This is a genomic window from Endozoicomonas sp. ALB091, from assembly GCF_049310265.1.
In the GTDB taxonomy this organism is placed as follows: Bacteria; Pseudomonadota; Gammaproteobacteria; order Pseudomonadales; family Endozoicomonadaceae; genus Endozoicomonas.
On the sequence record NZ_JBLYNQ010000008.1, the window covers coordinates 57672 to 519044 of the forward strand.

The 461373-nt window shown below is 49.8% G+C and carries 301 protein-coding genes and 4 pseudogenes (2 of these 305 running past the window's edge); 162 read left to right on the forward strand and 143 right to left on the reverse strand.

Annotation, left to right across the window (positions count from 1 at the left end):
- The 8 genes from ACO6UX_RS17120 to ACO6UX_RS17155 all read left to right on the forward strand — a co-directional run.
- Positions 1–1202: the 3' end of an RAP domain-containing protein gene (locus tag ACO6UX_RS17120; RefSeq protein ID WP_422449601.1), read on the forward strand. 1654 nt of this gene lie to the left of the window's left edge; the window shows 1202 of its 2856 coding nt (coding positions 1655–2856); the start codon falls outside the window, past its left edge; it ends in the stop codon at positions 1200–1202.
- A gap of 53 nt (positions 1203–1255) precedes the next feature.
- Positions 1256–4873, forward strand: coding sequence for a DUF1601 domain-containing protein (locus ACO6UX_RS17125; protein ID WP_422449602.1), 3618 nt, complete (start codon positions 1256–1258; stop codon positions 4871–4873).
- A 53-nt stretch (positions 4874–4926) separates the two neighbouring features.
- Positions 4927–8088, forward strand: a complete 3162-nt coding sequence (locus ACO6UX_RS17130; protein ID WP_422449603.1) for a DUF1601 domain-containing protein — start codon at positions 4927–4929, stop codon at positions 8086–8088.
- A 264-nt stretch (positions 8089–8352) separates the two neighbouring features.
- Positions 8353–11358, forward strand: a complete 3006-nt coding sequence (locus ACO6UX_RS17135; protein WP_422449604.1) for a DUF1601 domain-containing protein — start codon at positions 8353–8355, stop codon at positions 11356–11358.
- A gap of 60 nt (positions 11359–11418) precedes the next feature.
- Positions 11419–14430, forward strand: a complete 3012-nt coding sequence (locus ACO6UX_RS17140; protein ID WP_422449605.1) for a DUF1601 domain-containing protein — start codon at positions 11419–11421, stop codon at positions 14428–14430.
- A gap of 54 nt (positions 14431–14484) precedes the next feature.
- The gene (locus ACO6UX_RS17145) at positions 14485–17496 is read left to right on the forward strand and encodes a DUF1601 domain-containing protein (RefSeq protein ID WP_422449606.1); all 3012 of its coding nucleotides are present in this window, start codon (positions 14485–14487) and stop codon (positions 17494–17496) included.
- 53 nt (positions 17497–17549) lie between these two features.
- Positions 17550–20735, forward strand: a complete 3186-nt coding sequence (locus ACO6UX_RS17150) for an RAP domain-containing protein (RefSeq protein ID WP_422449607.1) — start codon at positions 17550–17552, stop codon at positions 20733–20735.
- A 53-nt stretch (positions 20736–20788) separates the two neighbouring features.
- Positions 20789–23005, forward strand: a complete 2217-nt coding sequence (locus tag ACO6UX_RS17155; protein ID WP_422449608.1) for a DUF1601 domain-containing protein — start codon at positions 20789–20791, stop codon at positions 23003–23005.
- A gap of 252 nt (positions 23006–23257) precedes the next feature.
- Here ACO6UX_RS17155 and ACO6UX_RS17160 read toward each other — a convergent pair whose 3' ends face one another.
- The gene (locus tag ACO6UX_RS17160) at positions 23258–29677 is read right to left on the reverse strand and encodes an AAA family ATPase (protein WP_422449609.1); all 6420 of its coding nucleotides are present in this window, start codon (positions 29675–29677) and stop codon (positions 23258–23260) included.
- 692 nt (positions 29678–30369) lie between these two features.
- Positions 30370–36696, reverse strand: coding sequence for an AAA family ATPase (locus tag ACO6UX_RS17165; RefSeq protein WP_422449610.1), 6327 nt, complete (start codon positions 36694–36696; stop codon positions 30370–30372).
- A 326-nt stretch (positions 36697–37022) separates the two neighbouring features.
- Between ACO6UX_RS17165 and ACO6UX_RS17170 the strand changes: the two genes are divergently transcribed.
- Complete coding sequence (locus ACO6UX_RS17170; RefSeq protein WP_422449611.1) at positions 37023–37211, forward strand: hypothetical protein; 189 nt, start codon at positions 37023–37025, stop codon at positions 37209–37211.
- Positions 37212–37219: 8 nt separating this feature from the next.
- Here ACO6UX_RS17170 and ACO6UX_RS17175 read toward each other — a convergent pair whose 3' ends face one another.
- The 12 genes from ACO6UX_RS17175 to uxaC form a co-directional block, all read right to left on the reverse strand.
- Positions 37220–43531: an AAA family ATPase gene (locus ACO6UX_RS17175; RefSeq protein ID WP_422449612.1), complete on the reverse strand. Its 6312-nt coding sequence runs from the start codon at positions 43529–43531 to the stop codon at positions 37220–37222.
- 364 nt (positions 43532–43895) lie between these two features.
- A complete protein-coding gene (locus ACO6UX_RS17180) occupies positions 43896–50480 on the reverse strand; it encodes an AAA family ATPase (protein ID WP_422449613.1) in 6585 nt (2194 codons plus the stop codon).
- A 208-nt stretch (positions 50481–50688) separates the two neighbouring features.
- The gene (locus ACO6UX_RS17185) at positions 50689–51450 is read right to left on the reverse strand and encodes an ABC transporter ATP-binding protein (RefSeq protein ID WP_422450534.1); all 762 of its coding nucleotides are present in this window, start codon (positions 51448–51450) and stop codon (positions 50689–50691) included.
- On the reverse strand, positions 51348–52649 hold the full coding sequence (locus tag ACO6UX_RS17190) for an oligopeptide/dipeptide ABC transporter ATP-binding protein (protein WP_422450535.1): 1302 nt from the start codon (positions 52647–52649) through the stop codon (positions 51348–51350). The genes ACO6UX_RS17185 and ACO6UX_RS17190 overlap by 103 nt, the downstream gene beginning before the upstream one ends.
- Positions 52650–53071: 422 nt before the next feature.
- On the reverse strand, positions 53072–53860 hold the full coding sequence (locus ACO6UX_RS17195; RefSeq protein ID WP_422449614.1) for an ABC transporter substrate-binding protein: 789 nt from the start codon (positions 53858–53860) through the stop codon (positions 53072–53074).
- Positions 53861–53893: 33 nt separating this feature from the next.
- Positions 53894–54229: an ABC transporter substrate-binding protein gene (locus tag ACO6UX_RS17200; protein ID WP_422449615.1), complete on the reverse strand. Its 336-nt coding sequence runs from the start codon at positions 54227–54229 to the stop codon at positions 53894–53896.
- A 469-nt stretch (positions 54230–54698) separates the two neighbouring features.
- Positions 54699–55469, reverse strand: coding sequence for a GntR family transcriptional regulator (locus tag ACO6UX_RS17205; protein WP_422449616.1), 771 nt, complete (start codon positions 55467–55469; stop codon positions 54699–54701).
- 74 nt (positions 55470–55543) lie between these two features.
- Entirely contained in the window at positions 55544–56176 is a 633-nt protein-coding gene (locus ACO6UX_RS17210) for a bifunctional 4-hydroxy-2-oxoglutarate aldolase/2-dehydro-3-deoxy-phosphogluconate aldolase (RefSeq protein ID WP_422449617.1), read from the reverse strand.
- Positions 56170–57129: a sugar kinase gene (locus tag ACO6UX_RS17215; protein ID WP_422449618.1), complete on the reverse strand. Its 960-nt coding sequence runs from the start codon at positions 57127–57129 to the stop codon at positions 56170–56172. Before ACO6UX_RS17215 ends, ACO6UX_RS17210 begins: the two co-directional genes overlap by 7 nt.
- Positions 57129–58325, reverse strand: a complete 1197-nt coding sequence (gene uxuA / locus ACO6UX_RS17220) for a mannonate dehydratase (protein WP_422449619.1) — start codon at positions 58323–58325, stop codon at positions 57129–57131. The genes ACO6UX_RS17215 and uxuA overlap by 1 nt, the downstream gene beginning before the upstream one ends.
- Positions 58326–58368: 43 nt before the next feature.
- Positions 58369–59847, reverse strand: a complete 1479-nt coding sequence (locus tag ACO6UX_RS17225) for a mannitol dehydrogenase family protein (protein ID WP_422449620.1) — start codon at positions 59845–59847, stop codon at positions 58369–58371.
- A 10-nt stretch (positions 59848–59857) separates the two neighbouring features.
- A complete protein-coding gene (gene uxaC / locus ACO6UX_RS17230; RefSeq protein WP_422449621.1) occupies positions 59858–61291 on the reverse strand; it encodes a glucuronate isomerase in 1434 nt (477 codons plus the stop codon).
- Positions 61292–61709: 418 nt separating this feature from the next.
- On the opposite strand from uxaC, the gene uidA reads away from it, so the two are divergent.
- Positions 61710–63539 (forward strand): beta-glucuronidase, encoded by a 1830-nt coding sequence (gene uidA, locus ACO6UX_RS17235; protein WP_422449622.1) that lies wholly within the window; start codon positions 61710–61712, stop codon positions 63537–63539.
- 694 nt (positions 63540–64233) lie between these two features.
- Positions 64234–66045 carry a hypothetical protein gene (locus ACO6UX_RS17240; protein WP_422449623.1) on the forward strand — a complete coding sequence of 604 codons (1812 nt, stop codon included), beginning with the start codon at positions 64234–64236 and terminating at the stop codon, positions 66043–66045.
- On the opposite strand, the gene ACO6UX_RS17245 is transcribed toward ACO6UX_RS17240, so the two are convergent.
- From ACO6UX_RS17245 to ACO6UX_RS17255, 3 genes are all read right to left on the reverse strand, one after another.
- Positions 66027–66440, reverse strand: coding sequence for a hypothetical protein (locus tag ACO6UX_RS17245; RefSeq protein ID WP_422449624.1), 414 nt, complete (start codon positions 66438–66440; stop codon positions 66027–66029). The genes ACO6UX_RS17240 and ACO6UX_RS17245 overlap by 19 nt on opposite strands.
- A 21-nt stretch (positions 66441–66461) precedes the next feature.
- Positions 66462–66923 carry a hypothetical protein gene (locus ACO6UX_RS17250; protein ID WP_422449625.1) on the reverse strand — a complete coding sequence of 154 codons (462 nt, stop codon included), beginning with the start codon at positions 66921–66923 and terminating at the stop codon, positions 66462–66464.
- 261 nt (positions 66924–67184) lie between these two features.
- The gene (locus ACO6UX_RS17255; RefSeq protein WP_422449626.1) at positions 67185–67610 is read right to left on the reverse strand and encodes an FMN-binding negative transcriptional regulator; all 426 of its coding nucleotides are present in this window, start codon (positions 67608–67610) and stop codon (positions 67185–67187) included.
- Positions 67611–67716: 106 nt separating this feature from the next.
- Here ACO6UX_RS17255 and ACO6UX_RS17260 point away from each other — a divergent pair, with 106 nt between their 5' ends.
- On the forward strand, positions 67717–68151 hold the full coding sequence (locus tag ACO6UX_RS17260) for an acyl-CoA thioesterase (protein WP_422449627.1): 435 nt from the start codon (positions 67717–67719) through the stop codon (positions 68149–68151).
- A gap of 144 nt (positions 68152–68295) precedes the next feature.
- Positions 68296–69489: an NADH:flavin oxidoreductase/NADH oxidase family protein gene (locus tag ACO6UX_RS17265; RefSeq protein ID WP_422449628.1), complete on the forward strand. Its 1194-nt coding sequence runs from the start codon at positions 68296–68298 to the stop codon at positions 69487–69489.
- A 114-nt stretch (positions 69490–69603) separates the two neighbouring features.
- Here the strand turns inward: ACO6UX_RS17265 and ACO6UX_RS17270 are convergent, their stop codons facing one another.
- The 4 genes from ACO6UX_RS17270 to ACO6UX_RS17285 all read right to left on the reverse strand — a co-directional run bounded on the left by ACO6UX_RS17270 (position 69604) and on the right by ACO6UX_RS17285 (position 76233).
- Positions 69604–70536: a LysR family transcriptional regulator gene (locus ACO6UX_RS17270; RefSeq protein WP_422449629.1), complete on the reverse strand. Its 933-nt coding sequence runs from the start codon at positions 70534–70536 to the stop codon at positions 69604–69606.
- A gap of 246 nt (positions 70537–70782) precedes the next feature.
- Positions 70783–72342 carry a GMC oxidoreductase gene (locus tag ACO6UX_RS17275; protein WP_422449630.1) on the reverse strand — a complete coding sequence of 520 codons (1560 nt, stop codon included), beginning with the start codon at positions 72340–72342 and terminating at the stop codon, positions 70783–70785.
- 24 nt (positions 72343–72366) lie between these two features.
- Positions 72367–73824 carry a coniferyl aldehyde dehydrogenase gene (locus ACO6UX_RS17280; protein WP_422449631.1) on the reverse strand — a complete coding sequence of 486 codons (1458 nt, stop codon included), beginning with the start codon at positions 73822–73824 and terminating at the stop codon, positions 72367–72369.
- Positions 73825–74295: 471 nt separating this feature from the next.
- On the reverse strand, positions 74296–76233 hold the full coding sequence (locus tag ACO6UX_RS17285) for an acyl-CoA synthetase (protein WP_422449632.1): 1938 nt from the start codon (positions 76231–76233) through the stop codon (positions 74296–74298).
- Positions 76234–76696: 463 nt separating this feature from the next.
- Here ACO6UX_RS17285 and ACO6UX_RS17290 point away from each other — a divergent pair, with 463 nt between their 5' ends.
- Entirely contained in the window at positions 76697–78418 is a 1722-nt protein-coding gene (locus tag ACO6UX_RS17290) for an NEL-type E3 ubiquitin ligase domain-containing protein (RefSeq protein WP_422449633.1), read from the forward strand.
- A 61-nt stretch (positions 78419–78479) separates the two neighbouring features.
- On the opposite strand, the pseudogene ACO6UX_RS17295 reads toward ACO6UX_RS17290, so the two are convergent.
- Positions 78480–78905 (reverse strand): annotated as a pseudogene (locus ACO6UX_RS17295) (carbamate kinase); the annotation flags it as partial.
- A 132-nt stretch (positions 78906–79037) separates the two neighbouring features.
- Positions 79038–80084 carry a putrescine carbamoyltransferase gene (ptcA, locus tag ACO6UX_RS17300; protein WP_422449634.1) on the reverse strand — a complete coding sequence of 349 codons (1047 nt, stop codon included), beginning with the start codon at positions 80082–80084 and terminating at the stop codon, positions 79038–79040.
- A gap of 301 nt (positions 80085–80385) precedes the next feature.
- Between ptcA and ACO6UX_RS17305 the strand changes: the two genes are divergently transcribed.
- The 4 genes from ACO6UX_RS17305 (at position 80386) to ACO6UX_RS17320 (ending at position 83132) form a co-directional block, all read left to right on the forward strand.
- Entirely contained in the window at positions 80386–80607 is a 222-nt protein-coding gene (locus ACO6UX_RS17305) for a hypothetical protein (RefSeq protein WP_422449635.1), read from the forward strand.
- Positions 80608–80789: 182 nt separating this feature from the next.
- The gene (locus ACO6UX_RS17310) at positions 80790–81704 is read left to right on the forward strand and encodes an APC family permease (protein ID WP_422449636.1); all 915 of its coding nucleotides are present in this window, start codon (positions 80790–80792) and stop codon (positions 81702–81704) included.
- 58 nt (positions 81705–81762) lie between these two features.
- Positions 81763–82854 (forward strand): agmatine deiminase, encoded by a 1092-nt coding sequence (gene aguA / locus ACO6UX_RS17315; RefSeq protein ID WP_422449637.1) that lies wholly within the window; start codon positions 81763–81765, stop codon positions 82852–82854.
- Between the two features lie 83 nt (positions 82855–82937).
- Complete coding sequence (locus ACO6UX_RS17320; RefSeq protein WP_422449638.1) at positions 82938–83132, forward strand: hypothetical protein; 195 nt, start codon at positions 82938–82940, stop codon at positions 83130–83132.
- A gap of 325 nt (positions 83133–83457) precedes the next feature.
- On the opposite strand, the gene ACO6UX_RS17325 is transcribed toward ACO6UX_RS17320, so the two are convergent.
- Positions 83458–84873 (reverse strand): hypothetical protein, encoded by a 1416-nt coding sequence (locus ACO6UX_RS17325; RefSeq protein WP_422449639.1) that lies wholly within the window; start codon positions 84871–84873, stop codon positions 83458–83460.
- A 324-nt stretch (positions 84874–85197) separates the two neighbouring features.
- Entirely contained in the window at positions 85198–86634 is a 1437-nt protein-coding gene (locus ACO6UX_RS17330) for a hypothetical protein (RefSeq protein WP_422449640.1), read from the reverse strand.
- Positions 86635–86812: 178 nt separating this feature from the next.
- Between ACO6UX_RS17330 and ACO6UX_RS17335 the strand changes: the two genes are divergently transcribed.
- Positions 86813–87517, forward strand: coding sequence for a TetR/AcrR family transcriptional regulator (locus ACO6UX_RS17335; RefSeq protein WP_422449641.1), 705 nt, complete (start codon positions 86813–86815; stop codon positions 87515–87517).
- A 254-nt stretch (positions 87518–87771) separates the two neighbouring features.
- Here ACO6UX_RS17335 and ACO6UX_RS17340 read toward each other — a convergent pair whose 3' ends face one another.
- From ACO6UX_RS17340 to glpA, 4 genes are read right to left on the reverse strand one after another with little or no spacing between them, the layout of a single operon-like run.
- Positions 87772–88179 carry a DeoR family transcriptional regulator gene (locus tag ACO6UX_RS17340; RefSeq protein WP_422449642.1) on the reverse strand — a complete coding sequence of 136 codons (408 nt, stop codon included), beginning with the start codon at positions 88177–88179 and terminating at the stop codon, positions 87772–87774.
- A gap of 13 nt (positions 88180–88192) precedes the next feature.
- A complete protein-coding gene (gene glpC, locus ACO6UX_RS17345; protein ID WP_422449643.1) occupies positions 88193–89389 on the reverse strand; it encodes an anaerobic glycerol-3-phosphate dehydrogenase subunit GlpC in 1197 nt (398 codons plus the stop codon).
- The gene (glpB, locus tag ACO6UX_RS17350; RefSeq protein ID WP_422449644.1) at positions 89383–90693 is read right to left on the reverse strand and encodes a glycerol-3-phosphate dehydrogenase subunit GlpB; all 1311 of its coding nucleotides are present in this window, start codon (positions 90691–90693) and stop codon (positions 89383–89385) included. The genes glpC and glpB overlap by 7 nt, the downstream gene beginning before the upstream one ends.
- Complete coding sequence (gene glpA / locus ACO6UX_RS17355) at positions 90690–92387, reverse strand: anaerobic glycerol-3-phosphate dehydrogenase subunit A (RefSeq protein ID WP_422449645.1); 1698 nt, start codon at positions 92385–92387, stop codon at positions 90690–90692. Before glpA ends, glpB begins: the two co-directional genes overlap by 4 nt.
- A 576-nt stretch (positions 92388–92963) precedes the next feature.
- Here glpA and ACO6UX_RS17360 point away from each other — a divergent pair.
- The 4 genes from ACO6UX_RS17360 (at position 92964) to pntB (ending at position 99223) form a co-directional block, all read left to right on the forward strand.
- The gene (locus ACO6UX_RS17360; RefSeq protein WP_422449646.1) at positions 92964–93782 is read left to right on the forward strand and encodes an MIP/aquaporin family protein; all 819 of its coding nucleotides are present in this window, start codon (positions 92964–92966) and stop codon (positions 93780–93782) included.
- Between the two features lie 85 nt (positions 93783–93867).
- A complete protein-coding gene (gene glpK, locus ACO6UX_RS17365; protein ID WP_422449647.1) occupies positions 93868–95376 on the forward strand; it encodes a glycerol kinase GlpK in 1509 nt (502 codons plus the stop codon).
- Positions 95377–96274: 898 nt separating this feature from the next.
- The gene (locus tag ACO6UX_RS17370) at positions 96275–97807 is read left to right on the forward strand and encodes a Re/Si-specific NAD(P)(+) transhydrogenase subunit alpha (RefSeq protein WP_422449648.1); all 1533 of its coding nucleotides are present in this window, start codon (positions 96275–96277) and stop codon (positions 97805–97807) included.
- Positions 97808–97822: 15 nt separating this feature from the next.
- The gene (pntB, locus tag ACO6UX_RS17375) at positions 97823–99223 is read left to right on the forward strand and encodes a Re/Si-specific NAD(P)(+) transhydrogenase subunit beta (RefSeq protein WP_422449649.1); all 1401 of its coding nucleotides are present in this window, start codon (positions 97823–97825) and stop codon (positions 99221–99223) included.
- A 98-nt stretch (positions 99224–99321) separates the two neighbouring features.
- Here the strand turns inward: pntB and ACO6UX_RS17380 are convergent, their stop codons facing one another.
- The 4 genes from ACO6UX_RS17380 to ACO6UX_RS17395 all read right to left on the reverse strand — a co-directional run bounded on the left by ACO6UX_RS17380 (position 99322) and on the right by ACO6UX_RS17395 (position 101066).
- The gene (locus tag ACO6UX_RS17380) at positions 99322–99705 is read right to left on the reverse strand and encodes a hypothetical protein (RefSeq protein ID WP_422449650.1); all 384 of its coding nucleotides are present in this window, start codon (positions 99703–99705) and stop codon (positions 99322–99324) included.
- Between the two features lie 98 nt (positions 99706–99803).
- On the reverse strand, positions 99804–100085 hold the full coding sequence (locus ACO6UX_RS17385) for a hypothetical protein (RefSeq protein WP_422449651.1): 282 nt from the start codon (positions 100083–100085) through the stop codon (positions 99804–99806).
- A gap of 261 nt (positions 100086–100346) precedes the next feature.
- On the reverse strand, positions 100347–100541 hold the full coding sequence (locus ACO6UX_RS17390; RefSeq protein WP_422449652.1) for a hypothetical protein: 195 nt from the start codon (positions 100539–100541) through the stop codon (positions 100347–100349).
- Between the two features lie 141 nt (positions 100542–100682).
- Positions 100683–101066, reverse strand: coding sequence for a hypothetical protein (locus ACO6UX_RS17395; RefSeq protein ID WP_422449653.1), 384 nt, complete (start codon positions 101064–101066; stop codon positions 100683–100685).
- 328 nt (positions 101067–101394) lie between these two features.
- On the opposite strand from ACO6UX_RS17395, the gene ACO6UX_RS17400 reads away from it, so the two are divergent.
- A complete protein-coding gene (locus ACO6UX_RS17400; protein WP_422449654.1) occupies positions 101395–103110 on the forward strand; it encodes a hypothetical protein in 1716 nt (571 codons plus the stop codon).
- Between the two features lie 186 nt (positions 103111–103296).
- Here ACO6UX_RS17400 and ACO6UX_RS17405 read toward each other — a convergent pair whose 3' ends face one another.
- The gene (locus ACO6UX_RS17405; RefSeq protein ID WP_422449655.1) at positions 103297–104733 is read right to left on the reverse strand and encodes a hypothetical protein; all 1437 of its coding nucleotides are present in this window, start codon (positions 104731–104733) and stop codon (positions 103297–103299) included.
- A gap of 317 nt (positions 104734–105050) precedes the next feature.
- Here ACO6UX_RS17405 and ACO6UX_RS17410 point away from each other — a divergent pair, with 317 nt between their 5' ends.
- Positions 105051–106055 (forward strand): hypothetical protein, encoded by a 1005-nt coding sequence (locus ACO6UX_RS17410; protein WP_422449656.1) that lies wholly within the window; start codon positions 105051–105053, stop codon positions 106053–106055.
- 132 nt (positions 106056–106187) lie between these two features.
- On the opposite strand, the gene nfo is transcribed toward ACO6UX_RS17410, so the two are convergent.
- The 4 genes from nfo to ACO6UX_RS17430 form a co-directional block, all read right to left on the reverse strand.
- Positions 106188–107039 (reverse strand): deoxyribonuclease IV, encoded by an 852-nt coding sequence (gene nfo / locus ACO6UX_RS17415; protein WP_422449657.1) that lies wholly within the window; start codon positions 107037–107039, stop codon positions 106188–106190.
- Positions 107040–107196: 157 nt separating this feature from the next.
- A complete protein-coding gene (locus ACO6UX_RS17420; protein WP_422449658.1) occupies positions 107197–108153 on the reverse strand; it encodes an alpha/beta hydrolase in 957 nt (318 codons plus the stop codon).
- On the reverse strand, positions 108153–108779 hold the full coding sequence (locus tag ACO6UX_RS17425) for a transcription termination/antitermination NusG family protein (protein ID WP_422449659.1): 627 nt from the start codon (positions 108777–108779) through the stop codon (positions 108153–108155). The genes ACO6UX_RS17420 and ACO6UX_RS17425 overlap by 1 nt, the downstream gene beginning before the upstream one ends.
- Positions 108780–109228: 449 nt before the next feature.
- Complete coding sequence (locus ACO6UX_RS17430) at positions 109229–110395, reverse strand: phosphoglycerate kinase (RefSeq protein WP_422449660.1); 1167 nt, start codon at positions 110393–110395, stop codon at positions 109229–109231.
- A gap of 729 nt (positions 110396–111124) precedes the next feature.
- Here ACO6UX_RS17430 and ACO6UX_RS17435 point away from each other — a divergent pair.
- On the forward strand, positions 111125–112003 hold the full coding sequence (locus ACO6UX_RS17435) for a hypothetical protein (protein ID WP_422449661.1): 879 nt from the start codon (positions 111125–111127) through the stop codon (positions 112001–112003).
- A gap of 251 nt (positions 112004–112254) precedes the next feature.
- Here the strand turns inward: ACO6UX_RS17435 and ACO6UX_RS17440 are convergent, their stop codons facing one another.
- Positions 112255–113289 carry a type I glyceraldehyde-3-phosphate dehydrogenase gene (locus tag ACO6UX_RS17440; RefSeq protein ID WP_422449662.1) on the reverse strand — a complete coding sequence of 345 codons (1035 nt, stop codon included), beginning with the start codon at positions 113287–113289 and terminating at the stop codon, positions 112255–112257.
- Positions 113290–113473: 184 nt separating this feature from the next.
- Here ACO6UX_RS17440 and ACO6UX_RS17445 point away from each other — a divergent pair, with 184 nt between their 5' ends.
- From ACO6UX_RS17445 to ACO6UX_RS17460, 4 genes are all read left to right on the forward strand, one after another.
- Entirely contained in the window at positions 113474–114547 is a 1074-nt protein-coding gene (locus ACO6UX_RS17445; protein WP_422449663.1) for a hypothetical protein, read from the forward strand.
- A 221-nt stretch (positions 114548–114768) separates the two neighbouring features.
- Positions 114769–115884: a hypothetical protein gene (locus tag ACO6UX_RS17450; RefSeq protein WP_422449664.1), complete on the forward strand. Its 1116-nt coding sequence runs from the start codon at positions 114769–114771 to the stop codon at positions 115882–115884.
- Between the two features lie 223 nt (positions 115885–116107).
- Positions 116108–117175 (forward strand): hypothetical protein, encoded by a 1068-nt coding sequence (locus ACO6UX_RS17455; protein WP_422449665.1) that lies wholly within the window; start codon positions 116108–116110, stop codon positions 117173–117175.
- 172 nt (positions 117176–117347) lie between these two features.
- Positions 117348–118364: a hypothetical protein gene (locus ACO6UX_RS17460; protein WP_422449666.1), complete on the forward strand. Its 1017-nt coding sequence runs from the start codon at positions 117348–117350 to the stop codon at positions 118362–118364.
- Positions 118365–118432: 68 nt separating this feature from the next.
- Here the strand turns inward: ACO6UX_RS17460 and ACO6UX_RS17465 are convergent, their stop codons facing one another.
- From ACO6UX_RS17465 to tkt, 5 genes are all read right to left on the reverse strand, one after another.
- The gene (locus tag ACO6UX_RS17465) at positions 118433–119671 is read right to left on the reverse strand and encodes a Bcr/CflA family multidrug efflux MFS transporter (RefSeq protein WP_422449667.1); all 1239 of its coding nucleotides are present in this window, start codon (positions 119669–119671) and stop codon (positions 118433–118435) included.
- 294 nt (positions 119672–119965) lie between these two features.
- A complete protein-coding gene (locus ACO6UX_RS17470) occupies positions 119966–120931 on the reverse strand; it encodes an adenosylmethionine decarboxylase (RefSeq protein WP_422450536.1) in 966 nt (321 codons plus the stop codon).
- Complete coding sequence (speA, locus tag ACO6UX_RS17475) at positions 120931–122949, reverse strand: biosynthetic arginine decarboxylase (protein ID WP_422449668.1); 2019 nt, start codon at positions 122947–122949, stop codon at positions 120931–120933. The genes ACO6UX_RS17470 and speA overlap by 1 nt, the downstream gene beginning before the upstream one ends.
- A 36-nt stretch (positions 122950–122985) precedes the next feature.
- Positions 122986–123861, reverse strand: a complete 876-nt coding sequence (gene speE / locus ACO6UX_RS17480; protein ID WP_422449669.1) for a polyamine aminopropyltransferase — start codon at positions 123859–123861, stop codon at positions 122986–122988.
- Between the two features lie 345 nt (positions 123862–124206).
- Positions 124207–126204: a transketolase gene (gene tkt, locus ACO6UX_RS17485; RefSeq protein WP_422449670.1), complete on the reverse strand. Its 1998-nt coding sequence runs from the start codon at positions 126202–126204 to the stop codon at positions 124207–124209.
- Positions 126205–126461: 257 nt separating this feature from the next.
- On the opposite strand from tkt, the gene ACO6UX_RS17490 reads away from it, so the two are divergent.
- A complete protein-coding gene (locus ACO6UX_RS17490) occupies positions 126462–126890 on the forward strand; it encodes a hypothetical protein (RefSeq protein WP_422449671.1) in 429 nt (142 codons plus the stop codon).
- Positions 126891–126929: 39 nt separating this feature from the next.
- Here the strand turns inward: ACO6UX_RS17490 and ACO6UX_RS17495 are convergent, their stop codons facing one another.
- Complete coding sequence (locus ACO6UX_RS17495; protein ID WP_422449672.1) at positions 126930–128324, reverse strand: Npt1/Npt2 family nucleotide transporter; 1395 nt, start codon at positions 128322–128324, stop codon at positions 126930–126932.
- A 285-nt stretch (positions 128325–128609) separates the two neighbouring features.
- Between ACO6UX_RS17495 and ACO6UX_RS17500 the strand changes: the two genes are divergently transcribed.
- The 8 genes from ACO6UX_RS17500 (at position 128610) to ACO6UX_RS17535 (ending at position 140489) form a co-directional block, all read left to right on the forward strand.
- Complete coding sequence (locus tag ACO6UX_RS17500; protein ID WP_422449673.1) at positions 128610–129572, forward strand: ArsR/SmtB family transcription factor; 963 nt, start codon at positions 128610–128612, stop codon at positions 129570–129572.
- 101 nt (positions 129573–129673) lie between these two features.
- A complete protein-coding gene (metK, locus tag ACO6UX_RS17505) occupies positions 129674–130837 on the forward strand; it encodes a methionine adenosyltransferase (protein WP_422449674.1) in 1164 nt (387 codons plus the stop codon).
- Between the two features lie 192 nt (positions 130838–131029).
- Positions 131030–132445 carry an adenosylhomocysteinase gene (gene ahcY / locus ACO6UX_RS17510; RefSeq protein WP_422449675.1) on the forward strand — a complete coding sequence of 472 codons (1416 nt, stop codon included), beginning with the start codon at positions 131030–131032 and terminating at the stop codon, positions 132443–132445.
- 284 nt (positions 132446–132729) lie between these two features.
- Complete coding sequence (gene metF, locus ACO6UX_RS17515; RefSeq protein WP_422449676.1) at positions 132730–133590, forward strand: methylenetetrahydrofolate reductase [NAD(P)H]; 861 nt, start codon at positions 132730–132732, stop codon at positions 133588–133590.
- Between the two features lie 90 nt (positions 133591–133680).
- On the forward strand, positions 133681–134406 hold the full coding sequence (locus ACO6UX_RS17520) for a 16S rRNA (uracil(1498)-N(3))-methyltransferase (RefSeq protein ID WP_422449677.1): 726 nt from the start codon (positions 133681–133683) through the stop codon (positions 134404–134406).
- Positions 134407–134869: 463 nt separating this feature from the next.
- Complete coding sequence (locus ACO6UX_RS17525; protein ID WP_422449678.1) at positions 134870–137884, forward strand: flavocytochrome c; 3015 nt, start codon at positions 134870–134872, stop codon at positions 137882–137884.
- A 71-nt stretch (positions 137885–137955) separates the two neighbouring features.
- Entirely contained in the window at positions 137956–138915 is a 960-nt protein-coding gene (locus ACO6UX_RS17530; protein WP_422449679.1) for an FAD:protein FMN transferase, read from the forward strand.
- Between the two features lie 275 nt (positions 138916–139190).
- Positions 139191–140489: a hypothetical protein gene (locus tag ACO6UX_RS17535; RefSeq protein ID WP_422449680.1), complete on the forward strand. Its 1299-nt coding sequence runs from the start codon at positions 139191–139193 to the stop codon at positions 140487–140489.
- A gap of 127 nt (positions 140490–140616) precedes the next feature.
- Here the strand turns inward: ACO6UX_RS17535 and ACO6UX_RS17540 are convergent, their stop codons facing one another.
- The 6 genes from ACO6UX_RS17540 to pilG form a co-directional block, all read right to left on the reverse strand.
- A complete protein-coding gene (locus ACO6UX_RS17540) occupies positions 140617–141084 on the reverse strand; it encodes a chemotaxis protein CheW (RefSeq protein ID WP_422449681.1) in 468 nt (155 codons plus the stop codon).
- Between the two features lie 67 nt (positions 141085–141151).
- A complete protein-coding gene (locus ACO6UX_RS17545) occupies positions 141152–147511 on the reverse strand; it encodes an Hpt domain-containing protein (protein ID WP_422449682.1) in 6360 nt (2119 codons plus the stop codon).
- Positions 147512–147640: 129 nt separating this feature from the next.
- Entirely contained in the window at positions 147641–149617 is a 1977-nt protein-coding gene (locus ACO6UX_RS17550; RefSeq protein WP_422450537.1) for a methyl-accepting chemotaxis protein, read from the reverse strand.
- 133 nt (positions 149618–149750) lie between these two features.
- Entirely contained in the window at positions 149751–150308 is a 558-nt protein-coding gene (locus tag ACO6UX_RS17555; protein WP_422449683.1) for a chemotaxis protein CheW, read from the reverse strand.
- Positions 150309–150406: 98 nt separating this feature from the next.
- Positions 150407–150781 carry a twitching motility response regulator PilH gene (pilH, locus tag ACO6UX_RS17560; RefSeq protein ID WP_101745267.1) on the reverse strand — a complete coding sequence of 125 codons (375 nt, stop codon included), beginning with the start codon at positions 150779–150781 and terminating at the stop codon, positions 150407–150409.
- Positions 150782–150909: 128 nt separating this feature from the next.
- The gene (gene pilG, locus ACO6UX_RS17565; RefSeq protein ID WP_101745268.1) at positions 150910–151308 is read right to left on the reverse strand and encodes a twitching motility response regulator PilG; all 399 of its coding nucleotides are present in this window, start codon (positions 151306–151308) and stop codon (positions 150910–150912) included.
- A 260-nt stretch (positions 151309–151568) separates the two neighbouring features.
- On the opposite strand from pilG, the gene ACO6UX_RS17570 reads away from it, so the two are divergent.
- The 3 genes from ACO6UX_RS17570 to pckA all read left to right on the forward strand — a co-directional run bounded on the left by ACO6UX_RS17570 (position 151569) and on the right by pckA (position 156087).
- Positions 151569–152879, forward strand: a complete 1311-nt coding sequence (locus ACO6UX_RS17570; RefSeq protein WP_422449684.1) for a TolC family outer membrane protein — start codon at positions 151569–151571, stop codon at positions 152877–152879.
- Positions 152880–153275: 396 nt separating this feature from the next.
- Positions 153276–154145 (forward strand): Hsp33 family molecular chaperone HslO, encoded by an 870-nt coding sequence (hslO, locus tag ACO6UX_RS17575; protein ID WP_422449685.1) that lies wholly within the window; start codon positions 153276–153278, stop codon positions 154143–154145.
- 328 nt (positions 154146–154473) lie between these two features.
- A complete protein-coding gene (pckA, locus tag ACO6UX_RS17580; protein ID WP_422449686.1) occupies positions 154474–156087 on the forward strand; it encodes a phosphoenolpyruvate carboxykinase (ATP) in 1614 nt (537 codons plus the stop codon).
- A gap of 239 nt (positions 156088–156326) precedes the next feature.
- On the opposite strand, the gene ACO6UX_RS17585 is transcribed toward pckA, so the two are convergent.
- Positions 156327–158306, reverse strand: a complete 1980-nt coding sequence (locus ACO6UX_RS17585) for a hypothetical protein (RefSeq protein WP_422449687.1) — start codon at positions 158304–158306, stop codon at positions 156327–156329.
- A gap of 361 nt (positions 158307–158667) precedes the next feature.
- Between ACO6UX_RS17585 and ACO6UX_RS17590 the strand changes: the two genes are divergently transcribed.
- The 3 genes from ACO6UX_RS17590 to rsd all read left to right on the forward strand — a co-directional run bounded on the left by ACO6UX_RS17590 (position 158668) and on the right by rsd (position 163958).
- A complete protein-coding gene (locus ACO6UX_RS17590) occupies positions 158668–161010 on the forward strand; it encodes a Tex family protein (RefSeq protein ID WP_422449688.1) in 2343 nt (780 codons plus the stop codon).
- A 438-nt stretch (positions 161011–161448) separates the two neighbouring features.
- Positions 161449–163026 carry a glutamate--cysteine ligase gene (gene gshA, locus ACO6UX_RS17595; RefSeq protein WP_422449689.1) on the forward strand — a complete coding sequence of 526 codons (1578 nt, stop codon included), beginning with the start codon at positions 161449–161451 and terminating at the stop codon, positions 163024–163026.
- Positions 163027–163487: 461 nt separating this feature from the next.
- A complete protein-coding gene (gene rsd, locus ACO6UX_RS17600) occupies positions 163488–163958 on the forward strand; it encodes a sigma D regulator (protein WP_101745275.1) in 471 nt (156 codons plus the stop codon).
- Positions 163959–164022: 64 nt separating this feature from the next.
- Here the strand turns inward: rsd and ACO6UX_RS17605 are convergent, their stop codons facing one another.
- Positions 164023–164706, reverse strand: a complete 684-nt coding sequence (locus ACO6UX_RS17605; protein ID WP_422449690.1) for an FKBP-type peptidyl-prolyl cis-trans isomerase — start codon at positions 164704–164706, stop codon at positions 164023–164025.
- 372 nt (positions 164707–165078) lie between these two features.
- On the opposite strand from ACO6UX_RS17605, the gene ACO6UX_RS17610 reads away from it, so the two are divergent.
- From ACO6UX_RS17610 to ACO6UX_RS17625, 4 genes and pseudogenes are all read left to right on the forward strand, one after another.
- Entirely contained in the window at positions 165079–165663 is a 585-nt protein-coding gene (locus ACO6UX_RS17610) for a hypothetical protein (RefSeq protein ID WP_422449691.1), read from the forward strand.
- A 383-nt stretch (positions 165664–166046) separates the two neighbouring features.
- Positions 166047–166238 (forward strand): annotated as a pseudogene (locus tag ACO6UX_RS17615) (RING finger domain-containing protein); the annotation flags it as partial.
- 27 nt (positions 166239–166265) lie between these two features.
- Entirely contained in the window at positions 166266–166958 is a 693-nt protein-coding gene (locus ACO6UX_RS17620) for a hypothetical protein (protein WP_422450568.1), read from the forward strand.
- 241 nt (positions 166959–167199) lie between these two features.
- Entirely contained in the window at positions 167200–169128 is a 1929-nt protein-coding gene (locus ACO6UX_RS17625) for an ATP-binding cassette domain-containing protein (protein WP_422449692.1), read from the forward strand.
- A gap of 31 nt (positions 169129–169159) precedes the next feature.
- Here ACO6UX_RS17625 and ACO6UX_RS17630 read toward each other — a convergent pair whose 3' ends face one another.
- Positions 169160–169393, reverse strand: coding sequence for a cell division protein ZapB (locus ACO6UX_RS17630; protein ID WP_101745279.1), 234 nt, complete (start codon positions 169391–169393; stop codon positions 169160–169162).
- Between the two features lie 333 nt (positions 169394–169726).
- Here ACO6UX_RS17630 and ACO6UX_RS17635 point away from each other — a divergent pair, with 333 nt between their 5' ends.
- The 6 genes from ACO6UX_RS17635 to hemW all read left to right on the forward strand — a co-directional run bounded on the left by ACO6UX_RS17635 (position 169727) and on the right by hemW (position 174466).
- Positions 169727–169951 (forward strand): hypothetical protein, encoded by a 225-nt coding sequence (locus ACO6UX_RS17635; protein WP_101745280.1) that lies wholly within the window; start codon positions 169727–169729, stop codon positions 169949–169951.
- 211 nt (positions 169952–170162) lie between these two features.
- Positions 170163–171308 carry a homoserine O-succinyltransferase MetX gene (gene metX / locus ACO6UX_RS17640; RefSeq protein WP_422449693.1) on the forward strand — a complete coding sequence of 382 codons (1146 nt, stop codon included), beginning with the start codon at positions 170163–170165 and terminating at the stop codon, positions 171306–171308.
- A complete protein-coding gene (metW, locus tag ACO6UX_RS17645; RefSeq protein ID WP_422449694.1) occupies positions 171305–171907 on the forward strand; it encodes a methionine biosynthesis protein MetW in 603 nt (200 codons plus the stop codon). Before metX ends, metW begins: the two co-directional genes overlap by 4 nt.
- 199 nt (positions 171908–172106) lie before the next feature.
- On the forward strand, positions 172107–172589 hold the full coding sequence (locus ACO6UX_RS17650; RefSeq protein ID WP_422449695.1) for a DUF4426 domain-containing protein: 483 nt from the start codon (positions 172107–172109) through the stop codon (positions 172587–172589).
- A gap of 79 nt (positions 172590–172668) precedes the next feature.
- Positions 172669–173292 (forward strand): RdgB/HAM1 family non-canonical purine NTP pyrophosphatase, encoded by a 624-nt coding sequence (gene rdgB, locus ACO6UX_RS17655; RefSeq protein WP_422449696.1) that lies wholly within the window; start codon positions 172669–172671, stop codon positions 173290–173292.
- Between the two features lie 22 nt (positions 173293–173314).
- Positions 173315–174466: a radical SAM family heme chaperone HemW gene (gene hemW / locus ACO6UX_RS17660; RefSeq protein WP_422449697.1), complete on the forward strand. Its 1152-nt coding sequence runs from the start codon at positions 173315–173317 to the stop codon at positions 174464–174466.
- A gap of 19 nt (positions 174467–174485) precedes the next feature.
- Here hemW and ACO6UX_RS17665 read toward each other — a convergent pair whose 3' ends face one another.
- The 6 genes from ACO6UX_RS17665 to ACO6UX_RS17690 all read right to left on the reverse strand — a co-directional run bounded on the left by ACO6UX_RS17665 (position 174486) and on the right by ACO6UX_RS17690 (position 180692).
- On the reverse strand, positions 174486–175109 hold the full coding sequence (locus ACO6UX_RS17665; protein ID WP_422449698.1) for a hypothetical protein: 624 nt from the start codon (positions 175107–175109) through the stop codon (positions 174486–174488).
- A gap of 995 nt (positions 175110–176104) precedes the next feature.
- Positions 176105–176836, reverse strand: coding sequence for a tRNA (guanosine(46)-N7)-methyltransferase TrmB (trmB, locus tag ACO6UX_RS17670; RefSeq protein WP_422449699.1), 732 nt, complete (start codon positions 176834–176836; stop codon positions 176105–176107).
- A gap of 91 nt (positions 176837–176927) precedes the next feature.
- Positions 176928–177305, reverse strand: a complete 378-nt coding sequence (locus ACO6UX_RS17675; RefSeq protein WP_422449700.1) for a DUF423 domain-containing protein — start codon at positions 177303–177305, stop codon at positions 176928–176930.
- Positions 177302–178540, reverse strand: coding sequence for a heme biosynthesis HemY N-terminal domain-containing protein (locus ACO6UX_RS17680; protein ID WP_422449701.1), 1239 nt, complete (start codon positions 178538–178540; stop codon positions 177302–177304). The genes ACO6UX_RS17675 and ACO6UX_RS17680 overlap by 4 nt, the downstream gene beginning before the upstream one ends.
- Positions 178537–179847 carry a uroporphyrinogen-III C-methyltransferase gene (locus tag ACO6UX_RS17685; protein WP_422449702.1) on the reverse strand — a complete coding sequence of 437 codons (1311 nt, stop codon included), beginning with the start codon at positions 179845–179847 and terminating at the stop codon, positions 178537–178539. Before ACO6UX_RS17685 ends, ACO6UX_RS17680 begins: the two co-directional genes overlap by 4 nt.
- An 89-nt stretch (positions 179848–179936) precedes the next feature.
- Positions 179937–180692 carry a uroporphyrinogen-III synthase gene (locus tag ACO6UX_RS17690; protein ID WP_422449703.1) on the reverse strand — a complete coding sequence of 252 codons (756 nt, stop codon included), beginning with the start codon at positions 180690–180692 and terminating at the stop codon, positions 179937–179939.
- Between the two features lie 89 nt (positions 180693–180781).
- Here ACO6UX_RS17690 and ACO6UX_RS17695 point away from each other — a divergent pair, with 89 nt between their 5' ends.
- Both ACO6UX_RS17695 and ACO6UX_RS17700 read left to right on the forward strand, forming a co-directional pair.
- Complete coding sequence (locus ACO6UX_RS17695) at positions 180782–183004, forward strand: hypothetical protein (RefSeq protein WP_422449704.1); 2223 nt, start codon at positions 180782–180784, stop codon at positions 183002–183004.
- 14 nt (positions 183005–183018) lie between these two features.
- Positions 183019–183153: a hypothetical protein gene (locus ACO6UX_RS17700; protein WP_422449705.1), complete on the forward strand. Its 135-nt coding sequence runs from the start codon at positions 183019–183021 to the stop codon at positions 183151–183153.
- A 61-nt stretch (positions 183154–183214) separates the two neighbouring features.
- Here the strand turns inward: ACO6UX_RS17700 and hemC are convergent, their stop codons facing one another.
- The 3 genes from hemC to ACO6UX_RS17715 all read right to left on the reverse strand — a co-directional run bounded on the left by hemC (position 183215) and on the right by ACO6UX_RS17715 (position 186489).
- Positions 183215–184147 carry a hydroxymethylbilane synthase gene (gene hemC / locus ACO6UX_RS17705; RefSeq protein ID WP_422449706.1) on the reverse strand — a complete coding sequence of 311 codons (933 nt, stop codon included), beginning with the start codon at positions 184145–184147 and terminating at the stop codon, positions 183215–183217.
- A 484-nt stretch (positions 184148–184631) separates the two neighbouring features.
- The gene (locus ACO6UX_RS17710) at positions 184632–185369 is read right to left on the reverse strand and encodes a LytR/AlgR family response regulator transcription factor (protein WP_422449707.1); all 738 of its coding nucleotides are present in this window, start codon (positions 185367–185369) and stop codon (positions 184632–184634) included.
- Between the two features lie 43 nt (positions 185370–185412).
- Complete coding sequence (locus ACO6UX_RS17715; protein WP_422449708.1) at positions 185413–186489, reverse strand: sensor histidine kinase; 1077 nt, start codon at positions 186487–186489, stop codon at positions 185413–185415.
- Positions 186490–186906: 417 nt separating this feature from the next.
- On the opposite strand from ACO6UX_RS17715, the gene argH reads away from it, so the two are divergent.
- The 3 genes from argH (at position 186907) to ACO6UX_RS17730 (ending at position 191296) form a co-directional block, all read left to right on the forward strand.
- Positions 186907–188328 (forward strand): argininosuccinate lyase, encoded by a 1422-nt coding sequence (gene argH, locus ACO6UX_RS17720; RefSeq protein WP_422449709.1) that lies wholly within the window; start codon positions 186907–186909, stop codon positions 188326–188328.
- 89 nt (positions 188329–188417) lie between these two features.
- Positions 188418–190049 (forward strand): acyl-CoA ligase (AMP-forming), exosortase A system-associated, encoded by a 1632-nt coding sequence (locus ACO6UX_RS17725; protein ID WP_422449710.1) that lies wholly within the window; start codon positions 188418–188420, stop codon positions 190047–190049.
- A complete protein-coding gene (locus tag ACO6UX_RS17730) occupies positions 190046–191296 on the forward strand; it encodes a pyridoxal-dependent decarboxylase, exosortase A system-associated (protein WP_422449711.1) in 1251 nt (416 codons plus the stop codon). Before ACO6UX_RS17725 ends, ACO6UX_RS17730 begins: the two co-directional genes overlap by 4 nt.
- 40 nt (positions 191297–191336) lie before the next feature.
- Here the strand turns inward: ACO6UX_RS17730 and ACO6UX_RS17735 are convergent, their stop codons facing one another.
- From ACO6UX_RS17735 to waaF (ACO6UX_RS17745), 3 genes are all read right to left on the reverse strand, one after another.
- Positions 191337–191585 (reverse strand): acyl carrier protein, encoded by a 249-nt coding sequence (locus ACO6UX_RS17735; protein ID WP_101745297.1) that lies wholly within the window; start codon positions 191583–191585, stop codon positions 191337–191339.
- Positions 191586–191692: 107 nt separating this feature from the next.
- Positions 191693–192703, reverse strand: a complete 1011-nt coding sequence (gene waaC / locus ACO6UX_RS17740; RefSeq protein WP_422449712.1) for a lipopolysaccharide heptosyltransferase I — start codon at positions 192701–192703, stop codon at positions 191693–191695.
- Positions 192700–193785, reverse strand: coding sequence for a lipopolysaccharide heptosyltransferase II (gene waaF, locus ACO6UX_RS17745; RefSeq protein ID WP_422449713.1), 1086 nt, complete (start codon positions 193783–193785; stop codon positions 192700–192702). The genes waaC and waaF (ACO6UX_RS17745) overlap by 4 nt, the downstream gene beginning before the upstream one ends.
- A gap of 310 nt (positions 193786–194095) precedes the next feature.
- On the opposite strand from waaF (ACO6UX_RS17745), the gene ACO6UX_RS17750 reads away from it, so the two are divergent.
- The 5 genes from ACO6UX_RS17750 to ACO6UX_RS17770 all read left to right on the forward strand — a co-directional run bounded on the left by ACO6UX_RS17750 (position 194096) and on the right by ACO6UX_RS17770 (position 198603).
- Positions 194096–194311 (forward strand): hypothetical protein, encoded by a 216-nt coding sequence (locus ACO6UX_RS17750; RefSeq protein WP_422449714.1) that lies wholly within the window; start codon positions 194096–194098, stop codon positions 194309–194311.
- 95 nt (positions 194312–194406) lie between these two features.
- On the forward strand, positions 194407–195597 hold the full coding sequence (locus ACO6UX_RS17755) for a hypothetical protein (RefSeq protein WP_422449715.1): 1191 nt from the start codon (positions 194407–194409) through the stop codon (positions 195595–195597).
- 467 nt (positions 195598–196064) lie between these two features.
- On the forward strand, positions 196065–196637 hold the full coding sequence (locus ACO6UX_RS17760; RefSeq protein WP_422449716.1) for a hypothetical protein: 573 nt from the start codon (positions 196065–196067) through the stop codon (positions 196635–196637).
- Positions 196638–196733: 96 nt separating this feature from the next.
- Positions 196734–197651 (forward strand): hypothetical protein, encoded by a 918-nt coding sequence (locus ACO6UX_RS17765; protein WP_422449717.1) that lies wholly within the window; start codon positions 196734–196736, stop codon positions 197649–197651.
- A 769-nt stretch (positions 197652–198420) separates the two neighbouring features.
- On the forward strand, positions 198421–198603 hold the full coding sequence (locus ACO6UX_RS17770) for a hypothetical protein (protein ID WP_422449718.1): 183 nt from the start codon (positions 198421–198423) through the stop codon (positions 198601–198603).
- A 54-nt stretch (positions 198604–198657) separates the two neighbouring features.
- On the opposite strand, the gene waaF (ACO6UX_RS17775) is transcribed toward ACO6UX_RS17770, so the two are convergent.
- From waaF (ACO6UX_RS17775) to ACO6UX_RS17790, 4 genes are all read right to left on the reverse strand, one after another.
- Positions 198658–199518 carry a lipopolysaccharide heptosyltransferase II gene (gene waaF / locus ACO6UX_RS17775; RefSeq protein WP_422450538.1) on the reverse strand — a complete coding sequence of 287 codons (861 nt, stop codon included), beginning with the start codon at positions 199516–199518 and terminating at the stop codon, positions 198658–198660.
- The gene (waaF, locus tag ACO6UX_RS17780; protein ID WP_422449719.1) at positions 199451–199936 is read right to left on the reverse strand and encodes a lipopolysaccharide heptosyltransferase II; all 486 of its coding nucleotides are present in this window, start codon (positions 199934–199936) and stop codon (positions 199451–199453) included. Before waaF (ACO6UX_RS17780) ends, waaF (ACO6UX_RS17775) begins: the two co-directional genes overlap by 68 nt.
- A gap of 498 nt (positions 199937–200434) precedes the next feature.
- Entirely contained in the window at positions 200435–200788 is a 354-nt protein-coding gene (locus ACO6UX_RS17785; RefSeq protein WP_422449720.1) for a type II toxin-antitoxin system RelE/ParE family toxin, read from the reverse strand.
- Complete coding sequence (locus ACO6UX_RS17790) at positions 200767–200982, reverse strand: hypothetical protein (protein WP_422449721.1); 216 nt, start codon at positions 200980–200982, stop codon at positions 200767–200769. Before ACO6UX_RS17790 ends, ACO6UX_RS17785 begins: the two co-directional genes overlap by 22 nt.
- Before the next feature lie 203 nt (positions 200983–201185).
- On the opposite strand from ACO6UX_RS17790, the gene ACO6UX_RS17795 reads away from it, so the two are divergent.
- On the forward strand, positions 201186–201455 hold the full coding sequence (locus ACO6UX_RS17795; protein ID WP_422449722.1) for a hypothetical protein: 270 nt from the start codon (positions 201186–201188) through the stop codon (positions 201453–201455).
- A gap of 447 nt (positions 201456–201902) precedes the next feature.
- On the opposite strand, the gene ACO6UX_RS17800 is transcribed toward ACO6UX_RS17795, so the two are convergent.
- Positions 201903–204611: an RAP domain-containing protein gene (locus ACO6UX_RS17800; RefSeq protein ID WP_422449723.1), complete on the reverse strand. Its 2709-nt coding sequence runs from the start codon at positions 204609–204611 to the stop codon at positions 201903–201905.
- Between the two features lie 133 nt (positions 204612–204744).
- Here ACO6UX_RS17800 and ACO6UX_RS17805 point away from each other — a divergent pair, with 133 nt between their 5' ends.
- Both ACO6UX_RS17805 and ACO6UX_RS17810 read left to right on the forward strand, forming a co-directional pair.
- Positions 204745–205767 (forward strand): hypothetical protein, encoded by a 1023-nt coding sequence (locus tag ACO6UX_RS17805; RefSeq protein ID WP_422449724.1) that lies wholly within the window; start codon positions 204745–204747, stop codon positions 205765–205767.
- Positions 205725–206207 (forward strand): hypothetical protein, encoded by a 483-nt coding sequence (locus ACO6UX_RS17810; RefSeq protein WP_422449725.1) that lies wholly within the window; start codon positions 205725–205727, stop codon positions 206205–206207. Before ACO6UX_RS17805 ends, ACO6UX_RS17810 begins: the two co-directional genes overlap by 43 nt.
- A gap of 240 nt (positions 206208–206447) precedes the next feature.
- On the opposite strand, the gene ACO6UX_RS17815 is transcribed toward ACO6UX_RS17810, so the two are convergent.
- Positions 206448–206579, reverse strand: coding sequence for a hypothetical protein (locus ACO6UX_RS17815; RefSeq protein ID WP_422449726.1), 132 nt, complete (start codon positions 206577–206579; stop codon positions 206448–206450).
- Between the two features lie 113 nt (positions 206580–206692).
- Between ACO6UX_RS17815 and ACO6UX_RS17820 the strand changes: the two genes are divergently transcribed.
- The 3 genes from ACO6UX_RS17820 to ACO6UX_RS17830 all read left to right on the forward strand — a co-directional run bounded on the left by ACO6UX_RS17820 (position 206693) and on the right by ACO6UX_RS17830 (position 213198).
- On the forward strand, positions 206693–207853 hold the full coding sequence (locus ACO6UX_RS17820) for a hypothetical protein (protein WP_422449727.1): 1161 nt from the start codon (positions 206693–206695) through the stop codon (positions 207851–207853).
- Entirely contained in the window at positions 207850–209670 is a 1821-nt protein-coding gene (locus ACO6UX_RS17825; protein ID WP_422449728.1) for a hypothetical protein, read from the forward strand. The genes ACO6UX_RS17820 and ACO6UX_RS17825 overlap by 4 nt, the downstream gene beginning before the upstream one ends.
- 486 nt (positions 209671–210156) lie before the next feature.
- The gene (locus tag ACO6UX_RS17830) at positions 210157–213198 is read left to right on the forward strand and encodes a hypothetical protein (protein ID WP_422449729.1); all 3042 of its coding nucleotides are present in this window, start codon (positions 210157–210159) and stop codon (positions 213196–213198) included.
- A 241-nt stretch (positions 213199–213439) separates the two neighbouring features.
- On the opposite strand, the gene ACO6UX_RS17835 is transcribed toward ACO6UX_RS17830, so the two are convergent.
- The gene (locus ACO6UX_RS17835; RefSeq protein ID WP_422449730.1) at positions 213440–214894 is read right to left on the reverse strand and encodes an aminoacyl-histidine dipeptidase; all 1455 of its coding nucleotides are present in this window, start codon (positions 214892–214894) and stop codon (positions 213440–213442) included.
- A 239-nt stretch (positions 214895–215133) separates the two neighbouring features.
- Between ACO6UX_RS17835 and ACO6UX_RS17840 the strand changes: the two genes are divergently transcribed.
- The 3 genes from ACO6UX_RS17840 to ACO6UX_RS17850 all read left to right on the forward strand — a co-directional run bounded on the left by ACO6UX_RS17840 (position 215134) and on the right by ACO6UX_RS17850 (position 218653).
- Entirely contained in the window at positions 215134–216525 is a 1392-nt protein-coding gene (locus ACO6UX_RS17840) for a hypothetical protein (RefSeq protein ID WP_422449731.1), read from the forward strand.
- Positions 216526–216625: 100 nt separating this feature from the next.
- A complete protein-coding gene (locus ACO6UX_RS17845) occupies positions 216626–217030 on the forward strand; it encodes a NirD/YgiW/YdeI family stress tolerance protein (RefSeq protein WP_422449732.1) in 405 nt (134 codons plus the stop codon).
- Positions 217031–217135: 105 nt separating this feature from the next.
- Positions 217136–218653 carry a hypothetical protein gene (locus ACO6UX_RS17850; RefSeq protein ID WP_422449733.1) on the forward strand — a complete coding sequence of 506 codons (1518 nt, stop codon included), beginning with the start codon at positions 217136–217138 and terminating at the stop codon, positions 218651–218653.
- Between the two features lie 208 nt (positions 218654–218861).
- On the opposite strand, the gene ACO6UX_RS17855 is transcribed toward ACO6UX_RS17850, so the two are convergent.
- Positions 218862–219791, reverse strand: coding sequence for a branched-chain amino acid transaminase (locus ACO6UX_RS17855; protein WP_422449734.1), 930 nt, complete (start codon positions 219789–219791; stop codon positions 218862–218864).
- Positions 219792–220145: 354 nt separating this feature from the next.
- Here ACO6UX_RS17855 and ACO6UX_RS17860 point away from each other — a divergent pair, with 354 nt between their 5' ends.
- A complete protein-coding gene (locus tag ACO6UX_RS17860; RefSeq protein ID WP_422449735.1) occupies positions 220146–221423 on the forward strand; it encodes a hypothetical protein in 1278 nt (425 codons plus the stop codon).
- A gap of 153 nt (positions 221424–221576) precedes the next feature.
- Here the strand turns inward: ACO6UX_RS17860 and glnE are convergent, their stop codons facing one another.
- Together glnE and ACO6UX_RS17870 are read right to left on the reverse strand one after the other, a co-directional pair.
- Entirely contained in the window at positions 221577–224462 is a 2886-nt protein-coding gene (gene glnE, locus ACO6UX_RS17865) for a bifunctional [glutamate--ammonia ligase]-adenylyl-L-tyrosine phosphorylase/[glutamate--ammonia-ligase] adenylyltransferase (protein WP_422449736.1), read from the reverse strand.
- 185 nt (positions 224463–224647) lie between these two features.
- Positions 224648–226300 carry a hypothetical protein gene (locus ACO6UX_RS17870; protein WP_422449737.1) on the reverse strand — a complete coding sequence of 551 codons (1653 nt, stop codon included), beginning with the start codon at positions 226298–226300 and terminating at the stop codon, positions 224648–224650.
- A gap of 134 nt (positions 226301–226434) precedes the next feature.
- Between ACO6UX_RS17870 and ACO6UX_RS17875 the strand changes: the two genes are divergently transcribed.
- The 3 genes from ACO6UX_RS17875 to aceF all read left to right on the forward strand — a co-directional run bounded on the left by ACO6UX_RS17875 (position 226435) and on the right by aceF (position 232368).
- Positions 226435–227301, forward strand: coding sequence for a lysophospholipid acyltransferase family protein (locus ACO6UX_RS17875; protein WP_422449738.1), 867 nt, complete (start codon positions 226435–226437; stop codon positions 227299–227301).
- A 431-nt stretch (positions 227302–227732) separates the two neighbouring features.
- Entirely contained in the window at positions 227733–230390 is a 2658-nt protein-coding gene (aceE, locus tag ACO6UX_RS17880; protein WP_422449739.1) for a pyruvate dehydrogenase (acetyl-transferring), homodimeric type, read from the forward strand.
- Between the two features lie 28 nt (positions 230391–230418).
- Positions 230419–232368 (forward strand): dihydrolipoyllysine-residue acetyltransferase, encoded by a 1950-nt coding sequence (gene aceF, locus ACO6UX_RS17885; protein ID WP_422449740.1) that lies wholly within the window; start codon positions 230419–230421, stop codon positions 232366–232368.
- 66 nt (positions 232369–232434) lie between these two features.
- Here the strand turns inward: aceF and ACO6UX_RS17890 are convergent, their stop codons facing one another.
- Positions 232435–234561, reverse strand: coding sequence for a serpin family protein (locus tag ACO6UX_RS17890; protein WP_422449741.1), 2127 nt, complete (start codon positions 234559–234561; stop codon positions 232435–232437).
- A 113-nt stretch (positions 234562–234674) separates the two neighbouring features.
- Here ACO6UX_RS17890 and ACO6UX_RS17895 point away from each other — a divergent pair, with 113 nt between their 5' ends.
- On the forward strand, positions 234675–234926 hold the full coding sequence (locus ACO6UX_RS17895; protein ID WP_422449742.1) for a hypothetical protein: 252 nt from the start codon (positions 234675–234677) through the stop codon (positions 234924–234926).
- Positions 234927–234950: 24 nt separating this feature from the next.
- Here ACO6UX_RS17895 and ACO6UX_RS17900 read toward each other — a convergent pair whose 3' ends face one another.
- The 5 genes from ACO6UX_RS17900 to ACO6UX_RS17920 form a co-directional block, all read right to left on the reverse strand.
- On the reverse strand, positions 234951–236450 hold the full coding sequence (locus ACO6UX_RS17900; RefSeq protein ID WP_422449743.1) for a serpin family protein: 1500 nt from the start codon (positions 236448–236450) through the stop codon (positions 234951–234953).
- A gap of 170 nt (positions 236451–236620) precedes the next feature.
- Entirely contained in the window at positions 236621–239095 is a 2475-nt protein-coding gene (locus tag ACO6UX_RS17905) for a hypothetical protein (protein WP_422449744.1), read from the reverse strand.
- A gap of 135 nt (positions 239096–239230) precedes the next feature.
- Complete coding sequence (locus ACO6UX_RS17910; RefSeq protein ID WP_422449745.1) at positions 239231–239785, reverse strand: YggT family protein; 555 nt, start codon at positions 239783–239785, stop codon at positions 239231–239233.
- An 81-nt stretch (positions 239786–239866) separates the two neighbouring features.
- Positions 239867–240688 (reverse strand): pyrroline-5-carboxylate reductase, encoded by an 822-nt coding sequence (proC, locus tag ACO6UX_RS17915; protein ID WP_422449746.1) that lies wholly within the window; start codon positions 240686–240688, stop codon positions 239867–239869.
- Positions 240685–241419 (reverse strand): YggS family pyridoxal phosphate-dependent enzyme, encoded by a 735-nt coding sequence (locus ACO6UX_RS17920; RefSeq protein ID WP_422450539.1) that lies wholly within the window; start codon positions 241417–241419, stop codon positions 240685–240687. Before ACO6UX_RS17920 ends, proC begins: the two co-directional genes overlap by 4 nt.
- Before the next feature lie 101 nt (positions 241420–241520).
- On the opposite strand from ACO6UX_RS17920, the gene ACO6UX_RS17925 reads away from it, so the two are divergent.
- Positions 241521–242555 (forward strand): type IV pilus twitching motility protein PilT, encoded by a 1035-nt coding sequence (locus ACO6UX_RS17925; protein ID WP_209200609.1) that lies wholly within the window; start codon positions 241521–241523, stop codon positions 242553–242555.
- Positions 242556–242785: 230 nt separating this feature from the next.
- Entirely contained in the window at positions 242786–243910 is a 1125-nt protein-coding gene (locus ACO6UX_RS17930) for a PilT/PilU family type 4a pilus ATPase (RefSeq protein WP_422449747.1), read from the forward strand.
- Positions 243911–244131: 221 nt separating this feature from the next.
- Here the strand turns inward: ACO6UX_RS17930 and ptsP (ACO6UX_RS17935) are convergent, their stop codons facing one another.
- From ptsP (ACO6UX_RS17935) to ACO6UX_RS17945, 3 genes are all read right to left on the reverse strand, one after another.
- The gene (gene ptsP, locus ACO6UX_RS17935) at positions 244132–246408 is read right to left on the reverse strand and encodes a phosphoenolpyruvate--protein phosphotransferase (RefSeq protein WP_422449748.1); all 2277 of its coding nucleotides are present in this window, start codon (positions 246406–246408) and stop codon (positions 244132–244134) included.
- A 348-nt stretch (positions 246409–246756) separates the two neighbouring features.
- Positions 246757–247248, reverse strand: coding sequence for an RNA pyrophosphohydrolase (gene rppH / locus ACO6UX_RS17940; protein WP_101744739.1), 492 nt, complete (start codon positions 247246–247248; stop codon positions 246757–246759).
- 290 nt (positions 247249–247538) lie between these two features.
- Complete coding sequence (locus ACO6UX_RS17945; protein ID WP_422449749.1) at positions 247539–249461, reverse strand: hypothetical protein; 1923 nt, start codon at positions 249459–249461, stop codon at positions 247539–247541.
- A 151-nt stretch (positions 249462–249612) separates the two neighbouring features.
- On the opposite strand from ACO6UX_RS17945, the gene ACO6UX_RS17950 reads away from it, so the two are divergent.
- Entirely contained in the window at positions 249613–250269 is a 657-nt protein-coding gene (locus ACO6UX_RS17950) for an HAD family hydrolase (RefSeq protein WP_209200614.1), read from the forward strand.
- A 17-nt stretch (positions 250270–250286) separates the two neighbouring features.
- On the opposite strand, the gene ACO6UX_RS17955 is transcribed toward ACO6UX_RS17950, so the two are convergent.
- The gene (locus ACO6UX_RS17955; RefSeq protein ID WP_422449750.1) at positions 250287–251480 is read right to left on the reverse strand and encodes a class I SAM-dependent rRNA methyltransferase; all 1194 of its coding nucleotides are present in this window, start codon (positions 251478–251480) and stop codon (positions 250287–250289) included.
- Positions 251449–251667 (reverse strand): hypothetical protein, encoded by a 219-nt coding sequence (locus tag ACO6UX_RS17960; RefSeq protein WP_422449751.1) that lies wholly within the window; start codon positions 251665–251667, stop codon positions 251449–251451. Before ACO6UX_RS17960 ends, ACO6UX_RS17955 begins: the two co-directional genes overlap by 32 nt.
- A gap of 147 nt (positions 251668–251814) precedes the next feature.
- On the opposite strand from ACO6UX_RS17960, the gene ACO6UX_RS17965 reads away from it, so the two are divergent.
- The 3 genes from ACO6UX_RS17965 to ACO6UX_RS17975 all read left to right on the forward strand — a co-directional run bounded on the left by ACO6UX_RS17965 (position 251815) and on the right by ACO6UX_RS17975 (position 253554).
- Positions 251815–252240: a BLUF domain-containing protein gene (locus ACO6UX_RS17965; RefSeq protein ID WP_422449752.1), complete on the forward strand. Its 426-nt coding sequence runs from the start codon at positions 251815–251817 to the stop codon at positions 252238–252240.
- Positions 252241–252359: 119 nt separating this feature from the next.
- Positions 252360–252719 carry a hypothetical protein gene (locus ACO6UX_RS17970; protein ID WP_422449753.1) on the forward strand — a complete coding sequence of 120 codons (360 nt, stop codon included), beginning with the start codon at positions 252360–252362 and terminating at the stop codon, positions 252717–252719.
- A gap of 40 nt (positions 252720–252759) precedes the next feature.
- The gene (locus ACO6UX_RS17975) at positions 252760–253554 is read left to right on the forward strand and encodes a phytanoyl-CoA dioxygenase family protein (protein ID WP_422449754.1); all 795 of its coding nucleotides are present in this window, start codon (positions 252760–252762) and stop codon (positions 253552–253554) included.
- 128 nt (positions 253555–253682) lie between these two features.
- On the opposite strand, the gene ACO6UX_RS17980 is transcribed toward ACO6UX_RS17975, so the two are convergent.
- Positions 253683–254348 (reverse strand): N-acetylmuramoyl-L-alanine amidase, encoded by a 666-nt coding sequence (locus ACO6UX_RS17980; protein ID WP_422449755.1) that lies wholly within the window; start codon positions 254346–254348, stop codon positions 253683–253685.
- A 104-nt stretch (positions 254349–254452) separates the two neighbouring features.
- Here ACO6UX_RS17980 and ACO6UX_RS17985 point away from each other — a divergent pair, with 104 nt between their 5' ends.
- Positions 254453–254854 carry a phnA protein gene (locus tag ACO6UX_RS17985; protein ID WP_422449756.1) on the forward strand — a complete coding sequence of 134 codons (402 nt, stop codon included), beginning with the start codon at positions 254453–254455 and terminating at the stop codon, positions 254852–254854.
- Positions 254855–254899: 45 nt separating this feature from the next.
- Here ACO6UX_RS17985 and ACO6UX_RS17990 read toward each other — a convergent pair whose 3' ends face one another.
- Positions 254900–258796 carry a hypothetical protein gene (locus tag ACO6UX_RS17990; RefSeq protein ID WP_422449757.1) on the reverse strand — a complete coding sequence of 1299 codons (3897 nt, stop codon included), beginning with the start codon at positions 258794–258796 and terminating at the stop codon, positions 254900–254902.
- 493 nt (positions 258797–259289) lie between these two features.
- Here ACO6UX_RS17990 and fliO point away from each other — a divergent pair, with 493 nt between their 5' ends.
- A complete protein-coding gene (gene fliO / locus ACO6UX_RS17995) occupies positions 259290–259694 on the forward strand; it encodes a flagellar biosynthetic protein FliO (RefSeq protein ID WP_422449758.1) in 405 nt (134 codons plus the stop codon).
- 472 nt (positions 259695–260166) lie between these two features.
- Here the strand turns inward: fliO and ACO6UX_RS18000 are convergent, their stop codons facing one another.
- The 3 genes from ACO6UX_RS18000 to ACO6UX_RS18010 form a co-directional block, all read right to left on the reverse strand.
- Entirely contained in the window at positions 260167–260610 is a 444-nt protein-coding gene (locus tag ACO6UX_RS18000) for a hypothetical protein (protein WP_422449759.1), read from the reverse strand.
- Positions 260611–260781: 171 nt separating this feature from the next.
- Positions 260782–263328 (reverse strand): ABC transporter permease, encoded by a 2547-nt coding sequence (locus tag ACO6UX_RS18005; RefSeq protein WP_422449760.1) that lies wholly within the window; start codon positions 263326–263328, stop codon positions 260782–260784.
- Positions 263325–264077: an ABC transporter ATP-binding protein gene (locus ACO6UX_RS18010; protein WP_422449761.1), complete on the reverse strand. Its 753-nt coding sequence runs from the start codon at positions 264075–264077 to the stop codon at positions 263325–263327. The genes ACO6UX_RS18005 and ACO6UX_RS18010 overlap by 4 nt, the downstream gene beginning before the upstream one ends.
- Here ACO6UX_RS18010 and ACO6UX_RS18015 point away from each other — a divergent pair.
- Positions 264076–264741: an arylesterase gene (locus ACO6UX_RS18015; protein WP_422449762.1), complete on the forward strand. Its 666-nt coding sequence runs from the start codon at positions 264076–264078 to the stop codon at positions 264739–264741. The two genes, ACO6UX_RS18010 and ACO6UX_RS18015, sit on opposite strands and share 2 nt — an antisense overlap.
- A gap of 13 nt (positions 264742–264754) precedes the next feature.
- On the opposite strand, the gene ACO6UX_RS18020 is transcribed toward ACO6UX_RS18015, so the two are convergent.
- A complete protein-coding gene (locus ACO6UX_RS18020) occupies positions 264755–265831 on the reverse strand; it encodes a patatin-like phospholipase family protein (RefSeq protein ID WP_422449763.1) in 1077 nt (358 codons plus the stop codon).
- Positions 265832–265863: 32 nt separating this feature from the next.
- Complete coding sequence (gene puuE, locus ACO6UX_RS18025; RefSeq protein ID WP_422449764.1) at positions 265864–266796, reverse strand: allantoinase PuuE; 933 nt, start codon at positions 266794–266796, stop codon at positions 265864–265866.
- A 107-nt stretch (positions 266797–266903) separates the two neighbouring features.
- Between puuE and alc the strand changes: the two genes are divergently transcribed.
- The 6 genes from alc to ACO6UX_RS18055 all read left to right on the forward strand — a co-directional run bounded on the left by alc (position 266904) and on the right by ACO6UX_RS18055 (position 272067).
- Positions 266904–268037, forward strand: a complete 1134-nt coding sequence (gene alc / locus ACO6UX_RS18030; protein ID WP_422449765.1) for an allantoicase — start codon at positions 266904–266906, stop codon at positions 268035–268037.
- The gene (gene uraD / locus ACO6UX_RS18035) at positions 268034–268552 is read left to right on the forward strand and encodes a 2-oxo-4-hydroxy-4-carboxy-5-ureidoimidazoline decarboxylase (protein WP_422449766.1); all 519 of its coding nucleotides are present in this window, start codon (positions 268034–268036) and stop codon (positions 268550–268552) included. Before alc ends, uraD begins: the two co-directional genes overlap by 4 nt.
- Entirely contained in the window at positions 268549–268887 is a 339-nt protein-coding gene (gene uraH, locus ACO6UX_RS18040; protein WP_422449767.1) for a hydroxyisourate hydrolase, read from the forward strand. The genes uraD and uraH overlap by 4 nt, the downstream gene beginning before the upstream one ends.
- Positions 268888–268934: 47 nt before the next feature.
- Entirely contained in the window at positions 268935–269450 is a 516-nt protein-coding gene (locus ACO6UX_RS18045; RefSeq protein ID WP_422449768.1) for an ureidoglycolate lyase, read from the forward strand.
- Entirely contained in the window at positions 269450–270763 is a 1314-nt protein-coding gene (guaD, locus tag ACO6UX_RS18050) for a guanine deaminase (protein ID WP_422450540.1), read from the forward strand. Before ACO6UX_RS18045 ends, guaD begins: the two co-directional genes overlap by 1 nt.
- Before the next feature lie 80 nt (positions 270764–270843).
- Positions 270844–272067 carry a urate hydroxylase PuuD gene (locus ACO6UX_RS18055; RefSeq protein WP_422449769.1) on the forward strand — a complete coding sequence of 408 codons (1224 nt, stop codon included), beginning with the start codon at positions 270844–270846 and terminating at the stop codon, positions 272065–272067.
- 20 nt (positions 272068–272087) lie between these two features.
- On the opposite strand, the gene orn is transcribed toward ACO6UX_RS18055, so the two are convergent.
- Positions 272088–272633 (reverse strand): oligoribonuclease, encoded by a 546-nt coding sequence (orn, locus tag ACO6UX_RS18060; protein WP_422449770.1) that lies wholly within the window; start codon positions 272631–272633, stop codon positions 272088–272090.
- Positions 272634–272893: 260 nt separating this feature from the next.
- Between orn and rsgA the strand changes: the two genes are divergently transcribed.
- Complete coding sequence (gene rsgA / locus ACO6UX_RS18065; protein WP_422449771.1) at positions 272894–273931, forward strand: small ribosomal subunit biogenesis GTPase RsgA; 1038 nt, start codon at positions 272894–272896, stop codon at positions 273929–273931.
- 216 nt (positions 273932–274147) lie between these two features.
- On the opposite strand, the gene ACO6UX_RS18070 is transcribed toward rsgA, so the two are convergent.
- Both ACO6UX_RS18070 and ACO6UX_RS18075 read right to left on the reverse strand, forming a co-directional pair.
- Entirely contained in the window at positions 274148–275155 is a 1008-nt protein-coding gene (locus tag ACO6UX_RS18070) for a hypothetical protein (protein WP_422449772.1), read from the reverse strand.
- An 80-nt stretch (positions 275156–275235) separates the two neighbouring features.
- Complete coding sequence (locus tag ACO6UX_RS18075) at positions 275236–276285, reverse strand: hypothetical protein (protein ID WP_422449773.1); 1050 nt, start codon at positions 276283–276285, stop codon at positions 275236–275238.
- A gap of 366 nt (positions 276286–276651) precedes the next feature.
- Here ACO6UX_RS18075 and tnpA point away from each other — a divergent pair, with 366 nt between their 5' ends.
- Together tnpA and ACO6UX_RS18085 are read left to right on the forward strand one after the other, a co-directional pair.
- Positions 276652–276978, forward strand: a complete 327-nt coding sequence (gene tnpA, locus ACO6UX_RS18080) for an IS66 family insertion sequence element accessory protein TnpA (protein ID WP_422449774.1) — start codon at positions 276652–276654, stop codon at positions 276976–276978.
- A gap of 52 nt (positions 276979–277030) precedes the next feature.
- The gene (locus ACO6UX_RS18085) at positions 277031–281371 is read left to right on the forward strand and encodes a hypothetical protein (RefSeq protein WP_422449775.1); all 4341 of its coding nucleotides are present in this window, start codon (positions 277031–277033) and stop codon (positions 281369–281371) included.
- Between the two features lie 527 nt (positions 281372–281898).
- Here the strand turns inward: ACO6UX_RS18085 and ACO6UX_RS18090 are convergent.
- On the reverse strand, positions 281899–283254 hold the full coding sequence (locus ACO6UX_RS18090; RefSeq protein WP_422444684.1) for a transposase: 1356 nt from the start codon (positions 283252–283254) through the stop codon (positions 281899–281901).
- Between the two features lie 364 nt (positions 283255–283618).
- On the opposite strand from ACO6UX_RS18090, the gene ACO6UX_RS18095 reads away from it, so the two are divergent.
- Together ACO6UX_RS18095 and ACO6UX_RS18100 are read left to right on the forward strand one after the other, a co-directional pair.
- A complete protein-coding gene (locus ACO6UX_RS18095; RefSeq protein ID WP_422449776.1) occupies positions 283619–283831 on the forward strand; it encodes a TauD/TfdA family dioxygenase in 213 nt (70 codons plus the stop codon).
- Between the two features lie 43 nt (positions 283832–283874).
- Positions 283875–284573, forward strand: a complete 699-nt coding sequence (locus ACO6UX_RS18100; RefSeq protein ID WP_422449777.1) for a hypothetical protein — start codon at positions 283875–283877, stop codon at positions 284571–284573.
- Between the two features lie 106 nt (positions 284574–284679).
- On the opposite strand, the gene ACO6UX_RS18105 is transcribed toward ACO6UX_RS18100, so the two are convergent.
- Entirely contained in the window at positions 284680–284841 is a 162-nt protein-coding gene (locus ACO6UX_RS18105) for a hypothetical protein (protein ID WP_422449778.1), read from the reverse strand.
- A 626-nt stretch (positions 284842–285467) separates the two neighbouring features.
- On the opposite strand from ACO6UX_RS18105, the gene ACO6UX_RS18110 reads away from it, so the two are divergent.
- Positions 285468–285917: a hypothetical protein gene (locus ACO6UX_RS18110; RefSeq protein WP_422449779.1), complete on the forward strand. Its 450-nt coding sequence runs from the start codon at positions 285468–285470 to the stop codon at positions 285915–285917.
- Between the two features lie 81 nt (positions 285918–285998).
- On the opposite strand, the gene ACO6UX_RS18115 is transcribed toward ACO6UX_RS18110, so the two are convergent.
- The 6 genes from ACO6UX_RS18115 to ACO6UX_RS18140 form a co-directional block, all read right to left on the reverse strand.
- On the reverse strand, positions 285999–287414 hold the full coding sequence (locus ACO6UX_RS18115; RefSeq protein WP_422449780.1) for an ankyrin repeat domain-containing protein: 1416 nt from the start codon (positions 287412–287414) through the stop codon (positions 285999–286001).
- 104 nt (positions 287415–287518) lie between these two features.
- Positions 287519–290938 carry a hypothetical protein gene (locus ACO6UX_RS18120; protein WP_422449781.1) on the reverse strand — a complete coding sequence of 1140 codons (3420 nt, stop codon included), beginning with the start codon at positions 290936–290938 and terminating at the stop codon, positions 287519–287521.
- A gap of 180 nt (positions 290939–291118) precedes the next feature.
- Positions 291119–294538 (reverse strand): hypothetical protein, encoded by a 3420-nt coding sequence (locus ACO6UX_RS18125; RefSeq protein WP_422449782.1) that lies wholly within the window; start codon positions 294536–294538, stop codon positions 291119–291121.
- An 883-nt stretch (positions 294539–295421) separates the two neighbouring features.
- A complete protein-coding gene (locus tag ACO6UX_RS18130; RefSeq protein ID WP_422449783.1) occupies positions 295422–296180 on the reverse strand; it encodes a hypothetical protein in 759 nt (252 codons plus the stop codon).
- A 57-nt stretch (positions 296181–296237) separates the two neighbouring features.
- Entirely contained in the window at positions 296238–297194 is a 957-nt protein-coding gene (locus ACO6UX_RS18135) for an IS1595 family transposase (RefSeq protein ID WP_422445623.1), read from the reverse strand.
- Between the two features lie 223 nt (positions 297195–297417).
- Positions 297418–302454, reverse strand: a complete 5037-nt coding sequence (locus ACO6UX_RS18140) for a pentapeptide repeat-containing protein (RefSeq protein ID WP_422449784.1) — start codon at positions 302452–302454, stop codon at positions 297418–297420.
- A 448-nt stretch (positions 302455–302902) separates the two neighbouring features.
- On the opposite strand from ACO6UX_RS18140, the gene ACO6UX_RS18145 reads away from it, so the two are divergent.
- Positions 302903–304099 (forward strand): ADP-ribosylglycohydrolase family protein, encoded by a 1197-nt coding sequence (locus ACO6UX_RS18145; protein WP_422449785.1) that lies wholly within the window; start codon positions 302903–302905, stop codon positions 304097–304099.
- Positions 304100–304121: 22 nt separating this feature from the next.
- Here ACO6UX_RS18145 and ACO6UX_RS18150 read toward each other — a convergent pair whose 3' ends face one another.
- The 3 genes from ACO6UX_RS18150 to ACO6UX_RS18160 form a co-directional block, all read right to left on the reverse strand.
- Positions 304122–304487, reverse strand: a complete 366-nt coding sequence (locus ACO6UX_RS18150; RefSeq protein WP_422449786.1) for a hypothetical protein — start codon at positions 304485–304487, stop codon at positions 304122–304124.
- 67 nt (positions 304488–304554) lie between these two features.
- Complete coding sequence (locus tag ACO6UX_RS18155) at positions 304555–305511, reverse strand: IS1595 family transposase (RefSeq protein WP_422445623.1); 957 nt, start codon at positions 305509–305511, stop codon at positions 304555–304557.
- Positions 305512–305554: 43 nt separating this feature from the next.
- On the reverse strand, positions 305555–305923 hold the full coding sequence (locus tag ACO6UX_RS18160) for a hypothetical protein (RefSeq protein WP_422449787.1): 369 nt from the start codon (positions 305921–305923) through the stop codon (positions 305555–305557).
- 584 nt (positions 305924–306507) lie between these two features.
- Here ACO6UX_RS18160 and ACO6UX_RS18165 point away from each other — a divergent pair.
- The 3 genes from ACO6UX_RS18165 to asd all read left to right on the forward strand — a co-directional run bounded on the left by ACO6UX_RS18165 (position 306508) and on the right by asd (position 310181).
- Positions 306508–308136, forward strand: coding sequence for a hypothetical protein (locus ACO6UX_RS18165; RefSeq protein ID WP_422449788.1), 1629 nt, complete (start codon positions 306508–306510; stop codon positions 308134–308136).
- 143 nt (positions 308137–308279) lie between these two features.
- Positions 308280–309113: a sulfurtransferase gene (locus ACO6UX_RS18170; protein WP_422449789.1), complete on the forward strand. Its 834-nt coding sequence runs from the start codon at positions 308280–308282 to the stop codon at positions 309111–309113.
- Positions 309114–309311: 198 nt separating this feature from the next.
- On the forward strand, positions 309312–310181 hold the full coding sequence (asd, locus tag ACO6UX_RS18175) for an archaetidylserine decarboxylase (protein WP_422449790.1): 870 nt from the start codon (positions 309312–309314) through the stop codon (positions 310179–310181).
- On the opposite strand, the gene ACO6UX_RS18180 is transcribed toward asd, so the two are convergent.
- On the reverse strand, positions 310174–311310 hold the full coding sequence (locus ACO6UX_RS18180; RefSeq protein WP_422449791.1) for a hypothetical protein: 1137 nt from the start codon (positions 311308–311310) through the stop codon (positions 310174–310176). The genes asd and ACO6UX_RS18180 overlap by 8 nt on opposite strands.
- Before the next feature lie 251 nt (positions 311311–311561).
- On the opposite strand from ACO6UX_RS18180, the gene ACO6UX_RS18185 reads away from it, so the two are divergent.
- Together ACO6UX_RS18185 and ACO6UX_RS18190 are read left to right on the forward strand one after the other, a co-directional pair.
- On the forward strand, positions 311562–311741 hold the full coding sequence (locus ACO6UX_RS18185; RefSeq protein ID WP_422449792.1) for a hypothetical protein: 180 nt from the start codon (positions 311562–311564) through the stop codon (positions 311739–311741).
- Positions 311742–311822: 81 nt separating this feature from the next.
- Entirely contained in the window at positions 311823–312362 is a 540-nt protein-coding gene (locus tag ACO6UX_RS18190) for a phosphatidylserine decarboxylase (RefSeq protein WP_422449793.1), read from the forward strand.
- Here the strand turns inward: ACO6UX_RS18190 and ACO6UX_RS18195 are convergent.
- Positions 312355–313494, reverse strand: a complete 1140-nt coding sequence (locus tag ACO6UX_RS18195) for a hypothetical protein (protein WP_422449794.1) — start codon at positions 313492–313494, stop codon at positions 312355–312357. The two genes, ACO6UX_RS18190 and ACO6UX_RS18195, sit on opposite strands and share 8 nt — an antisense overlap.
- 422 nt (positions 313495–313916) lie before the next feature.
- Here ACO6UX_RS18195 and ACO6UX_RS18200 point away from each other — a divergent pair, with 422 nt between their 5' ends.
- Positions 313917–317270 (forward strand): hypothetical protein, encoded by a 3354-nt coding sequence (locus ACO6UX_RS18200; protein ID WP_422449795.1) that lies wholly within the window; start codon positions 313917–313919, stop codon positions 317268–317270.
- Between the two features lie 112 nt (positions 317271–317382).
- Here ACO6UX_RS18200 and traF read toward each other — a convergent pair whose 3' ends face one another.
- On the reverse strand, positions 317383–318543 hold the full coding sequence (gene traF, locus ACO6UX_RS18205) for a conjugal transfer protein TraF (protein ID WP_422449796.1): 1161 nt from the start codon (positions 318541–318543) through the stop codon (positions 317383–317385).
- A gap of 537 nt (positions 318544–319080) precedes the next feature.
- On the opposite strand from traF, the gene gshB reads away from it, so the two are divergent.
- The 4 genes from gshB to ruvX all read left to right on the forward strand — a co-directional run bounded on the left by gshB (position 319081) and on the right by ruvX (position 322176).
- Positions 319081–320013, forward strand: a complete 933-nt coding sequence (gshB, locus tag ACO6UX_RS18210) for a glutathione synthase (protein WP_422450541.1) — start codon at positions 319081–319083, stop codon at positions 320011–320013.
- Positions 320014–320173: 160 nt separating this feature from the next.
- Entirely contained in the window at positions 320174–321064 is an 891-nt protein-coding gene (locus ACO6UX_RS18215) for an energy transducer TonB (RefSeq protein WP_422449797.1), read from the forward strand.
- A 71-nt stretch (positions 321065–321135) separates the two neighbouring features.
- Complete coding sequence (locus ACO6UX_RS18220; protein WP_422449798.1) at positions 321136–321708, forward strand: YqgE/AlgH family protein; 573 nt, start codon at positions 321136–321138, stop codon at positions 321706–321708.
- 18 nt (positions 321709–321726) lie between these two features.
- Entirely contained in the window at positions 321727–322176 is a 450-nt protein-coding gene (gene ruvX, locus ACO6UX_RS18225; RefSeq protein WP_422449799.1) for a Holliday junction resolvase RuvX, read from the forward strand.
- Positions 322177–322416: 240 nt separating this feature from the next.
- Here ruvX and ACO6UX_RS18230 read toward each other — a convergent pair whose 3' ends face one another.
- Both ACO6UX_RS18230 and ACO6UX_RS18235 read right to left on the reverse strand, forming a co-directional pair.
- A complete protein-coding gene (locus tag ACO6UX_RS18230) occupies positions 322417–322842 on the reverse strand; it encodes a hypothetical protein (protein WP_422449800.1) in 426 nt (141 codons plus the stop codon).
- A gap of 41 nt (positions 322843–322883) precedes the next feature.
- Complete coding sequence (locus ACO6UX_RS18235; protein ID WP_422449801.1) at positions 322884–323669, reverse strand: NRDE family protein; 786 nt, start codon at positions 323667–323669, stop codon at positions 322884–322886.
- 83 nt (positions 323670–323752) lie between these two features.
- Here ACO6UX_RS18235 and ACO6UX_RS18240 point away from each other — a divergent pair, with 83 nt between their 5' ends.
- Positions 323753–324601, forward strand: a complete 849-nt coding sequence (locus tag ACO6UX_RS18240) for a carbon-nitrogen hydrolase family protein (RefSeq protein WP_422449802.1) — start codon at positions 323753–323755, stop codon at positions 324599–324601.
- A 253-nt stretch (positions 324602–324854) separates the two neighbouring features.
- Here the strand turns inward: ACO6UX_RS18240 and ACO6UX_RS18245 are convergent, their stop codons facing one another.
- The 3 genes from ACO6UX_RS18245 to hemB form a co-directional block, all read right to left on the reverse strand.
- On the reverse strand, positions 324855–325499 hold the full coding sequence (locus ACO6UX_RS18245) for a hypothetical protein (protein WP_422449803.1): 645 nt from the start codon (positions 325497–325499) through the stop codon (positions 324855–324857).
- Between the two features lie 455 nt (positions 325500–325954).
- Positions 325955–328144, reverse strand: a complete 2190-nt coding sequence (gene ppk1 / locus ACO6UX_RS18250; RefSeq protein ID WP_422449804.1) for a polyphosphate kinase 1 — start codon at positions 328142–328144, stop codon at positions 325955–325957.
- A gap of 222 nt (positions 328145–328366) precedes the next feature.
- Complete coding sequence (gene hemB / locus ACO6UX_RS18255; protein ID WP_422449805.1) at positions 328367–329374, reverse strand: porphobilinogen synthase; 1008 nt, start codon at positions 329372–329374, stop codon at positions 328367–328369.
- Between the two features lie 332 nt (positions 329375–329706).
- Between hemB and ACO6UX_RS18260 the strand changes: the two genes are divergently transcribed.
- Positions 329707–331845: an FAD-dependent oxidoreductase gene (locus tag ACO6UX_RS18260; RefSeq protein ID WP_422449806.1), complete on the forward strand. Its 2139-nt coding sequence runs from the start codon at positions 329707–329709 to the stop codon at positions 331843–331845.
- A 38-nt stretch (positions 331846–331883) separates the two neighbouring features.
- Positions 331884–332612, forward strand: coding sequence for a hypothetical protein (locus tag ACO6UX_RS18265; protein ID WP_422449807.1), 729 nt, complete (start codon positions 331884–331886; stop codon positions 332610–332612).
- Here ACO6UX_RS18265 and ACO6UX_RS18270 read toward each other — a convergent pair.
- Positions 332607–333095, reverse strand: a complete 489-nt coding sequence (locus ACO6UX_RS18270) for a hypothetical protein (protein WP_422449808.1) — start codon at positions 333093–333095, stop codon at positions 332607–332609. The two genes, ACO6UX_RS18265 and ACO6UX_RS18270, sit on opposite strands and share 6 nt — an antisense overlap.
- 175 nt (positions 333096–333270) lie before the next feature.
- A complete protein-coding gene (locus ACO6UX_RS18275) occupies positions 333271–334524 on the reverse strand; it encodes a sterol desaturase family protein (RefSeq protein WP_422449809.1) in 1254 nt (417 codons plus the stop codon).
- A gap of 249 nt (positions 334525–334773) precedes the next feature.
- Here ACO6UX_RS18275 and ACO6UX_RS18280 point away from each other — a divergent pair, with 249 nt between their 5' ends.
- Complete coding sequence (locus ACO6UX_RS18280; RefSeq protein WP_422449810.1) at positions 334774–335205, forward strand: hypothetical protein; 432 nt, start codon at positions 334774–334776, stop codon at positions 335203–335205.
- A 101-nt stretch (positions 335206–335306) separates the two neighbouring features.
- Here ACO6UX_RS18280 and ACO6UX_RS18285 read toward each other — a convergent pair whose 3' ends face one another.
- From ACO6UX_RS18285 to nagB, 5 genes are all read right to left on the reverse strand, one after another.
- Positions 335307–337460, reverse strand: coding sequence for an ankyrin repeat domain-containing protein (locus ACO6UX_RS18285; protein ID WP_422449811.1), 2154 nt, complete (start codon positions 337458–337460; stop codon positions 335307–335309).
- Positions 337461–337577: 117 nt separating this feature from the next.
- The gene (locus ACO6UX_RS18290) at positions 337578–337745 is read right to left on the reverse strand and encodes a hypothetical protein (RefSeq protein ID WP_422449812.1); all 168 of its coding nucleotides are present in this window, start codon (positions 337743–337745) and stop codon (positions 337578–337580) included.
- 274 nt (positions 337746–338019) lie between these two features.
- Complete coding sequence (locus ACO6UX_RS18295; RefSeq protein ID WP_422449813.1) at positions 338020–339237, reverse strand: ROK family protein; 1218 nt, start codon at positions 339235–339237, stop codon at positions 338020–338022.
- Positions 339234–340424 carry an N-acetylglucosamine-6-phosphate deacetylase gene (gene nagA / locus ACO6UX_RS18300; RefSeq protein ID WP_422449814.1) on the reverse strand — a complete coding sequence of 397 codons (1191 nt, stop codon included), beginning with the start codon at positions 340422–340424 and terminating at the stop codon, positions 339234–339236. Before nagA ends, ACO6UX_RS18295 begins: the two co-directional genes overlap by 4 nt.
- 1 nt (position 340425) lies before the next feature.
- Entirely contained in the window at positions 340426–341226 is an 801-nt protein-coding gene (nagB, locus tag ACO6UX_RS18305) for a glucosamine-6-phosphate deaminase (protein WP_422449815.1), read from the reverse strand.
- 237 nt (positions 341227–341463) lie between these two features.
- Between nagB and ACO6UX_RS18310 the strand changes: the two genes are divergently transcribed.
- The 7 genes from ACO6UX_RS18310 (at position 341464) to ACO6UX_RS18340 (ending at position 350353) form a co-directional block, all read left to right on the forward strand.
- On the forward strand, positions 341464–341913 hold the full coding sequence (locus ACO6UX_RS18310) for a glucose PTS transporter subunit EIIB (RefSeq protein ID WP_422449816.1): 450 nt from the start codon (positions 341464–341466) through the stop codon (positions 341911–341913).
- Positions 341910–344474 (forward strand): phosphoenolpyruvate--protein phosphotransferase, encoded by a 2565-nt coding sequence (gene ptsP, locus ACO6UX_RS18315; protein ID WP_422449817.1) that lies wholly within the window; start codon positions 341910–341912, stop codon positions 344472–344474. Before ACO6UX_RS18310 ends, ptsP (ACO6UX_RS18315) begins: the two co-directional genes overlap by 4 nt.
- 230 nt (positions 344475–344704) lie before the next feature.
- Complete coding sequence (locus ACO6UX_RS18320) at positions 344705–347197, forward strand: DMSO/selenate family reductase complex A subunit (RefSeq protein WP_422449818.1); 2493 nt, start codon at positions 344705–344707, stop codon at positions 347195–347197.
- A 21-nt stretch (positions 347198–347218) separates the two neighbouring features.
- Positions 347219–347854 carry a DMSO/selenate family reductase complex B subunit gene (locus ACO6UX_RS18325; RefSeq protein WP_422449819.1) on the forward strand — a complete coding sequence of 212 codons (636 nt, stop codon included), beginning with the start codon at positions 347219–347221 and terminating at the stop codon, positions 347852–347854.
- 2 nt (positions 347855–347856) lie between these two features.
- Entirely contained in the window at positions 347857–348705 is an 849-nt protein-coding gene (locus ACO6UX_RS18330; RefSeq protein ID WP_422449820.1) for a dimethyl sulfoxide reductase anchor subunit family protein, read from the forward strand.
- A 472-nt stretch (positions 348706–349177) separates the two neighbouring features.
- Positions 349178–349498, forward strand: a complete 321-nt coding sequence (locus ACO6UX_RS18335) for a hypothetical protein (RefSeq protein ID WP_422449821.1) — start codon at positions 349178–349180, stop codon at positions 349496–349498.
- Between the two features lie 468 nt (positions 349499–349966).
- A complete protein-coding gene (locus ACO6UX_RS18340; protein WP_422449822.1) occupies positions 349967–350353 on the forward strand; it encodes a hypothetical protein in 387 nt (128 codons plus the stop codon).
- A gap of 307 nt (positions 350354–350660) precedes the next feature.
- On the opposite strand, the gene ACO6UX_RS18345 is transcribed toward ACO6UX_RS18340, so the two are convergent.
- The 6 genes and pseudogenes from ACO6UX_RS18345 to ACO6UX_RS18370 all read right to left on the reverse strand — a co-directional run bounded on the left by ACO6UX_RS18345 (position 350661) and on the right by ACO6UX_RS18370 (position 353128).
- Positions 350661–350885: a PcfJ domain-containing protein gene (locus ACO6UX_RS18345; protein ID WP_422450542.1), complete on the reverse strand. Its 225-nt coding sequence runs from the start codon at positions 350883–350885 to the stop codon at positions 350661–350663.
- A 99-nt stretch (positions 350886–350984) separates the two neighbouring features.
- Positions 350985–351380, reverse strand: coding sequence for a 5-methylcytosine restriction system specificity protein McrC (locus tag ACO6UX_RS18350; protein WP_422449823.1), 396 nt, complete (start codon positions 351378–351380; stop codon positions 350985–350987).
- Positions 351381–351512: 132 nt separating this feature from the next.
- Positions 351513–351992, reverse strand: coding sequence for a hypothetical protein (locus ACO6UX_RS18355; protein ID WP_422449824.1), 480 nt, complete (start codon positions 351990–351992; stop codon positions 351513–351515).
- Positions 351993–352025: 33 nt separating this feature from the next.
- Positions 352026–352220: pseudogene (locus ACO6UX_RS18360) on the reverse strand (hypothetical protein); the annotation flags it as partial.
- Positions 352221–352367: 147 nt separating this feature from the next.
- Positions 352368–352772 carry a hypothetical protein gene (locus ACO6UX_RS18365; protein ID WP_422449825.1) on the reverse strand — a complete coding sequence of 135 codons (405 nt, stop codon included), beginning with the start codon at positions 352770–352772 and terminating at the stop codon, positions 352368–352370.
- Positions 352773–352777: 5 nt separating this feature from the next.
- Positions 352778–353128, reverse strand: a complete 351-nt coding sequence (locus ACO6UX_RS18370) for a hypothetical protein (RefSeq protein ID WP_422449826.1) — start codon at positions 353126–353128, stop codon at positions 352778–352780.
- 1660 nt (positions 353129–354788) lie between these two features.
- On the opposite strand from ACO6UX_RS18370, the gene ACO6UX_RS18375 reads away from it, so the two are divergent.
- From ACO6UX_RS18375 to ACO6UX_RS18385, 3 genes are all read left to right on the forward strand, one after another.
- Positions 354789–355637: a reverse transcriptase domain-containing protein gene (locus ACO6UX_RS18375; RefSeq protein ID WP_422449827.1), complete on the forward strand. Its 849-nt coding sequence runs from the start codon at positions 354789–354791 to the stop codon at positions 355635–355637.
- A complete protein-coding gene (locus ACO6UX_RS18380) occupies positions 355618–356070 on the forward strand; it encodes a group II intron reverse transcriptase/maturase (protein ID WP_422449828.1) in 453 nt (150 codons plus the stop codon). Before ACO6UX_RS18375 ends, ACO6UX_RS18380 begins: the two co-directional genes overlap by 20 nt.
- 172 nt (positions 356071–356242) lie before the next feature.
- Entirely contained in the window at positions 356243–356476 is a 234-nt protein-coding gene (locus ACO6UX_RS18385) for an HNH endonuclease (RefSeq protein ID WP_422450543.1), read from the forward strand.
- A gap of 275 nt (positions 356477–356751) precedes the next feature.
- Here ACO6UX_RS18385 and ACO6UX_RS18390 read toward each other — a convergent pair whose 3' ends face one another.
- On the reverse strand, positions 356752–357180 hold the full coding sequence (locus ACO6UX_RS18390) for an HNH endonuclease family protein (RefSeq protein WP_422449829.1): 429 nt from the start codon (positions 357178–357180) through the stop codon (positions 356752–356754).
- A gap of 704 nt (positions 357181–357884) precedes the next feature.
- Here ACO6UX_RS18390 and ACO6UX_RS18395 point away from each other — a divergent pair.
- Positions 357885–359489 (forward strand): glycosyltransferase, encoded by a 1605-nt coding sequence (locus ACO6UX_RS18395; protein ID WP_422449830.1) that lies wholly within the window; start codon positions 357885–357887, stop codon positions 359487–359489.
- A 141-nt stretch (positions 359490–359630) separates the two neighbouring features.
- Here the strand turns inward: ACO6UX_RS18395 and ACO6UX_RS18400 are convergent, their stop codons facing one another.
- Positions 359631–362909, reverse strand: a complete 3279-nt coding sequence (locus ACO6UX_RS18400) for a hypothetical protein (protein WP_422449831.1) — start codon at positions 362907–362909, stop codon at positions 359631–359633.
- Between the two features lie 449 nt (positions 362910–363358).
- Here ACO6UX_RS18400 and ACO6UX_RS18405 point away from each other — a divergent pair, with 449 nt between their 5' ends.
- The 3 genes from ACO6UX_RS18405 to ACO6UX_RS18415 are packed head-to-tail and all read left to right on the forward strand — an operon-like array spanning position 363359 to position 367275.
- The gene (locus ACO6UX_RS18405) at positions 363359–365788 is read left to right on the forward strand and encodes a DMSO/selenate family reductase complex A subunit (protein WP_422449832.1); all 2430 of its coding nucleotides are present in this window, start codon (positions 363359–363361) and stop codon (positions 365786–365788) included.
- Between the two features lie 21 nt (positions 365789–365809).
- Complete coding sequence (locus ACO6UX_RS18410) at positions 365810–366430, forward strand: DMSO/selenate family reductase complex B subunit (RefSeq protein ID WP_422449833.1); 621 nt, start codon at positions 365810–365812, stop codon at positions 366428–366430.
- 2 nt (positions 366431–366432) lie between these two features.
- Positions 366433–367275: a dimethyl sulfoxide reductase anchor subunit family protein gene (locus tag ACO6UX_RS18415; RefSeq protein ID WP_422449834.1), complete on the forward strand. Its 843-nt coding sequence runs from the start codon at positions 366433–366435 to the stop codon at positions 367273–367275.
- Between the two features lie 119 nt (positions 367276–367394).
- Here the strand turns inward: ACO6UX_RS18415 and ACO6UX_RS18420 are convergent, their stop codons facing one another.
- From ACO6UX_RS18420 to ACO6UX_RS18435, 4 genes are all read right to left on the reverse strand, one after another.
- On the reverse strand, positions 367395–370406 hold the full coding sequence (locus tag ACO6UX_RS18420; RefSeq protein ID WP_422449835.1) for a pilus assembly protein: 3012 nt from the start codon (positions 370404–370406) through the stop codon (positions 367395–367397).
- 364 nt (positions 370407–370770) lie between these two features.
- Complete coding sequence (locus ACO6UX_RS18425; RefSeq protein WP_422449836.1) at positions 370771–371181, reverse strand: hypothetical protein; 411 nt, start codon at positions 371179–371181, stop codon at positions 370771–370773.
- Between the two features lie 67 nt (positions 371182–371248).
- Positions 371249–371371 (reverse strand): hypothetical protein, encoded by a 123-nt coding sequence (locus ACO6UX_RS18430; protein WP_422449837.1) that lies wholly within the window; start codon positions 371369–371371, stop codon positions 371249–371251.
- A gap of 64 nt (positions 371372–371435) precedes the next feature.
- Positions 371436–372959, reverse strand: a complete 1524-nt coding sequence (locus ACO6UX_RS18435; RefSeq protein WP_422449838.1) for a hypothetical protein — start codon at positions 372957–372959, stop codon at positions 371436–371438.
- A 494-nt stretch (positions 372960–373453) separates the two neighbouring features.
- Here ACO6UX_RS18435 and ACO6UX_RS18440 point away from each other — a divergent pair, with 494 nt between their 5' ends.
- Complete coding sequence (locus tag ACO6UX_RS18440; RefSeq protein ID WP_422449839.1) at positions 373454–377380, forward strand: ankyrin repeat domain-containing protein; 3927 nt, start codon at positions 373454–373456, stop codon at positions 377378–377380.
- A gap of 81 nt (positions 377381–377461) precedes the next feature.
- Here the strand turns inward: ACO6UX_RS18440 and ACO6UX_RS18445 are convergent, their stop codons facing one another.
- Positions 377462–377746: a hypothetical protein gene (locus ACO6UX_RS18445; RefSeq protein WP_422449840.1), complete on the reverse strand. Its 285-nt coding sequence runs from the start codon at positions 377744–377746 to the stop codon at positions 377462–377464.
- A 180-nt stretch (positions 377747–377926) separates the two neighbouring features.
- On the opposite strand from ACO6UX_RS18445, the gene ACO6UX_RS18450 reads away from it, so the two are divergent.
- Positions 377927–378208: a hypothetical protein gene (locus ACO6UX_RS18450; protein WP_422449841.1), complete on the forward strand. Its 282-nt coding sequence runs from the start codon at positions 377927–377929 to the stop codon at positions 378206–378208.
- 86 nt (positions 378209–378294) lie between these two features.
- Here ACO6UX_RS18450 and ACO6UX_RS18455 read toward each other — a convergent pair whose 3' ends face one another.
- A complete protein-coding gene (locus ACO6UX_RS18455; protein WP_422449842.1) occupies positions 378295–380151 on the reverse strand; it encodes a hypothetical protein in 1857 nt (618 codons plus the stop codon).
- A gap of 569 nt (positions 380152–380720) precedes the next feature.
- On the opposite strand from ACO6UX_RS18455, the gene ACO6UX_RS18460 reads away from it, so the two are divergent.
- Complete coding sequence (locus tag ACO6UX_RS18460) at positions 380721–382043, forward strand: TatD family hydrolase (protein WP_422449843.1); 1323 nt, start codon at positions 380721–380723, stop codon at positions 382041–382043.
- 241 nt (positions 382044–382284) lie between these two features.
- On the forward strand, positions 382285–382845 hold the full coding sequence (gene napF / locus ACO6UX_RS18465) for a ferredoxin-type protein NapF (protein ID WP_422449844.1): 561 nt from the start codon (positions 382285–382287) through the stop codon (positions 382843–382845).
- A gap of 142 nt (positions 382846–382987) precedes the next feature.
- Here napF and mutL read toward each other — a convergent pair whose 3' ends face one another.
- Positions 382988–384952 carry a DNA mismatch repair endonuclease MutL gene (mutL, locus tag ACO6UX_RS18470; protein WP_422449845.1) on the reverse strand — a complete coding sequence of 655 codons (1965 nt, stop codon included), beginning with the start codon at positions 384950–384952 and terminating at the stop codon, positions 382988–382990.
- A gap of 527 nt (positions 384953–385479) precedes the next feature.
- Here mutL and ACO6UX_RS18475 point away from each other — a divergent pair.
- The 14 genes and pseudogenes from ACO6UX_RS18475 to ACO6UX_RS18540 all read left to right on the forward strand — a co-directional run bounded on the left by ACO6UX_RS18475 (position 385480) and on the right by ACO6UX_RS18540 (position 436366).
- Positions 385480–386460 carry a transposase gene (locus ACO6UX_RS18475; RefSeq protein ID WP_422449846.1) on the forward strand — a complete coding sequence of 327 codons (981 nt, stop codon included), beginning with the start codon at positions 385480–385482 and terminating at the stop codon, positions 386458–386460.
- A 1182-nt stretch (positions 386461–387642) separates the two neighbouring features.
- Positions 387643–388749, forward strand: coding sequence for an ankyrin repeat domain-containing protein (locus ACO6UX_RS18480; RefSeq protein WP_422449847.1), 1107 nt, complete (start codon positions 387643–387645; stop codon positions 388747–388749).
- 113 nt (positions 388750–388862) lie between these two features.
- Positions 388863–393509, forward strand: coding sequence for a DUF4116 domain-containing protein (locus ACO6UX_RS18485; protein ID WP_422449848.1), 4647 nt, complete (start codon positions 388863–388865; stop codon positions 393507–393509).
- A 218-nt stretch (positions 393510–393727) separates the two neighbouring features.
- Positions 393728–395782, forward strand: coding sequence for an ankyrin repeat domain-containing protein (locus ACO6UX_RS18490; RefSeq protein WP_422449849.1), 2055 nt, complete (start codon positions 393728–393730; stop codon positions 395780–395782).
- Positions 395783–395903: 121 nt separating this feature from the next.
- A complete protein-coding gene (locus tag ACO6UX_RS18495) occupies positions 395904–400517 on the forward strand; it encodes a DUF4116 domain-containing protein (RefSeq protein ID WP_422449850.1) in 4614 nt (1537 codons plus the stop codon).
- Positions 400518–400881: 364 nt separating this feature from the next.
- Positions 400882–400983 (forward strand): annotated as a pseudogene (locus ACO6UX_RS18500) (hypothetical protein); the annotation flags it as partial.
- A 227-nt stretch (positions 400984–401210) separates the two neighbouring features.
- Entirely contained in the window at positions 401211–405818 is a 4608-nt protein-coding gene (locus ACO6UX_RS18505; protein WP_422449851.1) for a DUF4116 domain-containing protein, read from the forward strand.
- An 825-nt stretch (positions 405819–406643) separates the two neighbouring features.
- Complete coding sequence (locus ACO6UX_RS18510) at positions 406644–406898, forward strand: hypothetical protein (protein WP_422449852.1); 255 nt, start codon at positions 406644–406646, stop codon at positions 406896–406898.
- A gap of 31 nt (positions 406899–406929) precedes the next feature.
- Positions 406930–408096, forward strand: a complete 1167-nt coding sequence (locus ACO6UX_RS18515; protein WP_422449853.1) for a hypothetical protein — start codon at positions 406930–406932, stop codon at positions 408094–408096.
- A gap of 88 nt (positions 408097–408184) precedes the next feature.
- Positions 408185–414502, forward strand: coding sequence for a transglutaminase domain-containing protein (locus tag ACO6UX_RS18520; RefSeq protein ID WP_422449854.1), 6318 nt, complete (start codon positions 408185–408187; stop codon positions 414500–414502).
- 230 nt (positions 414503–414732) lie between these two features.
- Positions 414733–421020, forward strand: a complete 6288-nt coding sequence (locus ACO6UX_RS18525; protein ID WP_422449855.1) for a transglutaminase domain-containing protein — start codon at positions 414733–414735, stop codon at positions 421018–421020.
- Between the two features lie 90 nt (positions 421021–421110).
- Complete coding sequence (locus ACO6UX_RS18530) at positions 421111–427560, forward strand: AAA family ATPase (protein WP_422449856.1); 6450 nt, start codon at positions 421111–421113, stop codon at positions 427558–427560.
- A 611-nt stretch (positions 427561–428171) separates the two neighbouring features.
- Entirely contained in the window at positions 428172–434306 is a 6135-nt protein-coding gene (locus ACO6UX_RS18535) for an AAA family ATPase (RefSeq protein ID WP_422449857.1), read from the forward strand.
- Positions 434307–434404: 98 nt separating this feature from the next.
- Positions 434405–436366, forward strand: a complete 1962-nt coding sequence (locus tag ACO6UX_RS18540; RefSeq protein ID WP_422449858.1) for a WD40 repeat domain-containing protein — start codon at positions 434405–434407, stop codon at positions 436364–436366.
- 308 nt (positions 436367–436674) lie between these two features.
- Here the strand turns inward: ACO6UX_RS18540 and ACO6UX_RS18545 are convergent, their stop codons facing one another.
- From ACO6UX_RS18545 to ACO6UX_RS18555, 3 genes are read right to left on the reverse strand one after another with little or no spacing between them, the layout of a single operon-like run.
- The gene (locus ACO6UX_RS18545) at positions 436675–438144 is read right to left on the reverse strand and encodes an N-acetylmuramoyl-L-alanine amidase (RefSeq protein ID WP_422449859.1); all 1470 of its coding nucleotides are present in this window, start codon (positions 438142–438144) and stop codon (positions 436675–436677) included.
- A complete protein-coding gene (tsaE, locus tag ACO6UX_RS18550) occupies positions 438141–438638 on the reverse strand; it encodes a tRNA (adenosine(37)-N6)-threonylcarbamoyltransferase complex ATPase subunit type 1 TsaE (RefSeq protein ID WP_422449860.1) in 498 nt (165 codons plus the stop codon). The genes ACO6UX_RS18545 and tsaE overlap by 4 nt, the downstream gene beginning before the upstream one ends.
- 32 nt (positions 438639–438670) lie before the next feature.
- A complete protein-coding gene (locus ACO6UX_RS18555; protein ID WP_422449861.1) occupies positions 438671–440215 on the reverse strand; it encodes an NAD(P)H-hydrate dehydratase in 1545 nt (514 codons plus the stop codon).
- A gap of 153 nt (positions 440216–440368) precedes the next feature.
- On the opposite strand from ACO6UX_RS18555, the gene queG reads away from it, so the two are divergent.
- A complete protein-coding gene (gene queG / locus ACO6UX_RS18560) occupies positions 440369–441466 on the forward strand; it encodes a tRNA epoxyqueuosine(34) reductase QueG (protein ID WP_422449862.1) in 1098 nt (365 codons plus the stop codon).
- Positions 441467–441807: 341 nt separating this feature from the next.
- A complete protein-coding gene (locus tag ACO6UX_RS18565) occupies positions 441808–442563 on the forward strand; it encodes a hypothetical protein (protein ID WP_422449863.1) in 756 nt (251 codons plus the stop codon).
- A 105-nt stretch (positions 442564–442668) separates the two neighbouring features.
- Here the strand turns inward: ACO6UX_RS18565 and ACO6UX_RS18570 are convergent, their stop codons facing one another.
- Positions 442669–443277 carry a trimeric intracellular cation channel family protein gene (locus tag ACO6UX_RS18570; protein WP_422449864.1) on the reverse strand — a complete coding sequence of 203 codons (609 nt, stop codon included), beginning with the start codon at positions 443275–443277 and terminating at the stop codon, positions 442669–442671.
- A 334-nt stretch (positions 443278–443611) separates the two neighbouring features.
- On the opposite strand from ACO6UX_RS18570, the gene ACO6UX_RS18575 reads away from it, so the two are divergent.
- The 5 genes from ACO6UX_RS18575 to ACO6UX_RS18595 all read left to right on the forward strand — a co-directional run bounded on the left by ACO6UX_RS18575 (position 443612) and on the right by ACO6UX_RS18595 (position 449170).
- Entirely contained in the window at positions 443612–444964 is a 1353-nt protein-coding gene (locus ACO6UX_RS18575) for an NAD(P)-dependent oxidoreductase (RefSeq protein ID WP_422449865.1), read from the forward strand.
- The gene (gene preA, locus ACO6UX_RS18580; RefSeq protein WP_422449866.1) at positions 444964–446259 is read left to right on the forward strand and encodes an NAD-dependent dihydropyrimidine dehydrogenase subunit PreA; all 1296 of its coding nucleotides are present in this window, start codon (positions 444964–444966) and stop codon (positions 446257–446259) included. Before ACO6UX_RS18575 ends, preA begins: the two co-directional genes overlap by 1 nt.
- 22 nt (positions 446260–446281) lie before the next feature.
- Positions 446282–447460 (forward strand): ankyrin repeat domain-containing protein, encoded by a 1179-nt coding sequence (locus ACO6UX_RS18585; RefSeq protein ID WP_422449867.1) that lies wholly within the window; start codon positions 446282–446284, stop codon positions 447458–447460.
- A 255-nt stretch (positions 447461–447715) separates the two neighbouring features.
- Complete coding sequence (locus ACO6UX_RS18590; RefSeq protein ID WP_422449868.1) at positions 447716–447937, forward strand: hypothetical protein; 222 nt, start codon at positions 447716–447718, stop codon at positions 447935–447937.
- A gap of 27 nt (positions 447938–447964) precedes the next feature.
- Positions 447965–449170: an ankyrin repeat domain-containing protein gene (locus ACO6UX_RS18595; protein WP_422449869.1), complete on the forward strand. Its 1206-nt coding sequence runs from the start codon at positions 447965–447967 to the stop codon at positions 449168–449170.
- Positions 449171–449365: 195 nt separating this feature from the next.
- Here the strand turns inward: ACO6UX_RS18595 and sfsA are convergent, their stop codons facing one another.
- Positions 449366–450091 (reverse strand): DNA/RNA nuclease SfsA, encoded by a 726-nt coding sequence (gene sfsA, locus ACO6UX_RS18600; protein WP_422449870.1) that lies wholly within the window; start codon positions 450089–450091, stop codon positions 449366–449368.
- Positions 450092–450548: 457 nt separating this feature from the next.
- Between sfsA and dksA the strand changes: the two genes are divergently transcribed.
- The 8 genes from dksA to ACO6UX_RS18640 all read left to right on the forward strand — a co-directional run.
- Positions 450549–450992, forward strand: a complete 444-nt coding sequence (gene dksA / locus ACO6UX_RS18605) for an RNA polymerase-binding protein DksA (protein ID WP_422449871.1) — start codon at positions 450549–450551, stop codon at positions 450990–450992.
- A 275-nt stretch (positions 450993–451267) separates the two neighbouring features.
- Entirely contained in the window at positions 451268–452173 is a 906-nt protein-coding gene (gene gluQRS, locus ACO6UX_RS18610) for a tRNA glutamyl-Q(34) synthetase GluQRS (RefSeq protein WP_422449872.1), read from the forward strand.
- A gap of 207 nt (positions 452174–452380) precedes the next feature.
- Positions 452381–453136, forward strand: a complete 756-nt coding sequence (locus ACO6UX_RS18615) for a hypothetical protein (RefSeq protein ID WP_422449873.1) — start codon at positions 452381–452383, stop codon at positions 453134–453136.
- A 101-nt stretch (positions 453137–453237) separates the two neighbouring features.
- Positions 453238–453885, forward strand: coding sequence for an alpha-ketoglutarate-dependent dioxygenase AlkB family protein (locus tag ACO6UX_RS18620; protein WP_422449874.1), 648 nt, complete (start codon positions 453238–453240; stop codon positions 453883–453885).
- 175 nt (positions 453886–454060) lie between these two features.
- Positions 454061–456889, forward strand: coding sequence for a hypothetical protein (locus ACO6UX_RS18625; RefSeq protein ID WP_422449875.1), 2829 nt, complete (start codon positions 454061–454063; stop codon positions 456887–456889).
- A gap of 323 nt (positions 456890–457212) precedes the next feature.
- A complete protein-coding gene (locus ACO6UX_RS18630; protein WP_163370786.1) occupies positions 457213–457389 on the forward strand; it encodes a hypothetical protein in 177 nt (58 codons plus the stop codon).
- On the forward strand, positions 457379–460474 hold the full coding sequence (locus tag ACO6UX_RS18635) for an ATP-binding protein (protein ID WP_422449876.1): 3096 nt from the start codon (positions 457379–457381) through the stop codon (positions 460472–460474). Before ACO6UX_RS18630 ends, ACO6UX_RS18635 begins: the two co-directional genes overlap by 11 nt.
- Positions 460471–461373: the 5' portion of a sigma-54-dependent transcriptional regulator gene (locus ACO6UX_RS18640; RefSeq protein ID WP_422449877.1), read on the forward strand. The gene runs 471 nt beyond the window's last position; 903 of the gene's 1374 nt are visible here — the first part of the coding sequence; its start codon is at positions 460471–460473; its stop codon lies beyond the right edge, outside the window. Before ACO6UX_RS18635 ends, ACO6UX_RS18640 begins: the two co-directional genes overlap by 4 nt.

The following is a 461373-nucleotide window of genomic DNA, read 5'->3' on the forward strand; positions in this document are numbered from 1 at the left end:
AATCAAAAGAAGAGAAAGACCACTTGAAGCCACAGGCAGTCACCATCCTGCTGTGGGCCGTGGCAAAACTGGTGGAGAACGGGCTGGAGCTGGAGAAGACAGCGAAGCTCAAAGAGGCCCTGGCCGCGCTGTTGTGCCATGTGAAAGCCAAAGCCGAATCAAAAGAAGAGAAAGACCACTTTATTCCTCAGCATATCGCCAACCTGCTGTGGGCCTTGGCAAAACTGGTGGAGAACGGGCTGGAGCTGGAGAAGACAGCGAAGTTCAAAGAGGCTGTGGTCGCGCTGTTGCCCCATGTGCAAACCAAAGCCACATCAAAAGAAGAGAAAGACCAATTCAAGCCACAGGAAGTCGCCAACATGATATGGGCCGTGGCAAAACTGGGGGAGGCTATTGAGCTGAATGTGGTTAAATCAACGTTAGCTTCCCTTCTCGGCAAAATCAGCGAAAACACTCCGCTCTCTCATCAAGGTAGATGGATGTCTCTGTGGGGAGTCATGGCATTCTGTGCCAGATTTTATCTGACCTACGGTAAAAATAATAAAAACTCGCTTGAAAAGCATATAGGTGAACTATTTTCTTGCCCGGGAAAAACACCCACTGGCAATACCGAGGATCCATCCATTATTGCCATGGTCACAAGTTGGCTGGGGATAGCGTGTCCGGTGGTTCCCCATTACCGAACAAACACTTCACAATTACAATTCACTTTTCACGATCAACTCCGATCAAGCCTTCCGTCTTTGAAGATTGAAGAAGAAAAGAGTCTGAACTCATTACCTCCGGTTGACCTGCTACTGCCAGATTACAACATGGTGATCGACGTTCAGGGACCCTCCCATTACGTGGGTGGTGATTTCAAAACCAGGAATGGTTCGACTTTGTTGAAAATCGCTCTGCTGAAAAAATTAGGATTCGAAGTCATTGAAATCCCGGTGTATAAGCTTCATAACCAGGATTCAATGAAAATAGTTATTGATCAAATAAAGACAAAGTTAGCCATCCTGTCAGAGGCCCATGGTCCTGTGTCACCTGACAGCAGCGAGTGGGATGCAGGTGAGGCATACTTTACTGCCGATGAAGGATGGCAATTGTCAGATGACTGTTATTTTACCGCTGAAGAATATTTAGAAGAGCAAACAAAGAAACCAAAAAAGAGAAAAAGGAAGAGAAAAAAGCCAGTAAAAACTACTGCCTGTTGATGCCGTGGAGTAGTCTACATTTTATATTTCCCATGAATTAATGAAATATAATTATGGACAGAGGCAGTGCTGGTATAAGTTGGAAATGTACAACATCAGGTAATGATTATAATCAACCGGATGATCATGCAGGTGCTTCAGGAAGTGTACGATACCGGTATGGCACAGTGAGGCGGACGAATACTCCACTTCCCTATATCCCGGAGCGTCATGAATTTTATCCTGCTTCTGACGCCTGTTCTGCTCACCATCCACCAGGACATTCAATAAAACCTGTTCAGGATTTTAATGATCTCATCACACAAGCAAAAATGGATGACCTGGTGAGGATATCTACTCATTATGGTGATCGCTATGATGGGAAAAAACACAGTCAATTTGCCTGTTCAATCAAACAATTCACATCAAGGTCAAAAAGACCATTAAATCGTGGTGAACAATGCCAACTGATACCATTGTTGCACGCTTTTAAAGCGACACCCGGATGGCTCTGGCGAAGCCTGATGACAACAGTTCATTCATTTACGTCAGCGGGTGTCTTTACCCCTCATAAATACATGAATGAGAGAAGTAAGGAGGCTCAGGCAGCGTTATTGTCAACGTTACTTGATGCAGTAATAGTTAAGTGCAAGCAAAAACCTGAAGCCAGGGATATTGATGCCCAAGGTACCGCCAACCTGCTGTGGGCCCTGGCAAAAATAGTTGGTAACGGGCTGGAGCTGGAGAAAACACCGAAGATCAAAGAGGCCGTGGCCGCGCTGTTGCCCCTGGTGAAAATCAAAGCCGACTCAAAAGAGGGAAAATATCACTTTATTCCTCAGCATATCGCCAACCAGTTGTGGGCAGTGGCAAAATTGGTAGATAACGGGCTGGAGCTGGAGAAGACACCGAAGCTCAAAGAAGTTGTGGCCGCGCTGTTGCTCCATGTGAAAACGAAAGCCGAATCAAAAGAAGAGAAAGACCACTTCAAGCCACAGGAAGTCGCCAACTTGCTGTGGGCTCTGGCGAAACTGGTCGAAAACGGGTTGGATCTGGAGAAGACAGCGCAGCTAAAAGAGGCCGTAGCCGCGCTGTTGCACCATGTGAAAAGCAAAGCTGAATCAAAAGAAGAGAAAGACCACTTCAATCCACAGGCAGTCGCCAACCTGCTTTGGGCCGTGGCGAAACTGTTGGACAATGGTCTGAAGAAGACACCGACGTTCAGAGAGGCCGTGGCCGCGCTGCTGGCCAATGTGAAAACCAAAGCCGAATCAAAAGAAGAGAAAGACCACTTTATTCCTCAGCATATCACCAACCTGCTGTGGGCCGTGGCAAGATTAGTGGACAACGGGCTGGGGCTGGAGAAGACACCCAAGCTCAAAGAGGTCGTGGCCGCGCTGTTACCCCATGTGAAAACCAAAGCCGAAGCAAAAGAAGAGAAAGACCACTTTATTCCTCAGCATATCGCCAACCTGCTGTGGGCGGTGGCGAAATTGGTAGACAACGGGCTGGAGAAGACAGCGCAGCTAAAAGAGGCACTGGCCGTGCTGTTACCGCATGTGAAAACCAAAGCCGAATCAAAAGCAGAGAAAGACCACTTTATTCCTCAGCATATCACCAACCTGCTGTGGGCGGTGGCGAAATTGGTAGACAACGGGCTGGAGCTGGAGAAGACAGCGCAGCTAAAAGAGGCCGTGGCCGCGCTGCTACCCCATGTGAAAACCAAAGCCGAATCAAAAGCAGAGAAAGACCACTTTATTCCTCAGCATATCGCTAACCTGCTATGGGCCCTGGCAAAACTGGTGGACAACGGGCTGGAGATGACAGCGCAGCTAAAAGAGGCCGTGGCCGCGCTGCTACCCCATGTGAAAACCAAAGCCGAATCAAAAGAAGAGCAAGACCACTTCAAGCCACAGGCAGTCGCCAGCCTGCTGTGGGCCGTGGCAAAACTGGTTGACAACGGGCTGGAGCTGGAGAAGACAGCGAAGCTCAAAGAGGCCCTGGCCGCGCTGTTGTGCCATGTGAAAGCCAAAGCCGAATCAAAAGAAGAGAAAGACCACTTTATTCCTAAACATATCGCTAACCTGCTGTGGGCCGTGGCAAAACTGGTGGACAACGGGCTGGAGAAGACAGCGAAGTTGAAAGAGGCCCTGGCCGCGCTGTTGCACCATGTGAAAGCCAACGCCGAATCAAAAGAAGAGATAGACCACTTTAACACTCAATCTACCGCCAACCTGCTGTGGGCCGTGGCAAAACTGGTGGACAACGGGCTGGAGAAGACAGCGCAGCTCAAAGAGGTTGTGGCCGTGCTGTTGCCCCATGTGAAAGTCAAAGCCGAATCAACAGCAGAGAAAGACCACTTTATTCCTCAGCATATCGCTAACCTGCTGTGGGCCCTGGCAAAACTGGTGGACAACGGACTGGAACTGGAGAAGACACCCAGGCTTAAAGAGGCCGTGGTCTGGTTGTTGCCCTATGTGAAAACCTACGCCGAATCAAAAGAAGAGAAAGACCGCTTCAGCACACAAGAGACCGTCAAAGTGCTGTGGGCCGTGGCGAAACTGGTAGACAACGGACTGGAGCTGGAGAAGACACCAAAGCTGAAAGAGGCCGTGGTTGCGCTGTTGCCCCATGTGACAACCAAAGCCAAATCATTAGAAGAGACAGACCCCTTTACTCCTCAGCATATCGCCAACCTCCTGTGGACCCTGGCGAAACTGGTGGAGAACAGGTGGAAGCTGGAGAAGACATCGAAGTTCAAAGAGGCTGTGGTCGCGCTGTTGCCCCATGTGCAAACCAAAGCCACATCAAAAGAAGAGAAAGACCAATTCAAGCCACAGGAAGTCGCCAACATGATATGGGCCGTGGCAAAACTGGGTGAGGCTATTGAGCTGAACGTGGTTAACACAACGTTTGCTTCCCTTCTCGGCAAAATCAGCGAAAACACCCCGCTCTCTCATCAAGGTAGACGGATGTCTCTGTGGGGAGTCATGGCATTCTGTGCCAGATTTTATCTGACCTACGGTAAAAATAATAAAAACTCGCTTGAAAAGCATATAGGTGAACTATTTTCTTGCCCGGGAAATACACCCTCAGGCAATACCGAGGATCAATCCATTATTGCCATGGTCACAAGTTGGCTGGGGATAGCGTGTCCGGTGGTTCCCCATTACCGAACAATCACTTCACAATCACAATCCACTTTTCGCAATCAACTCCGATCAAGCCTTCCGTCTTTGAAGATTGAAGAAGAAAAGAGTCTGAACTCATTACCTCCGGTTGACCTGCTACTGCCAGATTACAACATGGTGATCGACGTTCAGGGGCCCTCCCATTACGTGGGTGGTGATTTCAAAACCAAGAATGGTTCGACTTTGTTGAAAATCGCTCTGCTGAAAAAATTAGGATTTGAGGTCATTGAAATCCCGGTGAACAAGCTTGGGAACCAGGGTTCAATGAAAAGAGTTATTGAGCAAATAAAGATAAAGTTAGCCGACCCGCCGCAGGCTTATGACTCTGTGTTACATAACAGCGGCGAGGGGTCAGCAGATGAGGCATACGTTACTGCCGATGAAGGAGGGCAATTTTCAGATAGCTGTTATTTTACCGCTGTAGAATATTTAGAAGAGCAAACAGATAAACCAAAAAAGAGAAAAAGGAAGAGAAAAAAGCCAGTAAAAACTACTGCCTGATGATGCCGTAGAGTAGTCTACTTTTTATATTTCCCATGAATTAATGAAATATAATGATGGACAGAGGCGGTGCTGGTATCAGTTGGCAATGCGCAACATCAGGTAATGATTATAATCAACCGGATGATCGTACCGATTGTTCAAAGGGGGGGCGATACCGGCATGGCACAGTCAGACAGGTGAATACGTCACTTCCCTATACCCAGAAGCATAATGAATTTTATCCTGCTTCTGACGCCTGTTCTGCTAACCATCCAAGAAGACACTCATTAAAACCTGTTGATGATTTTAAGGCTCTTATCACACATGAAAAAGTGGATTGCCTGTTGAGGTTATCTACCCATTACGGTGATCGCTATGATGGTAAGAAACACAGTCAATTTGCCATTTCAATCAAACAATACACTGCAGCGTCAAAACGACCTTTGCATCACAGTGAACAACGTCAACTGATGCCATTGTTGTACGATTTTAAAGTGACAACCGGGTGGACCTGGCGAAGCCTGACGACAACGTTTCATTCATTTACTTCAGCGGGTGTTTTTACCTCTCATAAATACATGGAAGAGTGGGTTAAGGAAACTCAAGCGGCTTTACTGTCGACTTTACTTGATCAAGTACTACTCAAGTGCAACCAAAAACCTGAAGCCAGGTATCTTGATGTTCAAGGTATCAATAACCTGCTGTGGTCTGTAGCGAAACTGGTGGGCAACGGCCTGGCGCTGGAGAAAGCACCGAAGCTCAAAGAGGTTGTGGTTGCACTGTTGATCCATGTTAAAGCCAAAGCCAAAGCACCAGAAGAGAGAGAACACTTTATTCCTCAGCATATCGCCAACCTGCTGTGGTCTGTGGCGAAACTGGTGGACAACGGGCTGGAGCTGGACAAGACACTGGTGCTCAGAGAGGGGGTGGCCGCGCTGTTGCCCCATGTGATAGCCAAAGCTGGATCAGAGAAATACCACTTTATTCCTCAGCAGATTGCCAACCTGCTATGGGCCGTGACGAAATTGGTGGACAAGGGGTTGGAGAAAACACCAACGCTCAAAGGGGCCGTGGCCGCGCTGTTGCCTCATGTGAAAACCAAAGCCGAATCAAAGGAAGAGAAAGACCACTTTAACACTCAAGGTGTCGCCAACCTGCTGTGGGCCTTCGCGAAACTGGTGGACAATGGACTGGAGCTGGAGAAGATACCGAAACTCAAAGAGGCTGTGGCTGCGCTGTTGCCTCATGTAAAAACCAAAGCCGAATCAAAAGCAGAGAAAGGCCACTTTAACAATCAAGGTATCGCCAACCTGCTATGGGCCTTCGCGAAACTGGTGGACTACGGGCTGGAGCTGAAGAAGATGCCGACGCTCAAAGTGGCCGTGGCGGCGCTGTTGCCCCTGATGAAAACCAAAATCGAATCAACAGAAGAGAAAGACCAATTCAAGCTGCAGGAAGTCGCCTCTCTACAATGGGCTTTGGCGAAACTGGTGGACAATGGGCTGGAGCTGGAGAGGACACCGAAGCTCAAAGAGACTGTGGACGCAGTGTTGATTCATGTTGAAGCCAAATCAAAAGAAGAGAAGAACCACTTCAATCCTCAGCAAATTTCCAACCTTATATGGGCGGCGGCGAAATTGGTAGACAACGGGCTGGAGCTGGAGAAAACACCGAAACTCAAAGAGGTCGTGGCTGTGCTGTTGCCCCTGATGAAAACCAAAGCTGAATCAAAAGAAGAGAAAGACCACCTTATTCCTCAGCATGTCACCAACCAGCTGTGGGCCCTGGCGAAACTGGTAGACAACGGGCTGAAGCTAAAGAAGACTCCGCAGCTCAACGAGGCTGTGGCCGCGCTGTTGCCCCATGTGAAAACCAAAGCTGAAGCAAAAGAAGAGAAAGACCGCTTCAGGCCACAGGGAGTCGCCAATCTGCTGTGGTCCATGGCGAAACTGGTAGACAACGGACTGGAACCGGAGAAGACACCCAGGCTTAAAGAGGCCGTGACCTGGTTGTTGCCCTATGTGAAAACCTACGCCGAATCAAAAGAAGAGAAAGACCGCTTCAGCGCAAAAGATACCGCCAACTCGCTGTGGGCCATGGCGAAACTGGTAGACAACGGACTGGTGCCGGAGAAGACACCGAAGCTGAAAGAGGCCGTGGTTGCGCTGTTGCCCCAGGTGACCAGCAAAGCCGAATCATTAGACGAGACCGACCACTTTTCTCATCAGCATATTGCCAACCTGCTGTGGGCCCTGGCGAAACTGGTGGAGAACGGGTTGAAGCTGGTGAAGACATCGGAACTCAAAGAGTCCGTAGTCGCGCTGTTGTCCCTGATGCAAACCAAAGCCGAATCAAAAGAAGAGAATGAGCGCTTCAAGCCACAGGAAGTCGCCAGCATGATGTGGTCCGTGGCAAAACTGGGTGAGGTGATTGAGCTGAAGGTGGTTGAATCAACGTTCGATTTTCTTGTCGGCAAAAACAGCGAAAACCTCCAGCTCCCTCAGCAAAGTAGATGGATGTCTCTGTGGGGAGTCATGGCATTCTGTGCCAGATGTTATCTTAACTACGGTAAAAATAATAAAAACTCACTTGAAAAGCATGTAGGTGAACTATTTTCCCGCCTGGGAAATACCTCCTCAGGCAGTATCGAGGATCAATCCATTATTGCCATGGCCGCAAGCTGGCTTGGAAGAGCGTGTCCGGTCACCCCCCAATACCCGACAATTATTTCACAATCTCAATCCACCTTCCTCGATCAACTCAAATCAAGCCTTCCGTCGTTGAAGATTGAAGAAGAAAAGAGTCTGAACTCATTACCTCCGGTTGACCTGCTACTGCCAGATTACAACATGGTTATCGACATTCAGGGACCTTCTCATTACGTGAGTGGTGATTTCAAAACCAGAAATGGTTCGACTTTGTTGAAAATCGCCTTGCTGCAAAAATCAGGATTTGAGGTCCTTGAAATTCCGGTGAACAAGCTTTGGAAACAGGATTCAATGAAACGAGTTATTGAGCAAATAAAGATAAAGTTAGCAGTCCCGCCACAGGCTCATGGCGTGTTCCATACCAGTGGTGAGGCGGCGGCAGATGAGGCATACGTTACTGCTGATGAAGGAGAGCCATTTTCCGATGACGGTTATGTTACCGCCGAAGAATATTTGGAAGAGCCAATAAATAAACCCAAAAAGAGAAAAAGGAAGAGAAAAAAACCAGTAAAAACTACGGCCTGATGAGGCTCTGGGAGGCTGTCCGAGAATAGACTGCCCTACGCGGCAACTGCTCCTGCGTTGCCCTAGCTCCTGCATCCATGCAGTCGTGCGGCGACAGCAAATTGGTCTAAAAATCCGCTTTTGTTCGGCAAATAGCCCCGCTATTCACCTCACAAAACCAAATTTTTATCCTCAATTTTCTCCCGTCCTCGCGACGGGCGCTATTCTCGGAAAGCCTCCTGGAGTAGTCTACTTTTTATATTTCCCATGAATTAATGAAATATAATGATGGACAGAGGCGGTGCTGGTATCAGTTGGCAATGCGCAACATCAGGTAATGATTATAAACAACCGGATGATCGTACCGATTCTTCAAAGAGTGGGCGATACTGGCATGGCTCAGTCAGACAGGTGAATGCGCCACTCGCCTGTATCCAGAAGCGTAATGAGTATCGTGCTTCTGACGGCTTTTCTGCTAACCATGCAAAAAAACACTCAATAAAACCTGTTCATGATTTTAATGCTCTCATCACACAAGAAAGAATGGATTACCTGCTGAGCATATCTGCGCGTTATAGCGATCGCTATGATGGTAAAAAACACAGTCAATTTGCCACCTTAATCAAACAATACACTTCAGCATCAAGACGACCTTTGCATCATAGTGAACAACGCCAACTGATACCATTTTTGCACAATTTTAAAGCTACCTCCGGGTGGACCTGGCGAAGTCTGGCGACAACGCTTCATTCATTTACTTCAGCGGGTGTTTTTACCCCTCATAAGTACATGAGTGAGGGAAGTAAGGAAACTCAGGAAGCTTTATTGTCAACTTTACTTGATGCAGTAATACGTAAGTGCAACCAAAAACCTGAAACCAGGGATATTGATGCACAAGGTGCCGCCAACCTGCTGTGGGCCCTGGCGAAACTGGTGAACAACGGGCTGGAGCTGGAGAAGACACCGAAGCTCAAAGAGACCGTGGCCGCGCTATTGCCCTTGGTGAAGACCAAAGCCGAATCAAAAGAAGAGAAAGACGATTTTATCCCTCAGCATATCTCCAACCTGCTGTGGGCCGTGGCGAAATTAGTAGACAACGGGCTGGAGCTGAAGAAGACACCAAAACTCAAAGAGGTCGTGGCCGCGCTGTTGCCCCTGGTGAAAACCAAAGCCAAATCAAAAGAAGAGAAAGACCATTTTATCCCTCAGCATATCTCCAACCTGCTGTGGGCCGTGGCAAAATTGGTGGACAACGGGCTGGAGAAGACACCAACGCTCAAAGGAACGGTAGCCACGCTGCTGCCCCTGATGAAAGCCAACACCGAATCAAAAAAAGAGAAAGACCACTTCAACACTCAAGCTACCGCCAACCTGCTGTGGACTCTGGCGAAACTGGTAGACAACGGGCTGGAGAAGGCAGCGCAGTTCCAAGAGGCTGTGGCCGCGCTGCTGCCCCACGTGACAACCAAAGCCGAATCAAAAGAAGAGAAAGACCACTTCAACACACAGGAGGTTGCCAGCCTGCTGTGGGCCTTGGCGAAACTGTTGGACAACGGGCTGGAACCTGAGAAAACACAGAAGCTCAAAGAAGCCGTCGTCGCGCTGCTGTCCCGGGTGAAAGCCAAAGCCGAATCACAAGAAGAGAAAGACCACTTTAATCCTCAGGATATCACCAACCTGCTGTGGGCTGTGGCGAAACTGGTGGACAATGGACTGGAGCTGGAGAAAACACCGAAGCTCAAACAGGTCGTAGCCGCGCTGTTGCCCCATGTGACAACCAAAGCCGAATCAAAAGAACAGAAAGACCGCTTTATTCCTCTGCATATCGCCAACCTGCTGTGGGCCATGGCAAAACTGGTGGACAATGGTCTGGAGCTGAAGAAGATACCGAAGCTAAAAGAGGCCGTGGCCACGCTGTTGCCCCAGGTAAAAACCAAAGCCGAATCAAAGGCAGAGAAAGACCACTTTAATGCACAGCATATCGCCAACCTGCTGTGGGCTTTGGCGAAACTGGTGGACAATGGACTGGAGCTGGAGATAACACCGAAGCTCAAACAGGTCGTAGCCGCGTTGTTGCCCCATGTGACAAGCAAAGCCGAATCAAAAGAACAGAAAGACCGCTTTATTCCTCAGCATATTGCCAACCTGCTGTGGGCCTTGGCAAAACTGGTGGACAACGGACTGGAGCTGGAGAAGACAGCGAAGCTCAAAGAGGCCCTGGCTACGCTGTTGTACCATGTGAAAACCAAAGCCGAATCGAAAGAAGAGAGAGACCGCTTCAAGCCACAGGGAGTGGCCAACCTGTTGTGGGCCTTGGCGAAACTGGTGGACAACGGGCTGGAGCTCGAGAAGACAGCGAAGCTTAAAGAGACCCTGGCCGCGCTGTTGTACCATGTAAAAACCACAGCCGAATCAAAAGAAGAGAGAGACCACTTCAATACTCAAGGTACCGTCAACCTGCTGTGGGCCATGGCAAAACTGGGTGAGGCCATTGAGCTGAACCTGGTTAAATCTATGTTCGGTTCTCTTGCCGACAGAATCAGTGAAACCCCTCAGCTTTCTCTGCAAAATACTTGGATGTCTCTCTGGGGAGTCATGGTATTCTGTGCCAGGTTATATCTGTACTTCGGTAGAGATAATAAAAACCCGCTTGAAAAGCACATAGGTGAACTATTTTCTCGCCTGGGAAATACATCCCCGAAGAATATAGAGGCTCAAACCGTCATTGCCATGGCCGCCAGTTGGCTTGGGCGACCGTGTCCGGTGGTCCCCTATTACCAGACAATTATTTCACAATCTCAATCTACCTTCTGCGAGCAACTCCGATTGAGCCTTCCGTCTTTGAAGATTGAAGAAGAAAAGAGTCTGAACTCACTACCTCCGGTTGACCTGCAACTGCCAGATTACAATACGGTGATCGACGTTCAGGGACCTTCTCATTACGTTAGTGGTGATTTCAAAATCAGGAATGGTTCGACTTTATTGAAAGTCGCTCTGCTGAAAAAATTAGGATTTGAGGTCATTGAAATCCCGGTGAACAAGCTTGGGAACCAGGATTCAATGAAAATAGTTATTGAGCAAATAAAGGAAAAGTTAGCCGCTCTCCCTGAAGCTCATGGCTCTGTGTCACTTAGCAGCGGTGAGTGGGCGGCAGACGAGGCATATTTTACTGCTGATGAGGGAGGGCAATTTTCGGATGACTGTTATTTTACCGCTGAAGAATATTTAGAAGAGCAAATAAATAAACCAAAAAAGAGAAAAAGGAAGAGAAAAAAAGCCAGTAAAAACTAATGCCTGATGAGGCCGTAGAGTAGTCTACTTTTTATATTTCCCATGAATTAATGAAATATAATGATGGACAAAGGCGGTGCTGGTATCAGTTGGCAAGGCACAACATCAGGTAATGATTATAAACAACCGGATGATCGTACCGATTTTTCAACGGCTGGGCGATATTGCCATGGCACAGTCAGACAGGTGAATGCGCCACTCCCCTATATCCAGAAGTGTCATGAATTTTATCGTGCTTCTGACGCCTGCTCTGCTAACCATCCAACAAGACATTCAGTAAAACCTGTCCATTATTTTAATACTCTCATCACACAAGAAAGAATGGATTACCTGGTGAGCATATCTGCTCGTTTCGGTGATCGCTATGATGGGAAAAAACACAGTCAATTTGCCACTTTAATCAAACAATACACTTTAGCGTCAAGACGACCTTTGCATCATAGTGAACAACGCCAACTGATACCATTGTTGCACAATTTTAAAGCAACCGCCGGGTGGACCTGGCGGAGCCTGACGACAACGCTTCATTCATTTACGTCAGCGGGTGTTTTTACCCCTGACAAATACATGAATAAGGGAAGTAAGGAAACTCAGGCAGATTTACTGTCAACTTTACTTGATGCAGTAATACTTAAGTCCGACCAAAAACCTGAAACCGGGGATATTGATGCACAAGGTAGCGCCAACCTGCTGTGGGCCATGGCGAAACTGGTGAATGAGCTGGAGCTGGAAAAGACACCCAGACTCAAAGAGGCTGTGGCCGCGCTGTTGCCCAAGGTGAAAACCAAAGCCGAGTCAAAAGAGGAGAAAGACCACTTTATCCCTCAGCACATCTCCAACCTGCTGTGGGCCGTGGCGAAATTGGTAGACAACGGGCTGGAGAAAACACCAAAGCTCAAAGGTGCTGTAGCCGCGCTTTTGCCCCACGTGACAACCAAAGCCGAATCAAAAGAAGAGAAAGACCACTTCAAGCTACAGGAAGTCGTCAACCTGCTGTGGGCCATGGCAAAACTGGTGGACAACGGGCTGGCGCTGGAGAATGCAGCGAAGCTCAAAGAGGCCGTGGCCACGCTGTTGCCCCAGGTAAAAACCAAAGCCGAATCAAAGGCAGAGAAAGACCACTTTAATGCACAGCATATCGCCAACCTGTTGTGGGCCGTGGCGAAATGGGTGGACAACGGGCTGGAGTTGAAGACACCGAAGCTCAAAGAGGCCTTGGTTGCTCTGCTGCCCCGGGTGAGAACCAAAGCCGAATCAACAGAAGAGAAAGACCACTTCAAGCCACAGGAACTCACCAACCTGCTGTGGGCCCTGGCGAAACTGGTGGACAATGGGCTGAAGCTGAAGAAGCTACCGAAGCTCAAAGAGATTATGGCCGCGCTGTTTTCCCAGGTAAAAAACCAGGCCGAATCAAAAGAAGAGAAAGACCGCTTCAAGCCACAGCACCTCGCCAACTTGCTGTGGGCCGTGGCGAAACTGGTGGACAACGGGCTGGAACTGGAGAAGACACCGAAGCTCAAAGAGGCCTTGGCCGCGCTGCTGCCCCGGGTGAAAACCAAAGCTGAATCAACAGAAGAGAAAGACCACTTTATTCCTCAGCATATCGCCAATCTGCTGTGGGCCGTGGCGAAACTGGTGGGCAATGGGCTGGAGAAGACAGCGAAGCTCGACGAGGTTGTGACCACGCTGTTGCCCCATGTGAAAACCAAAGCCGAATTAACAGAAGAAAAAGACCACTTCAAGTCACAGGAAGTCACCAACCTGCTGTGGGCCCTGGCGAAACTGGTAGACAACAGACTGGATCTGGGGAAGACACCGGAGCTCAAAGAGTCCGTGGTCGCGCTGTTGCCCCATGTGAAAACCAAAGCCGAATCAACAGCAGAGAAAGATCACTTGAAGCCACAGGAAGTCACCAACCTGCTGTGGGCCTTGGCGAAACTGGTGGACAATGGGCTGGAGCTGGAGACGACAGCAACGCTCAAAGAGGTCGTGGCCGCACTGCTGCTCGATGTGAAAACCAAAGCCGAGTCAAAAGAAGAGAAAGACCACTTTATTCCACAGCATATCGCCAACCTGCTGTGGGCCGTGGTGACACTGTTGGAAAACGGGTTGGAGCTGAAGAAGACACCGAAGCTCAAAGAAGTTTTGGCCGCGCTGTTGCACCATGTGCAAGCCAAAGCCGAATCAAAAGAAATGAAAAACCACTTCAAGCCACAGGAGGTCACCACACTGGTGTGGTCAGTGGCAAAACTGGGTGAGGCCATTGAGCTGAACCTGGTTAAATCTATGTTCGATTCTCTTGTCGACAGCATCAGTGAAAACCCTCAGCTCTCTCAGCAAGATATATCAATGGCTCTATGGGGAGTCATGGTATTCAGTGCCAGGTATTATCTGTACTTCGGTGACGATAATAAAAACGCCCTTGAAAAGCACATAGATGAACTGTTCTCTCGCCTGGAAAGTCCATCCCCGTGCAATACAGAGTTTCCATTCATCACGGCCATGGCTGCAAGTTGGCTTGGGAGGGCGTGTCCAGTGGGCCCCCATTACCGGACAATCATTTCCCAATCTCAATCCATCTTACGCGATAAGCTCCAGTCAAGCCTTCCGTCTTTGAATATTAAAGAAGAGCAGAGTCTGAACTCATTACCTCCGGTTGACCTGCAACTGCCAGATTACAATACGGTGATCGACGTTCAGGGACCTTGTCATTACGTGAGTGGTGATTTCAAAACCAGGAATGGTTCGACTTTATTGAAAGTCGCTCTGCTGAAAAGATTAGGATTTGAGGTTATTGAAATACCGGTGGACAAGCTTTGGAAGCAGGATTCAATGACAAGAGTTATTGAGCAAATAAAGACAAAGTTAGCCGTCTCGCCAGAGGCCCATGGTCCTGTGACCCCTGACAGCAGCGACTGGGCGGTAGATGAGGCCTATTTTACTGCTGATGAAGGGGGGCAATTTTCTGATGACTGTTATTTTACCGCTGAAGAATATTTAGAAGAGCAAATAAATAAACCCAAAAAGAGAAAAAGGAAGAGAAAAAAGCCAGTAAAAACTGCTGCCCGATGATGACGTAGAGTAGTCTACATTTTATATTTTCAATGAATTAATGAAATTATAATTATGGACAAAAGCGGTGCTGGTATAAGTTGGACATGCACAACATCAGGCAATAATGATTATAATCAACCAGATGATCATACCGGTGCTTCAGGGAGTGGGCGATACAGGTATGGCACAGTGAGGTGGACGAATACTCCACTTCCCTATATTCCGGATCGTCATGAATTTTATCCTGCCTCTGACGCCTGCTCTGCTAACCATTCACCAAGACATTCAATAAAACCTGTTCAGGATTTTAATGCTCTTATCACACAAGAAAGAATGGATGACCTGGTGAGCATATCTGCTCGTTTTGGTGATCGCTATAATGGGAAAAAACACAGTCAATTTGCCTGTTCAATCAAACAATACACATCAAGGTCAAAAAGACCATTAAATCACAGTGAACAATGCCAACTGATACCATTGTTGCATGCTTTTAAAGCGACACGCGGATGGCCTTGGCGAAGCCTGACGACAACGGTTCATTCATTTACATCAGCGGGTGTTTTTACCCCACATAAGTACATGAATGAGAGAAGCAAGGAGGCTCAGGCAGCTTTTTTGTCAACGTTACTTGATGCAGTAATACTTAAGTGCAACCAAAAACCTGACGCCATGGGTATTGATACCCAAGGTACCGCCAATCTGCTGTGGGCCCTGGCAAAAATGGTGGGCAACGGGCTTGAGCTGGAGACGACACCAAAGCTCAAAGAAGCCGTCGCCACGCTGTTGCCCCTTGTAAAAACCAAAGCCGAATCAAAAGAAGAGAAAGACCATTTTATCCCTCAGCATATCTCCAACCTGCTGTGGGCAGTGGCGAAATTAGTAGACAACGGGCTGGAGCTGGAGAAAACGCCGAAGCTCAAAGAGGCCGTAGCTGCGCTGCTGCCCCATGTGAAAACCAAAGCCGAATCACAAGAAGGGAAAGATCACTTCAACACTCAAGGTACTGCCAACCTGCTGTGGGCCATGGCAAAAATGGTGGACAATGGGCTGGAGAAAACACCGAAGCTCAACGAGGCGATAGCCGCGCTGTTGCCCCATGTAAAAACCAAAGCCGAATCAAAAGAAGAGAAAGACCGCTTCAAGCCACAGGAAGTCGCCAACCTGGTGTGGGCCGTGGCGAAACTGGTGGATAACGGGCTGGAGCTGGAGAAGACCGCGATCCTCAAAGAGGCCGTGGCCGTGCTTTTGTACCATGTGAAAACCCAAGCCGAATCAAAAGAAGAGAAAGACCATTTTATCCCTCAGTATATCTCCAACCTGCTGTGGGCAGTGGCGAAATTGGTAGACAACGGGCTGGAGCTGGAGAAAACACCGAAGCTCAAAGAGGCCGTAGCTGCGCTGCTGCCACATGTGAAAACCAAAGCCGAATCAAAAGAAGGGAAAGATCACTTCAACACTCAAGGTACTGCCAACCTGCTGTGGGCCCTGGCAAAAATGGTGGACAATGGGCTGCAGCTGAAGAAGATACCGAAGCTCAAAGAGGTCATGGCCGCGCTGTTTCCCCAGGTCAAAAACCAAGCCGAATCAAAAGAAGAGAAAGACCACTTCAAGCCACAGCACCTCGCCAACTTGCTGTGGGCCGTGGCGAAACTGGTGGACAACGGGCTGGAGAAGACAGCGAAGCTCAACGAGGCTGTAACCGCGCTGTTGCCCCATGTGAAAACCAAAGCCGAATTAACAGAAGAAAAAGACCACTTCAAGCCACAGGAAGTCACCAACCTGCTGTGGGCCCTGGCGAAACTGGTAGACAATGGGCTGGAGCTGGAGAAGACACCGAAGCTCAAAGAGTCCGTGGCTGCGCTGTTGCCCCAGGTGAAAACCAAAGCCGAATCAACAGCAGAGAAAGACCACTTGAAGCCACAGGAAGTCGCCAACCTGCTGTGGGCCTTGGCGAAACTGGTGGACAATGGGTTGGAGAAGACAGCAACGCTCAAAGAGGCCTTGGCCGTGCTGCTGCTCGATGTGAAAACCAAAGCCGAGTCAAAAGAAGAGAAAGACCACTTTATTTCACAGCATATCGCCAACCTGCTGTGGACCGTGGTGACACTGTTGGAAAACGGGTTGGAGCTGGAGAAGACACCGAAGCTCAAAGAAGTCTTGGCCGTGCTGTTGCAACATGTGCAAGCCAAAGCCGAATCAAAAGAAATGAAAAACCACTTCAAGCCACAGGAGGTCACCACACTGGTGTGGTCCGTGGCAAAACTGGGTGAGGCCATTGAGCTGAACCTGGTTAAATCTATGTTCGATTCTCTTGTCGACAGAATCAGTGAAAACCCTCAGCTCTCTCAGCAAGATATATCAATGGCTCTCTGGGGAGTCATGGTATTTAGTGCCAGGTATTATCTGTACTTCGGTGACGATAATAAAAACGCCCTTGAAAAGCACATAGATGAACTGTTCTCTCGCCTGGAAAGTCCATCCCCGTGCAATTCAGAGTTTCCATTCATCACTGCCATGGCTGCAAGTTGGCTTGGGAGGGCGTGTCCAGTGGGTCCACATTACCGGACAATCATTTCCCAATCTCAATCCATCTTACGCGATCAGCTCCAGTCAAGCTTTCCGTCTTTGAAGATTAAAGAAGAACAGAGTCTGAACTCATTGCCTCCGGTCGACCTGCTACTGCCAGATTACAACACGGTTATCGACGTTCAGGGACCTTCTCATTACGTGAGTGGTGATTTCAAAACCAGAAATGGTTCGACTTTATTGAAAGTCGCTCTGCTGAAAAGATTAGGATTTGAGGTTATTGAAATACCGGTGGACAAGCTTTGGAAGCAGGATTCAATGACAAGAGTTATTGAGCAAATAAAGACAAAGTTAGCCGTCTCGCCAGAGGCCCATGGTCCTGTGTCACCTGACAGCAGCGAGTGGGCGGCAGATGAGGCATATTTTACTGCTGATGAAGGAGGGCAATTTTCGGATGACTGTTATTTTACCGCTGAAGAATATTTAGAAGAGCAAATAAATAAACCAAAAAAGAGAAAAAGGAAGAGAAAAAAAGCCAGTAAAACTAATGCCTGTTGATGCCGTAGAGTAGTCTACATTTTATGTTTCCCATGAATTAATGAAATATAATTATGGACAGAGGTGGTGCTGGTATAAGTTGGGCATGCACAACATCAGGTAATGATTACAATCAATCGGATGATCATACCGGTGCTTCAGGGAGTGGGCGATACAGGTATGGCACAGTGAGGCGGATGAATACTCCACTCCCCTATATCCCGGCGCGTCATGAATTTTATCGTGCTTCTGACGCCTGCTCTGCTAACCATCCACCAAGACATTCAATAAAACCGGTTCAGGATTTTAATGCTCTCATCACACAAGAAAGAATGGATGAACTGATGAGGATATCTACTCATTATGGTGATCGCTATAATGGGAAAAAACACAGTCAATTTGCCACTTTAATTAAACAATACACATTAGCGTCACAACGATCTTTAAATCACAGTGAACAACGTCAACTGATACCATTGTTACACAATTTTAAAGCGACACCCCTGTGGGGCTGGCGAAGCCTGACGACAACGTTTCATTCATTTACTTCGGCGGGTGTTTTTACCCCTCATACATACATGGATGCGTGTGTTAAGGAAACTCAAGCTGTTCTACTGTCAAATTTGCTTGATCTGGTAATACTTAAGTGCAACCAAAAACCTGAAACCAGGGATATTGATGCGCAAGGTACCGCCAACCTGCTGTGGGCCTTGGCGAAACTGGTGGGCAACGGGCTGGAGTTGGAAAAGACACCCAGGATCAAAGAGGCTGTTGCTGCGCTGTTGCCCCGGGTGAAAACCAAAGCCGAATCAAAAGAAGAAAAAGACCACTTTATTCCTCAGCATATCTCCAACCTGCTGTGGGCGTTGGCGAAATTGGTAGACAACGGGCTGGAGCTGGAGAAAACACCGAAGCTCAAAGAGGCCTTAGCTGCGCTGCTGCCCCATGTGAAAACCAAAGCCGAATCAAAAGCAGAGAAAGACCACTTCAACATTCAAGCTACCACCAACCTGCTGTGGACTCTGGCGAAACTGGTGGACAACGGGCTGGAGCTGGAGAAGACAGCGCAGCTCAAAGAGGCCGTGGCCGCGCTGTTACGCCATGTGAAAACCAAAGCCGAATCAAAAGAAGAGAAAGACCACTTCGACACTCAAGCGACCGCCAACCTTCTTTGGGCCATGGCGAAACTGTTGGACAATGGGCTGGAGTTGGAGAAGGCTCCGAAGCTCAAAGAGGCGGTAGCCGCGCTGTTACCCGATGTGAAAACCAAAGCCGAATCAAAAGAAGAGAAAGACCACTTTATTCCTCAGCATATCGCCAACCTGCTGTGGGCCTTCGCGAAACTGGTGGACAACGGACTGAAGCTGGAGAAGACAGCGAAGCTCAAAGAGGCCGTCGCCGCACTGTTGCCCCATGTGAAAACCAGAGCCGAATCAAAAGAAGCGAAAGACCACTTTATTCCTCAACATATCGCCAATCTGCTGTGGGCCTTGGCGAAACTGGTCGAAAACGGGCTGGAGATTGAGAAAACACCGCAGCTCAAAGTTGCCGTTGCTGCGCTGTTGCCCCGGGTGAAAACCAAAGCCGAATCAAAAGAAGAGAGAGACCACTTCAATCCACAGGAAGTCGCCAACCTGATGTGGGCCGTGGCGAAACTGGTGGACAACAGGCTGGATCTGGGGAAGACACCGAAGCTCAAAGAGACCGTAGCCGCACTTTTGTCCTATGTAAAAACCAGAGCCGAATCAAAACAACAGAAAGTGCACTTTATTCCTCAACATATAACCAGCCTGCTGTGGGCCGTGGCGAAACTGGTGGACAATGGGCTGGAGATGACAGCGAAGCTCAAAGAAGTTGTGGCCGCGCTGTTGCCACATGTAAAAACCAAAGCCGAATCAAAAGAAGAGAAAGACCACTTCAACACTCAAGGTATCACTAACCTGCTGTGGGCTGTGGCGAAACTGGTGGACAATGGGCTGGCGTTAGAGAAGGCACCAAAGCTAACCGAGGCGGTAGCCGCGCTGTTACCCCATGTGAAAACCAAAGCCGAATCAAAAGAAGAGAAAGACCACTTTATTCCTCAGCATATCGCCAATCTGCTGTGGGCCTTGGCAAAACTGGTGGACAACGGGCTGGAGCTGGAGCTGGAGAAGACAGCGATCCTCACAGAGGCCCTGGCCGCGCTTTTGTACCATGTGAAAACCAAAGCCAAATCAAAAGAAGAGAAAGACCACTTTATTCCTCAGCATATCGCCAACCTGTTGTGGGCCGTGGCAAAACTGGTGGACAATGGGCTGGAGCTGGAGACGACAGCGATCCTCAAAGAGACCCTGGCCGCGCTTTTGTACCATGTGAAAACCAAAGCCAAATCAAAAGAAGAGAAAGACCACTTTATTCCTCAGCATATCGCCAACCTGTTGTGGGCCGTGGCAAAACTGGGTGAGGCTATTGAGCTGAACCTGGTTAAATCTACGTTCGATTCTCTTGTCGAAAGAATCAGTGAAAACCCCCAGTTCCCTCAACAAGGTATATTGATGTCTCTCTGGGGAGTAATGGTATTTTGTGCCAGGTTTTATCTTTGTAATGGCACCAATAATAAAAGCTCGCTTGAAAAGCACATAGGTGCACTATTTTCTCGCCTGGAAAATACATTCCCAATAGATACAGAGTATGAATCCATCATTGCCATGGCCGCAAGCTGGCTTGGAAGAGCGTGTCTGGTCGTCCCCCATTACCCGACAGTTATTTCACAATCTCAATCCACCTTCCGCGATCAACTGCAATCCAGCCTTCCGTCTTTGAAGATTGAAGAAGAAAAGAGTCTGAACTCATTACCTCCGATTGACCTGCTACTGCCAGATTACAACATGGTCATCGACGTTCAGGGACCTTCTCATTACGTGAATGGTGATTTCAAAACCAGGAATGGCTCGACTTTGCTTAAAATCGTCCTGCTGCAAAAATTAGGATTTGAGGTCATTGAAATCCCGGTGAACAAGCTTTGGAAACAGGATTCAATGACAAGAGTTATTGAGCAAATTAAGACAAAGTTAGCCGTCTCGCCAGAGGCCCATGGTCCTGTGTCACCTGACAGCAGCAGGGAGTGGGCGGCAGGTGAGGAATATTTTACTGCTGATGAAGGAGGGCAATTTTCGGATGACTGTTATTTTACCGCTGAAGAATATTTAGAAGAGCAAATAAATAAACCAAAAAAGAGAAAAAGAAAGAGAAAAAAAGCCAGTAAAACTAATGCCTGTTGATGCCGTAGAGTAGTCTACATTTTATGTTTCCCATGAATTAATGAAATATAATTATGGAAAAAGGTGGTGCTGGTATAAGTTGGGCATGCACAACATCAGGTAATGATTACAATCAATCGGATGATCATACCGGTGCTTCAGGGAGTGGGCGATACAGGTATGGCACAGTGAGGCGGATGAATACTCCACTCCCCTATATCCCGGAGCGTCATGCATTTTATCGTGCTTCTGACGCCTCCTCTGCTAACCATCCACCAAGACATTCAATAAAACCGGTTCAGGATTTTAATGCTCTTATCACACAAGCAAAAATGGATGACCTGATGAGGATATCTACTCATTATGGTGATCGCTATAAAGGAAAAAAACACAGTCATTTTGCCTGTTCAATCAAACAATACACATCAAGGTCAAAACGACCATTAAATCACAGTGAACAACGCCAACTGATACCCTTGTTGCACGCTTTTAAAGCGACATCCGGGTGGACCTGGAGAAGCCTGACGACGACGCTTCATGCATTTACATCAGCGGGTGTTTTTACCCCACATAAGTACATGAATGAGAGAAGCAAGGAGGCTCAGACAGCTTTTTTGTCAACGTTACTTGATGCAGTAATTCTTAAGTGCAACCAAGAACCTGACGCCCTGGGTATTGATACCCGGGGTACTGCCAATCTGCTGTGGGCCCTGGCAAAAATGGTGGGCAACGGGCTTGAGCTGGAGACGACACCGAAGCTCAAAGAAGCTGTCGTCGCGCTGTTGCCCCTTGTGAAAACCAAAGCCGAATCAACAGAAGACAAAGACCACTTTAAACCCCAGGAAGTCGCCAACCTGCAATGGGCCCTGGCGAAACTGGTGGACAACGGGCTGGCGCTGGAGAAGACAGCGAAGCTCAAAGAGGCCGTCGCTGCACTGTTGCCCCATGTGAAAACCAGAAAATCAAAAGGCTACTTCAAGCCACAGGAAGTGGCCAACCTGCTGTGGGCCCTGGCGAAACTGGTGGACAACGGGCTGGCACAGACGACACCAAACCTCAAAGAGGCCATGGCCGCGCTGTTGCCCCTGATGAAAACCAAAGCCGAATCAAAAGAAGAGAAAGAGCACTTTAATCCTCAGCATATTGCCAACCTGGTGTGGGCCGTGGCGAAACTGGTGGACAACGGGCTGGAACTGGAGAAGGTGGCAAAGTTCAAAGAGGCTGTGGGCGCGCTGTTGCCCCTGATGCAAACCAAAGCCAAATCAAAAGAAAAGAAAGACCAATTCAAGCCACAGGAAGTCGCCAACATAATGTGGGCCTTGGCAAAACTGGGGGACAACGGGCTAGAGAAGACAGCGAAGCTCAAAGAAATCATGACCGTGCTTTTGTACAATGTAAAAAACAAAGTCGAATCAACAGAAGAAAAAGACCACTTCAAGCCACAGGAAGTCACCAACCTGCTGTGGGTCTTGGCAAAACTGGGTGAGGCTATTGAGCTGAACCTGGTTAAATCTACGTTCGATTCTCTTGTCGAAAGAGTCAGTGAAAGCTCTCAGTTCTATCACCAGGGTGTATTGATGTCTCTCTGGGGAGTCATGGTATTTTGTGCCAGGTTTTATCTTTGTAATTACACCAATAATAAAAGCTTGCTTGAAAAGCACATAGGTGAACTATTTTCTCGCCTGGAAAATACCTTGCAAATAGATACAGAGGATGAATCCATCATTGCCATGGCAGCAAGCTGGCTTGGAAGAGCGTGTCCGGTCGTCCCCCATTACCCGACGATTACTTCACAATCTCAATCCAGCTTGCGCGATCAACTGCAATCCAGCCTTCCGTCTTTGAAGATTGAAGAAGAAAAGAGTTTGAACTCATTACCTCCGGTTGACCTGCTACTGCCAGATTACAACCTGGTGATCGACGTTCAGGGACCTTCTCATTACGTGTGTGGTGATTTCAAAACCAGGAATGGTTCGACTTTATTGAAAGTCGCCCTGCTGAAAAAATTAGGATTTGAGGTCATTGAAATACCGGTGAACAAGCTTAATAACCAGGATTCAATGAAAAGAGTTATTGAGCATATAAAGATAAAGTTAGCCGTCTCGCCAGAGGTCCATGCTCTTGTGTTACATAGCAGTGGTGAGGAGGCAGCAGATGAGGCATATTTTACTGCCGATGAAGAATGGCAGTTTTCGGATGACTGTTATTTTACCGCTGAAGAATATTTAGAAGAGCAAACAGAGAAACCAAAAAAGAGAAAAAGGAAGAGAAAAAAAGCCAGTAAAAACTAATGCCTGTTGATGCCGTAGAGTAGTCTACGTTTTATATTTTCCATGAATTAATGAAATATAATTATGGACATTGGTTGCCAAAATATTTAATGTCCTCCAAAATGTTTGGAGAGTTAAAAAAGAAGTGACAATTTAAAAAATAAATGACAAATTCTCCAAAATCCTACTACATTGCATGGTTAAGCGAGGCTTGAGTATTCTGGTACTCGCTTACAACTTTTTGCACTTCCTCAGTATAAGGTATCTATTTTCCTAGTCTGCGATCAAAACAAGAAACTCGTCTAAAAGAGCAAGCAAATCATTCTTTTGAAGAACGACAGCGGAAGGTTGGTTAAAATAGCCTTTTATACTTTCCGGGGGTAATTTTAATTGGGAGATGTGATCAAATTCCCACTTGATGACTTTATAGTTAAAATCCTGGAAAGGCTGCACTGTCTTAGAATAACTATCATAAAGGCAAGTCAACCAAATGGGAGAAGTGGCATCATCCATGTGGTGAACTGCCAGCCAATAAAAGAATGTTTTTTTTATCATCGAGAGTAAATCTAAACTCTTTTCACTCTCATGTAATTCTCTAATTTCTGACCTTATTCCGGATTTTATTCTTCCAGAAATCTTGTCGGTTACTTCTTGTTCTGGCAAAGAAGTACAATCGAAGATAATGGGTTTGTAGATTGTAGATTTTGATATATTCAGGAAAGCAGCCTCTCCGGACACAAGCTTTTCAGGGACGATAATGTAATTGCCGACAGGCTGGTGGTGGAGTTGTTGATGGATGCGATGCTGCGAAAGTCGCTCCAAAAGTGAGCGGCTCATAGTCATCGTTTTGACAAGTTTTATGCACCGCTGTGAAAATCGTTTACCACGATCTGTTACCGGATCAAGCTTGTCAATTTTTATGGATCTTAGAGAATAAGACATAAGCATTCGTTTTACCCGGCCTTTTAACTGACAGGAATCACAGAACCCGGAGAATGTCTGTAAGATGGCCAATAATACATATTTCAGAAATTCAGGCACTGAGCGGTAAAGATCACATAGCCAGTTTAAATAGTGCACATCAGGCTTTTGTGCATGTATCAGGGAGCATAATATCTTCAGATGCGAATTAAGGAAAGAATCTTTCACACTGCAATTGACCATATTATCCGCCATATGCTTATCCACTATATGCCAAGCGCTTTCTTCTATGATACTTTTCCAATCTTTTATGTTTTCACCAAACCGGTAAAACATTTGTGGTGATAATAGTATCTCCCAATAATCCGGAAATGTGCTGGTTTTTACCGGTCCTCTGTTGAATGCAGAATAGAAATCTTTAAATCTGTGCATAAACTCAGTCGAAGCTGATCTGTTTGTATTTGACTGTAAGTCATTTTTAATAATTTCAAGACAATAGTTAATCTTACTACCCAAAGAAAATCCCGGTGACTCAAGAATTTGGTCGGAATAGGCATCCCGCCTTTTAGCGGTTAGCTTCAGCTTGGAATTGTCTGGACGATGATAATCCCCCCAGTCGGGTTCTGTGATATCTGCAGTGGCCTGTCCGCCACCACCAAGTTGGTATTGTCGCCAGGTGTGGCCGCCATCGGGGCTGATCTCAACAAAACGGTGCGAAGCATTCGCTACTTGCCGCGCAGGAATACCCCAATAGTGGCAGAGCACCTGGAAAATCGTCGCCTTGTGTCGGCAAACCCCCTGTTTCTCCCTGAGCATATTCAGCAACAGCTGTTCATCTTGCCCGGTCACATTTTTGCTATCGGAAAATGTATCCAGCCAACCCATCAACGCCCTGAGTCGTTGCGGGATATCCGGGATCCCATGGATGTTACGCAGCTCTGCATAGGCTTCGCAGGTGTTCGTTTTGGGGTAAAAAATCTGCACTTCCAACAGATCTGCAAGCCGTTGACTGCACAATCCCTCTGGTAATGTCAGCCACTCGCCCGGTCTTAGCAGGGTAAAATAGGCTTGCTCGGGGGCAATGATAAAGTCCACCGTAACCGGTGATGCTGAGGCTGCCTTACTTTTGATTAACAGTTGCCCTGTCAGCTCGCTTCGGGCCAGCTCAATGGGGGTGTCCGGGGTGCAGCGCAGTGCCCGGAGCTGGTCTTTGGGCGTCATGGCAGGCAGGGGCTGCCACTGGTTATTCAGGATCAGCACAAACTTGCCGGGCAGTTCATCTGCTCCAAGGTTGGTCCGCCAGACGTTATCATCAGGCCATCCTGGCAACGATGTTAGCGTGCCATTTGTCCAGTCGATGGGGTAGTTGCGCAACCGGCCGTCTTCATCCAGACGGGTCTCCCGAAAAAAGAGACGATATTGGCGGGCATCGTAAGGGTTTTTGGGGAAGTACCTGGTGACCTTGTAGTGGGGGGGCACCAAAATATCGCCAAATTTACAAGGATAAGCCGAATGACCCGTTTGTTGCGGGTTTACCGTTGACCCGCTATTGCCGCTGATCTCCATATCTTGCTGCATGGCTTGTGCAATCGTCATGACGTCCTGATCTGTTGCCTCCGGTGTCACCGTGATTACCCGGTCACCACAACGGAGTTCAGGCCCGAATGTTACCGTGATGGGCGTCAACAGTCCGGGCATGCTATTGGCTATGGTCTCAAGGTCCCGGCGCCGTTGTTCTTCCTGCTGGATTCGTTCCAGGCGTGCGGTATCCTCCTTCAGCGGAGGCAGCGTTGTCTGCAAGGCACGAAAGGGCAGTGACAGGTGTTTTCGCAAGGCCTGATGCCAATGTTCAGGCCGCTGACTGGCCAGCTGCCGGGCGCTGCTGAACAGGTCGTTCAGTGCCAGTTGCACCGGGCGGTTCTGCTGATGCAGTGCTGTGGCCAGTTGGTGGAAGTGACCCGCCAGCCACTTGGGCAACCCATCAGGTATCTTGGGCAAACCCTGCACCAGCCCTTCCAGTTCTTCCGGGGTAAGGGCAGCCAGCCTGACCTGGGTGCAGCGGCTCGTCAGGGCCTTGCTCAGCGCTTCCCGTCCGGCAAAATAGCCGGGATTGATGGTGGCAAACAGGCGAAATCCCCGTGCTGCATGGCCGGTCAACACATTATTCAGCAACCCTTCTACATAGTGGCTGGGAATCAGGTTAAGCTCACTGATGGCGATCAGTTGCCCCCGGCTCATCGCTTGCTTGACGCTTTCTGCCAAAGAGGTCCACTGGTTCGGGTTGGCATTGATATGGACAAATGGGCGTACTGGCTGTTGTTTCCTCTCTTGCTGTTGTTGCCAGAGCCGGATGGTTCTGTTTAGCACAAAATCCTTGCCCCAGCCCGCCGGCCCTTCCACCAGCATGGCGGTGCGTCCCGAGTCATCCTTGTCCAGACTTTGCCAGTAGTGGTAGACCAGCTGCCGGACAGGCTCCGCAGAGAAGTCACCATCGGGGTTGGCGGCCTGCAGTCGTTGGATAAAATCAGTAAAGCTCGCGTCAACCCCCGCCAAAAGGGACGGATCTTCCTTGAACTGGCCCTGGTACCAGACGTTGAGGGTTCTCAGCCGTTGCTGGTATTCCGTGGTTACAGCACCGGCCAGACTGTCCATAAATGCCCGCCTGATCAGGGCGTTGACTTGCGCTGGCGTGTCGTCCCCGGTAGCGGAACAGTGACGGAGAATCTGGCGAACGGTGGCCAGCACATCGGTGATATCTCTGGGTGTGGTCTGGTCCTGCAGCTCCCGGAACTGGTTGTACAGGGTTAATAGCCGGTCACGGGCCTGTTGTTTCAGGTGATCAGGCCAGGCCTGCGGTAGATTGGGCAGAATGATGGCGTTGGCCAGCACGGTGTCCGGCAAGGGGTTATAAAAGAAGGTGGGAATCCGTGATTTCAGCGTGTTATCCAGGTGCCGTCCCGAATAATGATCCGGATTACCGGTGAGAATAATCCGGTGCCGGTTGTTCAGTTCGTACTCCCGGCCCTGATAATGGAGCACCGGCGGCTGCCGGGTTAAACCGGCCAGGGGGGCAAGCAGACCCTCTGGCACCAGGTTGGCTTCATCGAGCACCAGCAGGGGCGGATCTTTCGATAATGCCCACTGCAGCAGTGGCCCTTCACAAAATTCGGTGCCATGGTCCTCCGCCCCATTGCCCACTGAATAACTCACCAGCTGCGGTCCACCAAACAGGGCTTCTGAGGTGTGGTTGGGCCCAAGCTGAAGCACCTGACAGTCTGGATAACCAGCCCTGGCCGCAATGGCTCTGGCCATAAAGGTCTTGCCGGCTCCGGCCTCACCCTGCAGGAACACCACGGGATGCTCCCGGACCCTCTGGGCCAAATGCTCCAGACGCCGCTCCTGCCGGGACCAGTGATGGCGCTGTCGGGCAAGAAGGGCATCGGGCAGATCCTGACACGGCCCGGGTAACTGATCATCAACAAAGGCAGTGGCCAGTAACTCCCGAATCTGTTGTGATTTCTGTTGATCGGTCTGATTTAGAATGGCGGCAATCTGGCTCTCCAGCGTCCCGGCCGTTTGGCTGATGATGGTGCCCTGCCTGAGTGATGCCCGGTGAGCAATCAGGGTATCTTTTAAGGTTGAGCGCAGGTTCCCGTCAAACCAGCGTTTTTGCCGGACCAGCCGAAGATCAACACCCAATCGCTGTGCCAGGGGCCGCTGCTGTGCCCGGGGGGCGGCGGCGACAATATAGGTGGCCAGCTGGTTCACTGCGTCGTGAGATACAGGATACGGGTCTTGGCTGCCTTGGTGTACCGTGGCCGGGCAGTGCCGGGCCAGCGCCCAGAAATCAGCCTTGATGTCCCTCAGTTCCGGGGCCGGGTGGTGGGCCAGCCATTGCTCCAGGGCGGATCGGTCGGCCCGGTTGTCGGCGGGTTGATCCGGATAATAACCGGCAATTTTCGCCTTGATGAAACTGTAAATCTCCGGATCGCCGCGATACGCCTTGGCCAACAGCACATGCAAGGCTCGGCGTTGATGGCAGGGCAGCAGCCCTGGGCTACCGTCCAGCAGGCGTTCTGCCTCGGCCTGTTGCTCAAACCGATACTGAAAATCGTCCCCGGTCCAGGGCGGCTTGTCCGGATAGTGCCTTTGACAGGATTGGGGCAGAGACATCAGCAGGGAGTAGACCGGGTTTTCCGGTGCGGGTGGTTGGCTGTCGGAACGGTTGAGCAGGGCGTTGATCAATGCTGAGCCGGTGGTTTGCTGCCCCGGGGGAGGCGTGAAGGTGACCTGTGCCTTTGGCAGATCCATCTTATGCCCATGAATAAACAGGTAAGGGGCGGGCAATAACAGGGTTTCCAGGTTGGCAGCCAATTCCGGGTTGCGCTCCAGACCATAAAGGGTCGTTGGCGTCCCATTGACCAGGGCATCCAGCAGTCGACTGTTGGTCAGGGAAAAAGTGAAACGGCTCTGGCTGGTGAGGTTGACCTGTTGCAGGGATTCCAGGGTATCCCCGGGGTTGATCTGATAGGTAAAAGTGGCGCAGTGTGGGTTGCAGGCTCCCGTGGTTGGACAGTCACCAGCCCTTGCTGGGAGCAACAAATCGGTTGGCAAATTGGCAAACAACTGTGGTCTTTTACTCTCCGGTAATTCCTCCAGTCGGCACAATAACCATAACCACTGTTTGTCATCCAGCTCGCCAGTAAGCACCAGTTGCCTGCAACCTTGCAGCAGATTAGCGAGCATATCCGTTTGCACAACGGCAGTGCCCTCTACCATCACATGGCCTTTGAGACGCTCGATTGAGCTGCCGTTAATCACCACAAACGGGCTCTGGGAACAAAAAACGGTGCTGTCGCTGATCGACTGATCTTTCCGGGCTTTGAGTTCGGTGGCACAGACATGGGCTACGGACAGGGATATCCGCTCAGGCAGCCGTACCCATTGTTTGTTGGCGGTGAATCCGCCAACCCGTATGGCCGTTGCCAGGGCTGCCTGGAAGCCAGTGTCTTCCCAGGGTGCATTGTTAAGCACAAGGTGGGTATTCTCTTTCAGGTTGGCCAAAGCCCCTTCAGAAAAAACCAGGCGACCCCGATCATTGAGGGTGATACCACCAAACAGTTGATGGTACCAGTTGTCGGTGGTGGCAAAGTTGATGGTGACGCGGAGGGCATTGGCCGGTATATCTTCCGTGGTTTTTTGTGCCAGCAAGGTTTCATCGGTCACCGAATCAGCAATATAGCAGTCGGCTTCTGGTACGGCCTTTTCCGGCATTTGTCCTAATCTGCGCCAGAGGTCGGGGTTGGCGGGCTTACTTCCGTCCAGCATCCCGTGGTTGACCAGAAATACCCGCCGGATTTGGTCGCCCAGTGGTTTATCGTTACACTTGGGGCACACCTGAAGGAGGTCATTAAAGCTGGCAATATCACCGGGTGTCATGGCGGTCAGGTCAAACACCAGGGTCATCGGCTCATCCGTAAACAGTCGGCCTTCCGCTTTTTTTAATTGGCCGCCCTCTAGCCAGGTTTGTTGCATCAGGCCCTGTTTTTCCAGATCATCCAGCGCGCGAATGCAATAGGTTGCAGGCTGTTCATGGCGTAATTGATCAATAATTCGCTGTTGGGTTAACGGAGTATTGGCAAAATAGAACTCACCGGTGCTCAGGCTCTGATGGGCCGCTTCCTGATCCGTTGAGCGGGCGGTGGAGTGATCGCTTTGAAAGTGAGAGGTAACTTGACAGGCAGCGGCAGGCCTTTGTCCTAAATCAGGCATTGGGACTTTTTGAGGTTCAATTAATCTTGATCGCTTTGCTGAAGATTGCTGAAGCTTTGCCTGTCCATCGGAAAAATCCGATATTTTCCTTATGTTTCCCACCTGGTGTGGTAAAGAGTGGGTTACTGTTTGACTTGGCAAGGAGTGATAATTGATAACTTCATTTATTGTTTTGTCCATTTGATCATCCATGCCTGATTTATGAATGCCGGTGTCAGGAAATTTTGGACAAAAAAATAATAAGAAGGTTCCTGCTACGGAAACCCCATTTTGCAGCGGCGGTGGACGCCAGGGCTAAATGGACAATTCATGATGAGTGGATGCTCAACCGAAAGGAAAACCAGTTCAACTGGCTGGCCGGTATGCTGATGGCATTACTACAAACGAAATCATAAGTAGCCAGAAAATATAATTTCATTTGGTTAGGAATAGTCCTTGAATAATTTACACATTTCGGAGCCTCCGAACTCCGTTCGTCCTGAGCCTGTCGAAGGGCGTTAACTCCGAGGCATGATAGATTGTGCCAGGCACCCTTCGACTCCGCTCAGGATGCACGGAGAGTGAGTTCTAAATGTCGGAATTATTTAAGGACAATTACTTGGCTACTCAGGCTCTATTTGGCTTTTGGATTGCTCTACTATGAACACTGTCTATAGCTCACGAAACATTGGTCTGGAATCCTGAAAGAGCCACTACCTATTTTCGATCTGTGCAAGAAACTCATCTAAAAGAACAAGCAAATCATCCGCCTGAAGAACGACAGCGGAAGGCCGGTTAAAATACTCTTTTAAACGTTTTGGAGGTAATTTTAATTCGGTCATGGGGGCATCTTGCTGATTAGCAGCTGTAAGCAACGGCTCATAGCCAGGCCGCTTTGCCTCAGAATAGATATTATATTGTTGAGTCACCCAAATTGGAGGAGTGGTATCATTCCTGTGATGCGCTGCCAGCCAAATAAAGAATATTTTTCTTATTGCTCCGTTGGTAACACTAACCTTTTCACTTTCACATATTTCGCTAATTACTGGCTTTAAGCCGGATTTTATTTTTTCAGCAATCTTATCGTTCATCGCATTTTTGGACAAAGAAGTACAGTCGAAAATAATAGGTTTGTAGCTTGTAGATTTTGATACGTTCAGGAAAGCCGCCTCGCCGGAAATCAGTTTTTCAGGGATGATAATGCTATTGCCCACAGGCTGGTGGTGGAGTTGTTGATGGATGCAAGGCTGGGATAGTCGCCCCAAAAGGGAGTGGCTCAAGGTCATCGTTTTGAAAAGGTTTATGCAGTACTGTGAAAATCGTGGATTTTCGTATTCAAGAAGGCTATCCGTTCTGGGTCCTGGAGAATAAGACTCAAGCATTCCTTTTACCCGGCTTTTTAACTGACAGGAATCACAGGACCCACAGAGCGTCTGTAGGATGGTCAATAATTCATATTTCAGAAATTGAGGCACCGAGCGGTAAAGGTCACATAGCCAGTTCAAATAGTGCACATCAGGCTCTTGTGCATGTATCAGTCGAAATAATGGTTTCAGTTTATTTTTGATAGTTGTTCTTAAATGGTTTCTGACTGCTGAAAAATTCCAGGCACTTTTCTCTATGATACATTCCCAGTCTTGTATTTTGTCACCAAACAGGCAAAACATTTGTGGCGATAATAGCACCCCCCAATCCTTCGGCAAAACTCTGGAGTATTCAGGTCCTCTGTTGAATGCAGCATAGTTATCTTTAAGTTGGTGCATAATATCAGTCAGCACTGATCTTTTATTGCACGACAGTAATAAATCTTCAAGACGTTCAAGAGACTTCTCAATTTTGTGCCGTAACACAGAGCCTCTTTCCGTTGAATTGATAAATCGGTTGGAAAAGGCATACCCTCTTGTAGCGGGTGGCTTCAGGTCAGAACCACCTGGTTGACCATACTCCCCCCAGTCGGGTTCTGTGATATCTGCTGTAACCCGTCCGCCACCACCGAGTTGGTATTGTCGCCAGGTTTGGCCGCCATCGGGGCTGATCTCAACAAAACGGTGCGAAACATTCACTACTTGCCGGGCAGGAATTCCCCAATAGTGACAGAGCATTTGGAAGATCGCCGCCTTGTGTCGGCAAACCCCTTGTTTCTCCCTGAGCATATTCAGCAACAGCTGGTCATCTTGTCCGGTCACATTTTTGCTGTCGGAAAATGTATCCAGCCAATCCATCAACGCCCTGAGTCGTTGCGGGATATCCAGGGCCCCATTGATATCACGCAGCTCTTCATAGGCTTTGCAGCTGTTCGTTTCGGAGTAAAAAATCTTTTCTTCCAGGACTTCTACAAGCCGTTGACTGCACAATCCCTCTTGTAATGTCAGAGACTCGCCCGGTCTCAGTGGGGTAAAATAGGTTCGCCCGGGGGCAATGATAAAGTCCACCGTTACAGGTGATACTGAGGATGCCTTACTTTTGATTAACAGTTGCCCTGTTAGCTCGCTTCGGGCCAGCTCGATGGGGGTGTCCGGGGTGCAGCGCAGTGCCCGGAGCTGGTCCGAGGGCGTCAGGGCAGGCAAGGGCTGCCACTGGTTATTCAGGGTTAACGCAATGTTGCCGGGCAGTTCATCGGTGCCAAGGTCGGTCCGCCAGACGGTATCATCAGGCCATCCTGGCACAGGGGTTATCGTGCCATTTGTCCAGTCGATGGGGTAGTCGCGCAACCGGCCGTCTTCATCCAGAAGGGTCTCCACAAAGGAGAGACGATATTGGCGGGCATCGTAAGGGGTTTCGGGGAAGTACCTGGTGATCTTGAAGTGCTGGGGAGCCACAATATCGTCAAATGTGGAGGGGTAAGCCGAATGACCGGTTTTTTTCGGCTTTACCGTTGACCTGCTCTTGCGGTTGATCGCCGGGCCTTGTTGCATGGCCTGCACAATCGTCATGATGTCTTGATCTGTTGTCTCCGGTGTCACCGTGATTTCACGGTCACGACAACGGAGTGCAGACCCGAGCTGTACCGTGATGGGCGTCAACAGTCCGGGCATGCTATTGGCGAGGGTCTCAAGGGCCCGGCGCCGTTCTTCTTGCTTGATTCGTGCCAGGCTTGCGGTATCTTCCTGCAGCGGGGGCAGCGGTGTCTTTAAAGCGCGAAAGGGCAGTGACAGGTGTTGTCGCAAGGCCTGATTCCAATGTTCAGGCCGCTGACTGGCCAGCTGCCGGGCGCTGCTGAACAGGTCGTCCAGTGGCAGTTGCACCGGGCGGTTCTGCTGATGCAGTGCTGTGGCCAGTTGGTGGAAGTGATCCGCCAGCCATTGGGGCAACCCGTCAGGTATCTCGGGCAATCCCTGCACCAGCCTTGCCAGGTCTTCCGTGTCAAGGGCTGCCAGCCTGATTTGGGTGCAGCGGCTGGTCAGGGCCAGGCTCAGCGCTTCCCGTCCGACGAAATAGCCGGGATTGATGGTGGCAAACAGGCGAAATCCCGGCGCTGCATGGCCAGTCAACACATTATTCAGCAACCCTTCTACGTAGTGGCTGGGAATCAGGTTAAGCTCACTGATGGCAATCAGTTGCCCCCGGCTCATGGCCTGTTTGACGCTCTTTGCCAAGGTGGTCCACTGGTTCGGGTTGGCATTGATATGAACAAACGGGCGATTCATCCCTTGCTGTTGTTGCCAGAGCCGGATGGTTCTGTCCAGCACAAAGTCCTTGCCCCAGCCTGCCGGGCCTTCCACCAGAATGGCGGTGCGCCCCGAGTCATCCTTGTCCAGACTTTGCCAGTAGCGGTAAGCCAGTTGCTGGACAGGCTTTGGCGAGAAGTCACCATCGGAGTTGGTGGCCTGCAGTTCCTGCAGGAAAACAGCAAAGCTCTGGTCGACCCCTGCTATCAAGGACGGATCTTCCGGGTACTGGCCCTGGTACCAGTGGTTGAGGGTGTCCAGCCGCTGCTGGCAGTCATGGGTGACGGCACCGGCCAGACTGTCCATAAATGCCCGCCGGACCAGGGCGTTGACTTGCCCAGGCGTGCTCACGGTAGCGGCACAGTGACGGAGAATCTGGCGAACGGTGGCCAGCACATCGATGATATCTCTGGGTGTAGTCTGCTCCAGCAGCGCCCGGAACTGGTTGTACAGGGTTAATAGCCGGTCACGGGCCTGGTGTTTCAGGTGCTCAGGCCAGGCCTGTGGCAGGTTGGGCAGAATGATGGCGTTGGCCAGCACAGTGTCCGGCAAGGGGTTATAAAAGAAGGTGGGAATCCGTGATTTCAGCGTGTTATCCAGGTGCCGTCCCGAATAATGATCCGGATTACCGGTGAGAATAATCCGGTGCCGGTCGTTCAGTTCGTACTCCCGGCCCTGATAATGGAGCACCGGCGGCTGCCGGGTTAAACCGGCCAGAGGGGCAAGCAGACCCTCTGGCACCAGGTTGGCTTCATCGAGCACCAGCAGGGGCGGATCTTTCGATAATGCCCATTGCAGCAGTGGCCCTTCGCGAAATTCGGTGCGGTGATCCTCCGCCCCATTGCCCATTGAATAACTGACCAGCTGCGGTCCGCCAAACAGGGCTTCCTGGGTGTCGTTGGGTCCAAGTTGAAGCACCTGACAGTCTGGATAACCAGCCCTGGCCGCAATGGCCCTGGCCATAAAGGTCTTGCCGGCTCCGGCCTCGCCCTGCAGGAACACCACGGGATGCTCCCGGACCCTCTGGGCCAAATGCTCCAGACGCCGCTCCTGCCGGAACCGGTCAGAGCGCTGCCGGGCAAGGAGGGTGTCGGGCAGATCCTGACACGGCCCGGGTAACTGATCATCAACAAAGGCCGTGGCCAGTATCTCCCGGATCTGTCGTGATTTCTGTTGATCGGTCTGATTCACAATGGCGATAATCTGGCTCTCCAGCATCCCGACCGTTTGGCTGATGATGGTGTCTTGCCTGAGTAATGACCGTTGGGCGATCAGAGTATCTTTTAAGGTTGAGCGCAGGTGCCCGTCAAACAAGCATTTTTTCCGGGCCAGCCGAAGATCGACCGCCAATCGTTGCGCCATGGGCCGCTGCCGTGCGGGGGCAGCAGCGGCGACCACATAAGTGGCCAGCTCTTTCACCGAGTTGTTATCTATGTCATCCGGTTCTTTGCTGTCCTGGTGAACCGTGGCCGGACAGTGCCGGGCCAGCGTCCAGAAACAAGCCTCAATGTCCCTAAGCTCGGGGGCCGGGTGTCGGGCCAGCCATTGCTCCAGGGCGGATCGGTCGGCACGGTTGTCAGTGGGCTGATCCGGATAATAACCGGCAATTTTCGCCTTGATGAAACTGTAAATCTCCGGATCGCCACGATAAGCCTTGGCCAACAGCACATGCAAGGCTCGGCGTTGATGGCAGGGCAGAAGCCCGGGGCTACCGTCCAGCAGGCGTTCTGCCTCGGCCTGTTGGTCAAACCGATACTGAAAATCCTCCCCGGTCCAGGGCGGTCTGTCCGGGTAGAGCCTTTGACAGGATCGGGGCAGTGACATCAGCAGGGAGTAGATCGGGTTTTCCGGTGCGGGTTGTTGGCTGTCGGAAACGTTGAGCAGGGCGTTGATCAATGTTGAGCCGGTGGTTTGCTGCCCCGGGGGAGGCATGAAGGTAACCCGTGCCTTTGGCAGTTCCATCTTGTGCCCATGAATAAACAGGTAAGGGGCGGGTAATAACAGGGTTTCCAGGTTGGCAGCCAATTCCGGGTTGCGCTCCAGACCATAAAGGGTCGTTGCTGTTCCATTGACCAGGGCATCCAGCAGCCGACTGTTGGTCAGTGAAAAAGTGAAACGGCTCTGGCTGGTGAGGTTGACCTGTTGCAGGGATTCCAGGGTATCCCCGGGGTTGATCTGATAAGTGAAAGTGGCGCAGTGTGGGTTGCAGGCTCCCGTGGTTGGACAGTCGCCAGCCCTTGCAGGGAGCAACAAATCGGTTGGCAAATTGGTAAACAACTGTGGTTTTTTACTCGCCGGTAATTCCTCCAGTCGGCACAATAACCATAACCACTGTTTGTCATCCAGCTCGCCAGTAAGCACCAGTTGCCTGCAACCTTGCAGCAGATTAGCGAGCATATCCGTTTGCACAACGGCAGTGCCCTCTACCATCACATGGCCTTTGAGACGCTCGATTGAGCTGCCGTTTATCACCACAAACGGGCTTTGGGGGCAAAAAACGGTGCTGTCGCTGATCGTCTGATCTTTCCGGGCGTTGAGTTCGGTGGCACCGACATGGGCTACGGACAGGGATATCTGCTCAGGCAGCCGGACCCATTGCTTGTTGGCGGTAAATCCGCCAACACGTATGGCCGTTGCCAGGGCTGCCTGGAAGCCAGTGTCTTCCCAGGGTGCATTGTTAAGCACAAGGTGGGTATTCTCTTTCAGGTTGGCCAAAGCCCCTTCAGAAAAAACCAGCCGACCCCGATCATTGAGGGTGATACCACCAAAGAGTTGATGGTACCAGTTGTCGGTGGTGGCAAAGTTGATGTTGACGCGGAGGGCATTGGCCGGGATGTCTTCCGTGTTTTTTTGGGCCAGCAAGGTTTCATCGGTCACCGAATCAGCAATATGGCAGTCGGCTTCTGATACGGCCTTTTCCGGCATTTGCCCCAATCTGCGCCAGAGGTCGGGGTTGGCGGGCTTACTTCCGTCCAGCATCCCGTGGTTGACCAGAAATACCCGTCGGATGTGGTCGCCCAGTGGTTTATCGTTACACTTGGGTCCCACCTGAAGAAGGTCATTAAAGCTGGCGATATCACCGGGTGTCATGGAGGTCAGGTCAAACACCAGGGTCATCGGCTCATCCGTAAACAGTCGGCCTTCTGCTTTTTGTAATTGGCCGCCCTCTAGCCAGGTTTGTTGCATCAGGCCCTGTTTTTCCAGATCAGCCAGCGCGCGAATGCAATACGTTGCAGGCTGTTCATGGCGTAATTGATCAATAATTCGCTGTTGGGTTAACGGAGTATTGGCAAAATAGAACTCACCGGTGCTCAGGCTCTGATGGACCGCTTCCTGATCCGTTGAGCGGGCGGTGGAGTGATCGCTTTGCAAGTGAGAGGTAACTTGACAGGCGACTGTTGTCCTTTGTCCTAAATCAGGCGTTGGGACTTCTTGAGGTTCTATTAATCTTGATCGCTTTGCTGAAGATTGCTGAAGCTTTGTCTGTCCATCGGAAAAATCCGATATTTTCCTTATGTCTCCCTCCTGGTGTGGTAAAGAGTGGGTTACTGTTTGATTTGGCAAGGAGTGATAATTGATAACTTCATTTGTTATTTTGTCCATTTGATCATCCATGCCTGATTTATGAATGCCGGTGTCAGGAAATTTAAGACAACAAAATAATAAGAACGTTCCTGCCACGGAAACCTCATTTTGCTGTGGCGGTGGCCGCCAGGGCTAAATGGACAATTCATGATGAGTGGATGCTCAACCGAAAGGAAAACCAGTTCAACTGGCTGGCCGGTATGCTGATGGCATTACTACCAAATGAAATCATAAGTAGCCAGAAATATGTGATTCCATATGGCCAGCTATTTAGCCCACGAAGCATTGGTCTGGAATTCTGAAAGAGCCACTACCTGTTTTCGATCTGTGCAAGAAACTCATCTAAAAGAATCAGCAAATCATCCTCCTGAAGAACGACAGCGGAAGGCCGGTTAAAATGGTCTTTTAAACGTTTTGGCGGTAATTTTAATTGGGTCATGGGGTCAACTTGCTGATCGGCATGCGTAAGCAGCGTAGTAAAGAAAGGCTGCACTGTCTCGGAATACTCCTCATAATAATGAGTTATCCAAGTGAGAGGAGTAGTATCATTCATGTGATGCGCTGCCAGCCAGTTAAAGAATATTTTTCTTATTGATTCGCTGAACGGCAAATGGTTTACACTATCATGTATGTCACTGATTACTGTCTTTAATCCAGATTTTATTTTTTCTTCAATCTTTTCATCCACCGCTTTTTCAGACAAAGAAGTACAGTCAAAAATAATGGGTTTGTAGCTTGTAGATTTTGATACGTTCAGGAAAGCTGCCTCACCGGCCATAAGCTTTTCAGGGATGATAATGCTATTGCCCACAGGTTGGTGGTGGAATTGTTGATGGATGCGAGGCTGGGATAGTCGCTCCAAAAGGGAGCGGCTCATGGTCATCGTTTTGATCAGGTTTATGCAGTGCTGTGAAAATTCTGGTTCTACGCTTTTAATTTCAACAAGGTTAACTGGTTTGGGACTTAGAGAATAAGACTCAAGCATTGATTTTACCCGGTCTTTCAACTGACAGGAATCACAGGCCCCGGAGAACCTCTGTAAGATGGCCAATAATATATATTTCAGAAATTGAGGTGCTGAGCAGTAAAGATCACATAGCCAGTTCAAATAATTAGCATCGGGCTTTTTTGCCTGTATCAGCTGAGATAGTATCTTTGTATACGAATCATCGAAATGACTTATTGCCTGGCTATGGCACTCACCATCAAACCAGGCGCTTTTTTCTATGAAACGTTCCCAGAATTCTATGTCTTTACCAACAGTCAGGTAAAATATTTGTGGCGATAACGCTATCCCCCAATGTTCCAGCACATAGTTGATAGCAATGTCGGAGGGGTTTCTGATTAAGGTAGAGTAGAGATCGTTATGCATAGACTCAGTCAAAGCTGATCGGTTTTTGTTTATCTCTAATTGTTGTGCAATAAAGTAATCGACACCTAAAGCTAAGAAGTTTTCCCGTGAATCGATTAATTGGTCGGAACAGGCATACTCCTCGGGTGACTTCAGCTTAGTGCACTCTGGTTGACGATAATCCCCCCAGTCGTATTCTGTGATATCTGCTGTGGACCGTCCGCCACCCCCGAGTTGGTATTGTCGCCAGGTGCGGCCGCCATCGGGGCTGATTTCAACAAAACGGTGCGAAGCATTCTCTACTTGCCGGGCAGGAATCCCCCAATAGTGGCAGAGCACCTGGAAGATCGTCGCCTTGTGTCGGCAAACTCCTTGTTTCTCCCTGAGCATATTCAGCAACAGCTGTTCATCTTGTCCGGTCACATTTTTGCTGTCGGAAAATGTAGCCAGCCAATCCATCAACGCCATCAGCCGTTGCGGAACATTAATGATCTCATCGATGCCACGCAGCTGTTCATAGGCTTTGCAGCTGTTTGTTTCGGAGCAAAAAATCTGCTTTGCCAGCAGATCTGCAAGCCGTTGACTGCACAATCCCTCTTGTAATGTCAGACACTCGCCCGGTTTCAGCGGGGTAAAATAGGTTTGCCCGGGGGCAATGATAAAGTCCACCGTTACCGGTGATGGTGCGGATGCCTTACTTTTGATTAACAATTGCCCTGTCAGCTCGCTTCGGGCCAGCTCAATGGGGGTGTCCGGGGTGCCGCGCAGTGCCCTGAGCTGGTCCGAGGGCGTCAGGGCAGGCAAGGGCTGCCATTGATTATTCAGGGTCAGCGCAATATTGCCGGGCAGTTCATCGGCGCCAAGGTCGGTCCGCCAGACGATATCATCAGGCCATCCTGGCACAGGGGTTATCGTGCCATTTGTCCAGTCGATGGGGTAGTCGCGCAACTGGCCGTCTTCATCCAGATGGGTCTGGACAAAAAAGAGACGATATTGGCGGGCATCGTAAGGAGTTTCAGGGAAGTATCTGGTGATCCTGAAGTGGCGGGGAGCCACAATATCGCCAAATGCGGAGGGGGAAGCCGAATGACTGTTTCTTTTCGGATTTACCGTTGACCCGCTCTTGTGGCGGGTCTCCAGGCCTTGTTGCATGGCCTGCACAATCGTGATGACGTCCTGATCTGTTGCCATCGGTGTCACGGTGATTACCCGGTCACGACAACGGGGTACAGGCCCGAACTGTACCATGATGGGCGTCAACAGACCGGGTATGCTATTGGCGCTGGCCTCAAGGTCCTGGCGTCGTTGTTCTTCCTGCTTGATTCGTGCCAGGCGAGCGGTATCTTCCTGTAGCGGGGGCAGCAGTTTCTTTAAAGCGCGAAAGGGCAGTGACAGGTGTTGTCGCAAGGCCTGATCCCACTGTTCAGGGCGCTGACTGGCCAGCTGCCGGGCGCTGCGAAACAGGTCGTCCAGTGCCAGTTGCACCGGGCTGTTCTGCTGATTCAGCGCTGTGGCCAGTTGGTGGAAGTGATCCGCCAGCCATTGGGGCAACTCTTCGGGTATCTTGGGCAATCTCTGCACCAGCCTTGCCAGGTCTTCCGGGTCAAGGGCTGCCAGCCTGATTTGGGTGCAGCGGCTGGTCAGGGCCAGGCTCAGCGCTTCCCGTCCGACGAAATAGCCGGGATTGATGGTGGCAAACAGGCGGAATCCCGGCGCTGCATGGCCGGTCAACACATGATTCAGCAACCCTTCTACGTAGTGACCGGGAATCAGGTTAAGCTCACTGACAGCGATCAGTTGCCCCTGGCTCATGGCCTGTGTAATGCGCTCGGTCATCGTGGTCCACTGGTTCGGGTTGGTATTGATATGGACAAACGGGCGATTCATCCCTTGCTGTTGTTGCCAGAGCCGGATGGTTCTGTCCAGCACAAAGTCCTTGCCCCAGCCTGCCGGGCCTTCCACCAGAATGGCGGTGCGCCCCGAGTCATCCTTGTCCAGACTTTGCCAGTAGCGGTAAGCCAGTTGCTGGACAGGCTTTGGCGAGAAGTCACCATCGGAGTTGGTGGCCTGCAGTTCCTGCAGGAAAACAGCAAAGCTCTGGTCGACCCCTGCTATCAAGGACGGATCTTCCGGGTACTGGCCCTGGTACCAGTGGTTGAGGGTGTCCAGCCGCTGCTGGCAGTCATGGGTGACGGCACCGGCCAGACTGTCCATAAATGCCCGCCGGACCAGGGCGTTGACTTGCCCAGGCGTGCTCACGGTAGCGGCACAGTGACGGAGAATCTGGCGAACGGTGGCCAGCACATCGATGATATCTCTGGGTGTAGTCTGCTCCAGCAGCGCCCGGAACTGGTTGTACAGGGTTAATAGCCGGTCACGGGCCTGGTGTTTCAGGTGCTCAGGCCAGGCCTGTGGCAGGTTGGGCAGAATGATGGCGTTGGCCAGCACAGTGTCCGGCAGGGGTTTGTAGAAGAAGGTGGGAATCCGTGATTTTAATGTATTATCCAGATGCCGCCCTGAATAATGGTCCGGATTGCCGGTGAGAATAATCCGGTGCTGTTGCTGTTCAGGCAGTCTGTACTCCCGGCCCTGATAATGGAGCACCTGCGGCTGCCGGGTTAAACCGGCCAGAGGGGCAAGCAGACCCTCTGGTGCCAGATTGGCTTCGTCGAGCACCAGCAGGGGCGGATCTTTCGACAATGCCCATCGCAGCAGTGGCCCTTCGCGAAATTCGGTGCGGTAATCCTCCGCCCCATTGCCCATTGCATAACTCACCAGCTGCGGTCCGCCAAACAGGGCTTCCCGGGTGTCGTTGGGCCCAAGCTGAAGCACCTGACAGTCTGGATAACCAGCCCTGGCCGCAATGGCCCTGGCCATAAAGGTCTTGCCGGCTCCGGCCTCGCCCTGCAGGAACACCACGGGATGCTCCCGGACCCTCTGGGCCAAATGCTCCAGACGCCGCTCCTGCCGGAACCGGTCAGAGCGCTGCCGGGCAAGGAGGGTGTCGGGCAGATCCTGACACGGCCCGGGTAACTGATCATCAACAAAGGCCGTGGCCAGTATCTCCCGGATCTGTCGTGATTTCTGTTGATCGGTCTGATTCACAATGGCGATAATCTGGCTCTCCAGCATCCCGACCGTTTGGCTGATGATGGTGTCTTGCCTGAGTAATGACCGTTGGGCGATCAGAGTATCTTTTAAGGTTGAGCGCAGGTGCCCGTCAAACAAGCATTTTTTCCGGGCCAGCCGAAGATCGACCGCCAATCGTTGCGCCATGGGCCGCTGCCGTGCGGGGGCAGCAGCGGCGACCACATAAGTGGCCAGCTCTTTCACCGAGTTGTTATCTATGTCATCCGGTTCTTTGCTGTCCTGGTGAACCGTGGCCGGACAGTGCCGGGCCAGCGTCCAGAAACAAGCCTCAATGTCCCTAAGCTCGGGGGCCGGGTGTCGGGCCAGCCATTGCTCCAGGGCGGATCGGTCGGCACGGTTGTCAGTGGGCTGATCCGGATAATAACCGGCAATTTTCGCCTTGATGAAACTGTAAATCTCCGGATCGCCACGATAAGCCTTGGCCAACAGCACATGCAAGGCTCGGCGTTGATGGCAGGGCAGAAGCCCGGGGCTACCGTCCAGCAGGCGTTCTGCCTCGGCCTGTTGGTCAAACCGATACTGAAAATCCTCCCCGGTCCAGGGCGGTCTGTCCGGGTAGAGCCTTTGACAGGATCGGGGCAGTGACATCAGCAGGGAGTAGATCGGGTTTTCCGGTGCGGGTTGTTGGCTGTCGGAAACGTTGAGCAGGGCGTTGATCAATGTTGAGCCGGTGGTTTGCTGCCCCGGGGGAGGCATGAAGGTAACCCGTGCCTTTGGCAGTTCCATCTTGTGCCCATGAATAAACAGGTAAGGGGCGGGTAATAACAGGGTTTCCAGGTTGGCAGCCAATTCCGGGTTGCGCTCCAGACCATAAAGGGTCATTGGCGTTCCATTGACCAGGTCATCCAACAATCGAGTGTTGGTCAGGGAAAAGGTGAAACGATTCTGGCTGGTGAGGTTAATCGGTTGCAGGGATTCCAGGGTATCCCCGGGGTTGATCTCATAGGTGGCAGTGGCGGCTTCCGAGCTTGGCCGGTGGTCAGCACTTGCCGCAAGCAACTGGTCGGTTGGCAAATTGGTAAACAACCATGGCCTTTTACTCTCCGGCAACTGCTCCAGTCGGCACAGTAACCATAACCACTGTTTGTCATCCAGCTCGCCAGTAAGTACCAGCTGTCTGCAACCTTGCAACAGGTTGGCAAAGATATCCGTTTGCACAACGACAGTACCCTCTATCATCACATGGCCCTTGAGATGCTCGATTGAGCTGCCGTTAATCACCACAAATGGGTTTTGGGGTTGGAATAATGTGCTGTCGCTGATCGTCTGCTCTTTACAGGCGCTGAGTTGGCTGGCACAGACACGGGCTACGGACAGGGATATCTGCTCAGGCAGCTGGACCCATTGCTTGTTGGCGGTAAATCCGCCAACCCGTATGGCCGTTGCCAGGGCTGCTTGGAAGCCAGTGTCGTCCCAGGGTGCGTTGTTAAACACCAGGTGGGTATTCTCTTTCAGGTTGGCCAGGGCGCCTTCAGCAAAAACCAGCCGACCCCGATCATTGAGAGTAATGCCACCAAACAGTTGATGGTACCAGTTGTCGGTGGTGGCAAAGTCGAGGGTGGTGCGGGGAGCATTGGCCGGGATATCTTCCGTGGTTTTTTGGGCCAGCAAGGTTTCATCGGTCACCGGATCGGCAATATTGCAGTCGGCTTCTGATACGGCCTTTTCCGGCATTTGCCTCAATCTGCGCCAGAGGTCGGGGTTGGCGGGCTTACTTCCGTCCAGCATCCCGTGGTTGACCAGAAATACCCGCCGGATGTGGTCGCCCAGTGGTTTATCGTTACACTTGGGGCCCACCTGAAGAAGGTCATTAAAGCTGGCGATATCACCGGGTGTCATGGAGGTCAGGTCAAACACCAGGGTCATCGGCTCATCCGTAAACAGTCGGCCTTCTGCTTTTTGTAATTGGCCGCCCTCTAGCCAGGTTTGTTGCATCAGGCCCTGTTTTTCCAGATCAGCCAGCGCGCGAATGCAATACGTTGCAGGCTGTTCATGGCGTAATTGATCAATAATTCGCTGTTGGGTTAACGGAGTATTGGCAAAATAGAACTCACCGGTGCTCAGGCTCTGATGGGCCGCTTCCTGATCCGTTGAGCGGGCGGTGGGGTGATCGCTTTGCAAGTGAGAGGTAACTTGACAGGCGACTGTTGTCCTTTGTCCTAAATCAGGCGTTGGGACTTCTTGAGGTTCTATCAATCTTGATCGCTTTGATGAAGATTGCTGAAGATTTGTCTGTCCATCGGAAAAATCCGATATTTTCCTTATGTTTCCCACCTGATGTGGTGAGGAGTAGTTTACTGTTTGACTTGGCAAGGAGTGATAATTGATAACTTCATTTTTTGTTTTGTCCATTTGATCATCCATGCCTGATTTATGAATGCCGGTGTCATGAGATTAAGGACAACAAAATAATAAGAACGTTCCTTCCACTGCAAACGCATGAACATGTTGAGCGGTTTGCTAATGTTTCCTTCTCCCTGTTTTCCTAATCTGCAATCAATGCAAGAAACTCATCTAAAAGGACCAGCAAATCATCCGTTTGAAGAACGACAGCGGAAGGTTGGTTAAAACAGTATTTTATACGTTCCGGGGGTAATTTTAATCGGGCCATGGGCTCAACTTTGCAGTCATCAAGCGTAAGGCAATTATCAATGTAAGGCTGCACTGTCCTAGAATAGTTATCATAATAGCAAGTCAGCCAAACGGGAGAAGTGGTATCATTCATGTGATGTGCTGCCAGCCAATAAAAGAATATTTTTTTTATTAACCCGCTTAACTCTACATGCTTTTCACTCATGGATATTTCGATAATTCCTGACCTTACTCCGGATTTTATTGATCCAGCAATCTTGTCGTCTATCTCCTGGTCTGGTAAGGAAGTACAATCGAAGATAATGGGTTTGTAGCTTGTAGATTTTGATACGTTCAGGAAAGCAGCCTCTCCGGACATAAGCTTTTCAGGGATGATAATGCTATTGCCCACAGGCTGGTGGTGGAGTTGTTGATGGATGCGAGGCTGTGATAGTCGCTCCAAAAGTGAGTGGCTCATGGTCATCGTTTTGATAAAGTTTTTGCAGAGCTTTGATAATCGTACCTGGTAAATTTTTTGTTCCTCAGCATCAATGTCAATTTTCTCGGGTCTTAGAGGATAAGACATAAGCATTAATTTTACCTGGTCTTTTAACTGACAGGAGTCACAGGACTCAGAGAACGTCTGTAAGATGGCCAATAATACATATTTCAGAAATTCAGGCACTGATCGGTAAAGATCACATAGCCAGTTCAAATAGTGTACATCAGGCTGTTGTGCATCTATCAGGCGATATAATATCTTTATATCCACAGTCATGAAACAATGTATCGCATTGCTTTTGCCCCTATTATCCACCATAAGCCAAGCGCTTTTTTCTATGATACTTTTCCATTTATTTATGTTTTTACCAAACCGGTAAAACATTTGTGGCGATAATAGTACCCCCCAATTTTTCTGCAAATCTTTGTTAAGGCTGGGGTCTAAAGGTTCTCTGTGGAATACAGAGTAGATATCTTCAAGTGTGTGCATAACCTCAGTCACAGCTGATTCGTTTTTGTTTAACAGTAATTGGTTTGCAAGACAATCAAGATTCTTATCAATTAAATCATAGAGGTTTCGCGATGAATCGATAAATTGGTCGGAATAGGCATACTCCTCGGGTGGCTTCAGCGCAGATTGGCCTGGTTGATGATAATCCCCCCAGTCGGGTTCTGTGATACCTTCAATGGCCTGTCCGCCACCACCGAGTTGGTATTGTCGCCAGGTGCGGCCGCCATCGGGGCTGATTTCGACAAAACTGTGCCCGACATTCCTTACTTGCCGGGCAGGAATACCCCAATAGTGGCAGAGCACCTGGAAGATCATCGCCTTTTGTCGGCAAACCCCCTGTTTCTCCCTGAGCATATTCAGCAACAGCTGTTCATCTTGCCCGGTCACATTTTTGCTATCGGAAAATGTATCCAGCCAACCCATCAACGCCCTGAGTCGTTGCGGGATATCCGGGATCCCATCGATGTCATGCAGCTCTGCATAGGCTTCGCAGGTGTTGGTTTCGGAGTAAAAAATATTCTCTGCCAGGAGGCCTGCAAGCCGTTGACTGCACAATCCCTCTTGTAATGTCAGCGGTTCGCCTGGTCTCAGTTGGGTAAAATAGGTTTGCCCGGGGGCAATGATAAAGTCCAACGTTACCGGTGACACTGAGGATGCCTTACTTTTGATTAACAGTTGCCCTGTCAGCTCGCTTCGGGCCAGCTCAATGGGTATTTTCGGGGTACAGCGCAGTGCCCGGAGCTGCTCTTTGGGTGTCAGGGCAGGCAGGGGCTGCCACTGGTTATTCAGGATCAGCGTAAACTTGCCGGGCAGTTCATCTGCGCCAAGGTCGGTTCGCCAGGCGGTATCATCAGGCCATCCTGCCACCGATGTTAACGTGCCATCTGTCCAGTCGATGGGGTAGTTGCGCAACCGGCCGTCTTCATCCAGACGGGTCTCCAGAAAAGAGAGACGATATTGGTCCTCATTGTAAGGATATTGCGGGTAGTACCTGATGATCTTGTGGTGGGTGTAAGCCACAATATCGCCAAATGTGGCAGAGTAAGCCAAATGCCGGTTTTTTTGCTTTACCGTTGAGCCGCTGGTGCGGCTGATCTCCCTGTCTTGCTGCATGGCTTGCATAACTGTCATGACGTCCTGATCTGTTGCCTCCGGTGTCACCGTGATTACCCGGTCACCACAACGGAGTTCAGGCCCGAATGTTACCGTGATGGGCGTCAACAGTCCGGGCATGCTATTGGCTATGGCCTCAAGGTCCCGGCGCCGTTGTTCTTCCTGCTGGATTCGTTCCAGGCGTGCGGTATCCTCCTTCAGCGGAGGCAGCGGTGTCTGCAAGGCACGAAAGGGCAGTGACAAGTGTTTTCGCAAGGCCTGATGCCAATGTTCAGGCCGCTGACTGGCCAGCTGCCGGGCGCTGCTGAACAGGTCGTCCAGTGCCAGTTGCACCGGGCGGTTCTGCTGATGCAGTGCTGTGGCCAGTTGGTGGAAGTGACCCGCCAGCCATTTGGGCAACCCGTCAGGTATCTTGGGCAAACCCCGCACCAGCCCTTCCAGTTCTTCCGGGGTAAGGGCAGCCAGCCTGACCTGGGTGCAGCGGCTCGTCAGGGCCTTGCTCAGCGCTTCCCGTCCGGCAAAATAGCCGGGATTGATGGTGGCAAACAGGCGAAATCCCCGTGCTGCATGGCCGGTCAACACATGATTCAGCAACCCTTCTACATAGTGGCTGGGAATCAGGTTAAGCTCACTGATGGCGATCAGTTGCCCCCGGCTCATCGCCTGCTTGACGCTTTCTGCCAAAGAGGTCCACTGGTTCGGGTTGGCATTGATATGGACAAACGGGCGTACTGTCCGTTGTTTCCTCTCCTGCTGTTGTTGCCAGAGCCGGATGGTTCTGTTCAGCACAAAATCCTTGCCCCAGCCCGCCGGCCCTTCCACCAGCATGGCGGTGCGTCCCGAGTCATCCTTGTCCAGACTTTGCCAGTAGTGATAGACCAGCTGCCGGACAGGCTCCGCAGAGAAGTCTCCATCGGTGTTGGCGGCCTGCAGTCGTTGGATAAAATCAGTAAAGCTCGCGTCAACCCCCGCCAAAAGGGACGGGTCTTCCTTGAACTGGCCCCGGTACCAGGCGTTGAGGGTGTTCAGCCGTTGCTGGTATTCCGTGGTTACAGCACCGGCCAGACTGTCCATAAATGCCCGCCTGATCAGGGCGTTGACTTGCGCTGGCGTGTCGTCGCCGGTCGCGGAACAGTGACGGAGAATCTGGCGAACGGTGGCCAGCACATCGGTGATATCTCTGGGTGTAGTCTGGCCCTGCAGCGCCCGGAACTGGTTGTACAGGGTTAATAGCCGGTCACGGGCCTGGTGTTTCAGGTGCTCAGGCCAGGCCTGTGGCAGGTTGGGCAGAATGATGGCGTTGGCCAGCACGGTGTCCGGCAAGGGGTTATAAAAGAAGGTGGGAATCCGTGATTTCAGCGTGTTATCAAGGTGCCGTCCCGAATAATGATCCGGATTACCGGTGAGAATAATCCGGTGCCGGTTGTTCAGTTCGTACTCCCGGCCCTGATAATGGAGCACCGGTGGCTGCCGGGTTAAACCGACCAGGGGGGCAAGCAGACCCTCTGGCACCAGGTTGGCTTCATCGAGCACCAGCAGGGGCGGATCTTTCGATAATACCCACTGCAGCAGTGGCCCTTCACAAAATTCGGTGCCATGGTCCTCCGCCCCATTGCCCACTGAATAACTCACCAGCTGCGGTCCACCAAACAGGGCTTCTGAGGTGTGGTTGGGCCCAAGCTGAAGCACCTGACAGTCTGGATAACCAGCCCTGGCCGCAATGGCTCTGGCCATAAAGGTCTTGCCGGCTCCGGCCTCACCCTGCAGGAACACCACGGGATGCTTCCGGACCCTCCTGGCCAAATGCACCAGACGCCGCTCCTGCCGGGACCAGTGATGGCGCTGTCGGGCAAGAAGGGCATCGGGCAGATCCTGACACGGCCCGGGTAACTGATCATCAATAAAGTGGGTGGCCAGTAACTCCCGGATCTGTTGTGATTTCTGTTGATCGGTCTGATTCAGAATGGCGGCAATCTGGCTCTCCAGCGTCCCGGTTGTTTGGCTGATGATGGTGTCTTGCCTGAGTGATGCCCGGTGAGCGATCAGGGTATCTTTTAAGGTTGAGCGCAGGTTTCCATCAAAAAAGCGTTTTTGCCGGGCCAGCCGAAGATCAACACCCAATCGCTGTGCCAGGGGCCGCTGCTGTGCCCGGGGGGCGGCGGCGACCATATAGATGGCCAGCTGCTTCACTGCGTCGTGAGATACAGGATACGGGTCTTGGCTGCCTTGGTGTACCGTGGCCGGGCAGTGCCGGGCCAGCGCCCAGAAATCAGCCTTGATGTCCCTCAGCTCCGGGGTTGGGTGTCGGGCCAGCCATTGCTCCAGGGCGGATCGGTCGGCACGGTTGTCGGTAGGCTGATCCGGATAATAACCGGCAATTTTCGCCTTGATGAAACTGTAAATCTTCGGAGCGCCACGATACGCTTTGGCCAGCAGCACATGCAAGGCTCGGCGTTGATGGCAGGGCAGCAGCCCGGGGCTACCGTCCAGCAGGCGTTCTGCCTCGGTCTGTTGCTCAAACCGATACTGAAAATCCTCCCCGGTCCAGGGCGGCCTGTCCGGATAGCGCTTTTTATAGGATTGGGGCAGAGACATCAGCAGTGAGTAGACCAGGTTTTCCGGTGCGGGTGGTGGGCTGTCGGAAACGTTGAGCAGGGCGTTGATCAATGCTGAGCCGGTGGTTTGCTGCCCCGGGGGAGGCATGAAGGTGACCTGTGCCTTTGGTAGATCCATCTTATGCCCATGAATAAACAGGTAAGGGTCGGGCAGTAACAGGGTTTCCAGGTTGGCAGCCAATTCCGGGTTGCGCTCCAGACCATAAAGGGTCGTTGGCGTCCCATTGACCAGGGCATCCAGCAGTCGACTGTTGCTCAGGGAAAAAGTGAAACGGCTCTGGCTGGTGAGGTTGACCTGTTGCAGGGATTCCAGGGTATCCCCGGGGTTGATCTGATAGGTAAAAGTGGCGCAGTGTGGGTTGCAGGCTCCCGTGGTTGGACAGTCACCAGCCCTTGCTGGGAGCAACAAATCGGTTGGCAAATTGGCAAACAACTGTGGTCTTTTACTCTCCGGTAATTCCTCCAGTCGGCACAATAACCATAACCACTGTTTGTCATCCAGCTCGCCAGTAAGCACCAGTTGCCTGCAACCTTGCAGCAGATTAGCGAGCATATCCGTTTGCACAACGGCAGTGCCCTCTACCATCACATGGCCTTTGAGACGCTCGATTGAGCTGCCGTTAATCACCACAAACGGGCTCTGGGAACAAAAAACGGTGCTGTCGCTGATCGTCTGGTCTTTCCGGGCATTGAGTTCGGTGGCACAGACATGGGCTACGGACAGGGATATCTGTTCAGGCAGTCGGACCCATTGCTTGTTGGCGGTGAATCCGCCAACCCGTATGGCCGTTGCCAGGGCTGCCTGGAAGCCAGTGTCTTCCCAGGGTGCGTTGTTAAACACCAGATGGGTATTCTCTTTCAGGTTAGCCAGGGCGCCATCAGAAAAAAACAGCTGCCCCCGGTCATTGAGGGTGATACCACCGAACAGTCGGCGGTACCAGTGGTCGGTGGTGGCAAAGTTGATGGTGATGCGGGGAGCACTGGCCGGGATATCTTCCGTGGTTTTTTGGGCCAACAAGGTTTCATCGGTCACCGAATCAGCAATATAGCAGTCGGCTTCTGGTACGGCCTTTTCCGGCATTTGCCCCAATCTGCGCCAGAGGTCGGGGTTGGCCGGTTTACTTCCGTCCAGCATCCCGTGGTTGACCAGAAATACCCGCCGGATGTGGTCACCCAGTGGTTTATCGTTACACTTGGGTCCCACCTGAAGAAGGTCATTAAAGCTGGCGATATCACCGGGTGTCATGGCGGTCAGATCAAACACCAGGGTCATCGACTCATCCGTAAACAGTCGGCCTTCCGCTTTTTTTAATTGGCCGCCCTCTAGCCAGGTTTGTTGCATCAGGCCCTGTTTTTCCAGATCATCCAGCGCGCGAATGCAATAGGTTGCAGGCTGTTCATGGCGTAATTGATCAATAATTCGCTGTTGGGTTAACGGAGTATTGGCAAAAAAGAACTCGCCGGTGCTCAGGCTCTGATGGACCGCTTCCTGATTCGTTGAGCGGGCGGTGGATTGATTACTTTGAAAGTGAGAGGTAACTTGACAGGCGGCTGTCGTCCTTTGTCCTAAGTCAGGCGTTGGGACTTTTTGGGGTTCTATTAATCTTGATCGCTGTGCTGAAGGCTGCTCAGGCGCTGCCACGTCATCGGGAAAGACTGATGTTTTCCTTTTGTCTCCCGCCCGATGTAATAAAGAATGGGTTATGGTTTGATCTGGAAAGGAGTGGTAGTTGATAGTTTCATTGGTTGTTTTGTCCATTTGATCATCCATGCCTGATTTATGAATGCCGGTGTCAGGAAATTATGGACAACAAAATAATAAGAACGTTCCTTCCGGGTTGAAGTTATCCGGAATCTTTTTGGCACTTTAATGCAGTCTGCTCAGGGCCTGTTGACGTTTCGTTGTGTGCTGAGCTTGCAACGAAACGTCAACAGGCCCTGGTTTCACCTCATAAATTTCAAGAGGGTCACCCTTTCCCGACTATGGCACAGGCAACAAAGTGCCCATCATTGATCTCGTTAAGGTGAATCTCTCTGGAGGTGCACTCGGGTGCTGCATACTTGCAACGGGGCGCAAAGCGACAGCCAGGTGCCGGGTTGATGGGTGAGGTAATTTCGCCCTGCAACACTTCCCGTTCCATCTTATGGTCCAGATGAATCGAAGGAATAGCCGATAACAAGGCCCTGGTATAAGGGTGAGTCGGGTTGCTGAACAAATCCCTGGCCGGTGCTTTCTCAATCAGCTGCCCAAGGTACATAACCGCGATTTCATCGGAGAAATGCTTAACCACCGATAAATCGTGAGTAATGAAGATATAAGTGAGTCCAAGCTGCTCCTGCAGATCCTGCATCAGGTTCAGAATCTGCGCCTGAATGGATACATCCAGCGCCGATACCGGCTCATCACAGATAATGAACTTTGGTTTCAGCGCCAGCGCACGGGCTATACCAATACGCTGCCGTCTACCACCGTCCAGCTCATGGGGATAAGTGTTGACCAGTCGAGGGCTAAGGCCAACCAGCTCCATTAATTCAGCGACACGTTCAGTCAGCTCCTGCTTATTCTTCACTTTGTTGTGAATCAGCAGCGGTTCACCAATGATCTCACTGGCGGTCATCCGGGGGTTCAAAGAGGCAAAAGGATCCTGGAAGATAATCTGCATATCTTCACGCAGTCGTCGCATCTGATCTTTGTTGAAGTGGCGAATATTCTGCCCTTCAAACAGGATGTCGCCATCGGTGGCTTCCAGCAACCGCAGGATAACCCGGCCGGTGGGTCCGTTGGGTCCGGCATCATGCCTTTAATGGGGTTCAGTCGTCCAACCGAGTGATCGAGATCGGGAATCGAACCAAGCAGCCCCCTGGTGTAAGGGTGTTTGGTATTTTCATAGACATCGCGAATATCACCGCTCTCCACCACTTCACCGGCGTACATAATCGCCACTTTATCGCACACCTGGGCAACAACCCCCAGGTCGTGGGTGATCAGAATCATCGCAGTGTTGTAACGGCTTTTCAGATCTTTCATCAGATCCAGTACCTGGGCCTGAATGGTGACATCCAGCGCTGTGGTCGGCTCATCTGCGATTAGCAGATCCGGGTTACAGGCAAGAGCAATGGCGATCACTACCCGTTGTTTCATACCGCCGGAAAACTGGTGCAGAAAGTCCCCCGCCCGGGCCGCCGGAATGCCCACCATCTCCAGCATTTCGCCAGCTTTCTGGCAAGACGCTTTTTTGCTGACGCCTTCGTGGATAAGGATCACTTCGGCAATCTGCTCCCCGACTGTCATCACCGGGATCAGGGCATTTTTCAGGGCATGGCGGTTAATCACCACATTCTCAGCCACACCTTTGGCGCGGGCGGTACGGATATAATCCTGACGGATGACTTCCAGCATGGAAGAACGGGTCATCCGGGTAATAATGGCGGCAGAACCTGTGCCCAGAGTGATCGCGGGCACGATCAGCGAACTCCAGCTGGAATAGCCACCGGAGGGCACCCAGCCGAGGTTGACGGAGAACAGCAGAATCATCATCAAACCCAGCCAGAAGTTGGGCATGGAGACACCCAGCAGGGCGAAAAACATCGAACCACTGTCAATCATTGAATACTGTCGTGTAGCAGAGATGATCCCGATGGGGATACCAATAATCACTGCAATCACTACACCCAGCGCTGCAAGAATCAGCGTATTAGGGAATCGGGAAAAAATTTCATCAAATACATCTCGGTCACTGGTGTAGGACTGGCCCAGGTCACCCGTCGCCGCATTCCCCACAAAGCGGGCATAACGCAGCAAAAACGGATCATTTAGCTCCATTTCTTCACGCAATTCGGCCAACGCTTCAGGCGGTGCATTTTTCCCGAGAATCAATTGTGCCGGATCGCCGGGGGCTAATAACAGTGTCGAGTAATCTATGATTATCTTGGTTAATCTGCTTTTTTATTGCCTTATTCAACGGTTGCTACTACCTAGTTTCTGCCACTGACGAAAACCAAGTTTGTGGCAAATTGGTTACAAAAAGACTAGGCGTCCCCGTCGGGACACGTTACAGCCCGACGTTAATCCCTACAGAAGAGCTGCGTAAGACTTACTCCGGTAAGTGGTGGCGTTGACGATGTAGATAAACCCAGATAATCCTGATTATCGTAGGTTTTTAGTAACGGTGAAGGACATGATGGCAAATACCAGCAGGGAAACACCCAGCAACACGGGTATCAGCAGCAATAGCCTTTTGAGTATAAATCGATGCATGGTTCACCTGATAAGCGGCTGAGCCCATCGGTAAAGAGCGTTGATGGCCAGAAAGTCACGCTGCACAGAGCAGCGTGATGGTCAGATTCAAATTAGCCCTGGAAGCGGACACCTCTGATTTTGTGGTGGCCCGCAGGTGCCATGCTGAAGCTAGGCACATTCTTCTGGATACCAATGTTCTGGTACTGATCATAGATGGAGAATGTTGGCACTTCGTTTTGCAGAATTACCTGAATCTTGCCGTACAGCTCTTTTCGTTCACCAGCGTCAGTGGAAGTACGGGCCTGATTCAGCAGCTGGTCCACCTCTGCATTGCTGTAGAACAAACGGTTACCGGCACCGCCGTGGGTAGCGGAGTTGAACTGTGCATAGAGGCCATAGTCAGCATCGCCGGTCACAGTTACCCAGCCCATAATGAACATATCGTGGTCACAACGGGAGGTATCGTCCAGGAATGCGCCCCACTCAACCACTTCGATGGACATATCAATACCGATCTGACGCAGCTGAGCCTGCAGAACCTGGGCGATCTGGACACGGGTAGGATTGTCGTTGATCCAGATAGAGGTTTTGAAACCGTCGGCATAACCCGCTTCTGTCAGAAGCTCACGGGCTTTATCGAAGTTCTGCTGGTATCTTTCGATATTCGGGTTGAATCCAAATACCTTGGGACCAATCGGTGAGCTTGACGGGGAACCGGCACCCATCAGTACCGCTTCGACAATGTCACCCGGTGCTTTAACGGCTTTCTCATTCAGAATGGACGCAGCAGTGTGTGTGAGATGATAAAGCAGAGGACCAAAAGGCTCTTTGGTGATGACGTTCACCGTGTAGTCATCAACCACTTCTACCGTGCTGATGGAGTTGACGATATGGGCCACCGTTGGCGAAGCGATCGTGGCTTCCAGTGTGAATTAAACGTCAGATGCCTTCAGTTCCTCACCATTATGGAATTTAACAACCTTTTTCAGCGTAAACTGAGTGGTTTTGTCATCCAGACTTTTCCAGGATTCAGCCAGACCGGGCACGATATTCATGTCCTTGTCTGTCTCAACCAGCTGGCTGTATATCTGAACCGCCACCCGGGAAGAAGGCTGGTCATTGGTGGCATGGGGGTCAAGGGTCTTGGCATCCGCACCCTGGCCAACCACCAGAGTGTCTTTCATCTTGACCGCTTCTTCTGCTCCCCCGCAGGCGGAAAGGACAACTGCCATGCCGACGGCTATGTCAGCCTTTACTGCTTTTATCATCACTAAGCCCATCAATATTTCTAATTTATGATATGGAACTGCGAACTATATAAGCCTGGTGCATGTCTATACGTCAGTCGTCGTGTCACCGGGATTCTGGGCTTTATCAGTAGCCCTTCAATAATTGCCGATATACTTACACGACTGCTTATAAAGAAAATTCAAGAAAAAATACCGCCCGGCGAGTAGAAAATAAGATTTTTTTCTTAATATTGATTTAAATCAGATGTTTATTTTGATCAAGGCTTTCTTTCGGTAGTCGTTTGCTAAGGAATTGTTCCGAAATAATTTCGATATTTTGAACTCGATCTCCGTTCATCCTGAGTGCTGAGCTTGTCAAAGTATCGAAGGGTGATTGGCACAATACATGATGTCGGAGTTCACGCCCTTCGATACTTCGACAAGCTCAGCACTCAGGACGAACGTAGTTTTGAAGCTCAGAGATGTGCAAATTATTCCGGGGCAATTCCTAAGAAATCACGGACGGACTGTAGTCAAACAAAAAGCGGTCAAAAGAGTCTTCAGTATTGTCAGAAACCCGCAGGAGTGTGGTTTTTACATTCTCAAGATGTTGCCACATGGCATCCCGTGCTGCTTCCGATTTGCGCTGGGATAAAGCCTCAATAATCCTTTCATGGTCGCCCACCCACTCTTCAAGATAGTCTACCTTATCAATCCATTCATGGAGACGTTTCCACATGGCGCTGTTTTTGCGGATGTCCCACAGTTGCTGGGTTAAGGCAACCAGCACACTGTTCTGGGTGGCTTCCGACACGGCAATATGAAACAGCTCGTCACCCTTGCCACTGTTAATGCCCTGGCGAATTTCCTTTTTCTCCAGTTCGAGAGCCGCTTTCATGTTTTGCAGGTTGGACTTATTCAGCTGGGTTGCCGCAAATGCAGCCACATGGCTTTCGATCAGTTGCCTGGCCTGCAGTAACTCAAATGGGCCAACGTCATTGGCACTGACGAGATCGTGCTCATCGGATGCGGTGGCAGGCTGGTTACGTTCACTGGCGATAACATGAATGCCTGAGCCTTTACGCACTTCAATCAGGCCTTCCAGTTCGAGCATAATCAGCGCTTCACGTACAATAGTGCGGCTGACATTGAGCATGGTTGCAATATCCCGTTCAGCCGGCAGGCGACTGCCTACAGCGTAGACACCATCAATAATCTGCTGGCGGATATCACGTCCAATTTTCTGATATAGCCGCTTGGGTTCTGACAGGACAAGCATTGGGTTTTGTGCCACTTTTTGAGTCTGTTGGTTTATTTTATACCGCAATACCCGAGAAGTATTGCGGCAGGGAATCAGCGTGCCAACTGTTGAGCTAACTGTTTAGCTAAAAATGTTATTTCGCTCCAGTTGCCACTTTCAACCACCGATTCAGGTACCAGCCAGGAACCACCTACGCACAGAACATTATCCAGTGCCAGATAATCCTGGTAGTTTTCCGGATTAATGCCCCCGGTAGGACAAAAAGTCACCTGAGGAAACGGGCCAGCCAGAGATTTTAACATAGATTGCCCGCCTGCGACTTCTGCCGGGAACAACTTCAATACATCAAACCCATAATCAAGGGCCTGCATAACCTCTGACGGAGAAGATACACCCGGCAATAACAGGATGTTTTGCTCTCGGGACGCCTTAAGAAGCGCAGGGGTCGCACCCGGAGAAATAACAAAATCGGCACCGGCCTGATGAACCGCCAGTAATTGTTCCGGGTTCACCACCGTACCGGCACCCACCAGACAGTCAGGCATCTCCTGTTTAATCTGTTGAATCGCTGCAACGGCACAGTCGCTGCGCAGTGTCACCTCAAATACCGAAATACCGCCATCGTACATGGCCCTGGCCATGGGCAGGGCCTGGTCAATGGTATCAATCACCATCACGGGCATGACGGGAAAAGCACGGTTTAAAACATCACGGGCGGTTAACATGGCTGTGTTTGTTCCAATAATCGGGAGGTAGCAGATTTGGGGATGATAGCGCCTTTGTACTGTATGACACTTGCCGCCAGACGGTGGGCAAAAGCGGCGGCGGTTTCCGGTGCATCGCCTGACATTCTGCGGGCAAGATAACCACCATTGAAGGAGTCACCGGCAGACGTTGTATCTACGATCTGACGGACAACTGTGGCAGGTACAAAAGACAATGCCTGGTTAACCATGATGCTGCAGCCATCACCACCCTGTTTAATCACCACTTCCGGAATAGCAGACAGTCGATTCATGGTGTCGGTAATAGACTGATCACCAAACAGTGCCTGCTCGTCATCAAAGGTGACCAGCGCGATATCGGTTAACGCAAGAAACTCGCTGGTCACTGACTGAGCCTGCTCCCTGGACGACCAGAGACGTGGCCGATAGTTGCTGTCGAAAGCGACCTTTGCGCCTCGCTCTCTGGCTCTGGTCAGGGTTTTTTTCAGCAGTTCCCGGCTGCCTTCATCCAAAATAGCCAGACTGATACCCGACAGGTAGTAGAGGTCGAATGATTCCGCCAGTTCAGAACGCTGGGCCGGTGTAAGACCATGGCTGAATAAAGCCCTGGCAGCAGAATCAGTTCTCCAGTAACTGAAACTGCGCTCTCCATAGGCGTCCAGTTCAATGGCGTACAGGCCCGGTACTTTTTCGGGTAGCCGTGAAATCCATTGGCAATTGATATTCTCACTCTGGAACAAATCAATCATGCAATCACTGAAGCTATCTTTGCCAATGGCGGTGATATAGCTGGTATCAATCGCGTGTGCTGCGGTTCGGGCTATATAGATAGCGGTATTGAGCGTGTCACCGGCAAAGGCCTGTTTGAACAGGCCATTCTCTGCGGGTGACAGCTCCACCATGCACTCACCAATACAGGCGACACGAACAGTATGGGCTGTCTGACTGGTCATTAGAGGCTCCGTTCAATGCCCATCATCAGGCCACGAAGTTCGGCAAGGCCACGCATACGGCCAATGCAGGAGTAGCCCGGGTTGGTTTCCTTGTTAAGGTCGTCCAGCATCTGATGACCATGGTCAGGACGCATGGGGATCATACAATCTACCCGACCTTCAGCCTTACGACGACGCTGCTCCATAACCAGTGCGCGAGTCACGTCGTACAGGTTGGCCATGCCTTCCAGATGGTTGGCTTCATAGAAACTGCCATCGTCTTCCCGCTCCACACTGCGCAGGTGGACAAAGTGAATACGGCTGCCGAGACGCTCAACCATACTCGGCAGATCATTGTCTTCCCGTGGGCTGAGTGAGCCGGTGCAGAAAGTAATGCCGTTATATATGCTATCTACCGCCTGGGTAATACGAATATAGTCGTCTTCAGTGCTGGCAATGCGTGGCAGACCCAGGATCGCCCAGGGTGGATCATCCGGGTGAATGCACAGACGTACGCCAGCTTCTTCCGCTGCAGGTACGATTTCACGCAGGAAAGCAAACAGGTGCTGGCGCAGGCCTTCGGCATCAATGTGCGCGTAGCTGTCCAGCGCCTGCTGGAACTGCTCCAGGGTGTAACCTTCTTCTGCACCGGGCAAACCGGCAATCAGGTTTTTGGTCAGGCGCTCGATATCTGCTTCGGTCATGGTCGCAAAGCGTTCTTTTGCCCTGGCCTGCTCTTCTTCGCTGTAATCCACTTCCGCCCCCGGGCGCTTCAGAACATACAGTTCAAACGCCGCGAACTCGTAGCGGTCAAAGCGAAGCGCACGACTTCCGTCTCTTACTTCATAAGCAAGGTCGGTACGGGTCCAATCCAGCACTGGCATAAAGTTGTAGCACACCACATCGATGCCACAGGCACCCAGATTGCGAATGGTCGTGGCGTAGTTTTTCAGATGACGTTCGAAGTCACCGGTCCGTTTTTTGATGTCTTCGGAGACCGGCACACTCTCAACCACCGACCAGCGCAATCCGGTAGAGTGGCCTTTTTCCTCATCCCACTCAATTTCCCGCTTGCGCTTTTCAATTTCCTCAACACTCCATACTTCACCGTTTGCAATGTGATGCAGTGCCGACACAATACCGGTGGCTCCGGTCTGCATAATGTCACGAATGGTGATCGGGTCTTTAGGGCCGTACCAGCGCCATGTCTGTTCCATGATGTTATCCTCTCCCGGGCAGAAGCCGTTTATAGATCATTGGTTAAAGGGTTTGTGCCAGCAGTGCCATTGCCTGTTTGGCACCGTGCTCGCGGATTGAGTGGTAGGCTTTAGTCACTTCCGAAACGAATCGTTCATTCTTCGCCAGGGCCGGATCAAACACTGCATCCAGCACCAGGAATGCCTTTACCTGCTGTTCAGGATGTTCCTGATGCTGGCTTGCCGTGGCCTTTAACTGCTCTGCCATTGGGTCACGCACATCGATGTCATGGCCCTGCTCATCGGTTCCCGATACGTAGTGCATCCAGCCGGCAATGCCCAGTGCGATGGCGGCAAATGCCTTATCTTCCGCCAGCAGGGTTCTGGCCGAATTCAGCCAGCGCTGAGGCACTTTCTGGGAACCGTCCATGGCAATTTGCCATGTCTGGTGTTTCAGGCCCGGGTTGGTAAAGCGCTCAATCAGCTTTTCTGCGTAGCTGGCAAAGTCGGTAGGCTCGGGCATCTCCAGCGTGGCGGCCGCTTCATTATTCATGTAGTGACGGGTCACTGTGACAAACTGCGGATCCTGCATACAAACGTCGATGGTTTTGTAACCGGCCAGGAAACCCAGATAAGCCAGAATGGAGTGGCTGCCATTGAGCATGCGCAGCTTCATCTCTTCATAAGGCTGCACATCGGCGACAAACATGGCACCGTCTACGTTGTCCCAGGGTGGACGCCCCATGGTGAAATGGTCTTCAATCACCCACTGGCGATAGGCTTCGGTAACAATGGCTCCTTTGTCGTCAGTGCCCAGATAAGCCTGAACATCGGCAAAGCTCGCTTCTGTCATCGCCGGCACGATACGATCGACCATGGTGCATGGGAACGCCACCTCTGCACGAATCCACCCTGCCAGCTCCTTGTCCATGGCTTCTGCCATCTGGATCACCGCTGCCCGGGCACGTTTACCATTGTCTGGCACGTTGTCACAGCTCAGAACGGTAAAGGGCGCAATGCCTTTTGCACGACGTTGATCCAGTGCCGTAACGATCAGGCCAAGGGCTGATTTCGGATTTTGCGGGTTGGCCAGATCGTGGGCAATCAGGGCGTTATCCAGCATCAGTTTGCCGGTTGCGGGGTTCAGACAATAACCTTTTTCGGTAATGGTCAGAGAGACAATACGGGTAGTTTCAGCACCCATAATGTCCAGCAGAGGACGTCGATCGTCTTCTACAGCAAGGGATTGCCGGATAGCCGTTGCCAGCTTCACCGTACGGGAACCGTCCGGATTCATTTCCGTGACGGTGTAAGCGTTGTCCTGACTTTGCAGGTCCGCGACCAGCTCCTGACCACCAAAAATATTGGCGGCACAAATGCCCCAGTGAAACTCGCCGGTGGCAGCAATCGCTTCATGGGTATAAAGCGCCTGATGAGCACGATGAAACGCACCGAGGCCAATATGCACAATACCGGCGCTCAGCTCCGAGGTGTCGTAGCTGTTGGCTGCAATTTTGTCGCTGCTGTATTGCTTATTAATCATCTCCATCCCCTCACAATCGGTAGGCTTTCCGGGCCAGTCCACTGGTTAACTCGTGAGCCAGTTCCAGTGCTTCTTCTTCGGTAATGCGATGCTCACATACCAGTGATGCCAGGAAGTTACAGTCCACCCGACGGGCAACATCATGACGGGCAGGGATACTCAGGAATGCACGGGTATCGTCGTTGAAACCCACGGTGTTATAGAAACCGGCGGTTTCTGTCACCATGCGACGGTAGCGCATCATGCCTTCCGGACTGTCGTGGAACCACCAGGCAGGACCCAGCTTCAGAGCCGGATAGTGACCTGCCAGTGGTGCCAGCTCGCGAGCGTAAACATCTTCGTCCAGAGTAAACAGGATAATGGTCAGGTTCGGATCATTGCCCACTTCATTCAACAGCGGGCGCAGGTTGTTAACAAACTCTGCTTTCAGGGGAATATCCGCCCCTTTATCCGCACCAAAACGTGCCAGCAGGCTTTGGTTGTGATTGCGGTAAACACCGCAGTGAATCTGCATCACCAGGCCGTCTTCCTGTGACATGCGGGCCATTTCAACCAGCATATGGCCACAGAACTGCTGCGCTTCTTCCGCTGAAATCTCTCCGGCCAGTGCTTTCGTCAGAAGTAACTGACAAGTGTCTTTTGATAGAACCGTGGTGTAAGGCGTTGGATAGCTGTGGTCAGTGGCGGTAGCACCCGTGCTTTGGAAAAACGCCCGACGTTTGCGTAATGCCGTCAGATAGTCAGACCACTGATGGACATCTTCACCGGTCTGCTCTGCCAGCAATGCCATATGGGCGGAGAAATCAGGATGATAGGGATCCGTTACCGAGTCTGGGCGGAAGGTCGTGATCACACGTCCCTGCCAGTCACTGGCATTGATTTTCAGATGGCTTTGCAGCGTATCAACAGCGGTTTCCGTGGTCGCCAGCACGTCAATATTGAAGCGCTCATAAAGGCTGCGAGGCAGAAATGCTTCGGTCTTCAGCTGAGCGTCAATATGATCGTAAATCTCTTGTGCTGTTTTGCTGTTTAATGGCTGATCAACACCAAGCACTTCGGTCATGGCGTGGTCCATCCACATACGGGTTGGGGTGCCACGGAAGAGAAAGTAGTTGTCGGCAAAAATCTGCCACGCTTTGCGAGGGTCCTGCTCAACCTTTATGGATGAGTCTTGACTCTTGATACCAATGCTTTCCAGGGAAATACCCTGACTATGTAACATCCGAAACGCATAATGATCCGGCTGAAGCAACAGTGCAGCAGGGTTGCCGAACGGCTGATTGTCTGCAAACCAGGCCGGATCGGTATGACCATGGGGGCTAATAATGGGCAAGTGTCTTATTTCCTGATACAGGGCACGTGCAACACTGCGGGTGTTGTTATCTGGGGAAAAAAGACGATCCGGATGAGGCCGATAGGATTGGTTGGACGTTTTGTTAAACATTGTATTACCGGCTTGCCTTCAGGTTGCTAATGTAATTCCAGGACTTTTATATCAGACTTGATCAAATTGGATCAACCAATTTTGCGGTAAACCGGAAAGGATTTGACCTGAGGCATGTTTGCTGATTAATGCCAAAAAAACAGAGTGCGTTGGGGTAAAGTTTTGATAATTATGGCGTGGGTATTGACCGTTTTTACCGTTCTACTCTAGCATAACAGGCAATTGGACTTACAAGAATAAGAAAATGACTCAGCATATTCCAAGAAATAGGTTCGGTATTAATTTTTGGTTTGACATATTGGTCTAAAACTCTTCACAAAAAGAACTGCTATTTACGACTCTCCTACTCTCAGGCTGATCAGAGCCCGGAGTATCAAAGGTTTTAACCAATGTTACTGGCTGTTAAATGGAGCATAAAATGACTGCTTTTTTATACCCACACGAAACCAGAACCCGTCGCATCATCGACATCAGCGGCATTTGGAAATTCCGCGCCGACACGAAAACGGAAGGTCGCACCAATGGCTGGAAAGATGGCCTGACTGATACCACGTTGATGGCCGTTCCATCCAGCTACAATGACATCACTACCGACAAGGCACTGCGTGATCACTGTGGTGATGTTTGGTACGAAACTGAGTTTTACATTGCCGAAGAATGGCAGGATCGTGATGTATTCGTCCGCTTTGGCAGTGCTACCCACCGTGCCATTGTTTATGTGAATGGTGTGGAAGTCGCGAGCCACGATGGCGGCTATATGCCTTTCGCCGGTCAACTGAACGACGTTGTTCGTTTTGGTGAAAAGAACAAAATGGTGGTCGTGGTCAATAATGAACTGAGCTATGCCACCATTCCTGCTGGCAGGGTTGCTACCCATATGGACGGTACCAAAGAGGTCAAGCCGTTCTTTGACTTCTTTAACTATGCCGGTATTCACCGTGCCGTTAAGCTGATGGCGCTGCCCAGGAATCGTGTTGAAGATATCACGGTCACCACTGACTTCGACCAGAGCCTGGGTAAAGTGGATTACCAGGTCAGCGCGATGGGCAGCGGCGACGTTTCGGTCGAACTTCTGGACGAGGACGGCAAGGTTGTTGCCAATGGTGAAGGCGCTGAGGGCTCACTGGAGATCGACAACGTTAAACTGTGGCAGCCGGGTAATGCCTACCTGTATACGCTGCAAGTCAGCATTAACGACAACGGCCAATTGGTTGACCAGTATCCACAGACCGTCGGTGTGCGTACTGTTAAAGTTCAGGGTACTCAGTTCCTGATCAATAACGAGCCCTTCTATTTCAAAGGCTTTGGTAAGCACGAAGATTCCGATATCCGTGGCCGTGGTTACGATGCTGCGCTGAACCTGCGTGATATGGAACTACTTGACTGGATCGGTGCCAACTCCATCCGCACCTCTCACTATCCGTACTCTGAAGAGTTTATGCAGCTGGCTGAGCGCAAAGGTCTGGTGGTCATCAATGAGACGGCTGCGGTTGGCCAGTTTGATGCCTTGATGAACTTTGTGTCTGCCGGTGCCGGTGGTGCTTCCCAGTCCAGGTTCTTTGACCGCCCAATAGTACAAAAAGAAGGCATGGTTGCCCATAAAGAAGCCATCCGTGAACTGTTCCAGCGTGATAAAAACTATGCGTGCGTGGTCATGTGGGCCCTGTCTAACGAGCCGGATACCTCCCAGGAAGCCTCTGAGCCTTACTTTAAAGAGATTTTTGAATATTCTCGTGAGCTTGACCCTCAGAACCGTCCGCTGACCCTGGTTAACTTTATGATGGCACCATACGGTATATGTCGTGCAAGCAAGTTTGCCGATGTGATCTGTCTGAACCGTTATTACGGCTGGTACATGATGAACGGCCTGGAGCAGCGCAATGCCGCCAAGGTGTTTAGTCAGGAGCTGTCAGGCTGGGCCAATGAAGGCAAGCCAATCGTCATCACCGAGTACGGCGCGGACACTGTCGCCGGCATCCACAAACTGCCCAGTGTGCAATTCTCTGAAGAGTACCAGTGTGAGTACCTGGATCAGCAGCATGAAGCCTTTGACGGATGTTCTGCAGTGGTTGGTGAGCAGATGTGGAACTTCGCGGACTTCCAGACCTGGGAAGGTTTCCTCCGGGTTGATGGTAATAAGAAGGGGGCATTTACCCGTACCCGTCAACCCAAGATGTCGGCCCATCACCTGAAACGTCGCTGGGATACAATCAGTGACTTTGGCTACAAAGAATCAATGGATAAGTAATGCCATAAAATTACCGACATTTTTATTCAAAGGGCTCGTTACAACGATCCCGGGGTTGTCGAAACAACCGTAAAAATGGTCTAGGAGGCTGACCGAGAATAGCGCCCGTAGCGAGGATTGCAGAAAATTGAGGATAAAAAGTCGGAAATTTTTAGTGAATAGTGGTTCTATTTGCTAAAAATTTCCGACTTTTTAGACCAATTTGCTGCCACCGCAGTAGGGCAGTCTATTCTCGGTCAGCCTCCTAGTTATAAGGTCGGTTCGTATGCACTTATTGGGTATAAGAACCGACTCCCCACCGTCATCCCCTGTTAAACTCTCATAATTCCGTTAAGAAACCGGTTCTTCCACATCCTAAAGGTCCTTCCCATGCAGACTATTTTCGCTCAGCCTCCGGGGGGCTGCCAGGTATTAGCGCATTTATAGTACTCCGGCAGCAATTCCCCGGGGACTGATCACTTTTCACATTTTTCTCACTGGAAGTTTATTGGTGCATTAGACCTTTTTTGGCTTTTCTGCAGTAACAATGAACGTCTTGTTAATTTTATTGTCTTAAAACCGTGAACATAGATTTCCAGGTTAATTATTTTTAATGCCGCCACCGGTCTCGTTTCGGCTGATTGCATCAGATGTTGAAAATTCGATGTCAGAGGCTTTGCCAATAAATTTTAAAAACTATTATTTATGAGAGTGGATGATGATTGTTTCAAAGGAAAATCAGATAATTACCCAACCTGATAACTCCGACATTGGCACTCAAGGTCTTCAACCAACAGCGCATTCAGTCGGTATTTGTTCTAAATCTACTTTTGACGGAAAGTCTGTCTCTCCTGCCAGCGCTAATCCCTTGGCACCGGCGCTGGCACCGCCTGTTACCGATGTCGCCATATCGGCAAGGAATGTAACGCTTGATTCTGAATGTACGCCTATGGCAGAGACACACCTAGATGATCCGGTGTCCTGGTCACAATTACTGCCGCAAATTAATGAGGAGCTAACACCTGATAAGCAGCTCCTGTTTGCCATTTATCTGGGGTTACCCACAAAGGATATCGAAGAAAAAATCAAGGAGCGTGAACGTCAAGGGCTGAAAAAGGAAAAATTTGATTATCTATCCTGGTATTCCCGGCAACAGGAGGGCAGGTTAATTCTGGAAAAAATGACGATCACCCATGAAACACTGCTGACGATGCTGGCGGGTATTTCCAGGCTCGACCTGGCTGAACTGCACTGCGAAAAGTTCGGTATTGCCCTTGATCTGTATCAGTTCTTTCATGAAAATTCTGCTATTGCAAAGGATCAGAATGGGAGGCTTACAGAATGGCCGTACAGCGTGCAGGCTCCAGATACTGATGCGGCCCTGAATCATGAACTGGACTTTTTCAAGTTGTGCCAGATCTTCCGTAAAGATCCCTATCTTTACTATGTTCCAACCGCAGTCCTGGCGTTTGCAGCTGGATACCCGGAGTTAATGGTGTCGCAGGGTTTACAACAAGAATCCGTACACTCACTGGGCTTCTCAACCAACCTTCTGTTCAAGAAAATTCTGGATATTAAAGGGGGGAGTATCAGTACCAGAGAGCTGGTAAAAATAATCACCGTTCCTGAACTTCTGGCCATAAGTTCCGCGCATCGCTTGATTCAATCCCTGCAAGGGCATTCTGAGCCTCATGGTACCAGCAATAAACGCGAATGGGACTTCCGGATAGCTCGTCTGGGCTATGATCTTGCAACCATAGGAATAGATGCTGAATCCTTCAGCCAGGCTCTTGATTTACCAGTGCACATAAACCAGAAAATTCTCAGTAGAGTTGGTAAACACGAGCCCTGTTATAGCAATATTTCACGATTACTCCGTGAAGCAGAACATTGCCTGCCAAAACTCACAGCAGGGCACATTGCCTATGCTTCGATGGTCGCTGCGAAATCCTGTGGTCTTGATAAGGAATTATCGGATCTTTTCATAAAAAACAGTAAGCTTTATTCTGAGTTTCATCATTTAAAGGACATACAGCCGCCAGCAGTCAAATCACTCTGTTGGCAGGAGGATGGCATCTCCACAGAGATGGCCGGTTCAGAACCGCTGACTATGGATTTTTTGAGATGTTTGCCATTAAGCCATAACTGGCATGCGATTGGCATAGCCATGGGATTATCACCAGAAGAGCTGGATGTTATTGGCAGCAAGACTTCTCGAAACGGTACCGTATCAGTAGAAAGTCTCAGAGTGGCAGCTTGTGAGTTGTCCAGAATACTGGTTCAACCCGAGAAGGGCCTGGAAACAGGGCATCTCTATCAGGTTCTGCAATATTTGGATGATCAAGCTGCACTGGCTTACTTTCCTGAGCATCTGTCAGTCTATGCTGACAGCCCATTACCTGAGCCTATCGCTCAATCCCTTGAAAATGGCGCATTAATAACCCGTGTTTTTCGGACTTTTGATCCAGAGGTGCTATCTCGCTATCTGAAATCATTCAAGAGCTATGATCAAATGAACGCTTTCTGATTATGTTCAGTCCCGTGCCCGTTTTGCAGCCACTCACACAAGTGCTCTTCCCCGGGTTCGGGTAAGATCTCTCCACCTTCCATGATCCATTGGGCAGGCATTTCAAACATGTCTGTTTCCAGCTCTTTGTCTGTGAGTATCATCAATTGGCAGATGCGTCTGGACATTTCCTTTTGTAATGTTTCTCGCATCTCAGCGGTTCGACCTTTTCGTATACCACCATAAACATGCATGGCAACGCCGTCGTTTAACGTGGCATTTTCCCAAAACATCACGTTTACAAATGTTTCCGGAGCACCTGTGAGGCCGCAATGAACATTCATGATCAAGTTAGCTAATTCAACACGCCTAGAGTTCGGTAAGCTTTTTGGTGTGGTAACAGTGTACAGTGGCATAGCGCTATCCTTGATTTATTTTTATAACGTAACACTGGTGTTGTAATAGCCTTTCTTAAAACGCCCCATCATAAAGCGCATCAGCATTTTCAACATGGTCGATTTACGTTTGGACGGTTTGAATCGATTGACCAAACCCCGCTGAAACTTTTCCGATTCGGTAAAATCACTGGATGCCAAAATAATCTGATCCTGTGTGCAACCGGTAATCTCCTGCCATTTAGCACACACTTCCGACATAAAAGGGTGCCGCCTGGACGCTGGCAGGCCATCTTGCACGGGCAGTTGTACACTGGATGCGGAAGACAACTTGCCAGCCAGATAGGCCTGACCATAGGGCAAGGTTAACCACATAAACACCAGTTTATAGTCAGGACCAAAGTGCTTTTGGTATATATCTTTTATGGAGGATTCCAGTTGCTTGATTTTGCTATACCCAAGAGAGCCCTCCTGGATAGTACACATCACGCGGATGGACTTCATATCTTCACCTTTCGTGCTTTTCTTATGAAACCATCTTAGAAAGTAAATACTTTGATAGACAGTGAATTGTTTTTTGCCCCCCTGAGAATCTGGTGCATAGGAAATGATTGTTGGGATGGGGCAAGGAGTTTGTCATCCTGCAACGAAAATGTAAAATGTAGTAATCACTCATGGCTGAAATGATCTGGTCCATTGGTATTTTATCGAGCATTGCCAAGCTAAGCAGACGGCACGCTTGGTGCCATCTGCTTGACTGACTCGTTAGCTACATGTTGACCGTTGCATTTGCCTGGCCACAGAAATGTCTGAACTATTCTTTGAACTTGCCAAGCCATTTACTACACCTGAATAATCTGATGCTGTTTTGTTTTGACTCAACTTGAAGTTGCCGACTATATCATCAATAACGAATTCCAAGCCTACAACAGCATTTACCAGTTTCTTAGTGAACTCTGCTGGTGCATCTGAAACTGACCAGGGAAGGTTTTGGTTTAGTTCATGAAAGTCAGAAATCTTGTTGAGAAGTTGCAAAATCCAGTTGCTTTCATGCTTGAAAAATACTCGTCCTCTAACGTGGACGACAGAATAATTCCACGTTGGAACGGCTTTACCTGTTTCTTTTTTCGATGGATAAAGATTCGGGCTGATATATGCCTTTTTTTTGGAACACAGACAAAATAAGTTCACTATCCGGAATCCAGATCATTAGGTATATTTCAGAGCCATTACAATAGGCCAAATTACTCTAAATTATTCAGCCTGTTGGGGCAAATCCATCCAGAGAGTCCGTCCCATGCAACGAACGTTATTCAATCACTTCTATCAAGATACCGTCCGCTGGGGAGATTGTGATCCGCTGGGGCACTTGAATAATGCCGCTTATATGCGACTCATTGAATCCGCACGCCTGGACTACTTTTTTAACATACTGAAGCTTGAAATGAAGCCTGATTCGGAGCAGGGATGGGTGATGAGAGGATTAAACTGCGAATTTAACAAGCAGCTCCACTACCCCACACAACTGGAAACAGGTACACGATTCAGTAAAGTCGGAAACAGTAGCGCTATTCTTGAGGCTGCTATTTATCGAAAGGGTGAAGAACAACCGGTCTTTACCGCGAGTGTACCGAGTATCTGGTGCAACTATAAAAAAGGCATATCCGTCAGAATACCCGACACCATCAGAAAAGCCATAAAGGATTACGAAATCGACGTCGAAGGTCTTTAATCAAGCCCATCAATACTCGCTGTTTTTAATTGTTTATCCAATGCCTTTTATTTGGTACACAGGCAAAATAAGTTCATTACCGCAGGATGAAGCCTTACGAAATAATAAGCAGGATAATTAATCCATGAGGTCAGAAGAACGTATATGACAACCACATCGCCTTTATCAGAAGAACTTAAGTTACGTTCTGGTTCAGTACTCAAAAACCGTATTTGCAAATCAGCCATGAATGAAGCCATCGCCACAGGAAAAGGCGGTGTTGTCAGACAATTTGAAGTGTTATACAGAACCTGGGCAGAAGGTGGCTCCGGACTGCTGATCACCGGTAATATAATGGTTGATAAACGCCATGCCAATGAACCGCTGGCCGTGGCTGTTGAAAACTATGATGATTTTCAACTGTTGGAATTATGGGTTGCAGGCGCTAAATCCAAAGGTGGTCAAATTTGGGCTCAGCTCAACCATCCGGGCAAGCAATCGCCTAAATTTCTCAATGACCAACCCCTGGCACCCTCTGCCATTCCTTTAGCGAGCGATATGTTTATCCCACCTCGGGAACTTACCGAGAGTGAGATTAACGACATTATTCGTCGATTCACTACGACAGCTTTAATCTTAAAAGAAGCAGGGTTTGATGGTGTTCAACTTCATGGTGCCCACGGTTATCTGATCAGCCAATTCCTGTCACCAAACCATAATAAGCGTAATGATCAATGGGGCGGTTCCCTTGAAAATCGCATGAGATTTGTCAAAGAAATTTACGCATCCATCCGGGAGAACGTAGGTGAGGGCTTTGGTATCGGCATTAAATTAAACTCTTCAGACTTCCAGAAAGGCGGTTTTACTCAGGAAGAGTCCATCGAGGTATGTCAGCATCTGGATAAAATGGGCATCGACCTGATTGAGGTTTCTGGTGGCAGCTGGGAAAATCCGGTCAACCGGCGGGGGGAGCAAAAAGAAAGTACAAAGAAGCGTGAGGCGTATTTTCTGGAATTTTCTGAACAGCTTAAGAAAAATGTATCGGCACCCATTATGGTCACCGGCGGATTCAGAAGTCAGCAAGCGATGGAAGAGGCGATTAATTCCGGCTCAGTGGATGTTGTTGGTCTGGCGCGACCCTTTGTCGTTGATCCCAATCTGGCCAACCATCTACTGACTGGCACGAATTACCGCTCCAGTGTAGAACCCATTTCCACCGGTATTAAAAAGATCGATGATATGGCTATCATGGAAATCAGCTGGTACACCGATCAAATTCGCCGGATGAGTGAAGGTTTGCCCCCTAAGACCAGGGTTCGTGGTGCGTTTTCAGCGTTTAAAGTGCTGTACAACTTTTAGAAACGGGGCCAACAGGTAAAGCGTGTTCGAGCATAGTCGGCGACTGTCTTTAGCCTGTTACTCAAGTCGGGAAGCCCTCTTTAATCATATCCACGGGGCTTCTCTTTTTGCTGATTACTGCGCCTCCATATACTGGGCAAACAGATCCACGATCTCTTTTACAATAGGCATTAATAAGGTTTCCGGTTTTACCAGGCATTGACTCTGCCAATAGATGTCATAGGGAAATTCCAGTTTCACCAGCTCTCCGGATTTAAATTCATTCAGGAATAAAGACTCTGGTCCGGCCGTCACATAATCGGAATTCATGACAATGTATTTTGCCATGGTGTAACTTTCGCAAATGATGTCCGGCTCTAATTCGGCATTTTCCAGATACACCATAACCTGTCCGCCCAGGCTGGCGGGTATGTTAGGCGTAATGATTTTGTAGTTCGATATTTCCTGTAAATCTTCGACCTGCCTGCCAACTGCGTCATGACCTTGTCGCACGGCTACCACCAGTTTTTCTGAGGTTTTCAGCGGGGCGACAATATCATCCGGAACATCAGAATCAACAAAGGGGCCAACCGCCAGATCAATCTTGCTTTTTTTCAGCTGATCCAGCAGTGCATCAGCCGACATCGTGACGACAGAAATTTTAAACTGATAATCTCTCTCAGCAAAATCAAGCAATACTTTGGCTAACAGCTGCTGTTCGATAATGGGGCCAACCCCCACTCTTACCGTACCGCCCACCATATCCGACATAAGCTCCAGCTGACGTTCAATCACTTGCAACTGAGCTCTGAGACCATTGCCTTCTTTAATCAGGAATTTGGCGGCCTCTGTGGGTACCATACCCACGCTATCCCGATTAAACAGTTCGACACCAACTTTCTTTTCAAGGCGGCTGATTTTTTTGCTCAGGGTCGGCTGTGAAACACTTAATATCTCGGCGGCTTTGTTGATACTGCCTACTTCAGTAACCACTTTGATCATGTGAATATCAGATATGTCGATCACGTCATTAGCGCCCTGAGCATGAGTATTGCTGGTTTCAGGCATATTATATGTGTTCCTGTGAAATATACAGTGGTCAGTTGTTTAACCCGGATATTTCATCACTGAACTTTTATCAACAGCTGATGTCCAACTGTTCAGAAAATGTGTTTACGAGTATAACTGTGCCAGTCTTGATGCAGAGGAGCGGCAAGTGGCATAGGGCCGCTTGCCAACCTTGATAGTCAATATATATTCCATAACGAATACACATTAAGTACTCTTATGGGGAATATGATTTCATTTGGTTAACTACTTAATGCTTAGTGACGGATTCACCCCCGGGTTGGCAGAAATGGCAGAACCATCACAGACATACATATTCTCGTAGCCGAAGACCTGGCCTTTATTATTGATAACGCCGGTATACCGATTCTCGCCCATCACACAGCCCCCGAGAATATGTGCCGTGGTTGGTGTTCCTAACAGCGCTTCCGGTGATGAAGATGAGGCTTTGCCTTCTGTAATTTTTTCTACCTTGCTGGTGAGAGCCTGGGACTCTTCGATGGTACAAGAGGGTGCTGCCCCTATTCCTGTGGTACTGCTGATGATGCCGCCGGTTCCCCGTTGAAAGGATAACGTGCTATTCAACTGTTGCATAAACAGCAAATAGATGGTCTTTTTTCCCCAATCAGGAGTCAGCAGTACTCGCAGGTTTTTGATGGGCTCAACGGCCATGGTTTTTGCCAGTGAAAAGCATCTGTTCAGGAAATTCTTGCCCGTTACTCTTGGAACATTCAGCAGCTTCATAAAGCCAGCTCGCCTGTTTTGACTGATGGGCTCCAAATGGCTGTTGTCATCCGTATGCAGGATAGAACCAATGGTGACACCCCGGGCGAAATCGACGTCTTTTTTAAACGAAGTCACCGCCGTAACGGTCTCATTGTTGGTGCGAATATGGTCACCCAACACCTCGGATAAATTGGTCAGGGACTTTTTATGCTTAAGATTCAGTAACAGCTTAACCGTGCCCAGCACGCCACCGGAGAAAACCACACCATTGGCCGTGACACGTTGCTTTTTTCTGCTGGATAACATGCGTGAAGATGTAAAGGTAATCTCGTAGCCTGACTTGCCATTGGTTTTATTCAAAGGGCGTACGTCCACTACTTCCTGTTCGGAGATGATATCCGCCCCTGATTTTTGCGCCAGGTACAAATAGTTTTTATCTAATGTGTTTTTGGCATTGTGTCTGCAACCGGTCATGCAGGATGCGCACTCAATACAGGGCTTGCGATCAGGCCCTTCACCGTCGAAGTAAGGGTCTGGAACAAAGTCACTTTTATCCTGCCGGTCTGAAAAAAAGACACCGACCCTGGCATTGTGGAAATCTTTCTCTTTACCAATATCTTTGGCAAGATCCTGAATGACCTGATCAGCGTCGGTCAGATTGGGATTGGGAGCGGCCCCAAGCATACGCAGGGCTTCATCGTAATGGGGTTTAAGTACCTGTTGCCAGTCTTCTAACTTCGCCCAGGTGCCAGTGCTAAAGAATTTATCCTTTGGGGTAGGAAGCGTAGCACCATAAACTAATGAACCGCCGCCTACACCAACACCAGAATACACCGTCACATGCTTGAGAATGGTTAACTTCATGATGCCACGGAAGCCAATGGTAGGAACCCAAAGCCATTTGGTAAGATTCCAGGAACCTTTCGCGTAGTCATGGTCCTTAAACCATTTTCCTTTTTCTATAACCAGGACCTTGTAGCCCTTTTGACTAAGGCGTAAGGCACTGACCGAACCGCCAAAGCCGCTACCAACAATGACGTAGTCATAGTGCATGTCGTTTATTGTTATTGTCGACATCATATTTCTCAATTTTTTAATGATTGATTATCGCTTTAACACCTTAAACTTAAACCAGAGTGATTTGACCAGCATGTTGTACATGGCGTTGTTCCAGGGTGGAGCCACCATTTTGGTCACATTAATCCGGCCTTTGCGCACAATGGTTTTCGCTTTACTGAAGTTCAGGAAGCCCTCTTTACCGTGGTAATGGCCCATGCCGGAGGGGCCGATCCCACCGAATGGTGCATCGTCTACCGCCACATGGCTCAGAGTATCATTGACGCATACACCGCCAGAATGGGTTTGACTTAATATGGTTTCGGCACGCTTTTTATCGTAATCGAAATAGTAGAGTGCAAGCGGCCGATCACGATCATGAACATACTTAAGCGCTTCTTCAATTCGGTGATAAGTTTTCACCGGAATCAGCGGACCAAAAATCTCTTCCTGTTCAATAAGCATGGTGTCGTTGGTATTCAGCACCAGGGTCATAGGCATTTTACGAGTGCCTTCGAAACTTTCATTGGCAGGGTTGATTTCAACAATGGTCGCGCCTTTTTCTTTCGCATCGTCCAGATAGCTCTTTAGCCGGATCAGCTGACGATCGTTGATAATGGCCGTGTAGTCTTTGTTATCACGCAGGGTCGGGTAGGCCTGGCTCATGGATTTGATAAAGGCATTGACGAAAGCATCCAGTTTGTTTTCCGGGCAGAAGATATAGTCCGGGGACACGCAAATCTGCCCAGCATTCATACCTTTACCAAAGGCTAATCGATCAGCAGCCTCTTCTATAGGGAATGACTCATGAATAATGGCCGGTGACTTGCCCCCCAGTTCCAGGGTCACCGGTGTCAAGTGTTCCGAGGCGGCTTTCATAACGATCTTGCCCACGGATGTAGCACCGGTAAATACCAGATGGTCAAAGGGTAATTTAGTGAACTCCGTGCTTACATCCAGTTCACCGGTGACTACAGTGACATCGTCTTCTGAGAAATAGCGGCCAATCAACGTCTGCACTAAATCCGCTGTTCCGGGTGCAAATTCCGACATTTTGATCATGGCCCGGTTACCTGCCGCCAATGCCGATACCAAGGGCGATAAACCTAAAAACACCGGGAAATTCCAGGGTACAACAATGCCTATAACCCCCATAGGCTGATACATCACATGAACGCTGGCAGGTGCCAGATTAAGAGGTGTTTTTCGACGCTCGGTTTTCATCCATTTTTTGATGCGGGATTTGCTGTACTCAATGGCATCCAGCAATGGAAATATTTCTGTCAGTATGGTTTCGGACTCTGCACGATTGCTAAAGTCCTCGTTAATGGCTGCCACGATTTCATCGGTATGGTTAATAATTAATGTTTTTAACGCATTTAACTTTTCTATTCGCGTCCTGGCACTGGGCATGGGCTGGTTTAAAAAGGCAGCCTTTTGCCGGGTTAACAAATGACTCAAGTGCTGATATTCATGAATTTGCCCGGGGATTTGCATAGAACTCATAGTCGCTACCTGCCATTTTGTTATCGAACCAGTCGAAAACCAGGGTATTTTTTTATGGCTTCAAGCATATAAAAATCCACAGTTAACGGATAATTAATACTTTAAGTAGGGGTTGCTAACAAAAGGCATAGCATGAAGAAGAGACTTTCTTTTGTGTTCTTTGTGCCTTTGTTGGTCAAACACAGAACAGTAACCACCTGAATAGATGGCTGGTACATGGTTGCATGTGTAATTGATGGCTTCCTTCTATCAATGCCTCCCAAGCTCCGTTCGTCCTGAGCGCCCTTCGGCTCGGCTCAGGATGCACGGACGAAGGGCGTAAACACCGTACCCTGAATAAAGACTGTGGCAATACCCTTCGGCTCAGCTTCAGGGTGAACGGAGACTGTACACATCAAACTCATTGAAATGGACGGAGATTGTACACATCAAACTCATTGAAATGGTGTGCAAGAGTCTAATGCAACACCATTACGAAAGGGCAGACTTAAACGTATAGACACCCAGTGTCTTTTCGAACTCTGCCCTGGACGTTGCATCACATTCCCCAAGATTCACATTGGCCAGGATGCCATATTTAGGGTCTTGTTTGACATCCACTGTGACAGGCACGGTTGGTAGCTCTTTCATGGCCAGGGCAATGACGCATTTTTCAATTTCCTGCATTTCAAGTTTAGGCTTAAATACCTTGCCAATGGCAGTTAGCGGCAGCTCTTTGACCCTGTGAACGGCCTTTGGAATAGCGGCTTTTTCCTGGATTTCTCTATTGGCAAAGTCTAATAGCTCTTTATCTGAAACCTGACTGTTATCTGCGATTTGCACATAGCAAACCGGTACTTCACCCGCATGGGCATCTGGTCGACCAACAGCTGCTGCCAGAGTGACGTCGGGGTGCTTGCACATGGTTTCTTCAATCAGTTTTGGTTCAATATTATGGCCACCCCGAACAATCAGCTCTTTTTTACGACCGGTCAGCCAGAAGTAACCGTCGGAATCCTGTCGTGCCAGGTCACCGGAATTGAGCCATGTGTCACCATTGTCGTCAGTGACCCACAGGCCCTCATTCTGATGTTCCAATTGATAACCTAACGATAAATTAGGCCCTCTCATGATCAGTGCACCAATTTCATCGGTATCGCAAATACGTACTACTTTATTGTCTTTTAACTCAGCACAAACCATTTGTTGATAGGGGATGCGTATACCAATAGAGCCGATCTTTTTCTTGCCGTGCAATAAATTCAAACTGGATGCGCATGTGGCCTCTGTTAATCCATAGCCTTCCAGAATTTCAACGCCGGTAGCCTCCTGAAATGAACGGGCCACTTCTACGGGTAATGGTGCAGCGCCACAGATGGCTGCGTCTAATGACGATAAGTCTTTACCCTTCGTTGGGTAGTTCATCAGGGTCGAGTATACCGTGGGCACACCACTGAATGCCGATACTTTAAAGTGCGCAATGATATCCCAGAAATTCGGAAAAACATCTTCGCCACGGTAGCCCTGTGGCGTGCAGATAACGATAGATGCCCCGATCATCAGCGGCACCAGTCCGGTGACCAGGGCACCGTTGACATGGAACAGGGGCAAGCCCCCCAGTATGGATTTATCCGATGTCAGAGTGCTCTGACTCATCATTTGCAATGAGCGGGCATTAAACAGTTCATTAGCGTGTGTGCGACGTGCAATTTTTGGCAAACCGGTTGTTCCGCCGGTACAAAACAGGGATGAAATGGTGTCTTTGGTGAACTGTCGATCAAACATTAAGTGATCGGCATTTTGTTTTTTGATGCTTTGCGTAAAGTTGTAATAGGTTTTACCGGCAGGCATGGTAATGGATTTACGCATCCTTCTCTGAATCATTCTGGCGATCGGCCCCGTCAATCCCTGTACATAGTGTGCGATATCTACACCGATCACATGTTCGACACTGGTCAACTGCGGAATAATGGGTTCCAGCTTGGGCCATAAATCAATGTTTTTCATTGGATTCATGGTAACTACAGCTTTCGTATTGACAGAATTGATCAGATCTTTAATTTGTTCTGATTCTAATAATGGGTTGATGGCCAATACCTGACAGCAAGCCTCACCACCCCAGATGATGTAATGGGTTTCCGGCAGATTGGGCATGATAAATGCCACAACATCATCCGGGCCCAGGCCAATGGAATGGAAAAAGTTGGCGGTCTGATTGATATGAGCAATCAATGATCCATAGGTGATGGTATGGGCTGAAGCGTATTCACTGCCCTTTAAAAAAAAGGATAAGGCGGTTTTGCCGGGGCGCAAATGGGCGCTGGTCATAATAGCTTCGTAAGTGCTTTCAAACTGACTCAGGCTTTCATAGGGAAAATCTTTTTCCAGCTGCTCTAAATCTTGTAACGATGTTATTTTTATTGGTTCCATTATCTACCGCCTCAGATTGTCACTGCGATTTTTACTGCATAGTGCTGATTTGCGCTAGGAGGCTGACCGAGAATAGCGCCCGTAGCGAGGATGGCAGAAAATTGAGGATAAAAAGTCGGACATTTTTAGTGAATAGTGGTTCTATTTGCTAAAAATTTCCGACTTTTTAGACCAATTTGCTGCCACCGCAGTAGGGCAGTCTATTCTCGGTCAGCCTCCTAGAGAAATATGCTAATGGAATGGGCGGGTTAGCTTAAATGAAAAGGTTTGGGTGCCATTGGCAAGAAATCGAATAGGTGCCTGCTATTGTTTTTTATGGATTTCTTGTATCTCCCGGTGATCAGCAATGCCCGATGAATCCTGGATCCCAACTACCGCATAGCATACAGAGGAGGCAATAAAAACTCACCCGCACAATTTATCGACTATGATTGATTTTTAATAAATCATCGTCGTCGGATCAATGATGTATACAAATGCAGCCGCCTCAGGTGCTACTCCTGCAGCAGCCACATCATCACATGTTGATCATGGCAATGCAGAGAGTCAACGCTACATCCCGCAGTGTGGAATAGCTTCTTACTTTTCAGAAACTGCATCATTGGAAGAGCGTGTTGCCATTGAGGTAATAACGGTTACCCCAACTGAATTGAGGCTGCTGATTCAACAACAGAATTTTTCTAATGGTGTTCAATACCGGCTCGAGGGTGACTTTAGCCTTGACTTTTGCCCGGCGGCCCTGCCCAGGCACCTCACTGTGACGGGCGACTTAAACCTTTCATTATGTGAAGGTCTGAGGGCTCTGTCCGGAAATCTCACCGTGGATGGGAGTCTTATTCTTAACGGTCTCATCGAGCTGGAGACCCTGCCCGAGAAACTCTCCGTTGGGCGCGACCTTTCTCTTTTCCGTTGTGAGGCGCTGTTGGAGCTGTCAGAGCACCTCTACGTGGGGAGAAACCTTTATCTCAACGGTTGCCGTGGCCTGAGGAGGCTACCCGATGACCTCCACGTGGGGGAAAACATTAATCTTGCGTATTGTGAAGGCCTGAGGCGACTGCCCGAGCAGAAACTCAACGTGGGGGGGCAAATTATACTTAACCGTTGCACCAGCCTGTCAGCCCTGCCTAACTACATTACCGCGATGGGACGAACTTCATCGGGTATGATCCGTCTTGTCCTAATGGAGAATACCGGGTTGTCAGATGAGATCATTGACCGCCTGCGCAGAGCGCGCCACGAAGGTATGCATTTTTCTATTTCCAGAAGGGCAAGGCAGCCTGAGCAGAAGTTTTCAAGTATGGAACAAGGCCTGGCTTTTTGGGGAGAGTTGTCTGCAACCGATGCTGCAACACCGGAGCTTGTCCTCAGACCTGCCCAGACTGATCACTTTATTGAATTTCTGCAGCGACTGACAGCCACCGCAGATTACCAGAACATGGCTACTCGTCCTGTTCTGGCCCAACGGGTGATGGCGGTCATGTCATTACTGGCTGGTAATGAGCGGGTTCGGGATGACGCCCTGTATCGTATTGCAGATGCGGCCACTTCCTGTGATGACCGGGTAATCCTGGCCCTGGATGACCTGGAAACATTGCAGTTACGGACTTCTGCGGAAACCCTGGCGGTTGAAAAGCATGACCCCACTGAATTGAAGGCGTTGGCTCGGCAAATGATGATTCTGGATAAGGTCAAGGCAATCGCCAGATCACATATGCAAACACAAACCTGGGTGGATGAGATTGAGGTTGAGCTGGCGTTCCGGATTGAGTTAGGCAAGTTCTTCAAGATTCCCGGATCAACTCAAAATATGCTATTCCGTGATTGTGCTTGTGTTAACGATGAGGACATTGCAAAAGCTCGCGCCAACATTGAAGAAACCTGTACGGACGCAGCGCTTGAGGCCTTTCTCGCCCAATGGGAACCCTGGCAGAAATTTCAGCGCCCGCTGGCAGTGCCGCCCTTTGATCAACTGAATCCAAGATATGTAGACAGTATTGATGACTGCTCTTTATTTGGTGGAAAAACCGATAAAATGGTTGGGCTGGGTAATGCCCATGTTGATTACGACAGCCTTGTCAGGAGTTATCTGATCAATGGTGAGAACCCGTTCAACCGAACCCCTCTGGACTGGTCGGAAATTGAAAGGCTCGAGGAAGTTCCCACCCCTGCAAAAAATGAAGACTGAACAGACTTAAACGTATAACTGTCCAGTACCTTTTCGAATTGAGTTTTGGGGCTTTGTGCAGTTAACGGTGAATACGGGTGCCTGTCGTCCGGTTCATCACATCCAGTGCATGGTATAAATCACCGATATTACCAACACCTCCGGTCTTCTCGGCAAAGGCACAGCAGGCATCCACTTTCGGTCCCATGGATCCGGCAGCGAAGGCATAGCCTCTCATTTCGGCGACAGTAACATCAGTCAATGGTCGTTCACTTGGCTTGCCCCAGTCGACACACACATGAGCGCCGTCGGTCAGAATAAGTAGCTCGGCAGCCCCGATTTCCTGAGCCAGCATGGGCGCTGTGGCATCCTTGTCGATAACGGCCTCAAAACCTTCAATGTCCGGGCCATTTTTTACCACTGGGGCACCACCGCCGCCACCACAGATAACAATATGGTTGCGATCCAGAAGGCACTTGATGGCATCCGTTTCCATGACTTTGACCGGAGCCGGTGAAGGAACGACACGACGCCAGTAAGCACCATCAGAATAGGCTTATCCATAAAAGCCCTCGTTATGATTTATTGAGGTTGAATGAGAAAAAATGGCAGCCCGGAGCCGGGCCACCAAAACGGTTGATTAGAATCGGCTGAGGAAGGTTTCGATACGATCCTGATGGAAAGCCAGTGTTTCTTCAGTTGGCACTTCAATATGCTTATGAGTCAGGTAAACCAGCAGGGCCATTTGAGCGGTCAGGCGGTTTTCCGCTTCGTCAAAGATCACGGAACGTGGTCCATCCATGACTTCCCTGGTGCACTCGCGCTGGTCATTGGCAGGCAGGCAGTGCATGAACATGGCATTTTCACCGGCCTTGGCCATCATCTCTTCAGTCACTACATAGTTGGGAATGAAGGTAGCCAGACGCTCTTCTTTTTCAGCTTCCTGGCCGAACCAGTAGAAGCTGTCAGCAACAATAATGTCACAGTCTTCTACTTCGTTGGTGTCGTCCGTCACGGTGAGGCGACCACCGTAGATTTCGCAGTTTTCTTTGGCGATATCCTGCCACAGCTGAGGAGCCTGATACTTTTCAGGGCCAATGTGTTTGAAGTGCATGCCAAATTTGGTGCAGCAGAACATCAGGTCGGAGCAGACGTTAGTGGCATCACCAACGAAGGCAACGGTCAGGTCGTCCATTTTCTTGCCTTCAGGCAGGTGTTCCATCATGGTGAACAGGTCGGCCATCATCTGGGTTGGGTGCAGCCAGTCACAGAGACCATTGATAACCGGAACAGTGGCGTGTTCAGCCAGGCCGGCAACCGTTTTATGGTCATCCACGCGGGCCAGGATGACGTCACACATCCGGGAAAGTACACGACCAGTGTCTGCCAGACTTTCTTTCGCTCCCAGGTGGATATCTTTTGGTGACAGGAACAATCCATGTCCACCAAGGATGGTGGCCGCAGTTTCAAAGGAAACACGGGTACGGGTGGATGGCTGCTCAAAAATCATGGCAACCGACTTGCCTTTGAACAATTGCGGCACTGCATTGGCCTTACGGGCTTCTTTAAGCAGGCTCATCAATTCCAGAATGCCTTCCAGATCTTTACGGGTGTAATCCTGAGTTTTCAGGAAGTGCTTCAGTTCTGGCTTGTGCAGGTTGGTAGCGCTTGAAGATGGCAGTTTCATGTTAATACTCCTGGTCTTTATGCAATGCACGCCCTGTTTACCCAGAGCAGTGCATCCGTCTTTTCCTGGAACTGATGGTGTCTCCATCAGCAGGTCTTGGAAACTGAAGCTTAGGAGCACTATTGTCGTCTGTGCTCTCGTCGTTGAGCACACTATAAAATCCCGATATTTATCATGTTTATAAAGCTGAAAATAAATCGATGTTTGACTGATCCCGCATTCAGAAAGCTGGCTGATCCCGGTAACTGACTGCCGGATTGAATAATAAGCGGCCAACAGCTGCCATAGAGGGGAAACAATAATGTCCAATGAAGCAACGGGGAAAATGGGGCTGCCCAGCCTGACCCTGTTCAGTGTCTGTGCTGTACTGGTGGTTGACGGGCTGACGGCCAGTGCGTCAATCGGTCCATCATCGATCGTCTGGTGGCAAATCCTTATCTGTATTGGCCTGACCTGGCTGACTATCTGGATCTGTAATATCTCTGTGGATGCCGGTGTCTGGGTAACCAACCTAGGAGGCTGACCGAGAATAGACTGCCCTACTGCGGTGGCAGCAAATTGGTCTAAAAAGTCGGAAATTTTTAGCAAATAGAACCAATATTCACTAAAAATTTCCGACTTTTTATCCTCAATTTTCTGCCATCCTCGCTACGGGCGCTATTCTCGGTCAGCCTCCTAGGGGCACTGTTCAAGGTTACTGTTATTGTGGTTCTGGGTGTCGGCGGCTTCTGGTATGCCAGCCAGAACGGCGTTGCCAATGAATTTACCCTGAGCACAATGATGCCCTCTTTTGATTCAGGCCTTGGTTTCCTGCCGGTCATTATCTTTAATCTGATGGGCTTTGAGCTGATTGCCTGCATGGGCTCGGAAATCAAAAACCCACGCCGGGATATTCCCAAATCCATTCTGATTTCCGCCGCCATTGTCACCGGACTTTATGTCTTCGGAACCCTTGGCATTTTGCTGGCATTACCAGTAGAAGAGATTGGTCTGGTTGCCGGTATTGTCTCCACTTTGAGAACGCTGTTTGGTGACGGTGCTTTTGGCCAGTTCATGGTATACGGTATTGGTTCTCTGGCGCTGCTGACGTTCATTGCCAATATGACCACCTGGACGATGGGTGCCAGCCGTGCCGCCATGGAAGCTGCGCAGGCGGGTGAACTGCCGGAATTTGTCGCTAAAGAGCATCCGGTGCACAAAACCCCGGTGGGTGCGAACATGATTACCGGCATGGTATCTACCGTGGTTATCCTGCTCTATGGCCTGACTTCCGGTGAAAGTGACGAGCTGTTCTGGTCAATCTTTGCCTTCTCGTCCTGCATCTTCCTGCTGCCTTATCTGTTTATGTTCCCGGCGTTCTTCAAACTGCGTGTCAGCGACCCTGACAGAGAACGCCCTTACAAGGTGCCCGGAAGCATAGCCGTTCAGGCCGTACTCAGCACCATCTGCTTCCTGTTTATTGTTCAGGCCGTTGTTCTCTTTGTCTTCCCGGACATCGGCAATGGCAATGTTGACTGGAATTACTCACTGCCTGTCGCCCTGGGTATCGCCATCACGATTGGTATTGGTGAATGGATACTGGCCACAGCAGCCAAACGCATGCAAGTGGCCACCGCCTGAGCAATCCAATGTTTAATGACCCAATTGTTGTAACAATAAAGCCGTAAGGAAAAGACAAATGAGCAAGTCCCGGGAAAGTACTCCAAAACACGATGGTTTTCGCATGCCTGGTGAGCACGAGCCCCATGCAGAAATGTGGATGGCATGGCCAGAGCGGACAGATAACTGGCGTTACGGTGGTAAGCCAGCACAGCAGGTGTTCGCCAATGTTGCCAAAGCCATTGCCGAAGTGACACCTGTGACCATGGCAGTGTCTGCCGCACAGTACGACAACGCTCGTAGAATGCTGCCAGAGCATATTCGTGTGGTGGAAATGGCCACCAACGATTCATGGATGCGTGATATTGGCCCAAGTTATGTGGTGAATGATCAAGGTGAACGTCGTGGGGTGGACTGGGAATTCAACGCCTGGGGTGGCCTGGTTGACGGGCTGTATTTCCCATGGGATCGGGATGACCAGGTGGCCCGGAAAATCTGTGAGATCAACCGTGATGACCATTACCGTGCACCATTAATTCTTGAAGGTGGTTCCATTCATGTCGATGGTGAAGGCACCCTGTTTACCACCGAAGAGTGTCTGCTCCATGAAAGCCGTAATCCTAATCTGAGCAAGGCTGAGATTGAAGGGATTCTTGGTGACTACCTGAACATCGAGAAAGTGATCTGGATTCCACGGGGTCTATATAACGACGAAACCAACGGACATGTGGATAACCTGATTCATGTGGTGCGTCCGAGTGAAGTGATTCTTTCCTGGTGCAGCGATGAGAACGATCCCCAGTATGAGATCTCTCAGGAAGCCTTCCGGGTACTGTCCGAAGCAACAGACGCCCGTGGTCGTCAGCTGAAGATTCATAAGATGCATATCCCCGGCCCACTCTACATTCAGGAAGATGAGGCGGGTGGTATTGATATCTGTGAAGGCATGGAGCGCAGCGCCGGTGAGCGTCTGGCCGGTTCCTACGCTAACTTCCTGATTACCAATAGGCGGATCATTCTGCCACTGCTGGATCCTGCATACGACGAAGAGGCAAAAGCATTACTGGAAGATATCTATCCCGGCTATGAAGTGGTGGGTGTCGATGCCAGAGAGATACTGCTTGGCGGCGGTAACATTCACTGTATTACCCAGCAGGTGCCTGCGGTGTAAGCCAGTTATCGGGCCAGACGGATCTGGCCCACTGTGTTCAATAAAAAAATGATTCAATAAAAACATAACCAGCATGGTGATCCATGAATATTCACCGACGCCTGACTCGCAAAGATATTACCCTGTTCACTCTCAGTGCCGTTCTGACGATTGACGGTCTGGCAGCAGCAGCGTCGATCGGGGTTCAATCCCTGACCTGGTGGTTGATTGCCTTCCTCTTTTTTATTTTCCCTATGATCTGTTGCACACCTCATCTACAATACTCGGCCTTTTGCTAGTGATAGGCGTCGGTGAATGGATGCGCAGTAAACGTCAGATAAGTGAGGAGAAGTTAAGTGGATGTCTTGCCAGTTGAGAAGGTGGCCAGTGATAAGGCTGGCACACCAAAGGGCAGGCGCTTGCAGGCCAGAAGCCTGGAGCGACGCCGGAAAATACTGAGTGTTGCCCGGGATATGATTACCACAGCAAGCCGACAAAGTGTACGCCATGTCTCACCAGGAATTTGGCAATATCACCCCGGCAATGGCCATGGAAGGCTGGAGAGCTGCACGGGCATCTTGCTTTGTATTTACCGGAAAAGCTTCAGCAAAAACTTCACGGGTATTAGCGCTTTTCTGATCCACCCTGTGATGCTTTACCACGGAAAAAATCAGCGAGCACCTCTCGTGTTTCCACCAAGGGAGATGTATTCCTCAAATCCGCTGCAATGATGGGTGACAGCAGCTGCCCGGTATCTTTATCGAAGTAATCTCCTCTTTCGATATCCATCGATAAACGAGGTTTGTTGCTGACATGTTGACTCTTATGCTCATCGATATACTGCACAATATCTCTCAGAAAGTGCAGGGTCATGACGGTGCGCGGAATCAACGCTGACTCTGCCCAGTGACTGAATTTCAGTTGCGAATCGGTATCCGCCCCCCACTGGTCAAAGCGGTTCATCAGTTGGCTTTCCTCACTTGAAAAACCATGGCTGAGTAACTGACGGAAAATAACTTGATAGTTTTTCTGCCATTTCCGGGGATGCGTTGCCAGCTCAAACGCTATAACTGACAGATCATCATAGTTCAGTGAATGAATGTTCCTTAGCCGGTCGTCCAGGGATTCCCAGTAGGGATCCAGGCGATACGCGAAGAGGCTGTGTTGCCGCCTGGCAAACGACACCATCAAGTGACTGACCCTGTCCATGATTCCGGTATTACCAGTCGGTAATGCGTCAAGCCATATATCCCTGGCCAGACGGAAGAAGACCGGATAATCCAGATATACGCCTGGCTTGAGTAGCAGAAAATCGGGAGGCGGATTTTTGATCAGGTTCTGAATCTCCCGGGGAAACTCACCGAAATAGTGTTGAAATTCCTCTTGAGAAAGATCCTCACAGTCCTTTGGATCAAAATGTTCAAAAATACTGGGAAAATCAGGGTGAATGCGCGGGTGGGCACGGGGGTAATCAGAACGATATAAACGACAGACATCAGTAGCAGACTTGAAGTCACACAAGAACTGTCTGGAATACATGCCAACCGTCAAAACCGGCCAGCCATAGCGGACATAGGCAGCCGACTCCTTCAGGGACTCTGGCCACTGGCTGACAATCCGGGACACTGCTTGCAGGTCTGGCCAGACCGAGTAGAGATGCAGGTTTATTTCACTTTTCACACATTCATGTATTGACTGGGCGAGCGTCACGACTTCTCTGGCTATGGAGGCTTTCGCCTTGAAGCTGGGAGTGTCGGAGATCACCTTGAGAATATGGTCCTTCAGATGTGTGATTGCCCGTTCATGCAGCCCCTTTTCTGCGTCTGAAATATCCCGTTCTGTGTCTGAAATATCCAGCTCGGAAAACTCCCGCATCTGCAGGTCCTCGGGCTCCGGTAAGTCAATAGCTGTGCTTCTGGAATCAAAGGTTGCCGATGGCAGGCAGGAAGCCTCCTGATCTGCCGAAAGCAGTACAGGATCGAGCGCACCTCCGACAACAGGGTAAGAGTCGGATGGTAGTGATGAGAAAGGATTAGCCATGAAAACTCCTGATAAGCGTAAAAACAACAGTTGCCTACTTGATCAAATGAATAATGGGCTTTTGGACTCATTCCCATTGCTCCCCGAAGGAATGCATACATGAATCATGTATAACTCTTGTTAAACTCTCATGAATCCTAGTACATGGTTTCAATGAGTTTGACGGGTTGTCGTGCCTCCGCACTCCGTTCGTCCTGAGCTTGTCGAAGGACCCATAGGGCCTAAAGGCGGAAACTCCGGACTCTGATAGATCGTGCCTAGCACCCTTCGACTCCGCTCAGGGTGAACGGAGATCGTACACGTCAAACTCATTGAAACCATGTACTAGGAGGCTTTGCCTCTGAAAAAATCAGTGAGCACCCCCCGTGTTTCCTCCAGAGGAAATGAATTACTCAGATCCGTTGCAGTGATGGGCGACAACAGCTGCCCGGTACCTTTTTCGAAGTATTCTCCGTACTCGATACTCTGCGAAGAAAAAGCCATGCCTCGTAAACACCTGGCCTTGTGCTCATCAATATATTGAGCAATATCTTTCAGAAAGTGCAGGGTCCTGGCGGTATCCGGAATCAACTCTGACTCTGCCCAACGACTGACTTTCAGTTGCGAAACGGGATCTGCTCCCCAATCGTCAAAGTGATTCATCAGCCTGCTTTCCTGACTTGAAAAAACATGGCTGAGCAACTGCCGGAAAATGTGTTTATAGTTTTCCTGCCATTTCCTGGGATGCGTCACCAGATGAAATGCCAGGGCTGACAAATCTTCATAGTTCAGCGAGTGAGCATACATTAATCGGACATCCAGTGAGTCACGGTAGCGCTCCAGGTAAAGATCAGATGAGCTGTGTAGCCAATAGGTAGACGACACCATCAAATGACTGACCCTGTCCATGGTTCCGGTATTACCAGAAGATAATGCGTCAAGCCAGATATCACTGACCAGGCGGAAGAAGACCGAAAAATTCAGATACATGCCTCTCTTGATTGACTTGGCATCGGCAGGATAGTTTTTAACCAGGTCCTGGATTTGCCGGGAATACTCGCCGTAGAGCTTTTGAAGTTTCTCTTGGGAATATTTCTCAATATCTTTTAGATCGGCAACTTCAATACGAAAAGGAATATCATCGCGAATGCGCCAGGTAACACCCGGGCAACAATCTCCATACGAGAAAGCGACATTGCTGTCAGCAGAATTGAAGTTACACAACAACTCTCTGGTATTCACGCCAACCGTCAAAACCGGCCAGTAATAGCGGATATAGGTTGCCGACTCCTGCAGGGACTCTGGCCACTGGCTGACTAATTCGGCCACTGTTTGTTTGTCTGGCCACGCCGATGAGTAATGCTTGTGAATTTCGCTCACCACACCTTTATGTATTGACTTGGCGAACTCCATGACCTCTCTGGCCATAGAGACTTTAGCCTTGATGCCGGGAGTGTCGGTGATCGCCTGAGTAACGGGAGCAAATGTGGTGGTGATATCCACACGTTTGTCGGCAAGCACCTTAAGAATCTGATCCATCCGCGGTGTAATTGCCCGGTCATGCAGCTCTTTTTCTGCGCCTGAAATATCCCGCTCAGAATACCCCAGTATCTGCAGTTGATAGCGCTCAGACAAGGCAATAGCGGTACTCCGGGAATCGAAGGTTGACGCTGTAGCCGGCGGAGGGCAGGAGGCACCCTGATCTGCCGAAAGCAGTGTTTCGGGAGAGCTGCCGACAACAGGGGGCGGGGCGGGTGGTAGTGATGGAAAGGGATTAGCCATGAAAACTCCTGATTAAAGGTGAACACCCCAGTTGTTAGCATGATTAAAAAGAGACGGGCTTTTGACAGACGGGTCAGAAGTAAGTTCCCAAATTCAAGAGATGCATATTCTTGCGACTTTGGTGCAAGAGGATGACAATACTTCGATACCAGACTCCCCTCCTCATGCATGAACTCCTATGACAGACGTCGTAAGCAAACAGCGCAAAGTATCCCGCAAGACTCAGGCCAGAAGTCTTGAGCGGAGAAGTACCATTCTCATGGTTGCCCGGGAACTGTTGGAAGAGAACGCCATTAATGAACTTTCACTGTACCAGGTAGCGGAAAAAGCCGGGATGCCTCCATCTTCTGTCTATCACTTTTTCCCCAAGGTAGACGCAATACTGGAAGCATTACTGGAAGACATTTTTACCGATTTTGAAGCGATTCTGGATCAGCCCCTTGATGAGAGTGCAATTCATCACTGGACAGATATCATGCGACAACTCCAGGTCAGGTATGTGAGCTACTACCGACAGCACAAATACGTTCGGGACCTGATTCTTGGGCAGTACACGCCCGGCTCCCTGCTGCATGCTGACTACCAGCATGACGATGTGCTGGGTTGTCGAATCCGGAAATGTCACGAAGCACATTACCAGCTGCCACCCCTGCCAGCCGGGTTCAATATTTTTGCCATTGCGCTGCAAATAGCGGACAAGGTTTATTCAATATCCCATCAGGAACATGGCAATATTACGGATGTTATGGCCCGTGAGGGGGGCAATGCTGCGCTGGCTTATTTGGGGGAGTATATCCCAAGGCAACTTATACCAATTCCGCCTTCTAAATATGAGATCGAGCAAGTCATTTTGGACAGCTGGGCAAGGCGGAATGACGAGTAATAGCAGGGCTATTGCGAGGAATTCCAACGAAGATCCAGCTGTTCAAAATGGCTGCGCAGTTCATATTTAGAAGGTGGAATTGGTATTATTAACCCGGTTATTTCATAAACGTGCTCCCGATCTCGCTTGTCCTTTGCCGCTCTAAGGGAGTTTTGCTCAGTCGACCGTACTCCCCGGTACGGCGCTCCTTCACAAAATCCCTTAGAGCAACAAAGTCCTTCGCGATATTCGGGGCAGTTTATGAAATATCCGGGTTAACAGACAACCACCGTTGTCTGTCCAGGCTTGAGCTGCTCCATCAGGGGGATCGGAGGTTGTGCGTCAGTGAATAGTGTATCAATGTCGGCAATATGGCCCAGCCGGATCATGGCAATTCGATCTTTTTCCGCGCTCAGGTGATGTTTCCGTTCACCGTACCGGGTGTTTTCAATACTGCTGTTGGGCAGACCGGCCCCGCCATGATGGCGGGAAATTTTGCCTTGATGGTCAAGCTCATTAAGATCCCGGCGAATGGTCTGGGGCGTTACGTTAAAATGTTGCACCAGAGCTTCAGTGGTCACAAAGCCTTCCTGCCTGAGCAGGGTGATGATCATTTCATGGCGTCGGCTCTGTGGGATCTGTTGCTGTTTATGCACAAGCTTTGTCGTTTTGTGAACATCCATAAGTATTGAATTCTCAGGCTAATGACTGTGCCATGAGGGTCAACGGGTGCATCACTTTATGAGCGGTGTTCATTTCTATCTGCATCTTGCAGGACTCGCAGTCGGTGACCACATAATCTACATTAAGCGCTTCGATCTGATCAAAGACACCCTGACCAATGTTCTGAGAGGTTTGATAGTTCTCTTTTTTAAAACCGTAGGTACCCGACATTCCGCAGCACTTCTGGTCCAGCATTATCACCTCCAGCCCGGGAATACTGTTTAACAATTCCATGGTGTGAATCACGCCACCCTGTTTGATCAGGTGGCAGGGGCTGTGATAGCCAACCCTCAGGTTAACAGGCTTCATGTCCGGCTTATTGCCTTTGGCAAACTCCCTGGTAATAAAAGCGGCGGCAAACAGAATACGCTGTCTGATGGCGTGGTTATCCACATGAAGCACTTCCGGGTATTCGTCCCGAAGTGTCATGGCACAGCTGGGCTCTGTTGCCAGTACACATTCACTGTCCGCTAATGAGTCGGCAAACTGCCCCATGTTCAGTTTGGCATTTTTGCGGGCCTTATCGAAGAAGCCATTGGCTATCAGCGGGACACCACAGCACTTTTCTTTATTTAACAGCGTGACACCAATATTCATGGCATTCAGTACCGCTACCAGGTGTTTGCCCACGGTTGGGTCATTGTAGTTAGTGAAACAACCGTGGAAGAAACTGACTTGACGATCGAAGCGGGTCTGTTGTGCTTTCTGCTGCTTAAACCAGCGACGGAACGTTTGATGGGTGTATTTTGGCAATGTCTGTCGTTGATCAATTCCCAGCACTTTATCCAGCAGTTTTTTAACGGGTTTCAGCTGAGTGGCGATATTGACGACAGGAGCCGTGGAGGCAGAAAGTGACCCCATCAAGTCGGTATGGCTGAGAATAAATTCCCGGGGGCCTTTTTTGAAACCACCGTGTCGGGCTTTTGCCAGTTGAATAACTGTTCCCACCTGTACACCCGACGGACAGACAACTTCACAACGTTTGCAGTTGGTGCAGTGTTTCAAGGCTTCATCGTACAGTGCCGGGTTTTTGATGCGTAAACGTTCCCCGTCGGGGCCGGCCTGTTTGGGGCCCGGGTAGTCCGGGTTTACTTCAGCGACCGGGCAGCGGGTTGTGCAGACGGTGCATTTAATGCAGCTGTCAAAGCTGGTATCAATGGTGTTCAGCATGTTTCTTCCGCCTGAGGTATCGTGGCAATAATCCTGTTGGCAGCAAACCAGCCGGTACTGATGGCTACCCCACCCGAACTGGCTTCCTGGACCGGATTGAAACCATTGAGCACCGCACCTGCGCAGTAAAGATTATGGATTTTCTGACCGTTTCGGTACGGGTTTAACTGTTCACTGGTGTGAATACCGAAATGGCTGAAATTATGCGGCTTTCCATCCATAAAACGATGATCTGACCACTGAACTCTACTGTCCGGGGCATCAACATCAAGGCCAAAAACCGGCTCGGACAGATGATAGCGGTCACTGGCCAGCCCCTGGCTGAAAAAGCTGCCGGTTGCCAGAATAAAGTGGCTGGCGGATATGGGCATATCGGGGTTCAGTCTGGTCTTTACCGAGCACAGCCGGTTTTCTGCAAAGCAACCACAAAGCACCTGGTCACCTTCCAGGAACATACCGCCCAACTGCCGGAATCGCTGCTTCAGGGCAGAGGCCATGCGCATTCCGGGGAGTGATGGCGGCAAGGTCGCGACTTCACAAATACGCAGGCCGGTCAGTGTTTCAAGTTGACGGATCAGGTCATTACCACCTTCTACAGCGAGGACGGAGGGTATAACCACCAGATCAGCATTACCGGCTGCCTTCTGTAAAGCAGACGACAATATGTTTATACCATTAGGCTGGCTGAACAGATCACGCTTAAGGGTTCGGGCTAACTCCAGCGAGCGCAGCTCATAGGCATTTCTGGTATTAATGTTCAGGGTTGCCGTTTTGATATCCGCCAGTATGAACTCTGCCTCAGAGAATCCGGGATGTTGCTTCATACCTGCGGCCATCAGTGCCGACTGAAAGTCACGAAAGCCGGCAATATTGATGATGGCAACACGACGTATGCCTTCTGCAGGAGCCAGCAACGGCAGGCTGCCAGCACCTTCCTGGCTTAACCAGGCTGGGCGAATAGCTCCCAGTGCTGTCAGACGACCATGATTCTGCTGGCCAGAATTGCTCAATTGGATGCCAGCTGCTGCCATTTGCTCGGTAAAAAATGTCAATCCCTGCTGTAAAAATGCTGCTCCCACTTTCTGGTAGGGATGGATGGAAGGCAGTTGACGGATGGCTGCAAATGGATATTCCACGAAAGAATTATCTTGTTCAATTCCGAACACATCGATGGCACCGGAAGCAAAGGCCAGGGCACTCTCTCCAGCACTGACCACAACGGTTTTCAAGCCCGCTTCTGCGCAGCGGATTGCGCCGGTTAAACCCGCAAGGCCTCCGCCAATCACAATAACGTCGTAGTTCATGGGGCTACCTCTTCCTTTGACTCTTCCCTGGAGAGCACAGCAGCTTCGCCAGGATTGACACTGTGGGAATTTACCGGTGCCGCGTCATTAGGTTCCAGCTGGCTGTAGCCCAGAAGGTTGTTGTACAGCCAGTAGCTCAAATCGGCTTCGTGCATCGCATCACCCCACAGCACCGGCCTGACGCCCTTCCAGCGTTCCTGCATAAACTCACCCACGCTGCTCAGCGCTTGTTCACCGTTATCGTCGTGGGTTATTTCGCTGACAATACCGGCCGCTCGACAGGCACACATTTTTCCCTGGCAAGGCCCCATGCCAATGCGGGTCCGACGACGAAGATCAACCAGATCTCTGGCATTAAGGTTATGGACGGCGTATTCGATTTCACCGCGAGTGACCATTTCGCACTCACAGATAACCGCATTCTGCTTTTTGTCGTTGGCAAGGAACTTTGCCGCTCTTTCTCCATGGCGGTACTTTGCTGAGCCTGATACCGGGATAGAAACCTGGGGAGCGTAAATATCGCTGTGTTTGCCATTAGCTCCGGGCAGTGGTCGTATAGCCGTGACACAGGGTTTGCTGTTGCCCAGGTTTTTTGCCACCGCATCCGTGGCCATTTCCGCCATCAGCCGGTAGGTCATCAGCTTTCCGCCGGTAATGGTAATAAGACCCGGCAAGGCATCGGTTTCACCGTGGTCAAGCAAGACAATCCCCCGGCTGATATTTCGACCCGATGGGTCATCTCCCAGAGAGACCAGCGGGCGAACACCGCAATAGGCACGAAGTACACGGGTCCTGGCCATGATCGGACAGAGTTTCTCACCCTCAGCTAACAGAACGTCAACCTCATCGGGGTTGACCCGGATATTCTCGATGTCACTGTATGGGATTTTCTCCGAGGTGGTACCAATAAGCGAGATGGTGTCCCCGGGAACCAGAATGTCGGCATCGGAGGGTTTGCGGCAGCGGTTGATCACCATACCATTAATGCGGTAATCAACAATCAATAACGAGCCTTTGGCCGGGAACATATGAATGGCAAGGTCTGCGTATTCAATAATCTGCTGCCCCCAGATACCGGCAGCATTCACCACCTGCTGAGCATGGATATCCACTTTTTCACCGGTTTTCAGACTGATGCAGTGTACCCCCCGTACCCGGCCATTGTTGATGATCAGGCCAACGACTTTGGTATAGCTCATAAGGCGACCGCCGTATTCTTCTGCATCAAGGATGTTGGCCGCAGTTAAACGAAAAGGGTCAACGGTACCGTCTGGAACACGGACTGCACCCAGCAGTTTGGGATTCACATTTGGCTCAATGCGCAGAGCATCTGCAGGTGTTAATGCCTCGGCCTGTATACCCGCAGATGTACAGGCGGTAATGAATGTTTCCTGAAAGGAGAGTTCGTCCTCAGGCAGGGTGATGAACAGCCCACCGGTCTCTTCAATACAGTGGCTGGCCACTTTCCTCAGAATCTGGTTTTCACGGATGCATTCAATGGCAGAGTGAGGATCGGTCACTGCGTAGCGGGCACCGGAATGGAGCAGACCGTGGTTACGCCCGGTAGTACCGTTGGCGATATCATCCTTTTCCACCAGGATGGCACGCATTCCCCGTTGAGCACAGTCGCGAAGAACGCCCGCTCCGGTGGCACCCCCACCGATGATGACAACGTCGGTCTCTATCTGCCTCATTGAATTTGCTCTTGGATGTTCGTTTATGTTCGCAATGAGCACTATAAATAAACGGCTCTATTCAGAAAATGACACAAATCAACAGAAAGGCACGAGTTGTCATCCGGTCATAAAAAAATCGCTGCCCGAAAAAGACAGGCCGCTTGTGCTTTTGCGGGAAGCGGGTAGCGGCCTTAACTAGTACATCATTTCAATGAGTTTGATGTGTACAATCTCCGCTCAGGACGAACGGAGCTTGGGAGTCATTGATAGAAGGAACCCATCAATTACATTGAAACCATGTACTAGGTCAGATGCGGAACTTATTGCGGAATAATTTCTTAGTGGTTAATTGAAGCTCATGATGCACATGTTAAGAATTGTGTTCTGTTAGTTGTTTTTGTGAGTATTTCCCGAAGCTGGCTGTCTTTTTTGGCAATTGCTTGATTCATATCAATCTTAAGGGTTGATAATGTTTGTTTTTATTTGCAATATTTTGTCGACAAGAGGGCATTTGTTGAGTTCTTTATTTTTAATAAACGACTATGCCTTAATTAATAAATATTAATCTGCGTAAAGCAGGTGGAAGTAGCCATTATGAGAAAATCATTGCTTGGGGAATGTCTTGCCGAGTTTATAGGCACAGGTCTTCTTATTTTCTTTGGTGTGGGTTGTGTCGCGGCGCTCGTTCTGGCTGGTGTTGATTTTGGTCAGTGGGAAGTGTCCATCGTCTGGGGGCTTGGTGTTGCCATTGCCATCTATGTTACCGGCGGCATTTCCGGTGCTCACCTGAATCCGGCAGTCACGCTTGCATTAACTGTTTTTAAAGGCTTCGACAAACACAAGGTCGTGCCCTTTATTGTTGCCCAGGTGTTGGGTGCTTTCTGTTCTGCGGCCCTGGTTTACTTCCTGTACAGTGGCTTATTCGCTGATTATGAGTTGACCCATCATATTGTTCGTGGCTCTGAGGAGAGTCTGGCCACAGCGGGTATTTTCTCGACATATGCCAACCCGGCACTGACTAACCTGCAGGCCTTCGCTGTCGAGTTTGTCATCACCGCTGTGCTCATGGGCGGAATTCTGGCTATCGGTGATGAAAATAATGGTGTTTCCAACGGTGCGCTTTCTGCCCTTCTCATCGGTATTCTTATTGCTGTTATCGGTGCCTCTTTCGGCCCTCTGACCGGTTTTGCCATGAACCCGGCACGGGATTTTGGCCCGAAACTCTTTGCCTTTTTTGCAGGCTGGGGCGAAGTGGCGCTGACGGGTGCACGAGCCAACCCCTATTTCTGGGTACCGATTGTTGCGCCTGTCTGTGGTGCCATGACCGGTGCGTGGCTTTACATCAATGTGCTGGGTAAGCAGGTGGAGCCTGTTGACTGCGCAACACCTGATTGTGAAATCAAAACCGTCTGATTGTTTATTAGCCGCTTTTTGTGAATTTTGTGAGTTTTGTGAGAAGGCAGGGCCCCCTGCCAATTAAGGAATCAAGGACAAAAGAATGACCACTGAAAAGAAATACATTGTTTCTCTTGACCAGGGTACAACCAGTTCACGGGCCATTATTTTTAACCATGATGGTGAAATCGTAGGGACTTCTCAGCGAGAGTTTACCCAGCACTATCCCCAACCCGGCTGGGTTGAGCACAACCCGATGGAGATCTGGGCGACCCAGAGTTCGGTTCTGACCGAGGTGCTGGCAAAAACCAATATTCGCCCGGATGAGGTGGCTGCACTTGGTATCACCAATCAGCGTGAAACCACTGTTGTCTGGGATAAAACTACCGGTCAGCCGGTCTATAACGCCATTGTATGGCAATGCCGTCGTACAACGGAGATCTGCGAACAATTAAAAAAAGCCGGTCTGGAAAGTCATATCCGTGAAACCACCGGTCTGGTTCTGGACGCCTATTTCTCTGGCACAAAAATCAAGTGGATTCTTGATAACGTCGAAGGTGCCCGTGAAAGTGCCGAGAAAGGTGACCTGTTGTTCGGTACCGTGGATACCTGGCTGACCTGGAAGCTCACCAATGGCCGCGCCCATGTGACGGATGTAACCAACGCTTCACGGACCATGCTGTTTGATATCAACCGTCTGGAGTGGGATGACACCATTTTGCAGACGCTGGATATTCCGCGCAGCATGCTGCCTGAAGTGAAGTCCAGCTCGGAAGTGTATGGCAAGACCAACATCGGTGGTGAAGGCGGCACCCGGATTCCGGTGGCTGGTATGGCAGGTGATCAGCAGGCTGCCCTGTTTGGTCAGATGTGCCATGAGAAAGGCATGGCCAAGAACACCTATGGTACAGGCTGCTTCCTGTTGATGAATACCGGTGAGGCTCCAGTGAAGTCTGAAAATGGTCTTTTAACGACCATTGCCTTTGGTATTGATGGCAAGGTGCATTATGCCCTGGAAGGCTCTGTCTTTATGGGTGGGGCTTCTGTTCAGTGGCTTCGTGATGAGCTTGGCCTGGTTCGTGATGCGGCAGATACCGAATATTTTGCCGGCAAAGTAAAAGACACCAATGGTGTATATGTCGTACCGGGCTTTGTTGGCCTGGGAGCGCCCTACTGGGATCCTTATGCCCGTGGTGCCATTTTCGGTCTGACCCGTGGTGCCAACCGTAACCATATTGTGCGTGCCACGCTGGAAGCCATTGCTTACCAGTCCCGTGATCTGATTGAAGCGATGCAGCAGGATGCCGGTATCGAAATGAAACAGCTGCGTGTGGATGGTGGTGCTGTTGCCAATAACTTTCTGATGCAGTTCCAGTCAGATATTTTGAATAAAGAAGTGGTTCGTCCAACGGTGACGGAGTCAACAGCAGCGGGTTCTGCTTATCTGGCAGGTCTTGCCGTTGGTTTCTGGAAGAGCATTGATGAGCTTAAGGGCAAGGTAGGCGTTGATCGTGTTTATACTCCGGTGATGGATGATGAGCAGCGCACAGAGTTGTACAAAGGCTGGAAGAAAGCCGTAGAACGCAGCCTGAAATGGGAAGACCAGGAATAAACGGAAGTGTTCACGGGCTCAGGGTGCATTTGCTACCCTGAGCACTGCTTTGGCTAATGTGTGGAGTCTGTGCTCGATATATACAACTGTAGCCTTATAAATCAAACCTTGTTTCGCAGCATTCCTGCCCTTTTGGGAAGATTCTTTCCGTCCTCCATAACCACAGTTAACTTTTCATCACTCAACACTGACCGATAGTGCCTGTGCAAGATTGCCTGTGGATTATCAAAGTTGGCCAAAGTTTTCGGCATACAGGTAAATAGGTAATCCCACTAACAAGTGTTGTTAATTACCACTTTGTCAAAAAATCACTTACTATGTGTGCCCTGATTTATAAGAAGGGCTTCTGAGACAGGCTGCCTGCACGGGGTTTCCATCTTATGAAACAGTTCAATATGCCTGAATTTTTGGTGTGAGAATGATGTCGTTTGTTGTCGGTTCCTGTGATCTTGTCAATGTACAAATCAGGTAAGAACGTTGGTCGTTTTCACAGTAAAAGTTCCAGCATTGTTGATTGGGGTAAGCACTCTGAACTGGCTCCTTGTATCCGGTTCAGGAGCGCTAGTGCAGCTGAGCGTTGCTACCCATACCGTTCGTACTGAGCTTGTCGAAGTACGGTGGCACCATCCTTCGACAAGCTCAGGATGAACGGGGTGTAAGGGTATTAACGCTTTTCTGCACTAGGAGCTGTCGGACTTAAGCGTCCGTAGCGAGGATTGCGAGAAATTGAGGATAAAAATTTCTGCTTCTGAGGAGAATAGCGGGGCTATTTGACGAAGAAGCAGGAATTTTTAGACCAATTTATCGCAACCGCAGTAGGACAGTCTTAAGTCCGACAGGCTCCTGGGTGCTGATGCACTGAATGAAAAGTCTATTAATTTAGCTTCCGGTGACCGTTATGCGCATAGGGATCCCTGGAGAGGTCCAGGAAAACGAGAATCGTGTTGCTGCAACGCCCGAGACAGTGGGCAAGTTGCAGAAGCTCGGTTTTGACGTCGTCATTGAACGAGGTGCAGGGGTAAAAGCGAGCTTTGGGGATGAAGCATTTACTCAGGCTGGTGCCCGGGTCGTTGATCGTGATGAAGTCTGGAATTCAGACATTATTCTCAAGGTGAACGCGCCCATTGATGATGAAATTGCACTGCTAAAAGATGGTGCTACCCTGGCCAGCTTCATCTGGCCAGCCCAGAATGAAGCACTGATGAATAAGCTTAGCCAGCGTAATGTGAACATTCTGGCAATGGACAGCGTACCGCGCCTGTCTCGCTCACAGTCCCTGGATGCCCTGAGTTCAATGGCCAATATTGGTGGCTATCGTGCGGTGGTTGAGGCATCCCACGAGTTTGGCCGCTTCTTTAATGGCCAGATCACGGCGGCTGGTAAAATTCCGCCAGCCAAGGTGCTGGTCATTGGTGCCGGTGTTGCTGGCCTGGCTGCCCTGGGTGCAGCGGGCAGTATGGGTGCCATTGTGCGTGCCTTCGATACCCGGCCTGAAGTCAAAGAGCAGGTTGAGAGTATGGGGGCGGAGTTCCTCGAGCTTGACTATGAAGAAGAACAGGACTCTTCCGATGGTTATGCGAAAGAGATGAGCCAGGCGTTTATTGATGCTGAGATGGCGCTCTTTATGGAGCAGGCCAGAGACGTTGATATCATCATCACCACGGCGCTTATTCCCGGTAAACCGGCACCAAAGCTGATCACCGAAGAAATGGTCAAGGCCATGAAGCCCGGCAGTGTTATTGTCGATCTGGCTGCTCAGACCGGTGGTAACTGTGCATGTACCGTCAAGGACCAGATCACTGTCGCCCATGGCGTAAAAGTGATCGGTTATACCGATCTGCCAAGCCGTCTGCCTACCCAGTCATCGCAACTATACGGCACTAACCTGGTGAATCTGCTGAAGCTGCTCTGTCCAAACAAGGATGGGCAGATTGATATCAACTTTGATGATGAAGTGATCCGTGGCCTGACCGTGATCCGTGACGGCAGCATCACCTGGCCACCACCCCCGGTGAAAGTCAGTGCAGCCCCGGCTGCCGGGCCGGAACCGGTGGTGGCTAAAGAGCCCGAGCAGGAAGCAAAGGCCAGGCCCTGGCTGAAGCCGGTACTGATGGCTGTCGGTGCTGTCCTCTTTGGTTGTGTGGCTAACTCTGCCCCCGGCAGTTTCCTGGAACATTTCACCGTTTTTGTCCTCGCTTCCATCGTCGGCTATTACGTTATCTGGAATGTGACGTCTGCGCTGCATACGCCATTGATGAGTGTTACCAACGCTATCAGCGGCATTGTGGTGGTTGGCGGTCTGGTCCAGATGGGCAGTGACAACAATATCGTACTTGCCCTGTCGGGTATTGCCATCACGGTCGCTGTCATCAATATTGTTGGTGGATTCGCTGTTACCCAGCGGATGCTCAAGATGTTCCGTCTGGATTAACAGGAGTCGCTCGCAATGTCTGAAGGATTACTGGTAGCGGCTTATCTGGTCGCTGCATTAATGTTTGTTATGAGTCTTGCCGGGCTTAGCCGACAGGATACGGCAAAAAACGGCAATATCTACGGCATCACCGGGATGGTGGTGGCCGTTCTGGCCACCCTGGCACATGCCCATATTGCCGGTATTACTCTGGTAACGCTCTGCATGATAGTGGGTGCGGGTGTTGGTCTTTATCTGGCGATTAAAGTCCAGATGACGGAAATGCCACAGCTGGTGGCCATTCTGAACGGCTTTGGTGGTCTGGCCGCCGTACTGATTGGTTTTGCCAGTGCGCTGGAAGCCAATGACTCACTGGCTGGTCAGTTGAAAGACCTGGTCATGTCCGCTGAGCAGTTGATTCACAGCTCGGAAATCTTTATCGGGATTATTATTGGTGCGGTGACGTTCAGTGGCTCGGTGGTGGCGGCGTTGAAGCTTCATGGCAAGATTTCCAGCCGTCCGGTATCACTGCCCGGTAAGCACTGGACCAACCTGGCTATCCTTGGCCTGGCAGTGTTGATGGGTGTTGTCTATGTACAGCAGCACAGTATTCTGGCCCTGGTGCTGGTCACTCTGCTGGCCTTTGCCTTTGGTATCACCCTGGTGCTGGGTATTGGCGGTGCCGATATGCCGGTGGTGGTCTCCATGCTGAACGCTTACTCAGGTCTGGCGGCGGCCATGACTGGCTTTATGCTGGGCAACAACCTGCTGATCATTACCGGTGCCATGGTGGGTTCTTCCGGTGCCATCCTCTCTTACCTGATGTGCGCAGCCATGAATCGGTCGTTTATTTCGGTGATTCTGGGTGGCTTTGGCACCGCAGAGGGGACGATCGTCGAAGGTGGTGATCAGGGTGACTATACCGAAGTCAGCGCAGAAGACGTTGCGGAACAGCTGAAGAACTCCGCCAGTGTTATTATCACGCCTGGCTATGGTATGGCGGTTGCCCAGGCTCAGCACCCGGTTCGTGACCTGGTCAAGAAGCTGCGGGACCGTGGGATCAAAGTTCGTTTCGGTATCCACCCGGTGGCCGGTCGTCTGCCGGGCCATATGAATGTACTGCTGGCTGAGGCAAAGGTGCCTTATGACATCGTGGAAGAGATGGATGAAATCAACGATGACTTTGCCGATACCGATACGGTTCTGGTGATCGGTGCCAACGACACGGTGAACCCGGCGGCGGCTGAAGATCCCAACAGCCCTATTGCCGGCATGCCGGTATTGCGGGTCTGGGAAGCCGGAGAAGTGATCGTCTTCAAACGCTCGATGGCGACCGGCTATGCGGGTGTCCAGAACCCACTGTTCTTCCGTGACAACAGCCGTATGCTGTTTGGTGATGCCACCGACAGCGTTGAGCAGATTCTCAAACAGTTTTGATATTCCCTTCTTTCCGGCTGGCAGCAAGCGCTGTCAGCCAGGAACGCTCAGTAATCCCGGTACTATTAAAAATAAAAAACAATCATTCTTATTTGCATCTACATTTGTATTCCGAATCCTGTAACCTCGGAAACTTTGAAATGCACTCTGTACTTACTTCCTGCGTAACCATGACACCACCGTCTGATTCGGCTGCCACTGATAGTGGCCATATCCCGGAGGGTTCGTGGTGGTCGGGTATCTGGAATGTCAGTAAGACAGTGGCTAAATCCTTTCATCCGGACTTTGACCCCGGGCAACGCAGTGATCAGTCGGGTGGCCCATGGATACAGCTGGAAATTCAACCTAAAGAGCTGGCCCTGCGTCTGGCCCAGAAAGCCATACCCGCCGATAGCTACTTCAATACCATTAACCAGGTGGCTATGGCCTGTCTGGCGCTGGCCAGCCTGCCGGGTTGTGGGGGCCAGACGTCGCAAGACCACAATCCGGGAACCAGTAAAGAACCGCCTGGCACTGCTACATCAACCTCACCATCGACCAATACTGCAATGCCATCGTCATCGTCATCGGCGTCAAGTTCTCAGCCGACCAGCCCAATGACTTTTTCGCCGTCTTCGACAGTTTCACAATCATCCAGTCCTGCAACGTCAACGCTATCAAGCTCAGAGCTGGAAAGTGGCGGCACTTCATCATCGGCTTCGGCAATGTCAGAATCGATCAGTCTGACGTCATCACCCATGCTGTCAAATGCACAGTCTTCGTCACCGACTTCGACAATTTCAAAATCGAGCAGAATGCCTTCGCCGAGTCGGTCAAGCCCACAGTCTGCCAGTTCACTGGCTTCGACAACGATGCTAACCACTGAAAGTCCTGATGTTTCCACCACAGCTTACAGAGGCCAGGCTACAACTGAACTTTTATCTTCACCTCTGGATAGACCGGTCAACAGCACGGCAACCCCGACTGCCACAAGCAGCCCTGATTCCCCGAGCTACCCATTGAGTACAAAAACATCGTTCCCGGTGAGTCCGTCAAGTTCACAGTTGAAAAGTAGAAAAACTACGTCGTCTATAATCGATTCAGAATTGACCCACTCTGCAACGCCAGCACTATCAAGTTCACATCAGGAAAGTGTCGGCATTTCATCGTCGGCTTCGGCAATGTCAGAATCGATCAGTCTGACGTCATCATCCATGCCATCAAGTGCACAGTCTTCGTCACCGACTTCGACAATTTCAAAATCGAGCAGAATGCCTTCGCCGAGTCGGTCAAGCCCACAGTCTGCCAGTTCACTGGCTTCGACAACGATGCTAACCACTGAAAGTCCTGATGTTTCCACCACTGCTTACAGAGGCCAGGCTACAACTGAACTTTTATCTTCACCTCTATCTTCATCTCTGGATAGACCGGCCAACAGCACGGCAACCCCGACTGCCACAAGCAGCCCCGATTCCCCGAGCTACCCATTGAGTACAAAAACATCGTTCCCGGTGAGACCGTCAAGTTCACATTTGGAAAGTACACTCACTTCGTCGTCTTCGATCAATTCAGATTTGACCCACCCTGCAATGTCAACACCAGCACTATCAAGCTCAGAGCTGGAAAGTGTTGTCACTTCATCGTCGGCTTCGACAATTTCAGAATTGGCCAGTTCTGCAACGCTAACTCGAGTGCTATCAAGCTCACGGCAGGAAAGTGTCGGCACTTCGTCTTTGTCTCCGACAATTACGGAATTGACCAGTTCTCCTGCTTTATCGCCAACGCTAACATCTTCAGAATCGTCGAGTTCAGCTGTTTCGCCTTCGACTTTCCCAACATCACAACCGACCAGTTCGGCAACCACCCCGCCGGGGTGCAGGGGCGAGCCGATTCCTGTTCGGAGCAGTGCTGACCTGGCCAGAATCAGGATAGGGAATGAGCAAGGCTATCTACCCAATTGTACCTATATACAGGAGGCTCATTTTGATGCTGGCAACCACTCAGCCATCCCGTACTTCACTGGTGAATACAACGGTAACGGTAAGAGAATTAGCAACCTGGATAGCTGCCTCTTCTCGACGTTGGGGCAGGGGGGGATAGTTCGTAACCTGGTGGTCGAAAAAGCCGATATACGTATCACTAGCTTTGGTTCTAAGGGCCTTGTCACCTGTAAAGCCGACAAAGGCGCACTGTTGAAAAACAACACCGTGGAACATTCTATTATCACTGTGGTGCATGACGGCAGCAATGCTTTGAGGCTGGGAATGCTGGCGGGTGAGACCGTCGGCGCAAAACTGGAGGGTAACCAGGTCAGGCACTCGAAGATGATCGCAGATGTTCGATACGATACAAACAAAAATTACAAATTTAAACAACCGGCATTTGCAGCAATATTGACCGGAGTAGCCAGTGGGGATGCCTCCCTTGACAGCAACTCGATTGACTATTGCCGGATCACAGCAGAACCTTCAGACAAAACTCCTCAGAAGTTACACATTGGCTGGATGGCTGCGAAAATGGAAGGAGTCACTGTTAGCAACTCAAGACTCACCAATAACTGGCTGGTAGGCAAAACGCTTGAGGTTGTTGCAGGTGGTGTTGCAGCTGATGCGAAAGACACAACTATAGAGGATACCCTTGCCATCAATAACAACCTGCTTGTGCAGAGACCTGGGACAATAGATCCAATGATTGCGGTAGTTGTTGCCAACGCAGATAAATGCACTATTAGCAATACCACTGCTATCAACAACATATTGAAATCCGAAGGGGCTCGTGGGGGTTTCTTTCGCCCAGTATCCGATACGGGCATTGTAACAGTACACTGTGATGGAAGCACAATCGAAAATACTTTGGCCAAAGGTGGTCAATTGTCCGCCGAGGGGCGGGTAGCTGTTGCCGCTACCTTCGCTAGTAATGATTGTGTGATCCGTAACACCACTGCCAGGCAGGTCAACATTTCCTCCAGGTATTCAACCCATACTAGAGGTGCTGTGGCAATTGCTGCGGCTGAATCTAAGTTTGAAGGGGAGAACATAGAGATTAGCCAGACAACCGCTATCGATTGTAAGATATTCGCTGAAGGAAGAGGTCTCTATGCTATAAAGGGCTATGCTGCAGTGGGAGTTGGCTATCTACACAGGGCTAATGTAAAAATCACCGATACCACTGCCTGCAACAGTGAGATCAAGGGCAATTACGCAGGCATAGCCGCTGGCGACACTGCTTATCCATTTACTCGCACCTATGCCTGTAACACCAAACTGACCAGGACTGGTGGTAGGCGTAGCAGGATGGAAATTCCTGTTTGTAATAAGGCAAAATGCTCGACGGTAAGCAGTGATGCTCCAACCACACGACTCACCACAACCACCACTACAGCCGCCAGCGTTCCAACAACAGTTGACGAATTATCTTCATCCACACGTCTCGCCACAACTACTACAGTCGGCAGCGCTCAAACAACAGATGACGTATTATCTTCACCTCTGGAAACACATGGCAACAGCACTGTAACCCTGGCTACCACAGACAGCCCCGATTACCGGAACTACTCACCGAGCGCAAAAACATCGTTATCGACGAGCCTGTCAAGTTCACCGGATTCTTTATCGGTTAACACAATCGATAACGGCAATACTTCATCGCTCCTTAACACCGACGAAGTGGATGCAGGCATTCCGTTACCTGCCCTGGCCGGAGGGGTAGTAGCGGGCATTCTCACCGGTGGCGTTGTGCTGTATACCAGCTACGAGTGGTACCAGGGCTATAAGGGAGGGTTAAGGGGCAAAGAGTTAGTCCTGCGGCCCATTACCCGGATCAAAGATGCGATTTTCTGCCATGCACCCGCTATGGGGTACAAACGGGATAGCATGGAACTGGTTTCTTTGCGGTCGATTGATGTCTGACAGTGAATCCAGAACCGGCAGCCCGCCATCAAACGTCAGATTAATGAGGATAAACATTGAAAGCATACACGCATCCCGTCTGGTCCGAGCATAGCGCCCGTCCGGGCGACCCCATGGTGAGGGTGGTGAAAATCAAGAATAACCATTCCGTTTTGTGAGGTGAGTCTATTCTCGGACTGCCTCCGATTATCCAACGGTTAACATTGCAGTGGGATGATGCCGTTGAATTTCCCATTCGGGTAATGTCTTTCTCCAATCCTTAAGTTTCAACGGATCCCAGACATTGATTTTCCAGTACACTTTATTACTTATCCATAAACAGAGTTTCATAACGTTGATCATGAAGTTTTTGAGTTTGGCTTTAAAGCCTTCCCAGCGAGCACGACGGCTGGCGTATTGCTCATAGGCTTCGCCTGTTTTGGCTAAATCTGCCCTGCTTGCCGATGCCAGCTTTCTGCCAAGTTTGGCACCTACCACCAGAAAGTTATTCAACGAGCGGTAATAGGGAAGTGATGTGGCGGCATCTCCGGCGATGCAGATAAGCTTGCCGGATGGCGTGACATGGTGAACTTTTCGGGCATGAAAAATAGACAGGGTATGGGGCGTCAATTCTTCAGTGTCAGCAATGAGGGTTTCCTGGCAGTATTGCTGCTTTATCGCCTGCCAGTTTTTTATTTTTTCTTTCAGGCTATCCCTTACTTTACTGTCGGAGAGCTTTGCGGCATGGCCAAGGTTGTAGCCAGACAGACTCTCGAACTCTGCTTTCGAAATAAAAAAGTCGATGGTGACCTCATTGGTCTGTTCATTGAGTGGGCGAATTCTCTCTTCGACCGGTGATAACATCAGTTTGAAGGTTGCATAAACATAGCGGGAAAGATTGAGCCAGCCACTGGCCAGCTTTTTCGTTGGGCCCTTGACCTGGTATTTTACCCTGACTCGATATTGCAGGTCTTTTTTTGAGGTAAACTCACTGTCTTCATCGGTTGATGACAGTTCGGAGAAGGCAATATCTTCTCCCTGGTAGCCGGGGTTATCTGCCATTTTCAGTAACGCTTTTCTACTTTTTGAATGTGCGCCATCGGCACAGACAAGGGCATCAAACAGGGCTTCTCCTGATGTAAACGTTACTTTACCATCGCCAATGGCAACCACTTCATAATCACTGCCAGCGTGCAGGGTGATGCCCATTCGTTGGGCAATTAACTTCAGATCGGTTTCAAGCTCTTTACAACTGATATGACCATGCTGCCTGCGGATTTTATCTCTAAGCTGCGCCATTCCCTGTGTTAACACCGGATGGTCATAACTCTTCAGTGATCTGAAGCAGTGATCATCAATGTGAACTGTGTGATTTCGAGCGTATTCTGCTCTCTTTTCAAACATTTCTATATCCGTATCAGGCTGCCCTGCCTTCAATTGCAATGCATTGTAAAGGGCAATAGGGCCCATTCCCACGTAGGCTACTTTGAGGGCTCGATGATTCAGAGGCTGGCCTGTCTTTGGCATTTGTTCAGTGGAATTTTTCCTGTCGTTCGCCAACCCCTGTGACACCGCTATTTCAGGTGCTGGTAAAAATAAACCCGGATAGCGCTCATCCACGCCTGGTATTGCTTCCCTGATCATGACTTCTCAGCTCCTTCTGTGAAATAACTATTTGATAAAACTGAATTATCTGTTTTGGATTATGCAGTACGATGGTTCATAAAATCGAACTGTTAAAAGTTGGACACTTTTTTTAGAAAAACGTTCGTTTTAATTTTTGATTATGTTGTGAACAATCGATTCCAGGTGCTGGCGGGGAGAAAGTAAATATATGGAACTTTTTTTGATGAATTCTATCTATTGGTTTTTTACTGCCAGGTACACATCCAGAGTACCAATAATCTGCAACCCGGATTGCAGACTATATTCATGAATTAAAACATGAGGATAGTAACGAGATGAACTTATCGACAGTGCAGGGGGGTGCTTTTCCCCACACAGATGGTTCAAACCATCCAGACGAGGGCAGACCGAGCACCCGGCATGGGGCAAGAAACATCCATCAAATACCAGCGGCTGATGTAAGTGCTCAGATGCCTGGAGATAATCCAGAAGGTGCCGTGGGCAGGGAAACCGCATCAACACCAGTTGGTCGCTGTTTACTACCTTCAGGAGTACAACTGTTGGATCGAATTCGGGAGCAGATCCGTGATGAATTAAAGGACAGCAAAAAATGCACGGTGTATTGTACCCAGAGTGTGTATTCTGAAGACGCAAAAGCACGTTTCACCAGACAGGTCAGAGACAAGCTGTACCAGGAAGGGCTTGCTGATGAGGCAGCCAATGCGATCCAACGGACTATCAGGGCAAATGAAACGCCAGCTCTGGATTCATCAGATGATTACTTCTTCTTTGTGGAAAGTATTAAGATAAACGACTTTCTTGATAAATACTTTTCCGATTATGAGAGCTTATACGGTATATTTGAGGTTTCCAGACAGTATGAAGATATAAACTCCACCCATCATGATTACTGGGGAGAAGATTTCCTGGAAGAAGATTTCTGGGAAGAAGAATATTGCATTACTTTCCGTGTGCCAGAACCATTAGTCGACACCAGGTACTTTTATATAATTCCAAGAGTTGAAAATTATTGCCCCGTCGCAATGGTCGACAGGGAAAAGTATGTAGCCAATAGCATGGCGAAGTATTTCGGCGATACCCTGAATGTTTTTTGGGAAACGTTAAATGATCAGGGCAGTGACGACCGACAAAAGTTGGACAACTTGAAAGCTCTGCTCAGTCCCGCCAACTCTGTAGATGGAGTCTCCGGGCAGCCAGACGACAGCTTGCCACCAGGAGAAGAAGTGGGTTTGACTGCTGGGGAGTTCCTGACACGTATCCGTTTAAGAACGGGGAATGCGGATTGCAATGAACAGATGGAAATGCATGCAGAATACTAGTGCAGAAAAGTGTTAATACCCGTACACCCTGAGGCCTGTCGAAGGACCCATAGGGCCTAAAGGCGGAAACTCAGGACTCTAGGAGGCTGACAAAATTCACCTCCCGCCCGGCCCGGCGGGAGTATCCTTCGGTTACGGATAGGCTCCGGACATCATTTTCAGTGACTCTATCTCGTCCGCCCAGAGGGTTTCATCAATGGTTTCCAGAACCATGGGAATGCCGTCAAACCGGCTGTCAGCCATGATATAGCGGAACACCTCCCAGCCAATCTCGCCCTGACCAAGGCTGTGATGCCGGTCTTTTCGTGAGCCCAGTGCACCTTTGGAGTCATTCAGGTGCATGCCTTTCAGGTACTGAAAACCAATGACCTGCTCGAACTCGGCAAACGTTTTCTGGCAGGCGTCCTGTGTGCGAAGGTCGTAACCGGCAGCAAAAGTGTGGCAGGTATCCAGACAGACACCAACACGGCTTTTGTCGTCCACCTGATCAATGATTTCGGCGATTTCGGCAAATTGCCACCCCAGGTTGCTGCCCTGGCCTGCGGTATTTTCGATCACCGCAATCACGCCCTGAGTTTGCTCAAGGGCTATATTGATGGATTGGGCAATTTTACCCAGGCAGTCCGATACCCCGATTTTTCTCAGGTGACTGCCCGGGTGAAAGTTCAGTCGGTCAAGACCGAGCTGCATACACCGTTCCATCTCATCAATAAATGCCGCCCGGGACTTTTCCAGGGCTTCCTGCTCCGGATGACCCAGGTTGATCAGATAACTGTCGTGGGGAAGAATTTGTTGCGGTGTGAAATGATATTGCTCACAACGCTCTCTGAATAACTCGATGCTCTTCATTGACAGTGGTTTGGCCTTCCACTGTCTTTGATTTTTGGTGAACAGGGCAAAGGCGGTTGCGCCTAATTCATGAGCATTCACCGGGGCATTTTCGACACCACCGGCCGCACTGACGTGTGCTCCTATGTATTTCATTGATTGGGACTTCCTGTGGAGTTTATGGGATAAGTGCAACGGTAGGCACCATCTATAATGTGCTTGCTACAAGGTGCTTGTAATCGGGATTTTTATCCTCAATTTTATGCCATTCCTGCGTCGGGGTCGCCTACTGGAAAGAGTTGTCTGGAGGGGGCTATTCCCGGTCAGCCTGCCGGGCATCCATCTCTTTTGATAACCATTGCATATATTGAGCCCGAGTTTCTGTCAGCTCATTCGGCAGGTGATGCCGGGCACCTTCCAGCCAGAGGACTTTGGGCGAGCGATATAGTTGCCCTAAAGCCTGAATGTTATAGGGGCCGTCCACTGTGGTGTCATCCGTGCCCTGAAGGATCAGCGGGCTTAACGGGATTTGCTCTTTGGATGACTCTATTGTTCGAATCCAGCGGTCTAAAGCAGAGACCCATTGTGTGGGTAACACGGTTGGTGCCAGTGGATCATTGTGCGCTCTGTTCAGGAAGTCTTCATCCCGACAGTTATCTTTGAATTGTCTGGGAATCTGGCGAATAAAAGGCCGGACCAGATAGAGCTGTAGTCGGCTGAGTTTCCATAACCAGGGCCGAACCAGTGGAGCAGACAGGATAACCTGATCAAAAGGCATCGGCGTGCCTTGCCTGGTATGGTGATGCAAAAGCTCGGTAATAATGGCACCCCCTGTACTCTGACCGTAGGCAAGCCATGGCCCGGGCAGCATTGACGTGCAGTACTGCATAACATCTGCCAGCACCAGGCGATAGTGTGCAAAGTCTTCAATGGTCGCTGGCTGGCCACTGGAAAGCCCGTGACCGGGAAGATCGTAGGCCAGAACGTTAAAGCCTTCTTCAATAAAGAAGCGGATAATATGCTCAAACAAGCCGACATGGTCATAGTAGCCATGGAGCAGAAATACCGAGCCTTTGGCTTCAGGTCGGGTATATAAGTGGCAGGCAATGCGGTATTCAGTGCTGTTTATATACCCCAGGCAATGCTGGACATCAGGGAGGCGCTTTTCCAGGTCAATGCGGTAATACTCAAAGTATGCCTGCTCGTGAGGATACGGAGTCAGGCCGTACGAGAGCGGGCGCATATCAGAGATAAGCTTAAGTTTGTCCATTAACTTTCTACAGGTACTTTCTGGAGGTCCTTTAAGGGAACTTCTATCTCTTTTCTGGCAACAATCTTTTCTTCAATGCCTTCGTCAGTTCGCTGACTTTCAATGAACTGGATAAGAATAATACCACGGTCGATCTTAACACCTTTGACAAACGTACTTTCAAGATGTTGGAAAAGAGGGTTGTTATACAGTACCGACTCACCTTCTTTGAAGCTGACGGAGTCTGGCTTTTCATCCGGAATGCGGCCATTGTATTTCCAGACAAATGCCTCAATCTGGTCGATCAGCTGCTCACCATCAGGTATCGGCCTGGGTAGTAGCTTGCCCATATCCTTTTCAGGAAGTCGCCCTTCGTTATATAGCTTTTGACTGATCTTATTAAACCGGACAACCTGGGCGATGCCCCGGGTTGAACGGATTTTGTGAAAAGAGGGAAGGGCGTCCTTGTCTAAGCGGATGAACAGATAGCCCGGAAACAGGGGAACGCGAGTGCTTTTTTCCTGAATGAGAGGACAATAGGCCTCAAAGCCCTGGTGCTCAAGGTTATCCCGGGCACGAACCTCTTCCCGGTTTTTGGCTTTCAGCAGATACCATCCCTGTTGCAAAGCCGCTTGTTCAGATGACATAACAAATCCTTTTGACGACGTTTACTGAAAATAACCAACGGTCAGGTAGAGTGCCATGAAGTGGTTCCCTGCAATGTGTGAACTTCATCATCAGACATTCAGCCAATTTGGCAAGTTGCCGGGCTGTCGTACAGTTAACATTGCCCTTATTTATTGAGGGCAGCACACGACAGTAGAAGTCAGTGTATGTGCTGAATACAAGAACTATGCCAGTAAAAAGCACATTAACGCAGGCCAGCAGTTGGTTTCTGCATTCAATAGAATCAGCTGATCTAAAGGTGTTCGACGAGAGCATTCTACAGGACTCAGTCACTCAGACAATACTCAATCAGCAGCAGAGTCCTTTATGGAAAGACTATTTTTTCAGGGAAGCAAGTAAACAAGGGGGGGAAAGGAAGGAAAAATACCGGAAGAACATAAATTGTCTTCCGGCTCTTTTGATCGACCGATCAGCACTTGGCTGCTGCTTCGAGCATGGCTACTGCAGGCAGAACCTTGCCTTCGACAAATTCAAGGAAGGCACCGCCACCGGTGGAAATGTACGACACTTTATCTTTAATGCCGTACTTGTCGATAGCGGCCAGGGTATCGCCACCGCCAGCGATGGAGAATGCATCTGAGTTGGCAATGGCCATGGACAGTGAACGGGTACCCTCACCGAACTGGTCAAACTCGAAAACTCCCACCGGACCATTCCACAGGATGGTTTTTGCTGCCGTGAGAACGTCGGCAAACAGCTTCTGGGTTTCCGGGCCAACGTCAAAGATCATATCGTCATCTTCAACCTCATCCACCGACTTGATGATGGCGGTCTCGTTCTCATCGAATTTCTTACCGCAAACCACATCCACTGGCATCGGGATATCACACTTTTCCATCAGGGCTTTGGCCTGAGGGATCAGGTCTGCTTCGTAGAGGGACTTGCCCACATTTTTGCCAGCAGCTGCCAGGAAGGTGTTGGCGATACCGCCACCGACGATCAGCTGGTCACAAACGCCGGACAGCGACTCAAGCACGGTCAGCTTGGTAGAAACCTTGGAACCACCAACGATCGCCGTCATCGGACGCTCTGGTTTATCCATAGCCTTGCCCAGAGCCTCCAGCTCGGCCGCCAGCAGTGGACCGGCACAGGCAACAGCGGCAAACTTGCCAACACCATGGGTGGAAGCCTGGGCGCGGTGTGCAGTGCCGAAAGCATCCATCACATAAATATCGCACAGGGCGGCCATTTTGCGGGACAGGGCTTCGTCGTCTTTCTTTTCGCCGACGTTGAAACGGCAGTTTTCCAGAATAACCAGCTCTCCGGCTGCCACGTCAAAACCAAAGTCAACCCAGTCTTTGACCAGGCGAACTTCCTTACCCAGCAGGTTGCCAATGTAGTCTGCTACTGGCTTCAGGGAGAACTGCTCTTCATACTCACCTTCAGTCGGGCGACCCAGGTGAGAGGTCACCATGACGTGAGCACCGGCTGCCAGAGCCTGCTCGATGGTTGGCAGAGACGCCAGAATACGGGCGTCACTGGTGACCTTGCCGTCTTTTACCGGAACATTGAGGTCTTCACGGATCAGCACGCGTTTGCCTGCCAGATCCAGGTCGGTCATTGTTAAAACGTTCATTGGGAGCCCTCTTGATATTCACTGATGGCTGAGTTTCTCAGAGGTAAGCATTGTTTAAGTAGCTGGCCATATTTCATATGGTTAGCTACTTATTAATACCTGCCTGGAAGAAATTGCCTGGGGAATAGCGAAAAAACGTCGGGGACAATAGCACATAAATGACACTTCAGGTATGCATTGATACGCTCTTATGACCTGAATCAAACGGTGATCCAAGAGTTTCCAAAGGGTCACAAAATTTATCGTGGATGTTGTTTGAAAACGTTAATGGTGCGGGGATAGCTGGTGACAACTTATGGCGTTTCAGGATCTCAGACTTTACAGGATACCAACACTCAGCTTCCACCAAAGTAAAAGGCAGGTATCGGCGATAAGTAGTTAACCAAATGAAATCATATATTTCTGACTAAGTTGTCAGTCACTCTGCGGCGTTGCAACTCCGGTCACATAGCTACGGCTATGCTCCCTACGTTGCGCCTTGCATAGCAACTGCCCACTTAGCCAGAAATATACGATTCCATTTGGCCAACTACTTAAAGCAAATTTCTGCGGGATTACCCGGTGATCTGATGTGAGTACGGCAATTATCTCGGGTTTCATCATTGGGGATGGTTGAAATTACCAGTTTATTCACTTTTTGTTGAACTTTTTGTGCTTTGGGAACTCTAATGCTGCTGTGTTTGACTCAGTCTATTAATAACAACTTATCAGACCAAGGGAGTGATAACGATGTTACGTGCTGACTTTTCTTCCCCCTCAACGACGTCAGCTTTTACAGCCGCCTCTGGAAATTCTGATGGATTTTCTGATGAAAAAAAACATACACAGGCCACAAACATAAAATTTGGCGATAGATTCAGAACCATTTGCCCTGTGTTTTCTAAACCTCTTTTAGATCAGGTCAATTTGGAAATAAATAATGATGATAGATATTTCTGTTCGGAGCTTGTCAATAATTTTCTGGACGGTCATCGTGGAGTAAGATATATAAATTCAAGCAATATATTTGAAAGTCTGGATTTTACTATTAATTCTGAAAATCCTTTATTCACCGCCCGTTTATGCTTTGAAATGCCAATTCAGTTTGATGAAAATAGTCATTTGATGAACAAGGAGGTATTTCAGGCCAGCTTGACTACTTCATCGGTTGCAATCCGGGCTCTATGCTCAGAAGCATTGGATAAAATGGCCGATGAATTTCAGTGGCGGGATCGTTCGGTAAACGTTGTGGGTATTTACCTCATTCGTTACCCGTTAATTCCCTCAAGGGGGATAAAAGGTATGCACTGGCATAAAGATCCCGGCAAAAAAAGTATGGTCGTTCAATTGAATGACAATACCAACGCAACCAAAACGGGTGTGAAGTATTCAGGAGGCGGGCTTAATATTGGCAAAAAGTCACCTGGTTCAAAAGTAACATTCCCTGTTAAAGGCACTGTAGAGAATTATCCTTATGGCCCTAATGACGAAGAAATCGGGAATGCCGGGTATATGTTTTCCAATGATCAAGGTGATCTGATTCACCAGCCTGAGGATATCGTATACCATAGCGAAAATAGTGACGATCTGGCAGAAAAACGCATCATAGTGGTATTAGTTGACGATTAAGGAATTCGAAAAGAGCCAAAAGTACGTTATTCAGGGACAATTCCTAGGAGCCTGTCGGACTTAAGCGTCCGTCTAGGCGACCCCGTAGCGAGGATTGCGAGAAATTGAGGATAAAAATTTCTGCTTCTGAGGAGAATAGCGGGGCTATTTGACGAAGAAGCAGGAATTTTTAGACCAATTTATCGCAACCGCACGACTGCATGGATGCAGGAGTTAGAGCAACGCAGGAGCAGTTGCCGCGTAGGACAGTCTTAAGTCCGACAGGCTCCTAGCCAGTAACCCGCAACATCCAGCATCCGATTGGCAAAGCCCCATTCATTGTCAAACCAGCATAGTAGCCTGACCAGACGATTGGCAGAAACCTGGGTTTGTGTACCATCAACGATGCAAGAGCGGGCATCATGGTTAAAATCCACTGAGGCGTGGGGCTCGTTGGTCATACCCAGTATCCCTTCAAGACGACCAGAGGTGGCCTGTTCCAGAATATGATTGATTTCTGCTGCTGAGGTGTTTCTGCTGACCTGAACTGTCAGGTCAATACAGGAAACATTAATGGTGGGAACCCGCACGGCACTGGCTGTAAATCGCCCCCTGAGTTCAGGCAGCAAACGGTTAATGCCTTTGGCAAGGCCTGTATCAACCGGGATGATGGAGTGCAGGGCGCTGCGGGTCAGACGCAGGTCGTTTTGATGATAGGCATCAATAACCGGTTGATCATTCATGGCGGAATGGATGGTGGTCATGGAGCCATAGTCAATCCCGAGGGCGTCGTTTAACGTTTTGAGCACAGGCACAATGCAGTTAGTGGTACAGGATGCACTGGAAACAATACAGTGCCTGGCGTTTAACTGCTGTTCATTGATACCGTAAACGATGGTTGCATCCACGTCCGGTTTTGCTGGCTGGGAAAAGAGCAGACGGGAAGCTCCCCGTTCAATATGAAGATTTGCGGTAGCCCGATCATTAAACGAGCCTGAGCATTCCAGTAGCAGGTCGATGTTCAGGTCTTGCCAGTTGATTTCCTGTGGATCTGGCTGGTTAAACACCCGAATGCGGTCATCGCCGATCAACAGGTGGCTATCGTCTGCCAACACCCGGCCCGGAAAACGGCCATGGGTTGTATCATAGCGGGTCAGGTAGGTCAGCGTGTCAATATTGGCCAGCTCATTGATGGCGACCACTTCCATACCATGCACAGGATGATCACGAAAGCCATTTTCATAGAGTGCACGCAGCACGCACTGGCCGATTCGCCCATACCCGTTAATGGCCACCCTGTATGTCATCGTTTGTTTGTTTCCAGCGGTTGTTAGCGCTGGGCATTGTACCGGAAAATATCAGGAATGTGACCAGTCTCTGAGCGCCTGCCCCAAGTTTCAGCAAACAATTATTCTTTTTTTTATAAATGAAACTTTTAAACATTCACTCAATCTAAGGGGGCATTATTAATAGAATTAAGGAATATATCTTATGATCTCCGGTAACCCAATACCGGCTCAAAATGGCTTGGGCACTGCTCAAGATGATCCGGCATCTACTGGTTCTGGCAGCTGGCTGGGGCGCGCTATTAACGTACTTAAAGCGGTGACCTGTTTTGTCTCGGGAGTAGCTGCTGTGGTTGCCCTGTCCACTGGCTTCTATATTGCGGCTGCGGTATGCGGGGCGATTTTCGCGGTGTCCGGATTATCCCTGCTGTTTGGCAATAGTCATAATAACATGGAACCATCAGGGGAAAGCCTACAGTCGCTGTCAGATGATCCTGATGATACAGGCGCAGTCGAACTGTGTAGCACTGATCAGTCAGAACCGGTCAGTCAGGTGGTCACCCGCAAGACCCATACTCCGTCCGATTATACGACAAGCACTGTTTACAGGGGCGCGTCGACACCGGTGAAGACAATGAGTCCGCCGACGGTTAATGTCAGTACCAGTAATGGCAGGGGCCTCCTGCCCAAGGCTGAACTGCTGAGGTGTCACAGTACACTGGACGATGGGATCAGAAATGTCCATGTGGCTCTTGATGCCATGAGGCTGTATAGCTTATCAGCCGACAGCCCGTCACTTTACAGGAAGCACATAGGTACTCTTAGAAGCAGTGAACCATTTGATGAAAATTTATTTTTGCTTATGGCAAAACGTTTAAAGGCGGATAAATCGGTTATTGATGGTCACCAGCAACTGGATAAGGCGGTCAAGATTGATTTGCTGGAGAAACTGGTTGAACAGCAGAAGGATGTGCCCAAAGTGCAGCTGGGGCATGTTAAAACCCAAATGGTCAATCTGGAAAACCTTAAAGAAGACCTGCAACGCCACTCCCCGTTACTCAACATTAGTTCAATACCTGATCCGGTACCAGAAAGTAACGTGTCACATATGAAGCGTCATGTGGATGCCCTGGATTCAGTGTTGGCCAACATTAGAAAGCGCTCGCTTGCTGACCTTATCGACGCTGATGACTCATTGCATGAACGGTTGTCAGAAGCGGATGCAGCGATTAAAAAATGTCGAAATATTTTAAATGGGACTGATCGTAAATATTATTGAAGCGGGCCATTTCAGGAACCCTGAAATAGCCTGTTTGAACAAAAATCACGGCTGCCATGGGGAAGGGTGTGCCATACCGAAAAATATCACATGTGGTCAATCCCCTGGTATTCCTCCAACCGGGGCTTGTTGCAGTAATATTTATTTTTTTCATAAATGAAACTTTTTAACAGGTGCGCACTCTAAAAAGGGAATTCTAAGACAATAAAGGAATATACTTTATGATCTCTGGAGCCCCGATAACCCCCCAAAATAGCTTGGGAGCTGCTCAAAATGATCCGGCATCTACTGGTTCTGGCAGCTGGCTTGGTCGCACTATTAAGGTTCTTAAAGGGGTGACTTGTTTTGTCTCGGGAGTTGCCGCTGTGGCTGCCCTGGCTACTGGTTTTTATGTTGTGGCTGCGGTATGCGGGGCGATTTTCGCTGTATCCGGGTTATCCCTGCTGTTTGGCAAAAGTCATAATGATGTGGAACCATCAGGGGCAAGCCCACAGTCACCGTCAGATGATCCTGATGATTCAGGCGCGGTCGAACTGTGTAGCACTGATCAGTCAGAACCGGTCAGTCAGGTTGAACTGTGTAGCACTGACCAGTCAGAACCGGTCAGTCAGGTGGCCACCCACAAGACGCATACTCCTGCCGATCCTTTGACAAACCCGGTTTACGGGGGCTCGTCGGCACCGTTGCAGCCAGTGAATCCGCCGACGGTTAATGTCAGCACCAATAATGGCATGGGCCTGCTGTCCACAACTGAACTGTTAAGGTGTGGCAGTGAGCTGAACGATGTGATCAGAAATGTCCGATTTGTTCTTGAGGCCATGAGGATGAATAGCTTGACAGGGCTCAGTGGTTCTGATTACAGGCAACGAATAGGTGATCTCAGGGCCAGTGAACCATTTGATGAAAATTTATTTCTGCTTCTGGCAAAAAATTTAAAAGTAGAGAAATCGGTTATTGATAGTCACCAGCAAACGGATAAGGCTGTCAAGATTGAGTTGCTGGAGAAACTGGTTGAACAGCAGGAGGAAGGATTACAAGCGCAGTTGCAGCATGCTAACACTCACATGGTCAATCTGGAAAACCTTGAAAAAGACCTGAAACGCTATTCCCTGGTACGCAGGATTATTTCCATACCCGATCCGGTCCCAGAAAATGAAGTGGCACAAATGAATTGTCACTTGGATGCTCTGGATACACTGTTGGCCGAAATTAGAAAGTGCTCGCCGCCTGGTTGCTTTATCGACTCCGATGGTTTTTTGCAGAGACGGTTGTCAGAAGCGGATGCAGTGATTAAGAAATGTCGAAATATTTTAAACGGGACTGATCGTAAATATTAATGAAGTGGGCTATTTCTGGGATCCTGAAATAGCCTGTTTGAACAAAAATCACGGCTTTCATGGGGAAGGCCGTTCTATACCGAAAAATACACCAATGTGGTTAATCCCTTGGTATTCCTCCAATCGGGGCTGTTCAGGTAAACAATTATTTTTTTCATAAATGAAACTTTTTAACAGCTGCACACTCTAATAAGGAAATTCTAATGCAATAAAGGAATATTTTATGATCTCTGGAAACCCTGCAACCCCGCCAAATAGCTTGGGAGCTGCTCAAAATGATCCGGCATCTCCTGATTCTGGCTCTTGGAAGGGGCGAGCGATCAAGGTACTTAAGGCAGTGGGTCTTTTTGTCTCGGGGGTAGTCGCTTTGCCTGTCGTGATTCTGGCTACAGGCGTTTATCTTGTGGCAACGTTATTGGGGGCAGTTTTCGTTGTGCCAGCAATACCCTCGCTGTTTGATAATATTATTCAAGCTGAGGATGCTTCAGAGTCCGATTCACAATCACCGACAGATGATGGTGATAAAGAAGAAGTTCTCGGCTATATTGGTACTTGCCCGATAACACGTAACTCTACTTACGAAAGTGTCTCTGGTCATTTCAGAGAGGAGATGTTTTACCGGAACCCTTCGGATCCGGTTAATACAACGAGGTCAGAGAGGGGCAATGAAATCCCCGGTAATCGCTATAAACCGGGTTTAGCTGACCTGGAGATGTGTAAGATTAAATTGCGCCTCGGGCAAGCAGAAGTTAATACAGTTCTTAATCACATATTTCTCCATTGCTTAAAAGACTGTCGCGATCTGACTCATCCCAGGGAACAATTGGATATTCTAAAAGTTAAAGAACCATTTGATGACAAGCTCTTTCTGGAATTGGCACAAATTTTACGCGTAGAGCAATCGATTATTAATGGTCACCAGCGTATTGATAAATCTGAAAAGATTGCGTTGTTAGAAAGGGCGTATAAACAGCTGGCGGAAGTGCCTGAGTTGCAACGGAATAGTATTTGTAAACTAAAGGAGGATTTCGAGAACATTAATCAGAACCTGCATGCCTTTGTTCTACCAGACAGTTTAATTAGCGAATCTGATGCGGTTTCAGATATTGATATAGCAACAATGAAGGAGCATGTGGATGCTTTTGATGCGCTATTATCCCGCATTGACAAAAGTGCCATTGCTGAACTGATCCGGGCTGATGAAAAACTGAAACGCAGGATGTCAAAAGCAGCTGAAGCTGTCCAGAAATGTAGAAATATTCTTCACAAACCACACCGTAAATGGTCGTGAGTGGTCTATTTCAGTATCCCTGAACCAGAGAAAGTTCAGGGACCAATTCTCGGACAGCCTCCCAGGCATTCCTCCAGCCGGGGCTTGTTCCAGCAGCAATTATTTTTTTTCATAAATAAAACTTTTTAACAGCTGCACACTCTAATTAGGGCATTCTAAAGGAATATAATTTATGATCTCTGAAGCCCCGATGCCCCCCCCAAATAGCTTGGGATCTGCTCAAGATGATCCGGCATCTACTGGTTCTGGCCGCTGGCTTGGTCGCGCTATTAAAGCACTTAAAGCAGTGACCTGTTTTGTCTCGGGAGTAGCCGCTGTGGCTGCCCTGTCCACTGGCTTCTATGTTCTGGCTGCGGTATGTGGCGCGATTTTCGCGGTGTCCGGATTATCCCTGCTGTTTGGCAATAGTCACCATAACGTGGATCCATCAGGGGCAAGCCTGCAGTCATTGTCAGATGATCCTGATGATACAGGCGCAGTCGAACTGTGTAGCACAGATCAGTCAGAACCGCTCAGTCAGTTGGCCACCCACAAGACCCATACTCCTGCCAATTATACGACAAGCTCGGTTTACAGGGGCGCGCCGACACCGGTTAGACCGGGTTTAGCTGATCTGGAGACGTGTAAGCTCGAATTGTGCCGCGGGCAAGGAAAAGTTGGTATTGTTCTTAATCACCTATTTATCCATTGCTTAACAAACGCTCCCGACCTGTTTAATCCCAGGAAACAATTGGATATTCTAAAAACTAAAGAACCATTTGATGACAAGCTCTTTCTGGAATTGGCACAACTTTTACGCGTAGACCAATCGATTATTAATGGTCACCAGCGTATTGATAAATCTGAAAAGATTGCGTTGTTAGAAAGGGAGTATCAACAGCTGAAGGATGTGACTAAGGTGCAACAGGATCACACTCTTAAACTAATGGCGGATCTCGATAACATTAAACATAACCTGAAATCCTTTGTTCTACCAGACAGGTCAATTCGCGTACCAGATCCGGTTTCAGATATTGAGAGAGCAATAATGAAGGAGCATCTGGATGCTTTTGATTCGCTGTTATCCCGCATTGACAAAAGTGCCATTGCTGGACTGATCCGGGCGGATGAAAAACTGCAACGCAAGATGTCAAAAGCAGCTAAAGCTGTTCAGAAATGTAGAAATATTTTTGCACAAACCACACCGTAAATGTGAGTGAGTGGGCTATTTCAGCGTCCCTGAACCAGATAAAGTTCAGGGACAATTTTCGGACAGCCTTAACCTACCGTTACAGGCGCTTCTATTTCTCCTTCTTTCTTTACCAACGACAGTGAAGCGATAGAGAGTATTCCGCAACCAGCCATCACCGCTGCCATGGGAATGGCTGTTCCATCATGCAGGTAACCAACCAAAGCAGAGGCAATCCCCCCCATGGTAAAACGCAGTGCGCCTGCCAGGGCATTTGCTGTTCCTGCCGATTTGGGGAAGTGGGCCAGGGCCAGGGCGTTGGAGTTAGGACCCGTCAAGCCAATACAGGCGATATAGCAGGCAATCGGGATCATCAGTCCGGGCAGGCTGCCAAAGCCGGTAACCGTGTTTAGCAGGAGCAAAAGTGCAGAGACCGCTGCGATCAGGCTGCCTGAGCGCAGAATCGTAAACAGTTTGAACTGCTCAACCAGGCGGATATTCACCATATTGGTGATCCCCATGGCCAGGATGTTAATGGCAAAGAACAGCCCATACTGTTCAGCGGGGATGCCAAACAGCTCAATGTAGACGAAGGGAGAGCCGGAAATAAACGCAAACATGCCACCAAAGAAAAAAGCATGGCAGAGAATACAGCCAATGGCTTCCCGGTTTTTCAGGATGTTGGCGTAGTTCAGTGCCAGTTGTACTGGCGACACCATAAGCCGGTCTTCAGCTGGCAATGTCTCCTTAACCCGGAAAAAGGCCAGAATTAATGACAGGCAGGCGGTTATCGCCAGAAAGATAAACAGGCTCTGCCAGCCAAAGAACTTGAGAATCTGCCCGCCCAACAGTGGCGCAGCCAAGGGTGCCACGGTCATGACCATGAGAATGGAGGACAGTGCTTTGGCTACCTGTTCCCTGGGGAACAGATCCCGGATCATGGCCGGAATCGTCACCATAATGGCCGCTCCGGCCATCGCCTGCAGTACCCGGACAATAATCAGCTGGGTGGCGCTGGTACACAGGGCGGCCAGAATATTGGTCAGGATATAGAAGATGATGCCCGGGAACATGACCGTTCTCCGGCCGAACCGGTCCGATAACGGGCCACACACCAGCTGGCTTATGGCAAAGCCAATGGTATAGGCACTCAGCGTGTACTGTATCCGGCTTAATGGCTCCCCCATGCTCTTTGCGATGGTGGGCATGGCGGGCAGGTAGAGGTCAATGGCCAACGGCCCAAGTGCTGTTAGCGCCCCCAGGGTCAGAATCAGGAACAAGCGCTCGCCCCGGTTCTCTGTTGTTACCAGATGAGTTGACGTTGTCATTTTTCAGGCTCATATTTTCGGGCAGCCGGGAGTTTGGGTTTCAAGAGGTTTTTGTCCCGAAATGGCGGTGGCTGCATTTATATAAAAATTGTCTGACTTAACAGCCGAACCGCTGTAGCACTTTGAGAAATGCACGACACTGGTTTATTGTTTATGAGGGAACGTCTTGTCCGCTAAAGCAATGGTTGGTAACGGACAGGTAACGGCATCAATTTATAGTTTATACGGCTATAAATAATTCTTTCATAAAAGCATTAAGCGATAAATAGAAAAGTACACTTGTATAAATAGTACTTACCATGCATTTACTGCCGGTCGCTTCTCTGGTGATAATTTTTCTGCCGCCACGTTCCTGTGATTCGGGTGCTGGAAGTGATTGAAGCTCATGCGATAGCCGCAGCTTAATTGGATTTCACCGGTTGCAAGACATTGGTATGGCGTATTTTCCGCCAGTAACTCTTCTGGTCGCCGGGCATTAAAACCGATCAGATCCCAGCAGCCAGGGTTCAGCTGTTTCAGCAGTATGGTGACAATCGGTGAGTTGGCCAGATCAAGGTTGGTGGCAAAACTGACGTATGAGCTGTTTTTATGCGGTGTGATATGGATGGTGGCATAGCGGTTACCCCGAATCGCATTCAGGGAGTAACCACAGGGGGTAAACAGCCAGTCGCTCAGGGCAAAGTCCGGAAACAGCCTGTTCAGTTTAAGCAAACGACGGATGTCTTTAATCGTCTGGTGCTCACAGCGCAGGCTGTCAGCATTCTCCCCCCGGATATGGTACATCAGCAGTTCGCTGGTGGTGTCATCAAGCGCTGGTCCATAGGGCTTGTCCAGATGGAATACAAAGCTATGATGGCCATCCGGATAGCCCAGACGAAAGGCACAGCCGGGCACACGCTGGCTCAGTCGGTCAACGTCGTCCATAAAGGAAGTCTTCTGAAGATGGGGCTGGTACTCATTTTTGCGCTGGAATCGGGCGCAGCGGATATGCTCCAGAGGCGTCTGTTCAAAGAAGTAGAGGGCTGCATCCACCAGGGTAGTGGTGCCACAGGTAAGCATCAGAAACCGGTCATGCCAGACGAACAGGCTGGATTCCGATAATAGATAAGCGTCACAGTGTTCGTTGCTGAGAATGGTCAGGATGTCGGCCCGGGCTCTGGCCACCATCTGTGCCCAGAAGCTTCTGCCCAGGGTCCTCAGGGAAATCCATTCCGGGCTGGTGACGATCTCTATTTTCTTTTCCGAGCCTTCAAAAAACATCACGGCAGGCTCCCTCCGATAAACTCCAGGTAGGTGTAGCCCCGGAGCCCTGATTCCAGTTCCGCCAGTATGGCCCGCTGTTGTCCTGGTGGCAGGTTTTCCCTGACCAGCTGCCGGTAGGTGCGAAGAAAGCTTTCCGGCTGCAGGTTGACATAACGCATCACCTTTTCCACGGTATCGCCCGCCTGGTAACCGGTGACTTCCACTTCTCCCTGCCCATTGATGTGGACCGAGGCCACATCGGTATCCCCGAACAGGTTATGCATATTCCCCAGAATTTCCTGGTAGGCACCCACCATGAAAATACCGATCAGGAACGGGTCTGCCGGTTGCCATTGAGGCACTGGCAGGGTGGTTTCTATGCCCTGGCCGTCTACGTACTGATTAATGACGCCGTCGGAGTCACAGGTGATATCCAGCATTACTGCCCGGCGGCTTGGCGGGCGATCCAGACCGGACAGGGGCATGACCGGAAAGATCTGATCAATACCCCAGGCATCGGGCAGGGATTGAAACAGGGAGAAGTTCACATAGAACTTGTCTGCCAGTTTGTCACTGAGTTCATCAATCAGCGGGCGATGGGCCCGGATGTGGGGGGAGAGCCGGGCTTTCAGTTCATGGCAGAGTCGCAGGCTGGTGTTTTCTGCCCAGGCCCGGTGCTCAAGCCCCAACAGTCCCATGGCAAACTGGGTGTGGACTTCTGCCAGGTCAGCCTGGCTGTTGTGATAAATCTCGGTCAGGGTGCGTTCACCCCGGCTATGACTCAGGTCTTGCCAGGAACTCCACATATTATGCAGCAGAAGGGGGGCATCCGCGCTGGGTGGTGTCAGTACTTCCGGTTCATAGCTTTCCACCCCCAGTATATCGGTGATCAGCACCGCGTGGTGTGCCACCAGGTGTCGGCCCGACTCGGAAATAATACCCGGAACCGGCAGGTCGTACTGCTGGCAGATATCGCCCAGGGTGAAGACGATATTGTTGGCGTACTCCTGCAGGCTGTAGTTCATGGAGCAGGAACTCTGACTGCGAGAACCTTCGTAATCCACCGCCAGGCCGCCGCCCACATCAACAAACCGGATCGGCAAGCCCATACGGTGCAACTGGGCATAAAGGCGGCCACATTCACTGACACCCTTGCGCACATCCTGGATATTGGCGATCTGGGAACCCAGGTGGAAGTGCAGGAGCTGCAAAGACTCCTGTTGCCGGGCCTGCTTTAACCGTTCCACCGCAAGGAGTACCTGGCTGGCGCAAAGACCGAACTTGGATTTTTCCCCACCACTGGCCTGCCACTTGCCTTTGCCCTGAAAAGCCAGACGTACCCGAAGGCCCAGACGGGGCTGAACACCCAGGCTGGCCGCTTCACTGAGCACCATGTCCAGTTCGGTGAGCTTTTCCAGAACAATAAAAACCTGATGACCCAGCTTTTCCCCGATCAGGGCCAGGCGAATATACTCCCGGTCTTTGTAGCCGTTACAGATAATCACTGAGCTGGCCCGTTTGGCCAGGGCCAGAACCGCCAGCAGTTCCGGTTTGCTACCCGATTCCAGGCCCAGCTGTGGCTGTTTGCCGGAGGACTGACTGTTCAAAATATCTTCCACCACCGTCCGCTGCTGGTTGACCTTGACCGGGTAAACGGCCAGGTATCGATGGTTGTAACCGTAATCACGGATGGCCCGGTTAAAGGCGTGGCACAGATTATCCAGACGCTGATGGATAATCTGCGGAAAACGCACCAGCACCGGCAGGGATACGCCCTGACGGTTCAGCTGACTGGCAATGGTACTCAGTTCAACCGGTGGCGTGCCCTTGATATTGACCGTGACATGACCCTGATCGTTCAAATCAAAATGATTCTGGCTCCAGAAACGGATGTTATAGGTGGAGCGTGCCTGATCAAGGTTCCACCCGTCGCGATCCTTAGTGCCAGAATATTGCGGATCTCTGGCGGTTAACGCTTCAGTCCCATCGCTGCTCCCGGCTGGTGTTGTGTTCGTTAACTCTGTTTTTTTCGCCATTACCTGCCTTAACCCCCGGGAGGCTGCCTTACTGCTTTACGCCATTGCTTCTGAAATAGCTGTTTCAATGTAACGGGGCAGGGCGAAAGCTGCCTGATGGACCGATGGAGTATAGTAGCGCGTGGTAATACCGCTGAGGGCAAACCTTGCTTCGAGTTCGACCAGGGGGATATGGCGGGCTTTAAGGTCATCGGTGCCCCAGGCAAAGGTCATGATGCCACAGGCGTAGGTGGGAACGGCGGCGCTGTAAAAATGCAGGTCCGATACATAGCTGGCCAGGCGATGGGCGGTGGTTGTTACCTCATTCAACTGCATAAACGGTACCCCGTTTTGGGCAACGAAAATGCCTTTATCAGTCAGCAGTCGTTTGCATCCCCGGTAAAATTCAGAGGAGAACAAGACTTCCCCCGGACCGATAGGGTCGGTGCAGTCAGAGATAATAACATCGAAGCTATGGTCGGCGATCCCGTGGTTGTTGACGAACCGGACGCCATCCTCAATCACCAGGTTAACTCTCGGGTCATCATAGGCCCCGGCACAATGGTTCGGCAGCCACTGGCGGCAGAGATCGACCACAGCCCGGTCAATTTCCACCATGGTGACCTGTTCAATGGATTGATGCCGGAGTACTTCCCTGAGCATACCGCCATCGCCACCGCCAATAATCAGTACGCGCTTTACCTTGCCATGGGCCAGGATGGGCACATGGGTCAGCATTTCATGGTAGATAAACTCGTCTTTTTCGGTGGTTTGAATCACGCCGTCCAGGGCCATGATGCGGCCAAAGAACCGGTTCTCAAAGATGATCAGATGCTGGTGTTCGGTGTGATCTTCAAACAGCAGCCGGTCAATCGAAAAATTCTGTCCATAGCCTGAATACAGTGTTTCCTGATAGGTATCTTCGCAGTGCATTGTTGCCAATCCTGTCGATAAATAAAAAGAACCGCAAATACTCGTTGTATGCCGATGAATCTGTTGAATATTGGACCAATAGCCAAATGATTGGCAGCGGGCCTGATGGGGAAACGGTTGTTCACGGGTATGAACTTTGGTTATTCCCTGTTGCCGCAAGGCCCACCCAGGGGAAATAAGACGACATTGTCAGATTGAAATGTTTTATTTTAAAAAAGCTGAATTAAACCTGCATGGATATCGGATGCCAAGTTGGGAAAGTGAGGAAAAAACGGCCAACAGTGTAGATGGTCGTTTTCAACGATGAGAGGACAGCCATCCCTTTACCGGGATGGCTGAATGGATTTACCCGAGCAGTTCTTCGGCGATTGCCACGATATTGTCAACAGTAAAGCCAAAGTATGGGAACAGGTCTTCTGCCGGAGCGGACTCACCGTAGGTGGTCATGCCAATAATGCGCCCATCCAGGCCAACGTACTTGTACCAGAAGTCAGCAGCAGCGGCTTCAATCGCAATACGGGCAGGCACTTCCAGGGGCAGAACGGACTGTTTGTACTCAGCATCCTGGGCATCAAACACATCCGTGGATGGCATGGAGACCACACGTACTTTATGTCCCTGGGCAGAGAGAGCCGCCTCGGCGTTCATAGCCAGTTCTACTTCTGAGCCGGTAGCTATCAGAATCAGCTCAGGCGTACCTTCACACTCTTTCAGGATGTAACCACCCCGTTCAACCCGGGCAATCTGTTCATCGGTTCTGGCCATGCATGGCAGGCCCTGGCGGGAGAAGATCAGGGCACTGGGGCCATCAACACGTTCGATGGCATGTTTCCAGGCGACGGCAGATTCTACCGTGTCACATGGACGCCATGCATTCATGTTCGGTGTCATGCGCAGGCTGGCGATTTGCTCGATAGGCTGGTGGGTTGGACCATCTTCACCCAGGCCGATGGAGTCGTGGGTGTAGACCAGGATTGAGCGCTGTTTCATCAGCGCGGCCATACGGACGGCGTTGCAGGCGTATTCCATAAAGACCAGGAAGGTTGCGCCGTAAGGAATGAAACCACCGTGCAGGGCAATACCGCTCATCATGGCGGTCATGCCGAATTCACGGACGCCGTAAAACAGGTAGTTGCCATCAGCATCGTCACGCTTGATGCCTTTGGAGCCGCTCCACAGGGTCAGGTTGGAGCCCGCCAGGTCTGCCGAACCACCAAGCAGTTCCGGGAGGATCGGACCGTAAGCGTTCAGGGTGTTCTGGGAGGCCTTACGGCTGGCGATCTTTTCACCTTCCTGTTGGCAGGACTTGATATAAGCCGATGCCTTTTCGGCAAAGTCAGCGGGCAGATCACCTTTCTGGCGACGGGTAAATTCTGCCGCAAGCTCCGGGTATTCGGCCTGATAGGCTGCGAACTTTTCATTCCAGGCGGTTTCTTTGGCGGCACCGGCTGCTGTGGCATTCCACTGGTTGTAGATGTCAGCAGGCACTTCAAACGGTGCATGCTGCCAGCCGAGACGCTCGCGGGTCAGCTTGATTTCATCATCGCCTAACGGCGCGCCGTGGCACTCCTCTTTACCGGCTTTGTTGGGTGAACCAAAGCCGATAATGGTTTTACAGCAGATCAGCGTGGGTTTGTCCTGTTCGGCGCGGGCGGCTTCAATGGCGGCTTTGATCGCTTCAGGGTCGTGACCGTCAACCGCCGGAATGACATGCCAGTTGTAAGCTTCAAAGCGCTTGACGGTGTCGTCGGTGAACCAGCCTTCCACTTCACCATCAATGGAGATGCCGTTGTCATCGTAAAATGCCACCAGTTTGCCCAGGCCCAGGGTGCCCGCCAGGGAGCAAACTTCATGGGAGATACCCTCCATCATGCAGCCATCACCCATAAAGACGTAGGTATGGTGGTCAACAATATCGTGCCCAGGCTTGTTGAACTGAGCGGCCAGTGCCTTCTCGGCGGCGGCCATACCAACGGCATTGGCGATGCCCTGGCCCAGGGGACCGGTGGTGGTTTCAATGCCCGGTGCATAACCATACTCGGGATGGCCTGCCGTTTTGGAGTGCAGCTGACGGAAGTTTTTCAGGTCATCAGTGCCCAGATCGTACCCGGTCAGGTGCAGCAGGGAATAGATCAGCATGGAACCATGGCCATTGGACAACACAAAACGGTCACGATCCACCCACTCTGGATTGGCGGGGTTGTGATTCAGATAGTCGCGCCACAGCACTTCAGCAATATCAGCCATCCCCATGGGGGCACCGGGATGACCGGATTTGGCTTTTTGTACGGCGTCCATGCTGAGGGCGCGAATGGCATTGGCAAGCTCACGACGTGAGGACATGGGAATCTTTGCTCCTGGGAATCCAGTCTGGTTAAATTCGCGCGCTAGTTTAGCGAAACCGGCAGCATTCTTCATCCATATTGGTTTACTGACTAGATGCAGAGAAATAATCTGCTATTACTGTCTGTGAGATTGAAAACAACAGGTGAGATGGAAAACAAGGCAGGCCTATTAATGAAGTGATTGAAACGTTGAACTATCATCGGTGCGTGGTGTCACATATGTACGTGTTTTGTACGTTGAATTCCGGAGGCTTTATGAGCCCCTTAACTGGTACCCAACCGCTCCCCAGGGATAGTTTTACCACGCCAGAATCAAAGAAGGAGAAGGCTGTCGATAAGAGAGCCATGTCGATAGAGTCAAAGCAATCCTTGCCACAGAGTAACCAGAGAGGGCTGTCAGATTACAATATCAAGGTTGACGGTAAAAGAAATGCCATAACTGTCGGTGCAGAAGGAAAAATGCACGACGAATACTGTGCAAAATGCCGGATGGCCGCTGACCAGCAGAATAACTCCAATACCTGTGTCAGTAAAAAGGAAGTGATGCATGACTACCGCCAGGATGGCATCTGGTCCTGGGGTCTGAATGGCGTGAACATTGCAGGTTATCCTCAGTGTCCTGTGCCTGGTTGTGCAGGCCATATTCCGGAAGGCGCAATGCTGATCGGTAAGCACTGGAGATAAAGACAGGCTTCATAATCCGGGCATCAGTTGGTCAGCCTCCTAGAGTTCCGTTCGCTCATGGTAATGTCTGCCCAAATGCTTGATGGCGATCAGCCACAGGGCAATGGCCAGTATAAAAGCCCCTGCCAGCCAGGACATGGCAAGGCTGAGGGAGCCAAAAAGGGTAATTAAAATCTGTTGAAAAAAAGAGCTGCCTGACTTGCCAACCCGAGTCACCACTAACTCAATAGCTGCTTTTCCCTTGTACTTTCGCTCAGCATCAAGAGGTACGAAAGTGATCTCTTTGGTGGCATCAAACAGCGTATATTTTGCCGACTTGCCAAGGGCATGGCAGTACATGCCGATCTGCAAGCCGATCATGGTCAGATCCATATAACAAATACCGAAAAAGCTGACCTGTGATTTCTGAAACATGGCCAGGAGAAAAAAAGGCAGGGCCGTGGCTGTCAGAATAATGGGGGTTGCGAAAGCCGCTGCCCACCAGCTGATCTTCAGCAGGGTTGGCGTTAGCAGACCACAGATAAGACTGCCTATGCCGCTGATCATGGCCACCTTGCCCATAAACATCGAGTAGTCTGCCTCGCAGGGGTACAGCTGCACCAGCTGGCTTTTCCAGGCCAGCTCAACCATGTTAATGGCGATGCAATAAGCCAGCATAACCAGCGCAATGCTGGCCAGGTACGGGCAGCGCAACAGGTATCGTGCGCTGGCCAGCAACGGCAGGTTGGTTGGGGTGTGTGTCTTCCCGCTGGCGCTACCTGTGAGTTTGTTCGAAGTTAAGCGGTAGCAGTATTCATTGAGCAGCAGAATCAACAGCCCGAAAAGCACGAACAGAAGTGATAAGATCTCCAGGCTCTCCTGCCAGCCTGAATCCGGGGCCATAACTCCCCTGGAAACGCAGTAGTAAAGCATAGGGCCGGAAATAATGGATGCGCTGCTGCCGATCATGGTGATCAGGGGATATTGCCGGGTGGCACTCTGGGCATTGTGGAAATCATTGACGGCTGTCCAGAAGAGGGTGCAGATCACCGCCGATCCCCAGAGTTCCGCCACGGCAAAGAACAGCGTCAGGGGCCAGTAATAGACCATGCCGACAATAAATTGCAGGTTTTCATGGATGAGTGGGGACAGCAGGGCAAGCGCTGCGGTGGGGGCGAAAGACTCCAGGTTTGGATGGATCACCATGGAAAACAACGGCATCCAGATCAGAAAAGGGATTAATGCAACGGCAAACAGGGTACGTTTACTGAGCCGGTTAGCCAGAAAGCTGTAGGTGATTAAAAAAATAAAAGCGACAGGCATGACAACGATCAACTTGATGAAGGGAATGGCTTCCGCACCAAGCCGGGTTATGAGCAATGACTCTTTCAGGTTCCAGAGTATGTCAAAGTTGAAGGTGCAACAGGACAGCATGGCAATTTGCAGATAAAGCATCGAATTGGAATTACCAGCAACGTTTCTGGATGAATTTTTAGTCATATACCGCGTGTTTCCTACCTCCCGTTATTGCTTCCAGATACTGATGCTCAGCAGGCTGTTGTCATTCAGGCACAGAAAGTGCTGGATAAATATAGTGCAGAGATTGGATTTCTTGTGTCTATTGATTGTATATAAAAATATTTTGATATAGATTTTGGCTCTTGCTAAACTTCCCCCTTCGAATATCCCGGTAAATGAGTCAATGATTTACTGTGCTTAAGTGATTGGAAAGGATGACGTGTGTTGACGGATGCTTTTGAGCAGCTGGCCACGGTGAGCAAAGCCAGTGGCGATGTTCTGAGATTACAGATTCTGAGGGTCTTGAGCACAGAGTCTCTCGGTGTGCTGGAGCTGAGCGGTGTGTTTGCCATGCGTCAGCCAGCCATGAGCCATCATTTGAAGGTTTTGTCTCAGGCCGGGTTAGTCTCAACCCGCAAAGAAGGCAACACGGTTTTCTACCGTCGGGCACTGCCCACATCGGCAGGTCATCTTGAAGGGGTTGTCCGCTCATTGTTTCAGGCGGTGGATGGTATACCGCTACCTCAAGATCTTGCCGAACAGCTTCAGGCCATTCGCCTGCAGCGGGCGGAACTGTCCCAGGCATTTTTTGCCCGCAATAGCGAAGAATTCCGTCAGCACCAGGAGTTGATTGCCGAGCACCAGCTCTATGCTGAAACGGTGGCAGACCTTATTGAGACTACCGACTTTCCTGAACAGAGCCTGGCCCTGGAGCTTGGTCCCGGTGAGGGAAACTTTCTGCCAATACTCGCCTCTGTGTTCAAGCTGGTTTACGCACTGGATAACTCGGAAAAAATGCTGAGTTACTCCCGGGCGCTGGCCAAACAGCAAGGCATTGGCAATGTCACTTTTGTTCATGGCGAGATCCAGTCGCTGAGCAACATGACCAGCGCCTTTGACTGTATCGTCATCAATATGGTGCTGCATCATGTTCCCAGTCCGGCGGACATCTTTAACTGGTCTTCCCGGCTATTGAAGCCTGGTGGGAGCCTGTTTATCAGTGAACTCAGCCATCATGACCAGGACTGGGTTCGGGAGTCCTGTGGTGATCTGTGGCTTGGTTTCAGTGCCAGTGAGTTGGCTCAATGGGCGGATAAAGCGGGATTAATCAGCGGTGAATCCCAGTATCTGGGGTTACGCAATGGTTTTCAGATCCAGGTCCGACGTTTCTTCCTTGCCGGATAAACGATGACCTGGTTAACGCCTCAATTGAACGTATTTTATGAGCAGATGGTTTCATGAAATCAAAGAGGCGCACTCAATTTTTTCAAGAGGGTAAAACGGCTATGTCTGAGTATTCGCTATTCACATCGGAGTCGGTATCTGAAGGGCATCCAGACAAAATTGCTGACCAGATTTCTGATGCTATTCTGGACGCCATCATCAAGGATGACCCGGAAGCACGGGTTGCGGTAGAAACCATGGTGAAAACCGGCATGGTGATTGTTGCCGGTGAAGTACGCACCACCACCTATGTTGATATTGAAGAGCTGGTTCGTAATGTCGTCACCAGCATTGGTTATAACCATGGAGACCTGGGCTTCGATGGTGAGTGCGTTGCGGTTCTGAATGCCATTGGCAAGCAGTCTCCGGACATCGCCGTTGGTGTTGATGAAACCGACGAACACGAACAGGGCGCTGGTGATCAGGGCCTGATGTTTGGATATGCTACCAATGAAACACCGGTGCTGATGCCTGCCCCTGTTTACTATGCCCATGAGCTGGTTAAGCGCCAGGCGCAGTTGCGCAAGAATGGTGTGTTACCCTGGTTGCGTCCTGACGCCAAGAGTCAGGTAACCATGCGTTACGACCAGAATGGTAAGGTGCAGAGTGTCGATGCTGTGGTGCTTTCTACCCAGCACTCTCCGGATGTCTCTCTGGATGAAATTCGTCGTGAAGTGCTGGAGCAGATTATCAAGCCTGTATTCCCGGAAGGCTGGCTCCATGAAGACACCAAATACCACATTAACCCGACGGGTATATTTGTGATTGGCGGGCCTGTTGGTGACTGCGGTCTGACCGGACGCAAGATTATTGTTGATACCTACGGAGGCATGGCCCGTCATGGTGGTGGTGCCTTCTCCGGTAAGGACCCATCCAAGGTTGATCGTTCTGCCGCCTACGCCGGTCGTTATGTCGCCAAGAACATTGTTGCCGCCGGTTTGGCGGATCGTTGTGAGATTCAGGTGTCCTACGCCATTGGTGTTTCTGAGCCTACCTCGATTTCTATTAACACGTTTGGCACCGGTAAAGTGTCCGATGAGCGTATCGTTGCACTGATCCGTGAGTATTTTGATCTGCGTGCCGGTGGACTGGTGAAGATGCTGGATCTCAAGCGTCCAATCTATCAGTCCACGGCAGCCTATGGCCACTTTGGCCGGGAAGAGGCCGAGTTCACCTGGGAGCGCACCGATAAAGCGGAACAGCTTCGCAAGGCTGCAGGCCTTTAATTTTTCCTTCTTCAGGCAGCCGGTTGGCTGCCTTTTTTACCTGCTTTTCTCAATACTCTTTCCTTTCCTCTGTATTGTTCTACCTTGCCAATAAAGCAAATGCAGCATCTATATCAAAGTTTGTTGATATAGGTTGTTGCCGCTGCTAGACTGCAAAATAATTCGGATAATACGCAGAACAGGATACGTTTTATGAGTGCTAACCCTGAGTTAACTGCTGATTTGCACAGCGCCACCAAGGGCCCGGACTACCGGGTGGCTGATATTTCCCTGGCGGACTGGGGAAGGCGCGAGATTCAGATTGCCGAAGGTGAAATGCCGGCACTGATGGCGATCAGAGCCAAATACCGTGATTCTCAGCCGCTGAAAGGCGCAAAGATCATGGGCTGCATTCACATGACCATCCAGACTGCGGTACTGATTGAAACGCTGGTAGCACTTGGTGCTGAGGTACGCTGGTCTTCCTGTAATATCTTTTCTACCCAGGATCACGCCGCCGCCGCCATTGCCGCAGCTGGCATACCGGTATTTGCCTGGAAGGGTGAGACCGAAGAAGAATTCTGGTGGTGCATCGAGCAGACGGTCCTCGATGGTGCCGGTAAGCCCTGGCAAGCCAACATGGTGCTGGACGACGGCGGTGACCTGACACTGCTGTTACACGACAAGTACCCTGCACTGCTGGACAACATTCACGGCATTTCTGAAGAGACCACCACCGGGGTTCACCGCCTGCTGGAGATGCTGGAAAAAGGTACCCTGAAAGTACCGGCAATCAATGTTAATGATGCGGTCACCAAAAGTAAGAACGACAACAAGTATGGCTGTCGCCACTCTTTGAATGATGCCATCAAGCGGGCCACCGACCATCTGCTGGCGGGCAAGAAAGCGCTGGTCATTGGTTACGGTGATGTGGGCAAAGGTTCCGCCGCTTCGTTGCGTCAGGAAGGGATGATTGTCAAGGTAACGGAAGTGGATCCGATCTGTGCCATGCAAGCCTGTATGGATGGCTTTGAAGTGGTTTCACCCTATATTGATGGTGTTAACGATGGCACCGACGCTTCTATCAACCGGGAGCTGCTGACCACCACTGACCTGCTGGTGACCACCACGGGTAACGTTCATGTCTGTGACCGGCACATGCTGAAAGCCCTGAAAAATGGCTGTGTGGTTTGCAATATTGGCCATTTTGATACCGAAATAGACACGCAGTTCATGCGGGATAACTGGACCTGGGAAGAGGTCAAGCCGCAGGTTCACAAGATCGTCCGGGATGACTCTTGCAATGATCACCTGATTCTGCTGTCCGAAGGGCGACTGGTAAACCTGGGCAATGCTACCGGACACCCGTCGCGTATCATGGACGGCTCCTTTGCCAATCAGGTTCTGGCCCAGATTCATCTTTATGAAGCAGGGTTTGCTGATCTGCCAGCCGATCAAAAATCAGACAAGCTGGCGGTGACCGTACTGCCCAAGAAACTGGATGAAGAAGTCGCTGCCTACATGGTGGAAGGCTTTGGTGGTGTGATTACCCGGCTGACTCAAGGCCAGGCTGACTACATCAATGTACCTGTTGATGGCCCCTTCAAGAGCGACGATTACAAGTACTAGGAGGCTGACCGAGAATAGCGCCCGTCTAGGCGACCCCGTAGCGAGGATGACAGAAAATTGAGGATAAAAATTCGGTTTTGTGAGGTGAATAGCGGGGCTATTTGCCGAACAAAAGCGAATTTTTAGACCAATTTGCTGCCACCGCACGACTGCATGGACGCAGGAGCTAGAGCAACGCAGGAGCAGTTGCCGCGTAGGGCAGTCTATTCTCGGACAGCCTCCTGGATGTCTTTTTCGCTGGCTGATGTCTCTTCACCAGCCAGCGACCTCTGCTGGTGACTACCATGGTAAATACAATAACCAATAATACTCCTGTCAGCTTTGAGTTCTTTCCCACTAAAACAGAAGAGGGTGCCCGGAAACTTGAGCAGAATGCCCTCAGCCTGGCCAGATACCAACCGGAATTTTTCTCGGTGACCTACGGTGCTGGTGGCTCAACACGGGACAGAACCCTTGAAACTGTGCTGTCAACTCAGAACCAGACCCGAATAGCAACCGCTCCTCACCTTTCCTGCGTTGGTGACTCCCGGGAGCAGATCAAAGAGTTGCTGAACTTTTACCGTGACCAGGGCGTAGAGCGTATTGTTGCCCTGAGAGGCGATCTGCCTTCAGGCATGGGACGAGACAGTGGCGAACTGCGCTACGCCAATGAGCTGGTGGAGTTTATTCGTACTGAAACCGGGGATCACTTTCATATCGAGGTTGCCGCTTATCCGGAAGTTCATCCGCAGGCACCCAATATGGAAAAGGATCTGGCAAACTTCAAGCGTAAGGTGGATGCCGGCGCGGATTCGGCGATTACCCAATATTTCTTTAATGCAGACAGTTATTTCTATTTCCTGGAGCGTACGCACTCACTGGGCATTGATCTCCCGGTGATTCCCGGAATCATGCCGATCACCAACTATAGCCGCCTGGCTCGCTTTTCCGATGCCTGTGGTGCCGAGATTCCACGATGGATTCGTAAGCAACTGGAAACCTATGGCGATGATATCAGCAGTATTAAACAGTTTGGTGAAGAGGTGGTAACCCGGCTCTGTGAGAGGTTACTGCAAGGTGGTGCTCCGGGTTTGCACTTTTATACCCTTAATCAGGCGGTTCCCTGCCAGGGTATCTGCGATAACCTGGGCATTTTGGCTGATTGATGGCATGAGTTATGAGTTGTGAGGGAATTGTGAATGGTATTATTATTCCTGTTCCTCCGTAACTCATAACTCTCAACCCAGTGCCCCTCCATGAGAAACCCGCGTATTTATTCAGCGCAGCCGCTTCAGGCTGACAGCTCCATCGAACTTTTTGAAAATGCCGCCAATCATGTTGGCCGTGTTTTGCGCATGAGACCCGCAGAGCCCCTGGTGCTGTTTAATGGTCAAGGGGGAGCCTGGCAGGGAACCGTAGAGAGCGTTAGTAAAAAGTCGGTTACCGTTTATCTTGAGTCGTTTATCGAGGGTGATGCCCAGTCCCCCCTGACTATCGAGCTGGGTCAGACACTCAGCCGAGGTGAGCGTATGGATTATGCCATTCAGAAGGCAACGGAGGCGGGTGTTACCGCCATTACCCCATTATGGAGTGAGCGTTGTGAGGTGAAGCTGAATGCAGAACGTTTGGATAAACGGGTCAAACACTGGCAACAGGTGGCTATCAGTGCCTGTGAACAGTGTGGCCGTAACATCGTACCGACCATACATACGCCCGTTAAGCTGGAAGACTGGCTCACCACCCGGGCGACTGAATTGAACTTTGTGCTGCATCATCGAACCAGAGAGAAACTCAGTGGTTTTGCCCGGCCGGAATCGGTATCTCTGTTGATTGGCCCTGAGGGTGGATTAACCGCTCAGGAAATTGAGTTGGCTGAGGGCCACCGCTTTAACCCGCTGGCCTTAGGCCCCCGTGTGCTGAGAACGGAAACTGCACCGGTAGTGGCGATTTCGCTGATGCAGTACCTCTGGGGAGACTACTGAATGTTTGTCGCCCGGTGCTGCCATAACGGTTATTCTGTGATTCTTCACACTATTGGTCGGTGTCCGGGCCGTTTTCAGGATCAGAATAGAAGGGTTGACGCAACTAACCCACTTCTCTCTGCTACTGACTTTCTTATTACCGAAAAAGATCAGTGCCCACCTTATCAGAAACCTCCAGCTATCCCCTGTTTGGTCCTGTTTCAGCAGCTGTCTTCGGCATCGCCTAAATTAGTGCCCCAAAACCATTTTTATAGCAAAACTTCATGCAACTCGATGGGATATATGGGTGTTTATCACTATACATGCAAAGTTGATGGTGTGAAAAAATGCCGATGATTTTTCGCTGGGCTTAATATTGAGCCCTTGTCTTGATACTGGTCTTAACAAAAGTATTTATTCCATAAACAGTCAGCCCAGTGAGCAAACGTTTGTAAGGTCATTGGGTTGAAATAAGGAAGTCTTGATGGCTCATTTGATCGACGAAGTTCTGTTTCAATCAGGTAACAAGTTCAAGAATCGTATCGTGATGGCTCCGATGACGATTCAATCCGCCTTTTTTGATGGCGGCGTCACCCAGCAGATGATTACCTATTACGCCGCTCGCTCTGGCGATGCGGGTGCTGTAATTGTCGAAAGTGCTTTTGTGGAAAATTACGGCAGAGCTTTCCCCGGCGCACTGGGTATCGATACTGACGGCAAAATTGCTGGTCTGAAGCAACTGGCGGATGCCATCAAGGCCAGAGGCTCAAAAGCTATTCTGCAAATCTACCACGCCGGTCGTATGGCAACGCCTGAGTTTAATGGTGGCCATAAACCGATCTCGGCCAGCCCTGTCGCTGCGCTGCGTGATAATGCGGAAACCCCGCTGGAGATGACCGAAGAGCAAATCGAAGAGATGATCGAGTTGTTCGGCAATGCCGTGAACCGTGCCATTATCGCCGGTTTTGATGGTGTTGAAATCCACGGTGCCAACACTTACCTGATCCAGCAGTTTTTCTCGCCACACTCCAACCGCAGAAATGACCGGTGGGGTGGCGATATTGAAAAGCGCACCACATTCCCGCTGGCTGTTCTGGCCAAAACCAAGCAGGTGGCACAGTCTCATAACAAGGCTGATTTCATTGTCGGTTATCGCTTCTCACCTGAAGAGATCGAAGAGCCGGGTATCCGCTTTGAAGATACCATGTTCCTGTTGGATAAACTGGCGACAGAAGGCCTGGACTATTTCCACTTCTCTATGGGCAGCTGGGCACGTAACTCCATCGTAAACCCGGAAGACAAAGAGCCACTGATCAACAAGTATCGTCAGCTGCAGTCTGAGGCGGTGGCCAGCGTACCGGTGATCGGTGTGGGTGGTATTGCCCAGACTGCCGATGCACAAAAAGCACTGGCCCAGGGTTATGATATGGTGGCCGTGGGCAAGGGCTACCTGGTTGAACCTACCTGGGCAACCAAGGCTCTGAACAATGAGACCTGCGCCGAGTTCGCCGATATCGCTCAGCAGGAAGCCCTGCTGATCCCGACGCCGCTGTGGGACATCATGGATTACATGATTGTCGACAGTGCGGCAGAAGCGGAAAAACATCAGCGCATCAAAGAGCTGCAAGGTATTGAGATCCGTTTCCAGCCAGGAACTTATACCGCTTATGGCCGTGGCCACAATGGTGACCTGCCGGTGACGGTAACCTTCTCTGAAGATGAGATTCTTGAGATTGTGGTGGACTCTTCCAGAGAGTCAGACGGTATCGCCAACCCGGCCTTTGAGCGTATTCCACAGCAGATCGTTGATGAGCAGACGCTCAATATTGACGTGATCTCCGGCGCAACCGTCAGTAGTCAGGCGGTAATCGACGGTGTTTCCAATGCGGTTGATCTGGCCGGTGGTCACTCCGAGGCTCTGCGTGTGAAAGCGCGTAAGGCAGTTGAGTGGATCGCGCAAACCATCGAAGAGAGCGCCGATGTGGTGGTGATCGGTGGTGGCGGTGCCGGTTTGAGTGCGGCACTGACAGCCCTGGACAAAGGCAAGTCAGTTATCCTGCTGGAGAAGTTCCCGGCCATCGGTGGTAACACGGTTCGTACCGGCGGTTGGGTTAACGCTGCTGAGCCCGCGTGGCAGGTTGATTTCGCGGCACTGGCGGGTGAAAAAGAGACCCTGATGGCCCTGGCTGAGACTCCAGAGTCTGAGTTCGTCGGCGAATATCTGGACGATTTCCGTACCCTGAAGTCACAGTTGGATGATTACTTCAACCAGCACGACCATGGCAACAAATACCTGTTCGACTCGGTTGAACTGCACCGCATCCAGACCTACCTGGGCGGTAAGCGTACCGACCTGAATGGCGAAACCATCTATGGTCAATACGATCTGGTCAAGCAGCTGACTTCCCGCTCCATGGAGTCCATTGACTGGCTGAGCGAGAAAGGCATCGAGTTTGAGCGTGGCCTGGTGGATATCGCTGTTGGTGCCCTGTGGCGTCGTGCCCACAAGCCAAAGCGTCCAAAAGGTGTTGAGTTTGTTGATAAGCTGCAAAAGCGCATTCTGGAACAGAATGGTCGCATCATCACCGATACCCGGGCTACTGACCTGATCGTTGAAGATGGCAAGGTTGTGGGTGTCAAGGCGATCCAGGCCAACGGTAATGATCTGATTGTAAAAGCGAGCCACGGTTTGGTCATGACTTCTGGCGGCTTTGGTGCCAATACCCAGATGATCAAGAAGTACAACACCTATTGGAAAAATATTGCTGACGATATCAAAACCACCAACTCCCCTGCGCTGGTGGGTGATGGTATCGAAATGGGTGAAAAAGTCGGTGCCGAGCTGGTGGGAATGGGCTTTGCCCAGCTGATGCCAATCGGTGATCCGAAGTCCGGTGCTCTGCTGACTGGCCTGATTGTACCACCGGAGAACTTTGTCTTCGTTAACCAGAAGGGCAAGCGTTTTGTTGATGAGTGCGGTACCCGTGACAAGTTGGCCGACTCTTTCTTCGACAACGGTGGTACTGTTTACATGATTGCCGATGCCGAGATTCGCAAAACAGCGGCCAACACCTCCGATGAAACCATCGCCCGTGAAATCAGCGAAGGCATCATCCTGGAAGCGGATACGCTGGAAGAACTGGCCGACAAGATTGGTGTGCCACAGGCGGAATTTGTGCAAACCATCAAGCAGTACAACACATGTGTTGAGCAGGGCCACGATCCTGAATTCAACAAGAGTGCGTTCGGCTTGAAGGTGGAGCACGGACCGTTCTACGCCACACCACGTCAGCCTTCTATTCACCACACCATGGGTGGCTTGAAGATCGATACCAGCACACGAGTGATTGGTAAGGATGGTAACGTTATTCCTGGCCTGTACGCAGCGGGTGAAGTCACTGGCGGTATCCATGCCGGTAACCGTCTGGGTGGTAACGCCCTGATCGATATCTTCACGTTTGGCCGTATTGCTGGTGAAAGTGCGGCGGACCTTGTTTAAGGTGTAGCGGCGACAACCAAAAGCCTGCCCTGCCAAGTGGCGGGGCGGGCTTTTTAGCAGCGAACTATTTCATGCAAAAGTACCAGACCAGATTCCAGATGATGGGAACATTGATTGATCTGGTCGTTTATCATCAAAATGGTGAGCAGCTGCTCAAAGCGGCCTATCACCAACTTTCCCAATACGCCCAGCGGTTCACGGTCAATCAGCCTGCTGTCAATCAACCAGATAGTGAGCTGATGGCGATCAACCAAAATGCGGGTATCGCACCCATCGCGGTTGAGTCTGATCTTTTTCACCTGATCAACGTCGCCAAGGCGGTAAGTAAGGACAGGCACAATCCCTTCAATATTGCTATTGGCCCTCTGGTCAAGCTCTGGCGCATCGGCTTTCGGGATGCCAGACTGCCCTCAGCGGCGGAGATATCGGCACGGTTGGCGTTGGTTGATCCCGATAACATTGTCCTGAACGAGCAGGAGAGAACGGTATTTTTGCGTCAACCCGGTATGGAGATCGACCTGGGGGCCATCGCGAAAGGCTATTTTGCCGATCAGGTCAAACAAGCGCTGGTCAACGCCGGTGTTGACCATGGCTTTATCAGTCTTGGGGGCAATGTGGTCACCATCGGTCACTCCCCCACCAATGCCAACCGGGCCTGGAATGTGGGTATTCAAAACCCTCTGGCAGAGCGGGGTGCCATTATTCGTGCGCTGCCACTGAACGATGCTTCCATGGTCACCTCTGGCATCAACGAACGCTATTTTGATGTCAATGGTCAGCGTTACCACCATCTGCTGGATGCACAAACCGGTATGCCCATTGCCACGGATATTGCCAGTCTGACCATTATTTCCAAACACTCCGTTGATGGTGAAATCTGGAGTACTGCCGGCTTTTTATCCTCGGCGGATGATGCGTTGCACTATTTATGTCAACAGGCATTTATCGAAGCCGTTGTTGTGGCAAAGGATGGCACCGTTAAGATGACCGATGGACTGGTTGACCATGGTCGTTATATTGCTTTGCGGTGAATAGACCATCTACCAGCCAGTCCTGCTCCAGTTCATGTCTGCGGTATGAGAAGCACTGGCTGCGGGAATCCCGCCAGCAACCATGACGGTTTAAACACACGTTGCCGAAAAAGTATCCGATTTAAAACAGAAGGAATATTAACTGTTGAATTAAAAACCACCTGAAAATTTTTGGGATTATTGAATCGTTTGCGAAGAATAAATATTGCACTATGATAATTTATTCATGCACAGGATTGCCTGAATCGCCATAACCAGTTAGAGAAATAATTTGTATGTTTGCAGTTAATAATGACAATAATCCCAGTGCAGGTATTAATTATAATCCTGAAAGCCCACGTCCGGATGATACATCTGCCAGTCATGTTTTCCAGGGTTTGTATGAAGTAACGCAAATCCAAACCGACAAAATTACCAGAGCTTTTGTTAATCAAACTGAATTATTCAAACCTCAGCTGGGTGAACCGGGTTTTCCCCGGTTGGACCAGAAAAATGTCAGCAGATTAATTACCAATAAAGTGGCAATTGTGCCTGAAGGTACTGCACCTCAGATCGGGATAGCCGAAGTGAGTCCTTCAGCTAATGGTAGTAATACTGCGGTAAATGGCCCGTTTGCAAATGCAGTGGCATTAACCAATCAGTCAGTTGGCAAGAATCAGTCTTTGCCCGTGCTCAACAATAGTGATTGTGAGGCTTCTTCCCGTCTGTTTGATGCTTTCCAGGCTGGCAATGCTCAACTTGTCATCCAGTATTGTCAGCAAATACTGGGCAGCCCCCGCGATGAGTGGGTAAAGCAAACACTGCTGGAAGCCAAAAACCCTGCTGGTATTCCCGGTCTCTACATAGCGCTCAAAAAAGGTCATACCGACTGCATCAGTGCCTTTCTCGATCAGGTACAATGCAGTAACCTGAACGTTGAAATGAAGCAGAAACTGTTGGCACCCCAAGCCCTTTTAAACAACACGCCAGGTCTTCTTCTGGCTATGAGAAATGGCCAAGCTGACCTTGCCCGCACCTATTGCGAATGGATACTATCAACAAATAACTCTGATTGCTGGAAAGAAGAACAGCTAATGGCTATTGATTTATCTCCTATTGAAGGGTTAGACGGGCCAGATTATCGAGCGCCCGCTTTGCACGAAGCCATGGAAAAAAACCACAGTGAGTGTGTTAAGGTTTTTTGTAAATTAGTTTTAGCCAGTAATCTCAGCGTTCATATCAAAGAGAATCTGATAACAGCTAATCAAGTTGAATGGCCATTGAGGCCGGGTCTCTACAGTGCTTTTCTTAAAGGCAAAGCTCACAGTACGGAAGCTTTTTGCCAACAGGTTCTGGAAGCAAAACTTAACGTTAGCGTGAAGCACAGGTTGTTGGCACCAAAATGGTATGGTGCAACAATCAAGCAGGAAGCCAATTTGGGATCTGAATTATTTCAGATATACAAAACCACTATAAAAGATAGCAATTTGAATTTTATAGCAAAAACATCACTAACATCTGGTGTTTTAAATCGGTTAAAAAGAACTTTTGATCCTGTCCGCCTTTATCTCAACGTTCGTGATGCAGTTCGGTAGATAAGTTACAGGACCGGGGAACTGATTATTAAACGAATGGCCTTACTATCAAATTGCGAACAGTTTTCGTCACCAAATTGTGGATAAGTAACTGGCAAATAGGTAATGGTTTGGCTTTTTCGTTTCATTAACAACCTCCACCAGCTAAATCGCTGGAGGATGTCAATTTCTGTTCCACAAGAGAAAGATCCGGAATTGAAGCAGGAACGTCTCTCATAATAATCCGATATTTCTCCATGGGGCCTTTTTCCTCGGCTGAATTCCGTACTTCTTCCCGTACCAGTGTTAATGGCTGTGGAATCCCCTGCACCACCATGGCATAGAATGGCAGGCTATCGTTTTTGCTGGTGCGATGCATAATGGCAATACGATTGGTGGCAGAGAACTCGGCAAATCGTCCCTGGTTCAGTCTTTCAAAGGAAACCACCGGGATCTTTGTGCCCCGCCAGTCAAGATCACCCAGCAGCCATTCGGTTTCCGGGTAATTGGCTTCCGGCCGACTGTAGTCCTGAATACCGGCGATGCATACTGAAGGTATCAGCAGGGGGCGCTGCTGCATGGGGATCAGCACGGACGAAATGGGCTTGTGGGACATGGTTTCCTCTTCTTTCTGCTACTGTGCGGTTGTTGTGAAGGGCAGGGCTTCCCGGGAAGCCCTGTTATCACGCTGTCTCAACTTCAATCAGTTTTTCAATCGCTTCGAGTAATGGCCCTTCCTGGAAAGGCTTGCCTATGTACTCATTGACACCCAGGCTTAAGGCCCGGTGGCGATGTTTCTCACCGGTTCTGGAGGTGATCATGATAATCGGCAGGTCCTGAAGCCCAGGGTCATTCCTGACCGCGCTGGCCACCTCAAAACCATCCATACGGGGCATTTCGATATCCAGCAGCATAATGTCTGGCTTCTGCTCGGCGAGACGGGTCATGGCTTCCACACCATCCCGTGCCGAGATCACCTCGTATCCCTGACGGGTTAGCAGACGACTGGTGACTTTTCTTACGGTCACCGAGTCATCCACCACCAGCACTTTGATCGCCTGATCACTGCTGTCCGGTTCATGCCTTTCCACGGCATCAGGTTTGGCTTCCTGAATGACCAGCTGATGTTTGCGGTAGAGTGCCGCCGGATCAAGGATGACCACAACCCGACCATCACCAAGAATGGTTGCACCATTTACCCCGGCAAGACCGGAGAACTGAATGCCCAGACTCTTGGTAATGATTTCCCGGCTACCCACGATAGCATCAACCTGAACCGCTATATTCTCACTGCCTCTTTGCACCATGACTACCGGACACTGGCCGTCACTTATTTTGGGGCTGCCAGTACCGAGAAGAGCGCCCATGTAGATCAGCTGGTGCTCGGTACCATTGCCATAGATGAGTGGCGCTCTGTTTTGGTAGCAATCGGCCAGCATGTTTGCTGACACCATGGAGATACCATCAATGGCATGCATCGGCAGTGCGTACAGGCAGCTGCCTACTTCCACCATCAACGCCCGGTTAATGGACAGGGTAAATGGCAATCTGAGAGAGAATTGTGTGCCGAGCCCGGCCTCAGACTTAACCTGTATACTGCCGCCCATTTGGCGAACCGAGTTATTCACAACATCCATCCCGACACCGCGGCCAGAAAGGTGGGTCACCTCGCTTGCGGTACTGAATCCGGACTTCATGATCAGTTCGATGGCTTCCTGATCCGTTACCGGTTCGTCAGGACTGATCAGTTGCTGTTCAATCGCTTTGGCTTTTACGGCTTCAATATCGATGCCACGACCATCGTCGGACAACTCAACCACCACGTCGGCACCATCGCGTCGGATCGATAAGGCAATCTGGCCCACTTCAGGTTTGCCTGAATTCTGTCTTTCTGCCGATGAATCTTCGATGCCGTGACCAATGGCATTTCGGAGCATGTGACCCAGCGGAGCAAGCATGCGCTCAAGCATGGTTCGGTCCATCTCACCTTCAGCATTACTGACCACAAGCTCGACGGGCTTGTTCAGGTCATCAGACACCTGACGGACAATCTTGCGCAGCCTGGGAACCAGTCGGCTGAACGATACCATCCGGGCTGTCATCAGCTGCTCCTGGAGCTCAATCTGGGTTCTGGACTGTTGCTGGAGCAGCGTTTCTGTATCCCGGGATTTTTCCTGCAGGGCCTCCCGCAGATCCATAAGGTCAGAGGCGGACTCCACCAGTGAGTGAGAGAGCTGTGACAGTTCTGAGTACTGGTCCATTTCCAGTGGATCAAAATCAGGGTTATCACCAAGATCGCCCTGGTGCCGGGAGATGATCTGGCTCTGCGTTTCGATATCGAGTCGCCGCAACTGTTCCCGAACCCGCAGAATGGTTCGATTCATCTCTTCCAGGGTTCTGGAGGCATCTGTCGTCTGCTGCTCAATGCGGGAGCGGCTGATGCTGGTTTCCCCGGCAAGATTGATCAGGGTTTCCAGAAGTTCCGGGGGAATGCGGACCATTTCACTGAGTGATGACTGAAGCGTTGTCTCTGACCCATCGGCAGTGGTCTGGGGCACTACCCGGATGGTAGAAACGGGTTCCGGTACCTGACCGGGCATCGGCTTCGGTAGTTCAGGTGCTGGCAGTTCTGACAGGTTATTGACCCATGTATCTTCATCAAAGGTCCCGGCGAGAGGTTTGGCTGGCGCAGCCTGCCCCAGGTAGTCAGGAAGAGTGTCAGGCTCTTCAGCGGTTGAGTGGCTGGTGTTCAGTCTATGCTGCCATTGCCTGAGCTCTTCCAGCATGCGCTGTACGTCAGGGGATGGCTGCCCGTTGCCAGGGTTTTTCAGTGTTGTCTCTATGGTGTCGTGAGTTTTCTGAATCAGCGCCAGAGGGGCGATTTCAGGCTCACAGCTGCCATTGGCAATGGATTCATAGATATCTTCCAGCCCATGGCTCAGTTCTCCAAGCTCATGAAGTTCTGCCATCATTGCTCCCCCTTTCAGGGTGTGCAGGCATCGTTGAAGCTCATGAACCGGTTGTAAATCGCTGGTATTGCCCAGCCATGTTTCCAGAGACTGGGCTGAGTCTTCGAGCAGCTCATAAGCCTCCTCGATAAACAGCTTATGCAACTCCGGCTCGGGCTCTGACCCATTGCTGTACGGAGCAAAAGAGGTGCCTTCTGCCGTGACTGAAGCACTCCAGGACGGCTGGGCTATCGGTTTGAAACGATTATCTTCAGTGAACGATAAGTCGATGTCTTCTGCTGCCTCTGTCTCGGCATCAAAATCAAGCAGGGCATCAAAGTCATGATCCTCGTGGTCTTCTTCGAACGTCAGGTCTGGGTCTGCCTGACTTAATGCCTGCTCAAACAGCAAAGACTCCAGTGCTTCACGCAGAGCGCTGAAAATTGCGTGTGGGGATTCCGGCGTTTGCTGTGAAGCCACCTGGTTCATCATTTCAACCAGGGCTTCGAAGCCGTCTGTAAATGGCGGCAGTAACTGTTGGGGAAGGCGGGTCTCATGGGTCTCCAGATAAGTGCAGACATCATGTAACACATCACAGAGCTCTGTGATAGCCGACAAATCTGCTTCATTGGCATTCTCAGCAAGCACTTTCAGTTCAAACTTGAACCGGTCAAGCTCCTCGTGGGGCGTGCCGTTAACCCATGATTTCAGATGGCTGCTGGCATCCAGTAACAGGTCAAGGTCGCTGGCCAGGAAAAGTGCTGCCTGTTGGCCTGTTGGCTGCTTTACTGGTGCAGGCACCGGGGCAGACTCATCATGCAAGCTGTTGCTGAGTAGTTGGTTATGAAGCGCACCAAGCCAGTTAAGAAAGCTATCAACTTTTAGTTCCAGAGGGTGGGAGTTGGTTTGCAATTGTCGCAGTGCATCCTCAATCAGGTCTACCCCTTGTTCAAGCATGCTGATGACTTGGCTATCAGCAGGCACCAGGTGTGCCCGGAATTCCTTGATGGTCTTTTCAATAGCGGCAACCAGCTCGGCAAGGGGGGTAATCTCTGCCATAAAGGCACTGCCTTTCAGGGTGTGCAGTGCCCGCTGGACAGAATCTGTAATCTGGATATCGCCACCCATTTGATAGCTACTGGCGATGAACTCTTTGACGACACTGAGATGGCTTCTGGCTTCTGTATCAAAAATGGCCAGTAACTGTTGGTCATACCCGCTATCCAGCTCAACGGTTTGCTCTTCAATTGCAACGTTACTGATTGCCTCAGTTTTCGGAGGCTCTGTCAGTTCATTATCCAGCTCATCAACGTCGCTATGCAGGGCTTCTTCGGCATTGTCCTCGATAATGTTGCCAAACATCATGGCCGGTTCTTGCTGCTCAGGCTCTACCAGCTCCTCACTATCAACGACAAAGTGGTTTCCTTTCCCCAGGGCATCTGCTTTTTCCATGCACAGCAGAACTTCCGGTGTTAGCTGTTGACTGTCCCTGGCAAAATCATTCACCAGTTCAGGCAGCATAGCGATGACTTCATGGAGTAACTCAGCTATTGGCTCAGACGCTTTAATCGTGCCTTTGACCACGTTGTTCAGCATGTTTTCCAATGACCATGCCAGCTCACCGATAACGTCAGCACCGATCATGCGGCCGCTGCCCTTTAATGTATGAAAGGCTCTTCTGATCTCATTGGTGGTGGCTGCATCATGGATATTACTGCGCCATTGTGGCAATAGCGCTTTGAGCTGTTGCTGAACTTCTGTCGCTTCTTCGACGAAAACTTCATGGAGGTCGTCGTCATCATCTTCATCCATTGACAGGCTGAAGGTGTCTTCTTTAGAGAGCGTGTCTTCTTTAGAGAGAGTGTCCTTTGGGGAAGAGTGGTGTGACGGTGTCAGATCCCCGGTGATGTCATCGCTGCCCGGGGTGTTATATGTGGTTAAGGTACTATCTGGTGAAGAGGTCAAAACCTCAGAAAGTGAGAACGTTTCTTCAGAAGAGCCGCTTTCCAGGTCCGACAGATTTTCTTCATTCGCCGAAAAATCAATCGTCTGTGCCAGCTCATCACTCACTGTTAGCGGGCTTTCAATAGACGCCGCTGCCGGAATCAGGTTCTCCCTGTGGACTATATTGATCGAGTTGGAGTCGGTCGTGTCCTGTTTCCCGGTAACTGCCTGGGAGGGGCTCAGACTGTCGGTTGAGAACTCTATGGTTGGGCCGTAGTCTGCTTCTTTTTCACTGGCAGCAACCGCTCCGGTAGCTGACGGCAGAGGCTTTTCATAGTGAAACTCAATAACGTCATTGTCAGCCGCTTGTTCCTCCTGGGCCGCTCTCTCTTCATCGGAAAGCAGGTGGGCAGCGAACGGGTTAGCTTTGGCTTCAGGTTTCGGGGTGGATGAAATGGCTGGCACCGCAGGTTCTGCTTTTGTGACGGTAACGAATGACTCAAGCCGATCAATACTTTTCCGGGTAATATCCAGCGTTTTTTCGACGTAGGCAGAAGCCCCACCACTCAACTGTTCCAGATAGTATTCAATGCTGGACAAACTATCGGCCATTGCATCCAGCTCATCGAGGCCGGGCTTGAGGTTTTTGTCCAGCCATTGCTGTTGAATATGCCTTGAACAGCGACTGATTAACTCAGCAACACGGTCCAGAGGAATCATGGCAAGACTGCCCTGGATGCTTTTCATCAGGGGTAATAACTTGACCAGGAACTCCGGATTATAATCACTGCCCAGATAGCCCTCCACAGCGCCTTTGGCCTCTTTCAGGTTGTTCCGGGCTTCATAAATTACTTTCTGGTGAATATCGTTTATCTGTGCTGATACAGAACTCTGGCCGGTTACCGATCGGTTGAGGCCCATGAACTGGTTCAGTCCGGACTCCACTTCAAGCAACCGGGCCGCCGTATTGATCAGGGTGTCGTTCACTTTTTCGGGTGAGTGGTCACCAGTAAGAATCATCTGCAGATGTTGATGCTCTCTGTGCATGATTTTCTGCAACGATTCGAGGCCAAGCATGCCTAATGTGTCAGAGATTTGCTGGCAGGTGGCCAGTTGATCCCGAAGCCTGGATTGATTGTCCCCGGGGTTCAGCAGGTAGAGATCCAGAGCGTCTTTGATATGAGTGAGCTCTTCCTTGATGGCTTTCACCACCGATGTTGCTGCATCAATGTTGAGCAGCCTGGCATCCTGCGGCTCTGCCTCCAGGGCCTGGTCCAGAGAGTATCGTCGCTTCAGAGAGAGGATAAGCGCATGATCACTGTTTGCTTTGGCGATCCGATAAAGAATCCCTCTCAGTATCTCTTCCGAGGGCGGGGTGTTCAGGCGTTTGGCTTCCTCACTGGCCAGACACTTGAACTGATTGTCCATTTCACGAAGGATTCTTATGGCGTGACTGTCTATGGCAATAGAGCCTTCCTTGAGGCCCTCGGAGAATGCGGTGCAGGCATCCCATAGCGGGGATATTGGCGAGTCCCAGCAAAGGTTTTGCAGCTTGGCAAATATTTTACTGATGACCGTCAGTTGCTGGTCCCGCTGGCTGTCCCTGAGAATGCCGGCAAGACACAGCTGATATTTCTGCCGTATTTTCCGTACCAGAACGGCAAAGCCGCTGGCCTGCAGCTTGTTCAGCTGTGCTTCCGGGATTGGTGCAATGGTGTGAACGATGGCCGGGGCAAAAAAATCAATATCAGACAGCGCCCGCTGCCCGCGTAATTGGCGCATTTCATTGAGCAGGTGCTTCAGCAGGCTGGGGGTATCCCTGCCAGATCTGGAGGTATGGACAAGATAGCCTGGCAGCTGAAGCATGGCCTGAATCAGTACCACCAGCCGTTGCTGACTGTTATTCGCCGGAGTCTCATTCAGGCTATCTAATAACAGCAGAATTTCCCGGGTCAGTAACCGGGCTCCCTTCTGTTTCAATATCTTCAGCGTGCTGTGAATTTGCTGGATTTTGGTACGACAATTCTCCAGAAACACAGCCTCATCTGTGGAATCAGCATACTGTTCAAGGTCCTGACGGGCTTCAGTGAGGGTGCCTTCAATCTCTCCGATAACCCAGTCCAGACCTATGTATTCACGCTGTTCGACCATGCCTGGCTCCCGTTTCCAGCTACCATTCCCGCTGTCGTATGCGCTCTTTTTAACGCTCTGTTTAACAAGAGCGCCCGAGCGGCGGGCATTATGCTTGTTGTCATACTCTCGTCTCTTGCAGAGTCAGTGTCAGGACTCTGAGGTTTCAGGCAGTTTGAAACCCGTAACCGACTGACGCATCTCCATGGCCATACCGGCCAGATCACCGATGGATTGAGCGGTTGCCTTGGTACCTGAGGAGGTTTGAATCGAAATATCCCGGATGGCCACCATGCGGCTGGAGATCTGTGAGGCTGACTGTGCCTGGACTTTTGCGGTTTCAGAAATGTTCCGAATCAGGCCTGACAGGCTGTTGGACACCTGCTCGATCTCTTCCAGTGCCACACCGGCATCCTGCGCCAGACGGGCACCGTGTACCACTTCAGAGGTGGTCTGTTCCATGGAAATGACCGCTTCGTTGGTGTCAGTCTGGATGGTTGATACCAGCGCTTCGACCTGTTTGGTGGCTGCCGATACCCGTTCTGCCAGACGTTGCACCTCGTCGGCAACCACGGCAAAGCCCCGGCCGGCTTCGCCGGCCATGGACGCCTGGATAGCGGCGTTCAGGGACAGAATGTTGGTCTGGTCGGCGATCTCGTTGATCAGTGAGATAATGTCACCGATTTCCTGAGAGGACTCACCCAGTCGTTTAATACGCTTGGAGGTATCCTGAATCTGTTCACGGATAGTGGTCATGCCATCGATGGTATTTCGTACCACCAACCCACCGTTAGCCGCGATCTGTACCGAGCGCTCGGCCACATCTGCGGAGTCGGAGGCTCCGCTGGAGACTTTATCAATGGACTCGGCCATCTGGTTCACGGACTGGGTTGTAGCGCCGATTTCCTGGGCCTGGTGGTCGGAAGCTTCGGCCAGCAGTCGGGCGGTTGCCTGTGTTTCCTGGGCGGCTGCGTCAACCTTGACGGCCGTCTGGTTGATGGTGTTAACCAGGGCGCGCAGTTGTTCAATGGAGAAGTTAATGGAGTCGGCAATGGCACCGGTAAAGTCTTCGGTAACACTGGCTTTAACCGTCAAGTCACCGTCTGCCAGATCCGCCATTTCATCCAGAAGTCGCAGAATGGCCTGCTGGTTAGCAGCGTTCTGGGCTCTGGTCGCCTCGCTCTGGGTTTTGGTTTCTTCCAGACGACGGCGGGTATCCATAATGATGGACATGGCGGTGAGCAGGATAAACAGCAGGGAAAGGCCTCCGGAAGCCATGATGGCCAGCTCCAGTGCCTTCTGTTCAATAGTGGACGTGGACAGGGTATCTGCCAGCACCGATGTTTGCTGCAGCAGTTGTTGTGAATCGGTGAAGATAGTGTCGGAGGCGGCGCGTACCTGGAACAGCTCAGGAGAGGTTTCCAGAATCTCATCAACACTGCCATCGACGAATTCAAACAGGTCAGAGATCTCCATAAGACGGTCAACGGCCTCATCATCGGTCACCTGACTGATGCGCATGGCAAGGTTACCTTCCAGCATACCCTGCAGTACCCGACCGAAGAGCTTGGCATCACGGCCAAAGCTGTCAGCCGCCATGATGGAGTCTTCGCCACCTTCCAGAACCTTGGCAACACTCCGGATAATACGCTCTGCCAGCCAGGGCTGGCGCTGAGCCATGGCAATCTGGTCAGAGGGCGCATTATTATCCAGAAGGATTTCTACCACCTCGTCGTATTCAATTTGCAGTTGGGGAATGGTTTCACTCAGTGTGGTAGCAACTTCATGCAGAGACAGTACGGTGTCTTGTGCCGCAAGAATACTGTCGGCTTCTACCTTCATTTCAGACCATGAAGAATCCAGGGCTTCAATTTGCTGGGCAGTAGCACTGCTGGATGTGTCAATAAAGGGAATAACAGAAAGGCTGGCACGGTTCAGCTCATCAATATATTGGCCAAACATCGCTGTTGCTTCTTTCAGCAGCGGAAAGGCTTCTTCTTTACCGGAGGCCGCTTCTGAGGCGTTTTTGGCAATCTGCTGGGAAAGGACCCGAAGCTCACTGGCATTGGTTTCATGGGTGTGCAGCAGCTGGGACTGCTGGTCATTATAGATAAATGCACCTGTCATTACTGACAGGGACAGCACCAGCATGGTGATCGAAGCGATCGTGGCTCTGTTAGCCTTGCTTCCCTGTCCCGTATTCGCTTGATTGCCTTTCATGGTTTATTCCCCGATTTCTGACGTGAAATCAAAATCCTGTTTATTCGCTGGCGGCTTTTAGAAAACGCTCGTTGGTAACGAGTCCCTCAACACTGAATACGACATAGCGTTGATCTTTGACATAGGAGCCCTGGGTAAATGGATGAATATTTTCCGGAATGGATGCCGGTATCTCATCTGCGTGGCTGCCGACGGTAAACTGCTGCATACCTTTTACTTCATCAACGATAAGGCCAACGGAAATGTCTTTCTTCTCGATAACAAGTATCCGGTTGTTGTGATTGGGTTGACTGGAAACATAACTGGCCTGGTTACTTTTCAGAAAGTCGCCCAGGCTGACGACGGGTATCAGACGTCCCCGGACATTCGCTAATCCCCTGACCCATCGTTGCACACCGGGCAATGGCGTTGTCTGGGGAACGGGAAGAATCTCAGATATTGAACCAACCTGAACCATATAATGCTGGCCGTCCAGCACAAAGCTGACACCCTTCCAGTAGCTCAGATCAGTTTGCTCTATCGGGATTTGAGCACTGTACAGGGAAGCACTTTGCTCAAGTGTCTCCAGATAGTCGAACGGATGACTGGAGTTGCTCATAGTACTCCTTTCCTTCATTGTTCCCTTGACAATTGACCGTGACGAATGCGGGATAGCCCTCGTGTCCGAAAGGGTTTTTCGGAGTAGCCGGGCCTGATTCAGGCCGCAGCATCACTCAGGACTTCGTTCAGCGTTTCCAGAAGCAGGGTTTCCTTAATGGGCTTGGTCAGATAGTTTCTGGCTCCCTGTCGCATGCCCCAGACGCGATCCGTTTCCTGATCTTTGGTGGTGACAATAATGACCGGAATGTGTCCAGTGCTACCATCTTTAGAGAGTTGTCGGGTGGCTTGAAAGCCGTTCAGGCCCGGCATGACGATATCCATTAATACCGCATCAGGCTGCTCTGCCCGGCAGAGGGCGACACCATCGGCACCGTTGTCAGCCGTCATTACGGTATGACCATGTTTCTCGAGCATTGCGCTCAGCTGGTACAGTTCGGTTGGTGAGTCGTCAACAATTAATACCTTAGCCATAAATCCCCCGGGTGTTTTGGCCTGAATAAGGGCCGCACCAAACTTGGTTACTTGCTTTTATTTATTTTCTGAACCCTTCCGGGTCTCATTGACAGAGACGTCGTCAGGGGTTTCCCATTCACGTACGTTTAAACGGCCAGAGCATAGTCAGGGCAGTGTTCCCGAATCGTTGTGAACAGTTCATCACGGCTGAATGGCTTGGTCAGGTAGTAATCTGAACCGGCAATTCGTCCTCTGGCACGGTCGAAGAGACCGTCCTTACTGGAGAGCATGATGACGGGAATCTGTTTAAATGCGTTGTTATTTTTAATCAGCGCACAGGTTTGATAGCCGTCCAGACGAGGCATCATGATATCGACAAAGATGATGTCCGGTTCGGACTCGGCGATTTTTGCCAAGGCGTCAAAGCCATCGGTGGCGGTAACCACCTGGCAACCCGCCTTGGTCAGAAGTGTTTCAGCTGTACGACGAATCGTCTTGCTGTCATCGATGATCATGACCTTGAGGTCTGTTCCGCTACCTTGCATGTTTTACCCCTGGCAATCCGCAGAAGAAGCGACAATGGTTCGCTGCCATTCTTTTCTTGTTGGTCCGTTCCCAATGGCTTAATTCTGTTTTAACCGGATATCTGGACCGTTTAATATCCTTTTTTATCATAAGTTGGTCATTGCTGACCAGAAACGTAATGGTTACAAGTCACGATTTTTCCAACCAACTGTAAAGTCCCGACGGTTCATGGCGATGTATCTAGATAATAAATCTCCGTGCGAAAGAGACAGGGACCTCCATGAACCGTTTTCAATTTCTGCTGATCAGCGTGTTTTCTGGCCTGCTTGGATGGAATGCTGACGTCTCAGCTGAATCTCTGGAAGAAGCTCTGGGCCAGGCTCTGCGTTCACACCCTCAGGCAAAAGTCGCTCTTAGCCGCCTGAAGGCTGAGAGAAAAAATATCGATGCAGTCGCTGCCGATTTCTGGCCAACGATTGATCTTGCGGCCGGTATCGGCAGACAGCAAAAGGATACCAGTCCAGATACCGATGGGGACAAGCTCACCCGCAAGGAAGCTTCATTTTCTCTGAAACAGAACCTCTTTGCCGGTTTTAATACCTGGTACAACGTGAAGGGTGCCCGTAAAGGTGCTGAGGCGGAGCACTGGCGACTCTACTCTACACTGGAAGATCTGGCCCTGCAGGTTATCAATGTCTATCTCAAAGTGCTTGAGCGTCGTGACTTGGTGGAACTGGCAGAAGAAAACCTGGACATTCATCACGAAATTTTTGATCAGATTGAGCGTCGTGCCCGTCAGGGGGTGGCCCGAAGCTCTGATTTGATTCAGGTAGAGGGGCGGCGGGCAAGAGCAAATGCCAATCTCATCAGTGCCAGAAATAATCTGATGGATGCTGAAAGTGAGTACCGTGCCCTGGTCGGGCACAGTCCCGGTGATTTGGAGTTTCCCGGCTTTGCACATCTTGATTTGCCAGAAGATTTGCAAAATGCCATTAAAAACAGCAGGCAGGATCACCCCAATGTCAAAGCTGCTGAAATGGATGTTGAATCATCGGAACACGCATACTCTTCCCGTAAAAGCAGTTATCTGCCATCACTGGATGCTGAGTTAGACCAAAGCTGGAGGCGCAATGCCGATGGCCAGCTGGGTGATTATGGTGATACGGTTGCCATGGTGCGGCTTCGTTACAACTTATTCCGGGGCGGCGCTGATCAGGCTCGCTTGCTGGAAAGCGCCCATCAGGCAGAAGAGCGACGCTCCGAGAAAGCCAGGGTCATGAGAAATGTCGAAGAAACAATGCGTATCAGCTGGGCGGCTCTGCAGTTTATTGGCGCACAACGTGAGTATTTATTGCTTCATGAAGATGCCAGCCGGGATACGGTTGCGGCATACCGGGAGCAATTTAATATTGGTAAGCGGACACTGCTGGACTTGCTGGACAGCGAAAATGAATTATTTCAGTCCAGCAACAGTTTAACGTCTGCCATCTATCAGGAAACCTATGCCCGTTATCGTGTTCTGGCGGCGGTGGGCAGGCTACTGGAAAATGTGGAATTTTCTATCCCGAAAAGCTGGCATCTGGATGGTTAGAAAACGTCGTATTTTCTAATCGGTCAGCCTTCTACAGGAGGATTATTGCGAGTGTCGACACCTATGGCGTTTGGGCTGGATCAGCTGCCCATGCTTCCGCTGTGGTGTGAAATGGGGTGATGTAGACACTGTTTTATGAACACCTGACCTTTATGATATGTCCTTTCCCCGGTCAATCTGACACCCTTCGATTATACCCAAACAACGATTTAGAAAGAGAAGCTATAAACAGGGCGAAGTGTTTTTGTCTGAATCGTAATATAATACGCCGCTTCCAATTTTATGTGTTTTAGTAAATCAGTGGCTTGCCTGTGCTTGGTCGGTAGTTAAGTAGTTGGTTAACATCTTATTATGCTGTCGTCAGTTTTCTGATAAGCCCGAAACGGAATGTTGCCCATGAGCAGAACTGATAATGCAGTACAACGCTTTATCTTTGAAAATACCGATATTCGCGGTGAAATTGTTTCCCTTAACCACAGTTATGTTGATGCCCTGGCTGCCCATAATTATCCCGAGGTGGTCAGACGCCTGCTGGGGGAGTTGGTGGCCTCTGCCCTTCTGTTGAGTACAACACTGAAATTTGAGGGGCTGCTTACCCTTCAGGCCAGAGGTGACGGGCCATTGACTTTGCTTATGGTGGAATGTACCGACCAGCGGTCGTTCAGAGCGGTTGCACAATTCAAGGATGATCTTTCTGAGGGAACGCTTCAGGAGCTTCTGGGCAAGGCAAGCCTGTTGATTACCGTGGACCCGGTCAAAGGTAAGCGTTACCAGGGCATTGTTCCCCTGGAAAAGGAAACGCTGTCAGCCAGTCTTGAAGACTATTTTACGCAATCTGTGCAGTTGCAGACTCGCCTGTGGCTGGCCTGTGATGGCCAAACCTGTGGCGGTTTTCTGTTGCAGGCTCTGCCCGCCAGTGTTGAGCTTTCCGAGGACATTCGCGCTGAATCCTGGCAGCGCATGACGGCTCTTGCTGAAACCACTCAAGATGCTGAGCTGCTGGAGCTGGATCATGAAACACTGCTGGTCAGACTGTTTCATGAAGAAACTGTCCGTATTTTTGACAAGGAGCCTGTTCGTTTCGTCTGCACCTGTTCTCAGGAAAGAAGTGCAAAAATCATCAGCACTCTGGATCGCAAAGAAATTGAGTCAATTATTGAAGAAGAAGGTCAGGTGGCGATGGACTGCCAGTTCTGCAATCACCAATATGTCTTTGGTAAAGATGACATCGATTCAATCTTTAACGAAAAACCACAACTTCACTGAAGTTTTCTGATTCCTCTCCTTCCGATCCGGTCAGGAATTCCATTGAATTTCTGGCCAGTCAGAGTAAAAGGCGACAGTATTCGTCTGTATTTTCTTCCAGTGACTGATGATAAATTTGACTCGGGGCAATACTTTTAAGCCGACAAAGGTTTAACGTTTTTACCAGACTCAATTAACCAAGAGGCGTGATGAGGGGGTCTATAACCTGTAATTCCAGAGTTATATTTCAATAATAGATCCAATACCCTATCATAGCACGTCACAAAAATTACCATAATCTAACAACACAAAACGTTAAGTTGAGCGTATTGCCTTAGGAGAACTTTGCATGGCCCATGTAAACGTAAAGGAAGCTCTGGCTGCTGTCGGAATCAAGGATGTCATTGATGTGGTTTATAACCCTTCTTATGAAACGCTGTTTGAGGAAGAGACCCGTCCGGAGCTGGAAGGTTATGAACAAGGGGTAGTTACTGAAATGGGGGCAGTGTCGGTGGATACCGGTATCTTCACTGGCCGTTCTCCGAAGGACAAATACATCGTCAAAGACGATACAACCCGGGATACCATCTGGTGGTCAGACCAGGGTAAAAATGATAACAAGGCAATTACTGAAGAAGTCTGGGCAGATCTTAAATCACTGGTAACCAATCAACTGTCCGGCAAGCGTCTGTTCATTATTGACGGTTTTTGTGGCGCTAATCCTGAAACACGCCTGAGTGTGCGTTTTGTGACCGAAGTGGCATGGCAGGCTCACTTCGTCAAGAACATGTTTATCCGGCCCGGCGAAGATGAGCTGCAGGGCTTTAAACCGGACTTTATTGTCATGAACGGTGCCAAATGCACCAACCCGAAATGGCAGGAGCACGGTCTCAACTCGGAAAACTTTGTGGCATTCAATCTCACGGAGCGGATCCAGGTGATTGGTGGTACCTGGTATGGCGGTGAAATGAAGAAAGGGATGTTCTCCATTATGAACTACCTTCTGCCGCTCAGAGGCATAGCGTCCATGCACTGTTCTGCCAATGTGGGTGAGCAGGGTGATACTGCCATTTTCTTTGGCCTGTCCGGAACGGGGAAAACCACACTCTCTGCCGATCCCAAGCGTGCCTTGATCGGTGATGATGAACATGGCTGGGATGATGATGGCGTGTTCAACTTTGAAGGCGGCTGTTATGCCAAGACCATTAACCTGAGAGAAGAAAATGAGCCTGAGATTTTCCACGCCATTCGTCGTGACGCGTTGCTGGAAAACGTAAGCGTTGATGCCCAGGGTAACATTGACTTTGATGATGGCTCAAAAACCGAAAATACCCGGGTTTCCTATCCGCTGTATCATATCGATAACATTGTTAAGCCGGTTTCCAAGGCTGGTCACGCCAAAAAAGTGATCTTCCTGACTGCCGATGCTTTTGGTGTTTTACCGCCGGTCGCCCGTCTGACCCCTGAGCAGACCAAGTACCACTTCCTCTCCGGTTTTACCGCGAAACTGGCGGGCACTGAGCGTGGTATCACGGAGCCAACACCGACGTTCTCTTCTTGCTTCGGTGCTGCCTTCTTGTCACTGCACCCAACCAGGTATGCTGAAGAGCTGGTTAAGAAGATGGAAGCCCATGGCGCTAACGCTTATCTGGTAAATACGGGATGGAATGGTACCGGCAAACGCATCTCCATCAAGGCAACCCGGGCGATCATTGACGCCATTCTGGATGGCTCTATCGATAAGGCCGAAACCAAAACGCTGCCTTTCTTCGGATTGCATGTACCGCAAAGTGTTGCTGGCGTTGATGGCAGTATTCTGAACCCTCAGGATACCTATGAGGACCCGGCAGAATGGGAGCGTAAGGCACACGACCTGGCGGATCGATTTATCACCAACTTTGTTAAGTTTACCGATAACGAAGAAGGTAAGGCGCTGGTAGCTGCCGGTCCATCACTGGGCTGATAGGTATACAGTTCCGTGGGAAGGACGGGGCAATAATCTCCCCGTCCTGGGTGATAAGTAGTTAACCAAATGAAATCATATATTTCTGACTAAGTTGTCAGTCACTCTGCGGCGTTGCAACTCCGGTCACATAGCTACGGCTATGCTCCCTACGTTGCGCCTTGCATAGCAACTGCCCACTTAGCCAGAAATATACGATTCCATTTGGCCAACTACTTATACTCCCTCGTCGGGGCTGTTTAAGATTGTCTCTCTCTGGCAGGAATTTTCCAGAGCAGCGCAGTAGATCCTTTCGGTATGAGGCACGTTAGATCATTGGCGCAGTGAATTATTAAATAATCACCATCGGGGCTAAATTTGGCCCCTCTAACGCGATGATCCAAGATTATCAGTTCTTCATCTATCCATTCACCATCATCACCCTTGCACCAGAGTTGCACAAAACCCGGCTTGTGATGATCCTGCTGAATGTCTTTGCTGCCATAGGTCAGAAAGCGGTTATCTGTCCCATTAAATTCGGCACCTCTGAGGCCATAGCCATCAGGGATGGTCACAGCATGTTTGATCCACTTGCCATCGTCATTGCGCCAAAGGATGTAGGATTCAGAGTCTGTGGTAAAGTGAAGGGCACAGGCCATACGCCCTGAGGGTGAAAACCGGCTGTCATCGACTCTGCCTTCAAGTTGAACCACCAGCTGTTCCTGCCATTGGCCCTGGCTGTCGAGGCTCTGGATTTTCACCGTGTTATCATTAAGGCTGCTGGTCAGTACACTGTCCTCCTGATGGTTGAAGGCAGCGTTGTCGATGGCTCCCTGATGACGTATCCATGCCTTGTTAATCAGGTTGCCTTCCCCGTCATCACCCCAAATGCAAACGTCACTGGTTTGCTTGCCGTAGCTCAGGAGAAAATTCTCGAAGGGGCTGAAGATGGCTGTGTCACTGCCGATGTGCCTGAAGCACTGACCTTTATCCAAAGTGTCATCATTACGGTTGCAGTTACAGAGTATAAAAGCACCACGATTGAGATAGGCCAGTAATTTACATCCGGAGGGGCTGAAGTCGACATAATTGCAACCCGGAATCGTTTTTTTATCTACCCAGTCACCGTTATTGTCATAACCGGAGATTATAACGTTTTTGGCTGTGTCTCTGGTCAGTGCATGCTGCTCATCACTGCTCAGGAGGGCAGCTTTGAGTTCCACGTGGCTATGCATGACCGTTTTCACCTTAAGACAGTTGTTCTCATCGTTAAAGCCCCAGATGGTCGCTGATCTGTTGTTATTGAGGGTCAGTAAATAATTGTTCGTGGTCTTGAAGGGCGGTTTCTTAAGCTCAGTTTGCATGGCGCAAATGATCTCTAATGGCTGGCGTTGTCGGGTCCACCGGCCGTTACTGTCCAGACGCAGTACGTTGATTTTGAGATTCCTTGGGTCGAAGGTCACAATTTTATCATGCAACGGGCTGAAACTTGCAGTCACTGGCGGATGGTTTTTTTCAAGTGGGTTGTGTGCAAGTGCCGCCACCTCCTCCCAACAGCCATCATTATTCAGCTTACTCACTTTGACATCGCCATCGTCACAGAGGCTCAGAAGCGTATCTTCTGACGGGTTTAGCTGACCAAAAATCTTTTGGGAACCCTCGATCTTCCCGTTCTTCGACCAGTTGCCATCCGGATCTTGTCGCCAGGTTCTCAGACTGAAATCTCTTAAGCTGTCGCAACCAGTGATTAACAGATTCTTACCCGTTGGGCTGATACTGACCTCCTGAATATAACAACCAAAGCTGGCCTTCAGTTTGAATTCAAGACGATTTGTCCGGCATTGAAAAATGTCACTCTTCCGGGGGGTAACAGAGCCAGGCTCAATACGACTATCGCCCGGTATCATCCCGGTATGGGGCTGTTCATGGGGTTGCGATGCATCGGCCACACTGGCGTCTGGTGAAACATAACTGGTGGAAAAATTCAGCCTGACAATGTTCGGTTTACGATCACCAATATCTGTATCTGTGATGGCCACCCATCCGGGTGGTAAATCCAGTTTCAACCGTTTGAGCGATTGAGTCTGTTTGGGGACTTCTGAAATACTTTTGTTAAATTTAGCCACTAACCTGGATACTGGCTCCAGACCGTTAATTAATGCCTGTTGGTCTTTTGCCAAATTCCTTGTGGTGGCGTTACCAAGCGAACCGCTGAAGTGACTCTGTGCTGATGGTTCCATAATAACTCCGGTATATTGCCGCAAAGTGAATTTACAGGACCATTGATCAGTAGCATCCAATGGATATTTGACTCGTCATGCTGTTGCCTGTCTGAGTCATCAGTATCTGAGCTGTAGATCAGTAAACAGGGAAAAAGTTCCTGCCTTAGGCATTTTCCGGTACTCTGAAGGTTTGTTTGCATACAAATGGTTCAGTTTCGTTATAATTCCGGGTTTTCTCTGGTCATTAGCGTGTCTTTATGGCTTGAATTTTTCAGGTAAGGATAGACATTGATAACCGGCTGGATACAGAAATGGTGCTGTTTCTGAGCATTTTCTGGAAACTGTCCTATTGTTTTGATTCCCATGATGAGTGTGTTTTATGCAGAGTATCTCCCAGCGTATAGCTGAAGAGTTGGGTGCCAGACCTGAACAGGTCACCAGTGCTGTACAGCTGCTTGATGATGGCTCTACGGTGCCTTTCATTGCCCGTTATCGAAAAGAGGTCACCGGAGGTCTGGACGATACTCAGCTGAGAACGCTGGAAGAACGTCTTCGTTATCTGCGAGAGCTGGAAGAGCGCCGTGAAGCCATTCTCAAGAGCATTACCGAACAGGACAAGCTGACGCCTGAACTGGAAAAAGATATCCGCTCCGCAGAGACCAAAACCCGCCTGGAAGACCTTTATCTTCCCTACAAGCCCAAACGCCGTACCAAGGCTCAGATTGCCCGTGAGGCGGGTCTGGAGCCTCTGGCCGATCTGCTGTTCGATACCCCGGAAAAAGCGCCTGAGGTGGAAGCAGCGGCTTTTGTTGACGCAGATAAGGGCGTAGAGGATATCAAGGCAGCTCTGGAAGGTGCCCGCTATATCCTGATGGAACGTTTCAGCGAGGATGCCGAACTGCTGGGTCAGCTGCGTGAGCTGCTCTGGGATGAAGGCATCCTGAGCAGTCGTGGCGTTGAGGGTAAAGAAGAGGAAGGTGCCAAGTTCCGGGATTACTTTGAACACGATGAGCCACTGAAAACTGCTCCTTCCCATCGGGCGCTGGCCATTTTCCGTGGACGAAATGAAGGGGTATTGCAGGCTAACATCCGCCTCGCCAATGAGCCGGAAGACCGTCGTGAAACCCATCCCTGTGAAAAGCTGGTGGCTGATTTCTGGAAGGTTGAGCATAAAGGCCGGGCGGCAGATGACTGGTTGAAGGATGTGGTGCGCTGGACCTGGCGGGTCAAGCTGCTGTCTCAGTTGGAAACCGAGTTAATGACTCGCATCCGCGAAAATTCTGAAGATGAAGCCATCAAGGTGTTTGCCAAGAACCTGAAAGACTTGCTGCTGGCGGCACCTGCTGGCCTCAGGCCAACCCTGGGTCTGGATCCGGGCTTGAGAACCGGTGTGAAGGTTGCCGTGGTGGATGGTACGGGTAAATTGGTCGAGCATACGACTATTTACCCCCATGCTCCCCAGAAGAAATGGAAGGAGGCCCTTGGCACTCTGGCCACCCTCTGTCTGACCCATCAGGTTGAGTTGGTCAGTATCGGTAATGGCACGGCATCCCGTGAAACGGACCGTCTGGCTGCTGAACTGATGCGCAGCTATCCAAAACTGGGCTTGACCAAAATTGTGGTCAGCGAAGCCGGTGCATCCGTGTACTCTGCATCTGAACTGGCTGCCCGTGAATTCCCGGACCTGGATGTTTCTATCCGTGGTGCCGTATCCATCGCCCGTCGTTTACAGGACCCTCTGGCCGAACTGGTTAAGATTGAGCCGAAATCCATCGGGGTGGGCCAGTACCAGCATGATGTCAGCCAGATCAATCTGTCCCGCTCTCTGGAAGCGGTAGTTGAGGACTGTGTAAACGCGGTAGGTGTTGATCTTAATACCGCTTCCAGCGCCCTGCTGGCACGCGTATCGGGCCTTAACCGAACTCTGGCCGACAACATCGTTGCCTATCGCAATGAAAATGGTACCTTCAGAAGTCGTAAGGACCTGCAGAAAGTGGCCCGGTTTGGTGCTAAAACCTTCGAGCAGGCCGCAGGCTTCCTGAGAGTAATGAATGGTGATAACCCTCTGGACAGTTCTGCCGTGCACCCTGAGGCGTATCCAGTGGTAGAGAAGATTGCCAACCAGTCAAGCCGGGATGTGCGAGCCCTGATCGGGGACTCGGCTTTCTTAAAGGGCCTGAATGCGGCGGACTTTACCGACGAAACCTTTGGTCTGCCCACCGTTACTGACATCATCAGTGAGCTGGATAAGCCTGGTCGTGACCCGCGTCCGGATTTCAAAGCCGCCGAATTCAAGGATGGCATTGAAGATATCCGCGATCTGAAGCTGAATATGGAACTGGAAGGCGTGGTCACCAACGTCACAAACTTTGGTGCGTTTGTGGATGTTGGCGTCCATCAGGATGGTCTGGTGCATATCTCCGCGTTGTCTGAAAACTTCGTTAAAGATCCCCGTGAAGTGGTAAAAGCTGGCGATATCGTTAAGGTCAAAGTCATGGAAGTGGACGTTGCACGTAAGCGTATCGGACTTTCCATGCGGATGTCGGATAAGGCCGAAGAGCGTGCTGAAGCTCGCCAGCAACCACGGCAAGCCAGAACCGAAAAGCCAGCAGCTCGCAGCAAGCCACAGAAAGCCGGTCAGTCCGGAAATCGTGGTAAAAAGCAGGATTCAGGTGGTACTTTTGCCGACTTGTTTGCCAATGCGAAACAACTTCGCAAGTAAACAAACTCAGAGAAAAAGCCGGTTTTGACAGTGTCTGCAAAGACACTGTTAACGGCGATGTTTACCTGCCAACGAAAGAGCCAGACAAGCCTTTGTCTGGCTTTTTTTAGGGGATTTAGACAATTCAGGCTGGTATTATATGGACGACAGGACGAGGCTGTCGCACAGGCTCCCGGGCCAAAACGTAATATGCCAGGAATGATTACCCTTCGCAGTTTCGGAAAATGCCGTTGATCTGTCTTTTGCGACAACCTCAGGCGGTGGTCAGCTGCTAAGCTGATTGCTATTTTATCAGGCTCATTCAGGTTGTCTTGCCCGGTTTGAAGCTGAGTACTTATGAGAGTTCGTTCATGGTGTCGTGGTCGCGGGTATCCGTGTTGCCAATTAGAATCATCTCTCTGAACGAATGTTATAGATAATTATTATTGGATCTGTACCTTGGCTACTGAGTATCAGGATCGTCTGGAGCTTTTCCAGTCCAGTGCTAACCATTCAGTTCTTCATGGCATCTGCCATGGTATTGAGCGTGAAAGTCTCAGGGTTACCTCAGATGCCCGTCTTTCCCGGAAAAATCATCCTGAGAAACTGGGGCGTGCATTAACCCACCCTTATATCACCACTGACTATTCTGAAGCATTGCTTGAATTCATAACACCGGTGCACAGCCGCATCAGCGATACGCTCTCCTTTCTGGAGCAGCTGCACCAGTATACCTGCCAGAATATGGCAACAGAGTTCCTCTGGGCCGGCAGTATGCCGCCGCTGCTGGAAGGGGATGACAGTATTCCTATCGCGCAGTATGGGAGTTCCAATATCGGGGTAATGAAAAGTGTTTATCGTGAAGGGCTCTGGCATCGCTATGGCAAGCCAATGCAAACCATTGCCGGTATTCACTATAACTTCTCTATGCCAGAGGAGTTCTGGGCCCTGTTACAGCAGTCCTCCGGACAAGAGGAGATTAGCGCTCAGGACTTCAGGTCAGCGGGTTATTTTTCCCTGATCCGGAATTTTCTGCGTTACTCGTGGCTGCTCATGTACCTGTTTGGGGCCTCTCCGGCCGTTAGCCGAAGTTTTTTTGCCGATGGCGGGGTTCAGTCAGGCCTTCAGGTGCTGGATAAAGACTCGCTTTTTCTTCCTTATGCGACGTCGTTACGTATGAGCGATATGGGGTACAGCAATCACGCCCAGTCTTCCCTGAATATTTGTTACAACACACTGGAAGAGTACGTGGACAGTCTTTCCAGCGCCATTCGTACACCATACCCTCCCTATGAAGCCATTGGTCTGAAACAAGACGGCAAATACCTGCAACTGAATACCAACCTGTTGCAGATAGAGAATGAATATTACAGCACCATTCGCCCAAAGCGGATTGCCCGTTCCGGTGAAAAACCAGTGACTGCCCTGCGCAACGAAGGCGTTGAATATGTTGAGGTACGTTGCCTTGATATCAACCCCTTTGAACCAATGGGACTGAGTGAGCAGGATGCCCATTTTCTGGATGTTTTCCTGGTCTACTGTTCGTTGCAGAACAGCAATCCTATTCATGCCGATGAGTGTGATGAGGTCAGCAATAATTTCAAAACAGCGGTTACAGAAGGCCGCCGCCCGGGTGTCGAGTTAAGACAGCAAGGGCAGCCTGTCCTGCTCCAGAGCTGGGGGCTACAGCTGCTGGATGACATGTCTCCCATTGCTGAAATTCTTGACCAGGCAAACGAATCATCAACGTTTGTTGAGAGCCTGTGTGCGCAAAGAGAAAAGCTGAAAGATGCCGCTTTAACCCCTTCTGCGCAGGTGCTTAATACCCTTGAAACCGGAGATTCCGGTTATCTTGAGTTGATGATGTCTTTATCGGAAAAGCACTCCAAACGCTTCTCTGAGCACGATCTGAGCGATGAACGAATAGCCTACTTTGAACAGCTTGCCCAGCGCTCTGTTGCTGATCAGCTGGCAACAGAAAACAATGATAGCCGTGACTTTGATACGTTCCTGCAGGAATATAAGGCAGCAGAATAGTTCCTGAACCATTGCCTTTAGTCAGTCGCCGGTGGAAAGGACTCTCTGGCGAATGTCTGAGATTAGAGCGTGGCAGTGAGGGTGGCAGAAATTAATAGACAGTACCCGGCTCCATCTTTAAATCAGACTTTGGAAAGTTGCTTTTATCTGGATGAAATCAGGATACTGCCAGCAGTATCTGAACTAGTATCAGAATCTGGAAATTAAAATAATTTTTTTTAATTAAATGGTTTTTTTTTAGTTGAAAAAGTTGTTGGACTACCATGAAAACTCCCTGAAACCATTGGATTCATAACGTTCCTGCAAAACTTGCAATTTAAATTGTGTTGTGTTTTGAAAAATAAACGCTTGCCGCAAAAAATTCACTGTCATAATCTAGCATCTGAGCTGCCTGACAAAGGCGCTTACGAGGTCCCCATTCACGCAGAAGAGATCTAATTGTTAAAGAGGAACTGTCTATCATGCTGGAGGGTTGCCAAACGGCTAAAGAACGTTGGGGAGGTGTATCAGAAATTATTGATCGCTGGCTCAACGAGCGTCAGGAGCTGATCGTCCTTTACTGCTCCATCAATGGAATGGATCAATTTGATGATGACAAGCGTCCGGTAGTCAGTAAATTAAAGGAACTGTGCCAGATTCTGGTGGATTATGCGTCAGCTGGTCACTTTGAGGTTTACGAGCAGTTGATTCAGGAAGCCCGGGAATTTAATGATGGGGGCGTTGAACTGGCTCATACGGTGCTGCCAAAGCTTGAAGAGAATACCTCAAGATGTCTGAAATTTAATGACAGTTGTGAATCAATCAGCTCTCTGCAAAAACTCCAGGGCGCTGTATCGGAATTAGGTGAAACGCTGGCAGAACGTTTCAGTCTTGAAGATAAAATGATAGAAACTCTGCATGAATCCCACCGGGAAAGGCTCACGGGATCATGATGTTCAGATCAGATGAGGACAAACTGTATTCAGACCATACAGTCGCTTTGTCCTCATTTCATTTTTAACTGCTTTTGTTCACATCCCTGAGTTCTACCTTGAAAATAATTGCCTCATTAGGTCCGATGATTCCGGGAATACCGCTGGAGCCGTAGGCCAGAGTCGAGGGAATAAAAAGCTCCCAGGTAGAACCTTCAGGCATTTTCTGTATTCCTTCTGTCCAGCCCGCGATAACCCGGTTTAACTGGAAAGTGGCGGGTTGGTTTCGAGTGTATGAGCTTTCGAAAAGGGTTCCGTCTATCCGGCGGCCTTCATAGTGAACGGTTACATGATCAGTAAGGGATGGCTTGATGCCAGTACCTTTTGTCAGTACCCGGTACTGCAAACCGCTTTCCAGCACAACAATGCCTGGTTTTTTGCTGTTTTCTGTCATAAAAAGCTGGCTTTTTTCCAGGCTCTCATGCGCTGCTGCCTGGTACTGAACCTGTTCGAGGTTTTTCTTTTGCACCTGCGCTAAATCTATAAAGTAGGTGACTTCATCCTGTGACAGCTGTAAAACCTGGTTGCCAAGATTATCCTCTACCCCCTGGATAACGGCGTTAACATTGATCCCATCAAATTGTTTCAGTTGCTCTGCCATGGACACTCCGAGGCTATAGCTTAATTTGTCATTGTCTGTTTCCAGAGCGGCAAATGAACACAGTGAGTAAGTGAACAGGGTAACGCTGGCAAGCGCTTTGAAGATCATATTTACACTCTTTCTGATAAATTTGTATCCTGCGTTTTGGCACAGTCTTTTCAGTACAGGTAACTCTGAGCCCTATCATTTAGTAAATTTGTTTTTTTGGCAACCCCGGACGAGGGTTGTGTAATGAAAAAGTGCCTTATTTAAAGTGTTTTTCGAGATAATGAATATGAAAAATACACGTCCTCTTCTATCTATCTGTTTTAGGAAAATGGAATTTAATTAGAAAAAAAACAGAGAGAAAGCTAAAAAAAAATTTGCAGATGACGAATAAGCACTCTATGTTGGAATTAAAACTGGATATAAATTATTCAGTTTTTATTACGATGTACTAACTACTAGTAGATTGGTTAAATTAAAACGAGGGACGACCCAATGCCTGCAACAAGGAAGACTGCAGCTAAAAAAAGCACTGTCAGGAAGGCTGCTGCTAAAAAAGCTCCTGCTAAAAAAACCACTGCCAGCAAGACCGTTAAAAAGGTCGACATGGTGAAAAAGTGGGAAAAAGAAATCGACGCACTGAAGAAAAAGCTGGAAAAAGCCAAAGAAGCCTTGAAAAAGGCCAAGGCCAGTGCCAAGAAAGCTACTGCTAAAAAAAGCACTGCTAAAAAAGCCACTGCCAAGAAAAAGGTAGCGGTAAAGAAGAAAACTACTGAGAAGAACGCCACCGTCAAAAAGGCGGCAGCCAAGAAAAAGACAGTAACCAAGAAAAAAGTGGCTGTTAAGAAGAAACCAGCGGCCAAGAAGAAAGTAGTAGCAAAGAAGAAACCTGCCACTAAAAAGAAAGTAGCTGCCAAGAAAAAGCCAGCAGCCAAAAAGGCAGTTGTGGCTAAGAAGAAGCCTGTAGCTAAAAAGAAAGTGGCCGCTAAGAAAAAGCCAGCAGCCAAAAAAGTAGCTGCCAAGCGGAAGGCTCCAGCCAGAAAAGCAGCTGCAAAAAAGTCCCCTGCTAAAAAGAAGTAACATAGTTGGTAACTCGAAGCTCTAAAGGGGGAATTCTATTCCCCCTTATTATTTTTGTATCTTCACTCTTTTCTCCTCTCTAGATATTCGATTCCTCTGAGTTACCTGTCCGCATTGAAAGACAGTTGTCACTTAATCTTCGCAAACCCGATACCTCAGTGAAAGCAGTTACCAGGAACCAACCCAAAAACTGTGGCTGGGACATGACTCATGATGAAAGTACCTGGGCTGATAGGTTTTGGATCTTTGCCCTGATTTGAAATGAGTCTGATCGATAGCTATTACGGTAATAGCATTCATACACGCTATTTCCTTGAAATAAGTATCGGGAACTAAAATCTGCAAATACAGTCTGAACAGAATAAAACAAAAGGGTATTTAACATGATTGATGGAATCAACCCTTTCACGATCCAGACAAGCAGCCCGGAAGCAGAAAAATGTTCTGTCTGCCTGATGGCCTTCGGCAGAGATGTGGCTACTCTCGTCACTGGCGTGTGTAAACACACCTTTCACACTGATTGCCTTAAAAATTCTCTCATTGCACAAAAACAATTCGCAAATAGGACTACCTGTCCACTTTGCAGAACGGATTTATCGAGTTTGGCAAAAGCATTAGTCAATTCAGCTACCACGGGCCAAGGGGAGCATGGGCAGGGCAGGCCTGACTCAGTGCCCCAGCGGGATATCAACCAGAATGCTCTTGTTTATGTAGATCGCATAAGGGAGCAACAAAGGGAACGCGCAAGGGCGCGCTACCAAAATGACCCTGCTTATGCACAGTACCAGAGGAGGCGACAAAGTACATACCAGGCGGCGCGTAGCCAAATTGATCCTGTTTACGCCGAGCGTGAAAGGGCACGCAAAAGGGAGCTGCAAAGGGCACGTTATCGGAATGATCCCGCTTACGCAGAGCGCGAAAGGGAACGTAAAAGGGAGTATAGGCAGCGCCAAAGGGAGCGTTACCAGAATGAGCCTGCTTACGCAGAGCGCCAAAGGGAACGTGAAAGGGAGTATAGGCAGCGCCTAAGGGAGCGTCACCAGAATGACCCTGCTTATGTCGAGCACCAAAGGCAACGCCAAAGGGAACGTGAAAGGGAGTATAGGCAGCGCCAAAGGGAGCGCCAACAGAATGACCCTGCTTATGCCGAGCACCAAAGGCAACGCCGGAGGGAAAGTAATAGGGCTCGCAGGGAGAGAAACCAGAGAGTCAATCAATTGCAATCGGTTGCAACGGTAAACTCTGTAGCAACAAGGGTGCTGGGCACGAATCAAACGAACGAAAGCACTAATTAATCCTTTCCTACCGGTCATCGACTCTTGGGAGTTACTATAGATAAATTGAACAAGGTGTTTAAGATTTGGCTTTTTGTTCAAAGAATTTTTTGCCTTCTCTGAGCTGGCGGTTTATACCGTCACCCAGTCTTTGCTGCTTCGATGATACCCTCTTGCAGGTAGCAGTATGTTTTTTCCGGCGTCACGATAGGCCTCTCCTTTATTATTAGCCTGATCGGTCGTCCACAATTAGACCATGTCAATGATCACATTGAATTCCATCAGCCTTTTAAGGTCTGGCAAGCTCCTTCTGGAGAATGCATCAACAATTATCCATTCCGGTCAGCACGTTGGCCTTGTGGGTGCTAATGGGTGTGGCAAATCAAGCCTGCTTGCGTTGCTTACCGGAGATTTGCAACCTGATAAAGGTGAACTCGCGTTTGATAAGGGGCGTGGACTGGCGCATATGGCTCAGGAAATTGATGTCCTGGACCGAAATGCCGTGGATTATGTATTGGATGGTGATATTGAGCTGCGCCGGATAGAGCAGGCGATTACTGAGGCAGAAGCGGCAGGAAAGCACGAAAAACTGGCCGATCTCCATGAGCAACTGCTGAGTGCCGATGGTTACACAGCCCGTTCCCGGGCAGAACAGTTGCTGCATGGATTGGGCTTTAATCACCAGGTACTGAACAAAAATGTCCGCGACTTTTCCGGTGGATGGCGGATGCGCCTGAATCTGGCCAAGACCTTGATGTGCCCGTCAGACATTATGTTACTGGATGAACCCACCAACCATTTGGATCTTGATGCCATTGTCTGGCTGGAAAACTTTCTCAAGCGATACCCGGGAACGTTGCTGGTTATTTCCCATGACCGGGATTTTCTCGATGCCATTACGGATCACACACTCCATATAGAACATCAGACACTGTTCCAGTACCGTGGCAACTATTCAGCTTTTGAGCACCTGCGCGCACAGCGACTGCAACAGCAGCAGGCTGCCTTTGAGAAGCAGCAGAAACTGCGGGCTCATATGGAAAAATTTGTTGAACGTTTCAGGGCCAAGGCGACCAAAGCCAAGCAGGCTCAAAGTCGCCTGAAGGCGCTGGCAAGGCTGGAAGATATTTCAGCGGCCCATGTGGATTCACCGTTCTCTTTTGCCTTTCCGGAAGCCGATAAGATGTCTGCACCGTTACTGGTACTGGATACGGCTGAGCTCGGTTATGGTGATAAGCCGTTATTAAAACTCAGCATCAATATTCAACCTGGCAGCCGTATCGGGCTCCTTGGTGCGAATGGCGCTGGTAAGTCAACCCTGATCAGAACACTTGCCGGGGAATTGCCACTGATTTCGGGCAAGGTCCATCTGGGAGAACACTTAAGCATTGGCTACTTCGCCCAGCACCAGCTGGAGAGTCTGGATTTCAATGCCAGCCCTCTGCTTCATCTGCAAAGGCTTTCGCCGGAGGCCAAAGAGCAGACGTTGAGAAACTTTCTTGGCGGGTTTGGTTTTCATGGTGATAAGGCCCTGGAGTCGATTCAGGGGTTTTCCGGTGGTGAGAAAGCGAGACTGGCTCTGGCGATCATTGGCTGGCAGAAGCCAAACCTGTTGCTGCTTGATGAGCCAACCAACCATCTTGATCTTGATATGCGTCTGGCCCTGACCATGGCCTTACAGTCATTTGAGGGGGCGGTGATTCTGGTTTCCCATGACCGAAACCTGATTCGCAGCACCACCGACGAGCTTTATCTGGTTCATGATGGCCGGATGGAAGAGTATTCAGGTGATCTGGATGACTACAGCCAATGGCTGGATCATCTTCGCTCTAAGGAACGTAATGAATCCCGAAGCGCCAGAAACGAAGAGAATGGCGGGGAACTGGTTGGCTCTTCACAACAGAACGCACAACAGAAGAAAGACATACGACGCCAGGAGGCTGAAAGGCGAAAAGCACTAAGGCCGTTGAAGCAAAAAGCGGAGCAACTGGAAAGTCAGCTGGAAGACCTGCAATCGTCCCTTGAACAGGTTGAAGAACGGCTCTCTGACCCTTTGATATACGAAGAAACCGCCAAAGAAAAATTGAAAGAGCTGCTAACCCGGCAAACAGCACTTAAACAGCAAGCCCTGGAAATAGAAGAGGCATGGATGGAAGCCCTGGAGGCCATCGAAAACGCCGAAACCAACTAATAAAATTGTGGGGCATGAATGCCCCATAATTTTATGCGACAGCTTCCTGCTCGCTGGCTTCTTCCTCTGTTACGATATCCAGCTTACCCAAAAGAGCACTCACACGGTCACCCCATGCGCTGAGTTCCTGCTTAAGCTGGATATTTTCTTCTTCAAGGCGGGTATTAGCAGACCTGAGGTCTTCTACTTCCATTCTTGACAGTTCCAGTTTGTCAATCAGGTTCTGGAGTCTTGATTCAAGCTGGCCTAGGGATTCAATAGACATAACGACATTTGCACCGAGAGGTCTGTGAAAAGTATTTAATAGTTTGCACTATTGCGGAAAGTTACGATAGCACGTTTTTATCGGTTTTGATCACGGTTTTGATCACAAGAGTTTACCGCTATTAAGAATACTTCAGTAAAGCCTGACTATACTAGGTTTAATTCAAGATAATCGTTGAATTTACCGGTAGTTGAATTTATCGGTATCAGTGCCATGCATTTTAAAGCAGAGCAATCTGTTGCCTTGTGGGCCCATTCCGAATGAAGTTTCATTGCAGGATAGTCCTTCATAGGAAGACAAGTACCCAGAAGCCTGTCGCTTCGGGAGTTCCAAATGAGCAAGACTTCTCAGCCCTGTGCCAGAATTATTTCAGCCTTGAATGTTGAAGATGAGGCGATTCGGGCCTTCTATATTTCCCTGATCAACAACCAAAGTGTTGATGAATACATTAATGAACGACACCTGCACTTTTGCTCAAGACAGGTTGAAGGTTACTTTTTGAGCCATGTCCTGGCGTTGACCGAACTGGCTTTGGAGTTGCCTGTCGTCAGGACCTGATGGCCCACCGCCAGGCGCTGGTCAGACATCAATCCCGGATAAGCTGACAAAAAAAAATGAAGACGATAAACTGCCTGCAATTTCTGCTGCTCTCGTCGTGTGAGAGCGCTCTTTAATGAATAATAAGCCTGAAGCGCCATAGTGAACCACCATAAGTAAAGTTAAGCGGATTGGGAATTTGCTATGGCCAGGAAAGGGATACAGGAAGTTTATGCCTGAATTGATTCCTGCCGATTCGGTTGGTCTCGTAGCGCCCATTGCGATACCGTTTGATCAGCCCCTGTCGTTGAACTGTGGCGAACAGCTGGACAAGTTTCAGCTGATGGTCGAAACCTATGGTGAGCTGAATCAGTCCCGCTCCAATGGGGTACTGATCTGCCATGCCCTCAGTGGTCACCATCATGCGGCAGGCTATCACAGCATGGCAGATCGCAAGCCCGGTTGGTGGGATAACTTTATTGGCCCGGGAAAACCAATCGATACCCGCCGGTTCTTTGTTGTCGCCCTCAATAATCTGGGGGGATGCCATGGCAGTACGGGGCCGACCAGCATCAATCCCGAAACCGGCAAACCTTATGGGCCAGACTTTCCGGTGGTCACTGTCGCAGACTGGGTTAACAGCCAGGTCATGCTGGCTGACCATCTGGGTATTTCCCAATGGGCAGCAGTGATCGGTGGGAGCCTGGGCGGGATGCAGGCACTGCAATGGAGCATTGCCTATCCCGAAAGACTTCGCCATGCCGTTATCATTGCTTCTGCGGCCAGGCTGTCGGCCCAGAATATTGCCTTTAATGAAGTGGCCCGGCAGGCCATCATGTCCGATGATCAGTTTGCCGGTGGTCGTTACCTGGAAGCGAACAACATTCCCCGCAAGGGATTGGGGCTTGCCCGCATGGTGGGGCATATCACTTATCTGTCTGATGATGCCATGGGGGCCAAGTTTGGTCGTGAGCTGAAAAATGACGGCTTCAGTTACGATTACAATGTTGAGTTCCAAATAGAAAGTTATCTTCGTTACCAGGGGGAGAGTTTTTCCGGCAGCTTTGATGCCAACACCTATCTGTTAATGACCCGGGCACTGGATTACTTTGATCCGGCCAGCGAGTTTGACAACAGCCTGCCAGATGCCCTCAGCAGGGCGACCGCCCGATTTTTTCTTGCTTCGTTCTCAACCGACTGGCGTTTCTCCCCCGAGCGTTCAAGAGAGATGGTCGATGCACTGATGAAAGTGGATAAGGATGTGACGTATCTTGAAGTGGATGCTCCCCAGGGGCACGATGCTTTTCTGATGGATATTCCCCGCTACGTGCGAGGTTTGTCGGCCTATTTGCATCGGGTAGCGGAGGAGTGCTTATGAGCCGGGGGGATTTTGAGATTATCAGGAACTGGGTTGCCCCGGGCAGCCGGATTCTCGACCTGGCCTGTGGTGATGGACAGCTGTTGCACGAGCTTCAACGAGAGAAGCAGGTCAGTGGCTATGGTCTGGAAATTAATGCCCAGGATATTGAAGCCTGCATTGAGCGGGGGGTAAACGTTATTGAACAGAACCTGGATCGCGGGCTGGGCAACTTCAGGGATGGTAGCTTCGATACCGTGATTATGACCCAGGCACTTCAGGTGATGCACTTCCCACACCTGGTGCTGGAGGAGATGCTCAGGGTTGGACGGGAATGCATTGTCACTTTTCCTAACTTCGGCCACTGGCGCTGCCGCCTCTATCTTGCCGCCTATGGTCGCATGCCGGTCTCGAAGTTTATGCCTTATACCTGGTATGACACCCCCAATATTCACTTTTGTACCTTCAGGGACTTTGAAGCGCTGTGCCGGGAGAAAAATTACCGGGTGTTGAACCGAATGGTGGTGGATCAATCGTATAAAAGCGGCCTTGCGGGGCGTGTCTGGCCAAACCTGATGGGTGAAGTGGCCATTTATCACTTGGGAACGATCCTGAAATAGTTTCACATTTTTACAGACGCTCCCCGCTGCCCGCCTCCCGCTACCCGAAAAGCCGAAATTGCTTGTGCTTTTGCGGGCAGTGGGTGGCGGGAAGCGGGCAGCGACCCTCTCCAGGACTGTGTAAAATGATGAAGTTATTCTGGAACAAATCAAAAAACCGGAGAATTGCATAATGGCGATGCTGCGCAGTATTACGTCAATGACTCAGCGTTGGATGGCATGTCTGGCCCTGCTGGTGTTGGGCGTTGTCGGGATGGTTAATCCGGTGACGGCTGACAGCCAGATTCCGGAAGCCCGGGTGATGAGTCAGGAACCCATTGAAATGGGCAACTACCGGATCTATTTCAGTGCCTTCAACAGTACATTTGTGCCGCCTGGTATTGCCGAGCAATATAGTCTCCGTCGAGGAAGCCGGTACGGTATTGTCAACATTGCCATTCGTGATGTTTCATCCGATGAACTGGGTACCGCAGTCACCGGCAGGGTCAGTGGCCACACCATGAACCTGCTGACTCAGAAAAGCAGCCTGAAGTTTTCTGAGGTCAAAGAAGGCAGTGCGATTTACTATCTGGCCGATTTTAAGTTTTCAGATGAAGAGCTGCTAAAATTTGCCATAGATGTTAAGCCTCAGGGCAGCTCGCGAAGCGAGACACTTCGCTTTGAACAGATTTTTTACCATTAAAATGTCGCCTGTTAGTTCTGTTTGTGTTGCAGGTCAGACATTTTAATCAGGGGTCAAGTGCAAAATTGTGGGAAACAGTATGAATGAGGGGATTCGCAAGGTGGTGCTTGCCAGTGGTAATCAGGGCAAGCTGGCGGAGTTTCAAAAGATGTTCGAGCCCCTGGGGATTCTGATGCAGCCCCAGAGTGAGTTTGGTATCGGTTCAACCTGGCCGGAAGCGGAAGAGACGGGCCTGACCTTTATTGAAAATGCCATTATCAAGGCCCGCTATGCTGCCGGAATATCAGGCCTTCCGGTTATTGCCGATGATTCGGGCCTTGAGGTTGATTACCTCAATGGCGAGCCGGGCATCTACTCTGCCCGTTATGCAGGACCCGACGCTTCCGCTGCTGATAATAACCAGAAGCTGTTGCATCGATTACAGGGGGTTAAGTCGGCCGAGCGAACCGCACGATTTCACTGTGTGCTGGTTTACCTGCGTCATGAACATGACCCCACCCCGGTTATTGCCCATGGCCAGTGGGAGGGGTATATCATTGAAGAAGCCCTGGGAGAACACGGGTTTGGCTATGACCCCCTGTTTCTGGTGCCCGCAGAACACTGTACGGCGGCGGAACTGCCTTCAGAGTTAAAGAATCAACTGAGCCACCGGGCCCAGGCATTGCAGCAGTTGGTTGCCCGCCTCAAGGAGAGAAAACACTGAAGCCTGCTTCAGTGCTGTTAACATGCTTAAGCTTCCTCCCCTTAGTCTTTATATTCATGTGCCATGGTGCGTGAAAAAGTGTCCTTATTGTGATTTCAACTCGCACAGGATCACCGGCGATATTCCTGAAGATGCCTACATCAAAGCGTTGCTGCATGATATCGACAACGAATTGGACAGCGTCCAGGGACGCCCGATCCATTCCATTTTTATTGGCGGTGGCACTCCCAGTCTGCTGACGGCAAACGCTTATCAGCAGCTGTTTAACGGCCTTCAGGCGCGGGTAAGGTTCTCGGATGATATTGAGATCACCATGGAAGCTAACCCCGGTACCTATGAGCACGATCGCTTTCAGGCGTATCTGGAGGCGGGTGTGAACCGGCTCTCACTAGGTGTACAAAGCTTTCAGGATGAGAAGCTGGCCGCCCTCGGGCGTATTCATTGTGCCGATGAAGCGCGACAGGCCATTGCCGCAATCACCAGCCATGGCTTCAGCAATATCAATATCGATCTGATGCATGGTTTACCGGGGCAATCTCCGGAGGATGCGCTTTACGATCTGAAGCAGGCCATTGACCTTAAGCCAGCGCATATCTCCTGGTATCAGCTGACCATTGAGCCCAATACGGTTTTCTACACCAAAACACCGGCATTGCCGCCGGATGATACGCTCTGGGATATTCAGGAAGCCGGGCAGGCCCTGTTGGCATCAGCGGGGTTTCAACAGTATGAGATTTCTGCCTACAGTCAGCCCGGGCGTCACTCAAAACATAACCTGAACTACTGGCAGTTTGGTGACTATATCGGTATCGGTGCTGGTGCCCATGGAAAGTTAACCCATGCATCTACCGGGCTGATTTACCGTAACTGGAAAACCCGCATGCCGGCAGATTACCTGGCAGCCGACAGCTATATTTCCCATGCCTTTGAGGCAGGGCGACGCGAGTTGGAAGCCGATGAGCTGCCCATCGAATTTATGATGAATGTACTGCGACTGCATGAAGGCGTTGATGCACAGCTTTATGGTGAGCGAACGGGACAGACATTAAGCGGTATCCACCAGCAACTGAAACTTGCCCGGCAAAAAGCGTTGCTGGAATCTTTAGAGTCGAGGCTCAAGCCTACTCCTGCCGGTCGGCTTTTTCTGAATGATTTGCTGGAATTGTTTGCGTGAGTGATTCGCTGGGGCGTGGTCAGGTATTGCCGGTTCTGTTGGGCTCGTCTGCTGGAGACATGGAGATATTTATTGCTAAGGTGACAAGCCTTCCGCGATCCGATTTTATCTCTTTTGTTGCCTCTATAAACTTATGAACACACTTTTGTACATCATCTCTGAAGTTACCAATATCCGCAGGGGGCAGGCTGCCAATATTTTTTGTTTGGTATTGAGAGGCCAACATATTCAGGCTGCCTTGACTGCTATTAAAGGCCATAGCAGCGTTCCATGTTGATGTTGCTCTCCAGGAGAGTTGTTTGTACACATCCAGTAAAGCCTTTCGAAGAGATTGAAGACTTTTGCCCACGTTGATTGTCGCGCACTTAATATGCTCCTCCACTACTAATTCTATGGTTGGTGCAATATTTTCAGGTGTGTGCAGCACCTTACAGGTTGATTGAATAGTTATTCCCGGAGTGTTCGGGCAGTTCTCAGGGAGTTGCCTTTCACAACTGAGCACAGGAGGTTGAGTCAACGTCGTAGCAGAGGATCTCTGCCAAAAAGGCTCGAGATTTTTTTTAAATGGCTGGTCAATGCCTACCACAAATTCTTTATTGGCAGCTCCTTCTTTTACCTTAAATTCAGCTTTTCTCTGGCACATCCGTTGTCCCATCTCCTGCAACTGATTCTCAAAACCACCGGGCTCCGAAGGCCTGGGTCGGGTTGGTAGCTCGCAGCAGCTTATCCTTGCTTTTTGGGAAATGGTTCTGGTGGAGTTTGTTTGGCCTGATGCGCCCAATAACGTACGGTTACTGGTATTGGATTCTGTTCTGCCTGATAAGGAATGACTGTCCCGTCGTGAGTTTACCGATGGTTGTCGGGGCTTATAACCGGAATGTGCAGAGATTGAAACTGACAGGGGGGTAAATAGATTTTTTACTGTGGTTACAGACGTTGCCTTGCTGCCATTATTCAAAAGATTTGGCCGACTCCGTGCCGGTTGCGATGATGGTCTGGCCGATTGTTGATCATACTTTGCCTTGCCATGGCTTTTAAAATGGCCGGAGTGAGCCGTGGTTTTTTTCGTCGTTATACTATGTGCCGTTAACTCTCTCGGGTTTTTCGTCACGGACTCGTGGTGCCGGGGAGCTGTTGGTAGTTGTTTATCTGCCTGAACCTCACTGCGTTTTGGCGGTTGATTTGGACGTCGCTGCCCTGGCATTTCCGTGGCAGAAAAATTCTGGATGGGTTGAAAAGGGTTTGGACGAAGCGGATCTGCCATTTTATACACCCATTAAGTGAATTTAATGGGTATATAGATGTTTATTCTATAAGATAGTTTTAGATCGAGTAGCACCTTATCCTCAACCTGAAATTGAGAACCGCTATAATTTGTCCGCAGGGTTATATATTGCCATCGACGTTTACCTGTTAACGTTACAGGGCAGTCTATTCTCGGTCAGGCTCCTAGGAGGCTGTCCGAGAATAGCGCCCGTAGCGAGGATGGCAGAAAATTGAGGATAAAAAGTCGGAAATTTTTAGTGAATAGTGGTTCTATTTGCTAAAAATTTCCGACTTTTTAGACCAATTTGCTGCCACCGCAGTAGGGCAGTCTATTCTCGGACAGCCTCCTAGGGGCAGGTTCCACAAGGCCATCTACCGGATGCGCTTGAACAGCAGGTCCCAAACCCCGTGCCCTAATCGATGACCACGCTTTTCAAACTTGGTGAGCGGACGAAAATCCGGTCTTGGCGAATAACCGTTTTCTGCGGCCATGTTCTCGAAGCCTTCTGCTGAGTTCATCACTTCCAGCATCTGTTCGGCATAATTTTCCCAGTCAGTGGCCAGGTGAATAATGCCACCGATGTCCAGCTTGGGACGAATAGACTCAATAAAAGCCGGTTGAATCAGGCGGCGTTTGTGGTGGCGTTTCTTGTGCCATGGGTCCGGGAAGTAAATCTGTACCCGTGACAGGCTACCATCGGGTACGCACTGCTTCAGCACTTCAACTGCATCGTCGCAATAGGTTCTCAGGTTGTGGATGCCTGCCAGACGGGCTTCATTAAGCAGGCTGCCGACACCCGGGCGGTGTACTTCAATACCAATAAACTGCTTATCGCTCTCCTGTGTCGCCATGGTGACCAGGGAATGTCCCATGCCATAGCCAATTTCCAGAACCCGGGGTGCTGCATCCGTAAAGGCATTCAGGAAACCCTCTGTGCCTTGCACCAGAGTCAGTCCCCAGTCCTGCCAGCACTCATCCCAGCCCCTTTGCTGGCCCGTGGTCATGCGGCCAGCGCGGAGCACAAAACTCTTGATTTGACGTTTGTGGAGCGTTTCCTGTTGTGGCTCATCAGCCTCATCGGCCGGTTTTACAGTATCGTTCATGGAGATCTGAGTTGGTAGAAAATGATCGGCGTAAGATACTGCTCGGGGCGTAAAATGCAAATTTTAGAGGCTGTCTATTCTCAGCAGCCTCTTAGATGCGGGAATAATCTCTGGCGGCAAAAAAGGCCAGTATCAACCAGCCAATGATGAATGAAACACCTCCAAGCGGTGTAATCATCCCCAGCCAGCGGATGCCGCTCAAACTCAAGAGATAGAGGCTCCCTGAAAACAGCACAATGCCCACAGCAAAGAGGCCAGCGCTCCACTTCAGCTTTGTTGAGTCCGGGTAATTTGTTCCCAGCAAGGCCACAAACACCAGTGCCAGGCTATGGTAGAACTGATAGTCTGCGGCGGTCTGAAAAGTGTCCATTGCCCGCTCAGAGAGAACGCCCTCCAGCGCATGAGCGCCAAAGGCGCTCAGTGCCACGGCAGTCATACCGCTGATGGCACCAACCAACAGGGCATTCATGACTTGTGCATCCCCGGCAGATGGGTTGCACTGTCCGCCGCTAACAACAGGCCTTCCTGGAAATAGTGTGAGCTGGTTTCAAACTCATCAAGGTGTGCCAGCAGATGACCCAGTTCGTTATACACATCAACACTTTTCCGGAGCCTGAGGCTGGCTTCAAGATACTCCCGGGCTTTACCCCAGAGTTCATTGCGCAGTGCCAGGCGACCAAGCGCCAGTAACAGTTCGGGGTCATTGGTCCGCTGGTTGAGCAGCGATTCTGCAAACAGCAGTTGCTTTTTCAGGTCTTTGCCCGGCGTTTTGCCATAAAGGCGGATCAATGGCTCGCTGTAGCAGTGATGAAGATTTTCCCGCAGCAGCAGTTCGGTTTTTTCCCCAGCACCCAGTCGAACCAGACAGTCACAGTAGCGATAGAGGATGGCCGGATCCTTCCTCTGACTGTGGCTCAGGCCGGACCAGATATCATCCGCCGGTTTGGTTTTCTCTTCGCTGGAGACGCGGTTTCGGCCGTAGTTATAAGCCTGTTCGAACAGCGCTTTGAATGCCTGTTGTTCCAGCTGGTGATATTCGTCGTCCTTAATCACTTTTTGCTTGCGCAGCCTGGGCAGCAGTTTTTCCAGTGATTGCCAGTCATTCAGGCGGATATAGACCTGCTTGAGCATTTTCAGAATGTAGCCATGACGTGGATACTTCTTGTGCAGATGGGTCAATGTGGCCAGCGCCTGTTCCAGGTGGTTACTGGCCAGTTGCAGTTGTGCCTGGGTGATACCAATCGCCATTTCTGCACCCGGTGCCTTGCTGTCCGCCTGTCTTAGCCAGTTGGCGCTGGCTTCATGATTTCCTGCTTCATGGGCCGCCCTGGCGGCGGCCAGATAGTTGATTAACGGTGATTCACTGTTTTTCGCCGCCTGCCCAAGGAGCCGCTCCGCCTTTCGCCAGTGCCCTTTGGTAAACTCAGCCAGACCCCGATCAAACAGTTTTCTGGCCCTGGCTTTGCGGGCACCCGTTGACAGTGGGTAGATAACACTGAATGTGCCCAGCAGTAACCGACCCATAATCACCGCCAGCCAGACCAGGCCAAGGGAAATGACAACCAGCAGCAGCAAACCCCAGAGACTGCTTTCAAAGGTCATCTCATCGTAAGCAATCAGCACATAACCATGGTCGTTGACCATGATATTGGCCAGTAAGAAACAGGCAGAAACAATGGTCAGGAACAGTGCAAACCCTTTCATGAAAGTTGCACTCCCTGTTCATCAGGCTGATCCGGCTCTATCAATGGCGGACTGCTTTTCCCTTCATCGCCATCGGGTGATGCTGGTGTTGTCTGGTTTTCTTCCGGCTCGATGGTTGAATCATCGTCTGCAGGTGTGAGAGTTGAGCTGGACTGGTGCTCTTTCAGTGCCTCCAGAGAACGATGAATAGTGGGCATATCGGGGGTAATGGAGAGTCCTTCCAGTTCAGTAAGCTCTTTAGCCAGCTGATTGCTGACATCACCACCGAGCATAAAATAGCGACTCAGCCAGTCGCTGGTTTGTTTGAGACTGTTTTGATAAATCGTCTGTTGTCCGGTAATCAGCGCGAGTTTACTCTGTTCGATCAACATCAGCATCTTCTGACGGATTAACTGCTCCTGTTCCGGTGTCAGCAATACTTCAATGGGTTGCTCTCGCTGGGTATTAATACGGAACAGTCTGGTGAAACGGTGCCAGGTGTCCAGCACTATGGCCTTGATGGTTTCCTGCCAGGTTCTGTCCGCTGGTGGGTTAGTTTCATCAGTGACCATTGATCCGGGGTCCGGGGCACTGGCCACATCGGCAATATGGCCATCATCCAGGATCACAAGACCGGGGATCAAATCTGCAATGGCTTGCAGTCGCAGCCAGATACCTTCCTGATCCAGCAGGGTGGTCGCTTTCAGAACCGCTATATCTTCTGCCAGGGCCTCTCTGACCGGAAAGAGAGTGTAGTCATCCAGTTGCCCCAGTATCTGCCCGGCACTGGCCATCAGTTCAAGGGCCCCGGTAACATCATTGACCGTCAGCAGTCGCTGATTGGCGAGGCGCAGCAGGTATTCGACTTCGGCAATACGCCATTGGTTGCGTGTGGAACCTTCAAGTTCCCGGACTTTGCTGGACAGGGTATCAACCCGGGATAAAAGTCTGTCTTCCCGCTGTTGCAGGGCTTGCAACTGTTCTTCGTGTCTTTCTATATCGGTGGCGGTGTTTTGTGCCACCGTAGTCAGCCTGGCCTGTTGTCGTGCAATCTGTGTCTGCAGATGATCCATGCCATCAAGCAGAACCGGCTGGTTCTGTTCCAGTGGCATGGCCCGCCAGCCGATGTAGCCACTGAGGCCAAGGGCGCAGGCGGACAATAACAGGGCAAAGCCTGCCAGACCTTTACCTGAACCTTTGCTTTGGTGTTTTTTGGCGGCTTGCTGTTCTGAATGGGACTCTTTCGCTGAATAGATGTCGGTTTTCTGCTGAACATCTTCAGGGGTATTGTCTGGTAAACGGTCTGTGTTCTGGTCTGTATCGCTCACGCTTGGGCCTTCCGATTGTTCGAGAGGATAGTCTCCCTTGTTTTTCTATCTCTTGCCCGGGCACTTCTTTCAAGGTTCCCGCTCATTTTTCACAAGAGGCAGATTTGGGCCAATGCTTGCAACATCATCTCGTTGCTGGCGCCACCAGTATTGGTTACCTGTTGAAAACCCAGGCTATGGGCCTCCCTGGCAACCCGTTCACTGGGAACAAGCAGCCGGTAGTCAGCTCGATAGGGCATGGGTAAATAGTACCCAAGGTTTGTCAGGGTTTCGCCACTACCGCAGAGAATGACATTGATTGAATGGCTTTCCAACTTTTTTACCACTGCATTGCGTTCATAGGTGGGGCAGGAACGCTGGTAAACGTCCAGTGTGTGGACCGTGGCACCGGCATTAGTGAGCTGCTCTTTCAGCATCTCCCGTCCCCCCACGCCCTTGATAATCAGGACCTTCTTATTCTGAACATGGTTAAATGTATCCAGGGTAAGAAGGGCCTCACTGTCTACGCCGGTGTCTGAATAGTCAGCCCTGATCGCAAACTGCTCAAGTTCAGCTGCTGTGCTGCTGCCAATGGCAAACCACTGGCAGTGAATTGGTAGCTGTGGCCAGTACCGTTCGATCAGCTCTACGCCCAGGCGGGCGGCCGGACGACTGGTGACAATAATATGGTCAAACTGGTCGAGCATCAGCAGGCAGTCTGTCATTGCCTGTGTTTCTGCCAGCGCATCAATAGCAAGCATGGGTACGGGCCAGGCCTGGCCACCAGTTTTCTTGATGGCATCTGCCAAAGCCTGTGCCTGAGGCTCAGGGCGGGTTACCAATGCGCGAATATGAGACAGTTTCATTATGCAGTTGAACTAATTCTTTATCCAATAAGTCAGAGTTGGTGCTACTCAGACGTCAAGTGCAATCAACCAGACAGAGAATATTATTCATGGAAACAAATGTACAAGTAACGAATGCAAACACTCGAGTCGAATCGAATTTTACACCAACATCCATCACTGAAATAGTTTTATTAAACGGGCATAGGCTGAGTCACACGGATACAGTTAAAAGTCGAATGTCTGATAATTGTCCAATCTGTCAAGAAGCACTATTCTCGGAAGAAAAAGGCATTATAGAAAGACCTTGCCATCATTTTGAACACCAGGAATGTATTATCAGGAAAATGACCGCCGACAATCAAGCTACCGCTATAACAATATGTGCTACCTGCAGAAGTGAAAAGCCGCACGATAAAGAAAATATCTTTTATAACAGCGGTACTGAATGGTTGAAGAAAGCTGAGCAAAAATGCGAGAGAAAAGATTGCTTGTATGTCCAAAAAGGAAATGACAAAGCAGTGGTGCCTGAGTGTCCATATCCATATTCAATGTTTCCGGACCATGGAAGTGCGAATGGCTTCCTTCATCAATACGGCAAATTAGTAGACGAACTTATTGTAACGCAACTGGGCTACTCCGGTATTAAAGCCTCTGGATTACGTGTGGAAAATATAACTGAGGAACAAAAGAATGAAATGGAAAGAAAGTATGGCAAAGAAAATGATTTGAAGAACCTGGTTGATCAATTTGATGAAAACCACTGGAGAGCAGAAGAGAGTATAATCACCCTGGAACGAACATTTAATCAGGGTTTTGAGCATACCATTGACAATACAAAGTCTGTCAGACGTAAAATAAACTCAGAAAATATGACGGATGAAAGTGAAAATACTATTAGAGATAGAATCCAGGACGCCAAACAAGCCTTATCAAATACGGCGGTCAGTAAATCTCTTATTGATTTGCGTGCTGCGCTTGAGAATGACAGAGAGCAGTCCGGGGGGTGGGGGGTACCTGAAATCACATCAATGATTTCACTGTCAAAGCCAAATCCTCATGAGCTGATTCCCGGTTTGGCAGAGTCAACGGATATGGATTTCTCCCTGGTCAGAAACTTTTTTATAGATGGGGTGAATCATCCATTCGAAGTTCGATTGGATTCACAGATCCTGAATGAATCCAAATCAGTGAATGAGGCTGTTTCAAATGTTATTAACTGTGTTCGGTGTGAGCTTGTGATGAGTAAACTCATGAAGAACTATCCGGCCTATTTTGATGATAAAACCAAAGTGTATTTAAAAACACCATTTGATTACTGGGGTGATAAAATTGAGATTGTTTGCAGATATAGTAAAGAACAGGCTTATGCCATCAAGTTGAGTGAAGTATTTGATTTTGAAAAAAAGGTATTTAACTTCACAGTATTTCTGGATGCCGTGGATAAATTCAGGAGTTATGGTATTAATCGCCATGATCTCAGAAATGGTCCAAAGCTTCCGGCAAGCCACAGGCCAATGGGTCGGTTCGGTATGGAACGTTCAAACCGTCAGAGTGGACTGTTTGGTCGCGATTCTGGAGGTTTGGCATCTGAAAGCCCGTCAGTATCCAGGAGCTTCTTTGATGCACCCAGTGGGTTTGGGAATTTTGGATCTGCGGCACAACAATCAGTACCCCCGTCAAGACCAATGGGCTTATTTGGTACATTCGGTGGGTTGACGTTTGGTCCATCCGGCGGGTCGAAAAAGGTTGGGTTTGGATCAGAGCCCTCGTCAGGATCCACGAGCTTGTTTGGTCCACCCGGCGGGTCGAAAAAGGTTGGGTTTGGATCAGAGCCCTCGTCAGGATCCACGAGCTTGTTTGTTCCACTCGGCGGGTCGAAAAATGTTGGGTTTGGATCAGAGCCCTCGTCAGGATCCACGAGCTTGTTTGGTCCACCCGGCGGGTCAAAAAATGTTGGGTTTGGATCAGAGCCCTCGTCAGGATCCACGAGCTTGTTTGGTCCACCCGGCGGGTCGAAAAATGTTGGGTTTGGATCAGTGCCCTCGTCAGGATCCACGAGGTTGTTTGGTACACCCGGTGGGTCGAAAAATGTTGGATCTGCGGCACAACAATCAGAGCCCCCGTCAGGATTCACGGGCTTGTTTGGTGCCCCCGGTAGGTCAGAAAATGTTGGATCTGCGTCAAATCAGTGCCCCCGTCAGGATCCACGGGCTTATTTGGTACACTCGGCAGGTCGGAAAATGTTGGATCTGCGGCACAACAATCAGTGCCCCCGTCAGGATCCACGGGCTTATTTGGTGCACTCAGTGGGGGGGGGAATTTTGGATTGATGGAGGCACCACAAGTGCCATCCAGTAACGGATTTGTACAAATACCCGTTGGTGGTGAGCCCGGATTTACTAGCTCGGATCCCACAACAGCATTGACATTTCTTTCTTCTCAGGAAGAAGAGTTTATTGATTTTAACGATATTCTTTAGGTTTTAATCAAGAGCAGTTTACACCACACCAGATCAACACCAACGCCGTCGGAAGGCGGCTTTACCTGCCCTCCGCAGAGCTCAATCCAGCAAGGATTTTATCCGCCCCCTGTTTCAGCAGTGATTCAGCCACCTGAATACCGGCAGATTCATACTCTTCAGCGGTACAGATCACTTCACTGCGATAAATGGTCTGGCCATCAGGGCTGCCGACCAGGCCTCTGAGAAATAGCCGGTCTCCGTCCAGCTCTGCAAATCCGCCAATCGGGACCTGACAACCACCATTCAGTCGTCTGTTCATGGCCCGTTCAGCACCCACCCGGATGGCCGTGTGTTCGTCGTGCAAAGGGGCAATCAGTTGTCTGGTTTGCTCGTCATCCTGGCGTAACTCAATACCGACGGCACCCTGTCCGGCCGCGGGCAGGCTCACAGTGGTATCCAGGTAACTGCGAATGCGGTCAGCCATCGCCAGTCGAATCAATCCTGCGGCTGCCAGAATGATAGCGTCATATTGGCCGTCATCCAGTTTGGCCAGACGGGTATTCACATTACCCCGCAGAAACTGAATGGTCAGATCAGGACGGGCAGCCAGTATCTGGCACTGCCGGCGCAGGCTTGATGTGCCAACAACGGCACCCGGTGGGAGTGCATCCAGAGAAGCATAGTGATTGGAGACAAAGGCATCCCGTGGGTCTTCCCGCGGGCAGATAACCCCAAGGCCAAGCCCTTCGGGAAACTCCATGGGGACATCCTTCATGGAATGCACCGCAATATCGGCGCGACCTTCCAACAGCGCATTTTCCAGCTCTTTGACAAACAGTCCCTTGCCACCAATTTTCGCCAGTGGCGCGTCCAGAATGCGATCGCCCTGGCTGGTCATTTTGACCAGTTCGACCCGGATATCCGGGTGATGGTGTTCCAGCTGCTGTTTGACATATTCCGCCTGCCACAGGGCAAGGGCGCTTTTACGGGTGGCGATACGAACGGTTTTCACAGGATTGATGGCTTCTATTGTTCAAATTAAGGAACAGTCCCTACATTAACTTCCCGGTTTAGAGCGTGATCTCCGTTCATCCTGAGCGGAGTCGAAGGGTGACAGGCACAATGCGTGAGCACGGAGCCCACGCCCTTCGACAGGCTCAGGACGAACGAAGTTTAGAGCCTAAGCAATAAGGAGGTTATGTAAGGACTGGGAGGCTGTCCGAGAATAGCGCCCGTAGCGAGGATGGCAGAAAATTGAGGATAAAAATTTCGTTTTGTGAGGTGAATAGCGGGGCTATTTGCCGAACAAAACGGAATTTTTAGACCAATTTGCTGCCACCGCAGTAGGGCAGACTATTCTCGGACAGCCTCCTAGTACCAGCTATAGACAAACACACTGCTGGCAAAACATTTGTGAGGGATAATACGACAGACCGGCTTTAAGAGACAGAGGCAGGCTCTGTTGGCCAAGCAGAGCCCGGAAGGGAAGTCAGACGTTACAGGGATTGCATGATCTTTTTGATCAACGGCACATGACGTCGGCTGATGGACAGTGGCTGTGGCACTGCCCTGAGATGGATAAAACAGTGCCCCTTATCATCCCGGGACAGACTTTCAATGGCATCACGGCGCACCAGCGCATTTCGGTGAATTCTGACAAAGTGCTGGCTGTGGTCTTCTTCCAGGGTTTTGAGCGAATCATCAATCAGCACTTCACCCTGGCGATGATGGACCGTCACATATTTATTATCCGCCATAAAGTAGAGCACATCATTCAGGGGAACCAACTCGATACCGCGCAGGGTTTTGGCGGCAATATGGCCCTGCTCCTGATGCTCTGGCAGATGGTCGTTCAGCCAGGCCAGTTGCAGACGATTCACTTTGCTGGCACGTTGTAATGCCTGATTCAAATGGTCCTGACGAATCGGTTTCAGCAGGTAACCCACGGCCTGGGCATCAAACGCTTCCAGGGCATGATTGTCATAGGCGGTGCAGAAAACCACGGCCGGTGGCTTGTCCATGGCGCTGATATACCTGGCAGCCTCCAGCCCGCCCATTACGGGCATACGAATGTCCATCAACACGATATCGGGGTGGTACTGGCTGCACAGATCGATGGCATCCCGTCCATTGCTGGCCTCATGTTCAAGCACCATAAAGTTATCAATCCGGCCAATCAGGTGTCTCAGCCGTTCCCGGGCCAGTGGCTCATCATCAACAATCAGGACATTCATTGTTCAGTGATCGGTTCCCGTCAGTAATTTATCAATGTTCTTATCAAATTTGTAAATCAACAGCGTTGTCCCATTGGCAGGGATAGTGCACCTGCGCCGTGTACCATTTGACACCGGAATGCTCCCGGATATCCGTGGTCAGGCTGGCTTTGCTGCCATAGAGCATCGCCAGGCGGGAACGGATATTGTTCAAGGCAATCTGATTGCCCTTGGAAATGGTCTCAGTATATGGCATCGGATTTTCTACAGAAATCTGAACCATTTGCTGATCAATGTTGATGCTGATGGTAATGCAGCCACCGGCCTCCAGTGGCTGAATGCCATGGTAAACGGCGTTCTCCACCAAAGGCTGCAAAGTAAAGGGAGGAATAGACAGCCTGTGCGGAAGTTCACCAACCAGCCACTTGACCTCAAGGCGCTCACCCAGCCTTTGCTGCTCGATTCTCAGGTAACTTTCGCTGATCTGTATCTCTTTCTGGATGGGGACGACCGCACTCTTATTTTGACCGGGATTTTGCAGGCTGGCCCTGAACAGGTCTGACAGGTCTTCCACCGCCTGCTCTGCTTTTTCAGGGTTGACCTGAATCAGGCTGGCAATAATGTTCATGGAGTTAAACAGGAAATGCGGGCGCATCGTCGCCTGCAATGAGTCGAGGCGGGCATTGTGGATAACCTGCTGCTGCAAACTGACTTCATACTGAATGTAAAAATAGCGCAGCAGCATGGCCGAGATAATCAGTGCCGCCAGCAGATTGCGGTTGACCTGTTGCCAGTCCGGTGCAAAGTGAACTGGCGACAGTAAGGCCTGAGAGAGCAACGTAAGCAGCAGCGTAATGATCTGTACGCCCAACAGAGAAATCATGACCGACTGCCAGGTGAGAAGCCCCTTCAGGAAAGGCCTGGCCAGATAGAGAAAGGCGCTGCTGGAGAGCACAATCCACTGAACAAACAGTGACAGCATGGCCAGTCGTGTCCAGCTGAAGTCGACCTCGCCAGGCAGGGCAAGCACCTGAACCAGGACAAACAACTCAGAAATCAGCACCAGCATCAACACCGACTGACCTGACCCAAGATCGGGGAGAAAAAAGTCATCTTTGTTGTGCCGGGGCTGGATCATCATGGGGCGGCTCTTGTTCTTAATGCTAAGTAGTTGGCCAAATGGAATCGTATATTTCTGGCTAAGTGGGCAGTCACTATGCAAGGCACAACGAAGGGAGCATAGCCTTAGCTATGTGACCGGAGTTGTAACGCCGCAGAGTGGCTGTCCACTTAGTCAGAAAATACGATTTCATTTGGTTAACTACTTATTTGAGAACCCGTTTTTATCAGGGGCTGTTTATCTCAGGCGGCCTCTCAGGAAAGAGGCAGTGCATTATTGTTATCGGAAGTCTGTCTATTCTCTTGCCCGGAAGGAGGTGGGCGATGCAATCAAGCCATGACACCGATATAATGCCTCCGCTCACAACGCGCCAATGCCGGAGCGGTATTGATTGTACGTTCGTCTTTAAAAAATGAGAACCGGGTGGGGAAGAGATTAATGTCGGCAAGCCATTCAGCAGATCAGGGTGAAAAACGCAGTAACCACAGCTCTAATCAACAATGGGGTGGGCGTTTCAGCGAAGGCGTCGATGCCTTTGTTGCCCGTTTTACCGCTTCTATTGATTTTGACCGACGCCTCTATCGCCACGATATTCAGGGGTCAATGGCCCATGCCCGGATGCTGCACCGGGCGGGTATTCTGAGCGAAGATGAACTCAATGCCATTATCTCTGGCCTTGAAGGTATTCTTGAGGATATTGAGCAGGACCGTATTGACTGGTCTATTGAGCTTGAAGACATCCACATGAATATCGAGGCTCGCCTGACGGATCGCATTGGCGCTGCCGGCAAAAAACTGCACACCGGGCGCTCCAGAAATGACCAGGTCGCTACCGACATTCGTTTATGGCTGCGTGATGAGATTGACGCCATATCAGCAGAACTCAAGCGCCTGCAGCACGGCCTGTTGGTGGTTGCCGAGCGTGAAGCCGACACCATCATGCCAGGATTCACCCATCTGCAAACAGCACAGCCTGTGACCTTTGGTCATCACCTTATGGCCTGGTATGAGATGCTGGTGCGTGACGATGAGCGCCTGCAGGACTGCCGCAAGCGTGTTAATATCAGCCCCCTGGGCGCTGCTGCACTGGCAGGCACCACCTACCCTGTTGATCGGGAATATACGGCTTCTGCCCTTGGTTTTGATCGCCCTTCCCGCAACTCTCTGGACTCCGTCAGTGACCGGGACTTTGCCATTGAGTTCTGTGCCGCCGGGGCCCTGATCATGACGCATTTGTCACGCATGTCTGAAGAGCTGGTGCTGTGGACTTCAGCGCAGTTTAACTTTATTGACCTGCCAGATCGCTTCTGCACCGGCTCTTCCATTATGCCGCAGAAGAAAAACCCCGATGTGCCGGAACTGGTCAGAGGCAAAACCGGCCGGGTCAATGGCCATCTGGTGTCATTGCTGACCTTGATGAAATCCCAACCGCTGGCTTACAACAAAGACAATCAGGAAGATAAGGAACCACTGTTTGATACGGTGGATACCCTCAGGGATTGTCTGCGGGCATTTGCTGATATGGTGCCGCATCTTCAGGCCCACAAAGAGAACATGCTGGAAGCCGCTCGCCGGGGTTTCAGTACTGCTACCGATCTGGCGGATTACCTGGTGCGCCGTGGCATGCCCTTCAGGAATGCCCATGAAGTGGTGGGTAAGGCCGTGGCCTTTGGTATTCAGGAAGGCCGGGACCTGTCTGAGATGACGCTGGCGGAGCTTCAGGTTTTCTCCGATACGATCGGGCAGGATGTATTTGATGTCCTGACGCTGGAAGGCTCGGTAAGCGCCCGTAATCATCTCGGTGGTACAGCGCCGGAGCAGGTCCGGCAGGCTGTGCTGAATGCCCGTAAAACACTTTAAAGTGTGGCGGTGGCCTTCTATTCCCATGACAACCCATGGGAATAGATCAACCGCCATGGTTGATATACTTTTGAGCCGTTGTTAAACCCATGAGCTTGTTGTTACACCAGATTGTTCTGCGCCAGGCAGAACGTTCGCCTTCCTCGAAAGCCCTGGGCTGCAAAGACCAGTGGTTTGATTACCAGACCGTTTCCCGACAGATTCGTTCGGTGGCCGCCGGGTTGCAAAAGCTGGGTCTGATGCAACATGAACGGGTGGCAATCTACCTGCCTAAAACGCCGGAAGCGGTCTTCAGCTACTTTGGTGCAACGGCCGCCGGTGGCGTTATGGTGCCCGTCAATCCGGTGCTGAAAGCGCCCCAGGTCTTTCATATTCTCAAAGACTGCAATGTTCGTGTGCTGATGACTAACAAAGCCCGCTATCAGCAGCTGGAAGCTGAAATTCACCAGTGCCATGATCTTATGCAAGTGATTCTGGTTGATGGTGACCTTGCTGATGAGGACCCGGTCAATAATCCCTTGTCTGATAGCGCTTTCGTTCATCGACAATCCGCCAACCCAATGAACTGGGCAAATTTCCTCAAGCCCTGTGCCTGGTGGGAACCAGTGTCGTCCATTGATGCGGATATGGCGGCAATTCTTTATACCTCCGGCAGCACAGGAAAGCCCAAAGGCGTTGTGCTGTCACACCGTAATATGGTCACGGGGGCCAGCAGTGTTGCCCAGTATCTGGGCAATACACCGGAAGATCGCCTGCTCTGTGTTTTGCCCTTCAGTTTTGATTACGGCTTCAGCCAGCTGACAACGGCATTTCTGGTGGGTGCCAGCTGTTATCTACTGGAATACCTTCTCCCCGGGGATGTCATTAAAACGGTGGAGAAACAGCAGATCACCGGGCTTGGCCTGGTTCCGCCACTCTGGGTTCAGATAGCCGATCTGCCCTGGCCACAAGGGGCTGGTGACAGTCTGCGCTACTTTACCAATACCGGTGGTGCCATGCCGACGGCCACCCTGGCTGTACTGCGACAGCGTTTTCGCTATGCCAAACCTTACTTGATGTATGGTTTGACCGAGGCATTTCGCTCCTGCTTTCTTCCTCCCGAACAGATTGATTTACGACCCGGGTCTATGGGTAAAGCCATTCCCAATGCGGATGTGATGGTGATCAATGAGCTGGGTGAGATCTGTGGACCCCATGAACCCGGCGAGCTGGTGCACCGTGGTGCCCTGGTCAGCATGGGATACTGGAATGATCCGGAGCGAACCGCTGAACGCTTCCGGCCTGCACCCTGTGCCATACCGGGAATTCCGGGCAAAGAGCTGGCCGTCTGGTCCGGTGATATTGTTCGTAAAGACGACAATGGATATATTTATTTTGTCGGTCGTCGCGACGATATGATCAAAACCTCCGGTTATCGGGTCAGCCCAACGGAAGTGGAAGAGGTGGTTTATTCATCCGGGCTGGTGGCAGAAGTGGCGGCTATTGGTGTCCCGCACTTCCGTTTGGGGCAGGCCATCGTTCTGGTCGTAGTGAGCAGCAGTGAAATCGATGAACCCTCATTGATCCGCCACTGCCAGCAATGTCTGCCCGCTTATATGGTCCCCATCCGTGTTATCCAGCAAACGACACTTGCCAGAAATCCCAATGGTAAAATTGATCGCAAGCCATTACTGGAAGCCTACCGGAGGCTGTTTCAGGACGAGGAGGCACCTGTTTCGTGAATGATCTTGGGCAAGAGAAAATGACTAAAGGACATCACCGGCTGGCCAGTCTTCAGTCCAGGGATAACCAATTACTGATTGCCGGGTATACCGCTGCTGATCTGGTGACGATTGCCGGCTCTTCACCCTGCTACATCTACGACCGGCAGGCCCTGACCCAGAGAGTCGCCCAGTTTCGTCAGCAGATGCCCGCAGAGCTGAAGCTTCACTACGCCATAAAAGCCAACCCGATGCCCGCCGTCGTGGGCCATATGGCACAGTGTGTGGATGGGCTGGATGTTGCTTCCCACCGGGAAATGCTGGTTGCCCTGGGGACCGGTATGGCGGCGGCCAATATCAGTTTTGCCGGGCCGGCCAAGGGAGAACATGAACTGAGAGCTGCCGTTGCGGCGGGTATTACCATCAATATCGAGTCCCCCCTGGAGTTGCAACGGCTGTACCTCTGTCACCAGCAGCTGGGTATTCGCCCCCGTATCGCATTTCGGGTGAATCCGGACTTTGAGTTAAAGACCTCCGGCATGAAAATGGCCGGCGGCCCCAAACAGTTTGGTATAGATGCTGAACAAATGCCGTCTATTCTGGCGGGGCTTGATTTGGATAAACTGGACTTTCAGGGTTTCCATATTTTTTCTGGCTCACAGAATCTCAAGGCAGAGTCTCTGATTGAGTGCCATCAGCAAACCTTTGAGCTGGCCGCCAGGCTGGCCGACCTGGTTCGAGCCCCGGTCAGGCATATTAATATCGGTGGCGGCCTGGGCATTCCTTACTTCCCCGGAGAACAGACGCTGGCAATGGAAGGTATTGCCGAAAACCTGCAGTACCTTCTGGATCATCGTCCGGATTCGCTCAAGTCATCAGAGGTGGTGATGGAGCTTGGGCGCTGGCTGGTGGGGGAGGCGGGGTATTATATTTGTCAGGTGACGGATAAAAAAGAATCCCGTGGACAGGCCTTCCTGATGACCAATGGCGGGCTGCACCATCACCTGTCCAACTCAGGCAACTTTGGCCAGGTCATCCGAAAAAATTACCCGGTAGTTCTGGCCCATTGCCTTGACAGTGGCGAACAGGAAGTGGTCGAGATTGTCGGACCGCTCTGTACGCCTCTGGATGTTGTCGGGGCAAAACTGGCATTGCCAAAAGCGGAGGTGGGAGACTATATCGTGGTTCTGCAGTCTGGCGCTTATGGCGCAACCGCCAGCCCTCAGAAGTTTCTCGGGCATCCCGAAGTGGTGGAGTTGTTATTGTGAGAAGAGCCAGGCCGGAATTAATCTGGCCTGGAAATAACCATCAGGCAATTGCCCCAACTGCATCCACATAGGAAAGAACAGAGCCAACGGTTTCGAACAGTTCGGCGTCCAGATCATCGTCGTTGACGGCAATGCCAAAGGTTTCTTCCATTGCCGTAATCAACCCAACCACGGCCATGGAGTCGAACTCCGGAAGGGCTCCCAGCAGTTCAGTCTGTTCATTGAACTCACTGGTATCCAGCTTGAGAAGATCTGCCAAAATGGCGTTCATTTGTTCCAGCTTGGTCATTTATCATCCCGAGGGGTAAAAATCGGCCACTTTAGGCATTTTCCGTCTATGGCGCAACTGTGGTCGTCAGCATGGAATAAACGGAAACTTCTATGTTGTGATAAGGATTAACGTTCGATCTGTGACTCAAGAGCCCGCCAGACCACATCCGGTGTCATCGGTGCAAAAATTCCGGGATTGGTGGCAGGAAACTCGCCGGTTGGACAGTGTTCAAGGGTCAGGTGCTTCTGTCCCGTGCCATAAGCACCGACTTTTACCGGGCTGGTGGGTCCATAGAGCGAGACCGCCGGTGTTTCCAGTGCTGCTGTTAAATGTCCCAGGCCGGTATCAACGGCAACGGCTGCCCGGGCTTCACAAATCACGCCAGCAACGTCAGCCAGTGACAGCTTCGGCAGCACGGTGGCCTGGCTGCTGGCATTGGCAATGCGCTCTGCCCTGGCCTTTTCATGGTCATTACCCCAGGGCAATACGACCTGAAGACCGGCCTGATTCACTTTCTGCGCCAACTCACACCAGTAGTTTTCAGGCCAGTGTTTGGTCGGCCAGGTGGTTCCGTGAACAAACACCACATAAGGCTTGTCCTTAATCAGCCCTTTGGGGAATTTGTCTTTATTCAGCAGAAACTGACCCGGTGTTTTCGGTAATACATAGGCCAGCGATTTGGCAAAGAGCTGGCGAACACGCTCAACGGCATGCTGTTCCAATGGGACCGCTTGAGGGAACTGGTAAAAACGGCTGGCAATCGGCTCACGGGCAGACTGTTTATCCAGCCCAAAGCGAGGACCTTTGGCTTTTCTGGCAATGAAAGCGCTTTTTAACAGCCCCTGGGCGTCAATCACGGCATCGTAGTTACTGGCACCCAGGGCTTTTTTGAACTGCTGCCACTCCCCGGATTTCCAGGTTTGCAGCAACGACTTGCGCCAGCGGCGCACAGCGACAGGAATCACCCGGTCAACCGCGGGATGCCAGGCTGGAATCTCGGCAAAACTCTCTTCCACCACCCAGTCAAAACGAAGACCGGGTATGGCTGATACGGCATCGGTCAGTGCCGGAAGGGTGTGGATGATATCCCCCATAGAGGAAGTTTTTACCACCAGAACATGCCTTGGTTGAGTCAACGGGCGTTACCTCCTTCTTCGACCAGCGTTATTTCAGGATGCTTTTCATGGTGACCGTCCTGGTCGGTCGTCAGATGAGCGATGGCAGCCAGAACCCTGTCTGGAGACAGCTGTTTCATGCAGTTCAAATGCCCGAGCGGGCACTCCCTTTTGAAACAGGGGCTGCAATCCAGCTTCATAGACAGTGTTTCACTGTTTTTGTTCATGGGCGGCGTATGATCGGGCGAAGTTGACCCGTAAACCGCCACCAGGGGGCGATTCAGGGCTGCCGCTATATGCATCAGGCCAGAGTCATTACTGACCACAGCGCTGGCAAAGGAGAGCAGGTCGATGGCATCCGCCAGCGATGTTTCACCGGCCATGTTATGGCAGTGCTGCTGCAATGCATCAGGCAGGCCGTTCTTTATTTCAGCGGTGACCGCTTTATCTTTGGCTGAGCCAAACAGCCAAACCTGCCATCCCTGTTCAGCAAGGGAGCGTGCCACTTCGGCGTAGTAACCGGTTGGCCACTGCTTGGAGGGGCCAAACTCAGCACCCGGGCACAGTGCCAGAATGGGCCTGTCGGTGTGCAGGTGGTAGCGGCCAGGGACTTTGCTGGCGGTATTACTGTCTACCTGAAGTGCAGGAATCGGCAGAGGCTCCGGTAGTGAAGCACCCTCCGGATAGGCCAGGGCGACAAACCGTTCCACCATCAGTGGGTACTGACTTTTATCCAGCCTGCGAATGTCGTTCAGTAGCCCGTAGCGCATTTCACCGCGCCAGCCAATACGGTGCCTGATGTTGGCCCAGAGGGGCACCAGTGCTGATTTGAACGAGTTGGGTAAGGCGATGGCATGTGTGTAGCCTTCCGCCCTCAGGCTTTTGCCCAGCTGGTAGCGGGCTTTAAGCCCCAGTTTGCCATGACCCAGGGGCATATCAATCCCCCTGCGAACTTCAGGCATACGCTCAATGATCGGCAGGCTCCAGGCGGGAGCGAGTACATCGATGATGGCATCAGGGTGTTGTTGTTTCAGGGCAATGAACAGCGTTTGTGCCATTACCATGTCCCCTACCCATGAGGGACCGACGATCAGATATTTCATCCCGTCTGGAATTCCTTATAGTGAATGGGAGGGAATTATAAGCGCTGTTTGCGCAGGTAAAAAGTGACCGGTTAATGAGCAAGACTCTCCGGGGCTGGAGAACCTGGATGGGCTGAACTGGTCAACAGGTTGAAAGGGGTGTCTGAACCAATGGCACTGACTTAAGCGTGAAAGCCTTGCCATACGTAGGCTTTAAGGCACCTTCTCAGGGTAGACATTAACACCTACTCCCTGCTTGGGTAAGTTAAAGACTGCACCACAAATGCCCATGGCGCGTGAAAATGTTTTGCGCCACCCTCAGGGATGAAAAATGGTTAAGCAAAATATTTTTCACGGCAAAGCGGTTAATGAAACCACATGCGTTGAGTTTATACCTTCGAGTGCTTGCTCCTGTTTCCATGGGCAGGTGTTTTCTGACTTCGTTGCCTGCTCGCTGGAATGGACTCCAGTTTATAAGTATACGCCACCTGATCATACGACGACGGTAGTTCAGATCGATGCCCTGGCAACCGATTGCAATCCTTAAGCCGGTATGTGCCTGACCTGCGTTGGTAATAGCGGTAAATGCACGCCCCCCCAAAACATGCCAGCACCAGGCCGGCTCCCGCGGCGATACCGATTATGGCACCAGCACTCAGGGAAGATGCCAGCGGTGCCACCGTGGCGGTCGACAGCGCTATTGCAGTGGTCATTGGCGCAGAAGCAGGCGCTCTGGAAGAGGTCATGGTGGTTCCTGGTATTGTTGTGGGCACGGTTTTCCAGAACGGTGACGTGGCAACGGTTGGCTGTGCCATCGTAGATGGTTCCACAGCCGGAACGTCCAAGGTTATGCTGGTACTTCCTGATACCCTGATCACGGTTGTCGTGACCGGTGTCGACTTGACGGTTGACGGTGTTATCGCTGGGGACAATGTCGCAGAAGAAGTCGGTTTTGGAACAAGTATGGGGGTTGATGCCCTGGCTCCGGTTTCACTGTCTGCTGCTGGCGTGGAGGGCAATGGTACCACTGGCGGAGTCAATGGTTCAGAAGCAGGCGCTCTGGAAGAGGTCATGGTGTTTCCTGGTATTGTTGTGGGCACGGTTTTCCAGAACGGTGGTGAGGTAACGGTTGGCTGTGTCATCGTAGGTGGTTCAGAAGTCGGATCGGCCAAGGTTGCGTTACTTCCTGGTACACTGCTCACGGTATCCTCGACCAGTGTCGACTTGACGGTTGACGGTGTTATCGCTGAGGAAAATGTCGCAGAAGAAGTCAGGTCGGTATCATTTATCTCGGTAGACAGTGCCATTGTTGTGGGCGAAGCCGGTTTTGAAACAAGTATGGTGGTTGATGCCCCGGTTTCGGTTTCACTGCCTGTTGTTGGCGTGGCGGTCGATGGTACCACTGGCCTGATCAATGGTGCAGAAGCAGACGCTCTGGAAGAGGACATGGTTCCTGGTATTGTGGGCACGGTTTCCTTGACCGATGTCGACTTGACGGTTGACGGTGTTATCGCTGAGGAAAATGTCGCAGAAGAAGTCAGGTCGGTATCATTTATCTCGGTAGACAGTGCCATTGTTGTGGGCGAAGCCGGTTTTGAAACAAGTATGGTGGTTGATGCCCCGGTTTCGGTTTCCCTGTCTGTTGCTGGCGTGGCGGCCGGTGGTGCCACTGTCGTGGTCAATGCTTCAGGACAAGGCAGGTCGGGAAAGAGTATGTCGGATTCCATGGGCGGGGTTTCGACGGAGAATAAATCACTGCTTAAATTGCTCGACATGCCTAACTGGTCAAGATACTTTTGGTTGGGTTCGCAATCCGGGAGCAAGAGCGAATGAGCGACAGGTTTACACACATTATCCAGCAGCGAACAGAAACCAGGACTGTTATATGGAACATTGTTAAGATAGGTATTACAAACCAGGGTACTATTATTTTTGATACGCTTAATTGCCTCTGAAACTTTGCCGTCGATCCTGGAATCAAACGCCTTGGTCTCGATAACGGTACTGTTAATATTATCAGGAATCTCCCCGACCCCAATACCAGCAATTGCATCTGTAGCGTTCACACTACTTTTCACTGCCAGGGTGTTGGCAACGGTTGCATCATTAACGTATCCTGTGCCGATAGCTGCATTGGCCAGTTGACCGGAAGTTTTGACCTTGCAATTCACCGCAGTGCTGCCGTTAACGATGCTATTATAAGCAGCTCCGGCTCCGATGCCCGCATCTGCCCAATGCCCTTCGGTTATGATTGTGCAGTCCAACGCTGTGGTGAGTGAAACGAAGCTGTCACTATAAATATGTCCCGCTCCAATACCGGCTTGGCCAAACTCATTTTTGGTAGTGACGTTGCAGTGCACTGCCGTCGTGCTAGTAACTTTTCCTCCTTTATCGACTTTACCCGCGCCAATACCGGCAAAGGCATTTTTCTTCGATGTTTTGACGTGACAATTCTCTGCCACAGTATTAGTAACAGTACCCTTCTTCTCAACCTGCCCACCCCCGATACCCGCGCTGGCATCGGTACCGTTTGCTGTAACATTGCAGTTCACTGCTGTGGTGCCAGTCACGGTGCCACCTCTAAACCATCCCCCGCCGATGCCGGCAAAACTATTATCTCCAGATGTTGTCACTATGCTGTCCATTGCCGTGGTGTCAGTAACATCGGACTCAATAGAATTTCCCCCGCCGATACCCGCATAGCCATGATTACCAGAAGTTACCACCGTGCAGTTCTGTGCCCTGGTGTTGGTAACTTTTCCACCGAAAATGCTTCCCGCTCCAACAGCGGCATTTGCATTATCGCTCATTGTTTCAACGCGACAGTGAACCGCTCTCGTGTCGGCAACATTTCCTCCTTCAACAACGCCTGAGCCAATAGCGGCGCTCCCACCCGATGTTGCACTATTCGAGGTTTTGACTGTGGAGTCCAGTGCCTTGGTGTTGGTAACGATTCCTCTGGTCAAAACATGTCCCACTCCAATAGCGGCATTTGCCTTATGACCGGATGTTTCAACTGTACAGTTCTTTGCCATAGTATTTTTAACAGTATTCTTAAACACACCGATGCCTGCGTACCCACTCCCGATGCCTGCGCTGGCCTCGCTGCCGGTCGTTACCACCGTGCAGTTCTCGGCCCTGGTGTTGTCAATGTTACCTCCGGTCAAAACATGTCCCACTCCAATAGCGGCATAAGACTTTTTGCCTCCGGTTTCAACGTGGCAGTCAACCGCTATCGTGTTAGCAACCGTGCCAGCCTCAACGTACCCTGCCCCGATACCCGCGCTTCCAGAATCAGAATCTTTGTCGGTCGTGATGTTACAGTCCACGGCCGTCGTGTTAGCAACGGTTCCGCCTTCTTGGACCTTTCCTGCAATAACCCCCCCATAGGCTCCATTACCCGAAGTACTTACATGAGCATTTTCAACCCGGATATTACTGATCATGGCATTACCAGAAATTTCACAGGCCACCACTGCGGCCGGGCCTGTGGACGTTATATTGGCATTAGTAAAGCGCAGGCTATCGACACTGCCTCCACCGGCCAGTTTTTTTATCAGGCAATGTCTGAGATTACCGATGGTACGATTTTCGCCATGGAAGATGCCGGTAAACGGATGGCTATCATTACCGATGGATTGCAATTGGCTACCATCAATACACGGAACAGTTTGCCGGTAAGTGCAATTGCGTGGAAAGCTCTCGTTACGGCCAATCATGCCCAGGATTTCGGCATCCGCCACCTCAATCGGCTCGCTGCCACAGGTGGCCGATGCTGCCAGGCCGAAAGCAGCAAGACCGGACAGCGCCCCCAGCACCGCCGCCGCATTGGGCAGATGACAAGACCCGGGCGCTGTGCTTGTCGGTTTACGATGCTGCTGCGATGAGTTCTGTTGTGTGTCTTTTATTTTATCGTTGTCGTTTTCCTGGGTTCCGTCCCGCGTTAAAAACGGTAACACCCCAGACTTCCTGGATACATCCAAACTGCCCCATCGTCCCTGTGGCTCTGTAGATGGTATTGTTGCAAGTCGGGAATCGCTGACAGTGCCGCTTCTGGGCACGGTCGGTGGCTGTATCAACATTACTACCTCATCAATACTTCGAAAGCTTTTACTCAAAAATATCCTGTGTCGTGTAAATCAGCGAATAAGAGATAAACACCAATATTTATTTGCTGATTCAAATTTTTGGGAAACAACATAGCTCAGAATGCTAAAGACGTTATGCCTATTTTGAAAAAGTCACAGAAAATACGACGTTGGTCACGCCCTGATGTTCAGGATTTTCAGAGCCAGAAAATCCTCAGGATAAGTTCAAAGACCCGGCGGAGTGCCACTACCGCCCGGTGAGAATTTCAAGCAAGTGAAGTACAGTAACTGGTTTTCCCCTCGTTCCCACGGTCCCCCATGGGAATGCATACCGGGCCTCTTGTGGGTCTCCATTAAACACTCATGATTCCGGACATAAACAGAATGTTTTATATCTGGCAGGCTCCGGTATGCATTCCCGACCCATAGGGCCTGCATGGGAACGAGGGGGGTGGCTGTGTGGGTATTAGCGCTTTTTTGTACCGGGTCTCACACGAACTCCGCAGGCGGGGGGCCGCCCTACGGAGCGCTCTGCACCTGCGCGGCCCGACACGTTTGGTAAGTGACCATGAAAATCGACATCACTTCCTTTACCGGCGAGGTTCTCAGGCTGGATAGCCATCTTCTGGATGATACTCAGTCAGAAGCAGCGGTTGATTGTCGTTTAACTAATGGCAGCCTTCACGCCTCCCAGCAATCTGCAAGGGATGGTGGTGCTGCCCGGCGGCGGAGCGGTGGGCTTCTCCGGTAAGGAGCTGATGTTCAATGACCCCTATCATTTATATGCATGGCCAGCAGGTTTGAGTTAGAAGGTACCGATACAGTCACTGCCGTGATTTTGGCCAGCGCCATGGCTGAGCTTTGAAGGGAGCCAGTCCTCCTGCATGATCTGGTCAAAGGTCCATGGACAATTCTCCGGGAAATCTTCTTTTGACATGTCGGTGTCGATGATTGCTGCTCGAAGGGCAGATTCAAAGATGCCTTCCCAGTCACTTATAATTTTTGCCTCCAGGCTTGGGTATTTCTCCATCAGGTCTTTGGTTTGTTTTCGGTGTGCCCGGATGCTGTTTTCCCAGCTATGGCCATATTCCCGTTTTTGGGGCTGGTACTGCCATTTGAACAGGTGCATCAGTAATTCTGCCAGGTGGCTGTCCAGCTTTCGATCCAGCTTCATAGACAGTGTTTCACTGTTTTTGTTCATTGGCGGCGTATGATCGGTCGACGTTGACCCGTAAACCGCCACCAGGGGCCGATTCAGGGCCGCCGCTATATGCATCAGGCCAGAGTCATTACTGACCACAGCGCTGGCAAAGGAGAGCAGGTCGATGGCATCCGCCAGCGATGTTTCACCGGCCATGTTATGGCAGTGCTGCTGCAATGCATCAGGCAGGCAGCTTTTTATTTCAGCGGTGACCGCTTGATCTTTGGCTGAGCCAAACAGCCAAACCTGCCATCCCTGTTCAGCAAGGGAGCGTGCCACTTCGGCGTAGTAACCGGTTGGCCACTGCTTGGAGGGGCCAAACTCAGCACCCGGGCACAGTGCCAGAATGGGCCTGTCGGTGTGCAGGTGGTAGCGGCCAGGGACTTTGCTGGCGGTATTACTGTTTACCTGAAGCGCAGGAATCGGCAGGAGCTCCGGTAGTGAAGCACCCTCCGGATAGGCCAGGGCGACAAACCGTTAACCGTTCCACCATCAGTGGGTACTGACTTTTATCCAGCCTGCGAATGTCGTTCAATAGCCCGTAGCGCATTTCGCCGCGCCAGCCAATACGGTGCCTGATGTTGGCCCAGAGAGGCACCAGTGCTGATTTGAACGAGTTGGGTAAGGCGATGGCGTGTGTGTAGCCTTCCGCCCTCAGGATTTTGCCCAGCTGGTAGCGGGCTTTAAGTCCCAGTTTGCCATGACCCAGGGGCATATCAATACCCCTGCGAACTTCAGGCATGCGCTCAATGATCGGCAGGCTCCAGGCGGGAGCGAGTACATCGATGATGGCATCAGGGTGTTGTTGTTTCAGGGCAATGAACAGCGTTTGTGCCATTACCATGTCCCCTACCCATGAGGGACCGACGATCAGATATTTCATCCCGTCTGGAATTCCTTACAGTGAATGGGAGGGAATTATAAGCGCTGTTTACGCAGGTAAAAAGTGACCGGTTAATGAGTAAGACCCTCCGGGGGCGGAGAGCCTGGATGGGCTGAACTGGTCAACAGCTTGAAAGGGGAGGGCTGTACAGCTGTTGCAGCCAGACGATGAGAGCAAGAAACCACGCCTTACTGAAAGTACTTGTGCAGAGCATCGTCAGTGAAGTCAGTTTTTGGCATTAAGAAAAAAACATAACCCGGGAACTTTTACATCACTGGATGGATCAATGATGCCAAGTGTTTTTTTGTACACATTTCCAATGTACTTTTATGCAACATCATCGAGGCCTGTTTATGATTCAGCAACCTATTCAGCAGTCCATTCAGCAACCAATTTGAAGCCGTTTTGGGAGCGGGGCGGACCATTCCATTAGGTCTTCTATTATGCATAACCAACGTCGTTGGTTGTAGAATTATAAAAAAGTACGAAACCATATAGCTATTTTTTTAAATAGCGATCAATAATGTTTTGAACCTTTTCTATCTTAATGTCAGCCTGGTCAGACTTACTGTAAATGGTGACCAGGATGGTTTTCGCTTTCGTTTTCAAGTAATAAATTACTCGGTAACCACCGCTTTTACCACGACTGGCATCACGGTTTCTGATCCTGGCTTTGTATAAAACTGCTCCCGAAACCTGTAGCCTATCCCCCGGGGTTTTCCCCGCCGTAAGTCCAGTCAACAGGGGTTTCAGGTCTTCACGCAAGCTGTGATATTTTTTTAACAGCTTGCCCAGTGACCGTTTGAATTCGGGCGTATAATAGAGCTTTATCAATGATCCAGCCCTTTCCATAAGTCATCCAGTGGCTGGTAATCACCGCTGGAAACCTCTTTCCACCCCTGTTCAAATGAGCCTTCTGCACTCCCTAAGGCAACACTTTTGCGGAAGCTGTAGACAATGGTCAGCAGGGCAGGAAGGTGTTCGCTTGGTATTTTTTCGATTTCCTGCTTCAGCATATCCTGCATTTTCGTCTCAGTATCTTTCATGTGCTGCTGCCTCGGGGCTATCTATGGTGTTTTAATTATTGCTGGCTGATAGCCTTTGGACAAGCCTGGAGGCTCAGGGTCAGGTTTTTCATCGTGCGAATTATCCCTCTGACTCTAATTATCATCTTCGTTGCCAAAATGCAGACCCACGAGTGTTAATAGCCAATTGCTCTATCAGAACTGAATTTCAGGATTAGGTACCCTTGTGGCAGCGGGTGGATTGGGGATTGTCGGCTATTCAAGCTATCAGTGGATTACCGGTTACCGGCAAGGGGGTGCGTGGCCAGGCGCTGGCGATTAAACCACTGACTCGTGGTAAAGAACTGGCAAGCGCTGCGGTCAACTCGGTATCACAGGGTATTCAGGAAGCCAGGGAACGAGTGAACAGGCAGAGAGTTCCTACACAGAAACCAGACCATGAAATGAGCCAGATACTGACTGAAAGAGTAACTGAGCTGCACAAACGTTTGTAACTTATGTATTCAGACAGTCCCCTGTATTGGAGCATTTAAAAAAGGCGACCGTCACTGAACAGTCGCCTTTTCATAGCACCAGAATGTCAGAACGATCAGGTTGCTGCTGATGCTTCCTGTTTTCCCTCTACAGAGTTCGAAGCATAAGGGGGATGCCACAGGGATCGGTGATATCGCCGCTATTAAGTAGTTAACCAAATGAAATCAAATATTTATTAGTCGAAGCAGGGGAAATTCAACATTGTCAGACGAACCAGCAAAGAGCGAATGCGAGCGACATTGAGCAAGATCAAAGACTATCTCAACACTGTGTTGCCTAAAGTAAAAGTTCTTCGTCCATGGCCGGAGCAACGGTTTGACGTTAAATACTCGAGGTAGGAGCTGTATGCGCTTCCTTTGGTTTTGTGTGTGCCGAAGCCCTGAAACTTTCTCCGATCATTATCCCAATTATGAGTTTTTACTGGCTTCTTTTCTCTTCCTTTTTCTCTTTTTTGGTTTATCTGTTTGCTCTTCTACATGTTCTTCGGCGGTAAAGTAACAGTCATCTGAGAATTGCCCTCCTTCATCGGCAGTAACGTATGCCTCATCTGCTGACACCTCGCCGCTGTTAAGTGACACAGAGCCATGGGCCTCTGGCGGGACGGCTAACCTTGTCCTTATTTGATCAATCACTATTTTCATTGAATTGTGGTTAGCAAGCTTGTTCACCGGGATTTCAATGACCTCAAATCCTAATTTTTGCAGCAGGGCGATTTTCAGTAAAGTCGAACCATTCCTGGTTTTGAAATCACCATCCACGTAATGAGAAGGTCCCTGAACGTCGATAACCATGCTGTAATCTGGCAGAAGCAGGTCAACCGGAGGTAATGAGTTCAGACTTTTTTCTTCTTCAATCTTCAAAGACGGAAGGCTTGATTGGAGTTGATTGTGGAAGGTGGATTGAGGTTGAGAAATGGTTGTCCGGTAATGGGGGGTAACCGGACACGATCTCCCAAGCCAATTTGCGGCCATGGCAATGACGGTTCGACCCTCTGTATTGCCCGGGGATGTAATTTCCAGGCGAGAAAATAGTTCACCTATGTGCTTTTCAAGCGGGTTTTTATCATTGCTACCTGAGTCCAGATAAAATCTGGCACAGAATACCATGACTCCCCAGAGAGATATCGATATCTCTTGCTCAGAGAGTTGAGGGTTTTCAATGATTCTGTCCACAAGAGAATCGAACGTAGATTGAACCAGGTTCAGCTCAATGGCCTCACCCAGTTTCGCCACGGCCCACAGCAGGTTGGCGATATGCTGAGGAAAAAAGAGGTCTTTCTCTTCTTTTGATTCGGCTTTGGCTGTCACATGGTACAACAGCGCGGCCAGGGCTTCTTTGAGCTTCGCTGTCTTCTCCAGCTCCAGCCCGTTGTCCACCAGTGTCACCACGGCCCACAGCAGGTTGACGGTAGCTTGAGTGTTGAAGTGCTCTTTCTCTTCTTTTGATCCGGCTTTGGTTTTCACAAGGGGCAACAGCGCGGCCACGGCCTCTTTGAGCTTCGGTGTTTTATCCAGCGCCAGCCCGTTGTCCACCAGTTTCGCCACCGCCCACAGCAGGTTGGCGATATGCTGAGGAATCAAGTGGTCATTCTCTTTTTTTGATTCGGCTTTGGTTTTCACATGGGGCAACAGCGCAGCCACGGCGTCTTTGAGCTTCGGTGTCTTCTCCAGAGCCAGCCCATTGTCCACCAGTTTCGCCACCGCCCACAGTAGGTTGGCGATATGCTGAGAAATAAAGTGGTCTTTCTCTTCTTTTGACTCGGCTTTGGTTTTCACATGGTACAACAGCACGGCCACGGCCTCTTTGAGCTTCGGTGTCTTCTCCAGCGCCAGCCCGTTGTCCACCAGTGTCGCCAAGGCCCACAGCAGGTTGGCAGTACCTTGAGTGTTGAAGTGGTCTTGCTCTTCTTTTGATTTGGCTTTGGTTGTTACATGGCACAACAACGCGGCCACGGCCGCTTTGAGCTTCGGTGTCTTCTCCAGCGCCAGCCCGTTGTCCACCAGTTTCGCCACGGCCCACAGCAGGTTAGCGGTACCTTGAGTGTTGAAGTGGTCATTCTCTTTTTTTGATTCGGCTTTGGTTTTCACATGGGGCAACAGCGCAGCCACGGCCTCTTTGAGCTTCGGTGTCTTCTCCAGCGCCAGCCCGTTGTCCACCAGTTTCGCCACAGCCCACAGCAGGTTGGCGATATGCTGAGGATTAAAGTGGTCCTTCTCTTCTTTTGATTCGGCTTTGGTTTTTACATGGCGCAAAAGTGCGGCCACGGCCTCTATAAGCTTCGGTGTCTTCTCCAGCTCCAGCCCGTTGTCCACCAGTTTCGTCACGGCCCACAGCAGGTTGGCGACTTCCTGTGGCTTGAAATGGTCTTTTTCTTCTTTTGATTCGGCTTTGGTTTTTACATGGGGCAACAGCGCGGCCACGGCCGCTTTTAGCCTCGGTGTCTTCTCCAGCGCCAGCCCGTTGTCCACCAGTTTCGCTACGGCCCACAGCAGGTTGGCGATACCTTGTGCATCAATATCCCTGGCTTCAGGTTTTTGATTGCACTTAAGTATTATTGGATCAAGTAAAGTTGACAGTAAAGCAGCTTGAGTTTTCTTAACCCACTCATCTGTGTATTTATAAGGGGTAAAAACACCCGCTGAAGTAAATGAATGAAGCGTTGTCGTCAGGCTTTGCCAAGCCCACCCGGGTGTCGCTTTAAAATCATGCAACAATCGTATCAGTTGACATTGTTCACTATGATGTAAAGGGCGTTTTGACGCTGATGTGTATTGTTTAATTGAACTGGCAAATTGACCATGTTTTTTACCATCATACCGATCACCATAACGAGCAGATATCCTTACCAGCCAATCCATTTTTTTTTGTGTGATAAGAGCATTAAAATCATAAACAGGTTTTACTGAATGTTTTGGTGAATAGTGAGCAGAACATGCGTCAGAAGTATGATAAAATTCATTACGCATTGGGATAGAGGGGAGTGGAGTATTTGCCTGCCTGACTGTGCCATGCCTGTATCGCCCACTTCTTGCAGTATCGGCATGATTATCCGGTTGCTTATAATTATTACCTGATGTCGTGTATTTCCAACTTATACCAACAGTGTCTCTATCCATAATTATATTTCATTAATTCATAAAAAATATAAAAAGTAGACTACTGTACTGTTTATAGTTCATCTTGCTGAAATGTCTATAAACTCTGGTTTGATTGGCGCTTAGTGTGCCGAGATAAATCGGCAAGATGTTTATGATTCAGCAACCTATTCAGCAGTCCATTCAGCAACCAATTTATGACAGCGCTTCCCAATGTTCAGGGAATGGCGTCGAACATTCCTGGCTCGGCCATGGCGTTGCTGTTGCTAAAGCATTTGCGAAATCATTGATTCCGATGGAAGATCCTCACTTCAGTATTAATCCCGATAAAGCACTGGAAGGTATTGGGCGACTGGCCACGGCAACTATCGTGCCGTTGAGTCCCATCCTTTTCATAGCGAAAGATATTGCTGATGCGTGGTTCGGCAGCTGTTTGCCCGGGCCTGATGCCAAACCGGAATTACCACAGACATCAAAAGCAACCGGGGAAGAGGCTCAGGAAAAAGAACCCGGCTCGAAAGACGTACCCCTTCAACAGCCATCCACGGCCCGCTATCAAGGGAGTCAGGGATCCAGAGGACTGCTTGCACTTGGTACGCTGGCCAGCTCCTTTCACTATGCCAATTCGGATGCCAATGCCGATTGTCCACAACCCATAAAGATGCCCATAAAGATTAATGATACGAAAACCCTGGACAAGATTGGTCGAGATCCCTGCTATCCACTGGACGGCACATACCAACAGACGGCGGATATTGTTGCCTCTCAAGACTATCAATCCATTGGCAATGATACCGATCCATTCACCGGGCAGTACGATGGGCAGTGCCGTACCATCAGCGACCTGCCTGACTGTTTTGTTGACACTCTGAATGGCAACATCAGTGACCTTCGCTTGACTGGTGCCAATATAATAAATTCCACAAAGGTGACTGGGTTAGCAGCCTGTGTTGTTGATATTAATGGCACCGTCATGGGTGTCCGGGCCAAAAATGCTCTTATTTCCACTTTGGGTGACAACGTTTACGTCGGCATTGGGGGAGGGGAGGTTAGAGGAACGGTTGCCAACATCACGGCGGTGGACAGCACGGTGGAAACCTCGGGTGAACGTGGATACGCCGGCATCGGGGGGGGATGGTTCACGATGGAGGAGTGGTTGCCAACACCACGGCGGTGAATAGCTATATCATCATGAAAAAGGATTTAGGACCTGAATCCAATGAGCAGCTTCTTTGCCAAAAAGCTGACCCACGTGTGTTAACAGACAATTGCGCTTCGGGAACTGAATTTCCGGATGCGTTGGATTTTTCTTACGGTGATGTTTGCCCGGTAAATGCCGCCACAGTGTCAACAGATGCTACAGCATCAACAGCCGCTACAGCGCTCATTACCACAGGTACACTTGTGGCAGCGGGCGGATTGGGGATTGTCGGCTATTCAACCTATCAATGGATTACCGGTTACCGGCACGGGTTGCGTGGTAAGGAGCTGGCGAAGAAACCCCTGACTCGTGGTAAAGAACTGGCTAGCGCTGCGGTCAACTCGGTATCACATGGTTGTCAGGGAATCAGAGAACGAATGAACAGGCAGAGAGTTCCTGCACTCAGCAGCGTATGAAATGAACCAGGTACTGACTGACAGAGTAACTGAGCTGGACAAACGTTGGTAACCTATTTATTCAAACAGTCCCCTGTATTGGAGCATTTAAAAAAGGCGACCGTCACTGAACAGTCGTCTTTTTATAGCACCAGAATGTCAGAACGATCAGGTTGCTGCTGATTCTTCCTGTTTTCCCTCTACAGAGTTCATCAATCTGTTCCGCTTAGGCGCTGTCACAAACATAGGGCAACCATCGCATTACGCTTCCGGAACCGCTTTCAGGGTAGCCACCAGCAGATCCCAGAACCTGGCAACGCTCTGGATATGGACTTTCTCATCCGGAGAGTGCGGGAAGCGGATGGTTAGGCCACGTGAAGTCAGTTTTTGCATTAAGAAAAAAACATAACCCGGGAACTTTTCCATCACTGGATGGATCAATGATGCCAAGTATTTTTTGTACATATTTCCAATGTACTTTTATGCAACATCATCGAGGCCTGTTTATGATTCAGCAACCTATTCAGCAGTCCATTCAGCAACCAATTTATGACAGCGCTTCCCAACGTTCCGGGAATGGCGTCGAACATTCCTGGCTCGGCCATGGCATTGCTGTTGCTAAAGCATTTGTGAAATCATTGATTCCGATGGAAGATCCTCACTTCAGTATTAATCCCGATAAAGCACTGGAAGGTATTGGGCGACTGGCCACGGCAACTATCGTGCCGTTGAGTCCCATCCTTTTCATAGCGAAAGATATTGCCGATGCCTGGTTCGGTAGCTGTGTGCCCGGTCCGGATGTCAAACCGGAATTACCACAGACATCAAAAGCAACCGGGGAAGAGGCTCAGGAAAAAGAACCCGGCTCGAAAGACGTACCCCTTCAACAGCCATCCACGGCCCGCTATCAAGGGAGTCAGGGATCCAGAGGACTGCTTGCACTTGGCACACTGGCCAGCTCTTTTCAGTATGCCAATTCGAATGCCAGTGCCAATGGTTCAATACCCATAAAGATTTATGATGCAAAAACCCTGGGCATGATTGGCCGAAATGATAGCTATCCACTGAACGGTGCATACCAACAGACGGCGGATATTGTTGTCACTCAAGACTATCAATCCATTGGCAGTGATACCGATCCATTCACCGGGCAGTACGATGGGCAGTGCCGTACTATCAGCGACCTGCCTGACTGTCTTGTTGACACTCTGAAAGGCAGCATCAGTGACCTTCACTTGACTGGTGCCAATATAATAAATTCCACAAAGGTGACTGGGTTAGCAGCCTGTGTTGTTGAAATTAATGGCACAGTCGGTGGTGTCCGGGCCAAAAATGCTCGTATTTCCACCTGGGGTGACAAAGCTTACGCGGGCATTGGGGGAGGGGAGATTAAAGGAACGGTTGCCAACATCACGGCGGTGGACAGCACGGTCGAAACCTCGGGTGAACGTGCATACGCCGGCATCGGGGGGGGGCTGGTTCACGATGGAGGAATGGTTGCCAACACCACGGCGGTGGACAGCAGGGTAGAAACCTCGGGTGAACGTGCATACGTCGGCATCGGAGGGGGGTGGGTTTCCGGAATGGTTGCCAACACCACTGCGGTGAACAGCACGGTCAAAACCAACAAGGGTGAACGTGCATACGCCGGCATCGGGGGGGGGTGATTGTCAAAGGAACGGTTGCCAACACCACGGCGGTGAACAGCACGGTCGAAACCTCGGGTAAAGATGCACACGCCGGCGTCGGGGGGGGGATGATTTTCAAAGGAAAGGTTGCCAACACCACGGCGGTGAACGGTACGGTCGAAACCTCGGGTAATTATGCATACGCCTGCATCGGGGGGGGGGTTGTTAAAAACGGAACGGTTGCCTGCACCACGGCGGTGAACAGCAAGGTCAAAACCTCGGGTGTAGGTGCATACGCCTGCATCGGGGGAGGGCAGGTTACCTATGGAGGATCGGTTGCCAACACCACGGCGGTGAACAGCACGGTCGAAACCTTGGGTGAAGGTGCATTCGCAAGCATCGGGGGAGGGGCGGTTTTCGATCAAGGAACGGTTGCCTGCACCACGGCGGTGGACAGCACGGTCGAAACCTCGGGTAAAAATGCACACGTCGGCATTGGGGTAGGGCAGGTTACCGATGGAGGAAAGGTTGCCAACACCACGGCGGTGAACAGCAGGGCCGAAACCTCGGGTGAACGTGCATGCGCAGGCATCGGGGGGGGAGCGGTTTACGATCAAGGAACGGTTGCCTGCACCACGACGGTGGACAGCACGGTCGAAACCTCGGGTAAATATGCACACGCAGGCATTGGGGTAGGGCAGGTTACCAATGGAGCAACGGTCGCCAACACCACGGCGGTGAACAGCAGGGCCGAAACCTCGGGTGAACGTGCATGCGCAGGTATCGGGGGAGGGGCGGTTTACGATCAAGGAACGGTTGCCTGCACCACGGCGGTGGACAGCACGATCGAAACCTCGGGTAAATATGCACACGCAGGCATTGGGGTAGGGCAGGTTACCAATGGAGCAACGGTCGCCAACACCACGGTGGTGAACAGCACGGTCGAAACCTCGGGTGAAGTTGCATGCGCCGGCATCGGGGTGGGCCTGGTTCACAATGGAGGAAAGGTTGGCAACACCACGGCGGTGGGCAGCAAGGTCGAAACCTCGGGTAAATATGCATACGCCGGCATCGGGGGAGGGCTGGTTTCCAATGGAGGAACGGTTGCCAACACCACGGCGGTGAACAGCACGGTCGAAACCTCGGGTAAATATGCATACGCCGGCATCGAAGGAGGGGAGGTTCGTGATGGAGGAAAGGTTACCAACACCACGGCGGTGAATAGCTATGTCATCATGAAAAAGAATTTTGGACCTGAATCCAATGAGCAGCTTCTTTGCCAAAAAGCTGACCCACGCGTGTTAACAGCCAATTGCGCTTTTGGACAGGAATCCAATGAGCAGCTTCTTTGCCAAAAAGCTGACCCTCGTGTGTTAACAGCCAATTGCGCTTCGGGAACTGAATTTCTGGATGCGTTGGATTTTTCGTACGGTGATGTTTGCCCGGTAAATGCCGCTACAGTGTCAACAACCGCTTCGGCGTCAACTGCCGCGACAGAGTCAACCGCGGCGGCGTCAGCAGCCGCCATAGTGTCAACAGACGCTAGAGTATCAACAGCCGCTACAGCATCAACAGCCGCTACAGCATCAACAGCCGCTACAGCATCAACAGCCGTTACAGCGCTCATTACCACAGGTACACTTGTGGCAGCGGGCGGATTGGCGATTGTCGGCTATTCAACCTATCAATGGATTAACGGTTACCGGCACGGGTTGCGTGGTAAGGAGCTGGCGAAGAAACCCCTGACTCGTGGTAAAGAACTGGCTAGCGCTGCGGTCAACTCGGTATCACATGGTTGTCAGGGAATCAGAGAACGAATGAACAGGCAGAGAGTTCCTGCACTCAGCAGCGTATGAAATGAACCAGGTACTGACTGACAGAGTAACTGAGCTGGACAAACGTTGGTAACCTATTTATTCAAACAGTCCCCTGTATTGGAGCATTTAAAAAAGGCGACCGTCACTGAACAGTCGTCTTTTTATAGTACCAGAATGTCAGAACGATCAGGTTGCTGCTGATTCTTCCTGTTTTCCCTCTACAGAGTTCATCAATCTGTTCCGCTTAGGCGCTGTCACAAACATAGGGCAACCATCGCATTACGCTTCCGGAACCGCTTTCAGGGTAGCCACCAGCAGATCCCAGAACCTGGCAACGCTCTGGATATGGACTTTCTCATCCGTAGAGTGCGGGAAGCGGATGGTTAGGCCACGTGAAGTCAGTTTTTTGTATTAAGAAAAAAACATAACCCGGGAACTTTTACATCACTGGATGGATCAATGATGCCAAGTATTTTTTGTACATATTTCCAATGTACTTTTATGCAACATCATCGAGGCTTGTTTATGATTCAACAACCCATTCAGCAACCCATTCAGCAACCAATTTATGACAGCGCTTCCCAATGTTCAGGGAATGGCGTCGAACATTCCTGGCTCGGCCATGGTGTTGCTGTTGCTAAAGCATTTGTGAAATCATTGATTCCGATGGAAGATCCTCGCTTCAGTATTAATCCCGATAAAGCACTGGAAGGTATTGGGCGACTGGCCACGGCAACTATCGTGCCGTTGAGTCCCATGCTTTTCATAGCGAAAGATATTGCCGATGCCTGGTTCGGTAGCTGTGTGCCCGGTCCGGATGTCAAACCGGAATTACCACAGACATCAAAAGCAACCGGGGAAGAGGCTCAGGAAAAAGAACCCGGCCTGCAAGACGTACCCCTTCAACAGCCATCTGCAGCCCGCTATCAAGGGAGTCAGGGAACCAGAGGACTGCTGGCACTTGGCACGCTGGCCAGCTTTTTTCAGTATGCCAATTCGAATGACAGTGCCGATTGTCCACAACCCATAAAGATGCCCATAAAGATTAATGATACGAAAACCCTGGACAAGATTGGTCGAGATCCCTGCTATCCAATGAACGGTATATACCAACAGACGGCGGATATTGTTGTCACTCAAGACTTTCAATCCATTGGCAATGATACCGATCCATTCACCGGGCAGTACGATGGGCAGTGCCGTACCATCAGCGACCTGCCGGACTGTTTTGTTGCCACTCTGAAAGGCCGCATCAGTGACCTTCACTTGACTGGTGCCAATATAATAAATTCCACAAAGGTGACTGGGTTAGCAGCCTGTGTTGTTGAAATTAATGGCACAGTCAGTGGTGTCCGGGCCAAAAATGCTCATGTTTCCACCTTGGGTGACAAAGCTTACGCCGGCATTGGGGGAGGGGAGGTTAAAGGAACGGTTGCCAACATCACGGCGGTGGACAGCGCGGTGGAAACCTCGGGTGAACGTGGATACGCCGGCATCGGGGGGGGGATAGTTCACGATGGAGGAATGGTTGCCAACACCACGGCGGTGGACAGCACGGTCAAAACCAACAAGGGTCAATCTGCACACGCCGGCATTGGAGTGGGGGTGGTTGCCCCTGGAGCAACGGTTGCCAACACCACGGCGGTGAAAAGCACGGTCGAAACCTTGGGTCTTTATGCACGCGCCGGCATCGGGGGGGGGGTGATTGATGGAAATGTTGCCAACACCAGGGCGGTGAACAGCACGGTCAAAACCTCGGGTACTTATGCGCACGCCGGCATTGGAGGGGGGTGGGTTGACACTGTAGGAACGGTTGCCAACACCAGGGCGGTGAACAGCACGGTCAAAACCTCGGGTACTGATGCATACGCCGGCATCGGGGGAGGGCAGGTTTCCGGAAATGCAACGGTGGTTGCCAACACCACGGCAGTGGACAACAGCACGGTCGAAACCTCGGGTAAATCAGCATCCGCCGGCATCGGGGTGGGGGCGGTTTTCGATCAAGGAAAGGTTGCCAACACCACGGCGGTGAACAGCACGGTCGAAACCTCGAGTACTGATGCAAACGCCGGCATCGGGGTGGGGGCGGTTTACGATCAAGGAAAGGTTGCCAACACCACGGCGGTGAACAGCATGGTCAAAACCTCGCGTGAAAAAGCATGCGCCGGCATCGGGGGAGGGCAGGTTTCCGGAACTGCAACGGTTGCCAACACCACGGCAGTGGACAGCACGGTCGAAACCTCGGGTGAAAATGCATACGCCGGCATCGGGGGAGGGTGGGTTTACAAAAATGCAAAGGTTGCCAACATCAGGGCGGTGAACAGCACCGTCAAAACCTTGGGTAAACGTGGATTCGCCGGCATCGGGGGGGGGACGATTGATGGAAAGGTTGCCGACACCAGGGCGGTGAACAGCACGGTCAAAACCTCGGGTGAACGTGGATACGCCGGCATTGGAGTGGGGTGGGTTGACCAAGAAGGAACGGTTGCCAACACCAAGGCGGTGAACAGCACGGTCGAAACCTCGGGTAAATCAGCATTAGCCGGCATCGGGGGGGGGATGGTTTCCAGAAATGCAAAGGTTGTCAACACCACGGCGGTGAACAGCACGGTCAAAACCTCGCGTGAAAAAGCATACGCCGGCATCGGGGGAGGGCAGGTTTCCGGAACTGCAACGGTTGCCAACACCACGGCAGTGGACAGCACGGTCGAAACCTCGGGTGAAAATGCATACGCCGGCATCGGGGCGGGGGCGGTTTACGATCAAGGAACGGTTGCCTGCACCACGGCGGTGGACAGCACGGTCAAAACCTCGGGTAATTCTGCATACGCCGGCATCGGGGTAGGGCAGGTTGCCCATAACGCAACGGTTGCCAACACCACGGCAGTGAACAGCACGGTCGAAACCTCGGGTGAAGGTGCATACGCCGACATCGGGGCAGGGAAGTTTGCCAATAACGAAAAGGTTTCCAACACCATGGCGGTGAATAGCTATGTCATCATGAAAAAGGATTTTGGACCTGAATCCAATGAGCAGCTTCTTTGCCAAAAAGCTGACCCACGTGTTTTAACAGCCAATTGCGCTTTGGGACCTGAATCCAATGAGCAGCTTCTTTGCCAAAAAGCTGACCCACGCGTGTTAACAGCCAATTGCGCTTCGGGAACTGAATTTCCGGATGCGTTGGATTTTTCGTACGGTGATGTTTGCCCGGTAAATGCCGCTAGAGTGTCAACAACCGCTTCGGCGTCGACGGCCACTACAGAGTCAACAGCGGCGGCGTTAGCAGCCGCCACAGTGTCAGCAGACGCTACAGCATCAACAGCCGCTACGGCGATCATTACCACAGGTACCCTTGTGGCAGCGGGCGGATTGGGGATTGTCGGCTATTCAACCTATCTATGGATTACCGGTTACCGGCACGGGTTGCGTGGTAAGGAGCTGGCGAAGAAACCCCTGACTCGTGGTAAAGAACTGGCTAGCGCTGCGGTCAACTCGGTATCACATTGTTGTCAGGGAATCAGAGAACGAATGAACAGGCAGAGAGTTCCTGCACTCAGCAGCGTATGATAATGAACCAGGTACTGACTGACAGAGTAACTGAGCTGGACAAACGTTGGTAACCTATTTATTCAAACAGTCCCCTGTATTGGAGCATTTAAAAAAGGCGACCGTCACTGAACAGTCGTCTTTTTATAGTACCAGAATGTCAGAACGATCAGGTTGCTGCTGATTCTTCCTGTTTTCCCTCTACAGAGTTCATCAATCTGTTCCGCTTAGGCGCTGTCACAAACATAGGGCAACCATCGCATTACGCTTCCGGAACCGCTTTCAGGGTAGCCACCAGCAGATCCCAGAACCTGGCAACGCTATTGATATTTACTTTCTCATCCGGAGAGTGCGGGAAGCGGATGGTTGGGCCAAAGGAGATCATATCCCACTCTGGGTACTTGCTGCCCAGCAGGCCACATTCCAGACCGGCATGAACCACTTGTACGCCAGGCTCCTGACCATAAAGCTCCGCATAAACCTGTTTCATAATAGCCAGAATCTGAGAGTCAGCATCTGGTTTCCAACCCGGGTAGCTGTCGGAGAAGATGACTTCGGCATCCAGCATTCGGAACAGACCAGCGACAGCATCACTCAGGGCATCATTACAGCTGCCCACCAGACTTCTTGGCAGGATATGGGCTTTGATCTTACCTTCATTGATGGTCAGAACACCCAGGTTTAAAGAGGTTTCTACCACGCCTGCAATGGAGTCACTCATTCTCTGGGCTCCATTTGGACAGGCATTCACCGCAGCTACCCACTGGTTCTGATCCTGCAGAGACATCAGTTCGGCAGCGGGCGCAGCCTCACTCAGAGTCAGTGTCAGGTTGGGCTCCACCACCGCCAATTCGGCAGTCAGCTCATTGCTGCACTGGTCAATAATTTGCTCACAAGCCTCCAGTGATGACTCAGGAACGGCAATGACCGCAGACGCTTCACGGGGAATGGCATTGGCCAGGGAACCACCGGTCAGGCTGGCAATACGCACACCTTCTGCCTCCAGGCGGTGCAGGACACGGACCAGCAATTTGATGGCATTGCCCCTGCCCAGATGAATATCACACCCGGAATGGCCACCTTTGAGTCCGGCAATGGACAGGGTTTTGCAGGTCAATCCATCCTGAGCGGCTTCAGTCGTGTAATCCCCATTGATCTCGATACGGGTACCACCGGCGCAGCCAATGTAGAGTTCTCCCTCATCTTCAGTATCCAGGTTGAGCAGGATCTTGCCTGTCAGAACACCCTGCTGCAGCCCCTGAGCGCCGATCATTCCGGTCTCTTCAGTAGCGGTGAACAGCGCTTCAACAGGACCATGCTGCAGGTCTTTGGCAGCTAATACGGCCAGTGTTGCCGCCATACCGATGCCGTTATCGGCACCGAGGGTGGTGCCTTCGGCAGTCACCCAGTCACCATCGATATAGGCTTTAATCGGGTCAGTGGGGAAGTCATGAACGGTATCGTTATTTTTCTGAGGCACCATATCCATATGACCCTGAAGAATAACACCGGCACGGTTTTCCATACCGGGTGTCGCCTTTTTGCGAATAATGACATTGCCTGCCGCATCGGACTGCCACTCAAGATTGTGCTCTTTGGCAAAGCCAATCAAATGCTCACGAATCTGTTCTTCATGGAACGAAGGGTGAGGTATGTCACATATGGCGGAAAAGTGTTGCCATAGCGCGTTGGGCTGCAGTTCGTGGATAGCGCTCATTTAAGACTCCAGGGCTAATAATATTGACTGCTGTGTCGGAATATATATTTGCAGTAGCCGTATAGTGAGGGTGCCGGGGATAAACATCAATGAGGGTTTTCTACCTTTATATCGTGCAAAACAGTCGTCAATGGTGGCAACAGGCAAGCCTGCGGATGAGTCCGCCATTTTTCAGGGAACGATGCTGGAATATAGCTGTCTGAAAAGTGCAACAAACGTTATTGACTGGATGTATTATTTTGGACGCAATCTCCAGGCCCCAATCGGGTGCTCAATTTGACAGCAACATGAGTGTTGATGATGTAACAGAGCTTCTGGGGGAGGTTTCATTCAATCATCGTGAAACCAGGGTTACGACTGGATTAGTACCTGAGACAACGTCACAAACGGATGTTGCCATGGTTTTGGACTCCTCCCCCCGTGATGTTCCGGTAGTTGACCGATCAGTCTCTATGCCGTCTGATGGTGGTTTTGCTTATTCACCGGCCGATACGGGCTTGCGGTTGGAGTATTTGCGCAAACATCCTATTGCAGAAGGGTTAAATAGTGATCCTGACTATTCAGCCCTCATTAAGCAGCTGTGCGATGCCACATCAGATCATGAAAAATTATCTTTATTTGAAAAGTTACAAGAAAAGGTTGAATGTAAACATGGTTCAAATAGATTGATTGCAATTTCTCTTCTTCGGCATTTATCAAAGTACACTAACCTGGCAGAGGAAGCATTTCGTCTGATCAATAATTGTGATCAGTTTTCAAGCATTAACGGTAATATTGATGAGCGTAGCTTGCTATTTAATGTTGGTGTTCTGGACGCTCTCTATAGCCAGTTGACGGACTTGTCAAAGCTATTAAAGGGAGAACTGTGTACGGAATCGCTTTCATTAATTCGTTATACCAATATGATTTTTCCTGAGCCCATTTTTGTTCTTGATGTCATGAACCCTCGTCAACTCTCCGGTTATGGGGAAGAGCTGTCTCAGCACAAGGAGCAAATAGTTCTAAGGTGTAAATGGGGTCCTGCTGATACTCGTTTAATCGAATTGATAACGATGATTTCTCGTTACCGTGAAACTGAACTACGTATTTATACCAGCATTTCTCAAGCCTCAGCAAACTACCTTAACGATTATCTAAGAGCGAATAATATTGACCGATTGTTTCTTCCTATGGCAGGATCCGGTTATTTTTCTAAAAGTATGATGGAAGCAGGCATGCCCTCAACCTGCTTTGATATCAATCCACCGGAAAGAACCTATACCAGGGTAAATAAAGCGGATGTGTTTGTCAGCGTCGACAAGTTTGCCAAAATACTTGCTTCGACTGGTGGTAACATGGACTCATCAGCAGTGGTACTTGATGCGCCGCAGCCCGTTTTCATGGATAACGGGCGCTGGGTGGACGCTGATGAATTTCTTCCCAGGGTCATTAAGTCCTGGTTTGATCGGGGAGGTAAGAATTTGCTGGTCATTTCTGAGGCCAGTGATCAGGAATTGCTTTTTTCTTCCAAAGCATTAACAAAAATGGGAATAGCCATGATACCGGTGATACCGGGCTTTCCTCCTGAGATATTTCAAAGCCTGGGGGAGCATATCGGTGTCTGTGGTCTTTATCGGATTGATAAAAAATAAGTGGTTGATTGCCTGCTGGAGACAGCAAAACTCTGGCGAGACTGCCTTTTTCTCCTATTATTCCAGTTGAAATATAAGTCACTGTCAGGGTGTCTCGATAATGAAACTCTACGAGGTTTATGTGCAGAAGTTAGTCAGATGGTCTACCGTTGTCTTGCTGGCATTCACGGTGTTTGTGGCTGAAGGTGCTTATATCGGCCCCGGATCAGGGGTGAGTTCCGTACCTGACTCCGGTGATGGTATGACAACCGTCGCCGCTATCCTGAAGAATCCTCAGGACGACAGGCGGGTCGTCCTCAGGGGTAATCTGGTCCGAAAAGTTAAACATGAGACTTACCTGTTTAACGATGGTACCGGTGAAATCATCGCGGATATTGATGATAACGACTTTCCACCGCAACCGGTAACAGCCAATACCAAAGTAGAGATTATTGGTGAGGTGGATGTTGATCGGGTATCCGCCGTTGAAGTAGACGTAAAGTCTCTGCGAATTATCAGCAAGTAGGGTACAGAAAGCATACAAAAGTCAGGCTAACAGACAGCTAACCATCATCTCTTAAATTAGCCCCTCGTCTTCTACTTTTATAAGGTGCAAAACAGTCGTCTATCGTTGAAACATACAGACGAATCAGCAATTTTTCAGGGAACAATGCTGGAATATAGCTGTCTGAAAAGTGAAACAAATGCTATTTGTTGGAAGCTTATTGTGGACGCAACAGACAAGCCCCAATATGATGGTGCTCAATTTGATGCTTATTCTGGTGCTCATTCTAATAGCAGTCAGGCTGTTGATGATTTAACCGGGCTTTTCGGGGAGGTTTTATTCAATCATCGTGAAACCAGGGTTACCACAGATGAATTAATACCTGAGACGACTCCACAAACTGACCTTGCCACGCTTTCGGACTCATCTCCCCGTGATGTTTCGGTAGTCGCCAGATCAGTCTCCATGCCGTCCGGTAGTCGTTTTGCTTTTTCACCGGCAGATACGGGCTTGCGGTTAGATTATTTACTCAAACATCATGTTGCTGAAGGGTTAAATAATGATCCGGACTATTCAGGCACCATCGCGCAGCTATCCCGTGCGACATCAGACTATGAAAAATTTGCTTTATTCGAGAAGTTACTGGACGCGGTTGATAGTAAACATAAATCAAATTTTGAAAAGGCACTGCCTCTTCTTCAGGGTTTTCCAAAGAAAACTTCCTGTTTAGAGGAAGCATTTAGACTGATCAATAAAAGTGGCCAGTTTTTGTGCAATGACGGTGATGTTGATAAGCGTAGGTTAATATTGAATATTGGTATTCTGGACTCTCTCTATAGTCAGTTGACGGACATGTCAAAGCTTTTAAATGGAGAGCTGTGCACGGAATCGCTGTCAATAATGCGTTATATCAATATGATCTCTTCTGACCCTGTGTGTGTTTTTGACGTCCTTCAACTTGATCAACGCCTTGCCAGTGAAAGCATGCCATTGCAATATCACAGGGAAAGGGTAGCTATGAAGCTCAATCACTCCCATTATGATCAAGCTATCAATGTGATAGCGATGATTGCTGGTTATCGTGAAATTGAGCTCTGTATTTATTCCAGTATTTCCAAAGCCTCGGCAAAGTATCTTAACGATTATCTAAGAGCGAATAATATTGACCGATTGTTTTTCCCTATGGCGGGATCCGGTTATTTTTCTAAAAGTATGATTGATGCAGGCATGCCCTCAACCTGCTTTGATATCAATCCACCGGAAAAAACCTTTACCAGGGTGAATAAAGCGGATGTTTTTGTCAGCGTTGACAAGTTTGCCAAAATACTTGCTTTGACTGGTGGAAACATCGATTCATCAGCATTGGTACTCGATGCCCCGCAGCCCATTTTCATGGATAATGGGCGTTTGATGGGCTCTGATGAATTCCTACCCAAGGTCATTAAGTCCTGGTTTGATCGGGGAGGTAAGAGTTTCATGGTCATTTCTGAGGCCAGTGATCAAGAGTCGCTTTTCTCTTCCAAAGCATTAACAGGAATGGGAATAGTCATGAAACCTGTGATACCGGGTTTTCCGCCTGAGATATTTAAAGGTTTGGGGGAATATATTGGTATCTGCGGTCTTTATCGGATTGATAAAAGATAAGCTGTTGATTACCCGGGAGGCTGACCGAAAATAGCGCCCGTCCTCGCTACGGGCGCTATTCTCAGACAGCCTCTTAGAGCAACGCAGGAGCAGTTGCCGCGCAGAGCAGTCTACCCTCGGACAGCCTCCCGGATCAGGCAAGCCGTGAAAAAATTTTGTGTCTTTGTATCTTTGTGGTTCCCTTCTTTTAAGGCCTTTCGCAACACCCTCATAGCTTACAGTGGTTTAACCACTCTGGATTTTCCTGTCGCTTGCCACGAACCTGATCAAAATACATGGACTGAAGCTTTTCAGTAACGGGGCCACGCTTGCCGCAGCCGATCTTGCGCCCATCGTGTTCACAAATAGGCATTACCTCTGCTGCCGTGCCGGTAAAGAATGCTTCACGGGCAATATATACTTCATCACGGGTAATGCGTTTTTCCCGGACTTCCAGCCCAAGCTCCCGGGCAAACCGGATGATGGTATCCCGGGTAATGCCTTCCAGGCAGGAAGTCAGTTCCGGGGTATAGAGAATGCCATCTTCTTTCACAATAAAGACATTCTCACCACTGCCTTCCGCCACATAACCCTCGTTATCCAGCAGCAGGGCTTCTTCACAGCCACTGTCCAGTGCTTCCCGCAGCGCCAGCATGGAGTTCATGTAATTCCCGTTGGCTTTGGCCTTGCACATGGTGATATTTACATGGTGTCGTGTATAGGAAGAGGTACGAATTTTGATGCCACGCTCAAGCGCTTCCGGCGACATGTAAGAAGGCCAGTTCCAGGCAGCAACCATGGTGTGAACCTGAAGGCCCTCGGCTCTTAACCCCATACCCTCAGAGCCCAGGAAGCACATTGGCCGCAGGTAGGCTTCGTCCAGCCCATTCTCACGAACGACAAGCTTCTGTGCTTCGTTCAGTTCTTCTTTGCTGAAGGGGATTTCCATTCTCAGGATGTGGGCGCTGCGAAACAGGCGGTCGGTGTGTTCCTTCAGACGGAAAATGGCAGGTCCTTCTGGCGTGTTATAGGCTCTGACACCTTCGAAAACCCCCATTCCGTAATGGAGGGTGTGGGTCAGCACATGGGTTTTGGCTTCACGCCAGGGAACTAACTTCCCATCTAACCAGATAACGCCATCACGATCGGCGAAAGACATCGGGAAACTCCAGATCTAAATTATTTTGTTGGTGAAAGAGTCTGAAGTGACTATTGGATCACAACTTTTCTCTGATGCCAAAGAGTGATTGTCCACGGCAGGGGATTGCAAAATTCTCAAGCGTTATCATTTTACCGGAACCAGCTGCGCAGGTTTCAGATCTTTTCAGAATATTCTAACGATTAAGCCATTTCTAATTGAACCGATCGAGTAATTTATGGTCAGAAAGTACTTTGATAGTTCATCAAAATTTGAGGCCATTTGACAGTTGACAGTTGACATTTAAGATTGGGTCTCTTGTCTGATGTATCTACAGGTTGCTGTATCAAAAAATTTAAACAGGAGCTATTGCTAATGAACCTGGGTAATTCTTTCGGTTACTTACCGGACGGAAGTGATCTTTCTCGATATGGGGAGGTTGATCATCAGGAACCGGTACTGATTTATGATCGGGATCGGCAGCAAGCCTTGTCCGGTAAAGTATTCAGAACAACCAGCGGAGCATTGTTTCGATGTAAACCTGAGGATTTGAATGAAATTGAGAGCAGAATGTACTGTGGCGAATGTTCGAAGGGTAATAGACATATCATGGAAGGCAGGCCTTTGCATCACAGGGAGATCGTTAACAGCGCCATCATTGATGTGCGACCAAAAGACGCATCAATACTCCCATCACTGAAGGGGTATACTTTAGCATCTGACCTACAGTGTTTTATAAAGGCAGATCCTATTAATTACAAGAAGTATGATGAGCATGGAGAACTGACCGCTCTTTCCCGGCGCCTCATAGTATATTGTGCGAAGGACCATAATGGTGATGAATGTCGTCAGGCCGTGGAGTTAAGCTATTTGCCTGACCATTATCATGGCGAACATCATGGATGCTTTCCTGCCCCGGTAGTTGCACCGCAGGGACTCTATCCAACAGAGGATTTGATGACATTTGACAGCCTCCCAGAGAGGGCCGCTGGATCCGGGAATGAAGAAAGTATGGTTCAGATGCAGTTAATGTCGGGCATGAAAATACTTGAACATCTGCAAAAGAGATACAAGGAGCAGGATGAGCAAATCATTCAACTGAACAAAACGATAGAACAACTTCAAAGCAATGTAGGAAACCTCTCGGTAACCTGCGCTGATAGTAAAATTCAAATAGAGGAATTGCAGGAACAGCGCACGGATGGAACGTTTTTATGGAGAATAGACAACTTCAGAGAAGCCATAGACAAGGCAAGTATCGACATAGAAACATCGTTTGACAGTCCGGTTTTCTATTCGGCACCGGAAGGATACAGGATGAAGGCAACAATATATCCAAATGGCGATGGTAACGGAAAAGGCACCCACATCAGTCTGTTTATATCAATTATGAAAGGCATGTATGACGACATTCTGCCTTGGCCATTCGATCAAACTTTATCCTTTGAGATAGTTGGGGAAGGAAAAGAAGTTTTGGGAGTAAATAGAACTGAACCCGACCGGACGATCCCAAGCTTCCAAAAACCGGAGAGCATGAATAGAGCTGTTGGTTGCGATAAATTTATGGCAATCACTGATCTTACACACATGCTTCCGGGTGGCAGTCTATTTATCAGGATCAACGTCGGTGAGAAGGCCAGTGGCAGTGAGTAAAATTGTCTAAAATCCTTACCACCCTCATCTTCGGCTTGCGCGGGCGGGGATAAAGACAGAAACGCATAAAGTGCTCCACGGGGTGGCCATCCACAGGGCGGCCATCCCCTTGAGAGTTTACACATAATCAATTAACTGTCGTTGGATTCCTGCTCATTTCATACAGTCTGCCCAGATAGCCATAACGGCCTGACGCAGATAGTCGCCAGAGGTATTGTCTACTTCAGGTACCTCGTTTTGTAATGCTTTTTGATGAATACAGAACCGGAAGGTTTTATAAGCCTCCCGAAGCTGATGGGCGTCGTCATGTTTCAACAGGCCAGCAAGCTCCAGTTCTTCAGAAATCCGCACGTTGTCGGTCCACTTCAACAGCGACGGGTACTGGCTGGAGTACCGCAGAACGGCAAACTGCATCAGAAACTCAATATCAACAATGCCGCCCGGGTCATGTTTTAAATGGAAGACTTCACCGCTATTGACTGAAGATGATGTTGACCTCAGGTGTTCCCGCATTTTCTGGCGCATATCAACAACATCATCACGGAGTTTGTTAACATCCCGTTGCTGGCTGAGAATAGCTGATCTGAGGTCTGCAAACTTCTGTGCAAGTGTTGGGTCACCGGCAATCACACGGGCACGCACCAGGGCCTGGTGTTCCCAGGTCCATGCTTCCTCTTTCTGGTACTTCTCAAAGTAAGTGAAGGAGTTGACCAGCAATCCTTTCGAGCCGGATGGCCGTAGTCTCATGTCTGCATCATAAAGAATACCCGAGGGTGTCTGTGTGGTCAGAATATGGATGATTCGCTGGCCCAGGCGGGTATAGAACGTGGTGCTGTCAATGGCCCTGGGTCCATTGGTCTCTTTATTGGTACCGCCATTATGGATGAAGACCAGGTCAAGATCAGAGCCGGGGCCTAACTCAATACCGCCCAGCTTGCCGTAACCAACAATAATGAAGCCGGGATCACACAGGTTGCCGTCAGCATCCCGGGGCATTCCATATTTTTCAACCAGGTTGCGCCAGGCAATGGCCAGAACGGCATCAAGAATCACCTCAGCAATCCAGGTCAGGTAGTCACTCTCTTTCATCAGAGGCAGGGTGCCGGACACCTGGGCAGCCGTCACTCGTAAGACATGGGCCATTTTGAAGTGGCGCAGAACTTCCATCTGGTTCTCAAGATCATCTTCCGCAATATGGGCGAGCTGTTGGCGCAGCTCGTCGGCCAATGCTTCTTTTTCCGGTGGATTATAGAGGTCGCCAAGATTGAGGAACTCATCGAGAAGTGCTGGGAATCGGGCAATCTGTTCAGCAATCCATGGGCTGGCAATACAGAGTTTGCCAAGGTGCTCCAGGGCGGCAGGGTTCTCGATCAGCAGAACCAGATAAGCGGTTCGACGCAGCACTGCCTCAATCAGCGGAAGAATTCGCAGTAAAAAAGTATCAGGTTCAGTGGCGTTGGCGGCCACTCCCAGCAACAGTGGGATGAACTTATCCAGACGGTCACGGCTCTGCCTTCTGACCCGGGTAATGGCTTTGCTATCTCGCAGGGAAATCAGTCGCTGCCATGAGGCATCGACATTTTTGAAGCCCTCTCGGGCCATCAGCTGCTGTTCTTCTTCCTCGCTAAGTTGGTCAAGCCAGAGGGCTTGCCACTGGTCACTATGAGGATCTTTGGCATTTGTGGTTTCAGGATCAGCAATAACCGCATCAAAATAAGTGGTGACCTGGTGACGGTGTTCTTCCAGCTTTCCCAGTAACCCGGACCAGTCTTTTTGCCCCATACTGAAGGCGACCCGTGCCTGAGCCTTCGGGCTTTTCGGCAGATCCTGAGTCTGCCGATCGGCGATGGCCTGAATGGCATGTTCAAGATTACGAAGGAAAATATAAGCGGCTTTCAGCTCATTGGCTTCGTCAGGAGAAAAATAGTGTTTGCGCTGCAGCGTTGATAGAACCTTCAGCAGGTTTCGCTCCTGAAGACTGCGGTCACGCCCGCCATGTATTAACTGGAAAGACTGAATGATGAACTCAATCTCACGAATGCCACCTGGCCCAAGCTTGATATTGCTCTCCATGCCTTTGCGTTTCACTTCCCGGCGGATCAGCTGCTTCATTTCCCGCAGGGCGCTGATGGAGCCAAAATCAATGTAGCGACGATAAACAAAAGGACGCAGCTGGCTGAGCAGTAGCTGGCCTGCGAGCATGTTTCCGGCAACCACCCTGGCCTTGAGCATGGCGTAACGCTCCCAGTCCCGGCCCTGATCCTGATAATACTGCTCCATCGCTGCAAAGCTCATGGCCAGTGCTCCGCTGGAACCATAAGGCCGCAGTCGCATATCAACCCGGAACACAAAACCATCGGCACTCTGACAATCCAGCACCTTGATCAGTCGCTGGCCAAGGCGGATAAAAAACTCCTGATTGGTAATGACCTTTTTGCTGCCACGGGTTTCTCCCTGGCAGGGGTAGGTGAATATCAGGTCGATGTCTGAAGAGAGGTTAAGGTCTCTGGCTCCCAATTTGCCCATACCCAGTACCACCATGTTCTGGGGAACCGTCTCTTCCCCCGGGATGTTTGTGCCATAGGGTGTTCCCATGCTCTGGCAGCTGTCCTGGTAAAGCCAGTTGAGTGCGCTATCAATGCAGGCATCCGCCAGGGCCGACATATCCGCTGTGGTTTCCGACATGCTGACCCGGCGATTCAGGTCGAGCCAGATAATCCGCAGCATTTCCCGGTTGCGGTAAAGTCTGAGAGCCTTGATCAGGTCCTGCTCATTTTCAACCGCTGCCAGTGCTGTTTGTAAACGTTCCGGGTGGGTTCGGGCTAAATCAGGGAGTTTGTCATGGTTTTCCAGAATGCTGGCAAGCCACTGGGGGTGACGAATGCACTGCTGCGCGGCAAAGTCACTGCCTGCCCAGCAATGGATCAGCTGATCCATCAGCCCGGGACTCAGTTGATCGCTCTGGTCAGGAAAAAGGCTACCAGGAAAAGTAAATGACGGGTTGTTATCCATAAACTGCTGCAAGTGAGCAGTGACCACGTTCCTGATTTCTGCAGGAAGAATTTCCGTATTAGTGTCAGTTGACCCGCAGGCAGTTAATTGTTGACTGAGTTGTGCCCTGAGTGACTCCATAAACCCGCTCTCTTCTGGTTGCTGGTGCCATTTTATGAGAATGGGATGACTATAGCCATATACCCGTTTTCAACGCTGCCCGGATCAGGCCCTCAAACGTTATTGCCAGGAGCCTGGGTAAGTCTTAAGCGGTTGCAGGGGTGGTTTTTTGCTGGCCAGGCAACATAGCTGGTAAAAGCCGGTTGTATATCAAAGTCTTTTAGCTTCTTGATTTCCTGTTGACAAACAGGTGCATAGCCAAATAGTCGATAAAGTGGACTGTCATAATGCGTTGTGACGGAAACAACTTTATCTCCCCGCTTGAATGCTTTTTTGGCGGCAAACGCCGAGAGTTCATTGGATTGCCTGAACGCTGTAAATTGTCCAAGTGTCCACCCGCTGCTTAGTTCAAGAATCTCCAGGGGAACAAGTCCAAAGGTTGGCATATCAAAATACTGTTTGATTTCAAATATGTCGTTATGGTGCTCCAGGGCAATAATGTGCTCCAGCAGTTGGATATTTTGAGCCATCGTCAAGAGCCTTTCAGGAGTAAGCTTCTCCTGAAAAGAGGTTGTGAGCATGGCATATTCACAAGCTGAGAGTCCTGCAATTAACTTTGCAACCTGCCGCAGGGTAGAAGAAACCTGGCCAGTGCAAAGCATTTCCTGAAATGCGAAAGGGCTGAATGGCACGGTGAATGGATTTCTATCATGAATCAGGTATTCATGATCACCCAATTGTTGAATATCTATTTTTGCATAGGGGCTTTGGTCTAACAGATCGTCCCAAAGGCCATGGGCCACCACGGCTTTCAGTGTTGTTTCCGTCAGACCGGCTTCTCTACTGAGAAATGCCAGTGCCAGTACATGAGAGTATCTACCGTGCAGGAAGTTGCCTGACCAGGTGCTGTCGGTAAAACCTGATTTATCTATCAGAGAACTGGCTATCTCTGCAGGGACATAGCCTATAAACTCCGGGGCATCTTGCAATTGAAGACCTCCCCGGGCCACTTCTCCCAGAACTTTAGATAACACACCCCGGATTTTGGGGGCTGTAGCTTTGACAAAAATTTCCCCTTTCATGCCATCGGGATGAGAATATCGATATTTCTGTGCGTTGCATACGGTCTCTGCATCCTCTATGGCACTGACTCTGACTTGCTTTTCAATGTTTGCTTTTTGCTCTGTGTTAAGTTGGAGATTAATAAAACCTTCCTTTACCAGTAAATAGTCCTGAAGCTGTTTTGCGTCCAGTTCTGCAACCAGCTCTTCAGACAGCAAATGCCTGAGCTTACTGCCTACCAGATCGAAAAAAACACATTGAGCAGGGTAATCGAACAGTTTAAGTTTGCAGAACTTATATTGATCTTGTTGAAAGGTATTGAGTGCTTCTATGTCCTTCTCTTTCAAGGTTGTACCGTAAGAAAAAATCTCGGCAATATGTCGGGCAAGTTGCAAACCGACAATATATTTTGATTGGTCGGTGAAAAAGGTTCCCGGAAGGAGCAACGATTTAAGGTCAATACGTGATAAGTCCCAAAATACATTGTTATTGCACTTGACAAGAATGGGGCCTGGATCACTGATCGATCGTTCGCCCAGGGGGATCTCTTTCACTGACCTGTAACCGGCACGATGGGCAGAGGTATGACGAACTCCCCCAATAGAAATTTCTTTATTATTATGACGTACCGGTTGAGTTACTTTTTTATTAGACTCTAATGCCGATTTAAACATCGGTGTTTCTAACAGTGAAATACTATCCATACTTACACGTTTTATAATCTCATTAATTTAATAGATAGGGCGGATTTGATTATATTTAATTTGAAAAGTTCATAATATTCAGGTTTATTATTTTAGTGGTCATTTTTGTTTCAGAGGGAAGAGCCTGTTTTGTTATGTTTTTTGCCAAGTTGATTTCCCGACTTCCTTTTAAGGTCATCTATATTGTGTCCTATTTTTTTTATTTGTTCGCCTTTTATCTCTCCAAATATCGAACAGGAACTGTGCACAAGAATTTGCGACAGGCTTTTCCGGAAAAAAGGGAGGCGTATATTGCTGATGTGACCAGACAGTTTTACCGGCATCTGTCGGACCTTGCCTTTGAAGTGATCAAGGCCCACAGCATGAGCGCAGAAGCGTTTAAAGAACGCTGCTCAATTGTTGGCGCTGATGCCCTGGAGGCGGCATCCCGGGAAAGGTCCAGGCCAATCATTGTGTTAACCATCCACCAGGGCAATTGGGAGTGGATGCTCCATAGCGTGTCACAACACCTCGGTGTGCCTATTGATCCGGTTTACAAGCCTTTGCACCACAAAGGCTGGAATCAGTTTATCCATGAGATTCGCAGCCGCTTTCATTCCCGCCCCATTCCGATGAAACAGGCCGGGCGGGACATTCTTAAGGGCAAAAATGGTTTCCGGCTGTTTGTGATGCTGGCCGATCAGACCCCGGCAGAAGGAGAGCGCAGTTACTGGGTCCCTTATCTCAATAAAGAAGCGCCTTTTTACCTTGGAGCGGAAAAAATTGCCTTACTGACTCAATACCCGGTCTTTTTTGCCCAGTGTCGACGACTAAAACGCGGCTACTATGAACTTGAATTTAAAGCGCTGGCTCTGCCCCCTTATGAAAAAACCAAAGACAAAAATCACCATCCGGTTATTGATGCTTATGTCAGTGCTGCACAGGCCGCGATCTATGAACAGCCGGAAACGTTCCTCTGGAGTCATCGCCGCTGGAAACGAAGCCGGAAAAGTGATGAATAGTACATTGCCCTGCCAGACATTGGCTTTTCGGATTTAAAAGCCCTGTTTGCAGGTCATTATGTGTCTGATGACATCAGTTATTAAACGATACCCAAATTTCTGTTGGCAGACCCTGAGACAGTTCGGTTTTTAGCCAATAAAATCCAGGGTTGATAGATTGTGAGCAAAAGTGTTTGTTTTTGTTGTCTCTGTTGCGAAGTTTTTCTATAAAAATCAATACTTTTTGCAATAAAAATACATGTAAGTACTGGTACTCATTGCGGGAATTGCTTATCTTGTAGTTATATTGCATTTGATTAGTATCAATTTTTTTTAAAGCTTTGGCTGTTAGACGAAACTTGTGCGTATGCTTGATGATTGCAAGTAATCAACCATTAACAATAACGATCACAAAGTTTGTTGTAGCAGTATCGATCCCGGAGCCGATTTGTATGCATGATATCGACCCATTAGAAACCAGGGAATGGCTGGAAGCACTGGATTCCGTTCTGGAGCAGGAAGGTGAAGACCGTGCTCATTTTCTGCTGACCCGGCTTTCCCAGCATGCTCGTGCCAAAGGTACGCAGCTGCCCTACGCGATTACCACGCCGTATCGCAATACGATACCACCGGAAAAAGAAGCCCGTATGCCCGGCGACCTGTTTATGGAGCGTCGTATTCGCTCCCTGGTCCGCTGGAATGCGCTGGCTATGGTGATGCGCGCCAACAAGAAGGACAGCAGCCTGGGTGGACATATCTCTTCCTTTGCCTCCAGTGCCACTCTCTACGACATCGGGTATAACTACTTCTTCCACGGCCAGGGCAGTTACCGTGAAGGCGATCTGATTTATTACCAGGGGCACGTCGCGCCCGGTATTTACTCCCGGGCTTTTCTGGAAGGTCGTCTGGACGAGGGCCAGCTGGATAATTTCCGTCAGGAAGTGGATGGCAATGGTCTTTCCTCCTACCCTCACCCCAAACTGATGCCTGACTTCTGGCAGTTCCCGACCGTATCCATGGGCCTCGGCCCTCTGCAGGCGATCTATCAGGCTCACTTCATGAAGTACCTGATTAACCGTGGCATGTCCCGGGATCAAAACCGTAAGGTCTGGGCATTCCTCGGGGATGGTGAGATGGATGAGCCGGAATCTCTCGGTGCCATCTCCCTGGCCGGTCGTGAGAAGCTGGATAACCTGATCTTCGTGGTCAACTGTAACCTGCAACGTCTGGATGGCCCGGTCCGTGGTAACGGCAAGATCATTCAGGAGCTGGAAGGCATCTTCCGGGGGGCTGGCTGGAACGTTATCAAGGTCGTCTGGGGCCGTCATTGGGATCCGCTGCTGGCCCAGGACAAACATGGCAAGCTGCAGGAAGTGATGGACAAGGCCGTTGATGGTGATTATCAGAACTGTAAGGCAAAAGGCGGTGCCTGGACCCGTGAGCACTTTTTTGGCCGTGACCCTGAAGCGCTGAAGCTGGTTGAACACCTGTCGGATGATGATATCTGGCGTCTGAACCGGGGTGGCCATGACCCCTACAAAGTCTTCGCGGCCTACCACGAGGCGGTTAACCATAACGGCCAGCCTACCGTCATTCTTGCCAAGACGGTTAAGGGCTACGGTACCGGTACCACCGGTGAAGCGGCCAACGTCAGCCATAACGTCAAGAAGCTGCCGGTTGATGACCTGAAGCACTTCCGTGACCGCTTTGACCTGCCGATCAAAGACGAAGACATTGAGACCCTGCCTTACTTCAAACCCGACGCTGACAGCCCGGAAATGAAGTACATGCGCAAGCGTCGTGAAAAGCTGGGTGGCTTTATTCCCCAGCGCCGCGTAGAAACCGACGTTAAGCTGGAAATTCCGGGCCTTGAGGCTTTCGAAGCGGTGACCAAAGGCAGTGGCGAACGGGAAATCTCCACCACCATGGCTTACGTACGCATTCTGGGTGCGCTGGCCAAAGACAAGAGCCTGGGCAAGCACATTGTGCCGATCATTCCGGATGAAGCCCGTACCTTTGGTATGGAAGGTATGTTCCGCCAGCTGGGTATTTACTCTGCGGAAGGTCAGAACTATGAGCCGGTAGATTCCGACCAGGTGATGTTTTACAAAGAATCCAGACAGGGGCAGATTCTCGAAGCGGGCATTAACGAAGCGGGTGCCCACGCCGCCTGGATTGCTGCGGCAACCTCCTACAGCAGCAACAACGTGCCGATGATTCCGTTCTATGCGTTCTATTCCATGTTTGGTTTCCAGCGTACTGGCGATCTGGCCTGGGCAGCGGGTGATATCCAGGCCCGTGGCTTCCTGATTGGTGCCACTGCGGGTCGTACCACGCTGAACGGTGAAGGTCTGCAGCATCAGGACGGCCACAGCCACATTCTGGCATCCACCGTACCGAACTGCATAAGCTATGACCCAACCTACGGCTATGAGATGGCGGTGATTATCCAGAACGGTCTGCAACGTATGTATGGCGACGGTGACAATGTCTGGTACTACATCACCGCCATGAATGAAAACTACCGTCAGCCAGCGCTGCCGGAAGGCCCTGAAGTGATCGAAGGCATCATCAAGGGACTTTACAACCTGGAAGAAAATTCCCGTAACCAGGGGCTTAAGGTCCAGCTGATGGGTTGTGGCACTATCCTTGAGGAAGTCCGTGCAGCTGCCGGTATTCTGCGTGATGAGTTCAACGTTGAATCGGATATCTGGAGCGCAACCAGCTTTAACGAGCTGGCCCGGGATGGTCAGAACGCCAGACGTTACAACATGCTGAACCCTGAAGCTGATAAGAAAGTCTGCTGGGTTGAGCAGCAGCTGTCTGGCCGTAAAGGTCCGGTTATCGCCGCGACTGACTATATGAGCCAGTACGCGAACCAGATCCGTGAGTTTGTGCCGGCAACCTTTGTTTCGCTGGGCACGGATGGATTTGGTCGCTCTGACACCCGTGAACAGCTGCGTCGTTTCTTCGAGGTAGACCGTTACTTCATCGTGGTGGCTGCCCTGTATGCGCTGGTTCAGGATGGTGAGCTGGAAGCGTCCGTGGTCAGCGAGGCCATCAGGAAGTTTGATATTGACCCGTCCAGAGCTAACCCTCTGTATTGCTAAGTCCGGAACTGAAGAGAAGGTATGAGGAATGAGTGACGAAATCATCAAGGTTCCGGATATCGGCAGCGGTGAGGCAGAAGTCATCGAAATCTGCGTCCAGCCCGGTGATACGGTATCGGCCGAAGACTCCCTGATTGTTCTGGAGTCTGACAAGGCCACCATGGAAGTCCCGGCACCAAGGGATGGCGTGGTGACAGAAGTGCTGCTGAATATGGGTGACAATGTCAGCGAAGGTGCTCCGATGCTTAAGATGGCTGCAGCAGCATCTGAGGTTGTCGAGCCCATAGCGGACAGAGGACCGCCAGCAGAAGCCCCCGTGTCGGCAGCCCCGGTGGTTGAAGCGGCTGGTGGCTCCCGGACTGAGTCGGTGCATGTACCCGATATCGGTGCTGAAAATGTGCCGGTTATTGAGGTGAGTGTGAAGGTTGGTGACACCGTTGCCCTGGAAGACTCATTGATTGTCCTGGAGTCCGACAAAGCGACCATGGAAGTGCCTTCCCCGGTAGCAGGGGTGGTGACCGCCATTCATGTCAAGGAAGGTGACGCCCTGAGTCAGGGTGACCTGGTGATTGATGTTGAAGTCAATGGCAGCGGTGATGTCACTGCAACGCCTGCGCCGGTTCCAGCCGCAGCTCCAGAGCCTGCCGCTGTTGTGCCAGCTGCACCCGAGCCTCAGTCTGGACCACGCATGGAGAAAGTAACAGTACCTGATATTGGTGCTGAGAACGTTCCCGTGATTGAGGTCTGTGTCAGCGTTGGCGATCAGATTGAAGAAGAAGCGTCACTGATCGTTCTGGAATCTGACAAGGCGACCATGGAAGTGCCTGCACCGTTTGCCGGTGTTGTGAAAGCCATCATGGTCAAAGAAGGCGATACCCTTAGCCAGGGCGACCTGATTCTGGATATTGAAGTGTCTGGTGGCGCAGCAGCATCGGTTGTCAGCCAGCCAGCGCCTGCAGCCGCTGCACCTGCCACTGTGCCACCGAAGCAGGAGGCTCCGTCCCGCGCACCATCGGCACCACCTCCACATGCAGAAGCGCACCCTGTGGAACTTAAGCGTACCAACCGCAAATTCCATGCAGGTCCTGCGGTACGCAAACTGGCTCGTGAGTTCGGTGTTGATCTTGCTGAAGTGACCGGCAGTGGTCCACGTCGTCGCATTCTGAAAGAAGACGTACAAAAGTACGTGAAGATGCGCCTCAGTGAAAAGGCACTTTCAGGACAAGGTGCTTCTACTGGTCTGGGTATTCCAGCCATGCCAGAGATTGACTTCGGCAAGTGGGGGGACATCGAGAAGGTGGCCCTGAATCGCCTGCGCAAAGTGGCGGCTCAGAACTTCCAGCGTTCTTGGCTGAATGTGCCACACGTTACCCAGTTTGATGAGTGTGACATTACTGAACTGGAAGCGTTCCGTAAGGCTCAGAAAGCCATGGCCGAGGCCCGTGGTACCAAACTGACACCACTGCCGTTTATTCTGAAAGCCGTTGCTTATGTGTTGAAAGAGCTGCCACAGTTCTGCGCTTCCCTGAGCCCTGATGGTGAAACGCTGATCTACAAGAAGTACATCAACATTGGAGTCGCGGTTGATACGCCCGACGGTTTGCTGGTGCCGGTGATCAGGAACGTCGATCAGAAGAGCCTGTGGGAACTGTCGGCTGAATGTATCGAGCTGGCCGGTAAGGCCCGTGACAAGAAGCTGAAGCCTGATGAAATGCAGGGTGGCTGCTTTACCATCTCCAGCCTGGGTTCTATCGGTGGCACGGCGTTTACTCCGATCGTCAATGCGCCGGAAGTCGCCATTCTTGGTCTGTCCAGGGCCGCCATGAAGCCCGTGTGGAATGGCCAGGACTTCGATCCGAAGCTGATGTTACCGTTGTCACTGTCTTATGATCACAGAGCCATCAACGGTGCGGATGCAGCACGTTTCACGACAATGCTGGGTGAATTGTTGACCGATATTCGCAAGCTGCTTCTTTGAGACTTTGGTTAATAAAAAATCCGGAGATGATTAATCTCCGGATTCGGTATTGTATTTAATTGGAAGTTATGAAGAAGCTAAATTTTCCCGCAGTGCGTCCCAGGCATTAAACATAACATCTACGTGAACAGGATCAAAATTTTCCCAAATCTGAACATTACGACAATGTTCTTCTCCAATTGATTCTAATATTCTTTCTCGAATCTTAATGGCGTTTTTCTCATGTTTAACCTTGATTGTTAACGAGGATCTACCTACCTCAGCGCTTTTAATGTTGAAATCCTCATTCGGTTTAAAATTGTTTTTTATTAAAGTACTCACATCAAAAATTTTCAAAGGGTTAGCAGATAAAAGCTCTGAAAACTCATCTATTGTAGAGGGTGTGTGGCCAGTAGATAAATGCTTTGAAGAGTTATCTATTGCAGAGGCTGGTAACTTCTCATTTTCTGCTGGTGAAGGCGTTTTCACAGGACTTTGTTCCCGGGAAACACCAGGCTGCTGCGAGGCTGGTTCTGCTTTTTCCAGTACCTTTTGAGAAGCTACAGAGGCTGTAGGGGATTCAATACTGGTTTTCAGGTCTTTTTGTAACTGCCTATTGTCTTGTGGTAACAATCTGGTTTCATAGTCTTTGGTATCTGATAATTCGATGTTATTACCAAGCAGAGGTAAAACTGTATCATATGACGGCACAACTTGAGTGGCTAATCCTTGGTATTCGGACCATTTATTATCAGCTTGGTATTCGGAGCATTTATTATCAGCTTGGTATTCGGAGCATTTATTATCAGCTTGGTATTCGGAGCATTTATTATAAGTTTGGTATTCGGACCATTTATTATCAGCTTGGTATTCGGAGCATTTATTATCAGGTGTATTATCTTCGTCATCAGATAAGTCATCTATTTTAAAAAATTTCTGATTATAAGAGTTACAGTTTTCAGCGTCTGTGACCATGGGTGGACCATCATGGACCAAAAATTGGCCATCTTTAATGACCAGCTCAAGCAACCGATTACCTTCCCTGTCCACAATGGCAATGTAGCCAGGACAGTTAAAATCAAAGCAAATTGGGTCTATAAATAATGACCTACCTATATCTACTGCTGCAGTGGCAATGGAACCACGGGCACCCTTTTCATTAATGGATGCCTTGATCTTCTGAACTATGTGCAGTTGATCATCCGACTGTGTACCTAACTTTGATAAATCCTGTGCTTTTATGGAGGTTCCTAATACCTGATTAATTTTATCCAGTAACTCAGTATTACAACTGTTCGTTATGTCAATTTTGGGTAGTTTTAGCTCAACCTCCATTTCAACATTTTTTAGCTTGTCAATCAGATGATTAATCGTTTCAGAATTCAGGTTGTTAATTGCTGTCGCACTGCTTTTGCGTGGTTTTATCGCCACTAATTTAAGATCTTCTCCATTTGCAGATCGGAATTCTTTGGCAATGGCCGCAAAGTTTCCGTCAGTAGCCACGTTAAGAACTTCAGTTTTACACATCATAAGGACGTTATTAATAAAAGTTCCATCTGCACACTGAAATAGCCCCTTTTCCGTGTCATCTTCAGAAAATCTTTCATCCCAGTCAATCTGGAAATTCATCACACTGCCTAAAGCCGCTTCAACTTTGTGCCGCTGAGATTCAGTAAGATGACCAAAAACCGTATCAATTTCTCCTTCGGTCTTATCATGAACAAAAGAATCTATGGTGTCGGCAAGGTTCTTGCCGTTGTTATTATTGTCCAGCTTTTTGGTTTTATAATATTTTGACAGTGACTGTTCATACTGCTCATTATCGTAGCAAAAGGTAGACCCAATAAAGTTAGTGATACGGATTGACTGATCAGAGTCAGGATCGTTAGAGTGTTTTACGGCACATTTACCGAGTTCTGTATGAATCTTATCTTTCAGGTCTTGAGTTAAGGAACCCGGGGAGATGCCAAGAGCCGATGCCACGATGGTGTCGTCTGTCATACTCAACAGAGCCATGCCCAGAGCCTGAAGCAGGCTGACAAGAGAGAGTGCCTTACTTTTATTGCCTTTAATGTCCAAGAGTTCAAGGGATAATTTATCCACCATTGTTTTAACAATATCAGAGGCCGATAAAGTGGCCGGGGACGCTGTGTCTGGCAGATTTGTTCTCTGGAATAACGCTGACATCCCTGGGTCAAAAGGTATGGCATCCATAGTATTCTCTCCAATGCTTGATAAAAATTATTTAGCGAGGACAAACTCGCTGCCTCCATGCTTTGTGGCAAGGGATTGTCTTGTTAATCAGCCGCAAGTGACGGAAAACTGTAATGATTTACAGTATTGATCTGATAAATGGATATTCAGAGTTGCCGACCTGGATATTATTAAGACATTTTGTGTGGATAATAGTTCCCTGGACGGTCACAATCTTTGGTCTATTCTCGGTCCCCAGAGCCCTGCGCCAGCACCACATGCACAAGCTGAGCATACCAATCGCAAATTTCATGCAGGGTGAATTGTTGACCGATATCGGCAATGGCTTCTTTGAGACTTTTGTTAATAAATCCGGAGGTGATTAATCTCCGGTTTTGCATTGTATTTATTTATTCACGAAGTAACTTATCACGCAGTGCTTTCCAAGCCTTGAATGTAACCTTTACTTTAACAGGTTCTAATCTCTCCCAAACGTCAACAAAGTTTTTATGTTCTTCTTCATCAATTAATTCAAATACTTTTTGTCTAACCTTATTTGCGGTATCCACAGTATCAACAGTGATAGATAACTCATAATCATAAAATAACTTAACGCTGGAAATATTCAGCTCTCCACTCGGGTTAAGCCCATGTTGTATTAATGTACTCACATCATTAACAGCTTGAAAAGGTTCAGGAGTTGATAACCTGTTTAATGTAGAGGTATTAACGTCATCATCATAATCCGACTGATCATCATGCCACGGATCAACATCTTTCCAACCTTCAGGGATAGTGATCACAGGCGAACCATCAGGCACCAAAAAGCTGTCATCCTTAATGACCATCTCAAGCAACCGATTACCTTTGCTGCCTACAATGGCTATATAGCTGGGGCAGTCAATATTAAAGGTGTTTTCGCCCCCCCTTGAAGCCGCTGTTGCAGCAGTGGCAATTGTGCTGTCAGCACCCTGTTCGTCAACGGATACTTTGATTTTCTGCACCATCCGCAGATTATAAGTGGGTGATGGGTTTAACCTGGACAAATCCTGAGCGGTTATGGATGTTCCCAGGGCATCTGTAATTTTTTCCAGTAGTTCAGTATCACCACCTTTCTTAACTTCTATAACTGGAAGATCCAGCGTAATCTCCGTTTTATTTTCATCCAATTTGCCAATCAGATGGTTAATGGTTTCAGAATCAAGTTTGTTAATCGCTGTCGCACTGGTCTTGTTCGGTGTTATCGCGACCAATTTAAGATCTTCCCCATTTTCCGATCGGAAATCTTTGGCAATGGCAGTAAACACTTTATTGCCAGCAAAGTGTAAATCTTCTTTTATACGCATCTTCCTGACGCTTTTCATAGTTCCATCTGCACACAGAAAACGGCTCGAAGCCTTACTATTCAGGGGAAAAGCTTCCCTCCAGACACCCCGGATTTCCATTACATTACCTAATACCAATGAAATCTGGTTCCGCTCAAATTCAGTAAGATCATCAAATAACTGTGTGATTTTTCCTTTGGTTTTCTTTTTAACAAAAGTATCTGCGGCGTCCGCTACGTTCTCTTTATCAATTTCCAACGTTTGGGTTTGATAACATTCAGACAGTATCCGGTCAAGATACTGATCCGTGGTAATAGAGGCTGTACCAACAAAGTTAGCGGCAGAGATGATCTTGCCAGTTTCATCATAAGGTCGGTCTTTGCTGAATTCACCAAGCTTTTGATGGATTTCCATCTCCAGCTCTTCAGTTAACGAGCCCGGGGGGATTTTCAGGAGCAATTCCTTCTTGGCGTTATCTTTCATACAGGCCAGAACCATGCCCAGAACCGGTGCCAGGCTGGCAGAAGACACTACCCTGCTTTTTTTGTCGGTAATACTCAGGATCGCAAACGATACGGTATCCATCAGTTTTTCAACGATATCAGAGGCCGATAAATCGCTCCGGGAGGATGTGTCCGGGGGAGTTAATGGCTCCAATGGCACTGATCGTGTTGGGCCTGACGATATCGGTCCCATAATATTCTCTCCATTTGATAATCATTAATGAGTCAGAAAATACGATTTCATTTGGTTAACTACTTACTGATGATTGACAGTATCCGGTCACGTATTGCCATCCGCTGTACCTCTGTTATTAATGCCGCCCGTTCCCATTGTGGCGGTATCTCTGCCCGAAGTTCCGCCAGAAGCTGTTGGGCTTCTGTTTGTTTGTGGGATATGCCCTCAAGCCACTGTAACCAACGCAGATCAAGGGTCGCTTCATGCAAATCAAGAAAACGGCGATGAATGTCCAGAACTTCCGGACACCGGCTGGCAGATGGGTAGATATACATAACATCCCCCTCCCGACCATCGATGGGATCAAATGGGTCGGCAGTCGGCATACGGCCATGCCATTGTAAATAGCCCTCAGCACCGGATCGCCAGAGATACAGGCCAGCTGCTAACCGGGGTTTGGGCATGTTGTATAGCCAGACCGTGCTGTTTTCCTGCCAATCGTCAATATTTTCTTCGGTCACTTCGGTGCCGTGGTTGATCAGGAGAAGATCCGTTACTTCGGCAAGTTCAGCCTGGTGGTCATGGTTCAAATGGCCAGCCGTTTTCAATGACAGAGCGTTATCGGTTAGCACTCTGGCGGTGTTCTTTATTTGCGAGAAGTGATCTTTGGCTGGCTCGTCAAAAATTGACCAGTAAATTTCAGGGAGATTCTGGTTCTCTGATAACTGTTGCAGCTGTTTTAAGTCCGCTATTGCCTCTGCTTCGCCCTTCTGACTTAACAGGCGTTTCAACGGTGCGTAAGCCAGAATCTTACCGTTGAAGCCAAAGCGTACTAATTGCTGCAGTTGCTGAATAAACGTCTGTCGTCCGGTCTCGGTGCCAGGTGTTGCCAATGCCGGGGCAACCGTGCTGAAACCGTGGGAAGCCAGCAGGGAAAGATCGCAGGAGGTGGCATTGGCACTCTGTCCTGCCAGTGCCTTGAACCACTGATAGTAAGGTGGCGGTTCCAGATAGAGGCCTACAGGGGTTTCCAGTTCTGGCAGCACGGTCGGAAGTACCCGTACATTATAATGCAGCAGCCGCAGTTCACCACCGCTGAACAGCTGAATCATACCAGCGTAGTCGCCAGCGCGTGCTTCAGCGGGAACTTCCACCTGAACATAGAGACGTCTGGGCCTTTTGCTGGAGAGACGAAGGCTTGCCATATCGGCACGGAGATAGCTGTCATCCAGTATCAGTGACGTGGCATTGGGCGTTGGTCTTTCATAGCGCCAGTGCCCATAGCGGGTGATGACGGTTAAGGGTTCTCCATCCGACGATTTGGGCGGGGAAACCACAACGGCGGGTGCAACATCATCCATCGGGCTTGCTATTTCAAAGGTCAGGTTCAGCAGGCTGTTTCTGGCTGCCAGATAAAAAGTGTCATCATCTTTTACCTGCTGGCTGATATCTGCCAGTGACAGTGAGTCTGGCGGGGTGTATGGCTCAGTCGCTACAGGCCATTGATTTAGCAGGCGTTCCTGTCGTTTTTTCTGGGTGGCCTGGGCAAAGGTACCTTTAATAGGTTCCAGAACCAGAGCCGCCAGGTATCTGGCGTCATAGTCACCGGTCAGATCGATAGTCAACATCCCGTTGATGACACCAATGTTTTTGCTGATAAAGTGACTTCGGCGTTCACCAACCAACGCCCACAAGTCCCCATCGATACCGCCTTCTTTTTTCCTGCCAGCCAGATAAACGTCATTGATCCACTGCTCTTGAGTAAACTTCTCATCAACGATGGTGGTGCCATTGGCGATGATTTGCCGTTTAAGAAAGTGAGGCAGGTATTCCCATTCCCCTTGATCCTGTGTCCACAGGCTGAGTTTCCATAATCCATCAGACCAGGGGATCTGCAGGCTGGTAACCCCGGCAATACCATCCCGAATCAGTGCATCACCGGAAGTACGAACCCGTTCGGTGATTTTGCCTTGCAGGTATGAGCTGTTTTTGCCAATGGATTCAAAGCCGGGGAAAGCCGCACTGTCGCCTGAGCCAAAATCCAGCGCCAGGGTGTTTTCGGGCAGACTGGCGGCGGAGCTGATATGGATTTTTTCCAGCTCGATGCCCGCCCACATATCGGCACTGAACACAAACAGTTTGGTGTATGGCTGTGTAAACGGTTGTCCGCCGGATGTTTTCAGCCCTGAGAGGGGCAGTACCACGGCAAACGGACCGGGTGAGAGCGTAAACTCCTGGTTGACCCTGGACCGGTAATCTGCGGAGTTTTCATTATCAATCCGCACAATCAGGATTTGCTGTTTGTCTGAGCCATTATTACCACTGATGATCAGCTCAGATCCATTTTTAAAGTCGGACTGCTGGAAGGTGTGGATAAAGGGAGGGGATTCCGCTTCACTCAGCAGCAGGTTTTCATCATTTGCCGAAGAGAAAGGACTGCTAAGGCTTAAAATACAGGCAGCTGATGCAAACCATTGTCTGGTCGTTCTGCCAGTTAACCTTGCTTTCGGCCATATTAACTTTCGAAGCATGTACTCAATGGCCTGTTCCATGATCCTTTCAGCTGCCTCACAGTTGTTTGGGGGTAGCCTTAATATCGACGGAAAGAAGACAGTTTAAAGAATCTGAAATGGAGGGGGAGACAGGCGCTAATCCAGAGATCAGCGCCAGTGGTCAGATTGGCAGAGTCAGGCCAGGGCACCCAGAAAATTCTTCAGGGTAATAATAATGATCACCAGAACCATCAGGGAAAAATCCAGCCCGCCAAGGGGTGGGATCACTTTGCGTATACGGCTGGTGAGTGGCTCGGTAATCTGGAACAGCAGCATCAGTCCAGGGTTATAGCTGTTCGGCGCTACCCAGCTGGCGATGGCAATAATGATCAGACTGAACATATAAATATTCAGAAACTCGATGCCCAGTTTAATCAGGCTGCTGATCAGGACGCTGGGGAAAGGAATGGTCGCCGGAGAGAAACCGCCTATCAACAGCAGTACATAGAGCAGTGTGATCTGAAGTATCAGCGCCAGAACCAGAGAGGCCATGTCCACACCGCCATAACCGGGAATTATCTTGCGGATGGGGTTGAGCAGTGGCGATGTGGCTTTCACGATAGCTTGAGAAATCGGGTTATAGAAGTCGGCTCGAACCAGCTGAAGCAGGAAGCGAATCAACACAGCCATGATATACAAACCGCCCAGGGTCTGGATCAGGAAGCTGAGACTCGAAGAAAGTGCAGACATAGAGTGTATTGGTTACCCTTTGGTCAAAATAATTTAATAATCTTTGCGCATATTACCGCTTTCCATCGCCCGTCAACAGAATCAGTCTTGCAGCGTTTCTGCCAGTTCTATCGACCGGTTGACGGCAGCATTCATCGCCTGTGCCACCAGCTCAGGCAACCCCTGTTCCTGAAACGTTTTTATGGCCTGTTCCGTGGTTCCGTTGGGAGAGGTAATGCGACGACGAAGCTCGGCGACATCAACATCACTTTCCGTTGCCATCCTGGCAGCCCCCAGGGCCGTTTGCAGGGTCAGCTGTCTTGAGGTTTCTGTATCAAGGCCAAGGCGAACACCGACCTGTTCCATAATTTCCATCAGCAGGAAATAGTAGGCCGGGCCACTGCCGGAAACGGCAATGACCGCATCAATTAACGACTCATGGTCGACCCATCTGGCAATACCAATGGCATTAAAAATATCATCGGTCAGCGCTTTTTGGGCAGTACTGACGTTTTTGTTAGCAAACAAACCGCTGGCACCGCATTGCAGCGCAGAAGGTGTGTTTGGCATGCTGCGCACGATCGAAAGGTGCTCGCCTCCCCAGTTCTGCAGACTTTCCATGGTAATGCCGGCAGCGACGGAGATAACCAGGGCATCCGGTTTTATGGACGGGCTTAAGTCGGTCAGAACCGCTTTCATCACCTGTGGCTTCACACAAAGCATAATGATGTCCGCCTGGCTGACGGCCTGGTGGTTATCCACGGTGGTGGCAATATTAAATTTTTCACGGATATCGGACAATGTTTCTGCCGTTCTGGCGGAAGCAATCAACTGGTAGGTTGGCCAGCCATTATTGATCAGGCCACCGATAATACTGCTGGCCATATTGCCAGCACCGATAAAAGCAATGGTTGATTCATTCATGCGTTGCTGTCCCTTTCAGGCGCTTGATGGGCAGAGGTTCTGGAGCCAAACAGTGCAGTACCAATACGGACCATGGTTGAACCTTCCTGAATCGCTGCCTCAAGATCATCCGTCATGCCCATGGACAGGGTGTCCATCGTCAGTGAGAACTCGGTATTCAGGGAATGTAACGCATTGGTCAGTGCCCGGAAAGGCTCGCGCTGTCGGTCAGGGTCGGTTTCCGGGGCGGGAAGAGCCATCAGGCCACGCAGCTTCAGGTGGGGTAAACGGGCAATGGAGGTTACCAGCGCTGGCAGCTCATGCAGGCGGATCCCGGATTTTGACGCTTCGCCGCTGATATTCACTTGCAGGCAGATATTTAACGGGGGGAGCTCCCGAGGACGTTGATCATTCAGCCTTTGCGCGATTTTCAGCCGGTCAACACTGTGAACCCAGTCAAAGTGGCTGCTGATATCCCGGGTTTTGTTGGACTGGATTGGACCGATGAAATGCCAGTGGATATCCACAAGGTCACTGAGCTCATCCATTTTGCCCAGGGCTTCCTGAAGGTAGTTTTCGCCAAAATGCTTTTGACCCAGATGCCATGCTTCACGCACCATAGAGGCAGGTTTGGTTTTGCTGACTGCCAGCAGTTGCACTTGCCCGTTGCGATTGCAGGCTTGCTCAGCTTGATGAATTCGGTCATAAACCCGTTGAAATCGGTTTTGTAATAAGGTCATCAGGTTGTACATTACCGGGTAAATAATAAATTGGCAGGAAGATTGTCCGGGAATAGCGCTATTCCCTGACAATCTCATAGTTTACCTGCTTCCTGGTGTAAGGGGGATAATAAATGGATATTACTGAGCTATTGGCGTTCAGCTATAAACAGGGGGCTTCGGATCTGCATCTGTCGGCAGGACTTCCGCCAATTATTCGAATCGACGGTGATGTTCGCCGTATCAATCTGCCGCCCATGGAGCAGAAAGAAGTTCATGGTTTGATCTATGACATCATGAACGACAAACAGCGTAAAGATCTGGAAGAGCACCTGGAAGCGGACTTCTCGTTTGAAGTACCGGGCGTTGCCCGTTTCCGTGTCAATGCTTTCAATCAAAACCGGGGAGCGGGGGCGGTGTTCCGGGCTATTCCCAGTAAAGTACTGACCATGGATGACCTGGGCATGGGACAGGTATTTAAAACCATTGCGGATAAACCCCGGGGGTTAGTGCTGGTGACTGGCCCTACCGGCTCTGGCAAGAGCACCACGCTGGCGGCCATGATGGATTACATTAACGACACCAAATATCAGCATATCCTGACCATCGAAGACCCCATTGAATTTATCCACACCCCGAAAAAGTGTCTGGTTAACCAGCGGGAAGTGCATCGGGATACTCATAGCTTCAGCAATGCCCTGCGCTCTGCGTTGCGTGAAGATCCCGATATTATTCTGGTTGGTGAGATGCGTGACCTGGAAACGATTCGTCTGGCGATGACCGCTGCGGAAACCGGTCACCTGGTGTTCGGTACGTTGCACACCACCTCGGCGGCAAAAACCATTGACCGTATCGTCGATGTATTTCCGGCGGAAGAGAAGTCCATGGTGCGTTCAATGCTCTCGGAATCACTCCAGGCTGTGATCTCGCAAACACTTTTGAAGAAAAACGGTGGAGGCCGGGTAGCTGCCCATGAGATTATGCTTGGCACGGCAGGTATTCGAAACCTGATTCGCGAAGATAAAGTTGCCCAGATGTACTCGGCCATTCAGACCGGCGGTGGACTTGGCATGCAAACACTGGATCAGTGCCTGACGAACCTGATGAAAAAGGGACTGATCTCTCGTGATGTGGCCCGTGAAAAGGCCAAGGACCGTGACGCATTCTAGGAGCCTGTCCGAGAATAGCGCCCGTAGCGAGGATGGCAGAAAATTGAGGATAAAAATTCCGTTTTGTGAGGTGAATAGCGGGGCTATTTGCCGAACAAAACGGAATTTTTAGACCAATTTGCTGCCACCGCAGTAGGGCAGTCTATTCTCGGGCAGGCTCCTAGGTCTTTCAGATCACCGTTTGCCGGGAGTGAGCACCGGGCTGTCTTTTAACGTCAATGTGATGATAAATGGATATTGAAAAATTATTAAAACTGGTTGCCGTAAAAAAAGCATCGGATCTGTTTATCACTGCCGGCTATCCTCCCAGTGTCAAGCTTGACGGACGTTTGATACCTGTCAACAAGACACCGTTGACGGCCGCAGAAGCAAAAGATTTTGTGCTTGGGGTAATGGATGAGAAGCAGCGCCTGGAGTTTGAGCTGAAGCATGAGTGTAACTTTGCCATTGCCAAAATGGGTATTGGCCGGTTCCGGGTCAGTGCTTTTCAGCAGAGAAACCAGTCAGGGATGGTTTTGCGCCGAATTGAAGAGAAAATACCCGGTTTTGAACAGTTGAAACTTCCACCTATCCTGAAAGACCTGACCATGGTCAAACGAGGGCTGGTTATCCTGGTGGGCGCTACCAGCACGGGGAAGTCGACAACCCTGGCGGCGATGCTTGGCTATCGTAATGAAAACGACACAGGTCATATCATCAGCATTGAAGACCCCATTGAATTTATCCATCAACACAAAAGGTGCATTGTAACCCAGCGGGAAGTGGGGATTGATACCAAGTCTTATGAAGTCGCGCTGAAAAATACCCTGCGTCAGGCTCCTGATGTCATTATGATTGGTGAAATTCGCAGTCAGGATACCATGCAATATGCCCTGAACTTCGCAGAAACCGGCCATCTGTGCCTGGCAACGCTGCATGCCAATAATGCCAACCAGGCATTGGATCGCATTCTTCACTTTTTCCCTCCGGAACATCATCACCAGGTGTGGATGGATCTTTCCCTGAATCTGAAGGGCATTGTCGCCCAGCAGCTGGTTCCTTCTCTGGATGGCACAGGGCGGCTTCCGGCCATAGAAGTGTTACTGAATACCCCCCTGGCCCAGGATATGATTCGCAAAGGTGATGTTCATGCACTGAAAGAGTTAATGAAAAAATCCCGGGAGCTGGGCATGCAGACTTTCGATCAGGCATTATTTGATCTCTACAACCTTGGTGAGGTCAGCTATGAAGACGCCATCCGGCATGCTGATTCTGCAAACGACTTGCGTCTGATGATTAAGCTGGGTTCAGAGGTGGATGAGAGTTATCTTACCCAGCGTTCCGGTAAATTGACCTTGCAGATGGAAGAAGCCTAGGAGGCTGACCGAGAATAGACTGCCCTACGCGGTAACTGCTCCTGCGTTGCTCTAGCTCCTGCATCCATGCAGTCGTGCGGTGGCAGCAAATTGGTCTAAAAAGCCGGAAATTTTTAGCAAATAGAACCACTATTCGCTAAAAATTTCCGACTTTTTATCCTCAATTTTCTGCCATCCTCGCTACGGGGTCGCCTAGACGGGCGCTATTCTCGGTCAGCCTCCTAGAAACGCCGACTCTTGATCCCGAGAACCTTGCCCATGCCTTCTTTACACAGGGCAAGTTCCAGGGAGCTGCGAATCACCTGCGCATTGTCGTGCTTCATTAAATCCGACAATATCATTTTTGCACGATCCATACCGATGCGCCTTAACACCCATTTTACTTTTAACAGATTCACGGCACTCATCGACAGCATATCGAAGCCCATGGCCATTAACAGTACCGCTGCAGCAGGGTCACCCGCCATTTCACCGCAGATACTGACGGTCTTTCCTTCCTGATGGGCATCGTCCGCAACTTTCTGCAAGGCATGCAGTACGGCGGGGTGAAAGGAGTGATAAAGGTCAGATACCCTGGGGTTGTTGCGGTCTACGGCCAGCAGGTATTGAATAAGGTCATTTGATCCGATGGAAAGAAAGTCGACACGTTGTGCAAGGTCCTTGACCATATAAACGGCAGCGGGCACTTCCACCATCACACCCACCGGTGGCATGGAGACTGGCAGGCCTTCAGCAAGCACTTCCGCATGGGCCCGGTGAATCAGGTGTTGCGCTTCCTCGACTTCAAAAATACTGGATACCATTGGCAACATAATCCGGAGATTATCCAGCCCCACGCTGGCTTTCAACATGGCCCGGACCTGCACCAGAAAGATTTCCGGATGATCCAGTGTTACCCGAATCCCCCGCCAGCCAAGGAAAGGGTTATCTTCCTTGATAGGGAAATAACTCAGCGACTTATCCCCGCCAATATCCAGGGTTCTCATGGTCACGGGGCGTGGCGCAAAGGCTTCAAGCTGGTGTCGGTAAATCTTTTCCTGTTCGGATTCACTGGGGAAGCGATCCCGAACCATAAAAGGGACTTCAGTCCGATACAGACCAACGCCTTCAGCCCCTCTGTCCAGTGAGCGGATGGTATCGGTCATCAGTCCGGTGTTGACCCAGAGCGGAATACGGTAATTATCCGGGGTCTCACAGGGCAGATCTCTGATGGCTTCCAACCCCTTACTGAACTGATTTTCCTCTTCCAGCACTTCGGTGTAATAATCCAGCAACTCCTGGGCCGGAGATGAGTAAATCAGGCCAAGATTACCATCCACAATCAGCTTTTTACCGGACAGCTTATGGAAAGGCAGATCAACCACCCCCATGACGGTAGGCACGCCTAAAGCGCGGGCAAGAATAGCCACATGGGAATTACTGGAGCCTTGCTTGGAAACCAGACCCGCCAGTGACTCCTGTGGCACCTCGCCCAGCATAACCGGAGAAAGCTCCTCACTGATCAGAATGGTATTCGCCGGGTATTCAACCCTCGCATGCTCTCCCTGCTGGAGATGAGAAAGTACTCTGCGCCCCAGGTCCCTGACGTCGGCAGCCCGTTCACGGAGATAATGATCGTCCATCATTTCGAAATTGCGGATATGCTCTTCGATCACCTGTCTTAAGGCACCCTGTGCCCAGGATCCACCCCGAATCCGCTCTCTTATCTCCTGCCCAAGGGCCCGGTCATCGAGCATTCTCAGATAAACATCAAAGAGTGCATGTTCCTCGGCAGGTAAGCGGTCAGACAGTCGTTCAGCGGTGTCTTTCATCTCTTTTCGCACCGCAGCCAGCGCATCGTCCAGCAAGGTGAGTTCCAGATCTATATCCTTGCAGGTACGCTCAGGTACTGCACCAAGATCGGCCGGAGGCGTAATCACCACCGCCTCACCAATGGCTACCCCTGTGGCACCGGCACTCCCCTGAAAGCGAGCAATTCGTTTTGTGCGGGTGGGCGTGGAGACATTATTGATCGAGCCGGTTGCCTGGGCATGGGCAATAACCCCTGCCAATTGGGCCGACATGGTGACCAGAAACGCTTCTTCATGTTCATCAAAACGTCGCTGCTCAACCTGCTGAACCACCAGCACACCCAGCGTATTACGGTGATGGATAATGGGGACACCGAGAAAAGAGGTGAATCGCTCTTCTCCGGTTTCACGGATATAGTGAAATTTCGGGTGAGAAGCGGCATCTTCGAGGTTTATGGGCTCTTCCCGCAGCCCCACCTGCCCAACAAGACCTTCAGAATGAAAGAGAGTCACCTGTCCGACCGCGGAAGGGTTCAAACCCTCTGAAGCCATCAGCGTATAAGAGGTGCTCTCAGAATCGTATAGATAGACCGAGCACACCTCGGTGTTCATGGCACCACGAACCCGCTGCACAATAATCTGCAGTGCCACCTGTAGATCAGAGGCAGAACTGACTTCCTGTATGATATTGCGCAGGGTGTTTAGCATGTCTATCACGTATCCGGTCTGATAAGTAGTTGGCCAAATGGAATCGTATATTTCTGGCTAAGTGGGCAGTTGCTATGCAAGGCGCAACGTAGGGAGCATAGCCGTAGCTATGTGACCGGAGTTGCAACGCCGCAGAGTGACTGACAACTTAGTCAGAAATATATGATTTCATTTGGTTAACTACTTAATACTTGCTGCAACTACTTTAACAGTACAATAGCAATCCATGGCAAATTATATTGCCTGTTAACATCTTTCCTGTTATTGCAGCCCACAGGTTTAAAGAAATATCCATTGGGCCCGGGAGGCTGGACGGAAGCTTAAGTCCGACAGGCTCATGGCAACCTGTCACCCCCCTCTGGACTGTAACTTCCCAATTCTGGGTACCAACTCTTTCAGCGCCCGCCTGTAGACTTCCCGTTTAAAAGAAACCACCTGACCAAGAGGGTACCAGTAACTCACCCAGCGCCAGCCATCAAATTCCGGAGACCTCGTGTGGTCAACCCGAATACGGTCATCATTGCTCAGCAGCTGCAGCAAAAACCATTTCTGCTTCTGCCCGATGCACAGCGGTTGCTGATCCCGTCGGACGAGACGTCTTGGTAGACGATAACGTAACCAACCCCGGGTGCAGCCAAGGATTTCTACATCTTCAGGATGAAGACCTATCTCCTCAAACAGCTCTCTGTACATGGCATCTTCCGGCGTCTCCCCATCATTGATACCACCCTGGGGAAATTGCCAGGCATCCTGCCTGATCCGCCGAGCCCACAATAACTGACCGTGATGATTCGCCAGGATAATGCCTACATTTGGCCTGAATCCATCGATGTCAATCACGTATATGGCTACCTTAGAGCCACCATCCTATGGTACGAATACCCCCCCACTTCCAGGAACATAATCATAACCCCACACTAAAACGGGGCATGAAGCTGACTGTTCAAAGAACAACAGGATTTAGACGCAATCACTTGTCGGTGGCCACTTAAACTATTACTTATCACGCATTGTTTCACAAACGGATACAATACAGCAAACCTTCAGGGTGAATGGCGATTGGAACTATCAAACTCATTGACATGACGTACCAGAAGGCTGTTCGAAAATATCCGGTATAGACTGCACTACTACACGGATGCAGAATCCAGAGGTAACAAGGGGGCCTTTGTTACAGAGGTCCGTTTCTTCCCGAACAGCCGTTTGTCTTCCATTGATTGTGAGTAAAGCCGGTTATACCAGTCATTTGCTGAACGACTGAATTCAGGGTCCACGTCGTCCTGGAAAGCGCGCATGGCGATGGTTATATACTGGTAGGTCTTGTCGGCTAAAGCTCTTGAGCCATCAAAGCAATTCATATAGTAATGAATAGAGTCCAGATACTCACCTTTTCTGAAAAAGATAAACCCCAGTTGCTTATTTATGGCCATGAAGTACGTGTGTTCATTTGCATATTCATGCACAGACAACTGCTGGAACAGAGTGTCGATGGCCAGATCCAGCTGATTCAATCGGGTTAATGCTATCGCTACATTAAGGTTGAAATGATAATTCAGCTTTTTACACTCCAAAGCAAAATTCAAGGCACAAGTCCAAGACGCAAACCAATTAGGATCTCCTGGCTTCAGGCTCGCAGCCAGGGATTCCAGATCTTTCCATCGGGTAATGGCCCATTTCATCTGATCTGGCACCAGATACTCTGTGTAAGTCTGTGAAGCTTCTAAGGAAGACATAGATGAATAATAGAGTGGAAAGATAAAATTAGAGATCTCTACTTTATTTTTTCTTGTCTTTGGCTGCAGGTAATTGAACCAGCAAACAGCATTGGTTACAAATTGTTTGTCATCACACATTCTAATAGTTTGCTTCATTGCGGAATGTATAAATGAGTAAATATAATTAGGGACATCCATCGTGCCTACAAAGCCATGCATATAATATTTTATGGAAGTGACGTAGCTCTGTTCTTTATAAAATAAGAATCCTAACTGTTTATTAACACCCAAAAGATATCTCTGATCATTAGACTTAGCCAGCTGATCAAGCAAAATCTCTTTTGCCCGGTCCATATACTTGAGTCTTGTTAAAGCTTTCGCCACATTTAAATTGTAGTGATAGTCCTCCTCAGAGCACTGCAAGGCAAAATCAAGGGCGTTCTGCCACGCTTTAGCCCATTGACTGCTCCCTCCTTTCTGAGACTTTGCATACCTTTCCAATAAGCCCCAATGGGAAATCAGGATTTTTTTTCTTAAAAAAGCCGGAAGTTGTTGAGAACTGTGTACATCCGCCGCCGATGACTCCAAATGTGCAGCGGTAATTACTTCTTCACCACGGTTGGTCGAAGCGACAGATTCACTTGCATGAGGTGTCTGGGGAGGTGCAAGATCCTGTGTTTTTACAGGGTCAGCACTTGCTTCTGCTTCCAGTGGCCAGAAGTTCGGAAAACTGACTGCTCCAGATTGCTCACCGATACTCAGGTTTTCCATCAAATAAACAGGAGCTGATGCAACATGATCTCCCGATGGGGTGGGTTTGCTTAAATAACCATCCACCGTTTCAGGCCCTGTGTTGGATACCTGCCTTTGCTTCCATAAATGGCTAAAGCTATTATCCACTGTTTGAACATAAGGCTCTGCAAACGGCTGTGGTATCATGCAGGTAGTTGGCAGAAACACAGAAGAGAGGCTCTCTCTTTGCTGATCCACCAGACAAGTTGTAACAGGCGTAGATGGAGAAAACCCGGTCACCGGCACCGCATGAGTCTGTTGGCCTTGCAGGGCATTTAAATGACTCAGAGGAGTCGAATAATGGGCTGGCTTCGGAGCTAAACGCCCTCCATTCTCATCAAGCAGGTTAAACAGATCTTCCTTAATCCTATATCCCGGATCTTGACTATTCGCATTAGCCAGATAATTTGTTCTTGCTTCAGGGGGGCAGTTTGATACTTGACGTTGGCCAAAAACAGCTGAATCAGTCTGAACGGTTTTGCGGTGATCATAATAATTCATCAGGCCAAATGGCGTACCCGGTAATACACCACTATTTCTTTCCATAACAAAACTCAATCGATAAAAAACTATTAGACAGTCTTGGTAATAAAAAATTCAAAAAACTTAATATTCAGAATTGGGTAATTGCTTTTGGGTTGATAAAGAACCTGTATAATCCCGAAACACTCGGCCTGACTAATAAACCGGAGTAACAATGACCCTGGCAATCTTTGATCTGGACAATACTCTCATTGCTGGCGACAGTGATGCCCTGTGGGGAGAGTTTATGGCCGCTAATGGCCTGGTGGATAGTGAAAGCTTCAGGGAAGGTAACCATCGTTTTTATAAACAGTATCAACAGGGGGTTATGGACATCCGGGAGTATCTGGATTTTTGCCTTGAACCATTAACACAATACTCCCTGGAAGCGCTTGCAACCTGGCATGGTCAGTTTATGGCACAGGTTATCAGCCCCATCCTGTTGGATAAAGCACTGGCCAGGATAGAACACCACCGCCAGCGTGGTGATTATATTATGATCATCACCGCCACCAATCGCTTTGTGACCAAACCCATTGCTGACCAGTTCAAGGTAGATGCCCTGCTGGCCATTGACCTGGAGATCAGCGACAACCGCTATACTGGCAACGTTACCGGAATCCCCACCTATCAGCAGGGGAAAGTACTCCGCCTGCAGGAATGGCTCAACCAGCACCCGGAGCACTCAATGGCTGGCAGCTACTTCTACAGCGACTCTCAAAATGACCTGCCGCTGCTGAAGAAGGTCGACAACCCTGTCGCTGTCGACCCCGACCCGGAACTCAAAAGCTTTGCAGAAGCCCATGGCTGGCCAGTTATCAGTTTTCGTTAGTGGCTCTTAAAGGCCATTTATTGAACAGTCAACCGGGCAAAAATTGCTTTGATATAGTCCGTCTCCGGAATGCATGGGTGCACAGGATGATCCGGTCCCTGGTGCCCCTGCTCCAGAATCTGCAGGTTACGGTCAATATGACGACTGCCAGCCCGTAGCAAATCGATCATATTGTCCCGGTGCAAATGCATTGAGCAGGAGGCTGCCACCAGATAACCATCCCTCTCCAGTAGACGCATAGCCAGCTCATTGATGCGACGATAGGCCTGTTCACCAGCTTTCATATCTTTGCGCTTTTTAATAAAGGCGGGCGGATCAACAATAACCAGGTCAAACCGTTCCTGGCTGTCTTTCAACGCCTTCAATGCTTCAAAGGCATCACCTTGCAGAGTGTCCACTTTATGCTGAACCTCATTGAGTTCCGCATTGGCATGAACATTTTCCAATGCCAGGGCAGACGCATCGACGCAGGTCACTTTATCCGCCCCGAAAGCCGCCGCCTGAATGCCCCAGCCACCCACATAACTGAAAACATCCAGAACCCGTTTACCTTTAACATAATGCCGCAGGCGGTCCCGATTGAGCCGGTGATCATAAAACCACCCGGTTTTCTGGCCTTCCATCACCGGAGCCTGAAAGCTTACGCCATTCTCTTCCAGCACCACCACTTCCGGAACCGCTCCGGAAGCGACCTCAATATATTGCGGCAGGTCTTCCAGCTTGCGGGCATTGCCACGGTTCTTGAACAAAATACCTTTAGGTTTCAGAACCTGGTTTAACGCTTCAACAACATCATCCCGAACCTGCTCCATACCCGCCGTGGATATCTGCGCCACCAGTACCTCATCAAACCGGTCAACCACCAGACCGGGCAATCCGTCACTATCACCATACACTAACCGGTAATAGGGCTTTTCAAACAATTGCTCGCGCAGACTGAGAGTAACGTTAATTTTATCAATCAAAAGCGCCTTATCCAGTGGCCGGTCAGCTTCCCGACTGACCAGGCGGGCACAGATCAGGCTATTGGGGTTCACATAAGCCGTACCCAGCGTCTTGCCAAAGGAGTTTTCAATCAGTACGCACTCACCCACGGCAAAGCTGCTCAGTGGTGTGGTCTGCGTATCCACTTCATTACTGTATATCCACAGGTGCCCGAGTTTCAGGCGGCGGTCAGCCTTATTCTTCAGGCGTAATCGTTTTAATATCATGAGCTAACCCCAGCATGAACGCTGTGATGGTAAAACTGAAGCTGGCTTCCAGTGCCGTCAAATGGAAACTATACGCCAGCATTGGCAACAGAGGCTGGCTGATATAAAGATTGGCAAACACCATAAAGGAGCCAAGGCAGAGTGTAAACGTTGTACGCCAGAAGCCTGTTGTCTGTGGACGGATCATAACATCTGTTCCAAAGCAGTCCGTGTCCTGGTTAGAGCGGTTGCCCTCGCCATTTTTTATCACTTTTTAATGTCAGGTTAATCTGGTAAAAAATTAACAGGGCTGAACGCCCGGGTAATGATTGTAATGGATTAAGGGTTACAGTGAATGGAACAATCACTTTATTATCTGATTTATGTCAGTTCTGCCAGTCAACTGATGAACAATGACAGCCTGCTCGCTCTGCTGAACGAAAGCAGAGACAATAACCTGAGCCTGGATATTACCGGAATGCTGTTGTACAAAGGCGGTAATTTCCTGCAGATGCTGGAAGGAACAAAACAGCATGTGCTGCAGGTATATCAGGGAATCTGCAAAGATAGCCGCCACCACAATATCATCAAAATCATATCTGCGCCTGCGGCCTGCCGCAGCTTTCAGGACTGGTCCATGGGTTTTTGCAATATGGAAAAAGAGACCTCGTTACAGGATTTTCCAACCTACATTCATGAAAACCTGAATCTGCGGCAGTTCACTCATGAAACCCATCATGCCCGCAGTTTCATCCAGTCGTTTAACGCGCTTAACTACTGAGAATGTCCTGATTACTCGCGCTTACACGGTACTGATCATCATGACACTGGCAAATATACGGATACCAACGCCATTAATGGAATTTTAGTCTCTACAGAACCTTCACAGGAGCTGTAGAGATGTCTCATAACCATTCCCATAACAACGAAGAACCATTGAACACCCTGCTCCAATCATTGATGGACAGCGCCGATAACCGCTCAACGATGGACCTTCTCGAGTCAGCCCACAAAGGATTTACCCGGGGTGCCAATGACTACGTTGAAGGGGCAACAGGAAAAATATCCCCAGCCGATATTAAAAACCATCTTCGGATTTATCCCCTGGCACAAATGCTGATCAGCATTGTCAAATACCATAAGCTGAACAAGAACACGGATATTATCCGCCAAACAGTTATGGCCTTGCTGGATAGCCTTGATGACAGCCTGCCTTCAGAGTTTGATGAGGCTCAGACACTGGAGTCAACGCTGCACTGAAAACGTTCCGCAATAAGCCAATAAATAAGGGACCTGAGTAATGATTGATCAAAGCGAACTGCAGGAAAAAGGTTACATCATCGTTCCTGACCTGGTGCCCGGGCAGTTACTCCAGCCCGTTATCAAAGCCATTACTGACTTTCTGGAGGTTGATCTGGATGATCCCACAACCTGGTACCGGAAAAACCTGGGCAGTAATGGTATTGTGCCCATTCATCATCATCAGGCATTCTGGGATATCCGCCAGTATGAGCCTGTCTACCGATTGTATGCTGACCTTTTAAAGACAGACGATCTCTGGGTAAGATTGGATCGAGCCTCCTTCAAACCACCCTGGCGTCCGGAGCACCCGGATAAGAAAGACGACAGTCAGATCCACCTGGACAGCCATCCGGAAAAAGTGTTCCTGCCAAGATACCAGGGGATTCTCTACCTGACGGATACGGCGGAAAATCAGGGGGCATTCCGTTGTGTTCCCAGCCTTTACACCGGGAAACAAACGACACTGGATCGCAACTCTCTACTCTTTACCGATGAAGAGCTGAAAGGCCATGATATTGTCCATCTGGCGGGCAAGGCCGGAACCTTCATTCTCTGGGACTCACGCCTGCCCCATGCCAGCAGCCTGAACCACCATTCAAAGCCACGCCTTACCCAATATATCTCCATGTTCCCGGCGGGTACCGAAGATAACCGGGAAGAGCGTATTCAGCTATGGCGTGATAAAAGAGCGCCTGAGCGCTGGCGTAACTTTCCGTATCAACAGGACCCGGAACCCGGGGAGCCCGCTAAACTGACGCCCGTTGGAGAGCAGCTTCTGGGTCTAGGAGGCTGACCGAGAATAGCGCCCGTAGCGAGGATGGCAGAAAATTTCCGACTTTTTGCCCTCAATTTGCTGCCACCGCAGTAGGGCAGTCTATTCTCGGTCAGCCTCCTAGGATCAACATAGTCTTGACTGATGCATCAAGAGCCTGTCTTAGCCTCTGCAATAAGACGAATGGTCGTTTCTGTCAGCAAACTGACCGAACGCCAGAACTGACTTTTTTCTGCTTGCGATTCAGGCTCACTCTTTTGCAGTTGCAGCAAACTTTCTTGCAGTGCTTTCGGGCATAGCGCAGGACGGCAGGGGGCTTCTAGCCCCGGGTAGTTCTCCCGGTAAAAACGGGGCCAGTCAAACAGTATGCCGGGGTCAGCTTTGCCACGAAAGCCGGCAATATGCTCATGACCAAGCACCCTCTCAGGGTCGCGCAAATCAGGATAGTGTTCCTTGAACCTGGCCATCACCTGCTGCAACGACTGGTACTGTGCTTCGGTAAACGGGAATACATTACCGTTATAATTCACCAGCTCGATGCCAATAGAGCAGTCATTGAACCCCTGAACGCCTTCCCACCCACTAACCCCCGCATGCCAACCGCGATAGACATGGCCATCCAGACAGTCAACCAGTTCATAAATCTCACCATCCGTATCGATCACCAGATGTGCAGACGCACAGGACTCAGGGTTCATAAAAATGTCCAGCGTATCTTTCAGGTCTACCGCTGTATAATGAATTACCAGATAATCCACAGGAATTAACCAGTCATCCCTGTTCACAGTTTTTACCCTGTTCACATTCAGAGTCATAAGCTCGCAGCCAGCCAGATATCAATCAACTTATCATTGTCTGATTATCCAGAGACTGCAAGCGGTCACGATGTAACGATAAAGAAATTTTTGGAGGATAAACCATGGCCAAAGGGCTACTAAAGCATCAGGAGCGACAGAGTGCCCTGAGTATGCTGGGAAAGGACCTGGCACGGCGGGCAAAATCGAAATGTGAACTGTGTGAAGCGTCCGGCGTTCCACTGTCCATTCATGAGGTAGAGCCTGTACCCGGTGAGCCAGATCACGACCACTGTCTGATGCTCTGTGAAACCTGTAAAACGCAACTGGAGCAGCCAAAACGTCTGGAACCCAACCACTGGCGATGCCTGACTAAAAGTATCTGGAGCCAGATACCCGCCGTTCAGGTGGTTTCTCTTCGACTGCTAAGAAAATTATCGGAAAGACAGGACTGGGCTATCGAAGCGCTGGAGCATGCTTACCTTGAGCCTGACATTGAGCAGTGGGCAGACGCCGCAAAAATCTGAAAAGGGAGCAAAAAAAGAGCCATTTATTAAATGGCTCAGCGTTCTTTAATCTTTTCGCTTTAACATCACCAAAGCCATCTGGCTATCAAGCACTTTTAGCTTTCCTTCGGCTTCTCTGAAGTGTCTATGAATGCCATTGACCTTTTGATCAGCAATTTGTAGCGCGGCTTCTGTATTCTGATCCGGCATCGTAACCACCACAGGAATCGTAACATTGTCTTCACTATCGCCCATGGAGTCCGTGTAGTGAAGCAGCCCGTTTTTACGATCTCTTAGCCAGGCTAAAAAGTGGCTTTCAGCAATCGTAACCATGGCATCGGCTCCATAAGTGACTTTTTTGTCACCTTGTAACGTGGGCAGGCTAACATCCTTTTGCCAGTCTAATTTACACCTTTTGTGTTTACCCTCATTAGGTATGACCATGAATATGACTTCCGGACAATCATCTTTTCCCTCCGGTAAAAGTGCCTTTAAAGCACCGTTACTGTATTTACCTTTCAAGCCATCAATAAAGATATCGATCAAATCTTGAAAGTTATCCGCTCTCTTTATTTTCGTTGTTACTACATTTCCTGAATGTGGAGTGTTTTGTGAATATCCAGTCAGCACTTCTTCAACTTTGATTCTTTCTCCATTTTCAACTTTTTCTGACTCTCTGGAACGGACGAAAGAAGCATCAAGCAGACAGTGTTTATCCATTCCAAGAATGATTTTCTCGGACAGATTCCCGTCCTTATCAAAGTACTCAAAATTCTTGCGGATTACACCCCTATGTGCATGATGGTGCTCCTTCGTCAGCTTTAAACTCAGGATGTCATTTTCATTATGGTAATATTCAATAGTCTGTCCGATAGTATTCCTGTTGTACTCGTGAGGTTTGGTTTCCCTTTTTTTGAGTTTTAAATTTCCAGGAACTTCTTCCTCCTTTATGGCAGTCATAAAATTTGGTGCTTTTCTGGTAGTTTTTTCTAATTCTTTACGATCATGAGACATCTCAATCAAGGTGACTTTTTGTTTGAGTGACATGGGTACACGCTCTAATTGCGATATACTTTGTAACGGCTCGGCTTCAGTATTTAAATACCCATAGATTTCACTGAGCATCTTGTTAATAAGCTCATTGTGTTCCAGTTGTTCTCCAAAGGGTACAAATTTCAAATCCTTAAGATCAGCTTTAGTTATCTGTTGACCTGTAACCAGAGGAGTGCCTTTGAGAACCATACAACCTGTAGATGAATCAGGAAGAGAGATAACCGTAGCGTATAATGAACCATGTTTTGGAACTGCTGATATTGCTAATGAAATTGCCGCTTTTTTATTGTCATTTATTAATTGTGTGCCATCGATAAATTCCGATTCAACCACAAGCCTTACAGGCCCCCCTTTATTGAAAGCAAAATCGATAGCTTCACTCTTCAATTCGATTGCTCCCAGGCTAAAGTGTGATCTGATCTTATCAAGTTCATTATTTGGAATATATTTATCAGTATTGCCACCAGTATTGAATTTCTTCAGTAGTCTAACTAGACTTTCCAGGGATCTGGCATCATTAAATTTCCTTGAATGTTGAAGTGTTTCAATTCTATGATTGGCATCACTAATCAAGGTATCCAGCACGCCATCATGTGAAAGACACATAAAGAAGGATGCAAGGCTACAGTTATTGTTTCTTGCTTGAATGCCTGCTGGTCTTACCGTTGCTTCACTTGGATGAGTGTTACGTCCGTCGGTATGAGAGACTGCTTGTTGTGGTAATGATGGCCCCTGAAGACATTTTGCCAGAATAATACAAAGTGAATCTCTACCACCATGAATGGCTGCCTTAACCTCCGTGGTAGTCAGTTCTATAGTACCAATATTGCGCCATATCTTTTCCTCGGTAGCGGCATCCATAGGAATTGACTTTTTAAATTGTTTCATTATTTTCGGGATTTGCGCCTCAGTGATTCTGGTATTCTCGGATTGATCAGGCAGCGCTGACGTATCAATCTTTTGATTATTTAAATCAAATACCAGAGAGGGAGTCGGGTCATTCATGCCCAGGGCGACCCAAGGCTCCGCTGCCTGTCTTTGCGGATGGTCCGGCCAATGGGTAGCTTGAGTTTCGGCGCGGATAAGATATCCAGTACCACCATGCCCATCTGGTTTAGTGTCTACGAAATGCCATGAACTATCTGGACTAGATCCTGAGCTGTGACCAGATGAAGGAAGACCTACCTCTTCATTCATTGCCTCCCAAAGAGCCTCACTTAAGTCGTAACCGCCTTCATCTTTCTCAGAGCACCTGGAGTCAGGGGCAATGGTGTGACGACCTCCAACAGCTTCTATGACTTGATTTGACATATTGGAATCAGAAATAGAGTTCTCAGGTCTATCAGCATTAGATGCTGCTGCTAAGGCTGAACCGTGCCCAGCCTTAACAGAAGGGCCTGCGGGCGGGCTTGTTTCCCGGCAGGCGTACTCCGTTTGCAATAACAGCAAAGCCTCCGGTGTACCCTGTTCCCATCGGCGTCCAGCAGCTTTTTCGATAGTATGCTGGTCCAGGTCTGATGAATTAATTATGTCGATAATTTTTTTACGAGTCTCCTCATCCGGGTCATTAGCTCCAAGATTTCGGGCTATTTGTACTATCTGGTCTTCAGTTGCACGCCCCAAATGTTTAGAGTCAGCTTCCGGTGAGCTCTGAGTAAACCGCTGAACAGGGCTGTGTCGAACTTCTTTCAGGGCAGCATCTGAACCTGCCGTGGTTACCGGTGCTGTAGACCAGTTGCCCACTCTCGGTATTGGATGCTTTCGCCTTGCTCCACCGGGATCTGGGGCTTTCGGCAAATTCAGGCCTTTTGCCAAAGCGGAAGTGGCAACAACATTTTGTGAACTGACCTTTGGAGACAGTTCTTCAGGCTGTCTGGCATGCTTTATCGAATTGGCAGCCGCCCGGCCAATCCTGATGTCAAACAAGAGAGATTTGGTCAGATCCTCACCACTCAGACCCAGGAAAGCATCATCAGATGGATCTGCAACCGGTGTCAGTGGCCGATCTTGCTTATTTTTAGTCGGTGGAATGGGCACACATTGCCGAGCTTGTGGTTTAAACCGATCTGACCGGGCATCCTGTATTTCTCTTTGAGTTCCCATACCCGGTGATTGCCTGGATCGGGTAAGTACCGGGCGTTTAATTTTTACTTTCGGTGGTTGAGGAGCGTTTGTTCCCTCTGATTGTCCCGGTCTATTGGCAGCGGTTTGAGCTCGCAGGTCGTACCTGGGTGAGTATTTTTGCCAATTCCCCTCAACTGTTGACTCAGACTTCTTTGCTCTTGAACCCGTTTCAGAATTGGTCGTCCCGGCAACTGGCATAGTCAGGTATGCTGTGGCCACCTCTTCGAGGGCCCGTTTGTGTTCGATATCTAATTTCGTATCAGGTTTCAACGCCTTTAAATGCTGCATGACTGTGACTGAGTTTTGCAGTGTCGACACAGCCTTAAGAACATCCTGTTCAATTACATCATTCATAAATTGGAGTCTTGGGTAAATTTCTTTATGGAAGATTTCACAACATACCCTGGCAATATCACTCAAAGACTTTGCAGAGGAGTCAGTGGCAGAACTTCGGTTGTGGGGTGGAGATAACTGGGTAACTGCAGCCAGTTGGCTTATTGAATAAGCAGAGGTTTTTGGTGCAAGTCGAGGTCCTGAAATATCGCCGATTACAGAACCGGGCCCCGTGCTGCCTGAAACTCCGTAAGGCCGCGCCAGCCTTGTTGAACAGGGACGACCTGCGAATTGCCGCGAGGGAGCAGGTTGTTCTGTGCCATCATTTTTAGCGTGATGTTTATATCTTTCATGAGTACCCGTTTCATGCCTGCGCCTTGCAGATTCAGAGGGGCCAACACCAGGAGAAGAACTTGTTGTTCCATAACCTTTATTCCCAACCTTATTATCCATTTTTTACTCCTTAAATACTCTGGAAAGATTTTTTAACCGTATGGGGTTTTAATCAGCTTATGGATTTCCTGTATTCCACAAGGATTCATTGTTTCGCTTACTTCAAGCAACAGTCATTGCATTCGTTAAGAAATCATATCTTAAGCCTGATTAGGTTCGAATGATTTTCTAATTACTTCTTTTAGATCAATATTGAGGACAATAGTTCATTAAAGAGATAAAAATACCAGGGTAGTAAATCCCCTGGTACTATTAATCTATTGATATTTAAAGACTATCTGAATATCAGGAGTCAATTGATCCACGTCTGGACAATCCATTTAAAATCACTGATTTAATAAGATGAGCCAATGAGCAGCAGGGGATTTCACCATTGCGCAGAATATAAACCAAATCAGAAGCTTGCACTCTGAGCCGGGAGAGCTTTATAGTCATTAGCATGAGACAATTATGCAAATATTACGCTTTCCTGTTATTTCTGCCCGCCAGCTTGATGGCTGAGACAGCAGAGCCTGCCAATCCGGTCAGTGAACTGGATCTGTTTCAGGTTGTCATGCCCATGCTGATGGTGGTCAGCCTGATTTTTGCGTTGGCCTGGCTGGTCAAGCGGCTTAACCCCAAACTGCCGGCCATGGGCAAAGATATCGAGTTATTATCCAGTGCGCCTCTAACGAATCAGTCACGCCTGACTCTGGTTCGGGTGAGTGGCAAAGATCTTCTTATTGGCATCACACCTAACCAAATCACGCTGCTGAAAGATTTTGATGCCCCGGTCGTCGAAAGAAGTCAGACCAAAGGGCAGACGGATCTGGCAGAGCAGTTTAAAAAACTCCTGCGCTCCAAAACGGATGGTGATAAATCCTCTGAGAAAGCGAATGGTTCAGGGGGCCACGATTAACCGCCCCGTTAATCCACTTGTTTTGATCTTCTGGGTTCTCCTGCCTGACTGTTGTTTTCGGTTTGTCCACACCTGCTTATACACAAATAAACTTATTCATAACTGGCAACAGGACTTATACAGGTAGCGCACAGGTTATCCACATAAACCTGTGCGCAACCTGTCAATGTCTAGTGCAGAAAAGCGTTAATACCCGTACGCTCCGTTCATCCTGAGCCTGTCGAAGGGTGGAAACTCAGGACTCTGATAGATCGTGCCAAGCACCCTTCGACTCCGCTCAGGGTGAACGGAGATTGTACACGTCAAACTCATTGAAACCATACACTGGTTAGGAACGGCCCTGAAATAACTTCAACACTTCTACAGACGCTACCCGCTACCCGAAAAGCTGAAACCGCTTGCGCTTTTACGGGCAGCGGGTGGCGACCTTTTCCCAGAGAGTAAAATGATCAAGTTATTCTGGGACAAATCCTCAGCGTTCCATCATTTGTGATATCAATATCATCATCTTCATCTCGGTCAGACAGATCTGCTGTAAGGATTGCCGGTTATCTTCACTGAGATACCCCAGGCATTCATTTTGCTCATCCCGATCGTGCCATTTTCCAGCGGCCATGTATCCCGGGTAGTAATGCAGCAGCTTCTCCTGCAGACCCTTGTGTTTTTCCTGCATGACCATCAGCATGCCGATCAGCACGGCAGGCGTGTCTCTCGATATTTCCTGACGCAACTTGATGTAATTAAAGTAGAGCATGATGATCCGCTCAGTACTGTCCCGCAGGCATAACAGGCAGAGGTAGGATTCATCCTCAATGGGCAGCGAATCGGCAGAGGCCACCGCCACTCCTTCCATACTGTCTTCCCGTGCAGACGGTCCACTGAGCCCTTTGACATCGCCATCCATTACCCACGCCATCGTAACCTCCTTCCCTGAGGTAGTGTTTTCTTCAGGTTAATCCAGATAGTGAACAGATTTCCACAGTTTCCCTGATCAACTCCCTGAATGAGCTGTGGATAAATCCTTTTATCCCTTACGGTTACTGGGCAAAACAATGTCTGTTCATTTTTTGAACAGATGCAATTTGGTTCACACCTCCTGCAAAATATTTGCAGGAGACTGGCTGATGACCCGGCGAATCCCCAACCATCCGGCAATACCCAGAACAGTGGCACCAAACAGGGGTAATGCACACCAGATAAACCAGGCAGGTTGCCAGCGCAACTGGAAAACCCGGGTATTGAGCAAATAGCTGGCAAGCTCGGTACCGCAGGCTGCCAGTAAACCCGCCAGAACACCGAACAGAACAAACTCGCCGATCTGCATGATCAAGAGCTGACGACGGGTTCCTCCCAGTGAGCGAATCAATGCGCCCTCGTGCAGGCGCTCATCAATGCTGGATTCAATCACGGACATCATCACCAGTAACCCTGCCAATAGCAGTGCCGCCAGCATCGCTTCCACAGCAATGGTTGATTGCGCCAGCATCTTCTTTACCTGACTAATCACAGCATCCAGGTCCAGCAAGGTCATGGTGGGAAACTGAGTGACCAGACCATTGAGCAGCAGTTTATCCTCAGCATCCAGATAGAAGCTGTTCAACCATGTAGCCGGCAGATCCTGTAAAACGGCCTCAGGAAAAATCATGTAAAAATTAGGCCGGAAAGACTCCCACTGGACCGAACGAATACTGCTCACGGTTTCGGTAAACTCATTGCCTGACACCATAAACGTCAGCCGGTCACCCAGATCAATACCCAGGTTTTCAGCAATTTCTGCCTCAATGGAAAGCCCTTCATTGCTGCCGGGTTCCCACCATTCGCCCTGTTCAATCCGGTTACTTTCCGGCAACGTTTCTGACCAGGTCATGTTCAATTCACGGTTCAGGGCGTTATGGTTCTCCTGCTCTTTGGTTACTGCCTCCCTGACGGGCACATCATTAATGCGAACCAGACGACCACGGATAATCGGATAGAGCTGACTGGTATCCACATCATTAATGGTCAGAAACTCGGAGTATGCGTCAACTTCAGACGGCTGGATATTCATGGCAAAGTAGTTGGGTGTCTCGTCCGGCAACTCATTCTGCCAGCGATCAAGCAGATCGGTGCGCAGTAGCAGCACCACCGCCATGGCCATAAAGGTCAGGGTAAATGCTAGAAGCTGGGCCGAGGTCTTGCCTTTACCCTGGATAATCCTGCTGACCCCGGGACGCCAGAACACCGGCAGGGCAGCAAGCCTCTGACGATTGCCCAGATGAGTAAGCAGCAATTGCACACCCAGGGAGATCATCATCAGCACTGCCCCCGAAGCCACGGCCAGAATCAGCGCCATCACCACCTCGCCGGTGTGATACCAGAGCAGCAGAAACACCGCCATTAACGAACAGCCATATACCAGCCAGGAAGCGGCCGGCGCAGGCGACAGGTCACGTCTTAAGACCCTCAGTGGCGAAACGTCCTGCAGCCGTAACAGTGGCGCAAGCCCAAAGCCGGCCAGGGTAATCACACCGGTGAGCCCACCAATCACCATCGGCATGATGCCCGCTGCAGGCAGCCAGGCGGGCAATACCCCTCTGAGCAACTGGACAATTCCTTCCTGAAGCAACCAGCCAATAAAGACGCCGGGAAGCGCCACCAGCACCGCCACAAAAGCCAGCTCCCCAAGCAACAGTCTCAGCACCTGCTGGCGACTGGCTCCCAGGCAACGCATCACCGCACAACTATCAAAACGGCGCTCTGCAAACCGCTGGCTGGCCATGGCCACCGCAACGCCAGCCAGCAGCATCGCGGCCATACTGGCCAGGCCAAGAAACTGCTTCAGCCGTATCACCGAGTTGCGCAGATCACGTCGACTGTCGTCGGCCATCAGCAACTGTTCACTGGTATCCAGGCGACTTTTGGACCATGCCTTGAATTGTTCCAGTGAGGAAAGCTCTCCTGCCATCAGCGTTTTCCAACTGACCCGGCTGCCCGGCTGGATAATGCCGGTGCTTTCCAGGTCCGCCATATTGAACATCAGCCTGGGCGAAAAACTGTAAAAATCGCCTCCCCGATCCGTTTCCAGGGTGATTGCCCGGGTAATGGTCAGCCAGGTATTCCCCAACATCACCTGATCGCCGATAGCCACGCCCAGTAAAGGAAAAAGCCTGGGCTCAAGCCAGGCTTCACCCGGGCTGGGTGTATCATTGACGATCTGGTCCGGGGCAAAGGGCTGATCTGACGTACGAATATGTCCGCGCAGTGGATAATTGTTTTCCACAGCCTTGGCAGAGACCATCTGCATTTCATCCCCGGCCATCACCACCGAGGGAAATTCAAGCACTGTGGATAACTTTAAATCCTGCTTTTTCGCTGCTTCGAGAATCTCTGGCTGCACCGGTCCCGGGCTGCGAATCAACATATCCGCACCCAGTACTTCTGCCACCTGTCGTCCAAGAGCCAGTTGCAGACGATCACTGAACAGGGCAATGGCGGTACTGACCGCCACCGCCATCAACAGTGCCGCCACCAGCAGCCAGAGTTCGCCGGAGCGCCAGTCCCTGAGCAGGAAACGCCAGGCGAGTCCGACGGTACTTTTCGGCTTGTGGATAACCTTATTGTGCTTAAGACTTGCGGAGGAACTGTTCACCGTCATACCACCGCCTCCAGACGACCGCCGTGCAATTTCAGTATTTTCTGACACCGTCTGGCAAGGTCCATATCATGGGTAACCAGGATAATGGTGGTACCGCTGGCCTGATTTACTTCAAACAGGAGTTCAATAATGCTTTCACCGGTTTTCTCATCCAGATTGCCGGTGGGTTCATCGGCAAAGAGAATATCCGGTTCCCCGGCAAATGCCCTGGCAATGGCGACCCGTTGCTGCTCACCACCGGACAGTTGTTTCGGGTAATGCTCCAGTCGGTGCTCCAGACCAACTCGGGTTAACAGTTTCCTGGCCCGTTCACCGGGGTTATCCACACCCGCCAGCTCAAGGGGCAACATAACGTTTTCCAGTGCCGTTAAGTTGGCAAGCAACTGGAATGACTGAAAAACAAACCCGGTATGCTGCCCGCGCACCGTTGCCCGCTGATCTTCATCCAGATGATCAATGCGTTTTCCGGCCAGGCTGACACTGCCTGCCGTGGGCAAATCCAGCCCTGCCAGAATACCCAGCAGCGTTGACTTGCCTGAGCCGGAGGTCCCTACAATCGCAACGGATTCACCAGACTTGATCTGAAGGTCAAGTCCGGACAAGATGGTGAGTCGGTTATCACGGGCAACCACGGTCTTTTCCAGACCTGAGGCAGTCACCGCCAGTGAATCAGATTCTATCGATGGAGTGGTTTCAGCGGCGGTCTCAGAGGTGAGAGTGTTGCGGGAACCGGAGAGCGCATCATTCATGAGAAAATCCTTATTTCGTCGTCTTTTCACCAGCTCAAGGCTTTCTATTGGCTCAAGGCTGTTTACTCTTGTTTTAATGTCCCTTCCGGCCATCAATCTGTCAGCTTCAGAAAAAACACTATTAGTGTATGGCGACAGTCTTAGTGCTGCCTACGGTCTTACGGATATCAATCGGGGTTGGGTGCAATTACTTCAGGAAAAAATCGACAGCCATCAGTACCCCTGGAAAATTGCCAATATCAGTATCAGTGGCGAAACCACCGCCGGAGGCCTGAGCCGGTTCAGGAAAACGCTGGCACAGACCGACCCGGACCTGGTGTTACTGCAGCTGGGTGCCAACGATGGTCTGCAGGGAAAGCCGCTGAAAACCATCAAATCCAACCTTGATCAGATGATCGCCCTGACCCGGGAATACAATTCTGACATTATTCTCTTTGAAATGAAGATCCCGCCCAACTATGGACCGGTCTATACCCGACGTTTTACAGAAACTTTTCATGGGCTGGGTAAAAAGTGGGACGTACCAGTGATTCCCTTCTTCCTGGATGGCGTTGCAGGCAATGATTCACTCAATCAACCGGACGGAATTCACCCGACAGAAGCCGCTCAGCCAATCCTGTTAAACAATGTATGGCCTGAGCTGCAACCCAGGTTGCAGCAGTGAATCCCGCAGGTGGTTAAACCAGAGGCTTAATCACCTGTCGTACTTTATTACCCGCGACCAGTTCCAGAAATTCATCCCCCAGCCGCTTGCTCTCATTAACCACCCGCTGCCAGTAGCGCACCCGTTCATCGTAGGTAAATCGGGCAAAATCATTGCGATCGGGTATTTTTCCATAGGGAAGGCGGTCAACAAATGCCTGTGACGGCGAAACCAGTACCATATTGTCGGTATTCTGTGGCAACGGCCTGCGATGCTTTAAGGCCTTATCAAACCAGCCGGGAATCATCCTTGAATAAAAGTGTGGATAAAGCACAAGACCATCACCCTGATGAAAGCGCATATCGAAGTGGTAATCGGTAAGCCCGCCATCCCGATAGCAGCCTGCGGGCGCACCAGCGATATTCTTTACACCCTGCATCACCGCCGGAATGGAGCCAGAGGCCATAATGGCATCCACCAGATTGGCTGCCGTCAGTCGTACACGCTCAGTTGGAAGATCATCGGCATGGTAAAAAGCAGGCTTCTCTGAAGTGTCATAGGCTGGATGATAGAAAAGAGTACGGGTAAAAAAGGACGACAAATATTTTCTATTCATCAAATTACCCGTAGCGGCCAGCCCAAGGCCGGCCAATTGTAGCGGTTTACGTTCAGAAGCGGTCAGTCCATGGCTTCTCACGGCAATCAAATTAAAACGAAAAACGGGATTATCAAGAATCTGTCCAACACTATCGGAGGAAACGATGGTTTCTACCAACTCTCTGGCTTTACGACTTATTTCTGCAGCATCTGGCTTGCTGGAATAACTGGTGTAAATATAGCCCTGTTCAAAACGCTCATGGGCAGCCAGAGGGTCATCCTGACTGTAACAGCTGAAACGCCAGCTGCCGGCAGAGGTGCCAATCAGATCCAGCGGTGATTTTCTGTCACGGAAGTATTCACCCAGTAAAGCTTTATCCAGGCCACTGAGCACAAACCACTTTGGACCACCAGAAGCGCCTACCATGACCTTGACACTCTCCTGGGGCAAACCATTGGCACGAATACTGTCCAATGCCTTTGCCCCGGCCTGAATATCAATCAGACTGTCCATACACCGCTCTCCCTGAAAATTACCAACCGGTTTTATCGATTATAAGGATGATGAGTATGCCAGTGTTGGGCAATCTGTTCCCGTGTACATAGCCATACCTGCTCCCTGGATTGCACATAATCCAGGAAACGGGTCAGGGCTGCCGCTCTCCCCGGTCGTCCAGCCAAACGACAATGAAGGCCTATTGAGAGCATTTTGGGAGCCGTGGCACCTTCTTCATAAAGTACATCGAAAGCGTCTTTCAGATAACTGAAGAACTGATCGCCACTGTTAAAACCCTGGGCGGTGGCAAAGCGCATATCATTGCAGTCCAGCGTATAGGGAACCACCAGCTGGGGTTTACCAAACCGGGTATCCCAGTAGGGGAGGTCATCGGCATAGCTATCGGCATGATATAAAAACCCTCCCTCTGCCACCACCAGCTGCTCAGTATTTGGACTGCAACGCCCGGTATACCAGCCGGTTGGGCGCTTACCGGTTACTTCGGTGTGCAGACGAATCGCTTCCTGCATATGGCGACGCTCTTCATCAACATCCATAAACTGATAGTCAATCCAGCGATAACCATGGCTGGCAATCTCCCAACCGGACTCCATCATGGCTCTGACAGCTTGCGGATTACGCGCCATGGCCATGGCGACACCGTACACAGTGACCGGTATCTGCCTCTGTGAGAACAGCCGGTGAAGTCGCCAGAACCCGGCCCTTGAGCCGTACTCATAGATCGACTCCATACTGATATGACGCATGCCCTTATGAGCCGGAGCACCAATGATTTCCGAGAGAAATGCCTCCGATGCCTCATCACCGTGAAGAATACAGTTCTCGCCGCCTTCTTCGTAATTGATAACAAACTGAACCGCTATTCTGCTATTACCAGGCCACTGGGGATCAGGCGTCGTTTTGCCATAACCAACCAGGTCTCTTGGGTAGTCATCTGTCGTTAAAAGAGGGTCGAACGTCATTGGGCTCTCCATTTTTTTATTGCCTGCCTGATGGGTTCTATGGCATAAATGCTCAAAAAATTGACTAAATGGTCAAATAATAAAACTTATTCTATCAGGAAAAATTGGTGCAAAGCTCACACAAGTTTGCTGCTATCAATGCACTGAAAAATAATAACAGCAGGTTCAACACATTAATGAATAACTCTTCTGATGATCTCGCCGCACAGTGGCAGCAGACAAGAATTGATCTGGCAGCCCGTGCGCTGGGTGGGGATGTTCTCGACTGCAGCGATGATTTCTTTGCCGAAAAAGATAACCTGCTATTGGCTGAAGACCCGGTATTTCTGCCAGAAAAATATACGGCCTACGGCAAATGGATGGATGGCTGGGAGTCACGCCGCCGTCGCGATGCACCGGGTTTTGATGGCTGTGACTGGGTTATTGTGCGCCTGGCTGCTGTGGGTGAAATCGAAGCACTGGATATTGATACACGTCACTTTAAAGGTAATGCCCCCGGCGCAGTGCAGCTGGACTACCTGCTTGATGACGCCGATCCCAACGAACAGAGCAACTGGCTACCGCTGACGGATCGGGTGGAAGTACAGCCCGATTGCCGAAACCTGATTACTCTGGATCAGTCTCCGAGAGTAGCCAGCCATATTCGTCTGCGAATTTACCCCGATGGCGGTGTTGCCCGTCTCCGGGTTTATGGCAAGGTTCATCTTGATCAGCGCCATCGCTTACCGGGTGAGCCCCTGGATCTGGCGGCACTGATGAACGGTGGCCGCTCCGTAGCCTGCAGTGACTCATTCTTTGGCCCTATGCAAAACCTGTTACTGCCAGGGCGTGGTGTCGATATGCATAATGGCTGGGAAACCAGACGTCGGCGACAGGGGGGCAATGACTGGATGATGGTCAAGCTGGCTCTGCCCGGCACTATTCATCGCGTAGAAGTGGATACCTTGCACTTCAAGGGTAACTACCCTGACCGTTGCAGCCTGGAGGCCTGTACCTTTGCCGGGGATAACCCTGAAGATGCAACGGATCCTGTGCAATGGCATACCATTCTTCCGGAACAGAAACTGCATGCTCATCGCAACCATCGGTTCTTGAATGAGTTGCAGAACACGGAACAACCATACACCCATGTGCGTCTGAATATATTTCCTGATGGGGGTGTATCAAGGCTTCGCGTTCTTGGTTATGAGAGCGGCTTTGAGAACGGTTTTGAAAGCGGCGTTGAGGGGAGTAGTTCATGACACTGGATGAACTGAACAGTCTCGATATTGATGGTGCCAGGCATTTTTTCCGCCAATGCTGTACCAGTGAACATTGGCTGGAATCCATGGCCAATAACCGACCGTACTCCAGTAAAGATGAGCTTTTATCCACAGCGGACACCAGTTGGTCCGCCTGTGGAGAAAAAGACTATCTACAGGCTTTTGCAGGCCACCCGAAGATTGGCGACGTAAACAGCCTGAAAGCAAAATACGCCAATACCCGTGATATGGCCGGTCATGAGCAATCAGGCGCAGCCACTGCCAGTGACGAAACACTCAAGGCATTAGCTGAGGGTAACACCGCTTACGAAACCCGCTTTGGCTATATCTTCATTGTCTGCGCCACCGGGAAGTCAGCGGATCAGATGCTGTCACTGCTGAATGACCGGCTGAATAACCAGCCGGAACATGAACTGACGATTGCCGCTGCCGAGCAACATAAGATAACCCGGCTACGTCTGAACAAACTGATTGAATGGAGGCAAATGGCATGACCGGCATCAGTACCCATATTCTGGATACCGGTAGCGGCTTACCGGCAGAAGGAGTCCCTGTCTCCCTGTCAAAACAGGAAGGTGATGGCTGGCAGCCAGTTGGCAGTGGCGTCACCAACAATGATGGCCGCATACAGAACCTGGCGACAGATGACCTGAATCTTCCCAAAGGAGTGTATCAGCTGCATTTCGCCATTAAGGATTATTTCCAGAAGCATAAAGTCCAGTGCTTTTACCCGGAAGTTGTGGTGACGTTTGAAGTCAGTGATGACCGTCATCACCATGTTCCGCTGCTGTTATCACCTTATGGTTACTCAACCTATCGGGGCAGTTAACACAAGCAGCTGATTGACTCCATATAATAAGAACGAGAACAAGGCTTATGGATAAAGAAATACCAGCCCAGACGCTGAAGGTGGAAATGCTGACCCGTGAAGCCTTTGAACCTTTTGGTGATGTACTCGAAACCCGGGATATACCGTTGGTGATTAACCAGGGTCGCTGTCAGAAATACAGTGACCTGACATCCGTCACCACGGATGATCAGGGTTACACGACAATGCATATTTATAAAACAGCCCCGATTAATCACACTTATCAACTGGACCTGCTAGAACGACACCCGCTGGGTAGCCAGACATTTATGCCCCTGGCAGGCCAGCGCTTTCTGGTGGTGGTGGCCCCTGGCTCCAGCGACGGTGCGACGCCCGATTTGTCATCCATTCGCTGCTTTCTGACCAACGGTAAACAGGGAGTTACCTACCACCCCGGTGTCTGGCATCACCCTTTACTGTCCGTTGATGGCGGAGAAGAGTATCTGGTGATCGATCGTAAGGGACCTGGTGATAACTGTGATGAGGTCCTGATGTCTGCGCCGTATATTGTGGAGGTGCCATGATGAATCAATCGGTGGTTTGGCGAGCCTCTGTCCTGCACTTTCTGGAGGATCCGGCAAAACAACAGGGTTCAGAGGACGCGTGGGAGTTTTTCGAAGACGGTGCCCTTCTGGTTGAAGATGGTCTGATAACCCGATGCGGTCCCTCCGATCAGGTCTTTAAGAATCTGCCCGCCGGAACAGAAATAAAAGACCTCACCGGTCGCCTTCTGGTTCCGGGTTTTATCGATACCCACGTACATTATCCACAGCTTGAAGTACTGGCAGGCTGCGGTGTCCAGTTACTGGACTGGCTCAACCAGTACACCTTTCCGGCAGAGCAGAAGTTTGCTGATGAGCAATATGCCAGTGAGATTGCACAGTTCTTTCTGGATCAATGCCTCAGCCATGGAACCACCACAGCCCTGGTGTTTGGTACCGTGGCACCTCAGTCCGTTGATGCCTTCTTTCAACAAGCCCATCAACGAAATCTGCGTATGATCGCAGGCAAGGTGATGATGGATCGTAATGCCCCTGACTATCTGCTTGATACTCCTCAAAGCAGCTACGAAGACAGTAAAGCATTGATCAACCAGTGGCATAACAAAGGGAGATTGTCGTATGCAGTAACCCCGCGTTTTGCCCCTACCTCATCATCGGAACAGTTGCACATGGCTGGCCGGTTATTGCGGGAACACGATGGTCTTTATCTGCACACCCACCTCTCGGAAAACCCGAAAGAGATTGACTGGGTTCAGGAACTGTTCCCGGACAGCAAACACTACGTGGATGTGTACGATCAGCATGGTTTGCTGGGCCCCCGGTCCGTATTTGCCCACTCAGTCCACCTGTGTGACCACAGTTGGCAGCGAATGGGCAGTTCCGGCTCATCCATCGCCTTTTGCCCGGGCTCCAACCTGTTTCTCGGTAGCGGGCTGTTTAATCTGAGCCGGGCAAAGGCCCATGGTATCCCCACCGGTCTTGGCACCGATGTGGGTGGGGGAACCAGTCTCTGCCTGCTCAATACCATGAAAGACGCTTATCAGGTATCTCAGTTGCGGGAGGAAACCATCTCGCCGCTTCAAGCTTTTTACCTGGCCACATTGGGAGGTGCCAGGGCACTTCATCTTGACGACAAGATCGGTAGCTTCCGCACAGGCAATGAAGCGGATTTTCTGGTGCTCAATCCGGCGGCTACCCCAATGCTTCAATTCAGAACGGAAAAGATAAGTGCCTACAGCGAACAAAGGGCACTGGAAGAGTTGCTTGGCGTGTTGATGGTGATGGGCGATGACCGGGTCATTGAAAAAACCATCATCATGGGTCAGGAAGCCTGAAAGCCGGAAGTGCTGACGACACCATTACGTCTATAACAACCGTCGCTCAGCATTTTCAATAATAAAATGAGTATTGAACCATGGAATCCTATCTACAAGAGTGGTTAAACCTGCTGTTTCGCTGGCTGCATGTGACTGCCGGTGTCGCCTGGATTGGCGCATCCTTTTATTTCAACTGGCTGGAAGGACGGTTGGAAGCTGCGCCAGCCGACAAGCAGAAAAAAGGCATCAAAGGTGAGTTGTGGGCTCTGCACGGCGGCGGTATTTATGAAGTGAATAAATATCATCTTGCCCCGGAAAAACTGCCGACAACGCTGCACTGGTTTAAATGGGAGGCTTATGTCACCTGGCTGAGCGGCATGGGTTTACTGGCCATTATTTATTACTGGGGGGCAGAGAGTTATCTACTGGCACCGCAGTCTGCGCTGTCGCCCATTCAGGCCATTGCCATTAGTATCGTCAGCCTGCTGACCGCCTGGCTGGTCTATGACCTGTTGTGCAAATCCTCGCTGTTCAAACAGGAAACGCTGTTTAGCGTGGTGCTGTTCTCGCTGGTGGTGTTTGCTGCCTGGGGCTACGCACAACTGTTCAGTGGCCGTGCCGCCTATATTCACGTCGGTGCGCTGATTGGCACCCTGATGGTGGGAAATGTGTTCAGGGTGATTATCCCTTCCCAGAGAAAACTGGTTGCCGCCGCTGAACAGGGGGATAGCAGTTTTGATCCTTCTTGTCTTGGAAAGAGTGCCAGGCATGCCTTGCTGCGCTCTCGCCACAACAACTACTTTACACTGCCGTTGTTGTTTATCATGATCAGTGGTCACTATGCCATGACCTTTGGCAGCCAGTGGAACTGGGCAATTCTGGCGGTTCTGGCTGCGGCTTCAGTGCTGGTTCGTCATTTCTTTAACCGACGCAATCAGGGTGCCATTTTAACCTGGCTATGGCCTGCAGCGGCGGTGTTGATGTTGACTCTGGCCTTTATTATCCGGCCACAAATGGCTGCACAGCAGGCACCGATGGCAGAGCAAGCGGCTGTGGAGCAGGGCGATATTGTGGAGCTGGTTACTGCCCGTTGCAGCACCTGTCACTCGGCAACACCGACCGATCCTCTCTTTCAGTCACCGCCCGGTGGCCTGGTTTTCCACGACTATGATTCCATCGCCAGCAAGGCTGATAAGATTTATAGCCAGACCGTACAGACTCAGATTATGCCATTGGCTAATCGTACAGGCATGACCGATGAAGAGCGCAATTTACTTGGCCTGTGGTATCAACAAGTGAAGTCTGAGCAGAGTGTTCAATAACGTGCAGGTTGGTACAAAAACTAAAAATTTTTGATAAAGCGCTGGCGATAAAACCGAAGCTCATCAATAGACTCACGGATATCTTCCAGCGCAAGGTGAACACCCTTCTTGGAAAACTGCTCCAGTAATTCCGGCTGCCAGCGACGCGCCAGCTCTTTCAGGGTGCTGACATCAATATTCCGATAGTGAAAGTAGTCGTGCAGCTCTGGCATATATTGCCAGAGGAAACGGCGGTCCTGACCGATGGTATTACCGCACATTGGCGAAACGCCCTGGTCAACGTGTTGGCGGAGAAAATCCAGCGTCATCTGCTCAGCCTGCCTTTCACTGATGGTGCTGGCTTTGACCCGATCCGTCAGTCCTGTGGCTCCATGGGTGTTAACACACCATTCATTCATGGCACCCAGAACATCGTCACTCTGGTGAACCGCGAGAACCGGACCTTCCTCCAGAATGTTTAACTGGCCATCGGTCACAATTGTCGCGATCTCAAGAATCCGATCATTGACTGGATCCAGGCCTGTCATTTCCAGGTCGATCCATATGAGGTTATCCGATTTAGCCATCCAACACCCGGTCGTCAAAGTTTAGAAAGTCTGAACGGTTTGATAATTACCTGTAAGTCAGGAAAAAACCAACTGATTCAATAGATTATAGAGAGCTTTAGTTCCCTGTACTGTCGCTGAAAAAAGATGGATCAATTTAAGGGCAGATAACGAATCAGCTGACATAATAAGTCTACTTCATTCATAATTGCAGCGAAATCAGCTCAACACAAATTTATGATACTTTCCAACCTTACAATTCAGGCTCTCTCCCGCACATCATGAGTAAGCGCAAACTAACGCGCAGACAAAGCTGGCGCATTGAGAAAATTCAGGAAGAACGCAAAGCCCGCGCCCAAAAGCGTGAGGATAAGATTACTCTGGAACTTCAGGATGACTCCCTGGGACCAGAGCAACCAGGGCTGATTATTGCCCACTATGGCGCACAGCTGGATATCGAACCCATTGGCAAACCCGGTGAGACCTATCGCTGCCACCTGAGGGCCAACCTGCCACCACTGGTGACCGGCGACCGTATCGTCTGGAGAGCTTCCAGCAAAGGCGGCATGGGTGTGGTAGTGGCACTTGAGGACCGTGACAGCCTGTTATCCAGACCAGATATGCGAGGACAGCTAAAGCCGGTAGCTGCCAATATTGACTACATTGTTCTGGTCATCGCCCCGGTGCCTGTTCCCCATTCAAACCTGATTGACCGTTATCTGGTGGCTGCGGAAACCGTGGGTATTGAGCCGGTCATCCTGCTCAATAAAACCGATTTGCTGGTAGGTGGAGCGAGTCGTCCATCTGCCAGTAAAGAGCTTGACGATATGCTGATTAACTATGAGCGTATTGGCTATCGCGTACTTAAAGCCTCCACCCGGACGGAAGACGGGCTCAATGAACTCAAGAACCTGCTGAATGAACACACCAGTGTTTTCGTCGGCCAAAGCGGTGTCGGAAAGTCTTCCCTGGTCAATACACTGCTGCCCGGCGTTGATACCAAGGTCGGCCCGCTGTCCGAAAGCACCGGCAAAGGCACCCATACCACCACGGCAGCCAGGCTATTCCACTTCCCGGCCGGTGGTATGCTGATTGACTCCCCGGGGATTCGTGAATTCGGACTTTGGCACATGGAACCGGAAGACGTGTTGCACGGCTTTAAGGAGTTTCGTCCCTTTATCGGGCACTGCAAGTTCAGGGATTGCAGTCATGAACAGGAGCCGGGTTGTGCTATTCGCCAGGCCCTTCAGAATGGCGATATTCTTCAGGAAAGAATGGACAGCTACCAGAGTATTCTGAATTCTCTGGAAAAAGCCTGATACATGGTCTCAATGAGTTTGATGTGTACAATCTCCGTTCACCCTGAGCGGAGTCGAAGGGTGCTTGGTACGATCTATCAGAGTCCTGAGTTTCCGCTCTTCGACAGCTTCAGCACCAACGGCAGCCGTCGTCAGAAAATAGTGAACGCAGGTTGGGTGGGCAAATAATAAGCCGTTAAAAAATAAGCTGGGGCAGCTCTTTCTTTTTGAACACATTCAAGACACGGGTCTGCCCACAAGGTCCTCGCCATGTGGCACAATAGCTTTCCAAAGTTGTGCACAGCCAATCTGCTTCGATGCAAAAACACACTGGAAAAATGGTTCTTTCCTCAAGCTGTCAATTACGGTACCCGTGCCTCTGTACTGTGAATGCCAATTGTCCTGGCGATAGTAAAATTGCACCAGGCTCGCGTTGAGATTCACGGCCTGCCTGATGACAGAACGCCTTACGGTTTCTGTTTTGGGTTTATCATAAGGGTCTTTCATGACCGTATGCCCCAGAGTAATCACCCGCCCTTGGCGATTGAGAAATAAATAAGCCAGCAAACCATCGGTATCTGTTGTCCCAAAATGCCTTTCTACGTACGCTTTGGCTGATTGATTGCTGGGAATGCAAGCCGGCGTAAAGGCCAGATACTGTTTCAGTTGCTGAGGCAGAGGTAGAGGCAATGCCGCATATTCGCTTAACAAAATTTTTTTTCGGGAGAGTTGCTGTTGAATGGCCCGCCTGCACAGATGTTTCAGGGAACCAACCTTCAGATGTTCATCTTCGTGCAGGCCATAAAGCTCAGCCACGGTACCTTGCCACTGACAGCCAACAAATGGACACCTGAGGTAAAATTTGCTGATATGACGTCCCGTGAAATTATCAACGTTAATCAAATTACAATAACTGATATTTTCTGGAGTATCCGGCTTATTCTCAGCTGAGCAATGGTGACATAATCGATCTGTTGGTAGTGTCAGGGTTCTGTAATGGCTACAGTCCTTGCATAGCAAACGGCCACACATTGTCTGAACTAACCTTCGTGGTATTCCGCCACAATCAACGCAAACGCGATCCTCTGGAAACCGAATGCGCTCGCTGTTTTCCGGCAGCCACTGAGCATTGCTGACAGCGTATCCACCCCACAACACTCTGTTACTGTCGCTATCTACAACGCCGCCATGGGCACTGCCCATCAGTGGCAGTATCGGGCGGCTGACTGCTGGGTTCATGTTCATAGGTGCTCCAAACCCTGGCTTCGCCAGTCCTGAGAATTGGTCATCTGGCTTCCCGGTTGCCCTGCACAAATACGACACTCTCAAACTACAGGGCGGGCCCGTTCGCGCCTGGCACAGCTTTCCCTGGGAAAGCTACCGCGGAGTATCAGTGGTTTCATGAAAACTCTCCAAAGTGTCACACCATCAATATGCGCCAAATCGTCGCAAGCGTCCCAATGCACACAATTCCATCGCAAGGATTCAGCTACGGTGTCATTACCTTCACAAGCGGGATTCCATTTTTTCGGGTGGTAGTAAAACTGTATATAGAACGCTTTGCGGTCCAATGCCTGCTCGCGGACAAAGCGCTTTACAGCTCTTTTTTTGTCGGCATCAGAGGGATCCTCCACGACCGTAGACCACGTAGCCATCACCCGGTCCATATTATTGAGCAACAGGCAAACCAGCAAACCAGGGGATGTCACAAAGTACTTTTCTACATAGGCTTTGGCTGAGCGGTTGCTGGGCGTGTAACCCGGTGGCGCATTAGCCAGATACTGTTGTAACCCCTGAGGTAAGCGCAAGACAGTGCAGCATTCGCTTAACAGAATAGTATTATGACCAAAGCGGCGTTGAATGGCCGACCTGCACAGATGTTTAAGTGGAGAGACAGGGGAAGCATTCATCAGATGTTCACTTTCATGAATGCCGTAAAGTTCAGCCACCGTACCTTGCCACTGACAATTGGTGAATGGACACTTGAGGTAAAATTTGTCGATCGCACGTCTTTTGAATGGAAAAGCTTCGATCACGTTGCAAGCATCTATGTGTTCCTGCGTGGCAGGTTTTCCATTAGATGTGCATATATGACATAAACGACCTGGTGGGGTTGTCAGGGTTCGGTATTCGCTGCAGTCTTCACACAGAAGGGAGACGCAAGCTGTTTGTACTGCGTTGCGCGCCAATCCCTGACAATCAAAGCAAATACTCCTCGGTAATGAATAGAGATACTCTTTATTTTCTTCCGGAAAAGCCTCCACATTGCAAATGTGGTATCCGCCCCACAACACTTTGTTGCTGTAAATATCCGTAACTGGACCACAGGCACTGCCCATCAGCGGCAGTTTTTGGGCGCTGGCTACTGCGTTCATGTTTCCCGATCATCCAAAATCAATGTTGCAATGCAAATGGCCCCGGACAAGTCATGGAAATCACCGGTTCGGAGTGTGATGCTCATGATCAGCGTCCACTATAGCCAGAATCTGCTCTGCCTGCCGAATTGCACAGAGAAAATTTGATCAGTACGTTGATATTTGTGAAAGAAAATATACTCGTCAGAAACTTAGCCATGGCTATGGATGTAACTAATTATTTGATTAACAGTCAAATCGATTTAATTCGGTTTGTGAAGAAATCATGTGTCAATTACTAGCAACGTAACCGCCAAAATAACCCACGTCCTACCCCGCTGAGATTTGATCGTGGATCATAAAGCCTCTGACTACATGGAGGCTCCGATGACCACCCCAGAAACCACTAAAGAACAATGGCTGCAACGGATCGAAGCCTGGCATGACTCCGGGCTTAGCCAAAAAGCCTGGTGCCGACAAAACGGCGTCAGAACATCACAGCCTGGTTATTGGAAAAAGAAGCTGTGTGAAGGCATCTCAAGAATAAGCCGATCCGGCGGGGTTGACTATACGCTGGTTAAATTAGCGTTTACGTTCTATTGTTGTCATCCCCAGACGATTCTCCAACTGGAAACAGGTAATCCCCGAAGAAACCATGCAGTCATCTTCCTCCTCAGTAACCGCAGACACGGCATCCCCGTTAACATCCACTGAAGCCGGAAGGCACCGGCCAGCAAACAGTCGAAAACAAGGAAGAAAGCGATCCATGTCAGGTTACCAGGTGGAACAGACAACAACGGGCACTGGAACATTTCCACCGCATCAAATGCAATCTGAATCCGGGCCCATCCCATCCATAAAGCGCAGGCGTGTTACTGACAACAGCAAGAGTATTGTGTGTTCTGCAACTTCGCTACCTGCTAATCCGGAGCCAATGGAGACCGAACCGGCCATGCCTGCTGAGGCAGCTTCCAGGCTTCCGGGAGTGATCAGTTCCCTATCAAGAAATCTACCAACCCTCAGCGACAACAGTCTATTAACTGGTAATGAACATACCTCAGCGATGGTGCAGGTCATGCCTGAACCAATGAAGGATGTACCGCTCACTACAGAAATTAACAGTGAAACATCAATTTCAGAATTTTCTGTAAGCCAGCAAAATGAACTGCGAACACATTTAAATAATCAAGAAATTCAAGCAATATTAACGAATGCCGGGACTCTTCTGAAAAACCTCAAAGACAGGAAAATCCAGTTAGCGCGAGACAGGGGAAAGCCGCCCGCACATTCCCTCTTTTCCAAGTTAAAAAACTTCAGCATTGTTAAAGATTCTCAGACTTTCAAAGGCTATTTTGCCAAGGCCAACACGTTCTTTTTAGCTGTCAATCCCCAGCAGATTACAAATACCAGCTGCCTTACCAGCATGCTCAACTCGAAGACTCAGATAAAAAAGTTTGCAGAAGAAAGCGAGGAAAACATTCAGGCGGTTGCTGCTAACCCATGCTTGAAACAGATTGCCTCCATGTGTAATGGCAAAGGCTTGCCCGACAAAGCGAAGGTGGAAGCGTTCGTGGCGTGGGAGTGCTGGAAGGTGAACGGCGAATTCAGCCTGGAACTGCTGCGGGCCTTTTCCTCCATGTGTAATGGCAAAGGCTTGCCCGACAAAGCGAAGGTGGAAGCGTTCTTGGCGTGGGAGTGCTGGAAGGTGAACGGCGAATTCAGCCTGGAACTGCTGCGGGCCTTTTCCTCCATGTGTCATGGCAAAGGCTTGCCCGACAAAGCGAAGGTGGAAGCGCTCAAAGCGTGGGAGTGCTGGAAGGTGAACGGCGAATTCAGCCTGGAACTGCTGCGGGCCTTTTCCTCCATGTGTCATTGCAAAGGCTTGCCCGACAAAGCGAAGGTGAAAGCGTTCGTGGCGTGGGAGTGCTGGAAGGTGAACGGCGAATTCAGCCTGGAACTGCTGCGGGCCTTTTCCTCCATGTGTCATGGCAAAGGCTTGCCCGACAAAGCGAAGGTGGAAGCGCTCAAAGCGTGGGAGTGCTGGAAGGTGAACGGTGAATTCAGCCTGGAACTGCTGCGGGCCTTTTCCTCCATGTGTCATGGCAAAGGCTTGCCCGACAAAGCGAAGGTGGAAGCGTTCGTGGCGTGGGAGTGCTGGAAGGTGAACGGCGACTTCAGCCTGGAACTGCTGCGAGCCTTTTCCTCCATGATGAGCAGTAGGGGCTTGCCCGACAAAGCGAAGATGGAAGCGTTCGTGGCGTGGGAGTGCTGGAAGGTGAACGGCGACTTCAGCCTGGAACTGCTGCGGGCCTTTTCCTCCATGTGTCATGGCAAAGGCTTGCCCGACAAAGCGAAGGTGGAAGCGCTCAAAGCGTGGGAGTGCTGGAAGGTGAACGGCGACTTCAGCCTGGAACTGCTGCGGGCCTTTTCCTCCATGTGTCATGGCAAAGGCTTGCCCGACAAAGCGAAGGTGGAAGCGCTCAAAGCGTGGGAGTGCTGGAAGGTGAACGGCGACTTCAGCCTGGAACTGCTGCGGGCCTTTTCCTCCATGTGTCATGGCAAAGGCTTGCCCGACAAAGCGAAGGTGAAAGCGCTCAAAGCGTGGGAGTGCTGGAAGGTGAACGGCGAATTCAGCCTGGAACTGCTGCGGGCCTTTTCCTCCATGTGTCATGGCAAAGGCTTGCCCGACAAAGCGAAGGTGGAAGCGCTCAAAGCGTGGGAGTGCTGGAAGGTGAACGGCGACTTCAGCCTGGAACTGCTGCGGGCCTTTTCCTCCATGTGTAATGGCAAAGGCTTGCCCGACAAAGCGAAGGTGGAAGCGCTCAAAGCGTGGGAGTGCTGGAAGGTGAACGGCGAATTCAGCCTGGAACTGCTGCGGGCCTTTTCCTCCATGATGAGCACCAGGGGCTTGCCCGACAAAGCGAAGGTGGAAGCGTTCGTGGCGTGGGAGTGCTGGAAGGTGAACAGCGAATTCAGCCTGGAACTGCTGCGGGCCTTTTCCTCCATGTGTAATTGCAAAGGCTTGCCCGACAAAGCGAAGGTGGAAGCGTTCGTGGCGTGGGAGTGCTGGAAGGTGAACGGCGAATTCAGCCTGGAACTGCTGCGGGCCTTTTCCTCCATGATGAGCAGTAGGGGCTTGCCCGACAAAGCGAAGGTGGAAGCATTCGTTCAATGGCTACCCTCGGTTGAAAATAAGAATATTCTGAAACTTTCTTGCCGAATATTTGCAAGTTTTGGTTTGCCCTCAGCAGAAAAACTGACTGAAAATGAGAAAACACTTCGCCAATGTCTTAATCAGCATGGTTGTACCACTGAACATGGCGACGACAATAGTGATGAAGATCTTTTAGAATCGAGTCAAATGAAAGCACTGGCTCTGTTCTTCTCTGGGCCCGCAAAATGGCGCATGAAAATTGCCGAATTCCAACAATATCTGGCTGCCCACAAGAGTCCTCGAAATGACAGAGTGGCTGTTCGTGCTGCGCTGAAATCATTGCTACCGATATTGGCTATCCATGGAGGAACTGGTATCCAGTTCTGGATTGAAAAATATCGTGAAAATCCACGCGGCAAAGGAGTACTCACTAAAACATTATCCATTCCTGCACCATTGGCTTTAACAAAATTTGCACTAACGCAACTCCCTGAATCTGAGATGCAGGAATACCTTGAACTTTGCAGAAACCTGAAGCCAGCCCCAACTCAGGAACAGTGGTATGCATTAAAACCACTTTGCCAACAGCTTGGCCAGCAATTTGACTTCACGCAATCTAAACGCACGATGCTGGAGATTCTCTGGCAACAATCAGAAGATAACCGCTCAAAATACGCGGATAAGATGGATGAGCTATTCAAAACCTTGCCCACCGTCTCACAGTGGCGCGGGTTACATCGGGTGCTTGGACAACACAAAATGCAGCAATTCATGGATGCCTGTCTTGACTATCAGGCTACACCTGAAACCGCTCCTGATGTCACGATTCAGCAACGGTTGCTGGAAGGAATGCTGCTCACAAACCACTCTCTACCGGAACAAGAGAAAATACCGGATCTCTGCTTTTCAAATCGAGTGTCAACAGATGATAAAAGAGGGGTGATGGTCGGTGGTGATCCCGCCATGTCGGGCCAGGAACGCCTGTGGCGCTTTATCACGGCCATGTTAATTGAGCTTGAACAAACAGAATATCAATTCAAGAATCAAAGACTAACCGTTTTGCCAGACGATGGCGATCCGGTTGTACTCCAAAATCCAGAGTTTACCCTCAGAGATACCGGCTTTGTTATAAAGAACTGGACATTGCAACAGTTAACCGCCTTTTTCAAGGCAACCGAGTTCACAGAACAATGGTATAAAAAGCCTCAGGACAAGCGCGATCTCTATGCGATCAGGCTTGAGGCAAAATTAGCCCAAATGAAAGCGAGAACCAAAGAGCCCAAGAAAGCCAAGCCGAAAAAAATACCACACCTGGTGGCACCCTCTCTGATTATCAGTCTAATCAATTGCAATAAACCATTAAAGCCTACGGTCTGGTCATCTCTTGAACACTATGCCAGCAGCGGCCAGCTAAACGCCCGTTTATGCACGGCACTCAGCCCGGTTATCAAAGATGATAAAGACGGCATTGTTCCAGACCTCGTTAAGAAAGCAGTGGTTGCAAAGTTGGAACAGATTGAGGCAGCAAAAACGCCAGTAGTAACATCAATCCCTCAGCAAGGACTTCCAGCAAGGGCAAGCATACCAACTCAAGGGAACCAGGTTTCCAACAGTCGCATTCAAGGGCCGCTATCTGACTTTGACGCGGCAATGGAAGCTCTGGATCGTTTTCGCGAATTGGGAAATGCAGAACTTGAACTGCTGGAACCCCACCGAAGCCGAATGACTTATGTTGAATTAAGCACTGCTATCTGCAAAATGAGCTACGCAGTGGATTCAGGAACACGGAAAGAATGGAATGAAGCCAGCGAGAAAAGGAGAAAAGACCCACTTGGGCTTGATGAAATAGTGGAATGGGATTTGGATTCATTGGCGACATTGGATTCATTGGCGACAGAGTCAGAACTGGTCAACAACGATGACTGGATGGAAGAGTTCCTACAAGGGCTGTGATATGCATTCACACGTTGCAGGTGAAAAACACCTTCTATATTTCGCTGCTGGCTGGTTAATAACGGTATAGCATTAAGAAGGTCTTGAAACCCCGGAACCCAACACAACGCTTGCACAAACAACGATAACTTCACCGACCATTACCTGTAACTGGCAGTGATTTGGAATCCTCCGCCGACTCCTAAAACGAACTCTCAGCCTATGATGCCTTGTACGCTATACCCGTTGTCTTGACAGTGGGAGCCGCCACGTACGGCCTTTGCGCTTATGCCAGCTACAGGGCCATCAGGGAGGCAAATCCGTTATTATCAACAGGACAAGCTTTTCACAATCACTCAGACATCCGCTGTCTTTCCAGCGGACACAATATCAACTGGCCGCCAGCTACTCCCGATGAATACACGTCAGCTGCCACAACCAGAAAACTGACATACTCATAATTTCTGAAAACACAAGAGAACCCTCAACTTTCGCTGCTAAGAAAAATAACTATCATCACCCTGAAAAATTCTGGCTATCTTGCCAAATCATGATGTGTCAAAAGCTATCTTTTGTGCTTTAGCACCATGGGCAATGGCTTTAAACAAACTGTCCCAGCTATCAATCATTAACGTGAGAAAGAAGCTGGTGATTTTCCTCCATAATCGCTTTCGTGTAGGCTTCTTTGGTTTATTTAAAGCCTGCTGAAATTTTGGACAAGAAAATTCCTGAATCTGATCAACCAGGAATGCGAGAAAAGTAAGGTAGGCGAAATTCGTAGCCAGATGTTTTTCGCCATGACCGTAATTGTGTTCAAGTTGATAGCCTTGATTTTTCAGGGTATTAAACGTTTCATTTTCAATGCGCCATCTACAACGGCCTCCTCGCATCACGGATTCAACGGTATCATCGGTTAATTCAAGATCAGTTACCCAGCACCAGACATGCTGGATCCCTTTTTTGTCGATTTCAATGTAATCCAGAACATTAACCCGCTCTGTTTCATCCTGAAGATTGAGGGGGACGTTATTGGCGTAGCGGAATTTATGAGTCGTGTTATTTTTCTCATCAACGATTTTGTGGTGATGAACCTGGCCTTCGTCATAAAGGGCATTCATGGCCTCAATAAGCGACACATGGTTACCATCTTTGGCCACGATAATATAGTGCCAGCCATGCTCTCTGATCAGAGCAATGGTAGGGTTGTCCGCATATAGACCATCCAGAAGAATCACCAGTTTCAGGCGTGGATGGTCATGTTTTGTCTGCGCCAGAAAACGTCTTATTGCCGCTTTTTCACAATCATTTTTTGTGGAACCATCCTGTCGGCAAATTGCTTCCGGCGCTAAAGGAATGACGGTTTTTCTGGAAGGGTGGACAATACAGCCCCCCATAATATTGTGGTAAAAGGTTTCACTTTTTTTGCCCTCGTTTTTAATGCAGCAGTCATCACAGCGGCAGGTTCCCGAATAAAAGAGACCCGTACCATCAATAGGAAGCAGATAAAGATCTTTCAACTTGCCACATTCGAATGCATAAGCTTGCAGAGCACCATTGCGCTGAACGACAGAAAACAATTCTTTAAACGGCGTCTTCAACCCGAGTGGATTAACCGGGTCAACAACCTCTCTCATTCTGGTATCGGAGGGAACTTTGCCATCTTTTACGTGATAGAGCTTTTCAAGATTATGACAGCAGATTTCATCAAGCCGCTCTTCATCAAACCCTAATAGTGAATCGAACTTTTGATGCATCATCGCAAAAGCAGATTTCAGAAAGTTAGGAAAGGGTATCACGCATTTATTTGGACGATGATCTGGAATGCTGTCGAAGCATTCTGATACCTTTTTTATCAAGTAAGAAGCACTGAATTGCCTGACATTTTTCTGAATAGCCGTACCCATGACTGACTCGACGACAATGATTGAGTAATATGCAATTTTAGTCGAAGAATTGTGCGGGCATGATTTTTTTACCTCTTCTGTATCTCTCGTGGCTGTAGTGCTTCAGGATTCATCGGGAATTACTGACTGGCCGCTTTAGCTGACCCATCAACTGGCTCTGGAAGAACGCCGGAAGCACTTGAAATGAAGACGGTCGTTTAGAAAATTAGGTATCAGGTCTTCCTTTGCATATGCAAGATTAAAGATCTGACCGCCAGTGAGGTGGCGGATGTGATGGATAACCTCACACAACGCACTTCCTCGACCAGCTTGAAGCCTGGCGCGCGCTCAGTCCTGAGCGGCCAGAACATTCTGGCAAGCACTGTTGGATGAAATCCTTGCCAACTGTGTCATTTACACTCACCGGTGGCAGGAAGGCGATATTGTTTTCTGGGATAACTCTCAAGTCATGCACCGTGGGCAACTCTATGACTCAAGGCATTATCAGCGAGTTGGCCTCAGGTTAGGGGTTGTGGCCCGGGAAGAAACCACTCTGCGACATAGCGAATTATTGAGGTGGGGAACCTTGCAACTATAAATCTGTCGAATCCAATGGATGATTAGTAACCGGTAATGAAAAAATGAATGCAACATATTTTTCTTTTGCCACTACTGCTGCTGCAAAAATTAACTCCATGGTTTACAGCTCAAAGGCTATGGGTGGAAAACAGCAAACATCAAGGACATTGTGCAAAACGGTAACAACTGCGGAAGAGCCGGTAGAGCCGCGAATAAATAAGCGCAAAGCAATGGATGAAAGGCCCATCATTGCGGATCTTGGCAAAAAAAGTTGTAAAATAACCACTCCTGATCACCAGATTGCTGTCAGGCAGAGTCCACAGCCTTCAGAATCAGGGCAAGCAAGTATCTCACAGAAACTTTCTGATCCCCCTGTCTTACCAGGTCAAAATATACAGAGAGACCTGGATCAGCCCGTTGAAATAAATGGAAGACAATATACTCGTCAGGAAATTGCCGGGTTGACCATACCAGAACTTAATCAGGTTCTAAAGAAAGAAGAAAATAAAGACGTTTGTAAATTTGTAAGGTATTTGCGAAGAACTGAGAAGAATAAAGGTTACTCTGAAAAAAGCAGAGGATTGAAAGTTATTAAAATGAAATACATTGATAAGCAAATAAAAGTAATGAAATCAGAAAAGGATAGACTGAAATTAGAGAATAAAAATCTATCCCGGGAAATAAAGGCCATTAATAAAAAATGTAAAGATGTTGGGCGGTTAATTTGCATTAATAAGAATCAAATAATAGGCAGAAAGTAAACAGAGGTCTTTCTTTTTGAGCATGGTAAAGATTTAAGACCTGCTGTTTTTTTTCTAGCTACTTTCAAACAGCCTTTTATTGTTACTACAGAACTACCAAAAAGTTCTAATCATTAAAAACCACCGCCGCCACCGAAGCTACAGTCACCGCCGCCACCGCCGCCGAAGCTGCATTCACCGCCGCCGAAGCTGCATTCACCGCCACCGAAGCTATAGTCACCGCCGCCACCAGAGTAACAGTCATCGTGACTACTATAAGTATAAGCACTACGGCTGTGATTACTGCTGCTGGCGAGTAAAGTACCTGCAACCAATCCTGTACTCAAGGTGTTTCGCATGAAACTGGAAGCTCCGGAGTAGCCAGTACTTTTGCCTCCGGAGATGGAAGATGTGCTCGGGGGGTGAGCTTTGACATGCGCTCTAATGGTTTGTCTTCGAGCCTGAGAGAATTTTTTCGCCGGAGTATTTGGCACATTTGTCGTTGACCTCCGTGTGTATGGTTCACTTTTCGGTTGGTCAACAGAGGTACAGCTAAAGCAACTCCACAGACCTTTTCTCCTGGTCTTGGGCGCTTGTTTCTCCGTTACACAATCGGAGCGCACAGTGGCCCCTGAAATGGATTCCATAGAAATCTCCAGTGTTTCAAAGTTCGACAGGTAATGTTTATTTATAAGTCCGCGTTATTGCATGATTCCTGATGACAGGGACAACATTTGGCGGAACACCATGGAGCCTAGTCATGATTCCGGATATGGCAAATTTTCTATGTTTTTTTTGGCTATGTTTCCTTTAAAGGCACTGTTCGGGAACAATCGTGAATAAATTCAGTCCAATTCGATGAGTCAGGCAAGCTGGATTTATTGAACGATGAATATTTCAGGCAACTATCAACCAATGGCCCAAAGTGGAAACAATCTTCGGCACTGTCAATCCTGTCAGAATGAACGACAAGCCTTGCAAGAGGCGGCCCTGGATGAAAGCTCCGCAGTGGTGTGTCTGGGATGCTGTTTCTGCATGGAATTAAGTTTGGGATACGGCTGGATTGCGTCTGGTTTCTTTGGTGTGCTATGTGCCGAAATGTGCCAGCCATTTTTATTGAACCTGAGCGTTGATTTAGCTGATGAGCGGCTGAAAGATCGCAAGTGCGATCACACGGATAACTTGACGCCCCGGCTTAACGTTAGCGATAGCAGCACCAGAACCGACATTGCAGCTGCCAGGGCAACGGGTTCAGTTGATGACCGTCCGACTACACAGTCCCGGCCTGTCACTGTTCAGCCAGAGGAAAACTCAGACAGATACCCTCGCCCAATCAGGCGTGGCAGAAAGAAACGTCGCCGGTAGCGCTGGAATTAACCTGATCTGATACGTATGGCAACACTTCTGCTCTTTCACGTGTTTATCAATAGACATTGCTCTTCTATTTTATTTTCTTAACCGGGCAGCAGTGATACTGCCCACATTATCATTATCAACATCTTCATCAGCAACACGTTGCGATTCGACAAAATCAGCCCACACAGCAACGTCATGTTTATTGTACAAACAAACAGGAATTTGCCAGCAGTATTTTTTCAGACTATCAGGCAATGGCAACTGATCCAGAACTATATACTGATCAGTGGCTGCATATCGTTTGATGATCGATCGGCACAAATACTTTAATGAGTAAGGGCTATCCACAATATTCTCAATGGATAAAATCTCATTAAAGTTCCTGTCGATAATGCGTAGTGGACTTTCTGCAAGAAACTTTCCTGTCAGTGAGGTTGCCTTGGCAATGCATTGAAACGTACTGGTTTTATCAGGTATTTGTTGAAACAGAATTCTGAGTATTTCATCCTCACCATTGAGGGCGGCGAGGTAAAATAGACGGGAGTCATAACCCATGACTGCCTTGTGCCACCCCCTGCTCAGGATGAGCTCTACCTCACTGGAAAAACCACCTGCGATGACCGTCAGCAGCGGAAACCAATGATTGTGGTCCAGTGTGAAGACTTCTACCTTTTGCCGGATAAGGAACCGTAGAAGATCTGTGTTTCTGGACTCATTGGCGTAGTAACAGGCGAGCTGGAAGACAGAGGTGAAGGTTTTGCAGTTCCTTGCATTGATATCCGCACCATATTGTACAAGTCGTTCTGCCACCTGTTTATTCCCTTTGCGGCAGGCAGACATCAGCGGAGTCGAACCATAGGTGTTGACAGCTTCAACATCTGCTCCGGCCACCAACAGTATCTGGGTAACCTCTTCGTTGCCTACTTCAGCAGCAGCATGCAAGGGGCCGAACATCATCGAATCTGTCTTCTCAATATCTGCGCCCGCAGCCAAAAGCATCCCGGTGACCTCTGTACAGTTCTGGTCGGCAGCCGCTATCAGGGGGGTCCAACTGGCACTGTCGGCCTGGTCCACATCAGCTTTTGCACGAATCAGCTTTCTGACATGCTCGGGCTGATTAAAATAGGCGGCCCTGGTCATTAGTGTAAATCCCTCATCATCTACTGTGTTCAAGTCACCTGACGACAGAGCTTCATCAATTGAACGACATTGGTCTAATACACTGGGCAGAGTATCTGCTCCGTTCAATTGCCCGTTCAGTTCAGGGGGGAGCGTTTCAGCAGGTTTCACTTTACGATTGTCCAGTCTGGGCATCGTGCCCACTTCAAGCTGGTTGTCAGCGGTTGGCAATTGACGGTTAGTAATCTGATCTTCTGGATATTGGTCGCTGGACAGACTGCTAGGGACAACCGGAAGCGAACTCGATAATCTTTCTGCTGGACCCACACTACCTCCCGGGAAATCAGGACAATATGACAGCATCTCTATTAGAGAGATAAACGTCATGAAAGTTCCTGATCGGGCAGCTAATCGCAATAGCTCATGACGGTTTCGTCATGATGAAAAGCTGTCCTTGCAATGTGGGGCGGAAAATATACGACACTAATTTTTTAATTGGTGCCATTAGATCCTTCATAAGCAACCATATTAAATGCCCTGGAGCGCAGATTGCTGGCCAGTTTGCCTTGGGCTGGATCGGGGTAACTTTTCTGAAGACGCTCCAGAACATGCATAAGGACAATGCGTGATTCGGCATCGAGCTTTGGCTCTATACATTCAAGGACTGCCAGGACATTAATGCGCGTCATTGCCATCAGTGCGCGGGCAGGACCAACAGCCTGACCGATTGCCAGGTTGAGTTCATCGATCATAATGCTGGTAAGTGACCTGGCGTGGGTCGAGTCACCTGAAGCCAGCACAGGGGAATCGTAATTTAGCAGTGTTGACGGGCCAGAGTCCATCGGGGTGATCAAGTCAACCACATAAATCCAGTCTTTCCTTGTACGCGTTCCTTTTAAACGGAGAATGAGGTTGCAGAAGCAACAGTTTATGCCGTAGTAAACCTCATTGAAGTCGTTGGTATGAAGCGGTTCGTACTTATCCGGCAAGTAGCCACCCTGCTTGGCAGCTTCCTCCAGCCAGCCATAGAGTTGACCTTTGATGCTACTGAAATCCTTTCTGTTAAGCACCAAAAGATCGGTATCCCTTGGCGTGACTGAGCGTTTAATAAGATCCGGGAATATTTCGGCTGGTAACAGGTCGCTGCTGGTTGCCAGCTCAAATGCCTCGCTCCCCCAGAGTGACTGAACCTGTAGCTGGTAAGCACGGCTTCCCAAATATGCCACAGACTTCTTATCATGATTCAACGCCTGTACCCCCCTGGCTATTTGCTCATGAAAATAATCTCTTGTCGTGAGGGTCTGCGGAGTATCTAACCTGACAGATTTGTTGTTGTTTGCGATAAAGTTTGCCAGAGAGTCAAGGCTTTTTCTGGTTTGTTTTTTAGAGCGGCCATTATGAGTCGGGACTGGATTCAGTTTATGACTGACAGTGGTTTTGGCTAATGATAGCTCTTTAGAGATATCCAGGTCTTTTAAGCCGCGTGCTATGAATTCAATATTTTTTTTCAATCTTTTCCTGTTACCAGCTGAAGCCTGTTCAAGTTTGGCAATCGTTGGAAACTCATTTTTGAGAATGTCGACCCGTTTACTGCTAACGGTAGCCAGAGCATCATTCAAATGCATAATTTGTTGCAAGCTGTCGTATAAAGTAGCGTGAATTGACTCGAACAGAACAATTTTCAGGCACTTGTCTTCATTAATGACGTGTTCTCTGATTTTGTTTAAGTGACTGAAAGCATCTTTGAAACTGGATTTGATGCTTTGGTTGAACTTATGGAATTGATCAGTTTTCTCTGTGATCCCGGCAGCATTTGCTTTGATTTTTTCATTCCCTTTCTCTTTGGTCACCTTAAGTGCGGGTGATAAATCACTGGTATGAATGCTGGTAAGGCAGGCTTCCAGATCACTGAATATTGAAGCGCATGCACAAATTTGCTCAATGAGCACTACGCAGTAATGACTGCACTGGGAGAACATTCGCAATAACTCAGTGTGCGGTGATTGTGCACTGTTGGCGAAAATATTGGTTAGCCATTCACAGGATGTTCGGTCCAGTTCCGAGATGTTGATGCCTGGATTGTAGGCATCGCACTCTTTATTAATGAGCTTTAAAATATCATGCTTCTGAAGCAGAGTTCGTGCCAGGAAGGATTTCAGGTACTCAGAAAGCGGTTGCGGATCGTCATTTGTTATTCCATCCCCGGCAGTATATTGCATGATGATTTTTTTGGCCTGATCAAAGCTATTCCTGATGGTCGTCTCGTGATTGTTGGTCAGAGTCTGTATTCTTTGCCTGGCCAGTGATAAACGACGGTGGAATGAGCAGTCTTTCATTGCGTCATCGGGCAATAAGTCAAGCTCATGCAACTGCTCTTCCCATCGGTTCAGAGTATCCAGTATTTTTTGCAAATACTCGGTTTTCTCGACCGGTATTAACGGTGAATGGTTCTCAGTTTCAGCCTCCTTGTGATCAAGAAGGTAACTCAGGTAATTAGAAGCAGTTCCAAGCCCTTTAATGAAATAATAGCTAAGGGGGTAGCATCTGGATTGTGTATACTCATCAAGTTCACTATGCCAGCTTTCGATGTTAATTCCTGCCGTATTGTCATGTTTAAGTGCTTGAATAACCGGCTCCAGTGAATACTTGCTGTGGAAAACTATTCGAGTGGTTGCTTCATAAGCCTTTTTGGTTTCCTCCCATCGGCCTGATATTGAAGCTGCATGTATTAAATCTGCACAGAATAGATGCTGCCCAATCGTCCGATTGTCAACGCAGACGGGTTGAAATTCGTGATCACCAGATTCTTCCCTGTATCGATCAATTGATTTGAAAAGTTGGTCAGAGGCGATATGCAGGATAGGCTTTTTCCTGTTCAAGTCTTCCCATGCACCTGTAGCAATGGCAGTGAGCATATCGCTGATCCCTTCATTTAGCATGTCAGACTCTTTCGGATCAAAGCCAGGGTGTTTCTGGGGTGGCACATGCTTAATTGAGTGGAGCTTCCTGATGTGCGGTTTTACTCGTGCCCGCAGGGCGATATCTTTTCTGACATCACCGTTTCTTAGCAATGTCTCCACAACACAACGAACAAAGGATAAATGGCAGACAATAATTACACTCAGAAAGCTGATGGATTGCTGGCCCGGAGAGTCATCCCTGGGGTACCATTGGCATAGCATTTTGATGAGAACACGATACTGCATGGCCAGGTGCAGCGTTACTTCACTCATATCATTGCTCAGAAACAGCAGTTTGGAGAGTTTGATATATTGACTTTTGTCAGCGAACTTTTGTGTGTTGTACCAATCAACAAGTTGGTAAGCATTGTCTCTGAATACCAGATATTTATCGGCGAGACACCTGAGCGAAATCAGACTATCGTAGATTAAGCTATGGAACTGGTGACGATCGGTATCAAGAAACGTTCTTTCGAGGAATTCCTGATCAAGTTGCGCGCTAAGTTTGGATAATACCTCCTTGAAGTTTCGGACACTCCCTATCGTAATTGTCTGAGGGGACGACGTTATTCTGAAAAGGGGAAGAGTACACACAACGCTGTCATCATCAGGCAGAGGCTTCATGAACACGTCGGAGACAGGGCCGGAGGCTGATGACGGTTGCGGAAGGCTCTGCCCGGCAGCTGAGGTCAGTTCAGGTGTATGATACGTTTTATCGACAGGACTGGTCTCCGTCTGTCTTTCAGTCAGTGACAAATCACTGGGCTGGGAGTATTCCGGGCCATTGATGTTATCACTGCTCACGAAATGAAGTTCTGGTTTGATTACAGAAGCCACTGCTGTCGTTGGGTCTGCGCCCACCAATGCTTCTGAGCGGTGCTCAGTGGTGTATCCGTCAGGGGCTGGACGGGGGAAGGGCGGCGGAGTAAATGTGTTTTCGATATTTTGCATAATTATTTTTAAAGAACAGCATATAATAACTGGATATATTTATTATTCAGACATAATTACTCTGATTTGGTTCCATAGATTTAATTACGCTCAAGGAGTCGATTGCTCCAGTCATATCTATTTTGGTACTAAAGTACATAAAAGTGGCTTGGGAACTGTCCTCACTAAGACACTGATTTTTTAATTGGCTTCATTAGATCCTTCATAAGCAACCCTATTAAATGCCCTGGAGCGCAGATGGCTGGCCAGTTTGCCTTGGGCTTCATCGGGGTAACGGTTCTGAAGACGCTCCAGAACATGCATAAGCACAATGCGTGATACGGGATCGAGCTTTGGCTCTAAATATTCAAGGACTGCCAGGACATTAATGCGCGTCATGGCCATCAGTGAACGGAAATGGCTAACGCTAACCGCCTGATTGATTGCCAGGTTGAGCTCATCCACCATAATGCTGGTCAGTGGCCTTGCCCAGGTCGAGTCACCTGAAGGCAGCACGGGGGAATCGTAAGTGAGCAGTGGTGACGGGCCTGAGTCCATCGGGGAGATCAAGTCAACCACATAAGCCCAGTCTTTCTGGAAATAACTTCCACTTAAAGAAACAATAAGGTTGCAGCAGCAACAGTTTTTGCCGTAGTAAAACTTGTTGTCATTGTCAGGAACAAACAGTTGATATTCCCCTGGCACATTGTCGTCTATACCGGCAGCTTTCTTCAGACGGATACAGATTTGTGTTTTGATTTCACTGAATTTCTTCTGGTCAAGCACTAAAAGATCGGTATCCCTTGGCGTGACTGAGCGATTAATAAGATCATTAGATATTTCGGCTGGTAACAGATGGCTGCCGGTTGCCAGCGCAAATGCATTATTCCCCCAAAGTGACTGAATCTGCGTCTGATAAGCACGGCTCCCCAGATAGACCACAGGCAAACCTTGATGTTGCATCGTCTGCACTTCGCTGGCTATTTGCTTCTGAAAATAATCTCTTTTACTGAGGGTCTCCTGAGTATCTGACCGGATAGTTATTGCATTGGCAAAACCTGCCAGAGTATCACTGTGATTGATGACTTGATTGTTGCGTTGACCTTTTTTAATCTGGCCTGAATTCGGTTTACGCCTGCCAGAGGTGTTGGCTAATGATAGCTCTTTTGAGTCATTCAGCTCTTTTAAGCACTTTGCTATGAAAGTAATATTTTTATTCAATCTTTTCCCACAACTTGTGGTAGCCTGTTCAAGGTTGATAACAGTTGGAAATTCATTTTTGAGAATGTCGATCCGTTTACTGCTAACGGTAATCAGGGCAGAGTTCAAATGCTGAAGTTGTAACAAACTGTGGTATAAAGTCGCCTGAATTGACTCTGAAAGCACAATTTTCAGGCATTTGTCTAGCCCATTATTATTGAGTTCTCTGATTTTTTTTAAGTGACTGAAAGCATGTTTGAAAAAGGTTTTGGAACTTTGGTTTAACTGGTCAAATCTATCAATTTCCTCTTTAATCCCGGAAGCATTTGCTTTGATTTTATCTTTCCATTTCTCTTTGGCCATCTTAAGTGAGCGTGATGCTTCACTTGTATGAATGCTGGTAAGGCAGGTCTCCAGCTCACTGAATATTGAAGCGCAGTCACAAATATGCTCAACGAGCATTGCACAGTTATAACAGCCGTGGAAGAACGTTAGCAATAATTCGGTGTGTGGTGTTGGTGCATCGTCTGCAAAAGTTTTAATCAGGGATTCACAGGATTCTTTGTTCAGTGCTGAGATGTTAATGTTTGGATTGAATACACTGCACTCTTTATTAATGAACTTTAAAATATCATTATTATGGAGAAGTATTTGTGTCAGCCGGGATTCCAGATATGCAGGAAGCGGTTGCAGATTGTCATTTGTTATCCCATCCGAGGCGCTATGTGGCATGATGGATTTTTGGGCCTCATGAAAACTCTTCTTGATGGCCATCTCGTGATTTTTGGTCAAAGTCAGCAATCTTAGCCAGGCGAGAGATAAACGGCGGTGGTATTTGCAGTCTTTCATTGCAACACTGGCCAACAAGCCAAGCTCCTGCAACTGGTCTGTCCATGTATCCAGAACATTCAGTATTTGGTTCAGCTCTTCCGTCTTCATTACCTTTATTAGTGGTGACTGGTTCTCCGTGGCACTCTCCTTGTGAGCAAGAAGGGTACTCAGGTAAGTAGAAGCAGCTTCAAGCCCAAGGGTAAAATACATGCCAGGGGAGTAGGGGCGGGATTGTGTGTATTCATTAAAATCATTATGCCAGTTCTCAATGTTGATTCCTGCTGTGTTATGTTTAAGTGCCTGAATAACCGGCTCCAGTGAATACTTGCCATGGAAAACTATTCGAGTGGTTGCTTTAAAAGCCTTATCGGCTTCGTCCCATCGTCCTGCCATTAAAGCAGCATGGAATAACTCTGCACAAAATAGATGTTGCTCAATCGTCAGTTGATTAATGCAGCCTGGTTGGAAATTTTTTTGATCATTCCCTTCTTTCCTGTATCGATCAATTGAGCTGAAAAGGTATTCAGAGGTGGTTTTCAGGATATCTTGAGGAGCTTCCCTGTTCACGGTTTCCAATGTCCCTGTGGCAATGGCAGTGAGCATATTGCTGATGCCTTCATTCAGGGTGCTGGTTCCGTGTGGTTTTATGTCAGGGTGTTCCCGGAGGGGCGCATGCAAAATTGTGTGGAAGTTAAGTGGTTCTGTTGGTGCCCGCACGGCGATGTGCTTGTTGAAATCAGCGTATCTTATCAAGCCCTCCACAAGACAACAGATATATGACAAATGGCAAACAAGAGATTCACTCAGAAAGCTGACTGATTGCTGGTGCGGGAAATCAACCCCAGAGGGCCATCGACATAACATTTTGTTGAGATCACGATAGAGCATGCCCAGCCTCAGTATTTCCTTACACATATCATCACTCAGAAACAGCTGTTTGGAAAATGTGGCATGGATTTCTATGTAGGCAAATTTTAAGGTGTTATACCATTCAACATGTTTGTAGGAACTGTCTTTGAATGCTTGATATTTATCAGCAAGATGTTTGAGATAAGCCAGTCTATTGCAGATTAAGCTATGGAACTGGTAACTATCTAGGTCCAGAAACTTTCCAGCGAGAAATTCCTCATCAAGTTCCATTTTAAAGATGGATAATTCATCCTTGAAGTTTTGGACATCCGTGGTGGTAATTTCCAGAGGTTTGGGCAGTGTCATGTCGAAAAAGGGAAGAGTGTCCATGATGGTGTCATCATCATCAGTCAGAGGCTTCATGAACACGTCAGAGACAAGACAGAAGACGGATGACTGTTCCGGCTGGTTCTGCCCGGCAGCTGAGGTCAGTTCAGGTGTATGATACGTTTTATCGACAGGACTGGTCTCCGTCTGTCTTTCAGTCAGTGACAAATCACCGGGCTGAGAGTATTCCGGGTCATTGATGATATCACTGCCCGGAGAATGAAGTTCTGGTTTGATTGCAGAAGCCCTGGCAGTGGTTGATGTGTCCGCCAATTCTTCTGAGCCAGTGGTGTGCCCTTCAGGGACAGGCCGGGGGCAGGATGGCAGAGTAAATGTGTTTTCGATATTGTTCATAATTATTATTGAAAGAACGTTATGTAATAATTGGATAAGTTTTATTAATCAGACATAATTAATCCAATTTGGTTCCATGGAATTAATTACGCTCAGGGAATTGGAGGCAAGTCTTTCTTTTTGAACACATTCAAGAGCTGATCGTGGTTTTTACGTGACACCGGCCTTGCTAATTTTGGAACTTTATTAAATAAAAGTGGGCTGGTTTAAAAATAACGTTTTTTGACTTAACCAGGATGTTTCATAAACGTGCTCCCGATCTTGCTTATGAAATATCCGGGTTAACGATGATTGCCTGAATACTTCTTTAATCAGATACTTTTTGTGAAACCTGTTCGGTTGATCGAATATGGTCTGTTGATGGTTGGGGAATCAGAATTTTATTTTTGGGCATCAAAGATTCAATACCAAACATCGGTTTTCCTGACACCGGTTTTTCAAAATTTGGCACCGATTTTTTCGAAATTTTAGCTATGGCCTCATATTATAAATAATTAAATTAATCACCAGAGATTATGTTCATAGCGGTTCCAATGCTCATAAGAATTCCATGGCGCAAACTGAATCTCTTGGGATTCTGATCACTGCTCCAGATAAAAGTTCCATAATGAGGGATAATTTCAGCTTCTTGGTGGGAAAATTTTGCTGCTGTGTATTGAGCACAATGGCGGCAGGGTTGATTAGAGAATCTGTTGCTCGATTTTATGAAAAATGGATTTAAAAGATATAACCTGGGTTGACCCTTAGCACTAAAGAAATTGTCAATAACTGAACGAGATCACACTTTTCATAAAACATTAGAATACTATGATCTCGCCTATTCTGAAGCGCAAATATTATCTCCAGTTCCTTATTAAAGGCTTAACAAAGATTGGTTGCCTGATTACATTTTTAGTTCAGACTCAAATCCCAGCAAATTCCTGATGTTTTCAGCTACAGTGGTGCCTCTACAAGCCTTCTCAAATGTTTCTAGTGCTTCTTTATAGGTCTCTCCGCAATAGAGGGAATGAGTGTTTTCTCCACCACTCTTGGTGGGAAATGTTTCACCACAGTACACGACATTATTGTGGGAATCGTATTCAAAAAACGTTTTACACCGGGTTGGATTGGACGCCAGGAGGAAGAACGTGCCATCATCAAATTGACCAGCATACATTGAATGTGGATCGCTTGGTTGAATATATTTATGTGGACTAAATCGGCGGGCATGATTCAAATCTATATCATTGAAAATATAAACTCCTGTAAACTCTTTCACGGTATCTTTACATTCCGAGTACTTCTCTTCGTGCAATAATCCATCGAATGCTAGGGAGTATTTCAACATGTCCTTATAATCAAGGTCATTGTACTGGCGTTCAATTTTTATCATATTCCTGAATTCAAGCGGAGGAGGACCTGATGATGATGTAACTGATTGCATGCACCAGGTTTTCATAAGATAGTCTTTCTCCGACTGTGACTTGAATGGGTGAAAATCAGGTTGCGGTATTTTGGTAGCTGGAACAACTTCTTTAGCCGTTAAATTATTAAACTTTGCTGTGGCACCTGTTTTTGCCGTAGCATCCTCGGTTGTTTCAGGCTTTTGTTGTTCTTGCCACGCCATTTTTCGGTAAGTTGATGCTGATATTGGGGAAGTCATAAAAATTACTTGTATTCTGATTAATTAAGTTGATGACAAGGGGTAGCTATGTTGCGTTTAAGGGTTGAAGTGAAGAAATTCTAAAATTTTGTTGCCCAGTCGATCAGATGTTAGAGCATTGATGCCAGTTAAAGCCCTTCTCCATCCCAGATAGTGTGATAGATATTTTGTGGCAACTCCGTGAAAAATCCCTGTAATCCACTGCTTCAGGTGGCTGTGGTATGCATTCACATGCTGTAAGTGAAAAACACCTTCTATCACCCGTATTCCAGAGGATGACACCAGCTCCTTAAAAGTAAATCCTAACGCTCTCGCAAGCTTTTCATGTGCAAGACTGGCATCGGCACATACGACAGTTTCAATATTTATCCGGCCACTTAAATGGCGACAGAGTTCATCTGCGCTCTCATTTTTCAATACACCATCAACCGTCTGACTTCCTCGGTCTCTAGCTACCATGACTGGTATTTTTCGACAGTCTGTCTTCTTATCACTACCTCGTTTCCTCACGGGTCTTGGCAGGCCTTTTTTTTGACCTTTAAAAGATTCGCGAAAAAAAGTTTCATCGAGTTCGGCAATACCACTGAGTTCTGGTGCCTGATCATGCTCAATGACCTGTAAAAAACGATGTCGCCAACGGAATGATGTATTTAACGAAACTCCGCATTGCTTGGCAGCCGGGCGAAGCGTTAAAGAGTGGGTCATTCCCTCAAGATATTTCGGCCATGCTTCAGGGCGTCTTAAACGGGCCAAGGGTGTTTTGGAAAAAGCGTTCAGTGTTTTTCGGCAAACCTTGCACCGAAATCGTTGGCGTTTGTTCCTTTTCCCCCAGCGCTGAAGGGCTTCCGATCCACAATGAGGGCATTTCGGAGCCCGTACAAAACTATCCTCAATAGACTTTGCAATATTGGAAGGAGAATTTTGCTCTGATAGAGCATTGATAAGAGTATTTCGCTGCTGGCTGCTTAATAACGGCACAGCATTAAGAAGATCTTGAAACTGTCGGGGCTTCATAACGTAGCCTCCCATTGCAGGGGATCACGACAGTTTAGACCTATCAACCTTTAAAACAAACATAGCCACAAGGGGTTATGTTCAAAGCGTTTCCAACACTCATGAGTATTTCCTGGTGCAAGGTGGAACTCTGTCAGTTTTGACCACTAATTCAAATGAAAGTTTCGTGATGAGGCATAATTGCTGCTTCTTGGTGGAAAAGTTTTTCTCGGTAACTTTTCGCTCAAAGGTATGAGTCATGATTTTTTTGAATCCCGGACTGCGCTCTGGTGAAATCGGGTGCCTCTGACTTTATCCATTGCTCAAAAGCCTTTAATGATTCATCTATTTTTGTGCTGTCATAATCATTGATATTCCGAAAGTATTTCTTCATTGATAAATTGCACTCATATTCATTCTTTTTATGTTTGTCCATATTCGCTGAAAAGTCATCCAGCCAATGTTTTCCTTGTTGATTAATGATCAATAGTTTCATGAATTCCACTGTGGTAATAGGGCTAACAGCTATAATTTTGTGCTTCAGGCAGCATTTGGCTATTTCTAATCGACGCACATCTGAGCAACTCTCCCATATTTTTATAAAGTGATTTCTGTATTTTCCCAGGGTATGTCTATCACAAATGTTAGCCTTAAAACTATCTATCATGTTTTGACCTTCATGATCTAATTCAAAACACAACATTTTATTATTTTCTGTGCTCCTGAAACTTTTTTCGGATTTCTGCTCTCCCCCATCGTTTGTGTTGATGCCAAATTCTATGTATTCGTGTTCAAGAGGAAACATGACAAATTCTATAATGTTTACAATTAAAGCCAGAACCTCTTCTTTGGGTGCATGGCTACACACATCTTTTTCAGGGTCAACTAAATCTGACAAATCGGTCAGAAATGACGATGTTTCATAGCTAAAGCGCTTTTGATTTTCATCACGTACTTCTCTAAGGAAGGTGGTTCTGAAGTCAAAGTAAAAATTCCTGACATTTACAATTTTACGTTCATGGAATTTCGGGTTCTTTTTGATAAAATTCGATATAGTTTCAATATTACCCATCCTTATACGAAAAACTTCTTCAACAATAAATTGAAGTCTTTCCGGATGCTTGCTGATGACATTGTCAATCTGTTCAACGAGGATTTTTTTGGTTGTTTCATCCATAGGTGTCCTGCCAGTGACGCGACTCTGTAAAAAAGCTTCCGCCACCACGAGACGACGCAAGTAATGACTTTTTTCCATCACCTCCAGCCATAGTTCCAGATTGAACTGCCCCTGACTGTTGATACATGATTGCGATATAGCCTGGGATAGCTTGGGTATACTGTCTGTTACCGGCTGACTATTTATTAATTCAGCAGGAGTAAATGTTGCGCTTTTTAACACTGATAATGAAAAGCATTCACCTTCAAAAGAGCAGCCTTTAAAATAAACCTCTTCAAGACTTGCGTCGTTTAACTGCTCCATAGTGAATTGACAGTGCATGAATTGAGTTCTTTTAAGTTGGGTATCATTCATTGAGCAGCCTCTGAAATCCAACCCTACAAGCCCTGGGCCCAATCTCTCAGCCTGTATTTTCAAACCATCCAACGACTGCAGTTTTCCTTCCAGCAGCTCTGGATTTTGTTGAAGCAGCAACTCTAAACTTTCTTCGCCACAGGCCTTGATGAGCATTTTGATGTTTCCGGGGATCCTGCTGAATAGAGCAGTTAACTCATAGTAACGGGTTGACGGGGAATACTGAAAAAGCGCTTCCAGCGGGCGTCCGTCAGGCCAGTGGCTGTAGCGTCGCTTGAGGGCATGCAACAAATTTAGCCGGTCTTCTGGAGAGCTGACATGCAGCGTTTTCAGTTCATCAAACAATGACAAAGGGTAGGCAAAGAAGATCTCGTGATATGGGGCTTGCATCAATTTCTGATAGTCATCATGCGAGCGCAGAATTATTTTAATATTACGTCGAAAGGCCTCCAAACCGAGGTGGAAACTGTGATAATCAAAATGATGTTCAATCGCACAGAGATCAAGACGGCCGAGCGCCTCAGATTTGATCAGCGCGGACAATAGCCCCCCATAAGTACTACGCCCGATTTTATGCTCGACAGGCTGGATACGGGCAAACACATCACGGGCGTCAACATTAACCTGACGATTCATATCCTTCGTAGTGGGCTCCAGGCCAATGTCGGTCCGTCGCTCAAAGGAACAAAGAGTGCCATCATTTGCCAGGCTGGCCGTGAGAGTCTTATTACTGTCCGTGTTGCCAAGAAAACTGACATTGTGACCGGGACAGAACAACCGGGCAGGGTTTTCGGCAATGCCATGTGGCAGCCCCGGAAGGAAATATATCAGTCGTCCTGCACGAAAACGAAGCTGCTCCTCAAATTTAAGGGGCTGTTTTAGCAGCTCTTCAAGAAACGCTTTTTTTCTGGCGATTACCGAAGCATCCGCGCTAATAACTGCTGCCACGGTACGGTTCATATCACCAAGGCAGCCATGATAGTTGGCCAGGGCGTCCAGCCACCGTTCCTCCAGGTCGCTGGCATCCGGTCGCTGACAATGAATGCCCAGCCCTGCCAACTCACTGAACAGCGCTTCAACCACTGATTTACCGTGTCCGGGCAAGGTCAGCGCCAAGCTATTTTGCAAGGCTCGTGCCTTAGGCAACCACTCGGGTATAAACTCAATATGCCCCTCCTGACTGACCGGTTTCAGTTCAGCCACTCGCACAGGTGAGGCACGCAGGCCGACATAATCAAGCTGAGTCTTGTTAAAATAACTGGCGCTCTGACCTGTTTGCCTGGCGAAACCGTGACTGAATTCAGCCAATTGTACTTTTGCTTCACTATTTTCAGCGGCCCGCGAACAGACCCGTGCTGGAAAGGTGGGTTCAGGCAGTTGGATTAAGTTCAGGGAATTCTTGCCAATAGACGGCCTGTCTGCTTCTAAAGACTCCCGGCAGATGGCGACATTGGCTTGCAGGTCTTTTATGGCCTTGTCGATGGCGTTGTGATGAGATCGGTTCCATCGCCCTTTATCCCGGATTAACTGCTGCGCCAATTGGTCACACTCATCGGCCAGGCTGGCCAGGTCGCTGCGCCAGTCCCGGTAACTGGCGCTCAGGTGCCCCTGAAGGTAATTGATCCATGTGTTCAGATGGTGCAATCCCCGTTCCAGGGCCAGGTTGTCTGCCAGTCGGTTGCTGGCATCCCGGACCAGCTGGAGAGACATCCGGGTAATCGGCTTGCCGTCCTGATCCAGTCGCTGGCTAAGGCAGAGCTGTCCGCCACGGATATCCTGGCCCTTAACCTGCAGCCAGCCCCCGCGGATACCCGCCGCTGCGATGGCCTGATACTCTGCCATGGATACCCGCTCTCCGGCCTCGACGCTGTTGGCAAATCGGGTGGTGAGCCAGGCGATTCGATCATGAATCGTCTGCCGTAACCAGCTACGGTCACCGGGCAGGAAACCGCTGTGTTCGATCTGTTGGTCCAGAGCTTGCCAGTCAACTTCGCGCAGTATCGCTTTCAGGGTCTGCCCCAGCAGCTCATCGTCCAATTGTGACAGAATAGCCACGCAGGGGTTGTGGATAACGTGGGAGTTCATTGCTGGTGCCTGGGGATCCCGCAGTTTTATCAACAGCAACGGCATGGAGGAAAAATCATCCTCTTTGGAGGCTGGTTCTGGTTTATCCGGACACGGATAGCGTGTGGCCATCCCGGCGAACTCCCAGTTCAACATCACCGGCTCCCCTTGCGGGGTCAGTTCAATGTTCTCCCAGGCTTCATTGACCATGGCTTCATTACCAACGATGGTATTGACCAGTAACAATCTGGCCCACTGATTGGCAGGCAGGGATTGCAGAGGGTCTTTCCCACTTTTCAGGTTACCCGGCCAGTCACTGGGAATTTCACTGACCACATAACTGCAATCCTGTTCCTGATGGGCAAAGGTGACGGGGGAATTAACGCCCAGCAGTCGTGCGAGATTGGCCATCAGTGCCTGATTGCGGGCGCTTTCCACAGAGACCGCCGTTTTGATGTAGTAGCACTGTTGCTGAACGGGGTCATTATACAGCTGTCCAATCCTGCTCCCTCCCACGCTCTCGCTCTGCCGGTTCAGCCTGGCCAGGGAAAAGGCTGGTTCTGGCTTCACCGGGTGACCGGTAAAAGGCGTGATCAGCTTGCTGATGAAATCGGATTGCGTGCCTATAGTAAATAACTGATATTCCAGTGGCGAAGGATGGTGTTCCCACTGCTTTTTCGTGTTTACACACCGGGTAGAGGTTTGGCTGAAAAACTGTCTGGCTGTTTTGGCGCTGTCTAGCAAGTCGATGGGGTACCAGAGATCGCCCTGGCTGGCAATCACCTGACAGACCTCTCTGGCCAGAAAGCGCCACGCTTCACGGCGTTGGTCATCCTGGCAGTCGGCAAAACACTCCAGCTTGTCCATATAAAAACAACATCTGACCCGCATAACCTCCAGCGTATCGGCATCATGGAGCAGACTGCGCAGTGTCTGTATCTCCCCGGGCAGGTGCTGGCAGGCATCCGGAAAATCCTTGTGGCGAATTGCTTCACCGCACTGCCAGGCCAGGGACTGCTCAATGCCACAGTTACGCAGGTGCTCTTGCAAATTGTCACCGCTGGTCTTCTCCCATTCAGAGGTGTCTTTTCCATCTCCTTCACGGCCTGAATCATGGAACAGACAGGCCTTGACCAGTAACGGTACCAGTTGTTCAGGAAAGGACAGGGCTCGGTGATCATGTTGCTGTTTGCGTTGTTGCAGTATCGCCAGCGCCCAGATTGCACTCCGGCAGCTGTGCTGCAGGCCATGAATAAGACGCGCTATGGTCTGGGAGGGGGGTAAAAAACTGGATGGGTGATATTCCTGAAGCAGGGCAGTTTTTACCGGAATCTCAATGGATTTGATAAACGATTGGTCGATTATTGGCAGGCTGGACGTTTCCATTTTGGTGTTATGGCGGACCGATGCACTTTCAGCCGTCGTCGGCTTGGCAAAAGCCGTTAGACTGATTATCCGATGGGCGTTACTAACCGTTATCTTGGGATCGGGTGGGCACTGATCACTGGAGGAAATGTTTTCAGACGTATTCGAAAGAACGTTAGCTGAGGGCATTATGTTGTCATTAACCCGGACCGTTCTGGTGAACGTCATGCATTGTCTGTCGTTGTCATCTGGTAGATTAACATCGACAGGGATTTGTTTATCAGGGGCGTTCAAATTACTGGTGCTGGCCGAATTAATCATTGAGTCCACCTTTATCGTTCCCGGTCCCATTTAAAGTTTCTGCATTATTCGGCCATAAATTTTTGTAGTTTTTAGCCCGGATATCTCATAAACGTGCTCCCGATCTCCCATGTCTTTTGCCGCTGCGGGCGACAAGGTTCCCGGCTTTGGCATCCTGCGTCGCCCTGACTACTAAATCCCTGTGGTCGTATGGGAGATTCGGGGCAGTTTATGAAATAACGGATTTGACCAATCGATCAATAATTAGTTCCCGTCCAAAAAAGCATCAGGCAATCCATGCTCAAATTTGAGGAGCACCTGCAAGATGCTCTGTTTGATTCCGTCAGGCCTGCTAACTTGATGGTTAGGTTAAATGCCTGGAGTTAATGTTAAAACTTTTCATTCTGGGCACGAACAAAGCCGTAAACACCAATTTATTGCAACCATGCATCAGTAACGGGAGTAACTCATGTTGGCAAAAATAGCTACTTTCAGAAGCATAAACATTGTCATCAAACGATGGCTGGTACTCATCCTTCTGTCCCTGGCTACCGTTGCCACAGCAACCCAGACGCCAGAAAACAACACAGCTGAAGCTGTTGACAACGAGTCGATCAGCACGCCAGCAGATCCTGAGGATCTGGCCAGAATCAATCGGGCCGCGGGTGCCATCATGGGTGTACTGATTGGTGATGCACTGGGGCTGGGGACGCAGTGGTATTATGATATGGACGCCCTGCACAGGGAGCACGGCACCTGGGTTGACCACTATGTTGACCCCAAACCCGACGGCGATCACCGGTTCGCCAACGTCAGCCGGTTTCGCTACGAACAGGGATTACGCGCTGGTGATTTCTCCCAGACAGGGCAGGTTTACACGTTGTTGCTGGAGAGCCTGCATGAAAAAAAACAGCTTGTGGGCAATGACTTCTTCCAGCGTCTGGATACCTTATACGCCACACTCAGCGGGGAGGCCTTCTCAGGTCGTTACACCGAAAGCCTTCACCGAGCCTTGCTGAAATATCGAGCCCGGGGTATAGGCTGGAACGACCTGCGGTCGTTCGTCCCGCCTAACGATTCATCTGACGGCGCATTGCTGCTCGTTCCCCTTGCTGCCACCATCTCCGACCCTGAACATTTTGCCCGTGAAGCGGACCAGCTGCTGCAGGTGTTTTACCGTGATCACTTTGTCAGGGGTAACCATATCGTCTACGGTCTGGTTATCCAGGCGTTGATCAATGGCATCACTGTTGATGAGCTGGAAGATTACCTGAAGTCGATGGCTCGTAACCCTGCCATTGCCCCTGTTGTTGGTGGCTTCGACCGCTTCATAACCCCGGTCAATGGTAGCATCGCCCGCCGTCCGGACCTGGTCAGTATTCCAGAGCCGAAGTACGTCAGTCATCTCTTTGGTATGGACTGTCAGGTTATGCACTTGCTGCCCGCCGCTTACTACCTGATGTATCGGTTCCCGACTGATTTTGAGATGGCTACCCTCTCCGCCAGCAATGGCGGTGGCAATAATATGGCCAGAGCAGCATTGACCGGAGCCATCGCCGGAGCCATAAACGGCATCAGCAATATACCGCAACGGCTGTTAAAAGAATTACGCAATGGTGACGAGCTGGAAAACCTGGCAAGGGAGGTAGCCAGTCAAAATCACTAGCAAAGATTGCCTGATTACATTTTTAGTCAGGCTCAAATCCCAGCACTTTTCTGATGTTGTCAGCTACAACGCTACCTTTACAAGCCAACTCAAACGTTTCTAATGCTTCTTTGTAGGTCTTTCCGCAATAGAGGGAATGAGTGTTTTCTCCGCCACTCTGGGCGAGATAGGATTCACCACAGTACCCGACATTATTGTGAGAATCGGCTTTAAAAAGCCTTTCACACTGGATCGGATTCAACGCCAGGAGGAAAAACGTGCCATCGTTAAATTGACCAGCATATATTGAATGTGGATCTTTTGGACCAAGATTTTTAAGGGGGCGAAGCTGGCGGCCATGATTCAAATCAATACCATTGAAAACATAAACACCTGTAAACTCTTTCACTTTATTGTTACATTTCGAGTAATTATCTTTCTGCAATAATCCATCGAATGCCAGAGCTATGTTGCGTTTAAGGGTTGAAGTGAAGAAATTCTAAAATTTTGTTGCCCAGTCGATCAGATGTTAGAGCATTGATGCCAGTTAAAGCCCTTCTCCATCCCAGATAGTGTGATAGATATTTTGTGGCAACTCCGTGAAAAATCCCTGTAATCCACTGCTTCAGGTGGCTGTGGTATGCATTCACATGCTGTAAGTGAAAAACACCTTCTATCACCCGTATTCCAGAGGATGACACCAGCTCCTTAAAAGTAAATCCTAACGCTCTCGCAAGCTTTTCATGTGCAAGACTGGCATCGGCACATACGACAGTTTCAATATTTATCCGGCCACTTAAATGGCGACAGAGTTCATCTGCGCTCTCATTTTTCAATACACCATCAACCGTCTGACTTCCTCGGTCTCTAGCTACCATGACTGGTATTTTTCGACAGTCTGTCTTCTTATCACTACCTCGTTTCCTCACGGGTCTTGGCAGGCCTTTTTTTTGACCTTTAAAAGATTCGCGAAAAAAAGTTTCATCGAGTTCGGCAATACCACTGAGTTCTGGTGCCTGATCATGCTCAATGACCTGTAAAAAACGATGTCGCCAACGGAATGATGTATTTAACGAAACTCCGCATTGCTTGGCAGCCGGGCGAAGCGTTAAAGAGTGGGTCATTCCCTCAAGATATTTCGGCCATGCTTCAGGGCGTCTTAAACGGGCCAAGGGTGTTTTGGAAAAAGCGTTCAGTGTTTTTCGGCAAACCTTGCACCGAAATCGTTGGCGTTTGTTCCTTTTCCCCCAGCGCTGAAGGGCTTCCGATCCACAATGAGGGCATTTCGGAGCCCGTACAAAACTATCCTCAATAGACTTTGCAATATTGGAAGGAGAATTTTGCTCTGATAGAGCATTGATAAGAGTATTTCGCTGCTGGCTGCTTAATAACGGCACAGCATTAAGAAGATCTTGAAACTGTCGGGGCTTCATAACGTAGCCTCCCATTGCAGGGGATCACGACAGTTTAGACCTATCAACCTTTAAAACAAACATAGCCGAATGCCAGGTTGTATTTCAACATGTCCTGATGCATAAGGGTGTTTTTCCGGCGTTCAATTTTTATCATATTCCTGAATTCAAGCGGAGGAGGACCTGATGATGATGTAACTGATTGCATGCAAATGCTTTCATCAAAGCAATCTTTTTCGTACTGTGACTTGAATGGGTAAAAATCAGGTGGCGGTATTTTGGTAGAAGCCTGTGGCACAACTTCTTCAGCCGATAAATTATTAAACTTTGCTGAGGCACCTGTGTTTGCCGTGGCATCCTTGGTTTCTTCAGGATTTTGTTGTTCTTGCCATGCCATTTTTCGGTAAGTTGATGCTGATATGGGTGAAGTCATAACAATTACTCATATTCTAAATAATCAAGTTGATGACAAGGGGTTATGTTCAAAGCGTTTCCAACGCTCATGAGAATTCATGGGGCAAGGTGAAACTCTGTCGACTCTGACCACTGATCCAAATGAAAGTTTCATGATATAATGGATATTTCCGGCTTCCAGGTGGAAAAGTTTTACTGCTGTATTTTTAGTAAAATGGCTGACTATAAACGCAGTTACAGTAGTTGAGAGTCAGGTATTTTTATGCACACATTCAAGAATCAAGAACTGCCACTGGTTTGCAATTTGTTTATGCTTTGGACGCAGGTCTTGAAAAATTGAACTTTAAGCATAAAAATCAGTCGAACTTTATAAAATTGAATCCAACCTTTTAATAACAACTAGTACACGGTTTCAATGAGTTTTATGGGTTGTCGTGCCTCCGCACTCTGTTCGCCCTGAGCCTGTTGAAGGGCGTAAACTCCGGACTCTGATAGATCGTGCCAAGCACCCTTCGACTCCGCTCAGGGTGAACGGAGATGGTACACGTCAAACTCATTGAAACCATGTACTAACATGATGGTTCGCTCTTCAGGCAATTTGCAATGAACTCATTAACATCAGACTGTGGATTTTACTGGTTCAAGTCCCTGGCAAGAGAGCCGGTGGAACATGACGAAAGATTCAGTATTGGCTCTGCGGTCAGCCCACTTATGGTATCGGATGAAAGTCAACCCCAAAACACTTTTGAGGCAACGCGGCTCCCTGAGCGACTCACAGTTGCTGTTTCTGAATCAATAGCTGTTCCTGAAACAGTTGCTCCTGAGCCAGTTGCTCTTGAAACAGTTGCTCCTGAGGTCATCGCTGTTCAAGAGTCAGTTGCTGCTCAAGAGACAGTTGCTGCTCCAGACGCTGCTTCCTGTGTTGGGCTCTCTTTGCCCGGAACTTCGCCTGTTGTCAAAAAACAGATTCCCGAACAGCTGCACGATATTTGCCAGCAATGGCTTGCGCTAAGCCACCGCTTCCCTAAAGACCTCAGTTTCCAGCAAACCGGCGAACTGGTCGAGGCCTTCAGAGAAATATTGCTTCAGCGACTTAGGGGATTGGCATCAGAACCTTCCAGATCCACCACGGGCTGTCAGCCATCGGGGTGGTCTTCAACGCACCACACCAAACCGGCTGACCAGAAAAACGCACCTGATGACAGTAGTCAGAGGGATCATCAGCTGGTGGACCATTTCTGGCTAAGTTACCTGAACGCGATAAGCCGACGTATTACCCAGATAAGCAGTGACGATGTTCGTGTGAATGGCCAGAGTCCGGAAGAACCGAATCCGTTCACTTTTGAGCAGCTGAACCAGAAAAGCTGGGATTTATATGCCAGGATCGGTGTGAGCTATCCGGACAACATCCCGCTGATTCTTAAACAGGCTTCCTATCCCCTCAGCCATGGTGGTGACACTTTCGCTATTATCCATAGTGTTGTTTTTCAGGGCGTAGAGGCCAGCAGCAACTTTGTGAGCACCCTGCTTTTTTCCCTGTGTGAATACTATCAGCCGGAACAACGGCCTTCGCCAAACGGCTCTGAGCCAGTGATTATCCGGTTATTCGAGCAGCTCGGCTACTGGCGGCAACAAAACGACAAACTGATTGTTCCGAAAGTCAAAACGGCTAAAGGAGAGATTCGCCCCATGAGTATTTTCAAAAGCATGGAGCGAATTATCCCCAAAGAACACCCATTCCAGCAGGCCCTGGCCAAGGTCCAGCTTGACAGCGGCCCAATCGGCATACTGGAAGGCAGTGTTACCCGGCAAAAAAAATGCCTGAAGCAAACCATCAAGGCGCTTGCCAGTTCAAAAGCCGCTGATGATCTGGCCAAAGCAAAACAAGGACCATCGCCAGCCAAAACACAGCGAAAGCAAAAAAAAGACAACAAGACCACCGCCCCCCTCTCCAGCAACAAACCTGCTGCGCCATCGACACCTACGCCATCAGAGGCTGGCAAAAACAATTCCGGGGAATGTCTGAGCACATTGGCAGACAACAGCAGCTCGCCAATAACATTTGCCAGACAATGCAAACAGCTCATTAATGCTGATAACGTCGACCTGCTGAAAAAACTGCTGACAGACAATCCGCAACTGTTCTACGGATTAAAACAGTCACAGAAAAATAAAATTGACCGTTTTCTGAAAGCAAAGAAACTTCCCAATTTTATGCGGGATAAACACTAAAATACGCTGGTACTGGATAGGGTTGTTCAGGCAGAATTGCCCGACATAGCTATCTATCAGGTTGACATTCGGGCCACCATAAGAACCTCTAATGCAGAGAGCCACAAACAACAGGCCCTGATATTTAACGCCCTGGACGTAATATGACTGACAATAACAAGCTGCCACTTATCCTTGAACCAGACGTTCTGGAATCCATACTCACTGCTGAAGACCATGCGTCAGTAAAAGAGCGCCTGATTATTATTGATCTTGGTAATCCCCGGCTGTATCAACAGGCTCATGTTCCCGGGGCCATCCATGTGCCACCCCATCAGCTGGTTGCAGGAACGCAACCGGCCCGTGGCAAACTGCCAGCGCTCAGTCAACTGGAATCGTTGTTCAGTGAGCTGGGCTTTACCGGCGAAGAGCACTTTATTGTTTACGATGATGAAGGCGGTGGCTGGGCGGGGCGCTTTATCTGGACGCTGGATGTTATTGGTCACCGGAAATATTCGTATCTCAATGGTGGAATCCATGCCTGGTTGAAAGAAGGCCATCCAAGAGAGTCCGGGGCCAACGTGAGAGCTTCCACCGACGTTTCCCTGACGATTGATGACCGTGTTATTGCCAGCTGCGACTTCATCCTTGAAACACTGGCGAGCCCGGAGTTCACTATCTGGGATGCACGCTCTCCAGAAGAATACCGCGGAGAAAAGGTCATGGCACAAAAAGCTGGCCATATTCCCGGAGCCATTAATTTTGAGTGGACCCGAGCCATGGACCCGGAAAAGAACTATCGAATTAAAGAAGGGCTGGAGGCGGAGCTTGATGCCCTTGGTATTAAAAGAGATCAACAAATCATCACCCACTGTCAGGCCCATCACCGTTCAGGGTTTACCTATCTTGTGGCTAAAGCGCTTGGCTTTAAATCGGTCAGAGCCTATGACGGCTCATGGTCTGAATGGGGGAACCTGCCTCATACACCAGTTGCTTAAGTAGTTAATAAGCAAACACAGCAATCACCGAAGGTGCAGGCAGTCATGCCATGAATTACAATGGCTGCCACTTTCCTGTTTTTCGAGAACCATTGTCTTGATTCATTTGAACAACCTTCAGAGCCTGGCATGATCCCTTACAAATAGACGACAGGCTCTTATCAGATACCTATTTTAACCACAGGATATTCCATCACCGTGAAAGAAAAACTGTTTGCAGCTATCCAGTATGTACTGCCTCATCACCTGATCTCCAGGGCTGTGTACTATTTTGTGGAATGCCAGATTCCATGGTTCAAAAATGGCCTGATTCGCTGGGCTATCGATCACTACCACGTCAATATGAGTGAAGCGAAGCGGGAAGGCGCTGAAGAGTACCGCCACTTCAACGACTTTTTTACCCGGTCATTAAAGGATGGAGCCCGTCCTTTACCCGAAGACCCGGAGATGATTGTCAGCCCGGCCGATGGTGTCATCAGTCAGATAGGCGACATCAAGAACGGCAGAATATTTCAGGCCAAAGGCCATGATTACAGTCTGGTCGAATTGCTGGGTGGTGATCTGGAGCTTGGGCAGGAGTTTATGGGCGGAAAGTTTGCTACCATTTACCTCTCCCCGAAAGACTACCACCGTGTCCATATACCTGCGGCCGGATCCCTGCATAAGATGGTCCATGTGCCCGGACGCCTTTTCTCTGTAAACCAGGGGACCGTTGAGAACATCCCCAATCTCTTTGCCCGGAACGAACGGGTGGTCAGTATTTTTGATACAGAATACGGTCCCATGGCAGTCATCATGGTTGGGGCAATCAATGTTGCCAGTATTCAGACCGTGTGGGCCGGTCTGGTGACCCCACAAAGGGGGCAGGTTGCTACCACCACCTATGGTGAGGTGAGCCAGTCGGTTGAATTAAGCCGTGGTGATGAACTGGGCCGCTTCAAACTGGGTTCCACTGCGATATTGCTCTTTGGCAAAAACCAGATTGATTGGCTGGAAAACTGGCAACCAGGCCTGTCGATCAAGATGGGGGAGGCATTGGCCCGGGTCGATGCTCCTGACATCAAATAGTGCCTTCTCTATAGTGGAGATTTTTATCACATAGAGCCTGGTATTCAGAACCTCCGGGAGCGTAACGAATCCGTGTCAGAAACTCAGTTGCTGAAAGACGTTTGTTCTGCATCCCTCTGCATTCGACCGAATCATCCTCTTGGGAAGGTGCCGTCGTTTCTGGGTTGATCAAATCGCTAAGGAAGGCAACTTTTTCGCTGTCAGGCATAGGGCTATGCAGGGTATGCCAAATAATGCCGAGAGTTCCGGTTAAGCACTCGGCCACTTTATCGGCTAAATACTTTTCATCATCCGTCATAACCATAATATTACTTACTTCAGTAGCTTGAATTTCCTCTATCCGAATGTATCTTGGGTCGATTAACGGTTCAGGATAATCAAAACTCCTACCTGCCTCGGCAGGCAGCCATTGTTGAAGATATTCATTGAAATATTCAAACACGTCGACCCCGTGCTTAAATACATTGGTACGGCGAAAATCATTCTCGGCATATTTCATAAGATGAACAATTACCTTGTGATTAGCGATGTAATAAAAACGGTTAAAACCCAGGTTATCTATTTGATTGAGCATAGATTTACCAGTGGTGAGATGGAGAGCGTTTTTCACGTCGTCAATAGAGAGGCCATCGTCATACATACGTTGTTTTGCTGACTCAGTTAAACGGACCGCTTTACAGCATTGGTCGACATAAAATACCGGTAAGGTTTTACATGCCTTTAACTCTTCATAGGACTTGAGCCGGATTTGATCGGCCAACTCCTTTGGTGATAACAATAAAGAGTGAAGGCTGGCCATTTTCCGGGCTGGGATTTTCGACGGTTGTCCTGACTCAACGGGAGATGACATTGTGGATTGAACAGAAGCTGTCGTGTGTTTAACGAGTAACTGATCAATTTTGCCAGGCAAAAAGTCAGTTTCTGCCATTTTTTTAGTGATTTTAATGAGCGGTAGAGGATCGCATGTGGAATCTGTCGGCCTTTTTTGAGTAGTTACTTCAACGTCTCTCCCTGAGAAGCATGAAGGGCTTGAGATATTTTCTGAACCTTTTACCTCCGCAGAATTATTATCTGAAGCAGGGGCCTGATGACTCTCTGTCAGAGAGGATGTGCTTGCTCGAATATCCACAACATTTCCACCCAATACGTTGTTTGACTGTTAGTAAGTTCTGGACCAAAAAGCGCAACCAATTGTAAATATGTGAAATTTATCCTGACAAAAAATTAAAACACCTCTGCTTTTTGACAGCCAGAAAATATCAGGAAATGCTAAGAGCAGATGGCTTCAAATGCATCAAATATCATAGTGTAGTATGGAGCTCCATTACTTTCCAAATGAAATCTGGTAATTGAAATAATTTTAAAATCCTGAATTCAGGTATGGATAGAGGCGGTGCTGGTATAAGTTGGAAACACACGATATCCGGTAATGATTATAAACAACCGGACGATCATGTCGGTGCTTCAGGGAGTGGGCGATACAGGCATGGCACAGTCAGGCAGGCGAACGAAATCTGGGGTCAGGTCTTTCTTTTGAAAAACCAATGTCGTTTATCATAACTACTGATGTACAAACAAAGACCCGCCCCCACACTTCTTACTTTAATGCACAAAAGAAAGACCTGACACCAATTCTGTTTTGTGGAATGCCAGATTCCATGGTTCAAAAATGGCCTGATTCGCTGGGCTATCGATCACTACCACGTCAATATGAGTGAAGCGAAACGGGAAGGCGCTGAAGAGTACCGCCACTTTAACGATTTCTTTACCCGGTCATTAAAGGAGGGAGCCCGTCCTTTACCCGAAGACCCGGAGATGATTGTCAGCCCGGCCGATGGTGTCATCAGTCAGATAGGGGATATCAAGAACGGCAGAATATTTCAGGCCAAAGGCCATGACTACAGTCTGGTCGAACTGCTCGGTGGTGATCTGGAGCTTGGGCAGGAATTTATGGGGGGAAAGTTTGCCACCATTTACCTCTCCCCGAAAGACTACCATGGTGAGGCGAGCCAGTCGGTTGAATTAAGCCGTGGTGATGAACTGGGCCGCTTCAAACTGGGGTCCACTGCGATTGTGCTCTTTGGCAAAGACCAGATTGAGTGGCTGGAAAACTGGCAACCCGGCCTGTCGATCAAGATGGGGGAGGCATTGGCCCGGGTCGATGCTCCTGACATCAAATAGTGCCTTCCTTATAGTGGGGATTTTTATCACATAGAGCCTGGTATTCAGAACCTCCGGGAGCGTAACGAATCCGTGTCAGGAACTCAGTTGCTGAAAGACGTTTGTTCTGCATCCCTCTGCATTCGACCGAATCATCCTCTTGGGAAGGTGCCGTCGTTTCTGGGTTGATCAAATCGCTAAGGAAGGCAACTTTTTCGCTGTCAGGCATAGGGCTATGCAGGGTATGCCAAATAATGCCGAGAGTTCCGGTTAAGCACTCGGCCACTTTATCGGCTAAATACTTTTCATCATCCGTTATAAGCACATATCCACCTGCTCCAAGACTTAGAATTTCCTCCATCTGAATGTATCTTGGGTCGATTAACGGTTCAGGAAAATCAAAACTCCTTACTGCCTCGGCAGGTAACCATTGTTGTTTAGGTTCATTGAAATATTCAAACACGTCGATCCCTGGCTTAAATACAGTGCGTTTAAAAATATTATCCTCGGTATATTTCATAAGATGAACGATTACCTTGTGATTAGCGATGTAATAAAGATGGTCAAAACTCTGGTCAGGTGTTTGATTGAGCGCAGATTTACCAGTGGTGAGATGGAGAGCGTTTTTCACGTCGTCAATAGAGAGGCCATCGTCATACATACGTTGTTTTGCTGACTCAGTTAAACGGACCGCTCTATGGGGGTAGGCAACATAAAATACCGGTAAGGTTTTACATGCCTTTAACTCTTCATAGGTCTTGAGCCGGATTTGATCGGTCAACTCATTTGGTGATAACAATAAAGAGTGAGGGCTGGCCATTTTACGGGCAGGGATTTGTGACGGTTGTCCTGACACAACGGAAGATGACAATGGGGATTGAAAAGAAACTGTCGTATGTTGTTTAACGTGTAACGGCTCAATTTTTCCTGACAAAACGTCAGTTTCTGCCATTGTTTTAGAGATTTTAACGAGAGGTAGAGGATTGCATGTGGAATCTTTCGGCCTTTTTTGAGTAGTTACTTCAACGTCTCTCCCTGAGAAGAATGAAGGGCTTGAGATATTTTCTAAACCTTTAACCTCCGCAGAATTATTATCTGAACCAGGGGCCTGATGACTCTCTGTCAGAGAGGATGTGCTTGCTCGAATATTCACAACAATTCCACCAAATGAGTTATTTGATTATCAGTCAGTTCTGGACCAATCAGTTCCGGACCAAAAAGTACAACTAAATGAAAATAATAGTGACTTATCCTGGTAAATAATTGAAGCACTTCTACTTTTTTACAACCATTAAACATCAGGGAATGCTAAATACAGATGGCTTCAAATACACAAATAAAGACAGTGTAGTATGGAGATTCATTACTTTCCTCATGAAATCTGGTAATTGGAATGATTTTCAAATTCTAATTTATTACCAGCGTTCACCTTTAAAACAGCTCCATTCATTGCCTTTTCGGACTTAACTAATTATCATCCGCCTCAAACCTGCCGACAAGGCATCAACCAATTAATCTGCTTTTTCAAATTCCGATAAGTAGAAAATATTATCATTCGAGATTGTATGTATTGTTATGTCTCTACCTGTTAAGGCAAACTTTCAACTGGTTAATACCGCAACGGATGGCAATGCTCTGTCATCAGTAGAAGATGCTAACGGGATTAACTCCAGAAAATATACGGAATATTTATGCCATGGTGAATCTGAAGCCGCCACCCTGGTTTCATCATTTTATCGTAACCTTGGCTTGACTATACGTGTTGTTGATGTAAATAAAATATTGGCTGAAAGAACAAGAATTAATACCAGGGCAATAAAATTCAGGCCATTCAGCTGCCTGTTCCCTGGCAGTAAACGTGTGCTTGTAAAGCCGGTTTTTGATTTGAATGAATGGAAAGATATCCCGATCAAAGGGGTGGTAACCGTTCATAAACCGATTGCTGACGGCATTATGAAGTGGGCATATAAACGGGACGGCTCGACTGACAAAAAAGGCGAAACGATTGAGGCAGGCTTAAAAAAAATTACCGACTTTGCCACATTGAAAGATAAAACAATGGAATGCCGGGATGAATCATTATTCGTGGCTTGCTCCTCAGGCCATGTCAGTCTTGATGGTTATTTACTGCATCAGCCATTATTGCAAAAGGTTGAGAATGCTAACGACTACCCGGAGATCATCTGCCCATATAACTTTGACCAGACCCATTGCGGATACCTGCTGGATTTCAGAAGGGAGCAGTGTTTTATTAATATTGCCAAGTTTATGGAGAAAATTTTACTCCTTGAGTTCGATGATGATGCTGGTCAAATGCCAAAGCCCATTGTTATTTTTCTGTACGACAGCTTTCGGGGGGGATTGCTGCCACCGGTGGAACTTAATGGTACTCTGCTCAAAAAAATAGCAGACAACGCCCGAGTATTTACTCGCTACACCCGATCCCTTGACGAAGAACGCAAACTCTGTAATTTGCTGGCTCACGCAGGCTATAAGCGCTTCTTGCAGCTATTGATGAACAATATCCCCGAAAGTGTGACTGCTGTAGCAAATACACCTCAACCCATAAATATGGAAAGTATCAAGCAGGCCATTGTTAATCTGGAAGCCGACAAAGCCGTTACCATGCTGTCAGAAATAGATGATGAATTGATTGACAGCATCGGCTTACCGACAACACTCATGGATCAATTGACTTATAATCCCGTTTTTACCTATCAAGATTGTAAAGATTACAAGTATCCAGATATTGATGATTTTTTCCGGCACCATATTGGCAAGAATCGTTCCCGGAAGTTAATGCGAACCACCTTTGCCGCACAAGGCAAGATCTGCAGAGCACTGTTAAAAAAGAAAGTATTTGTCCCGGTAATATTGCTAGGTCGTCTCAGCTCTTTATATAACCCACTGGTACATTGCCTGCTGATTGCGAATGGCTCACGAATTAATTTCGCTGGCTGGGGATTCAGGGTGAGTAGAAGCCTTTTTCCAATAATAGCCGCCGGGAAATTTTATCGGGAAAACCTGCTGTCTGAGGCCGAACTCAAGATCATACGTTACGAGACGTTATGGCAAATCGTTTCTAATTCCACCAAGTGGATTGTTACTGATCCTGATAAAATCCTGGAGCGATTTCGCAAGTTGGTGAATAATCTGGCAAGAGTCCTGGAGCAGCGGCACCCTGTCGGCCGGGTTCAACGACAGTGCCGGCAAATCTTCAGTGATGAACTTTACACATCATTTTATCTGGATAAAAAAGCCAGCGGCCTGGCCCTGAAGCAGGTACTGGAAAAGGGCCTGTCTACCCAGCGTTACAATGATAAGGAGTTATGGAGCTATGTACGCTGTATATCATCTACCATTAGTCGATCACATGAAGGAGCTATCTTTTATCAGGATGAACTGTACTTAATAGACAGGTGCAGGGCTATCAACCGCTCACCGGACAAGGATTTCAGCCGCGACTGGCTGGAGGCGTTGCTGGCCACACCGCCGATCTTTGATCAACGGGAGTCTCAACGCATGGGGCGCTATCGGGCGCTTACCCGGGAGGCTGGCCAGCACTACTATCAGAGTCCCCATCCAAGTCAGGCAAAAGCCATCATCGCTACGGGGTTAAATCCCTGTCATCGTCATTTCCATGGTCTGGACCATGCCCTGCGTACGCAACTGGCCACTGAATTTCTGCTGGAGATACTCACCGACTTTCACCTGCCCTTCAAAAAATTACTGAAGCAGCATCAGCTGCTGCAAGAGTTACTGCCGATTGCCGAGTTGTACCACGACGCTGTCGCTGAAGTTGCAGCCAAAGAAAATGAAGAGCTGCGTGCCGCCGAACTGTTTCTGCGCGATATGAGTGAGTTGCAGCAGTACCCCGTGCCGCTGATTACCCTGGTGGCCGATGCGCTGCGCAATAAAAACAGTAATAAAATGCACCCGGTGCAGGAACCCTTCACCGCCGATGACCAGTGCCCGGAAGATGAGCTACTACTGCGTCAGGTGCTCCGTTTCGGAGATACTGTGGATATTATGCGGGTCTTTCCGCCCAGGCCCGACTTTCCCGCAATTAACCGGACACCGGGTTCAGCAAAATTGACTGCTGCAGCCCTCAATGACGGCTATTTTCACCCGGAAGCCATTGAGCTGCTGGGCGTGGTCAATCATCCAGAGTTCACGCAGCTGATCCAGGCAGCACTGTTGACGTTCCGGAATCTGGCCAGCATCACCGGGGGCTGGCATCATCACACCCATGACAACCCGTTCTCACGTAAATACGGCCTGTCGGTTGATAACGATAAACGACGGTTACGGATTGAACGGGCACCCGAGCCTTATATGTGCCTGCGCGAAAGTCTGGATGACCTGGTGCGGCTCGTTATCGCGCAAAAAGCCGGGGTCCAGCCCTGCTTTGCGGAGCATTCCAGGCACAAGGATAGTACCAGAGCACCTGATTGCTGGGACCCGGGTATCGGCTTCGCCGGTGCCTACCGAAAGCTGCACAATGAGCAGGAGCTGCGGCAAGTTCGGTTACCCACCATGACCCTGAAGGAAAAGGTTATTGTCGTTGCCGAGGAACTGCCCAGCCTGGAAACAAAATGGCTATCGTCAGCTACCGGCAGGGCTTTTAAGGCAGAGATCAGGCGACTGCAACAGAAGGGCATCCTGCCTGCCATTGGCACGCCGCGACAATCTGAGCTGGAGCAGATACTCAAACAACCGGACTGTGTCGGCGCTAAGATACTGAATGAGCGTGAGCTTGCGGTGGTGGCTGATGACCATGAAGGGCGAGTCTTTTACCGAATGGTGCCAAAACGACGCAAAAGGCAACGCGCCGAGCCTGATAATGACGCCGGTCGCCAAAATACCGGCCCTGCCCCTAAACGACGGGGGAGTAGTTTCATACAAACGTCCGCTGTAATTATGCCTTGATATATTTCATTAGTTGTCAAAAATGCCACAGAAGTTACACGAGCGTGTACGTCTGTGGCATTTCCCCGGGTTCATCCTTTCACATGTTGTTATGGTAAATTGCGGCCCTGCCTTAGAATTTTGCACTGAATTGCAACGCACCGCCGTAGGTATTATCCTCGCCCACCATAACTGCCACATTCAGACCAAACAAATCCCATGGCGACAAGCCGACACCGGCTGTCAGTACATTCCCTGAATTATCTTCAAGGTCAGTCCGATAACCAGCCGAGAGGCGTGCATGCTCCCAGAAGTCCAGGGTAATGCCCAGACTTGCATAGCGATTCTCCTGAACAGCGCCGTAGCCACCGGTCGAGGTGAGCTGCAGGTCACCCATTATGGACGCGATACCGTAATCCACACCCACACCAGCCGTTAACTCAGGCTTTACCTTATATTCAGAGGTTGAGTCTTTTGACTTATAGGTTTTGCCAATCAGGTTTTTCGCCGTAAGACCAAAAGACAGTATATTATTCAGTTGATAGGCGGCTCCAAGGTCGATATTGAAGTTACTGTGACTGGACTCTGTATCCAGCAGAGCATTATCATCGAATGCCGCAACTGCCTCACTGTAGTCGATCAATGTTATTTGCTGGTATTTGAGCACTCCACCAACATTCAACTTGCCAGGCAATTCGGTGCTTACTTCATTGGCGACAGCGATACCAACGTCAACAGTCATTACGGCGCTGGCTTCAACCTGAGTTTCCAGATCATCGACCGTTACAGCACTGCTATTACCGTCGGTTATGGCATCTTGTATATCATCCCTGTCGTCAGTGCTAATCTCACCAACGCCTGCCGACATTTTCAGTACACTGGTCACATACAGGCTTGCTGGCATAACACTGTTTGGAATAGCAATAAATCCATTCCCTCCAGCTTCGACGCTCAGGTATTTATTGGCCAGGTTATCTAAAGAGTCCAGAGCCAGTTGCGCCTTTGCCTGATAATTACCGGTCAGGTCATCAAGTGCATTCACGGCATCAGATGCTTTGTCGGCTGTGTCGACCAGATCATCTTTATCCTGTAAAAGCACGCCAAAACCAAGATTCACACCAAGATCATCATCCTGATCAAAGGACGCCAAATGCGCAGGGTTTAGAATATGGTGTGTGTAATCCCCGACAGCCACTCCAGCTCCACCTTGAGCTATTGTCCTGGCATCAAATGCCTGAGCAGCTCCGGAGAGAAAGACGGCTGTGGTCGCAACGGCTATTTTGTGAAGTTTCATGAAATGCTCCCTGCTTTGTTAGTTTTATTGTTGTCCGTTATTACCAGGCTATCACGCCACAAAGAGTATTGGCAGGTTATTGATGGTTGAATAAAAGCAATGGACCCGGCATTGGTCTTTTATAAAAACGACTCAGCATTAGTACTCAACCAGTAAAAATGATTTTTATATTTCTTTAGTGATCTGGCTTCTGGTAATAGATTCAAAATGTAAATTATTTATTTTTGTATCGCCAATAATAAGATTTTGCAGAATGGTTAGCTCATGCGGTAAATAAGGCGCTGTCAGCCGCAGTGATTGACTGTTCAGCGTATTTTGAGCAATATGTGAACCCATCAGCGGCCAGTACCACTCGATTATTTTTCGTTGCTTGTCTGACAGTACAACTCGCCAAAAAGTTCATAGCAATAACGCTCAGCAGACACTGAAACGCAATGTCTTTATGTTCATGATGTTTGGAAATAGAGAAGTTAACCTGAATCCTGCTGGATAGTATAAAAGGTATATATTGTGAAAGCGTTGAAACTCGGCATTGTGATGGATCCTATTGCCTCCATCAATTACAAAAAAGACAGCTCCCTTGCCATGCTGCTGGCGGCCAGTCAGAAAGGCTGGCAGCTGTTTTACATGGAACAGGCCGACCTTTATCAGAAAGAAGGTGTTGCCATGGGCAGCGTTAAGCCGTTAACCGTCAATGCTGATCCTGAAAACTGGTTTGCCCTGGATGAGCGCTGTGAGATGCCGCTGGATGCGCTGGATGTCATCCTGATGCGCAAGGACCCGCCCTTTGATATGGAATTCATTTACAGCACTTATCTGCTGGAGCAGGCTCAGGCGGCAGGTACTCTGATTGTGAATAACCCCCGCAGTATCCGTGACTGCAACGAAAAAATGTTTGCCACACTGTTTCCACAGTGCACGCCCCCGGTGATGGTTTCCCGCAGTCCAAGGCTGCTGAAAGAGTTTGCGGCAGAACATGGTGATGTGGTGCTGAAGCCACTGGATGGCATGGGCGGCAGTTCTATTTTCCGGACCCGGCCAGATGATCCGAACTTAAGCGTGATCCTGGAAACCCTGACGGAAATGGGCCAGCATCAGGCCATGATTCAAAAGTTTATCCCGGATATTAAATCCGGTGACAAGCGCATCCTGATGATCGATGGGGAACCCGTCCCGTACTGCCTGGCGCGCATTCCTGCTAACGGAGAACTCCGGGGCAACCTGGCCGCAGGCGGTACCGGTGAAGGACGCCCCCTGAGTGAGCGGGATCTGTGGATTGCCCGTCAGGTAGGGCCCGAGCTGCGCAAGAAAGGCCTGATCTTTGTCGGGCTGGATGTTATTGGCGACTACCTCACAGAAATCAATGTTACCTCACCAACCTGTATCCGTGAGCTGGACAACCAGTTTAAACTCAATATCGCCGGTCAGTTGATGGATAAGATCGAGGAAAAACTCAAGGCCAGGCCCTGACCAGACGATTATTCTATAGACTGTTTTTTTCCAGCAGAATCTTGCCTATAGTCTTAAGTCCGACAGGCTCCCGGGAGCCCTTTGATAGAAGGGCTCAATTGTAGTAATCAGGACGGCTCTGCCATCGGGCTTTACCAGGGAAAGCAGTAATCAGAAAGCTATGACTCAGCCAGCGACCATTTCATCAGCAGCAGTATCGACGGCAGACCGTTTGGGTTTTACCCTTTTTATGGCGGGGGCTCTGCACGTTCTGATCGTGCTGGGGATAACGTTTAGCTTTAATGACAAGCCTGCCCCACCGCCAACCCTGGAAGTGACTCTGGCCAGCTATCAAAGCAAAGAGAAACCCAAAGAAGCCGACTACCTGGCCCAGATCAATCAACAGGGCAGCGGTACTCTGGATGAAAAAGCATTGCCCTCCAGTGACCAGCAGGCACAGTTTCAGGAAGACACCATCAAGGAAGTCAAGCCACAGTCACAAACCGCGGCTCAACCAGAGCAAGCCGTGACAGAACAGACCCGTATTACCACCAGGGCAAAGAGCCAGCAGCAAGTTTCGGCAACCGATGACCGTGAAAAGCAAGAGCCTATTGCCGTTGAAAAAGACAAGCCACGCAAGCACATTGACCTGAAAAATGAAATTGCCAGCCTTGAAGCCCAGTTCCATCAGCAGCGCCAGGAGTTTGCCAAACGCCCTCGTATCAAAAGGCTGACAGCGGCCTCAACCCTGCAGGAAGCCGGGGCATTTTACAAAGAGTCCTGGCGGCGGAAGGTTGAGAAAGTGGGCAACATCAACTACCCGGAAAAGGCACGTAAGCAGAAGCTCTATGGCGAGCTGCGCTTGATGGTTGCCATCAACCGGGATGGCACATTGTCCAATGTTGAGATACTGGATTCATCGGGTTATCGGGTTCTGGACGATGCTGCGGTGCGCATTGTCAGAATGGCTTCGCCCTTTGCCCCATTTGACGACACGCTTAAGAGCTATGATATCGTCGAGATCATACGTACCTGGCGCTTTGAGCCGGGGGATCGACTGTTCAGTCAGTAAAGGCCTGTTGTATTGCGGGAATATAGGTATCAAGACTTGCCATAAATGCCCTTTACCCTGATACTGCCGCTATGAGCAGTGTCCCTTTCCAGAATTTCAAAAGTCACTTTCTTCTTGCCATGCCCGGCATGGCCGACCCTTCTTTTGCTGAAACGCTGACCATTATCTGTGAGCACAGCCCGGAAGGTGCCCTGGGCATTGTGGTGAACCGACCAAGCACTCTGCCGATGAGCGAGATATTCCGACAGATTGGCATTGATCACCATGAGCAGTCAGGCGTGAGTCAGCATGCGGTATACTCTGGAGGCCCGGTATCCCAGGAGAGGGGTTTTGTGCTGAATTCAGGGGAATCCAGCTGGGATGCCAGCTTGCAGATATGCCCCGGGCTGCAACTGGCGACATCAACCGATGTACTGGTGGCCATGGCAAAAGGCAAAGGTCCGAGGCAGGCACTGGTGGCTCTTGGGTATGCAGGCTGGGGCGCGGGTCAGCTGGAAAAGGAAATTTCCGAGAATGTCTGGCTGACCTGTGAGGCCCATCCATCCATTGTTTTCGATACTCCTTACCACCTGAGACTGAGTGCCGCTGCCAGTACACTGGGTGTCAATATCAACCTGATTTCTGATCAGGTTGGCCATGCATAAGTTTCTTTTGAAAAAGCAATGACCGCTAAGAAATTAAGTACCGTACTGGGTTTTGACTTCGGAACCCGTAACATTGGTGTTGCGGCCGGGCAGGTGATTACCCGAACCGCCTCCGCCCTGCCATCGTTAAAAGCAAAAGATGGAATCCCGGACTGGAGCCAGGTTGAAGCCCTGATCATGGAGTGGAAACCCGATGCCATTGTCGTCGGTATTCCATTGAATATGGATGGCTCAGAATCCGACATGTCGCGCCGCGCCAGAAAGTTTGGTAACCGGATTCATGGACGCTTCAACCTGCCATTTTATCCAGCGGATGAACGACTGACGTCTTTTGAGGCCAAAGAATGGGCCAGCAAGCTTGGCCATAAAGGGCATTACGGATCAAACCCTGTGGATGCCATGGCCGCCCAGATTATCCTGGAAGCCTGGCTGAATGATCCTCAGAATGAACATCTTATGAGTCATTAAGACATTGTCTCGCAATAAGTTCCGCATTTGACTGAGGCTTGTTAAGGAATTGTCCCGAAATAATTTCCACATTTTGAACTCGATCTCCGTTCATCCTTCGATACTTCGACAAGCTCAGCACTCAGGACGAACGTAGTTTTGAAACCCAGAAATGTGGAAATTATTTCAGGACAGCTCCTAAGGTCGCTTCCCGCAAAGGCGCAAGCAATCTGTCTTTTACGGGCAGCGCTTATTCCCATCTCAGGTTACAGGCACACCAAGCAACTCAACAATGACCGGCTGGTTTGCCAATTGCTGCTGTTTGAATTTATAGAATACTTTGATCTTCGCCAGGGGGCTCTGCTGTGAACTGCTCAGTGGCACTGTCCTTGAGTAATCCTGTACCTCATCACCGTTTCTTTTACCTCGAATGGTTTTTTGCAGGTTGATATGAAATACCTCACCTTTAGCCAGATAGATACGAGCCTGACGCAAGATGATATCGCCATTGGATATATGGAAACGAAGCTTGCTGTAGGACTCTTCCATCTGGGGAAAAATGGTTAAGGTATTTTCACTGACCCTGGCTTTCGCTGAACCAACGGCTATCCAGTTATCGATAGCCAGGGTACTGATCGGCAGTGCCAACAAAGAGAGAAGCAGTAACGGGCGAAAGCGGTTAAGCATAGGAAATCCTTAGTTCAATCGGGCAACTTGCAATTGATGTACTAGCTTAGCTGATTCTGCTCCAGTGTGAATTTGAACTGACGCTGTTCACCGACAGCGCCTTCCGGCAGGTACTCCTGTTCCACCCATTGCAGCTGATGGTGATGATCAATCATCAATACGCTGGTATTGCGGGTACCGTACTCTTTACTGGCAATAAAGCAGCTGGAAATCAGTTTTTCTACCTCTTTGCTGACCCCGGTATCCGGTAATTGTTCCTCCGGTGGTTGATAATTATCGTGCATCAGTTCAATAAGCTGTTTGCTAACGGGGGGGATGGACTCTTTGATTGCCCTGGTAAAGCCAGTACGTGCTCTCATAAGCTTTGGCCATGGTGTGTCCAGCAGGTGGTTGCTCAAACCATAGATCCCGGGGGGGAGAGGAGCAATACTGTGGTCTTTTGCGCGGTTGCTCAAGTAATAAAGGCCGGTTGAATCCATAGTCAGGAGATTGAACCCTGACCATTTATCGCTCTGTTGCTGAACCGCCTGTAAATAGTCAGATGCCGACTGGGAACCTGTGACAAAGTTGGCCACCAGCGCCCCCCTGGAATATAAGCCAGCAGGGCTGGGAACTTCCCTGTAGTTGGTAACGGCAGCAAAGCGGCCATTTTTGTTAATGGCCAGCCAGCTGCCGCCAGCTTCCAGGTCCCGGCCTCCAAAGACATCGGGCGAATCGTTCCAGAAGTCGGTTGCCTGTGTCGGGCGTTGATAAAATTCATCTCGATTGGCCGCCAGAATCAGTGGATACTGGCTATCAGGCTGCCATGAAAAAACTATAAGGCACATGTTGTTGACGATCTTGTGGTGTTATGAAGTCACGCGAGAAATAAATTATCATCCATCCAGCGAAAAAGCACAGGCAAATAATAATGAGTAGACTCAAGGCGGCGGTGGTTCAGGTTTGCTCGGGCCGGGTTGTGGCAAAAAATCTTGCGGATATTGAAAGTCAGTTAACGGCTTATCAACAACAGCAAATAGACATTATTGTATTACCCGAATGCTTTGCCATGCTGGGAGGCCCCCAGGCTGAAGCGGCTCTGCAAGCGGATGAAATAAGGGAATGGATGGCATCAACAGCCAGAACATTGGGTAGCTGGCTTGTGGGCGGTTCAGTACCTGTGCGGGATATTAGTGACGGGCGCAACCATGCCTCATGTCTTGTGTATAGCCCCGCAGGGGATGAAGTCACCTGCTACAACAAAATGCACCTGTTTGATGTCGAGGTATCTGACAGTAAAGGTCGGTATAGAGAATCCGATGATTTTATCCCCGGAGCCGGGTTAGGGCTGGTGGATATTGGTGAGGCAACGATTGGCCTGTCAATTTGTTATGACCTTCGCTTTCCCGAGTTATTTCGCACTCTGGTGGCGCAGGGGGCAACCATATTAACCATACCTTCTGCCTTCACAAAAGTAACCGGTGCAGCCCATTGGGAAGTGCTGTTGAGAGCCAGGGCGATTGAAAACCAATGTTATGTGTTGGCAGCCAATCAGGCGGGTACCCACCCTGATGGCCGACAGACCTATGGCCACAGTATGATCATTTCACCCTGGGGGGATATTCTGGCACAAGCCCCTGCAGAAGGGGCTGCGGTGATTATGGCAGAACTGGATCTGGATGAACTGGCGAGAGTTCGTCGGCGAATGCCTTGCTTAAACCACCGCAGACTCATCCTGGATAGAAAAAAACTTGCCTCGGAGTCACGGAGGCACGGATGAAAGAAAAAATCTTTTCCTCTGTGACTCTGTGGCAAAAAAGGGGCAGTCTATTCTCGGAGCATAATAAGCCTACTAGTTCTGCTACTTAGGGTAGACATTAAGCATCTACTCCCCTCTTCGGGAAGTTAAAGATGGAACCACGAAGGACACCAAGAGCACGAAGAAGAGATTTTCTTTTCCTTCGTGCTCTTGGTGTCCTTCGTGGTTCCATTCAAAAGCCATTGAAAATGGAGGGGTAAGCTTAATGTCCACCCTAAGAGTTCTGCCATTTACACAGCTCCACAAGATCTCTACTGCATAATTTACTGGCAGAACTTTGAAGGTCAATTGCCGGCGAACATATACTGCTACCTGTAGAAGTATATCCACCAAGAGAACTACAAGTACCTGCATCCATACTAACGCACACAGATTCATCAATATACTGTCGCCAGGTAAGCCCTTGATTGATACATTCAAAGGTGTTCTTTGCACCATGGTAAATTATGTTTCCTGCGTGCTCAATTACGCTAATGATTCCGTGATCGACTAATTCTGCCATCTGTTCGGGCAGGGTTTTATCAGTGTAAGTGCAATAAATATCATTGTCATTGTCATTGTCATTGAAGGGATGTATACCGGTAAAATAGGTGAATTGGTCGGTATTAAGGCATCCTGGAGTAATTAATCGTTCACTTAATGACGACGGTTGAACACTGCTTTGGCTGCTAGCCAAATAATACAGTGCTCCCATAGTGGCTATTGCTGAACCGACAGCCAGCGCAACAACACATGTGCGGCTGGAGAACGCCCTGGTTTTATTTTGTGAGGAGTTATTCTTATCAAACTTTTGCTCGAGTTCAGCCAGCCTTGATGATCGACTCTGATTGACATCGGCTCGATAATTTAAGTTGTGCATTTCAGGAATCTCATAAAATATTGATATATCTCAGTCGTGTAGCGTAGTGGCTTAGAAATAGAGTCAATTCTCAGGAAATAATTCAAACACTTCTTAAAAATTGTCAGTGATAAAAGAATATGAAGGGAAGATTGGCTATAAAGTAGGGGTAAGTCCTGAACTACGACCAGAGAGGGGTAATTACATAGAACTAGTGCAGAGAAGCGTTAATACCCGTACACCCCGTTCATCCTGAAGCCTGTCGAAGGACCCATACGGCCTAAAGTCGGAAACTCCGGATTCTGATAGATCGTGCCAAGCACCCTTCGACTCCGCTCAGGGTGAACGGAGATCGTACACGTCAAACTCATTGAAACCATGTACTGGCTCGCTATCCGCAAAAGCACAAGTGACCTGTCTTTTTCGGATAGCGGGTGGCGCTTACTAAAATGCCAAAGTTATCAAATAACAGCGTCTTAATCAGTAGACGGCTTGTTAGCAATAATCGCCAACGCATCCATCAACCGTTCCTGGGCATTACGTCGGCGCTGACTCCGGACCGGCCGGTTTTTCTCATACTCACCGTCACTTTGCAGCTGCCAGCTGCGGGTGTTATCGGAGAGGTAGTAGTCCAATTCTTTTTTGATGCGAGCGGCCAGTTTCGGGTCTTCAATGGGGAAGCAGGTCTCAATACGCATGTCCAGATTTCGGATCATGGCATCCGCACTGGAACAGTAGACCAGTGCGTCATCGTCGCCATTTTCAAAGTAGTAGATACGGGTGTGCTCAAGAAACCGTCCGACAATGGAGCGTACGCGGATATTTTCCGACAGCCCTTCAATGCCGGGCCTCAGGCAGCAGATGCCCCGAACGATCAGATCCACCTCAACACCGGCCTGAGACGCTTTGAACAACGCCTTAATGATATGAGACTCAGTGAGTGAGTTGATTTTGATGATGATCCGGGCCTGTTTTCCCTCTTTGGCGTTACTGGTTTCCTGGTTGATCAGATCAATCAGGCTCTTCTTCAGCGTGAAAGGCGCATGGAACAGCTTACGGACACGAACCGCACGCCCCATCCCGGTCAGCTGCTGGAAGATTTTATGAACGTCGTTGGTCAGTATCTTGTCACAGGTCAGCAGGCTGTAATCGGTATAGAGACGGGCATTGCCAGCGTGATAGTTACCGGTGCCAAGGTGAGCATAACGCTGAATATGCCGACCTTCACGACGAACAATCAACATCATTTTGGCATGGGTTTTATAGCCGACGACACCGTATACGACGACGGCCCCTGCTTCCTGCAGGCGACGGGCCAGGGCCAGGTTTTCCTCTTCATCAAACCGGGCACGGATCTCTACCACAACCGTCACCTCTTTACCCTGCCTGGCGGCTTCTACCAGGGCATCCACCATTTCTGAGTGAGCACCGGTGCGGTAAAGCGTCTGCCGAATGGCCAGCACATCAGGGTCTTTGGCGGCCTGACGGAGCATATCCACCACAGGGGTGAATGACTCAAAGGGGTGATGGAGCAGGATGTCCTGTTTGGCCACCAGATCCAGCACGTTGTTGCTGTGCTTCCGTTTACTGTGCAGGCCTTTCGGGTAGCCGGGGGTAAACGGCGGGAAGACCAGGCCCGGTTTGTCATTGGTGTCGCAGATGGACATCATGCGAGTCAGGTTGACCGGTCCACTGACCTGGTAAACGTCTTCATTGGTCAAACCAAATTCATTAAGTAGAAAATCCACCAGCGGTTGTGGGCAGTTGTCGGCTACTTCCAGTCGTACCGCTTTACCATAGCGACGGGAGAGCAGTTCGCCCTGCAGTGCCTTGGCCAGGTCTTCAACCTCATCTTCGAGATCCAGGTCACTGTTACGGGTCAGTCGGAACTGATAACAGCCTTTGATATCCATGCCGGGGAACAGGTCGCTGACATGGCGATGGATAATCGAAGAGAGAAATACATAATCATTCTCCCGGCCATCACAGATATCTTCAGGCATTTTGACAATACGGGGTAACGACCGGGGTGCCGGGATAATGGCCATACCGGTATCACGGCCAAAAGCATCTTTGCCTTCCAGAGAGACAATAAAGCAGAGCAGCTTGTTCGCCAGCCTTGGGAACGGATGGGCAGGGTCCAGCCCGATAGGGCTGATAATGGGCATCACTTCATGGTAGAAGAAGCGCTTGATCCATGTCTGCTGCTTTTCCGTCAGCTCATTGCGGCGCAGAAAGCGAATACCCTCTTTTCTCAGAGAAGGTAACAGGCTTTCATTCAATATCTGGTATTGCAGAGCAACGTATTCTTTGGCCTTCTGGCTGATCTCTTTCAGGACCTGCTGTGGTCCCATGCCATCGAGGCCCACCTGCTCACGGGAGAAGTCGATCTGCTGCATCAGGCCCGCGACCCGGATTTCAAAATATTCATCGAGGTTGGAGCTGAAAATCAGCAGAAACCGGAAGCGCTCCAACAGCGGGTACTCTTCGTTTAACGCCTGCTGCAGCACCCGGAAATTAAACGCCAGATGGCTGAGTTCACGATTAATGTAATAGTCAGGGTTCTGATAATCACTGACCTTTGGGGGCTTGCTGGCCATTGGCTCGGCAAGCTCAGATGATTGGGCCCGGGTTTCCTGAACATCCGACTGTTGGGGGGTATCCATATGACCTCTTTCTCAGCAAAATAGCACTGGCTTATGATGACCGGTTTCAGTGGCTTTTGTCATGGATCCTGTCAGTGACGTTTGTCAGATATTCAACCAATGGCCCGGTGAACAGGCGACTCTCGGAGCGGAAGTAATAGGGCAGGGAGAATGTCGCATTATTCATTTTATTCTAACAGAAATAATAAAGACTACTCCCTGCATGAACGTTTACCTGTTTTATCAAGAGTTCATTTTACGGAGCGCTCTTGCCGCATCCTTGGCAAAATAGGTCAGAATGGCATCCGCACCGGCCCTGCGAAAACACATCAGGGATTCCAGCATCACGGCATCGCCATTAAGCCAGCCATTGGCCGCCGCTGCCTTGTGCATGGCGTATTCACCACTGACCTGGTAGGCAAAGACCGGGACCTTGAATTCATCCTTAACCCGGCGAACAATATCCAGGTAGGGCATGCCTGGTTTTACCATCACCATATCGGCACCCTCTGCCAGGTCGGCAGCCACCTCGTGGATTGCCTCATCACTGTTGGCAAAGTCCATCTGAAAACTGAACTTATTGCTTTTGCCGAGGTTACCGGCCGAGTCCACCGCATCCCGGAACGGGCCGTAGTAATTGGAGGCATATTTGGCTGAGTAAGCCAGAATGCGGGTATTGATATGGCCTTCTTCTTCCAGGCGCTGGCGGATGGCACCAATCCGGCCATCCATCATGTCTGACGGGGCCACAATGTCTGCGCCGGCTTCGGCGTGGGACAGGGCCTGACGGACCAGAGCCTCAACCGTTTCATCATTGACCACATAACCCTCTTTATTGGTCAGGCCATCAAGACCGTGGGAAGTAAAGGGATCCAGTGCGACATCGGTAATCACACCCAGCTCCGGGAACTGGTTTTTCAGCGCTCGAACCGCGCGCTGGGCAAGGCCTTGTGGGTTCCAGGCTTCTTCCGCCAGCTCAGACTTCCTGTCAGCGGGTGTTACGGGAAACAAGGCAATGGCCGGAATGCCCAGCGCCACCAGCTCAGCGGCTTCCTCAAGCAGTAAATCAATGCTGAGGCGCTCAACACCGGGCATGGACGCAACGGCCTGGCGCTGCTGATCACCGTCCACAATAAACAGTGGATAAATCAGGTTGTCCACGGAAAGCTGACTTTCGCGCATCAGACGGCGGGAGAAGTCGTTGTAGCGCATCCGTCTTGGGCGGGCAGCAGGAAAAGGGCGATGAATCATACTTCTTTATCCTTTTGAGGTTGTAAGTAGTTAACTAAATGGAATCGTATATTTCTGGCTAAGTGGGCAGTTGCTATGCAAGGCGCAACGTAGGGAGCATAGCCGTAGCTATGTGACCGGAGTTGCAACGCCGCAGAGTGACTGACAACTTAGTCAGAAATATATGATTTCATTTGGTTAACTACTTAAGGGCCGGGTCGCAACGAAGCGTCAACAGGCCAAACAGCCACAGTTTCTAATTTGACAATAATGGCTGGCATTATACGGGAAAAAACGTATGATTTTGCAGGGATTGTCGTATCAAACAGATGTTTGTAGCTCTGGAAGGTGTTATGAATAACAAGAAATGGCTTTTGCTGACAGTGCTGGCCGCAGCAATTGGTGCGTTTTACGCCCTGGACGGTCAGCAATACCTGACCCGTGATTTCTTTCAGGGCCTTTATCGTGATGATCCGGTACTGACGGCTGTCGCTTTCTTTATCATCTACGTAGCGGTAACCGGCCTGTCACTGCCGGGAGCGGCAGTGCTTACGGTGGTGGCGGGGGCCATTTTTGGCCTGTTTCATGGTGTGTTGCTGGTCTCTTTTGCCAGCACCCTGGGAGCCACCCTGGCTTTTCTGTTTTCCAGAACCTTATTAAGAGACTGGGTAGCACAAAAGTTTTCCGGTTATCTGGAGACCATTAACAACGGCGTGAACAAGGACGGAGCCTTTTATCTGGCAACGCTCCGACTGATTCCGGCGGTGCCTTTCTTTGTGATCAACCTGGTGATGGGGCTGACCTCCATGCGGGTCCTGACCTTCAGCCTGGTCAGTCAGCTGGGAATGCTCCCGGGCACGGCGGTTTTCGTCAATGCCGGTGCCCAGCTTGGTCTGGTGGAGGAGCTGTCTCTTGAAGGGATTTTAACGCCACCATTGATCGCTTCATTTGTACTTTTGGGTATTTTCCCCTGGATTGCCAGAATGGTGATGGAGTGGTTAAGACGTCGTCGTTTATATCGCAGCTACCCGCAGCCTGCACAGTTTGATAATAACCTGACCGTGATTGGTGCCGGTTCTGCCGGGCTGGTCAGCAGCTATATTGCTGCGGCGGTCAAGGCCAAAGTATCACTGATTGAAAAGCATAAAATGGGGGGCGATTGCCTGAATACCGGGTGTGTGCCCAGCAAAGCCCTGATTCGCTCCGCCAAAATGGCCCATTACCTGAAGCGGGCCGATGAGTTCGGTATAGAACATGCGTCCGGGCAGGTTAATTTCGCCAAAGTAATGGAGAGGGTTCAGGAGGTTGTTGGCAAGGTTGAGCCCCACGATTCTGTGGAGCGTTATTCCGGTCTGGGAGTTAACTGTATCAGTGGCTCCGCGCAGCTGATCAGCCCCTGGGAAGTAGCAGTGGATGGTAAAAGAATCACGTCCCGAAATATTGTCATTGCCAGTGGTGGTCGCCCCTATGTGCCACCGCTGCCGGGTCTTGAGCAAATCGAATACTACACATCGGACACCATTTGGGGCTTGCGCAAGAAGCCCGGTCGAATGCTGGTGATTGGCGGTGGCCCTATTGGCTGTGAACTGACTCAGGCCTTCACCAGGCTGGGGGTTCAGGTTATTCAGGTGGATCACGGAGCCCGGCTGTTGCATCGTGAAGATGACGATGTTTCAAAACTGGTGATGAATCAGTTTATTCAGGATGGCGTCGACCTGAGGCTGAAACACGAAGCCCGTTCTTTCCATAAGTTGCCGGATCCGGACACCGGCGTCGAGCGTCAATTTCTGGCAGCGGAATTTGCCGGTCAGACCGTAGAAATTGACTTTGATATCGCCCTGTTTGCCACGGGTCGCAAAGCCAATACGGCAAATCTTGGCCTTGAAGCGCTGGGTATCGAGTTAACTGAGCGGGGAACCATTGAGGTTAATGACTACATGCAGACCCGTTACCCCAATATCTATGCCTGTGGCGATGTTGCAGGACCTTACCAGTTTACCCATACGGCGGCACATCAGGCCTGGTATTGTGCGGTGAATGCACTGTTTGGCCGTTTCAAAAAGTTCAAAGTGGATTACTCAGTAATTCCCTGGTGTACCTTTACCGATCCGGAAGTGGCCAGAGTGGGTTTGAATGAGCAGGAGGCCCGTGAACAGGGCATTGCCTATGAAGTGACCAAATACGGTATTGATGACCTGGATAGAGCCATAGCGGATGAAGAGGCACGGGGCTTTGTGAAAGTGCTGACCGTGCCGGGCAAGGATAAGATCCTGGGAGTCACTATTGTTGGTTATCATGCCGGTGAGCTGATTACCGAGTATATCAGTGCCATGAAACACGGTCTGGGTCTTAATAAAATCCTGGGGACTATTCATATCTACCCGACACTGAGCGAAGCCAACAAATACGCTGCGGGTGAGTGGAAAAAAGCCCATGCACCCCAGGGTGTATTGTCGCTGGTGGAAAAATACCACGCATGGATGCGCCATTGACTATCATTAAGGGGTCATTATAAACATAAGGATGTTTAATGAGTGACCCGGACCCGTCTGATGGTGGCCCGACAGAGGATCCCTCAAAGGATTCTGTAAATAACAGCCCAAGGTTAGCGTCGGCTGCCATCAGCGAAGATAAGAAAATCTTCAAAGAGCTGAAAAAAATCCTCAAGAACCGAAGTGTTATGCTGGCTGAGCCTTCTTCCCGAAAAAGTCTCAAAACCAATAACAAGAGCCTTCTGGCAAGAATAAAAAACTTTCTGCCAACCTCTGTCTATAAGATGGTCTCCCGTCTCAAACCCATTGATAAACAGAAAAAGATTGGAACGATGATTGCGCTGGTCCAGCAGAAGAATCAAATGGCCTGGCAGCGCCTGGGAGAAGGCAAGGCTGAGGGTGCCTGTGATCAGGCGTTACGCAAGCTACAGCTGGATTGTGAGCAGTCGCAGCTCTGGCTGGACCTGCTGGAGGGCAGGGGGCAGTCCAAGGTTACTGAAGAGCGGGCTCGGGTGGTTGACTGTCTCAAGGACTGTGTTGCTGCAGACGTTGCCAGTGACTTCAGGCAGGCGGATGAAGCTTACGTTGAGGCTGTTCATGATCTCAAGCTATCCATCATTCATGAAAATGATCTGAAAATTGAGCTGCAGGCACCCAAAGCGTCTTCTCCCCTGGCCGGAGAGCTGAGGCAATTTGAGAAAATGCTGGTGGATGAGGCATCAGCCCTGGAAGCCTATCGGTTGTATGGGCAGAATCAACGGTCATGAAGGGGTTCTGCTGTTGGCTCGATCAACTTCTTTGGTCAAACTGCAAGTAACCTGTTTCCCTTCAGCATTCGTTTTAGTGATTATTTTCAGGCATAACATGTCAGTCTCATTCCACTTTATGTGAAGCCACTTCGCTTCCTGCAGAAGCCTCGTTTTTTCCTGGGCAAATGCTTCGGCAGATTCAAAGTCACTGCTATGACAATCCAGTATTTTTTCCAGGTTGCCAAAAGGAAAAACTGCAGTAGTTACGGTCTCCCTTACATGATACATAGGCTGAGAGTGGGATGAAGAAACAGTACGATCCGAAATATCCTTTTGTTGCAGGTCAGAACTGTCATTTTGGTCTGATCGTTTTGACAGGAAGTTGGAAATATTGTGGGCAATGGCCACCACTCTTCCACAAAACCAACGCACAATGTTAAGCGGCAGTTTTATTGCCGCTTTAACATAATAAGTAATATTTTCAACTGTGTTGTTAATCATTATTTAAATTCCTTAAATTTCAATAATTTGCCCTCAAATATCGAAAGACTTTGTCAGGGGGGAATTATTATGAGAACGCCGTTTTCTAACTTAGACTGTGTACGGCCAGGTAAGTTCCATATGCCCCTTGGCCAGGACAGGCCGGGAGGCATAAGTGTTCTGTGGGTAATAAAGATTAAGGCTGGGCTTCAGTCGGGTCCGGGATCATAGAATAGGCAGAAGGGCTGGCAATACCACTGGTTTTCAGCACCAGCAGAGACATAACTCCGCTGACTAAAACAAACTGCCAGGTCCAGTCTGGCATCAGATCAATCCATATACCATTGGATACAACGATGGTTGCCCCGGTAAATACAAAGCGTATGGCTTCAATAACGATCAATCCGGTGAATTTTTCCAGCAACCAGCCAATACCGATCAGGTTCAGTGCAAGAACAAATGTCCAGAGTGCATTGAAGCCGTAAGGCGTGTTGTGGCTGATGGCTAACAATACCGTGGTTGCCAGCACAAGCATGGCAAAGTGGATCAGTGCATAGACTTTCAAGCCCATGCTGACGTCAGGGTTATAGTTCTTATAGCCGTGAATATCCGGCATCTTCATCGGTGAGGCGATGTCCGCAGGTCGATAGCCTGTGCGTCTGAACCAGAGTGTGAGTTTGTCTTTCCAGCTTTTGGTATTAAAGGCATCCCTGCACATCCCGGTATAAAGATGCAGGTTTGCCCACACCGGGTTCCAGCTTCTCAGAGGCGTTAGCGTGCCGTAGCGGATGGGCTCATAGTTTTCATCTTCTTCGATAAATGTGCCAAACAGCCGGTCCCAGATAATAAATACCCCACCATAATTCTTATCCAGATACTTCCGGTTTTTGGCATGGTGCACCCGATGGTTTGAAGGGGTAACAAACAGCCGTTCAAACCAGCCAAGCTTTGGAATATGGCGGGTATGCACCCAATATTGATAAAGCAGATTCATCAGGCTTACCGTCAAAAAGACATAAGGCGGGATGCCAAGAATGGCCATGGGAATGTAGAACACCCATGAGAACAGAAAGCCGGTGCTGGTCTGGCGCAGAGCCGTGGTCAGATTATACTCCTCACTCTGGTGATGCACCGAGTGGGCGGCCCAGAGCAGGTTGATTTCATGGCCTTTGCGATGATTCCAGTAATAGAAAAAATCCTGCAAGACAAACCCAAGGACCCATACCCAGAGGGCGTTGCTATCCAGTGACAGGAGCGCTGCATGATTATAAATAAGGGTATAAATACCCAGTTTGAAAATAACACCCGTGGTGACGTTAAGCATCCCCGTACTCAGGCTGTTTATGGCATCGTTAATTCGATAGTAATCCTTCTTGCGAATGATGGTGGCGATCACTTCAACAAGGATCATCAGCAAGAAGATTGGTATGGCGTACACAATCGGATTCATGGGGCGAGCCTGATTATTGTTGTTATAGGCCTGTTTTTAACATGAGTCCCAACGAAAAGCATGGTTTTTCATCAATTGAACACGTCTTATGCTGCCTGGATTTTAGATTGGAACCAGAATTAGCCTCTTACCGGTAGTTGACCGGTTAGACAACTACAGTTGTCTGAAATTTTAAATTCCCATTTATGAACTTTTCTGTTTTTTTTGGGGTCGTACCAAGTACCAAAAAAACTCATGTTTTTGTGATTTATGACTCCTTTATCAAACCAGGCTGCTGGGGCTACTCCAAAAAATACTTCCTGCGATTCTCAGGCTCCTGCTGCGGGCACTGCTTTTGGAGGGCATAAAGTCTCCATAGTGAATTTGGAGAAGGGGCAAGTCTTGATGGCTTTATATAATTACGCCCGTAACCCGATGGGCAGTTTTTATAGCCCTCCCGAGTCACACAATCCTACGCCCGCATACCCTCCAAACATGTATACCTTCAAGATTAAGGATTCTGATAAATTTATGTCTCTTGATGAAGCGAGTTCACTGGTTTCTGAAACGCTGAATCTTGAATATGTCCGGGGCAGAGCAATTAAAACTAATATATCAGGAGATGTCATAGATACACGTCGATATGACAGAGATAATGGCGAAGGTGTCGGTGCAATGGCTATTCAGAGCCTGACAAAATAACGAGAAAGAAAAAGAGCGTCATTATGTTATATGGCGCTATTTTTCCTGTTACTCATCGTTAAAGAATGTTTTCACCCAAAATCGTCGTAAAGAATTTTTCCCTAAACAGTCTCAGCAGGTTCCTTTCCTGACTGAAGCCCCGTTGCCTTGCGTGACTGAATCGCTTTATCGATCAAGGCAACGATACTCCTGTTACCACGTTGGACTGCTGCCTGACGGGGGGGGCTTCTCTTGTATTTGCCCAGGGCCCAGCGAACCTTTGCCTGTTCCAGGTCAGCACCGTGCTCCAGCAGCATCGACACAGCAGTCCTGTCATTGGCCGAGGTTGCGGCGTAGAGTGGAGTTGCTCCGTCTTTGTTGGCGGTATTCAACAACGCATTGCCAAACCCGGCTCTTTCTGACTCTGGCACTTCACTGATGACCCCCAGTATATACTGGACAATCCTGGCAAACCCACCTCGTGCAGCAATGAATAGCGGCGTAGCACCATGAGCGTCAGTGGCATTAACCACCTGCCTGGCTACCTTGCTCCGCTGTGGTTGCGGTACCGCTGAAACAGACTCCAGCAGTGACTTTATGATCCTGCTATTGCCCATGCTGGCCGCTAAATGGAGAGGCTGCCTCTCACCCCTGCGCCCATTGTGTTTGTCAGGGGCCAGCACCTTGATCATGGTATCGGCTCTTTTAGCCTCCGGCGAGTTTTTCAGGGCCTCCATGAAGCAGCATACCACCCGGTCATCACCTCTTTTGATCGCTTTACACAGCGGGGTTTGGCCGTCTTTGCTGGCAGCATTCATGACCGCCACCAGTGCCCGGGCAATATCTGCCTCAGGCAATGCCAGCAGGTAGTTCAGGAAAGTTAACACGACCGACTCATTGGCATTCTGTGCGGCAAGATGCAACGGGGTCTCGCCATTGCTATGGCGGGGTGTCATGAGCATGATGGCAACATTTGCCTTTTCTGCCTGCGGTACACCCTGCAAGGCCGTATTCAGCAGGCATTCTGTGGCCTCAACAAGCCCTCCCCCGGCAGTGATATGGAGTGGAGAAACCGGATGGTTGGTCGCGTCGGACGGGGCTGCCCGTTTTGCCAGTTCCGGGTCTTCGGTCAGTAACTCCCGGAGCCGGACCAGGTCATTATTACTACAGGCAGCCAGTACTGGTGCCATCTGGCGGGGGGGAGTCAATCTTCGGTATGTTCCCGGGGCGCAGCGAACCTTTACCTGTTCCGGGTCAGCACCATGCGCCAGCAGCATCGACACAATAGGCCTGTCTTTAACCGAGGTTGCTGCGTAGAGTGGGGTTGCCCCATCTTTGTTGGCGGTATTCACCAACGCATTTCCAACCCCGGCCCTTTCTGACTCTGGCACTTCACTGATGACCGCCAGTATATACTGGACAATCCTGCCAAACCTGCCTTGTGCAGCAATGATTAGCGGCGTAGCACCATGGGCGTCAGTGGCATTCACCACCGCCCTGGCTACCTTGCTCCGCTCTGAAGACGGTACCGCTGAAACAGTCTCCAGCAATAACTTGATGATCCCGCTATTGCCCATGCTGGCAGCCAAATGGAGTGGCTGCCTCTCACCCTTACCCTCGCTCTGCCTGTCAGGGGCCAGCACCTTGATCATGGTATCGGCTCTTTTGGCCTCCGGTGAGTATTTCAGGACCTCCAGGAAGCAGCATACCATCCGGTCATCGCCTCTTTTGATCGCTATACACAGCGGGGTTTGGCCATCTTTACGGGCAGTATTCATGACCGTCACCAGTGCCCTGGCAGTATCTGCCTCAGGCAATGTCAGCAGGTAGTTCAGGAAAGTTAACAAGACCCACTCATTGGCATTCTGAGCGGCAAGATAAAACGGGGTTACGCCATTACTATTACGGAGCGTCATGAGCATGATGGCGGTATTAGCCTTTTCTGCCTCCGGTACACCCTGCAAGGCTGTATTCAGCAGGTATTCTGTAGCCTCCTTATGCCCTCCCTGGGCAGTGATATGGAGTGGAGAAACCGGATGGTTGGTCGCGCCGGACGGAGCTGTCAGTTTTGCCAGTTCCGGGTCTTCGGCCAGTAACTCCCGGAGCCAGACCAGGTTATTATTGCGGCAGGCGGCCAGTACTGATGCCTCGTTCAACGGATTAGAGCGGTCATCACCATCGCTTATCCCGGTATCCGGTGCCGCCAGAACCTGCAAAGGCAGCGCCTCAACAGGCTGTGGATGGGAGCTGGAAGGAACACTCTGGATCGTATTCATAACTATAACCTGATGACATGGATGAAGATCGTTGGCAACTATTCGCATGGTCAGTAGCTGGTTTATTAGTTATTGGAGTTTTTATCAAATTGCTATTCAGCTGAATTCATTATTCTTTTAGCCATTTCGATTGCTATAAACCAGCATTAATACAATTGCTTTATCGAGTCCTGCAATGGAGACTTTGTGAGGGTCAAGTGAGGCACCTGAATTTGATGTTGAAGAGTTGGTTTGTTCCTGCGGCGATGTAACTGCCGCTGATGAAGCGCCTTGTATAGGTTGCATTGCAATATCCTCCGTTAGTTTATGACAACAACCTACTAAATAAGTTCGATTATTTGAAAATGGAATTGCTGAATGATCCAAATTAACGACAGATGTTTAATTATGGAAGCCCAAAGCCCAAAGCCCTAGGCCTCACGGCTTCGCTGGGGCCCTCATGGCCAACGACTGTTCCTTTCGATGCACTGACTGCTGGCTTTAACAGCCAGCTTTTTTCCTGATAGCATCGCAAAATCGAGCCTGGCTCACAGTAACAATATCTCCCTTCCCCGCTTTCTTACTGGATAAGTTTCAATAGCAGCCCCTCTTCCAGAAGCGCCCTTCTTACCAGGGTAAACCCGCCATACCATGGGCTGTCATAAAGCGTTGAGTAAACGACGCTGGTTTCAAGGTTTTCATTGATTGAAACCGTCTGCGTTTTCAGACAATGTTTGATCACCGGGTGGATAATCGTGGCGGCGGCACAGATCTCACCGGCAAGCACCACCGTGTCCGGTCGCAGCAGGTTGACACTCATGGCTATTGCCCTGCCAAGGTTACCGGCGGCTTCTTTCAGTAGATCATTTGCCAGCTGATCGCCCTCGTTCGCGGCATGACAGATTGCCAGGATATCCGCCTTTTTTGTCTGGCTCTTATTTAACAGACTGGGAACACCCGACGCCAGCAGCTTATGACAGCGCTTTTCTATGGCCGGATTACAGACCAGGGTTTCCAGGCAGCCAAAGTTACCGCAGTAACACCGTTCTCCCAGCGGATCGATCTGAATATGGCCAATCTCGCCAACGGCCAGGGTGCTGCCTTCATAGAGCTTATCGTCCAGAATCATACCGGCTCCCACCCCGTTATGGACGCTGACAAAGAGGCTGTTTCTAAATCCACGGCTGACACCAAAGTGGTGCTCGGCCAGCGCCATGGACGAAATAAAGTTGTTGATAAAGCAGGGAATCCCCAATGCGTCAGACACCTGCTCTGCCAAAGGGAGATTGCTGACCGAAAGGTGGGGCATGAAAGTAATAATCCCTTTGGCTGAATTGACCAGCCCGGGCGTTGTGATGCCAACACCGGCCAGACAACGAATATACTTCTTATGGGTTTTGAGGAATTTTCTCAGTGAGGCAATCAGCTGTTTGGTAAATTCAACCTGATTCAAAGGCTGAATTGGCTCTGAGTACTCAGCCAGCAGCTTGCCTGACAGGTCACACAACCCCAGGTGGAGTTTGGTTCTGCCTGCCCTTGCCGCAAGAATCTGGATCTGGCCCTGCCGGGGAGCCAGCGATGTGGCCCGACGCCCCCGTTCAGAGGTCTGCTGTTCCTGTTCAACAATCAGGCCTGCTTCCATCAGTTGTCGGGTGATACGGGTCACGCTACCGGCAGCCAGACGACATTGTCTGGCTATCTGGATTCTCGAGATGGAGCCATGATCAACAATCGCTTGGTAAACAGCAGAAATGTTCCGCTCTTTTACAAAGTCCAGATTAGCAATTACTGTCGTCATTTTTGTAGTTTCAGCTCACCACCGCTCACCGTACCCTGCAGGGTAAAGTTGTCATCGAAAATGGCAAGGTTGGCAAACTGCCCAACCGCAATGCTGCCCATCTGACTTTCAATATGAATGGCTTTTGCTGCATTGACGGTAGCCATGCGAATCACTGCCTGAGGCTCAATCCCTGCCCGAATGCTATTGGCGACCGCAGCAATCATGGTGAGTGCGGAGCCTGCCAGGGTGCCATCTGCATTGGAGCACTTGCCATCCTGGTGGTAGATGGTTTGTCCGGCGAAGACAAAGGTGGCCATATCCGTACCGGTCGGCGTGGTTGCATCGGTCACCAGCACCAGACGGTCCTGCATCAGACGATGGGCGATGCGCAGGTTTTCCCAGGACAGGTGAAGACCGTCAGCAATGATACCGGCACCCATAGCATGGCTGTCAAAGACGGCACCTACCATACCAGGCTCGCGGCTGCCCAGGGGGCTCATGGCGTTATGCAGATGAGTGGCAAAGGTTGCCCCCGCCTGTTCTGCCGCTTTAGCCTGTGCACAGGTGGCATTGGTGTGGCCGATGGACACAACAATGCCCGCTTTACTCAGCGTTTCAATGGTGCCTTCAGGGCAGACTTCCGGTGCCAGTGTCACCATGGCAATGACGTCGGCATTGTCACAGAAAAAATCGATCATTGCGCAGGATGGCCCACGGATGACGTCCGGATCATGAATGCCTTTGCGCTGAGGGTTCAGGTAAGGGCCTTCCAGATGGATGCCGGGTACACGATCCGGATGCCTGGCCATGTATTCACGGGTGACCTTGACCGCTTGTCGCATATCCTCATCACTGCTGGTAATCAGCGTAGGAAGAAATGCCGTACAACCTGAGCGAAGGTTGGTCTTGTGCATGATATCCAGCGTATTGATGGAGATATCACTGTTAAAAAGAACACCACCGCAGCCGTTTAATTGCAGGTCGATAAAACCAGGGCTTAACGTAAGACCGCCGAGGTCTACTTTTTTCAGGCTATCAGCACCCTGATGATCACCGGCAATATCCTCCGCCTTGCCAATGGCCGAAATTCGGCCATTCTCTATAATGATGGTATCAAACGACGACTGTTCCGGGTCACCGGTTAACGGTTTGCAATTAACCAGCGCGTAACTCTTTTCCGGGCTGATGACCAGATCCGCAGACATATCAAAAGTCCCTGATGTTTTCAGACTCAATATCCTGGAAGTAGCGCAGAGTGCGAACTTTCAGATCCAGGGTGGCAGGGTCATCACAGATCATCGTCGCTTTTGGATGAAGCTGCAGGGCTGAGATTGTCCACATATGGTTGACTGATCCTTCAACCGTGGCCTGAACCGCACGGGATTTATCAGAACCCGTGGCCAGAATCATCAGCTCACGGGAGTCCAGAACCGTTCCGACACCCACGGTAAGTGCCAGTTTTGGTACCTGGCTGATGTCCTGATCAAAGAAGCGCGCGTTGGCTTCACGGGTTTCCGTGGTCAGCGTCTTCAGGCGGGTACGGGAGGATAGTGAAGAACCGGGTTCATTAAATGCGATGTGCCCATCGTGTCCGACACCACCCATAAACAGCTCAATACCGCCACAATGTTTAATCGCTGTTTCATAACGCAGGCATTCAGCTTCCAGATTTTCTGCGTTACCGTCCAGAAAGTTAATGTTTGCTGCCGGGATATCCATATGATCAAAGAAGTGGCGGTGCATGAACATTCGGTAACATTCCGGGTGATCGGCAGGCAGGCCAACGTATTCGTCCATGTTGAAGGTAACAACATGGGCAAAGCTGACTTCTCCTTCCCTGTGCAGACGAACCAGTTCCTGATATGTCGGGATGGGTGTGCCGCCGGTTGGCAGGCCGAGAACAAAGGGGCGTTCAGGGGTCGGATTAAATGCCTTGATCCGGCTGACAATGTATCGAGCAGCCCAACGACCAACGGCTGGCTTGTTTTTCAGAGGTATAAAGCGCATGTCGTGAACTCCAGGCTTCTCTAACCTGCTCAGGGGGTGTTGTCATAGCTTATTTATTTTTTAATGAAAAATAAAGGCGGTTGGCAATGTGCTCAACGGGTAGAAAATGTCTTTAAGTAATGATCTGAGTCAATGTATTTGCTTTTTTATTTTTCTTGGAAAAATAAATCAGTAAAATTCCGCGCCACACTGAACGAGACATACTCTCACTGTAAAGAATTAAATGGTTGATCAATCATGAACATTTTTGGTTACTTGCAGAAACTCGGTAAGGCGCTGATGCAGCCCTTTGCCGGTAAGGTGAAGAAAAGTGCGGCTACTGGAGATCTGAGTGCTACCCAGTCGCGTCAGACTCAGCAAGTAGCGGCGGCTGTTTCTACGGAGACAGTGAAAAAAAAAGTGGAAGTAAAAGATACTGCTCTGTTCGCCCGTCAGTGCCTGAAAGTGCTGGGTGGCCACCAGAACGTGACTCAGATTGATGCCTGTGTCACACGCCTGCGTCTGACGCTGAAAGATACGGCCAGCGTCAGTGATGACCGTATTAAGGCGCTGGGGGCAGCGGCGGTGGTTCGTGTGGGTGACAAGAACCTGCAAATCGTCGTCGGTCCCCAGGCTGAAATAATTGCTGATGAAATGAAAAAGATCCCGGTGACGGATGATCTTGCCAATGTTGAGGTTTCTGCATGACGCTCTCCCATCAAGATGTCAAAAAAGAGGGCAAACCTTGCCAACTGTCACTGGTTGCGCCTCTGTCCGGAATGCTGTTATCCATCGAGGAATCCACTGACCCGGTATTTGCTGGTCGACTGATCGGTGACGGTATTGTGATCAACCCAACGGACTCTGTGGTACTGGCACCGTGCGCCGGTACCATCAGCCAGCTCCATGACGCCAGACATGCCGTGGCGATCAAGACAGATTCCGGTGTGGAAGTGTTGATCCATGTGGGCATCGATACGGTTGTTCTGCGTGGTGAAGGCTTTGAGACCAACGTTAAAATAGGCGACAAAGTGTCTGTTGGTCAGCAGCTGTTGTCGTTTGATCCCGAGTTTGTCGGAGCCAGGGCGGCCAGCCTGCAGACCGCGATTATGATCACCACCGGGGAAACCGGTGTGGTGGTAAATCCCCGTACCGAAGTAACAGCGGGGCAGGATACCGTATTTGCCATTGGGGCTGAGCCTGAAAAGGAGATGTCCACCGAGAGCAAATACAGCCGCCAGGACAGCATTACCCTGACAGACGATTTTGTGTTGATGAACCCATTGGGTCTTCATGCCCGCCCTTCTGCCACTCTGATTCAGATTATCAAAGGCTTCAATTCTGATGTGATGATTCTGAACAAAGACACTGGCAAAGAGTGCAAGGCCAACAGTCTGACTGCTCTGATGGGGCTGCAGACGGTGCTGGGTTCTAACCTGCAAATCACCGTCACCGGCCCTGATGCCAAAGAAGCGATGGCAGCCATTCTGGATGGTTTCCGCAGTGGTTTGGGTGAAGCCGTGGCCGACGTGCTGCCGGGCGCTGATGAAGCCATGGAAGAAGAAGCGCCACTGCTTGGACCGGTAGAAGGCTCCGATGGTCGTTTACCCGGCGTTAAAGCGGCACCGGGTATGGCCATTGGCAAGCTGCACCATCTGGTTCATGAACTGCCCAGCTACCCGGAAGAGGGTGTTGGTGTCAGCGATGAACTGGGTCAGCTTGGCTACGGTATCCAAAAAGCCCGGGAGTCCCTGCAGCAGCTGGTGACTAAAATGGAAGCGGATCATGTAGGTGGTCATGCAGAAGTATTTGTTGCCCATCAGCAGTTACTGGACGACCCGGCGATCAGTGATCGTGCCCGTGAACTGATTGAAGCAGGCAAGAGCGCCATGTGGGCATGGCACCGAAGTTTTCTGGCCGAAGCGGATGAAATGCGCAAGCTGGATAACCCGCTGCTGGCGGCCCGGGCCATCGATGTAGAAGACGTTGGTCTTAGGGTTCTGCGCTACCTGATGGGCGTTGAAGGTGGCACCGATCAGCTGCCGGAAAACACCATCCTCTGTCTGGAAGACATTACGCCTTCGGAAGTGGTGACTCTCGATCGCCAGCGCGTGATTGGTATCGTGACCCTGCACGGCGGCGCGACTTCCCATGCGGCGATTCTGGCCGGTTCCCTGGGTATTCCTTACCTGGTCAACGTACCGGGCAGTGTTCGTCAGTATGAGAACGGTACCGATGTTATCCTGAACACCAACAAGGGGTACATGCTGGTTAATCCTACTCAGGAAGAGATCGACAGAACCGTTGCCCGCCAGGAACGTGCGGCGGCGGAACATGCTGCGGCGCTGCAAGTGGCGGACCAGCCTGCGGTGACTCTGGATGGCCATCATGTTGAGATCGCTGCCAATATCGCCAACCAGGACGATGCGGAAAAAGCGGTCAAAATGGGTGCTGAAGCGGTAGGTCTGCTGCGTTCCGAGTTCCTCTATATGGAACGTGCAACCGAACCCACCATGGATGAGCAGATAAAAGCCTACGAAGGTATTCTGGACGCTATGGGTAAAGACCGTCCGGTCATTATCCGTACTCTGGACGTCGGTGGTGACAAGCCTCTGGCTTATCTGCCCCTGCCAAGAGAGGAGAACCCGTTCCTGGGTGAACGTGGCGTGCGTATCGGTATTAACCGTCCGACCATGCTGCGCAAGCAGGTTCGTGCGATCCTGAAGGCGGCTCATGCCGGTCATGCCCGTATCATGTTCCCGATGATCAGCTCCCTGGATGAATTCCGTGCCGTGAAAAAACTGGTGCTGGAAGAGCAGGAAACGACAGGCGTCACCGTTGAAGTGGGTATTATGATTGAGGTGCCGTCCGCTGCGCTGCTGGCCGATCATTTTGCTAAAGAAGTGGACTTCTTCTCCATCGGTACCAATGACCTGACCCAGTACACCCTGGCTGTTGACCGTGGTCATCCAAAACTGGCGGCACGGGTCGATGGTCTTCACCCGGCAGTATTGCGCCTGATCGATATGACGGTGAAAGCAGCCAACAAAGAAGGCAAGTGGACGGGTATCTGTGGCAGCCTGGCCAGTGACCCGAATGCGGTGCCTATCCTGGTCGGCCTGGGCGTTCAGGAACTGTCCATCAGTGTCCCGGCAATCCCGGTGGTTAAGGCCCGTGTTCGCAGTCTGAACTATAAGCACTGCCAGAGCCTGGCCCGTGAAGCGCTGACTCTGGATTCAGTAGAAGACGTAAGAAGTTTGACTGCCTGATCGCAGACGATCGTCTTTCTGAAAGCCCCCTGGTTTTGGCCATGGGGCTTTTTTATTGCTGTCTGAAATATGTAGTTTTCCTGAGTTAGTACGTAGTTGTACTTTAAATCACATGGTCTTGATTCAGGTCATCTGCCGGTTAATTACTGTCCAATTATAATGCCCACCATTTGGTTGGCGGCACTTTTTGTTCACACCTTTATGTCTGCAGGGAAAGCAGAATCTGATAATTGTCTGAGCAATCTGTGATCACGACCAGTATTTATGATGGGGTGGCGATATCAATGAAAGAAATTGTGGATAAAGTGCTTGCTTCCACGGTGAAGCGAAGAACGTTTATGAAGTGGGGAACCGCTGCGGGCGGTGCGGCAGTCGTTGCTGCGCGCACACTACCTGTGAAAGCTTCTGCGACAGAGGCCAAACCTGCGGTTGAAGAGATCAAGTCAGTGTGGTCTGCCTGTACGGTCAACTGCGGCTCCCGCTGTGCACTGCGTCATCAGGTAAAAGACGGTGTGATCATCCATACCGAAACCGATAACACCGGTGACGATATCTATGGTGACCACCAGGTTCGGGCCTGTCTCCGTGGTCGTTCCTTCCGCAAGCGCGTCTACAACCCTGACCGTCTGAAATACCCAATGAAGCGTGTCGGTAAGCGTGGTGAAGGTCGATTTGAGCGCATCAGCTGGGATGAAGCGTTTGACACCATCGCTGATAACCTGAAGCGCATCAAAAAAGAGTATGGCAATGAAGCCATCTATCTCAACTATTGTACTGGTACGCTGGGAGGCACGGTTTCCAAATCCTGGCCACCAGCCGCCACACCGATCGCCCGTCTGATGAACTGCTGGGGCGGTTATCTTAACCACTATGGTGATTACAGTACGGCCCAGATTGCCGTGAGTTTACCGTATTTGTACGGCGGCAGCTGGGTAGATAATAACTGTACGTCAGATGTTGTGAATACCAGGCTGGTGGTCAATTTTGGCAACAACCCGGCGGAAACCCGGATGAGTGGCGGCGGTATTGTTTATCATCTGACCGAAGCCCGGCAACGCAGTAATGCACGTATGATCACCTTTGATCCGCGCATGACCGATACGGTCCTGGGTGCCAATGATGAGTGGGTTCCTCTGCGACCGGGTACCGATGCCGCAATGGTAGCCGGTATGGCGTGGGTGATGATTAGCGAAAACCTGGTGGATAATGAATTCCTGGGCAAGTACACCATCGGCTACGATGAAAACTCACTGCCTGCCAGCGCACCGAAAGGCGCTTCCTGGAAATCCTATATTCTGGGCAAAGGCGATGATGGTGTTGAAAAGACCCCGCAATGGGCGGCAAAAATAACCGGTGTCCCGGCAGACACCATCATCCGTCTGGCCCGTGAAATTGCCATGACCAAACCCTGCAATATTATGCAGGGCTGGGGACTTCAACGCACCGCCAATGGTGAGCAGGCCAGTCGGGCTATCTGTATGCTGGCGGTAATGACCGGTAATGTGGGTATTCCCGGTGGTGGTACTGGTGCCCGTGAAAGCAGCTACTCCATGCCCTTTGCGGTCTTTCCGACACTGACCAACCCGGTATCAACGTCCATTCCCATGTTCCTCTGGACGGATGCCATTTACCGTCATGATGAAATGACCGCGTTGACTGCGGGTATTCGTGGTGCAGAAAAGTTGACTCAGCCCATCAAATTTATCTGGAACTATGCCGGTAACTGCATCATCAACCAGCATGCGGACACCAATCGCACCCATGACATTCTCCAGGATGACAGCCAGTGTGAAATGATTGTGGTGATCGACAACCACATGACGCCCAGTGCACGCTATGCGGATATTCTGCTGCCCGATTTGACCGCGGCTGAACAACCGGATTTCGCCCCTAACGGGTACTGCGGAAATATGGGTTACACCATTTTCTGTGATACTGCGGTTGAGCCGTTGTATGAATGCCGTTCTGTCTATGACATGTGTACCGGAATTGCCAAACGTCTTGGGGTAGAAGCACAGTTCACCGAAGGTCGGGACCAGGAAGCCTGGCTGCGTCATATTTATGCAGAATCCCGGAAAATGAACCCGACACTGGTGGATTTGGACTTTGAGACTTTCCGTGAGCAGGGCATTGTCAAGCAGAAGAATCCCGGTGAACCTCATGTTCAATTCCGTGAGTTCCGGGAAAACCCCGAAAAGCATCCACTGGATACACCCTCCGGTAAAATTGAGATTTATTCAGAACGCCTGGCGAATATTGCCTCCAGCTGGACGCTGGGGGACAGCGATATTATTCGGGCACTGCCTGAATACGTTTCTTCCTGGGAAGGGCATGAGGCAGACCACGCGCAGCAGTACCCGCTGCAGATGTTTGGTTTCCACTTTAAAGCCCGTACTCACTCCACTTATGGCAACGTCGATGTGCTGCGGGAAACCAACCGGCAGGAAGTGTGGATCAACCCAGTTGATGCTCACAAGCGCAAGATAAAAGACGGTGACATGCTGAAGGTCTGGAATGACCGTGGCGAGATCCGTGTTGCTGCGAAAGTGACTGAGCGCATTATGCCCGGCGTGGTCGCCATGGGGCAGGGCAGCTGGTACGCACCAGACCGCAGTGGCGTGGACCGGGGCGCGTGTATGAATACGCTGACCACCCAGCGCCCATCGCCACTGGCCAAGGGCAATCCCCAGCACAGCAACCTGGTTAACATTGCCAGGGCATAACAGGACAGGAATTAAAGTTCGATGAAACAACCCTCAATAAAACAACTGGGATTTTACGTCGACACGGCCAAGTGTACGGGCTGCAAAACCTGTCAACTGTCGTGCAAAGATGAGAATGACCTGAAAGTTGGCGTGAACTGGCGCCGGGTTTATGAATACGGCGGTGGTAGCTGGCTTCAGAACGAAGACGGCACCTATGCCCAGGACGTGTTTGCCTACTACACCTCCATCAGCTGTAACCACTGTGCCAAGCCAGCCTGTACCAAGGCTTGCCCAACCGGTGCCATGCATAAGCGTGACCAGGACGGCCTGGTGGTGGTTAACGCCGACGTCTGTGTTGGCTGCCGTTACTGTGAAATGGCCTGCCCCTACGGCGCACCGCAGTTTGATGCCGAGAAGAAAGTCATGACCAAGTGTGATGGCTGTTTCGACCGGGTTGAGCAGGGCAAGCAGCCGATCTGTATCGAATCCTGCCCGCTGCGTGCCCTGGATTTTGGTCCGATCGAAGAACTGCGTGCCAAATACGGCACGGAAGCGGATATCGCGCCACTGCCGGACTCTTCTCTGACTGAGCCATCGCTGGTAATAAAGGCGAGCCGTCATGCCAAACCTTCCGGCGACAAGACCGGACGCATTATGAACACTCGGGAGGTATAACCATGCATGAGTTGTCACTGGTATTTTTTACGGTGCTGGCACAGGGCACCGTTGGCCTGTTCCTGGTACTGGCCAGCCTGCTGATGGCGAACAGTGATACTAAGCGTCAGCAGTTGTTGAATAAACTGCTGATGGTGGTTCTGGTGCTGCTGGGTATCTCCGGCGCTGCCGCCATGACTCACCTGGGGCAGCCATTGCGTGCCATAAACGTGATCTTTGGTCTGGAGCACCTGTCGGCACTGAGTGTTGAGATCATCACTACTGCGCTGTTTGGTGGTGCTGTTTTCACTTATGTGGCCATGGTGCACTTCGGTATTCTGGCCAAGTTGCAGAAGCTGGTTCTGGCGGGAGCCATGGTATTGGGCGTGCTGTTACTGCTGGCCATTGCCAATGTGTACACCCTGGCCACAGTGCCTGCCTGGAACAGCGGCTGGACCATCTTCCAGTTTGTTATGACCGCTTTTGTGGTGGGTATCCCGGCAGCGGCGCTGATGCTGAGAAGTCAGTCGGCCTCTTTGGGTGCTTTCCAGAAAAACGCTGATCGTGCGCTGGCCACCCTGGGCTTTATCGCGTTGGGTCTGGTGCTGGTGGGTTACCCGCTGTACCTGTTCTGGCTGGGTCAGGTTGACCTGCCTGCTAACCCGCTGGGTCTGTTTGACTACCACGGTCGTCTGATGCTGGCCCGTCTCGGTCTGTTGTTTGCCGGTCTGGGCGTTTGGGTGATGGCTGCCACGCGTGGTAATAACTCAGCGGCAGGTCTGGCAGGGTTGAGTACCGTCCTGGTGCTCACGGCGGAACTGTGTGGTCGTATCTTCTTCTATGACCTGCATATGTTTGCCAGTGGCATGTAAATAAGTACAAAGTTCCTCCTTCATAAATGAAAGGAGGAACTATTCAAAAACTCCGGACGCGTGAACGCACAATAACTATTCCCAGCTTCGCCTGATCAGGCCGTGGTTATAGCTACCCAGAATAGTCAGGAAGAAGACGCCCATATTTCACTGGAAGAAACAGGGGCTATTTTTGGAACTAACGTAATAAAAAGAACAAAAATCACAAGGCTTTTGGAATATTTACTTTTTCGTCTTTTCTTGGTGTTTTGGTTAATTTAGTACTTTTGTATTATTTTTGTGGAGCAGGGTAGACAATTAATTTACACCTTAAAAACAGTTGTTGAAACTTTTTAGTAAAAATGAAGTCTATTAAAGTGAAATATTCCGATAAACTTTGATAGAAGTAATTTTTATGGATGTATCATGCTCAACTGCTAGTAGAAGTTTTTTCTGTCCCCTTGACACTAAAGTACTATATGTATCTTCTTGCATGGCAGGTGCAACGGAAGGTTATATTCTTGGTGGGTTTTGTACCTGCGCTAAGGTGTCAAAAACTTTCGCTTATTTTTGTCTCGGCGCTTCTGTGGGCGCGGCAGCAGGAGGTGCTGCAGGTCTTGCTTTAGTGGGTGGAGGCGTTACAGGTTGGCAATTATTAAAGCGTAAAACCACTCCCCTACCTTCCATTGACCCCAAGGTGATCACACAACAGCCCGGTTCGCCCTTGATTATCTCTCATGCTCCTGAAGTAACTGTCGTATCGACAAAAATTCAAGGTGAAGTTGGATCAACCAATAACGAAACCGTGTTTTGACCCCCACCGCCGGGAATTCCAGCACCATGGACCATGATCTCTGAGTTTCATGGGGTATGGCGGTGGTGACCCGAGTCGGCTGTTATCCCCTGCGGGTGCACATGGGAACCGACCTTCGTGAAGTGTTGTTCAGGGTTTACGACAATCTCATTTACCCAAAGGCAGGTAAGCAATGGCGGGATTAAACGACAGATAATTAGCATGAATTATCCGCGGCAATTCTGCTCTTCTAATTCCCCGAACTTACGTTGCTCTTAATCCGACAGCCTCCAAGCCACACGAGTGAATCTGATGACATACTGGCAGCCTCTTCGTGGTATTGCGATGCTTGTAGTACTATCGTACATTAATTACGGTTACAGCGTAGGGAATTAATTTACAGATTAAGATAATTTGCAGAAACTTTTTAGAAAAAATGAAGTCTAAACAGTGAAACATCCTGATAAATTTCTAAAAAGGTAAAAAAATATGAACTCTTTAGGCCAATGTGCTGCTTTTAAGGATTCCTTATGCCACCCAGACACTCACGATGCATACAAGTTTGGTGCTTGTGCAGGTGGAGTGTTAGGTTATGTTGGTGGTCTGGTTACAACGAAAAAAGCTCTCGGCGTTGCTGTTTTCAGCAGTTTGGGATGCGGGGCAGTAGGAGTTATTTCAGGCCTTTCATATGCGGCTACATACGTGGCCTGTGTCAACTTAGTTTCTGATTGTACTTTTTGTCCACCTCCCATAGACTCCAGAGTGATCACAAAACAGCCCGAGATGTCCTCGATTATCACTCAGGCTCCTATACTAACTGTCGAATGGACAGAAACTCCGGATGAAAAGGAACCAGTTAATAAAATAGTCATGTAATGCCCCCCGGCAATTGCCTGCACCATGCACACCCGAACTAACCACCATGATCTCTGAGTTTTACAGAGTATGGCGGTGACGGACTCAAGTCGGCTTTTATGCCCTGTGGGTGCGCATGGGAACAGACCTTCGGAGAGTGTTGTTCAGGAATTTACGACAATCTCACTATCAGGAGGTGTTTCATCAGGTAATTGTCCAGGTAGAAAATGTTTTGGAACCTGCCGTCAATAATGCCAATGGCACCTTCAGGCCAGGCTCCCAGGACGCTCTATCATTCAGCACTCGCCTTAACCAAGACATGACAATGTCATAAAGCACCCTTTTCAGACGTATGATTTCTGACACCCTTGATCTGATCATGGCCGGTAATGACACCATTTCTGATGTTGACACCAATGGTCAGGGGCTGTGGAGAATGCATGTGGTAGACAAAATATTGTCCCTCTTGCACCCGGCGGGTATAGCTGGCCACGCAGTGTTTCATTTGTTTTCCCTCATTCGCCAGATCTTCGGGTGTTAATATCGGTATGATATCAACGGTTCCGGGATCGGGTTTGAACGAAGTAAGTCAGCCATTTCCAGTCTTTTTAACTTTTCACACCAATAGATGTGCTCTTGAGATTTCGCCAGATTATCCTGTTGAAGCGAATGAGTTCCTGCCATAGGCAAACATCTGGTAGAAATCCCCCTGTGACAAGCCAAACTTATCCGTACTGTTTTCTTTGTTGCTATCCAGCAGTTTCCACTTGGTGTCCAGTACCATCAATGGTTTGCCATCCTGCTCAATCAACAGGTCTGGCTTCAGCCGGAACCGGGGATCACTGTTGAAGTGAACCTTGGAACTTGCCTGTTCCCTGAGATGGAGTGAGGCAGGGAGTTGCTGCTTTAGTATGCGGACAACATAGGCTTCAAATACCGATTCCATGGGGAACAGTAGTGAGAAAGCCCGGGTTTTCCCGGATACAGTCAGTGGCGACACATCTAGAATCAATCTGGCCCAGGATAACGGGCTTTGATAATGAGCCATTCCCCGGCTGCGCCATTGCAAAGTCTTGCCGGATCAAAGGAAGCCTTGCTTATTCGACGACAGCGATCGCTTTCAATCCGGGTGCTGAGAAAGTCGTGTTCAAAAACCGAAATAGTATTGTTCATCGGTTTCTCACTGACTGATTACTCTTAAATAAGCATCCGGGTTGGCGAAGGCGTCGTCATTAATGGCATACACTTCGCGGTCGTCTGATAACTCGTCAGAAGGAAAGTCATCACCAAAGAGATAGCGGACATCGCTTTCCTGTTTTGTCACAAATTGCAGCGCAGCCTCACCTTTCCGGTTATCTCCCAGTATCAGGCGAATCTTGCCCAAGTCCTCAAAGAAATACTCCTGTAGCAGAGGCAGAATTTTCTTTTTGAATATGGAACCCAATTCATCAAACTTGTCATCTTCACTCTCTCTTTCAGCGATAGGCATAAAGAAAGCGTGGCCAAGTGTGTGCTCACGGTCGTAGAGATACTCGATACGATCATTCAGCGTGCGCAACAGGGCTCCTATGTTAATGCCTTTCACCGTCATGGCATCCAGCTGTTGGTAATCGGGCATCATTTCAATAAAATCAAAACGACGACGTAGGGCAGTATCCATCGTAGCCAGAGAACGGTCTGCTGTATTCATGGTGCCGATGATATGCAGGTTTGCCGGAACCGTAAATGTGTCGCCTGAGTAGGGGAGCTGTACCGATAAAGCCTCTTTCTGCCCCGCCCGTTTGGAAGGCTCAATCAGGGTAATCAGTTCGCCAAAAATTTTAGAGATATTACCACGGTTGATTTCGTCGATGATCAGTACGAACGGCTCAGGGCTGGATACGGTAATCGACTCAAAACAGGTACATCGTACTCTTCAACCAGGTGGCTCAGAATCGCTTTGACATATGAAGGGTTATAAATTCGTTCATGGTTAACCCTCTGATACTCATTCCAGAGATGTTCAATAGCTACCGGGTAGCCCCTTTCCAGATTTTCATTTAGCCTTTAACAGAGCATCGTACTCTGCTTTCAGTTGATCACGATCCTGACAATCGTTGAACTCCGCCCTGGCAGCTTTAACGGCCTTTTCTATTACATGGTAAGTTTTGCCGGTTCCGGGAGGGCCGTAGAGAATAGTATTTGTTCCGTTTTTCACGTTATTCATAGTTCCTGCTTTCACATAATCAGTGGGCTGACATTCAGCAATGGCCGGTGCTTCTTCCAGGTCGTCTGCGGTGAAATTGCTGGCTTTTTGATAGAGCTTCCAAAAAGCAATATTTCTTTGGTAGATATCCAATTCATCGGAAAACAGCGGTGCAGTCACCTTTAAAACATTGAGGTTAACCTGACTCCAGTTACCACGCGTTTCTACATTCACCAGGAAGTGTTGTTTTAACACTTTTGCTAATTTTTCTGTGCGGATTGTAATACTAAAAGAGACAGGGCTCCTTCAGACTGATTCAGCCTCACATCTTCAAAAGGAAAGCGAATCTTGCGTTTTATTTGTGATGGATCACAAAAATCAGGCTCAGCAAAGCTTACTTTGGTGACTACACCTTTGGCAACAAGACCACGGGGCTCTTGACCGGTGCGCATCAAATAGATGATGTCGTTTATTTTGGGTTGTTGGCTGTAGCACGACCAGGTGATTTCATCACCAATTTGGCAGGATGAATCGTCTTCTTCTCCAAATGAGAATAAGTTGGGATTCCATGTCAGAAGGTATGCACTCATTTTATCGCTGTCGTAGCTCACAGTAAAATCGATAAAGGCAGGAATATAATGGAAAAAAGATGGTGATGGTTATCAGTTAAAACCGCAGGCTATAAACGGTTGAACTGAAGGCAATTGTCGTTTTTACAGCCTTTGAGGATTACGCTGTGAAAATTATTTTGGAGTGCAATAAGCGTTTCTGTATTCATACTTTCCTTACCCTGAATTTGCAACTCACTATTGCCATTACTGGTCTCTGCAATAAGCTGGCCTTTCAGAATTGACTTGGATTTTCAAGATTCACTGCCCGGGTTTGGCAACAATTACTTTGTGGCCTTCTCTTGGTATTACGGTGATTGCAGTACTTTCGTATCAGAATTACGGTTACAGAGTAGGGGAATTAATTTACAGCTTAATAGAAATTGCAGAAACTTTTTAATAAAAATGAAGTCCATAAAGTGAAATATTCTGATAAATCTCTAAAAAGGTAACAAGTATGAACGCTTTAGGCTCATGTACTGCTACTAAAGATTGCTTATGCCCCCCCGGCGCTCACGTTAACTACAAACTTTGTGGTGGGTCAGGTGTAATGATAGGCGGTGCTTTTGGCATGCTGTGTTCATGTTGTACAAAACCTATCGAGGTAAGTACTCTCATCTCTTTGGGAAGCGCGGCAGCAGGAGGTGCTTCAGGTCTTGCATTAATAGCTGCAGGCACGTCCTGTTATCACTTGATTCGGAACGATGATACCATTAATCAACCTTCCATTGGCTCAAGAATAATCACACAACAGCCCGGGATGCACTCGATTATCTCTCATGCCCCTGTAATAACTGTCGAATTGACAGAAATTTCAGGTAAAAAGGGAACAACCATTAAAATAACCGTCTGACACTCCCTGCCCTTCGGGCGCGATAGGGCGGGGAGTGTCGTGCGCCGTGTAAACGGTGTATTGGAGTGCCACAAACGTGGCTGAGATTGCTGGTATATCTCATACCTACTGTAGTTAGGTACGCCTGGTAACAGGCTGAATTCCTGAAAAGGAGTGCTGAACATAGCATCTACAGAAAAGGCTGAGCAAAGGGGAGCAATCCGAACGATGCCGGTCAAGGTAATGTGCCTATGGTTAAGACCATACCGTTTAAACCCTAGTCATGGCGTTTCACCGCACCCGCAGCCCATGATTGCTATTGAGTTGCGCCGACCTTTGAGAGACCTCTGTGACGCCTGGGTCTGCGAATGCAAATCTCGACCAACAGGGTCGGGCCACCTGAGATCAGAGCAGGATAAATGACGGACAGGGAACCTAAGGGCATAGCATCTCTTATACACTGGAAACATGGGATCGCCTAAGCTGGTCTTGACCTGTATGGCGACAGAGTCTCCGTAGTACCCAATGTCAGGCTGTAATGGTACTGGCAGTCGGTAAACAATCCGGCCTATCCGGACGGTATAAGCAAGCAGTGATGCGAGTGAAAGCCGAAAGGGAGAAGGGGGGCAGTGTTGTGTGATCTTTAATTTTCGACGGTAATGGATAGTGAATATGCTTTCCGGAAGAACACAACGAAAATTAGAGGGACTTGAGATTTGTTCTCGAAATGGGAAGTACCGATGTCGAGACTTGTTCAAAATGGCGCTAGAGTGCCGTGACCTCTGGTTGTAGGCATACGCCAATATCTATGCCAACAGTGGTGCAACCGCTGTGGGAAGTGATGGTGTGAGCCTTGATGGGCAATCGATTGAAAGAATTGATCATCTGATCAGTCTTTTGAAAAACAACGAATACTTCCCAGTACCATCAAGACGAGTCTACATACCCAAAGCAAATGGGAAACAACGCCCTCTGGGTGTTCCATCGGGTATGGATAAACTCGTTCAAGAAGTGTGGCGCATGTTACTGGAAGTGGTCTATGAACCAACATTCAGTATCAACTCCCATGGTTTCAGACCGGGACGATCCTGTCACACAGCTTTGAAAGAAATCCAAACCAGTTGGACAGGCTCCAAGTGGTTCATCGAGTTCGACATTAAAGGGTACTTTGATAATATCGATCATCAGAAATTGGTGTCGATAATAGAGAAGCGCATTGATGACAGGCGATTTATTTCTGTAATCAAGCGGATGTTAAAAGCCGGATACATGGAAGAGTGGCAATTCTACAAAACCTACTCTGGTACACCGCAAGGTGGGATAATTTCACCTATTCTTGCGAACATTTATCTCAACGAGTTAGATGATTACATCAAGGAGCTTCAAGCCTCAGTTACATGCGGTAAGAAACGGCGGGATAATCCGGATTACAACTGCATTAAGCGTCAGAAAGCCAAGGCTGAGAAAGAACTTGAACGTGTCAGGCAGCATGGTGATCAAGAGGCCATAAAGAGAGCAAACCAAGAGGTGAGGATTCAGCAGGAGTTGCTTTTTAAAACCTCATCAACGGATCAGCATGACCCCAGTTATCGTCGGTTGAGATATTGTCGCTACGCAGATGACTTTCTACTGGGATTTATCGGTTTAAGGCAGGAAGCTAATGCGATCTACAGCGCTTAAAAGCCACGTTGAGACCGATCTGAAGCTTGAAATAGCAGAAGAAAAGTCTGGGATCAGGCATGCGCCGACCGAGGGATGTCAATTTCTTGGGTATAACATTGACGCAAAACCAACACCAAAAATACGGTGGGTCAAGCGAGATGGCAAACGCTTCAAGAAGCGAACAATGGCGCAACACATCTCACTAAGAGTTCCAGCTGAAAAGCTGCGTGGCTTCGCTCGCAAGAATGGCTATGGCAACTATGCCAACAAGACAGCCATTCATCGGGCACGGATGTTAAGCCAAAGCGACGTGGAAATCGTGTTACAGGTGAATGCGGAATTGCGGGGCTTCTCGCAATATTATTCGCTGGCCAATAATGCGAAAACGGAGCTTGCGGCAATTGTAGAGGTTAAGCATGCTCAAAACATTGGCCTCGAAACACAAGTGTAGTGTGAAGACGGTCAGTGGAAGGCTTCGAGCAGGCAACCGGCGAGGAGTAAAAGCCGCAGACAGATTCTATCCACTGTGGACGCTCAAAGATCTCAGAAAGTCATTGCCAGCCAAACCTGATTTGCTCCCGGCCACTGCAAAATACAGTGGTAGGACAGAGCTAATTACCAGAATGCTGGCAAAACGCTGTGAATATTGCGGCAAGACTGAAGGGAAATTTGAAGTACACCATGTACGCAAGCTGAAGGACATTAAAGATGGTACAAAGACATGGCAAAGACTCATGATAGCGAGAAATCGCAAAACTCTCGTACTCTGTGTTGAATGCCATGACCTGCTGCATGCTGGCAAGCTGCCAGACAACAGGTACAGTCCTCGTAACAGCATGGAGAGCCGTGTGCAGTGAAAGCTGCACGCACGGTTCGGAGGGGGGGAAACGGCAACCTGTTTACAGGAGCACGTTCCCTACCCACTAGGAGGCTGTCCGAGAATAGCGCCCGTAGCGAGGATGGCAGAAAATTGAGGATAAAAATTCCGTTTTGTGAGGTGAATAGCGGGGCTATTTGCCGAACAAAAAGGAATTTTTAGGCCAATTTGCTGCCACCGCAGTAGGGCAGTCTGACTTACCCACAGGCTGTTGTTAAGCGATGGTGAGAATTAACGACAAATATATTGTATAAGTTATCCACGGCACTTCTGCTCTTCTAATTCCCTGAACTTCTGTTGCTCATAGTCTGACAGCACAAGACCATAGCTTTTTACCACGCGAGTGAATCTGGCAACATACTGGCAGTGGAAAGACTTCGAAGGTGGTAACCACTCAAGGGCACCTGATGCCCCTTTCTGGCGGTTGACACTGGCCTGGACGGCAAAAAGGTTCACTTCATCATTGGCAAACTGCACTCTTTTTGCCTTCGACCATTGATCAGCCCCACGATCCCACGCCCATCTCAGAGGCACTAAATGGTCGATATCAACCTGGCGAGCTTCATAAAACGTCTTTCCCGTGTAGGGATCAAGCCATCTGCCCCGATATACTGCGCACTGGTTCCCGGCGGTATCTATCGCGCTGGTACTCTGCTTCATCAGAAGCTCGTGGCGAGTGTTCATACAGTCCCTGTCTTCATCAGCCCAATCACCAAAATATGAACGGTCATATTTTGCCGGACTCTGGCGGTACGTTGCCGCATTCGACTTTTTTAAGCCTGATCCTTTAGGAAGTCTGCCGCCGGAGCTGAGGCAATCATTGAGAGAGTAGAAGGCAGTATATTTTTTTGTTCTCTCATAGCTGGAGCTAGAGATATCGTGACAGATGCCTGACTTGCTCTTTTTTACCAGTTCTGCACTATTTACAGAGGTGCTCAAGAGTGCCAGAAACGTTATCAGGAGGTGTTTCATCGAGAAATTGACACAGGATTGAATATTAGACGACAAAATACATTAAAAGGACTATTGAATAAATACCGCCTCTTGTACGGTGCTGGCTCAGGGAACCGTTGGCTTGTTCCCGGTACTGGTCTGCCTGCTCCCGCTGGGCCTGTTTGACTGATATGGTCGTCTGGTCTGGTTCGTCTACAGAGTCAAACTCGGATAAATATAATTTTTTAAGTAGGAACGTTGAAAAGCTATAATGGCGTAGCGGGAAAGAAAATAAAAGCGACGTTTGTTGTATTACTATATGACCATTTCCTTATTATCAAACACTCGTACATTAAAGTATGAGAGTCGAGTAATAAAAATATTTGATCACTATCGAATGAATAACCTACTGTTTAATCCTAATGATAAAAACTTGCATATTTAGTGAGTGTTAAATGAAGCCAATTTCATCAACTCAAGTTACAAATTTATGCCTGCCAGATGATGATCAGAAAGTTAAACAAAACCACATACACATTTCTACAGAAGGTTACCGGTACACTGTTGGCGGTAACGGCGTTTTTGTAAACACCTTTTGTAAGGCATTTCACGAGCGTAGTTGTAGAAATATCATGGTTCTTCCACTGCTTGATTTCGTAGAGGATACAGATGTAAAAAAATCAATCACTGCTGGCTGTCAGCTTTCTTCTGGTGAATTAATATTGGTTGAAAGATGCAGTGATATGCCTGAATGTGATGTCTATAGAGTCCAACCAACAGGGGGGCAGAAAAGGTATTTTGAAAAGCATATTAATTCATACAATATAGAGCAAGAATACAAAGACTCTTTGGCAGAGGATCTTTACTTTAAAGAACAAGGAATTAATGATTCTGATGAAAGGTTGAAATTTGCTGGTGCTATATCTCTAAAAATGTGTGTGTTTAACCAGATAGCGGCAAAATTTGTCAACGAAGTGCTTTTGCCAACAATGGGAAGCAAAAATGTATATATTCATGATCATTTTTTTGGAGGATCCCTTCAATACGTTAATCACTTCGAAAACGTTAAAAAAGTGAACTGGGTACATTGCTTAAGTCCCCATACGGGTTTTAGCGACTGTATGGCCAATAAAAAGCCTGTTTATACAACCCAGAGCTATATGAAGATGGATGAGAGCAAGTTCTGCAAGCTACCGGATTATGAAAAACCTGCAAGAGAGAGGGCAATTAAACATGCTGATGTAATTTTAACAGTATCGAAATATGCCCAATCTTTTCTGACATTTAAACATCCTCTCATATCAAAGTTCTTGAGGATTCACAAAAAGGCGATCCGCTCAATCAAAAGCTGCTCAGATTTATCAAAATTTAGCCTGGGTGCTACCGCCAAAAAATACGGGTTAGAAGGAACTCCGGAAAAAAATATCAAATCAAAACTCAGAGACCTTTTCTTTGCTGGAAAATTGCCTTTAAAGCCACCATTGAATAGCAAAGGATGTGTGAACCCAGTCACTAAAAACTTACCAATTGTTTTTTTTATGGGCAGGCCTCATTTTGAAAAAGGGACAGAGCATGTACTGAATATGGTAAAAAAACTGGATTGCCTGTTTTTTATTGTTTCTAACGGAACAGAAAAAGATCCATTTATTCAAGCTATTCAGGAAACAAAAGCAGCAAGAAATAACCTCGTTTTACTTACTAAAAATCAAGAGCATAAGCAACTCTTAATGGCTGTTGCGGACTATGCCGTTATTCCTTCTCTGGCTGAGTCCTTAGGCTTGATTGCCGGTGAATGTCATTCTATGGGGCTGCATGTAATCAACTCGGATGTAGGGGGACTGCCTGAGGCGTCACCTCCTTGCGATGAATGCAGAACAGAAGTTCATTCAAATGCTGAGTATGGCCATTATTCAGAAGATACAAATAAAGCATTCCTCCAGGTAGTTAGTGAAAAGTTAAAAGCCGGAAGGCCCAGGTCATCTCACATTGTTAGGCATGCCAGTTATTTCCATTCAATGGAGAAATTTACTACTTCAATAGAAAATGCTCTTTCTAATTAAACGTATTTCTTTAATCGTGTGGCAATTCCAGCCTTCAAAGGCTATTGCCACTCTATAGCAACTTGTCTGAGCAAAAACGAACTGGCTGCCAAGCAGGGTATCCTGTGTGCATCTTCAGTCATCATAAGCTTCAAACTCAGATCAGTACCTGCCTTGGTTATTTTCAGGCAAGGTAACAGGATCAGCCTCGTCATCATACTCTGGTGGCAGCAGCAAAAAGTTCCTTGCAAGTGTGGAATTGGGCATCATTTGGTAAAAAATTTTCCCGTCATGTACGCTCGACTTCACAGAATAGCCGCGCTCACTGAGCAGTCGGGCACCCGGAGAGTCCGGCTGCCGGAGCATCTGCTCCAGTTCAGATTGTTCCAAGGTACCAACAGAGGGCAGGATGGCCTTCTGCTGCAGTCGTATCGTCTCAGTTTCCAGGGCATCCCGGATGTCAGCCGACATAAGTTTTTCCAGCCCGGGTTGGTTCGCCACCACGATCATCTTTTCTGCCAGGGTCATTGCTTCGGGTAACCGGACTTGTCGAAGTTCCCCTTCATTGTGCAGGCGTCGATAAGCGCCACCGGACCCGGTATCCGGATCCCAGCAACCAGGCGGTTGGTGATCTGTACTCCGCCGGTGGTGTTTTGTGAAGCAAGGTGAAATACCGGCTTTCTCAGCGATAGCGAACCGGACCAGATCGTTCAGGCACTCACGCAAACACTGATAGGGGTCCGGTGCCTGCTCAATCAGTAATCGTCGTTTATGGTTATCAACCGGGAGATGGTATCGACTGGTGAACGGATTGGGCACCTGGTGATGCCATCCCCCGGTAATGCTGGCCAGATCCCGAAAGCTCAACATGACTGACTGGATCAGCAGGGTGAAGTCCGGGTTGTTGACCACGGACAGCAGTTCAATCTTTTCTGGCTGAAAATAGCCATCATGGATCATTTCACTGGTGTCAATTTCTGCTGAGTCCGGTGTCAGCCTGATCGTCGGAAAGTCCTCCCGTGGTGGTTTGACCCGCAGGATATCCACAGTATCCCCAAAGCGCAGCACCTGACGCAGCAGTAACTCTTCCTCTGTGCATTGGTGGTCAGGAGTAAACGACGGATTTTCAGCATCCATCATTTTGCAGTTTTTGTTTCTCAGGGCGCTGGCCACCAGGGTAACCAGCTGCCCGGGGTACTGTTGCAACCTGGTCATATCACGCTGAAACAGTTCTGCTGCCCGCAGCTCTTCAACATTTTTATGCTCATCTTCAGCGACAGCATCGTGGTAGAGTTCGGCAATGGGTAGTAACTCTTGCAACTCAGGATGCTTCAGCAGTAATTCCCGGAATGGCTTATGAAAGTCGGGCAAAACTTTACTATCCATGAGGAACTCGGTGGCCAGCTGTGTGCGCAGGGCGTGATCCAGTCCGTGCCATTTGCGGTAATAGGGTTTTATGCCATTCGCCAGAATGGATTGTGCCCTGTTGGGATGGGGAAACTGGTAATAATACTCACCGACTTTCAGGGTAATTGACTTATAGCGTCCATCAGGCAGGATTTCCATGCCCTCAAAGGTGGGCGGTGATGCCAGAAAATTCACCAGCCAGTCCGGCTGGCATTCTCCCTGTTCCTTTCGCCGGACCACAACGGCAGGCTTGCAAGTGTAATATTCCCCCGGAAAAATACTCAGCCTTTGATCAATGGATCGATTGAGCGTCGCTGTATTCTTTAAATGCTCTCGTAACTGTTCATCACTGTATCGAAGGGGTGAAAATCTATTTTCCAGAAATTCTTTAACTGCATGCCCATAAATCGGCTCATTGGTAAAAAAGTGATCATAAAACTCCTCGCCAAGCAGTCCAGCAGCCTCCCGATGGTGATCTGAACTATCCAGCTGGCGGTGATTCAAATGCTCGTGCAATGCTTTTTTCAGGATCGATACTCTGTTCGCTATCATATAATGTTTAGTAACGGGGCCGTCCTCATCATTGCAAAGAAGTTCCCACAGCACCTCGTTACGAATGGCATTGGCTTCATCGTCGGTCAGCAGATTGGCCCGGAGAAAATGATTGGCAGATGTTAATATTTCAAGATGATCTGCAAGCTGGGTTGATGTTTGATAATTGAGATAGATTCTTGCGCCGTAAGCGATGAGCAGGCAACACACCAGTGGATTGCAGTGGACAGGTGTTGACTCCTTGTACCCTAATAAATAGGGAACAAACAATTTGTTATTTAATAACTCCCGGCAGATGACCGCTTGTGCGGCAAAGGTGGGTTTAACCTGCTCGAAAATGTAGTCCCAGCTAGACTGCTTGTCGTGTATCTCGAAATCATAATATAGCCAGGGAAAGTGTTTATGAAACGGGGTCTGCTCAAGCAAAGCTTCCAGTAATAGATTCGGTAAACCCACTTTGCTGTTGACCCCGTCCACCCGGGCTGGAAGTTCGCTTAAGAATGTTGCTGAATCACAGTTCTCGATGGCTGTCAGGATGGCTTTGATGTCGGTGCCAAGCGCCTTGACACTGGCTGATACTGTGCTGACCTGCTCCGGAATATTTTTCAGCAGCTGCAGAAATCGTTCACCACCGGACTGACTCAATAACTGGTAAAGCCTGAGTTCCTGTCCAGTGAAGTTGACATATTGAGAGAAGGCACGGATGTTTCGCCGCAGCATTAGCGCTTGTGTACGGCTGATTTCCACCGGGGGAGACAACACCCCCTGATAACTGTTGTACAGGCACAGTTTTACAGGCTCACGGAACTCATCACCGGACGCGTTACCTTTATTTTGCTCGAGCGTCAGAATATTGCCCATGACTTCTTCAAGACGGCGAAAAGAAAACTCCCTGGTAAAGTCCAGAAGATAGCCATAGTGCATGCGGTCAAAATTAATGTGACAGAGAATTTCCGGATATTTGCCTGCTTCTTTAATGATCCATTCAGACGGTTGGTGCAGTAAATAGCCATTTACACCAAGGTGTCCTGAGGTTAAAGGTGATTTGCTAAACAGGGAGTGCTTTCTGTGGTAACTCTCTGCTATTTTCTCTTCCAAAACATGCCAGCTGGTAATTTTCTTGGTGTATGTGAACCAGCTGCACGGTTCCCCCGAGTCATTCGAACTGACATCTTTTTTATAAGCCCAGAGCATATGGCAGCCGGGCGCAGGTTTCAGAACCGTAATGACCTGGTCTGGCCTGGTTCCAAATTGATCCGGCCGCTTGGCTTCTATTGCATATTGGGCACCGGGTGATAATAAACTCACTGGTCTGTATTGATCGCCTGAACCGGCAGCTTGTAATGCATTGACAACACGAACCATCATTCCGCCAAACTGACCGAATGCGGCAACAGGATTGTATTCCTCTTTCTTGCCGCCTGTCGGTGGTGGATGAAATCCTGACGAACCAATGCTTGCTTCCGCCTGAGGTATGGACATATCAAGGGTCTCAATGAATTTAAAATCGTATATCGGACTGCATGGGAGTAAGGCTCCGCCTGAGTGAAATGAGCACAAACTTCAGACACCGAAAATATCGAAAGGTTCCCCGTAATCTGGCAGCCCGGGCAGGTGCCATGCAAAGCACAGCGGCGGAAGTACCGCCGCAGCCATGTCACCGAAGTGGCAGTGCAGTTTTGTCCTCAATAATCATGATCAATTACAGGGTGCGCCGTGCTCTGTAGCGTGCTCGAATAAGTTCCTACCCTCTTCAGTAATTGCCTCAAACCCGGCAAAAAATTGATCCAGGTCAATCGGTTGTTTGTTGACCAGCTCGTATTATCAGCACTATTTCACCAGTTCATTATTTGTACAGAGATGCATTTTGTCAGGGGTAACACTACCTGTTTGTGTGCTGGTTTCCGGTTTTAGTGATAACGGTAAAATAAATGAAGAAACTTCTCGATAGTGCGCTGTCGTCTGTCATCAAGCGAAGAACGTTTATCAAGTGGGGGACTGCTGCGGGGAGTGCCGCTGTTGTCGCTGGCAATGCGTTGCCTCTGAAAGCCATGGCAACGGATTCAACGCAGGCAAGAGCCGCTGGAGACAAGGTGACCTGGTCTGCCTGTATGGTGAACTGTGGCAGCCGCTGTCCTCTCCAGGTGCATACCAAAGATGGCGTTATCACCCATGTTGAATCGGATAACCGGGGCGATGACGTATACGGTGATCATCAGATTCGCGCCTGTCTGCGCGGTCGCTCTATCAAGCAACGGGTATACAACCCTGATCGTCTGAAATACCCCATGAAGCGGGTTGGCAAGCGTGGCGAAGGCCGCTTTGAGCGCATCAGCTGGGATGAGGCGCTGGATACCATCGCCAGACAGTTAAAGTACACCATCGATACTTACGGTAACGATGCGATCTATTATCAGTATGGCTCCGGAACCCAGGGCTATAAAACCGACGGTCCTTTTGCCTCCAAGCGCCTGCTGAATATGCTCGGTGGCTTTCTGCCTTATTACGGTAACTACAGCTGGGGACAGATTCAACGTGCGCTGCCGTTTACTTATGGCGGTGGACGTCCAGCGGCGTTCGGCAGTTTCACCAGTGAAATCGCCAATGCAGAATTGCTGGTCATGTTTGGTTACAACCCGGCAGAGACCCGCATGAGTGGCGGTGGGGAAATCTACGAGCACATCAACTCGGTGAACAGCAAAAATGTGCGTACCATCATCATTGACCCGCGTTATACCGACACCATGCTGGGCAAAGAGTCTGAGTGGATTCCAATCCGCCCGGGGACCGATGCTGCCCTGGTAGAAGCCATGGCCTGGGTGCTGATCAACGAGAAGATGGTGGATGAAGCATTCCTCGAGGCGTTCTGTGTTGGCTATGATGAAAAAACGCTGCCAGCCAGTGCACCGAAGAATGGCCACTACAAAGCGCACATTCTGGGCCGAGGTGCTGATGGCATCGAGAAAACCCCGGAGTGGGCGGCAAAAATTACCGGTATTCCAGCGAAAAAAATCATTCAGCTGGCCCGGGAAATTGGCAGGGCCAAACCTGCCTACATTATTCAGGGTACCGGTATTCAGCGTCAGGCCAACGGTGAACAGGCGAGCCGTGCCATCTGCATGCTGCCAATTCTGACCGGCAATATTGGCCTTGCCGGCACCAACACCGGCGAAATGCCAGGAAACTATGGCTTCCCGGTGAAAACCCTGCCCATGGGTACCAACCCGATCAAGACGGCGATTCCATTCTTCAAATGGACAGATGCGATTCATCGTCACCATGAAATGACGGATAAGACCGATGCTCTGCAGGGCGGCACGTCACTGAAGAATCCGATCAAATTCATCTGGCAATATGCGGGCAATATCACGGTTAACCAGCACTCTGATATCAACCGGACCAAAGAGATCCTGTCTGATGAGAGCCTGTGTGAGTTTATCCTGGTGTTTGAAAACCATATGACACCTACCGCACGGTTCGCGGATATTCTGCTGCCGGATATCACCACCATTGAAAATTATGAAGTGGCCAGCAACGGCTATGCCTCGGGCACTCTGGGCGCGGTGATTCCGCTGGTGCCTGCTATTGCCCCGATGTACGAGTGCCGCAGTGCATACGACATCTGTGCAGGTATTGCCAAACGCTTTGGTCTGGAAGCGCAGTACACAGAAGGCAAGACCCATGAGCAGTGGGTGGCGGAACTGTACGAGCAGATGCGTAAAGAACAGCCTCAGGTGCCAACACTGGAAGACCTGCGTCGTGACGGTCCCTACAAACAGCTGGCACCGAAGCATATTCGCATCGCTCTGGAAGGTTTCCGTAAGGATCCTGTGAACAATCCTCTGGGAACCCCATCCGGGAAAATCGAAATTTACTCCGAACAACTGGCGACCATTGCCGCCGAGTGGGAGCTGCCGGAAGGGGATGTGGTGACACCGCTGCCACAGTACGTCACCACCTGGGAAAGCCATCTGGATCCTTTGACTGAGAAGTATCCGCTGCAGCTGATTGGATTTCACACCAAGGGCCGTGTGCACTCCACATACCACAACGTCGCTTTCCTGCGTGAAGCAGTGACCGATGCCGTGTGGCTGAACCCGGCAGATGCACAGGCCCGGGGAATCAAAGATGGCGACATGCTGAAAGTCTGGAATGACCGTGGCGAGACCCGGGTTCCGGCTAAAGTCAGCCCCCGGATTATGCCGGGTGTTGCTGCCCTGGCCGAAGGTGCCTGGTACGCACCGGGTAAAGACGGTGTTGACCGTGGTGGCTCATTCAACGTGCTGACCACTCAGCGCAGTACGCCGCTGTCCAAGGGTAACCCGATGCACACCAATCTGGTTGAAATTGCCAGGGCATAACAGGATAGGAATTAAAGTTCGATGAAACAATTGGGATTTTATGTCGACACGGCCAAGTGTACGGGCTGCAAAACCTGTCAATTGTCGTGCAAAGATGAGAATGACCTGAAAGTCGGTGTGAACTGGCGCCGGGTCTATGAATACGGCGGTGGTAGCTGGTTTCAGAACGAAGACGGCACCTACGCCCAGGACGTGTTTGCCTATTACACCTCCATCAGCTGTAACCACTGTGCCAAGCCAGCCTGTACCAAGGCCTGTCCAACCGGTGCCATGCATAAGCGTGACCAGGATGGCCTGGTGGTAGTTAACGCCGACGTCTGTGTTGGCTGCCGTTACTGTGAAATGGCCTGCCCCTATGGCGCACCGCAGTTTGATGCCGAGAAGAAAGTCATGACCAAGTGTGATGGCTGTTTCGACCGGGTTGAGCAGGGCAAGCAGCCGATCTGTATCGAATCCTGCCCGCTGCGAGCCCTGGATTTTGGTCCGATTGATGAGCTGCGTGCCAAATACGGCACGGAAGCGGATATCGCGCCACTGACGGACTCCTCTCTGACTGAGCCATCGCTGGTGATGAAGGCGAGCCGTCATGCCAAACCTTCCGGTGACAAGACCGGACGCATTATGAACACTCGGGAGGTATAACCATGCATGAGTTGCCACTGGTATTTTTTACGGTGCTGGCACAGGGCACCGTTGGCCTGTTCCTGGTACTGGCCTGCCTGCTGATGGCGAACAGTGATGCCCGCCGTCAGCAGCTGTTGAATAAACTGCTGATGGTGGCTCTGGTGCTGCTGGGTGTCTCCGGCGCTGCGGCCATGACTCACCTGGGTCAGCCATTGCGTGCCATGAATGTTATTTTTGGTCTGGAACATCTGTCGGCACTGAGTGTTGAGATCATCACCACTTCGCTGTTTGGTGGTGCTGTCTTCACTTATGTGGCCATGGTGCACTTCGGTATCCTGGCAAAGTTGCAGAAGCTGGTTCTGGCGGGAGCCATGGTATTGGGCGTGCTGTTACTGCTGGCCATTGCCAATGTGTACACCCTGGCCACAGTGCCTGCCTGGAACAGCGGCTGGACCATCTTCCAGTTTGTTATGACCGCTTTTGTGGTGGGTATCCCGGCAGCGGCGCTGATGCTGAGAAGTCAGTCGGCCTCTTTGGGTGCATTCCAGAAAAACACTGATCGTGCACTGGCCACCCTGGGCTTTATCACCCTGGGTCTGGTGCTGGTGGGGTACCCGCTGTACCTGTTCTGGCTGGGGCAGGTTGATCTGTTTGCTAATCCGCTGGGTCTGTTTGACTACCACGGTCGTCTGATGCTGGCCCGTCTCGGTCTGTTGTTTGCCGGTCTGGGCGTTTGGGTGATGGCTGCCACTCGTGGTAATAACTCATCGGCAGGTCTGGCAGGGGTGAGTACCGTCCTGGTGCTCACCGCTGAACTGTGTGGTCGTATCTTCTTCTATGATCTACATCTGTCGTCTATGTGATCAATATAATTATTATGTAAGCGAGTAAATGCAGGACACCTGCAGTTATAAGCACAATAGCCTGAAAATCCCTATACAGGGCTTTTCAGGTTCTGCTGGTTCTTTTTACCCTCAACTGTTCACCGGTTTTCTCTCCAGAAACTTCGCTTTAGACGTTTCAGGTTGGCCGGTTCCAAACGCTGGTCTTCACCGACAAGGCATTCAGAACCGATGCACACCTTCATTTCTCCGCCTTTGGAGATCACAGAGGGTTGAGGCGCAATGGAGCGACTGTTCAGTATCATTCTTCGACCGTGTGAGCCCATATTCTCCATAACGGATACATTCAACACGCTAGTACCATCCTCAATATTCACGGCATAAAAATAATTGAGCCCGACGCCCGGATTACAGCTGTTAGAGGACATTTGAGGAACAAAAGAGCTAAACAGCAGCATGCCATTGATCAGTGAGGCCCGGCCCAGGATTTTCTCGCCGGGATCTTCCAGTCTCATATACCAGCCAGCAGCTCCGCTCAAAGAGCCCAGTGCCGCATTTTTATCCCACTGGTTACCGTGTTGAATGATGTTGGAGGTCGCATCGTACAGTGACCACTCAGTAATGACCCCACCGTTGGCATACCGGTAAGTGGTCGGCTTGTTAAAGATATTGCGGTCACGAATTACATACATACGATCCTCCACCGCCGTATTCATGGGGCTGGGGCGGGTACCGCTGCCTATGGCGATATTGAGATATTCGCGATTGCTGTCAACGGCTACAGTGGGTGCCTCAAAAAAACGCCGGGCATCCACTTCAGACTCGCCTGCCAATTGGGCAATCAGACCACCATTGGCGAAATTCCAGGACCCGGTGTTATCGGGATTGATATCAATACGGAACACCTGACCGCCAATATCCACTGCATAAAAGTAATCGGTCAGGCCATCCTGGTTGATATCAACCAATGTCAGATCTGCCGGAATACTGTATTCCATTTCCGGGATGCTCAGGTTACCGTTTTTGCCGGCATGCCAAAGCATTTCACCGGAATAGGCATCGACCATATATATTGCCCGGCCTATGTCGTTTTCCTCAATTTCCGCTTGCTGGTCAGCATCTTCGTCATAGCCCCCGCCAAACAGCAACACATACCGTTCAGACCCCTGCCACTTGACCTTCGTTAACTGCGCCTTTGACCAGGTTTGTCCCAACTCCGAAAAGTCGGGATTTCTGGATGGATCGTCGTCAGCCTTGTTATTGGAATCCACATCCCCTTTGATAACCCATCTAAGCTTCGGGGTATTCCGGTTAGTGACGTCCAGAGAATAGATATTACTGCCTCCCCTGCGCATGGTCAGGAATAAGTAGGCATGCCCATGACCGTCCGTTATGTTGCCATCGCCGTTCCAGTCCCTGAAAAAGACAGTTATCGGTCCATCCATGCCATATATTTTGGCTCTGCCAGGGTCGGGCTCCGGTGGTGGAGCTGGCCATTCATGCCTGGGCCTGATATCACAAACAGTGTCGCCGACCAAGTGTGGAAAGTTGTAATGCCATTTACAATATTCAGGATGTGCACACCTTGCTCTTGACCAATCCCAATCGCATTCATCATCGTTCGTGGGTGTCGGGGGGATAAGACGACAACTCTCGCTCAGGTTTAAATCTCCCCACTCAAACCTTTCTTCACAATAACGGGCCGGCACACAGGCACCGGGTACCTGGTAATTCCACACACACTGTGAATCCGATGTTGGCGCACCGGATATCGCCGGGCGAACCGTCCCCTCCCGGTACATTCGCAGGTTGCCCAGCAATTTCTTGGGAATGAACGAGAAAGTAGTGTACCCACTGGTATCCACAGCATGGAGAAAACCATCATTGGTGGTAAAAAAAATGGTTTTATCCACATCACCATGCCACCCCCAGGGGTTATAAGTAACAATGACCGGCTGAGTATGAATAGGGTCACCCATACTGAACCGTGGTTCTATCAACACACCATCGCCATCGTCGTCATCAATATCAATGCCCCGTGCCCACTGCAGCAGCGATATTTTCTCCAACATACCAGTAACGCCCAGAGTACCGTCAGGAAAAGAAACAAAATTGCCTTCGTTGACCCTATTCGAATCGCTTGACAGCTCCACATCCCTGTCGCCAGTTAAATTGGTATAAATCGGTCGCGCCGGATCCAAAAGCGATGCAGCCCCACCGGCTGTAACGACTTTACCATCCGGTGCAGCGCTCCAGAAACTCTGGGCATTGTCAGAAAAAAAGCCAGTCACCGGATCAATGGCCAGATTCCCGTTGGCATCATATATCTGATTATCATCACCCAAACGGTAACGTTTCAGGTTGCCCGTCCAGTCTGGTCCGGAGCTAGGGGCAAAAACGGTGTAGTAAAGTTCATCGGTGGACTCAAGGGAGTTAAACGCATTGACGGGGACGGTCGGTGAAGCAAATGAGGTGGATTCCGAATTGACCCGAACCATAATATCGGCAAACGCCTGACTCAGCTGGTTAGCATCCTCTGCCCGGTAGTACTTCCCGTTACCGGCCCTGACGGAATTGGACAGTACATCTGACGACCATTGATCCATTTCACCAAAGCCAATAACGCTTAATAAGACGTTCTGGTCGCCATTAAAACCGCTGTGAATATCATGATTGGCCATATACCAGATAATTTCATTAAGGCATTGGTGACAATCGTGGTACAAATGACTTGGTATGGTCTTACCCGCGATCATCCGCTCAATGTCAACATCAGCACTGGTATCATAGGAAGGTGCGCCATCAGTCAGCAAGATGATATTGTTCTTTTGGCATTCTGTGACAATGGGGGAACGATAATTCGCGCCTGGATTCCAATAGGCACGGAAATCGCTGCCAAAGGGGTTCGACGCGAATTTTGTGTACTGCCCCGAAAAATAAAGGTAGGCTTCATACAACGTTTCAGCCATTGGTGAAAAGCCATTGGGACTCAAACTATCAATGGCATTCATAGCCCCTTGTCGGCCCGTGTCAATATCTTCAGATGCGAATATAACGCGGCCGCCCTCATCATAGTTAAATCTCATTACACTGATGTTGATATTCTGTGCATCACTGATAAAGTCCTTGGCCACTTGCTTGGCTATATCCATGCGGGAGGGGCCAGAATACTGACAATTCCCAAAAACACCACATACCTCGGGCCTCGCGAACATGCTCGCTGATGTATCCATAATCAGCATCACATTGGGCTGGGCTCCAGTGGGAAGGTCGGCAACAAACAGATCAATATCATTTGCCGCCAGTTCACAAGATAAAATCAGGGAGAGCAGAAAACACGCTGATGTCCTTAACCATCGAGAGATGGTCTGCGAGTATTCTGAATATTCATATTTTGAATGATCGTTGCTAAACATTCCTGACATTTTTATCCACTGTTCTGTTGTTATGCCCAGCCAATGCTCATATCTACGAAGGGTGATACTTTTATCAGGCAATAGCAGAATTGACAGTTCCTTACTCCGGTGCCGAACCCTGCGGTGGTGTGATCAACAGAACTTGCAAGACTTGAGCCGTATTTTCAATCCAGATCACCAGCGCAGGCTGCTCCGGGGAGTCCCGGGACTCCTGCAAGTCCTCCAGGTCCCGCAAGTCCTGCAAGGTTGCCTTCTGACTACCAGCGCCCAGTCTGCCCACTTGCAACCGCTGGTCAAAGACCAATCGTTTTGGCAGACAGGTTGCACAGGGGTAGGCCCAGATCAAGCCACTGGTTTCATTGCGAAATTCAACTTCTATCTTGCCGAACTCCTGGTCAACTTGCCTGCCCGATGCGTTGCCATGGACCGCCAGGCATGACAGCCATATTCCTGTCATGGCAGCCAATAGCCAGTAGCGGACATGACTGTCATGGTGTTTGCTCAGTAACATAAATCTCCCCCATGCTCTGGCCTGACCGGGCAAACTTCATTGATGGCATTGTTCTCTATCTGGTAAATCAGACCAGAACACTGACTCCCAGAACCAGCTTCTTCCCACTGACGGCAGCAGCCGTCATGTACTGATCAATATCGGCAGTCCCCCCGGAAACAACACCATTAAGCACCTGCAACCGTGCCACGCCATGCACCGGGGCAGCGGCATTATTTCCTGGCCGGATCCTGAACAGATATAGGGTGGCCTGTTTATTCAGCCAGTTGACCGGTTACTGGTTGTTCCTGAAGTGCAGGGGAGGGTTTATCAATGCGTTCAATACCCCATTGCTCCAGCTTTTCTTTCCATGTTTTTCGAAAATCCGATGAAGTCTTGATCTTTCCCAGTGTCAATAGAGGTTGAGGCATTTCTTTTCTCAGACACTCGCCAACCAGATTCATAAACCATGCGGAGTTTTCAGCGGCTTGTGCAAGGCTGTCAAACCCTTTAAGACTTTCACCAAGGGCGTTCAAGTGCTGAAGGTCATCGAGCATTGATTCCCGCACTTCCTGCTCCCGCGCGTACCGGGAAGCAAACAGTCGTGACTTGATCAATCCACCCGATCGACAGGTTGGCAGTGCAGGCTGATCCAGTATTTCAGTTGCTTCAGTCAGTACCTCCTTCACGGAATAATGGTCTTTAAACCGAACCATAGGGCGCTGGCGCTGATCCGATGGAACGGGAAAACTTTCCCATATTGAAGCTATGTATTCCTGTAGCTTCTGATTCTTGAACTTAAGCGAGTTCTCTTCAGCCACTAGCATTTCCAGACTCAGTTTTTCAAGGTCATCAGCGGTGCTGGCAACACGAAATTCCCGATAATCGGATAACCCCACAGGCTCTTGCCAACAGGAATCAAAACGACAAATCTCTTCAGCAACACGCTTGGTTATTGTGCATTTCTCAACTGCAAGCCCATTCTCCTGGCGCAGTTTCTGAATGTTGCCCGCCAGCTCTTTTTTTAAATTTTCTTCTTTTAGTTTTTTTTCTTCCAATGCTTTGTTTCTTAATCGTTCCTCACTATCGGTGCGTTGAAATTGACTGACGGCGGGAGGGCTGTTGTTATCACGAGCCGTCTCAGGCTGCTCTGATGAATCGGCAATCCCCGCGGCTTTCAGATGCACTGACCAGGTTCTTTTGGTCATTGCCGGAGACAACGACAAACCCAAAGGCTCAAGACTTTTTATTAATTCCTTTGCTAATGTTCCACCCGACCCGTGCCCTTCCAGTAAACTTGCTATTTCTTCTGCAAATTCTTCAAATGTTGGCCGCATGTGTGTCACTGTAACGGAAAGTTCGTCCTCAGTGCTTTCCGGCAGTCTGAAGACAAAATATTCCGGGTTTCCTGCCAGATAACCCATAAGATATTCGTAATACTGGCAACCCTTCTGCACATAGGCATTCAGTGCATCTTGATAGTGTCGGGCAAATACAGGGATGTTTTTCCTGTACACACTTTCAGCCGTTTCAGAGTCAAGGTAGTTCTTACTGGCAAGTTTCCTGAGTCTTTGTTCGCCAGCCTCCCGGAGTTGTTTCAATGGCTGTTTCAGTGCTGACGACCCTGTTATTATGTTGCCCTTGTCTTGTGCCCGCTTCCTGGCAGCTGACACTGCTTTTGCTATCTTGCCCTTAAATAGCCCTTTACCCGGTTTCGATTTCCCACCTGGAATATCCAGCATCGGTGTAGAAATATTCGCACTTGATGCCGCCGGCTGACTGAGTGATAGGTTATTCATAAACTCCGGACTCGTGAATGCACAATAATTATTATCAGTTTCGCCTGATCAAACCCTGATCATCGGTAATCAAGATAGTCAGAAAGAAAGAAAACGCCCATATTTTCCCGGCAGACAAACTCTTCATTCAGGTTGATCAGGGTGCATGAAGGTAAGTAGTTAACCAAATGAAATCGTATTTTCTGACTAAGTGGACAGTCACTCCCGGCAACTGCTCCTGCGTTGCTCTAGCTCCTGCATCCATGCAGTCGTGCGGCGTTACAACTACGGTCACATAGCTACGGCTATGCTCCCTACGTTGTGCCTTGCATAGTAACTGACCACTTAGCCAGAAATATACGATTCCATTTGGTTAACTACTTAAACGTAATCATGATTTCAGGCTTAAAAGAAACTAAAGAGGCAGGGATAATGAACTTTGACTATTAGAAATTGTCACAAGGTGCGTTGATACAAATTTAAGATCGACTTTAAAAACAACAGTGGAGTCATTTGTGGATTCAGTCAATGCACCAGCTACAGCGACCAAATCAAATTTTCAATGCCCTTTTTGCTTAGAAGATGATTTGGAAGCCCGGTTTAATGATTTTGTCGTGACCCATTGTTGCAAACAACCCTTTCACTTCGATTGCATGGAAAAGTGGAAAGCCAATGAATTAAGCATTCAGGGCAGGGAGGCCTGTACGGTTCCCGTCAAACCATGCCAGACTTATTTGAGCTGTATGCATTGCCGACAGAATGCCCTGCCTGTCGTTAATCTGAACACCCTGGCTTATAGCAATAGCCACAGCACCGGTTACTGTTTACCGGATCTTGCTGACTTTCTGAAAAAGCGTACTAACAGTCGGCAGGCAAGCTCATCCGAAAACGATCAGGGTGGCGCAGAGGGGAGCAATAACAGCACAACAACAATGGCAAGCGGCTCAACGAGCTTGCCAGCAAGCTCAGTTAATGATGCGCGTATCAGGGGCAGTGAAGACCATATTATTCCTGATTTACCGACCCTGGTCAGTCAGGGGTTGAAGCGCCGTCATGAAGATTTGCGCTCTGGAATTGAAGAGCTACTGGCGGTTCAGGCCTGTGTCATTGGCGATCAGGACATGCTTCAGGAGATTGCACAGCAAGCCCCGGATACTTTTAGTACCACTCAGGAAACAGTCCTTTATCAGGGGCCTGTACCTCTGGCTCTGGTGGCTGCTGAACATAATCATGAAACGTGTGTTAAGAAGATGGCCGTTAACCCGAACATGTTTCGACAGTCACTGACGCATGCCCTGGAAGACAATGATGAAGGCACATTGGCAATGCTGATCAGGAGCGATAAATTGGGGTTTGCCGATTTGCACCTGCTCCGGGCAATTGAACGAAAGGACAAGAAAAAGGCGAAATCGCTGTTGGCCGCTGGCGTTGATCCCTATCCGATAGCCCAAAATGTCATTAGGGCTGACCACAGCCCGGCAATGATAAATTTCCTGCTCAGCCTCGGACTCAGTGGTGGCAAGATTGTTCTCATGGCTGCAAAGGCAGGGAACAGGGTGCTGCTCTGTGATTTTAAGGCATCGTCTGAGCTTCGCAACATCATCAGGGATGGCCATTTCATTGAGGCAATAATCCTTGCTGCACAACAAGAACACCGCGGCGCATTGCGGGAACTGACAGCGTTTGTGACGCTGGCAGACGCGCTGCTCATCTGTGTCCGTGAGCATAATGAACCCGCCATTGCTGCGTTGCTCAAATCAGGGGCGTGTTTGTTGGACGCCATGGTGCTGGCCGTTTCTAAAAGTCAACTGGAACTGTTTGAACAATTACTGGCCAGGAACATAGATGACGGTGGTCACTATTTAAGGCTTGCTGCACAAAGTGGTGATGAAGGACTGGTACAGGCCCTGCTCAATGCCGGCATTGATGCCAATGGCGGGGATGGTCCAGCTGACACGCCACTGGTTATAGCCACACGCAATAGCCATGCCAGGGTGGTCAGTATGTTGCATGACGCTCTGGGGCCTGACCAACGTGTCAATATTATTGTCCGGTCGACCAGGGAAGGGACTGAAACGGAATTGCGATCACTGCTGGCTTCCTACCCGGGGGCGGGACAAATGTTCCGTGAGATGCAGCGGGTCATTAGTTATTTGCGTAATCAACCTGGCTACGGTGAACCGGCTATCAGACGGCTGTTAGATAAAATGGATGTCGGTAAAACAGTGACCATTCTTTCTGAAGCCCTTAAGAATAACGATGACAAAATGCTGGCAACGCTACTGACTGTCGGGGTCGATCCTAATATCACCGATTGCAATGGCTTGCCTTTGCTGCACGCTGCTGCTGACAGAGGAGACCTGCAGATGGTTCAGCTATTGCTGGAGAGGGGGGCAATAGCTGATCTGCTGAATATGGAAGGGAAAACCGCCTTTTCCATTGCTGTCCGAAAAGGCTATAAATCGATCGCTAACCAGCTGATCAAAGCGACAGGTGGCGTAGATATTGAAAGTGAAGTAACCGCAGCGGTTGGTCGGGCAGACGTTGAAATGCTCAGGCCTTTGCTGGGTATAGCTGACCTTGGTGGCACAAAGTTCCGGCAACTGTTCCGTCAGGCTGCTGTGAGCGAACAGCGTCAGGTGGTCAGTGTCTTCGCCACGCAAACAACCTTCAGCGTTGAGATTGCCTTTGCCATGGCGCTTGGCGATAACGAGTTGCAGGTGGTTGATGAATTTCTCAAGGCCGGTATGGATAAAAGCCGTTGCTGGTCGGCGTCGGGCTTGCTGATAGCGGCAGCACGCAAGGAGGAAGAGAAGGTTAAAATGCTCATGAACAATGGTATTGATCCCGCTAATGACATTAAACTTGCGGCACAAGCCCGGGAAACGGAAGCCCTGTCAGTACTGCTATCGTCTTTTGATAATATTGAAGAAAGAAACAGCCAGGTTAAGGCACTGATTTTCAGTGAGGTGGACAATCCGCCAGTGTTCTCATCGCTGGTGGATGTTGAGCGTGAGTCCGGAGCTGCTGGTCTCAGGACTATCCTGGTGTCGATTTTGGCCATGAGCAAACAAGTCCGTACCGATCTGGAGAGTGTGCTGACAGCAAAGCAGATCATTTTGGCTGAGGACAGGGATGCAAACAGGGATGCAAACAGAAAGGGGAAGCCGGAAGATTCCCCCGCCCTTAACCGACAGGGAGGCAGGCAGCGGGATATAGTTGAGGAGCCGCCGGGTCATGGCAATGTGAGGATAAAATCCTGTGATGATGCTATCAATGACCATCAGACTCATCTGGAAAGGAATGAAGCTGTTATCCGGGCATTGATTCGCGCCGGAGCCGATCTTGATATCACCGACGAGACCAGGGGCTCTCTCCTCTCTCAGGCAATACAGGAGAACTGCCATGACAGTGTCCGGTCCATTCTGGCTTTCTTGACACGGTCAGGCCCGACTGCCAACACCCCTGCTGCATCGAGCCAACACTCCGGTGGTTACATCAACAGAGATCTTTCAAGGGTATTGACCGATGCTTTGGTGTTGGCCATTGGTCTGGACCGGCAGCCAATGGTCAAGCTGCTGCTGGACGCGGTGCATGGGATGAAACATGTTCAATGGGATCTCTCCCGGCTCAATGGCACTAGCGACCTCCTGCTTGGTGTTGCCCAAACGGGAAATATCGATCTGTTGCGAGAACTCTGGCAACTGGGTGTCCGGGCTACCCCGAGTCTGATTCGGATTGTGCAGCGTGTAGACGAGAACAAGCTGCACCAGTTTGTCAGGGCCGGGATTAAACTGAACGCTGCGGATGTTGGCAGAGGTCTGCATCCGTTGCTGCTGGCCGCCATTATGTTCGCTGAAAATAGCTTTACACGAGTGGTGCGTTCCATTGTCTCGATCACTGACAATGTTGACGACGTTATTTGTGACCAGCAACTGACATTACAAGAATCGGTGCGGTCAAAGCTTTGGCAAATTGTGGCTGAACAGCATGACCGCATAATGAGTGTGCTGGTTCGCGCTGCTGATGGAGGAAATCACCGACTTTTCGAGACACTCGCGGGCAACCAGGAGATGGCGGATCCCCTTGGCCGATGCCTGAGCGATGCGGCACGCCGTGGCCATCGCAAGGTGGTCAGTGAACTGATCAACATTGATGTTGATATCAACTCCGAACCGGAGGTATTTCTGTATGACGTAGCCCTTGAGCATCCCGATATTGCCAAAATGGTGGTGAACTATTGGGCAGGAAAAGCGAACAGAAATCTCCCGGTTATTGTCGAGTCAGCGCTTACTTTGGCAACAGAGAAACTGACGGAGCAGCCCAGTGCTGATCGGCAGCAGACAGAGCAACTTTGTCTCTTTTTAAAGGGCTTGCTGGGAAACACCGTGCCCTCTCAATCGACAGACTATCAAAAGCCCTCTGGCGTAAAAAGGCACTAATCCCCATACAACCACCAGAGCCTCCCTGGCTCCGGAGGCTGTTGTTATATAGATAGCCAAAGCGGCTTAAGGAACTTCATCCTATTTGTCTGGTTTTGCGTAAACGCTTTGGTAACACTTGGGTCGCTCTCTCTGCTGCTCCTGATAAGCGGGTTCTCTGCGAACAACCCTTTCGAGCTCAGCGGTAAAAGCCTGTTGCGAACGATGGTAATGCTCCTTGCTGACATATCCCGAGTCCATGCAAGCTTTTATTTCTTCTAACTGCGCCTGTCGTCTGGCAAGACGGCTTAGTATTTCAGTAAAAAGATCAGCGACGGTTTTGTCATCGGCCCCGTTGCGACGGACTACGTTGAGTTGTTCCAGCAATTCATCCCGTTTATTTGCCTATTTGGTCGGCTCGGCCCACACGGCTTCTGCTATGACGTAATACCAACTCCACCTTCTAAATATGAACTGCGCAGCCATTTTGAACCGCTGGATCTTCGTTGGAATTCCTCGCAATAGCCCTGCTATTACTCGTCATTCCGCCTTGCCCAGCGGTCCAAAATGACTTGCTCGTTATCATATTTAGAAGGTGGAATTGGTATAACAGACATCAAATGCTTTTATGTTGCGCGTACCCCATCAAGAAGCATTGCTGATATCTTGCGGACAAAACGTCAGTGTGAACAGGCACTGGGTATTAAACAGCCGTTGCCTCTGGTTGTTTATTGCAAGCACAAGGGATCTGTCCAGGTCTGCTTTGATGATGAGCTTGATAGTGAACATCTGGCCCTGAATGAGGCATCCCTGGATGAATTTGCCCTATTCCATAACCTGTCCCAATGAAAAAATTATTTCCTGTACTGTTTCCGCACGTTAAGGGTTTAGGCTGCAATTTAGAAAATTTATTGTTTATTTTCCTGCTTATTCTTTTACGACGATTCTTTTGATGCCAACGGTGTATCTGCTTCACTGTTTTCCAAAGAACCGGTATCTTCCGGTTTACTCTTCTCTTTAGCTAATAATGCCTTAAGGTTTTTGTAATATTCACTGAGAGTTATACCTTTTCCCGCACTGCGTAAACCTTTCCTTTTAATAGACGGCACTTCCAAAGTATTTTTATTTTTATCACGCAGGATAGAGCATGCTTGTTCAATGATTTCACCAGGGGTGCTATCGTGACCCGGTCTTGTTTCTTTAAGATGTTGTTCCGAAAATCGTCTAACACTGTTTCCAAGTTCCTCTATCCCTGAATTAATTTGTTTCTGCATTCTTCTTTTTCTATCTTTTTCTAATTTTATTCGTTCATGATGATTCAGGTTTGTGCGTGGTCTTTTTGCTCTTGGCTTTGCAGCCCGGAGCAGTAATTCCTTATCATCATCAATTAATCGAGCTGCCAGTTGTAGAATCTTTCCGACAGTGCACTCATTGTTGTTCAGTTCTTTAATACGCATGAACTTACTCACTTCACTGCTTAATTTTGATACATTAATCTGGCTGCTCTCAACTTCAGGATCAGCAACAGGAATCGATTCGCCCGAAGTACGCATTTTTTTCAGAGGAGGAGGGCCATTCAGGGTTTCCAGAACCCAGTTTGATGAATTTGAAGAACTTGCTTTAGTTTTTTTCTGCTGTGCCTGGTATTGAGAAAAATTTTCTTCAAATGCGTTCTTAATGTGCTTTTCAGTGGTTTCTGCCAGTATTTTATCGGTATGTTCTCGAAGTTGTTTGTTTGCTTCCTCCAGCCTGGTTTCTAATAATGGCCTGATTGCTTCTGAAACCGATTTTACAAGACGGGGTTGCATGCCCGGAATAGTTGCTGTTATTGATGATGAAACAACTTGATTTATTTGTTGCTGTAATAAGGGCATCATAACTTTGACAGCATTGGTTACCTCATTTTTGATTTGTTCCCCCAGTAGTTCCCGCATTACATCAGGCATTATAGCTTTGACCGTGCTGTTTATCTCCGTTTTAAGCTGAGGAATGACGGTGTTAGAAATGGCTTGTGCTACAACTGACAATAGCCGCGAGGATTTTCTTGCAGGGTTGTGGGGGGGCACCGTTGATGCATTGTGGTTACCGATTTCCAGGGTCGGCCTGAAGGTCAAATCGGGAGTCGCTGGTGCACTTAACACTGCAGCATTGATCTGCGAAACCAGAGGGTGGTTTGGAGGCAGAGGCAGCTGAAGCGAAACCCGGGAAACCTGTCGGGGCAGATTAGCCTCTACAGGGGGGGGGGAGAAATGAGCCAGTCGTTGACTTGGTAAACGGGGAGCCGTTGCTTTTGGAGAGGCGTCTGACATTAATGGGGGACGATTGGATCTGATGAGTACACCGGACGACAATAAAGGATCCTGACTATCAGGGCGCAGGCCGGAAACTGGTGGTGATTGCAAAAATGACGCACTTTGATCTGGGCAACTGAATCGATAACCCGGGGAGCGTTGTAAATTTGGATTGTAGATCCCGCTAGACGTCAACATGGGGGGCGTTTCTTTACGGTGCTGGGGGGAATTTATGAATTGCCTGTGATCCGCAGGGGCAGCATGCATTACCGGATTTATATTGCAGTGTGTTGTCTCTGTTGCCTTGATATTCCTTTGTTGTAATTGAGTAGTGATACTCTGTCCGGGCATCATTGACATTGGCTCAGACTGACACAAACCCGGAGTTGGCGTATTGAAAACACGGGGCTGGGTTGCATCTGTGATTAAAGTACCTTCTCCTCCGTTAAAATTTAAAAAAGAAGGAAAACCATTGCCCATTGATAAAGGAGAATTAAACATGCCCTGAAAACTACCCTGAATTTGTAATAGTACCTTAAAATTATGACCTTTTGATTAACTATAAGTTCAAAACTGTATTTTCCATGAAAACTCGCTGGGTTCTAATGTAAGCCATAAATCCCTTTCCTTGAGGTCAGTTAATAGATATTCCATTGATGCTTGTGCAAAGTCAGTGCCAAGGTTTTTTTAAAGGGATAATTCAATAATTTATAGAGAAAAAGTGATGCTGATAAGGCTTTATTCTATGTGGATAAGCCAGAAATCGGGGATATCTGCACTGCAACGATACACACCAGAGCAGATATTCATGATTTCATAATGCACAGTGCTTATTGGGTTAAACAGGTGCCAATACCGTTTGAATTATTATCAGCATTAACCAGTACCATACTGATACTGTCGTTTTCTCAGCCTGGTCAGATGGGAGAACACACCATGAATATTGTCGTGTACAGTGGCAATTGTCGTATCCGTTCACTAGCCTGATCGTTCAAGTTAAAAGTGCCTGTGTGCCGTGAAAATGTTGACGGTAACTTCTAATGATGTAAGACAGGAGCGAGCTGACTAATATGACTCCGGCCAATATCACGTCATCCAATCCCGTTTCCTCTCATGACGTTAGCAACGAAGGTAAGCAGGCGGCTGCCAACGAATCGGATCTGAAAGTCTGGCAAGAAGGCAGTTCGTCAAAAGCCCGGAAAAATAAAAAAAAGAAGAGGCGCTCAGGTGCTTCTGATAAGCCTTTTTCAGGTGCATCCCCCTGTGCATCCCGATACCTGGACAACCCGGCCTATCCTGCCGTCCAGGAGCAGCAGACCAGGCCCGACAGGGGGCTGAAGTCCCGTCATTGCCAGCGCTCAACCAAGACAGCTGCATCGCCTGATGTTACTGCCAGAGGTCGTGATTCTTCTGATTTTCAGTTAGTTGCCCGACCAGAGTTGAGCAAGGCGAATTTGACGCCTGCGGAGTTCAGGCCTCGATACAAGACGCCATTGGTTGATATCGGAGCCAATCTCATCGGACACAGGTTTGATGACTTGTCCCGGGTTATTGCCGATGCTTCCCGGTCAGGCGTAGGTCGCATCATGATAACGGGTACTTCTATTGCTTTAGCAAAAAAGGTGCAGAAAACCGTGGATAAATGGCTGAAGCAATCTCCGCATTCTACCAGGGCCGCTGGAGCCTGTGCGTCTGCCGATTCCTCCCGATGCTCTTTGTATTACACAGTGGGATGCCATCCACACAAAGCCAGGAATTTTAAGCAAGATGGTGGCATACCGGAAATGGAAAAAATTATTGAACGGGGCGGCAGCCACTGTATTGCAGTAGGTGAGTGTGGATTGGACTTTGTGCGTGAGTGGTCTCCCAAAAATGTCCAAAGAGATGTGTTCAGAGAGCAGCTGGAGCTTGCGGTACAACTGAAAAAGCCACTGTTTTTGCATGAGCGGGGTGCCCATAAGCAATTCATTGAAATTCTGACAGACTACATAAATCAACTGCCTTCTCCAGCCATGGCCTGCGTTCATTGCTTCACCGGTAACAGTGAGCAGCTGCAGGCTTATCTTGATCTGGGCTGTTCCATCGGGATTACCGGTTGGATCGGCAACACGCGTAATAAAGATCTGGTGGGTGCGCTGCGCTCTTTCGGTTGGGAAGCCCTGCGTGACCGGCTGATGGTTGAGACCGATGCACCTTTTTTAAAACCTTATCTGGTTATGCCCCGGCAGCCTGATCATGGCAGTGGTGGTCGTGGCAAAAGACAACGTGATAATGAACCGGCCAATCTGCCCTATGTGATCCATGCGCTGAGCCAGGTCCTGGGTGTGGATGGAGAAGAGATTGCTGCTGCAACCACAGAAAATGCCCGCCGGATATTCTCACTCGTCGACTGACACCGCATCGGTAAATAACTGGTTAAAATGATTGGGCAATAATCAATCAATAAGATATAAAAATTAGCCAACCAAATGTTATTCATCCCGATTGTTTTTGACTGGATACGCTGTAAATTCAAGCCAAACAAGGCAAAGGAGCACAGGGCGAAAAGTGTCACGTATAAATACCGGTTTAATCATTCTTCAAACAGCGTATGTTGGGTCACAATTTTCAAGCCTACAGGCTTCTGGTTAAGTCGTGTCCGATATACAGAGAACAGAAGACGAACAGTTGGTATCCCCGGCAAGGCGGGCTTTTTTCCGGCGTTTCGCCCCTGAACCCGAGCAGGTGATCCCCAATAGCCGCTATCCACGGCCGCCATGGGCAGTAGATAACACACTGTTTCTGGCGCTGTGTACCGAGTGTGATCAGTGTATTGAGCAATGCCCAATGCGGGTGCTGGGACAATCCGATGAGCAAGAAGAGATTCTTTCTGGCCGTCCTGTACTGGACCTTTCTTACGGTCGTTGTGACTTTTGTGGACAGTGCGTTGATGCCTGCCCATCGGGAGCCCTGAGCCGTGAACAAGGGAAAAAGCGGCAGGTGATTCCCCAACTTGCTGGCAGTTGCCAGGCAGAACTGGGGATGTACTGTAACCTCTGTGAGGAAACCTGCCCTGAACAGGCGATCAGCTTTGCTGCGGATAATAAGCCGGTGATAGACCTCAGTCTCTGCAGTGGCTGTGGCGAGTGTGCTCTGGATTGCTACAGTCATGTATTGGTTATGGCCAAAGCTTCCTGGGAGCCTGTCCGAGAATAGCGCCCGTAGCGAGGATGGCAGAAAATTGAGGATAAAAATTTCGTTTTGTGAGGTGAATAGCGGGGCTATTTGCCGAACAAAACGGAATTTTTAGACCAATTTGCTGCCACCGCAGTAGGGCAGTCTATTCTCGGACAGGCTCCTAGCGCCCCCTCAAAAACAACTTATCCAATTGATCCATAGTGAGCATGGTCCAGGTTGGGCGACCATGGTTGCATTGTCCGCTGCGCTCTGTCTGCTCCATATCCCGAAGCAGGGCGTTCATCTCTTCAATGGACAGTTTTCTGTTAGCCCGCACCGACCCATGACAGGCCATGGTGGCCAGTATTTCATTGATATGGGCTTCAATGCGGTCGCTGGTACCGTGTTGCATCAAGTCTGAGAGTACATCTCTCAATAGCTTCTCAACATCGGCATTCTGCAGCATCACCGGTATCTGACGCACCAGCAGCGTTTCCGGCCCCATCCGCTCCAGGGTCAGTCCCAGACGGGTAAAGTATTCGCTGTTTTCTTCTGCACAGTCTGCCTCACGTTCACTCACCGATACAGATTTAGGTACCAGCAATGGTTGGGCACGAATCCCCTGTTCCTGATAGGACTGCTTCATGCGCTCATAGGTAATCCGTTCGTGAGCGGCATGCATATCCACCAGAATCATCCCCTGGTCATTTTCCGAGAGAATATATATTCCTTTCAGCTGGGCAATGGCATAGCCAAGAGGCGGTGCCAGAGAGTCATGTTCCGGCAACGGCTGCGCCGACACCTGAGCTGAAAATGCTACGCCGGGTTCCTGTACCGCATGGTCACCCACGGCTTTCGCCTGACTGGCAGTTACAGGCTCTGCTGAGTTGGCATATAGCTGGCTATAGGCTTCTATCTGTCGTTTAACCTGCCCGGGCGATGGCGCTTCTGATAAAGCAGGGCGGCGGTCATGATTGCCACTACCACCGAAGCTTTGATTGGCATAATGCCCGGTACTGCCGGATGCTGTCGGGGCGGTTGCAAGCTGGATGGCTTCCTGCCCCTGAAACTCACCGGCCTCAATACCCGATGCCGTGGGTTGAGGCGGATTGGTCAAAACCGTGGGTGGTAGCTGATCTTCCGGGCGAACTTCACCCAGGGCACGATTTAAAGTACTGAACAGAAAGTTATGAACCGTTCTGCCATCCCGAAAACGGACTTCATGTTTGGTAGGATGCACATTGACATCCACCATGGCCGGATCCAATTCCAGGTAGAGGACAAATGTCGGATGACGCCCGCTGTAAAGTACATCACGGTAGGCCTGACGAACTGCGTGAGCCACCAGCTTATCCCGAATAACACGACCATTAACGAAGAAGTACTGCAGATCAGCACTGGCCCTGGAGAACGTAGGCAGCCCCACCCAGCCGTACAGTTTCAGGCCAGAGGCGGCAACATCAATAATAACCGCATGTTCAATAAATTTGGGACTGCAAAGTGCAGCTACCCGGCGATCTTTTTCCGCCTGTGTAACTGCGGGACGAAGCTGATGGACACTGCGTTGATTGTGGCGGAGGGTAAAGCCTACATCAAAGCGGGACAGAGCCAGGCGCTTAACCACCTCTTCAAGGTGAGAAAATTCGGTCTTTTCAGTACGGAGAAACTTACGACGGGCCGGCGTATTAAAAAATAGGTCTTTGACTTCTATGGTGGTTCCCACCGGATGCGGTGCGGGCATAACCTGCGCTTCCATATCCCGCCCTTCCACTCGGGCTTGCCAGCCTGACGCCTGTTCTGCCACATTAGACGTCAGGGTGAGCCTGGAAACTGAGCTGATGGAGGCAAGCGCCTCCCCGCGAAATCCGAGGGTAGCCACACCTTCCAGGTCTTCCAGTTCAGATATCTTACTGGTGGCGTGGCGGGAGAGTGCCAGTGCTAACTCATCCCTGGGTATGCCATGACCATCATCACGGATACGGATCAATTTGACACCGCCATTTTCCACTTCAACCGTCAGACGCCTGGCACCGGCATCAATGCTGTTTTCCAGCAGTTCTTTGACGACTGAAGCCGGACGTTCCACCACCTCACCGGCAGCGATCTGGTTAGCCAGTCGGTTATCAAGAAGACGAATGGGTTTCATGGTCGATTATTGGGTCCAATAAGAGTTCTCAGGCCAGCCTAATGTAACAATACCGGGAGGAAGTTTCCCCGGTTTTTACCATCGAATATCGAGTTTTGAGCAAGACTATCAGTTAAAGGGTACTCTTTACATGTTTACTGTTCAGCATGATGCGGGGGGGATGTACACAATGACCGTTTGCAACTCACAGATCATTCTGTCCAACAGGTACCGGTAGAAAGAAGAAAATAAAGGACACCCAAAAGAAAGGGAAAATAAAAGGAAAAAATAAAGAAGAAAAAATAAAAGGAAATAAAGGAAGAAATAAAGGACACCCAAGAAATAAAGAAATAAAGGACACCCAAAGACAAGCGGAAATAAAGGAAGCGGAAAAAAGGAAATAAAGGACACCCAAAGACAAGCGGAAATAAAGGACACCTAAAATTTGACTAATCGGCCACACTGTCTATTTTTCTTCTGGAGCCTCTCAAGGGCATTACGGACATATACCCAGTAACCAATAAAATACCCCTAACCAATAAAATGACATGACGACTGCCCGAAAAAACCTCATAGATCCAGCCAATACGCCCTACTACCACTGCATGGCACGCTGTGTTCGCAGGGCTTTCCTATGCGGCAAAGACAATTTCTCAGGTAAAAACTATGAGCATCGCAGGCAGTGGGTGGTTGATCGGTTGAAGGCACTTTCTGGTATTTTTGCCCTGGAAGTCTGTGCTTATGCGGTTATGTCGAATCATTATCATGTGGTGCTCCATATCAATAGTCAGCAAGCCAAAAAATGGGACACCAAAAAAGTCTTACAACGCTGGACGCAGCTGTTTTCTGGCCCGCACTTGGTTCAGCGTTATCTTGCCGGCGATCAGCTGGGCAAAGCAGAGCTGCTGCGTGTCGAAGAATATGCCCAGAAGTACCGAGGTCGCTTAATGGATATCAGCTGGTTCATGCGCTGCCTTAACGAATACTTAGCCCGACTGGCCAATAAAGAAGATGAGTGCAAAGGGCGCTTTTGGGAAGGTCGTTACAAAAGTCAGGCCCTGTTAGATGAGGCAGCATTGCTGACTTGCATGGCCTATGTCGACTTAAACCCCATCCGGGCAAAAATTGCTGCAACACTGGAAACCTCAGAACATACCTCTATTAAAGAGCGCATTGAGACATACGACAGCGCAAACGGAAAAAAACAAAAGGCACACTTGAAACCGTTAAAAGCTCAGGGGCAAAACCCTGAACAGGCGATTCCATACCCACTCAGTAGCTATTTTGAACTGGTTGACTGGTCTGGCCGAATTATCCGCAAAGGCAAACGTGGTCGTATAACTGACGATGTACCACCTATCCTGGAGCGCTTGGGTATTGACCCAAATGAATGGCTGCAGACTATGCGCTGGCATAATCGTTTTCACCGCGCAGTCGGCAAGCTGGCTTCACTGAAGTCTTATGCAGAAAGCACCGGAAAATGCTGGGTTCATGGTATGTCTGTGAGCAGTAATCTCTATCCTGCCTGATCAACACATTTTCATTTACTTTAATGTGGCCAGAGTTTTCTGAGAACTCTTTCTTATATTGTCTCGATAGTATCTTCTAACTGGCTGTTGCTGAGCACTTTTTGTCCTCTTCCTGCTTGGTATGAATGAGGACTTCTTAGAACAATCAATGCTAGCATTTTTAAAAATGAATAGATTAAATATTCTTTTCACTTTTTAAAAAATGGGTGTCCTTTTATTTCTTCTTTTTAAAAAATGGGTGTCCTTTTATTTCTTCTTTTTAAAAAATGGGTGTCCTTTTATTTCTTCTTTTTAAAAAATGGGTGTCCTTTTATTTCTTCTTTCTTTTTATTTTTTTCTTTGTCAAAAAATGGGTGTCCTCTTTTTCTCCTCGCTGGCATAATCGTTTTCACCGCGCAGTCGGCAAGCTGGCTTCACTGAAGTCTTATGCAGAAAGCACCGGAAAATGCTGGGTTCATGGTATGTCTGTGAGCAGTAATCTCTATCCTGCCTGATCAACACATTTTCATTTACTTTAATGTGGCCAGAGTTTTCTGAGAACTCTTTCTTATATTGTCTCGATAGTATCTTCTAACTGGCTGTTGCTGAGCACTTTTTGTCCTCTTCCTGCTTGGTATGAATGAGGACTTCTTAGAACAATCAATGCTAGCATTTTTAAAAATGAATAGATTAAATATTCTTTTCACTTTTTAAAAAATGGGTGTCCTTTTATTTCTTCTTTCTTTTTATTTTTTTTCTTTGTCAAAAAATGGGTGTCCTCTTTTTATTCCTCTCTTTTTATTCCTCTTTTTATCATCTTTTTATCCCCTTTTTATTCCTTTCCAGATTTTACTAACGAGGCAAAAAACTTTCTCACCGTGCAACTTTTATCATTTTTTTTGTCTAAATAGCAAAACAGGTTTTACAGATCTTTTATAGTCTTCTCTTTAACGAATCAAAAGTTCAACCAATAAAAAGACTGCTCAAAGTGGCGAACAACAATTAAGTACTTTAGTACAAAAAAGAAGCAAAGCATTTTTTAACAGGACTATCAATATGCACATGTTGAAAATTTTCACACCCGGACCTGTAAGCATGGGTTATCAGCAATTGCCCCATGAAGACGTCTGTGATGCTTCTACAGAGCCGAAAACCAGCAGTTCATCAGTTTCCCTGGCTGCCTTTGCACACCATACTCACTCGTTGTCTATTAATCCATCTCAAGGTCTGACCTGCCAAACCCCTGTTGGTAATCGTGCGATTGAGCCGGAAACTGAGCCTCTTTGGCCAAACAATTACATCACGAAAGCCTGGACGAAAGCTCATGGTCAAACCGGAAAAAAAACAAAAGCAGACAGTAAACAAGCTACTAAAGACCTCCACGATGCACTCATTTTCACTGAGAATCCGGAGGATCTGACCAATGATGACATCCTCGGCCTGATTGAAAAAGGAGCAAATATCAACGCGAAAACCAAATACTATGGCAAAGAGACAGCTCTACATTTAGCCGCTTTACGTGACAGTAAAAGAATAATTGAATTGCTTGTTAACAAGGGTGCTGACGTTAACGCCAAAACTTCTTATGGCTGGACAGTCATGCAGTGTGCTCACAAGAATGGATCCATTACGCCCCTGATCCGCTGTATGGTAAATGCCGGGCTCAAGATTGATGCGAGGTGTGATAATTGCGGTTCAACAATGCTTGCTCATGCGGCCAGGGAGCATAGCTGGGAGCTTGTGGAATTTTTATTGGGTAAAGGTGCCAGGGTTAACGCTGAGATAAATATCAGGGGAACGGCACTCCACCTTGCAGTTCGTGAGGGGCGGCAAGATGTCATTAAGATGTTGATGCTAAAGAGAAAGGCTAACCCCGGTTTACCAAGTATACGTGGGCGTTCAGCTATCCATTATGCTGTGATGGACAGAGGTTTTGCAGATTTGCCCACTTCGGAAAATCTGGCACATCGACAAAGCATCCTTGTCGAACTGATTGAAAGCAAAAAAGTGGACATCAATGCCCGGGATGAACGTGGAATAACAGCACTACACATCGCAGCGAGTGGAGGCTATATAGTAATGATTCCGGAACTGCTGAAGCGAGGGGCTGATTTCAACCTTCTGGATAAAGACAATATGACAGCTTATGACTATTGCAATAGGCAGAAAGCCTGTCTGTTAATGGCAGAACATAATGCTGATGTGCGAGGAGTCGATTTGAGGAAAGCAGAAGCAGCCGACCAGAAACACACTGCAAGCGGGTTTGTGCATAAAGTGAAAGCCTTTTTCAAGTCTGAACGAAATCGCTGAGAAGCCCTTATTTTCAGCGGTGCGGATGATATCAGAATGGTCGAAGTTTGAGCCCGAAGGGGCATTTTCCAGAATAATAACAGTGTTATTACAACTACACAGCAGATGTCGTCATGTTTAATGCAAAGTCAGATGTTATTAACCACTCTGTTACAGACTCCTGTTTCAGCTGTTTACCTGGCACCGGGGAAGCTGACATCGCCAATGATCTAATTCCGGTATCAGGCGCAATAAAAACTCACGCTTTATCTTCAAATCGAAAGTGCAAAATTTCCGGGATTGATTCCACGTTTACTTCTTCTGGCAGCACCGGCCAAAAAATCACTGAAACGTTTACACCGCCACTAAAAAACAGGCGCTTTACCGAACCGCAGCTGACCGTTGATTCCCCGACTATTCCAAATCGGAAATTGTTAGGTGGAAAAGGGATGTTCCTGACCCTGATGAAGAACGCAGGATTAGCTGTCCCGCCATTTCGCTGCATTGAGACAAGCATCGTGCAGAGCCTTGAGGCGCTTCCATTCGATGCCAGCCCATTGCTGGCCACGCTGGATGATGGCCATGAGTTTCCCCATACAACGGGCAGTCTGGTGAATATAAGACAGTGGATTACCCAAATGGCACCAGCAGGCAACCCATCGGGCAAGCCAACAACAAGACAACAGCGCTGGCTCGATGCGCTTTCTTCATTTATTGCAGGCGCGGACTTTTATCAGCAAATAAGCGCTCTACCCATTGCCGACACCATACGGGATATCTATAAGGAGTTGCGCACCGACCTGGCTAAGTCCGACAGCCCGATTATCGTGCGCAGCTCCGGCGTGGCTGAGGACGCCTTTGGTAACGCCCAGGCCGGCAAGTACCAGTCCCTGGTGCATGACCAGGCGGATATCGTGGCAACCTGTCTTAAAGTGCTCGCTTCTGCTTACCGTTCCACAGTTTTTTCCCCAACAGCCCCGCAAGGGATGGCAATTATCCTGCAACAGTGCATTCAATGTTGCGTTGGCGGGGTGGGCATGAGTTATCGCCGCATTGATGACGGCACGTTATTGATCGAGTGTGGATCGGGGCAACCCAAAACGGTGGTGTCCGGTCAATACGGTATCACTCCCCATGGTTATGAGATCAAGCGCAACGGCAAGCAATGGGAGGCCACCTTTAAACCCGGCAATCCTGAGTATGGATTCATTTTACGCACCAATGAACAGGGGGGCTATGAGGAAGAGTGGGTCAAATTTGAACCTGCTGCTGCCACGGCTGAGTTCATTGGCAAAGACCAACTGAGCCGTCTGGTTGCGGGAGGGAAGATACTGGAAGACGCGTTGTTGTGCCCTGTGGATTTTGAATTTGCCATTGATCCGGAGGGCCATGTCCTTTTTTTGCAGGGACGCCCGATTACCTGCCTGCCCGGCGGCAGCCATTTTTCCATGGCATCTCCTCCACGGTCTCTGGATCAGGGCACCGTCATCAGCGACGGTTGTGGCTCAGGGTTGGCGCTGGCCATCAGCGGCCCGGTCAACGGGAGCAGTCTGCCTGACAATGTCATTCTTTTTTGTGACCATGGTGGTGACTGGCTACTGGCCCCTGAGGTTCTGGAAAAAACAAAGGGGATTGTCTTCAACAAATGGGCCAATAACGACCATATATCCATCGGCCTGAGGCAGGAGGGCATACCCTGTGTGGGGATTAAGCAGCCTCAATGGTGGCCCGATAATGATGCACCGGAATGGGTAACGCTGGTGTGTGGGAAGTTTCAGAAAGAGTCCGGCGGGTTTTTATTGCCGGGTGATCGGGAACAGGCGTTGTTGAATGTCAGTGACAAATCGGCCACCCCTGATTATCAAGCCGCACAGGCTGCCCAGCAGGCATACCAGCCTGCAGAGCCGGAAAAAGAACCGTCGGTAGCACGTCTGTTCTCCTGGCTTGTTGAGCAAAACACCAGGCTCCTGGATTTTCTCGGGACTGAGCGACTGATTCATTTATGCCTGTCCAAAACCGGTGCTGTCCAACTGAGCATGCACCCCGGGCGACAAGAGATTGTCCAGGGATGTGTTCAGGAGATCGACAATTTTATGCAGGAGATCACGGCTTTTCTCTCTGGCTACGAACGGTTTTTAATGCTTGCAGCCGCTGATGCTGATCTTAAACAGCGATACCAGGAGGAGTTAATCCCGCTTCGCGAGCAACTGGCGCTGGTAAAAGCAAAGGTTAAACAAACCGTTGCCCAGGTCACAAGGCCATTTCTGCCTGGCAAGGAGTTACCGGCCTCAGGTTCGGATTTTCAACAATGGCTGGCCCATTGCCAGTTATTAAAAGACCACCTGCAAAGGCTTGAAGAAGTCCATCAGGTGCACAACATCAAGAGCGTTCATGAACTGATTCTATGGTTGCACAAATGTTTTCTCACCAGGCTCTGGCCCGTGGCCACCGCTTCAGGGCAGGGTGAAGTGAGCACAATAAGGCGGCCTATCTATGGAAATATCGATATTGTTGATTTCTCAACGTCTCAGGAAGAACCATTATTCGACGACACTTGCCGTGAGGCACTCAGGCAATTACGGGCCGAAAGAGTGACCGCTCTCAATATGCCAGATTGTACCCGGTTGTCGATTCAGCTTGAGCATCATGCTTGTACCATCGACCTGTTGGAACAAGCCGACGGTGGCAAACAACGGACTTTTCGGATGTGTTACTCTGAGGCGCTGGCCGATTCATTGCAAGTAACCCTGAGCGGAAAGTTCAAGCGACTGTGGTTTTTGGCGCAAACGCTGTCTCACTATTGGAAAAATAGCGGTTTCAATGCACCGGACATTCATTTCAATGAACAGACAGGCCAGGCCCTCTTTGAACTCACCCATCTGCCTGACAAAAAAGATTTGCAGCACATGTTTGTGGACATTCTGAGTGTATTGCACATTCTGGGCAATATGGATTTTTTGTTGGGGCCATTACATCTGGACGAAAGTCAGACAAACTGGAATATGGCCACAATCAGGGAAAGGCTGAATAATCCCGCTTTCGCTACAACCAATCGATCAGCCCTGGAGCATATCTACTGGTGCTCCGCTTACTCACGCACAAAATCACTGATGAGCCTCTGTACCCGGGACAGAGCGATCCGTCACCTGGTTGAAACGGCGCTGATCTTTTCTCAGGCTCCCATCAACTGTATTGAAGAAGCGCTGAACGATCAACTCGATACGCACAGGCAGAAAATACTCTGGCATTGGCTACTTTCTGATCCAGCCAAAGCCAGCCCCCTGGTGAACAAATACGTTAACTGGTTAGCTGACGAAACAACGGCCATGCGTCTGGTGTCGCAAAATGGCCATATCCTGAAATACCTTGCTCCTGAACTACGCAATCAGCGGGCAATGGTTTTTACCGCCATCAAAAGCCACACTGGCGCTATTGTCGATGTGCCGGAGTCCTTTAAAAATGATATTGAAATTATGTCTTATGCCCTGGCAAATACAGGGGATCCGGAAACCACCATTGCCCTAATTGGGCCAGAGCTATCATCAAATCCTGAACTTCTCCGGCGTTTATTCACCGCAGCCGTTGAAAACACATCACAGGCTCTTTCCTGTCATGCGGCAACTGAGTATCTGGAACAACATCCTGGATGCTATAAAGAGCTTCTTCTGTTGGCGCTGAAGTGCAGTGATAAAGATGATTCCTATCGATTATTTCACCACAATTTCAGGAAAAACCTGCTTAACAACCGTCATCTTTATCGGAAACTTGCCTTAAAAGCGCTGGCAAAACCCGGAATAGACGATAGGCTGAGATATTTTCCGGAATTGAATAATGATCGAGAAGTAGTATTCACGGCGGTTGGCTCAGACCCCTTATCATTAAAACATGCCGGACCTGAACTTCAGGCGGATAAAGAACTGGTCAAAAAAGCTGTTGGGAACGATGGGAGAGTTCTGAAATTTGCCAGTGAAGAGCTTAAGGATGATGAAGACATCGTATTGGCCGCTGTCAAAAATTATGGGGTTGCCCTGCTATACGCCAGTGAACGGTTAAAAGCGGATCCAACAATTGTTAGAGCAGCGCTGAAAAATAACGCGTGGGCGCTACGGTATGCCGACGAACAATTAAAACATGATCCGTACTACGTTCGACTGGCTGTCAGTCATCCTTATCCTTATCTTGATATAGAGCAGTGTGGAGATAAGAAATTACTGACCATTGTCGTATCAAAAGACCCTCTTTTCTTTGGAACACTCGCCAAGCAAAAATGGAGAGACGATGAAGAGTTGGTGCAACTGGCTGTGCAAGGTCACGGTCGTACTCTCAAGTATGCCAGTTGCAGACTACGCAGGCACGAGCCAACTGTCCGGCTGGCAGTTCAACAGGATGGTATGGCACTTGAGCATGCCAGCCCGGAACTGCGAGCCAATAAAGCGCTGGTCAAACTGGCAGTGAAAAATGACGGCATGGCGCTGGAGTTTGCCAGTGACCTGCTTCAGGATTGCCCGGAGGTGGTCAAACTGGCCCTGCACCAAAATCCGTTGGCGCTTCAGTTTGCCAGTGACCATTGCCGCAATGACCCGGAGCTGGTCAACATCGCCTTGCAGTACAATGGTATTACCTTGCAGTATGTTGACCGTTTATTACAAGGAAAACCCGAGATCATTGCGGCAGCGATGAACCATGTCGGGCCTGTTGCGTTAAGGTATTATCAACATTTTCATAATGGCCCGTGTGCCTCTGGCAGTCACGACCCATCCCTCATAGAGTGTTGTCCATAAGCGAATAACTGGTAAAAGTCAGTTGTCCAATACTTCAGTTATTTAACTGACGTAAAAAATATTTTGCTCTGTGCAACTATTATCATGTTTTTTTGTCCAATGGATCAAATTGGTAACTCGCAGCCTAAATTAGCCTTGGTCAACCAATAACAGCCAATACTAATGTAGCACTATAGCGCGGAAATGAATTAACGCATTTTCAAACAGGAATTATCAATATGAACACTTTCAACGTATTCAGTTCTGAAAGATCGACTTATCAGCAATTCGACAGTGAAACAACATGCGTTGTTTCTAATCAGCCTGCAACTGGCGGTTCAACAGTTTCCCTTGCTCCCTCTACACAACCTGCTCACACACCGCAAATTGATCCATCTCAAAATCTACCCCGGCAAATGCTTGTTTGTAATCGTGAAGTTGAGATTAAAACCGAGTCTCTTTGCCCAAAAAAATCCGACACGAATGACGGGGTGAAACATCATGAGCGTACCGGCTGTATTACTAAAGCCGAAATAAAAAAGGCGACCATGGAGCTTCACAGTGCAATCACCAACACCGAGAATCTGGAGGATCTGACCAATGACAACATCCTTGCCCTGATTGCAAAAGGGGCTGATGTCAACGCCAAAACCAAACGCAGTGGCAAGAAAACCGCTCTCCATCTTGCCGCTATACATGGCAATCAGAGAATCATTGAGCTGCTTGTCAACGAGGCCAGGGCTGACGTTAACCTCAAAGATGATTATGGCAGGACAGTAATGGAGTGTGCATTCCAATATGGCACCAATATTACGCCCCTGATCCCCTGTATGGTAAAAGCCGGATTCGACATTCATGCCGATTGTGGTGGTAACGGGGCAGGAACCATGCTTGCTCATGCGGCCAGGGGAAAAAACTGGGTGCTGGTGGAGTTTTTATTAACCAATGGTGCCGATCCTAACGACCGGATCAACAAAAATGAAACAGCACTCCACCTTGCGGTTCGTCTGGGTAAGCCGGAAATAATAGACATGCTGATGAAGTATAAGGCAGATATCAACGCAAAGACCAACGATGAAGGGAGGACAGCTCTTCACCTTGTGGCTCAATCTGGCCAACGGGACATCCTGGATAAGCTGCTTCAGCATCACGCAAATGCCAACGCCCTGGACAACGATGAAAGGACACCACTCTACCTGCTGACTTGTGCCGATGGTCAGCTGAAGACCTTTCAGTATTTCATGGATACCCTGATTAAACTTCAGGATGACATCGACCATCGGGACATCGGTAGGTCAACTCCCCTCAGCATCTTAGTCAACAGCCTTGAACATCAGGATGCCCTCAAGTATGCCATTAATACCTTGCTTCAACGCGAGGCCGATGTTGACGCCCAAAATGGAGGCGGGTATGCGCCTCTCCACTTTGCGGCTATAAATGGCAAGCTGGAGGCCTTTAGCCAATTGATTGAAAAGGGGGCCAACATGTACGCCAAAACTAACCGTGGCATGATGGTTCTGGACCTCGCCAGGCGCAATGGCCATCACTGCACAGCAAAAATACTGGAGATTCTGGACAATGCCAAATTTGATGTTAAAGCCCCCTGTGACTCCGCAGGTGGCAGGACGATTGCGTATGCCATAGAAAACAGGAAATGGAAGATGGTTGACTCTTTAATAGTTCGTGGGGCTGACATCAATGCATGGAAAAATGAAAAAAGCCAATGCACCCCCCTTCACCACGCGGCTTTAATGGACCAGAAAGATATAGTGAGAGAGCTACTGGAGAGGAGCGCTAAGGCCAATTTACGAAATATAGATGGGCGTACTGCTCTCCATTATGCCGTGTCGGCCCCCGACTGGGACTATCAGGTAGATTGGACAGTTCGACTGGCTATCCTTGCCGATCTGATTGAAAACGGAAAAGTGGAAATCAATGCCCAGAATAAATACGGAGCAACAGCGCTCCACATTGCAGCGAGTCAAGGCAGTATAGATATGATTCGAGAGCTGCTGATGCGAGGGGCTGATTTCAATATTCTGGATGAAAAAAAGATGACAGCTTTTGATCATTGCAATAGGTTTGAATATCTTTTTGGGATTCCCCTTGAAAAGGTTAGCCGGAAAGAAAAAGAGAAAGCCTGTCTGTTTATGGCAGAACATAATGCTGATGTGCGAGGAGCCGATGTGATGAAAGCCAAAGCAGCCGAAGAGAGGGCAGCAAAAGTAGCCGCCATGAAACGCACCTTCAATGGGTTATTGCATAAAGCGAAAGAGCTTCTCAAGCCTGAATGAGAATGCTGAGAAGCCCTTATTTTAGGAGCGGTATAGAGTATATCTGAACGGTCAGAGTTTAAGCCGGAAGCACCATTTTCCAAATATCATGTTTAAAAAATAGTAAACAGCGGATGTTGCCATGTTTAATACACAGTCAGATATTATTAGCCACTCGGTCACAGGCTCAGGTTCCACCTGTTTGCCCGGTGCAGAGGGAGCTGACATCGCCAATGGTGCAATTCCGGTATCAGGCGCTGTAACAACTCACGCTTTATCTTCAAATCGAAAGTGCGAAACTTCCGGGATTGATACCACGTTTACTCCTTCTAACAGCACCGGCCAAAAAATTACTGAAACGTTTGCACTGCCATTAAAAACCAGACGATGTACCGAATCACAGCTGAACGTTGATTCCCCGACTATTCTAAACCGGAAATTGTTAGGTGGAAAAGGGATGTTCCTGACCCTGATGAAGAGCGCAGGATTAACTGTCCCGCCATTTCGCTGCATTGAGACAAGCATCGTGCAAAACCTTGAGACGCTTCCAATCGATGCCAGCCCATTGCTGTCCACGCTGGATGATGGCCATGAGTTTCCCCATACAACGGCCAGTCTGGTGAATATAAGACAGTGGATTACCCAAATGGCACCAGCAGGCAACTCATCGGGCAAGCCAACAACAAGACAACAGCGCTGGCTCGATGCGCTTTCTTCGTTTATTGCTGGACCGGATTTTTATCAGCAAATAAGCGCTCTGACCATTGCCGACACCATACGGGATATCTATAAGGAGTTGCGCACCGGCCTGACTAAGCCCGACAGCCCGATTATCGTGCGCAGCTCCGGCGTGGCTGAGGACTCGTTTGGTAACGCCCAGGCTGGCAAGTACCAATCCCTGGTGCATGACCAGGCGGATATCGTGGCAACCTGTCTGAAAGTGCTCGCTTCTGCTTACCGTTCCGCCGTTTTTTCCCCAACAGCCCCGCAAGGGATGGCAATTATCCTGCAACAGTGCATTCAATGTTGCGTTGGCGGGGTCGGCATGAGTTATCGCGGCATTGATGACGGCACGTTATTGATCGAGTGTGGATCGGGGCAACCCAAGACTGTGGTGTCCGGTCAATACGGTATCACTCCCCATGGTTATGAGATCAAGCGCAACGGCAAGGAATGGGAGGCCACCTTTAACCCCGGTAATCCTGAGTATGGATTCATTTTGCGCGCCAATGAACAGGGGGGCTATGAGGAAGAGTGGGTCAAATTTGAACCTGCTGCTGCCACGGCTGAGTTCATTGGCAAAGAGCAACTGAACTGCCTGGTTGAGGGGGGGAAGACACTGGAAGACGCGTTGTTGTGCCCTGTGGATTTTGAATTTGCCATTGATCCGGAGGGCCATGTCCTTTTTTTGCAGGGACGCCCGATTACCTGCCTGCCCGGCGGCAGCCATTTTTCCATGGCATCTCCCCCCCGGTCTCTGGATCAGGGCACCGTCATCAGCGACGGTTGTGGCTCAGGGTTGGCGCTGGCCATCAGCGGTCCGGTCAACGGGAGCAGTCTGCCTGACAATGTCATTCTTTTTTGTGACCATGGGGGTGACTGGCTACTGGCCCCGGAGGTTCTGAAAAAAACAAAGGGGATTGTCTTCAACAAATGGGCCAATAACGACCATATATCCATCGGCCTGAGGCAGGAGGGCATACCTTGTGTGGGGATTAAGCGGCCTCAATGGTGGCCTGATAATGATGCACCGAAATGGGTAACGCTGGTGTGTGGGAAGTTCCAGAAAGAGTCCGGCGGGTTTATATTGTCGGGTGATCGGGAACAGGCGTTGTTGAATGTCAGTGACAAATCGGCCACCCCTGATTATCAAGCCGCGCAGGCTGCCCAGCAGGCATATCAGCTTGCGGAGCCGGAAAAAGAACCGTCGGTAGCACGTCTGTTCTCCTGGCTTGTTGAGCAAAACACCAGGCTCCTGGATTTTCTCGGGACTGAGCGACTGATTCATTTATGCCTGTCCAAAACCGGCGCTGTCCAGCTGAGCATGCGCCCCGGGCGACAAGAGATTGTGCAGGGATGTGTTCAGGAGATCGACAATTTTATGCAAGAGATCGCGTCTTTTCTCTCTGGCTACGAACGGTTTTTAATGCTTGCAGCGGCTGATCCTGATCTTAAGCAGCAATACCAGGAGGAGTTAATCCCGCTTCGCGAGCAACTGGCGCTGGTGCAAACAAAGGTTAAACAAACCCTTGCCCAGGTCATAAGGCCATTCCTGTCTGGCAAGGAGTTACCGGCCTCAGGTTCGGATTTTCAACAATGGCTGGCCCATTGCCAGTTATTAAAAGACCACCTGCATCGGCTTGGGTCCGTCCATCAGGTGCACGACATCGAGAGCGTTCATGAACTGATTCTATGGTTGCACAAATGTTTTCTCACCAGGCTCTGGCCCGTGGCCACCGCTTCAGGGCAGGGTGAAGTGAGCACAATAAGGAGGCCTCCCTATGAAAATATCGATATTGTTGACTTCTCAACGTCTCAGGAAGAGCCATTATTCGATGACACATGCCGTGACGCACTCAGGGGATTCGATGCCGAAGGTGTGACCGTTCTCAATACGCCAGATTGTACCCGGTTGTCGATCCAGCTCGGGCATCATGCGTGTACCATCGACCTGTTGGAACAAGCCGACGGTGGCAAACAACGGACTTTTCGGATGTGTTATGCAGAGGCATTGGCTCATTCATCAAGAGAGCACCGACACGGAAAGTTTCAGCGGCTGTGGTTTTTGACGCAAACTCTGTCTCAATATCGGCAAAATAGCGGTTGCAGTGCCCCGGACATTCATTTCAATGAACAGGCAGGCCAGATCCTTTATGAATTCACCCATCTGCCTGACAAAAAAGATTTACAGCGGATGTTTGTCGACATCCTGAGTTTATTGCAAAAATTGAGCAATGCTGATTTTCTTTTGGGAACAATTAACCTGGACGAAAGTCAAACGAAATGGAGTATGGCTGCAATCAGGGAAAGGCTGAATAATCCCGCTTTCTATGAAGCCAATCAATTTGCCCTGGAGCATGTCTACTGGTGCTTTGCTTACCTGGAGAAAACATCATTGATAAACCGCTGCACCCAAAATATGGCGGTTCGTCATCTGGTTGAAACGGCGCTGATATTCTCTCAGGTTCCCGTCAACCGTATTGAAGTAGCGTTGAACGATCAACTCGATACCTACAGTCAGAAAGTACTCTGGCATTGGCTACTGTTTGATCCTGCCAAAGCCAGTCCCCTGGTGAACAAATACGTGAACTGGTTAGCTGACGAGACAATGGCCACACGTCTGGTGTCGCAAAATGGCCACATTCTGAAATACCTTGCTCCTGAATTACGCAATCAGCGGACAATAGTTTTTGCCGCCATCAAAAGCCACCCTGAGGCTATTACCGGTGCACCGGAATGCTTTAAAAACGACATTGAAATTATCGATTACGCCTTGGCAAATACAACAAAAAAAGATCCGGAAAAAATAATTGCCTTTATAGGGACAGAGCTATCATCAGATCCTGTGATTTTTCAGCGCTTATTAACCACAGCGGTTGAAAACACATCACAGGCTCTTTCCTGTAATGCGGCATCTGAGTATCTGGAACAAGATCCTGGATTCTATAAAAAGCTTCTTCTGTTAGCGATGGAGCGCAATAATAACGATGATTCCTATCGATTATCTCTTGAAATTTTCCGGAAAAACCTGCTGAACGACCATCAGCTTTATCGGCAACTGATTTTGAAGTTTTTGGCGCTAAGGGATGTCGGCAGGCAACTGGAATATTTTCCGGATTTGAATAATGATCGAGAGGTAGTGTACACAGCGGTTGGCTGTGACCCTTTTGCATTGGCATATGTCGGGCTTGAATTTCAAGCGGATAAAGCACTGGTCAAAGAAGCTGTCGGGAATATGGGGAGAGTTCTGGAATTTGCCAGTGAAGGACTTAAGGATGATGAAGACATCGTATTGGCAGCCGTCAAAAATAATGGGGTTGCTCTGGAATACGCCAGTGAACGGTTAAGAGCTGATCCGACAATTGTTACCGCAGCGCTGAAAAATTCAGGTTCTGCGCTGGCATATGCCGCCAGGCAATTCCGTGATGATCCGGATTACCTTTGGTTGGCTGTCAGTGACCATAACCCTACACGCCCTATTTACCAATATCTTAATGGGGATCAGTGTAAAAATAATGAATTATGTGCCATTGCCGTGTCCAAAATGCCCGTGAACTTTCAATACCTCGATAAGCAACTGAGAAATGATCAAGCGTTAGCGCAACTCGCCGTGCAAGGTAATGGTGAAATGCTCAGGTATGCCAGTGAAACGGTGCGTGGTCATGAGGGTACGGTCCGTCTGGCCGTTCAACAAAACGGTATAGCTCTTGAGTATGCCACCCCGGAACTGCGAGCCAATAAAGAGCTGGTCAAACTGGCGGTGCAGAATTCCGGCATGGCGCTGGAGTTTGCCAGTGACACGCTTAAGGATTGTCCGGAAGTGGTCAAACTTGCCGTGCAAGAAAATCCACGGGCGCTGTATTTTTCCAGTGACCATTGCCGCAATGATCCAGAGCTGGCCCATATCGCCTTGCAGAACAATGGCCGTGCCCTGCAATACGTTGGCCGTTCATTACAAAGCAAACCTGAAATCATTCAGGCAGCAATTGATAATATCGGGCCTGTTGCGGTAAGGTATTATCAACAATTTACCTAATGGCCCGTATGTCTCTGGCAGCCACTGCCCCCCTCATAGACTGTTGCCCATAAGTAGTTAACCAAATGAAATCGTATTTTCTGACTAAGTGATCAGTCACTCTGCGGCGTTACAACTCCGGTCACATAGCTACGGCTATGCTCCCTGCGTTGTGCCTTGCATAGTAACTGCCCACTTAACCAGAAAATACGATTCCATTTGGCCAACTACTTAAGCAAATACCTGGTAAAAGTCAGTTATCTAACTGGCGTGAAAAATATTTTGCTCTGTGCAACTTTTATAATTTTTTTTTGTCCATAGAGTTAAACCACCAGCACGCACCTTATTTTAGCCTTGATCAACCAATCAAAAGGGGAAGACGGTTCTTCAACTTGCGGCTGAATCTGGCCGGCAGGAAATCCTGGATAAGTTGCTGCAGCATAACGTGGGCGTCAACGCTCAGGACAACATATCAGGACAACAATAGTAAGAGCGTTATTAAAACTGACCGACTTGTTACTGATTTATACAAAAGTAACTGGTTAAGCTTATTTCTTCGAAGTTTTCTCTTTACATCGAATAAAAAGCAATATCGAAGCCGCCGAGTCGCTTAATTGAATTGATACGTTTGTACTTTTAATTGTTCGACCGTGTCTGCTTTTCAAATGTCATGCCTCTATAAACATATTTAATAACTACACAGCGGATGTTGCCATGGTTAATGTACGGTCGGATTTTATTAGCCACTCTGTCACGGACTATAGTTCCACATGTTTGCCTGACGGCAAGGATGGCAAGAAAGCTGACATCGCTGGTGGTGTAATTCCGGTATCAGGCACTTTAAAAAGACAGTGTGAAGTTACCGCGACGGTTACGACGTTTACTCCTCCTGGCCGTGCTGACCACGAAATCAATGCAACATTTGCCACGCGATTAAAAATCAGGCGCTGTACTGAATCGCAGCTGACCGTTGATTCCCCGACTATGCCAAACCGGAAATTGTTAGGTGGGAAAGGGATGTTTCTGACCCAGATGAAGAACGCAGGATTAGATGTCCCGCCATTTCGCTGCATTGAGACAAGCATCGTGCAGAACCTTGAGGCGCTTCCATTCGATGCCAGCCCATTGCTGGCCACGCTGGAGGATGGCCATGAGTTTCCCCATACAACGGCCAGTCTGGTGAATATAAGACAGTGGATTACCCAAATGGCTCCACCAGGCAACCCAGCGGGCAAGCCAACAACAAGACAACAGCGCTGGCTCGATGCGCTTTCTTCGTTTATTGCTGGCCCGGAGTTTTATCAGCAAATAAGCGCTCTACCCATTGCTGACCAAATACGCACTATTCATCAGGATTTATGCACCGACCTGGCGAAGTCTGACAGCCCGATTATCGTGCGCAGCTCCGGCGTGGCTGAGGATTCGTTTGGTAACGCCCAGGCTGGCAAGTACCAATCCCTGGTGCATGACCAGGCGGATATCGTGGCAACGTGTCTGAAAGTGCTCGCTTCTGCTTACCGTCCCGTGTTTTTTTCCCCAACAGCCCCGCAAGGGATGGCAATTATCCTGCAACAGTGCATTCAATCTTCCGTTGGCGGGGTCGGCATGAGTTATCGCGGCATTGATGACGGCACGTTATTGATCGAGTGTGGGCCGGGGCAATCCAAGACGGTGGTGTCTGGTCAATACGGTATCACACCCCATAGTTATGAGATTAAGCGCAACGGCGAGCAATGGGAGGCCACCTTTACCCCCGGAAATCCTGAGCGTGGATTCATTCTGAGGCGCAATGACCAGGGTGGCTATGTTGAAGAGTTGAGCACATTTGAACCTGACACTGCAGCTTCCGACTTCATTGGCAAAGAGCAACTGGACCGTCTGGTTCAGGGGTGCAGAAAGCTGGAAAACCTGTTGCTGTGCCCTGTGGATTTTGAATTTGCCATTGACCCGGATGGCCAGGTCTTGTTTTTTCAGGTACGTCCGATTACCTGCCTGCCCGGCGGCTGCGATTTTTCCATGGCATCGCCCGCCCGGTTTCTGGATCAGGGCATCCCGGTCAGCGACGGTTGTGGCTCAGGGTTGGCGCTGGCCATCAGCGGTCCGGTCAACGGCAGCAGTCTGCCGGACCACGTCATCCTTTTTTGTGACCATGGCGGTGACTGGCTGCTGGCTCCTGAGGTTCTGGCGAAAGTAAGGGGTGTTGTCTTCAACAAATGGGCCAATAACGACCATATATCCATCAGCCTGAGGCAGGAAGGCATACCCTGTGTGGGGATCAATCAGCCTCAATGGTGGCCTGATAATGGTGCACCGGAATGGGTAACGCTGGTGTGTGGGAAGTTTCAAAAAGAGTCCGGCGGGTTTTTATTGTCGGGTGATCGGGAACAGGAGTTATTGAGTCTCAGTGGCGAATCTGCCAGCCCCGATTATCAAACCGCCCAGGCTTACCAGCAGGCATACCACCCTGCGGTGCCGGAAGACGAACCATCGGTAGCACGCCAGTTCTCATGGCTGGGTGAGCAAAACACCAGACTCCTGAATTTTCTCGGAACTGAGCGGCTGATTCATTTATGCCTGTCCAAAACCGGCGCAGTCCAACTGAGCATGCACCCCGAGCGACGGGAGATTTTGCAGGGATGTGACCAGGAGATCCGCCACTTTATGCAAGAGGCCGAGGCTTTTCTCCTTGGCTACGCTCAGTTTTTAATGCTGGGCGCAGGCGCTGATCCTAACCTTAAGCAGCAATACCAGGCGGAGTTAAGACAACTTCGCAGGCAACTGGCACTGGTACACAAAAATGTTGAACAAGCCCTTGCCCACGTCACCAGACCGTTCCTGACTGGCGCGGAGTTACCGGCCAGGGGTTCGGATTTTCAACAATGGCTGGTCCATTGCCAGTTATTAAAAGACCACCTGCAACGGCTTGAAGCTGTCAATCAGGCGCACAAAATCGAGAGCGTCCATGAACTGATTCTATGGTTGCACAAATGTTTTCTGACCAGGCTCTGGCCCGTGGCTACCGCTTCAGGGCAGGGTGAAGTGAGCACAATGAGGGGGCCTTTGCATGACTATATCGATATTGTTGACTTTGCAACGTCTCAGGAACAGCCATTATTCGATAACACATGCCGTGACGCTCTCAGGCAATTCGTGGCCGAAAATGTGACCGTTCTCAATATGCCAGATTGTACCCGGTTGTCGATCCAGCTCGGACATCATGCGTGTACCATCGACCTGCTGGAACAAGCCGACGGTGGCAAACAACGGACCTTTCGGCTGTGTTACTCTGAGGCACTGGCCCATTCATCAAAAGAACAACGACATGGAAAGTTTCAGCGGCTGTGGTTTTTGACCCAAACACTGTCTCAATATCAGAAAAATAGCGGTTTCAATGCCCCGGACATTTATTTCAATGAACAGGCAGGCCAAGTCCTTTTTGAGTTCACCCATCTTCCTGACAAAAAAGATTTGCAGCGGATGTTTGTGGACATCCTGAGTGTATTGTCCAAGCTGGACGATATTGATTTTCTTTTGGGCACATTGAATCTGGACGAAAGTCAAACAAAATGGAATATGGCTGCCATCAGGGAAAGGCTGAATAATCCCGCTTTCTCTGCAACCAATCAATTTGCCCTGGAGCACATTTACTGGTGCTTCGCTTACCTGGAGAACACATTATTGATAAACCGCTGCACCCACGATATGGCGCTCAGTCATCTGGTGGAAGCGGCACTGATATTTTCCAAAGCTGGCATCAATGAAATTGACGTCGTGTTAAACGGGCAGCTGGCAACATACAATCAGACATTGCTTTGGCATTGGTTACTTTCTGATCCCGCCAAAGCCAAGCCTCTGGTTAACAAATACGTTAACTGGTTAGCTGACGAGACAATGGCTATGCGTCTGGTGTCGCAAAATGGCCACATCCTCAAACACCTGGCGCCTGAACTACGCAATCAGCGGGCGATGGTTTTTGCCGCCATCAAAAGCCACCCCCAGGCTATTGCCGATGCGCCAGAGTCTTTTAACAACGATATTGAACTCATCGAATATGCCCTGGCAAATACCACAGAAGATCCGGGAAAAATATTTGCCTTTATAGGGGCCGAGCTATCATCAAATCCTGAGCATTTCCGGCGCTTGTTAACCACAGCGGTTGGCAACACGTCACATGCTCTTTGCTGTCATGCAACAACTGAGTATCTGGAACAAGATCCTGAATTCTATAAAGAGCTGCTTCTGCTGGCCAGGGAGCGCAATCATAACGACGATTCCTATGGATTATTTGCCAGGATTTTCAGGAAAAACCTGCTTAATGACCAGCAACTTTATCGGCAACTGGTCTTGAAGTTTTTGGCGCAAACGGATGCTGGCAACCAACTGAAAGATTTTCCGGATTTGAATAATGATCGAGAGGTAGTGTGCACGGCGCTTGGCTCTAACCCTTTAGCATTGCAATATGTCGGGCTTGAATTTCAAGCGGATAAAGCACTGGTCAAAGAAGCTGTCGGGAACATGGGAAGAGTTCTGGAATTTGCCAGTGAAGGACTTAAGGATGATGAAGACATCGTATTGGCAGCGGTCAAAAATAATGGCGATGCTCTGGAATACGCCAGTGAACGGTTAAGGGCTGACCCGACAATTGTTACCGCAGCGCTGAAAAATTCAGGTATAGCGCTACTAGCTGCCAATAAGCAATTCCGTAATGATCCGGATTACGTTTGGTTGGCTGTCAGTGATCATCACCCCTCTTTACGCCCTATTTGCCAATATCTTGATGGGGACCAGTGTAAAAATCATGAATTAATGTCGATTGCTGTGTCGAAAAAACCCGGGAACTTTCCATTCCTCGATGAGAAACTGAGAAATGATGAAGCGTTAGCGCAACTGGCCGTGCAAGGTAATGGTACAGTGCTCAGCTATGCCAGTGAAACGCTGCGTGGCCATGAGGATACTGTCCGTCTGGCCGTTCAACAAAATGGTATAGCACTTGAGTATGCCAGCCCGGAACTGCGAGCCAATAAAGAGCTGGTCAAACTGGCGGTGCAAAATGTCGGCATGGCGTTGGAGTTTGCCAGTGACGCACTTAAGGATTGTCCGGAAGTGGTCAAACTTGCCCTGGAACAAAATCCGATGGCGCTACAGTTTGCCAGCGACCATTGCCGCAATGATCCAGAGCTGGTCAACATCGCCTTGCAGAACAATGGTAGAGCCCTTCTGTACGTTGGCCCCTCATTACAAAGCAAGCCTGAAATCATTGAGGCAGCAATTGATAATATCGGACCTTTTGTTGTGGCGTGTATTCAACAAAAAATTGATTGATGCCATATTTAGAATTGGTATAACCCGGTTTTCAGCTACAAGGCAACTTGAAATAGCGTAGCAGGGACGAAAATGGCGGCAAAGGCGGCGGTGGCTCAAGCGATGAGTCATGCTTTGATACAGACGATGATTCAGAATATGGATCAAAAGACTCATAAGGAACAGAAAACGCCAAAATAGAATGTGGCCCCGAATCCACTTCATTCGATGATGCGCCGAGATAGCCTCCCTCAGTCTCAACAGTAACCACTTTCTTATGGTGCGGCCCTGGTTGCTCAGTCACATTCTCTCGCCCAAGTAGCGGCTGTTTCATGACTAATGGGGCATTTTCCGACGGTTTTGGGCAGCTTACCTCCGCCAGGCACGCTTTCACAGACCGTGAACACTTGTAGCACCCCTGACACGGATCAGAATTGATAACGTTCTTTGCCGCATTCCGGACGGCCGTAAAAAAATGTCCTTTTTCGGAATTCCCAACAATGTTCATATAAACCTCTAGAATCCTGCCAGAGCGAAAATTGATATTATTATTTGTAAAAAATTTTAGACCGTTAATTTCTGAAAAGATTCCATTAAATAAATTTATTTACTCTGAACTTTTTACCAATACTAAAGTCCAGCAAATTGTAGTGACGCATGCCTGTTGTTTCTTCGTGAAGCAGTCTTTTAGAGAATTCCCAATAACGGATCAGGCCACAATCTGAGTAGTTGCAATCATTTCAAATAAAAATCACTTTTCCCACGAAAATTTAAGGATATTATAAAAATGAATTTTGTTTTGGTTACCAGGAAATAACAGCAAGTTCAATACCTCAAGACATTGGAATGAATCAAAGTGCAGATCCGGTCGACTCCGCAACTTCCGCTAATTTGTGGCATTTTTCCGGGATACCTTTGAACAAACTCGGTGATATTTCTACTCATCTGAGCTGTGGTGAGATTTTGGAGTTGCAAAAACAGCGCAACCCGGCGGCGATTACCTCCCGTGGCATCAAGGAAAATACTCCTCTTAAACGCCTGTATGCCAGCCCTGATGAAGCTCAAACAAAGCTGAATTCAATTCAGCCCTTCTGGCAATGACATTCTGGTCACTTCCAAAAGTGGTGGCACAATGTTTGGCATTGACGACAACGGCAAAGTCAGATGCCAATATTTATATCCAAACTGCAACCACAAACAGAAAGTGCTTGCTGCCTTCAGTGAGGCTGGAGATCATGCGGCTATTTTCACCGAGACTGTGTATTCAGACGAAAACACTCTGAAAATCATTGGCCGTCTGGGTGACCGTTGGCAACAGGTGGGGTCCCTTAACTACCCCTGCGGATTTAAGGTCAAATTCAGTAAGTCAGCACGGCATCTAATGATCCACACTAATGACCAGAAAATCATACTCTGGAGTTTGAACGACACAGGCACCTATGTTGAAAAGAACGTAATTCATGGCCAGCCGTTATCTTTGTATACGGCATTTAGTGCATCAGAAAACATCTTGCTGACCGTCAATCATAACAATGGCCTTGTCCAAATCCTGAGTTATAACAACAGTCGAGACCAATGGATAATCCTAGAAAAAGGTTATTATGGTGATGCTGATCTGAAAGTCTGCTTGAGCGATGACCCGGCATCCAACTGTATTATGATCAATGAGCGTATGAAGGACGGTCAGAATAATGTTTATGTCGTGCATGTTAGCAATGAAGCCCGTTGCCAATTTAAAAAAATCCAGTCAAAAGAGAAAATTTATCATGCCAGTATCATCAGCCCATCAGGGCGCTATGTTCTGACCACACATGATGGTAGCGATGGACTATCAGCCATGATCTGGAGTTTTGACAGTGAGGGTAATTCGATGGTCAAAGCCAGGATCTACCGCCCTGCATCTGCCAACAAACATTTCTGGATCAATGAAGCCATATTCAGCGCTTCGGAGCAGATGCTTCGGCTTTGCTCGGAATATCGTAATTCGACAACGATCATCCTTTGGGGGTGTGATGATAACGGCTTATGGACCGAGAGAGGCGTTATTGACCATGCTGTCAATGATGTAGACAGCGATGATACTGTCCACAGCCACGCAATGCTCCAGATATTGGCCCAGGACGAGGACGGAGTCTTTAAAATCCACGGCTACGACAGCAATGGCCATTGGTGTAAAAAAGCAGTTGGAAACACTGGCACCAAACTCTCTACAGGCAGTTTCAGCCCCTCTGGACGAGTGCTGTTTACCTGTGATGACGACAGAAGTGCCAGCATCTGGAAGATCACACCCTCAGAGTAATACCGGGTGAGGGAGGAACTTTTCCCGGTTTACAGCATCAAATGTAGTGGATTGTTCGGACTTACTAACATAAAAACTAACTATTTATATGTTTACTATTCATCCCGGTGCTGCGGGTTATGAGCAAAATTACCATTCGCCAGCCAGTGATCATTCTGTAGTAACTGCTCAAAAAAGGCTGGCAAATTCTACAGACAATCTTCCACAGTTCAGTGAAATACGTAATGTCACGCCCATCACTGATTGTGTCCGCTACCTGAAGCAATCGGCACCGCCGGTTGGCGACGCGTTTCATTTATTCGACTCCGGGGACAAGAAGGATGAATTGATCCGTTTCTATCGGCAAAAGACCGGCAACGGGTTTCTTTTTGTTATCCGGCATCCGGACGACCTGGATCATCACCCATTAAGAAGGCTGCACTATTACCCTGTTCCCGGAAGAAAAACCGAACATCCCGGGCTTATTTATCAGTCGTTGCCCATCACTCTGATTTTTGATTGTGACAACCTCAGACCCAGACAGCTGGCCTCATTGAATGAGCTGTTGGAGAACCCACCCCGGCTGGATGGCAGGCCCATCAGCACAACAGTCAGCCGGGTTGTTCTGGCTAAAGCACGTTTAATACGCCAGCCTGACGCTCCTGGTCCGGATTTCTGGCGTCGGATATTTGCCTTGAATGGACCTTCTTCAGCACCCGTCAACTCCCCTTGTCCCAACCATGAGGCCATTGTTCGGTCCGTAAGCCATCGCACCGAGCCGCCAGAGCCCGGGAGTTTGCAGATTCACTGTGCTGGTCAGGATATCTTTGCCCGCCTGTTTGGCAACCTGACCATCAATCGTGCGGGAGAACAGTATTTCCGCAAAGGGATGATCGACAGCCAGCCAGAACCTGTCACCCTCTGTCTGGTGGACCCTCCGGATGCCGGGAGCCGATTCTGGCAGTATTTGTCTGACATTCTTGAGCAAGGCTACTTCATCGCCAATGGTGAACGGGTGAAGCTGCCAGCATCGCTGGTTTTGCAGCAATATCACACCCCGACAGCCCATATCCGGGCATTCAAACAAGCAGTAACCAGCACACCGGTGTTACCCGAAAAAAGCTGTGGGATTATCAATACCCATAATTTCGACGCGATCTTCAGTGATCTGTCCGCACAGGAAAACACGCTGCAACAAACCGATACCTTTCAGAAGGTGGCCAGTGAATTTGACCAGCTGTTCATTACCGGTGAGTTGACCGATCAGCAATGGCGGGTCCTGAAACAACGGGCGGAATCACTGCCTGTTCCCCCCAGGTTGGTGACCGGCGCTTTGCCAAAGCCCTCCGGTGACGGTGTTGTCCGGCTGTATACCGGCAATGTTGCCCATATTGCCAGCAACGCCCACCGCTATCACCTGGCCAAAGGGCAGCAATGGGAGGAGCTGTGGTTTACCAGCAAACTGAAACTTTCCGGTAAGTTGAGTTTCCGGCTGAGTCATTCCCCCTTATTGCTCAGGCTCCTTGCGGGTGAACCGGTGGTGCTGACCGGACTGGAACATACCCCGGTTCTGGCAGGGCACCTGGAGTCATTGCTGGCACCTGAGCCCTATCTCTGGATTTACGGCCAGAAAATTGCTCTGCCCAATTGTCAGCTCCATATTGTCTGGCCCGGTCACCGTTTACTGGACCAGAGTTTCTGGTACCAGCGTTGGCAGCAACAGGATGTCGGGGATAGTCAGTCAACCAGCCGTGCCGAACCCGCCCAATCCATTATCGCCGGCCATCCTGGGGCTAAGGAGCGATTAAGCCGTCTTCTGAAGAGCATTCGGCTCTTGCCCCTGAGCCCGAACAAAAGCTACCCGGTCATTCCGGTTCAGGCACCTTCTGAGTTCCTGGCACTGCTTGAGGCTCAGCTCCACATTGAACAGCGTCTGGATCGTGCCGAGACTCTGGACCTCTTCCACTGGCGCAAGGCCCTGAATAAGTTACTGGCCCATCCCGTGCGCGGTGATTTTGTTATTTACAGTTTTGTCAAAGCACAGATCAGCGCCCAGTTTCCGGATCACATGGCAGGGGTTGATCGGGATGGCATTGCTGCCATCCTGGAAACCATGCCTGCCCAGCAGGGCCCACGGGACCTGTTAGCTAATTTCTGGCCGTTAGCCCGTTATATGGCCCCTGCACTGGCCGACTGCCTGCCTGCTACTTTACAAGAACGCCCTGTCCATGGCTGTATCGTCAGGATGGCTGCCGTTATCAAAGCAATATTCACTGAAGAGGGCGTCAAGGCACATCATTTGTCGGTGCGGGATGGCAACATCCAACCCTGTCACGGCCATCGTCTGCGCCTGCTTTACGATGCCCTGCTGGCCTTTGCCAGAGACAGCCACCACCGGGGGCTCCCGGTGCATCAGCAAGCCATGGTCCTGAACCATCAACTGTCAGCCATTACCCAGTGTCATCCGTCTGAGCCAACCCCGCAGCTACAGCAGCATCTGCACCAGCAGCTGCTGCGCTACTTTCCTGAACAGCTGCTGACAACCTCGTTGTCAACACTGGCCACGGAGTGGCTACAGGCCAGCCATGGTCATAAACAGCAACAGGCCAGGCGGCTGGAGCAGCTGATTGCCATGCTCGATAAGCATAAAATTATTGAGCTGACCGGTCCGGCGGGTACCGGTAAATCCTGTCTGGCCGTTGCCACCGGGCAGGCAATGCAGAAACTGCAACACGCATCAAAGCATTGGCTCGTTGCGGCCATTGGCGCAAAGCTTGGCCAACAGGCAGTGACAACACTGACTCTGGGACCAAACACCACATGGGAGTATCTGTACGGCTCCATGACCCTGAAGAAAAACTGGTTGGGGCACCTGGCTTCTCATTCGCTACCCGGCCAGCTAACGGATTGGGCCAAAAGTTCCGAACCGGGCCTGCTGGTTATTAATGAAGCCAACCTGGTGCCGCAAGGGCTATTGTCGCCGCTGAGTGGTCTGCTGGAATCGCCTCCCAGGCTCTGCGTCAATGGCCAGACGATCGGGCTGACAGAAAAACACCGGGTTTTGCTCACCGGTAATCCAGAGAATTATCCGGGGCGGCATCTGGATCCTGAATTGAAAAGCCGGATTCTGAACCTCTATTACCGGCCACTGCCCCAGTCCATCCTGAAAGAAGCCATCATTGCACCACTTATGCCGGATGGCTGGCCCATGGAAGTGAGATCCACCGCGTCGGCCACCATTCTGTCTCTGCTCGCTGAGTATAAAAAACTGTTATCCAAAGACTACGAGCTGACACCAAGGGATCTGAACGACATCATGGCCCGGTTCAGAATGATCACTGTTGGTACACCCTGCCCCACCAGCAATGAACAAATATTCGCACTGGCTGCCGAAGCGTGTCGGCAAAGTCTGGGCGGGCGGATCGACCAGGACCGGCGATCGGAATGGCAAGCGCTCAGAGCTTACTGGTGCAGCGGTGGCCAGGCTGACGATCAGGTGCTTGACCGACACCAGCAGGCTTTCCAGCAGTTTTTCAGCCAATTGACAGTGGTGAATCAAAAGCGACCGAAGCCTTTGGTCATCAATACTCCGGCCACCAGAGACTACATAAAAACCTGCTGGCAATTTCTGCAACTCAGGGAGCCGGGAAGGGTTGCCATGGTGGTGGAAGGGGCTGCCGGGTGGGGTAAGGATGCCCTGTTACTGCTGACCCTGACCACCTGGCAACAGCAAACCGGTAAAGGCTATCAGCACCTCAATGGGACACCAGACCGGTTTAACCAGTTCGTGCAGGCTTTTAACCGTGCCTGGCGTCTGGGTGAGGTGCTGGTGGTCAGTGAACTCAATATTATTCCTTCCGGGCCATTGGAAGAGTTTCTCAATGACCGCCTGCCGCTGCCTCACAAGGATGGGTTCAAATTGATTGGTACCGTTAATCCGCCCACCTATCCCGGACGGACGGCATTCCCGCCGTCATTGACCAGTCGATTTACCGGCGTTCATATCCACCATGATACCCGGGATGACTACCGGCTCAGGCTGCAAGCCATGGGGGTATCAGAGGAACTGAGTCGGTGGCTGACCGCTTGCGCCCATGGCATCAATGACAATCTCCGGCAGCAACGCCTTACCCTTGAGCTGACGCTGCCGCAGCTGCTTCAGGTCGCCGATCGATTGACCCGCATCTCTATGGGGCAGTTGCCTGAGTATCTGCGCCGGGAGTGGCGACCCTATTTGGACAGCTGCCAGCCTAAATTTGAATGGCCCTCTATTCCCGGCCAGTCAGCAGAAAAAGAATCTTCCAGAGGTTCGGCATCACCGAAGACTTTCAGCCTGGGAATTCCCCCTGAAGTGTCTAACGAATATTATGTAACCCGGTTTTTTCCTGGTCAGTGGGATTGCGCGCTGTATCGACTGGAGCTGTTCACCGTCAGTGTGACCACTGATCAGAATTTAGTGCGAAGCCCGTTGCCAGAGCGTCCTGTCGATCAGAGTTTTCTTTTGCCAATGTTAGCCGGGCGCAGTCATCTGAAAAGCGATGAAACCACCGGACGCCTGATACTGAAACCGGGCAGCGAATGGCAGCCATTGCCATCACTGACGGCCGCAGACCGTTTAACCGGTCTGCACACCATCCCGGCAGAGGCACTGGAGCTGGCACAGGACAACCAGACTGGCCAGTACTTTATCCGTTCCCGGTTAACCGAACCGGTGGCTGTGGGCTTTATTATCAAACCCGATCCGAAGTACTTTAAGCCGTTAACGTCGGCCGATCCCATCGAAACGCAACCCCGGCGATGCCCATCCCTGATCAAAGTACATCTGGATCAGGAGGTTTTCAGCCAGCAACCAGGGCACTTTCCGGGCTATCGGAAGTTGCGGGAAATAGGGCAGATAAGGAATCTGTCCGAACGGCTGCTGGCCCTGATTGATTGGTTCAGAGCGTTTTCTTACGAGCATAACTTTGTCGAAACCGGCATCAGCCTGGTCAAGCGATTGTTGCAGGAGCAGCAGGGCAGCTGTCACCACCGTGCATTTCTGTTTCAATTACTCTGTCTTTACTGGGGTATCGAAGCCCGGATAGTAAAATCGGAATCACATGATTTTGTTGAGGTCAGATCCTGCAATGGGTGGCGACTTTGCGATTTATGGGGCATCGAAAGCATTGTCACATTCTTACCTGAGCCGAAATGGGTGGGTATCTACGTATCAGTGCCGACGCCGCCAGTCAAGCCAACTGTCGGACAAGCTACAGGCAGTCATGCCTCCGGCTGGAACCGGCTCCTGTCACTGGTCATCTCCCTGTGCCAGCAATGGCAATGTTCTAAATTCGCACTGCCTCAAGAGGCCAATAGCCTTGTCAAAGATGCTGTTCTGGAAGAGTTCCGGAAAAATTTCCGCCCTATCCCCATGAGCAGGCACTTGTCAGCCCGACGTTACAATAGTTCGTCAGAACACAGACCTCTTATCACCGCATTTGATATTGCCTACCATCTGGCACCGGAACAGTATCTGCAGGCAGCCAGACACGCCATTGACCATTTTGATACCCTTGCTCCTCCTGAAAGGAAAGCCATTATTGACTGGAGCCACTGTATGCTCATCTGGTCAAAAAATTATCAATCGCCAAAACAGCATGATTTCTGTCGGTGGTCGGAGTTTGCCTGGCAACTGTATCTGCACAGCCCGAATGACTTTCCCGTTCTGCCTGTTCAAAGCCTGCAGGCCGTGACCCGGTTCAATCTTGATCATGATGGTACGGCGCAAAGACTGGACCAGCGCCTGTTCCGGGTAGAGTCCATCGACAGAACCTGGCTGAAAAATGTCAGGGACAGTCCGGAGGCCGACAACTTTTCTCTGCTGTATGACTGGGAAACATTGCCTCAGATGGCTGTCACCGATGTTTATTGGAGCCATTCCTCCCGGGGCAGACTGGATCTTGCCCGACTGATCCGTGGTGAGCCCTGTTTTCCGGAGAAATCAACCTGTTACCTGGAGACCAACACCCTGATGCTGTCCAGTCAGTTTTTGATCGACAGGGCGTTGGATGCCCTCAAACTGGCCACCAATCGACAGACCGGGGCACTGTTTCGTGATGAACTCCCTTACCAACCTGGCACATTCTTAATTGATTACATTGATCATGCAGAACAGAACCGGCAGTTAATTCGCCTGATCAGCGATCAACGCTCTGCTGAAATATATACCCCGGTGATATGCAAAGACCTGGAAAAATTCCGGGTGTTAATCGTCGGCAACTTCTGTGACCAGGTCACCATCTTTGAAAGTCCGGCAGGGCAAAATTTTAACTTGATCGGCAGTGGGATTTTTTCTCCGGGTATTGCTCTGGATTGCCAGGAGTCACTGAGAAAAATAAAACGCTTAATCAATGAGCCTGATGCCAACACTCTTTTTAACCGCAAATAACAGTACCCAATCAGGGAGGAACTTTTCCCGTTTTACACCATCTAAGTAGGCTGACGGATCGCAATTACTATCAGAAAAGTACTATTTTCATGTTTCCTGTTCAGCCTGGTGCCGTAGTTAATGTGCACAAGCAACCCGCCAATCACCCCGCTCAAAAAAGTTTGGCAAATTCCCCAGACGATTCTTTACGGCCCGGTAACACCGATAAAAAAACACGAGTAACAGCAGTCTTGTCGGTCAAAAATGAGCAGCTGCATGTTACCCAACAAGTGTCAGCGAAGAGTGCACATAACAGCCCAATCCGAAACGTCACGCCCATCACAGATTGCATCAGCCACCTGAAGCAATCGGCATCGCCGGTTGGTGATGCGTTTCATTTTTTTGAATCCATTGATGCAAAGGATGAACTGATCCGTTTCTATCGGCAAAAGACAGACGCCGGGTTTCTTTTTATGATCCGGCATCCGAACGACCTGGATCATCACCCGTTAAGAAGGCTGCACTATTATCCAACTCCCGGACAAAAAAACGAGTGTCCCGGGCTTATTTATCAGTCAGTGCCCATTACCCTGATTTTCGATTGTGACAACCTCAGGCCCAGACAGCTGGCCTCATTGAATGAGCTGTTGGAGAATCCTCCCCGGCTGGATGGCATCCCTATCAGCACGACAGTCAGCCGGGTTGTTCTGGCCAAAAATGATTTAATATACCAGCCGGATGCTCCCGGACCGGATTTCTGGCGTCGGATATTTGCCCGGGACAAATACTCTTCAGCAACCTTCAATGTCACCCCGACCGCTGTGCCATCCTGGTCAGTAAGCCAGCGCACGGAGCCGCCAGAGCCGGGGAGTTTGCTGATTCACTGTGCGGGTCAGGATGTCTTTGCCAGCCTGTTTGGCAACCTGGCCATCAACAGTCATGGAGAACAGTATTTTCGCAATGGAGTGATCAGCAGCCAGCCTGACCCTGTGACCATCTGCCTGGTGGACCCACCGGATGCCAAAAGCCCATTCTGGCAACATTTGTCGGACATTCTTGAGCAAGGCTACTTCATCGCCAATGGTGAACGGGTGGAGCTGCCAGCGTCGCTGGTCTTGCAGCAATATCACACCCCGACCGAGAATATCACGGCATTCAAACAAGCCGTCAACAACACACCGGTGTTACCCGGTAAAACCTGCGGGGTTATTAATACCCATAATTTCAGCGCGGTCTTCAGTGACCTGTCCGCACAGGAAAACACCCTGCAAAAGACCGATACCTTTCATAAGATGGCCAGCGAATTTGACCAGCTGCTGATCAGCGGTGAGCTGACCAATGAACAATGGCTGATCCTGAAACATCGGACGGAATCACTGCCTGTCGCCCCCGGATTGGTGACAGGCACTTTGCCAGAGCCTTTCGGTGACAGCGTTGTCAGGCTGTATACCGGCCGTGTTGCCAATAATGTTGCTGCACATTGTTATCAACTGGCCACCGGGCAGCAATGGGAGGAGCTCTGGTTTACCAGCAAGCTGAAACTGTCAGGCAAGTTGAATTTCCAGCTGAGAGAAACCCCGTTATTGACACAACTCCTTAAGGGTAAACCAGTGGTGCTGTCCGGGCTGGAACATACCCCGACCCTGGCAGGGCATCTGGAGTCACTACTGTCACCTGAGCCCTATCTCTGGATTTACGGCCAGAAAAAAGCTCTGCCCCACTGCCAGCTGCATATAGTCTGGCCCACTGACCGACTGCCTGACCAGGGTCCATGGTTTCAGCGCTGGCAACAGCAGCAGGATGCCCGGAGTGATCGGTCAGCAGGCAGTGTTGAGGCTGACAGCTTTGATCCTGAAATAGCTGAGCTCGGTAAAGCTGAGTCCATTTTGGCAGAATCCATTATGGCCGCCCCCAAATCCCTTTCGTCCCGCCATCCCGATGCAATCGGGCCATTATGCAGTCTTTGGTCGCGCATTCAGACATTGCCCCAGAGCCCGGATGAAAGTTATCCGGTCATTCCGGTTCAGGCACCGGCTGAGTTTCTGAAACTGCTGGAGGCTCAGCTCCCCATTGAACAGCGGCTGGATCGCGCCGAGATTCTGGAGCCCTTCCACTGGCGTAAGGCCCTGAATAAGTTACTGGCCCATCCGGTGCGGGGTAATACAACCATTTACAGTTATGTCAAAGCTCAGATCAGTGGGATATTTCCGGATTCCATGGCAGAGGTTGATCGTGATGGCATTGCTGCCATCCTGAACACCCTGCCAGCCCTGAAGCACCCAAAGGATCTGGCCGATCATTTCTGGCCATTGGCCCGTTATATGGCACCGGCACTGGGCGAGTATTTGCCCGCTACCTTCAGCAAACCTTCTCTGCGCTGCACCGCGAAGATGGCCGCCATTATCCACTCAATATTCCCTCAACAGGGCATTGAGGCTGATCTGTTGCCGGTACTGAACGACAATATTCATCCCTGTTCCGGCCAACGGCTGCGTCTGCTGTACGATGCCCTGCGGGTCTGTGGCAGCCAGAGTATTCCGGTGCATCGGCAAGCCCGGGACTTGAACCAGCAACTGACCGCCATTAGCCAATGCCATCCGTCTGCGCCACTGGAGCAGCTGCAACAGCCGCTTCAGCACGCCTTTCCGGGGCTGACAACCTCTTTGCAGACACTGGCCTCAGATTGGCTGAAGGCCAGCTGTCATCATCAGCAGCAACAGGGCAAGCGGCTTGAACAGCTCACCACCATGCTCAGACAGCACAGGATCATTGAACTCAATGGCCCGGCGGGTACCGGTAAATCCTGTCTGGCCGTCGCCACCGGGCAAGCGTTACAGGAACGGCGGCAGGCATCAATGAACCGGCTTGCCGCTGGCCTACAGCCTGACCCGCACACAGTGAAAACCCTGACCCTGGGACCAAACACCACCTGGGAAGACCTGTACGGTTCGGTCTCCCTGAAACGAGACCGGCAGGGCAATACGGTCTCTCATTCGGTACCCGGCCAGATAACGGAGTGGGCCAAAGGTTCCGAGCCGGGCCTGCTGGTTATTAATGAAGCCAACCTGGTGCAGCACGGACTATTGTCACCACTGACCGGTTTGCTGCAATCGCCTGCCCGGCTCTGCGTCAATGGCCAGACGTTCGAGCTCACAGATAACCACCGGGTTTTGTTGACCGGTAATCCGGGAAATTATCCGGGGCGGAATCTTGACCCTGAATTGCAACGCCGGATTCTGCGCCTCTATTACCGGCCGCTGCCGGAGTCCGTTCTGCAACAAGCCATCATTGAGCCACTCCTGCCGGATACCTGGCCCTTGGAGCTGAGGTCCACCGCTTCGGACACCATCCTTTCCCTATTGGCAGAGTACAGAAAACAGGTATCCACAGACTATGAGCTGACGCCAAGGGACCTGAAAGACATCATGGCCCGGTTCCGGCTGATCACGGCGGATGCACCCTGTCCCACCAGCCAGGCCCAGATGTTGGCACTGGCTGACGAAGCGTGCGGGCAAAGTCTGGGTGGGCGGATCGATCCGGACCAACGCCCCGAATGGCAAGCACTCAGGGATTACCGGCACAGTTCCGGCAAGGTGGACCCTTCATTGCTGGACCAGCACCAGCGGGCCTTCACACAGTTTTTCGGACAGTTGGCACAGGTGAACAAAAAGCAATCGACGCCACTGGTCATCGATACTCCGGCCACCAGAGAGTACATAAAAACCTGTTGGCAATTTCTGCAACTCAGGGAACCGGGAAGAGTTGCCATGGTGGTGGAAGGTATTGCCGGGTGGGGTAAGGATGCCCTGTTACTGCTGACCCTGACCACCTGGCAACAGCAAACCGGTAGAGGCTATCAGCACCTCAATGGAGCTCCGGACCAGTTTAACCAGTTTGTGCAGGCCTTTAACCGCGCCTGGCGTCTGGGTGAGGTGCTGGTGGTCAGTGAACTCAATATTATTCCTTCCGGGCCATTGGAAGAGTTTCTCAATGACCGCCTGCCGCTGCCTCACAAGGCCGGGTTCAAATTGATTGGTACCGTTAATCCGCCCACCTATCCCGGACGGACGGCATTCCCGCCATCATTGACCAGCCGATTTACCGGCGTTCATATCCACCATGATACCCGGGATGACTATCGGCTCAGGCTACAAGCCATTGGGGTATCTGAGGATCTGAGTCGGTGGCTGACCGATTGCGCCAGTGCCCTTAACGATGATTTCCGACAGCAACGCATTCCCCTTGAACTGACGTTGCCGCAGCTGCTGCTGGCGGCCGATCGATTGGGCAGAACCTCCATGGATTGCTGGCCTGAGGGTCTGAGCCGGGAGTGGCAACCCTATCTGGAAAAGCGTACAAGCACATTTAAGTGGCCCTATATTCTTGTACAGTCATCAGAAAAGGGATCTTCCAGCAGCTCGGCCACTGTATTACCGCAGGCTTTCAGTCTGGGCCTGCTCCCTGGTGTGTCTGGCAACTTTCATGCAACCCGGTTTTTTCCCGGTAAATGGGATCCCCATCTGTACAGACTGAAGCTGTTCACAGCCGATGTGACCACTGACCAGACATTAGTTGAAAGCCCTTTACCAATGCGTCTCATGGATCAGAGCAAGCTTTTGCCCCTGTTAACCGGGCGAACCTATCTGAAAACCGGCGAAACCCCCGGGCGCATGACACTGAAACCGGGCCACAATTGGCAATTATTGCCATCGCTGACCCCCAACGACCGGTTGACCGGTTTGAGGTCCATTCCGAAACAGACGCAGCTGGCACTGGATAGGAGCACCGACCAATACTTTCTTCGTTCCGGACTCTCGGAACCGGTGACGGTGGATTTTATTATTAAGCCCGATCTGACTTATTTTCAGCCGTTAACGGCTAATGATCCCATTAACACACAGCCCCTGCGGTGCCCTCCGCTGATCAAAGTGCATCTGGATCAGGAGGTGTTCAGCGGGGATCCTGCTCACTTTCCGGGATACCGGAAGTTGCGGGAAATAGGGCAGATAGACAATCTGTCCGAACGGCTACTGGCCCTTGTCGATTGGTTCAGGGCATTTTCTTACGATCGTCCTTTTGACGAAACCGGCATCAACCTGGCCAAGCAATTGTTGCAGGAACAACAGGGAACCTGCCGCCATCGTGGGTTTCTGTTTCAATTACTCTGTCTTTACTGGGGTATTGAAGCCCGTATAGTACGATCGGGCTCACATGCTTTCGTTGAGGTCAGATCCGGCAATGGGTGGCGACTTTGTGATTTAGGGGGCGCTGGCAGCTCCACTTTCAGTTATTCATCAGAGCCGGAATGGCACAATATTTTCAAGTCAGCGCCAGTGGCACCCGTCAATTCGCCTTACGCTCAGGACGGAGCCGCTGATGGCTGGAAGGGGATATTGTCACTGGCCGCTTCTCTGCTCCAGCAACACAAGTGTACTCAATCTGAATTACCCCAAGAGGCGATAAAACAAATCCAGGACACCTTTCTGGAAAAGTTCCGAAAAAATTTCCGCCCTATCCCCATGTTCAGGGATTTACTATCAGAACGAACTTACAAAATATCACCAAGCCGCGAACGTTATGTCTTTGCCATGGAAATTGCCTGTGATTGGGTATCGGAACAATATTTGCTGGCGGCCCGACATGCCATTGACCATTTTGCCACCCTGGCCCCCCCGGAAAAAAAAGCCATTATCGATTGGAGCCACTGTATGCTCATCAGGTCAACCGATGAGCGGTCTCCCGAAAGACGTCTTTTCTGTGAGTGGTCGGAGTTTGCCTGGCAACTGTATTTGCAAAGCCCGAATGATTTTCCCGTCCTGCCTGTGCAAAGCCTGCAGACCATTATCCGGTTAAATTTTGATCATAATGGCATCGCTCAACGAATATACCAGCGCCTGTTCCGGCTTGAGTCCATCGATAAAGTCTATCTGAAAAATGTCCACGACAGTCCGGAGGCCGACCATTTTTCCCTGCTGTACTCCTGGGAAAAATTGCCACAGGTGGCGGCTACCGAAGTTTTTTGGAGTCATGCCTCCCGGGGCAAACCGGATATTGCCCGACTGATCCGTGGTGAGCCCTGTTTTCCGCAAAAATCAACGTACTATCAGGAAACCAATACCCTGATACTGTCTGCCCGGTTTTTGATCGACAGGGCGTTGTACACCCTCCTGCGAAGCACCAACAAACTGACCGGAGCAGCGTTTATTGAGGAGTTCCCTGAGCCCCCGAGCATGGGGAACTTAGGGGATCACATCAATGATGCAGAAAATAACCGACAGTTAATTCGCCTGATCAGTGATCAACGCTCTGCGGAAATATATACCCCGGTGATATGTAAAGACCTGAAAAGATTCCGGGTCCTGATCGTTGGCAACTTCCGTGAACGGGTAACCATCTTTGAAAGTTCGGCAGGACAAAGTTTCGACCTGATCGGCAGCGGGATTTTTTCTCCGGGTCTTACCCTGGATTGCCGGGAGTCGCTGGGAACCGTGAAACGACTGCTCAATGAGCATGATGCAACTATTTTAGGCGGGTATTGAGATGAGTCTTAGTACAAAGGAACTTTTGCCGGTTTACACCATCCAAATTGACTGACGGACCGCAATTACTATCAGAAAAGTACTATTTTCATGCTTCCTATTCAGCCCGGTGATCATCCTGTTGTAAAAGCACAAAAAAGGCTGGCAAATTCTACAGGCGATCCTCCACAGCCCAGTAAAATCCGTAAAAAAATGCTCGTAACTGAGGTTTTGCCCGTCAAAAATGAGCAGTCATATTTAGTCCAACAGGCATTAGCAGATAGTGCGCATTCCAGCCCAATCCGTAACATCACGCCCATCACAGATTGCATCAGCCATCTGAAACAATCGGCATCACCGGTAGGCGATGCGTTTCATTTTTTCGACTCTGAAAATGATAAGGCTGGGAAGGAGGTGTTGATCCATTGGTATCGGCAAAGGACAGGCACCGGGTTCCTTTTTATTATCCGGCATCCGGACGACCTGGATCATCACCCGTTAAGAAGGCTGCACTATTATCCAGCTCCCGGACAAAAAACCGAGCGTCCCGGGCTTATTTATCAGTCAGTGCCCATCACCCTGATTTTCGATTGTGACAACCTCAGGCCCAGACAGCTGGCCTCATTGAATGAGCTGTTGGAGAATCCACCCCGGCTGGATGGCATCCCCATCAGCACGACAGTCAGCCGGGTTGTTCTGGCCAAAAACGATTTAATAAATCAGCCTGATGCTCCCGGACCGGATTTCTGGCGTCGGATATTTGCCCGGGACAGATACTCTTCAGCAACCTTCAATGTCACCCCGGCCGCGGTGCCATCCTGGTCAGTAAGCCAGCGCACGGAGCCGCCAGAGCCGGGGAGTTTGCTGATTCACTGTGCGGGTCAGGATGTCTTTGCCAGCCTGTTTGGCAACCTGGCCATCAACAGTCATGGAGAACAGTATTTTCGCAATGGAGTGATCAGCAGCCAGCCTGACCCTGTGACCATCTGCCTGGTGGATCCGCCGGATGCCAAAAGCCCATTCTGGCAACATTTGTCGGACATTCTTGAGCAAGGCTACTTCATCGCCAATGGTGAACGGGTGGAGCTGCCAGCGTCGCTGGTCTTGCAGCAATATCACACCCCGACCGAGAATATCACGGCATTCAAACAAGCCGTCAACAACACACCGGTGTTACCCGGTAAAACCTGCGGGGTTATCAATACCCACAATTTCGACGCGGTCTTCAGTGATCTGTCCGCACAGGAAAACACCCTGCAAAAGACCGATACCTTTCATAAGATGGCCAGCGAATTTGACCAGCTGCTGGTCAGCGGTGAACTGACCGATGAACAATGGCTGATCCTGAAACATCGGACGGAATCACTGCCTGTCGCCCCCGGATTGGTGACAGGCACTTTGCCAGAACCCTCCGGTGACAGTGTTGTCAGGCTGTATACCGGCAGTGTTGCCAATATCGCTGCCAATGTTGTGGCACAATCCGACTGTTACCGACTGGCCACCGGTCAGCAATGGGAGGAGCTCTGGTTTACCAGCAAGCTGAAAATGTCAGGCAAGTTGCGTTTCCAGCTGAGAGCAACCCCGTTATTGACACAACTGCTTAAGGGTGAACCGGTGGTGCTGTCCGGGCTGGAACATACCCCGACCCTGGCAGGGCATCTGGAGTCACTACTGGCACCTGAGCCCTATCTCTGGATTTACGGCCAGAAAAAAGCTCTGCCCCACTGCCAGCTGCATATAATCTGGCCCGCTGACCGACTGCCTGACCAGAGTCGATGGTTCCAGCGCTGGCAACAGCAGCAGGATACCCGGAGTGATTGCTCAGCAGGCAGTGTAGAGGCTGACAGTGTTGAGCCTGAAACAGCTGAGCTCGGTAAAGCTGAGTCCATTTTGGCAGAATCCATTATGGCCGCCCCCGGTTTGATCCAACCCTTTTCGTCCCGCCATCCCGATGCAATTGGGCCATTAGGCCGTCTTTTGTCTCGCATTCGGACATTGCCCCAGAGCCCGGATAAAAGTTATCCGGTCATTCCGGTTCAGGCACCGGCTGAGTTTCTGAAACTGCTGGAGGCTCAGCTCCCCATTGAACAGCGGCTGGATCGCGCCGGGACTCTGGAGCCCTTTCACTGGCGTAAGGCCCTGAATAAGTTACTGGCCCATCCGGTGCGGGGTAATGAAACCATTTATAGTTTTGTCAAAGCTCAGATCAGTGGGATATTTCAGGATTCCATGGCAGAGGTTGATCGTGATGGCATTGCTGCCATCCTGGACACCCTGCCAGCCCTGAAGCACCCAAAGGATCTGGTAGATCATTTCTGGCCATTGGCCCGTTATATGGCACCGGCACTGGGCGAGTATTTGCCTGATATTTTCGGCGAACCTTCTCCCCGCTGCACCGCAAAGATGGCCGCCATTATCCACTCAATATTCCCTCAACAGGGCATTGAGGCTGATCTTTTGCCGGTACTGGACGACAATATCCATCCCTGTTCCGGCCATCGCCTGCGTCTGCTGTACGATGCCCTGCGGGTCTGTGGCAGCCAGAGTATCCCGGTGCATCGGCAAGCCCGGGACTTGAACCAGCAACTGACCGCCATTACCCAATGCCATCCGTCTGAGCCACTGGAACAGCTGCAACAGCCGCTTCAGCACGCCTTTTCGGAACCGCTGCTGACAACCTCCTTGCAGACACTGGCCTCAGATTGGCTGCAGGCCAGCTGTCATCATCAGCAGCAACAGGGCAAGCGGCTTGAACAGCTCACGACCATGCTCAGGCAGCACAGGATCATTGAGCTCAATGGCCCGGCGGGTACCGGTAAATCCTGCCTGGCCGTCGCCACCGGGCAAGCGTTACAGGAACGGCGGCAGGCATCAATGAACCGGCTTGCCGCTGGCCCACAGCCTGACCCGCACACAGTGAAAACCCTGACCCTGGGACCGAACACCACCTGGGAAGACCTGTACGGTTCGGTCTCCCTGAAACGAGACCGGCAGGGCAATACGGTCTCTCATTCGGTACCCGGGCAGATAACGGATTGGGCCAGGAGAAGACGCCCGGGCCTGCTGGTTATTAATGAAGCCAACCTGGTGCAGCACGGACTATTGTCACCACTGACCGGTTTGCTGCAATCGTCTCCCCGGCTCTGCGTCAATGGCCAGACGTTCGAGCTCACAGATAACCACCGGGTTTTGTTGACCGGTAATCCGGAAAATTATCCGGGGCGGAATCTTGACCCTGAATTGCAACGCCGGATTCTGCGCCTGTATTACCGGCCGCTGCCGGAGTCCATTCTGCAACAAGCCATCATTGAGCCACTTCTGCCGGATACCTGGCCCATGGAGCTGAGGTCCACCACTTCCGACACCATCCTCTCCCTGCTGGCAAAGTACAGAAAACAGGTATCCACAGACTATGAGCTGACGCCAAGGGACCTGAAAGACATCATGGCCCGGTTCCGGCTGATCACGGCGGATGCACCCTGTCCCACCAGCCAGGCCCAGGTGTTGGCACTGGCTGACGAAGCGTGCGGGCAAAGTCTGGGTGGGCGGATCGATCGGGACCAACGCCCCGAATGGCAGGCACTCAGGGATTACTGGCACAGTTCCGGTAAGGTGGACCGTTCATTGCTGGAGCAGCACCAGCGGGCCTTCACACAGTTTTTCGGACAGTTGGCACAGGTGAACAAAAAGCAATCGACGCCACTGGTCATCGATACTCCGGCCACCAGAGAGTACATAAAAACCTGCTGGCAATTTCTGCAACTCAGGGAACCGGGAAGAGTTGCCATGGTGGTGGAAGGGACTGCCGGGTGGGGTAAGGATGCCCTGTTACTGCTGACCCTGACCACCTGGCAACAGCAAACCGGTAAAGGCTTTCAGCATCTCAATGGGACACCGGACCAGTTTAACCAGTTTGTGCAGGCTTTTAACCGGGCCTGGCGTCTGGGTGAGGTGCTGGTGGTCAGTGAGCTCAATATCATTCCTTCCGGGCTATTGGAAGAGTTTCTCAATGACCGCCTGCCGCTGCCTCACAAGGATGGGTTCAAATTGATTGGTACCGTTAATCCGCCCACCTATCCCGGACGGACGGCATTCCCGCCGTCATTGACCAGTCGATTTACCGGCGTTCATATCCACCATGATACCCGGGATGACTACCGGCTCAGGCTGCAAGCCATGGGGGTATCTGAGGATCTGAGTCGGTGGCTGACCGATTGCGCCAGTGCCCTCAATAATCATTTCCGACAGCGACGCATTCCCCTTGAACTGACGTTGCCGCAGCTGCTGCTGGCGGCCGAGCGATTGGGCAGAATCCCCATGGTTTGGTGGCCTGATGTTCTGAGCTGGGAGTGGGAACCCTATCTGGAAAAAAGTTCATGGGAATTTAAGTGGCCCTATATTCTTGTACAGTCATCAGAAAAGGGATCTTCCAGAGGTTCGGCCAAAAAATCACCGAAGGCTTTCAGTCTGGGCAGGCCCCCGGGTGCGTCCAGAAAATTTCAGGTTACCCGGTTTTTTCCCGTTAAATGGCATGCCAAGCTGTATCGACTAAAACTGCTCACAGCCGATGTGACCACTGATCAGAATTTAGTTATCGGCCTGTTGCCAAGACACCTCGTGGATCAGAGTAATCTTTTGCCCCTGTTAACCGGGCGTACCGATCTGAAAACCGATGAAACCCCCGGGCGCATGACACTGGAACCGGGCCGCAATTGGCAACGATTGCCATCGCTGACTCCCAACGACCGTTTGACCGGTCTGAGATCCATTCCGCAACAGACCAGGCTGGCACAGGATAGGCACACAGGCCAATACTATCTGCGTTCCGAACTCACGGAACCGGAGACGGTAGATTTTATTATTAAACCCGACCGGACTTACTTTCAGCCGTTAACGGCTGATGATCCCATCAACACTCAGCCCTGGCGATGCCCTCCCCTGATCAAAGTACATCTGGATCAGGAGGTTTTCAGCGGGGATCCTGTTCACTTTCCGGGATACCGGAAGTTGCGGGAAATTGGGCTGATAAGCAATCTGGCTGGACGGCTGCTGGCGCTGGTCGATTGGTTCAGAGATTTTTCTTACGATCGTACTTTTGACGAAACCGGCATCAGTCTGGTCAAGCAATTGTTGCAGGAACAACAGGGAACCTGCCGCCACCGTGCGTTTCTGTTTCAATTACTCTGTCTTTACTGGGGTATTGAAGCCCGAATAGTAAAATCGAAATCACATGCTTTCGTTGAGGTCAGATCCCGCAATGGGTGGCGACTTTGTGATTTATGGGGCGCTGGCAGCTCCAGTATCAGTTACTCATCAGAGCCGACATGGCACAATCTTTACCAGTCAGCCCCAGTGCAGCCAGTCAATTCATCTTGCGGACAGGACGGAGCCGCTGATGGCTGGAACAGGATATTGTCACTGGCCACTTCTCTGCTCCAGCAATGGCAGTGTGTTAGATCTGAATTACCCCAAGAGGTGATAAAACCTATCCAGGACACCTTTCTGGAAACGTTCCGGAAAAATTTCCGCCCCATCCCCATGAACAGGGGGTTATTATCAGATCGAACTTACCCAATATCGCCAGATTGCGAAGGTAATATCGATGCATTCCTGATTGCCTACCATTGGGTGCCGACACAATATTTACAGGCGGCCCGACATGCCATTGACCATTTTTCCACCCTGGCTCCACCGGAAAAAAAAGCCATTATCGACTGGAGCCACTGTATGCTCATCTGGTCAATCGACTATCAGTCTCCCAAAAAGCATCTCTTCTGTCAGTGGTCGGAGTTTGCCTGGCAACTGTATTTGCAAAGCCCGAATGATTTTCCCGTCCTGCCTGTGCAAAGCCTGCAGACCATTATCCGGTTCAATTTTGATCATAATGGCATGGCTCAACGAATAAGCCAGCGCCTGTTTCGGGTTGAGTCCATCAATAAAATTTATCTGAAAAATGTCTGCAACAGTCTGGGGGTTCGCAATTTTTCGCTGCTGCCCCCCTGGGAACAATTGCCACAGGTGGCGGCTACCGAGGTTTATTGGAGTCATGCCTCCCGGGGCAAACCGGATATTGCCCGACTGATCCGTGGTGAGCCCTGTTTCCCGGAAAAATCAACCTCCTACCAGGAAACCAATACCCTGATATTGGCCGCCCAGTTTTTGATCGACAGGGCGTGGGAGACCCTCCGGCAAAGCACCAATAAACTGACCGGTGCCGCCTTTCTTGAGGAACTCCCTGAGCCCCAGACCAACAAAATTTTAGAGGATCACATCGATGATGCAGAAATTAACCGGCAGTTAAATCGCCTGATCGGCGATAAACGCTCTGCTGAAATATATACCCCGGTGATATGTAATGACCTGCAAAGATTCCGGGTCTTGATCGTTGGCAACTTCCGTGAAAACCGGGGAATCATCTTTGAAAGTCCGGCAGGGCAAAACTTCAACCTGATCGGCAGTGGGATTTTTTCTCCGGGTATTGCCCTGGATTGCCGGGAGTCGCTGGGAACCATAAAACGCCTGCTCAATGAACATGATGCAACTATTTTAAGCGGGAATTAGCTAGTACATGGTTTCAATGAGTTTGACGGGTTGTCGTGCCTCCGCACTCCGTTCGCCCTGAGGCTGTCGAAGGACCCATAGGGCCTAAAGGCGGAAACTCCGGACTCTGATAGATCGTGCCAAGCACCCTTCGACTCCGCTCAGGGTGAACGGAGATCGTACACGTCAAACTCATTGAAACTATGTACTAGCGTATCAGGGTACTCCTATGATCAGCCGCGGTATTGCAGGGAGGAACTTTTGCCGGTTTACATCATCTAACTTGACTGACCGACCACAATTACTATCAGAAAAGTACTATTTTCATGCTTCCTATTCAGCCAAGTGATCATTCTGTTGTAACCGCTCAAAAAAGGTTGGCAAGTTCTACAGGCGATCCTTCACAGTCCAGTAAAATCCCTAAAAAAACACCAGAAACCGGGGTTTTGTCCGTCAAAAATGAGCAGTCATATTTAGTCCAACAGGCATCATCAGATAGTGCGCATTCCAGCCCAATCCGTAACGTCACGACCATCACAGATTGCATCAGCCAACTGAAGCAGTCGGTATCACCGATTGGTGATGAATTTCATTTTTGCGGTTCCTTTCGTGGGAATGAAAGGAAGGAGGAGTTGATCCGTCTCTTTCGGGAAGCGACAGGCATCGGTTTTTTTTTTATTATCCGGCATCCGAACGACCTGGATCATCACCCGTTAAGAAGGCTGCACTATTATCCCGCTCCCGGACAAAAAATCGAGCGTCCCGGGCTTATCTATCAGTCAGTGCCCATCACCCTGGTTTTCGATTGTGACAATCTCAGGCCCAGACAGCTGGCCTCATTGAATGAGCTGTTGGAGAATCCACCCCGGCTGGATGGCCCCCCCATCAGCAAGGCAGTCAGCCGGATTGTTCTGGTTAAGGACGATTTAATATACAAGCCTGACGCTCCCGGACCAGATTTCTGGCGTCGGGTATTTGCCTTGAGGAGAACCGATTTTGAAACCGTCCGAGCCTCTAACCCCCGGGCCGTTGTGCCATCCCGGTCGGTAAGCCATCGCACGGAGCCGCCAGAGCCGGGGAGTTTGCTGATTCACTGTGCGGGTCAGGATGTCTTTGCCAGCCTGTTTGGCAACCTGGCCATCAACAGTCATGGAGAACAGTATTTTCGCAATGGAGTGATCAGCAGCCAGCCTGACCCTGTGACCATCTGCCTGGTGGATCCGCCGGATGCCAAAAGCCCATTCTGGCAACATTTGTCGGACATTCTTGAGCAAGGCTACTTCATCGCCAATGGTGAACGGGTGGAGCTGCCAGCGTCGCTGGTCTTGCAGCAATATCACACCCCGACCGAGAATATCACGGCATTCAAACAAGCCGTCAACAACACACCGGTGTTACCCGGTAAAACCTGCGGGGTTATCAATACCCACAATTTCGACGCGGTCTTCAGTGATCTGTCCGCACAGGAAAACACCCTGCAAAAGACCGATACCTTTCATAAGATGGCCAGCGAATTTGACCAGCTGCTGGTCAGCGGTGAACTGACCGATGAACAATGGCTGATCCTGAAACATCGGACGGAATCACTGCCTGTCGCCCCCGGATTGGTGACAGGCACTTTGCCAGAACCCTCCGGTGACAGTGTTGTCAGGCTGTATACCGGCAGTGTTGCCAATATCGCTGCCAATGTTGTGGCACAATCCGACTGTTACCGACTGGCCACCGGTCAGCAATGGGAGGAGCTCTGGTTTACCAGCAAGCTGAAAATGTCAGGCAAGTTGCGTTTCCAGCTGAGAGCAACCCCGTTATTGACACAACTGCTTAAGGGTGAACCGGTGGTGCTGTCCGGGCTGGAACATACCCCGACCCTGGCAGGGCATCTGGAGTCACTACTGGCACCTGAGCCCTATCTCTGGATTTACGGCCAGAAAAAAGCTCTGCCCCACTGCCAGCTGCATATAATCTGGCCCGCTGACCGACTGCCTGACCAGAGTCGATGGTTCCAGCGCTGGCAACAGCAGCAGGATACCCGGAGTGATTGCTCAGCAGGCAGTGTAGAGGCTGACAGTGTTGAGCCTGAAACAGCTGAGCTCGGTAAAGCTGAGTCCATTTTGGCAGAATCCATTATGGCCGCCCCCGGTTTGATCCAACCCTTTTCGTCCCGCCATCCCGATGCAATTGGGCCATTAGGCCGTCTTTTGTCTCGCATTCGGACATTGCCCCAGAGCCCGGATAAAAGTTATCCGGTCATTCCGGTTCAGGCACCGGCTGAGTTTCTGAAACTGCTGGAGGCTCAGCTCCCCATTGAACAGCGGCTGGATCGCGCCGGGACTCTGGAGCCCTTTCACTGGCGTAAGGCCCTGAATAAGTTACTGGCCCATCCGGTGCGGGGTAATGTAACCATTTACAGTTTTGTCAAAGCTCAGATCAGTGGGATATTTCCGGATTCCATGGAAGGGGTTGATCGTGATGGCATTGCTGCCATCCTGAACACCCTGCCAGCCCTGAAGCACCCAAAGGATCTGGCCGATCATTTCTGGCCATTGGCCCGTTATATGGCACCGGCACTGGGCGAGTATTTGCCTGATATTTTCGGCGAACCTTCTCCCCGCTGCACCGCGAAGATGGCCGCCATTATCCACTCAATATTCCCTCAACAGGGCATTGAGGCTGATCTTTTGCCGGTACTGAACGACAATATCCATCCCTATTCCGGCCATCGCCTGCGCCTGCTGTACGACGCCCTGCGGGTCTGTGGCAGCCAGAGTATCCCGGTGCATCGGCAAGCCCGGGACTTGAACCAGCAACTGACCGCCATTAGCCAATGCCATCCGTCTGAGCCACTGGAGCAGCTGCAACAGCCGCTTCAGCACGCCTTTTCGGAACCGCTGCTGACAACCTCCTTGCAGACACTGGCCTCAGATTGGCTCAAGGCCAGCTGTCACCATCAGCAGCAACAGGGCAAGCGGCTTGAACAGCTCACGACCATGCTCAGACAGCACAGGATCATTGAGCTCAATGGCCCGGCGGGTACCGGTAAATCCTGCCTGGCCGTCGCCACCGGGCAAGCGTTACAGGAACGGCGGCAGGCATCAATGAACCGGCTTGCCGCTGGCCCACAGCCTGAACAGCACACAGTGAAAACCCTGACCCTGGGACCGAACACCACCTGGGAAGACCTGTACGGTTCGGTCTCCCTGAAACGAGACCGGCAGGGCAATACGGTCTCTCATTCGGTACCCGGGCAGATAACGGATTGGGCCAGGAGAAGACGCCCGGGCCTGCTGGTTATTAATGAAGCCAACCTGGTGCAGCACGGACTATTGTCACCACTGACCGGTTTGCTGCAATCGTCTCCCCGGCTCTGCGTCAATGGCCAGACCTACGAGTTAACAGATAACCACCGGGTTTTGTTGACCGGTAATCCGGAAAATTATCCGGGGCGGAATCTTGACCCTGAATTGCAACGCCGGATTCTGCGCCTCTATTACCGGCCGCTGCCGGAGTCCATTCTGCAACAAGCCATCATTGAGCCACTTCTGCCGGATACCTGGCCCATGGAGCGGAGGTCCACCACTTCCGACACCATCCTCTCCCTGTTGGCAGAGTACAGAAAGCAGGTATCCATAGACTATGAGCTGACGCCAAGGGACCTGAAAGACATCATGGCCCGGTTCCGGCTGATCACGGCGGATGCACCCTGTCCCACCAGCCAGGCCCAGGTGTTGGCACTGGCTGACGAAGCGTGCGGGCAAAGTCTGGGGGGGCGGATCGATCGGGACCAACGCCCCGAATGGCAAGCGCTCAGGGATTACTGGCACAGTTCCGGTAAGGTGGACCGTTCATTACTGGAGCAGCACCAGCGGGCCTTCACACAGTTTTTCGGACAGTTGGCACAGGTGAACAAAAAGCAATCGACGCCACTGGTCATCGATACTCCGGCCACCAGAGAGTACATAAAAACCTGCTGGCAATTTCTGCAACTCAGGGAACCGGGAAGAGTTGCCATGGTGGTGGAAGGGACTGCCGGGTGGGGTAAGGATGCCCTGTTACTGCTGACCCTGACCACCTGGCAACAGCAAACCGGTAAAGGCTTTCAGCATCTCAATGGGACACCGGACCAGTTTAACCAGTTTGTGCAGGCCTTTAACCGCGCCTGGCGTCTGGGTGAGGTATTAGTGGTCAGTGAGCTCAATATCATTCCTTCCGGGCTATTGGAAGAGTTTCTCAATGACCGCCTGCCGCTGCCTCACAAGGCCGGGTTCAAATTGATTGGTACTGTTAATCCACCCACCTATCCCGGACGGACGGCATTCCCGCCGTCATTGACCAGTCGCTTTACCGGCGTTCATATCCACTATGATACCCTGGATGACTACCGGCTCAGGCTGCAAGCCATGGGGGTATCTGAGGATCTGAGTCGGTGGCTGACCGATTGCGCCAGTGCCCTCAATAATCATTTCCGACAGCAACGCATTCCCCTTGAACTGACGTTGTCGCAGCTGCTCCGGGCGGCCGATGAATTGGGCAAAATCGCCATGGACCAGTGGACTAAACATCTATCACTGAAGTGGTGGCCCTATCTGAAGTACTGTGAATACAGCTTTCAGTGGCCTTATACTCATGGAAAGGGATCTTCCAGAGGTCCGGACACTCATTCACCGGAGATTTTCAGCTTGGGCTCGCCCCCTGGTGTATCCAGAAACTTTCAGGTTACCCGGTTTTTTCCCGGTAAATGGAGTCCCGATCTGTATCGACTGGAGCTGTATACAGCCGATGTGAACACTGATAAGCAGTTAGTTCAAAGCCGGTTGCCTATACACCCCGTGGAGCAGAGCAATCTTTTGCCCCTGTTAACCGGGCGAACCTATCTGAAAACCGGCGAAACCCCCGGGCGCATGACACTGAAACCGGGCAGCAATTGGCAACGATTGCCATCGCTGACCCCCAACGACGTGTTGACCGGTCTGAGATCCATTCCGAAACAGACGCAGCTGGCACGGGATAAGAGCACCGACCAATACTTTCTTCGTTCCGGACTCACGAAACCGGTGACGGTGGATTTTATTATTAAGCCCGACCTGACTTATTTTCAGCCGTTAACGGCTGATGATCCCATCAACACACAGCCCCTGCGTTGCCCGCCCCTGATCAAAGTACATCTGGATCAGGAGGTGTTCAGCGAATACCCGGCTCCGGGGTACCGGAAGTTGCGGGAAATAGGGCAGTTAGAGAATTTGTCCGAACGGCTACTGGCCCTTGTCGATTGGTTCAGGGCATTTTCTTACGATCGTCCTTTTGACGAAACCGGCATCAGCCTGGTTAAGCAACTGTTGCAGGAACAACAGGGAACCTGCCGCCATCGTGGGTTTCTGTTTCAATTACTCTGTCTTTACTGGGGTATTGAAGCCCGTATAGTAAATTCGGGCTCACATGCTTTCGTTGAGGTCAGATCCTGCAATGGGTGGCGACTTTGTGATTTAGGGGGCGCTGGCAGCTCCACTTACAGTTATTCATCAGAGCCGGAATGGCACAATATTTTCAAGTCAGCGCCAGTGGGCCCCGTCAATTCGCGTTACGCTCAGGACGGAGCCGCTGATGGCTGGAACGGGATATCGTCACTGGCCACTTCTTTGCTCAAGCAACACAAGTGTACTCAATCTGAATTACCCCAAGAGGCGATAAAACAAATCCAGGACACCTTTCTGGAAACGTTCCGGAAAAACTTTCGCCCTATCCCCATAGGCAGGGAGGTATCATCAAGTCGATCTAAACCAGTGTCGCCAGGTTGCAAATCTCATAACGGTATCTTTGCATTTCAGATTGTCGTCCATTGGGTACCGGAACAGTATTTGTTGGCGGCCCGACATGCCATTGACCATTTTTCCACCCTGGCCCCCCCGGAAAAAAAAGCCATTATCGACTGGAGCCACTGTATGCTCATCTGGTCAACCCAATTTACGTCTCCCCTAAAGCATCCTTTCTGTGAGTGGTCGGAGTTTGCCTGGCAACTGTATTTGCAAAGCCCGAATGATTTTCCCGTCCTGCCTGTGCAAAGCCTGCAGACCATTATCCGGTTCAATTTTGATCATAATGGCATGGCTCAACGAATAAGCCAGCGCCTGTTCCAGGTTGAGTCCATCGATAAAGTCTATCTGAAAAATGTCCGCGACAGTCCGGAGGTCGGCAATTTTCCCCTGCTGTGCCCCGGGAAACAATTGCCACAGGTGGCGGCTACCGAAGTTTATTGGAGTCATGCTTCCCGGGGCAAACCGGATATTGCCCGACTGATCCGTGGTCAGCCCTGTTTCCCGGAAAAATCAACCTATTACCAGGAAACCAATACCCTGATAGTGGCCGCCCAGTTTTTGATCGAAAGGGCGTGGGACACTCTCCGGCAAAGCACCAATAAACTGACCGGCTCAGCCTTTCTTAAGGAACTCCCTGTGCCCCAGATCATGAGTACCCTTGATGATCACATCGATGATGCAGAAAATAACCGGCAGTTAATTCGTCTGATCGGCGATCAACGCTCTGCTGACATATATACCCCGGTAATATGTGAAGACCTGAAAAGATTCCGGGTCTTGATCGTTGGCAATTTCCGCGACCGGGTAACCATCTTTGAAAGTGCGGCAGGGCAAAATTTCAACCTGATCGGCAGTGGGATTTTTACTCCGGGTATTGCCCTGGATTGTGAGGATTCGCTGGGAACCATAAAACGCTTGATCAATGAACATGACGCAACCATTTTAAGCAGATATTAAAATTCCTTCTCTCCGGAAATTTAACGAGATTAAAAATGAATCCTTGTTTTACTAACGAGCAATCTACTAAAAGACCAAAGTTGACTCATGACAGTGTAATGAGTCCAAGTACCGATAAGGCTAACTCTGAAACTTCCGCTCATTCATTGCATTTTTCCGGGATACCTTTGAACAAACTCGGTGATATCTCTACTCATCTGAGCTGTGGTGAAATTCAGGAGTTGCAAAAAGAGTGTGGGCAGATCCATCTGTCGGCGGTTACCTCCCGTGACATTAAGGAAAACTGGCCTTTTAAATACCTGTATACCAGACCTGATAAAGCTGAAACCAGGCAGAACGATCCACTCATCACTCACCAACCGGTATTCTCTGAGGAGATACGTCAGATGATTGAATGCCGCGAGTTTAAACTTGAGCGAAAAGGGGTTGCTCATTTTTTTGATGGTCAGAACATAAAAGCGATGTTCAGCCCCTCGGAACGCCATGTCCTGTTCCAGGACTTCCATGTAGTCCGCGGCTGGAGTTGTGATGACAATGGTGACTGGCGGGAGGACGTTGTACTAGGGGTCAAACCAGATAAAACCGCCATCTTCAGCACTTCCGGGCACTATGCGATGGCAGCAGCAGAAGGGGTGTGCAAAGTCTGGAGCTTTGACAGTGGGACCAACTGGCTGGAACAGTTTGAGACCCACAATATCGGCAGGATTAAGAATGTTCAATTTTCCCCCATAGAGCGGGCACTGGCCATCACCAGCAGTGACCATAACGGCCTTGATGCATTGATGATCTGCGTTCGCCATGGCGATAGAGGCTGGATACCGGGATACATGAACAATGGGTTTGAGAATTTGTCTTTTCAATTCAGTCCTTCCGGTAATGATCTACTGATCACTTTCAAACGTGGTGCTGAAATTATGAGCATTGACTACGACGGCCAGGTCAGATGCCAATATTCATATCCGACCAGCGACATGGACGTGAATGCTACCTTCAGTCCGACTGGAGATTGTGCTGTTATCCTCACCAAAACGGTGGGTTCAGATGAAAACACACTGACAATCATTGGCCCTGTAGACGACAAGTGGCAAGAGTTGGGATCCCTCAACATGACAATTCATGATGTCAAATTCAGTAACTCAGCACGGCATCTGATGATCCACACCATAGACCATAAAATCAGACTATGGAGTGTGAATGACCAGGGCCGCTATGTTCAAAAGAAAGAAATTACTGATCAGCCGTCACTTACGGCTACGCAATTCAGTGCATCAGAAGACATCTTCCTGACTCACAATTCTGATAATGGCGTTGTCCAAATCCTGAACTATAACCGTTCGGGCCAATGGGTAATTTCACATAAAAATACTTATTATTTGTCGCGGCAAGCCTGTTTCAGCGATGACCCGGCATCCAACTGTATTATGATCAGGGAGGATAATGATGTTCATGTCGTGCATGTTAGCAACGAAGGCCGTTGCCAATTTAAAAAAATCCATTCAGAAGAGAAAATTGATGAGGCAAGCATCAGCCCATCAGGACGCTATGTTCTGACCACTCATGGTGGCCGTGATGGGCTCATAGCCAGGCTCTGGAGTTTTGACAGCGAGGGTAATTCGTTTGCCAAAACCAGGATTAACCGTCCTGCATCGGTCAACAACGGTTTCAAAGTCAATAAAGCCATATTCAGCGCTTCGGAGCAGTTGCTCCGGCTTTACGGCGGTGGTGGTTTTTTTTCTCTGAATACCATTATCTTTTGGGGGTGTGATAATAACGGCTCATGGACCGAGAGAGGCGTTGTGGACAATGCTGTCTGTGACCCATTGACCGATGAACCTGTCCACAGTCACACAATGCTCCAGATATTGGCTGGCGACGAGGAACAGGACGGAGACTTTAAAATCTTCGGCTACGACCGTGATGGCAATTGGTGCCAAAAGGCAAAAAGAAACCATGGTACAACCTTCTCTTCAGGCAGTTTCAGCCCCTCGGGACGAATGCTGTTGACCTGTGGTGACAACAGCGCCAGCATCTGGCAGATCAACCCGGAGAAACAAGTATAAGCAGTCAGTGCCAAAGGGCTGCGCTGGCTTTTTTGCACGCAGCTCTCTGTTTTTTTATGCCTGAAAAACATCATCGGTATTGCCGCATAAGTAGTTGGCCAAATGGAATCGGATATTTCTGGCTAGGTGGGCAGTTGCTATGCAAGGCGCAACGTAGGGAGCATAGCCGTAGCTATGTGACCGGAGTTGCAACGCCGCACGACTGCATGGATGCAGGAGATAGAGCAACGCAGGAGCAGTTGCCGGGAGTGACTGACAACTTAGTCAGAAATATATGATTTCATTTGGTTAACTACTTACACCACGGCTTAATCAGGAATCTGCAGCACCTGCCCCACACGAATAGTATTGGCACTGGATAGCCGGTTAGCACGCCTCAGGTCATTCATGCTGATTTCAAACCGATTGGCAATCTCTGACAGCGTATCCCCGGGTTTAATCACATACCGTGATGGCCGGGTGTTAAGGGTGCCCTCCTGTTTCCACTTGGCAACCAGTGTGTCCGGTGGTGGCTTTTTGTAGAACCAGCTTTTCGTACCATTGAAAATGGCTTTCGCCATCGCCTTCTGGTGACTGCGGCTCTTTAGTTTTCTGGCCTCTTCAGGATTGGTGATAAACCCGGTCTCTATCAGGATGGATGGAATATCCGGAGACTTCAGCACCACAAAGCCGGCCTGTTCCACCTGTTTTTTATGCAGCTGGTTAATCCCACCCATATTCGCCAGAACTTTATTGCCCACTTCCAGGCTGGAGGACAGGGTTGAGGTCATGGACAGGTCCAGCAGAACCCCGGCCAGAACATCATCCTTATCCCCCAGGGATATACCGCCTTCTCCGCCAATCTGGTCTGATGCGTTCTCTTTCTGGGCCAGCCAGCGAGCCGTTTCCGATGTGGCACCTCGGCGTGAAAGGGCATAAACCGACGCCCCTTTGGCACGACGATCCTTAAAGCCATCCGCATGGATGGAGATGAACAGATCGGCCTTGTTGTCCCGGGCAATCTGGGTACGACGGCGGAGGTCTATATAATAATCACCCGTGCGCACCAGCACCGGCCGAAACCCCTTCTCTTTAGACAGCAGGGTGGCCAGCTCTTTGGCTATCGCCAGGGTTACCTGTTTCTCATAACCACCGCCGTAGGCAATGGCCCCGGGGTCTTCACCGCCGTGGCCAGCATCTATCGCCACGATAATATCCCGATGACCAGCGGGCTTCTGCCGGACCACTGGCTGTGGTTTTCTGCTCTTATCATCAAACAGATCAACCACCAGGCGGTGGCCATAGGTCGCATTGGGTTTCAGCAGAAAACTTTCGCTGGACACCTTTTCACTGAGATCCAGAACGATACGCAGGTCATTTTTATTACGGGCACCATGGCGGATCTTTTGAATCGGCGTATCTTTCAGCAGCAGGCTATTGAATGAGCCACTGAGCCGGGCACCGTCAACATCAATAACCAGTCGGCTGGGGTTGCTCAGGTGGAATTTATGGTGTTCAACCGCATCGGAAACATCGAACACCAGTCGTGTTTTATCCGGCGACCGCCAGAGTCTGACATTTTTAATCAGCTTATAGACCGCTTCAGCTACCTGAACCTTCAGGGCTGCAAGCCCCACGGCCAGAATACCCAGCTGCCTGACAAAACGACGCCTGCCACCGGAAAATACCGGTTCAACCTCAGTGCCAGAGGTGGCTCTTTTTCGGGTAGGTGTCGCTGTGCGTTGTCTTCTCGAAAGCCTGGCCAGAACCCGGCGAACAATCCCTGTTCTCTGACTCATCCGCCCCCCTGAAGTGCTCTTATGGTTTCCAGCGCACGCTTCCCTTTTTCAGTCACTGCGACAATCCTTGCTTTCCTGCCGGGCAGCTCACTCTGGTCAAACGAGTGATAGGCAAAGGTAATGTCCAGATCAGCCTCTGGCAGCTCCCCCTGTCCGCGGGTTGGCCACTCAACCAGGCACAGCGCCGCTTCGCTGAAATAATCCCGACCACCAATAAATTCCAACTCCTCAGGGTCGGCAAGGCGATAAAGATCAAAGTGGTAAACCTTATGGTTATTGACCTCGTAAGGCTCCACCAGTGTATAGGTCGGGCTTTTTACCGCGCCCTGATGGCCAAGATGCCGAAGGACACCCCGGCAGAACGTGGTTTTACCCGCGCCAAGATCACCATGCAGAAAAACAATGCCCCGGTCCCCCAGGGCTTCTGCCAGATGCCCCCCCAGCGCCACCATGGCATCTTCATTTTTTATCAGCAGTTCGTATCTGCCTTGCATAAGCCTTTCCATCACAGCCAGTTGCCTGACCCTTAATGACCAATAATAAAATTCAATCGTTGTCGAATAACCGGAATCAACTCCGTTGCCCTTAAGCCGGTTTCACCCTGACCGGCAACCACCTCATCGGCAGCAGATGCATGCAGCCAGGCCGCCATTTGGGCCGCCCTGAAAGGTGTCAGCCCCTGGGCCAGCAGTGCGCCAATAACGCCACTGAGCACATCCCCCATACCGGCCACCGCCATGCCCGGGTTGCCCTCAGAGCACAGCGCGGTGCTCTGGCCATCAAACAGCAGCGTTCCCGCCCCTTTCAGTAGCAGGGCAATCTCTGGCTGCCGGTGTGCTGCACCCTCGCCAGTAAGAACCGTTAATTGTCGATGACTGTCTACCAGCGCTGCAAATCGATTGTTCTGAATCGTTGGAATATCCAAACCCGATAAACGCGCCAGCTCACCAGGATGAGGGGTGAAAATAATCGGGGACTTTCGTCCATTTAGCAATTGTGGATGATCCGATAACAGGTTCAGGGCATCAGCATCCAGCACCATCGGGCACTCTGCCGCCAGGGTATCCTTGAGCAGCTGCAGCCCCCAGTCATCGCGGCCCAAACCCGGGCCAATAACCATGACATTCTTTCCTTCAGCCAGAGAACCCAGGCCGGCCCCGCGCTTTACCGATACCCCCATCACCTCAGGGCAACGCACAGCCAGCGCCGCAAGGTGTCGCTTGCGGGTAACCACCGTGACACGGCCAGCACCGCAATGAAGGGCGGACTCAGCGGCCATCATGATCGCCCCCGGCATCCCGTGGTTACCCCCGATAAGCAGCACATGCCCAAAATCACCTTTATGGGCGGCACGGCTTCTCGGTGACAGCCAGCCGCGAAACTGTTCCGGAGCAATTCGTTGACAGTCAGCAGGAACGGTTTGATAGACCCGTTCAGGCACGCCCAGGTCATTAAAGACCAGCTCGCCACAGTATTCTGGTCCCAACCCTGTCATCAGCCCCTGTTTCAGGCCAATAAAAGAGACGGTAACCCTGGCCTTGACCGCCACTCCCAGCGGAACTCCAGTATCAGCACAAAGGCCGGACGGGATATCCACAGCACACACCGGACGTTCAAGATGATTCAGCCGTTTGATGGCATCCTGATAGTCACCCCGTACTTCACCACAAAGCCCGGTACCGAGCATGGCATCCACAACCACATCCGCACACAGGGACTGGGTGCTGTCGTAAGGTCGAATCACCACGCCAGCATCAGCGCAGGCCTGCCAGGCCGTGAGGGCATCGCCGTTAAGCTCCGCTGGATTTTTCACCGCCAGTACCGAAACCCTCAGCCCCTGCTCTTTGGCCAGTTTGGCGACCATATAGCCATCGCCACCGTTGTTGCCTGCCCCACACAACACCAGCAGGGTTCCGGCTTCTGGCCAGTAGTGGACAATCGTGGACAGCACGGTGCTGGCCGCCCTGGTCATCAGCTCAAAACCCGGGATGCCGTGCTGGTGGATGGCCACATGATCCAGTTGTCGAACCTGATCGGCAGTATAGAGAGACTCTGGTAAGCTCTTATTCATAAGCGTGCCCGCGATGATACAATAGAGATTGTATTTTGCATTCAAACTGTGCCAAACAATCTATGCCAAGAGAGTTAATCCAATTCAGTGCCTGAACCGTTATCTTCACCACCCACTTTAACCACATTGACGGACTCATCGCCAGCACCGGCTATGGAAAAACTCGTTGGGAAAATTCGTATCTGGGCCAGAGAACTTGGCTTTCAGGAGATCGGCATTACCGAAGCCAAAATACCGGAAGATGATCTTAAGCATCTGGCAGCCTGGCTGGCGAAAGGGTATCACGGCGATATGGCTTATATGGCCCAGCACGGTGAGTTGCGGGCACACCCGGAGCAACTGCATCCCGGCGCATTAAGGGTGATTTCTGCCCGTATGGATTACCTGCCAGCGGATACTGAAACCGTGAAACTGCTCAACGAACCGGAAAAAGCCTATGTTTCCCGCTATGCCCTGGGCCGGGACTACCATAAGTTGATCCGCAAACGGCTCACCCAGCTGGGCAGGCAGATTGAAGCTGCCGTTGGAGATCATGGCTATCGCGCCTTTGTGGACAGTGCGCCAGTGATGGAACGTCCATTGGCGCAACAGGCCGGACTGGGCTGGATGGGCAAGCATTCACTGATACTGAACCGTCAGGCTGGCTCCTTTTTCTTTCTTGGTGAACTGTTCACCAACCTCCCGCTGCCTGTGGATAGGCCTTACGAAAATAATCACTGTGGACGCTGTACCTCCTGTATGGACAAGTGCCCAACCCGGGCCATTGTGGCTCCCTACAAGGTGGATGCCCGCCGCTGTATCTCTTACCTGACCATCGAAAACAAGGGCCCCATTCCTGAAGAGCTGCGCCCTCTGATGGGCAATCGCATCTATGGCTGTGATGACTGCCAGCTGGCCTGCCCCTGGAACCGTTTTGCCAAGCCAACCCGGGAGCCGGACTTTCAACCGCGTCACCATCTGGATGACAGTGATCTGGTCGATCTTTTCCTCTGGAGTGAAGAACAGTTTCTGGAACGAACCGCTGGCTCGCCTATTCGCAGGGCAGGTTATGAAAGCTGGTTGCGTAATATCGCCGTGGCACTGGGCAATGCCCCGGGCAGTGACGCCATTATTGCCGCTCTGAAAAGTCGTCTGGATTATCCATCAGAGCTGGTTCAGGAGCATGTCCTCTGGGCTCTCAAGCAACACGATGCCAGGAGGCTGTCCGAGAATAGACTGCCCTACGCGGCAACTGCTCCTGCGTTGCTCTAGCTCCTGCATCCATGCAGTCGTGCGGCGACAGCAAATTGGTCTAAAAATTCGCTTTTGTTTGGCAAATAGCCCCGCTATTCACCTCACAAAACCGATTTTTTATCCTCAATTTTCTGTCGTCCTCGCTACGGGCGCTATTCTCGGACAGCCTCCCAGGTGCTGATGCAGATTGTCCACAGGTGAATCAAGACGGCCAATTCCCGTTACTGAATCTAACGGGCTTGTTAGTGATCTGTCCCGTCGATCAACTAATCTTGGGACAGTAATCATGGCGACTTTATTTTTGACTTGAATCAGGAAAAAGTCTCTTGGAACAATAACTAACAAGGCAGATTATAATCATGAAATCGACTAAACCTATTTTTTTTACGCTACTGTTATCCCTGATGACCAGCAACCTGACTCTTGCAGCCGACGGTGGGAATGACACGGTCTGGATATTTGGCTATGGCAGCCTGATGTCTACGCTTGCCCGCACCGCTACCGCAGAAGACCCCCAAGATGCCGAGTACCTGCCGGTCAGAGTTCATGATATGGCCAGAAAGTGGAATCTCTGGATAGAAAAAGCCACACAGAGAGCGCTGAACATCGAAGCATCCCCCGGAGATTACCTTAATGGCTTACTCTTTCCCGTGAAAACCAAAGATCTGCCAGCTTTTGACATACGCGAAGGGGCATACCATCGAGTAAAAATAGCCAAAGATAAAGTGTCATTTTATCGGGAGGATCACAGGAATAAGGTTCTTGGAACCCACGATGACGTTGAAATTTATGCCTACCTCCCCAACTACAAGTTTTACTTTGGTCCGGAAGATACTGAAAAGAAAATCGCCATGTCCTACCTGAATATTGTCCGTTCCGGCTGTGTTGAAGTAGACCAGACCAATAATCTCAATGGCCAGTTCATCATGGACTGTCACAAAACGCTGGGCCTTGAAGAGTATGACGCTTTTCAGGATGAAGACCAGCCCACCTACATAAGACACCCGAAAAAATTGCTGAACAAAGCAGAGCAAAGAGTGGATTTTCTGAAGGGGTATCTGGAAAAAGACTGGCCCAATTATCTTGAAATCGTCAGGAAATATTGGGGGTTCTGATATCTGGGGGTCGCCGCCCGCTACCCGCAAAAGCGCAAGCGGTTCCGGCTTTTGCGGGAAGCGGGAAGCGTCTGTAGGAATATTGAAGTTATTTCAGGACCATTCCTACACAGGCAACCCAAACCTCGGCAGAGACAATCCCTTATACACTGCCATCAGCCTGAGAATAAGGACAACAGCAGCCGCAATAATTGACGTGTGGTTTATGTTTTGGAGCAATGGCTCCAGCAATATGAACACCGCGCCTCCCGCCATGGCAGCAGATGCATAGATCTCCTGTCTCAATACCATGGGAATCTCCCCGGCCAGCATATCCCGGATGGCACCCCCACCACAGCCAGTCAATACCCCCATCATCACAGCGACCATTGGCTCCACACCAAATGACAACGACTTGGTCAAGCCGATGACCACAAAGACCGCCAGCCCCAGGGCATCAGAGACCTGAAGAATCCACTTGCTGCGCTCATGCCACTGGCGAACCAGGATGGCAAACAGCGTCGTAGCCAGAATAACCAGCAGGTAGAGCGTATCCTGTATCCAGAATACGGGCGTAGAGGAGAGCAAAACGTCTCGAATAGTTCCGCCCCCAACGGCAGTCACGAAGGCGAGTACCATTGCGCCAAAGAGGTCCATGTCTTTACGGCAGGCCAGCCAGACACCACTAATCGCAAAAACCACAGTACCAAAAAGGTCGAGAATATAGAGCAGCATCAACGAATCTACGGAGAAAAGGTCATTGGATTATAGATTATAAATTCGTCTTCCACGGCCAGATATAGTCATATACCGGCATTCTTTCCGAATACCGACAGGCTCCTGGTTTCAATGAGCTTGATGGGTGTCGTTATCAAATGTCTTCGGACTCCGTTCGTCCTGAGCTTGTCGAAGGGCGCAAACTCCTGCCTCCGATAGATCGTGCCAAACACCCTTCGTCCGTGCATCCTGAGCCGAGCCGAAGGGCGCTCAGGGTGAACGGAGATTGTATACATCAAACTCTTTGAAACGATGTACTAGTCTTCGTTACTCCTGATGAGGATTAACCGCCATGAATAAACCCGATATTCACAATGGCAGGCTGCCAGCAGAAGAGTACCGCCGCAACTTTGCCGACATCAAGCCTCCCCTCAGTGATTACCAGGCTCATATTGAAGCCAGCCGATGCCTTTACTGCGAAGCGGCACCCTGTATCCCGGCCTGTCCTACCGGTATCAACATTCCCTCTTTTATCAATCGTATCGCCACTGACAATATCGACGGTGCTGCACAGGCCATTCTGGATGCCAATATTCTGGGAGGAAGCTGTGCCCGGGTCTGTCCAACCGAGGTTCTCTGCGAGCAGGCCTGCGTCAGAAATCATGAACCAGAGTGCCTGCCGGTGAAAATCGGCCTGCTGCAGCGTTATGCCATCGATAACCGCCAGTCAGCTGACCATCCATTTACCCGTCTGCCGGAAACAGGAAAAACCATCGCCGTTGTGGGTGCCGGCCCGGCAGGACTGTCCTGTGCACATGCCTTGGCCAGACAAGGTCACACCATTACCCTGTTTGATGCCCGGGAGAAGCCCGGAGGCCTCAATGAGTTCGGCATCGCCTACTACAAACTGGTGGATAGCTATGCCCGCCAGGAAGTGGACTTCATTTTGGAAATTGGCGGTATCTGTCCGGAGTATGGCTGTCGGCTTGGTCAGAATCTCAGCCTGGATCAATTGCGAGCACAGTTTGACGGGGTGTTTCTCGGGCTCGGGTTGGGCGGTTGCCACTTATTAGGCCTTCCGGGTGAAGCAGCAGAAGGCGTTGAGGATGCTCTCCCGGCCATATCCTCCCTTCGTCAGTGCCATGATCTGAGCCAATTGCCTGTTGGCCGACGTATAGTGGTTATTGGCGGGGGCAACACCGCTATTGATATTGCCTGCCAATGCAAACGGCTGGGCGCAGAGGATGTCACCATTGCCTATCGTCGTGGCCCTGAACAGATGTCAGCCACCGGTCATGAACAGGCGTTTGCCCGGGACAATGGTGTTCGCATCCTCACCTGGGTTCAGCCTTCAGCCCTGCAGACAGAAGATGGCTGCATCACCGCCATCCAGCTGGAAAAAACCGTGCTGGATACCAGCGGCCAATTACAGGGCACGGGAGAGCTGACCACCTTGCCGGTAGACACACTCTACAAAGCCATTGGCCAGCATTTGCTGGTGGATGCCTTTGCCAATACCAGTGACAGCCCTGCGATAAAAGGCAACCGCATAGTAACGGACGACCACTTTCGTACGTCACTGGTTAACGTCTGGGCCGGTGGTGACTGCATTGATAAAGGTGAAGACCTGACTGTCCATGCGGTTGAGCATGGAAAACGGGCGGCCCGGGCCATTGATCAATACCTGCAACGGAGGGAAAGATAATGGCTGATTTAACCAGTAATTTCCTCGGTATTCGCTCCCCCAACCCGTTCTGGCTGGCTTCTGCGCCACCGACGGACAAAGCCTACAATGTCTATCGGGCATTTGAGGCTGGCTGGGGCGGTGCAGTCTGGAAAACCCTGGGTGAAGACCCGGCACCGGTCAATGTCTGTTCCCGTTATTCCTGCCACAGGAATACCCGTGGTGACGTGATCGGGTTTAACAATATTGAACTGATCACCGACCGCCCGCTGCAAGTGAATCTGGACGAGATACGCCAAACCAAAAAAGACTGGCCAGACCGGGCACTGCTGGTCTCGCTGATGGTACCCTGCAAAGAAGAAAGCTGGCAGGCCATCCTCAGCCAGGTAGAGGAGACCGGGTGCGATGGTGTTGAACTGAATTTCGGCTGTCCCCACGGCATGCCGGAACGGGGAATGGGCTCAGCGGTCGGTCAGGTGCCGGACTATATTGAAATGGTTACCCGCTGGTGCAAGCAACACAGCAACCTGCCCGTTGTCGTTAAACTCACCCCCAATATCACTAATATCGTGGTGGCTGCTGAAGCGGCTCAGGCCGGTGGTGCCGATGCCGTATCGCTAATCAATACCATCAACTCCATTACCGGTATTGATCTGGACCGGATGGTGGGATACCACGCCGTCAACGATAAGTTCACCAGTGGCGGTTATTGTGGCGAAGCGGTGAAACCCATCGCCCTGAATATGGTCGGGCAGATTGCCCGCAGCCCGGACACCGCCGGACTGCCCATCTCGGCCATTGGCGGTATCAGTACCTGGCGGGACGCAGCCGAATTTATGGCGTTAGGGGCGGGCACCGTTCAGGTTTGTACCGCCGCCATGCTGAACGGTTTTAAAATTGTACAGGATATGATTGATGGCCTGTCCCGGTGGATGGACCGCAAACACTATCCGACCCTGGACAGCTTTCAAGGCGCTGCCATCCCCAATCTGACCGACTGGAAATACCTGGACCTGAATTACAAGACCATTGCCCACATTGATCAGGACAGCTGTATCCAATGCGGCCGATGCTATGCCGCCTGTGAAGATGCTGCCCACCAGGCCATCGCCATGACACCGGTAAAAAATTCAACCCGGCACCGGTATGAGGTGATCGAGGAGGCTTGCGTGGGGTGTAACCTCTGCCAGATCACCTGTCCGGTGGATAACTGTATATCCATGGTCAGGCAGCAAACCGGCAAACCTTACCTGAACTGGACGCAGCATCCGAATAACCGGGGTCAGGAAGGTAACCTATCGACGGAGCAAACCTGATTTTTCAGTGCCGGAGTATGTCATGAATTCACTGGAATATGCAGTTGTCTGTGGTGACTATGCCATGGTCAAGACCCTGCTGGACAAGGGGGCTGACCCGGATATTCCCGGAAATAACAATGAAACCCCGCTGCACCGGGCAGTTAACGCTGGTCACCATGTTATTGCCAAGACCCTGCTGACCTACGGGGCTGACCCAAACCTCAAGGACATTAGTGGAAGGACAGCCTTGCATTTTGCCGCTCTCGAAGGTCACCATGCTATGGTCGAGCCCCTGCTGGCCATTGGGGCTGACGCGGACCTCAAGGACGTCAATGGATGGACACCTTTGCAATGTGCAGCGAGTAACCGTCATCGCGATGTGTACGATAAACTGCTACCTAAAACTCATCAGCCGGATTGGAACAGCCTGCTACAGGTATTTTCCCGTTCAGGGTGGAAGGATCAAGTTGAGGCGGCACTGGCCAGGGGGGCTAACCCGAATATCCGGGACAGTGATGGTGATACACCTTTGGGAGGAGCAACTACGGCTGGCCACCATGCTATTGTTGAGACCCTGCTGGACAACGGGGCTAACCCAAATATTCCCGATAGTGGTCAATACACCCCGCTGCACCGGGCAGCGGCCATTGGTCATCATCCTATGGTCAAGACTCTGCTGGACAGAGGGGCTGACCCGAACCTAAAGGACGGGACTGGACGGAAAGCCTTGACATCTGGACTTAACAGTGATTACCCGGATGTATACAGAACCCTGTTACCTGTAACCCATCAGCCGGACTGGAACAGCCTGTTACCGAAACTTGTCTATGAAGGATGGAAAGATCAAGTTGAGGTTGCACTGGTCAACGGGGCTGACCCGAATATTCCCGATTTTTACCACAAAACCCTGCTGCACAGGGCAGCTGAGGACGGTCACCATGATATTGTCAAGACTCTGCTGGTGAACGGGGCTGACCCGAAATTCAAAGACTGGAATGGACGGACAGCGTGTCAATGTGCAATGACAGAAGCCATAAAAGAAACAATCCAGAATTTCATGGCTGAACCTCACTCTCTCCAATTCTACTGCCGGGCCAGCATCCGGGGGCGGCTGGTCAAGTGTCTGCCCGACAACGGATTACCAATGAAGGAGGCGGTCAGGTTTCTGCCGCTTAATCCTCCAACAATGCAGTATGTCGATCGCCTGCTGTCACTGTAGGGCGAGCCGGAGCTGCTCCGGGAGGCTGTCCGGATGCCCTACACGGCAACTGCTCCTGCGTTGCTCTGGCTCCTGCATCCATGCAGTCGTGCGGTTGCAATAAATTGGTCTAAAAATCCGCTTTTGTTCGGCAAATAGTCCCGCTACTTGTGCCTTAGGATATTCACCTCACAAAACCGAATTTTTACCCTTAATTTTCTGCCGTCCCCGCGACGGGGTCGCTTGGATGGGCGATATTCTCGTGCAGCCTTCTGGGTGCATCATATCCCCGGTTTTTGTCGTTTTCCTGATGGCACCAGCAGGCAGTTTGATGTGATCAGGCAGGCCTGTGTTGTGGGTAACCCCTGCCAGTTCACCTGTGCTGTGGATAACTGTATTACCATGGTCAGACAGCAAACCGGCAAATCCTGTCTAAAATGGACGCAGCACCCGAATAGCAAGGGTCAGGAAGGTAACCTATCGACGGATCAAATCTGAATTTCTATTGAGGGAGTACGTCACATTATGAACACTCTGGCTGAAGCAGCTGCTGATGGTGACCTTGCCAAGGTCGAAACCCTTCTGGACTCAGGGGCTAATCCGAACATTCTCGGATATTTCGGTTACACCCCGCTGCACCATGCAGCTCACTTTGGTCACCATGCTATTGTCAAGATCCTGCTGGCCTATGGGGCTGACCCGAACCTCAAGCGCATGAGTGGGTTGACAGCCTTACAATCTGCAGTTGACGCTGGTCATCTCGATGTATACAAAACCCTGTTACCTGTAACCCATCAGCTGGACTGGAACAGCCTGTTACAGAAATTTTCCCGTCATGGATGGGAGGATCAAGTTAAGATGGCACTGGCCAAAGGGGCTGACCCGAACATGCCCGGAGTTGACAACTACACTCCGCTGCACGATGCAGCTGCCAATGGTCGCCTTGCTATTGTCAAGATCCTGCTGGCCAGCGGAGCTAAGCCGAACATTCTCAGATATAGCAATGCTACCCCGTTGCACGATGCAGCTGCCGCTGGTCACCATGCTATTGTCGAGACCCTGCTGGCCTCTGGGGCTGACCCGAACCTCAAGCGCATGGGTGAGTTGACAGCCTTGCAATGCGCAGTTACTTTTGGTCGTCTTGATGTATTTAAAATCCTGTTACCCCTAACAACCCATCAGCTGGACTGGAACTGCCTGTTACTGAAATTTTCGGATCATGGATGGAAGGATCAAGTTGAGATGGCACTGGCCAAAGGGGCTGATCCGAATATTCTTGGAGGTGGCAACCACGATCTCTACACTCCGCTGCACTGGGCAGCGGCCAATGGTCACCTTGCTATTGTCGAGACCCTGCTGGCCAGCGGAGCTGACCCGAACATCCCAGGAAGACACAAGAACACCCCGCTGCACCTGGCAGTCAGTGGCTATTATTGCGATGCTCGCGATGCTATTGTTGAGACCCTTCTGGTCAACGGGGCTGACCCGAACCTCAAGGAGCAGAATGGACAGGCCGCCTGGCAATATGCAGGACCAGCTACCAAAAACCTCATCCAGAATTTCATTTCTGCCCCTCGTTTTCCGTCTCTCAAATCCCGCTGCCGGAGCAGCATCCGGGGCCGACTGATCAAACACCTGGATCGCAACAAGCGGCCAATGAAGCAGGCGGTCAATTCGCTGCCGCTGCCTTATTCGGTAACGCAGTACATCTACCTGCCGCTGTCACGGTAGAGCGAGCCGGAGCTGCCCTGGCAGGCCATAGGTGTGCCATATCTCCGATTCCTGCCGTTTTCCTGAACGCCTCCACAGCTAAAAGGCAGCGACAAAAATTCCAGTACCATGATTCATATTGTCCGGTGCTACAACTCACATCTTCGTTCTCACGGGGGCCGTAGGGCACCGAACAGAACCAGGGCATTATGTTTGTTATCCAACCGGCAACTGCCTGACCAGGGTAATGTTATCCGGCGACATGTCTGCCCCCCAGGCCATCACTTCTACGCCAGCGGCAACCGCCTTTTGCAGTTCTTCTGCATAAACCGGGTCAATCGCCTGTGCCGCCGCCACATGGTCAATACCGGTATGCTGAACGCAGAAAAACAACACGGATCGATGGCCATCAGCAACCATCTGGGTGAGTTCCCGCAGATGTTTGGTGCCCCGGCTGGTGACGGCATCCGGGAACAGGCCGAGGCCATTCCCCATTGCCAGCGTGACACTTTTGACTTCCACATAACAGTCGGGCAGGCCCTCCTGTTGCAGCAGCAGATCAATGCGGCTCTTTTCTTCACCATAACGAACTTCACGGCGGACACTCTGGTAGCCGGACAGTTCTGACACCTGGCCAGAACGCAGAAGCTCCTCAACCAGGGCATTGGCTCGTCCGGTATTCAGCCCTGCCAGAGTGAGGCGTTCTTCGCCGTTAAACGCCACCGGAATTTCCGCCTGTTCCCAGGTACAGGGGTATTTACGCCGGGGATTTCCAGAGTCGGAATACCATACCCGATACCCCGGGTAGAGGCAGTTTTTCATGGAGCCGGTATTCGGGCAATGCAGGGTAATCTGTGAGCCATCAGCCAGCTCAACATCGGCCATGAACCGTTTGTATCTTTTTAGCAGGCGGGCCTCAGACAGGCGATTGTCATATTTCATCAGGGGCGCTCATTACTTAATTTCATTAATTTACTTATTGAAATTCTAAAATAGAATCCTAAGATGCCGATTCATCATACCTGACCCTACAGGACTGACAGGCTCTCTGAATCCATTGGGCAGCAGATTCGGAGAATATTATCAGTTGACCTGAGTGCAGGTTTTGGTCAATGTCAGAAAGCGGATGACATTTTTTTATGGCGTCTTGCCATGGGTTTTGGTAGTTTCTCCGCTTCTTTAAGGAAGGCAAGAGGCAAGTGCCAGGAGTTTTTGTTCTCGCCAGGCACCCGTGGTGTTGACCTTGGCTTTCAGGGAGCCGGTTTTCCGGCAGTAACAGAGGGATCGCAGAGGCTGCTTTCAAGGCAGAACGCGAGCGCCTCTAAATGGAGAGATCCAGGATTCTTGCTCATTTGAGAGATCCCCTGGCTCATGAATAGAAGGTGGTGAGGCTGTAATCATGTCAGCACAGAAAAACGCGGATACAGGCAATCTGCTCAAATCGTATACCCCCTACCAGGAAAAGGATGGGGAAGAATACATGAACGAGCAACAGATCGCTCACTTCACCAGGATCCTGCAAGACTGGAAGCAGGAGCTGATGGAAGAAGTGGATCGTACAGTGAATCATATGCAGGATGAGGCCGCGAACTTCCCTGATCCGGCAGACCGCGCCAGTCAGGAAGAAGAGTTCAGCCTTGAACTGAGAACCCGTGACCGTGAGCGTAAGCTGATCAAGAAAATCAACGATACGCTGTCCCGGATCGAAGAAGACGATTACGGTTTCTGCGACAGCTGTGGCGTAGAAATCGGCATTCGTCGCCTGGAAGCCCGCCCCACTGCTACGTTGTGTATCGACTGTAAGACACTGGCCGAGATCAAGGAAAGACAGCTGGGTAACTGATGTACCCGGATGATGAATCAGGCTGTGGTACGTTAGTGCAATGGGCTGATTCATTGTCGACCGGTTCTTTATAGTTAAGGAACTGTCCTGAAATCACTTCGACATTTCTACAGACGCTACCCGAAAAGCCGGAACCTTTTGTGCTTTTGCGGACAGCGGGTGGCGGTCAGCAGTCAGCGACCTTTTCCCCGACTGCGTAAAATGATGAAGTTATTCCGGAACAAATCCTGACGGCACTCACTCAAGACCACTTGCCTGATTGATCATCACTTCCTATGGGCGACACACTGAGCACCCCCTCCTACGTTGGACGATTTGCGCCGTCTCCTTCTGGCCCTCTGCACTTTGGCTCTCTGGTTGCGGCACTGGCCAGTTATCTGGATGCTCAGGTCCATCAGGGAAAATGGCTCGTGCGCATGGAAGACATTGACCCGCCAAGAGAACAGCCCAAAGCGGCCGACCTGATTCTCAAGGCGCTGGACGTTTATGGCCTGCATTGGGATGACAGCGTGCTGTTTCAGAGTGATCGCAGCGAAGCCTATGACCAGGCCCTGGACACTCTGCTCCGTACCGAGAGACTTTACCCATGTACCTGCACCCGCAAAAAACTGGCCGGTTTGAACGGTGTGTACCCCGGTTACTGTCGCAATCACCGTGGAATCCCAAACCAGCCCCATAGCCTCAGGCTGTTGTGCCATGACGATATCATGCAATTTCAGGATCGTATTCAGGGCGATCAGCGGTTTGATTTAAGCGCCCTTGGTGATTTTATTCTCAAGCGCAAGGATGGGCTATACGCCTACCAACTGGCCGTTTGCGTTGATGATCACTTTCAGGGGGTTACCCATATTGTCAGGGGGGTAGACATTCTGGATTCCACCCCGAGACAGCTCTATCTGCAAAGCCAGTTACAGTATCCGCACCCGGTCTATGCCCATGTTCCGGTGATTACCCGGAACCCCGGAAATAAACTCAGCAAGCAAAACCATGCGCCCGCCATACCATTGGACAACCCCCGTCCACTGATGATCAAGGCACTGTCGGCATTTGGCCTGAAACCAGAGCCAGACCTGTTGATGAACTCTGTTGAAGAGATCCTGTCCTGGGGAATAAAAAACTGGACCATGAGCAACATGGCGGGAAAAAAAGAGATTTTACAGAACTCTCTGGACGACCGCTGACGTTTCGTGGCAATTCCAGCGAAACGGGCAGTCTGAGCCAGGAAGTCGCCATATACCCGAAAGACTGGCAACGAAACGTCAACAGCCCCAGGGCAAACCTACCGCTATCTTGTCGAACATGTTATATATGGTTGAATAAATCCTATCCAGAGGCTTTCAGCCACCTGGGAATGGGCCACAACAAAAAGATGTGTTCAAGGAGCGAATATGTCGATAGTCTTTAAAACAGCTCTGGTTGCTGCTCTTTCATTTTTCGCCGTAAACCTGACGGCAAATACCCTGACTTTTTCCTCTTTGAGTGGTACTTCCAGCAGGTCTGCGGCAGACAACCCTGACTTCTGTGATGCCGCGAGACGAACCCGGGAACAGCTTATACGTCAAGAACCGTCTATAACGATGAAGTCCCCCATTCACACACAAGGTGTATCATCCTGCTTTACACCGGATGAAAACCTGATCTTTGTTGCCACACTGGAAGCTCAAAGGGTGCTCGGACCCAATGCCCCCTGGTATACAGAACTCAGCCAGGATGTAAAAAGCCGCGTTACCGAAGCCTGTGGCATCATGGGCTTTGAGAACAGTAAAGTCAGCCGCGCCTACGACTACTGTCTGGAAAGCCGACAGGAAGAGCTGTTGAGTCCCTACGTAGAAAAATTTGCCAAAGAGTCCAGTAAATATCTCCGTAAACGTCAGCAGGTGGCGGACAGCCTGGTGGTTCGTTGTGATGCCTCATTAAGTGTAAAACGCAGCCGCCTCCCCAAAGGCATGCGTTTCCCGGTGGCATGGTACAACTCGGACAGCCAATCCGTACCCAGCTGGTTACTGGAACAAAAGCTGGATGATGACCAGTGGCTGGAACAGATAGGCAAATTAAAAATTGATAATATTATGGTCGATGTTCTGGGTAGCGATTGCCCCGGTGAAATGATTTACTGGGTCACTTACGATGCGCCTGGACTGTAAACCTGCAAAAGTCTCAGGCTCTGTTGGCACAAACCCTCTTACACCGGCAGACCTGAGACGATCACTGGTGCTCATCAAGTAAGTTGTCAGGAGCCCGAACATTGAATACATTCAGCGCCGTTACAACACCTCCGGAAATATACACCCCTGCCGATGCCCGCCTGCTTTTATGGCCGCAGATCATCCCCGAACCCACAGGCTGGCAGTTGTACTCAGAGCTGCACTCCACACTGCCCTGGCAGCAGGATCAGATAACCATTTACGGTAAAACCCTGCCGGTGCCCAGACTCCAGATTTGGATGGGGGATCCTGATGCACACTATCAATATTCAGGTCTGGCGCTTTCTCCACAGCCATGGAGTCAGACCGTAACCGCCATTAAACAACGGGTCGAAACAATCTGTTGCCATCACTTTAACTCGGTATTAATCAACCTTTATCGCAGTGGACAGGACAGCAATGGCTGGCACAGTGACGATGAGCCGGAATTAGGCGAAAACCCGGTGATTGCCTCATTCAATCTGGGCGCGACACGGCGATTCCGGCTGCGCCACAAATACCGAAAAGACATCCAGCCTTACACTTTTGACCTGACCTCAGGCTCCCTATTGTTAATGGCCGGAACTACCCAAAAATACTGGCAGCACTGCCTGACAAAAACAGCAAGACCAGTAGAGCCGAGGATCAACTTGACCTTTCGTCGTGTGATTACACGCTTCCCCGACGAACAATGGGCAAAAAATGGATAGAAAGGTAATCACCGGAAAAGCCAGACCTTAGCCTCAATCTTACTCCAACATTGAAAGTGAACTTATTTCCACTGCAATAATCAAAGAGCAACAGTAAAAATATTTAATAAAAAGAATTTAATTAATTGTTTCAGCTGGTTAGTTACACATTCAGTTTGCAAAAAGGTTTACCAAAATGGCTAATACGTCCCAGACTTATTTAACCGAAAACCCTCAGGATCCAAGTTTCTGGCTAATGCCTGTCACGGGCTCACCGGAGAACCCTGCGCCAGCAACTGGTACTTTTCACTCACGAGAGACCTTGATAAGTTCATTGGAACTGCAGGAATTGAAGGTTCGGGGATTTTCACAACAGGAAATTGAGGCCGCAGAGAAAACATTGCGAGAAAGAAACACCACCCCCAGCTATAACGCCATATCCCACTTTCTGTCTTCAGAGTCTGGCACTGATGCTTCCCCTCTCTATCACCAACTCAGTGAAGCCATTAAACAGACATCAGGCGTACAGGGTAAAATCCGTCTGGCGGATGAGTTGAGAAAATATTCGGATATGTTAAAAAATCAGGCCAAAAACAATCTTGACCAACACTACGCCTCCCTGTGGCCCGATAGAGATAAAATTAAAACCATCGTTGGGGGATGGCCTCCTCCGCTCGTAAAGCAAGCTGAATATATCAAAACTCACTGGCCAGAACTGGTAGTAAAAGGCGATATGGTGTTTAACTTCGGTTCGACATCAGAAGTTTGTTTCAACGACTATGGAGGCTACAGTAAGACCCCATCACCGTTAGGGTATCTGGCCTTTTTCCGGCTGATCAAAGACATCTGGTTCGACGCCTTAATGACTAAAAATCTATGCACCGTGAATAGAGTTAGCCATCTGCTTATTTCCTTTACCAAGGCGATATCCGACAATACCATAGAACGTAAAGGTGGTAGTCGAAAAGCACAATTTGACAATGTCATTCAGCGGGAGCTGGAAAAAGGCATCTCATCGACTTACGATATTGGCGCTTTTGCTTTTCTGCTGGTAACCAATCCACCGTTATGGCAGGGCCATAAGAATGAAACATTAAAATTGCTGATCAGTAGAGCTTTTAACAATAAGGAAGAACAACTGGCTCCCCTGTATTCACAGTGGCAGGATCCGGACAAGCAAGATCAGGCTTGCAAAACTGTCGAGTCCAAGGTAATCCCCAAGATCACCATTGCTTCGCTTTATCTGGACAGCATTTATGACTACCTGATGAAATATAAATTAAAGGGTTTTCTGACTAGAGGAACACTAGAAGAAATAGCCAACGGAAGATACTTCGATAGCACCACTAATCAGTTAGTAAACCCCATTAAAATGCCTGACTGGAAGACATTACCGCCTATTCCTGGAATAAAAGAAACACTGTCTCAATTTTATGCCAACCCCTGTCATCAAAAACTTTTTTTAGGAACAGAAGAATTCAAGGCATACCAGCAAGAACAAAGGCAACTGAAAGCCAGGCAACGGTTCACTGATGCCATTACAAATACCACCAGGCAGATTAAAAAAAAGAAGGCAGAGTTGATTAAGAAGCAATTCAAAGAGCAGGGATTTGCAGCCAGAAAGGATAGTCTGGGCAACATCAGCTACGGAGAGGCCTATTATAAAAAACGCAAAGAATACATTAATTACCTTAAGGTGCAAAAACTGGCCGTTGAACAACAAATTGGCGTTCCTGTTCCCTTTAAAGCAACTGCTGCACAGCTGGACCAGGTACTTGCTGCCTTTAAAAAATTACCCACTGCTGAGCAACGGTATTGGCAAATGAGCCCTGCCTACGCGCAAAGTACAGCCATTCCAGACCTATTGCGTGATTTAACACTGACTGAAGATTCAGGGCCTGAAGACATGTTGGCCCATGAGCACGAAAAGCTGCTGGAACAACAAAGCAAATTTATTACTTGCCGCTGCTCAGAGTGTACCATTTGCGAAGCGACCCGTTATCTCTGCGAATGTCGGAATGGTTTGAAGCAGAGAGTTACCAAAAGAGAGAACAAAAACAGAGAATTTATGCTGAAACAAAATATTATTAAAAACATTGGGGCCTGTTATTCAAAAAACTACTCTATAAAAGGCACCATCGTACCTGAGAAAGATAAGCAGACAGCACTGCCTGCAACACAGACACCAAACCGAAATAAGAGAAAGCACACACAACTCTCTGGTGATCGTAAGAAAGCCTCCCCTTCCGGTTCTTTCGCTAAAGTGTCTCGCTATGAGCACACGCTCAACGATGAAAGCCAGTGTAAGAAAAAACACCGTCCGGCTTGTATGATTGACAGGCTCCATCGCGAGCTAGTTAACGAAGTATTAAATAAAAAATTTATTGTCCCTGAAACAGTCAAAAAACGTCAGCGACTTTCACCAAAACCTGCCGGGCAACGAAAATACGATAGAGTGTTGAGTCAACTTTATAAACATCATAAACATGATACTGACAAACCGCTATACAAGATGAGCACGACTGAAATCCTTGAGTGGTTTGCTAAAAACCCGAAACAGGCAGAGGCTGCCATTAACTATTTGCAGGACAAGCCACAGTTGGTCAAGTCTCTGTTTACACCAGGCACTCTGAAGTTTGCAACGCCCAAGACACTGGCGGCTATTCCATGTCAGGTGATCTACCACGATATTGAATCATTTAATAAACACCTCAATGCCCTGGCAACCAATAAGAAGAATAATTTTATTCCTCTGGATAATAAAAAAGTGAAGGGTTTTTACCTTCATAAGACATTCTGCCTTGTCTGCCGTACAAATTTTGGCCAGAGGCGGGAGCTGCAGGCTCATTTAAAAGCAACGCATCAGGCCACCATGGATAAAACGTTTGCCGATATCCGGGCAATGGGGCGTGGGTCGATAGATGAACCTGACACGCTGGATTCACCTGTCGAAAATATGGAACAAATCCCCTTCCATCAACAGTCACAGGAATTTTCAGCCCTCTTCGAGCATGAGCGTGCATAAGTAGCTAACCATATGAAATCATATATTTCTGACTCCTTGTGCCGGCACTCCCGGCAACTGCTCCTGCGTTGCTCTAGCTCCTGCATCCATGCAGTCGTGCTTCGTTACAACTCCGGTCACATAGCTACGGCTATGCTTCCTCCGTTGTGCCTCGCATAGTACCAGCCCAAGTAGCCAGAAATATTCGATTCCATATGGCCAGCTACTTAGATGCACGCTTGTATCCAGGAGGCTGACCGGGAATAGACTGCCAGTAATCTTTTGCGGTTTACCCATATAACCATTACCATGTCCGTCCAACGGCAAAACTGCACAGACGTAATATGTATATCTACCGCCTGGTTCTGCTTCTGGTGATCGGTATTTACCTTTTTTCTCCAGCCATCATGGGCTGGTGGATTACGTTTGGTGAACAGTGGTATCAGCCCTGGATACTCTGGTTCATCCTGATTGTCGCGGGCTTTACCCTTCAGATCAGGGGTAACAGCGATGAGCTTTGAACTGGAGTATATCGTTCTGGCCAGTGTTGCCTATCTGGCGGTTCTTTTTCTCTGCGGCTGGGCGACGGATCGAGGCATCATCCCGCGCAGAGTGGTTCATCACCCGGCAACCTATGTTCTGTCCCTGGGTATCTATGCCAGTAGCTGGGCCTACTATGGCAGTATCGGGGTTGCCCACGACGATGGTTATGTTTTTCTCGGTTTTTACTTTGGCCTGAGCGGTGCATTTTTATTAGCGCCTGTCCTGCTGGTGCCAATATTAAGAATAACCTCCACCTATCAACTCAGTTCTCTGGCCGATGTGCTGGCCTTCCGTTTCCGAAGCCCCGTGGCGGGTACGCTAAGTACACTGCTGCTGCTGTTTATTACTTTTCCCCTGCTGGCCCTGCAGATACAGGCCGTGGCAGACGGTGTTTATCTGCTGAGCGATGACACCTCCCCGGAAATGCTGGCCTTCGGTTTTTGTATTATGGTCACGTTACTGACCATGATGTTTGGTACCCGACACTTGGCCAGCCGCCACCAGCATGATGGTCTGGTGGTGGCGATTGCTTTTGAGTCGCTGCTGAAGCTGCTGATTATGGCGCTGCTGGGCGGCGTCGTCATCGTCGAAGTGTTTGGTGGTTTTTCCGGATTAAACCACTGGCTTGAAGCCAACTCTGAGGTCATCATCGGGATGAACTCTCATCTGGAAGATGGCCCCTGGCGAACAACGCTGTTGATGTTTTTTGCCTCTGCTGTGGTTATGCCACACATGTTTCACATGACCTTTGCCGAAAACCGCGACATAAAAATGTTATTCACTGCCAGCTGGGGCCTGCCATTCTTTTTATTACTGTTGAGTATTTCCACCCCTCTGATTCTCTGGGCGGGTCTCAAAATCGGGAGCCCTTATCCGCCCGAGTACTTTCCACTGGCTATTGGTCATGCCGTGGATAGTCAATGGTTGACTATCATCGCCTATATAGGTGGGCTTTCTGCGGCCAGTGGCCTGTTTATGGTGACCTCACTGTCACTGTCTTCCATGTTGCTGAACCACGTCATCCTGCCGCTTTATCAGACCCTTTATCAGTCCGGAGAGCCGGCCCAGGCCCAGATGAATATCTACCGCTGGCTGACCAATGTAAAACGTCTGATTATCGCCACCCTGATCCTCGCCTGTTATGGGTTTTACCGGCTGCTGCATAACGAGGTGGACATGTACAGCCTGAGCATCGTCGCCTATGTGGGAGCCTTGCAACTGTTGCCCGGTACTCTTTCTACGCTCTATTGGGGCAGGGCAAACCATAAGGGGCTGATTCTCGGGATTCTCTCTGGAACCGCAGTCTGGTTCTTTACCCTGATGCTGCCTTTAACCATGGGACTTGAGATTTTCCCAATCCGCAGCGTCAACTTTGGCACCATCACTAACGACGGCTGGTATATTGCTGCCGTCTCATCACTGGTGGTGAATGTGCTGGTGTTTTACCTGGTCTCCAGCTTTACCAGGATGCCTGATGAAGAGCGCAGTGCAGCGGCCGCCTGCCTGGTTCGTGAAGTACGTCAGCAGCCCTACAAAATCCCCAAGGCCCGCTCTTCCTACGAATTTCAGGAGATGCTCAGTGCCCCTCTGGGGCCGGTAGCGGCGCAGACGGAAATCAATAAAGCCCTGACCGATCTCAATATGAGACCGGACGACAACCGTCCGCACTCCCTGAGACGACTCAGGGAGCGTATTGAGAATAATCTGTCCGGGCTTATGGGACCCACCATTGCCCATGACATCGTTGACTCCTTTTTGCCACTGGATATTGATAATGATTACGTCCCCAAAGATATCCATTTTATGGAATCCCGTCTGGAAGCGTATCACTCAAAGCTGACCGGTCTGGCCGGTGAGCTTGATAGCCTGAGACGTTATCACCGGGACACATTGAACAGCCTGCCCATGGCCGTCTGCTCCATTGATGCTGCCATGGAGAGCACGTCGGTTGATCACCCGGAATCGCTGCCATCGAACAACACCGGCGAAGTGATGCTCTGGAATCAGGCAATGGCAGAATTGACCGGCATTCCCGCTGATGCTGTTCTGGGGATGCCCCTGAAGACCATTCCTGCTCCCTGGAACCAGGTCCTCAATGATTTTATGCAACTCCCCGACAATCACCTGAACAAGCACTGTGTTGAAATGGAAGGCAGCACCCGCTATTTCAGCCTGCACAAAGCCGCAGTTCAGGCACCGGTTTCCGGTACCGGTGGTAATCAGGTCATGTTGCTGGAGGACCAGACAGAAACCCAAATGCTGGAAGAACAGCTCTTTCACAGTGAACGACTGGCGTCTATCGGGCAGCTGGCCGCCGGTGTTGCCCATGAAATTGGCAACCCGATTACCGGTATAGACTGCCTTGCCCAGGAAATGAGCGCACTATCATCGGACCCGGATATACAACAGAGTGCCCGGCAAATACTGGAACAAACCCAAAGAGTCAGCCGCATTGTGCAAACACTGGTGTCTTATGCTCACTCTGGTCAGAAAGGGGGAGAGCAAAACAGTGATTCTCCATCGGTAGCCGAACCCGTAGAAGTGTTCAGCACCATTCAGGAAGCCATCAGTCTGTTGCAATTGAGCCATAAGAACAGCAATATCGTATTCCGTAATCTGTGCATCGATGGTCTCTGCGTCAGCGGTAACAGCCAAAAATTACAACAGGTGTTTATCAATCTGCTGAAAAATGCCGCCGATGCCTCAGAGGAAGGCACTGGCACGGCGGAGAGTGTTGTTTCCGTTAGCAGCACAGCCAACCAGCACACGGTCACCCTTCGTTTTGAAGACCAGGGGCATGGCATTCCCAAAGCCATTCAGGAAAGGCTGTTTGAGCCATTTTTCACCACCAAAGAAGCGGGTAAGGGAACGGGCCTGGGTCTGGCTCTCACCTGGAATATTATCGAAGAACATTTTGGCAGTATTCAGGTGGTGAGCCCTTTGGATCCACTCACAGGGCGGGGGACCTGCTTTATCATTTCGCTTCCACGCTACGAGTCTGACTCAGTGAGGACGGTAGACACAGGGGAGCAGCCGTTGGAATTTCAGGGGGACATGGCATGAGTCAGGACCAGATACTGATTGTCGAGGACGAAGAAATTATCAGGTCGTCGCTGCGTCGTCTGCTTGAACGACAGGGATATTGTATTACCGAGGCAGGCTCTGTTCACGAAGCGCAAGACTGCCTGAAACAACAGTCTTTTTCACTGATCATCAGCGATTTGAGGCTTCCCGGTAAGCCCGGTACGGAAATGATCAACCTGGCCAATGGCATCCCGGTACTGATCATGACCAGCTATGCCAGCCTGAACTCGGCAGTCTCGACCATGAAGCAGGGGGCCGTGGATTATATTGCCAAGCCCTTTGATCATGCAGAGATGATTCAGCGCGTGGCCGAAGCTATTGAAAAGCAGGCAGCTCAGAGTCCTGGCAGCGATGCGGAACAGGGCAACAATGAAGCGATCTGCTCCGGCGATGGCTTTAATGGCATTCTGGGACAGTGTGATGCCATGCAGCTATTGTTCCGGCAAATACAGAAGGTGGCCCCAACCGATGCCACGGTATTGATTCAGGGTGAATCAGGCACCGGTAAAGAGCTGGTTGCCAGGGCCATCCATGAAAACAGTAAACGCATCAATGGCCCGATGATTTCTGTTAACTGTGCCGCCATTCCGGAAACACTGATTGAATCAGAACTGTTTGGCCATGAAAAAGGGGCATTTACCGGGGCTACCGCCGCTAGAACCGGCCTGATCGAAGCGGCCAATGGTGGCACACTGTTTCTTGATGAAATTGGTGAGCTGCCACTGGAAGCCCAGGCCAGGCTACTTCGAGTGCTTCAGGAAGGTGAAATTCGTCGTGTCGGTTCAGTACAGTCCCAGTCGGTTAATGTGCGACTGATTGCCGCTACTCACCGGAATCTCCGTCAGCTCTCTGCACAGAATGAGTTTCGTGAAGACCTC

Excerpts from the sequence above, each read along its gene's own strand:
- ACO6UX_RS18275 (WP_422449809.1), bottom strand. The coding sequence starts at position 334,524 with ATGAATCCGATTGTGTACGCCATACCAATCTTCTTGCTGATGATCCTT.
- traF (WP_422449796.1), bottom strand. The coding sequence starts at position 318,543 with ATGAAACTTCACAAAATAGCCGTTGCGACCACAGCCGTCTTTCTCTCC.
- rsgA (WP_422449771.1), top strand. The coding sequence starts at position 272,894 with ATGAGTAAGCGCAAACTAACGCGCAGACAAAGCTGGCGCATTGAGAAA.
- hemB (WP_422449805.1), bottom strand. The coding sequence starts at position 329,374 with ATGATTCATCGCCCTTTTCCTGCTGCCCGCCCAAGACGGATGCGCTAC.
- ACO6UX_RS17785 (WP_422449720.1), bottom strand. The coding sequence starts at position 200,788 with ATGGAAAGGGCTGGATCATTGATAAAGCTCTATTATACGCCCGAATTC.
- ACO6UX_RS17735 (WP_101745297.1), bottom strand. The coding sequence starts at position 191,585 with ATGACCAAGCTGGAACAAATGAACGCCATTTTGGCAGATCTTCTCAAG.
- uidA (WP_422449622.1), top strand. The coding sequence starts at position 61,710 with ATGACTGCTTTTTTATACCCACACGAAACCAGAACCCGTCGCATCATC.
- ACO6UX_RS17450 (WP_422449664.1), top strand. The coding sequence starts at position 114,769 with ATGATCTCTGGAGCCCCGATAACCCCCCAAAATAGCTTGGGAGCTGCT.
- ACO6UX_RS18045 (WP_422449768.1), top strand. The coding sequence starts at position 268,935 with ATGGATAAAGAAATACCAGCCCAGACGCTGAAGGTGGAAATGCTGACC.
- ACO6UX_RS18585 (WP_422449867.1), top strand. The coding sequence starts at position 446,282 with ATGAATTCACTGGAATATGCAGTTGTCTGTGGTGACTATGCCATGGTC.
- ACO6UX_RS18055 (WP_422449769.1), top strand. The coding sequence starts at position 270,844 with ATGGAATCCTATCTACAAGAGTGGTTAAACCTGCTGTTTCGCTGGCTG.
- ACO6UX_RS18615 (WP_422449873.1), top strand. The coding sequence starts at position 452,381 with ATGTCGATAGTCTTTAAAACAGCTCTGGTTGCTGCTCTTTCATTTTTC.
- ACO6UX_RS18540 (WP_422449858.1), top strand. The coding sequence starts at position 434,405 with ATGAGTCCAAGTACCGATAAGGCTAACTCTGAAACTTCCGCTCATTCA.
- ruvX (WP_422449799.1), top strand. The coding sequence starts at position 321,727 with ATGACCGCTAAGAAATTAAGTACCGTACTGGGTTTTGACTTCGGAACC.
- ACO6UX_RS17420 (WP_422449658.1), bottom strand. The coding sequence starts at position 108,153 with ATGGACAAACTTAAGCTTATCTCTGATATGCGCCCGCTCTCGTACGGC.
- ACO6UX_RS17240 (WP_422449623.1), top strand. The coding sequence starts at position 64,234 with ATGATGATTGTTTCAAAGGAAAATCAGATAATTACCCAACCTGATAAC.
- ACO6UX_RS17265 (WP_422449628.1), top strand. The coding sequence starts at position 68,296 with ATGACAACCACATCGCCTTTATCAGAAGAACTTAAGTTACGTTCTGGT.
- ACO6UX_RS18200 (WP_422449795.1), top strand. The coding sequence starts at position 313,917 with ATGTCTCTACCTGTTAAGGCAAACTTTCAACTGGTTAATACCGCAACG.
- dksA (WP_422449871.1), top strand. The coding sequence starts at position 450,549 with ATGTCAGCACAGAAAAACGCGGATACAGGCAATCTGCTCAAATCGTAT.
- ACO6UX_RS18260 (WP_422449806.1), top strand. The coding sequence starts at position 329,707 with ATGAATAACAAGAAATGGCTTTTGCTGACAGTGCTGGCCGCAGCAATT.
- ACO6UX_RS18435 (WP_422449838.1), bottom strand. The coding sequence starts at position 372,959 with ATGAATAACCTATCACTCAGTCAGCCGGCGGCATCAAGTGCGAATATT.
- ACO6UX_RS17435 (WP_422449661.1), top strand. The coding sequence starts at position 111,125 with ATGTTACGTGCTGACTTTTCTTCCCCCTCAACGACGTCAGCTTTTACA.
- ACO6UX_RS17590 (WP_422449688.1), top strand. The coding sequence starts at position 158,668 with ATGCAGAGTATCTCCCAGCGTATAGCTGAAGAGTTGGGTGCCAGACCT.
- ACO6UX_RS18110 (WP_422449779.1), top strand. The coding sequence starts at position 285,468 with ATGGCCCAAAGTGGAAACAATCTTCGGCACTGTCAATCCTGTCAGAAT.
- ACO6UX_RS17725 (WP_422449710.1), top strand. The coding sequence starts at position 188,418 with ATGAGCTTGTTGTTACACCAGATTGTTCTGCGCCAGGCAGAACGTTCG.
- gshB (WP_422450541.1), top strand. The coding sequence starts at position 319,081 with ATGGATCCTATTGCCTCCATCAATTACAAAAAAGACAGCTCCCTTGCC.
- ACO6UX_RS18290 (WP_422449812.1), bottom strand. The coding sequence starts at position 337,745 with ATGCAACCTATACAAGGCGCTTCATCAGCGGCAGTTACATCGCCGCAG.
- ACO6UX_RS18330 (WP_422449820.1), top strand. The coding sequence starts at position 347,857 with ATGCATGAGTTGTCACTGGTATTTTTTACGGTGCTGGCACAGGGCACC.
- ACO6UX_RS17260 (WP_422449627.1), top strand. The coding sequence starts at position 67,717 with ATGCAACGAACGTTATTCAATCACTTCTATCAAGATACCGTCCGCTGG.
- ACO6UX_RS17320 (WP_422449638.1), top strand. The coding sequence starts at position 82,938 with ATGAATATTCACCGACGCCTGACTCGCAAAGATATTACCCTGTTCACT.
- ACO6UX_RS18340 (WP_422449822.1), top strand. The coding sequence starts at position 349,967 with ATGAACTCTTTAGGCCAATGTGCTGCTTTTAAGGATTCCTTATGCCAC.
- ACO6UX_RS18235 (WP_422449801.1), bottom strand. The coding sequence starts at position 323,669 with ATGTGCCTTATAGTTTTTTCATGGCAGCCTGATAGCCAGTATCCACTG.
- ACO6UX_RS17755 (WP_422449715.1), top strand. The coding sequence starts at position 194,407 with ATGGCACCAGCACTCAGGGAAGATGCCAGCGGTGCCACCGTGGCGGTC.
- ACO6UX_RS18390 (WP_422449829.1), bottom strand. The coding sequence starts at position 357,180 with ATGAACACTCGCCACGAGCTTCTGATGAAGCAGAGTACCAGCGCGATA.
- ACO6UX_RS17760 (WP_422449716.1), top strand. The coding sequence starts at position 196,065 with ATGTCCCGCTCCAATACCGGCTTGGCCAAACTCATTTTTGGTAGTGAC.
- queG (WP_422449862.1), top strand. The coding sequence starts at position 440,369 with ATGGAAAAACTCGTTGGGAAAATTCGTATCTGGGCCAGAGAACTTGGC.
- ACO6UX_RS17875 (WP_422449738.1), top strand. The coding sequence starts at position 226,435 with ATGTTTTTTGCCAAGTTGATTTCCCGACTTCCTTTTAAGGTCATCTAT.
- nfo (WP_422449657.1), bottom strand. The coding sequence starts at position 107,039 with ATGAAATACATAGGAGCACACGTCAGTGCGGCCGGTGGTGTCGAAAAT.
- metF (WP_422449676.1), top strand. The coding sequence starts at position 132,730 with ATGGTAAATACAATAACCAATAATACTCCTGTCAGCTTTGAGTTCTTT.
- ACO6UX_RS17605 (WP_422449690.1), bottom strand. The coding sequence starts at position 164,706 with ATGATCTTCAAAGCGCTTGCCAGCGTTACCCTGTTCACTTACTCACTG.
- ACO6UX_RS17540 (WP_422449681.1), bottom strand. The coding sequence starts at position 141,084 with ATGTCCCACAAGCCCATTTCGTCCGTGCTGATCCCCATGCAGCAGCGC.
- ACO6UX_RS18325 (WP_422449819.1), top strand. The coding sequence starts at position 347,219 with ATGAAACAACCCTCAATAAAACAACTGGGATTTTACGTCGACACGGCC.
- ACO6UX_RS17160 (WP_422449609.1), bottom strand. The coding sequence starts at position 29,677 with ATGCCTGATTTAGGACAAAGGCCTGCCGCTGCCTGTCAAGTTACCTCT.
- glpB (WP_422449644.1), bottom strand. The coding sequence starts at position 90,693 with ATGAACTACGACGTTATTGTGATTGGCGGAGGCCTTGCGGGTTTAACC.
- ACO6UX_RS17750 (WP_422449714.1), top strand. The coding sequence starts at position 194,096 with ATGGTTAAGCAAAATATTTTTCACGGCAAAGCGGTTAATGAAACCACA.
- ACO6UX_RS17180 (WP_422449613.1), bottom strand. The coding sequence starts at position 50,480 with ATGGACAAAACAACCAATGAAACTATCAACTACCACTCCTTTCCAGAT.
- glpK (WP_422449647.1), top strand. The coding sequence starts at position 93,868 with ATGACCACTGAAAAGAAATACATTGTTTCTCTTGACCAGGGTACAACC.
- ACO6UX_RS17765 (WP_422449717.1), top strand. The coding sequence starts at position 196,734 with ATGTCCCACTCCAATAGCGGCATTTGCCTTATGACCGGATGTTTCAAC.
- pilG (WP_101745268.1), bottom strand. The coding sequence starts at position 151,308 with ATGCAAGGTAGCGGAACAGACCTCAAGGTCATGATCATCGATGACAGC.
- ACO6UX_RS18490 (WP_422449849.1), top strand. The coding sequence starts at position 393,728 with ATGAACACTTTCAACGTATTCAGTTCTGAAAGATCGACTTATCAGCAA.
- ACO6UX_RS17490 (WP_422449671.1), top strand. The coding sequence starts at position 126,462 with ATGAGCCCCTTAACTGGTACCCAACCGCTCCCCAGGGATAGTTTTACC.
- ACO6UX_RS18425 (WP_422449836.1), bottom strand. The coding sequence starts at position 371,181 with ATGTTACTGAGCAAACACCATGACAGTCATGTCCGCTACTGGCTATTG.
- ACO6UX_RS18310 (WP_422449816.1), top strand. The coding sequence starts at position 341,464 with ATGAACATTTTTGGTTACTTGCAGAAACTCGGTAAGGCGCTGATGCAG.
- hemW (WP_422449697.1), top strand. The coding sequence starts at position 173,315 with ATGCTTAAGCTTCCTCCCCTTAGTCTTTATATTCATGTGCCATGGTGC.
- ACO6UX_RS18245 (WP_422449803.1), bottom strand. The coding sequence starts at position 325,499 with ATGCACAACTTAAATTATCGAGCCGATGTCAATCAGAGTCGATCATCA.
- uxuA (WP_422449619.1), bottom strand. The coding sequence starts at position 58,325 with ATGGAACAGACATGGCGCTGGTACGGCCCTAAAGACCCGATCACCATT.
- ACO6UX_RS17960 (WP_422449751.1), bottom strand. The coding sequence starts at position 251,667 with ATGATCCGTCCACAGACAACAGGCTTCTGGCGTACAACGTTTACACTC.
- ACO6UX_RS18115 (WP_422449780.1), bottom strand. The coding sequence starts at position 287,414 with ATGACGTTTATCTCTCTAATAGAGATGCTGTCATATTGTCCTGATTTC.
- ACO6UX_RS18570 (WP_422449864.1), bottom strand. The coding sequence starts at position 443,277 with ATGCTGCTCTATATTCTCGACCTTTTTGGTACTGTGGTTTTTGCGATT.
- ACO6UX_RS17925 (WP_209200609.1), top strand. The coding sequence starts at position 241,521 with ATGGATATTACTGAGCTATTGGCGTTCAGCTATAAACAGGGGGCTTCG.
- ACO6UX_RS18475 (WP_422449846.1), top strand. The coding sequence starts at position 385,480 with ATGACGACTGCCCGAAAAAACCTCATAGATCCAGCCAATACGCCCTAC.
- ACO6UX_RS18625 (WP_422449875.1), top strand. The coding sequence starts at position 454,061 with ATGGCTAATACGTCCCAGACTTATTTAACCGAAAACCCTCAGGATCCA.
- puuE (WP_422449764.1), bottom strand. The coding sequence starts at position 266,796 with ATGACGTTCGACCCTCTTTTAACGACAGATGACTACCCAAGAGACCTG.
- ACO6UX_RS17820 (WP_422449727.1), top strand. The coding sequence starts at position 206,693 with ATGATTCAGCAACCTATTCAGCAGTCCATTCAGCAACCAATTTATGAC.
- ACO6UX_RS17955 (WP_422449750.1), bottom strand. The coding sequence starts at position 251,480 with ATGATATTAAAACGATTACGCCTGAAGAATAAGGCTGACCGCCGCCTG.
- ACO6UX_RS17130 (WP_422449603.1), top strand. The coding sequence starts at position 4,927 with ATGATGGACAGAGGCGGTGCTGGTATCAGTTGGCAATGCGCAACATCA.
- ACO6UX_RS17845 (WP_422449732.1), top strand. The coding sequence starts at position 216,626 with ATGAAACTCTACGAGGTTTATGTGCAGAAGTTAGTCAGATGGTCTACC.
- tnpA (WP_422449774.1), top strand. The coding sequence starts at position 276,652 with ATGACCACCCCAGAAACCACTAAAGAACAATGGCTGCAACGGATCGAA.
- ACO6UX_RS17280 (WP_422449631.1), bottom strand. The coding sequence starts at position 73,824 with ATGAGTTCTATGCAAATCCCCGGGCAAATTCATGAATATCAGCACTTG.
- ptsP (WP_422449817.1), top strand. The coding sequence starts at position 341,910 with ATGACGCTCTCCCATCAAGATGTCAAAAAAGAGGGCAAACCTTGCCAA.
- ACO6UX_RS17285 (WP_422449632.1), bottom strand. The coding sequence starts at position 76,233 with ATGGAACCAATAAAAATAACATCGTTACAAGATTTAGAGCAGCTGGAA.
- ppk1 (WP_422449804.1), bottom strand. The coding sequence starts at position 328,144 with ATGGATACCCCCCAACAGTCGGATGTTCAGGAAACCCGGGCCCAATCA.
- ACO6UX_RS17215 (WP_422449618.1), bottom strand. The coding sequence starts at position 57,129 with ATGACCAGTCAGACAGCCCATACTGTTCGTGTCGCCTGTATTGGTGAG.
- ACO6UX_RS17430 (WP_422449660.1), bottom strand. The coding sequence starts at position 110,395 with ATGAACGTTTTAACAATGACCGACCTGGATCTGGCAGGCAAACGCGTG.
- ACO6UX_RS18485 (WP_422449848.1), top strand. The coding sequence starts at position 388,863 with ATGTTTAATGCAAAGTCAGATGTTATTAACCACTCTGTTACAGACTCC.
- ACO6UX_RS18125 (WP_422449782.1), bottom strand. The coding sequence starts at position 294,538 with ATGAACAATATCGAAAACACATTTACTCTGCCATCCTGCCCCCGGCCT.
- ACO6UX_RS17425 (WP_422449659.1), bottom strand. The coding sequence starts at position 108,779 with ATGTCATCTGAACAAGCGGCTTTGCAACAGGGATGGTATCTGCTGAAA.
- ACO6UX_RS17930 (WP_422449747.1), top strand. The coding sequence starts at position 242,786 with ATGGATATTGAAAAATTATTAAAACTGGTTGCCGTAAAAAAAGCATCG.
- ACO6UX_RS18295 (WP_422449813.1), bottom strand. The coding sequence starts at position 339,237 with ATGACGACAGTAATTGCTAATCTGGACTTTGTAAAAGAGCGGAACATT.
- ptsP (WP_422449748.1), bottom strand. The coding sequence starts at position 246,408 with ATGCTAAACACCCTGCGCAATATCATACAGGAAGTCAGTTCTGCCTCT.
- ACO6UX_RS18070 (WP_422449772.1), bottom strand. The coding sequence starts at position 275,155 with ATGAACATGAACCCAGCAGTCAGCCGCCCGATACTGCCACTGATGGGC.
- ACO6UX_RS17815 (WP_422449726.1), bottom strand. The coding sequence starts at position 206,579 with ATGCAAAAACTGACTTCACGTGGCCTAACCATCCGCTTCCCGCACTCT.
- ACO6UX_RS18160 (WP_422449787.1), bottom strand. The coding sequence starts at position 305,923 with ATGACTTCACCCATATCAGCATCAACTTACCGAAAAATGGCATGGCAA.
- ACO6UX_RS17360 (WP_422449646.1), top strand. The coding sequence starts at position 92,964 with ATGAGAAAATCATTGCTTGGGGAATGTCTTGCCGAGTTTATAGGCACA.
- ACO6UX_RS18215 (WP_422449797.1), top strand. The coding sequence starts at position 320,174 with ATGACTCAGCCAGCGACCATTTCATCAGCAGCAGTATCGACGGCAGAC.
- ACO6UX_RS18015 (WP_422449762.1), top strand. The coding sequence starts at position 264,076 with ATGAGAAAATCCTTATTTCGTCGTCTTTTCACCAGCTCAAGGCTTTCT.
- ACO6UX_RS17200 (WP_422449615.1), bottom strand. The coding sequence starts at position 54,229 with ATGATAAAAGCAGTAAAGGCTGACATAGCCGTCGGCATGGCAGTTGTC.
- ACO6UX_RS18595 (WP_422449869.1), top strand. The coding sequence starts at position 447,965 with ATGAACACTCTGGCTGAAGCAGCTGCTGATGGTGACCTTGCCAAGGTC.
- ACO6UX_RS18270 (WP_422449808.1), bottom strand. The coding sequence starts at position 333,095 with ATGATTAACAACACAGTTGAAAATATTACTTATTATGTTAAAGCGGCA.
- ACO6UX_RS18020 (WP_422449763.1), bottom strand. The coding sequence starts at position 265,831 with ATGGACAGTCTGATTGATATTCAGGCCGGGGCAAAGGCATTGGACAGT.
- ACO6UX_RS18355 (WP_422449824.1), bottom strand. The coding sequence starts at position 351,992 with ATGGATACTGCCCTACGTCGTCGTTTTGATTTTATTGAAATGATGCCC.
- ACO6UX_RS18545 (WP_422449859.1), bottom strand. The coding sequence starts at position 438,144 with ATGAGTCAGAGAACAGGGATTGTTCGCCGGGTTCTGGCCAGGCTTTCG.
- ACO6UX_RS17910 (WP_422449745.1), bottom strand. The coding sequence starts at position 239,785 with ATGTCTGCACTTTCTTCGAGTCTCAGCTTCCTGATCCAGACCCTGGGC.
- ACO6UX_RS18170 (WP_422449789.1), top strand. The coding sequence starts at position 308,280 with ATGACTGACAATAACAAGCTGCCACTTATCCTTGAACCAGACGTTCTG.
- ACO6UX_RS17210 (WP_422449617.1), bottom strand. The coding sequence starts at position 56,176 with ATGTTAACCGCCCGTGATGTTTTAAACCGTGCTTTTCCCGTCATGCCC.
- ACO6UX_RS18100 (WP_422449777.1), top strand. The coding sequence starts at position 283,875 with ATGAATGCAACATATTTTTCTTTTGCCACTACTGCTGCTGCAAAAATT.
- metX (WP_422449693.1), top strand. The coding sequence starts at position 170,163 with ATGCCTGAATTGATTCCTGCCGATTCGGTTGGTCTCGTAGCGCCCATT.
- ACO6UX_RS17545 (WP_422449682.1), bottom strand. The coding sequence starts at position 147,511 with ATGGTCGAACAGCGTGAATACATAGGTCTGGACTGGGTTATCGGAGAG.
- ACO6UX_RS17625 (WP_422449692.1), top strand. The coding sequence starts at position 167,200 with ATGATCACATTGAATTCCATCAGCCTTTTAAGGTCTGGCAAGCTCCTT.
- aceE (WP_422449739.1), top strand. The coding sequence starts at position 227,733 with ATGCATGATATCGACCCATTAGAAACCAGGGAATGGCTGGAAGCACTG.
- ACO6UX_RS18510 (WP_422449852.1), top strand. The coding sequence starts at position 406,644 with ATGAATCAAAGTGCAGATCCGGTCGACTCCGCAACTTCCGCTAATTTG.
- ACO6UX_RS17520 (WP_422449677.1), top strand. The coding sequence starts at position 133,681 with ATGAGAAACCCGCGTATTTATTCAGCGCAGCCGCTTCAGGCTGACAGC.
- ACO6UX_RS18555 (WP_422449861.1), bottom strand. The coding sequence starts at position 440,215 with ATGAATAAGAGCTTACCAGAGTCTCTCTATACTGCCGATCAGGTTCGA.
- ACO6UX_RS18530 (WP_422449856.1), top strand. The coding sequence starts at position 421,111 with ATGCTTCCTATTCAGCCCGGTGATCATCCTGTTGTAAAAGCACAAAAA.
- ACO6UX_RS17945 (WP_422449749.1), bottom strand. The coding sequence starts at position 249,461 with ATGGAAAGAAATAGTGGTGTATTACCGGGTACGCCATTTGGCCTGATG.
- ACO6UX_RS17155 (WP_422449608.1), top strand. The coding sequence starts at position 20,789 with ATGGAAAAAGGTGGTGCTGGTATAAGTTGGGCATGCACAACATCAGGT.
- ACO6UX_RS18450 (WP_422449841.1), top strand. The coding sequence starts at position 377,927 with ATGACTTGCTCGTTATCATATTTAGAAGGTGGAATTGGTATAACAGAC.
- ACO6UX_RS17680 (WP_422449701.1), bottom strand. The coding sequence starts at position 178,540 with ATGAAAGGGTTTGCACTGTTCCTGACCATTGTTTCTGCCTGTTTCTTA.
- ACO6UX_RS18135 (WP_422445623.1), bottom strand. The coding sequence starts at position 297,194 with ATGAAGCCCCGACAGTTTCAAGATCTTCTTAATGCTGTGCCGTTATTA.
- ACO6UX_RS17290 (WP_422449633.1), top strand. The coding sequence starts at position 76,697 with ATGATGTATACAAATGCAGCCGCCTCAGGTGCTACTCCTGCAGCAGCC.
- ACO6UX_RS17125 (WP_422449602.1), top strand. The coding sequence starts at position 1,256 with ATGGACAGAGGCAGTGCTGGTATAAGTTGGAAATGTACAACATCAGGT.
- ACO6UX_RS18010 (WP_422449761.1), bottom strand. The coding sequence starts at position 264,077 with ATGAATGATGCGCTCTCCGGTTCCCGCAACACTCTCACCTCTGAGACC.
- ACO6UX_RS17465 (WP_422449667.1), bottom strand. The coding sequence starts at position 119,671 with ATGACAACGTCAACTCATCTGGTAACAACAGAGAACCGGGGCGAGCGC.
- nagB (WP_422449815.1), bottom strand. The coding sequence starts at position 341,226 with ATGCGCTTTATACCTCTGAAAAACAAGCCAGCCGTTGGTCGTTGGGCT.
- ACO6UX_RS18405 (WP_422449832.1), top strand. The coding sequence starts at position 363,359 with ATGAAGAAACTTCTCGATAGTGCGCTGTCGTCTGTCATCAAGCGAAGA.
- ACO6UX_RS17135 (WP_422449604.1), top strand. The coding sequence starts at position 8,353 with ATGATGGACAGAGGCGGTGCTGGTATCAGTTGGCAATGCGCAACATCA.
- ACO6UX_RS17455 (WP_422449665.1), top strand. The coding sequence starts at position 116,108 with ATGATCTCTGGAAACCCTGCAACCCCGCCAAATAGCTTGGGAGCTGCT.
- ACO6UX_RS17225 (WP_422449620.1), bottom strand. The coding sequence starts at position 59,847 with ATGATTAATAAGCAATACAGCAGCGACAAAATTGCAGCCAACAGCTAC.
- ACO6UX_RS17530 (WP_422449679.1), top strand. The coding sequence starts at position 137,956 with ATGCAAAAGTACCAGACCAGATTCCAGATGATGGGAACATTGATTGAT.
- ACO6UX_RS18220 (WP_422449798.1), top strand. The coding sequence starts at position 321,136 with ATGAGCAGTGTCCCTTTCCAGAATTTCAAAAGTCACTTTCTTCTTGCC.
- ACO6UX_RS17675 (WP_422449700.1), bottom strand. The coding sequence starts at position 177,305 with ATGAATGCCCTGTTGGTTGGTGCCATCAGCGGTATGACTGCCGTGGCA.
- ACO6UX_RS17495 (WP_422449672.1), bottom strand. The coding sequence starts at position 128,324 with ATGCTTTATCTGCAAATTGCCATGCTGTCCTGTTGCACCTTCAACTTT.
- metW (WP_422449694.1), top strand. The coding sequence starts at position 171,305 with ATGAGCCGGGGGGATTTTGAGATTATCAGGAACTGGGTTGCCCCGGGC.
- ACO6UX_RS18380 (WP_422449828.1), top strand. The coding sequence starts at position 355,618 with ATGCGATCTACAGCGCTTAAAAGCCACGTTGAGACCGATCTGAAGCTT.
- speA (WP_422449668.1), bottom strand. The coding sequence starts at position 122,949 with ATGGCGAAAAAAACAGAGTTAACGAACACAACACCAGCCGGGAGCAGC.
- ACO6UX_RS17835 (WP_422449730.1), bottom strand. The coding sequence starts at position 214,894 with ATGAGCGCTATCCACGAACTGCAGCCCAACGCGCTATGGCAACACTTT.
- ACO6UX_RS18140 (WP_422449784.1), bottom strand. The coding sequence starts at position 302,454 with ATGATTAATTCGGCCAGCACCAGTAATTTGAACGCCCCTGATAAACAA.
- ACO6UX_RS18165 (WP_422449788.1), top strand. The coding sequence starts at position 306,508 with ATGAACTCATTAACATCAGACTGTGGATTTTACTGGTTCAAGTCCCTG.
- ACO6UX_RS17950 (WP_209200614.1), top strand. The coding sequence starts at position 249,613 with ATGACCCTGGCAATCTTTGATCTGGACAATACTCTCATTGCTGGCGAC.
- ACO6UX_RS17715 (WP_422449708.1), bottom strand. The coding sequence starts at position 186,489 with ATGATGATCCAGCCCCGGCACAACAAAGATGACTTTTTTCTCCCCGAT.
- ACO6UX_RS17830 (WP_422449729.1), top strand. The coding sequence starts at position 210,157 with ATGATTCAACAACCCATTCAGCAACCCATTCAGCAACCAATTTATGAC.
- argH (WP_422449709.1), top strand. The coding sequence starts at position 186,907 with ATGTCGGCAAGCCATTCAGCAGATCAGGGTGAAAAACGCAGTAACCAC.
- ACO6UX_RS17325 (WP_422449639.1), bottom strand. The coding sequence starts at position 84,873 with ATGGCTAATCCTTTCTCATCACTACCATCCGACTCTTACCCTGTTGTC.
- ACO6UX_RS18075 (WP_422449773.1), bottom strand. The coding sequence starts at position 276,285 with ATGAACGCAGTAGCCAGCGCCCAAAAACTGCCGCTGATGGGCAGTGCC.
- ACO6UX_RS17245 (WP_422449624.1), bottom strand. The coding sequence starts at position 66,440 with ATGCCACTGTACACTGTTACCACACCAAAAAGCTTACCGAACTCTAGG.
- ACO6UX_RS18635 (WP_422449876.1), top strand. The coding sequence starts at position 457,379 with ATGAGCTTTGAACTGGAGTATATCGTTCTGGCCAGTGTTGCCTATCTG.
- tsaE (WP_422449860.1), bottom strand. The coding sequence starts at position 438,638 with ATGCAAGGCAGATACGAACTGCTGATAAAAAATGAAGATGCCATGGTG.
- ACO6UX_RS17305 (WP_422449635.1), top strand. The coding sequence starts at position 80,386 with ATGTCCAATGAAGCAACGGGGAAAATGGGGCTGCCCAGCCTGACCCTG.
- ACO6UX_RS18505 (WP_422449851.1), top strand. The coding sequence starts at position 401,211 with ATGGTTAATGTACGGTCGGATTTTATTAGCCACTCTGTCACGGACTAT.
- rdgB (WP_422449696.1), top strand. The coding sequence starts at position 172,669 with ATGAATGAGGGGATTCGCAAGGTGGTGCTTGCCAGTGGTAATCAGGGC.
- ACO6UX_RS17895 (WP_422449742.1), top strand. The coding sequence starts at position 234,675 with ATGATTTACAGTATTGATCTGATAAATGGATATTCAGAGTTGCCGACC.
- ACO6UX_RS18350 (WP_422449823.1), bottom strand. The coding sequence starts at position 351,380 with ATGGCTCATTATCAAAGCCCGTTATCCTGGGCCAGATTGATTCTAGAT.
- orn (WP_422449770.1), bottom strand. The coding sequence starts at position 272,633 with ATGGCTAAATCGGATAACCTCATATGGATCGACCTGGAAATGACAGGC.
- ACO6UX_RS17145 (WP_422449606.1), top strand. The coding sequence starts at position 14,485 with ATGGACAAAAGCGGTGCTGGTATAAGTTGGACATGCACAACATCAGGC.
- ACO6UX_RS17330 (WP_422449640.1), bottom strand. The coding sequence starts at position 86,634 with ATGGCTAATCCCTTTCCATCACTACCACCCGCCCCGCCCCCTGTTGTC.
- ACO6UX_RS17985 (WP_422449756.1), top strand. The coding sequence starts at position 254,453 with ATGGCCAAAGGGCTACTAAAGCATCAGGAGCGACAGAGTGCCCTGAGT.
- ACO6UX_RS17275 (WP_422449630.1), bottom strand. The coding sequence starts at position 72,342 with ATGATGTCGACAATAACAATAAACGACATGCACTATGACTACGTCATT.
- ACO6UX_RS18630 (WP_163370786.1), top strand. The coding sequence starts at position 457,213 with ATGTATATCTACCGCCTGGTTCTGCTTCTGGTGATCGGTATTTACCTT.
- ACO6UX_RS17665 (WP_422449698.1), bottom strand. The coding sequence starts at position 175,109 with ATGTGCCAGAGAAAAGCTGAATTTAAGGTAAAAGAAGGAGCTGCCAAT.
- ACO6UX_RS17460 (WP_422449666.1), top strand. The coding sequence starts at position 117,348 with ATGATCTCTGAAGCCCCGATGCCCCCCCCAAATAGCTTGGGATCTGCT.
- ACO6UX_RS18415 (WP_422449834.1), top strand. The coding sequence starts at position 366,433 with ATGCATGAGTTGCCACTGGTATTTTTTACGGTGCTGGCACAGGGCACC.
- ACO6UX_RS17205 (WP_422449616.1), bottom strand. The coding sequence starts at position 55,469 with ATGCTTGTCCTGTCAGAACCCAAGCGGCTATATCAGAAAATTGGACGT.
- ACO6UX_RS18155 (WP_422445623.1), bottom strand. The coding sequence starts at position 305,511 with ATGAAGCCCCGACAGTTTCAAGATCTTCTTAATGCTGTGCCGTTATTA.
- ACO6UX_RS17405 (WP_422449655.1), bottom strand. The coding sequence starts at position 104,733 with ATGATCAGGGAAGCAATACCAGGCGTGGATGAGCGCTATCCGGGTTTA.
- ACO6UX_RS17800 (WP_422449723.1), bottom strand. The coding sequence starts at position 204,611 with ATGGATAGAGACACTGTTGGTATAAGTTGGAAATACACGACATCAGGT.
- ACO6UX_RS18385 (WP_422450543.1), top strand. The coding sequence starts at position 356,243 with ATGCTGGCAAAACGCTGTGAATATTGCGGCAAGACTGAAGGGAAATTT.
- ACO6UX_RS18400 (WP_422449831.1), bottom strand. The coding sequence starts at position 362,909 with ATGTCCATACCTCAGGCGGAAGCAAGCATTGGTTCGTCAGGATTTCAT.
- ACO6UX_RS18285 (WP_422449811.1), bottom strand. The coding sequence starts at position 337,460 with ATGAATACGATCCAGAGTGTTCCTTCCAGCTCCCATCCACAGCCTGTT.
- ptcA (WP_422449634.1), bottom strand. The coding sequence starts at position 80,084 with ATGAAACTGCCATCTTCAAGCGCTACCAACCTGCACAAGCCAGAACTG.
- ACO6UX_RS18420 (WP_422449835.1), bottom strand. The coding sequence starts at position 370,406 with ATGGATATAGCCAAGCAAGTGGCCAAGGACTTTATCAGTGATGCACAG.
- ACO6UX_RS17550 (WP_422450537.1), bottom strand. The coding sequence starts at position 149,617 with ATGACAGGTGCATTTATCTATAATGACCAGCAGTCCCAGCTGCTGCAC.
- ACO6UX_RS18280 (WP_422449810.1), top strand. The coding sequence starts at position 334,774 with ATGACTCCTTTATCAAACCAGGCTGCTGGGGCTACTCCAAAAAATACT.
- ACO6UX_RS17250 (WP_422449625.1), bottom strand. The coding sequence starts at position 66,923 with ATGAAGTCCATCCGCGTGATGTGTACTATCCAGGAGGGCTCTCTTGGG.
- ACO6UX_RS18455 (WP_422449842.1), bottom strand. The coding sequence starts at position 380,151 with ATGTTTAATTCTCCTTTATCAATGGGCAATGGTTTTCCTTCTTTTTTA.
- waaF (WP_422449713.1), bottom strand. The coding sequence starts at position 193,785 with ATGAAATATCTGATCGTCGGTCCCTCATGGGTAGGGGACATGGTAATG.
- glpA (WP_422449645.1), bottom strand. The coding sequence starts at position 92,387 with ATGAGGCAGATAGAGACCGACGTTGTCATCATCGGTGGGGGTGCCACC.
- ACO6UX_RS17535 (WP_422449680.1), top strand. The coding sequence starts at position 139,191 with ATGTTTGCAGTTAATAATGACAATAATCCCAGTGCAGGTATTAATTAT.
- ACO6UX_RS18520 (WP_422449854.1), top strand. The coding sequence starts at position 408,185 with ATGTTTACTATTCATCCCGGTGCTGCGGGTTATGAGCAAAATTACCAT.
- uraH (WP_422449767.1), top strand. The coding sequence starts at position 268,549 with ATGACCGGCATCAGTACCCATATTCTGGATACCGGTAGCGGCTTACCG.
- ACO6UX_RS17630 (WP_101745279.1), bottom strand. The coding sequence starts at position 169,393 with ATGTCTATTGAATCCCTAGGCCAGCTTGAATCAAGACTCCAGAACCTG.
- hslO (WP_422449685.1), top strand. The coding sequence starts at position 153,276 with ATGAGCAGAACTGATAATGCAGTACAACGCTTTATCTTTGAAAATACC.
- ACO6UX_RS18410 (WP_422449833.1), top strand. The coding sequence starts at position 365,810 with ATGAAACAATTGGGATTTTATGTCGACACGGCCAAGTGTACGGGCTGC.
- ACO6UX_RS18240 (WP_422449802.1), top strand. The coding sequence starts at position 323,753 with ATGAGTAGACTCAAGGCGGCGGTGGTTCAGGTTTGCTCGGGCCGGGTT.
- speE (WP_422449669.1), bottom strand. The coding sequence starts at position 123,861 with ATGCACTGCGAAGATACCTATCAGGAAACACTGTATTCAGGCTATGGA.
- ACO6UX_RS18395 (WP_422449830.1), top strand. The coding sequence starts at position 357,885 with ATGAAGCCAATTTCATCAACTCAAGTTACAAATTTATGCCTGCCAGAT.
- ACO6UX_RS17340 (WP_422449642.1), bottom strand. The coding sequence starts at position 88,179 with ATGGATGTTCACAAAACGACAAAGCTTGTGCATAAACAGCAACAGATC.
- ACO6UX_RS17470 (WP_422450536.1), bottom strand. The coding sequence starts at position 120,931 with ATGTTTTTTGAAGGCTCGGAAAAGAAAATAGAGATCGTCACCAGCCCG.
- ACO6UX_RS17445 (WP_422449663.1), top strand. The coding sequence starts at position 113,474 with ATGATCTCCGGTAACCCAATACCGGCTCAAAATGGCTTGGGCACTGCT.
- nagA (WP_422449814.1), bottom strand. The coding sequence starts at position 340,424 with ATGTCTGCGGATCTGGTCATCAGCCCGGAAAAGAGTTACGCGCTGGTT.
- ACO6UX_RS17585 (WP_422449687.1), bottom strand. The coding sequence starts at position 158,306 with ATGGAACCATCAGCACAGAGTCACTTCAGCGGTTCGCTTGGTAACGCC.
- ACO6UX_RS18145 (WP_422449785.1), top strand. The coding sequence starts at position 302,903 with ATGTTGGCAAAAATAGCTACTTTCAGAAGCATAAACATTGTCATCAAA.
- sfsA (WP_422449870.1), bottom strand. The coding sequence starts at position 450,091 with ATGAAATATGACAATCGCCTGTCTGAGGCCCGCCTGCTAAAAAGATAC.
- ACO6UX_RS18120 (WP_422449781.1), bottom strand. The coding sequence starts at position 290,938 with ATGCAAAATATCGAAAACACATTTACTCCGCCGCCCTTCCCCCGTCCA.
- ACO6UX_RS17980 (WP_422449755.1), bottom strand. The coding sequence starts at position 254,348 with ATGACTCTGAATGTGAACAGGGTAAAAACTGTGAACAGGGATGACTGG.
- rsd (WP_101745275.1), top strand. The coding sequence starts at position 163,488 with ATGCTGGAGGGTTGCCAAACGGCTAAAGAACGTTGGGGAGGTGTATCA.
- trmB (WP_422449699.1), bottom strand. The coding sequence starts at position 176,836 with ATGAACGATACTGTAAAACCGGCCGATGAGGCTGATGAGCCACAACAG.
- waaF (WP_422449719.1), bottom strand. The coding sequence starts at position 199,936 with ATGAAATATCTGATCGTCGGTCCCTCATGGGTAGGGGACATGGTAATG.
- ACO6UX_RS17650 (WP_422449695.1), top strand. The coding sequence starts at position 172,107 with ATGACTCAGCGTTGGATGGCATGTCTGGCCCTGCTGGTGTTGGGCGTT.
- ACO6UX_RS18460 (WP_422449843.1), top strand. The coding sequence starts at position 380,721 with ATGACTCCGGCCAATATCACGTCATCCAATCCCGTTTCCTCTCATGAC.
- ACO6UX_RS17990 (WP_422449757.1), bottom strand. The coding sequence starts at position 258,796 with ATGGATAATAAGGTTGGGAATAAAGGTTATGGAACAACAAGTTCTTCT.
- preA (WP_422449866.1), top strand. The coding sequence starts at position 444,964 with ATGGCTGATTTAACCAGTAATTTCCTCGGTATTCGCTCCCCCAACCCG.
- ACO6UX_RS17920 (WP_422450539.1), bottom strand. The coding sequence starts at position 241,419 with ATGTACAACCTGATGACCTTATTACAAAACCGATTTCAACGGGTTTAT.
- ACO6UX_RS18515 (WP_422449853.1), top strand. The coding sequence starts at position 406,930 with ATGTTTGGCATTGACGACAACGGCAAAGTCAGATGCCAATATTTATAT.
- gluQRS (WP_422449872.1), top strand. The coding sequence starts at position 451,268 with ATGGGCGACACACTGAGCACCCCCTCCTACGTTGGACGATTTGCGCCG.
- ACO6UX_RS18575 (WP_422449865.1), top strand. The coding sequence starts at position 443,612 with ATGAATAAACCCGATATTCACAATGGCAGGCTGCCAGCAGAAGAGTAC.
- ACO6UX_RS17525 (WP_422449678.1), top strand. The coding sequence starts at position 134,870 with ATGGCTCATTTGATCGACGAAGTTCTGTTTCAATCAGGTAACAAGTTC.
- ACO6UX_RS17855 (WP_422449734.1), bottom strand. The coding sequence starts at position 219,791 with ATGTCTTTCGCCGATCGTGATGGCGTTATCTGGTTAGATGGGAAGTTA.
- ACO6UX_RS17770 (WP_422449718.1), top strand. The coding sequence starts at position 198,421 with ATGAAAATCGACATCACTTCCTTTACCGGCGAGGTTCTCAGGCTGGAT.
- ACO6UX_RS17410 (WP_422449656.1), top strand. The coding sequence starts at position 105,051 with ATGAACTTATCGACAGTGCAGGGGGGTGCTTTTCCCCACACAGATGGT.
- pntB (WP_422449649.1), top strand. The coding sequence starts at position 97,823 with ATGTCTGAAGGATTACTGGTAGCGGCTTATCTGGTCGCTGCATTAATG.
- pilH (WP_101745267.1), bottom strand. The coding sequence starts at position 150,781 with ATGGCTAAGGTATTAATTGTTGACGACTCACCAACCGAACTGTACCAG.
- ACO6UX_RS17810 (WP_422449725.1), top strand. The coding sequence starts at position 205,725 with ATGGTTCACGATGGAGGAGTGGTTGCCAACACCACGGCGGTGAATAGC.
- metK (WP_422449674.1), top strand. The coding sequence starts at position 129,674 with ATGTCTGAGTATTCGCTATTCACATCGGAGTCGGTATCTGAAGGGCAT.
- ACO6UX_RS18085 (WP_422449775.1), top strand. The coding sequence starts at position 277,031 with ATGTCAGGTTACCAGGTGGAACAGACAACAACGGGCACTGGAACATTT.
- pckA (WP_422449686.1), top strand. The coding sequence starts at position 154,474 with ATGGCCCATGTAAACGTAAAGGAAGCTCTGGCTGCTGTCGGAATCAAG.
- proC (WP_422449746.1), bottom strand. The coding sequence starts at position 240,688 with ATGAATGAATCAACCATTGCTTTTATCGGTGCTGGCAATATGGCCAGC.
- ACO6UX_RS18130 (WP_422449783.1), bottom strand. The coding sequence starts at position 296,180 with ATGACTTCCCCAATATCAGCATCAACTTACCGAAAAATGGCGTGGCAA.
- guaD (WP_422450540.1), top strand. The coding sequence starts at position 269,450 with ATGAATCAATCGGTGGTTTGGCGAGCCTCTGTCCTGCACTTTCTGGAG.
- uraD (WP_422449766.1), top strand. The coding sequence starts at position 268,034 with ATGACACTGGATGAACTGAACAGTCTCGATATTGATGGTGCCAGGCAT.
- ACO6UX_RS17970 (WP_422449753.1), top strand. The coding sequence starts at position 252,360 with ATGTCTCATAACCATTCCCATAACAACGAAGAACCATTGAACACCCTG.
- ACO6UX_RS17370 (WP_422449648.1), top strand. The coding sequence starts at position 96,275 with ATGCGCATAGGGATCCCTGGAGAGGTCCAGGAAAACGAGAATCGTGTT.
- ACO6UX_RS17270 (WP_422449629.1), bottom strand. The coding sequence starts at position 70,536 with ATGCCTGAAACCAGCAATACTCATGCTCAGGGCGCTAATGACGTGATC.
- ACO6UX_RS17695 (WP_422449704.1), top strand. The coding sequence starts at position 180,782 with ATGGAAACAAATGTACAAGTAACGAATGCAAACACTCGAGTCGAATCG.
- aceF (WP_422449740.1), top strand. The coding sequence starts at position 230,419 with ATGAGTGACGAAATCATCAAGGTTCCGGATATCGGCAGCGGTGAGGCA.
- ACO6UX_RS17150 (WP_422449607.1), top strand. The coding sequence starts at position 17,550 with ATGGACAGAGGTGGTGCTGGTATAAGTTGGGCATGCACAACATCAGGT.
- uxaC (WP_422449621.1), bottom strand. The coding sequence starts at position 61,291 with ATGTTTAACAAAACGTCCAACCAATCCTATCGGCCTCATCCGGATCGT.
- ACO6UX_RS18495 (WP_422449850.1), top strand. The coding sequence starts at position 395,904 with ATGTTTAATACACAGTCAGATATTATTAGCCACTCGGTCACAGGCTCA.
- ACO6UX_RS17440 (WP_422449662.1), bottom strand. The coding sequence starts at position 113,289 with ATGACATACAGGGTGGCCATTAACGGGTATGGGCGAATCGGCCAGTGC.
- ACO6UX_RS17570 (WP_422449684.1), top strand. The coding sequence starts at position 151,569 with ATGAACCGTTTTCAATTTCTGCTGATCAGCGTGTTTTCTGGCCTGCTT.
- ahcY (WP_422449675.1), top strand. The coding sequence starts at position 131,030 with ATGAGTGCTAACCCTGAGTTAACTGCTGATTTGCACAGCGCCACCAAG.
- ACO6UX_RS17635 (WP_101745280.1), top strand. The coding sequence starts at position 169,727 with ATGAGCAAGACTTCTCAGCCCTGTGCCAGAATTATTTCAGCCTTGAAT.
- ACO6UX_RS18335 (WP_422449821.1), top strand. The coding sequence starts at position 349,178 with ATGGCAGGTGCAACGGAAGGTTATATTCTTGGTGGGTTTTGTACCTGC.
- ACO6UX_RS17860 (WP_422449735.1), top strand. The coding sequence starts at position 220,146 with ATGAACCTGGGTAATTCTTTCGGTTACTTACCGGACGGAAGTGATCTT.
- ACO6UX_RS18185 (WP_422449792.1), top strand. The coding sequence starts at position 311,562 with ATGGATAGAGGCGGTGCTGGTATAAGTTGGAAACACACGATATCCGGT.
- ACO6UX_RS17140 (WP_422449605.1), top strand. The coding sequence starts at position 11,419 with ATGATGGACAAAGGCGGTGCTGGTATCAGTTGGCAAGGCACAACATCA.
- ACO6UX_RS18000 (WP_422449759.1), bottom strand. The coding sequence starts at position 260,610 with ATGGCGTGGGTAATGGATGGCGATGTCAAAGGGCTCAGTGGACCGTCT.
- ACO6UX_RS17870 (WP_422449737.1), bottom strand. The coding sequence starts at position 226,300 with ATGGATAGTATTTCACTGTTAGAAACACCGATGTTTAAATCGGCATTA.
- ACO6UX_RS18090 (WP_422444684.1), bottom strand. The coding sequence starts at position 283,254 with ATGGGTACGGCTATTCAGAAAAATGTCAGGCAATTCAGTGCTTCTTAC.
- ACO6UX_RS18265 (WP_422449807.1), top strand. The coding sequence starts at position 331,884 with ATGAGTGACCCGGACCCGTCTGATGGTGGCCCGACAGAGGATCCCTCA.
- ACO6UX_RS17900 (WP_422449743.1), bottom strand. The coding sequence starts at position 236,450 with ATGGATACCGTATCGTTTGCGATCCTGAGTATTACCGACAAAAAAAGC.
- aguA (WP_422449637.1), top strand. The coding sequence starts at position 81,763 with ATGAGCAAGTCCCGGGAAAGTACTCCAAAACACGATGGTTTTCGCATG.
- ACO6UX_RS17975 (WP_422449754.1), top strand. The coding sequence starts at position 252,760 with ATGATTGATCAAAGCGAACTGCAGGAAAAAGGTTACATCATCGTTCCT.
- ACO6UX_RS17890 (WP_422449741.1), bottom strand. The coding sequence starts at position 234,561 with ATGGATGCCATACCTTTTGACCCAGGGATGTCAGCGTTATTCCAGAGA.
- ACO6UX_RS17690 (WP_422449703.1), bottom strand. The coding sequence starts at position 180,692 with ATGAAACTGTCTCATATTCGCGCATTGGTAACCCGCCCTGAGCCTCAG.
- ACO6UX_RS17905 (WP_422449744.1), bottom strand. The coding sequence starts at position 239,095 with ATGGAACAGGCCATTGAGTACATGCTTCGAAAGTTAATATGGCCGAAA.
- ACO6UX_RS17965 (WP_422449752.1), top strand. The coding sequence starts at position 251,815 with ATGGAACAATCACTTTATTATCTGATTTATGTCAGTTCTGCCAGTCAA.
- ACO6UX_RS17805 (WP_422449724.1), top strand. The coding sequence starts at position 204,745 with ATGATTCAGCAACCTATTCAGCAGTCCATTCAGCAACCAATTTATGAC.
- ACO6UX_RS18565 (WP_422449863.1), top strand. The coding sequence starts at position 441,808 with ATGAAATCGACTAAACCTATTTTTTTTACGCTACTGTTATCCCTGATG.
- ACO6UX_RS17710 (WP_422449707.1), bottom strand. The coding sequence starts at position 185,369 with ATGAATGTCCTGATTGTTGATGATGAGCCACTGGCCCGGGAACGGCTG.
- ACO6UX_RS17610 (WP_422449691.1), top strand. The coding sequence starts at position 165,079 with ATGCCTGCAACAAGGAAGACTGCAGCTAAAAAAAGCACTGTCAGGAAG.
- ACO6UX_RS18230 (WP_422449800.1), bottom strand. The coding sequence starts at position 322,842 with ATGCTTAACCGCTTTCGCCCGTTACTGCTTCTCTCTTTGTTGGCACTG.
- glpC (WP_422449643.1), bottom strand. The coding sequence starts at position 89,389 with ATGCTGAACACCATTGATACCAGCTTTGACAGCTGCATTAAATGCACC.
- ACO6UX_RS18005 (WP_422449760.1), bottom strand. The coding sequence starts at position 263,328 with ATGACGGTGAACAGTTCCTCCGCAAGTCTTAAGCACAATAAGGTTATC.
- tkt (WP_422449670.1), bottom strand. The coding sequence starts at position 126,204 with ATGTCCTCACGTCGTGAGCTTGCCAATGCCATTCGCGCCCTCAGCATG.
- ACO6UX_RS17335 (WP_422449641.1), top strand. The coding sequence starts at position 86,813 with ATGACAGACGTCGTAAGCAAACAGCGCAAAGTATCCCGCAAGACTCAG.
- fliO (WP_422449758.1), top strand. The coding sequence starts at position 259,290 with ATGGCTGAGACAGCAGAGCCTGCCAATCCGGTCAGTGAACTGGATCTG.
- ACO6UX_RS17555 (WP_422449683.1), bottom strand. The coding sequence starts at position 150,308 with ATGAGCAACTCCAGTCATCCGTTCGACTATCTGGAGACACTTGAGCAA.
- ACO6UX_RS17790 (WP_422449721.1), bottom strand. The coding sequence starts at position 200,982 with ATGAAAGATACTGAGACGAAAATGCAGGATATGCTGAAGCAGGAAATC.
- mutL (WP_422449845.1), bottom strand. The coding sequence starts at position 384,952 with ATGAAACCCATTCGTCTTCTTGATAACCGACTGGCTAACCAGATCGCT.